Annotated in this window: 424 protein-coding genes, 14 tRNA genes, 1 other RNA gene, 3 riboswitches and 5 other annotated features (2 of these 447 running past the window's edge); of the genes, 63 read left to right on the plus strand and 376 right to left on the minus strand. The window is 27.8% G+C overall.

From position 1 onward, the window contains the following. From AC4FRL_RS04865 to AC4FRL_RS05055, 39 genes are all read right to left on the minus strand, one after another. Positions 1–1,387: the 5' portion of an NCS2 family permease gene (locus AC4FRL_RS04865; RefSeq protein ID WP_491139087.1), read on the minus strand. Its footprint begins 11 nt before the window's first position; only the first 1,387 of its 1,398 coding nucleotides appear in the window; the start codon lies at positions 1,385–1,387; its stop codon lies beyond the left edge, outside the window. A gap of 237 nt (positions 1,388–1,624) precedes the next feature. Further along, positions 1,625–2,608: an asparaginase gene (locus AC4FRL_RS04870; RefSeq protein WP_491139088.1), complete on the minus strand. Its 984-nt coding sequence runs from the start codon at positions 2,606–2,608 to the stop codon at positions 1,625–1,627. A gap of 227 nt (positions 2,609–2,835) precedes the next feature. Beyond that, complete coding sequence (gene spoIVA, locus AC4FRL_RS04875) at positions 2,836–4,311, minus strand: stage IV sporulation protein A (RefSeq protein ID WP_491139089.1); 1,476 nt, start codon at positions 4,309–4,311, stop codon at positions 2,836–2,838. A 246-nt stretch (positions 4,312–4,557) separates the two neighbouring features. Further along, positions 4,558–5,553 carry an NAD(P)H-dependent glycerol-3-phosphate dehydrogenase gene (locus AC4FRL_RS04880; RefSeq protein WP_491139090.1) on the minus strand — a complete coding sequence of 332 codons (996 nt, stop codon included), beginning with the start codon at positions 5,551–5,553 and terminating at the stop codon, positions 4,558–4,560. Positions 5,554–5,557: 4 nt separating this feature from the next. After that, positions 5,558–6,874, minus strand: coding sequence for a ribosome biogenesis GTPase Der (gene der, locus AC4FRL_RS04885; protein ID WP_491139091.1), 1,317 nt, complete (start codon positions 6,872–6,874; stop codon positions 5,558–5,560). Positions 6,875–6,876: 2 nt separating this feature from the next. Further along, positions 6,877–8,214 (minus strand): DUF512 domain-containing protein, encoded by a 1,338-nt coding sequence (locus tag AC4FRL_RS04890; protein ID WP_491139092.1) that lies wholly within the window; start codon positions 8,212–8,214, stop codon positions 6,877–6,879. 225 nt (positions 8,215–8,439) lie between these two features. Beyond that, complete coding sequence (locus AC4FRL_RS04895; protein WP_491139093.1) at positions 8,440–10,155, minus strand: HAMP domain-containing sensor histidine kinase; 1,716 nt, start codon at positions 10,153–10,155, stop codon at positions 8,440–8,442. Positions 10,156–10,168: 13 nt separating this feature from the next. Then, on the minus strand, positions 10,169–10,873 hold the full coding sequence (pgeF, locus tag AC4FRL_RS04900) for a peptidoglycan editing factor PgeF (protein ID WP_491139094.1): 705 nt from the start codon (positions 10,871–10,873) through the stop codon (positions 10,169–10,171). A gap of 137 nt (positions 10,874–11,010) precedes the next feature. Next, on the minus strand, positions 11,011–11,460 hold the full coding sequence (nrdR, locus tag AC4FRL_RS04905) for a transcriptional regulator NrdR (RefSeq protein ID WP_491139524.1): 450 nt from the start codon (positions 11,458–11,460) through the stop codon (positions 11,011–11,013). A 61-nt stretch (positions 11,461–11,521) separates the two neighbouring features. After that, the gene (locus tag AC4FRL_RS04910) at positions 11,522–11,794 is read right to left on the minus strand and encodes a YlmC/YmxH family sporulation protein (protein WP_491139095.1); all 273 of its coding nucleotides are present in this window, start codon (positions 11,792–11,794) and stop codon (positions 11,522–11,524) included. A 119-nt stretch (positions 11,795–11,913) separates the two neighbouring features. Then, the gene (sigG, locus tag AC4FRL_RS04915) at positions 11,914–12,687 is read right to left on the minus strand and encodes an RNA polymerase sporulation sigma factor SigG (RefSeq protein ID WP_491139096.1); all 774 of its coding nucleotides are present in this window, start codon (positions 12,685–12,687) and stop codon (positions 11,914–11,916) included. Between the two features lie 74 nt (positions 12,688–12,761). After that, the gene (sigE, locus tag AC4FRL_RS04920; RefSeq protein WP_491139097.1) at positions 12,762–13,469 is read right to left on the minus strand and encodes an RNA polymerase sporulation sigma factor SigE; all 708 of its coding nucleotides are present in this window, start codon (positions 13,467–13,469) and stop codon (positions 12,762–12,764) included. 15 nt (positions 13,470–13,484) lie between these two features. Beyond that, complete coding sequence (gene spoIIGA / locus AC4FRL_RS04925; protein ID WP_491139098.1) at positions 13,485–14,291, minus strand: sigma-E processing peptidase SpoIIGA; 807 nt, start codon at positions 14,289–14,291, stop codon at positions 13,485–13,487. Positions 14,292–14,620: 329 nt separating this feature from the next. Further along, positions 14,621–15,769, minus strand: coding sequence for a cell division protein FtsZ (ftsZ, locus tag AC4FRL_RS04930; protein WP_491139099.1), 1,149 nt, complete (start codon positions 15,767–15,769; stop codon positions 14,621–14,623). 13 nt (positions 15,770–15,782) lie between these two features. Beyond that, on the minus strand, positions 15,783–17,021 hold the full coding sequence (locus AC4FRL_RS04935) for a cell division FtsA domain-containing protein (protein ID WP_491139100.1): 1,239 nt from the start codon (positions 17,019–17,021) through the stop codon (positions 15,783–15,785). A 77-nt stretch (positions 17,022–17,098) separates the two neighbouring features. Continuing rightward, a complete protein-coding gene (locus tag AC4FRL_RS04940) occupies positions 17,099–18,151 on the minus strand; it encodes a type IV pilus twitching motility protein PilT (protein WP_491139101.1) in 1,053 nt (350 codons plus the stop codon). A 177-nt stretch (positions 18,152–18,328) separates the two neighbouring features. Further along, on the minus strand, positions 18,329–19,030 hold the full coding sequence (gene sigK / locus AC4FRL_RS04945) for an RNA polymerase sporulation sigma factor SigK (protein ID WP_491139102.1): 702 nt from the start codon (positions 19,028–19,030) through the stop codon (positions 18,329–18,331). 66 nt (positions 19,031–19,096) lie between these two features. Beyond that, a complete protein-coding gene (locus AC4FRL_RS04950; RefSeq protein WP_491139103.1) occupies positions 19,097–20,764 on the minus strand; it encodes a penicillin-binding transpeptidase domain-containing protein in 1,668 nt (555 codons plus the stop codon). 71 nt (positions 20,765–20,835) lie between these two features. Beyond that, the gene (gene udk / locus AC4FRL_RS04955; protein WP_491139104.1) at positions 20,836–21,462 is read right to left on the minus strand and encodes a uridine kinase; all 627 of its coding nucleotides are present in this window, start codon (positions 21,460–21,462) and stop codon (positions 20,836–20,838) included. Then, a complete protein-coding gene (locus tag AC4FRL_RS04960; protein WP_491139105.1) occupies positions 21,462–22,691 on the minus strand; it encodes a peptidase U32 family protein in 1,230 nt (409 codons plus the stop codon). Before AC4FRL_RS04960 ends, udk begins: the two co-directional genes overlap by 1 nt. 6 nt (positions 22,692–22,697) lie before the next feature. Beyond that, a complete protein-coding gene (locus AC4FRL_RS04965) occupies positions 22,698–23,342 on the minus strand; it encodes an O-methyltransferase (protein ID WP_491139106.1) in 645 nt (214 codons plus the stop codon). Positions 23,343–23,357: 15 nt separating this feature from the next. After that, positions 23,358–24,386 (minus strand): endolytic transglycosylase MltG, encoded by a 1,029-nt coding sequence (gene mltG / locus AC4FRL_RS04970; RefSeq protein WP_491139107.1) that lies wholly within the window; start codon positions 24,384–24,386, stop codon positions 23,358–23,360. A gap of 125 nt (positions 24,387–24,511) precedes the next feature. Beyond that, positions 24,512–26,344, minus strand: coding sequence for a translational GTPase TypA (gene typA, locus AC4FRL_RS04975; protein WP_491139108.1), 1,833 nt, complete (start codon positions 26,342–26,344; stop codon positions 24,512–24,514). 154 nt (positions 26,345–26,498) lie between these two features. Further along, positions 26,499–28,166, minus strand: a complete 1,668-nt coding sequence (locus AC4FRL_RS04980) for a ribonuclease J (RefSeq protein WP_491139109.1) — start codon at positions 28,164–28,166, stop codon at positions 26,499–26,501. Between the two features lie 70 nt (positions 28,167–28,236). Beyond that, positions 28,237–28,689 (minus strand): Fur family transcriptional regulator, encoded by a 453-nt coding sequence (locus tag AC4FRL_RS04985; protein WP_491139110.1) that lies wholly within the window; start codon positions 28,687–28,689, stop codon positions 28,237–28,239. Positions 28,690–28,709: 20 nt separating this feature from the next. Continuing rightward, positions 28,710–28,964: a DUF1292 domain-containing protein gene (locus AC4FRL_RS04990; RefSeq protein WP_491139111.1), complete on the minus strand. Its 255-nt coding sequence runs from the start codon at positions 28,962–28,964 to the stop codon at positions 28,710–28,712. A 14-nt stretch (positions 28,965–28,978) separates the two neighbouring features. Next, positions 28,979–29,392, minus strand: a complete 414-nt coding sequence (gene ruvX / locus AC4FRL_RS04995) for a Holliday junction resolvase RuvX (protein ID WP_315632528.1) — start codon at positions 29,390–29,392, stop codon at positions 28,979–28,981. A gap of 47 nt (positions 29,393–29,439) precedes the next feature. Next, on the minus strand, positions 29,440–29,697 hold the full coding sequence (locus tag AC4FRL_RS05000; protein WP_003451703.1) for an IreB family regulatory phosphoprotein: 258 nt from the start codon (positions 29,695–29,697) through the stop codon (positions 29,440–29,442). A 144-nt stretch (positions 29,698–29,841) separates the two neighbouring features. After that, on the minus strand, positions 29,842–32,481 hold the full coding sequence (gene alaS, locus AC4FRL_RS05005) for an alanine--tRNA ligase (protein WP_491139112.1): 2,640 nt from the start codon (positions 32,479–32,481) through the stop codon (positions 29,842–29,844). Between the two features lie 141 nt (positions 32,482–32,622). After that, positions 32,623–32,793 (minus strand) — a binding site (T-box leader). 126 nt (positions 32,794–32,919) lie between these two features. Further along, on the minus strand, positions 32,920–33,957 hold the full coding sequence (locus AC4FRL_RS05010) for an AI-2E family transporter (RefSeq protein ID WP_491139113.1): 1,038 nt from the start codon (positions 33,955–33,957) through the stop codon (positions 32,920–32,922). After that, the gene (locus tag AC4FRL_RS05015) at positions 33,950–34,447 is read right to left on the minus strand and encodes a PRC-barrel domain-containing protein (protein ID WP_491139114.1); all 498 of its coding nucleotides are present in this window, start codon (positions 34,445–34,447) and stop codon (positions 33,950–33,952) included. The genes AC4FRL_RS05010 and AC4FRL_RS05015 overlap by 8 nt, the downstream gene beginning before the upstream one ends. Positions 34,448–34,578: 131 nt before the next feature. Further along, positions 34,579–35,658, minus strand: coding sequence for a tRNA 2-thiouridine(34) synthase MnmA (gene mnmA / locus AC4FRL_RS05020; protein WP_491139115.1), 1,080 nt, complete (start codon positions 35,656–35,658; stop codon positions 34,579–34,581). Positions 35,659–35,676: 18 nt separating this feature from the next. After that, positions 35,677–36,111, minus strand: coding sequence for a Fe-S cluster assembly scaffold protein NifU (nifU, locus tag AC4FRL_RS05025; RefSeq protein ID WP_491139116.1), 435 nt, complete (start codon positions 36,109–36,111; stop codon positions 35,677–35,679). A gap of 2 nt (positions 36,112–36,113) precedes the next feature. Then, a complete protein-coding gene (nifS, locus tag AC4FRL_RS05030; RefSeq protein ID WP_491139117.1) occupies positions 36,114–37,310 on the minus strand; it encodes a cysteine desulfurase NifS in 1,197 nt (398 codons plus the stop codon). After that, positions 37,303–37,764 carry an RrF2 family transcriptional regulator gene (locus AC4FRL_RS05035; RefSeq protein WP_491139118.1) on the minus strand — a complete coding sequence of 154 codons (462 nt, stop codon included), beginning with the start codon at positions 37,762–37,764 and terminating at the stop codon, positions 37,303–37,305. Before AC4FRL_RS05035 ends, nifS begins: the two co-directional genes overlap by 8 nt. A gap of 127 nt (positions 37,765–37,891) precedes the next feature. After that, on the minus strand, positions 37,892–39,139 hold the full coding sequence (locus tag AC4FRL_RS05040; RefSeq protein ID WP_491139119.1) for a replication-associated recombination protein A: 1,248 nt from the start codon (positions 39,137–39,139) through the stop codon (positions 37,892–37,894). 287 nt (positions 39,140–39,426) lie between these two features. Continuing rightward, entirely contained in the window at positions 39,427–40,704 is a 1,278-nt protein-coding gene (locus AC4FRL_RS05045; protein ID WP_491139120.1) for an FAD-dependent oxidoreductase, read from the minus strand. A 34-nt stretch (positions 40,705–40,738) separates the two neighbouring features. Further along, a complete protein-coding gene (locus AC4FRL_RS05050) occupies positions 40,739–41,719 on the minus strand; it encodes a sulfide/dihydroorotate dehydrogenase-like FAD/NAD-binding protein (protein ID WP_491139121.1) in 981 nt (326 codons plus the stop codon). Between the two features lie 134 nt (positions 41,720–41,853). Continuing rightward, complete coding sequence (locus AC4FRL_RS05055; RefSeq protein WP_491139122.1) at positions 41,854–42,726, minus strand: D-alanyl-D-alanine carboxypeptidase family protein; 873 nt, start codon at positions 42,724–42,726, stop codon at positions 41,854–41,856. 142 nt (positions 42,727–42,868) lie between these two features. On the opposite strand from AC4FRL_RS05055, the gene AC4FRL_RS05060 reads away from it, so the two are divergent. Both AC4FRL_RS05060 and ytfJ read left to right on the plus strand, forming a co-directional pair. Further along, positions 42,869–43,441 carry a DUF2953 domain-containing protein gene (locus AC4FRL_RS05060; protein WP_491139123.1) on the plus strand — a complete coding sequence of 191 codons (573 nt, stop codon included), beginning with the start codon at positions 42,869–42,871 and terminating at the stop codon, positions 43,439–43,441. 28 nt (positions 43,442–43,469) lie between these two features. Beyond that, positions 43,470–43,886, plus strand: a complete 417-nt coding sequence (ytfJ, locus tag AC4FRL_RS05065) for a GerW family sporulation protein (protein ID WP_491139525.1) — start codon at positions 43,470–43,472, stop codon at positions 43,884–43,886. Between the two features lie 214 nt (positions 43,887–44,100). Here ytfJ and scpB read toward each other — a convergent pair whose 3' ends face one another. The 39 genes from scpB to dapF all read right to left on the minus strand — a co-directional run bounded on the left by scpB (position 44,101) and on the right by dapF (position 76,233). After that, on the minus strand, positions 44,101–44,670 hold the full coding sequence (gene scpB, locus AC4FRL_RS05070; protein WP_491139124.1) for an SMC-Scp complex subunit ScpB: 570 nt from the start codon (positions 44,668–44,670) through the stop codon (positions 44,101–44,103). Next, a complete protein-coding gene (locus tag AC4FRL_RS05075; protein WP_491139125.1) occupies positions 44,663–45,412 on the minus strand; it encodes a segregation/condensation protein A in 750 nt (249 codons plus the stop codon). Before AC4FRL_RS05075 ends, scpB begins: the two co-directional genes overlap by 8 nt. A gap of 119 nt (positions 45,413–45,531) precedes the next feature. After that, positions 45,532–46,710 carry a D-alanyl-D-alanine carboxypeptidase family protein gene (locus AC4FRL_RS05080; protein WP_491139126.1) on the minus strand — a complete coding sequence of 393 codons (1,179 nt, stop codon included), beginning with the start codon at positions 46,708–46,710 and terminating at the stop codon, positions 45,532–45,534. A 110-nt stretch (positions 46,711–46,820) separates the two neighbouring features. Then, a complete protein-coding gene (locus AC4FRL_RS05085; protein WP_491139127.1) occupies positions 46,821–48,122 on the minus strand; it encodes a pyrimidine-nucleoside phosphorylase in 1,302 nt (433 codons plus the stop codon). Between the two features lie 233 nt (positions 48,123–48,355). Next, entirely contained in the window at positions 48,356–49,228 is an 873-nt protein-coding gene (locus AC4FRL_RS05090; protein WP_491139128.1) for a site-specific tyrosine recombinase, read from the minus strand. Positions 49,229–49,277: 49 nt separating this feature from the next. Further along, positions 49,278–49,898: a stage II sporulation protein M gene (gene spoIIM, locus AC4FRL_RS05095; RefSeq protein WP_491139129.1), complete on the minus strand. Its 621-nt coding sequence runs from the start codon at positions 49,896–49,898 to the stop codon at positions 49,278–49,280. A gap of 212 nt (positions 49,899–50,110) precedes the next feature. Continuing rightward, the gene (spo0A, locus tag AC4FRL_RS05100) at positions 50,111–50,941 is read right to left on the minus strand and encodes a sporulation transcription factor Spo0A (protein WP_491139130.1); all 831 of its coding nucleotides are present in this window, start codon (positions 50,939–50,941) and stop codon (positions 50,111–50,113) included. Between the two features lie 173 nt (positions 50,942–51,114). Next, positions 51,115–52,278, minus strand: coding sequence for a SpoIVB peptidase (gene spoIVB / locus AC4FRL_RS05105; protein WP_491139131.1), 1,164 nt, complete (start codon positions 52,276–52,278; stop codon positions 51,115–51,117). Positions 52,279–52,453: 175 nt separating this feature from the next. Continuing rightward, positions 52,454–54,151 carry a DNA repair protein RecN gene (gene recN / locus AC4FRL_RS05110; RefSeq protein WP_491139132.1) on the minus strand — a complete coding sequence of 566 codons (1,698 nt, stop codon included), beginning with the start codon at positions 54,149–54,151 and terminating at the stop codon, positions 52,454–52,456. A gap of 19 nt (positions 54,152–54,170) precedes the next feature. Continuing rightward, positions 54,171–54,623 (minus strand): arginine repressor, encoded by a 453-nt coding sequence (locus AC4FRL_RS05115; protein WP_491139133.1) that lies wholly within the window; start codon positions 54,621–54,623, stop codon positions 54,171–54,173. Positions 54,624–54,645: 22 nt separating this feature from the next. Beyond that, entirely contained in the window at positions 54,646–55,476 is an 831-nt protein-coding gene (locus tag AC4FRL_RS05120) for an NAD(+)/NADH kinase (protein ID WP_491139134.1), read from the minus strand. A 79-nt stretch (positions 55,477–55,555) separates the two neighbouring features. Then, positions 55,556–56,371 (minus strand): TlyA family RNA methyltransferase, encoded by an 816-nt coding sequence (locus AC4FRL_RS05125; protein WP_491139135.1) that lies wholly within the window; start codon positions 56,369–56,371, stop codon positions 55,556–55,558. Positions 56,372–56,382: 11 nt separating this feature from the next. Continuing rightward, on the minus strand, positions 56,383–58,242 hold the full coding sequence (dxs, locus tag AC4FRL_RS05130) for a 1-deoxy-D-xylulose-5-phosphate synthase (protein ID WP_491139136.1): 1,860 nt from the start codon (positions 58,240–58,242) through the stop codon (positions 56,383–56,385). A 17-nt stretch (positions 58,243–58,259) separates the two neighbouring features. After that, positions 58,260–59,132, minus strand: a complete 873-nt coding sequence (locus AC4FRL_RS05135) for a polyprenyl synthetase family protein (RefSeq protein WP_491139137.1) — start codon at positions 59,130–59,132, stop codon at positions 58,260–58,262. Beyond that, positions 59,122–59,349: an exodeoxyribonuclease VII small subunit gene (locus AC4FRL_RS05140; protein WP_491139138.1), complete on the minus strand. Its 228-nt coding sequence runs from the start codon at positions 59,347–59,349 to the stop codon at positions 59,122–59,124. Before AC4FRL_RS05140 ends, AC4FRL_RS05135 begins: the two co-directional genes overlap by 11 nt. Positions 59,350–59,365: 16 nt before the next feature. Further along, positions 59,366–60,568, minus strand: coding sequence for an exodeoxyribonuclease VII large subunit (gene xseA, locus AC4FRL_RS05145; protein ID WP_491139139.1), 1,203 nt, complete (start codon positions 60,566–60,568; stop codon positions 59,366–59,368). Between the two features lies 1 nt (position 60,569). Next, the gene (locus tag AC4FRL_RS05150) at positions 60,570–61,403 is read right to left on the minus strand and encodes a tetrahydrofolate dehydrogenase/cyclohydrolase catalytic domain-containing protein (RefSeq protein WP_491139140.1); all 834 of its coding nucleotides are present in this window, start codon (positions 61,401–61,403) and stop codon (positions 60,570–60,572) included. A 39-nt stretch (positions 61,404–61,442) separates the two neighbouring features. Further along, a complete protein-coding gene (gene nusB / locus AC4FRL_RS05155) occupies positions 61,443–61,850 on the minus strand; it encodes a transcription antitermination factor NusB (RefSeq protein WP_491139141.1) in 408 nt (135 codons plus the stop codon). 117 nt (positions 61,851–61,967) lie between these two features. Beyond that, entirely contained in the window at positions 61,968–62,357 is a 390-nt protein-coding gene (locus tag AC4FRL_RS05160) for an Asp23/Gls24 family envelope stress response protein (RefSeq protein WP_491139142.1), read from the minus strand. An 84-nt stretch (positions 62,358–62,441) separates the two neighbouring features. Continuing rightward, positions 62,442–62,939: a SpoIIIAH-like family protein gene (locus AC4FRL_RS05165; RefSeq protein ID WP_491139143.1), complete on the minus strand. Its 498-nt coding sequence runs from the start codon at positions 62,937–62,939 to the stop codon at positions 62,442–62,444. Between the two features lie 24 nt (positions 62,940–62,963). Beyond that, positions 62,964–63,572, minus strand: a complete 609-nt coding sequence (gene spoIIIAG, locus AC4FRL_RS05170; protein WP_491139144.1) for a stage III sporulation protein AG — start codon at positions 63,570–63,572, stop codon at positions 62,964–62,966. A gap of 17 nt (positions 63,573–63,589) precedes the next feature. Then, entirely contained in the window at positions 63,590–64,150 is a 561-nt protein-coding gene (spoIIIAF, locus tag AC4FRL_RS05175) for a stage III sporulation protein AF (protein WP_491139145.1), read from the minus strand. A gap of 6 nt (positions 64,151–64,156) precedes the next feature. After that, a complete protein-coding gene (spoIIIAE, locus tag AC4FRL_RS05180) occupies positions 64,157–65,329 on the minus strand; it encodes a stage III sporulation protein AE (protein WP_491139146.1) in 1,173 nt (390 codons plus the stop codon). 10 nt (positions 65,330–65,339) lie between these two features. Next, positions 65,340–65,726 (minus strand): stage III sporulation protein AD, encoded by a 387-nt coding sequence (gene spoIIIAD / locus AC4FRL_RS05185; RefSeq protein ID WP_491139147.1) that lies wholly within the window; start codon positions 65,724–65,726, stop codon positions 65,340–65,342. An 83-nt stretch (positions 65,727–65,809) separates the two neighbouring features. After that, entirely contained in the window at positions 65,810–66,007 is a 198-nt protein-coding gene (gene spoIIIAC / locus AC4FRL_RS05190) for a stage III sporulation protein AC (RefSeq protein ID WP_491139148.1), read from the minus strand. A 35-nt stretch (positions 66,008–66,042) separates the two neighbouring features. Further along, complete coding sequence (spoIIIAB, locus tag AC4FRL_RS05195; protein WP_491139149.1) at positions 66,043–66,558, minus strand: stage III sporulation protein SpoIIIAB; 516 nt, start codon at positions 66,556–66,558, stop codon at positions 66,043–66,045. 33 nt (positions 66,559–66,591) lie between these two features. After that, complete coding sequence (gene spoIIIAA / locus AC4FRL_RS05200) at positions 66,592–67,476, minus strand: stage III sporulation protein AA (protein ID WP_491139150.1); 885 nt, start codon at positions 67,474–67,476, stop codon at positions 66,592–66,594. Positions 67,477–67,583: 107 nt separating this feature from the next. Then, entirely contained in the window at positions 67,584–67,946 is a 363-nt protein-coding gene (locus AC4FRL_RS05205) for a CD1247 N-terminal domain-containing protein (RefSeq protein WP_491139151.1), read from the minus strand. Positions 67,947–68,059: 113 nt separating this feature from the next. Continuing rightward, complete coding sequence (gene efp, locus AC4FRL_RS05210; protein ID WP_003451649.1) at positions 68,060–68,617, minus strand: elongation factor P; 558 nt, start codon at positions 68,615–68,617, stop codon at positions 68,060–68,062. 170 nt (positions 68,618–68,787) lie between these two features. After that, entirely contained in the window at positions 68,788–69,132 is a 345-nt protein-coding gene (locus tag AC4FRL_RS05215; protein ID WP_491139152.1) for a hypothetical protein, read from the minus strand. Positions 69,133–69,525: 393 nt separating this feature from the next. Beyond that, a complete protein-coding gene (locus tag AC4FRL_RS05220; RefSeq protein ID WP_491139153.1) occupies positions 69,526–70,143 on the minus strand; it encodes a hypothetical protein in 618 nt (205 codons plus the stop codon). 3 nt (positions 70,144–70,146) lie between these two features. Then, positions 70,147–70,530 carry a type IV pilin gene (locus tag AC4FRL_RS05225; RefSeq protein WP_491139154.1) on the minus strand — a complete coding sequence of 128 codons (384 nt, stop codon included), beginning with the start codon at positions 70,528–70,530 and terminating at the stop codon, positions 70,147–70,149. After that, positions 70,517–70,915 carry a hypothetical protein gene (locus AC4FRL_RS05230; protein ID WP_491139155.1) on the minus strand — a complete coding sequence of 133 codons (399 nt, stop codon included), beginning with the start codon at positions 70,913–70,915 and terminating at the stop codon, positions 70,517–70,519. The genes AC4FRL_RS05225 and AC4FRL_RS05230 overlap by 14 nt, the downstream gene beginning before the upstream one ends. 80 nt (positions 70,916–70,995) lie before the next feature. Beyond that, on the minus strand, positions 70,996–71,439 hold the full coding sequence (locus AC4FRL_RS05235) for a type II secretion system protein (protein ID WP_491139156.1): 444 nt from the start codon (positions 71,437–71,439) through the stop codon (positions 70,996–70,998). Positions 71,440–71,445: 6 nt separating this feature from the next. Continuing rightward, positions 71,446–71,874 (minus strand): pilus assembly FimT family protein, encoded by a 429-nt coding sequence (locus tag AC4FRL_RS05240; RefSeq protein ID WP_491139157.1) that lies wholly within the window; start codon positions 71,872–71,874, stop codon positions 71,446–71,448. Then, positions 71,867–72,883, minus strand: a complete 1,017-nt coding sequence (locus AC4FRL_RS05245; RefSeq protein WP_491139158.1) for a type II secretion system F family protein — start codon at positions 72,881–72,883, stop codon at positions 71,867–71,869. Before AC4FRL_RS05245 ends, AC4FRL_RS05240 begins: the two co-directional genes overlap by 8 nt. Beyond that, the gene (locus AC4FRL_RS05250; RefSeq protein ID WP_491139159.1) at positions 72,876–74,258 is read right to left on the minus strand and encodes a GspE/PulE family protein; all 1,383 of its coding nucleotides are present in this window, start codon (positions 74,256–74,258) and stop codon (positions 72,876–72,878) included. The genes AC4FRL_RS05245 and AC4FRL_RS05250 overlap by 8 nt, the downstream gene beginning before the upstream one ends. Before the next feature lie 108 nt (positions 74,259–74,366). Then, on the minus strand, positions 74,367–75,398 hold the full coding sequence (locus AC4FRL_RS05255) for a hypothetical protein (RefSeq protein ID WP_491139160.1): 1,032 nt from the start codon (positions 75,396–75,398) through the stop codon (positions 74,367–74,369). Between the two features lie 16 nt (positions 75,399–75,414). Further along, positions 75,415–76,233, minus strand: coding sequence for a diaminopimelate epimerase (gene dapF, locus AC4FRL_RS05260; RefSeq protein ID WP_491139161.1), 819 nt, complete (start codon positions 76,231–76,233; stop codon positions 75,415–75,417). Positions 76,234–76,325: 92 nt separating this feature from the next. On the opposite strand from dapF, the gene AC4FRL_RS05265 reads away from it, so the two are divergent. Further along, a complete protein-coding gene (locus AC4FRL_RS05265) occupies positions 76,326–78,053 on the plus strand; it encodes an Rqc2 family fibronectin-binding protein (RefSeq protein WP_491139162.1) in 1,728 nt (575 codons plus the stop codon). Between the two features lie 50 nt (positions 78,054–78,103). Here the strand turns inward: AC4FRL_RS05265 and AC4FRL_RS05270 are convergent, their stop codons facing one another. From AC4FRL_RS05270 to rsmH, 18 genes are all read right to left on the minus strand, one after another. Beyond that, positions 78,104–79,231, minus strand: a complete 1,128-nt coding sequence (locus AC4FRL_RS05270) for a THUMP domain-containing class I SAM-dependent RNA methyltransferase (RefSeq protein ID WP_491139163.1) — start codon at positions 79,229–79,231, stop codon at positions 78,104–78,106. A gap of 11 nt (positions 79,232–79,242) precedes the next feature. Beyond that, positions 79,243–79,779 (minus strand): bifunctional pyr operon transcriptional regulator/uracil phosphoribosyltransferase PyrR, encoded by a 537-nt coding sequence (gene pyrR, locus AC4FRL_RS05275; RefSeq protein WP_491139164.1) that lies wholly within the window; start codon positions 79,777–79,779, stop codon positions 79,243–79,245. 3 nt (positions 79,780–79,782) lie between these two features. Further along, on the minus strand, positions 79,783–80,703 hold the full coding sequence (locus AC4FRL_RS05280) for an RluA family pseudouridine synthase (protein WP_491139165.1): 921 nt from the start codon (positions 80,701–80,703) through the stop codon (positions 79,783–79,785). 144 nt (positions 80,704–80,847) lie between these two features. After that, on the minus strand, positions 80,848–81,468 hold the full coding sequence (locus AC4FRL_RS05285; RefSeq protein ID WP_491139166.1) for a DivIVA domain-containing protein: 621 nt from the start codon (positions 81,466–81,468) through the stop codon (positions 80,848–80,850). Between the two features lie 12 nt (positions 81,469–81,480). Then, positions 81,481–82,242: a YlmH family RNA-binding protein gene (locus tag AC4FRL_RS05290; protein ID WP_491139167.1), complete on the minus strand. Its 762-nt coding sequence runs from the start codon at positions 82,240–82,242 to the stop codon at positions 81,481–81,483. Between the two features lies 1 nt (position 82,243). Beyond that, positions 82,244–82,690: a cell division protein SepF gene (locus tag AC4FRL_RS05295; protein WP_491139168.1), complete on the minus strand. Its 447-nt coding sequence runs from the start codon at positions 82,688–82,690 to the stop codon at positions 82,244–82,246. 18 nt (positions 82,691–82,708) lie between these two features. After that, a complete protein-coding gene (locus AC4FRL_RS05300) occupies positions 82,709–83,368 on the minus strand; it encodes a YggS family pyridoxal phosphate-dependent enzyme (protein WP_491139169.1) in 660 nt (219 codons plus the stop codon). Between the two features lie 96 nt (positions 83,369–83,464). Further along, positions 83,465–84,196, minus strand: coding sequence for a DUF881 domain-containing protein (locus tag AC4FRL_RS05305; protein WP_491139170.1), 732 nt, complete (start codon positions 84,194–84,196; stop codon positions 83,465–83,467). Positions 84,197–84,208: 12 nt separating this feature from the next. Continuing rightward, positions 84,209–84,547 (minus strand): small basic family protein, encoded by a 339-nt coding sequence (locus AC4FRL_RS05310; RefSeq protein ID WP_060670842.1) that lies wholly within the window; start codon positions 84,545–84,547, stop codon positions 84,209–84,211. A gap of 12 nt (positions 84,548–84,559) precedes the next feature. Further along, complete coding sequence (locus tag AC4FRL_RS05315; RefSeq protein WP_491139171.1) at positions 84,560–85,276, minus strand: DUF881 domain-containing protein; 717 nt, start codon at positions 85,274–85,276, stop codon at positions 84,560–84,562. Between the two features lie 13 nt (positions 85,277–85,289). Then, positions 85,290–86,036, minus strand: coding sequence for a cell division protein FtsQ/DivIB (locus AC4FRL_RS05320; protein ID WP_491139172.1), 747 nt, complete (start codon positions 86,034–86,036; stop codon positions 85,290–85,292). 156 nt (positions 86,037–86,192) lie between these two features. Next, positions 86,193–87,314 (minus strand): stage V sporulation protein E, encoded by a 1,122-nt coding sequence (gene spoVE, locus AC4FRL_RS05325; RefSeq protein ID WP_491139173.1) that lies wholly within the window; start codon positions 87,312–87,314, stop codon positions 86,193–86,195. Between the two features lie 26 nt (positions 87,315–87,340). Then, the gene (gene mraY / locus AC4FRL_RS05330; RefSeq protein ID WP_491139174.1) at positions 87,341–88,312 is read right to left on the minus strand and encodes a phospho-N-acetylmuramoyl-pentapeptide-transferase; all 972 of its coding nucleotides are present in this window, start codon (positions 88,310–88,312) and stop codon (positions 87,341–87,343) included. 49 nt (positions 88,313–88,361) lie between these two features. Then, positions 88,362–89,723 (minus strand): UDP-N-acetylmuramoyl-tripeptide--D-alanyl-D-alanine ligase, encoded by a 1,362-nt coding sequence (locus AC4FRL_RS05335; protein WP_491139175.1) that lies wholly within the window; start codon positions 89,721–89,723, stop codon positions 88,362–88,364. Positions 89,724–89,734: 11 nt separating this feature from the next. Continuing rightward, positions 89,735–91,189 carry a UDP-N-acetylmuramoyl-L-alanyl-D-glutamate--2,6-diaminopimelate ligase gene (locus AC4FRL_RS05340; protein WP_491139176.1) on the minus strand — a complete coding sequence of 485 codons (1,455 nt, stop codon included), beginning with the start codon at positions 91,187–91,189 and terminating at the stop codon, positions 89,735–89,737. 93 nt (positions 91,190–91,282) lie between these two features. Next, a complete protein-coding gene (locus AC4FRL_RS05345; protein ID WP_491139177.1) occupies positions 91,283–93,499 on the minus strand; it encodes a stage V sporulation protein D in 2,217 nt (738 codons plus the stop codon). A 163-nt stretch (positions 93,500–93,662) separates the two neighbouring features. Then, positions 93,663–94,091 (minus strand): cell division protein FtsL, encoded by a 429-nt coding sequence (ftsL, locus tag AC4FRL_RS05350; protein WP_491139178.1) that lies wholly within the window; start codon positions 94,089–94,091, stop codon positions 93,663–93,665. A 56-nt stretch (positions 94,092–94,147) separates the two neighbouring features. Next, positions 94,148–95,080: a 16S rRNA (cytosine(1402)-N(4))-methyltransferase RsmH gene (rsmH, locus tag AC4FRL_RS05355; protein WP_491139179.1), complete on the minus strand. Its 933-nt coding sequence runs from the start codon at positions 95,078–95,080 to the stop codon at positions 94,148–94,150. A 374-nt stretch (positions 95,081–95,454) separates the two neighbouring features. Here rsmH and AC4FRL_RS05360 point away from each other — a divergent pair. After that, positions 95,455–95,551 (plus strand) — tRNA-Sec (locus AC4FRL_RS05360). Between the two features lie 86 nt (positions 95,552–95,637). On the opposite strand, the gene ychF is transcribed toward AC4FRL_RS05360, so the two are convergent. Next, positions 95,638–96,735 carry a redox-regulated ATPase YchF gene (gene ychF / locus AC4FRL_RS05365; RefSeq protein WP_491139180.1) on the minus strand — a complete coding sequence of 366 codons (1,098 nt, stop codon included), beginning with the start codon at positions 96,733–96,735 and terminating at the stop codon, positions 95,638–95,640. Between the two features lie 158 nt (positions 96,736–96,893). Between ychF and pdaA the strand changes: the two genes are divergently transcribed. Then, a complete protein-coding gene (gene pdaA / locus AC4FRL_RS05370; protein WP_491139181.1) occupies positions 96,894–97,685 on the plus strand; it encodes a delta-lactam-biosynthetic de-N-acetylase in 792 nt (263 codons plus the stop codon). Between the two features lie 80 nt (positions 97,686–97,765). On the opposite strand, the gene AC4FRL_RS05375 is transcribed toward pdaA, so the two are convergent. The 12 genes from AC4FRL_RS05375 to AC4FRL_RS05430 form a co-directional block, all read right to left on the minus strand. Further along, positions 97,766–98,404, minus strand: a complete 639-nt coding sequence (locus tag AC4FRL_RS05375; protein ID WP_491139182.1) for a cyclodeaminase/cyclohydrolase family protein — start codon at positions 98,402–98,404, stop codon at positions 97,766–97,768. Between the two features lie 39 nt (positions 98,405–98,443). Beyond that, positions 98,444–99,730 (minus strand): glycosyltransferase, encoded by a 1,287-nt coding sequence (locus AC4FRL_RS05380; RefSeq protein WP_491139183.1) that lies wholly within the window; start codon positions 99,728–99,730, stop codon positions 98,444–98,446. Then, positions 99,730–100,446, minus strand: coding sequence for a WecB/TagA/CpsF family glycosyltransferase (locus AC4FRL_RS05385; protein WP_491139184.1), 717 nt, complete (start codon positions 100,444–100,446; stop codon positions 99,730–99,732). Before AC4FRL_RS05385 ends, AC4FRL_RS05380 begins: the two co-directional genes overlap by 1 nt. 18 nt (positions 100,447–100,464) lie before the next feature. Then, positions 100,465–101,562, minus strand: coding sequence for a tetratricopeptide repeat protein (locus AC4FRL_RS05390; RefSeq protein WP_491139185.1), 1,098 nt, complete (start codon positions 101,560–101,562; stop codon positions 100,465–100,467). Positions 101,563–101,837: 275 nt separating this feature from the next. Beyond that, positions 101,838–103,565 carry a phospho-sugar mutase gene (locus tag AC4FRL_RS05395; protein WP_491139186.1) on the minus strand — a complete coding sequence of 576 codons (1,728 nt, stop codon included), beginning with the start codon at positions 103,563–103,565 and terminating at the stop codon, positions 101,838–101,840. Between the two features lie 263 nt (positions 103,566–103,828). After that, positions 103,829–105,544, minus strand: coding sequence for an alpha-L-fucosidase (locus tag AC4FRL_RS05400; RefSeq protein ID WP_491139187.1), 1,716 nt, complete (start codon positions 105,542–105,544; stop codon positions 103,829–103,831). Positions 105,545–105,828: 284 nt separating this feature from the next. Beyond that, a complete protein-coding gene (locus tag AC4FRL_RS05405; RefSeq protein ID WP_491139188.1) occupies positions 105,829–106,545 on the minus strand; it encodes a glycerophosphodiester phosphodiesterase in 717 nt (238 codons plus the stop codon). 3 nt (positions 106,546–106,548) lie between these two features. Then, positions 106,549–107,571 carry an alpha-hydroxy-acid oxidizing protein gene (locus AC4FRL_RS05410; protein WP_491139189.1) on the minus strand — a complete coding sequence of 341 codons (1,023 nt, stop codon included), beginning with the start codon at positions 107,569–107,571 and terminating at the stop codon, positions 106,549–106,551. Positions 107,572–107,584: 13 nt separating this feature from the next. Beyond that, positions 107,585–108,028, minus strand: a complete 444-nt coding sequence (locus AC4FRL_RS05415) for a 2-thiouracil desulfurase family protein (RefSeq protein WP_491139190.1) — start codon at positions 108,026–108,028, stop codon at positions 107,585–107,587. A 154-nt stretch (positions 108,029–108,182) separates the two neighbouring features. Continuing rightward, positions 108,183–110,366 carry a stage V sporulation protein D gene (locus AC4FRL_RS05420; protein ID WP_491139191.1) on the minus strand — a complete coding sequence of 728 codons (2,184 nt, stop codon included), beginning with the start codon at positions 110,364–110,366 and terminating at the stop codon, positions 108,183–108,185. Between the two features lie 200 nt (positions 110,367–110,566). Further along, on the minus strand, positions 110,567–112,927 hold the full coding sequence (locus AC4FRL_RS05425; protein WP_491139192.1) for an endonuclease MutS2: 2,361 nt from the start codon (positions 112,925–112,927) through the stop codon (positions 110,567–110,569). Positions 112,928–112,940: 13 nt separating this feature from the next. After that, positions 112,941–115,292 carry a U32 family peptidase gene (locus AC4FRL_RS05430; RefSeq protein WP_491139193.1) on the minus strand — a complete coding sequence of 784 codons (2,352 nt, stop codon included), beginning with the start codon at positions 115,290–115,292 and terminating at the stop codon, positions 112,941–112,943. A 202-nt stretch (positions 115,293–115,494) separates the two neighbouring features. On the opposite strand from AC4FRL_RS05430, the gene AC4FRL_RS05435 reads away from it, so the two are divergent. Then, positions 115,495–116,277, plus strand: coding sequence for a histidinol phosphate phosphatase (locus AC4FRL_RS05435; RefSeq protein ID WP_491139194.1), 783 nt, complete (start codon positions 115,495–115,497; stop codon positions 116,275–116,277). A gap of 63 nt (positions 116,278–116,340) precedes the next feature. Here the strand turns inward: AC4FRL_RS05435 and AC4FRL_RS05440 are convergent, their stop codons facing one another. The 10 genes from AC4FRL_RS05440 to ytxC form a co-directional block, all read right to left on the minus strand. Then, positions 116,341–117,777 (minus strand): cell division protein ZapA, encoded by a 1,437-nt coding sequence (locus tag AC4FRL_RS05440; protein WP_491139195.1) that lies wholly within the window; start codon positions 117,775–117,777, stop codon positions 116,341–116,343. A gap of 80 nt (positions 117,778–117,857) precedes the next feature. Further along, positions 117,858–120,239, minus strand: a complete 2,382-nt coding sequence (gene pheT, locus AC4FRL_RS05445; RefSeq protein WP_491139196.1) for a phenylalanine--tRNA ligase subunit beta — start codon at positions 120,237–120,239, stop codon at positions 117,858–117,860. 23 nt (positions 120,240–120,262) lie between these two features. Beyond that, entirely contained in the window at positions 120,263–121,282 is a 1,020-nt protein-coding gene (pheS, locus tag AC4FRL_RS05450; protein WP_491139197.1) for a phenylalanine--tRNA ligase subunit alpha, read from the minus strand. Between the two features lie 136 nt (positions 121,283–121,418). Next, positions 121,419–121,639, minus strand: a binding site (T-box leader). A gap of 186 nt (positions 121,640–121,825) precedes the next feature. Continuing rightward, the gene (locus AC4FRL_RS05455; protein WP_491139198.1) at positions 121,826–122,599 is read right to left on the minus strand and encodes a TrmH family RNA methyltransferase; all 774 of its coding nucleotides are present in this window, start codon (positions 122,597–122,599) and stop codon (positions 121,826–121,828) included. A gap of 28 nt (positions 122,600–122,627) precedes the next feature. Then, entirely contained in the window at positions 122,628–123,293 is a 666-nt protein-coding gene (locus tag AC4FRL_RS05460; protein ID WP_491139199.1) for a potassium channel family protein, read from the minus strand. 22 nt (positions 123,294–123,315) lie between these two features. After that, positions 123,316–124,656, minus strand: coding sequence for a TrkH family potassium uptake protein (locus AC4FRL_RS05465; protein ID WP_491139200.1), 1,341 nt, complete (start codon positions 124,654–124,656; stop codon positions 123,316–123,318). Positions 124,657–124,867: 211 nt separating this feature from the next. Beyond that, positions 124,868–125,227: a 50S ribosomal protein L20 gene (gene rplT, locus AC4FRL_RS05470; RefSeq protein ID WP_003451332.1), complete on the minus strand. Its 360-nt coding sequence runs from the start codon at positions 125,225–125,227 to the stop codon at positions 124,868–124,870. Between the two features lie 29 nt (positions 125,228–125,256). Continuing rightward, positions 125,257–125,454 (minus strand): 50S ribosomal protein L35, encoded by a 198-nt coding sequence (rpmI, locus tag AC4FRL_RS05475; RefSeq protein ID WP_003451643.1) that lies wholly within the window; start codon positions 125,452–125,454, stop codon positions 125,257–125,259. A gap of 21 nt (positions 125,455–125,475) precedes the next feature. Next, positions 125,476–125,997 carry a translation initiation factor IF-3 gene (infC, locus tag AC4FRL_RS05480; protein WP_491139201.1) on the minus strand — a complete coding sequence of 174 codons (522 nt, stop codon included), beginning with the start codon at positions 125,995–125,997 and terminating at the stop codon, positions 125,476–125,478. Positions 125,998–126,026: 29 nt separating this feature from the next. Further along, positions 126,027–126,145 (minus strand) — a sequence feature (ribosomal protein L20 leader region). Positions 126,146–126,199: 54 nt separating this feature from the next. Further along, positions 126,200–127,066 carry a putative sporulation protein YtxC gene (ytxC, locus tag AC4FRL_RS05485; protein ID WP_491139526.1) on the minus strand — a complete coding sequence of 289 codons (867 nt, stop codon included), beginning with the start codon at positions 127,064–127,066 and terminating at the stop codon, positions 126,200–126,202. A 144-nt stretch (positions 127,067–127,210) separates the two neighbouring features. On the opposite strand from ytxC, the gene AC4FRL_RS05490 reads away from it, so the two are divergent. Together AC4FRL_RS05490 and AC4FRL_RS05495 are read left to right on the plus strand one after the other, a co-directional pair. Further along, positions 127,211–127,906 (plus strand): DUF6873 family GME fold protein, encoded by a 696-nt coding sequence (locus AC4FRL_RS05490; RefSeq protein ID WP_491139202.1) that lies wholly within the window; start codon positions 127,211–127,213, stop codon positions 127,904–127,906. Between the two features lie 231 nt (positions 127,907–128,137). Further along, entirely contained in the window at positions 128,138–129,106 is a 969-nt protein-coding gene (locus AC4FRL_RS05495; protein WP_491139203.1) for an N-acetylglucosamine kinase, read from the plus strand. A gap of 43 nt (positions 129,107–129,149) precedes the next feature. On the opposite strand, the gene AC4FRL_RS05500 is transcribed toward AC4FRL_RS05495, so the two are convergent. Together AC4FRL_RS05500 and AC4FRL_RS05505 are read right to left on the minus strand one after the other, a co-directional pair. Then, the gene (locus tag AC4FRL_RS05500) at positions 129,150–129,704 is read right to left on the minus strand and encodes an NUDIX hydrolase (RefSeq protein WP_491139204.1); all 555 of its coding nucleotides are present in this window, start codon (positions 129,702–129,704) and stop codon (positions 129,150–129,152) included. A 142-nt stretch (positions 129,705–129,846) separates the two neighbouring features. Continuing rightward, the gene (locus AC4FRL_RS05505; RefSeq protein WP_491139205.1) at positions 129,847–130,374 is read right to left on the minus strand and encodes a hypothetical protein; all 528 of its coding nucleotides are present in this window, start codon (positions 130,372–130,374) and stop codon (positions 129,847–129,849) included. Positions 130,375–130,662: 288 nt separating this feature from the next. On the opposite strand from AC4FRL_RS05505, the gene AC4FRL_RS05510 reads away from it, so the two are divergent. Then, positions 130,663–131,040, plus strand: a complete 378-nt coding sequence (locus AC4FRL_RS05510) for a hypothetical protein (RefSeq protein WP_491139206.1) — start codon at positions 130,663–130,665, stop codon at positions 131,038–131,040. 81 nt (positions 131,041–131,121) lie between these two features. On the opposite strand, the gene AC4FRL_RS05515 is transcribed toward AC4FRL_RS05510, so the two are convergent. From AC4FRL_RS05515 to AC4FRL_RS05545, 7 genes are all read right to left on the minus strand, one after another. Beyond that, positions 131,122–131,196: transfer RNA gene (locus AC4FRL_RS05515), tRNA-Cys, on the minus strand. A 7-nt stretch (positions 131,197–131,203) separates the two neighbouring features. Continuing rightward, positions 131,204–131,277 (minus strand) — tRNA-Gly (locus AC4FRL_RS05520). Positions 131,278–131,280: 3 nt separating this feature from the next. Then, a tRNA-Gly gene (locus AC4FRL_RS05525) sits at positions 131,281–131,355 on the minus strand. Positions 131,356–131,360: 5 nt separating this feature from the next. After that, positions 131,361–131,436: transfer RNA gene (locus tag AC4FRL_RS05530), tRNA-Phe, on the minus strand. A gap of 68 nt (positions 131,437–131,504) precedes the next feature. Beyond that, positions 131,505–132,458 carry an Hsp33 family molecular chaperone HslO gene (gene hslO / locus AC4FRL_RS05535; RefSeq protein ID WP_491139207.1) on the minus strand — a complete coding sequence of 318 codons (954 nt, stop codon included), beginning with the start codon at positions 132,456–132,458 and terminating at the stop codon, positions 131,505–131,507. 14 nt (positions 132,459–132,472) lie between these two features. Next, positions 132,473–133,210, minus strand: a complete 738-nt coding sequence (locus tag AC4FRL_RS05540) for a class I SAM-dependent DNA methyltransferase (protein WP_491139208.1) — start codon at positions 133,208–133,210, stop codon at positions 132,473–132,475. Between the two features lie 51 nt (positions 133,211–133,261). Beyond that, positions 133,262–133,534, minus strand: a complete 273-nt coding sequence (locus tag AC4FRL_RS05545; RefSeq protein WP_491139209.1) for an alpha/beta-type small acid-soluble spore protein — start codon at positions 133,532–133,534, stop codon at positions 133,262–133,264. A 204-nt stretch (positions 133,535–133,738) separates the two neighbouring features. Between AC4FRL_RS05545 and AC4FRL_RS05550 the strand changes: the two genes are divergently transcribed. The 3 genes from AC4FRL_RS05550 (at position 133,739) to dapB (ending at position 136,448) form a co-directional block, all read left to right on the plus strand. Beyond that, a complete protein-coding gene (locus tag AC4FRL_RS05550) occupies positions 133,739–134,716 on the plus strand; it encodes an aspartate-semialdehyde dehydrogenase (RefSeq protein ID WP_491139210.1) in 978 nt (325 codons plus the stop codon). 23 nt (positions 134,717–134,739) lie between these two features. Next, positions 134,740–135,615 carry a 4-hydroxy-tetrahydrodipicolinate synthase gene (gene dapA / locus AC4FRL_RS05555; protein WP_491139211.1) on the plus strand — a complete coding sequence of 292 codons (876 nt, stop codon included), beginning with the start codon at positions 134,740–134,742 and terminating at the stop codon, positions 135,613–135,615. A gap of 71 nt (positions 135,616–135,686) precedes the next feature. Continuing rightward, complete coding sequence (gene dapB / locus AC4FRL_RS05560; protein WP_491139212.1) at positions 135,687–136,448, plus strand: 4-hydroxy-tetrahydrodipicolinate reductase; 762 nt, start codon at positions 135,687–135,689, stop codon at positions 136,446–136,448. Between the two features lie 157 nt (positions 136,449–136,605). Here dapB and AC4FRL_RS05565 read toward each other — a convergent pair whose 3' ends face one another. Both AC4FRL_RS05565 and AC4FRL_RS05570 read right to left on the minus strand, forming a co-directional pair. Beyond that, positions 136,606–137,748 carry a pyridoxal phosphate-dependent aminotransferase gene (locus AC4FRL_RS05565; RefSeq protein WP_491139213.1) on the minus strand — a complete coding sequence of 381 codons (1,143 nt, stop codon included), beginning with the start codon at positions 137,746–137,748 and terminating at the stop codon, positions 136,606–136,608. After that, entirely contained in the window at positions 137,748–138,284 is a 537-nt protein-coding gene (locus tag AC4FRL_RS05570; RefSeq protein ID WP_491139214.1) for a cob(I)yrinic acid a,c-diamide adenosyltransferase, read from the minus strand. The genes AC4FRL_RS05565 and AC4FRL_RS05570 overlap by 1 nt, the downstream gene beginning before the upstream one ends. A 195-nt stretch (positions 138,285–138,479) precedes the next feature. Here AC4FRL_RS05570 and dapD point away from each other — a divergent pair, with 195 nt between their 5' ends. Further along, positions 138,480–139,190: a 2,3,4,5-tetrahydropyridine-2,6-dicarboxylate N-acetyltransferase gene (dapD, locus tag AC4FRL_RS05575; RefSeq protein WP_491139215.1), complete on the plus strand. Its 711-nt coding sequence runs from the start codon at positions 138,480–138,482 to the stop codon at positions 139,188–139,190. A 35-nt stretch (positions 139,191–139,225) separates the two neighbouring features. Here dapD and AC4FRL_RS05580 read toward each other — a convergent pair whose 3' ends face one another. Together AC4FRL_RS05580 and AC4FRL_RS05585 are read right to left on the minus strand one after the other, a co-directional pair. Further along, positions 139,226–139,882 (minus strand): single-stranded DNA-binding protein, encoded by a 657-nt coding sequence (locus tag AC4FRL_RS05580; protein ID WP_491139216.1) that lies wholly within the window; start codon positions 139,880–139,882, stop codon positions 139,226–139,228. A 115-nt stretch (positions 139,883–139,997) separates the two neighbouring features. After that, entirely contained in the window at positions 139,998–140,774 is a 777-nt protein-coding gene (locus tag AC4FRL_RS05585) for a polysaccharide deacetylase family protein (protein WP_491139217.1), read from the minus strand. Positions 140,775–140,881: 107 nt separating this feature from the next. On the opposite strand from AC4FRL_RS05585, the gene AC4FRL_RS05590 reads away from it, so the two are divergent. The 3 genes from AC4FRL_RS05590 to AC4FRL_RS05600 all read left to right on the plus strand — a co-directional run bounded on the left by AC4FRL_RS05590 (position 140,882) and on the right by AC4FRL_RS05600 (position 144,177). Continuing rightward, entirely contained in the window at positions 140,882–141,412 is a 531-nt protein-coding gene (locus AC4FRL_RS05590; protein ID WP_491139218.1) for a DUF4364 family protein, read from the plus strand. 64 nt (positions 141,413–141,476) lie between these two features. Continuing rightward, on the plus strand, positions 141,477–142,586 hold the full coding sequence (locus tag AC4FRL_RS05595) for an AI-2E family transporter (RefSeq protein WP_491139219.1): 1,110 nt from the start codon (positions 141,477–141,479) through the stop codon (positions 142,584–142,586). Positions 142,587–142,800: 214 nt separating this feature from the next. Continuing rightward, entirely contained in the window at positions 142,801–144,177 is a 1,377-nt protein-coding gene (locus tag AC4FRL_RS05600; RefSeq protein WP_491139220.1) for an LCP family protein, read from the plus strand. Positions 144,178–144,218: 41 nt separating this feature from the next. On the opposite strand, the gene trhA is transcribed toward AC4FRL_RS05600, so the two are convergent. Then, on the minus strand, positions 144,219–144,860 hold the full coding sequence (gene trhA, locus AC4FRL_RS05605) for a PAQR family membrane homeostasis protein TrhA (protein WP_491139221.1): 642 nt from the start codon (positions 144,858–144,860) through the stop codon (positions 144,219–144,221). A 131-nt stretch (positions 144,861–144,991) separates the two neighbouring features. Here trhA and AC4FRL_RS05610 point away from each other — a divergent pair, with 131 nt between their 5' ends. Next, a complete protein-coding gene (locus AC4FRL_RS05610; RefSeq protein ID WP_491139527.1) occupies positions 144,992–145,468 on the plus strand; it encodes a cupin domain-containing protein in 477 nt (158 codons plus the stop codon). Positions 145,469–145,523: 55 nt separating this feature from the next. On the opposite strand, the gene AC4FRL_RS05615 is transcribed toward AC4FRL_RS05610, so the two are convergent. The 3 genes from AC4FRL_RS05615 to AC4FRL_RS05625 form a co-directional block, all read right to left on the minus strand. Beyond that, a complete protein-coding gene (locus tag AC4FRL_RS05615) occupies positions 145,524–147,095 on the minus strand; it encodes a ClC family H(+)/Cl(-) exchange transporter (RefSeq protein ID WP_491139222.1) in 1,572 nt (523 codons plus the stop codon). Between the two features lie 108 nt (positions 147,096–147,203). Further along, a complete protein-coding gene (locus AC4FRL_RS05620) occupies positions 147,204–148,526 on the minus strand; it encodes a bifunctional folylpolyglutamate synthase/dihydrofolate synthase (protein WP_491139223.1) in 1,323 nt (440 codons plus the stop codon). Between the two features lie 170 nt (positions 148,527–148,696). Next, on the minus strand, positions 148,697–151,339 hold the full coding sequence (locus AC4FRL_RS05625; RefSeq protein WP_491139224.1) for a valine--tRNA ligase: 2,643 nt from the start codon (positions 151,337–151,339) through the stop codon (positions 148,697–148,699). A 124-nt stretch (positions 151,340–151,463) separates the two neighbouring features. Continuing rightward, positions 151,464–151,680: a binding site (T-box leader), on the minus strand. A 195-nt stretch (positions 151,681–151,875) separates the two neighbouring features. On the opposite strand from AC4FRL_RS05625, the gene AC4FRL_RS05630 reads away from it, so the two are divergent. Then, positions 151,876–152,226 carry a tetratricopeptide repeat protein gene (locus AC4FRL_RS05630; RefSeq protein ID WP_491139225.1) on the plus strand — a complete coding sequence of 117 codons (351 nt, stop codon included), beginning with the start codon at positions 151,876–151,878 and terminating at the stop codon, positions 152,224–152,226. A 69-nt stretch (positions 152,227–152,295) separates the two neighbouring features. Here the strand turns inward: AC4FRL_RS05630 and AC4FRL_RS05635 are convergent, their stop codons facing one another. The 3 genes from AC4FRL_RS05635 to AC4FRL_RS05645 are packed head-to-tail and all read right to left on the minus strand — an operon-like array spanning position 152,296 to position 155,356. Next, a complete protein-coding gene (locus tag AC4FRL_RS05635) occupies positions 152,296–153,462 on the minus strand; it encodes a transglutaminase-like domain-containing protein (protein WP_491139226.1) in 1,167 nt (388 codons plus the stop codon). Between the two features lie 5 nt (positions 153,463–153,467). Continuing rightward, positions 153,468–154,106 (minus strand): recombination regulator RecX, encoded by a 639-nt coding sequence (gene recX, locus AC4FRL_RS05640; RefSeq protein WP_491139227.1) that lies wholly within the window; start codon positions 154,104–154,106, stop codon positions 153,468–153,470. Positions 154,107–154,111: 5 nt separating this feature from the next. Beyond that, positions 154,112–155,356 (minus strand): M16 family metallopeptidase, encoded by a 1,245-nt coding sequence (locus tag AC4FRL_RS05645; RefSeq protein WP_491139228.1) that lies wholly within the window; start codon positions 155,354–155,356, stop codon positions 154,112–154,114. 94 nt (positions 155,357–155,450) lie between these two features. Between AC4FRL_RS05645 and AC4FRL_RS05650 the strand changes: the two genes are divergently transcribed. Both AC4FRL_RS05650 and AC4FRL_RS05655 read left to right on the plus strand, forming a co-directional pair. Further along, entirely contained in the window at positions 155,451–156,122 is a 672-nt protein-coding gene (locus tag AC4FRL_RS05650; protein WP_491139229.1) for a response regulator transcription factor, read from the plus strand. Continuing rightward, on the plus strand, positions 156,122–157,645 hold the full coding sequence (locus AC4FRL_RS05655) for a HAMP domain-containing sensor histidine kinase (protein ID WP_491139230.1): 1,524 nt from the start codon (positions 156,122–156,124) through the stop codon (positions 157,643–157,645). Before AC4FRL_RS05650 ends, AC4FRL_RS05655 begins: the two co-directional genes overlap by 1 nt. 57 nt (positions 157,646–157,702) lie before the next feature. Here the strand turns inward: AC4FRL_RS05655 and ymfI are convergent, their stop codons facing one another. The 3 genes from ymfI to glyA all read right to left on the minus strand — a co-directional run bounded on the left by ymfI (position 157,703) and on the right by glyA (position 160,898). Next, positions 157,703–158,449: an elongation factor P 5-aminopentanone reductase gene (gene ymfI, locus AC4FRL_RS05660; protein ID WP_491139231.1), complete on the minus strand. Its 747-nt coding sequence runs from the start codon at positions 158,447–158,449 to the stop codon at positions 157,703–157,705. A 56-nt stretch (positions 158,450–158,505) separates the two neighbouring features. Then, the gene (locus tag AC4FRL_RS05665) at positions 158,506–159,468 is read right to left on the minus strand and encodes a dipeptidase (RefSeq protein ID WP_491139232.1); all 963 of its coding nucleotides are present in this window, start codon (positions 159,466–159,468) and stop codon (positions 158,506–158,508) included. Positions 159,469–159,662: 194 nt separating this feature from the next. Continuing rightward, positions 159,663–160,898 (minus strand): serine hydroxymethyltransferase, encoded by a 1,236-nt coding sequence (glyA, locus tag AC4FRL_RS05670; protein WP_491139233.1) that lies wholly within the window; start codon positions 160,896–160,898, stop codon positions 159,663–159,665. 178 nt (positions 160,899–161,076) lie between these two features. Between glyA and AC4FRL_RS05675 the strand changes: the two genes are divergently transcribed. Both AC4FRL_RS05675 and AC4FRL_RS05680 read left to right on the plus strand, forming a co-directional pair. Beyond that, on the plus strand, positions 161,077–161,847 hold the full coding sequence (locus AC4FRL_RS05675; RefSeq protein ID WP_491139234.1) for a threonine/serine exporter family protein: 771 nt from the start codon (positions 161,077–161,079) through the stop codon (positions 161,845–161,847). Beyond that, a complete protein-coding gene (locus AC4FRL_RS05680) occupies positions 161,848–162,369 on the plus strand; it encodes a threonine/serine exporter family protein (RefSeq protein ID WP_491139235.1) in 522 nt (173 codons plus the stop codon). Between the two features lie 17 nt (positions 162,370–162,386). On the opposite strand, the gene AC4FRL_RS05685 is transcribed toward AC4FRL_RS05680, so the two are convergent. The 28 genes from AC4FRL_RS05685 to hflX form a co-directional block, all read right to left on the minus strand. Then, positions 162,387–162,659 (minus strand): metal-sensitive transcriptional regulator, encoded by a 273-nt coding sequence (locus tag AC4FRL_RS05685; RefSeq protein ID WP_491139236.1) that lies wholly within the window; start codon positions 162,657–162,659, stop codon positions 162,387–162,389. Between the two features lie 266 nt (positions 162,660–162,925). Continuing rightward, on the minus strand, positions 162,926–164,719 hold the full coding sequence (gene aspS, locus AC4FRL_RS05690) for an aspartate--tRNA ligase (RefSeq protein WP_491139237.1): 1,794 nt from the start codon (positions 164,717–164,719) through the stop codon (positions 162,926–162,928). Positions 164,720–164,736: 17 nt separating this feature from the next. Then, positions 164,737–165,987, minus strand: coding sequence for a histidine--tRNA ligase (gene hisS / locus AC4FRL_RS05695; protein WP_491139238.1), 1,251 nt, complete (start codon positions 165,985–165,987; stop codon positions 164,737–164,739). 30 nt (positions 165,988–166,017) lie between these two features. Further along, on the minus strand, positions 166,018–167,460 hold the full coding sequence (locus AC4FRL_RS05700) for a coproporphyrinogen III oxidase (protein WP_491139239.1): 1,443 nt from the start codon (positions 167,458–167,460) through the stop codon (positions 166,018–166,020). Continuing rightward, a complete protein-coding gene (locus tag AC4FRL_RS05705; RefSeq protein ID WP_491139240.1) occupies positions 167,450–168,070 on the minus strand; it encodes an MBL fold metallo-hydrolase in 621 nt (206 codons plus the stop codon). Before AC4FRL_RS05705 ends, AC4FRL_RS05700 begins: the two co-directional genes overlap by 11 nt. A gap of 159 nt (positions 168,071–168,229) precedes the next feature. Beyond that, positions 168,230–168,679: a D-aminoacyl-tRNA deacylase gene (gene dtd / locus AC4FRL_RS05710; protein WP_491139241.1), complete on the minus strand. Its 450-nt coding sequence runs from the start codon at positions 168,677–168,679 to the stop codon at positions 168,230–168,232. Between the two features lie 15 nt (positions 168,680–168,694). Continuing rightward, entirely contained in the window at positions 168,695–170,875 is a 2,181-nt protein-coding gene (locus tag AC4FRL_RS05715) for a RelA/SpoT family protein (RefSeq protein ID WP_491139242.1), read from the minus strand. 143 nt (positions 170,876–171,018) lie between these two features. Continuing rightward, on the minus strand, positions 171,019–171,537 hold the full coding sequence (locus tag AC4FRL_RS05720) for an adenine phosphoribosyltransferase (RefSeq protein ID WP_491139243.1): 519 nt from the start codon (positions 171,535–171,537) through the stop codon (positions 171,019–171,021). 43 nt (positions 171,538–171,580) lie between these two features. Then, complete coding sequence (locus AC4FRL_RS05725; RefSeq protein ID WP_491139244.1) at positions 171,581–172,435, minus strand: DHH family phosphoesterase; 855 nt, start codon at positions 172,433–172,435, stop codon at positions 171,581–171,583. A gap of 199 nt (positions 172,436–172,634) precedes the next feature. Further along, the gene (secF, locus tag AC4FRL_RS05730) at positions 172,635–173,504 is read right to left on the minus strand and encodes a protein translocase subunit SecF (protein ID WP_491139245.1); all 870 of its coding nucleotides are present in this window, start codon (positions 173,502–173,504) and stop codon (positions 172,635–172,637) included. Further along, positions 173,497–174,756 (minus strand): protein translocase subunit SecD, encoded by a 1,260-nt coding sequence (gene secD, locus AC4FRL_RS05735; RefSeq protein WP_491139246.1) that lies wholly within the window; start codon positions 174,754–174,756, stop codon positions 173,497–173,499. The genes secF and secD overlap by 8 nt, the downstream gene beginning before the upstream one ends. A 97-nt stretch (positions 174,757–174,853) precedes the next feature. Next, positions 174,854–176,227 carry a thioether cross-link-forming SCIFF peptide maturase gene (gene scfB / locus AC4FRL_RS05740; protein ID WP_491139247.1) on the minus strand — a complete coding sequence of 458 codons (1,374 nt, stop codon included), beginning with the start codon at positions 176,225–176,227 and terminating at the stop codon, positions 174,854–174,856. Positions 176,228–176,295: 68 nt separating this feature from the next. Then, a complete protein-coding gene (gene scfA / locus AC4FRL_RS05745) occupies positions 176,296–176,436 on the minus strand; it encodes a six-cysteine ranthipeptide SCIFF (protein ID WP_003451489.1) in 141 nt (46 codons plus the stop codon). Positions 176,437–176,632: 196 nt separating this feature from the next. Next, a complete protein-coding gene (gene yajC, locus AC4FRL_RS05750; protein ID WP_491139248.1) occupies positions 176,633–176,902 on the minus strand; it encodes a preprotein translocase subunit YajC in 270 nt (89 codons plus the stop codon). Between the two features lie 35 nt (positions 176,903–176,937). Beyond that, a complete protein-coding gene (tgt, locus tag AC4FRL_RS05755) occupies positions 176,938–178,080 on the minus strand; it encodes a tRNA guanosine(34) transglycosylase Tgt (RefSeq protein WP_491139249.1) in 1,143 nt (380 codons plus the stop codon). Between the two features lie 22 nt (positions 178,081–178,102). Beyond that, complete coding sequence (gene queA, locus AC4FRL_RS05760) at positions 178,103–179,128, minus strand: tRNA preQ1(34) S-adenosylmethionine ribosyltransferase-isomerase QueA (RefSeq protein ID WP_491139250.1); 1,026 nt, start codon at positions 179,126–179,128, stop codon at positions 178,103–178,105. A gap of 20 nt (positions 179,129–179,148) precedes the next feature. Further along, positions 179,149–180,189 carry a Holliday junction branch migration DNA helicase RuvB gene (ruvB, locus tag AC4FRL_RS05765; RefSeq protein WP_491139251.1) on the minus strand — a complete coding sequence of 347 codons (1,041 nt, stop codon included), beginning with the start codon at positions 180,187–180,189 and terminating at the stop codon, positions 179,149–179,151. A gap of 13 nt (positions 180,190–180,202) precedes the next feature. After that, entirely contained in the window at positions 180,203–180,808 is a 606-nt protein-coding gene (gene ruvA / locus AC4FRL_RS05770; RefSeq protein WP_491139252.1) for a Holliday junction branch migration protein RuvA, read from the minus strand. 213 nt (positions 180,809–181,021) lie between these two features. Continuing rightward, positions 181,022–181,612, minus strand: coding sequence for a hypothetical protein (locus tag AC4FRL_RS05775; RefSeq protein WP_491139253.1), 591 nt, complete (start codon positions 181,610–181,612; stop codon positions 181,022–181,024). A 112-nt stretch (positions 181,613–181,724) separates the two neighbouring features. Next, positions 181,725–185,297, minus strand: a complete 3,573-nt coding sequence (locus AC4FRL_RS05780) for a multifunctional 2',3'-cyclic-nucleotide 2'-phosphodiesterase/3'-nucleotidase/5'-nucleotidase (RefSeq protein WP_491139254.1) — start codon at positions 185,295–185,297, stop codon at positions 181,725–181,727. A 187-nt stretch (positions 185,298–185,484) separates the two neighbouring features. Then, entirely contained in the window at positions 185,485–189,057 is a 3,573-nt protein-coding gene (locus tag AC4FRL_RS05785) for a multifunctional 2',3'-cyclic-nucleotide 2'-phosphodiesterase/3'-nucleotidase/5'-nucleotidase (protein WP_491139255.1), read from the minus strand. A gap of 177 nt (positions 189,058–189,234) precedes the next feature. Further along, positions 189,235–190,233 (minus strand): tyrosine-protein phosphatase, encoded by a 999-nt coding sequence (locus tag AC4FRL_RS05790; protein WP_491139256.1) that lies wholly within the window; start codon positions 190,231–190,233, stop codon positions 189,235–189,237. Positions 190,234–190,684: 451 nt separating this feature from the next. After that, positions 190,685–191,119: a globin domain-containing protein gene (locus AC4FRL_RS05795; protein WP_491139257.1), complete on the minus strand. Its 435-nt coding sequence runs from the start codon at positions 191,117–191,119 to the stop codon at positions 190,685–190,687. Between the two features lie 225 nt (positions 191,120–191,344). Next, positions 191,345–192,082: a YebC/PmpR family DNA-binding transcriptional regulator gene (locus AC4FRL_RS05800; RefSeq protein WP_491139258.1), complete on the minus strand. Its 738-nt coding sequence runs from the start codon at positions 192,080–192,082 to the stop codon at positions 191,345–191,347. A gap of 128 nt (positions 192,083–192,210) precedes the next feature. Further along, complete coding sequence (locus AC4FRL_RS05805) at positions 192,211–192,858, minus strand: YigZ family protein (protein WP_491139259.1); 648 nt, start codon at positions 192,856–192,858, stop codon at positions 192,211–192,213. Further along, positions 192,821–194,272, minus strand: a complete 1,452-nt coding sequence (locus tag AC4FRL_RS05810) for an aminotransferase-like domain-containing protein (protein WP_491139260.1) — start codon at positions 194,270–194,272, stop codon at positions 192,821–192,823. The genes AC4FRL_RS05805 and AC4FRL_RS05810 overlap by 38 nt, the downstream gene beginning before the upstream one ends. Before the next feature lie 15 nt (positions 194,273–194,287). Next, positions 194,288–195,190 carry a nucleotidyltransferase domain-containing protein gene (locus AC4FRL_RS05815; protein WP_491139261.1) on the minus strand — a complete coding sequence of 301 codons (903 nt, stop codon included), beginning with the start codon at positions 195,188–195,190 and terminating at the stop codon, positions 194,288–194,290. 225 nt (positions 195,191–195,415) lie between these two features. Beyond that, positions 195,416–197,209, minus strand: a complete 1,794-nt coding sequence (hflX, locus tag AC4FRL_RS05820; RefSeq protein WP_491139262.1) for a GTPase HflX — start codon at positions 197,207–197,209, stop codon at positions 195,416–195,418. Positions 197,210–197,315: 106 nt separating this feature from the next. On the opposite strand from hflX, the gene hpt reads away from it, so the two are divergent. Beyond that, complete coding sequence (hpt, locus tag AC4FRL_RS05825; RefSeq protein WP_491139263.1) at positions 197,316–197,843, plus strand: hypoxanthine phosphoribosyltransferase; 528 nt, start codon at positions 197,316–197,318, stop codon at positions 197,841–197,843. A 30-nt stretch (positions 197,844–197,873) separates the two neighbouring features. On the opposite strand, the gene yunB is transcribed toward hpt, so the two are convergent. Then, positions 197,874–198,539, minus strand: a complete 666-nt coding sequence (gene yunB / locus AC4FRL_RS05830) for a sporulation protein YunB (RefSeq protein WP_491139264.1) — start codon at positions 198,537–198,539, stop codon at positions 197,874–197,876. Positions 198,540–198,675: 136 nt separating this feature from the next. Between yunB and AC4FRL_RS05835 the strand changes: the two genes are divergently transcribed. Both AC4FRL_RS05835 and AC4FRL_RS05840 read left to right on the plus strand, forming a co-directional pair. Further along, a complete protein-coding gene (locus AC4FRL_RS05835) occupies positions 198,676–201,147 on the plus strand; it encodes a transglycosylase domain-containing protein (RefSeq protein ID WP_491139265.1) in 2,472 nt (823 codons plus the stop codon). A gap of 290 nt (positions 201,148–201,437) precedes the next feature. Beyond that, positions 201,438–202,838 carry an alanine/glycine:cation symporter family protein gene (locus AC4FRL_RS05840; protein WP_491139266.1) on the plus strand — a complete coding sequence of 467 codons (1,401 nt, stop codon included), beginning with the start codon at positions 201,438–201,440 and terminating at the stop codon, positions 202,836–202,838. Positions 202,839–202,871: 33 nt separating this feature from the next. Here the strand turns inward: AC4FRL_RS05840 and AC4FRL_RS05845 are convergent, their stop codons facing one another. After that, entirely contained in the window at positions 202,872–203,264 is a 393-nt protein-coding gene (locus AC4FRL_RS05845; RefSeq protein WP_491139267.1) for a hypothetical protein, read from the minus strand. Between the two features lie 52 nt (positions 203,265–203,316). Next, the gene (locus AC4FRL_RS05850) at positions 203,317–204,390 is read right to left on the minus strand and encodes a GNAT family N-acetyltransferase (RefSeq protein WP_491139268.1); all 1,074 of its coding nucleotides are present in this window, start codon (positions 204,388–204,390) and stop codon (positions 203,317–203,319) included. A gap of 328 nt (positions 204,391–204,718) precedes the next feature. Here AC4FRL_RS05850 and AC4FRL_RS05855 point away from each other — a divergent pair, with 328 nt between their 5' ends. From AC4FRL_RS05855 to AC4FRL_RS05875, 5 genes are read left to right on the plus strand one after another with little or no spacing between them, the layout of a single operon-like run. Then, complete coding sequence (locus AC4FRL_RS05855; RefSeq protein ID WP_491139269.1) at positions 204,719–205,258, plus strand: helix-turn-helix domain-containing protein; 540 nt, start codon at positions 204,719–204,721, stop codon at positions 205,256–205,258. 30 nt (positions 205,259–205,288) lie between these two features. Further along, positions 205,289–206,335 carry a spermidine/putrescine ABC transporter ATP-binding protein gene (gene potA, locus AC4FRL_RS05860; RefSeq protein WP_491139270.1) on the plus strand — a complete coding sequence of 349 codons (1,047 nt, stop codon included), beginning with the start codon at positions 205,289–205,291 and terminating at the stop codon, positions 206,333–206,335. After that, a complete protein-coding gene (locus AC4FRL_RS05865; protein ID WP_491139271.1) occupies positions 206,335–207,177 on the plus strand; it encodes an ABC transporter permease in 843 nt (280 codons plus the stop codon). Before potA ends, AC4FRL_RS05865 begins: the two co-directional genes overlap by 1 nt. Continuing rightward, a complete protein-coding gene (locus tag AC4FRL_RS05870) occupies positions 207,174–207,974 on the plus strand; it encodes an ABC transporter permease (protein ID WP_491139272.1) in 801 nt (266 codons plus the stop codon). Before AC4FRL_RS05865 ends, AC4FRL_RS05870 begins: the two co-directional genes overlap by 4 nt. Positions 207,975–207,976: 2 nt before the next feature. Next, the gene (locus tag AC4FRL_RS05875) at positions 207,977–209,056 is read left to right on the plus strand and encodes an ABC transporter substrate-binding protein (RefSeq protein WP_491139273.1); all 1,080 of its coding nucleotides are present in this window, start codon (positions 207,977–207,979) and stop codon (positions 209,054–209,056) included. A 64-nt stretch (positions 209,057–209,120) separates the two neighbouring features. On the opposite strand, the gene ndk is transcribed toward AC4FRL_RS05875, so the two are convergent. Then, positions 209,121–209,537, minus strand: a complete 417-nt coding sequence (gene ndk, locus AC4FRL_RS05880; RefSeq protein ID WP_491139274.1) for a nucleoside-diphosphate kinase — start codon at positions 209,535–209,537, stop codon at positions 209,121–209,123. A 156-nt stretch (positions 209,538–209,693) separates the two neighbouring features. Between ndk and AC4FRL_RS05885 the strand changes: the two genes are divergently transcribed. Then, on the plus strand, positions 209,694–209,963 hold the full coding sequence (locus AC4FRL_RS05885) for an acylphosphatase (protein WP_491139275.1): 270 nt from the start codon (positions 209,694–209,696) through the stop codon (positions 209,961–209,963). 50 nt (positions 209,964–210,013) lie between these two features. On the opposite strand, the gene AC4FRL_RS05890 is transcribed toward AC4FRL_RS05885, so the two are convergent. Next, positions 210,014–210,157 (minus strand): hypothetical protein, encoded by a 144-nt coding sequence (locus AC4FRL_RS05890; RefSeq protein ID WP_491139276.1) that lies wholly within the window; start codon positions 210,155–210,157, stop codon positions 210,014–210,016. A gap of 61 nt (positions 210,158–210,218) precedes the next feature. Next, the gene (locus AC4FRL_RS05895) at positions 210,219–210,785 is read right to left on the minus strand and encodes a hypothetical protein (RefSeq protein WP_491139277.1); all 567 of its coding nucleotides are present in this window, start codon (positions 210,783–210,785) and stop codon (positions 210,219–210,221) included. 182 nt (positions 210,786–210,967) lie between these two features. Between AC4FRL_RS05895 and AC4FRL_RS05900 the strand changes: the two genes are divergently transcribed. Further along, positions 210,968–212,239, plus strand: coding sequence for a D-alanyl-D-alanine carboxypeptidase family protein (locus tag AC4FRL_RS05900; RefSeq protein ID WP_491139278.1), 1,272 nt, complete (start codon positions 210,968–210,970; stop codon positions 212,237–212,239). Between the two features lie 39 nt (positions 212,240–212,278). Here AC4FRL_RS05900 and ppaX read toward each other — a convergent pair whose 3' ends face one another. Beyond that, positions 212,279–212,920, minus strand: a complete 642-nt coding sequence (gene ppaX, locus AC4FRL_RS05905; RefSeq protein WP_491139279.1) for a pyrophosphatase PpaX — start codon at positions 212,918–212,920, stop codon at positions 212,279–212,281. Between the two features lie 123 nt (positions 212,921–213,043). Continuing rightward, positions 213,044–213,298, plus strand: a binding site (T-box leader). 146 nt (positions 213,299–213,444) lie between these two features. On the opposite strand from ppaX, the gene asnA reads away from it, so the two are divergent. The 5 genes from asnA (at position 213,445) to AC4FRL_RS05930 (ending at position 217,114) form a co-directional block, all read left to right on the plus strand. Next, positions 213,445–214,455, plus strand: coding sequence for an aspartate--ammonia ligase (gene asnA, locus AC4FRL_RS05910; protein ID WP_491139280.1), 1,011 nt, complete (start codon positions 213,445–213,447; stop codon positions 214,453–214,455). Positions 214,456–214,551: 96 nt separating this feature from the next. Next, on the plus strand, positions 214,552–215,373 hold the full coding sequence (locus AC4FRL_RS05915; RefSeq protein WP_491139281.1) for a tetratricopeptide repeat protein: 822 nt from the start codon (positions 214,552–214,554) through the stop codon (positions 215,371–215,373). 109 nt (positions 215,374–215,482) lie between these two features. Continuing rightward, on the plus strand, positions 215,483–215,860 hold the full coding sequence (locus tag AC4FRL_RS05920) for a CidA/LrgA family protein (RefSeq protein ID WP_265917766.1): 378 nt from the start codon (positions 215,483–215,485) through the stop codon (positions 215,858–215,860). Next, a complete protein-coding gene (locus AC4FRL_RS05925) occupies positions 215,853–216,563 on the plus strand; it encodes an LrgB family protein (RefSeq protein WP_491139282.1) in 711 nt (236 codons plus the stop codon). Before AC4FRL_RS05920 ends, AC4FRL_RS05925 begins: the two co-directional genes overlap by 8 nt. A 95-nt stretch (positions 216,564–216,658) precedes the next feature. Next, positions 216,659–217,114 carry a hypothetical protein gene (locus AC4FRL_RS05930; protein ID WP_491139283.1) on the plus strand — a complete coding sequence of 152 codons (456 nt, stop codon included), beginning with the start codon at positions 216,659–216,661 and terminating at the stop codon, positions 217,112–217,114. Between the two features lie 106 nt (positions 217,115–217,220). Here the strand turns inward: AC4FRL_RS05930 and AC4FRL_RS05935 are convergent, their stop codons facing one another. From AC4FRL_RS05935 to glsA, 13 genes are all read right to left on the minus strand, one after another. Next, positions 217,221–219,383: a type IA DNA topoisomerase gene (locus AC4FRL_RS05935; protein WP_491139284.1), complete on the minus strand. Its 2,163-nt coding sequence runs from the start codon at positions 219,381–219,383 to the stop codon at positions 217,221–217,223. Positions 219,384–219,608: 225 nt separating this feature from the next. Beyond that, entirely contained in the window at positions 219,609–220,769 is a 1,161-nt protein-coding gene (locus AC4FRL_RS05940) for an amidohydrolase (RefSeq protein WP_491139285.1), read from the minus strand. Positions 220,770–220,898: 129 nt separating this feature from the next. Continuing rightward, positions 220,899–221,396: a TspO/MBR family protein gene (locus AC4FRL_RS05945; protein ID WP_491139286.1), complete on the minus strand. Its 498-nt coding sequence runs from the start codon at positions 221,394–221,396 to the stop codon at positions 220,899–220,901. A 45-nt stretch (positions 221,397–221,441) separates the two neighbouring features. Next, on the minus strand, positions 221,442–223,478 hold the full coding sequence (locus tag AC4FRL_RS05950; protein WP_491139287.1) for a sensor histidine kinase: 2,037 nt from the start codon (positions 223,476–223,478) through the stop codon (positions 221,442–221,444). Further along, on the minus strand, positions 223,468–225,354 hold the full coding sequence (locus AC4FRL_RS05955; protein WP_491139288.1) for a sensor histidine kinase: 1,887 nt from the start codon (positions 225,352–225,354) through the stop codon (positions 223,468–223,470). Before AC4FRL_RS05955 ends, AC4FRL_RS05950 begins: the two co-directional genes overlap by 11 nt. 117 nt (positions 225,355–225,471) lie before the next feature. Then, entirely contained in the window at positions 225,472–226,407 is a 936-nt protein-coding gene (locus AC4FRL_RS05960) for a tetratricopeptide repeat protein (RefSeq protein WP_491139289.1), read from the minus strand. Between the two features lie 105 nt (positions 226,408–226,512). Beyond that, a complete protein-coding gene (locus AC4FRL_RS05965) occupies positions 226,513–227,433 on the minus strand; it encodes an alpha/beta hydrolase (protein WP_491139290.1) in 921 nt (306 codons plus the stop codon). 94 nt (positions 227,434–227,527) lie between these two features. After that, entirely contained in the window at positions 227,528–228,127 is a 600-nt protein-coding gene (locus AC4FRL_RS05970) for a hypothetical protein (RefSeq protein WP_491139291.1), read from the minus strand. 140 nt (positions 228,128–228,267) lie between these two features. Then, a complete protein-coding gene (locus tag AC4FRL_RS05975; RefSeq protein WP_491139292.1) occupies positions 228,268–229,389 on the minus strand; it encodes a glycosyl hydrolase family 8 in 1,122 nt (373 codons plus the stop codon). 50 nt (positions 229,390–229,439) lie between these two features. Next, entirely contained in the window at positions 229,440–229,985 is a 546-nt protein-coding gene (locus tag AC4FRL_RS05980; RefSeq protein WP_491139293.1) for a lytic transglycosylase domain-containing protein, read from the minus strand. Between the two features lie 9 nt (positions 229,986–229,994). Continuing rightward, positions 229,995–230,594 (minus strand): dephospho-CoA kinase, encoded by a 600-nt coding sequence (gene coaE / locus AC4FRL_RS05985; RefSeq protein WP_491139294.1) that lies wholly within the window; start codon positions 230,592–230,594, stop codon positions 229,995–229,997. Positions 230,595–230,607: 13 nt separating this feature from the next. Beyond that, positions 230,608–233,208 (minus strand): DNA polymerase I, encoded by a 2,601-nt coding sequence (gene polA, locus AC4FRL_RS05990; RefSeq protein ID WP_491139295.1) that lies wholly within the window; start codon positions 233,206–233,208, stop codon positions 230,608–230,610. 78 nt (positions 233,209–233,286) lie between these two features. Then, positions 233,287–234,204 carry a glutaminase A gene (gene glsA, locus AC4FRL_RS05995; protein WP_491139296.1) on the minus strand — a complete coding sequence of 306 codons (918 nt, stop codon included), beginning with the start codon at positions 234,202–234,204 and terminating at the stop codon, positions 233,287–233,289. A 202-nt stretch (positions 234,205–234,406) separates the two neighbouring features. On the opposite strand from glsA, the gene AC4FRL_RS06000 reads away from it, so the two are divergent. Both AC4FRL_RS06000 and AC4FRL_RS06005 read left to right on the plus strand, forming a co-directional pair. Then, positions 234,407–234,931 carry a hypothetical protein gene (locus AC4FRL_RS06000; RefSeq protein WP_491139297.1) on the plus strand — a complete coding sequence of 175 codons (525 nt, stop codon included), beginning with the start codon at positions 234,407–234,409 and terminating at the stop codon, positions 234,929–234,931. 80 nt (positions 234,932–235,011) lie between these two features. Then, positions 235,012–236,247: an aminopeptidase gene (locus tag AC4FRL_RS06005; protein WP_491139298.1), complete on the plus strand. Its 1,236-nt coding sequence runs from the start codon at positions 235,012–235,014 to the stop codon at positions 236,245–236,247. A gap of 65 nt (positions 236,248–236,312) precedes the next feature. Here AC4FRL_RS06005 and AC4FRL_RS06010 read toward each other — a convergent pair whose 3' ends face one another. The 13 genes from AC4FRL_RS06010 to AC4FRL_RS06070 all read right to left on the minus strand — a co-directional run bounded on the left by AC4FRL_RS06010 (position 236,313) and on the right by AC4FRL_RS06070 (position 248,905). Then, positions 236,313–237,362 carry a hypothetical protein gene (locus AC4FRL_RS06010; RefSeq protein WP_491139299.1) on the minus strand — a complete coding sequence of 350 codons (1,050 nt, stop codon included), beginning with the start codon at positions 237,360–237,362 and terminating at the stop codon, positions 236,313–236,315. A 15-nt stretch (positions 237,363–237,377) separates the two neighbouring features. Beyond that, entirely contained in the window at positions 237,378–238,394 is a 1,017-nt protein-coding gene (locus tag AC4FRL_RS06015; RefSeq protein ID WP_491139300.1) for a phosphodiester glycosidase family protein, read from the minus strand. Positions 238,395–238,904: 510 nt separating this feature from the next. Beyond that, an RNA gene (gene rnpB, locus AC4FRL_RS06020) (RNase P RNA component class A) lies at positions 238,905–239,251 on the minus strand. Between the two features lie 46 nt (positions 239,252–239,297). Then, positions 239,298–239,555, minus strand: coding sequence for a hypothetical protein (locus AC4FRL_RS06025; protein ID WP_491139301.1), 258 nt, complete (start codon positions 239,553–239,555; stop codon positions 239,298–239,300). Between the two features lie 108 nt (positions 239,556–239,663). After that, complete coding sequence (locus AC4FRL_RS06030; RefSeq protein WP_491139302.1) at positions 239,664–240,353, minus strand: radical SAM protein; 690 nt, start codon at positions 240,351–240,353, stop codon at positions 239,664–239,666. Positions 240,354–240,369: 16 nt separating this feature from the next. Further along, positions 240,370–240,927, minus strand: coding sequence for an ECF transporter S component (locus AC4FRL_RS06035; protein ID WP_491139303.1), 558 nt, complete (start codon positions 240,925–240,927; stop codon positions 240,370–240,372). A 13-nt stretch (positions 240,928–240,940) separates the two neighbouring features. After that, the gene (locus tag AC4FRL_RS06040) at positions 240,941–241,921 is read right to left on the minus strand and encodes a nucleoside hydrolase (protein WP_491139304.1); all 981 of its coding nucleotides are present in this window, start codon (positions 241,919–241,921) and stop codon (positions 240,941–240,943) included. Between the two features lie 131 nt (positions 241,922–242,052). Beyond that, a riboswitch (PreQ1 riboswitch) is annotated at positions 242,053–242,097 on the minus strand. A 133-nt stretch (positions 242,098–242,230) separates the two neighbouring features. Continuing rightward, complete coding sequence (locus tag AC4FRL_RS06045; RefSeq protein WP_491139305.1) at positions 242,231–243,019, minus strand: Nif3-like dinuclear metal center hexameric protein; 789 nt, start codon at positions 243,017–243,019, stop codon at positions 242,231–242,233. Beyond that, entirely contained in the window at positions 243,019–243,708 is a 690-nt protein-coding gene (locus AC4FRL_RS06050; RefSeq protein ID WP_491139306.1) for a tRNA (adenine(22)-N(1))-methyltransferase, read from the minus strand. Before AC4FRL_RS06050 ends, AC4FRL_RS06045 begins: the two co-directional genes overlap by 1 nt. A 13-nt stretch (positions 243,709–243,721) precedes the next feature. Beyond that, positions 243,722–244,609 carry a PH domain-containing protein gene (locus AC4FRL_RS06055; protein ID WP_491139307.1) on the minus strand — a complete coding sequence of 296 codons (888 nt, stop codon included), beginning with the start codon at positions 244,607–244,609 and terminating at the stop codon, positions 243,722–243,724. Between the two features lie 184 nt (positions 244,610–244,793). Next, entirely contained in the window at positions 244,794–245,894 is a 1,101-nt protein-coding gene (gene rpoD, locus AC4FRL_RS06060; RefSeq protein ID WP_003451215.1) for an RNA polymerase sigma factor RpoD, read from the minus strand. Positions 245,895–245,920: 26 nt separating this feature from the next. Further along, on the minus strand, positions 245,921–247,708 hold the full coding sequence (gene dnaG / locus AC4FRL_RS06065) for a DNA primase (RefSeq protein WP_491139308.1): 1,788 nt from the start codon (positions 247,706–247,708) through the stop codon (positions 245,921–245,923). 168 nt (positions 247,709–247,876) lie between these two features. Further along, positions 247,877–248,905 (minus strand): deoxyguanosinetriphosphate triphosphohydrolase, encoded by a 1,029-nt coding sequence (locus AC4FRL_RS06070; RefSeq protein WP_491139309.1) that lies wholly within the window; start codon positions 248,903–248,905, stop codon positions 247,877–247,879. 192 nt (positions 248,906–249,097) lie between these two features. Here AC4FRL_RS06070 and AC4FRL_RS06075 point away from each other — a divergent pair, with 192 nt between their 5' ends. Then, complete coding sequence (locus tag AC4FRL_RS06075) at positions 249,098–250,153, plus strand: CotS family spore coat protein (protein WP_491139310.1); 1,056 nt, start codon at positions 249,098–249,100, stop codon at positions 250,151–250,153. A 37-nt stretch (positions 250,154–250,190) separates the two neighbouring features. Here the strand turns inward: AC4FRL_RS06075 and ppdK are convergent, their stop codons facing one another. The 31 genes from ppdK to gpr all read right to left on the minus strand — a co-directional run bounded on the left by ppdK (position 250,191) and on the right by gpr (position 280,251). Beyond that, entirely contained in the window at positions 250,191–252,821 is a 2,631-nt protein-coding gene (gene ppdK / locus AC4FRL_RS06080; protein ID WP_491139311.1) for a pyruvate, phosphate dikinase, read from the minus strand. 100 nt (positions 252,822–252,921) lie between these two features. Continuing rightward, positions 252,922–253,554, minus strand: coding sequence for a transcriptional regulator CcpN (gene ccpN / locus AC4FRL_RS06085; RefSeq protein ID WP_491139312.1), 633 nt, complete (start codon positions 253,552–253,554; stop codon positions 252,922–252,924). Between the two features lie 183 nt (positions 253,555–253,737). Continuing rightward, positions 253,738–254,364 carry a DUF4342 domain-containing protein gene (locus AC4FRL_RS06090; RefSeq protein WP_491139313.1) on the minus strand — a complete coding sequence of 209 codons (627 nt, stop codon included), beginning with the start codon at positions 254,362–254,364 and terminating at the stop codon, positions 253,738–253,740. Between the two features lie 5 nt (positions 254,365–254,369). Continuing rightward, a complete protein-coding gene (gene recO / locus AC4FRL_RS06095; RefSeq protein WP_491139529.1) occupies positions 254,370–255,101 on the minus strand; it encodes a DNA repair protein RecO in 732 nt (243 codons plus the stop codon). Positions 255,102–255,122: 21 nt separating this feature from the next. After that, entirely contained in the window at positions 255,123–256,013 is an 891-nt protein-coding gene (gene era, locus AC4FRL_RS06100) for a GTPase Era (protein ID WP_491139314.1), read from the minus strand. 8 nt (positions 256,014–256,021) lie between these two features. Then, positions 256,022–256,420: a cytidine deaminase gene (locus AC4FRL_RS06105; RefSeq protein ID WP_491139315.1), complete on the minus strand. Its 399-nt coding sequence runs from the start codon at positions 256,418–256,420 to the stop codon at positions 256,022–256,024. A gap of 43 nt (positions 256,421–256,463) precedes the next feature. Further along, on the minus strand, positions 256,464–257,162 hold the full coding sequence (locus tag AC4FRL_RS06110; protein WP_491139316.1) for a diacylglycerol kinase: 699 nt from the start codon (positions 257,160–257,162) through the stop codon (positions 256,464–256,466). Positions 257,163–257,192: 30 nt separating this feature from the next. After that, positions 257,193–257,699, minus strand: a complete 507-nt coding sequence (gene ybeY / locus AC4FRL_RS06115; protein ID WP_491139317.1) for an rRNA maturation RNase YbeY — start codon at positions 257,697–257,699, stop codon at positions 257,193–257,195. Then, positions 257,700–259,754 carry an HD family phosphohydrolase gene (locus AC4FRL_RS06120; RefSeq protein ID WP_491139318.1) on the minus strand — a complete coding sequence of 685 codons (2,055 nt, stop codon included), beginning with the start codon at positions 259,752–259,754 and terminating at the stop codon, positions 257,700–257,702. A 36-nt stretch (positions 259,755–259,790) separates the two neighbouring features. After that, entirely contained in the window at positions 259,791–260,912 is a 1,122-nt protein-coding gene (yqfD, locus tag AC4FRL_RS06125; RefSeq protein WP_491139319.1) for a sporulation protein YqfD, read from the minus strand. Position 260,913: 1 nt separating this feature from the next. Beyond that, positions 260,914–261,195, minus strand: a complete 282-nt coding sequence (yqfC, locus tag AC4FRL_RS06130; RefSeq protein ID WP_491139320.1) for a sporulation protein YqfC — start codon at positions 261,193–261,195, stop codon at positions 260,914–260,916. A gap of 165 nt (positions 261,196–261,360) precedes the next feature. Then, complete coding sequence (locus tag AC4FRL_RS06135) at positions 261,361–261,810, minus strand: GatB/YqeY domain-containing protein (protein ID WP_491139321.1); 450 nt, start codon at positions 261,808–261,810, stop codon at positions 261,361–261,363. A 49-nt stretch (positions 261,811–261,859) separates the two neighbouring features. Next, positions 261,860–262,036: a 30S ribosomal protein S21 gene (rpsU, locus tag AC4FRL_RS06140; protein ID WP_003451446.1), complete on the minus strand. Its 177-nt coding sequence runs from the start codon at positions 262,034–262,036 to the stop codon at positions 261,860–261,862. A gap of 119 nt (positions 262,037–262,155) precedes the next feature. Next, positions 262,156–262,500 (minus strand): histidine triad nucleotide-binding protein, encoded by a 345-nt coding sequence (locus tag AC4FRL_RS06145; RefSeq protein WP_491139322.1) that lies wholly within the window; start codon positions 262,498–262,500, stop codon positions 262,156–262,158. Between the two features lie 62 nt (positions 262,501–262,562). Beyond that, a complete protein-coding gene (mtaB, locus tag AC4FRL_RS06150; RefSeq protein ID WP_491139323.1) occupies positions 262,563–263,867 on the minus strand; it encodes a tRNA (N(6)-L-threonylcarbamoyladenosine(37)-C(2))-methylthiotransferase MtaB in 1,305 nt (434 codons plus the stop codon). Further along, positions 263,868–264,617 (minus strand): 16S rRNA (uracil(1498)-N(3))-methyltransferase, encoded by a 750-nt coding sequence (locus AC4FRL_RS06155; protein WP_491139324.1) that lies wholly within the window; start codon positions 264,615–264,617, stop codon positions 263,868–263,870. 22 nt (positions 264,618–264,639) lie between these two features. Next, positions 264,640–265,581, minus strand: coding sequence for a 50S ribosomal protein L11 methyltransferase (gene prmA, locus AC4FRL_RS06160; protein WP_491139325.1), 942 nt, complete (start codon positions 265,579–265,581; stop codon positions 264,640–264,642). A 201-nt stretch (positions 265,582–265,782) separates the two neighbouring features. Beyond that, positions 265,783–266,139: a GntR family transcriptional regulator gene (locus AC4FRL_RS06165; RefSeq protein ID WP_491139326.1), complete on the minus strand. Its 357-nt coding sequence runs from the start codon at positions 266,137–266,139 to the stop codon at positions 265,783–265,785. Positions 266,140–266,141: 2 nt separating this feature from the next. Then, entirely contained in the window at positions 266,142–267,308 is a 1,167-nt protein-coding gene (locus AC4FRL_RS06170) for a hypothetical protein (RefSeq protein ID WP_491139327.1), read from the minus strand. Positions 267,309–267,322: 14 nt separating this feature from the next. Further along, on the minus strand, positions 267,323–268,150 hold the full coding sequence (locus tag AC4FRL_RS06175; protein ID WP_491139328.1) for a hypothetical protein: 828 nt from the start codon (positions 268,148–268,150) through the stop codon (positions 267,323–267,325). Further along, the gene (locus AC4FRL_RS06180) at positions 268,125–268,829 is read right to left on the minus strand and encodes an ATP-binding cassette domain-containing protein (protein WP_491139329.1); all 705 of its coding nucleotides are present in this window, start codon (positions 268,827–268,829) and stop codon (positions 268,125–268,127) included. Before AC4FRL_RS06180 ends, AC4FRL_RS06175 begins: the two co-directional genes overlap by 26 nt. A gap of 135 nt (positions 268,830–268,964) precedes the next feature. Further along, positions 268,965–270,119 carry a molecular chaperone DnaJ gene (gene dnaJ / locus AC4FRL_RS06185; protein ID WP_491139330.1) on the minus strand — a complete coding sequence of 385 codons (1,155 nt, stop codon included), beginning with the start codon at positions 270,117–270,119 and terminating at the stop codon, positions 268,965–268,967. A gap of 115 nt (positions 270,120–270,234) precedes the next feature. Then, positions 270,235–272,085 (minus strand): molecular chaperone DnaK, encoded by a 1,851-nt coding sequence (dnaK, locus tag AC4FRL_RS06190; RefSeq protein WP_491139331.1) that lies wholly within the window; start codon positions 272,083–272,085, stop codon positions 270,235–270,237. A 53-nt stretch (positions 272,086–272,138) separates the two neighbouring features. Further along, positions 272,139–272,765: a nucleotide exchange factor GrpE gene (gene grpE, locus AC4FRL_RS06195; RefSeq protein ID WP_491139332.1), complete on the minus strand. Its 627-nt coding sequence runs from the start codon at positions 272,763–272,765 to the stop codon at positions 272,139–272,141. A gap of 29 nt (positions 272,766–272,794) precedes the next feature. Further along, positions 272,795–273,814, minus strand: coding sequence for a heat-inducible transcriptional repressor HrcA (gene hrcA / locus AC4FRL_RS06200; protein WP_491139333.1), 1,020 nt, complete (start codon positions 273,812–273,814; stop codon positions 272,795–272,797). Between the two features lie 195 nt (positions 273,815–274,009). Beyond that, on the minus strand, positions 274,010–275,143 hold the full coding sequence (hemW, locus tag AC4FRL_RS06205) for a radical SAM family heme chaperone HemW (RefSeq protein WP_491139334.1): 1,134 nt from the start codon (positions 275,141–275,143) through the stop codon (positions 274,010–274,012). 130 nt (positions 275,144–275,273) lie between these two features. Further along, a complete protein-coding gene (locus AC4FRL_RS06210) occupies positions 275,274–275,543 on the minus strand; it encodes a hypothetical protein (protein WP_491139335.1) in 270 nt (89 codons plus the stop codon). 197 nt (positions 275,544–275,740) lie between these two features. Then, the gene (lepA, locus tag AC4FRL_RS06215; protein WP_491139336.1) at positions 275,741–277,543 is read right to left on the minus strand and encodes a translation elongation factor 4; all 1,803 of its coding nucleotides are present in this window, start codon (positions 277,541–277,543) and stop codon (positions 275,741–275,743) included. Positions 277,544–277,663: 120 nt separating this feature from the next. Beyond that, complete coding sequence (locus AC4FRL_RS06220) at positions 277,664–278,026, minus strand: sporulation-related protein NgaS (RefSeq protein WP_491139337.1); 363 nt, start codon at positions 278,024–278,026, stop codon at positions 277,664–277,666. 59 nt (positions 278,027–278,085) lie between these two features. After that, a complete protein-coding gene (locus tag AC4FRL_RS06225; protein WP_491139338.1) occupies positions 278,086–279,165 on the minus strand; it encodes a stage II sporulation protein P in 1,080 nt (359 codons plus the stop codon). Positions 279,166–279,273: 108 nt separating this feature from the next. Beyond that, positions 279,274–280,251, minus strand: a complete 978-nt coding sequence (gpr, locus tag AC4FRL_RS06230; protein WP_491139339.1) for a GPR endopeptidase — start codon at positions 280,249–280,251, stop codon at positions 279,274–279,276. Positions 280,252–280,446: 195 nt separating this feature from the next. Here gpr and rpsT point away from each other — a divergent pair, with 195 nt between their 5' ends. After that, positions 280,447–280,710, plus strand: coding sequence for a 30S ribosomal protein S20 (rpsT, locus tag AC4FRL_RS06235; RefSeq protein WP_491139340.1), 264 nt, complete (start codon positions 280,447–280,449; stop codon positions 280,708–280,710). A 95-nt stretch (positions 280,711–280,805) separates the two neighbouring features. On the opposite strand, the gene holA is transcribed toward rpsT, so the two are convergent. The 10 genes from holA to deoC all read right to left on the minus strand — a co-directional run bounded on the left by holA (position 280,806) and on the right by deoC (position 290,481). After that, positions 280,806–281,852, minus strand: a complete 1,047-nt coding sequence (holA, locus tag AC4FRL_RS06240) for a DNA polymerase III subunit delta (protein ID WP_491139341.1) — start codon at positions 281,850–281,852, stop codon at positions 280,806–280,808. A gap of 43 nt (positions 281,853–281,895) precedes the next feature. Continuing rightward, complete coding sequence (locus AC4FRL_RS06245; RefSeq protein ID WP_491139342.1) at positions 281,896–283,551, minus strand: ComEC/Rec2 family competence protein; 1,656 nt, start codon at positions 283,549–283,551, stop codon at positions 281,896–281,898. A 65-nt stretch (positions 283,552–283,616) separates the two neighbouring features. Beyond that, positions 283,617–283,982, minus strand: coding sequence for a stage V sporulation protein AE (gene spoVAE, locus AC4FRL_RS06250; RefSeq protein WP_491139343.1), 366 nt, complete (start codon positions 283,980–283,982; stop codon positions 283,617–283,619). Positions 283,983–284,017: 35 nt separating this feature from the next. Further along, a complete protein-coding gene (gene spoVAD / locus AC4FRL_RS06255; protein ID WP_491139344.1) occupies positions 284,018–285,034 on the minus strand; it encodes a stage V sporulation protein AD in 1,017 nt (338 codons plus the stop codon). Positions 285,035–285,040: 6 nt separating this feature from the next. Next, positions 285,041–285,508 carry a stage V sporulation protein AC gene (gene spoVAC, locus AC4FRL_RS06260; RefSeq protein ID WP_491139530.1) on the minus strand — a complete coding sequence of 156 codons (468 nt, stop codon included), beginning with the start codon at positions 285,506–285,508 and terminating at the stop codon, positions 285,041–285,043. A 135-nt stretch (positions 285,509–285,643) separates the two neighbouring features. Further along, positions 285,644–286,399 (minus strand): RNA polymerase sporulation sigma factor SigF, encoded by a 756-nt coding sequence (sigF, locus tag AC4FRL_RS06265; RefSeq protein ID WP_491139345.1) that lies wholly within the window; start codon positions 286,397–286,399, stop codon positions 285,644–285,646. Between the two features lie 18 nt (positions 286,400–286,417). Beyond that, positions 286,418–286,840, minus strand: coding sequence for an anti-sigma F factor (gene spoIIAB / locus AC4FRL_RS06270; RefSeq protein ID WP_491139346.1), 423 nt, complete (start codon positions 286,838–286,840; stop codon positions 286,418–286,420). A 13-nt stretch (positions 286,841–286,853) separates the two neighbouring features. Beyond that, positions 286,854–287,189, minus strand: coding sequence for an anti-sigma F factor antagonist (spoIIAA, locus tag AC4FRL_RS06275; RefSeq protein ID WP_491139347.1), 336 nt, complete (start codon positions 287,187–287,189; stop codon positions 286,854–286,856). A 154-nt stretch (positions 287,190–287,343) separates the two neighbouring features. Beyond that, complete coding sequence (locus tag AC4FRL_RS06280) at positions 287,344–289,626, minus strand: AAA family ATPase (RefSeq protein WP_491139348.1); 2,283 nt, start codon at positions 289,624–289,626, stop codon at positions 287,344–287,346. A 180-nt stretch (positions 289,627–289,806) separates the two neighbouring features. Further along, a complete protein-coding gene (deoC, locus tag AC4FRL_RS06285) occupies positions 289,807–290,481 on the minus strand; it encodes a deoxyribose-phosphate aldolase (protein ID WP_491139349.1) in 675 nt (224 codons plus the stop codon). Between the two features lie 257 nt (positions 290,482–290,738). Here deoC and AC4FRL_RS06290 point away from each other — a divergent pair, with 257 nt between their 5' ends. Next, positions 290,739–291,146, plus strand: a complete 408-nt coding sequence (locus tag AC4FRL_RS06290; protein WP_491139350.1) for a hypothetical protein — start codon at positions 290,739–290,741, stop codon at positions 291,144–291,146. A gap of 33 nt (positions 291,147–291,179) precedes the next feature. On the opposite strand, the gene AC4FRL_RS06295 is transcribed toward AC4FRL_RS06290, so the two are convergent. Continuing rightward, positions 291,180–293,729, minus strand: coding sequence for a calcium-translocating P-type ATPase, PMCA-type (locus AC4FRL_RS06295; protein ID WP_491139351.1), 2,550 nt, complete (start codon positions 293,727–293,729; stop codon positions 291,180–291,182). 244 nt (positions 293,730–293,973) lie between these two features. Between AC4FRL_RS06295 and AC4FRL_RS06300 the strand changes: the two genes are divergently transcribed. Further along, positions 293,974–295,623 (plus strand): putative manganese-dependent inorganic diphosphatase, encoded by a 1,650-nt coding sequence (locus AC4FRL_RS06300; RefSeq protein ID WP_491139352.1) that lies wholly within the window; start codon positions 293,974–293,976, stop codon positions 295,621–295,623. Between the two features lie 38 nt (positions 295,624–295,661). On the opposite strand, the gene AC4FRL_RS06305 is transcribed toward AC4FRL_RS06300, so the two are convergent. The 7 genes from AC4FRL_RS06305 to murG form a co-directional block, all read right to left on the minus strand. Further along, positions 295,662–296,303 (minus strand): HAD-IB family hydrolase, encoded by a 642-nt coding sequence (locus AC4FRL_RS06305; protein WP_491139353.1) that lies wholly within the window; start codon positions 296,301–296,303, stop codon positions 295,662–295,664. 84 nt (positions 296,304–296,387) lie between these two features. After that, on the minus strand, positions 296,388–296,765 hold the full coding sequence (locus AC4FRL_RS06310; RefSeq protein ID WP_491139354.1) for a DUF1292 domain-containing protein: 378 nt from the start codon (positions 296,763–296,765) through the stop codon (positions 296,388–296,390). Between the two features lie 183 nt (positions 296,766–296,948). After that, positions 296,949–298,343: a glutamate decarboxylase gene (gene gad / locus AC4FRL_RS06315; protein ID WP_491139355.1), complete on the minus strand. Its 1,395-nt coding sequence runs from the start codon at positions 298,341–298,343 to the stop codon at positions 296,949–296,951. Positions 298,344–298,791: 448 nt separating this feature from the next. Continuing rightward, the gene (gene gadC / locus AC4FRL_RS06320) at positions 298,792–300,219 is read right to left on the minus strand and encodes a glutamate/gamma-aminobutyrate antiporter (protein ID WP_491139356.1); all 1,428 of its coding nucleotides are present in this window, start codon (positions 300,217–300,219) and stop codon (positions 298,792–298,794) included. A 474-nt stretch (positions 300,220–300,693) separates the two neighbouring features. Then, complete coding sequence (gene nifJ / locus AC4FRL_RS06325; RefSeq protein WP_491139532.1) at positions 300,694–304,203, minus strand: pyruvate:ferredoxin (flavodoxin) oxidoreductase; 3,510 nt, start codon at positions 304,201–304,203, stop codon at positions 300,694–300,696. A 111-nt stretch (positions 304,204–304,314) separates the two neighbouring features. Continuing rightward, on the minus strand, positions 304,315–304,740 hold the full coding sequence (locus tag AC4FRL_RS06330; protein ID WP_491139357.1) for a flavodoxin: 426 nt from the start codon (positions 304,738–304,740) through the stop codon (positions 304,315–304,317). Between the two features lie 207 nt (positions 304,741–304,947). Beyond that, on the minus strand, positions 304,948–306,024 hold the full coding sequence (murG, locus tag AC4FRL_RS06335; RefSeq protein WP_491139358.1) for an undecaprenyldiphospho-muramoylpentapeptide beta-N-acetylglucosaminyltransferase: 1,077 nt from the start codon (positions 306,022–306,024) through the stop codon (positions 304,948–304,950). 155 nt (positions 306,025–306,179) lie between these two features. Here murG and AC4FRL_RS06340 point away from each other — a divergent pair, with 155 nt between their 5' ends. Continuing rightward, positions 306,180–306,359: an alpha/beta-type small acid-soluble spore protein gene (locus tag AC4FRL_RS06340; protein ID WP_491139359.1), complete on the plus strand. Its 180-nt coding sequence runs from the start codon at positions 306,180–306,182 to the stop codon at positions 306,357–306,359. 154 nt (positions 306,360–306,513) lie between these two features. On the opposite strand, the gene recJ is transcribed toward AC4FRL_RS06340, so the two are convergent. The 7 genes from recJ to AC4FRL_RS06375 all read right to left on the minus strand — a co-directional run bounded on the left by recJ (position 306,514) and on the right by AC4FRL_RS06375 (position 317,899). Further along, on the minus strand, positions 306,514–308,292 hold the full coding sequence (gene recJ, locus AC4FRL_RS06345; protein WP_491139360.1) for a single-stranded-DNA-specific exonuclease RecJ: 1,779 nt from the start codon (positions 308,290–308,292) through the stop codon (positions 306,514–306,516). An 11-nt stretch (positions 308,293–308,303) separates the two neighbouring features. Then, the gene (locus tag AC4FRL_RS06350) at positions 308,304–309,515 is read right to left on the minus strand and encodes a M16 family metallopeptidase (RefSeq protein ID WP_491139361.1); all 1,212 of its coding nucleotides are present in this window, start codon (positions 309,513–309,515) and stop codon (positions 308,304–308,306) included. A gap of 196 nt (positions 309,516–309,711) precedes the next feature. Beyond that, positions 309,712–310,287: a DJ-1 family glyoxalase III gene (locus AC4FRL_RS06355; RefSeq protein WP_491139362.1), complete on the minus strand. Its 576-nt coding sequence runs from the start codon at positions 310,285–310,287 to the stop codon at positions 309,712–309,714. An 11-nt stretch (positions 310,288–310,298) separates the two neighbouring features. Continuing rightward, positions 310,299–313,241, minus strand: coding sequence for a DNA topoisomerase IV subunit A (locus AC4FRL_RS06360; protein WP_491139363.1), 2,943 nt, complete (start codon positions 313,239–313,241; stop codon positions 310,299–310,301). Between the two features lie 13 nt (positions 313,242–313,254). Continuing rightward, entirely contained in the window at positions 313,255–315,201 is a 1,947-nt protein-coding gene (locus tag AC4FRL_RS06365) for a DNA gyrase/topoisomerase IV subunit B (protein ID WP_491139364.1), read from the minus strand. After that, entirely contained in the window at positions 315,191–316,261 is a 1,071-nt protein-coding gene (gene mnmH / locus AC4FRL_RS06370) for a tRNA 2-selenouridine(34) synthase MnmH (protein WP_491139365.1), read from the minus strand. Before mnmH ends, AC4FRL_RS06365 begins: the two co-directional genes overlap by 11 nt. 237 nt (positions 316,262–316,498) lie before the next feature. After that, a complete protein-coding gene (locus AC4FRL_RS06375) occupies positions 316,499–317,899 on the minus strand; it encodes a glycosyltransferase family 2 protein (protein ID WP_491139366.1) in 1,401 nt (466 codons plus the stop codon). A gap of 673 nt (positions 317,900–318,572) precedes the next feature. Here AC4FRL_RS06375 and uvsE point away from each other — a divergent pair. Both uvsE and ytaF read left to right on the plus strand, forming a co-directional pair. Continuing rightward, on the plus strand, positions 318,573–319,808 hold the full coding sequence (gene uvsE / locus AC4FRL_RS06380; protein WP_491139367.1) for a UV DNA damage repair endonuclease UvsE: 1,236 nt from the start codon (positions 318,573–318,575) through the stop codon (positions 319,806–319,808). An 85-nt stretch (positions 319,809–319,893) separates the two neighbouring features. Beyond that, on the plus strand, positions 319,894–320,496 hold the full coding sequence (gene ytaF, locus AC4FRL_RS06385) for a sporulation membrane protein YtaF (protein WP_491139368.1): 603 nt from the start codon (positions 319,894–319,896) through the stop codon (positions 320,494–320,496). A gap of 50 nt (positions 320,497–320,546) precedes the next feature. Here ytaF and fabV read toward each other — a convergent pair whose 3' ends face one another. The 5 genes from fabV to AC4FRL_RS06410 all read right to left on the minus strand — a co-directional run bounded on the left by fabV (position 320,547) and on the right by AC4FRL_RS06410 (position 328,571). Further along, entirely contained in the window at positions 320,547–321,716 is a 1,170-nt protein-coding gene (gene fabV / locus AC4FRL_RS06390; RefSeq protein ID WP_491139369.1) for an enoyl-ACP reductase FabV, read from the minus strand. A gap of 206 nt (positions 321,717–321,922) precedes the next feature. Beyond that, positions 321,923–323,401, minus strand: coding sequence for an APC family permease (locus AC4FRL_RS06395; RefSeq protein WP_491139370.1), 1,479 nt, complete (start codon positions 323,399–323,401; stop codon positions 321,923–321,925). Positions 323,402–323,707: 306 nt separating this feature from the next. Then, complete coding sequence (locus tag AC4FRL_RS06400) at positions 323,708–325,948, minus strand: glycoside hydrolase family 31 protein (RefSeq protein ID WP_491139371.1); 2,241 nt, start codon at positions 325,946–325,948, stop codon at positions 323,708–323,710. A gap of 47 nt (positions 325,949–325,995) precedes the next feature. Further along, positions 325,996–326,880, minus strand: coding sequence for an ROK family protein (locus AC4FRL_RS06405; RefSeq protein WP_491139372.1), 885 nt, complete (start codon positions 326,878–326,880; stop codon positions 325,996–325,998). Positions 326,881–327,122: 242 nt separating this feature from the next. Then, complete coding sequence (locus AC4FRL_RS06410) at positions 327,123–328,571, minus strand: ABC transporter substrate-binding protein (protein WP_491139373.1); 1,449 nt, start codon at positions 328,569–328,571, stop codon at positions 327,123–327,125. A gap of 375 nt (positions 328,572–328,946) precedes the next feature. On the opposite strand from AC4FRL_RS06410, the gene AC4FRL_RS06415 reads away from it, so the two are divergent. Continuing rightward, complete coding sequence (locus tag AC4FRL_RS06415) at positions 328,947–329,441, plus strand: DUF308 domain-containing protein (RefSeq protein ID WP_491139374.1); 495 nt, start codon at positions 328,947–328,949, stop codon at positions 329,439–329,441. Between the two features lie 52 nt (positions 329,442–329,493). On the opposite strand, the gene AC4FRL_RS06420 is transcribed toward AC4FRL_RS06415, so the two are convergent. The 5 genes from AC4FRL_RS06420 to AC4FRL_RS06440 all read right to left on the minus strand — a co-directional run bounded on the left by AC4FRL_RS06420 (position 329,494) and on the right by AC4FRL_RS06440 (position 338,443). Continuing rightward, positions 329,494–332,628 carry an alpha-mannosidase gene (locus AC4FRL_RS06420; RefSeq protein ID WP_491139375.1) on the minus strand — a complete coding sequence of 1,045 codons (3,135 nt, stop codon included), beginning with the start codon at positions 332,626–332,628 and terminating at the stop codon, positions 329,494–329,496. 206 nt (positions 332,629–332,834) lie between these two features. After that, entirely contained in the window at positions 332,835–333,791 is a 957-nt protein-coding gene (locus tag AC4FRL_RS06425; protein ID WP_491139376.1) for a carbohydrate ABC transporter permease, read from the minus strand. A 16-nt stretch (positions 333,792–333,807) separates the two neighbouring features. Then, positions 333,808–334,776, minus strand: a complete 969-nt coding sequence (locus AC4FRL_RS06430) for an ABC transporter permease (RefSeq protein ID WP_491139377.1) — start codon at positions 334,774–334,776, stop codon at positions 333,808–333,810. A gap of 396 nt (positions 334,777–335,172) precedes the next feature. Next, on the minus strand, positions 335,173–336,702 hold the full coding sequence (locus AC4FRL_RS06435) for a response regulator (RefSeq protein WP_491139378.1): 1,530 nt from the start codon (positions 336,700–336,702) through the stop codon (positions 335,173–335,175). 1 nt (position 336,703) lies between these two features. After that, positions 336,704–338,443, minus strand: a complete 1,740-nt coding sequence (locus AC4FRL_RS06440; protein WP_491139379.1) for a cache domain-containing sensor histidine kinase — start codon at positions 338,441–338,443, stop codon at positions 336,704–336,706. A 220-nt stretch (positions 338,444–338,663) separates the two neighbouring features. Here AC4FRL_RS06440 and AC4FRL_RS06445 point away from each other — a divergent pair, with 220 nt between their 5' ends. From AC4FRL_RS06445 to AC4FRL_RS06455, 3 genes are all read left to right on the plus strand, one after another. After that, entirely contained in the window at positions 338,664–339,341 is a 678-nt protein-coding gene (locus tag AC4FRL_RS06445) for a DUF624 domain-containing protein (RefSeq protein WP_491139380.1), read from the plus strand. Positions 339,342–339,607: 266 nt separating this feature from the next. Further along, complete coding sequence (locus tag AC4FRL_RS06450) at positions 339,608–340,945, plus strand: lipid II:glycine glycyltransferase FemX (protein ID WP_491139381.1); 1,338 nt, start codon at positions 339,608–339,610, stop codon at positions 340,943–340,945. A gap of 225 nt (positions 340,946–341,170) precedes the next feature. Beyond that, complete coding sequence (locus AC4FRL_RS06455; protein WP_491139382.1) at positions 341,171–341,476, plus strand: PadR family transcriptional regulator; 306 nt, start codon at positions 341,171–341,173, stop codon at positions 341,474–341,476. A gap of 42 nt (positions 341,477–341,518) precedes the next feature. Here the strand turns inward: AC4FRL_RS06455 and AC4FRL_RS06460 are convergent, their stop codons facing one another. Together AC4FRL_RS06460 and AC4FRL_RS06465 are read right to left on the minus strand one after the other, a co-directional pair. Then, positions 341,519–342,253 (minus strand): amino acid ABC transporter ATP-binding protein, encoded by a 735-nt coding sequence (locus AC4FRL_RS06460; RefSeq protein WP_491139383.1) that lies wholly within the window; start codon positions 342,251–342,253, stop codon positions 341,519–341,521. An 18-nt stretch (positions 342,254–342,271) separates the two neighbouring features. Then, positions 342,272–343,774, minus strand: coding sequence for an ABC transporter permease subunit (locus AC4FRL_RS06465; protein ID WP_491139384.1), 1,503 nt, complete (start codon positions 343,772–343,774; stop codon positions 342,272–342,274). A 167-nt stretch (positions 343,775–343,941) separates the two neighbouring features. On the opposite strand from AC4FRL_RS06465, the gene AC4FRL_RS06470 reads away from it, so the two are divergent. Next, positions 343,942–344,721 (plus strand): EFR1 family ferrodoxin, encoded by a 780-nt coding sequence (locus AC4FRL_RS06470; RefSeq protein WP_491139385.1) that lies wholly within the window; start codon positions 343,942–343,944, stop codon positions 344,719–344,721. Positions 344,722–345,036: 315 nt separating this feature from the next. On the opposite strand, the gene AC4FRL_RS06475 is transcribed toward AC4FRL_RS06470, so the two are convergent. The 3 genes from AC4FRL_RS06475 to AC4FRL_RS06485 all read right to left on the minus strand — a co-directional run bounded on the left by AC4FRL_RS06475 (position 345,037) and on the right by AC4FRL_RS06485 (position 347,567). Further along, complete coding sequence (locus tag AC4FRL_RS06475; RefSeq protein ID WP_491139386.1) at positions 345,037–345,432, minus strand: hypothetical protein; 396 nt, start codon at positions 345,430–345,432, stop codon at positions 345,037–345,039. A gap of 77 nt (positions 345,433–345,509) precedes the next feature. Further along, a complete protein-coding gene (locus AC4FRL_RS06480; protein ID WP_491139387.1) occupies positions 345,510–345,797 on the minus strand; it encodes a DUF503 domain-containing protein in 288 nt (95 codons plus the stop codon). A 12-nt stretch (positions 345,798–345,809) separates the two neighbouring features. Then, positions 345,810–347,567: an SUV3 family DEAD/DEAH box RNA helicase gene (locus AC4FRL_RS06485; RefSeq protein WP_491139388.1), complete on the minus strand. Its 1,758-nt coding sequence runs from the start codon at positions 347,565–347,567 to the stop codon at positions 345,810–345,812. 253 nt (positions 347,568–347,820) lie between these two features. Here AC4FRL_RS06485 and AC4FRL_RS06490 point away from each other — a divergent pair, with 253 nt between their 5' ends. Next, positions 347,821–348,681, plus strand: coding sequence for a 50S ribosomal protein L11 methyltransferase (locus tag AC4FRL_RS06490; protein ID WP_491139389.1), 861 nt, complete (start codon positions 347,821–347,823; stop codon positions 348,679–348,681). Between the two features lie 56 nt (positions 348,682–348,737). Here AC4FRL_RS06490 and AC4FRL_RS06495 read toward each other — a convergent pair whose 3' ends face one another. The 8 genes from AC4FRL_RS06495 to AC4FRL_RS06530 all read right to left on the minus strand — a co-directional run bounded on the left by AC4FRL_RS06495 (position 348,738) and on the right by AC4FRL_RS06530 (position 359,547). Further along, the gene (locus tag AC4FRL_RS06495) at positions 348,738–350,492 is read right to left on the minus strand and encodes a S8 family peptidase (protein WP_491139390.1); all 1,755 of its coding nucleotides are present in this window, start codon (positions 350,490–350,492) and stop codon (positions 348,738–348,740) included. Further along, positions 350,482–352,341, minus strand: a complete 1,860-nt coding sequence (locus AC4FRL_RS06500) for a S8 family peptidase (protein WP_491139534.1) — start codon at positions 352,339–352,341, stop codon at positions 350,482–350,484. Before AC4FRL_RS06500 ends, AC4FRL_RS06495 begins: the two co-directional genes overlap by 11 nt. 140 nt (positions 352,342–352,481) lie before the next feature. Next, positions 352,482–353,837, minus strand: coding sequence for a 23S rRNA (uracil(1939)-C(5))-methyltransferase RlmD (gene rlmD, locus AC4FRL_RS06505; RefSeq protein ID WP_491139391.1), 1,356 nt, complete (start codon positions 353,835–353,837; stop codon positions 352,482–352,484). Positions 353,838–353,864: 27 nt separating this feature from the next. Then, positions 353,865–354,293, minus strand: a complete 429-nt coding sequence (locus AC4FRL_RS06510) for an RDD family protein (RefSeq protein ID WP_491139392.1) — start codon at positions 354,291–354,293, stop codon at positions 353,865–353,867. Between the two features lie 178 nt (positions 354,294–354,471). Continuing rightward, positions 354,472–356,376 (minus strand): selenocysteine-specific translation elongation factor, encoded by a 1,905-nt coding sequence (gene selB, locus AC4FRL_RS06515; protein WP_491139393.1) that lies wholly within the window; start codon positions 356,374–356,376, stop codon positions 354,472–354,474. Next, positions 356,373–357,764, minus strand: coding sequence for an L-seryl-tRNA(Sec) selenium transferase (selA, locus tag AC4FRL_RS06520; RefSeq protein WP_491139394.1), 1,392 nt, complete (start codon positions 357,762–357,764; stop codon positions 356,373–356,375). Before selA ends, selB begins: the two co-directional genes overlap by 4 nt. A gap of 18 nt (positions 357,765–357,782) precedes the next feature. Next, positions 357,783–358,814 carry a selenide, water dikinase SelD gene (gene selD, locus AC4FRL_RS06525; RefSeq protein ID WP_491139395.1) on the minus strand — a complete coding sequence of 344 codons (1,032 nt, stop codon included), beginning with the start codon at positions 358,812–358,814 and terminating at the stop codon, positions 357,783–357,785. A gap of 46 nt (positions 358,815–358,860) precedes the next feature. After that, positions 358,861–359,547: a helix-hairpin-helix domain-containing protein gene (locus AC4FRL_RS06530; protein ID WP_491139396.1), complete on the minus strand. Its 687-nt coding sequence runs from the start codon at positions 359,545–359,547 to the stop codon at positions 358,861–358,863. A gap of 188 nt (positions 359,548–359,735) precedes the next feature. Between AC4FRL_RS06530 and AC4FRL_RS06535 the strand changes: the two genes are divergently transcribed. Beyond that, positions 359,736–361,055, plus strand: a complete 1,320-nt coding sequence (locus tag AC4FRL_RS06535; RefSeq protein WP_491139397.1) for a serine hydrolase — start codon at positions 359,736–359,738, stop codon at positions 361,053–361,055. Positions 361,056–361,082: 27 nt separating this feature from the next. Here the strand turns inward: AC4FRL_RS06535 and AC4FRL_RS06540 are convergent, their stop codons facing one another. The 26 genes from AC4FRL_RS06540 to AC4FRL_RS06665 form a co-directional block, all read right to left on the minus strand. Further along, positions 361,083–361,985, minus strand: a complete 903-nt coding sequence (locus AC4FRL_RS06540; RefSeq protein WP_491139399.1) for an RluA family pseudouridine synthase — start codon at positions 361,983–361,985, stop codon at positions 361,083–361,085. Beyond that, entirely contained in the window at positions 361,982–363,280 is a 1,299-nt protein-coding gene (locus AC4FRL_RS06545; RefSeq protein ID WP_491139400.1) for an LCP family protein, read from the minus strand. Before AC4FRL_RS06545 ends, AC4FRL_RS06540 begins: the two co-directional genes overlap by 4 nt. A 22-nt stretch (positions 363,281–363,302) precedes the next feature. Then, a complete protein-coding gene (yqeK, locus tag AC4FRL_RS06550) occupies positions 363,303–363,869 on the minus strand; it encodes a bis(5'-nucleosyl)-tetraphosphatase (symmetrical) YqeK (protein WP_491139401.1) in 567 nt (188 codons plus the stop codon). 4 nt (positions 363,870–363,873) lie between these two features. Next, positions 363,874–364,479, minus strand: coding sequence for a nicotinate-nucleotide adenylyltransferase (gene nadD, locus AC4FRL_RS06555; RefSeq protein ID WP_491139402.1), 606 nt, complete (start codon positions 364,477–364,479; stop codon positions 363,874–363,876). A gap of 1 nt (position 364,480) precedes the next feature. After that, a complete protein-coding gene (gene yhbY / locus AC4FRL_RS06560; RefSeq protein WP_491139403.1) occupies positions 364,481–364,783 on the minus strand; it encodes a ribosome assembly RNA-binding protein YhbY in 303 nt (100 codons plus the stop codon). A 17-nt stretch (positions 364,784–364,800) separates the two neighbouring features. Then, positions 364,801–366,087, minus strand: coding sequence for a GTPase ObgE (gene obgE / locus AC4FRL_RS06565; protein WP_491139404.1), 1,287 nt, complete (start codon positions 366,085–366,087; stop codon positions 364,801–364,803). Positions 366,088–366,252: 165 nt separating this feature from the next. Continuing rightward, positions 366,253–366,555 (minus strand): 50S ribosomal protein L27, encoded by a 303-nt coding sequence (rpmA, locus tag AC4FRL_RS06570; protein WP_491139405.1) that lies wholly within the window; start codon positions 366,553–366,555, stop codon positions 366,253–366,255. Positions 366,556–366,558: 3 nt separating this feature from the next. Next, on the minus strand, positions 366,559–366,930 hold the full coding sequence (locus tag AC4FRL_RS06575) for a ribosomal-processing cysteine protease Prp (RefSeq protein ID WP_491139406.1): 372 nt from the start codon (positions 366,928–366,930) through the stop codon (positions 366,559–366,561). 8 nt (positions 366,931–366,938) lie between these two features. Next, positions 366,939–367,250, minus strand: coding sequence for a 50S ribosomal protein L21 (gene rplU, locus AC4FRL_RS06580; protein WP_003452389.1), 312 nt, complete (start codon positions 367,248–367,250; stop codon positions 366,939–366,941). Positions 367,251–367,375: 125 nt separating this feature from the next. Next, positions 367,376–368,818, minus strand: coding sequence for an Rne/Rng family ribonuclease (locus AC4FRL_RS06585; protein ID WP_491139407.1), 1,443 nt, complete (start codon positions 368,816–368,818; stop codon positions 367,376–367,378). Positions 368,819–368,834: 16 nt separating this feature from the next. Then, entirely contained in the window at positions 368,835–369,536 is a 702-nt protein-coding gene (locus tag AC4FRL_RS06590; protein ID WP_491139408.1) for a TIGR03936 family radical SAM-associated protein, read from the minus strand. Continuing rightward, the gene (locus tag AC4FRL_RS06595; protein WP_491139409.1) at positions 369,520–371,373 is read right to left on the minus strand and encodes a TIGR03960 family B12-binding radical SAM protein; all 1,854 of its coding nucleotides are present in this window, start codon (positions 371,371–371,373) and stop codon (positions 369,520–369,522) included. The genes AC4FRL_RS06590 and AC4FRL_RS06595 overlap by 17 nt, the downstream gene beginning before the upstream one ends. Before the next feature lie 133 nt (positions 371,374–371,506). After that, positions 371,507–372,361, minus strand: coding sequence for a site-2 protease family protein (locus AC4FRL_RS06600; RefSeq protein ID WP_491139410.1), 855 nt, complete (start codon positions 372,359–372,361; stop codon positions 371,507–371,509). Between the two features lie 18 nt (positions 372,362–372,379). Further along, the gene (locus tag AC4FRL_RS06605) at positions 372,380–373,162 is read right to left on the minus strand and encodes a peptidoglycan DD-metalloendopeptidase family protein (protein ID WP_491139411.1); all 783 of its coding nucleotides are present in this window, start codon (positions 373,160–373,162) and stop codon (positions 372,380–372,382) included. A gap of 140 nt (positions 373,163–373,302) precedes the next feature. After that, on the minus strand, positions 373,303–374,427 hold the full coding sequence (gene rodA, locus AC4FRL_RS06610; protein WP_491139412.1) for a rod shape-determining protein RodA: 1,125 nt from the start codon (positions 374,425–374,427) through the stop codon (positions 373,303–373,305). A 145-nt stretch (positions 374,428–374,572) separates the two neighbouring features. Continuing rightward, the gene (gene minE / locus AC4FRL_RS06615) at positions 374,573–374,845 is read right to left on the minus strand and encodes a cell division topological specificity factor MinE (RefSeq protein ID WP_491139413.1); all 273 of its coding nucleotides are present in this window, start codon (positions 374,843–374,845) and stop codon (positions 374,573–374,575) included. A gap of 10 nt (positions 374,846–374,855) precedes the next feature. After that, entirely contained in the window at positions 374,856–375,653 is a 798-nt protein-coding gene (gene minD / locus AC4FRL_RS06620; protein ID WP_491139414.1) for a septum site-determining protein MinD, read from the minus strand. A 28-nt stretch (positions 375,654–375,681) separates the two neighbouring features. Next, positions 375,682–376,317, minus strand: a complete 636-nt coding sequence (minC, locus tag AC4FRL_RS06625) for a septum site-determining protein MinC (protein WP_491139415.1) — start codon at positions 376,315–376,317, stop codon at positions 375,682–375,684. Positions 376,318–376,564: 247 nt separating this feature from the next. Further along, positions 376,565–379,564 carry a penicillin-binding transpeptidase domain-containing protein gene (locus AC4FRL_RS06630; protein WP_491139416.1) on the minus strand — a complete coding sequence of 1,000 codons (3,000 nt, stop codon included), beginning with the start codon at positions 379,562–379,564 and terminating at the stop codon, positions 376,565–376,567. A gap of 8 nt (positions 379,565–379,572) precedes the next feature. Beyond that, positions 379,573–380,070: a rod shape-determining protein MreD gene (mreD, locus tag AC4FRL_RS06635; RefSeq protein WP_491139417.1), complete on the minus strand. Its 498-nt coding sequence runs from the start codon at positions 380,068–380,070 to the stop codon at positions 379,573–379,575. A gap of 15 nt (positions 380,071–380,085) precedes the next feature. Then, the gene (gene mreC / locus AC4FRL_RS06640; protein ID WP_491139418.1) at positions 380,086–380,937 is read right to left on the minus strand and encodes a rod shape-determining protein MreC; all 852 of its coding nucleotides are present in this window, start codon (positions 380,935–380,937) and stop codon (positions 380,086–380,088) included. Positions 380,938–380,940: 3 nt separating this feature from the next. Further along, positions 380,941–381,969, minus strand: a complete 1,029-nt coding sequence (locus tag AC4FRL_RS06645; RefSeq protein ID WP_491139419.1) for a rod shape-determining protein — start codon at positions 381,967–381,969, stop codon at positions 380,941–380,943. A 19-nt stretch (positions 381,970–381,988) separates the two neighbouring features. Continuing rightward, positions 381,989–382,672: a RadC family protein gene (gene radC, locus AC4FRL_RS06650; protein ID WP_491139420.1), complete on the minus strand. Its 684-nt coding sequence runs from the start codon at positions 382,670–382,672 to the stop codon at positions 381,989–381,991. Between the two features lie 46 nt (positions 382,673–382,718). Beyond that, a complete protein-coding gene (locus AC4FRL_RS06655; RefSeq protein ID WP_491139421.1) occupies positions 382,719–383,297 on the minus strand; it encodes a Maf-like protein in 579 nt (192 codons plus the stop codon). Positions 383,298–383,521: 224 nt separating this feature from the next. Then, positions 383,522–384,319 carry an SPOR domain-containing protein gene (locus tag AC4FRL_RS06660; RefSeq protein ID WP_491139422.1) on the minus strand — a complete coding sequence of 266 codons (798 nt, stop codon included), beginning with the start codon at positions 384,317–384,319 and terminating at the stop codon, positions 383,522–383,524. A gap of 212 nt (positions 384,320–384,531) precedes the next feature. After that, positions 384,532–385,983 carry an aminoacyl-histidine dipeptidase gene (locus AC4FRL_RS06665; protein WP_491139423.1) on the minus strand — a complete coding sequence of 484 codons (1,452 nt, stop codon included), beginning with the start codon at positions 385,981–385,983 and terminating at the stop codon, positions 384,532–384,534. Between the two features lie 122 nt (positions 385,984–386,105). Here AC4FRL_RS06665 and pyk point away from each other — a divergent pair, with 122 nt between their 5' ends. After that, positions 386,106–387,530, plus strand: a complete 1,425-nt coding sequence (gene pyk / locus AC4FRL_RS06670) for a pyruvate kinase (RefSeq protein ID WP_491139424.1) — start codon at positions 386,106–386,108, stop codon at positions 387,528–387,530. 57 nt (positions 387,531–387,587) lie between these two features. On the opposite strand, the gene rpsA is transcribed toward pyk, so the two are convergent. The 12 genes from rpsA to AC4FRL_RS06730 form a co-directional block, all read right to left on the minus strand. After that, the gene (gene rpsA / locus AC4FRL_RS06675; RefSeq protein WP_491139425.1) at positions 387,588–388,724 is read right to left on the minus strand and encodes a 30S ribosomal protein S1; all 1,137 of its coding nucleotides are present in this window, start codon (positions 388,722–388,724) and stop codon (positions 387,588–387,590) included. Positions 388,725–388,872: 148 nt separating this feature from the next. After that, a complete protein-coding gene (locus tag AC4FRL_RS06680) occupies positions 388,873–389,076 on the minus strand; it encodes a heavy-metal-associated domain-containing protein (protein WP_003452305.1) in 204 nt (67 codons plus the stop codon). Between the two features lie 101 nt (positions 389,077–389,177). Next, a complete protein-coding gene (gene yaaA / locus AC4FRL_RS06685; RefSeq protein ID WP_491139426.1) occupies positions 389,178–389,942 on the minus strand; it encodes a peroxide stress protein YaaA in 765 nt (254 codons plus the stop codon). Between the two features lie 168 nt (positions 389,943–390,110). Then, a complete protein-coding gene (locus AC4FRL_RS06690; RefSeq protein ID WP_491139427.1) occupies positions 390,111–390,521 on the minus strand; it encodes a CBS domain-containing protein in 411 nt (136 codons plus the stop codon). An 86-nt stretch (positions 390,522–390,607) separates the two neighbouring features. Continuing rightward, positions 390,608–391,510 (minus strand): 3'-5' exonuclease, encoded by a 903-nt coding sequence (locus AC4FRL_RS06695; RefSeq protein WP_491139428.1) that lies wholly within the window; start codon positions 391,508–391,510, stop codon positions 390,608–390,610. 235 nt (positions 391,511–391,745) lie between these two features. Further along, entirely contained in the window at positions 391,746–393,491 is a 1,746-nt protein-coding gene (locus tag AC4FRL_RS06700) for a DUF262 domain-containing protein (protein ID WP_491139429.1), read from the minus strand. A gap of 183 nt (positions 393,492–393,674) precedes the next feature. Further along, complete coding sequence (locus tag AC4FRL_RS06705) at positions 393,675–395,462, minus strand: MutS family DNA mismatch repair protein (protein WP_491139430.1); 1,788 nt, start codon at positions 395,460–395,462, stop codon at positions 393,675–393,677. A gap of 152 nt (positions 395,463–395,614) precedes the next feature. Continuing rightward, on the minus strand, positions 395,615–396,505 hold the full coding sequence (locus AC4FRL_RS06710; RefSeq protein ID WP_491139431.1) for a metal ABC transporter substrate-binding protein: 891 nt from the start codon (positions 396,503–396,505) through the stop codon (positions 395,615–395,617). A 291-nt stretch (positions 396,506–396,796) separates the two neighbouring features. Then, positions 396,797–396,979 (minus strand): alpha/beta-type small acid-soluble spore protein, encoded by a 183-nt coding sequence (locus AC4FRL_RS06715; RefSeq protein ID WP_003452440.1) that lies wholly within the window; start codon positions 396,977–396,979, stop codon positions 396,797–396,799. A 187-nt stretch (positions 396,980–397,166) separates the two neighbouring features. Continuing rightward, a tRNA-Trp gene (locus AC4FRL_RS06720) sits at positions 397,167–397,242 on the minus strand. Positions 397,243–397,268: 26 nt separating this feature from the next. After that, positions 397,269–397,344 (minus strand) — tRNA-Trp (locus tag AC4FRL_RS06725). Between the two features lie 170 nt (positions 397,345–397,514). Then, positions 397,515–398,135 carry a CBS domain-containing protein gene (locus AC4FRL_RS06730; RefSeq protein WP_491139432.1) on the minus strand — a complete coding sequence of 207 codons (621 nt, stop codon included), beginning with the start codon at positions 398,133–398,135 and terminating at the stop codon, positions 397,515–397,517. A gap of 298 nt (positions 398,136–398,433) precedes the next feature. On the opposite strand from AC4FRL_RS06730, the gene tsaE reads away from it, so the two are divergent. The 3 genes from tsaE to rimI are packed head-to-tail and all read left to right on the plus strand — an operon-like array spanning position 398,434 to position 400,042. Next, entirely contained in the window at positions 398,434–398,898 is a 465-nt protein-coding gene (gene tsaE / locus AC4FRL_RS06735) for a tRNA (adenosine(37)-N6)-threonylcarbamoyltransferase complex ATPase subunit type 1 TsaE (RefSeq protein ID WP_491139434.1), read from the plus strand. Beyond that, positions 398,892–399,596, plus strand: a complete 705-nt coding sequence (gene tsaB, locus AC4FRL_RS06740; protein WP_491139435.1) for a tRNA (adenosine(37)-N6)-threonylcarbamoyltransferase complex dimerization subunit type 1 TsaB — start codon at positions 398,892–398,894, stop codon at positions 399,594–399,596. Before tsaE ends, tsaB begins: the two co-directional genes overlap by 7 nt. After that, positions 399,596–400,042, plus strand: a complete 447-nt coding sequence (gene rimI, locus AC4FRL_RS06745; protein ID WP_491139436.1) for a ribosomal protein S18-alanine N-acetyltransferase — start codon at positions 399,596–399,598, stop codon at positions 400,040–400,042. Before tsaB ends, rimI begins: the two co-directional genes overlap by 1 nt. A 129-nt stretch (positions 400,043–400,171) precedes the next feature. Here rimI and AC4FRL_RS06750 read toward each other — a convergent pair whose 3' ends face one another. Both AC4FRL_RS06750 and tex read right to left on the minus strand, forming a co-directional pair. Further along, on the minus strand, positions 400,172–400,768 hold the full coding sequence (locus tag AC4FRL_RS06750; RefSeq protein ID WP_491139437.1) for an ECF transporter S component: 597 nt from the start codon (positions 400,766–400,768) through the stop codon (positions 400,172–400,174). 126 nt (positions 400,769–400,894) lie between these two features. Beyond that, positions 400,895–401,011, minus strand: a riboswitch (FMN riboswitch). Between the two features lie 104 nt (positions 401,012–401,115). Next, complete coding sequence (gene tex / locus AC4FRL_RS06755; protein ID WP_491139438.1) at positions 401,116–403,272, minus strand: RNA-binding transcriptional accessory protein Tex; 2,157 nt, start codon at positions 403,270–403,272, stop codon at positions 401,116–401,118. A gap of 109 nt (positions 403,273–403,381) precedes the next feature. On the opposite strand from tex, the gene AC4FRL_RS06760 reads away from it, so the two are divergent. Continuing rightward, positions 403,382–404,725, plus strand: coding sequence for a M28 family metallopeptidase (locus AC4FRL_RS06760; RefSeq protein ID WP_491139439.1), 1,344 nt, complete (start codon positions 403,382–403,384; stop codon positions 404,723–404,725). 133 nt (positions 404,726–404,858) lie between these two features. On the opposite strand, the gene prfB is transcribed toward AC4FRL_RS06760, so the two are convergent. The 6 genes from prfB to recD2 form a co-directional block, all read right to left on the minus strand. Then, positions 404,859–405,954, minus strand: a protein-coding gene (gene prfB, locus AC4FRL_RS06765; RefSeq protein WP_491139440.1) for a peptide chain release factor 2 whose coding sequence is annotated in 2 segments (ribosomal slippage) — positions 404,859–405,875 and positions 405,877–405,954 — 1,095 coding nt in all. Because the reading frame shifts where the segments join, the coding sequence is not laid out codon by codon here. Between the two features lie 176 nt (positions 405,955–406,130). Beyond that, on the minus strand, positions 406,131–408,650 hold the full coding sequence (gene secA / locus AC4FRL_RS06770) for a preprotein translocase subunit SecA (RefSeq protein WP_491139441.1): 2,520 nt from the start codon (positions 408,648–408,650) through the stop codon (positions 406,131–406,133). Positions 408,651–408,884: 234 nt separating this feature from the next. Next, the gene (gene hpf / locus AC4FRL_RS06775; RefSeq protein WP_491139442.1) at positions 408,885–409,424 is read right to left on the minus strand and encodes a ribosome hibernation-promoting factor, HPF/YfiA family; all 540 of its coding nucleotides are present in this window, start codon (positions 409,422–409,424) and stop codon (positions 408,885–408,887) included. A 448-nt stretch (positions 409,425–409,872) separates the two neighbouring features. Beyond that, on the minus strand, positions 409,873–410,535 hold the full coding sequence (locus tag AC4FRL_RS06780; RefSeq protein WP_491139443.1) for a ComF family protein: 663 nt from the start codon (positions 410,533–410,535) through the stop codon (positions 409,873–409,875). Then, complete coding sequence (locus AC4FRL_RS06785; protein ID WP_491139444.1) at positions 410,511–411,470, minus strand: hypothetical protein; 960 nt, start codon at positions 411,468–411,470, stop codon at positions 410,511–410,513. The genes AC4FRL_RS06780 and AC4FRL_RS06785 overlap by 25 nt, the downstream gene beginning before the upstream one ends. Before the next feature lie 17 nt (positions 411,471–411,487). Beyond that, a complete protein-coding gene (gene recD2 / locus AC4FRL_RS06790; protein ID WP_491139445.1) occupies positions 411,488–413,722 on the minus strand; it encodes an SF1B family DNA helicase RecD2 in 2,235 nt (744 codons plus the stop codon). Between the two features lie 134 nt (positions 413,723–413,856). On the opposite strand from recD2, the gene nagA reads away from it, so the two are divergent. Next, positions 413,857–414,993: an N-acetylglucosamine-6-phosphate deacetylase gene (nagA, locus tag AC4FRL_RS06795; protein ID WP_491139446.1), complete on the plus strand. Its 1,137-nt coding sequence runs from the start codon at positions 413,857–413,859 to the stop codon at positions 414,991–414,993. A gap of 85 nt (positions 414,994–415,078) precedes the next feature. On the opposite strand, the gene metK is transcribed toward nagA, so the two are convergent. The 9 genes from metK to AC4FRL_RS06840 form a co-directional block, all read right to left on the minus strand. Further along, complete coding sequence (metK, locus tag AC4FRL_RS06800) at positions 415,079–416,254, minus strand: methionine adenosyltransferase (protein ID WP_491139447.1); 1,176 nt, start codon at positions 416,252–416,254, stop codon at positions 415,079–415,081. 231 nt (positions 416,255–416,485) lie between these two features. Then, a riboswitch (SAM riboswitch) is annotated at positions 416,486–416,590 on the minus strand. Positions 416,591–416,662: 72 nt separating this feature from the next. Further along, positions 416,663–416,748: transfer RNA gene (locus tag AC4FRL_RS06805), tRNA-Tyr, on the minus strand. A gap of 5 nt (positions 416,749–416,753) precedes the next feature. After that, positions 416,754–416,829: transfer RNA gene (locus tag AC4FRL_RS06810), tRNA-Thr, on the minus strand. Positions 416,830–416,852: 23 nt separating this feature from the next. Then, a tRNA-Tyr gene (locus AC4FRL_RS06815) sits at positions 416,853–416,938 on the minus strand. A 5-nt stretch (positions 416,939–416,943) separates the two neighbouring features. Next, positions 416,944–417,019, minus strand: a tRNA-Thr gene (locus AC4FRL_RS06820). Positions 417,020–417,041: 22 nt separating this feature from the next. Then, positions 417,042–417,117, minus strand: a tRNA-Val gene (locus tag AC4FRL_RS06825). Between the two features lie 4 nt (positions 417,118–417,121). Then, positions 417,122–417,207, minus strand: a tRNA-Tyr gene (locus AC4FRL_RS06830). Positions 417,208–417,212: 5 nt separating this feature from the next. Continuing rightward, a tRNA-Thr gene (locus AC4FRL_RS06835) sits at positions 417,213–417,288 on the minus strand. 159 nt (positions 417,289–417,447) lie between these two features. Next, on the minus strand, positions 417,448–418,086 hold the full coding sequence (locus AC4FRL_RS06840) for a hypothetical protein (protein ID WP_491139448.1): 639 nt from the start codon (positions 418,084–418,086) through the stop codon (positions 417,448–417,450). 158 nt (positions 418,087–418,244) lie between these two features. Between AC4FRL_RS06840 and yyaC the strand changes: the two genes are divergently transcribed. Then, positions 418,245–418,772 (plus strand): spore protease YyaC, encoded by a 528-nt coding sequence (gene yyaC / locus AC4FRL_RS06845; protein ID WP_491139449.1) that lies wholly within the window; start codon positions 418,245–418,247, stop codon positions 418,770–418,772. A gap of 37 nt (positions 418,773–418,809) precedes the next feature. On the opposite strand, the gene mreB is transcribed toward yyaC, so the two are convergent. The 24 genes from mreB to AC4FRL_RS06965 form a co-directional block, all read right to left on the minus strand. Beyond that, on the minus strand, positions 418,810–419,847 hold the full coding sequence (gene mreB / locus AC4FRL_RS06850; protein ID WP_491139451.1) for a rod shape-determining protein MreB: 1,038 nt from the start codon (positions 419,845–419,847) through the stop codon (positions 418,810–418,812). Positions 419,848–419,937: 90 nt separating this feature from the next. Then, complete coding sequence (gene spoIIID / locus AC4FRL_RS06855) at positions 419,938–420,189, minus strand: sporulation transcriptional regulator SpoIIID (protein ID WP_003452341.1); 252 nt, start codon at positions 420,187–420,189, stop codon at positions 419,938–419,940. Between the two features lie 68 nt (positions 420,190–420,257). Next, on the minus strand, positions 420,258–421,022 hold the full coding sequence (locus tag AC4FRL_RS06860; protein ID WP_491139452.1) for a peptidoglycan DD-metalloendopeptidase family protein: 765 nt from the start codon (positions 421,020–421,022) through the stop codon (positions 420,258–420,260). A 104-nt stretch (positions 421,023–421,126) separates the two neighbouring features. Continuing rightward, positions 421,127–422,146: a stage II sporulation protein D gene (gene spoIID / locus AC4FRL_RS06865; RefSeq protein WP_491139453.1), complete on the minus strand. Its 1,020-nt coding sequence runs from the start codon at positions 422,144–422,146 to the stop codon at positions 421,127–421,129. Between the two features lie 114 nt (positions 422,147–422,260). After that, entirely contained in the window at positions 422,261–423,526 is a 1,266-nt protein-coding gene (murA, locus tag AC4FRL_RS06870) for a UDP-N-acetylglucosamine 1-carboxyvinyltransferase (protein ID WP_491139454.1), read from the minus strand. Positions 423,527–423,548: 22 nt separating this feature from the next. Continuing rightward, positions 423,549–424,184 carry a hypothetical protein gene (locus AC4FRL_RS06875; RefSeq protein WP_491139455.1) on the minus strand — a complete coding sequence of 212 codons (636 nt, stop codon included), beginning with the start codon at positions 424,182–424,184 and terminating at the stop codon, positions 423,549–423,551. 163 nt (positions 424,185–424,347) lie between these two features. Then, entirely contained in the window at positions 424,348–424,749 is a 402-nt protein-coding gene (locus tag AC4FRL_RS06880) for a F0F1 ATP synthase subunit epsilon (protein ID WP_491139456.1), read from the minus strand. 15 nt (positions 424,750–424,764) lie between these two features. Next, positions 424,765–426,162 (minus strand): F0F1 ATP synthase subunit beta, encoded by a 1,398-nt coding sequence (atpD, locus tag AC4FRL_RS06885; protein WP_491139457.1) that lies wholly within the window; start codon positions 426,160–426,162, stop codon positions 424,765–424,767. 13 nt (positions 426,163–426,175) lie between these two features. After that, positions 426,176–427,027 (minus strand): ATP synthase F1 subunit gamma, encoded by an 852-nt coding sequence (atpG, locus tag AC4FRL_RS06890; protein WP_491139458.1) that lies wholly within the window; start codon positions 427,025–427,027, stop codon positions 426,176–426,178. Positions 427,028–427,091: 64 nt separating this feature from the next. Beyond that, complete coding sequence (gene atpA, locus AC4FRL_RS06895) at positions 427,092–428,600, minus strand: F0F1 ATP synthase subunit alpha (protein WP_491139459.1); 1,509 nt, start codon at positions 428,598–428,600, stop codon at positions 427,092–427,094. A gap of 10 nt (positions 428,601–428,610) precedes the next feature. Beyond that, positions 428,611–429,150, minus strand: a complete 540-nt coding sequence (locus AC4FRL_RS06900; protein ID WP_491139460.1) for a F0F1 ATP synthase subunit delta — start codon at positions 429,148–429,150, stop codon at positions 428,611–428,613. Positions 429,151–429,152: 2 nt separating this feature from the next. Beyond that, entirely contained in the window at positions 429,153–429,632 is a 480-nt protein-coding gene (locus AC4FRL_RS06905) for a F0F1 ATP synthase subunit B (RefSeq protein ID WP_491139461.1), read from the minus strand. A gap of 99 nt (positions 429,633–429,731) precedes the next feature. Beyond that, entirely contained in the window at positions 429,732–429,950 is a 219-nt protein-coding gene (atpE, locus tag AC4FRL_RS06910; RefSeq protein ID WP_491139462.1) for an ATP synthase F0 subunit C, read from the minus strand. 59 nt (positions 429,951–430,009) lie between these two features. Beyond that, on the minus strand, positions 430,010–430,684 hold the full coding sequence (locus AC4FRL_RS06915) for a F0F1 ATP synthase subunit A (RefSeq protein ID WP_491139463.1): 675 nt from the start codon (positions 430,682–430,684) through the stop codon (positions 430,010–430,012). A 64-nt stretch (positions 430,685–430,748) separates the two neighbouring features. Then, positions 430,749–431,105, minus strand: coding sequence for an ATP synthase subunit I (locus tag AC4FRL_RS06920; protein WP_491139464.1), 357 nt, complete (start codon positions 431,103–431,105; stop codon positions 430,749–430,751). A 666-nt stretch (positions 431,106–431,771) separates the two neighbouring features. Further along, on the minus strand, positions 431,772–432,950 hold the full coding sequence (locus AC4FRL_RS06925) for an acetyl-CoA C-acetyltransferase (protein ID WP_491139465.1): 1,179 nt from the start codon (positions 432,948–432,950) through the stop codon (positions 431,772–431,774). Positions 432,951–433,216: 266 nt separating this feature from the next. After that, entirely contained in the window at positions 433,217–434,371 is a 1,155-nt protein-coding gene (gene wecB / locus AC4FRL_RS06930) for a non-hydrolyzing UDP-N-acetylglucosamine 2-epimerase (RefSeq protein ID WP_491139466.1), read from the minus strand. A 64-nt stretch (positions 434,372–434,435) separates the two neighbouring features. Next, positions 434,436–435,065 (minus strand): uracil phosphoribosyltransferase, encoded by a 630-nt coding sequence (upp, locus tag AC4FRL_RS06935; protein ID WP_491139467.1) that lies wholly within the window; start codon positions 435,063–435,065, stop codon positions 434,436–434,438. A gap of 26 nt (positions 435,066–435,091) precedes the next feature. Further along, on the minus strand, positions 435,092–435,541 hold the full coding sequence (gene rpiB, locus AC4FRL_RS06940) for a ribose 5-phosphate isomerase B (protein ID WP_491139468.1): 450 nt from the start codon (positions 435,539–435,541) through the stop codon (positions 435,092–435,094). Positions 435,542–435,805: 264 nt separating this feature from the next. Then, a complete protein-coding gene (locus AC4FRL_RS06945) occupies positions 435,806–436,858 on the minus strand; it encodes an L-threonylcarbamoyladenylate synthase (protein ID WP_491139469.1) in 1,053 nt (350 codons plus the stop codon). A 21-nt stretch (positions 436,859–436,879) separates the two neighbouring features. Beyond that, the gene (locus tag AC4FRL_RS06950) at positions 436,880–437,470 is read right to left on the minus strand and encodes a hypothetical protein (protein WP_491139470.1); all 591 of its coding nucleotides are present in this window, start codon (positions 437,468–437,470) and stop codon (positions 436,880–436,882) included. A gap of 77 nt (positions 437,471–437,547) precedes the next feature. Beyond that, positions 437,548–438,630, minus strand: coding sequence for a peptide chain release factor 1 (prfA, locus tag AC4FRL_RS06955; protein ID WP_491139471.1), 1,083 nt, complete (start codon positions 438,628–438,630; stop codon positions 437,548–437,550). A 56-nt stretch (positions 438,631–438,686) separates the two neighbouring features. Next, a complete protein-coding gene (gene prmC / locus AC4FRL_RS06960) occupies positions 438,687–440,450 on the minus strand; it encodes a peptide chain release factor N(5)-glutamine methyltransferase (RefSeq protein WP_491139472.1) in 1,764 nt (587 codons plus the stop codon). 33 nt (positions 440,451–440,483) lie between these two features. Next, entirely contained in the window at positions 440,484–441,083 is a 600-nt protein-coding gene (locus AC4FRL_RS06965; RefSeq protein ID WP_491139473.1) for a thymidine kinase, read from the minus strand. A gap of 155 nt (positions 441,084–441,238) precedes the next feature. On the opposite strand from AC4FRL_RS06965, the gene rpmE reads away from it, so the two are divergent. Further along, entirely contained in the window at positions 441,239–441,445 is a 207-nt protein-coding gene (gene rpmE, locus AC4FRL_RS06970) for a 50S ribosomal protein L31 (RefSeq protein WP_003452406.1), read from the plus strand. 104 nt (positions 441,446–441,549) lie between these two features. Next, positions 441,550–442,674: an MGDG synthase family glycosyltransferase gene (locus tag AC4FRL_RS06975; RefSeq protein WP_491139474.1), complete on the plus strand. Its 1,125-nt coding sequence runs from the start codon at positions 441,550–441,552 to the stop codon at positions 442,672–442,674. Positions 442,675–442,714: 40 nt separating this feature from the next. Here the strand turns inward: AC4FRL_RS06975 and rho are convergent, their stop codons facing one another. The 12 genes from rho to AC4FRL_RS07035 all read right to left on the minus strand — a co-directional run bounded on the left by rho (position 442,715) and on the right by AC4FRL_RS07035 (position 457,370). Further along, positions 442,715–444,178 carry a transcription termination factor Rho gene (gene rho, locus AC4FRL_RS06980; RefSeq protein WP_491139475.1) on the minus strand — a complete coding sequence of 488 codons (1,464 nt, stop codon included), beginning with the start codon at positions 444,176–444,178 and terminating at the stop codon, positions 442,715–442,717. 259 nt (positions 444,179–444,437) lie between these two features. After that, entirely contained in the window at positions 444,438–446,045 is a 1,608-nt protein-coding gene (gene pyrG, locus AC4FRL_RS06985) for a CTP synthase (RefSeq protein ID WP_491139476.1), read from the minus strand. Between the two features lie 305 nt (positions 446,046–446,350). Continuing rightward, on the minus strand, positions 446,351–446,770 hold the full coding sequence (locus AC4FRL_RS06990) for a YwiB family protein (RefSeq protein WP_491139477.1): 420 nt from the start codon (positions 446,768–446,770) through the stop codon (positions 446,351–446,353). A 19-nt stretch (positions 446,771–446,789) separates the two neighbouring features. Beyond that, a complete protein-coding gene (locus AC4FRL_RS06995) occupies positions 446,790–447,770 on the minus strand; it encodes a tRNA 4-thiouridine(8) synthase ThiI (protein WP_491139478.1) in 981 nt (326 codons plus the stop codon). A 47-nt stretch (positions 447,771–447,817) separates the two neighbouring features. Next, positions 447,818–448,447, minus strand: coding sequence for a stage II sporulation protein R (gene spoIIR / locus AC4FRL_RS07000; protein ID WP_491139479.1), 630 nt, complete (start codon positions 448,445–448,447; stop codon positions 447,818–447,820). A gap of 71 nt (positions 448,448–448,518) precedes the next feature. Continuing rightward, entirely contained in the window at positions 448,519–449,391 is an 873-nt protein-coding gene (gene ispE / locus AC4FRL_RS07005) for a 4-(cytidine 5'-diphospho)-2-C-methyl-D-erythritol kinase (RefSeq protein ID WP_491139480.1), read from the minus strand. 126 nt (positions 449,392–449,517) lie between these two features. Continuing rightward, on the minus strand, positions 449,518–452,118 hold the full coding sequence (gene cphA / locus AC4FRL_RS07010; RefSeq protein WP_491139481.1) for a cyanophycin synthetase: 2,601 nt from the start codon (positions 452,116–452,118) through the stop codon (positions 449,518–449,520). Then, positions 452,105–452,932, minus strand: a complete 828-nt coding sequence (locus AC4FRL_RS07015; RefSeq protein ID WP_491139482.1) for a cyanophycinase — start codon at positions 452,930–452,932, stop codon at positions 452,105–452,107. The genes cphA and AC4FRL_RS07015 overlap by 14 nt, the downstream gene beginning before the upstream one ends. A 100-nt stretch (positions 452,933–453,032) precedes the next feature. Beyond that, the gene (locus AC4FRL_RS07020) at positions 453,033–454,592 is read right to left on the minus strand and encodes a DUF3794 and LysM peptidoglycan-binding domain-containing protein (RefSeq protein ID WP_491139483.1); all 1,560 of its coding nucleotides are present in this window, start codon (positions 454,590–454,592) and stop codon (positions 453,033–453,035) included. Between the two features lie 355 nt (positions 454,593–454,947). Next, positions 454,948–455,184 (minus strand): Veg family protein, encoded by a 237-nt coding sequence (locus tag AC4FRL_RS07025; RefSeq protein ID WP_430486356.1) that lies wholly within the window; start codon positions 455,182–455,184, stop codon positions 454,948–454,950. Positions 455,185–455,346: 162 nt separating this feature from the next. After that, positions 455,347–456,228 carry a sporulation peptidase YabG gene (gene yabG, locus AC4FRL_RS07030; RefSeq protein WP_491139484.1) on the minus strand — a complete coding sequence of 294 codons (882 nt, stop codon included), beginning with the start codon at positions 456,226–456,228 and terminating at the stop codon, positions 455,347–455,349. Positions 456,229–456,365: 137 nt separating this feature from the next. Then, entirely contained in the window at positions 456,366–457,370 is a 1,005-nt protein-coding gene (locus tag AC4FRL_RS07035) for a CotS family spore coat protein (protein ID WP_491139485.1), read from the minus strand. Between the two features lie 110 nt (positions 457,371–457,480). Here AC4FRL_RS07035 and AC4FRL_RS07040 point away from each other — a divergent pair, with 110 nt between their 5' ends. Beyond that, positions 457,481–458,599, plus strand: coding sequence for a glycosyltransferase family 4 protein (locus tag AC4FRL_RS07040; protein ID WP_491139486.1), 1,119 nt, complete (start codon positions 457,481–457,483; stop codon positions 458,597–458,599). A gap of 58 nt (positions 458,600–458,657) precedes the next feature. Here AC4FRL_RS07040 and AC4FRL_RS07045 read toward each other — a convergent pair whose 3' ends face one another. The 3 genes in view from AC4FRL_RS07045 to AC4FRL_RS07055 are tightly spaced (at most 10 nt apart) and all read right to left on the minus strand, a layout consistent with a single transcriptional unit that may run on beyond the window. After that, on the minus strand, positions 458,658–459,686 hold the full coding sequence (locus tag AC4FRL_RS07045; protein ID WP_491139487.1) for a CotS family spore coat protein: 1,029 nt from the start codon (positions 459,684–459,686) through the stop codon (positions 458,658–458,660). Between the two features lie 10 nt (positions 459,687–459,696). Next, positions 459,697–460,380, minus strand: coding sequence for a hypothetical protein (locus AC4FRL_RS07050; RefSeq protein WP_491139488.1), 684 nt, complete (start codon positions 460,378–460,380; stop codon positions 459,697–459,699). A 6-nt stretch (positions 460,381–460,386) separates the two neighbouring features. After that, positions 460,387–461,373, minus strand: partial view of a CotS family spore coat protein gene (locus tag AC4FRL_RS07055; protein WP_491139489.1) — the 3' portion only. 24 nt of this gene lie beyond the right edge of the window; 987 of the gene's 1,011 nt are visible here — the last part of the coding sequence; its start codon lies off the right edge, out of view; its stop codon occupies positions 460,387–460,389.

Raw genomic sequence — 461,373 nt, forward strand, 5'->3', positions numbered from 1 at the left:
TTTTTGTAATTAAAGGCATACAAAGCTTTATTATAAATATAATAGCTAATATTATCATAACTAAGGATAATGGTTTTTTATCCTTCTTATCTTTTGCAAAAATATTTTGTAAAAGATTTAAAATAACATAAGCTAAAACTCCAATAGTTAATCCATCTCCTATGCTATATGTTAAAGGCATTAAAGCTATTATTAAGAAAGCTGGAACCGCCTCTGTAATATCACTAAAATCAATTTTTAATACACTAGTTAACATTAAATATCCAACATATATTAAAGCTGGTGCAGTTGCACATGCAGGTACTGCCACAAATATTGGAGAAAAGAACATAGCAATAAAAAATAATGCTCCTATTGTTATTGCAGTTAAACCAGTCCTTCCACCTTCTTCAACGCCAGTAGCACTTTCTACATAAACTGTTACAGTAGATGTTCCTAGTAATGCCCCTGCTGTAGTAGCTACAGCATCTGTCATTAAAGCCTTCCCTGCATTAGGCACTCTTCCTTTTTTATCTAACATATTAGCTCTTGATGCAACTCCTATTAAAGTTCCTACTGTATCAAAAAAATCCACAAATAAGAAAGTAAATACTATAGTTATAAAGTTAAATATATTTTCTGATGAAGATAAGTAAGAAAAGTCTATTTTACCAGCTATAGGTGCTATAGATTCAAATTTAAATATTCCGTCTGGTAAGTATATTCCCATATTAGCTGCTGCCTCTGTATTTATTAAAGCATATCCCCAAGCTAAAAGAGTTGAAACAACTATACCAACTAGCATAGCTCCCTTTACTTTTTTCTTTTCTAAAATTATTATTATACAAAGTCCTACTAAAGCAATTAGCATTTTAGGACCAACTTCTCCCATAGCTACCATTGTATCTGGATTACCAACAACTATTCCTGCTCCATTAAAACCTATAAAAGCAATAAAAAGACCTATTCCTGCTGTAACTGCATATTTTAAATTTATTGGAATTGCATCTACTACAGCTTCTCTAACTTTAAATAAAGATAAAAGTATAAATATTATTCCTTCTACAAAAACTGCTGTAAGAGCTACTTCCCAAGAAATTCCCATTCCTATAACTACTGAAAATGTAAAAAATGCATTTAATCCCATACCAGGAGCTAGTCCAAAAGGTAGCTTAGCATAAATCCCCATTATTAAACATCCAATAACTGCTGAAATACATGTTGCAGTAACTACTGCACCAGCGGGCATTCCTGCTGCACTTAAAATAGATGGATTAACTGCAATTATATAAGCCATAGCTAAAAAACTTGTTGTACCTGCTAAAAATTCTCTCTTATATTCACTTTTATTTTCAGGTAAAACTCTTAAGTTTTCATTTTTACCTAAAGCTTGAATCTTATTTTCCATAAAGACCTCCATTTTATTTAAAATAATAAAAAAAGCTATTTTAAGTTTCATAAACCTAAAATAGCTTTTTCATTTATCGAATAAAACTCTAATAGATTTAATCCGCCTTTACAAACACGAACATTTTTCTAAATAAAAATATTTTTGTCTGTCTACGAATGTTATTTTACACTATTTAAGTTTATTATTCAATAATAATACGAATATTTTTTATATTATTTTATTAAATGTATGCTTTTAATATCTTTCCTTCTCAAAACTATGCTTAATGTATCTATAATCATTATTGAAAGAAAGAAGTGTTAAAAGCTTTATTCTTGCCTTCTGACTTGGCATACTTTCTCCAAAAATAACACCTAATTCTTTAAGATGTTTTCCTCCACCTAAATACCCATAACTATCACTAACTCTTCCTTCAAAACATCTAGATGTTAAAACAACAACTATTCCTTTTTCAATAGCCTCTCTAATAGCATCAACCATAGTAGGAGGAACATTTCCTCTTCCTAAGGCTTCAATTACTATTCCATCATATCCTTTTTCTATACAATGATATATAAAATCTCCATCCATTCCTGCAGCACATTTTATAATAGCTACTTTTTTATCTACATTTTCTAAAGGAACAAAATCCTCTCTTAAAACCTTTCTATCAAATATAACTTTATTATTATCAACTACACCAATAGGACCAAAGTTTGGAGTTCTAAAAGCATTTAAGGCCATTGAATTTGCCTTAGTAACCTCTGATGCACTATTTAATTCTCCATTAAAGCAAACTAAAACCCCTCTATTTTTAGCTTCTTCTGAAGCTGCAGTACATATTGAAGCAGCTAAATTTGCAGGACCATCATATCCTAATTCTGAACCACTTCTCATAGCACCTGTAAAAACAATAGGTTTACTAGTTTTTGTTGTTAAACTTACAAAATAAGAAGTTTCCTCTAAGGTATCTGTTCCATGAGTTACAACAACTCCATCTATGTCATCTCTTTCAACTAAAGCATTTATAAACTTAGATAGTTCAAACATTATTTCAGGAGTTATATGAGGACTCGGTAGAGAAGAAAAACTATGGGATTCTATTGTTGCAAAACTCTCTATACCTGTTACCATAGCCATTATTTCTTCTCCTGTCAAACTAGGAACTGCAGCCTTTATCCTCTCATCTACTTTCATTGATATTGTTCCACCATTAAAAATTACAGCTATTTTCTTCATGAGCACCTCCAAATTTTATTTTAAAAGTATAAAATATAACTTAAATTTTAAATAATTTATTTATCTTAAGTTTCCTATACCTAAAATTTAATATTTCTCTTAATAATTATAATCTTTTTACAAATTTTATAAAACTAATAATTTTTTATTATATATATAATAATATTTTTTAAATAAAAAAACCCATAAAGTCCAAAACCTTATGGGTTATATTTATTTAAACTAATTTAGAAAATAATACAAATTAAATTTCCTTCCCCTTCATTTATAATTCTTTGAAGAGTTTTTTGTATCTTACTTTGAATATCATCTGGCATTTTATATAATTTACTTCTCAAACCTTCTTGAACTAAAGTTTCTAAAGATTTTCCAAACATATTACTTTGCCATAACTTTTCAGGGTCACTTTCAAATTGTTCAAGTAATGTTTTAAACACTTCTTGTGTTTCCTTCTCAGTTCCCATTATAGGGCAAATCTCTGTTTGTATATCAGCTTTTATTAAATGTAAGCTTGGTGCACTTGCTTTAAGCTTAACAACATATTTAGAACCTTGTCTTCCTATATCAGGTTTTTCAAATTTCATTTCTGATAACTGTGGTGCTACTAAACCATATCCAGTTTCTTTTACACTAGTTATAGCCTCTGCTACCTTATCATATTCAGATTTTGCTTTATGCAACTCTTTAATTAAAGCTATTAAATCACTTTCATCCTTTAATTCCTCATTGCACATTTCACTTATTATCTTATAGAATATGCCATTTTTAGGTGTCATCTCAACTCTTACTGTTCCATCACCTAAGTTCATTTCGCTTATGTTAGCATTTCCTAAGAAATCTTCTCCATAAGTACTAAGTAGAGCTTTAACATCTCTAATTTTTTCTATGTTTTTACACATATCTTTAACTATGTCTATAAAATTAGCCTTTAACCAATGAGAAGGTTCTAGTTTTTCAATCCATGAAGGCATGTCTATATTGATTTCCTTAACTGGGAATTCTTTAAGTACTTTTGTAAATAAATCATTTATGTCCTCTTCATTCATATTAGCTACATCCATAATTTGAACTGGAACTCCATATCTGATTTCTAACTCTTTTTTTAAATCTAAAGTTTCCTCAGCCTTTGGCTCTAAGGAATTAAGTACTAATATAAAAGGTTTATCTATAGATTTTAACTCTGCAATAACTCTCTCTTCTGCATCTAGATAGTCTTCTCTGTCTATACCTGTTATAGTACCATCTGTTGTAACTACTAATCCTATTGTTGAATGGTCAGTTATAACTTTTCTAGTTCCTATTTCAGCTGCATCTTCAAAAGGAATTTCATAATCAAACCAAGGAGTGTTTACTTTTTTACTTTCTCCTTCATAAAAATATCCATTAGCACCCTTTACAATATATCCAACACAATCAACCATTCTAACCTTAAATTTAATACCATCTCCTAAAGAAATTTCAACAGCTTCATTAGGTACAAATTTAGGCTCTGTTGTATGAATAGTTTTTCCTGAACCACTTTGTGGCAGTTCATCCTTTGCCCTCTCTTTTTTATAAGCGTTATCAATTTTAGGTATTACCATTAAATCCATAAATCTTTTTATAAAGGTAGATTTACCTGTTCTTACAGGACCCACAACTCCAACATAAATATCTCCTTGTGTCCTCTCTGCTATATCTTTGTATATATTGAAATCTTCCAAGATACACCCTCCTACAAATATTATTAACAATATATATATATTAGAAATCTAGAAAAAGTATACTGTTTATAAAAATATATTTTCTCCTTAAAATTAAGACCAATTTATTTAAAGACTTAATTTATTTTTCTAATATTATGTATTAATATTATTTATTCAAGAACCCCTCTATAAATTCCAAATAATTAAAATATATTTTTATTTTATAAAATAAAAAGAGGTAGAATTTTCTACCTCTTAAAAACTTTAAATTTCTTCTTTTTTCTTATCTCTTTCCATTAATAAGCTTACAGCATCCTTAGCCTTTGCCCCTTTAAATAGAACTTTATATGCTATATCAGTTATAGGCATAGTAACACCTTCTTTTTCTTTTAATTCATAGAAAGCCTTACAAGCTTTTATTCCTTCAACAACCATACCTACTTCTTCAATAGCCTCTTCTGCAGTTTTACCTTGGCCTATAAGTATTCCAGCTCTTCTATTTCTTGAATGCATACTAGTACAAGTAACTATTAAATCTCCCATACCAGTTAGTCCAAAGAAAGTTTCAGCCTTTCCACCCATTTTAACTCCTATTCTAGCTATCTCAGCCATTCCTCTAGTCATTAAAGCAGCCTTAGAATTGTCTCCATATCCTATACCATCACAAACACCAGCTGCTAAAGCTATGATGTTTTTAACGGCACCACCAATTTCAACTCCTACAATATCATCATTTGTGTATATTCTGAAATTTTTATCCATAAATAAATCTTGAACTTTTTCTGCACATTCCATAGATTGTGAACTTGCAACTAAGGTTGTAGGGATTCCCTTTGAAACCTCTTCAGCATGACTTGGCCCAGATAAAACTACTACCTTGTTATTTGGAAGCTCCTCATTTATAACTTGAGATAATCTTAAATTAGTTCCTTCTTCTATCCCCTTAGCTATGTTAATAAGAATAACATCTTCTGATATTTTACCCTTTATATTCTTACAAGCTGTTCTTATAACATGAGAAGGTACTGCAAGAACTACATAATCTGCTCCCTCTAAAGCTTCATCTAAGTCTTTATAAGCCGTGACCTTAGTAGGAATATTTAAATCTTTTATATACTTATCATTTCTTCTGTTTACGTTAATATCATTTATTACATTTTCATCTCTATCCCACAAGGATACCGTAATACCTTTATTTCCTAATAATATTCCTAAGGAAGTACCAAAACTTCCTGCTCCTAAAAAAGCCACTTTACTCATAAAATTACTCCTTCCTAGCTCTATACTCTATTTCTATACCAGTTCCATCAAAATCAAAACTTTCTCTTAATTGATTCTCTAAATATCTACCATAAGAAAAATGTAGTAAATTAGGATCATTTACAAAGAAAACAAATTTAGGTGGTTTTGTAGCTACTTGTGTTGCATAATATATTTTTAATCTTCTTAAAGCTACAACTGGTGGTTCTTTCATTAAAACAGCTCTACTTATAACATCATTTAATAATCCTGTTGAAACTCTCTTTGAGTAGTTATCATAACAATATTTAGCTGTTGATAATATCTTGTGAACTCTTTGTCCTGTTAAGGCTGATATAAATAAATATTTAGCATATGGCATAAACTTAAGTTTTTGTTGTAAATCCTTTTGATAGTTATTTAAAGTTTTATCATCTTTTTCAATAAGGTCCCATTTGTTTACAACTACCATAATAGCTTTATTCATTTCATGAGCATATCCTATTATTTTTTCATCTTGCTCACTTATTCCTTGTTCTGCATCTATTACAAGTATAGCAACATCAGCCTTTTCTATAGCTGCATAAGTTCTAATTACGCTATATCTCTCTATTTCTTCTTTTACTTTACTTTTTCTTCTTAAACCAGCAGTATCAACTAAAATAAATTTTCCTTCTTCTGTTTCTAAATAACTATCTATTGAATCTCTAGTTGTTCCTGGAATATTACTTACTATAACTCTTTCTTCACCTAATAATCTATTTATAAGTGATGATTTACCTACATTTGGCTTACCTATCATAGCTATTCTTATATATTCATCATCCTCTTCATCTTCTGAAGGGTCATTAAAGTACTTAACAACTTCATCTAGCATATCTCCAAGTCCTAAGCCTTGTGAAGCTGAAATTGTTATAGGGTCTCCAATTCCTAAATTATAAAATTCATAACTATTTTCTTCTAAAGCTAATCTATCTATTTTGTTGACTACTAAAACCACAGGCTTTTTACTTTTTCTAAGCATTTGTGCAACCTCTTGGTCTGCTGCAGTAAGCCCTTCCTTACCATCTACAACAAAAATTATTACATCAGCCATTTCTATAGCGATTTGCGCTTGTCTTCTCATTTGCTTAACAATTACATCACTACTTTCAGGTTCTATTCCACCTGTATCTATCATAGTAAATTTTCTGTTTAACCATTCTGATTCTGCATATACTCTATCTCTTGTAACCCCTGGCGTATCTTGTACTATTGAAATTCTTTTTCCTGCTAACTTATTAAAAAGTGTCGACTTACCTACATTAGGTCTTCCAACCATAGCAACTATTGGTTTACTCATTATTATTCCTCCTCACAATGTTCATTAATTAAGTCTATTAGGTCTTCTCCTGTATAACTACAAACTATAACCTTAACTCCCAACCTCTCTTCAATATCCTTTGCTGTCAAATCATCTAACATTATTCTTTTTGTTATGTCTCCTGGCTCGTAACCTTTTCTAAACATGTTATCTGCCATAATTAAATATTCGCTATCTATATTATCCTTAAGTTGTGCAATAACATCTTGCCCTGTTAAAAGTCCTGCAACTGTTATTGTATGCCCAAAGAAATCATTTAAAATAACCTTACATTTAATATCTATATTATTATTTTCTTCTCTTATATCAGAACAAACCTTATCTAGTTCATTAAAACCAGAAGTTCCTGTAATAAGAGTAAATTTACCTTTACCTGTTTTTGTTAATTTATCTTTTATATCTACAGCCATAGTTTCTCTTAAAAGTCTTATCATTCCTACGCCATCTTCTAATTGTTCATATCCGCCATAGAATTCTTCCCCTGGAACATCTTCTCCAGCCATAACGTAAAATTCATCTGATAATCTTATAAAAGGACTTCCTGTTTCTTTTATGTATTTCTCTTGAAGAACTCTAATTCTATCTAGCTCCTCTTTAGCAGTTTCTTTATTAAATATTTCAAGGTCTGCTAAACCCTCTCTAAATTTTGTTATTCCAATTGGAACAGCAGCAACATTTTCAATAGAAGGACGTAATTTGTATAAGTCTTCTACAGTTCTTACTAACTCATCCCCATTATTTATTCCTGGCATAACAACTATTTGAGCATTTACAGTTATTCCTGCCTTAGCTAACTTTTCTAATCTTTCATATACATTCCCTGCAAATCTATTGTTTAGAATTTTTTTTCTAAGCTCTGGATTAGTTGTATGTACTGATACATTAATAGGACTTATTCTATATTTTATAATTCTATCAATATCTTCATCTTTCATATTTGTTAAAGTAACGAAGTTACCTTGTAAAAAAGAAAGTCTTGAATCATCATCTTTAAAATATAAAGTTTTTCTCATTCCCTTTGGTAATTGATCTATGAAGCAAAATATGCATTTATTTGTACAACTTTTGGCTTTATCTAATATGGCTTCTTCAAATTCCACCCCTAAATCTTCACCATATTCTTTCTCTATCTCAAAAGCCCAAACTTCTTTATTAGTCTTTAATAATTCAACTTCAACATATTCATCTGCTAATAAAAATCTATAATCAAGTATATCTTCAACCTTAGTACCGTTTATGCTTAATAGTATATCTCCCTTTTCAAAACCTAACTCCTCACCAATTCCTCCTGGTAAGACTTTAGCAATTCTACTTTTCATACGCTTCACTCCTATTTTAGTACTATCTATGTTATATTACCTTAATTAAATAATGTAGTCAACTTAAATAAGCTCCTACATATTTATAGTATTTATCATAGCTTATTATAAGATTAATTATTAACCTTTTAAAATTGCTTTAAACTAAAATTATTAAATATTAAAAGTAATTTCTAAAATTTTTAGAAATTACTTTTAAATTTCAAATTATCTTTATTTTAAGCTTTATAAATTTATAGGTATCTTTATTATAATCTTAGTTCCAACGCCTAATTTACTTTTTACATTTATTTCTCCATCAAAAAGTTTAACTATATGCTTAACTATAGCAAGGCCTAATCCTGTTCCTCCACTTTCTCTGCTTCTTGCCTTATCAACCCTATAAAATCTTTCAAATATTCTAGGCAAATCTTCTTTGCTTATTCCAATTCCATTATCTTCAACTATTAAAATTAAATCCATATCCTTTTTATATGTTTTAACCTTAACAAGTCCTCCACTTTCTGTATATTTAATTGAATTGCTTATAAGGTTTAAAAGCATCTGTTTAAACTTATCCTTATCCCCCATAAGAAGACAGTTACTTTTAGTGTCTAAAAATATTTCTACTCCTTTTTTCTTTCCTTGGTCATTTAAAAGAGTATATACTTTTTCGACTTCATTATCTACATTAAATTCTTCTAAAACAGTACTTCTTTTTTGTTCTATTTCATAAAGACATAATATATCTTCTAAAAGTCTTGCCAATCTATCAGATTCTTCATCTATTATACTTAAAAATTTATTTCTAGTTTCATCATCATCTACATATCTTAAAGTTTCTGCAAAACCTTTAATGGAAGTTAGAGGAGTTTTAAGTTCATGGGATATATTAGCCACAAATTGACTTCTCATATTTTCTAGCTTTTTAATGTCTGTAATATCTTGTATAACAACTACTGTTCCTATTATTTCTGGCTCATTTATTATACTTGCTTTTCTTATTTTTAATATTTTATAGTCATTATTATAATTTATCTCAATTTCAACTCTATCTTTATCACTAAAAAAAGCTTTTAAAACTTCCTCATCTTTTATATAATCTAATAATTTATTTCCAATGATTTCTCCACTTATACCAAAGATTTTTTTAGCATAAGGATTTATCATTAAAACATTCATTTCTCTATCAAAGGCTATAACTCCACTTCCCATACTTTTTAATATTGCCTCTAATCCATTTTGCTTACTTTTATATCTTTCTATAGTTATTTCTAATTCTTCAGCCATATGATTGAAACTTTTACATAAACTTTGAATTTCATCATCCTTTGAATTTATTTTTACTCTTTTATGAAAATTGCCACTTGCAATAGTTGAAGTTAACTTTTCTAATTCCTTTAAAGGATTTAAAATTATGTTAGTTATTTTTACTGTTAAAAGTAAAGATACAATTAAAGATAAAATAACCCCAATTAATAAATAATTACTATTTACTCCATCTAATATTTTGGCATTTTTAACAGCTATTGAAGTTCTAACAATAGAACCATCTCTTAATCGTAATGCACTATATATCATATTTTGATGAAGGTCATCACTATATCTTACACTACTTCCAGAACCACTTTTCATAGCTTCTTCTATTTCTTTCTTTTTTAAATAATTATCATCTTTAGGACTACCTTTCTTATAAGTATCAAAAATAACCTTTCCCTCTTTACTTATATAAGTGATTCTTATATTTTTCATATCACTATTTGAAGCTATCTGTTGCAATTCACTTTTAATGTTTTTATTATTATTCTCAAGTAAAAGTGCAATAACATTGTTATATTCATTTAAAATATTTTTAGAACCTTCTAAATACTTATGATTAGAAATTACTAAATAAACTGAGGTCATTACAGCTAAAAAGAAAGTTATGATTAAAGTAGTAAAAATAATAATTCTTTTTTTCATCTAAAGAACCACCTTACTTTATAAATAAGAAAGAAAATAATCTTCCTGCTTGTTCATTCTTTTCTCTATAGCTATGCATTTTAAAATTCTTATCGCAATAAGTACATATATCTAAGGAATTTATATTACTCTTTTTTACAAATCCTTCCAATTGAACTTCTATACACTTTTTAAGATTTAATTTTCTATTTAAAGCTACCTCTTCTCCAAATTTTTCTCTAAACTTATCTGCTAATTCAAGACTTACCTCATAACAACATTCCATTACATGGGGTCCTATTAAAAGTTTAATATTATTACATTCATACTCTTCTTTCATATATTCACAAGTTTTTTTAGCTATTTCATTATAAGTTCCCTTCCATCCACTATGAATAGCTGCTATAACATTTTTTTCTTTATCATAGGCTATTAAAGGAAGACAATCTGCTGTAAACACCCCTATAATAGTATTTTTTTCCTTTGTAACAATAGCATCACAATCTACATCACCTTTAAAATCTTTTAAAGTTGCATCTATAAACTTATCACTATGAATTTGATTTACGTAAACAACCTTCTTTACATTAAATATATCCTTTAAATCTTCTAAATTCTTTTTCCCTTCTTTATCTTCTTTTTTATAATTAATATTATTTAAAGCAGTAGAAAATCTAACTTCTATATCTCCATCCTTAAAAAATATAAATTCTTTATTACCAATTAATTCTCTTTTCATATTTTCACCTCAACAAAATTATATCAAAGTTTATTTTACCATATTATCACATTTATAATATTTATTAAATTAAAAGCAAGTTAAATTATTTAAACAAAGGGCTACTTTAAAGAATTTTCTTTAAAGTAGCCCTTAAATTATTTCATTAAACTTTTTATTTCTTCCATAAAGGTATTAATATCTTTAAATTGTCTATATACAGAAGCAAATCTTACATATGAAACTTCGTCTATTTCCTTAAGCCTCTCCATTATCATTTCACCTATGTAATTAGACTTTATTTCTACCATCATTTTATTACTTATGTTTCGCTCAATATCTAATGCAATTTCTTCTATTTGAGCTCTAGAAACTGGCCTTTTTTGACAGGCTTTTATTAACCCACTTATAATTTTTTCTTTATTAAAACTCTCTCTACTTAAATCTTTTTTTATAACAAGAATAGGAATATCTTCTACCTTTTCATAAGTTGTGTATCTTTTAGAACATTTTAAACATTCTCTTCTTCTTCTAATTGCATTGTAATCTTCTGCAGATCTAGAATCCACAACTTTACTTTCTTCATAAGAACAGTAAGGACATCTCATTTTAAAATCCACGCCTTTCTCTAAGTTGTAATAATATTATACCCTCTTTTTATTCTAATTTCTATATATATTTTTGAACATCTAGTATATTTTTCCCTTTTGAATCTATAAGTATAACATCAACTCCAACCTTATAAACATCAGACCATTCTATTTCTATATCCTCTGACTTGCTAAAAAAAGATGTTTTTTCTCCTGGAATTATAATGGATAATATTCTACTATCATCACAATCTATTTTAATATCTGATATTAAACCTAATTTCTTTCCTTCACTTAAATCTATAACTTCCATAGCTCTTAAATTATTCAATGAAAATAAATTTTCTTCCATTAAAAACTCCTCCTAAAAATTAATTCCTATAATTAATTTATATGTTTTAAATTTACTTTTATTAATTAATAAACATAAAATTTCTTTAAAATAAAAAATAGAGCTCAAAACTTTGAGCTCTATACATACTTCCTCATATGCTTTAATGCTATTTTTTCCAACCTTGAAACTTGTGCTTGAGATATTCCAATCTCTTCTGCTACTTCCATTTGAGTTCTTCCATTAAAAAACCTTAAATTTAATATAAGTTTTTCTCTATCATTTAACTTTTTCATGGCTTCTTTTATAGATATATTCTCAAGCCAACTGTCATCTTGATTTTTTGAATCACTTATTTGATCCATTACATATATAGCGTCACCACCATCATGATAAATAGGTTCAAACAATGAAACAGGATCTTGAATTGCATCTAAAGCAAAAACAACATCCTCCCTAGGAATTTTAAGCTCCTTTGCTATTTGAGATACAGTAGGCTCTTTATTATTTTCATTTACTAGCTTATCCCTTACAAGCAAAGCTTTATAAGCTATATCTCTTAATGACCTACTTACTCTTATGGTATTGTTATCTCTTAAATACCTTCTTATTTCCCCTATTATCATAGGAACAGCATAAGTTGAAAATTTAACATTTTGTGATAAATCAAAGTTATCTATAGATTTCATAAGGCCTATACAACCAACTTGAAACAAATCATCTACATTTTCGCCTCTATTATTAAATCTTTGAATTACGCTAAGTACTAGTCTCAGATTCCCCTTAATAAATTTCTCTCTAGCACCTTTATCGCCTTTTTGCATTTGTAGTAATAATTCTTTCATTTCTTTTTCTTTTAAAACTGGTAATTTAGCCGTATTGACTCCACATATTTCTACTTTATTTATCATCATAATTGAAATCAACCCCTTTGAAGTAATTCCCTTCCGCATTTTAATTATTACCTTTAGAGGTTAATTTTATACTATTAAATCATCTTGTTAATTTCTTTCTTTAACCTTTTTATTATTTTTTTCTCTAATCTTGAGATATAAGATTGAGAAATTCCTAGCATATCAGCAACTTCTTTTTGAGTTTTTTCTTTATATCCACATAGTCCAAATCTTAATTCAACAATTTCCTTTTCCCTATTTGAAAGATTTTTCATAGCTGTAAAAAGTAATTCTTTATCAACTTCATCTTCTATTAAATTATAAACAGTATCTTCCTCTGTCCCTAATATATCTGAAAGTAAAAGTTCATTTCCATCCCAATCTATATTTAATGGCTCATAAAAAGAAACCTCTGCTTTAACCTTACTGTTTCTTCTTAAATACATAAGAATTTCATTTTCTATACATCTTGATGCATATGTTGCAAGTTTTATTTTCTTTTCAGGATTAAAGGTATTTACAGCCTTTATAAGTCCAATTGTTCCTACAGAAATTAAATCTTCAACACCTACTCCTGTATTTTCAAACTTTCTAGCAATATAAACAACTAGTCTTAAATTTCTTTCAATTAAAATACTTCTAATTGCTTCATCCTTATCCCCTAGCTTACTAACTAATTCTTCTTCCTCTTCTTTACTAAGAGGAGCTGGAAGTACATCATTTCCACCTACATAATAAATAGGCTCTACCATAATATCTAATTTAGTAAATAACTTATTTAGTAAAAGTCTTATATTTAACATAACCTAATCACACCCCTATATAATTCCTCTAGATAATAAAGCTTCATACTCTCCCTCTTTGCTTAACTTATTATCACAAAAACATAAAACAGCATCTCTTGTAATAACTTTTCCATCAATATCACAAAGCTTTATATCATCAAATTTAACCCCTTGCATATATCCAGAACTTCCATCTATAACTTTATATGGTATTTTAAATTTATCTCTTCCTTTTAGGTTTATTTCTTTAAATATTTCTCTTTCGACTATTATCACAGGTAATAATGTTGCAGGTTCTACAAGACCATTGCCTGTATCTAAAAAGGCCTTAATATTAACAACTTCAGAATTTACATTTATACTTAAATCGTATATAAAATTATTTATAATTGCTCTATTTTTAAAGTAATTCATAACTACACTAAATAATATATAACTTATAATAACTGAAAATATAATTGATTTAGTTGAATAATCTAAAATAAAAAAAGATTTAGAAATCTCATACTTATTTTCCATTAATGCGAACATAAAGCATACTCCACAAAAAGCAAAGGTTATAAGTAAAAAAGTTATATATCTTTTTATTATTGTCTTTAAATTTCTTTTTTCCAAAATTATGGTAACCATAATTAAAGAAAAAAGCATTTTTAAAGGAAGACTTGTAAGTATATTTAAACTTGGTATAAAAACAAATACAGTATAAATAGCTCCTAAAAACGCTGCTAATATTATTTTCCTGTAAACTATTTTATCTTTTAAAGTTTGTAAAGTTAAATATAATAGAAAAAAGTTAATTAAAAAATTTTCTAATATAACAATATCAACATATACAGTCATAACTAAACTCACTCCTACTTATAATTATAAAGCTTATCTCTCTAAAATTTTGTCATTATATATTGCATATGCATATTTTCTCTCGTGCTTTTTTTTAATATTTCTACAATTTTCTACTATATATATTTTTTTTAATATTACAATTATTTTTTTCATGTCTATTGTTGTAATGAAAATGTATTCATTAAATATAAGTTCACTCTTTATCTATTTTATTTAAAAAAAATTTTCTTTTTAAAATTAAATTTATAAAAATTAATCTATATAAATATAAAAAATAAAAGCACTTATAGTAATTTTACTATAAGTGCTTTTTGGATTTAAAAATATTATCTTCTTCCTCTTCTTAAGAACATTGGTATTTCTAAATCATCACTATATCTATCTTCTTCTTTAGGTTGTGAAGATGGAGCAACTTCTTTTTCTATTACTCTCTCTTCTACCCTTTCAGTTACAATTTCTCTTTGAGGCTTACTCTCTGTAGAATTAGAAACTCCTTGAGCTCCCATACCCATTCTTTGACGTTCTTTTTCAAAACCAGTTGCTATAACAGTTATTCTTATTTCATCTTTTAAAGACTCATCAATAACTGTACCAAATATTATGTTAGCATCTGGATCTGCAGCTTCTTGTACTATTTCTGCCGCTTCATTTATCTCTAGTAATCCTAATTCAGAATCTCCAGTTACGTTTAATAAAACTCCAGTAGCTCCAACTATTGAAGTTTCTAATAATGGAGATGATATAGCTTCTCTTGCAGCATCTTGTGCTCTTGTTTCACCTTTACCATATCCAACTCCCATATGAGCTAAACCTTTGTCTAACATAACGGCTCTAACATCTGCAAAGTCTAAGTTTATTAATCCAGGATTAGTTATAAGGTCTGATATACCTTGTACACCTTGTCTTAAAACATCATCAGCTTTCTTAAAAGATTCTAACAAAGTAGTTTTCTTATCTACCATTGATAAAAGTCTTTCATTTGGTATAGTAACTAATGTATCAACCTTTTCTTTTAAATTTGCAATTCCCATCTCTGCATGAGTCATTCTTCTTCTACCCTCAAATGGGAAAGGTTTAGTAACTATACCTACTGTTAATATTCCCATAGACTTAGCTATCTCAGCAACTACTGGTGCTGCTCCTGTACCAGTACCACCGCCCATTCCAGCAGTTATAAATACCATATCAGCTCCTGATATAGCCTCTGTTATTTCATCTCTACTTTCTTCAGCAGCTTTTTTCCCTATTTCTGGATTTGCTCCTGCACCTAGTCCCTTTGTAAGTTTATCCCCGATTTGAATTTTATTTTGAGCATGCGATAATGTTAAGGCTTGTTTATCTGTATTTATAGCAATAAATTCAACATCTCTTAATCCTTCTTGAATCATCCTATTAACAGCGTTTCCGCCTCCGCCTCCACATCCGATTACCTTAATATTAGTAAATGATTGTATATCTACATCAAAATCTAACAAACTAATTCCTCCTTTAAAAAAGCTCCTCTAAGAACGCCATTATTTTGGAAAGCCCTCTCTTCTTTACACTTTTATTTTCACTTTTATTTTCTTTATCAAACGTTACCTTTCTTCCTGAAAGCAACTCTTCATCACATATTAATTTTAACCTATCATATACCTCTTTAACAATACTAATTGCATTAATTATTGAAGAATTGTCAAATAAAAATTGCTTTTTAGTGAAAATTCTTACATCCTTATCAGTTATATACTCTATTCTTTCCTTAATATGTTCATAATAACTAATTCCATCACCAGTTAATATTATCATATCTGTAGTATTTAGAATATCCCCTTCTATCATTTTTTTATTAACTAATTCTACCATCTCACTTAATCTTGCATCTATAATATCATGAATTAAATAGGTATCTAATATGTGCTCCTCAAAGGAAATGTTATTATAATCCTTTCTAATACTATAATATTTTGAAGAATATTTCAATTTTAATCTTTCTGCTTCTTCTTCTGATATAGATAGACAAATAGCTAAATCTTTACTTATATTTCTACCACCTAAAGGTATGTAGTCTATAAATTTTAGTGTATTTCCCTTATATCCATAAATTTGAGTTTCTTCTGCCCCAACATCTATAATAGCAACATTAGAAGCTTCTGTTTTTTCATTTAAAAATATATTTTTAAAACCAAAACCTAAGGATATTGTTCCTAAAACTTCATACCCAGCTTCTAAAACAACTTTTTTTAATGCACTTATTTTTTCCTTTGGTGCAATAATTAAATCTTCATTAATTTCTATTCTCTCTACTTTAAAACCTATAGGATTTTCAATAAATCCGAATTCTTCTGCATAAAAAGAATTTATAGCACTATCTGCTACACACTCTTCCTCTGGAATTTTTAAAGTTCTACCTTCTATATAAGCTTCCTCTATATTTTCTTTAAAAACTAAAGAGTCTTCATTATCTGTATAAGAATATCCTTTGTTTTCAACCATTTTACAATCTTTATTTTTTAAAGACAAGTAAATTCCTTGAATCTTAACTCCTACCTTTTCTTCAAGTTCCTTTAGACATTCTTTTATGGTTTTTATAACCTCTTCTTCTTCTATGATTTTACCTTTAGATACACCATTTAAATCTTTTACTACAAAATCTAATACTTCAAATTCTTCATTTTCATTCTCCCCTGCTAAAACTGCGCAAAGGTTTCTGTTTCCAATATCTAGACCCACTATGTTTTTAGACATTTTTTCTATGTGTACCTCCCTATCTAAAAATTGTGCTAATATATATATTCTATTAGAACTTAAAATTCCCTCTATAATTAATACATCAATAATCGACTTAAAATCTCTTTATCTACAGAAGCATTTAAAGCAGTTTCCTTAGTTATTATACCTTCTTTATACAATCTTGCTAAGTCTATATCCATTGTTTTCATACCATATTTGCTTCCAGTTTGCATAGCTGACTCTATTTGATGAGTTTTTCCTTCTCTTATTAAATTTTTTATAGCTGGAGTTGCTACCATTATCTCTAAAGCAGCTGTTCTATCCCCTTCAACTGTTTCTACTAGTTGTTGAGATATTATAGCTTGCAAAACAGATGATAATTGTATTTTTATCTGTTCTTGCTGATGTGGCGGAAACACATCTACTATTCTATCTATTGTCTTAGAAGCACCTAATGTATGAACAGTAGAAAATACTAAATGTCCAGTTTCTGCTGCTGTTATAGCTGTAGAAATTGTTTCTAAATCTCTCATTTCTCCAATTAAAATAACATCTGGGTCCTCTCTTAAAGCTGCTTTTAAGGCACTTTTATAACTTAAAGTATCTTTTCCAATCTCTCTTTGATTTACAATAGATTTATTATGTTTATGAAGAAACTCTATAGGGTCTTCTATAGTTATTATATGAGATTCTCTAGTTTTATTTATTTCATTTATTAAAGCAGCTAAGGTTGTACTTTTTCCACTTCCTGTAGGACCAGTTACTAAAACAAGACCTCTTTTTAATTTACATATATCTTTTAAAATACTAGGATATCCTAATTTATCTAAAGTTGGCATAGATGAAGAAATAACTCTTATAGCTAAAGCCGTGCTATTTCTTTGCTTATATATGTTAACTCTAAATCTTCCACTACCATGTATTGAATAAGAGGTATCAAATTCTCCTATTTCATAATATTTATTATACTCTTCTTTTAAAATTTCTTTTGCGTAGGTTTCTGTATCCTCAGGAGACAGTATCTTATCTCCTAACCTTATTAATTTACCATTAACTTTTATTATAGGAGAAATACCTACTGTTAAATGCAAATCAGATGCACCTTCTTTAATTGTTAATTTTAAAAGTTCTTCTAAGCTTTGCATAAATCTCCTCCTAAACTAATTCTTAATAAATAATTTGTTCATTTCAAAAGAAATGAACAAATTATTTATAAAAGAACATACCTTTTTATTGTATAATAAATATTATAAACCATATAATATATCAATTCCATAAATTTATAAAACTTATTTATTTTTATACATTTTCTTAAACTTCAATTAATATTTAAATTCCTTATTTAATTTTTTCAAAGCCTTTTTTTCTATTCTTGACACATAAGACCTAGAAATTCCTAAAATACTAGCTATTTCTCTTTGTGTTTTTATTTCTCCATCTAAAAGACCATATCTCATTTCAATTATATTTTTTTCTCTTTCTGTTAAAACTTCACACATTTTTTTATATAAAGCTTTAAGTTGTAATGCATTTTCAACGGATTCTAGAACTGAATCTGAATCACTACTTAAAATATCAATATAAAGAATTTCATTTCCTTCCTTATCAATACCTACAGGGTCTTGGAGAAAAACTTCTGCCTTTGTTTTTTTACTATTTCTAAAAAACATAAGTATTTCATTTTCTATACATTTTGCTGCATAGGTAGCTAATCTTATTCCTTTATTCATATCAAAGGAATCTATAGCTTTTATTAATCCTATACTTCCTATAGATATTAAATCATCTATATCCTTTGCATTTTGATAATTTGATGAAAATTTTTTAACTACATGGGCAACTAATCGTAAATTCCTTTCAACTAATACTCTTTTTGCCTCAAGGTCCCCATCTTTTAATTTTTTTAGATAAAATTTTTCTTCCTCTTCATTTAAAGGCTTTGGAAAAGTTGAGTTTCCTGTTACATAACCAGTTAAAAATATTTTACTACCAATCAATTCTAATAAGTATTGTAACATGAACATTTTGTTCCCCCTACTAATGCTTATTATAATAATATGAAATGATGGTTTAAAATATTGCCAATTTTTTTATTTTTTCGTAAGTTCCAAAACTATATCTCTAAAAATAGGTCCTGCTGTATTTCCTCCTCCTGCTTTCCTATCTTCATAAACATTTTTTATATTAGGAACCATAACTCCTAAGGTATAATATTTTCCTTCCTTTTCAAAATAACCTAAAAACCATCCATGAAGTTCATTTCCTGAAGTTTCAGCAGTACCTGTTTTTGCTCCTACCTCAACGCCTTCAATTTTTGCAATATTAGCAGTTCCCTCAGTAACTGTTGACCTCATAAGATTTTTCAAAGAATTTGCTGTATCTTTAGATATAACTTCTCTTTTTTCCTCTTTAAAAACTTTTTTAATTTCTCCCTTTCTATTTTCAAGGTTTTTTACTATATATGGCTTTACATAATATCCATCATTTACTATAGGAGCTATAATTCCTGCCATTTGTATTAAATTACTCTGCATAGATTGTCCTATAGATAAATTTGTTATGCTTACATTTTCAGGAACATACCCCTTACTTTCCATGCCAGTTCTTTCGTCTAAACCTAAAACAGGAGAAAAAACTCCTTGTTCTTTAGAAAATTCTAAAAGATTTTTTGTTCCAACCTTAGCTCCTAATCTTGAAAAAACATCATTACAAGAAACCTCAAAGGCTTTTTTTATGCTTATGGTACCATGGATTTTTTCTTTTTTACAAACAAGACCATCGCATCTTAATTCATCTAAAATATCTATTCCCTCTTTCTCCATAGCCGCTTCTAAGGTTAAAATCTTAAAAATAGAACCTGCTTCATATCCTTTAATACTTCCAGAACCTAAAACAACATTAGGAGAAGCCTCATTTTTTTGAGCTAAGGATAATATTTCACCACTTATACTATCAATTAACACTACCCCTATATTTTGAAAACTTTTATATTCTTCCTTTTGCAATATATTTCTTATTTTTTCTTGAAAATCATTATCTAAAGTAAGTTTTAAATTTAAATTTTCCTTTGGTATATTATATATCCCTTCATTATAAATACCATCATTATCTCTTTCAAAAATAACTTCAAAATTTTTATTATTTTCTAATTCTTTATTTATAATTCCTTCTAAGGAAGTTTCTTCTTTCTCCACCTCTTTAGTCTTTAATTTTTTCATTTCATCTTCTACTAAGGCAAACCCCTTGTTTGAAGTTATAATATTTTCTATTTTCCATATCTCATCTTTTTTCTTTTCCTTAGTTTCAAAGGTATAAACACCTTTTATTTTATTTAAACTATTTATTTTTTTAAAATTATCTTTAGAAATATCGTAATATAATTTTCCTCCACTTTTAACTACTTCATCAAAAGAAAAATCTTTATCTTCACTTTTCATAATATAATTAAAAGCTATAATATTTTCTAAGTTTTGATTTAAATTATTTAATCTAAAAGCCATAGAATCTATGACAACTTTATATTTTTTTTCATATTCATAGATTTCTTCTCCCTTTCTATCCAAAAGTTCATAATTTAAATCAGATATTTGCTCAATTTGTTTATGATTACCCTTAAAAACACCAGTTTCCCTCGTACTATATTTTTTTTGCACATAGTAAACTCTAGCTTCTAGTAAAACTAAAATACATAAAAAAATTGAAATCAAACCTATTAATCTTTTTTTTATTATTCTTTTTCTTCTTTCATTATTAAACAAAAAAACACCCCCTCTTTGGTAAATTTTAACCAAAGAGGGAATGTTTTATTCAACTTAATAATTTTATTATTCTACTCGTATTTTCCTAAAACCTCTTTTATTTTTGCAACAATAATATCTATAGCTACTTTATTATGTCCACCTTCTGGTATTATTATATCAGCAAACTTCTTTGTAGGTTCTGTAAACTGATTATGCATAGGCTTAACTACATTTAAGTACTGATTTATAACAGACTCCATAGTTCTTCCTCTTTCGTTTATATCTCTGACCATTCTTCTTATGATTCTAACATCAGCATCTGTATCAACATAAATCTTTATATCTAGAAGCTCTCTTATTCTTGGGTCTTCTAAAATTAATATTCCTTCTACAATAACAATTTCCTTAGGCTCAACCTTAGTTGTTTCTTCTACTCTATTATGTATAGAGAAATCATAACTAGGTTTTTGTATAGAATGTCCATTTAAAAGTGATTCTAAATGAGAAACTAAAAGATTATTATCAAAAGCATTTGGATGGTCATAGTTAGTTTTAACTCTATCTTCCATTGATAAATGGCTTTGATCTTTATAGTATGAATCTTGTTCTATCATTGCTATACAATCTTCACCAAATTGTCTATATATCTCCTTAGCTATTGTACTTTTACCTGAGCCAGTGCCTCCTGTTATTCCTATAAAAATTGGTCTTTTCATTAGCTGTTAGCCTCCTTGCACTTAATTAACATATCATTTACCTTTACAGGCTTATCTACTTTAACTTTAAATATCATTTGAGCTCTGTTAGCAACATCTATTTTTTCATCTTTTTCATTTTTCATATCATTCATTTGGATTTCATAATAATCTCCAACAGGAGTTAAAACTTCTACAGTATCTCCTTCGAATAATCTATTTCTTTGTTCTATAGTTGCTATCTTACTTTCTTCATCATAAGCTCTAACAACACCTACAATATCATAATCTCTTATATAAGAGGATGATTCATAAACTTGCTCTCCTGATTTTCCAAAATAGAATCCTGTATGATATCTTCTATGACTAACCTTTAAAAGGTTATCCATTAATTTTTGATCAAATTCATATTCCTCTGGATTTTCCCAATACTTATCTAAAGCTTCTCTATAAGCTTTAACAATTGCAGCTACATAGTATGGGCTTTTCATTCTTCCTTCTATCTTAAAAGAGTATATACCACTTTTTACAAGGTCTGGTATGTATTCTATCATACATAAATCCTTAGAATTCATTATATATGTACCTTTATCATCTTCTATAACTTGGAAGTATTCTCCTGGTCTCTTTTCTTCCATTAAATAGTACTTATATCTACATGCTTGAGAACAAGCCCCTCTATTTGAATCTCTTCCTGTCATATAATTTGATATTAAACATCTTCCTGAATAAGCCATACACATTGAACCATGAACAAAAGCTTCTAAATCACAATCTTCTGGTAGGTTATCATGTATTTTTTTAATCTCTTTAAAACTAAGTTCTCTAGCTAAAACAATTCTTTTAACTCCTAAGCTATGCCAAAACTTAGCTGATTTCCAGTTTACATTGTTTGCTTGAGTACTTAAGTGAATTTCTAAATCTGGCGCAACTTCCTTTGCAGTCATTATTATTGATGGGTCTGAAACAATTATTGCATCTACATTTAATTCGTAAAGTCCTACAATATATTCTTCTAGTCCTTCTAAATCTGAATTATGAGGAAATACATTCATAGTAACATAAACTTTTTTTCCTCTATCGTGAGCATATTTTACTCCTTCTGCAATTTGTTCATTTGTAAAGTTATCAGCAAAAGCTCTTAAATTAAGTTTGCTTCCTCCAATATAAACTGCATCTGCTCCAAAATCAATTGCTGTTTTTAATTTTTCTAAGCTCCCTGCTGGTGCTAATATTTCTGGTTTTCTCATGTTTTGCTACCTCCTCTTAGTTAACGCAATTCCATCTCCCATAGGAATAACAGTTGTTATTAAATTTTCATCCTTTGAAACCATTTCTAAATACTTTCTCATTCTTTTAACAATAGTTATTTTTCTTCTCTTTACTAAGTCATCAGAAGCAACCATTCCTCTAAACAAAACATTATCTGCTATTATAATTCCATCTTCTTTTAAAAGTCTTAAACATTCTGGTAAAAAATGATTATAATGTCCTTTACCAGCATCCATAAATATCATATCAAATTTTTCATCAAGACTTTGTAAAATTTCTAAGCAATCTCCCTGTAAAATATTAATTTTTTCTTCTAAACCAAAATTTTTAATATTTTCTTTAGCATATTTTATCATATTATCATCTCTTTCAATAGTTATAATATGACAATTTCCATTACATGCCTTATTCATAAGAATAGAAGAATATCCTATAGCTGTCCCTAATTCTAATATTTTCTTTGGTTTATTCATAGAAACCATAAACTCAAGGAATTTAGCACCTTCCTTTTGTATTATGGGAACTTTATTTTCTTTTGCAAAATCCTCTAATTTTTTTAATTCATCATTTCTATCTGGAATAAGTTCTCTAAGATACTTTTCCATATATTCAAAGGTTACTCCACTCATTTGATCCTCCAAATTTTAGTATCCAAATTCTTTTTTCTTAGCTAAAAAATCATCATAGCTATTAGTAAAATAGTGCTTATTATTGGATGGATTCAATAAATAATATATGTAATCTGTTTTAGCTGGGTCTATAGCAGCTAAAAGTGAAGGTTTTCCTGGATTACATATAGGCCCTACTGGAAGCCCTTTATTTTTGTATGTATTATAAGGTGAATCCACCTTTAAATCTTTATATAAAACAGTATCTTTATGCTCACCTAAAGCATATAAAACTGTAGCATCTATTTGTAATGGCATACCTTTTTCAAGCCTATTATATATAACAGATGCAATTTCTCTACGTTCACTATCGTCTCTAGCTTCTTTTTCAACCATTGAAGCTACTATTACATACTTTTCATAATCTTCTTTTGGAATAGTAATTTTTAATTGACTTTGTATCTCATTAATTACCTCTTCAAATCTATTAAGCATCATAGCAATTATTTCTTTTGGCGTTGTTCCCTTAGGAATTGCATATGTATCTGGGAATAAAAATCCTTCTAATTCATATTTTCTTTCACTATTAGGCTTTATATAAGATGGTAACGGATACTCTTTTACTACCTTTAAAAACTCATCCTTTGTGCATACATTAGATTCTTCTAATTTTTTAGCTATATCCTCTACAGTATATCCTTCAGGAAAAGTTATTTTTGATTCTGAAACCTTCCCTTCAATTAATACAGTTAAAAGGTCTTTAAAACTTATATCACTATTTACAGTATATGTACCTGGTTTTATGCACTCATTAACACTGTTAAACTTTATATATATCTTAGAAAAGAAAGAACTTCTAAGTATATCCTCATCCTTTAACCTTTGAAATAGTCCATTTAGTGATTCACCCTCATTAACTTTGAAAGTTATTTCAGGTTTATTAGATTTTAAAGGGCTTTCTTGTATAGAATTATATTTTACTACAAAGACAGCTAAATTAATCACAAGTAAAATTAGAAATATAGTTACTAAAACCATAATCTTAGAGTTTTTTAGCCTTTTCACAGTAGTACCCCCTTATATTTTAGATAAATGGCTTTTTTTAGCCATTTATCTAATTATAAAACTTTTTCTTATAAAAACAAAGTTGTTTCACTACCTATTAATTATGTAGATTTTAAAATAATTAATTATTTTTTGCTTCTATTTATAGCTCTCTTTCTTTCAGCACTATCTAAAATTCTTTTTCTCATTCTTACGTTAACTGGAGTAACTTCAACTAATTCATCATTATTTATAAATTCTAAACATTGCTCTAAAGACATTTGTCTTACTGGAGTTAATTTTAATGCATCATCAGCTCCTGATGATCTTGTATTAGTTAATTGTTTCTTTTTACATATGTTAACATCTATATCATCAGCTCTTGAACACTCTCCACAAACCATTCCAGCATAAACTTCTGTTCCTGGTTCTATGAATAAAGTACCTCTCTCTTGAGCATTAAATAGTCCATATGTAACTGCTTCTCCTGATTCAAATACTACAATTGAACCTCTGCTTCTTCCTGGAATTTCTCCTTTGTATTTTTCAAATCCATCAAATACATGGTTCATTATTCCATTACCTTTTGTATCTGTCATAAATTCATTTCTAAATCCAATAAGACCTCTTGCTGGTATTTTAAATTCTAATCTTGAATATCCATTAACGGCTGAAGTCATATTTACCATTTCAGCTTTTCTAGGTCCTAATTTTTCCATAACAGGTCCCATAAATTCCTCAGGAACATCTATAGTTAAGTGTTCTATAGGTTCAACTTTAACGCCATTTTCATCAATTTTTGTTATAACATTTGGCTTAGAAACTTGGAATTCATATCCTTCTCTTCTCATAGTTTCTATAAGTATTGAAAGATGTAATTCTCCTCTACCACTTACTTCAAAACAGTCAGGAGTTATTTCTTTAACTTTTAAACTTACATTTGTTTCTAATTCTTTTAATAATCTATCTCTTAAGTGTCTTGAAGTTACAAAATCTCCTTCTCTACCTGCAAAAGGTGAATCATTAACCATAAAGTTCATGTTTAATGTAGGCTCGTCTATTTTAACAAATGGTAATCCTTCTGGATTTTGTGCATCAGTTATAGTTTCTCCAATATTTACATCAGATATACCACTTATTGCAACTATATCTCCTAATTGTACTTCATCAACTTCTATTCTCTTTAATCCATCATGAGTATAAAGACTTGAAATTTTAAACTTACTTACAGTTCCGTCTTGTCTTACAACAGCAGCTTGTTGATTTTTCTTAGCTACTCCTCTAGTTATTTTTCCTATAGCAATTTTTCCTACATATTCACTTGAATCTAAAGTAGTAACTAACATTTGTAAGCTTTCCTCTAAAGAACCCTTTGGTGATTCAACTTTTTCTATTATAGTATCAAATAGATCTTTCATGTTATCTTTTGGTTCATCTATATCAATAGTAGCAACTCCATCTCTAGCTGAAGCATAAACTATTGGGAAATCTAACTGCTCATCATCTGCACCAAGTTCTAAGAACAGTTCAAAAATCTCATCTATAACTTCTTCTGGTCTAGCATCTGGTTTGTCTATTTTATTTATAACAACTATTGGCTTTAACCCTAACTCAAGAGCCTTTCTTAAAACGAATTTTGTTTGAGGCATAGCTCCTTCGTAAGAATCTACTACAAGTAATACACTCTCTACCATTTTAAGCACACGCTCAACTTCTCCACCAAAATCAGCATGACCTGGTGTATCTATTATATTTATTTTAACTCCGTTATAATGAACTGCTGTGTTTTTTGAAAGAATTGTTATACCTCTTTCTTTTTCTAAATCATTTGAGTCCATTACTCTTTCTTCTACCTTTTCATTTGATCTAAATACATTACTTTGTCTTAATAATGCATCAACTAAAGTTGTTTTACCATGGTCAACGTGAGCGATTATAGCTATATTTCTAATATCATTTCTTGTAAATTCATTACTCATTATTTTATTCCTCCAATTTTATGTGCATAAAAAATTGGATACTATGTAAGTACCCAATTTTCTTTACCTTATTAGATTCTACTGTTAAGAGAAAAAAAAGTCAACACAACATTTTTACTTAAACAGTTACATTCTGTATTATAATCTAATTTTTTTATATTTCCATTATTATTGGTAATATCATTGGTTTTCTCTTAGTTTTTTCATAAAGGAAACTTCTTAGGCCATCTCTTATATTTGATTTCATAGTAGCCCAATCGCAGATACCTTTCTTTTCACAATCTCTTAAAACTTCTTTTACTATTTCTTTAGCATCATCCATTAAATCTTCTGATTCTCTTACATAGACAAAACCTCTTGAGATAATATCTGGTCCTGCTACAACAGAAGCACTTTCTTTAGAAATAGTAACAACTACTGTAAGAATTCCATCTTGAGAAAGATGTTTTCTATCTCTCAATACTATGTTTCCTACATCACCTACTCCAAGACCATCAACAAATATTTGTCCTGATGTAACAGATCCATTCTTTTTAATAGAATCTCTTGTAACTTCAATAACATCTCCGTTTTCAGCAATCATGAAATTTTTCTCTGGAAGACCTAAATCAACAGCTAATTCAGCATGTTGCTTAAGATGTCTATATTCTCCATGTACAGGTATAAAGAATTTAGGTTTAACTAAAGCTTGCATAAGTTTTAATTCTTCTTGACAAGCATGACCTGATACATGAACATCTGCTAATTTACCATAAATTACTTCTGCACCTTTTTTGAAAAGTTGATTAATAACTTTAGAAACTAACTTTTCATTTCCTGGTATTGGTGTTGCAGAAAGTATTACAGTATCTCCTTCAATGATATTTACCTTCTTATGCTCTGAAGATGCCATTCTAGCTAAAGCTGACATTGGCTCTCCTTGACTTCCTGTAGTTATTATAGTAACTTGTTCATTTGGATATCTATTTATAGAATCTATACTTATAAAAGATTCCTTATCTATATTTAAATATCCTAATTCTATAGCTACTTGAACTATATTTTCCATACTTCTTCCGGAAACAGCAATTTTTCTTCCTGTCATTTCAGCAGCTTCAACAATTTGCTGTATTCTATGAATATTAGAAGCAAATGTAGCTATTATTATTCTTCCCTTTGCTCCTATAAAAATTTTCTTTAAATTTTCTCCTACTGACCTTTCTGACATTGTATATCCTGGTCTTTCTACATTAGTAGAATCTGCCATCATTGCAAGAACTCCTTTTCTTCCTAGTTCTGCAAATCTAGCAAAATCCATCACTTCTCCATCAGTTGGAGTATAATCAACTTTAAAATCTCCTGTATGAAGTACAACTCCTAAAGGAGTGTGTACAGCTATAGCAACTGAATCTGCTATACTATGATTTGTTTTTACAAATTCTACAGATGATGATTTTAACTTTATAATATCTCTTGGCTTAACTCTTATAAGTTCTGTAGTACTTAGTAAACCATGTTCTTTTAATTTTGTTTCAACTATTCCTAAAGTAAGTTTTGTTCCATAAACAGGTACATTTAAATTTTTTAACACATAAGGTAGTGCACCTATATGGTCTTCATGACCATGAGTTAAAAATATTCCTCTAACTTTTTCTGCATTTTTTATAAGATATGATACATCTGGAATAACTATATCAATACCAAACATATCTTCGTCTGGGAACTTTAGTCCACAATCGACTACAATTATATCATCTTTAAATTCGATAACAGTTAAATTCTTACCTATCTCATTTAAACCACCTAAAGGTATAATCTTAACCTTTAGCTTTTCACGCTTCATATTTTCCCTCCTCTTTTTTTTAATAGTACGCTTATGTATAAAAGAGGTTTCCTCATTTGAGAAAAATTCTCTATTCATTTTTACAATCCTTGCATATTCCGAAAAACTTTACTGTATGATCTAATATTTCAAAACCGTATTTAGTTTCAATTTCTTCTTCTAGTTCATCTAATAAATCCGCTTCAACCTCAAAAACTTTTCCACATTTATTACAAACTAAATGATGGTGTCTATGTTCTTCATCATCATGAGCTAATTCATATCTACTACACCCATCTTCTAAATCTAACTTATAGATTACACCCATCTCTTCTAGAAGAATTATTGTTCTATATACTGTGGCTAATCCAATTTCTGGACATACTTTTTTAACCTCGTCATAAATTTCCTCAGCAGTTAAGTGTTTGCCCTCATTGTGTATTATTGTATCTACTATGGCTCTTCTCTGAGGTGTTAATTTATAACCTTTCTTTTTTAATTCTTCCTTTAAAGCATCAAAATCTACTGAAGCTGTATTTGCCATATTAAAACCTCACTTTACCGTTATTCTTCTTCTGCGAATAAAGTTGCATAAGCTTCTTCTATCATTTCAATTTCAAAATCATTCTCAACTGGAGCTAAAGTTTCTTCTCCTTCTTCATCTTGAACAACTTGCATAGCTATAACTATATCTTCCTCACCTTCTGGTGATAATAAAAAATACTCTTTATCTTCAATATCTAGTTTAGTTACTACATTAAATGTTGTTTCTATACCTTCTTCATCAACTAAAACTATTGGTTGTAAATCATTATTCATTTAAACTTCTCCTTTTATTTTGATATTCTATCTAAGTATCCTTGTAATATATAAGTAGCCGCTATTTTATCGACTATTTTTTTTCTTTTAGCTCTTGATAAATCTGCCTCTAACATTGCCCTATGTGCTGCAACTGTTGTTAATCTTTCATCCCAAAATTCTATTTTTCCATTAAAAGACTTTTCAATTTGCTCACATAAATTCTTAACCATCTCACCTGATGGTCCTATAGTTCCATTCATATTCTTTGGCATTCCTGCAACTATAGTTTCTACTCCATACTCTTTGCATATTTTCATGACCGCTTCTACATCCTTAGTGTAGCAATCTCTTTTTATAGTTGTTACACCTTGAGCTGTCCATCCTAAAGGATCACTAACTGCAACTCCTATTGTCTTACTTCCGATATCTAAACCTAAAATTCTCATTGAATCTCCTTATATAAACGAAAGAGTACCCTCTCGGGCACTCTTTGTTATTTTATCTCTAGATAAGATTTTATAACTTCTTCAAGTATTTCATCTCTTTCCAGTTTCCTTACTAAAGCTCTTGCCCCGTTGTAATTAGTGATGTAAGTAGGGTCACCTGAAATTAAGTATCCAACTAGCTGATTAACCGGGTTATAGCCTTTTTCCTTTAGTGAGTTGTATACATCAGTTAATATTGATTTAGTTAAATCTTCCTTATTTTTACTAAAATCGAACTGCATTGTGTGGTCAAAATTGTTACTCATAACATGCTGCTTACTAGCAGCTTCACCCCCTTACAGTAAATATATTTTAATTATATATTTACATATATTATTATCTTTTAAATTAGTTTTTATTCACGCTTTAACTTTATAATCATTATAAACTATATTCGCAAAAAAGTACAACTATTTTACAAGTAATTCTACAACTTCTTTTGCTTTTTCTAAGGCTTTATCTATATTTTCTGGATTTTTTCCACCAGCTTGGGCCATATCAGGTCTTCCACCTCCGCCGCCGCCTACAACTGCAGCAACTTCTTTTATTACCTTTCCACAATGAACTCCATTAGCTAATGAATTTTTAGTTGCCATAGCTACTAAATTAACTTTTCCTGCATTATCACTTGCTAAAACAACTATTCCATTATTTAATTTATTTCTAACTTTATCAGCTAAATCTCTTAAAGAATTTCCATCAACATCTTTTAATTTAGCTGTAACTAATTCAATATCATTTATTATAACCTTGTCTTTTAATATATCATCTTCAGCACCTTGAACTAACTTAGCCTTAAGTTCTGCTATTTCTTTATCTTTTTCTTTTAATTCATTAGCTTGTGCTTTTATTCTCTTTGTTATATCTTTTTCGTTACACTTAAGCATTGAAGCTGCTTCTTTAAGCATACTATTTTTAAGTTCCATAAATCTTAAGGCACTTATTCCTGTAACTGCCTCTATTCTTCTTATACCCGCAGCAACTCCTGATTCTGAAACAATTTTAAATAATCCTATTTCTCCAGAATTTGATACATGAGTTCCTCCACATAATTCCTTTGAGAAATCTCCAACAGAAACAACTCTTACTTTTTCAGCATACTTTTCATCAAAAAGACATGTTGCTCCACTATTTTTAGCTTCATCTAAAGACATTTCCTTTGTATCAACTATAGATACAGTCATTATCTTTTCATTTACTAATAACTCAACCTTTTCAAGTTCTTCTTCTGTTAAAGCTGCAAAATGAGTAAAGTCAAATCTTAATCTTTCTTCGTCAACATATGAACCAGATTGATTTACATGATCGCCTAATACTTCTTTTAAAGCTTCATGTAACATATGTGTAGCTGTGTGGTTTTTGCATATATTAGCTCTTCTTGAAGCATCAACTGATAAATTAACCTCTTGACCTTCTTTTAATGTTCCTTCTATAACTTTAATATAATGAACAAATTTTCCACCTACATTTTTCTTACAATCTGTAACTATTGCCATACCTGTTTCTGAAGTTATATTTCCTTTATCGCCAACTTGACCTCCCATCTCAGCATAAAATGGTGTTTTGTCAGTTAATAAGAATCCTTCTTCTCCTTCAGTAAGCTCTGATTTGAATTCTTCATTATTACCTAAAACTATAACTTTTGAATTAAGCTCTAAATTAACATATCCATCAAATTCAGTAACTATTCTAGCATCTACTTTATTTACAGGACTTTCTTCACTTCCCATGTAGCTGCTTTCTCCTCTTGCATTTCTAGCTCTTTCTCTTTGCTCTTTCATTTCTTTATTAAAGTTTTCAATATCTAACTCTAATCCTTTTTCTTCTAATATCTCTTGAGTAAGTTCTAATGGAAAACCATAAGTATCATATAATTTGAAAGCTTTAGCTCCTGATAAAACCTTCTCATTTTTTTCTTCCATTTCTGATATATATCCCATAAGAATATCCATACCTGAATCTATTGTTTCATTAAATCTTTCTTCTTCTAATTTAATTATTTTCTTTATATAATCAGCTTTTTCTTTTAACTCTGGATAAGCCTCACCATAATTATCAACTACAGCATCAACCATTTCATTTAAGAATATACCTTTAACTCCTAAAAGTCTTCCATGTCTAGCAGCTCTTCTTAAAAGTCTTCTTAAAACATATCCTCTACCTTCATTTGATGGTTGAACTCCATCACATATTAAGAATGTAACACTTTTTCCATGGTCAGTTATTATTCTTAAAGATACATCTTTATCCTTATCCTCACCATATTTAGCCTTTGTTAATTCACAAGCTTTATTTAATATATTTTTTACTGTATCTATTTCAAAAATATTATCTACACCTTGCATTATTGTAGCTATTCTTTCTAAGCCCATTCCTGTATCTATATTCTTTTGTGCTAATTCATTGTAGTTTCCTTCCTCATCTTTATCAAATTGAGTGAAAACTAAATTCCAAAACTCAACTACTCTATCAGAATCTGAAGCTTCTAAAAATTCTTCTACAGTTTCAACTTTTCCTTCTCCTCTATCAAAGTGAATCTCTGTACAAGGACCACAAGGACCTACTCCTATTTCCCAGAAGTTATCATCTTTTCCTAATCTAAATATTCTACTTGGATCAACATCTGTTTTGCTAGTCCAAATATCATAAGCTTCATCATCATTTAAATATATAGTTACATATAACTTATCCTTTGGAATACCTAAAGTTTCTGTTATAAACTCCCAAGCCCAAGGAATTATTTCAGCTTTAAAATAATCTCCAAAAGAAAAATTTCCTAGCATTTCAAAAAAAGTACCATGTCTTGATGTTTTACCAACATTCTCTATATCACCAGTTCTTATACACTTTTGACAAGTTGTTATTCTTCTTTTTGGTGGTTCTTCTAAACCTGTAAAATAAGGTTTAAGTGGTGCCATACCTGCATTTATTAATAATAAACTCTTATCATTTTTAGGTACTAACGGAAATGATTGTAATCTTAAATGACCTTTGCTCTCAAAAAAGCTTAAATATTTTTCTCTTAATTCATTTGCTCCCATGAACTTCATAATATCTTCCTCCATATTTATGTATTTATACTATAGACTTTTAAAATTAGTAATATAAAAAACTAATCTTTAGTCTAGATATTTTTATTTTTATAGTTTTACTAAGTAATAAAAAAGAACATAAAAAAACACCCCTAAAATAAAAGGGACGAAATCTCATGCTCCGCGGTACCACCCTAATTATGTAAAACTACATCACTTTCAAAACTATAGCTCAGAGATAGCTTCAACATCTCTTTTAAAAAGTTTTCACCAACCACTTTCTCTCTGAATAAAAGATAAATGTTTACTCATTCTCGTCAACGCTTTTCATTAAGTTATTATAGGCAAATTATAAAAAAAAATTCTTTGCCTGTCAATATTATTACAAAGTGTATATTTTATATACTGAATTTATATAAAATATATTGAAACTTATAAATCTACTTAATTATTTTATCATAAAAACATATAATAGTCCCAATCTTCAAATAAAACCTTTATTATAACAGATATAGGAACTATAAAAACCATACCTAACAATCCTCCTATTTGTTCTCCTATTAAAAGTAAAATTATTATAACTATAGGATGCATATCAATACTTTTAGCAGTAATTTTAGGTGCAATTAAATTCCCTTCAATCTGTTGTATTATAAAAAAACTCAAAATAACTAAAAGTATTTTATTTGGACCATCTATTAATGCTACTAAAATTGCAGGTATTGCTCCTAAAACTGCTCCAAAATAAGGTATTATATTAAGTATAGCATTAAAAACAGCTAATAAAAGAGGAAATTTTACATCTAAAATAAACATTGCTATAAAGGTCATAAATCCAACCACTAAGCTTAAGCTAAGTTGCCCTAAGATATATCTGCCTAATACACTATCTACATCTCTCCCTAAACTTCTTATTATTTCTCTTTTATCTAAGGGGAAAAAGTAAAGCACCTTTTTAGATATAACGTCCCCATAAGCTAAAAAATAATAAGATAATACTGGAATAACTGCAATAGCTAAAATATTTTCTGAAAAATTAATAAGTCCATTTATAACAGTACTTGTAAAGTTAATTAAAAATATATTTAATTTTTCTGTAAATTGCTTTTCTAAAGTTTCAAATATTCCAAGCTCTACAAGTTTCATTTTATTTATTAAATCATTTATAAAATTCTCAGTACTACTTATTAACTTTTCAAAGTTTTCTCCCTCTTTAAAAATGTTAGGAATTAAAACTGCTAAAAAAAAGATAATTAAAAGCAAGACAAAAAGAATTATTAACATAGCTAAAATTTTTTTATTAACCCTTAATTTTTCCGCTAAAAAAACATAAAGAGGCTTTAATACGTAAGAAAATATACTAGAAGCTAAAATTATAAAAATAATATCCTTAAAAGCTTCAATTCTTAATAAAAATATCCATAAAATAAAAAACAAAAAAATTATTATAAAAAATTTTATTAACATTTTTCTTTCTTTTAAAGCTTTAATCAATATTATTTCTCCTTTCCTTTGAAATAAATTCTCTTGGAATCATTCTCATTGAAACTTTTTCTTCATAAAAATATAATATATTCTTTTCTCCTAGAATAGTTTCTTTAATATTCACAATTTTTTTACCTTTTTTAAACTTTTCAAAAAATCCTTCTACAATAATTAGCCCTTTTATAGAAAAATCCTCTCCTATTAATATATCTTCAACCTCTCCTATCACTTTTCCATACTTATCTAAAAGATTAAAATTTTTTATTTCACTAAATTTTAATGCTTTATGTACATAAACACCTTCAGCAATTAAATATCTACTTAATGAAATAACATTTTTTAAATCTATATAATTTCTTTTTGATAAAAGTTTCTTATTTATAATAAATCCAGTTACTTTAGCATTAAAATAATCTATAGATAAATCACATATTACCCCTAATTTATCTCCTTTTGAATTATAAACTTTAAGTCCAAGAAAATCTCGTATTCTATACATTTAAAATTCATCCCCTTATTTATATAAGCTTTTAGAATTATATTTATTATTATCTACTTCTTACCAAAAAATACACACTTTATAAAATTTTAAATAAAAAAAAGCCCTCAATTAAATTGAGAGCTTTTTTATTAAAGTAAACTTTCTATAATACCGCCACCTACAACTAAATCATCCTTGTAAAACACAACAGATTGACCCTTAGTTATGGCTCTTTGCTTATCTTCAAAAGATACTTTAACTTTTCCTTCTCCTAAAGGACTTATAACTGCTTTAGCTGGCTTTGCTGAATATCTAATTTTCGCTTCAACTTCCATAGGTTCTTTAAGTGAATCTATAAATATAAAATTAACATCCTTACAAAGTAAGTCAGTTTTAAATATATCTTCTTCTGGTCCAACTACAACAGTATTTGTTACTGGGTTTATATCCGTAACAAAGACTGGTCTTCCTAAAGCTAATCCTAATCCTTTTCTTTGACCTATAGTATAGTAAACTATACCCTTATGTTCTCCTAATACGTTTCCCTCTTTATCTACAAACTTACCTGGTCTTACTTTATTTGGAGCAGCTTCACATATATATCTTCCATGATTATTATCAGGAATAAAACAAATTTCTTCACTATCTTTTTTGTTATGTACATCTAACCCAATCTCTTTAGCTATTTCTCTAATTTTATCCTTAGTAAATTCTCCACAAGGCATTAGAGTATGCTTTAACTGTTCTTGAGTTAAATTATATAAGGCATAAGTTTGGTCTTTCCTATCATCTTTAGATCTTATAAGTTGAAATCTTCCATCTCTTTCTTCAATCTTAGCATAATGACCCGTTGCAACATAATCTGCCCCTATACCTTTAGCTTTTTGTAAAAGCTCATCAAATTTAAGATATTTATTACATGCAATACATGGATTTGGAGTTCTACCTTGTATGTATTCATCAACAAAATAATCTATTACATTTCTTTTAAAACTATCTCTAAAATTTAAAACGTAAAAAGGAATATCTAACTTTTGAGCAACTCTTCTTGCATCATCTACAGCTGAAAGTGAACAACACCCACCTTCTCTTTCTTCATATTCCTTATCTTCTTGCCATATTTGCATAGTAACGCCAATTACATCATATCCCTGTTTTTTTAAAAGGTAAGCAGCAACGGAGCTATCAACTCCGCCACTCATACCTATAACAACCTTTTTCTTTGTCACAAAATCACCACTTTAATATTATTCTTCACCGTGAACATGTTCATGTATATCATGAGAATGTTCTTTCATATCCCAAGGTTCTAATCCTTGTCTTTGTCTATAATCATTTATAGCTTTGTGTATAGCTTCCTCAGCTAGTACTGAACAGTGCATTTTAACTGGTGGAAGACCATCTAAAGCTTCTGCAACAGCTTTATTTGATAATTCCCATGCTTCTTCTACAGTTTTTCCTTTGATAAGTTCTGTAGCCATACTTGATGAAGCTACTGCTGAACCACAACCATAAGTTTCAAATTTAACATCTTCTATTATGTCATTTTCTATTTTAAGATATATTCTCATTATATCTCCACATTTAGCATTACCAACTTCTCCAATGCCGTTAGCATCTTTTATTTCTCCTACATTTCTTGGATTTTTGAAATGATCCATAACTTTTTCACTATATATCATGATTAATTCTCTCCTTCTAATTCTCTTAAATGATTTTTCCAAAGTGGTGACATACTTCTTAATCTTTCGATTATTGGTGGCACCTTTTCTAATACATATTTAACGTCTTCCTCTGTTGTTCCTTCTCCTAAGCTTAATCTTAAAGAGCCGTGAGCTATTTCATGAGGTAAGCCTATTGCTAATAAAACATGAGATGGGTCTAATGAGCCTGATGTACAAGCACTTCCACTTGAACCACAAATTCCATCAAAATCTAATGAAAGTAAAATACTTTCTCCTTCAATAAATTCAAAACACACATTAACGTTTCCTGGTAATCTCTTGCTACCATCTTTTGGTCCATTTAATCTTGTATATGGTACCTTTAATAATCCTTCTATTAATTCATCTCTTAATTTAGATATTTTGCTTATATGCTCATCTAAATTTTCTCCTGCCATTTCCATAGCTTTTCCTAAACCAACTATTGCAGGAATATTTTCAGTACCAGCTCTTCTAGCTCTTTCTTGACCGCCACCATGTATTAAGTTATCTATTCTTATACCTTTTCTTATATATAAAGCTCCGATTCCTTTTGGTCCATAAACCTTATGTCCAGCTAAAGAAAGTAAATCAATATTCATATCCTTAACGTCTATTTTAACGTTACCTACAGCTTGAACTGCATCTGTATGGAATATTACTTTTCTTTCTCTACATATCTTACCGATTTCTTTAACAGGTTCTATAGTTCCTATTTCATTGTTAGCAAACATTATAGAAACTAAAATAGTTTTATCTGTTATAGCATTTTTTAATTCTTCTAAATCTACAAAGCCTTCTTCATTTACATCTAAATAAGTTACTTCAAAACCTTGCTTTTCAAGCCATTGGCAAGTATGTAAAACAGCATGATGTTCAATTTTTGTAGTTATTATGTGGTTTCCTTTATTCTTATGAGCAAATGCTATTCCTTTTATTGCCCAGTTATCAGCCTCTGAACCACCACCTGTAAAGTATATTTCGTTTGGTTCTGCATTTAAAACTTTAGCAACTTTTTCTCTTGCCTTATCTACAGCCATTCTTGATTCTCTTGAAACTCCGTAAAATGCTGATGGATTTCCAAACTTATTTGTGAAATATGGTAACATCTCCTCTAATACTTCAGGTTTAACATATGTAGTTGCTGAGTAGTCCATATAAACAACTCTATTATTCATCTTCTTCACTCCTACTAACAATTTTTAAAGCTTCATTTTTTTCTTTCATAGCTTTATAATCTTCTACTATATCTTTAAGTGTTACTGAGTTAGTAACCTCGTCTATACTTGTTTTTATTTTTTTCCATAAAAGTCTAGTTGCACAACAATCAATATTATTGCAAGTTACTCCATCTAAACAGTCTGATATTTCTATAGGTCCTTCTAAAACTTCTATAATATCTGAAACTGTTATATCTTGTGGTTCTCTATTTAAAATATATCCTCCCTGAGCACCCCTAATACTTTTTATAAGTTTAGCTTTTCTCAAAGAACTAAATAATTGTTCTAAATAGTATTCAGATATATTTTGTCTTTGCGATATTGACTTTATTGACACAGGTGACCCACCATAATGTATAGCTAAATCAACCATTGCTTTTACGCCATATCTTCCTTTGGTAGATAATTTCATTTAATCACCTCTAAATCTGACTAATTCGATGTACTTTATGTGATTATAATATCAAAACCGAGTAAATTTGTCAACAATAATCTTTACATAAATTAAAGTAATTTTTCATTTTATTTCATAGATTTTTCTAGGATTTTTTTATTTTATCCCAGTATGTTTTTATGCTATTTTCATATTTATTTTCTTTAGCTTTATAATATATTTTATCTTTTATATTATTTGGCATATAATTTTGTTTTACATAGCTATTTTCATAATCATGAGGATATAAATATCCAGAAATACCTAAAGACTTTGCTCCATTATAATGAGCATCTTTTAAATTATCTGGCATATCTAAAATATTTATTTTCTCCAAATCATTTAAAGCCTCTTCAATAGCTAAATAGGCACTATTTGATTTTGGAAGAGTTGATAAATAAATAACAAGTTCTGATAATATTATTCTAGCCTCTGGCATTCCAACTTTTAATGCAAGGTCTATTCCGTTATTTACAATACTTAAAGCATTTGGATGTGCAAGACCAATATCCTCTGCAACTATTACAGCTAATCTTCTTATAACAGAATCCATATGTCCCCCTTTAAGAAGCCTAGCTAAATAATGGATGGCTGCATTTTCATCGCTACCTCTTATACTTTTTTGAAGGGCACTTAATAAATTATAATAATAATCTCCTGAAAAATCAGATTTTAAATTAGACTGCCCTAAGGATTCTATATATTTTTCACTTAAAATAATTTTATCTTTATTTTGAGACTTAATAGCTAATTCTAAAATTGTATATGCCTTTCTAAGGTCTCCACTAGATATTTCTCCAATATATTTCAAAGCATTACTAGAAACTGAAATTTTATATCCTTCTTTTTTTAACTTTTCTAGAGTATTTTCTAGAGATAAAACTATATCTTCATTATCTATTTCATTAAATTTAAATATAGTACATCTACTTAAAATAGCTCTATGAATAGCAAAGTATGGATTTTCTGTTGTACTTGCTATTAAAGTTATTCTTCCATCCTCTATAAACTCTAAAAGTGCCTGTTGTTGTTTTTTATTAAAATGTTGAAGCTCATCTATGTATAATATTACTCCATTGAAATTTAATAAATTATCAATGTCATTAGTTATGTTTTGTATATCTTTTATAGAGGCCGTAGTTGCATTTATTTTATAAAATTTTTTATCTGTATAATTTGAAATTATATTAGCTAAAGTTGTTTTTCCAACTCCTGGTGGACCATAAAAAATACAATTCATTATATTTTTATTTTTTATAAGTTTATTTAAGGGAGCTCCCTCTCCTAAGATATGTTTTTGACCAACAATATCTTCTAATTTTTTAGGACGCATAACTTCTGCTAAAGGTATCAAACTATTCAATTATTAAGATTTTAAAAATCTTAATAATCTTCCTCCCTTCTCTTTAATAAAAAATAATTCTTTATTCTATCTTTTTACTTTTTAAATATATTATACTAAATAAAATTCCATAATAAAAAGGGTCTATAAAAAATTATTAAAATCTTTTAAAATAATCTTTTTAATAAAAGAAATTTTAGCTCATTATATCTTTATACCTCTTAATAAAAACTAGTTTTAATATAAAAATTAAGGCATCTAAAGTTTTAAAAATCATTTCACTTTAGATACCTTAAATTTTAAATAAGTTTTTTACTGAAAATATTCTCTAAATTTAATTGAGATACTCTTTTTTTAATTTCTTCTTTATCTATTGTATAAAGTCCTAATTCTTTCATTCTGTTAAAATAAACAGACCCTGCAAAAGTATATCTGTTTTTCTTTCCTTCTCTTGATTGTGATTCTTCATTAGCAAAAGCAATTATATCTCCTAATACTGTTGCTCTTGGTAAAATTAAATAAGGCATTCCTAGAACATGTCTTACAGAATTATATCCTGCTAATGTACCTGTAACTATAGCTTCTGTATGACCAACAAAAAGCCCTGATTTTTCACCTGCACAGAATAAATTACTAACTCCTTTAACCTTCATATTATCATCTCTTGGAGCTACTGATAGATATCTTATTGAATTTCCCTTTCCTCCTGCATAAGGGTCTACATATTTAGCATTTTCAAGTCCTTTTATCTTCCTAAGCTTTTCTAGAGGATAATAAGTTGTCATAAGTTTAGCATGACCTGTGTCTAGTAAAACTATATTTTCAGCAAACTCCTTTAAAGCATACTGTTGACAAACCTTTGCATTTAATTTTTCATAATTAACATCCTCTTTAGGAATTTTTAAAACTACACAGCCCTTTTCTTCAAGTTCATCTCGTATTTCCTTTGAAAGAGTTTCCTTTGCAAGTTTACAAGAACCACTAAAAGCTCCTAATTCATCTCCAACTCTTTCTCCCTGTATATCAAAAACACCACATCTAGCACTTATACTTATTCTTGGGCCAAAGGATGGACATCTTAAAATACACATTGAGCATCCATTTCCATATCTTAAACAGTTACCCATAGGTCCTGTAGAACCTGTTGTTTCAATAAATACATCCCCTTCATAATATTCTCCATCACTTGTATAAACTCCTAAAATTTTATCCTTATTCTGTTTTATATCAGTTATTCTTGAAATCATTTTACATTGAATACCCAAACTATCTACATATCTTTTAACTTCACCTTCAACTAAATTAACATCATAAAGCCAAGCATGTTCATGACCTGGAAATGGTATATCTTTATGTCTACTAACTTTATCTGTTATATTAATCAAATCTCCTCCACCCATAGCTATTAATTCTTCAGAAGCTGTATACCTTCCGTTATTTCTCATTATGCCTCCTACATTTCCAAGTCCTAAAAGAAGATCTGTCTTTTCAAAAAGAATTACTTCAGCTCCCATTTTTTTAGCTTCTATAGCTGCAGCAACTCCTGACCATCCACCACCTATAACAATAACCTTCATAAAAAAACTCCCTTCTATAAATTAATTTTACTAATTAAATAAATCTTCTATCTTCAAATATTTTTCTTGGGTCACTTTGAACTTTACAAAGTCTTTTAACTTTATGTCCTGCAAATCTAGCTGTACAACTTCCACAAACACCTTCTCCACAACACATTTTTGCATTATTACAACAAGAAACCATTGTAATGTTATCTTTTAATTCATCTAAAAACTCTATAAGCTTATAAGTTAAAATATCTGCTCCTGCACAATGAATTAAATCCCATTTATTTTCCTTAATAAACTTTTTAGCCTCTTCTGATATCTCGCCTTTATCTATTAAATTAACAGGTATATACTCAATATTGTACTCTTTCAAATATTCTTCTATATAAATATTCTTAAAAGGCGTATTATCTAAAAGCAAGGTAATATTATTCCCTTCTTTATGCAATTTCTTTAATACAGGCACAACTGGTGCAATTCCTATTCCTCTGCAAAGGACAAGAACCTCTTTGTTTCTAGTTTTTTCTATATTTTTAAGTCCAAAAACTCCATTAAAATAAGGTCCTCTTATAGTTATTTCGCCCTTAGCATGAGTATTTAAAAGTCTTTTAGTCTTTATTCCTCTAACCTCTATAAGTACTTTTATTATATTTTTATCAACATCTGACTCTAAGATAGATATAGGAACATCAAAAAATGGACTTTTATTAGTTCTAATAAATATAAATTTACCAACTCCAAGAAGGTCCATACAAAGTTTATGAGGTGCCTTAAATTCTATAAAAAGTAATCCTTCTTCAAGCTCTTTAGCCTCTATAACCTCACAATTAAAGGTTTTTCTTCCTTCCTTAGCAGAAAAACCATTACTTGCAAATTCCTCATATATACAAACACCCTTCCAATTTATACAATCACAAAAACACTTTTCATGTAATTGAGAGCAAAGTATACACTCACCTTCCTCTGCTAAATGGCAAGGACAAAATTCAGTTCCTGCATCTATACAATCAATTATTTCATAATCCATAAAGAGCCTCCCCTTTTAATTCTTACTATTAAAATATCCTAAATTACTTAGATTTGTTACAAAAATCCTATCTTTATATAATAAAAATAAAAGGTTTCATGAAAATAAATTATATTTCCATGAAACCTTAAAACTTAAGAATAATTTTCTTTTACATAGTTATAAATTTTTTCTGTAGTCTCCCATCTAGTGGGACAATTTAAAACTACTATTATTATATTTCTTCCATTAAGCTCTACAGAACTTACTAAACATTTTCCTGCTTGCCCTGTATATCCTGTTTTTCCTCCATTAGCTTCCTTAAGTCTCCAAAGCATCTTATTTATATTACTATATCCTCTTGTAAAGTTATATTTTGAAGAAGCAACTTCCTTTGTTCCAGATATTTCTCTAAAAAAAGGATTTTCCATAGCCTTTGACATTAAAAGAGCTAAATCATAAGCAGAAGAAAAATGCATCTGACTATCTAGTCCATGAGGAGATTGAAAATTAGAATCTTTAAGACCTAACATTTTAGCAAAATCATTCATTAATTTCGCAAAATTTTCAACACTTCCTCCAATATGTTCTGCAATAGCTATAGCAGCATCATTTCCAGACTTATACATAAGACCAAAAAGCAACTCTCTCATAGTTACTTTCTCACCTGCTCTAAAACCAACCTTAGACCCTCTAATACTAGCAGCTTCTTTAGATATTATAACCTCCTCTTCTAAGTTTGAATAATTTATAGCAACTAAAGCAGTTAATATTTTAGTTGTACTTGCCATAGGAACATTTTTAAAAGCATCCTTTTCATATAAAATCTTTTTATTTTTAGCATCATAGGCAATTGCAAAATGAGCTTCTGGAGTAATATCTTTACAAAGCTCTCCATTTCCATCTCTTATTTCCTTTTTATCTACTAAATTTTGATTTAAGTTATTATTACTTGCAAAAACAGTAAAATTAGAAAACATAGATATTATTATTAAAAAAAACATTAAAACTGAAATCTTTTTCCTCATAAAATATCTCTCCTTAAAATTAACTTTATATAAAATCCTCTCCTTTTATAATTCCAATTTATAAATTTAATAAACTAGTATATTTTTGGATAATTAAAGATATTATTGTCAATAATGTATAAAGGGCTAGGAGGTTTATAAAATGCTTAAATTTTTACTTTTGTTTTTATTATTAGTAATTTTAATAATCTTATTTATTCCAATTAATTTAAAAATAAAATTAGTTCTCTCTGAAGAAGATTTTAAGATTCACTTTTTTAAATTTGAAATACTCTCTTTAAATAAATTACTAGGCTCTCATAAAGAAAAAAAAGAAATATCAAAGAAGGATAATAACCATACTAAAATCAAAAAAATTTCTAAAAAGAAAAAAAGGCTTTTTAAAGCCCCTTCTAACAAAACTATACTTAAAATTATAAGCTTAGCAAGTAAAAGCAGATTTAAGCCTTCCTTAAAGCTTTTATTAGACCTTAATTTTTCTACAGAGGATGCTGCCTTAACTGCTATTTCTTATGGTGTTATTCACGAAATACTTGCAACTTTAAATATACTTTTAAACAAATTTTTTAAAATTAAAAACTTCTCAGGAAAAATCTCTCCTGAATTCAAAGATAAAAATTACTTATTTTTTCAAGCGCAAGGTATAATAACCATAAAATTTGCTCAAATTATATACATAGGATTTCTTTATTTATTAAACTTCAAGAAATTATAAATTTTATTTTACACTAGGAGGTTTTATTATTATGAATACAACTCACCCTATTGAAAATTTAATGGGTACAACAATGGAAAATTTAAGAAGCATGATAGATGTAAATACAGTAGTAGGAGATGCAATTGAAACTAAAGATGGAAGTTGCATAATTCCTATATCAAAAGTCTCCTTTGGTTTCGCTTCTGGAGGCTCTGACTTGCCAAATTTAGAAAGAGAAAAAGAACATAATAACTTTGCCTTTGGAGGAGGTTCTGGTGCTGGTGTTACAGTAAAACCTGTTGCTTTTTTAGTTCTTAAAGGAGACTCAGTAAGACTTTTACCAGTTAATCAAACTAATACTTATGACAGAATAGTAGATAATATTCCTCAAATAATTGAAATACTTAAAGATATGGGAAATAAAAAATGTAATAAAGAAAAGGAAGACTCTTGCTGTCCGTAGGCTTAATATAGCTAATTAACTAATTTAATAGTTTCTTAAGAACTTATTCTATATTGTTTTTATTATTTTTATAAAAACAATATAGAAACAAATTAATAAAACTCCATAATAAAACAACCAAAACCTAATACTCTTTACCTAATTAAGAAACTTTTTAAAAGTTAAATTGCTATTTTAATAAAAAAGGTAGAAAATAAATATTTATTTTCTACCTTTATAATTCCTCTTTTTCTTCAAAAAGTTCTATTGAGGGAAGTTCTTCTAAATCATTTAATGCAAAATGTCTTAAAAATTCATCAGTAGTTCCATAAAGTATTGGTCTTCCAGGAACTTCTAATCTTCCAGTTTCCTCAATTAAATTCTTTTCAATTAATCTTTGAAGTGCACTTTCACTTTTAACTCCTCTTATTTCATCTATTTCAACTCTAGTAATAGGCTGTTTATAGCATATAATAGCTAAGCTTTCCAAGGATGCTTGTGATAATGATTGTCTAACGTTCTTTTTTAATAACTTCTGCACATACTCACTATTTTTAGTTTTAGTAACCAACTGATATGTTCCATTTAATCCTATTATTTTTATTCCCCTTGAAGAATCTTCATTATATACTTTCATAAGTTCTTTAATTAACTCTTCAGTATAATTAATATCTCTATCTACAATTTTACAAATCTCTCTTAAAGCTAAGGGTTCTCCACTTACAAATAATAATGATTCTATAATAGATTTAATTTCTTCCTTTTTAGATATTTCACTAAACTCTATTTGATTTATATCACTCATTTAATATCACCTGTTCCATCATAATTTCCCCAAAGTTTTCATATTGAGTAACTTTAACTTCATTCCCCTTTATAAGTTCTAACATAGCCATAAAGGTTACAATAACCTCTAATTTACACTGACATGTTGAAACAAAGTCTGAAAATCTAATAATACTTTTTTCCTTTAATTTATCTCTTAAAAACTTTATTTTATCTGTTATCTTATATTTATCTACACTTATTTTTCTTTCCATAACATTTAAGTTTTGTTTTTCACCATACATTCTCATAAGATTATTATAAAGCTTATATAAATCAACCATAGTAATATTTTTTAAATAATCCTCATCACTCAAATTTTCATCAACTTCTACAGTAATAATTTCTGCTTTTTTTGTAAAAACCTCTCCTACTGAAAGTTCTCTTGATTTTAAGTATTCGCTAATCTTTTTAAATTTTTTATATTCTTTAAGCTTTTCTAATAAATCATTTTTAAGGTCCTCTTCACTAGGTTCTTCCTCTGCCTTCACTTTAGGAAGAAGAGATTTAGATTTTATTTCTATTAAAGTAGCTGCCATAACTATAAACTCTGAAGTTATCTCTAAGTCAAGCTCTTTCATTAAAGATATATATTCTAAATACTGTTTTGTAATTTCATGAATCTTTATTTCACTTATATTCATCTCATTTTTCTTAATTAAATGTAAAAGCAAATCAAAAGGTCCATCAAAATTTTTAAGCTTTATAATTGGCATTTCCATGGTCTATTTCTCCTAATATTCAAAACTTCACATAATATCATAACAACTATAATAAAAAAAAACAACCAAAACAAATTTGTTTACTTTGGTTGCTTTTTTCTATATTTATATATTAAACTTTATTTTTCTTCTTTATTTTCCTCACCATTAAAGAAATTCTTAACCTTAAATTTAACACTATCTAAAACTCCACCCTTTTTCATATCTCTATCAGAATAAATAGAAACTTTTCCTAAAAGTTCTCCATTTAAATAGTATTCACATCTTCCTATAGTTTCAAACTCTTTTACTTTATTTTTTCCTTCATCTAAAACTATTTTCTTCTCTATCTTATCACTCATTCCTCTTGGGTAAACTAAGCTTAAATCTTCTTTAGCTTTACCAATCACAAATTTTTCTCCTGTTTTACTCATAGAAATCTTTTCAATTTCTTGGTCCTTTTTAGCTACTTCTTTGCTTTCAAATTTAGAAAATCCATAATTCATAAGCATACTAGCATCTCTATTTCTAACTTTATAAGTAGGTGCTCCCATAATTACAGATAACATTCTAACGCCATCTCTAGTTGCAGTAGCTGAAATACAATACTTTGCCTCATTAGTAAAACCTGTTTTTAAACCATCACACCCTTTAAAAAATCTAACTAATTTATTATGATTTACAAGTTCAATAGGAGTTTTTCTTCCCTCTGATACAGTTTCCATATAAGTTCCTGTATATTTTAATATAGTTGAATGTTTTAAAAGTTCCCTAGACATTATAGAAATATCATAAGCTGTTGATAAATGACCTTCAACAGGAAGTCCTGTGCAGTTTTTAAAAGTTGTATTATTCATACCAAGTTCTTTAGCTCTTTTATTCATCATTTCAACAAAAGCACTTTCACTTCCACCTAAATACTCAGCCATAGCAACTGCAGCATCATTTCCAGAAGCTATTCCTATACCTTTTATTATTTCCTCCACAGTTCTCACTTCACCTACATCTAAAAGCATAGTGCTTCCACCCATTTTTTTAGCTGTTTCACTTACTGTTATTTTGTCTGAAAGCTTTATTTCTCCATTATCTACTTTTTCCATAGCAAGTAACATTGTCATTATTTTAGTTACAGAGGCTGGAGCAAATTTTTCATTAGCATTTTTTTCATAAATTATTTTTCCTGTGCTAGCCTCCATAAGTATAGCTGACCTAGCTTCTACATCTATTGCTTCTTCAGCTTTTACGTTTATAGAAAAAATTAAGTTAAATAATGATATAAGTATTGCAAATATCCCTATTTGTTTTTTATATTTTTTCATAACATCTTCTCCTTTCTAACTTATTTTTTCCTAAAACATATAAATTATAAGCAAAAAGAAAAAGTTATCTTATACAAAAAGTATAAGATAACTTTTTACCTAAATAAAATTTATTTAATTATGTCATAAATTAAAGGCAATTCTTTTACTGAATCTGATATTTCATAATTTTCTAGGATTCCTTCTATAGCTTTTTTACCCTTTTCTTCATCATCAGCATGAATATAAGCTATTATATCACCTTCATTAACTTTATCTCCTCTTTTCTTTTGAAGAACAATACCAACAGCTAAATCTATAACACTTTCTTTAGTTGCTCTTCCTGCTCCAAGTTCCATAGCAACTAATCCAATATTTTCTGCATGTATTTTACCTACAACGCCAGATTTAGTTGCCTTAACTGGAATTACGTATTTAGCATTATGGAAGTTTGCTGTATCATCAATAACTGAAGCATCTCCTCCTTGAGCCTTTACAAACTCTTTTAGCTTTTCAATAGCTTTTCCTGATTTTATAGTTTCCATTAACATTTCTCTTGCTTCATCAGTATTCTTAGCTGCTCCTGCTAAAACTACCATATTGCTTCCAAGAGTTAAGCATAATTCTAAAAGGTCCTTAGGTCCATTACCTTTTAAAGTTTCTATAGCTTCTTTAACCTCTAAGGCATTTCCTACTGCAAATCCTAAAGGTTGATCCATATCAGAAATTATAGCCACAGTATTTCTTCCAACATGTTTTCCTATTTCAACCATTTCAGTTGCAAGTTCTCTAGCAGCCTCTGGTGTTTTCATAAAGGCTCCATCTCCAACTTTAACGTCTAAAACTATTGCATCAGCACCTGCTGCTATTTTTTTACTCATAATACTTGAAGCTATTAAAGATACATTATCAACAGTTCCTGTAACATCTCTTAAAGCATAAAGTTTTTTATCAGCTGGAGCTAAATCTCCAGTTTGTCCACCTACTGCTAATTTTATTTTGTTAACATTATTTATAAACTCTTCCTTAGTCATCTCTACTGAAAAACCATCAAAACTCTCTAACTTATCTATAGTACCTCCAGTATGACCAAGTCCTCTTCCTGACATTTTCGCTACAGGAATTCCTAAAGAAGCAACCATAGGTCCTAATACTAAAGTTGTAGTATCTCCAACTCCCCCTGTTGAATGCTTGTCTACCTTTATTCCTTTTATTTCACTTAAATCTAATATATCTCCTGAATTAACCATAGCCATAGTTAAATCTGATGTCTCTCTTTTATTCATTTTTTGAAAGTATATAGCCATAAGTAAAGCTGCTACTTGATAATCTGGTATTTCTCCTTTTGTGTATTTATCAACAAAGAAATCAATCTCTTCTTTGCTTAATTCTCCACCATTTCTCTTTTTTAAAATTAAATCATACATTCTCATAAGTTTTTTCCTCCATATCATCAAAATGTGATAACCTTTTCATAATTTTATTTTAACAAAGGCACTTATTATTTACAAGTATTTTTCCAATACACTTATTGCAATTTCTTAAAATTTTTTATATTTTATAAATAAATTAGTAAAATATATTCCTTATTTATTTTTATTTATAACAAAAATAAAATTATATAAATTCTAAAAAGAAAAGACTTTAATAGTCTTTTCTTATATAACTATGCTCTTGGATGAGCCTTTTTATATATATTGTTAATTTTTTCATTATTAATAATATCATAATACATATCTATATATGTCATAACTTGATTTCCTAATAATTCTTGAACTACCTTAGCATTAGCTCCATTTTGTAATAAATGCACTGCAAAAGAATGTCTAAAAGTATTTAAATTTATATCTTTACCTATATTAGCAATAACAGCATATTCCTTTACAATTCTCCAAACTCCCTGTCTAGTTATAGGCTCACCACTCATATTTAAAAATAATTTGTCTGACCCCTTAGAATTCTCTTCTCTAACAACTATATATCTTTTTAAGGATTCTTTAGCTTCTTTTCCAATTGGAATAATTCTTTCATAGCCTCTGCTATCTTTACAATTTACATAGTATGAATCTAAATTTACATCTTCAACCTTTAAAGATATAAGTTCTGAAACTTTCATTCCTGTAGCATACATAAGTTCTAATAAGGCCTTATCCCTTATACCTTTTTCTGTTAAAACATTAGTTGAATTCATTATTTTATTTATTTCATCAACAGTTAAAACTAAAGGCTTTTTCTTTTCTACTCTCTCTCTTTTTATAGATAAATCAGGAACTCTTTTTAAATATTCCTCTGCCACTAAAAAGTTATAAAAATTTCTTAAAGATATTACTGTTCTTTGAATTGATGATTGAGACTTGCTACTCTCCTTTAGATATTGTACATAAGATATTAAAGGATAAGAATCCTCATTTACCTTAAGTCCCTTTTCTTCTACAAAATCTAAATACATAGAAACATCTGTAATGTATGCACTTACGGTATTCTTTCTCTTTCCTATTGATTCTAGATATACTTCGTATTTGCTTACTAAATCTTTCATATTAACTCCTAACCAAAATGTTATTACATAATTATTTATATTACAGAAATCATCTACTAATTACTAATCTTATTAAATTAGGTGATATATATGTTTCAATTAATATTCCACATATTATAATAAGACTTAAAACCCCTTGAAAATTTAAATATGTTTTATTTACATCTAGTTTAATTCTATCTCTAGAATAACCACTTTTTAATTTTGTTACAGAATGTCTTATTGCAAAAACACTAATTAACATTATAGTAGGAATAAAAATTAAATTTTGAAATATCAATCCAGATAAAACTAATGCTATACCACTTCCTCCTAAAATGCTAACTATTAAAGAAAATGTAAAACCAATAACATATCCTTTAGCTAAATTTATCATAAGTATTATAGGAGTTCCTATAGATACATATCCTAACAATATTATTATTAAAACCATAGGTATTGTGCTTTTTATACTATTTATTAATATACTTAAATAAGATACTTCATTCTTCCCTAAAAAGTCTAAAAAGTTATTAAAATAATTTGTTATTTCAACCTTATTAAGATCACTCATATAATAAACTGTATAAGACCCTAAAACTATTCCTACTAATAAAAATAATAGTACCCATAAAAAAGTTATTTTATTTTCTCTTAGAGATTCTAAAATTCCATTTAAAAATCTTTTCATAATTAGCTCCCCCTTTACTTGTTTAATAAAGAATATGATTAACATAATAAAAAGATACTTAAAACTTTAAAATTTACAAAAAAAATAAGAACTAAAATTTATTATTTTAATTCTTATTAAAAAAATCCTGTAATGTAAAATATAAAATCATAAAAGTATAAATAAAAAAACACTCTTTTCCTAGAATAAAATCTAGTAAAGAGTGTTTTTTATTAACTTACCTTATTTTTAAGTCTTAATTTATCTGCAACCATAGCTATAAATTCACTATTAGTAGGTTTACCTTTGTCATTATGAATAGTATGTCCAAATATTTTATTTATAGCTTCTATTTGTCCTCTTCCCCAAGCTACCTCTATAGCATGTCTTATAGCTCTTTCAACTCTACTTGCAGTAGTATTATATTTCTTTGCTATTGAAGGATATAATTCTTTTGTTATAGCAGATAATAACTCCATATCATTTACAACCATAGTTATAGCTTCTCTTAAATACATATATCCTTTTATGTGAGCAGGAACACCAATTTCATGAATTATACTAGTTATTTCAACTTCTAAATCCATAGGTTCTTTGTTTTCCTCTGAAGAAGAACTTTCACTTTTTGTTCCTTCTACAACACTTATACTTGGCTTAGCTGTAGAATTTTCCTCTGATATTGTACTATTAAACATCTGTCTTATTCTTTCTGTAAATACATCCATATCAAAAGGTTTTACAACATAATAATCTGCTCCTAAAGTTATAGCTCTTTGAGTTATTTTATCTTGTCCTACCGCTGATAAAACTATCACTCTAGGATTCTTCTCAAGACCTAAGGAATTAATTCTTTCAAGAACTCCTAATCCATCTAAATGTGGCATGATTATATCTAATACAACTAAATCTGGTTGTTTTTCCTCTATAAGTTTTAAAGCCTCTAATCCATCTTTTGCAATTCCTGTAACAACAATATCTCTTTGACTTAATAAATAGTCATTTAAAATATTGCAAAATTCTTTGTTATCATCAGCAATTAATACAGATATTTTTGATTCCTTCATGCTTTTCTCTCCTTAACAAACTTTATATATCCATTTTTTTACAATTATTTTTACTTAACTATATTCGACAAATCTTAAAAATTTCCTTCTAAAAAAAATAAATACTAGAAAATTCATTTAATTTTCTAGTATTTATTATAACACATATTTACATTAATCACACTTATTTTATATTATATAATTTTTGCATCTTTTAACATCCATTCTATATATATTCCATATCCTAAGTCTGGTTTATTCACTAAAACATGTGTTACAGCTCCAACTATTTTATCCTTTTGTATTATAGGACTTCCACTCATTCCTTGAACAATTCCACCTGTTTTCTTTAATAAGGTTTCATCTGTTATTTTAATTACCATACTTTTTGTACTTACACTATCTTGCTTTGTAAGCTTTACTATTTCAATATCATAAAACTTTGGCCCTTCATTATCTATAGTTGTTATTATTTTTGCAGGACCTACTTCTATATCTTCCTTCCAGCCAACTTTATATTTTTTATTTATATTATTTTTTAAATTATAAAAATTTATATTACCAAATATTCCACATTCAGTATTTATATTAACATCACCTAAAGCTTTCTTATCACTAGAAAATATACCTCTTAATTCTCCAGGACTTCCTTTTTCCCCCTTCTTAATGCTTATTATAGAAGAATTTAAAAGTTCTCCATTTTTTATTTGAAATATTTTTTCTGTCTCACTATCTGTTATAGGATGACCTATTGCACCATATTTCCCACTTTCTTCATGATAAAATGTTAAGGTTCCAATTCCTGCTGTGGAATCTCTAACCCACAATCCTATTTTATAATCACCCTTTTTATTTTTAAGCAAATTAATTTTTTTGTTTATTATATTTCCATTTCGCTCTAAAAGAATATCTATACTTTCTAATTCATTTTCATTTATCCTTTTTGATAAATCCTTTGAACTTTTAATTTTTTTTCCATTTATACTTATAAGTCTATCACCAATTTCTATTCCTCCACTTTTCGCAGGACTTTCCATATCACCCTTTTTAGTGTTTATCTCTGAATAACCAACAGCTAAAACACCCTCTGTAGAAACTCTAACACCTACAGGATTTCCACCTAAGGATAGTTCTATATCTTTTTTGTCTTGCTTGCTATTTACAAGGGCTATACCATATCTATTTTTAAATCTTTCATCTTTACTACTCTTTGAATTTAAAGAATAGAAAGTATCACTACTTGCAAAAGTATTATTACTTTTAAAATAATCCCTTACAAATATCACAGAGGATAAAAGCAATATTAAAGCCATCATTATTATTGATATACTCTTTATTCTTTTGTTTATATTTTTCATTAAATATCTCCTCCTTTTCTATTCTTAATTTGCCCCTTTCAAAAAATAATATCCTGTATTAACTTTGTTATTCTAGCCAAATCAATTTAAAATATACTAAAATTCTCATATTAGTTTTAAAATAAAAAAAAATAGAACTGTTTAACAGTTCTATTTTGCATAAAAATTAAATTTATTATGTATTAAAATTTCTAATAGTTTCTTTTTTTCTATTAGCTAAATCTATCATTTCTTTTGCACTTAACAAGGTGTTATTAGTCATTTCAACTCCACCTAACATTTTTCCAACCTCTTTTATCTTTTCCTCATAAGTTATAGGTTCAACCTTTGAAAAAGTTTTATCATCTACAACTTTTTTTCTAACCATATAATGATTATCTGACATACTTGCTATTTGAGGAAGATGAGTTATGCAAAATACTTGATGTTTTATAGAAATTTCATACATCTTCTCTCCAACAGATTGTGCAATTCTTCCACTTATTCCTGTATCAATTTCATCAAATATAACAGTAGGTATTTTATCTTTATCTATAAATACAGCTTTTAAAGCTAGCATTATTCTTGATAACTCTCCTCCTGAAACTATCTTTTCCATAGGCTTTAAAGGCTCTCCTGGATTTGTTGAAATTAAAAATTGCACCTTATCTTTTCCTCTTATATTAAATTCATCCTCTTCAATAAGAACTTCAAACTTACATTTTCCTAAGCCTACATAAGAAAGTTCTTCATGAATTTTATCTTCTAAAACCTTTGAAATTTCAATTCTTTTATCATGTATATCTTTAGATATTTCTTCTAAAGATATTAAAATTTCATTCTTTTCCTTTAAAAGTTCTTCAATTATTTTTTCTGAATTTTTAATATTATTTATTTGAGAAGAAATATCCTCTTTATATTTTAATATTTCGTCTATGCTACTTCCATATTTTTTCTTTAGAGAAGCTATTTTAAACATACGACTATTTATCTCTTCTAATTCATTGCCATCGTATACACTTTCATCACATATATCTCTAAGTTCTATTGATATTTCTTGAAGCTCGTAATACATTTCCATTATTTTAGAATTTATATTTTTAATTTTTTCCAAATGATTTTCAACATTTGAAAGCTCCCTATTTACAACTGATAAAGAATCAATTATTCCATTATTTTCTGAGCCACTTAATAAACTATAAGATACTCCAAGAGAATTTTTTATTTTTTCTGCATTAGATAAAATATTAAACCTTTCAGTTAATTCCTCTTCCTCTGAAGATTTAAGCTTAGCTTCTTCAATTTCTTTAAATTGATATTCTAAATAATCTAAAAGCTTATCATCTTTTCCCTCATTGTTTAATTCATTTATTTTCTTTTCTATCTCTTTAAGTTCTAAAAATTTTTTACTATATCTTTTTAAACTTTCATTTAAATTAAAATCACCAAAATCATCTAAATATATTATATGCTTTTCTTTATTTAATAAATTTTGATTATTATGTTGACCATGTATATCAAGAAGAGTTGAACTTATTTTTTTCAATGCTGATAAAATAACACTTCTACCATTAACTTTTATACTATTTCTTCCATTTATAAAAGTTTCCCTAGAAATTATTAAAGTATCATCATACTCTATTTCTAAATCATCTAAAATTTCTTTAAGCCTCTCATTATCATCTATTGAAAATATAGCCTCTACAAAAGTTTTTTCTTCTCCTGTTCTTATTAAATCCTTATTAAACTTGCTTCCTTGAACATAATTTATAGCATCTATAAGAATAGACTTACCTGCACCTGTTTCTCCCGATAAAATAGTAAATCCTTCTTTAAAATCTAAAGATGCCTTCTCTATCAAAGCAAAATTTTTAATAGTTAATTGTAAAAGCATACTCCTCCTCCTTTTAAATTTAACCTTCTATCATTTCTAAAATTCTAGAAACTAGAGTTTCTGCTTTTTCTAAGCTTCTAACTAAAATAAATATAGTATTATCCCCTGCTATAGTTCCTGCAATATCCCCTAAATGCAAGGTATCTATAGCTTCAGCAGCAGCTGAAGCGGAACCTGATATAGTCTTAACAACTACAACCTTATCAACATTTTCAACTGAAGTTACAGTATTAGCTAAAATATTACTAAGTCTATCTACCATTTCATTTTTTTCTTCTTCTATAATGGTATATCTATAATTTCCTTTATTATCTTGTTTTTTTACAAGTTTTAAATTTTTTATATCTCTAGATACTGTAGCTTGAGTTACATCAAACCCAGCTTTTTTTAGTTCCTCAGCTAACTCCTCTTGTGTTTCTATTGCTCTTGATTTTATAATTTCAATTATCTTAGAATGTCTCTTAGATTTCATCTTCAAATCACCTTCATAACATTTATTCTATCTTAAATAATTTTTTCCTTAGTACTTTAAAATAACTTTTATTATCAAATGAAATTATTCTAAAAAACTCTTTTGCTTTTTTTATTAAAACTTCATTATGTTTTTCTAATTTTAAGGCCTTTTGTCCATCTATTGTAACAAAGACATCTGCTTCATGAATAAGAGGTTTAACTCTTACTTCATTATTGCCATCTATTATCATAGGTCTTGAATTAGGCGTATGAGGACATATAGGAACTATAGATATAATCTGCAAATCAGGCATTATAAGTGGACCTCCTGCTGAAAAAGAATAGGCTGTTGACCCAACTGGAGTAGATATTATAACTCCATCTCCTTTAAATGTAGCATAAAGCTCTCCATTTATAAAAACTTCATACTTAGTCATCCTAGATAAAGTTCCTCTTGCAACAACTATATCATTTAAAGCTCTCTCTTCTTTAAAATCTGCTCCTTCTATTTCACAAAGTAAAAGCATTCTTTCTTCAATTTTATATTTTCCTTCTTTTATTTTAATCAAAGCTTCTTCTAACTCATTTATTTCTGCTGTAACTAAAAATCCTAAATTACCAATGTTAATTCCTAAAATAGGAGCATTTATATACTTAGAAAATTTTCTAGCTACACCTAAGATAGTTCCATCTCCCCCTAGAACTATCAAAATATCTAAATTAATAAGCTCCTTAAAATCTCCTTTATAAAATTGGTCTATAATAATTATCTCTTCTGGCTTTAAATACTCTCTAATCTTTAAAAGAACTAAGTTTAAAATTTTTTTCTCTTTATCCTTCTCTTTGTTTATTATAATTCCTATATTTTTCATACAAAAAAAACACACCTTTACTTTAAAACTTTGAAGTTCTCTCTAAAGTAATTAGAAATTAAATCTTAACTAATTATTTTTATAAATTACTATGAGATTTCTCCACAACCTCGTCTATAACCTTATAATCAAAGTCTTTCTTTTCCTTACCTTTCTTTAGGTAAATTAAATATTCTATATTCCCCTCAGGTCCTTTTATAGGAGAAAAATCTAATCCTAATATCTCTAAGTTATTGTTTAAAGAAAAATCAACTATTTTCTTTATTACTTCCTTATGAGTAGAAGCCTCTCTTACAACACCTTTTTTCCCAACTTTTTCTCTTCCTGCTTCAAATTGAGGTTTTATAAGGGCCATAACCTCTCCATCATCTTTTAAAAGATTAAGAACAGCTGGTAAAACAGTAGTTAAAGATATAAAGGACACATCTATTGATGCAAAATCACAAAGCTCTCCAATTTGCTCTAAAGTTACATATCTTACATTTGTTCTTTCCATACAAACAACCCTAGGGTCCACTCTAAGTTTCCAAGCAAATTGACCATATCCTACATCTATAGCAAATACCTTTGAAGCTCCATTTTGTAGCATACAATCTGTAAATCCTCCTGTAGAAGCTCCAATGTCTAAACACTTTTTATCCTTTAAGTTTATTGAAAAACTTTTAATAGCCTTATCAAGTTTAAATCCGCCTCTACTTACAAAGGGTAACTTTTCTCCTCTAAAAATTATATTTGAACTTACAGGAACTTTTTCACCAGCTTTATCGACTCTTTTTTCTCCTATAAAAACCATACCAGCCATTATATATCTTTTAGCTTTTTCTCTTGACTCTGCTATTCCCTGTTCTACAAGAAGTACATCTAGTCTTTCTTTTTTTTCTTTTTTCTCTGTCATAATTTTCTCCTTTAAAGTAATTCAACTAATGTGTTTTTTATTCCTTCTGGGTCTAATCCATTTATTTTATATAAAATATCTGGCTTTCCGTGCTCTATAAATTTATCCTCAAAGGCTAATATAGTAACCTCTTCTTTATGATTAATTTCATTTAAATACTCTAAGACTCCTTCTCCAAAACCACCTTTTTTAATATTATCCTCAACAGTTATAATTTTAAATTTATTTTTTGATAAAGTCTTTAATATATTTTTATCTATAGGTTTTATAAATGTAGCATTTATAACTAAAATATCTAATCCTTTTTCCTCTTTTAATTTTTCAGCAGCAATCATAGCATGTTGTACCATTTTTCCTGTAGCAATAATAGCTATTTTTTCTCCCTTTCTTACTTCTTCCCACTTACCATAATTTATTTCTTTTAAAGGCTCTAGATTATTATATATATCTCCTCCTCTAGGATATCTTATGGCTAAAGGAGCATTAAAGGTACTTGCCCAATTTAAAATAACTTTCATCTCATCTATACATTTAGGAGCTACAATTGTCATGTTAGGCATTGGAGATAAATATGAAATATCAAATATACCTTGATGTGTTTCTCCATCTTCTCCAACTAAACCGGCTCTATCTAAACAAAGAGTAACAGGTAACTTTTGTATGCAAACATCATGTAAAACTTGGTCATAAGCTCTTTGCAAGAAAGTTGAATAAACTGCAAAAAATGGTTTTAAACCCTCTGCTGACATTCCTGCTGCTAAGGTAACTGCATGTTGTTCAGCTATACCAACATCAAAGAATCTATTAGGAAATTCATTTCTAAATTCTTTTAATCCTGTTCCATCTGGCATAGCAGCAGTTATTGCAACAATTTTATCATTTTCTTTAGCTAAATTTATCATTTCTTCTCCAAAAGTCGATGAATAATTCCTACTTCCAAATTTTGAAACCACTCCTTTTTCAAGGTCAAAAGGAGATACTCCATGATATTTATTAGGATTTTCCTCTGCTAATTCATACCCTTTTCCTTTTTTAGTAATAGTATGTATTATAACAGGACCTTTTATTTTTTTTGCTATACCTAATACTTCATTTAATTCTTTAATATTATGTCCATCTACAGGACCAAAATATTTTATTCCTATATCTTCAAAATACATACTCTGTACTACAATTTTTTTAATTCCGTCTTTTAACTTAGAAAGAGAAGTCTTTACTCTTTTGCCTAAAGAAGTGGTATCTAGGGTAGAACCAATGTCTGATTTTAATTTATTATACCCCTCCCCCATTCTAAGTTTATTTAAATAGGTTGCAAGCCCTCCAACATTTTTACATATAGACATTTGATTATCATTTAATATTATTATTAAATTATCTTTTCTATATCCAATATCATTTAAGGCTTCTAAGGCCATACCACCTGTTAAGGCACCATCACCAATTACAGCTATAACCTTATTATTTTTACCAAGAATTTTTTGAGCTCTTGCCATACCTGCTGCTGCAGATAAAGATGTACTACTATGCCCTGTTGCAAAGAAATCATATTCACTTTCTGTTCTCTTTGGAAAACCACATAGTCCACCATATTGCCTCAAAGTTGAAAATTTATCTTTTCTTCCTGTTAAAACTTTATAGGCATAAGCTTGATGGCCTACATCCCAAATTATTCTATCTTCACTAAAATCAAAATTTTTAAATAAAGCAACAGTAAGGTCTACAACACCTAAATTTGAAGCAAAGTGTCCTCCTGTTTTTGAAATACTATAAATTAAAAATTCTCTCAAATCCTTAGCTAATTTTTCTAAATCCTTCTCATCTAAATCCCTTATCTCTTTAGGATCAGTTATTTTTTGTAGAATTTCACTCATTTAAACCAAATCCTTTATTAAAATTTTCTCTCTAAAAGTTTTATAGTTAATACCTTTAGAGGTTCTACATTACCTTCTATTTTATCTAAGATATCTATACATTCCCTAGTTATATCCACGCATTTTCTTTTGCACTCTTCTAATCCAAAAAGAGTTATATAATTATTTTTATTATTTCCTTGGTCCTTGTGAACATTCTTCCCTAAGTCTTTTGCATTTCCCACTACATCTAATATATCATCTTTTATTTGAAATGCTAAGCCTAACTTGTATCCAAATTCCTTTAAATTTTTAATATCTTCTTCTGAAGCCTTAGCTAAAATAGCCCCAGCCATTATAGAAGCCTTTATTAATTCTCCTGTTTTCTTAAGGTGCATATAATCTAACTCTTCTATTGATATTTCTTCTTTCTTTTCATTTATTATGTCAACTATTTGTCCACCAATCATTCCATCAGAACCAGAAGCATCCATAATAACTTTTGTTGCCTTTAAAGCATCTTTTCCTTCCTGTAAAGAATAATCAATTAAAACCTTCATAGCTTCATTTAAAAGTGCATCTCCTGCTAAAACTGCAATAGCTTCTCCAAAAACTTTATGATTAGTTGGCTGTCCCCTTCTTAAATCATCATCATCCATACAAGGTAAATCATCATGTATTAAAGAATACGTATGTATCATCTCCATCGCCATAGCAGGTTTTAATATTTTTTTATAATCTTCTTTATAAATATAATAAGTTAAAAGCATTAATATAGGTCTTATTCTTTTCCCTCCTACATTTATGCTATAAGCCATAGAATCATATAAAACCTTATTAAACTTTCTATTACAATTAAAATATTCTCTTAAAGACTCATCTATTTCTTCCTTTAAACTACTAATATTCATTATTATATCCTCCAAAGTCTTCTTCTTTACCATCTTCAACAACTTTTATCTTTCCCTCTAAGGTATTTAACTTTTTGTATAATTTATTAGCTATCTTTATTCCTTGTTCATAGGCCTTCATAGACTCTTCTAAAGTTAAATCTCCAAGTTCTAGCTGTTTTACGATTTCATTTAATTCATCAATCATACTTTCATAAGTATTTTCTTTTTTAGCCATCTTTAATTTTTGCTCCTTATTCATTAATATTTTTTATATCTATATAAACGGAACCGTCCTTCATTGTCACTTTTATATTGCTTTGTTTTTTTAATTCTTCAATCTCATATAAAACCTTACCCTTATTATCAGTTATTAATGAATAACCTCTTCCTAGGGTATTTAAAGGATTCAAACTTTGCAATAAGCTATTTAACTTAGCTAACTCATCCTTTGATTTTTCAATTTTAATTTTTCCTAAAATATTAAGCTTTTCTTCTAAAGAAATAATTTCTTTTCTTCTCTTTTCAAGTATATTTTTAGGGTTATTACTAATTAACTGCCTATTTAATATATCTAAATTATTTTTACTTTTTAAAATTTTTCTTTCTATAAGATTATATAAAAACATTTTTTTATTTTCTAAAGCTTTCTTCATATCTTCTAAAGAAGGAGAAACTATCTCTCCTGCAACTGATGGTGTAGCTGCTCTTACATCACTTACAAAATCACAAATAGTAAAATCAATTTCATGTCCAACAGCAGATACCGTAGGAATTTTACTATTAAATACTTCATAGGCTAATTCTTTATTATTAAAAGCCCAAAGTTCTTCAATAGAACCTCCTCCTCTGCCTAAAATTATAACATCTACTAAATTTTTATCATTAAAATATCTAATTCCATCAATTATTGACTCAGCAGCGCCCTCTCCTTGCACCTTTGCAGGATATAATATAATCTCTAAGGATTTATTTCTTCTTTTAATTACATTTATCATATCTCTTATAGCCGCACCAGTTTTTGCTGTAATTATACCTATTTTCTTTGGAAAAGCAGGTAATTCTCTTTTATACGCTTCGTCAAAAATTCCTTCTTCTCTAAGTTCTTTTTTTAATCTATGAAATTCCTCAAAAAGTTCTCCAACTCCAGCTTTTTTTATATTTTCACAATAAAGTTGGTAATTTCCTTCCTTTTGGTAAACACCTAATCTAGCCTTTATTTCTACCTTCATTCCTTCTTCTAGTCTAAAATCTAAATTAACTGCATTATTTTTAAACATAATGCAGTTAATTTTGCTATTTTCATCCTTCAATGAAAAATAAATATGACCACTTGAATGGAATTTTAAATTAGATATTTCACCTTTGACATTAAGATTTTTTAATATAAAGTCATTCTCAACTAACTTCTTAAGATAGTTATTAACTTCAAAAACAGATAATGTCTTTAGCTTCATTCTAATCTAACTCCTTACAAATATTTTTTAAAAGAAGAGTTGTGGTTAAAGAACCAACTCCTCCTGGAACTGGTGTAATAAAAGATGCCTTATTATAAACATCATCAAAATTAACATCTCCTGTTATTTTTCCATTTACTTCACTAGTTCCAACATCAACAACAATAGCTCCTTCTTTAATATAAGAAGAATCTATAAAATTAGCTCTTCCAATAGCTACTACTAATATATCCGCTCTCTTACAAACTTCTTGTAAATTCATTGTTTTTGAATGGCATAAAGTTACTGTAGCATCTTCACTTAAAAACATTTGAAAAAGAGGTTTTCCAACTATATTACTTCTTCCAACAATTACAACCTCTTTTCCTGAGATTTTAATATTATAAGCCTTTAAAAGAGTTATTACACTATTTGGAGTACATGGAATAAATGATTTTTCTCCCTTATAAAATCTACCTACGCTTACTTCAGACAAACAGTCTAAGTCTTTATCAGCACTTATTAAATTTGTTACTTCTTTTTCATTAATATGTTTTGGCAAAGGAAGTAAAAGCATTATTCCATCTACACTTTTATCTTTATTTAGTTCTTCTATTTTAAGCTTCAAAATTTCTTCTGAAACACCTTCATCTAATTTTACCTTTTCAAATTCTATTCCTAAATCTTTTGCTAATTTCTCTTGGAAGTTTTGGTAATATACTGAGCCTCCATCATCCCCAACTAGTATAGACGTTATTTTTAAAGATTTTCCTAAGTTTTTTAATTTATCTGTGTAATCTTTAATCTGCCCCTTTATGTCTATAGCTACTTTTTTTCCGCTTAAAATTTTATTCATTACCTTACCTCCAATTTTAAACTTAAAATAAAATTTAGACTACTTAATATTTTTATATATTTTATCTAAAACTCCATTTATGAATGAAACAGATTTACTATCTGAATATTTTTTACATAGTTCAATAGCTTCATTTATTGATACCTTCTCTGGTATATCTTCTACAAATAACATTTCATATGTAGCGATTCTTAAAATTGATAAATTAACCTTTGAAATTCTATTTAATTTCCATTTTACTAATTCACCTTCTATTAAAGAATCTAATTTTTCCTTATTTAATTCTATTCCTAGTAAAGATGATTTTATGTATGATAAATCTAAATCATCTTTATTAATTTCTTCATTTTCCATAAAGGAATCGAAAGTTTCTAAGGCAGTTTCTGATGTTATTTCCATTTGATAAGCTAATTGTAATAAATATTCTCTTGATTTTACTCTATTCATTATATCCTCCTATGTTTTAAAAATACTCTATTTAGTATTATTGTCTTAATTTATATTATTAATCATAAGTTAATGATTTAACACAAGGAAACACCCTCTGAAAACAGAGGGTGACTACTATTTTTTTAATATTTCATTTTTATCTTCTTCTTTTAAGATAATTATGTTTTGCACATATATGTTCACTAGTGCCACCTTAAGTCCAGTTATAGCTTCTACAGTCCTTCTTACGTTTTCCTGCACTTGAGAAACTACATCAGGTATCTTAACTCCATATTGAACAGTAACACCAATTTCAATAACTGCTTCACCATTCTCTACATTAACCTTAATGCCCTTACCTAAACTTTTCTTAGAAAATTTATGTCCTATTCCAGTGCTATTATTGTGATTTATCTCAAGTATTCCCTCTATCTCAGATGCAGCTATACCAGCAACTACACCGATAACTTCATCAGATATATTTACTATACCTAAGTTAGCTTCATCTCTATTCATTTCATTCATAAAGCTGAACCCTCCTACTAATCTTCACGAATCTTAATTAGTTATAGGTTCATTATAGCAAATAACTAATTACAATACAATTAATTATTTTTTTTCTATATCAACGTCATAAACTTTTGATACATTCATAACTATATCTTGAATTTCAACCATTTTTTCTTGAGTTAATTCTTCATCAGTTTTAACTACAACCTTTGCATTATCACCATCTATAAAGCATATTACATCTTCATAACCCTTACTTTTTATGCTAAGTTCTATTCTTGTTTCATAATCTCTTGCCATAGTTTTTTCAGTTAATTCTTTTTCTGCTTCTTCTTTTTGCTCCTCTGAAGTGTTTTTATCTTCTACAATAGCTTTTAAATTATCAATAGTTTTAGAATCCTTTTGCTCTCTTAAATTTCTTGATTCATAAAAATAATTTGATGTAGTTTCAGCTGCTTTTTCTTCATTTTCTCCAAAGGCTGTAGGAACTTCTCCCATACTTTCTTTAATTTGATTGTTAACTCTTGTTGCTAATACTCCAGTACAAACTATTAAAGCTAAAAGTGTTAAAATAATCCCTGCTTGTTTTTTATTCATAGTAAACCTCCTAAAATTTTAATTTTATTTTTTCATAGCCAATACATTTACCTTATCTACACTTATGTTATATAAGCTTGATATTGCTTTTGTTATTTCATACTTTATCTTGCTATCTTCTGCACCTTCTGCAACAACCATAACTCCTAAAACCTCTGGCTTTTCAGTTTTTAATATAACTGGTTCACTTCCACTTGAGCTATTTGACATAACTATTTTGTCTCCATCTGTTTCTTGAGAATTAACCCTTGTTCCTCCTTCACTATCAGTTTCCTCTGTTGTACTTTTTTGAGAAGAATTATCTACTGCTGGTACTTTTACTTCACTACTTTGAAAATTTATTACAACATCAACTTCTCCAACACCTTCTATTTTGCTTAATATCCTCTCTAAATCCTTTTCTTGTTTTTCTTGATAACCTAAAACTTCAGAGCCTTTTTCAATTTCATTTTCAACTTGCTGCTCACTAGATATATTTTCTAAATTTGTTTTCTCACTCTTAGATATATTGTTTACACCTGTAAAATATGACACAACTAAATAAATCATTATAATTAATAAAAGTAATATGATTAAATTTACAATGCTCTTTTCCTTAAAGAAAGATATAAACTTCTCTTTAAACCCTTTCACCCTTAAGTTCTACCTCCTTACTCATAAAATACATTTATATTTTCATTAGATATTTCAAGTTCCTTCTCAACAAATTTTTCAACCTTAGATAAAAAAGCATCTTTTTTCTCTTCTTTTTTTTCTAAATCATCTCCAATCTTTATTTTTTCTACCTTTTTTATCTTTTTATTATCTAAAACCTTAATATTAGCTTTTTTTATATTAAATTTAACTTCATCAAAACTAACCTCTCCTTCTAAGGAAACCAAAAATTCTTTTTCATAAAACTCATCCTTTAAAGCCTTTTCTAAATTATTCTCAATGCTCAATAAAATAGCTTTGTCATCATAAAAAGATTCTCTTTCTTCTTTAAAAGCCTCCCTTTCAATAGTATTTTTATAGCTAAAATCAAAATCTTTAACCTCATTATTAAAAGTTAAAAGATTAAGTATAGGTGCTAACATAACAGAAAGTATTATTAATGAAAAAGTAAACTTAACATGTTTTTTTATAGAAGAATTAGGTAAAATAATATGTGCAATAGAAACTATTACTACTACAATACAAAGAGTTGAAATCCAATTTTTTAAAAGCTCCACCTTACTCTATCCTCCTACAATAAAATTTCCTGCTGTAGCCATCATAGCTGCCATAATAAAGAACATTATACTTACGCTTATTATGCAAGACATTATCATAAATAAAGCCTCTCCTACAGTTTCTACGCTACTAGATATTTTTGAATCAACTACAGGCTCTATAACTGCTGAAGTTAGTTTAAAGCATATTGCCATAATCCCTATTTTTAATATTGGATAAATAACAATAATAATTAAAACTATTACTCCTAAAGATGTTATTACACTTTTCATAGCTAAAGAGTAGCCAGCTACAGTAGTTATAGCATCTGAAAAAGCCTTACCTACTATAGGAACAAAATTATCTACAGCAAATTTAACAGTTTTAACAGCAACTGCATCTAGGGTATCTGCAGTCATTCCTCTTAAAGTTAATATTCCAACAAATATTGTTAATATAAATCCTTGAGATATCATTATTACATGCTTTATAAACTTACACATTCTATCTATTTTAAATTCACTTGAAAGATTATTAACAAATTGTAAGGTAAAATAAGCTAAAATAAGTGGAAATAAGAAATATGTGTATATTCTAGGTGTTATAGAAACTGCTCCTAAAACTATAGGATCTATAGTAAGAGCTGAAGTTATTCCACCTGATGTTGCAATTAGCATTATAATAACTGGAATTATAACATTCATAAAATCAATAATTGAGAATAAAACTTCCTTTCCTAAATTAAGAGATATGAAAAAGCTTTTAGTAAGAAGCATAATAAGTAGTGCATAACAGGCAAAGAAAGCAATTTGAGTTACTCCTTCCTCAATATTAAAAGATTCCTGTAAATTTTTAAGTAATGCACTTAAAAGAGCAATTACTAATATAGAAGCAATAAACTTTAAAACTATTTTTATCTCCTTAAAAATATAACTAACTATAGATGCTCCTATTTTTTTTAATGTTATAGGGTCTTCTCCACTTTCTAAATAACTTTTTATATAATCCTTAGCAGTCATATCTCCTAAGATATCTTCTTCAGTTTCTAGATTATTTATATAGTCGTAAAACCTTTCTATTCTTGAATCATTATCTATTTTCTCCTTTGAACTCTCTAAACTATCCTTTGCTAAAACATTTAAATTAAAGCAAAATAAAAATATAAGAGATAATAATATTATGTTTGTTAACTTCTTCATAATTTAGCTCCTACATTATGCTTAAAATAGAGTTTAATATATTAGCCATTATTGGTATTGCTAATAATAAAATCATTACTTTTCCAGCAAATTCTATTTTTTTCCCTAATACACTTACCCCTGCATCATTACATATATAACTACAAAAAGTTGAAAGATATGCTATGGCAATAATTTTCATAACTATAGCTATATAAGAAGAGTCCATACCAGAATCTCTTGCAATATTTTGCATAAAAGCTACTATCTCATTTACATAGGGCATTATAAAAATAAAAATCATTATCCCTGCACATAATAAAATAAAAAGTGATAATGTACTTTTATTATCTTTTAACACCATATATAAAAATAAAGTTATAAGCGAAAAAGTTATTACCTGTATAATTACATCCATACTTAAAATCTAAGTAACCTAAAAGTTTTAAATACTTTTAAATTTCTTAAATATCCTCCTCCCCTTAAGTTTATTTTTAAATTTTAAAATAAAAACATTGATTTAACTGATGAAAATAATCTGCTTATAAGTTGGATCATCATAGTAAGAATAATTATTACTCCTACAATATTAGCAAGAGTTGCGTATTCTTTTTTCCCACTTTGCTCTAAGACCTTATCTAATATAACTAAAACTATTCCAACTCCTGCAATTTGAAAAATTAAAGATAAATCAGACATATAAACTTACCCCCTCTAAATTTAAATGTTAAAATTTAATACAAAAATATAGCTATCATGGCACCTAAAGAAACTCCTAAATATCTATAAACCTTAGTATTTTTGTTACATTCTTCCTCTGCAATTTTTAACTCCATATTAAGCTTTTCTTTAGCTAGGTTGAAAATTTTAACCTGACCTGAAATATTAGTTTCTCCTAAAGATTTTGAAAGGTCTAATAAGATTTCAAAGTCCTTAGGCTTAAGGTTCATTTTTTTCTTATGTTCATTTATACTTTCTTTAAAGGCCATATATACATTTTCTACTTGATTATTTTTTAATTTTAAAGAAATTTCATTAAATAATTCTTTTATAGGACTTTTAGATTTAATAGCTATATTTTCTATACTCTCTGGTAAAGGTGTGTAAGTATATGAAATATCATTTTCAAAATCAATTAAAGCTCTCTTTAATTCCTTTAGTTGAATAAGTCTTTGTCTAAATCCCTCTCCATATAAGTATCCAATTAAAGAACTTAAAAAAATAATAATTCCAAGAAAAAATATCTTCATTTTCTCCTCCTATATCCTATAGTTTTCTTATTTTTAAACAACATATATCCCCTCAACAGTACAAACTCCCCTTCTTGAGCTAAGTACTATAACTTTATTTATAACTTTATTCTCTACAATCTCTTTAAAAACAGGTCTTTTATACAATTCTTCAATATTTCTTCCATGTAAGGTAGCTATGATACTAACCCCTGAATTATAAGCCATCATTAGCCCTTCCATGTCTTTATATGTTCCTATTTCATCACAAACAATAACTTCAGGAGAAAGACCTCTAACAGCCATCATCATTCCTTCACTTTTTATGCAATTATCATAAACATCTGTTCTAATTCCTACATTCATTTGTGGAACACCTTTATAACAAGCTGCAATCTCACTTCTTTCATCTATTACAACTGTTCTTTTTCCAGTAAGGGAAATACTGTTTAATCCATTTGAAATATTTCTTGTAATATCCCTTAATAAAGTTGTTTTTCCACACTTAGGTGGAGATATTATTAAAGTGTTATAAACTCTATTGTTATATACTAAGCTTTCCATCAAACTATTAGAACAACCTATTATTTCTCTGCAAACTCTAATATTTAAAGAAGTTATATTTTTTATGGTTTTAATATAATCTTTTTCAATTACACATTGTCCTGCTAAACCAACTCTATGTCCTCCTTGTATTGTTATATATCCTTGTCTAATTTCTTCTTCAAAGGCGTATAAAGAATAATTGCTTATTTTTTGTATTATATTTTTAATATCCTCTCTTGTAATTTCATAACTAAATAGTAATTCTTTATTATCTAAAACTATATTAAGGGGCTTTCCAACCTTAATCCTAACCTCTTGTAACTTTCTTAAATCTCCTGCACCTTTTAAAATACTATTTATTCTCTCTGATAAAACAGAAAATATTTCTTTCAAAGTCCCCCCTCCTTTCTATTTAAATCTATTACTTTACATAAGAAATTATTCTTATTATTTTTTTATTTAAACAAAAAAAACTGCACCTTTTAAAAGGTACAGTTTTTTTAAACTTCAAATTCATTTCCACAATAAGGACATGGTATACTTTCAGCTTTATTTAATATATCTTTTTCTATGTATATTGTCTTATGACATTTATCACAAACCACTTCACAATATTCATCATCATATTCTTCAAGTTCTTCAAGAGTTAACTCTTCAAAAAGTTCATCTTGAACACCACTTAAATCATCATTTAATAAGTCTACATTTTCTTCTAAGGTTTCAACATTTACCTGTAATTCTTCTATTTTATCTACTAAAGATAATAATATGTCATTTAATGAATTTTTAAATGTTTCATCTAGTTCTGTGTTTTTATCCATAGTTTTAAGTAAAGTGCTAATATTAGTTTTAATTTCCTTCACTGAAATCACTTCCTTATATTAAATATGCTAAGCTTTAAAAGCTTAGCATATTTTTATTTTTATTTATATTTTAACAGATAAATTCAACTTAAATATATTTAAAATAAGTTTAATTAAACTCTTTCCATATATTCGCCAGTTCTAGTATCTATTCTTATAGTATTTCCTTCTTCAACGAACATTGGAACCATAACTGTTGCTCCAGTTTCAACAACTGCTGTTTTCATAGCTGTAGTTGCTGTATTACCTTTAACACTTGGCTCACATTCAGTTATTAATAACTCAACAAAGTTTGGAGCTTCTACTGAGAAAGCCTCTCCTTTGTAGAATTTAATTACTGCGTTCATATTTTCTTTTAAGAACTTTATAGCATCTTCAACTTTTTCATGGTTTAAAGGAATTTGCTCGAAAGTTTCTTGATCCATGAAGTAGTATAACTCTCCATCTGAATAAAGATATTGCATCTCTTTTCTTTCTATTATAGCTTCTTGTAATTTATCAGTTGGGTTAAAAGTTCTATCTGTAACACCACCCATTATAACGTTTCTTAACTTAGTTCTAACGAAAGCAGCGCCTTTTCCTGGTTTAACATGTAAGAAGTCTATAACTGTATATACTTGTCCATCCAGCTCAAAAGTAGTTCCTTTTCTTAAATCACTTCCTGATATCATTAAGTATCCCTCCAAAATCTATTAATTCATTTTATATTATAACCCTTTAAGATAAATTAATACCCTCTAGAGCTACCTTGTTACTTATTTACTATTTAAAGTGTAAAACAACAATCATATTTTATCAAAAGCTAATAATAAATGCAATTATTTTCATTAAATTTACAAGACTATATACCTTTTATCTCTAAAAAACACCTTAATTCTTCTGATTTTTCTATTTTATAAGAAGTTATATGCAAATTATTATTATTCAAAAGTTTTACATACTCCTTAAGTTCTTCTAAAGAACCAGTAAATAATATTTCTCCTTCTAAATCAATATTATTTTCTAAATTTAATAAAATAGCTTTATTATTTTTTATATTTTTTAAAATAGTTCTAAGTTCTATATTCTCTACAATTTCCTCACCTTTAAAAGTATAATTTTTTAATGAATTTAAATAAAGACTTTGAATAAATAATATAAATAAAAGAGCTAATATTAAAATAATATCTATCTTTACTTTCTTCAATTTAACTCTCCTTTTATCAAATAACTATTTTTACTTTCTTCTAAATTTATATTTTTTATTTTTCCCTTAATATTGTAAAAATAATTTATTATATAATCCTTATAAGTATTTTCAACCTCTACTTCTAACTGCTTATTTTCCATGTTTAGATTTAAAACCTTAGAATTATCTATTAAACCTTCTATATTCTCTATATTTTTTATAAACTCTTTATCTAAATAGACTCTATCTATTTTATTAAAATTTTCAAATTCACTTTTTACTCTATTTTTTTCAACATTTAAACTTCCATAAAAATATAAATTAATTAAAATTAAAAGTAATATGTAAATCTTTATTCTATTTTTAACTTTCTTATTATAATTTTCAACATAACTTTTAGATAAAAATTTCTTATGCTTTTTTATATATATTTTCTTTCACCCCTTCTTCTTTAAAAATATTTTTAAAAAAATAATCCTTTAGTTCTTTTTTCAAATTTTCATCCTTAACTTTAAAGAAAATATTTTCATGTTTTATTTTTAGATTCTCCTCTAAAAAATTTAATACATTTTCTATTTCATAAAAAATATTACTGTCCTCTACTTTCTTTTCTCCTAAAAGTTTTCCTTTTATATAAACTCTTATATTTAAATTTTCAATTTCTAAAATAACTTTATTAAAAAACAAAGCATAAACTCCTTTTAAAGTAAGTTTTGGAATCTTTATAAGAACTTCTTCCTTTTCTTCTATTATTCTTTTAAAAACTTCATCACTTGATAAAAAATATACTATTATAAATCTTTTTCCTTTATATCTTAAAAGCTCATAATGAACTAAAGCTTCATAATTAAAAAACCTATTTCTTATAAAATTTTCTACCCTATCTTCTATTTTTTCCTTTTTATTTAAAGGAATTATTTCTATAAAAATATTTTCATTTAAAATTATTACCTTAATTTTTTTATCCTTACATTTTTCTATAATTGAAATATCACTAGTATTATTAACTATTAGAGTTTTCCTTATCAAACTTTAAACTCCTTTCTTCCTTTCTAAGAATATCTCTTCCTCTAAATTTTTCACCTTATAATAAGAATTATAAAAAAGCCCACTTATACTATCTTTTCTTACTAAGTTTAAAAGTTCTTTGTCCTTATTATAAAAAATCTTCAAATTATCCTTTTTAAAATCTATATCTTTATAATTATTTAAGGTTAATATCTCCTCTTTTATTAAATACTTTAAAAAATCTTCTTCCTCTTTTTCTTTATTTAATTTTCCATATTCTACTTTAAAATTTCTATGTAAAGTTTCTCTCCTTTCAAAGGAATTATAAAGTAGAGCTAAGGACATATAGCTACACACAAAGAAAATTAAAATTACTTCTATAGATATAAAACCTTTACACTTTTTCATAACAATAAAAACGTTGCTTTTGCTCCTTAACTTTAAGATTTATATAAATTAAATTTTCCTTCTGAAAAACTTTAAAATTTTCAACATTTTCTAAAAGCACTTGACCTGCCCCATTTCTTCTTATATTTTTATAATCAAAATCCACATACAACTTATCCTCTGAAAACATTATTCTATCTTCTACACTTTTTAAAGTTCCACCTTCTTTTTCTAAAAACTTAAATATAATTGAATTATTTAAAATTCTAATCTCTTGTAAATTTTCATTTAAAAATCTATAACTTAAATACATTTCTGCATCTAAAATATAGTTTTTTTCTCTTGAATTTAAAAGCTGATTTTTATACTCTTTAATATAAAAGCTCATATTCTTAGTTAAAATCAAAGTTAAAAGTCCTAAAAAACTTAAATAAATAACTAATTCTATAAGTAAATATCCTCTTTTTCTTTTATAAAAACAATTATCTACCTTATTAAAAATTTGTATATCTTCACCTCTACTTCTTCTTTTATATAAGGTTTAATACTCTTATAACTTATTTTTATATTACTTTCGTAATCATCTAAATGCTTTATATAAATATTAAACCCTAAAGAATTTTCTTCCTTGCTTAAAATTAAATTTTCTAAAAGGAAATCCTTTATGTCTTTTCTTATTAAATTCTCTAACTCAAAGTCTCTTAATACATAAGAATCTTCTTTAAAAGACCTAATATCCTCAAAGGTTAAATTATTTTTTATTTCCATTGATAAAGAAGTCATGGCATCTAATACTTCATAATTTTCTTTTATATAATTATTAGTTTTAAGATACATTTTAAAATTCTTATTTACTCCTAAAAAAAGAAGCCCTATTAAAAATAAAGCTAAGGATAAATCTACTAATAAATATCCCTTTTTCTTATTCATATTAAATCACCTTATATTAATTTTCTTTAATCCTGTAGTTATTCGTATTTCTCTTTTCTTTTTATTTTTATCAGTTAATATAATAGTCCCAGAAGTATTTAACATACCTTCCTCTGTTACATAAATAAGATTTTTCATATTATTACTAACCTTAACCTCCTTAAGCTTTAAACTTTTACTTCTTTTAATATTTTTATATATTAACCTATTTTGTGCTATGTCAAAAATTATTTCTCCACTTAAATTATCAATCTTTGAAAACTGTTTAGCTTTTATCAAAAAATCATGAACACTCTTTATCTCTTCTTGAACTCTTATTTCGTAGCCTTTATTTTTAATAATATTAAAAGAACTAGGTATTAAAAATATAAGTGAAATAACACTTAAATATATTATTAATTCAAAAATAGTAAAACCCTTTTTCTTTCTATACATATTTCATTCCCTCAAAGGTTGGAACTAAAACTAAAAGCATCATAACAGAAACTACAAGACCTAATAAAAGAAACATAGTTGGTTCTATCTTTTTTATAACTTTATTTAAACTATCTTCAAAATCTCTTTCTCTTATTTTTAAAAGATACTGAATACTTTTATTAAATAAGCCACTTTCTTCTCCTGTTACTAAAAATCCCCTTGATAAATTCGATATGACGCTTATATTACCTATGCTATAACTTAAAGTTTCGCCCTTTAACAACTCCTTATTTATTTCTTTTATATATTCTCTAAGTTTTAAATCACTTAAACTATTCTCAAAAATCCCTAAGGCTCTACTAATTGAAATACCACTACTTAAAACCATATTAATTATAAAAAGTATTCTAATTTCGTAATACATTTTATATATATTAATCTTTTCTAAAATAACCTTAAAATTTATTACCTTTAAAATTAAATATAAAGAAATTAAAAAACATAAAAAATAAGAAAATATTATAATTTCCACATTCGGATTTCTTTCTACAAAATCAATATACTTATTTAATAAAATTAATATTTTAGAATTATTTATTTCTCTTAAATCATACATATTCATAAACTGAGGTAAAATATATGTTGCATAAGAAAAAATCATAAGCACTAAAACAATAGAAAGTGTTATAGGATATCTAAGTGCTTTTTTTATCTTATTTTTCATTTCAATTTCAGAAAGTATATTTTTAGCACATTTCTCTAAAACTTCTTCTAAGTTACCACTCTCCTCGCCTATTTTTATCATATCTTTCATAATACTTGGATATAATTTTTCCTCACTAAAAGCTCTCGATAAAGATTCACCATTTAAAACCTTTGCTTCAATTCTGCTTATAGACTCTTTGTAAGATTTATCTTTAGAATTTATTTTTATTAAATTTAAGGCTCTTCCTATTGGCATTCCTGACTTTATATATGTGCTTAGATTTAAACATATATAAAGGGACTCTTCCTTCCCTTTAAACATCTATGCCTTCACACTCCTTTAACAAATAAAACTCCTCTAAAGAAACTTCTCCTTCTTTAACTAAGGAAAAACAAGTTTTTAAAAGTTCTTCTCCCCATTTAATTTCTTCTAAGCTTTTATATTCTTTAGGAAATATTATTTCACAAATAGCTTTTCTCCCCTTATAGCCAGTCCAATTACATTCTTCACATCCTACACCTTTAAAGTAATTATCTAAGGTAACAAAATACTTATTAAAAAAATCAAAAGCTTCATTGTTAAATTTAAATTTTCTCTTACATTTATCACAGTTTTTCCTAATCAATCTTTGAGTAATTATAGCCTTTATACCATCTTTTAAAAGATACCCTTCAACCCCCATATCTAATAACCTATTAAAAACTTCAAAACCATTATTTGCATGTATTGTTGAATATACCTTATGCCCAGTTATAGATGCTCTTATGGCAATCCTTGCTGTTTCTTCATCCCTTATTTCTCCAATTAATATTACATCAGGGTCTTGCCTTAATATATGTTTTAATCCCTTTGCAAAACTTAAACCTATTTTTTCATTAACATTTGTTTGAGTTATTCCTTCTATTGTAAATTCTACTGGGTCTTCTATTGTGCTTATATTTATACCTTCCTTATCTATAGAATTTAATAGTGCATATAAAGTTGTTGACTTTCCACTTCCTGTAGGTCCATTAATAATAACCATTCCATGTTTTAATTTTAAAAGTTTATTTATTTTTTCATTTTGTTCTTTCTTTAAATTTAAATTTTTTATATTAATAAAATTGTTCTTCTTATATAAAATTCTAATTACTATTTTTTCTCCAAAGATACTTGGAATTGAGGAAATTCTTAAATCAAAATTATATTTTTTACTTTTAAAAAATATTTTTCCATCTTGTGCTCTTAACTTATCACTTATATCCATATCAGCCTTTAATTTTATTTTATTTACAAGATTTTCATATACATCTTTCTTTATTCTTTTAAGCAAAATTAAAGTTCCATCTATTCTAAATCTTATATTTGCATATTCTTGAAATGGCTCAATATGAATATCACTAGTATTTTTTTCTATACCTAAATTTATTAAGCTTAAAACCTCTTCATCTATAGTTTTTCCTTCTTCTACTCCCTTTTCTCCATAGCAATCTTCAATAAGCTTTTCTATTTCTTCCTTTTTTCCAATTTCAAAAATTATTTTTTTATCTCTAAATATTAAAGATAAATATTCTCTCTTTTTTGAGGTCTCTTTATTTGTATAAAAGTATATTTTTTCATCAACCTCTTTTAAGGAAATCAAATTCATCTCTAAAGCCGTATTTTTAGAAATTTTATTCATAAGGTTCATATCAATATCTTTTAGTGTATAATTCATATTTATACCTCCCTATGAATAATACTTGACCACTAAATAAATTTTTAAACAAAAAAAGTTCTAAATCATTAAAAAAATTTAATAATCTAGAACTCTAATTTCCTTACCTTATTTCATTATAATAAATTGTCCTTTATCTTTATCTATTAATTTTACACTTTTATCCCTTGGGTTATATTTATATAATCCATTATTATCAGCATTTTCTTGAAACCCAAGAAAATATATATTTCCATCTAAAGATATTAAATAAGGATTGTCTGAAAGATTTTTTGGAAAATCATATACTAATCTATTTATAGATTTAGTTTTTATATCTATAGAATACAAACTTTTTATTCCTTCTCCTTTTACACCTATAAAATATATTTTATCTTCTATTTTACATAAAGAATCAATTTCTAAAACATCTTTTGATATTAATATTTCTTCTTTAGTATCTAAGTTGAAAATATAAGAAGCTTTAGTTCCTTCTATAGAACTTTTAGTATAAAAAATTTCCTTTTCACTTAATGGCTCTATATAATCTATAAAAGATTTATCTATAGTCTTTTCTAATACATAGTTTCCTTCTTTTATATTATATAAATATATTCCACTTTTTCTCTTTTCTAAATCAACTCCGTATAAAATTAATTGTTCTTCATTTAAAAACTTAACATTTTCCCCTGAAATAGCTAAATTTTCATCAAAGGAAAATTCCTTAAAATCTTGTAAATCTAATATTTTATAACCTATATTTTCTCCTGTATTGTACCTATATAATAGTTTACTTTCTTTAGGACTAACCATTAATTCCTCAATGTTTCCCTTTACTTCTATATTCTTTTCTTTAATCCCATTAGTTATTATTAAATTAGTTCCTTTATCTAAAACTTCTCTATAAATAGCTAAATCTAACTCATGACTATAAGCCTCCATTACGCCATTAATATTTAAATCTAATTTTTCTAAAGAATCCTCTTTTAATCCATAATAACTAACTTCATCTCCTGAAACAGTAGATACAATATTTTTTGGAAGATTTAATTTTTTCTTATCACCATTTTCCTCAGTAGCTCCTTCATTAAAACTACAACCTAAAAAAAATGTTGATAAAATAAACAACATTAATAAACTTAAAGCACTAGCTTTTCTCATTTACTTACTTCCCTCTCTAAAATAAATATGTGCCATCACAAATAAATGAAGCATTACCTATCATTTTTACTCCATCTTCTTCAATAATAACTTTTAATTCTCCCCCTGGAACTATTACCCTTACTTCTTTATCTACAAAACCTAATTTATTAGCAGCTACAACTGAAGCACAGTTACCTGTTCCACAAGCTAAAGTAGGACCTGCACCTCTTTCCCAAGTTCTAACCTCAATTTCATTTCTATTATTAACCTTACAAAAATTAACATTAGTTCCCTTAGGAAATAATTTATATTTTTCTATATACTCCCCATTTTCTATAGGATATCTTTCCTCTTCAAATATAATAGTATGAGGCACACCCATAAGCAAAGATGTTATTTTTAAAATTTCATCTCCTATATTTATTTCTTTTTCTATTATTTCTTCCATACAAAGAGCTGGTATATTTTCTGGATTAAAATCACCAAATCCCATATTAACAGTAATATTCTTAACCTTATTATCTTGAACTTCTAAAAATATTCTTTTAATTCCATCTCCAGTTAAAACATCTAATACATTCTTTTTTACTATGCCCTTTTCATAGACATATTTTGCAAAACACCTTATTCCATTTCCGCACATAGCAGCATAAGAACCATCTGAATTTATTATTACCATTTCTACATCACAATTTTCATTTTTTCTAACTATTAAGATTCCATCTGCACCAATTCCAAATCTTCTATGGCACATTTTTTGAGCAATTTCTCCCTCTTTACCTAAATACTCATTATTTAAATCTTCTATTACTATAAAATCATTTCCATTTCCATGCATTTTTGAAAATTTCATATTATCACCTCAAATTTACCTATTATTGATACTTTTTATTATAAGATGTATACTAACTGTAAGTTCAATCAATTTAGAAAGGAAAGAAAATCATGGCTTTAGACGGTATTTATTTATATAACTTAATAAACGAATTAAAAAATTCATTAATAAATTCTAGAATTGACAAAATAAATCAACCTGAAAAGGATGAAATAATTATAAATGTAAGAGGAAAAGAAAATAAAAAACTTTTAATTTCCTCAAGTTCAAAATACCCTAGATTACATTTTACTACAATAAATAAGAATAATCCATTACAACCTCCTGTTTTTTGTATGGTACTTAGAAAATATTTAACAGGTGGAAGAATAATTGATATATATCAAAAATCTACAGATAGAATTGTTTTAATTGATATAGCAAATAAAGATGAAATGGGCTTTGATAGTGTATATACTTTAGTTGTAGAAATAATGGCTAGACATAGTAATATCTCTCTTGTTAGAAAAAGAGATAATAAAATTATGGAATCAATAAAGCATATTACAGCAAATAAAAATAGTTTTAGAGTTTTATACCCTGGAGTAGATTATGTTTTTCCTCCTGCATCTGATAAGCTAAATCCCTTTAATTTTTCAAAAGAAGCTTTAAAAATCCAGTTAAAAGATAATAATAATGAATTAGATGAAAAGATTTTTTCAAAACTTTTAACTGGTGTAGGTAAAAATCTTTCTTTAGAGATGTATACTTTATTTAAATCTAAATTTGAAAATTCCTATGTTTTTGATGATATATTCAATTTTATATCAAACTATTTTAATAATATTTTTAAAGATATAGAAAATATTATATTCTATAAAGATGATAAAATTATAGACTTTTATTTTAAAGATTTAAGTATTTTACAAAAATATAATAAAGAATTCTATGAAAGTAGCAGTACTCTTTTAGATGCTTTTTATGCAAATAAGGATAAACAAGATAGACTTCATGGGAAAAGTGCTGATATTCAAAGATTAGTAAACACCAATATAGAAAGATGCTTAAAAAAAATTAAGGTTCTTGAAAATACTTTAAAAGAATGTGAAAAAAAAGAAGAATATAAAATAAAAGGAGAACTTTTAACTTCTTACATATATAGCATAAAAAAAGGAGATAAATCTGTAAATCTTTTAAACTATTATAGCGATAAAGAGGAGTATTTAAATATATCTCTTGATGAAAATAAGACACCTTCTGAAAATATTCAATTTTACTTTAAAAAATATAATAAGTTAAAAAAGGCTGAAGAATCTGCTTTAGAACAACTTGCCATAAATGAAGATGAACTTAAATATTTAAACTCTGTTTCTTCAAGCATACAGGTTGCAGATAATTATGAAGACATTGATGCTATAAAAAATGAACTTATAGAAACTGGATATATAAGATTTAGGAAAAATAATAATAAAAAGAAAAAAGACAAGGTTTCTAAACCATATCATTATATTTCCTCTGATGGTATAGATATCTATGTTGGTAAAAACAATATTCAAAATGATTACTTAACCTTAAAATTTGCTGATAAAAATGATACTTGGCTTCACACTAAAGATATACCAGGTTCTCATGTAATTATTAAAAGCACAAACATTCCTGATAAAACTTTAGAAGAAGCTGCTAATTTAGCTGTTTTTTATAGCAAAGGAAAGGGAGGAAATAAAATACCTGTAGATTATACCTTAGTTAAAAATGTAAAAAAACCTTCTGGTTCAAAACCTGGAATGGTAATATACTCAACTAACAAAACAGTTTATATAGATTCTCCAAAGGAAATAAACTTAGAGAAAATTAAATAAAAAAAAAGTTACAAATAGAATTTAGTCTATTTGTAACTTTTTTATTTTAATTATTTTTTTAAGTTATTATCTAAATATTGATAATAATAGCATAAAAGTCTACCATTATAAAGTTTTCTATTTTTAGTAGCCTTTCTTCCAAACTCTTTTTGGAAATCTTGACATGCAGTTAAAATATTAAAATCCCATGTACTTAACTTTTCTTTAACTTCACCAAAGTGTTTATTTAATTTTGAAACAACTTCTTTTTCTCCTATTCTTTCACCATATGGAGGATTTGTAATCATATATCCATACTTTTTCTTAGTTGAAAAATCAAAGAAATTTCTTTTTTCTACAGTTATACAATTAGTTAAGCCAGCCTTTCTTATATTATTTTTAGCTGTGCTTAAAACCCAACTATCTATATCATATCCAGTTATATCTAAAGGAATGTTTTTTATAGATTTTTCAGCTCCCTCTCTAACTTGTTCCCATATCTCCTTATCCATTGAAGGCCAAGTTTCTGAAACAAATTTTCTATGTAATCCTGGTGCTATATTTTTAGCTATCATAGCTGCCTCTATAAGAATTGTTCCAGAACCACAACATGGGTCTATAAGAGGTTGTTCTCCTCTCCATTTTGAAAGTAATACCATAGCAGCAGCTAAAGTTTCTTTAAGTGGAGCCTTACCTGAATTTTCTCTATACCCTCTTTTATGTAAGCCTTCTCCTGAGGTATCTATTGTTAATGTAACTACATCCTTTAAAAGCCCAACTTCTATTTTATAAACTGGTCCATCCTCTGTAAACCAGTCCTTTCCATAACTTCTACTCATACTTTTAACTACAGCTTTTTTTACTATTGATTGACAATCTGGTACGCTAAAAAGTTTTGACTTAACTGATTTACCAACAACATGCATCTTACCATCTAATGGTATATATTCACTCCAATCAATCTCTACAGTTTTATTAAATAACTCCTCAAAGCTCTCTGCTTTAAATTCAGCTACCTTTATTAAAACCCTATCTGCTGTTCTAAGCCAAAGATTTGTTATGGCAATATCCATTTCATCCCCTTCAAAATGAACTCTTCCATTTTCAGTTTTTAAATCCTCATATCCTAACTCTTTTAATTCCTTTGCAACAACAGCTTCTAATCCAAATGTTGCAGTAGCTATTAAATTATAATCCATAAAATTACTCCTTAGTTTTCATATATTTCTACTGAATCAATTCCATCAATTTCTTTAATTTGAACCTTTACTATTTCATCCTTTGATGTAGGAATATTTTTACCAACATAGTCAGCTCTTATTGGTAATTCCTTATGTCCTCTGTCTACTAAAACAGCTAATTGTATAAACTCTGGTCTTCCTTGATCCATTATGGCATCAATTGCAGCTCTAGCAGTTCTACAAGTATATAAAACATCATCAACTATAATAACCTTTTTACCTTTTATATTTAAATCTATTTTAGGGTCATTTAAATTTGGAGTATCACTAAGGTCTGTTAAATCATCTCTATATAATGTTATATCTACACTACAAACTGGAATTTTAATTCCTTCAAATTTTTCTATAAATGCAGAAAGTCTTTTAGCTAAGGGATATCCTCTTCTTTTAATTCCAATTAAAACTATATCTTCTACCCCTTTATTTTTTTCTATTATCTCATGTGAAAGTCTTGTAAGGGCTCTTCTTATAGCGTTTTCATCTAATAAACTTGCCTTAAGATGCATAATCTAACACTCTCCTAACTTTTCTATAATATTTTTAAAATAATTTGGTAACTCAGAATCAAATTCAACATACTCTCCTTTAGTAGGATGAATAAAGCCTAAAGTTTTAGCATGTAAAATCTGTCCTTCTTGACTTAATTTCTTTTGTTTCTTTAAGCCATAAACAGTATCTCCAAGTAAAGGATGCCCTATAAATGCCATATGAACTCTTATCTGATGTGTTCTTCCTGTTTCTAAAGTACATTTAACAAGAGAACAAGAATTAAAAACCTTAAGAACTTCATAATGAGTAACTGCTCTTTTTCCCTCTTTAACTACAGCATACTTTAATCTATCCTTATGATGTCTTCCTAAAGGTGCATCAATTGTGCCACCTTCTTTTTTAAATCTCCCCTCAACAATTGCATAGTATTCTCTTTTTATGCTGTGGTCTTTAAATTGTTCTGCTAATTTTTGATGAGCATTATCATTTTTTGCAACAACTAATATTCCAGAAGTATCCTTATCTATTCTGTGTACAATTCCAGGTCTTATAACTCCATTTATACCTGATAAATCCTTACAATGATATAATAATGCATTAACTAAAGTTCCAGTATAGTTTCCTGGTGCTGGATGAACAACCATTCCCTTCTCCTTATTAACTACTATTATATCCTCATCTTCATAAACTATATTTAAAGGAATATTTTCAGCTTCAACCTTTAATTCTTCAGGTTCTGGTATTTCAACCTCAATACAATCTCCTTCTGAAAGCTTATATTTTCCTTTTTGAACTTTTCCATTTACTAAAATTTTTCCTTCATCAAAAAGTCCTTGAATAAAGTTTCTTGAAACTCCATCTATTTTAAGTGATAAAAACTTATCTGCTCTTATCCCCTTATCTTCTTCTGTTACTTTTATTACTTCTTTTTTTAAACTCATAGTTTATTTGCTCCATTCTAAAGTAAATATTTAAAGCTATATCTTAAATATTATATAATAAAATATTAAATTTCAACAATTAAAATAATTAATTAAAAATAAAAATCTCACCTTAAAGTAAAGTGAGATTTTTTTAAATACTATTTATTCTTCAGCGAAAAAGCTTTTTATTTCATTTACATCGTCAAAGCTTGCTTCAACTTCATAAATGTCTTTAAGCTCAGTTTTTTCATCATCTTCAAAGTCAATTTGTATTCCTTGTGGTTCCTCTATTTCAGGTTGTTCCTCTGGCTTAGTTATATTAAAATTCTTAATAAAATCTTTTTCTAAATCATCAAAAGTATCTATTTGGAAGTTCATAAAGCTTCTAAATTTAGCTCTAAACTTTGTAAACTCTTGTTTAACTCTATCATACTCATCATTTATTTGTATAACATCATTATTAGCTTTATCTAATATTCTTTGTGCTGTATCATTAGCACTTTTTATTATTACATCAGCTTCTTTTTGAGCATTACTTTTTGCTTGTTCTGCTGTATTTTGTGCTAATAATAAAGTGTTTTGAATAGTATTTTCAATCTTATTATAGTGCTCTATTTTATCAACAGAACTTGCAAGTTTTTCTTTTAAAGAAGTATTTTCTTTAAAAAGAATTTCGTATTCTTCAACAATTTGGTCTAAGAATTCGTCTACTTCCTCTGGACAATAACCTCTTAAAACTCTTTTAAATTCTTTATTGTTAATATCCATTGGGGTTAACTTCATATAATCACACTCCTATGTATACTTAAATACTGTCAATTTTAATCTACCACTCTTCGTTGTCCCAAAAATATTTTTTATTCTAAATTTTCCAACACCTCTTAAGGTAATTCTTGAGTTTTCTGAAACTTCCTTACTTTTATCTTTTGTTACTCTATAATCTAAAAGGACGCTACCTGAATTTATAGCATCTAAGGCTTTATTTCTAGATAAATTACCTAAGGCTGCAATTATACAATCTAACCTCTTAGAAGTTACTATTATATTTTTCTCCTCATAGCTAGGCTTAGGTATATCTTCTGTATCATAAACTATTTCACATTTACAATTAAGGTTTCTTATTTTAGTTAAATTACTTAATAAAAAATCAATTATACTGTTATGCACAGCGACATAGCAATTATCATCTCTTAAGATTAAATCACCAATCTTACTTCTATTTATTCCTAAAGCCATAATAGAACCTAAATAATCCTTGTGCTCTAATTTTGAAAACTTAGTATTGCAATGAATCCTTAAAAGGCTTATTGGATAATCTGAATATTCATCTTTATTAAAAGCAATTACTCGCCTTTCCCCATCTTCAAAAAAACCAAAACTTTCAATTTTTATAGAAGATAAATTCAATTCTTGAAGAGTGCTCCATACATCTGGAGTATAAAACTCATCAGTAAATACTGAAATATTTTTTGTCCTAGCTAAATTAAATCTTTCAAAGAGCTTTAAAGCTTCAAACTCCTCTAAATTTAATAAATTTATAAAATCTTTTTTATTCATCTTATTTTGAAGCCCAGTTAAACATACCCTTATTACTTAATTCACTTTTAAGTTCGTTTGTAACTTCAACATTTGAAGGAGATACTATAAATACTCCCTTTTCAACCTCTTGAAGTTCTCCACTTAAAGCATAACAAGCTCCACCAACGAAGTCTATTAATCTTTGAGCTGTTCTAAGCTCTAATGAAGTTGTGTTTATAACAACTATCTTTCTATTTTTTAAGGCAGTACATATTTCAGTTGCATCATCATAAACTAATGGCTTAGTTATCATTAATTTTGCAGTATTTGCTGTATGAATATTTACAACCTTACTATTTTTTTTAGAAGATAAAACTGGTGCAACAGATTCCTCTTCTATAATCATTTCCTCTTCAATTACATCATCATCATCTTCAAAATCATCAAATCCTAAAAAACTTTTAACTTTACTAACTACTTTTGACATACACATATCCTCCTAATTTTATTTATATATTCTTTTCCCAAAAATTCCTTGGCCAATTCTAACCATATTGCTTCCTTCTTCAATAGCAATCTCATAATCACCTGACATTCCCATTGATAGAATATCCATATTTATATTTTTAAAGCTTTTTTTCTTTAAGTCAGAAAAAATCTTGTGAGTCCTTTTAAAATATTCTCTACATTCTTCTTCTGTTCCCTTTGGAATTATGGTCATAATACCTAAAACATTAACATTTTTACAAGATTCTACAGCTTCTATAAGGCTATCTAATTCTTCCTCTAATATACCATACTTTTGTTCTTCTCTTCCTATGTTAATTTGAATCAAAGTTTTGGCAACTTTATTATGTTTACCATATACCTTCTCTATTTCTTTTAATAATTTAACACTATCTAAAGACTGTATAAGATGAACCTTATCAACTATATATTTCACCTTATTAGTTTGAAGATGACCTATTAAATGCCACTGTACATCTTTATGAAACTCATCAAATTTTCTTACTATTTCTTGAACTTTGTTTTCACCAAATTTTCTAATGCCAAAATCATAAGCTTCTTCCATTTCTTCAATAGTTCTTGTTTTAGATACAGCAATAAGTTGAACGTTACTTGGAATTTTTTCTGTAAATAATTTTAAATTTTCTTTTATATCCACTTTTACTGTCTCCTTTAATTATATATTACATTATATTCTTCTTTATAGGAATAGAAAATCCTTCTTTTTTGTACAAATTTTTTACAAACTCAACATTTATTTTTTATGTGGTTTCATATACTCAAAATTTATATCACTTATATAAGCTGGAACAACTATATCATCACTTTTGCTTATTTCAACCTTTATTCCTCTATTCATAAGAGTTTTTATATAACTACCATCTCTCATGATTTGATTTTCTATTTTATCTTTATCACCAATTACATTAACATAAAAAGGTGCTGGAATTTTAACACCATTCATTCTTAAAAATTGCCCTCCACAGTATATTTCCGTGTTATATATTATTCTTTGATTATTTATAGAAATTGCCTCTGCTCCAGCTGCCTTTAATTCATTTATAACCTTTATCATATCATCATCATGAATGGTTCTTAAAAGTCTCATAAAATCATCAACAACTTCTCCACTAAAAGCTTCTCCACCATCCTCTAAAACAATTTTTAAACCAGGTCCACTTACTCCATTAGCTCCTGTAAGCATTAAATTTTCACTTACTTCCTCTATCATATCTTTTGAAATTTTATCGTTATCTTCATCATTTTTTGAGTAATTATTTATTTTTTTTTGCAAATCTCTATTACTCTCTTTTAACTTTGATATTTCATTATATAAGTTATTTCTTTTATTATAGGCTTCTTGATACTCTCTAGCATTTAATACCTTTGTAGTCCCTACTCCATCAAAGCTTATATTCATAGATATTAATATTCCAACTATAACTGAAGCTATAAATATAAAAATAGTAAATTCTCTATTTTTCAAAGCACCACCTCTTTATCGTTCCTTGCTTTTTTCTAGTAATATCCTTCTTATAGCTGCAAAGTTATTAAATATTCTACTACCAAAAACTATTACTGCTGCAAAATATAATGGTATTCCTAATTTATCTCCTAGATAAGCAAGTAAAGCCGCTAAGGCTGCATTTCCAAAGAACCCAGATATAAATACATCTGCTTGAAACTCTTTTTTTAAACTAGCCTTTATAGCACCAAAAACAGAATCTAAACAAGCTACTATAGCTATGGATAAATACGGAGAAAATTTATCTGGTATACTTCCTGGAAATATAACTCCTATTATTATCCCAACTAAAAGTCCAATAAATACTATCATTCAATCACCATCCTAATCAACCTTTTTTAAATACTCAGAAGATAGATTTTGAGTAGTTTTAGGTATTATGATTGAATCCTTTTTCTCATACTTATAGTCATAATTCCCTCCTAATACTCCATAGTCCATTTCCCCTGGAAAGTCAATTCCCTTTATTAAATTATCTTGGTTACCTATAACCTTTATAGTTAACTTCTCCTTAGGAGAAATTCTTTCATTATTTCCTATCCATATAAAGTTACTAGCATTTTTTATTCCTGTCTGCGGTGTTATTCTAATATCATTTATAGCTATTGCCTCTGCACCTGAAAAGGCTAATAAATTTAATATGTGAACTATCTCTTTTTCGCTAATATATTCAGGGTCCTTTGATGTAAGTAAAGGAGATTTAGGTGTTATAGATAAAATTATTCCAGGTCCTTCAACATCTTCAGTACCTAAAATCATTCTTGTCTTATCTAACTGCTCTTTTATTTGATTATTTACATCTCCCTTTGAAGTTGCCGCCTCTTCCATTTCCTTTAATCTTTTATTTAAGGAATCATTATTTTTTTGAAGCTCTTCCTTCTCTTTTTTAAGACTATCTATTTCTGCCATTATATCATTTTGATTATAGTTTTCTATTATGCTTTTTTCTTTATTATTTATTACTTTAAATTGATAGGTTAACAAAAAACCTAGCAAAGCACAAACTATACCTATAATAATTTGTGAAGATAACTTCTTCAAAAAGCATACCTCCTTACTTTTCTTCGTATATTACAGGATTACCATTAAAACTTATGTTTATATATCCTTTTTCAAAACTTCCTACAGGGTCATTTATAATATTTACCATTTTATTTAGCTTATCTTCTAAATTATCGGAATTTCCTAAAAGAATTTTAACATCTCCTTTATTAATAATAATATCTGAAAGATTAGTTATATCTACAGAGTTTACCTTTGCTTTACTTTTATTTAAGGCTTCTCCTATTTTCTTTAAAATATCAACTTCTTCTTCGTCTGTACTCATAGGCTCTCCTAAAAATCTATTATCAACCTTAAGTCCTATAACACTTGGTAAATTCAAGCCTTCTTCTGAACTTTTCTTTTCCATAATAACTAAATTTTCATTTAAAACATAAAATTCACTATCATCATTTACAATAAATGTAGCTCTTCTTTCAACAACATCTATATTAATTTGGTCTGGAAGTTTTCTAGATATTTTAACCTCTTTTATATACGGATTGCTTAAGATTTCTTTTTTTAAGGTTGATGTATTTAACAAGAAAATATTTTGATTTAAAATTTTACTTTTTCCAACTATACTCTCCTTAGTTATAACATTATTATTGCTAACATTAACCTTTTTTATATTAAAATAAGGTGTTTTAATTAGAATTAATATTAAAATTACAATAATTATTATACTAATTAGTATAATCTTTCTTCTAGTCTTTTTTTTCTTCTTTTTTTGTATATATTCATTTATATTCGTACTCATATTTCTCCTTATTTTTATTTTACATTTCACTAACAATAATATCATTTTACTAGATTTTTTTCATTAAGTTTTTAAGAAAATATTAATAACAGTAAAAAAATTACTATTATTTTTTTAATACAATTTAATAAAAAATAAAGGCGCAAAAACACGCCTTTACTTATTTTTTTTATTTCTTTGTCTAGATATATTAAGAAGAATACCCATGGCTAACAAGTTAAATACAAGGGCTGTTCCTCCATAACTTATAAATGGTAGAGGAACTCCTGTAACTGGCATAGAACCTGTTACAACTGCAATATTTATTATAGCTTGTAATCCTATAATTGAAGTTATTCCTACAGCTAGTAAAGTTCCATACTCATCTTTAGCTTCCATTGCAATTTTTATTCCTCTATAGACGAAGAATACAAATAATAAAATTATTATTGTACAACCTATTAATCCTAATTCTTCTCCTATTATAGCAAAGATAAAGTCATTATGTGGCTCTGGCATATAAAGAGTTTTTTGTCTTGACTGTCCTATTCCAAGCCCTGTAACTCCTCCTGCCCCTAGAGCATAAAAAGATTGTATAAGTTGATAACCATCACCAGATGCATCTTTCCAGGGATTTAAAAAGTTTAAAAGTCTTCTTCTTCTATAATCTTCAAAAAAGATAAAAAACGACCCTAATGCTAATATAATTGGTGTTATAACCCCAAACATATATCTTTTTCTTGCTCCTGCAACAAAAACCATAATAAATGTAACAAATCCAGTTACAGATGCAATACTAAGGTTTTTTTGTGCAAGTATTAATCCTGCAAAAAGACCACCAATTAAAAAACAAGGAATAATTCCGCGCCAAAAATCTTTAATCTCTTCTCCTCTTTTAGTAATATAAGAAGCTAAAATAATTACTACTGCATATTTTGCAAGCTCTGAAGGTTGAAAAGAAAGAGTACCATTTCCAATCCATCTATTAGCACCATTTCTTGCTGGGAATGCATAAACAAGAACTAACAAAACTGGAGTAACAATAAGAAGAATTCTAGTAAATTTTTTTAGCACATGATAGTCTATTCTAGACATAAACCACATTCCAATTAACCCTAAAATAGCAAATATAGCTTGTTTTTTCAAAAATGACATGCTATCTCCACCTTTAACCATAGCAGAATATGAACTTGCACTATATACCATAATTACCCCAATTGAAAGTAATATGATTATTGTATATAAAAGACCTAAGTCAACTTGACCATATCTAGATTTAGTAGTCTTTTTTTTCTTCATCTAAAACCTCCTATTTTAGGACCTCTCTAAAGTGAAGCAAAAGCAATGAAACAAAATACTACTGTTATTATTGAGAAAACAGTAACTATTTTTGTTTCGCTCCAACCTAATTGTTCAAAATGGTGATGTATTGGAGCCATTCTAAATAATCTTTTGCCAGTAAGTTTAAAGGATGCAACTTGTAATATAACAGATAATGTTTCTATTACATAGATTATTCCTATTAAAACTAATATTAAAGGCATTTTTAAAATTAAAGCAACCATTGCCACAGCTCCTCCTAAAGCAAGAGAACCTGTATCTCCCATAAATACTCTAGCTGGAAATGCATTAAATCTTAAGAAAGCAAGTAAAGCACCAGCTAAAGCAACACAGAATATTGCTAAACTTGTGTGTCCTAAATTATAACTAATAATACCTAAAAACGTAATTACTAAAACTGTAACAGAAGTTGCTAAACCATCTAAGCCATCTGTTAAGTTTACAGCATTTGTAACTCCTGCAAAATAGAACATTGCAGCTGGTATATAAAATAATCCTAAGTTAATTTGTCCATTGAAAAATGGTATATTAATGCTAGGTCCTATATATTTATACGCATACCAAGTTAAAAATCCTGATACTATTAATAAAAGAATCATTTTTTGACCTGATGTTAATCCTTCATTCTTTTTCTTTAGAATTTTTAATAAGTCATCTAAAAATCCTACAAATCCAAAACCTACAAAAGCATATAAAGCTATCATTGATTCATCTGTAGGATTTCTAACCATAATAATCATTGTTATTATAGTTGCAAAGATAAATATTAATCCTCCTATTGTTGGTGTTCCTGCTTTTTTCAAATGACTTTTAGGTCCTTCTTCTCTTATGTTTTGTCCAAATTTAAGTTTATGTAGTAGTGGAATTATAATAGGTCCTAATATTGATGCTATTATAAAACTTATTACTATTGCCATTACTATCTTTGGATCTATCATCGACTTTAAAATTTCCATAAAACTCTGCTACTTAAACTTTTAAGCAGCTTCACCTCCTTAGTGCTATTTAGTTTTCTAATAATGCTTTAGTTATTTCTTCAAACTTTAATCCTCTAGATGCTTTAATTAATATAATATCTCCTTCAACTGTACTTTTAAGTAAATCCTTTATAAGTTCTTCCTTACTATCATAAACAGTACAAAGTTCTCCATACCCATCTTTAATATTTTCTGAGAAATCCCCAAAACAAAGTATCTTATCTATTCCATTTTCCTTTGCATAAAAACCTATTTCTTCATGAGCTTCCTCTGATTTATGACCAAGCTCTCTCATTGTTCCTAAAACTGCAATTCTTCTTTTGCCTTCTATATTTTTCATAACATCTATAGCTGATTTAACTGCTACAGGGTTTGAATTATAACAATCATTTAAAATTGAATAACCATCTTTTTTAATAAGCTCTAATCTCATAGAAGTGGATTCCATATTTTTAAGCCCTTTTTTCATATCAGAAAAAGAAAGGCCTAACTCTCTTCCTGTTGAAATTCCTAACATAAGATTACTTATATTATGTTTTCCTGGTACATCTAAAGAAAATTCTTCTTCTTCTTTTCCATCGTAAACTGTAAATTTAGAGGAGAATTCTCCTAAAACTATATTTTTAGCTCCAATTTCAAAATTTTCTCCAATTCCAGTTTTTATTATCTTATAATTAGCTTTAGGCAAGGCTTCTAAAAAGTCATCATTTCCACAAACAATAAGAGTATTGTCTTTATTAAAGAAAGTTGTTATTTCCATTTTAGCTTTTAATATATTTTCTCTAGTTTTTAGTATTTCTATATGAGAAATTCCTATATTAGTTATTATACCTATATCTGGTTTTGCTATTTCTGCAAGTTCTCTAATTTGTCCTAATCCTCTCATTCCCATTTCCAAAATAGCAACATCATAAGAGCTATCTAGTTCTAATACCATTAAAGGTAATCCTATTTCATTATTAAAATTACCCTTTGTTTTAAAAACTTTATACTTATAACTTAATACAGCTGCAACTAAATCTTTAGTTGAAGTTTTTCCTACTGAACCAGTAATTCCTACAACTTTTAATCCTAATTTTTCTCTATAAAATTTAGCTAAGTCCATTAAGGCTTTTTTAGTATTTTCAACCTTAATTAAGGCAACTTCATCCCTTAAAAGATTTAAATCAAAATTAACTTCATCAACTATTGCAATTTTACATCCCTTTTTAAAGGCTTCTAAAACATAGTTATTTCCATTAAAGTTTTCTCCTTTTAATGCTATAAATAAAGCTCCTTCCTCTATTTTTCTTGTATCTGTTGATACAGCCTTTATTTCCTTTATTAAAGCTTCCTTTAATAAAACTCCCTTAGTAGCTTTTACAATTTCTTGTAAATTTAACTCTAGCATTTTTAACACCTCTACTTGCCTTCTAAAATATCATATACAACTTCTCTTTCATCAAAGTGTATTGTTTTGTCCTTTAGTATTTGATATGTTTCATGTCCCTTTCCAGCTATAACAATAACATCTCCTTCTAAAGCCATATTTATAGCCTTTTTTATAGCTTCTTTTCTATTTACCTCAATTATGAAATTATCAAAATCAAGTGGTTTTACTATGTCATTAATTATGTCCATAGGTTCTTCAGTTCTTGGATTATCGGAAGTTATTATTGCAATGTCTGATAATTCACAACCTATTTTACCCATTTCAGGACGTTTAGCCTTATCTCTATCGCCTCCACAACCAAATACAGAAATCATTCTATTTTTAGTAAAGGCCTTAACTGTACTTAAAATATTCTCTAATCCATCTGGTGTATGTGCATAATCTATTATTATACTATAAGGTAAATTTTTTTCCTTTGCTACTAATTCACATCTTCCTGGTATAAGAACATCCTTTAGACCTAATTTAATTTTTTCAATTGGAATATTTAAATTGTATGCACATATTATACATCCTAAAGAGTTATATATATTATATTCTCCAGGAATATTTATAGAAAATTCTTCTATTCCCTCTAAATTCACCTTAAATTCTGAACCATTTGAGTGACTTTTAATCTCAAAAGCCTTAAAATCTGATTCTTTTTCAATTGAAAAAGTAGAAACTTTAGTATTTACTCCTCTTTTTTCTATATCTTTAACTATATCAAGTCCATAAGGGTCATCTAAATTTATAATGCTATGATTACTTCTTTCAAAAAGCTTAAACTTAGCATTATAGTAGTTTTCAAAAGTTTTATGAAAATCTAAATGATCTCTAGTAAGATTTGTAAAAATTCCTTCCTCAAACCTAATTCCATATACTCTATCTAATTCTAAAGAATGAGATGAAACTTCCATAACACAGTATTTAACTTCGTTATCTACCATATTTTTAAATAACTCATGAAGTTCATAAGATTCTGGTGTTGTTCTTACTGCATCTATTTTCTTATTTCCAATGTAATTTGCTATTGTACCTATTAGTCCTGTTTTAAAGCCCGCTTTTTCTAAAATAGATTTAATTATAAAGGCAGAAGTTGTTTTTCCATTAGTCCCTGTTATACCTATTATTTTAAGCTTATCCTTTGGCTTACCAAAATAATTAGAAGACATTATAGCTAAAGCTTTTCTAGTATCTTTAACCTTTATTATTGTTATGTCTTCTTTAGCATTTACTTCTTCTTGAACTATTAAAGCCTTAGCTCCTTTTTTAATAGCATCTTCTACAAAGGAATGTCCATCTACTTTAAAGCCCTTTATACAAGTAAAAACATCTCCTTCTTCTATTTTTCTATTATCATATCTTATGTTTTCTACATTTATATCTTCTATTCCCTGTAAGACCTCATAGTCTAATCCCTCTAATAAACTTTTAAGAATCATTTTTTTCACTCCTTAAATACTATGCACTAAATAAGCGTTAAATTCACAAAATACTAGCATGTGAATTTTATCACATGCTAGTTTTATTTATAATTACTTTTTATCTAATTTAAAGTTTATAACTGTTCCACTTTTAACTACATCACCTTGTGCTATGCTTTGTTCTGTAATAACTCCCTCTCCTGAAAATTTTCCTTTTAATCCAATTTTCTTTAAAATTTCCTTTGCTTTTTCCATAGAAAGGTTATTAAAATCTGGAACTACAACATCTTTATTATAATTTGAAGTAGTTTTAGTGTAAAGTTTAATTTCATCTCCTTCTTTTATTGTATATCCTGGTTTTGGATCCATTTCTGAAACTACACTACCATCACCATCTACTTGATATTTTATTTTTTCTTTATCTAAAATAGATTTCGCTTTTTCTAAAGTAAATCCTCTAACCTCTGGTACTATTATTTCATTAGCTTTTTCATTTACCTTAGAACTGTCTAATTCCATATAATTAAAAATATCATTAAATAAATCATGAGCTAATGGCGCAGCCACTAAACCACCAAAATACTCACCCTTTGGATTATCTACTGATATTAATACTGAAATTTGTGGGTCATTATATGGAGCATATCCTGCAAAAGAAGAAACATATCCTGCTCCATATCCTCCGCTTGCCTTAACTTTTTCAGCAGTTCCTGTTTTTCCTGCTATCCCATAGCCTTCTATGTACGCTCTCTTAGGAGAGCCATATTTAACAGTTTTCTCTAAAGCTTCTGAAACTCTCATAGCAGTTTGTTGGTCTATTATATTGTCAATTTTTTTTGGTTCAAAGGTTTTATCTACAACCTTAGCACCACTTTCATCCTCATGGCTTATTTCTTTCATTATATGTGGTTGTATCCAAGTTCCTCCATTTGCTATAGTATTCATAGCTGCCATCATTTGAACAGCACTTGCACTATCTGTTTGCCCAAAAGATATAGTAGCTAGTTCAACAGGTCCTATTTTATCATTTGGCATTACTATTCCTGTTGTTTCTCCTGGCAAATCAATTCCTGTTTCTTTTCCAAACCCAAATTTCTCTATATATTCATTTAACTTCTCTTTACCAAGCTTTTGTCCTATATCCATAAATCCTACGTTACAAGAATTTTCAAGTATTTGGTCAAAAGTCTCAGTTCCATGACCATCTGGTTTCCAACATTTTATATAAGTACCTGCAACATTTTTTCCTCCAGGACAATAATAGGTTTCATTTGTTCCTGCTATTCCCTCTTGAACGGCAGCAGCTGCCGTTACCATTTTAAATATAGAACCTGGTTCAAAGCTATTAGAAACAGAATCGTTTCTCCACATATTCTCCATTTTTTGAGTTTTATCTTTTCCTGGATAATTTTCATAACCTTCATAAGGATTATTTGGATTATAATCTGGCTTATTAGCCATAGCTAAAATCTCTCCATTTTTAGGATTCATAACTATTATACTAACACCATCAGCCTTATATTCTTTTATTCCTTGTTCAGCTACTTTTTCTGCAAAGTACTGTATTGTTTCATCTACTGTTAAAGTAACATTTTTACCATCTACTGGCTTTGCAAATTCAGAATCTGAATAAGGTATACCACTATTATTTCTAGCAACTTCTGATATCCTCATTCCTGGAAGTCCTGAAAGTTCAGCATTATACTCTCTCTCTATTCCTCCTTGACCTACACCATCTGCATCAACTCTTCCTAAAACTTGAGCTAAAAAGTTGTTATCTGGATAATATCTTTTTGTATCTTGAGAAACTATTACTCCCCTTATTTTAAGGGCTTTTACCTTGTCTGCTTTATCTTTTTCAACTTTTCTAGCTAAAGTTACTGAGTTTGCTGGTGCACCAGAAGGTAAAGTTGTGTTTATTTTATCATAAACTTCCTCTTTAGGTATGTCTAAAGCATTTCCTATTTCCGCTGCAATTTTATTTAATTTTTCTCTTTTTTGATCATCTGTATCATCACTTTTAAAGGCATCTTCTCTTAAAGTTTTAAGGTCTAAATCAACTCTATAAACATTAGCACTAACTGCCAATTGTGCACCATTTCTATCTAGTATTTCTCCTCTTTTAGCACTTATTTTAACCTCATTTTTCCACTGTTCCTCAGCCTTCGCTCCATATTCCTTGTGTTTAAAGATCATTATATAAGAAAGTCTAAGGGTTAAAACTCCTAGTAAGAACCAAATTATTATCATAATCCAAAAGGTTCTTCCATCAATTAAAGACTTAGTTATTTTATAATCTTTAAATCCTTTGTTTTTCTTTTTTTTCACATTTAGCCCTCCGTAGTAAGTTAACTAAAAGCAATCTTTTATAGTAAGTTACTTTTATGAGATTTAAAATTATTAATTTCTTATTTTAAGTAAAATAAATTTGTAACCATAAAAATTATGGATGTACTTTTAAAACAATAAAAGTACATCCTAATTTATTCCCCTATCTCTTCCCTTGAGCAGACGTATCATCGCCTAATTTAACCATGTTCTCCTTAGTTGGCAATATCATCTTCAACTTATCTTTAGCTATTTCTTCTATTTTATCTAAAGAACTAGCCTTTAATATTTGAACCTTTAAAGCCTCATTTTCTGTTATAACAGAGTTTATTTCTTTATTTAATGAGTCCAAATTTTGTTGAGTTTTATAAACTTTCATATCTCTACTTATAGTTATTCCACCAACAATTAATATTAGAAGTACTATTTGATATATGCTCTTTTTTATTTTCTTATCTTTTTGCTTTTTTCTTTTTTGTTGCTCGATTTTTTTCTTTCTTTTGTCATATGTTTCTTTACTTGGTATAGTTTGCTCTTTTCTCTTTGGCTTAAGTGCTGAACTACCATTATAATCAAACTCTTTTACATCCATCTATAATCCCTCTCCAATTATTTATTCCCCTTACTTTAAAATATACTGAATATAAATTATAATTTTTCTATTACTCTTAACTTAGCACTTCTACTTCTTGGATTAAATTCTAGTTCTTCCTTGCTAGCTTCTATAGGTTTTCTACTTATTAACTTAACCTCTGGTTTTCTGTTACAAACACATACTGGAAATTCACTTGGACATGTACAAGGATTTGCTAGTTCTTTAAAGGTGTTTTTAACAATTCTATCTTCTAAAGAGTGGAATGTTATTATTGCCATTCTTCCTCCCTTATTAAGCTTTTTAATTCCATCTAATATAGTCTTACTTATTATTTCAAGTTCTTTATTAACTTCAATTCTTATAGCTTGAAAAGTTCTCTTAGCAGGATGTGGTCCTTCTCTTCTAGCTTTAGCTGGAATAGCAGCTTTTATTATTTCAACTAGTTCTAAAGTCGTATCTATGCTCTTTTCTTCTCTATTTTTAACTATAAAACTTGCTATTCTTTTAGCAAACTTCTCTTCCCCATATTCTTTAATTATTCTATATAGTTCCTCTTCTGTATAAGTGTTTACTATATCATAAGCTGAAAATTCATTTTCCCTATTCATTCTCATATCTAAAGGAGCATCTTGCATATAACTAAAGCCTCTTTCTCCATTATCTAACTGATAAGAAGAAACTCCTAAGTCCATAAGGATGCCATCTACTCCGTCTATACCTAAATCTGTTAAAACATCATATATAGCATAAAAATTGCTATGGACATAAGTAACATTACTATATTCTTTTAATCTTTCTTTAGCAGCCTTTAAAGCATCCTTATCTTGGTCAAAACCTATTAGCCTTCCCTCTTTTGATAGCCTTTTTACTATTTCGCTTGAATGCCCTGCACCACCTAGTGTACAATCTACATATATACCATCTTTTTTTATATTTAAAGCATCTATGCACTCATCTAGCAAAACTGAAATGTGTTTAAATTCCATATAAATACTCCTTAAATTTTAAATTGTTTATCACTCTAAGTTTTTATCATCTTTTCTTCTAAAAATCATATTATATATTATATAATTTAAGTCTAACAGATTAAATTTATCATGCTTAATTTTATTAATAAATATTTTTTAAACATATTTATTATAAACATTGTGTAAATTATTATGCCTCTTATTAATTTACACTACAATATAATAATATTGCAACTATTTTCCCATTATATATTATATTTTATTATAAATTATTCTATAAAAAATTAAAATTTCCTTTCAATATTTATTATTTGTAACTTTCTTATTATACAATATATTAAGAAAAAAAATTGACATTATAAATAATTTAATGTAAAATTTTAAAATACCATGGGAGTATATAGGGACTGGTGTTCCTACAGGTCTTCAAAACCTAGTTATGGTGCTAATACCATCATTGGTGGGTTCGATTCCCACATATTCCCGCCATAAAGAAAAAGAGCTATCTGAAAAATTTTCAAATAGCTCTTTTTTAGTCTAAAAATGCTGTTTAAATTTGATGATAACTTTTTATATTATACGTTAAATCTGAAGTTTACTATGTCTCCATCTTTCATTACGTACTCTTTACCTTCTAATCTATAAACACCTTTTTCCTTAGCTGCAGCTTCTGAACCACACTCTACTAAATCATCATAAGATACAACTTCCGCTCTTATAAATCCTCTTTCTATATCAGAGTGAATCTTACCTGCTGCTTGTGGTGCTTTAGTTCCTTGTTTAATTGTCCAAGCTCTAACCTCTTGTACTCCTGCAGTTAAATAACTCATTAATCCTAAAAGCTTATAACTTGCTTGTATAAGCTTATCAAGTCCTGATTCTTCTAAACCATATTCAGCTAACATTTCTGCTTTTTCTTCCTCATCTAAACCTGATAATTCTTCTTCAAGCTTAGCGCAAACTACCATAATTCCTGAATTTTCAGCCTCTGCATATGCTCTAACCTGTTTAACATATTCATTGTCTAGATTTCCTTCCATCATATCTTCTTCTGATATGTTGCAAGCATATAAAACCGGCTTTGAAGTTATTAAGAATAAACTTTTTATAAATGCCTCTTCCTCTTCAGTAGTCTCTAAAGTTCTAGCTGGTTTATTTGCCTCTAAATGAGCTTTTAATCTTTCCATTATTTCATACTCAAATTTTGCAGTTTTATCTCCAGATCTTACTAACTTCATAGTTTTTTCCATTCTTCTTTCAAGAACATCTAAATCTGCAAAAATAAGTTCTAAGTTTATAGTTTCTATATCTCTTATTGGGTCTACAGAACCTTCTACATGAACAACATTCTCATCATCAAAACATCTTACAACATGAACAATAGCTGCAACCTCTCTTATATGTGATAAGAATTTATTTCCTAACCCTTCACCTTTACTAGCACCTTTAACTAATCCTGCTATATCGTAAAATTCTATGGCAGTATATACTTTTTTCTTTGTGTTATATATTTTTTCTAAAACATCTAATCTCTTATCTGGTACACTTACAACACCTACGTTTGGTTCTATTGTACAGAAAGGATAGTTTGCTGATTCAGCTCCTGCTTTTGTAATAGCATTGAATAATGTACTTTTACCAACGTTTGGTAATCCAACCATTCCTAATTTCATCTATGTACACGTCCCTTTCTTATATTTAATTTCATACTTAATGATTATACTCTAGCTTAATATATATTTCAACAACTGTATTATGTTTCCTAATTATCCACCTAAAAATACAAATTAATCCTAATATATAAGACATACTAAAATCGAGGTGATATTTTATGATTAAAAAGGGTTTTTCTTTAATATTTTCCCTTATTTTAACTTTATCTATATTTTTTAATGTAGTAAACGCAAAAGAACTTAATCTTCCTTCTACAGAAGAATTTAACTGGTATTACTCTTTTAATAAGGAAGAAGGAATCCCTTATGGTCCTCGTGAAACTCCTTATATAAGCAACTACAAAACAATATACTGTGGTGATACAGCAAAAAAAGAAATTTTTCTTACCTTTGATGAAGGTTATGAAAATGGCAATACTTCAAAAATTCTTGATATTCTTAAAGATAACAAAGTTCCTGCTGCCTTCTTTGTAACAAAACCTTATATAAAAGACTATCCAGAACTTATAAAAAGAATGGAAGAAGAAGGACATCTTGTATGTAATCATACTTCTCATCATCCTTCTATGGCTAAGATATTAGACAGGGATAGTTTTAAAAATGAATTTACTGAAGTAGAAGAAGAATATTTTAAAGTTACTAAAAAAGAAATGCCTAAATTTTTTAGACCTCCTATGGGTAAATATAGTGAACAATCCCTTTCTTATACAGAAGAACTTGGATATACAACTGTATTTTGGAGTTTTGCATACAAAGACTGGTTAGTTGATGAGCAACCTTCTAAGGAATTTGCAAAGAAAAAAATATTAGATAAAGCTCATAATGGTGAAGTAGCTTTACTTCATGCAGTATCAGATACAAACACAGCTATTTTAGATGAAGTATTAAAGGAATTAAAATCTATGGGCTATGAATTTAAGTCCTTAAATGACTTAACTCCTAAAAAGTAATAATAAAAATAGGATGCTATCAAAATATTTTAATATCTTATATTTTGATAGTATCCTTATTTTATAAATTTTCTTTATTTCTAATTATTTTTTAAAAATCCACTTTCACTTAAAATTTCATTTTTTAATCTATTACTTTCATTTCTTATATATGAAATTTCTTCTTTTACTTCTTCAACTAATTTTTTATCCTTTAAGAAATTTAAATTTATTTCCACATTGACTATGGAACTATCTATACAAGCACTAAGCATTATAGCACTTACAACAGAATCTGATATTAAATTCTTATTTCCATATTTAAATGCAAAGCTTACATTTTCAAAAAATCTCAATGCTTTTCTACTTAATTCTAAAGGAACTATCATAGCACCTATAGTACATTCCTCTATTTTTTTACTTCTTAAATTCTGTTCCTCTATAGTTTCCTTAGGTAACTTATAGCATTCCATTAAAGTTGTAAAGGCCTCTTCATCCTTGCTCATAAAATCTAACATCTCATCATAAGTTCTTTTTGCAATTAAAAGATTTTCATCTAGTTTATCTTTATTATCTTTACTTAAAATCTCATAAGATTTTTTTCCTACTGTTAAGCTATAAACCATTGATGTTAATGCAACTCCAACAGCACCAACAATTCCAGCAGCTGCTCCCCCACCTGGTGCTGATAATTCTGAGCCTAAATCATTTATAAAATCCTTAATTTTTTTATCTTTCACTTACTAACCCTCCAAAATATTATTGCTTATTTAAATTACTTATTTTAAATTTAATATATCATTAAGTTTTTTACCTATATTACTCCACTCATATTCTTCATTTTCACTAAACTCTTTATTAGAGTCTAATAAAGCCCCACATTTTTCAAAACTATTTATTATATCTTCATAGTTATTTTTACTTACTATACACTTTTCTTTATTATCTACAACAGACTTTATAGGGTCATTTTCATCACCTAATATAACCATAACAATATTTTTAGTTCCTAAATAATCATATATTTTAGCAGGTATCTGTTTAGAATTTTTATTTCCTAAAACAAGAAGTATATCTCCATGTATCATATATCTTAAAGCTTCTTTATAGTCAATCCTTCCATTTACACTTACATTAGGAAATTCTTTTAATTCTGCTTTTATATTTTCATCATCTATATTTCCAAAGAATAATATATTTAATCTATTAAATAAATTATTATCTCTTTTTTCTAATTCTTTTAATGCTTTTATAAAGGGTTTTAAGTCTCTAATTTTGCTAAATATTTCTCCTGCATATATTAAATTTATTTTATCTCCTTTTAAAAGTTTTGGTTTTTCTTCCTTTTCAATTTCTTTATAAATTTCTTTATTATAACCTCTAGTTACAATAAACATATTTTCTTCTTTTAGATTATACTTTTCTATAAAATCTTTTTTATTTTCCTCTGTTACAAATATATGCCTATCACCATTTAATACTACTGCTTTTTCTTGTTTTCCTTCTATAAATTTTCTTATAAATCCAATATTTTCTCTTGAAGGGTCCTTAAGCCAAGGGTCGCTCCAATATAAAACCCAAGGTATTTCTTTATACTTTTTCTTTATTCTTAAAGCACAAAGATGACTAGATGGTGGCTCATGCATAGAAAATATAACATCAAATTTTTCTTTTTCCATAAGGTCCTTAGCATATTTTGATGCCTTAAAACTCCACATATAATACATGTCTGGGAAAATAATTTTATTTTTTATTTTCCTCATAAGTTTTATTTTTTTACTATTTTTAAAGCTATCGCTATCATTGCTTTCTTTTTGCCCTAAAGTTTTTTTAGGCATTACCTTATTAAAGAATTTTCCACCTTCAACTTTATGTATCTTAACCTTATTATCTAAAAGCTTTAAAACTTCCTCATCATAATATATAGAATTTTTAGGAAAATCAACGGTTAAAAGATGAACTTTGTTATTATTAATATTGCATAAATTGTTTAAATACATAAGAGTTTCAATAGAAGCTGAATTATTTATAATAGGAGAATAACAGGCTACAAATAAAATATTCATTATTTTTTCCCTCTTTCTTTAAGAGATAATAATAAAAACTTTGGTATGCTTCCTAATCTTTTTATTCTCCAAGGTTCCTTATAAACTCTGTAGAACCATTCCATTCCCATATTAATCATAAAATCAGGTGCTCTATTTACATTTCCTGAAATAACATCAAAGCTTCCTCCAACACCCATAAATACCTTGCAACAAAGCTTATTTTTATATTTCTCTATAAATATCTCCTGTCTAGGTGCTCCCATAGCAACAAAAAGTATATCTGCTTTACTTTTGTTAATCTTATCTATTAAATCATTGCAATTATTTAAATCAAAAAATCCATTATTTACTCCTACTATGTTTATTCCTTTGTAGATTTCTTCTATTTTTTCTTTACACTTAATTAAAGTTTCTTCTTTTGCCCCTAATAAAAAAACCCTTAAACTCTTATCTTTAGCTTCCTTTAAAAGCATATTCATAACATCTATTCCAGCTATCTTTTCTTTAATTTCTATTCCATTATATTTAGCTGCAAGAAGAGTTCCTACTCCATCTGGAATGATTAAAGCATCTTCTTTAGTAAAACTTTTTCTTAAAAAATCATTTTTTATACCATTATATAAAACCTCTGGATTTCCAGATATTATGTTAACTTTATTTTTTCTTTGAATTTCTTCTAAAAGTTTTTCTTTATTATCTGAAAATATTTTATATCCTAATAAATCCTTATACATAAATTTACGCTCCTAAGGCTACTTAATATTATTATTTCTCATAAATGTTTCTATTTCTTTTACTATTTCATCCTCTTTGTTTATAGCTTTTGCAATAGCTAAGTGTTGCTTAGCCTCTTCAAATTTTCCTGCATTTAAATAACAAACTATTAAATTAGTACAAACTTCTATATCTCTTGTACTCTCAAAGGCCTTTCTTAAATATTTAATAGCTTCATCATATATCCCTAAAGATGCATAATTTATTCCCATTTCATTAACGGCCTCAACTATGCTATCATCAATAGATAAACATTCATTTAAATAATAAACTGCCTTTTCAAAATTTCCAAGCCTTCTATAAGCTGTTGCAATGTAATATCTTAAAATAGCATTATCTTGAAATTTATCTGCTAAAGGAAGAAGTCTTTTTAAAGCATCCTCAGGTTCTTCTATTAATTCCTCTTTCCCCTCTTCATAGTCAGCGGAATCCTTTATTTCATTATATAGTGCTTCAACTATTTCATTTTTTTCTCCACCTTTAGCTAAGTATTCATTTATATCTACATAGGCCTTATCATATTTCCCCATATCATTATATGCTATTGCTGAATAAAGATATGGTAAAGCTAAGTCACTTCTATTTTCCTTACATTTATCACAAATTTCTAATTGTGTATCATTATAGGATTTATTTCTCTCCCTTAAAGATTCACATATTAAAAGAAGATTTTCATAAACATCAGTTTCCTCTGAAACCTCACTTAATCCTTTTAAAAGCATAAAAGCTTCAACCATATTTCCTTCTTTTACTTTGTCAGCGACTATTTTTTTTACACAAGGAATAGCATCTTCTATTAAGCTAATTAACTTTTTATAATCCTTATTAAATTTAAAATCTTTATCTCCACCTAAAGCAAAAAACATTCCTTCAATTAAATAATTTATTGGAAGAGTCTCTAATTTATATCCACTTTTAACATCCTTAGATAAATGTTTTGGGTCTATTGGGATGTATAACTCCTTAACATTAATGTCCTTTTCATCTTTTCCTAAACTTTTAATAAATCCTTCTCCATCTATTTCTAAGAATAAAAGTTGTGATAATTTTTCCTTTGCAAATGTATTAAAACTCATATATTTTATCTCCTTAACTACTTTACTTATTTATTTTAAATTCTGTCTAAAAACAAGATTTATAAACTTAAAGTTTAATATATATCATAAATTTCGAAGTTTATTTTATCATAAAACAAAATTAAGTTCATCTTAGGATTTAATTCCTTAAATTATTAGCTCTTATTTTAGTTATATATTATAACACTTTAAGTAAGATAAATTAAAGTAAAAAGAAAAGAGCTAGTAATATAACTTATATAAGTTATATTAACATAGCTCCTTTTTAACTTAAACTATTTTAATTTTTCATTAATTAATTCCATTATAGCTTCTTTAAATTTTTCGCTCTTTTCTTCTGCATCTTCTAAACTTAAACCTTTTACTGATAAATAAATCTTCATCTTTGGCTCAGTTCCTGATGGTCTTACAACAAACCAAGAATCGTCTTCTAAAATATATTTTAAAACATTTGATTTTGGAAGCTTGATTTCTTTTTCTTCCTTAGTTAAATTATTTACTTCCTTACTTAACTTATAATCAAAGGATTTAACAACCTTAACATTATTTAATTCTTTTAAAGAATCATTTCTTAAAGCATCTATACATTTAGCTATTTTTTCTTGCCCTTCTTTTCCTGCAAGTTCTATAGATACTAAGCTTTCCTTAAAGTATCCATATTTATTATAAAGTTCAATTAATCCATCATAAAGAGTTTTTCCTTGTTCTTTATAATATAAAGTCATTTCAGCTATTAACATAGAAGCTACAACTGCATCCTTATCTCTTGCAAAAGTTCCAGCTAAATAACCATAACTTTCTTCAAAACCAAATAAATATTCATTTGAACCTGAATTTTCAAATTCTTTTATTTTTTCACCTATATATTTAAATCCTGTTAGTGTATCTATTAATGTTACTCCATATTCCTCAGTCATATTTCTTACTGACTCTGTAGTAACAATAGTTTTTATAATAGCACCATTTTTAGGTAATTTATTCATTTCTTTTAAAGAGCTTAATATATAGTTAGTTAATAACATTCCTGTTTGATTACCACTTAATACTTGATACTCTCCTTTATTGTCTTTTACAACAACACCTATTCTATCACAGTCTGGATCTGTTCCAAATATTATATCTGGCTTAATTTCCTTAGCCATATCTAAAGCTAATTTAAACACCTTTGGATCTTCTGGATTTGGATATGGAGCTGTTGGAAACTCTCCATTTGGCATTTCTTGTTCTTTAACAACATAAACATTCTCATATCCTAATTCTTTTAATATTCTTCTAACTGGAAGATTACCAGACCCATGAATTGGAGTATAAATTATTTTTAAATCTTTAGCATGATTTTTAACTAAATCTTTTCTAATAGTTAGAGTTTTTAATGACTCTATATATTTTTTATCTATTTCTTCTCCTATATAAACTAAAAGACCTTCTTCTAAAGCTTTTTCTTCGCTCATTGTTTTTATATCAGAATAATCCTTAACTTTATTTACATAGTCAATAACAGCTTTAGCAGGCTCATCAGTTAATTGACATCCATCATCTCCATAAACCTTATACCCATTATATTGTTTTGGATTGTGTGAAGCTGTTATAACTATACCTCCATTACAATTTAATTCTCTAACTGCAAATGATAACATTGGAGTTGGTCTTAAAGACTCAAAAAGATTAACCTTTATACCATTTGCACAAAGAGTTAAAGCTGCTGATTTTGCAAACTCCTTAGACATATTTCTTGAATCATAAGCTATTGCAACAGATTTTTTTCCTTCATAATTGTTATTTAAATAATCTGCAAAGCCTTGAGTAGCTTTTCCTACTGTATATATATTCATTCTATTAGTACCAGCACCAATAATTCCTCTTAATCCACCTGTACCAAAATCTAGTTCCTTATAAAATCTATCTTCTATTTCTTTTTCTTCTTTTACTGCTCTTAACTCTTCCTTTATTTCTTCAGAAATAATATCAGAATTTAACCATTCTTCATATCTTTCTCTATACACTATACTATCTCTCCTTTAAATCTCTATAAGGATTTTTATTTTTATTTTACAGATATTATACTACAATAATTTAAATTTTAAAAACAAAAAAAAGAAAAAATGGAATTGTAATCAAAACAATTCCATTTTAATTATTATTTTTATTATTTTTTACAATTATTTTACCTTTTATTATTATTCTTTTATTAAATATTAATTAAATTTATTAAGCTTTAAATTTATTTTTAGATAAATTTTAAAAGAAATAAGTTTTAAATATTTTCTTAATTACTGCTTATTATAATTTTACTCTCATATAAATCTCCTAATTCTCCCCCTATAGAATCACTTAATTTAACATAAAATTCTCTATCCTCTTTAACATCTCCTCTATTTATTAGATTTATATGAAAGCTCTTTTCCTTTTCTCCTTCTTTAAAAGCTAAAGTTCCAGACCAAGTTTGATAATCTATTCCATTTAAAGCTGTTCCTGATATAGTTTCATAATTGACTTCTACTTTTTCTTCTAAATTATTTTCTCTTTTAATTTTTAAAGTTACTATTTTATCTTTATTACTTACTTTATATTCACTTTTTTCAAATTCAATTAGGCTTTTTAAATTATCTTTACTAAAAGGATAATACTCTTTATCTATTTTATAAACTCCTATGCTGTTTATAAGAGGTATTTCTAAAGAAGCTGTTATATTTATTCTTATCTTACTACTTTTAAAATTTTCTAAAACTATAAGCCTTTTATAACCTATAGTACTACCCTCATAAACCTTAAGAAACTCTTTTCCTATTAATACCTCTATATTAAAACTAGAAACTCTTTGTCCTAAAGGTATATATTCCTGCAAAGAAATAAGATTAAATTCAGTAATATCTCCTAAATCTATCTCAATTTTGCAAGTCTTTTCTCCCTTTTTAGGTGCAAAGTAAGTATCATAATTATTGTCTAACATATTTTTAGCAGAATATTCATTGCTATAAAAACTATTTGAAATAATATTTTTATTAAAGGCTAAATTATTTTTAAATATCTTTTTAATTATATTTCCAAATTCCTTTAATCTATTAATATCATTTTCATGTATTTTTCCCTCTTTATTAGGAGGAATATTTAATAATAAAACAGAATTTCTTCCAACTGATTTAAAATAAATATCTATTAGTTTTCTTAAAGATTTAACCTCCTCATCTTCAAAATCATGATAAAACCATCCTGGTCTTATTGACACATCAGACTCTCCAACAACCCATTCCGCTCCATACTCTTCTCCTTTATTTAGATAAGAAGGATTTTCTCTTTCTTTCATTTTCTCAATATTTATAGTTGACCAACAAGTTTCACCTGCATAGCCCTTCTCATTTCCAATCCATCTAATATCAGGACCTTGAGGACTAAAAATCAAAGAATTTTTTTGCAATGTTTTTATTATTGAAAACCATTTCTCAAAATCATAATCTTGCTTAAGGTTTGACCCCTTAGCACCATCCATCCAAACTTCTGCTATAGGTCCATAATTTGTTAATAGTTCTTTTAATTGATTAATATAAAACTCATTATAAAGACTTCCATCACCTTTTCCATAATACTCTGAATTTTGGTCCCATGGAGAAAGATATACTCCAAATTTTATTTTATATTTATTACAAGCTTTAGAAACTTCTCTTACTACATCACCTTGTCCATTTTTCCACGGACTATTAGCTACACTATGTCTTGTATATTTGCTATTCCATAAGCAAAAGCCATCATGATGTTTTGCGGTTAAAATAACTCTCTTAAATCCAGCATTACATAATACTTTTATCCAACTATCTGCATCTAAACTGCTAGGATTGAAAATTTCTGTACTTTCTTTTCCATCTCCCCATTCTTTTCCTGTAAAGGTATTTATACCAAAATGTATAAAGGCTGTAAGTTCCTCTTTTTGATAATTAACTTGTTCTTCTGTTGGAATTGCTCCAAACCCTTTTTTTACATAATCCATACTGTTTATAAGTATTAAACTTTAATTAATTTATTAAATTAATTAAAGCAGCTAAGATTTATTACAAACTAAAAATCCTGCTTTATACTTCCTCCTTAAAATTTATATTTATCCTTTATATGTTTATTCACTTAACATAATAATTATTACCAAAATACTTTAATAAGTAAGTTACATTTTTTTAAACAAGTTTTATATAAATTTTAAAAACAAAAATATAAACCTAACAAGCAACTAAATTTAAAATAAAATCCTTGTTAGGCTTAACAATATATTTTAAAGTTTTATTTTAAATATTCTAAAGCCATTTTAGCCTTATCTGTAAAGATAGAATCTACTCCATATTCTCTTAGTCTATTCATTTCATAGATTTTATTTACTGTATAAACATTTACTTTTAGCCCTTCTTTATGAGCAATATCTACTAATTCTTTATTAACAAGCCTTTTACTAGGATGTATTGCATAAGCTTTTAATCTTTTACTAACCTCTATAATCTCAGGTATTTTTCTATCATAAAGAAGTCCTAATTTAATATTTTCATTTAAATTTCTTACTCTTTCTAAGGATTTATGATTAAAACTTGAAATAATTATTTTCTCTTCTATATCATATTTTTTTATTAAATTTAATACATCTAACTCAATGTCCTTATATTCTATAACGTCAGTTTTAAGCTCTATATTTAAAACTATATCTTTATTCTTTATAAGATTAAACACTTCTTCTAACTTTGGAATTTTACATTCCTCATTATTTTCAAAAGCTTTCTTGCTACATTTAAACTCTCTAAGTTCCTTGAAGGTATAATCTTTAACTTCTCCCTTTCCCTTAAAGGTTCTTTTTATATTTTCATCATGTATTACTACTAACTCTCCATCCTTGCTTTTATGAACATCAAGTTCTATACCATAAATATTTAATTTTAAAGCTTCCTTAAAAGATAACAATGTATTTTCTGGATACTCAAAGCTAAATCCTCTATGTGCAAAAACTTTCATAATCTATCTTTCTCCTTTATAAATAATTCTACTATTTATACTCTCTATTGAATTACATCCTGTTAGTACCATAGCTGATTTTAATTCTCCTTTTAAAGAATCTACATATTCTTCAACACCTTTAGCCCCCTCTAAAAAGGTAGCAGTTATAAATGGTCTTCCTATTAAAACACAATCAGCACCTAAAGCTATCATCTTCAATATGTCAACCCCAGTTCTTACTCCTCCATCAACTAAAATTTTCACCTTTCCTTTAACCTTAGAAGCTATTTCTTCTAAAACCTCGCAAGTAGCTGGTGTTTGATCTAATACTCTTCCACCATGATTAGATACAACTATAGCAGAAACTCCTGCCTCTACTGCAAGTTCAGCTTCATCTGCTGTCATTATTCCTTTAAGAATAAAAGGTAATTTAGTTGAATTTACTATTTCTTTTATTTCTTCTAAATTTTTTGGTTCAACAGGCTTTCCATTCATAGCTAAAGTTATAAGTCCTGCTGCATCTATATCCATTCCTATAGCAAAAGCTCCTGCTTTTTCTGCCATCTTTATCTTCTCTATTACAACTTCATTTTTCCAAGGCTTTATAAAAACAATACCTTCCCCTTTATATTCTTCAATAACTTCTAAATTAGTAGTTAAACATAAATCAACTGCTGTATCTCCAACCATAGGGTATATTCCTGAATCTAAACATCCTTTAACTACTCCTTCTATATATTCTCTTTCGCTAACCTTACCTCCCATATTCAACATTGTTCCTGTTATTGGTGCTGCAAAAACTGGAATCTCCATTCTTTTACCAAAAATTTCAATAGACATATCTGGATTTTTAGCATTATGAATAGTTCTCATATTAAGCTTAATTTTCTCTAAAGAAGAAATATTTCTAATAAAAGCAGCTCCTGTTCCTTTTCCTCCCATACCTGGCACTTCTCCTGCACAGGCTATTCCATTACAAACCTTACAAACTCTGCAACTTCCATTATAAAGTTCTCTAACTTTTTCTCTCATTTCCTTATTCATTTATAAATTCCTCCTAAAAATCCTTTTCTGTTTTAATATTAAATCCATTTTGTATTAAAAGTTCACAGGTTACCCCATTTCCTTCCTTTTTCTCTCCATTAAAGTTTCCTGAATATATAAGTCCTAAACCACAAGAGGGACTTTTTGACTTTAAAATTATATATTCTGCTTCTATACTTTTAGCTATGTTTAAGGTTTCATAAGCACCCTTAATAAATTCCTTAGTAACATCTTCTCCTTCTTTGCTAAGTACTTTAGCTTTTCCACTTAAAACCTCCCTTCCAGTTCCTCCAACAATCTCACTAGGAACCCTTGGTGTTTTTAATCCTCCTAACTGTTCTGGACAAGCAATAACTGCTTTTCCCTCCTTAAGAAGCTTCAATATATTTTCATTCAAATTGTTTTCACCATTATATTTACAATTAATACCACATAAACATCCACTAACTAAAATCAAAACCTTCTCTCCTTTTATAAATTATTAAATAATTTGTAAATTTCTATTTTATTATAAGCCTTAAATCAAAATTTAAAAACCCTTATAAAAAAGAGAGAGAAATAAGCATTTTAAAATTAAATAAATTTCTCTCTCTTTAAATAATATTATATTTTTATTCTTCTAAATTAAATTTAATTGTTTCTCCACTTTTTATAATTTCACCAGAACTTATGCTCTGTTCTCTAATTTTACCTTTACCTTTAAATTCTCCCTTTAAATCTAAGGATTTTAAAATTTCCTTAGCTTCATCCTCACTTAAATTTCTAAAGTCTGGAACAACTATTTCCTTTTCACTTCTATCAAACCTATTTCCAGCTTTTAAAGTTATAACATCTCCCTTAGATATTTTATATCCTGGCATAGGAGAAATAGATGTAACAAAACTTCCCTCTCCTTCTATTACTGCATTAATTCCTAATTCATTTAAAGTTCTTTCAGCACTAGATACTTTATCTCCTCTTAAATTAGGAATTATAGCTTCACCTTCACTATATTCTAAATTTTCTTCATTTAATGAAAGATAGTTAAAAATATTATTAAACAATTCTCCTGCAAAAGGAGCAGCTACTACGCCTCCAAAATGTTCTCCATTTTTAGGATTGTCTATTATTACTATTAGAGATATTTTAGGGTCATCATAAGGAGCAAATCCTGCAAAGGATGCTATATATCCTGCACCATAAGTACCTTTTTCTGAATCAACTTTCTCAGCTGTTCCTGTTTTACCTGCAACCTTTATATCTTTAATTCCTGCATCCTTTGAAGAGCCCCTAGATACAGTAGATTCTAAAGCCTCTTTAATTCTTAATGTGCTTTCCTCCTCTACTATATTCTCATTTATCTTAGGAGCAAAAACTTCATCTATAATTTTTACTCCATTCTCATCTTTATGACTTAAACTTTTCATAAGATGAGGTTGAATTAAATCTCCTCCATTAGCAACTGCATTTAAAGCAGCCATAAATTGGATTCCATTTACAGTATCAGTTTGTCCAAAAGATATTGTAGCTAAATCTACAGGGCCTATATCTTTAGCTTCTTTAACTATCCCAGAAGCCTCGCCTGGTAAATCAATACCTGATTTTTCTCCAAAGCCAAATAATTTAATATATTCATTTAATTTTTCTGCCCCTAATTTTTCTCCAATTTCCATAAAGGCAACGTTACAAGAATTTTCTAAAATTTGATTAAAATTTTGTACTCCATGTCCACCAGACTTCCAACACTTTATATTCTTTCCCGAAACATTTAAACTTCCATCACAATAATAAACTTCATCTCCTCCAGAAATTCCTTCTTCTACAGCTGCTATTGAAGTTATTATTTTAAATATAGAACCTGGTTCAAAGGAATCTGAAACAATTTTATTTCTCCACATATTTTGAAGCTTCTGTGATTCATCTTCCCCTTTAAAAAGTTCACTTCCCTCAAAAGGATTATTAGGATTAAACCCAGCTTTATTTACAAGTCCTAAAATCTCTCCATTATTAGGATTCATAACTGCTATACTTACAGAATCAGCCTTATGTTTATTTAAAGCCTCATTAGCTACATTTTCAACAAAGTATTGTATATTTTCATCTATAGTAAGTGTTAAATCCTTTCCATTTACAGGTGGAGTAAAACTAGACTTTGAATATGGATTATTTAAATAATCTCTTGAAACTTCATTAATCCTAACTCCAGGAATTCCTGTAAGTTCATCATTATAATAAAGTTCTAATCCACTTAGCCCCTCTCCATCTGCATTTGTTGTCCCTAAAGTATGAGATAGAAAATCTCCATTTGGATAATATCTCTTTGTATCTTCTTCTATATTTACTCCATCTATATCTAATTCCTTTACCTTGTCAGCTTTCTCCTTCTCTATTCTCCTTGCTAAGGTTGCTGATGTCGCTAAATTCCCCGAAGGGTAAGTATATTCTATTCTACTTAATACATACTCCTCCTCAAGTTCTAAAGCCCTTGCTAAAACTTTTGCAACTTCAATAGAATCAGTTTCTTCCTTTTCTATATATTTTCTTAAGGTTACCAAATCTAAATCTACTCTAAAAACATTAGCTGTAACAGCTAATTCTCTACTATTTCTATCTAGAATACGCCCTCTTCTAGCATTTATCTTTATTTCATTTGTCCATTGTTCCTCTGCCATAGCTTTATAGCTTTTAGACTTAAATATATTTATATAAAATAACCTCCCTAATAAAAAAACAAAGATAAATAATATAACTAGAAAAAAAGAGATTACTCTGTCTCCTTTCAAAGAAGATTTTTTATTTTTGTTTTTTTTATCCACTTACTAAAGCCCCCTTTTATTCCAAACTTTTCTAATTTTTAAAGTTTAAGTTGATTATATCATAAATAAGTTGTATCTTTTTTTAATAAATTGTATATAAAAAGAGCCCTTTAATTTTATAGGATTTATTTAATCTCCTAATAACAATTAAAGGGCTCTTAAATATAATAATATTTTAAATTAACTTTTTATAATAAAATTTATTTTAATATAACAACAGTAACTCCTGTTCCACCTTCTCCATATTCACCTAATCTATGAGATTTAACATGAGGGTGTTTTTTAAGCATATCATTTATAGCTTTTCTTAAAACTCCAGTTCCTTTTCCGTGAACTAAGGTTACTTCTCCTCTTCCTGCAACATAAGCATCATCTAAATACTTATCTGCTGTATAACAAGCCTCCTCTGAGTCCATCCCTCTTAAATCTATAGAAGAATCTACCTGTCTTAAATTTAATCTTGCTTCTCTTTTTTTAATTTTTCTTTCTTCTTTAGTTTCCTTAGCTACTCTTAAGTCCTTAGCCTTAACATTTATTTTCATAATTCCAGCTTGAACTTGAACTTCACCTTTATTATCTGGCTTTGAAAGAACTATAACTTTTTGATTTATTGAAGGTAATAAGGCCTCCATTCCAATTTCAATCTTTTTAAGTTCTTCTCCTTTTTTCTCTTCTTTTTTCTTTTGAAGTCTAGCTTCTGCATCACTTATTTTATCTCTTAACTTTCCTCTCTCAGCCTCAAGTTTTCTTCTTGCATCACTAGATATACCCATTCTTTCTAAATCTCTCATGTTTTTCAAAATAGCATCTGCTTCTTCCTTAGCAGAATCTAAAATTTGCTTTGCTTCTCTTCTAGCATCTGCATAAACATTATCTCTTACACTCTCAATTCTTTCAAACTTTTCTTTATATCTATTTTTATATTTTTCTGCATCATTTTTTAATATTGCAGCCTCTCTAGCATCATTTTCAGCTTTTATACTCTTTTCTTGAAGTGATTGTATTAAATCTTCAAATTGTAAAGATTCAGTAGAAATAACCTTTTTAGCTTCCTCTATAACATTATCTTTAAGACCTAATCTTCTTGAAATCTCAAAAGCATTTGATTTACCAGGAACTCCTATTAAAAGCCTATAAGTTGGTCTTAAAGTTTCAACATTAAATTCAACAGAAGCATTTTCAACATTTTCAGTTTTTAATGCATAAGCTTTTAACTCACTATAGTGAGTTGTAGACATTATTTTACAACCTCTATGTCTTAAATTTTCTAAAATTGAAATAGCAAGGGCTGCACCTTCTGTTGGGTCTGTTCCTGCACCTAATTCATCAAAAAGAACTAAGCTTTTACTATTTGCCTTATCCATTATTTTAACTATATTAGTCATATGAGAAGAAAAAGTTGACAAGCTTTGTTCTATACTTTGCTCATCTCCTATATCTGCAAATATTTCTTCAAAAAAACTTATACTTGAATTTTCACTAGCAGGTATTAAAAGGCCACTTAATCCCATAAGTTCAATAAGCCCTGTAGTTTTTAAGGTTACTGTTTTACCTCCTGTATTTGGTCCTGTAATAAGTAAAGTTGAAAATTCTCTTCCTAAATAAATATCTGAAGAAACAACCTTATCTCTTGGAATTAATGGATGTCTAGCATCTATTAAATCTATTACTCCCTTTTCATTTACTATCGGAATCGTTCCACCTAAATCACTTCCATATTTAGCTTTTGCAAATATAAAATCTAATTCAACTATTATGTTAAAGTCAACCTTTATTACATCAATGTTTTTATAAACTAAAGAAGATAATTCTGCTAAAATCCTTTCAATTTCAGCTCTTTCCTTTAGCATAAGCTCCTTTATTTCATTATTTAAATTTACTAAAGCTGTAGGCTCTATAAAAAGTGTAGCTCCTGTTGAGCTTTGGTCATGAACAAGTCCTGGAACTTGAGATTTGTATTCAGCTTTTACAGGAATAACATATCTATCTCCTCTAACGGTATATAAAGAATCTTGAAGATATTGTGCATTACTTCTTACTATAGAATTAACTTTATCCCTTATAGAAGAATTTTTTTCCTTTAAACTTCTTCTTATGCTATATAATTTATCACTTGCATTATCTGCTATTTCCTCTTCACTTACTATAGCCTTTGATATAGCACTTTCTACTCCTCTTAAAACTACAAGACCATCTTTCATACCTTCTAGTATTCTATGTTCTTCTTCTTCTTCTTTTCTAGCTAAAAATTCAGAAAGCTTTCTTGTTACAGCTAACATACTTCCTATTCTTAATAATCCTTCTATACTTAAAACTCCACCTTTTTCTGCTCTTGTTATAGCCTCTTTTACATCATAAAGACCTTCAAAGGGTGGATTCCCTTTTCTCATTAAAATATCTAAGGCTTCCTTTGTTTCTTCTAAATGTTCTTTTACATCATAGAAAGAATTATATGGCTTAAGGTCTAAAACCATTTCCTTTGCTGATTTTGTAATAGCATACTTTTTAACTAACTCTTTAATTTTATTAAATTCTAAAACTTTTAAAACTCTATCATTCATACTTTAATCCCCTTTACTCAACGCCTCTTTTAAAGTGACCTTTAGTATAATCTTTTAATTTTAAAGCTTCTTTATTATTTAGAGCTTCAATAACATTTTTTACCTCATCATAATTTTCATCTATAAAGTCTAACCTAAAGGAATTTACTCCTAAAGCTTTTATTTCCTCAATTTCATTAAGTAAATTAACTGGTACTGTATTGTATATATGAGACCTACAAAATACATCAGTTCTTATAACAAAATCTTGATTCATTCTATCTCTTAAGACAAATGTACTATCTACACATTGATTATCACAATTTTTTGATGCACATTTACCTCCAAAGGTACTTCCTATAGGACAGTATTCACTAACCATAACCTCTGGTCTTCCATAAATAAATATTTGAGCTCCCTTTGAGTATTTCTTTAACATTTTATTTAACTCTTTTTTATTTAATTCTAGACTTAAACAACTTCCCATAATATGTTTATTATAAAATCTTATTCCATAAGAATTAAAAATGTTAAGTTTATAATCTCCTATAATATTTGTTTTATCTTTAAATCTATTTATTATTCCTGTATTAGCTGTAACTAATCCTGATATTAAATTAAGATTTTTATCTATAATATTACTTATAATTTCAAATTCTTCTTTAATTATTGTAGGAATTTTTAAATAGAAATTAAGCTCTCTACCTTCTAATTCCTTTAAAATTCCCTTATTAAGTTGCCCTTTATTTTTACCAAAGATATCTAAGGCAATATGATGAATACCACATTCAATTACTGCTTCTAACTGCTCTTTTGTATTTACAGTAATTAAAATATTTGGCATTTCACCCCTTTTCTCTGCTAAATTTATATTCTTTTGTTCTTTTATAACTCTTTTATATTTTTTAATTTCAAAATTTCTTATTTCCTCTAAAACTTCTCTTCTTAAATTATTTATAGAAGAAACTGGTGCAAAACCATCTTCAAAAGTTACATATTCTATTTCTCCTATTTCATAAGGAATATCCCCAGATTTTTTTAAATTCTTTTCAACTTTTTCCTTATCCATAGGTCTATTTACAGCTTTTTGAACCATATCACCAGTTTTTGTGAAATAATTTCCTTTATAACAAACTGTAAGTTCCATAGGTTCATTAACTTTAAATTTCATATAAGCTTTTAAACTTATTTTTCTTTCGTAAGGATTCTCATAAGCAGTTTTTAATTCATTTAAAAGTTTAGTATCAGAAGTTTTATAAAGCTTATCATTGATTTTGTACTTTTTAGGGAATATTTTTACCTTATCTCCCTTTTTAGCCTCTGCAACTTCAGTATTTTTTATAAGTATCTTGCTTACTGTAAACCCATCATCATTAGTTCTTATACCATCCTTTAAGGAAAGGTCATCTAATAAAAGAATCTCTCCATTTTTTAAAACCTCACCAAGTAAAACTCCTGTATTCCTTGGTGTTTTAAAAGCCATCATATCCTTTCCAACATTTTTATACATATATGCAGTTGAAAAACCTTCTCTATTAAATAGCTTCTTAAGTTTTAGTTTATTACCTTCCTGTGATTTTTTAATATGCTTATAGGTATTATCTATAGCTTCTCTATAAGATTCTATAACTCCTGCAACATATTCAGGTCTTTTCATTCTTCCTTCAACCTTTAAAGAACTTGTTCCTGTTTTTATTAAATCCTCTACATTTTCAATAGTACAAATATCTTTAGGACTTAAAAGAAATCCTTTAGTTTCCTTATTGTCCTTTTCTCTAATTAAGGTATAGGGCAATCTACAACTTTGCGCACATCTTCCTCTATTCCCACTTCTTCCTCCTATTAAACTACTCATTAAACATTGTCCTGAATAGCAAACACATAAGGCACCATGAACAAATATTTCAGTTTCTATTCCTAAATCTTTAGAAATATATTTAATTTCTTCTAAAGTAAGTTCTCTTGATAAAACTATTCTAAAAAATCCGTTTTCTCTAAAGAAAAGTGCTCCTTCACCATTATGTATGCTCATTTGAGTTGATGCATGTAGTTCAAAATCAGGATAAACTTCCTTTATTTTTTGGCATAACCCTACATCCTGTATAATTAAAGCATCTACTCCTATTTTGTATAAAACTCCTATGTAATCAATTGCTTCTTGAAACTCATTTTCCTTAATTAAAGTATTTACTGTAACATAAACTTTAACTCCATAAGTATGTGCATAATCTACAGCTTTTTCCATAGTTTCATTATCAAAGTTAGAAGCATATGCCCTTGCTGAAAATTTGCTTCCTCCTAAATATATAGCATCTGCACCTTTATTTATAGCAGCAATTAAACTTTCCATACTTCCTGCTGGTGCTAGTAATTCTATTCTTTCCATAAAATTCATCTCTCCTAAAATTTAACTAAGTTTCTTACTTAGTTAATTTATTCAATACTTTGTATTATACACAATTACACAATACAATTCCACATCTCTCCCTTTCTCTTTTAATTAAAAACTTTTAAAGAAATTTAATTTTGATACTATTTTATAAGTTATGATAAAATTAAATTGAAATAAATTAATATGGAGGTTAAAAATGCTTTACGATTGTCATATACACACAGAATTTTCAGCTGATTCTATGTTAAAAATTAAGGATATTTTAGAAAAAGCTAAAGAAAATAACTTAGGAATAATAACTACAGAGCATTTAGATTATAATTTAAAAACTCATCCTCAATTTTCAAAACTTGATATTTTAGGTTATTTAAATGAATATAAAAAATATAGAGGAAATAATATGCAACAAGGCATAGAACTTGGTCTTGCAATGAATAATATAGAAGAAAATTTTTCTTTTTATGAAAAATATAAAGATAAATTTGATATGATAATAGGTTCTATACATGCTATAAATGGAGTTACTCTTTCTAGATTTTTAAAAGAAGATAAAAGACCTAAAGATATTGTTTATAATGAATATTTTGATAATATGCTTAAGTGCATAGAATTTTATGATATTTTTGATACCTTAGGACATATAGATTATCCTTGTAGGTATAGTTCTTATGAAGATAAAGAAATGACTCTTGAAGATTTTAAAGATAAATTTAAAGCAATTTTTAAAGCTTTAATAAAGAAAAATAAAGTTCTTGAACTTAATACAACTCGTCTAGATAATGAAACTTCCTTTAAAAATCTTGTAGATATATATACTTATTATAGAGAACTTGGTGGAAAATATATAACTCTTGGTTCTGATTCTCATAAAATAGAACATATAGGAAGAAACTTTGAAAAAATCCCTAAATTCTTAGAAAAAACAAAATTAGTTCCCTGCTATTTTAAAAATAGAATTTTAATTGAAAGTAACTTATAAAATTTTAAAATTGCAGTAAAAAATACTGTAAGAAATTTTAATAAATTCCTTACAGTATTTATTTTACTTTTTCTTCTTCTTTAAAAGAACATTATCAGGTTTTTTTGTAGCTGCAAGCTTAACTTGAGCATCTAAGTACTTTTGTTCTAAATCTAAAAGCTTGTACTTAGCTGTCTGCCAATTACGTCTAAGCTCTTTATTATTTTCTAATAAAAGGTCTTTTTCTTTTTTGATTTTCTTAGCTTCCTCTTCTAGGATGTCCATTTCTTTTTTTAAAGTTTCGCTTTCTTCTTTAAGAGATTTTAATTCCTTCTCTCTTTCTTCTGAAATTTTCTTTCCTAAAGTATCCTTCTCTTCTAAAGCTAATTGAAGATTTTCTTCTAAAAGTATAATTTGTTCTCTTAAACTATTATTTTCATCTTTTATCCAGCTTTTTTCCTTATTTAAGATTTCTGAGTCTTCTTTAATCTTATCTTTTTCTTTATTTAAATTTGAAAAGTTTTCTTCTAACTCTTTTAACTTTAATTTTAAATTTCTTTCCTCTAATATAAGCTTTTCTTTTTCTGCCTTATTTATATTATTCTTTTCCTTTAATAAATCCATTTCTCCATTTAAATTCTCTAAATCTTTTTTAATCTTTTCATTTAGTTCATTTAAACTATTATTTTTTTCTTTAAAGGATTTAATATCTCTTTCTAAATTACCTTTTTTGCTCTTTAATATATTAAGCTCTTCTTTTAACTTTTTTTCTCTCTCTTTTAAAGAGTTTAAATCATTATTTAAATTTAAATTAGTACCTTTAAACTCCTTAAGTTCTTCTTTTAAAGTTTTAAGTTCCTTTAAATTCTTCTCATTTTCTAAATTTAAGGACTTATTTTCATTTCTTAATATATCTAGTTCTTTTTTTAAGTTAATTATCTCCTCTTGAGATAAAGCAGCATCTCGTTTAAAAAGTTCATTTTCTTCACTTAAAGTTGAAATCTTATCCTTTTCACTTTTAAATCTTTCTTCAAACTGAGCTTTGCTATTTTTGAAATCTTCCTTTAAAACTAAGTTTTCTTCTTTTAAGGTAGTAAGAATCTTTTCATTTTCCTCTTCTTTTTTCTCAAGTTCTTCTTTTTTTATCTTTAATTCATTAAAAGCCTTCTCTATAGAATCTTTCTCTACAGTTAGTTTGTCCAAAGTTTCCTTTAAGGTAATACTTTCTCCTTGAAGATTTTCAAGCTTTTCAATTTCTTTTTTTGCTTTATCTAGCTCACCTTTTACTTTTTCATAATAATCTATAAGTTGATTATATTCTTCATTTCCTTTAAATAATTCATCGGCTATGTTTAATGCAGATAATGACAAAACTCCTAAAGCACTTAACTTATTATTTTTAGATGCCATTTCCTGTGTTTTTTCTTCTACGTATTCAGCTACTTTTTTTAAATATTCTCCGTCTTCATGGCCTTTTAAATTATATTCAACTCCATTTATTGTTACCGTAACAGTCGCCATACTTTCTTAAACACCTCTTACTTCCATAATAAAAAATATGTTATGTACATTTTATCATATACATAACATATTTAAAACTATTATTGCTCTCTTAATTGAGCACCTAATTTATATTCTAAAGCTCTTAAAATCTTATCATGAACTTTGTTTATATCTTTATCTTTTAAAGTTTTGCTTGGGTCTCTATATGCTATGGCATAAGCAATACTCTTCTTACCTTCAGGTATTTGAGCACCTTTATAAACATCAAATAATTCAACCTTTTCAACCACTTGACCACCAGCTTTTCTTATAGCATCTTCAATTTCTTGAACTAGAACTGAGTCTTCAACAAGTAAAGCTATATCTCTTGTTATTGCTGGATACTTAGGTAATGGTTTATAAGCTTTTTCTGTTTTTGAGAATTTATACATAGCATCTAAATCTAATTCAGCTACATAACACGGAACATCTATTCCATAATTTTCATTAACATCTGGATGTATTTCTCCTAATATTCCTAAAGAAGTTTTACCTAGTACTAATTCAGCTGTTTTTCCTGGATGATAACTTGTGTTTTCACTCATTCTCTTAAAGGATGCGCTCTTAAGTCCTAAAGCATCTAGTAAATTTTCAACTACTCCTTTTAAATCAAAGTAATCACATTCACCATACATACCAATTGTTAATATATTTTTTTCAGTTGGTAATTCATTTTCATCTTTATTTGGAATATAAATTTTACCTATTTCAAATAATCTAACTATTTCATTACTTCTTGAATAGTTTCTAGCTAAAGATTCCATCATTGAAGGAAGTGTTGAAGTTCTCATAACACTATAATCTTCTCCTAATGGATTTTTTATTTTAACAACCTCTCTAAGAGTACTATTCTCTGGTAAGCATATTTTATCAAATACCTTTGGACTTACAAAAGAATAACTTATAGATTGGTTTAATCCTGAAGCTAACATTGTATCTATAACTTTTTCATCTAATAATTGCTTTTTATCCTTAGCTTCTTTTTCTGTACTAGTTGATATTAAAGTAGCTGGAATATTATTATATCCATAAATTCTTGCTACCTCTTCTGCGATATCTTCTCTTATATGAACATCTATTCTAAAAGTAGGAACAACTATTTCTAACTCGTCTCCCTTTATAGTTGTTTTTAAATCTAAGCTATCTAAACATCTTTTCATTTCTTCAGCTTCTAATGAAGTTCCTAAAAATTTATTTATCCACTTAGCGCTTACATTTAATGTTTCTTCTTCCTTTACATTATTGTAAACATCTATAGTTCCTTCCATAACTTCTCCACATCCTAGCTCTTCAACTAAAGCACAAGCTCTATCTAAAGCTAAGGCTGCTAAATTTGGATCTATATCTTTTTCAAATCTTGAAGAACTTTCAGTTCTTAAGCCTAAATTTTTAGAATTAACTCTTATATTAGTTCCATCAAAATTAGCTGATTCAAAAATAATCTCTGTTGTGTCATCTTTAACACCTGAGTTTAATCCACCCATTATTCCTGCTAAAGCAACTATTTCTTCTCCATCTTTTATGCAAAGAACATCTTTGTTTAATTCTCTTTCTATTTCATCTAAAGTTATGAACTTTTCTCCATCTTTAGCTCTTTCAACTACTATGTTAGAAGATTTTAGTTCTCTTCTATCAAAAGCATGCATTGGTTGACCAAGTTCTAACATAACAAAGTTAGTAATGTCTACTATATTATTTATAGGTCTAACACCAGCATCTAATAATCTTTCTTGCATCCAAGTTGGTGATGGAGCTACCCTTACATTCTTAACTCCTCTAGCCATATATCTATTACAAAGCTCATCCTTAACTGTAACTTCTATTTCATCATTTATATTTTTATTACACTTAACTTCAAATTTAGTATTTGGCATTTTATAAGTTTTTCTTGTTGTAGCAGCTGTTTCTCTAGCCATACCTACTATACTTAAACAATCTGGTCTATTTGAAGTTATTTCAAAATCTAAAACTTGTTTATTAAGACCTAAGTATTCTTTTATACAAACACCAATTGGAGCATCCTCTGGTAAAATCATAAGACCAATAACTTCTTTTCCATCAGCAAGACCTAATTCTTCTTCTGAACAGAACATTCCATTTGAAACTTCTCCTCTTAATTTACCTTTTTTTATTTTACTTCCATCAGCTAAAACTGCTCCATGTAAAGCTACAGGAACTTTATCATTTTCTTTCATATTATCTGCAGCTGTTACTATTTGAATTATTTCTGAACCTATATTTACTTGACAAACCTTAAGTTTTTCTGCATCTTTATGTGGTTCTATTTTATCTATTTGACATGTAACAATATTTTCTATTTCTGCACCAGCAGTTAAGACCTCTTCTACCTTTGAACCTGATAAAGTTAAAGCATCGCCTAACTCTTCTGCTGTCATATCTACATCAACGTAATCTTTAAGCCAATTAAATGGTACTTTCATCTTTTTTACCTCCTATTTTAAAACTAGAATTGATTTAAAAATCTCATATCACTTTCATATAGTAATCTTATATCATCTATTCCATATTTAAGCATAACCATTCTATCTACACCGAAACCAAAAGCAAATCCACTATAAACCTCTGGGTCTATTCCACAATTTCTTAAAACTTGAGGGTGAACCATACCACAGCCTAATATTTCTATCCAACCTTCACCCTTACATACTTTACATCCTTTTCCGTTACATACAAAACATGTTGCATCCATTTCTGCTGAAGGCTCAGTAAATGGGAAATGATGTGGTCTAAACTTAGTTTTTACCTTATCTCCAAACATTTTCTTTGCAAATAATTCTAAAGTTCCCTTAAGGTCTGCAAAAGTTATATCTTTATCTATAACAAGACCTTCCATTTGATAAAATATTGGTGAATGAGTAGCATCAACAGCATCTGATCTAAAAACCTTACCTGGTGAAATCATTTTTATTGGTGGTTTTTGATTTTCCATTACTCTAGCTTGAACTGGTGATGTTTGAGTTCTTAAAACCACATTATCATTTATGTAGAATGTATCTTGTTCACTTCTAGCTGGATGATTTTTAGGAATATTTAAAGCCTCAAAATTATAATAATCTTTTTCAACTTCTGGACCATCTTCTATAGCAAATCCCATTGAAACAAATATTTTTTTCATTTCATCTAAAGTTTGCTCTAAAGGATGTTTTTTTCCTATTGTCTGTTTCTTTCCTGGCATTGAAATATCTATTACTTCATTTTTAAGTTTTTCTTGCTTTTCAGCTTCCTTAACTGCCTTTGTTATAGCTTCTAATTCAGCTTCTAAAACCTCTCTTACTTCATTAGCTAACTTACCAACTACTGGTCTTTCCTCTTTAGATAGAGCTCCCATTCCTCTTAATATACTTGTAAGCTCTCCTTTTTTACCAAGATATTTAACTCTTATTGTATCAATAGTATTGCTATCTTTAGCTTCTTTAATTTCAACTAAAGCTAACTCTTTAATTTGATTTAACTTATCTTGCATTTTTATTCTCCTTTCTTTTTTGTAATAAATATATTAAATTTTATCTTAAAGCTCTTAGAACCCTAATATCTATTAATTAATTTATTTATATTATTGACTTAATTAAATTAAAATAAAATAAACCCCGTCCCTAAAAATAAGGGACGGGGTATACTATCCGTGGTACCACCCTAATTAGTGCTAAATATAACACTCACTTAATTTTAAATAACGACAATGCCGCTAACTACTACTCTAATTTCACAGTTAGAACTCCAGAGTGAACTTCAATATAGTTTTCTAAAAGTGCTTTCAGTCTGTGACACTTTTTCCCTGAAAAGAAATTTCTATACCTACTCTCTCTATCAATGTTTTTACATATTTAATTCAAGGTCTATTATACCTATAATACACTTTATAATCAAGGTATTTATTATTTTATATTAAAGATATTTACAAAAGAGAAATTTAAAAATAAAATAAAAAAACTTACAAATACTATTTAAAAATCTAAAGATTATTAAAATAGCATTGCAAGTTTTTTTAAAATACAACTTAAAAATTTTATTTAAATGATTGTCTTATCTTTTCATATATCATTATAGAAGTTGCAACAGCTACATTTAAAGATTCAGCTTCACCAGGCATAGGTATTTTAACCTTTATGTCTGAAATGTCATAAACTTCATTACTTACACCATTTCCTTCATTTCCTACAGCAATTATTACCTTGCCTTTAAGATTTTCTTCAAAAAAATTATTTTTACCTTGAAGTGAACTTACAACAAGTTTATACCCATCTCTTTTTAATCCTTTTATAAAATCTAAGGAATCATCTTGAACAATTGGAATATAAAATATTGAACCCATTGTTGACCTTAAAGTTTTATCATTATAAATATCAACAGTTCCCTTAGTCATTACAATTCCACTTGCTCCAGCTGCATGAGCCGTTCTTATTATAGTTCCCATATTTCCTGGGTCTTGAACCTTATCAACTAGAACTACTAAATCTCCACTTTTTAACTTTTTATTTTGCATATTTATAATAGCTAAAATTCCCTGTGGATTTTCTGTTGAACATAACTGCTTTAAAAGAGTTTCATTCATTTGTATAAGCTTTATATCTTTATTAAGACCTAAAAAAAACTTTTCATTTTTTTCTTTAAAGGCTTCTGTAAAAATTATGGAATCTATAGATACATTACTTTTTATAGCTTCCTCTACAAACCTTAGTCCTTCAATGAGATATTTATTGCTTTTTACTCTATGTTTCTTTTCTTTTAACTTTCTTATTTCTTTAAATAGATTGTTATTTTTACTTTCAATTTCTAACAAAGCAAATAATCCTTTCTTTAAAAAGATATTAACGTCTAAATATCTTTCCTTCTAATTTAGTTAAATCCTCTGCAGAGCCTATAGCAACAACTATGTCATTTTGCTGTATTACATCATCTGCATCTGGTGATATATTAACTTCGTTATTTCTTTTAATAGCCATAACGTTTATTCCATATTTACTTCTTAAGCTTAATTCTTTCATAGATTTTCCGTGCCAATCTCTTGGACTTTCTATTTCAATTATAGAATAATCTGGAGATAACTCTATATAATCTAAAATGCTTGAGGAAACTAAATTATGAGCAACTCTAACTCCCATATCTTTCTCAGGTAATATTACTCTATCTGCACCTATCTTATATAAAACCTTCTCATGTAAATCACTATTACCCTTAGCAATTATATATTTTATTCCCATTTCCTTTACAAGTAAGGTTGCCATTACACTAGCTTGTATATTAGCACCTATTGTAACTACAGCTACCTCAAAATTTCTTAAGCCTATAGTTCTTAAGGCATTCTCATCTGTAGCGTCCATCTGAATAGCATGAGTTACACTATCTGATATTTCTTGAACTAAATCCTCATTTGAATCAATAGCTAATACATCATGGCCTAAGGCATATAAAGTTTTAGCAACAGAGGCTCCAAATCTTCCTAATCCTATAACAACAAATTGTTTACTTGACATAAGTTCTACACTCCTAACTTATTTATCCTATTAATATTTTATCTTCTGGGTACCTATAAGCACATGGTTTCTTTCTGTTAGCTAAAGCTAAAACAACAGTCATAGGACCAACTCTTCCTAAATACATAGTTATTATTATTATTATCTTTCCTATTGCTGAAAGATATGGAGTTAATCCAAGAGTTAAACCAACTGTAGCAAAAGCAGAGGTAACTTCATAAAGAATATATTCCAATGAAAAACCTGGTTCTGTTACTGCTAAGACCATGGTGCCTACTACAACTATACCAAATCCTATAAAAAGTACTGCAAAAGCTTTATAAACTAATTCCTTTGATATTCTCTTTTTAAATACTTCAGTATCTTCTCTTCCCCTTACTATAGATATTAAAGTTAGAATAACTATACCAAAAGTTGCTGTTTTAATTCCCCCTGCTGTTGACCCTGGGGAACCACCTATAAACATTAGCAATATAGTTAAAAACTTTCCAGCTAAAGTCATATCTGCAGTTGATACAGAATTAAATCCTGCAGTTCTAGTTGTAACTGATGCAAAGAAAGCATTAGTTACCTTATCTCCAAAACTCATGTACTTTAAGGTATTTGGATTATTATACTCAAATATAAACATAAGTATAGCTCCACCTATTAAAAGAATAGCTGTTATCATAATTACAACTTTAGAATGTAATGATAACTTTTTATACCCTTTAAAGTTATATAATTCTGACCAAACGGTAAATCCTAAACCACCAATTATTATTAGAGCTGAAATTGTTAGCATTACAGTTTTGTTGTTTGCAAAGCCAACTAAATTATCTCCAAACAAATCAAACCCCGCATTACAAAAAGCAGATATTGAGTGCCAAATACTATAATATATTCCCTTTATCATACCAAACTGTGGTATAAACTGAGTTGCTAATAATAAAGCACCTAACATCTCTACTGAAAAGGTAAAAACTAAGATGTATCTTATCATCTTAACTAAACCTTGTATTCCAAAAGTATTCATGGCTTCTTGTATAAGAAGTCTTTCTCTTAAGGTTATTTTTTTCTTAACCATTAAGGCAAACAAGGTTGTAAAGGACATAAATCCAAGACCACCTATTTGTATTAAGATTATTATTACAGTTTTTCCAAACAAATTCCAATGTTCTGCTGTATTTAAAGTTATTAATCCTGTAACACAAACAGCAGAAGTTGAAGTAAATAAACTATCTAAAAAAGGTGTAAACTCACCACTTTTAGAGGATATTGGAAGACTTAAAATTATAGTACCTAGCAAAATAACCATAGAAAATCCTAAGGCTAAAATTTGAACAGCACTAAACTTTATTTTTTTTGTCAGTTTAATATACATAATTAAACCCCCAACTAAAACTAATATTATATTTTCCTTTAATTTTATTATATCTTATTTTTAATTTATATATGTAAAGTCTATTTATTAAAAACTTATTTTATTGTAATTACAAATAAGTTTAATTTTATTCAGAAAAATCTGAATAAAATTAAACTTATAAAATATAAATAATATATAAAAAAAATGCGAGATAAACTCGCATCTGGTATTAAGCGTTTAAGTGCTTTTTAGCTAATTCAACTAAATCAGCAAATGCTTTTGGATCATTTATAGCTATTTCTGAAAGCATTTTTCTGTTTATATCAACACCAGCTAATTTCATTCCGTTCATAAATCTTGAATATGAAAGACCATTCATTCTTGTAGCTGCATTTATTCTAGCTATCCATAATCTTCTGTAGTCTCTCTTCTTTAATCTTCTTCCAACGTAAGCATTTCTTAATGCTCTTATTACTGATTCGTTAGCTGTTTTAAATAACTTGCTTTTTCCACCATAGTATCCTTTTGCAAGTTTTAAAACTTTTTTATGATTTTTACGAGCATTTACCGCTCTCTTAACTCTTGCCATTTTCTAGACCTCCTACTCCGTGTTTTATCTTATAGATATGGTAATAATTTCTTCATTGCTTTTTCTTGTGCAGTTGAAACATAACCAGTTTTTCTTAAATTTCTTTTTCTCTTAGCACTTTTCTTTGTTAAGATATGGCTAGTGAAAGCGTGAGCTCTCTTTAACTTTCCAGTTCCTGTCTTTTTGAATCTTTTTGCTGCACCTCTATGAGTTTTCATTTTTGGCATTGTAAGTATCCTCCTCTCAAGTTACGCTTTTTTAGGAGCTAAAATCATTATCATGTTTCTACCTTCTAATTTAGCAGGCTTTTCTACTGAACATACTTCCTCTAGTTGAGCTAAGAAATTATCTAATATCTTATTTCCAACATGAGAATGTTCTGCTTCTCTTCCTCTAAATCTTACAGTTATCTTGACTTTATCTCCAGCTTCTAAGAATTTTTTTGCATTCTTAGCTTTTATTTCTAAGTCATGCTTTTCAATAGTTGGGCTAACTCTTATCTCCTTAACACTGATAACCTTTTGCTTCTTTTTTGCTTCTTTTTCTTTTTTGGATTGCTCATAAATAAATTTACCGTAATCCATTATTTTGCAAACTGGTGGTTTAGCATTTGGTGAAATCATAACTAAATCTAGTTCAACCTCATCTGCCATTTTTTGTGCATCTCTTCCAGATACAACACCTAGTTGCTCTCCTGTGTTAGAAATTAATCTAACCTCTTTTTCTCTTATTTCTTGATTGATTGCAAAATTTTTACTAATCTTGTTCACCTCCGATAGAATTTAGCCAACACAAATATATAAATAAAAAAGGACGGTTTTAAGCCGTCCTCTATTACCAAAATCAAATGTAATAAAATTCATGACCCTACTAGTACTTTAACTGTAAGGTGAGAAACGGCTGTTTCTTCTTGACGTATGTTATCTTATCACTATTTCTTTTCATTGTCAACTAAATTTATTCATTTTTATTTTACTTTAAAATATCTCCATAGCTTTTATAAAACTCTACTCTTTCTTCAAAAACACTTTTTATAGTTTTTATAAATTCTCTATTTAGTGAAAACTCTTGATTATATATATTAAGTTTTTTTGGGGCATTTGTTATTAATCCACTTATTATTAAGTCTTCTATATTTATGATTCCCTCTTCTTTTATATCTTTTATATCTTTAAAAAACTCTTTAAAGATATCTAATCCATTTGAATCTTTTAATTCATAAGTTCCATCTTTTTTAACTATTATATTTATTTCTTCTATTTTACAATCTTGTATCTCAACAAAATATTTTAAAAGCTTTATAAATTCATTATATTCTTTCTCTATCATGTATTCTTCAACAATCTTATCTATTATATCCTCTATAACCTTTAATAAAGGTTTCATTCTAAAAGTCATAAAACCCTCTATATTTATATAATCATTTTCCATTAAAAACTCTTTTATATTTTCTATTATAAAATTAACTTTATTTAAACAATAAAAATCCTTATCTGAAGAAATTTTTTGTTCACCTTTTAAAATTTCTTTTATTTTTAAATCAACCTCTAAAATTTCTTCATGCTTTAAAAAGAAATAATTTTCATTCATATAATGAAGTAATTCTCTTTCTCTATAGCTATTTATTATAACATTATAAATAATATTACTTATATATAATATTATGGTATCTCTTTTTTTCTCATCAAAGTTACTATTCCCATAGTATATTTTAACGAAGTGAGTTCCATATGAAATACTTTCTGAGACACCAATTATAATTCCCTTGTTCTTTAGAACACCTTTTATTTTTTGTATGTCTTCTACTATCTTTTTTTCCTCTTTACAACACAATGTCATTAGAAGCACTACTCTCACTCCTTTCTTTACTTTTAGTATGTATTAATTTCCTTCTAATATTCAAAAATATAAATCTATTAATCGACAATTTATTTATTGCTTTAGTAAAATAAAATTATAAATTTAAATTAGGAGTTGATATTTTTGAAAACTTGTTTTGTTGATTATAGAATTTCTAAAGTTGAAGAAGATAATTTAAAAAAATTAAACCTTAATATAATTAAAGTTCCTAAACATCCTAAATTATATGAAGCTATAGAAGGCCATCCTGACATACAAATAAACATACTAAATAAAAATACAATTTTATTATCAAAAGATTCTAAGAAAGAACTTTTTGATTCAATACCTAAAAATATTAAAGTTTTAAAAAGTAATGATTATTTAGAATTTAAATATCCTAAAAATATTTCCTTAAACGGAGTTAATTTAAAGGATACTTTTATACATAATTTAAAATATACAGATAAAATACTTCTTGAAAATGTAAAGGAAAAAAATCTAATAAATATAAAACAAGGATATGCTAAATGTTCAATAGCTATAGTATCTGAAAAAGCCTTAATAACCTCTGATAAAGGAATTTATAAGGTATTAAGCTCTAAGGGATTTGATGTACTTTTAATACCTAGTGGAGATATAATTTTACCTAAATTAGACTATGGTTTCATTGGAGGAACCTGTGGATTAATTTCCAAAAACCAAATGGCTTTCTTTGGAAATTTAAATAATCATTTTTATGGAAAAGATATTGAAAATTTTCTAAAAAAATATGATGTGGAACCAATTTATCTATCATCTAGCAAGTTAATAGATAGAGGAAGTATATTAGTTCTTTAATAATATATTTTACTCTTCTTAGTAATAAAAGTTGATAACTTAGCATATAAATATTCTCTAAAAATTAAACTATCTATAGGCATTTTCATATAAGTGGATAAATTTAATTTTTAATGTATTATTCTTTACTTTAATTTTTAATAATCTATTTTAATTGATTATATAATTATTAGTATAGTAAAATTAAAATAAAGTGGTAATTACAACTATGCTTTAAAAAGGGGGAAATTTATGTTTTATTTAGGTATTGATGCCGGTGGTACAAAAACATCCTTTATGCTTATAAATGATTTAGGAGAAATTTTATCTACTTATACAAGCGGAACTTGTCACATACATCAAGTAGGCTTTGAATCTTTTAAAAAAGGAATAGAAGAAGGGATTTTAAAAGTCTGTAATGATGTTAATATAGGCAAAGATGATATTAGTTATTCTTTCTTAGGATTACCAGCTTATGGTGAAAATGAAGATGAAAAATTAAAAATGAATGAAATAATCTCTGAAATCTTAGGAAAAGATAAATTTTCTTGTGGTAATGATGTAGAAGTTGCCTTAGCAGGCTCTTTAGCCTGTGAACCTGGAATATGTATAATCTTAGGTACAGGTGCTATTGCCTCTGGAATAACAACTGATTTAAAATCTGTAAGAACTAGTGGCTGGGGTTACATCTGTGGTGATGAAGGCTCTGCTTATTGGATTGCAAAAAAAGGTATAGAAATATTTGGAAAACAATCAGACCATAGGCTAGAAAGAACAATCCTTTATGATATTTTTAAAAGGGAATTAAATTTAAAAAAAGATTTTGATTTAATATTCTTAGTAAAGGATGAATATAAACAAGATAGAACTAAGGTAGCAAGTCTTGCAATGTTAGTTTATAAAGCTGCTCTTCATGGCGATAAATTCGCAATAGATATTTATAAACAAGCTGCTAAAGAATGTCTCTTAATGGTAAATGGAATAACAAATCAATTAGAATTTACAGGTGTTTTAAATATTTCTTACTCAGGCAGTGTCTTTAATGCAAAGGAACTTATATTAAATCCTTTAGAAAAATATCTTAAAGATAATTATACAGCCTTTAATTTAATAGAACCTATTTTACCTCCAATTAAAGGAGCTGCTTTAAAGGCTTTAAAACTTCATAAAGGAGATATAAACAAAGAAATTATTAATAATCTATCAAAAAACATTATTTAATATAAATTTAGGAGATTTTAATTAATTAAAATCTCCTAAATAACTACATGAAATTTAAAACTAATGCAGTTTTTATTGATACATTATTATTTTTAACAAATTCCTTTCCTTCTTTTATAGGAACTTTAATAACTTCTATTTCTTCATCTTCTTCTAAATTTTCTGTAGAAATATCTCCATAAACCTTCATCTTAACAACAGCTATAGATTCATCTGACATTCCAACTGAAGTATAACTAGGTTTAATTAAACACTCGCTTTCACTAGCTAAAAGACCTGTTTCTTCAAAAAGTTCTCTTGTAGCTGCCTTTATTGCATCTTCTCCATTATCTATAAGTCCTGCTGGAAACTCATATATGTAATCATTTATAGCTGGTCTAAACTGTTTTACTAAAACAAACTCATCATTTTCAGTTATAGGAATTATCATAACTCCATCTGCCTTATCATGATTTTTTAAAATACAACTTAAATCATTTTTATCTCTTCTACTAGCTATAAAATATTCCTTAGATTTTCCACATTTATTCTCTAAATCTAATTTGTATAAGTTTAAAAATTTGCAATTTGTTAGTTTTTTTACATCTTTTATCTTCATACAAATTCTCCCTTCATCTTATAATCTATATTTAAATTCTTTTATTATTTAATTTTACACATAAAAAAGATAAATATAAAGTTACCCTTCACATTTATCTTAAAATTTATTTATTAAATATTTTATAAAATAATTCACAAATTTAATTTAAATCCTTTTCTTTATTTATGATTATTTTTTCTTCTTTTCTTATATTAAAAGAAACATCACCACTTGGAAAATTTATAATAAAACCTTTTTCATTTTCAGAAATATCTTCTTCCTTAAAAGAATATAAGTATTTCTTTAGTATAGCCTTAATTTTTTTATAAAGCTCTCCACTAAAAAAGTAATCATTTAAAATAAAATCCTCTCTTTTGTCTCTTTTTTCTCCTAGAAAAAAATCAAAGTATAGTATTTCCTCCTTATACTTTATATAAAAATTTCCTAAATCATTTTCTAATATAACTATATCATCGTTATAAATATACAAATTATTTTTTATAAGCTCTTTTAATCTTGTTTTCTCTAATTCTCTTCTACTTTCAAAGGAACTTATTTTTATATTTAAATAAGGAGTAACTTTCCATCCTGTATTTTTAAGAACTTTCTTTTCTTTAACTTCCTTATTGCAAAGTTTGTTTAAGTAAAAAACTATAAATAGTAAAAGAATTAAAACAGCAAAATACATATTTTACCTCCTCTTAACTTATTTATATATTATATCTACTTTCTTAATTATTAATACATATTTTACCTTATTTTTTAATACTTACATAAAATTAATACGTAAAGCTTTTTTATAATTTAAATTTCATTAAATATTAATGTAATTTTCTTGTTATATAAAACATATTATATTGTAAGTTATAAATTTAATATATTATATGCTTTTATCACTATTTTATTGATACTTCATTGCAACATTTGTAAACCTTTACTATTAATTTATAAATATATCTGTAGGGGGAATTTTATTATGGAAAAGGTTGTGAAAATTCAAAAAGAAATTACTAACGACTCAGGTTGTAAGGAAAAATTAGATCTTTTAATAGCTATTGATAATGTGAAATTAATTCAATACACTTGTCCTTCTAATGAATTTTTTTCAGTATCTCATAAAGATTTAATAGTTTATAAAGAAGAAGATACTTTAAAAATCTCAAAAAAACCTATAAATAAAGATGTAATTGCTGTTTTGACTTGGTTTCAATATAAAAATTTAAAAGTAATTAAATTATTTATAAAGAACTCCTCTGTTGCTACAGAAGAACTTTATGAAATAACCTTAAAGAATGTCTTTAAAGAACTGAACTTTCTTAACTTTGGAGAAAAGTTTATAAAATCTTTAATTTAAATTTTATTTTATAACCATAATAAAAATTTTATATCTTTATATAAAAAAACATCTATAAGAAAACTTATAGATGTTTTTTTATGGAGGCGCCACCCGGATTTGAACCGGGGAATAAAGGTTTTGCAGACCTCTGCCTTACCACTTGGCTATAGCGCCATAAATATGGAGCGGGTACCGGGAATCGAACCCGGGTATCCAGCTTGGAAGGCTGGTGTTCTACCATTGAACTACACCCGCATTTGGAGCGGAAGACGAGACTCGAACTCGCAACTTTCACCTTGGCAAGGTGACACTCTACCATTGAGTCACTCCCGCAATAATGGTGGCTCGAGCAGGAATCGAACCAGCGACACGAGGATTTTCAGTCCTCTGCTCTACCGACTGAGCTATCGAGCCTAATGTCTTGATTTCCTCAAGACATTTATTATTATATTAAGTTCTAATTAATTTGTCAACTTATTTTTTTATTTTTTATTTTTTTCTTCTTTTTCCTCTGCTTTTTCCATTTCTTCTGAAACTTCTTTTGCAATAGATTTTTCTTTTTCTTCTAATAACTTACCAATATCCTCTTTTGTAAATTTATATGATTTATTACAGAAATGACACTTTAACTCTTCTTCTTTTCCTTCATCATATAATTCTTTTAAATCTTTATAACCTATACTAAGTAAAGCTTTTTCAACTTTTTCTCTTGAACAGTCGCATTTATACTTTGGAGTTTCCTCTTGTAATATTTTTAAATCCATACCATCAAAAATAAACTCTATTACTTCTTCTATTGTTTTCCCTTCTGATAACATTGTTGTTAAAGAAGGAATCTCATCTAATCTATATGTTAATAAATCTCCTAAAAGTTCATCAGCTCCTGGTAATAATTGAATTATAAACCCACCAGCTTTTTTTATTGAATGGTCTCTATCAACTAAAACTCCTAAAGCAACTGCTGAAGGTATTTGTTCTGAAGCTGTAAAGTAATATGCTAAATCTTCAGCAATTTCTCCACTATATATAGGAACTTGTCCTACATATGGGTCTTTTAATCCTAAATCTTTAATTACTGTTAATCCACCATTTTTACCAATAGCTTCTCCAACATTTAGTTTACCATTTTCTTTATTTAGAGGTAAATCAACATGTGGATTTCCTATATAACCTTTAACACTACAGTCTGGATATGCAGTTACAGTAACACCTTTAGCCATTCCTCCACCATTTATTTGTAAAGTTACAACTTCTTTGTCTGACTTTAGCATTGCCCCCATCATAGTACCTGCTGTTAACATTCTTCCTAAAGCAGCCGCTGCTGTAGGTGTGCAATCATGTATTTTTGAAGCTTCATTAACTAATTCTGTAGTTTCTGCTGCAAAAATTCTTATCATTCCTTCTTTAGCAATAGCTCTTATTAATTTATCACTCATAATTAATCCCTCCGTTATTTTTTTACTATATAAACTATTCTTTCAGTATCTGGTGTAACATCTTCTTCTGTATACCCCTTATGCTTTTCTTCTATTTTAAAGCCTATACCTTTAAGAATATTTTCTATTTCTTTCTCTTTATAAGCTCTTTCTTCATGAACTTCTGTAAATCTTTCATATACCTCTCCATCTTTCACAAAGAAATTTAAATTCATCTCTACTATGTCATCTTCAAAAATATTTTCCCAAGCATAAAATAATTCTTCGCTATCGTATGTATAAACATTATTTCCTAATACTTCTGCAATTTTGTAGTATGAATTAATATCAAATATAAATAAACCATCCTCTTTTAAATGATTATATACCCCTCTTAAATAATTTTCTACACTTTCATCATCTAAAATATAATTAGTTGAATCTAAAACACAGGTTATTAAATCAAACTTTCTATTTAGTTCTAAATCACACATATCTTGACAAACTATCTTACCTCTAACCCTATGCTCTCTAAGTTTTTTATCAGCCTCTATAAGCATTTCTTGAGAAAGGTCTACAAAATAATTTTCTTTGAAGGATTTTCCTAAATAAACACCAACATTTCCTGTTCCACAAGCTAAGTCTAAGTACATTTCTTTATTAATATTATATTTATCACATTTTGCTAAGGCATACTTTGCTATATTTTCATAATTTACATCTTCATATATTAGCTCATCATAAACCTTTGCCATCATTTTATAACTCTTCATAATAAATTAAATCCCCCATATATTATTCTACCTAAAAATTATATACTTTTTTTATTTTTCGTCAATGTGAGGTTTTTTTCTTCCTAATATTTCATCATTACTTGGTAATTTAAGTTGCTTTTTCTTTTTTGTCATAAGACCTCCAATTCTTCCAGTCTCCTCAGCAGTCAATCCTCCCCAACCAAATTTATCAACTTTATCACTTAAACCTAACTCTCCTGCAATTTCATATTTCATCTTTTCTCTTAATTTCTCTGCTGGTGTTAACTCCTTATTAGATTTAAGCTTTCCTTTTATTATTTTTTTAAGTGGTGTTTTACTCATATTATTTTCTCCTGTCTTAAATTTATTTTTAAATTTATTATTACCCCTATAAGCTTAAATATTCATTATTTCTTTAAATATGAAAGTTAACTTAATTAAATCCTTCAAATTAATCATAAAATATACTTGATAAAGTGTTTATCATTGAACTATATTTAATATATAGAAATAGAATATATTAAGATTATATTTAGGAGGGATATTGTGTATAATGTAGCAATAGTTGGGGCCACTGGAAATGTCGGAAGAAAATTCCTTGAAATACTTGAAGAAAGAAATTTCCCCGTTAAAGAATTATATTTATTTGCATCTAAAAGATCAGAGGGAAAAGTTTTAAAATTTAAGGGGCAAGATTTCATAGTTGAAGAACTATGTGAAGATAATATAAAAAATAAAAAAATAGATTTTGCACTTTTCTCAGCTGGTGGAAATGTAAGTTTAGAATTTGCTCCTATTTTTTCAAAACATGGAGCTATTGTAATAGATAATAGTAGTGCTTGGAGAATGAATAAGGAAGTACCTTTAGTAGTTCCTGAAGTTAATCCTGAAGATGTAAAATGGCATAAAGGAATAATAGCTAATCCAAATTGTTCTACAATTCAAGCTATGGTAGCTTTAAAACCACTATATGATAAGTATGGTATAAAAAGAATAGTTTATTCAACTTACCAAGCAGTATCAGGGGCTGGAATACAAGGTATTTTAGACCTTGAAGAAGGAACTACAAAAAAATTCCCATATCCTATATTAGGAAATGTAATTCCTCATATAGATGTATTTTTAGATAATGGCTATTCAAAAGAAGAAATTAAAATGATTGAAGAAACAAAAAAAATACTTCATGACGATACCTTAAGAATAACTGCAACTACTGTTAGAGTTCCAGTTTTAAATGGCCATAGTGAAAGTATAAATGTTGAGCTTAAATCAGAATTTGAAATTAAAGATGTATTTAACTTATTTGAAAATTCAAAGGGAATTGTAGTTTATGATGACTTAAAAAACACAAAATATCCAACTCCTCTTGAACTTAGTGGTGAAGATGAAGTCTTTATTGGAAGAATAAGAAGAGATTTTAGCTTAGACAATGGCCTTAACCTATGGGTTGTGGCTGATAATATAAGAAAAGGGGCAGCTCTTAATGCAATTCAAATTGCTGAAATACTTATAGATAAAAAATAATTTATTTTAAGGAGGTAATACCTATGTTTAAAGGTTCTTGTGTTGCTTTAATAACACCTTTTACTGAAGATGGAGTTAATTATGAAGAATTAGAAAGATTATTAGAATGGCATATAAAAAATCATACAGATGCTATCTTAGTTTGCGGAACTACTGGTGAAGGTTCTACTATGACCTTAGAAGAGAAAAAGGAAGTTATAAAATTCTCTGCTAAAGTTATAAATAAAAGAGTTCCTTTAATAGCTGGAACTGGAACAAACAATACTAAAGCATCAATAGAATTAAGTAAATATGCAGAAGAAGTTGGAGCAGATATGGTTTTAATAATAACTCCATACTATAATAAAACTTCTCAAAAAGGATTATATGCTCATTTTAAAGCTATAAATGATTCAATAAATATACCTATTATGCTTTATAATGTTCCTTCAAGAACAGGAATGAATATAACTCCTTTAATGCTTGATACTCTTGCAAATCTTGAAAATATTACTGCTATAAAAGAAGCTAGTGGAGACCTTTCACAAGTTGCTAAAATGGCAGAACTATGTGGTGATAGAATTGCTATATATTCAGGTAATGATGATCAAATAGTTCCTATACTATCTTTAGGTGGTGCTGGTGTAGTTTCAGTTTTAGCAAATGTTTTACCAGAAGAAACTCATAATATATGTGAAAAATACTTCTTAGGTGAGGTTATAGAATCTCGTAATCTTCAACTTAAATATCTTTCACTAGTAAATGCTTTATTTATAGAAACAAATCCAATACCAGTTAAAACTGCTATGAACTTAATGGATTTTAACTGTGGACCATTAAGATTACCATTATGTGATATGGATGATTCTAATTTAAAAATATTAGAAGAAAGCTTAAAAGATAATGGTTTAATAAAATAATTTATTATATAATAAGCATAATCTTTTTAAGATTATGCTTATTTAAAAATAATACTTTGGAGGTATAATTTATGGTTAAAGTTATATTAAATGGTTGTTCTGGAAAAATGGGTAGTGTAATCTCAAGTTTAGCAGAAACAAAATTCCCAAACATAGAAATAGTTGCAGGTATAGATAATAATAAGGCTCAAAGGTCTTATCCAATATTCTCAAGCTTACAAGATTGTAATGTAGATTATGATGTATTATTAGATTTCTCAAGAGCTAGTGCTTTAAAAAATCTAATAGAATTTTCTAAAAAAACTAAAAAACCTCTTATATTATGTTCTACAGGTTATACTCCTGAGGATTTAGAATATATAGAAGAATCCTCAAAGGAAATTCCTATATTTAGATCTGCTAATATGAGCATAGGAATTAATTTAATAAATAATTTATTAAAAAAAGTTGCACCAATTCTTTATGAAAACTTCGACATAGAACTTGTTGAAAGACATCATAATCAAAAGGTTGATGCACCTAGTGGAACTGCTCTTTTATTAGCCCATAGCATTCAAGATTCTCTTGATGAAAAAACAAACCTAATCTATGGAAGAGAAGGAATTGCAAAAAGAGAAAAAAATGAAATATGCGTAAACACAGTTAGAGGTGGCGGAATAATAGGAGACCATGAAGTTATTTTTGCAGGTGATGGTGAAGTTATAGAAATAAATCACAAAGCTATTTCAAGAGATGTTTTTGCTATAGGAGCTTTAAAAGCTTGTGAATACATGGCTGATAAAACTGAACCTGGAAAATACTCTATGGATGATGTTTTAGAGTTAAAATTCTAATAAAAACTCTTAAAAATATCTTTTATATTTAAAGCTTGATATAAAAGACTTAAGCTATTCATAAAAATTTAAATACTTAAAAGAAAAACTTATAAATATTATTAAGAAAAATTTTTTCTTAAATTATATTTATAAGTTTTTTATTTACTTTAAAAATTTATTTTTTTAACTTTTTTATAAAACTTTCTAATTTATTTAAAGCTTTTTCAAGTTCTTCCTTACTATAGCAGTAAGAAATTCTAATATATCCTTCTCCACCCTTTCCAAAGGCATCTCCTGGCACACAGGCTACACCTTCTTCTTTAAGTAATCTATGACAAAATTCCTCTGATTTTAGCCCAAATTTACTTATATTAGGATAAATATAAAAGGCACCTCTTGGCTTTTCAACTTCTAATCCCATATTTACTAATCTTTCATAAGTAAAATTCATTCTTTCCTTAAAGGACTCTTTCATCTTATAAACATCTTCCATAGAAGATTTTAATCCTTCTAAAGCTCCCCATTGAGAGATTGATGTTGCACAGGATGAATTATACTGATGGACCTTTATAATTTCATTATACATATCCTTGCAACAAGCAATATACCCTATTCTAAGTCCTGTCATTGAAAACATCTTAGAAAATCCACTTACATATACTATTTTTTCTTTTATTTCATCACACTGTGCTATAGAATAATATTTTTCTTCAAAACATAAGGAAGAATAAATTTCATCAGTTAAAACTAAAACATCATTTTCTTTTATTATCTTTATTAATTCTTCCTTACTTTCTTTAGTAAGTAAAGCTCCCGTTGGATTACATGGATAAGATAAAACTAAAAGTTTACCTCCTTTTTTTATTCCTTCCTTTAAGCTTTCTATGTTAACTGAAAAATCCTTGTTTAAATCATAATTTAAAACTTCACAACCTAATATTTTACTTATGCTTTCATAAGCTGGATAGGCAATAGATGGAATTAAAACCTTATCTTTTGGATTTAGAATAGCTGTCATAGCAGCATATAATCCTTCACTTCCACCTACAGTTATAATTATTTCTTCCTTATTAAAATTAATATTAAAGCTATTTTTCAAAAAACTACTTATTTCTTCCCTTAATTCTACTATTCCAGCATTAGCAGTATAAGTTGTTTTATCTTCATATATAGCTTTAACCATTGCCTCTTTAACCTTTTTTGGCACCTTAAAATCTGGCTGTCCTAAAGTTAAAGATATGGCATTAGGATATTTTATAACCTCATTATAAAATTTTCTAATACCTGATATTTCTACCCCCATTACATTTTTATTCATTAAAATTCTATCCCCTCTCTAGCAGGAACACCTTTTTTATAATAATGTTTTATTTCCCTCATTTCAGTTATTAAATCAGCTCTATCCATTATTTTTTCAGGCACATTTCTACCTGTAAGTATTAATTCCATATCCTTAGGTTTATTTTCTATAAGTTCTAAAATCTCCTCTTCTCCTATGAATCCTCCTGATATAGCCGCCATAACCTCATCTAAAATTAATATATCGCATTCTCTATTTTTAACTAATTTTTTCACAAAATCAAAGCCTACTCTAACTTCTTCTTTTAGCTTAGCTAACTCTTCTTCATTTAGCTCCCAAGTAAATCCTTTAAGTTCTTCAAATCTTAAGATTTGTAAATTATCAAATCTTTTAGCTGATTCTAATTCTCCCGTTTTCCAAGATTTAAGGAATTGAACCACTCTAACTTCCATACCATCTCCAGCAGCTCTAAAAGCTAAACCCATAGCTGCTGTAGTTTTTCCTTTTCCATTTCCAGTATATACTTGAACATATCCTTCTTTAAGTTTTGCCATAAAACAATCACTCCTTTTTTATATTTTATAATATATTTTGTTTTTTTAAACACTATATTTATTAAATAATATAAATTTTACGATTTTCTCTTTTATTGATAATCATTTTTGTTTATAATAATTTATATTGTATGTTATATTTTAATAAATATATAAACAAAATGCATTAAAAAAATAGAAAGGATGTAATTTAATATGAGTTATAACTTTACAGATCCATATGAAATCGCAAGATTCATAAAGGAAGTAAAAAAATCAACTCCTGTTAAAGTTTATCTAAAAGGTAACTTAGAAGGTGTAGAATTAGGTTCAATAGAATGTTATGGAAATAATGATTTCTATGTATTATTTGGAGAAAGTGATGAGGTTTCTGCTTTCTTAGTAGAAAATAAAGATAAAATAGTAAGCTTTAGACTTGAAAATGATAGAAGAAACTCAGCTATTCCAATGTTAGATCTTTTAAACATAAATGCTAGAATAGAACCTGGTGCTATCATAAGAGACAGAGTGTCTATAGGAGACAATGCTGTTATAATGATGGGAGCAGTAATAAACATAGGTGCTGAAATAGGCGAAGGTACAATGGTAGATATGAACGCTGTAATCGGTGCTAGAGGAAAACTTGGAAAAAGAGTTCACTTAGGTGCTGGTGCTGTTGTAGCTGGTGTTTTAGAACCACCTAGCAAAACTCCATGTATAATAGAAGATGACGTTTTAATAGGAGCTAATGCTGTTATACTTGAAGGTGTTAAAATTGGTAAAGGTTCTGTTGTAGCAGCAGGTTCTGTTGTAGTTGAAGATGTGCCAGCTGGTGTAGTAGTAGCTGGAACTCCTGCTAAAATAATCAAATCTGTAGATGAAAAGACTAAAGATAAAACAGAAATTTTAGATGATTTAAGAAAATAATAAAAAAGCCATGAATAAATTCATGGCTTTTTATATTAAGATATTTCTTCACCTGATTCTTTTTCCTCAGCTTCAGAAGAAACCTTTTCCATTTTAGAAATGGATACTTCGTATGCTATCTTTTTAATAACTTCTGTTTCAGATATCTTCTTTTGATATTCTCTACTTTGAAGTCTTCCCCAAATTCTTATATTGTCTCCAACTTTTAAACTCTTACAAAATCTTGAATTTCTTCCCCAAGCAATTGTTGGTATATAGTCTGACTTATTGTAAGATCTGTTTACAGCTAATAATAAATCAGCAATTTCTCTTCCAAAAGGAGTTGTTCTATAAACTGGTTCCTTACAAATAAATCCGTCTAAGAAGATTTCATTAGGATTCTTACTTCTTTCTTCACAGTATTCTATATTTCTTGCAAATACAGTTAAGATAAGCTTATTGTTTCCATCTATAAATTTATTATAACTTCTTAATTGCCCTTCAACGATGATTTCAGTTCCAATTTTTAAGTCCATAGTAGTTATTAGTCTCTCTGAGACAGTGATATTTAATAAGTCTTTTGAATCACTTAATCTCATAACTTCTAAATTAAAAGTATAGAAACCTTCTCCATACATTTCGTGACTGAACTCTAATTCTGAAGCCACTGCTCCTTCTAAATAAATTTTGTTGTTTAACATTAAATTATCCATTTTAACCTAAACCCCTCTCCCCATTAGTGTTTAATCATATAAGTTTAATATGTTTTTTGTATTTATCTGTATATCTAATAACTATTTCCATTATAATACATTTTGTTCAACGATTTCAACCTTTAATTTGTTTCCTTTTATTTAACAATTGTTTTCCATTGTCATCTATTTCGTAACTATTTCTATATATTATGTCGCTTATTTTAACAAAGTTAAAGCCTTTTTCTTTTAATTTAGGAATTATTCTTCTTAAATTTTCTACAGTATATCTTCCATTATTATGATATAAAATTATAGAACCTTCCTTTGTATTATTAAGAACTCTTTTATATTCCTCTTCCTTATTTTTTCCCATCCAATCTATACTATCTACATCCCATTGAATAACTTTATAATTTAAACCTTCTATAAAATTTAAAGCTTCCTCATTATAGGAACCACTAGGAAACCTAAATAAATCTGTTTTTACATTAATTTCACTTTCTATTATTCTTTCTGTTTTTTTAATTTCTTCTTCCATTCTTTCTTTACTTATTTTTTTAAAATCAGGATGCACATAACTATGGTTTCCTATTTCATGTCCTCTTTTATAGATTTCTATTAATTTTTCTTTATTTCCTTCAGGATACACAACCCATTTTCCCATTATAAAAAATGTAGCTTTTATATCATGTTCATCTAGTAAATCTAAAATTTCATACAAATAATCTTCTTCAGCCCAATTTACATCAAAGGTAATTGAAATTTTTTTATCCTCTCTATGAACACAATGGATTGGCTTTTTTCCCTTTGCAAGGATTGTTGTATTAATAAAAAATGTAAAAATAATAAATATTAATGTAAAGCTTAGTAAGGATTTTTTATTTATAAAAAAATTATTGTTATTTATCAAAGTATTCACTCCTTAATATTTAATATTAATCAAATAACTTTATTATCATAAAACATATATGGTATAATAGGATTATTATTTCAAAACAGTTATGGAGGAAAACATAAATGTATGATAGCACATTAGAATTAGCCGAGAATAAATTACTTCTCTTATATATAATAAAGTCTATAAAATATCCTATATCTAACACTCAACTTACAGATATAGTATTAGAAAATAGCTTTATAAATTATTTTATGTTACAGCAGTACGTATCTGAGTTAATTTCTTCTGATTTTTTAGAATATAAAACCCAAGATGACAATAAAGAAATTATAGTTTTAACAGATAAAGGTGATAAAGTTTTATCCTTTTTTAAAGATAGAATATCCCCAAACAAGTTAAAACTTATAGATGAATATGTACGTAAACATGAAGAAAAAATAAAAAAAGAACTAAGTATATCTGCAGATTATACTGTAGGAGAAGATAGTTCCTTTATAGTAAAGCTTAAAGCAATAGAAAATAACACTATTTTAATTGATTTAAGTGTAAGCGTTCCTTCAAAAACTGAGGCAAAAGCTATTTGTAACAAGTGGGAAAACAATTCTTCCGATATATATAACAAAATAATTCATGCTCTTATAGAAGACTAATAATCCTATTTATATTATTAGCAAAAATCTTTATAAAATTTATACACTTAGGGGGAAGACATAATTGTTTAAAAAACGTAATTTTCACTTTAACTGGCTACCTTTAATATTAATATCCACACTTGGTATAATGTTGATTTTTAATGTTAAAAGTATTTTCAGCGACGGAATTAGACCATTTTTATCAGTTTTAACGCCCTTTTTTTGGGCCTTTGGAATAGCTTATTTGATAAATCCTCTCATGATGCTTATTGAGAGAAAATTTAAACTAAAGAGAGCTTTTTCATTAATGATAAGTTACATTTTAGTTATAATATGTGTTTACATATTAATTGCAATTATTGTTCCTACAATATTTGATAGTTTATCAGAACTATTTAGTAATTTAAGTCAATATGCATCTTCTGCTGAAAAATGGATAGATAGCACTTTAGATAGTCTAAATATTCCTTTAGATTTAAATCACATAAATACTTCTGCTACAGAATTTATTTCAAAAACTTCAACTTTACTATCTAATGTAGTAGGCAGTCTTTTAACTCAAACTATTAAAATAACTTCATCTGTTGTTAAATTTGTATTTGGATTTATTATTTCAATATACATGTTAATGGATAAAGAAAAACTTATTAAGGGTTGTAAAAAGATTATTATTGCAGTTATGCCATCTACTAAATCTTCTGAACTTTTCATAAGTTTTATGGGAGAAGCTCACAATATTTTTAGTAGATTTATAATAGGTAAGATTATAGATTCTCTTATAATTGGTGTTCTTTGTTACATAGGCTTACTGTTAATGGGTACTCCATACTCAGTGCTTATTTCATTTATTGTAGGATTAACAAATATGATTCCATACTTCGGACCTTTCATAGGTATGGTTCCTGCTTTTATATTAACACTTATTGTAGAACCATCTATGGCAATTTGGGTTCTTTTATTCATCTTTGTACTTCAACAATTCGATGGCTGGTACTTAGGACCAAAGATTTTAGGAGACAAGGTAGGTGTTTCTCCACTTTTCATAATATTGGCAGTTACTGTAGGTGGTGGAATCTTTGGAGTTTTAGGAATGTTCTTAAGTGTTCCTATAATTGCTCTAATAAAAATATATACAGAGAAATTTATTGAATATAGGCTAGAAAGTAAAAAACAAAAAAATAATGAGTCTTAAAAAAAGGAGAATTTTATATTCTCCTTTTTTTAATATTATTATTTAATTTAAAAATATAATAATATTAATTAATTTAATTTTTATTCCTGTTATTTATTTAACTAATTGTTAATAATCATTTAAATATAATGTATAAAGGTAAATATTATGATATCATTAAGTAATTAAGTTTCTATTACTTATTAAAACGTTTAAATTTAAAAAAGGAGTACCTATGGATGAAAAAAAATCTTCTAAACTGAGTAAAAAGAAAAAAATTACTATATTTTCTGTACTTTTAATTTTTATAGTTTTATTTTCTATAATAGGATTTTTTATCTACAGATTTTATGCTCATTCCTATGAAGGAAATACTGAAGAAACTAAAGTTAATGTTGTAGATGAAAATATAAATTTTAAAGAAGTTCAGGGAGTAACAAATATACTTTTATTAAGTAGTGATGCAAGACCTGGTGAAGATACCTCTAGGTCAGATTCTATTATGATATTAACTATAGATAATGTTAATAAAAAACTAAAGGTAACTTCTCTAATGAGAGATATGTTAGTTGAAATAGATGGGTATGGAGAAGAAAAATTAAATCATGCCTTTGCATATGGCGGACCAACTAAAACTATAGAAACTATTCAAAACAATTTTGGTGTAAAACTAGACAATTATGTAATTGTAGATTTTAATGCCTTTGTTAAAGTTGTAGATGCTATAGGCGGAATTGAAACTACTATAAAAGACTATGAACTTGATGAACTTAACAAATATATATTAGACGGTGGTGGCTCAGAAGAAGACTTACTTCCTGCTCCTGGTACTTATAATCTAAATGGTTATCAAGCCTTATCCTATGCTAGAATTAGAAAAGTAGGAAATGGTGAATATGAAAGAACTGAAAGGCAAAGAGCACTTCTTCAATTAGCTTTAGAAAAGGTAAAGGATATGTCTCCTGTAAAATTAGTATCCTTACTTAATGAACTATTTCCTTATATAAAAACAAATATATCCTTAGGAAATGCTATAAATTATGGATTTACTGCCTTAAAAGTAGGAAAAGATTGCAATTTTGAGATAAATCAATTTAGAATTCCTTTAGATAGTATTTCAAAGGGAGGAATTATTGATGATAAAGGCTGGGTTTTTGTTATTGATAAGGTAGAAACAGCTAAGGCTTTACAAGAATTCATATTTAATGATAATGCAAATTATGAGCCAGACACTAGTAATTTTCAAAATATAACTGAGGAATATTTTAATGATTATAATATAAAAGATGACACAAATCATCCTGACTATGAATACTCTCCAAATAGTAATAATAGTAATAACTCAAAGGAATATTCACCTGAAAGTTATGATAACAATCAAACTTACGATAATAATGAAAATTTCAATACTGTTGAAGAGAATTATAATAACTTTGACAGTAATCCTGAAAAAACTCCTTCTAATAATGAGGAAAATAAAAATAATGAAACTAATGATAGCGAATCTTTAGACAAGCCTTCCCAATCAGGAAGTGAAAATTCTCAAGAAAATTCTTCAAATTCTAACTCATCAGAGGAGGCTGGAGAAATTTCTACAAATAATAATCAATAATAAAAAAACTATAGAATCTATTTTTAGATTCTATAGTTTTTTTATAAGTAAAATAATATTGAAATAAAGTGGCTTACACTTCCACCTAAAACAAAAATATGCCAAACTGCATGATTATAAGGCATTTTATCTGAAACAAAAAATATACATCCTAAGGTATAAAAAAGTCCTCCTATAAGAAGCCAAATAACTGCAGTATGAGGAACACTTTGCCAAACATCTTTTACGACAAAAAGAACAGCCCACCCCATAAATATATATAATAGTGTTGATAATTTTTCAAATTTATTTATAAAGAAAAATTTAAAAACTATACCTAAGATTGCTATAACCCATATAGCTAAAAGTATAAACATAGCTTTTTTATTATTTCTTAAACAAACTAACACATATGGAGTATATGTTCCTGCAATTAAAAGATATATAGAGGAATGGTCTATTATTCTTAAAAATCTTTTAAGCTTTTTATTTGGAACACTATGATAAAGTGTCGAGCCTAAATAAAGTAAAAAAAGAGTTATCCCAAAAATAGTAAAGCTAATCATCTTATAGATATCACCACTTAAAAAAGAGAAAATCATAAGCATAATAGCTCCTAATATAGCAAGGACTACTCCTATTCCATGAGTTATTGCATTTGCAATTTCTTCTCTTTTAGTATAGAAATTTAATTCTTCATTCATAAGAAAATCTCCCCCTTTTCTTCTTAAATTATTATATACATATTTTAAATTTATATTTGTAATTATATCATTTATGATTTATTATTAAACATGTTTAACAATAAATTTAACTGAAAGAAGGTTTTAACTTGATTGAATATTCTGCTGATTATTTTATAAATTCATTAAATATGCTTCCTCATCCTGAAGGTGGATATTTTAAAGAATCCTATGTTTCTAAAGATTTATTAATAAATGAAGGTCGCTCTCTTTATACAAGCATTTATTTTCTATTAAAAACTGGTGAAGTTTCAAATTTTCACAGATTAAAATCTGACGAAATGTGGTATTTTCATTGTGGAGAAGCCCTTACTATATATATGATAAGTCCTAAGGGAGAGTTAATAGAAAGAAAATTAGGATTAAATATTGAAAAGGGAGAATTTCCTCAAATTTTAGTTCCTAAAAATTATATTTTTGGTTCAGCTATGAATAAGGATGGTTTTTCTTTAGTGGGTTGCATGGTGTCACCAGGTTTTTCCTTTGAAGATTTTGAACTATTTGAAAGAGAATATTTAATAAATAAATATCCAAAACATGAAAAAATAATAAAAAAATTAACTAGATAAATACTATAAAAAAGTTCACATAATAAATTTATTATGTGAACTTTTCCTCTTTAAGTTAATTAATCTGGTAATATGTTTTTTTAGATATTTCATCATAATACTGAGGAGTATTCTTTTTACTAAAGATAACTTCTAAAACATCTCCAGCTTCTATTCTAAATTCTCCATTTGGTATTATTTCCTCTGCCCCTCTAAAAATTGTTATTATTAAACTACCCTTTGGCCATTTAATATCTTTTATTAATTTTCCATCTAACTCTGAACCAATTTTAACCTCAAAATCAAATACTTCTTTTTTCTTACTTCCACTACTAAATTTAATGTTCATTCTCTTTAATAAGTTTTCTAATAAACTTTCATAAATTGGTTTATTTCTAAGCATATCAGAAACTAAATAAGATACTGTAACAGTTATAGCAACTGGTAATAAATGTTTAAATGTTCCTGTCATTTCAGTTATAAGCATTAAACCAGTTATAGGTGCCTTAACTATAGATGCAAATTGAGCTGCCATAGCTAGTACTATAAAGTTTAAAACTAAAGATTGATCTAGTCCTAAATATTTGCTTAAACTTAATCCAAAAATACTTCCAACTAAAGCTCCTATAGCTAATAAAGGAAAAAATATACCTCCAGGTACTCCTGATGAATAACTAAAAAATGTAAAAATAAATTTTAAAACTAATATTATAATTAAAAATTTTATAGTAAAACTATTTCCTATAACACTTTCAATTAAGGAATCTCCTCCATCTATAACTTGAGGAATTGTTAAAGCTAAAACTCCAACCATGATGAAAGGAATTATAGTTTTAACTTGAACAGGAATTTTCTTTAAGGTTTTAAGATAAAACTCCTGTGTTTTTAATAAACCTTTATTAAAAATCCATCCAGTAGCTCCTAAAATAATTCCTAAAAGAATAAGTGTCCAATAATATTTTATTGGTAAGTTTTGTATTTCAGGTATTTTTATACAAAACTCATTTCCTAAAATGAAATTCTCCACAAAAACTCCTGTAAGAGAAGCTGAAAGTGCAGCCAACATAACAGGTAATGAAAAACTTCTATGTACTTCTTCTAAAGCAAATATTGCCCCTGATAAGGGAGCATTAAATATAACAGCAAGTCCTGAACTCGCTCCCCCTGTTATCAATAATCTTTTTTCAAAGTCACTTCTTTTAAAAATCTTTGCAAAACCCTCTCCTATAGAAGCTCCAATCTGAACAGAGGGACCTTCTTTACCTAAGGAAAGGCCAGAGGCCATACATATTATTCCTCCAATAAATTTATCTCTTAATACTCTTATCCAATTTACAGTTATTTTCCCATTTAATTCTCCTTCAACTTGTGGTATACCACTTCCACCAATCATAGGATTTCTCTTTACTATAATTCCAACTACAAAACCTAATATAATAAGTAATAAAAATAATGGAATTATTAGTTTAGGATTTTCCTTTGTGTAAGAATAAAGCTTATTAAAATGCTCCATACCAAAACCAATTATAGCTTTATAAACCATAATTATAAGCCCTACAATTACTCCTACAATTATACCTTGTACTATTATCTTAAACTCTAAATTGTTTATTAACCCGCGTACTTCTTTATCTTTATCCTTTTCCATATAATCACATCCACAACATTTATTAATAAATTATATACCTTTTGTTAATAAAAGTTCAAACTTTAAACACCTCATTTAACCAGTTAAGTTTAATTTATCTACTTAACTCTAATACTTTATACTTCTTAATGATGTATACTCTTTATTTCTTATAGTTTTTCTCATATCTCCAACCATGTATAAAGAACCACAAATCAATAATAAATCCTCTTTATCTGTAAGGGAATAAGCTTTATCATAAGCTTCTTTATAATCCTTAAATTTAAAAACTTCCTTTACATATTTTTTAGCTTTATTATATAAATCATCTATATCTTCTGCTCTTTCACTATGAGGTTCAACTATAATAACTTTATCTACCTCCTTGCATATTTCTTTAACCATCTCATCTACCTGCTTATCTCCTAATATACCTAAAATTAAATTTATATTTTTAAAATTAAAATATTCTTCTATGCTATTTCTTAAATTTTTTATACCATCTATATTATGTGCACCGTCTATTACAACTAGAGGCTTTTCTTTTAACACTTCCATTCTTCCAATCCATTTTACCTTTTTAAATCCTTCCTCTAAAGCATAATTGCTTATTTTAACTCCACAATCTCTTAATTTTATTAAAGTTTTTAGAGCTACTAAAAAATTATTTACTTGATGTTTTCCTAAAAGTGATAAATCAAATTTTAATATTTCATTATTTATTGATACCTCTATGCTTTGAATATGTTTTTTCTTATTTATTACTACTTTTTTTACTTCTTTAGGATTTACAACCTCTAAAGAACATCCTAATTTTTCGCAGGTCTTTTCTATTACAATTAAAGCTTCTTTAACTTGAGGATAGGATATTACAGGAACACCTCTTTTTATAATCCCACATTTTTCCTTAGCAATTTCCTCAATAGTATCTCCTAAAATATTCATATGGTCTAAACTTATAGAGGTAAGTACAACAACCTTAGGATTTATAACATTAGTTGCATCTAATCTTCCACCTAAACCAACTTCTAATACTGCATAATCAACTTTATTTTTTGAAAAATAATAAAACATTAATGCAGTTATTATTTCAAATTGAGTTGGACTATCATACCCTAAATTAACAACTTTATCTATGGCTTCTTTTACCTCTTCCATAAGCTCTGATAATTCATTCTTTTTTATGTTCTCTCCATTAATTTGTATTCTTTCCTCAAATTCTTCTAAATAAGGAGAAGTATACATTCCTACCTTAAAACCAGCCTCTTTTAGAACGGATGCTATCATAGCAGTAGTTGACCCTTTTCCATTAGTTCCTCCTACATGTATAAATTTAATATTTTTGTGTGGATTTCCTAAAAACTCTAAAACCTTCTCAATTCTCTCTAAACCTAAATTCATTCCAAATTTTGATGCAGTAACAATATACTCCATAGCCTCTTCATAATTCATAATTATCTTATTCCTCCTTAAAAAGATATAAGAAAAGTGTATCTTAAGAAACTTAAATAACACTTTTATAAATATTAATAAGAATAACCTAAACTTTTATTTAAATAATCCTTTTAATATTTTTATAAGCTTATTTAGGCACTTTAGATACACTAAACTTTATTGTTATATTATTGTAGAGCCTCTATTCTTTCTAAAACAGCCTCTAACATTTCTTTATATTTAACACCCTTTGCTCTTTCTTCATTAACTACTTCCTCTGGCGCTTTACTTACAAATCTCTCATTAGAAAGCTTTTTCTCAACTCTTAGAATTTCTCCTTCAAGTTTAGTCTTTTCTTTGTTTAATCTTTCTAATTCTTTCTCTCTATCAACTAAATCAAGTAATGGTAAGAATAGTTCTCCACCTTTAACAACTACTGATACTAAGTTGTCATCTAAGTTATCCTTATTATCTAAGAAAGTAACCTCTGATGCTGATGCAAGCTTTTCTAAGTAAGCTCCACCATTTATAAAGGCATCTTTAGCTTCTTCTGATGCATAAGCCATAACTTTAGCTTTTCTTGAAGGTGGTACATTCATTTCAGCTCTTAAATTTCTTAAAGATTTTATAGCTTCCATTATAAATGTCATATCCTTCTCAGCTTTTTCATTATTTAAAGCTTCATCATATGTTGGCCAAGCAGCTATTGTAATTGACTCTGTTTCTGTACTTAAGTGAGTATATATTTCCTCAGTTATAAATGGCATTACTGGGTGTAATAATTTTAATCCTGTATTTAAAACAGTATAAAGAACATTAAATACTACTCCCTTAGCCTTTTCATCATCACCATATAATACTGGTTTTACTAATTCTATATAATAATCACAAAACTCTGTCCATAAGAAATCATGTACTTTTTGAAGAGCTATTCCTAACTCATATTTTTCCATGTTTTCTGTAACTTCCTTAATTAGTGAGTTCATTCTTGATAATATCCATTTATCTGCTAAGCTATACTCTTTGCAGTCTTTGTATTTATCCATAAGCTCTCTATCTAAGTTCATCATAACAAATCTTGAAGCATTCCAAATCTTATTGGCAAAGTTTCTTGCAGCTTCAACTCTTTCAGGAATATATCTTATATCATTTCCTGGAGCATTTCCTGTTACTAACATAAATCTTAATGCATCTGCACCATATTCATCTATAACTTCTAAAGGGTCTACACCATTACCTAAAGATTTACTCATTTTTCTTCCTTGAGCATCTCTTATTATTCCATGTATTAATACTGTATCAAATGGTGTTTCTCCCATATTATGAATTCCTGAGAATATCATTCTAGCAACCCAGAAGAATATTATATCATATCCTGTAACTAATGTTGATGTTGGATAGAAAAACTCTAAATCTTCAGTTCTATCTGGCCATCCTAAAGTTGAGAAAGGCCATAGTGCTGAACTAAACCAAGTATCTAAAACATCTTTATCTTGTTCTATATTCTCTGAACCACAATTACAACATTTAGTTGGGTCTTCTAATTCAACCATTATTTCTCCACAATCTTTACAGTAGAATACTGGTATTCTATGTCCCCACCATAATTGTCTTGAAATACACCAATCTTGGATATTTTCCATCCAGTTGAAGTAAGTCTTTTCAAATCTTTCTGGAACAAACTTAGTTCCTTTATTTCTAACAACTGCTATAGCAGGGTCTGCTAATGATTGCATTTTTACATACCATTGTTTTGATATAATTGGCTCAACAACAGTACCACATCTATCATGAGTACCAACATTATGAGTATGAGGTTTTACCTTAACTAATAATCCTAATTCCTCTAAATCTGAAACCATTTGTTTTCTAGCTTCATATCTATCTAAGCCTTTGTATTTTCCACCTAAATGATTTATTATACCGCTATCATCCATAACCCTTATTTGTGGTAAGTTATGTCTTTTACCAACTTCAAAGTCATTAGGGTCGTGTGCAGGTGTTATTTTAACTGCTCCTGTTCCAAATTCTACATCTACATAATCATCTGCAATTACAGGTATTTCTCTATCAGTTAAAGGTAACTTTAACATTTTACCTACTAAATGTGCATATCTTTCATCCTGTGGATTAACAGCTACAGCACTATCTCCAAGTAAAGTTTCTGGTCTAGTTGTAGCTATTTCTAAAAACTCTTCAGAACCAACTACTGGATATTTAATATGCCAGAAATTGCCTTCTTTTTCTTCATACTCTATTTCAGCATCTGATAAAGCTGTTTGACACTTAGGACACCAGTTAGTTATTCTATTTCCTTGGTATATTAAACCTTCTTTATATAACTTAACAAATACATGTCTTACTGCCTTACTTAATCTATCATCCATTGTGAATGCTTCTCTTGTAAAGTCAGCTGAACATCCCATTTTTTTAAGTTGCTCTCTTATTCTTTCTCTATACTCATCTGTCCATTCCCAAACTTTTTCTAAGAAAGCTTCTCTTCCCATTTCTTTCTTATAAAGACCTTCTTTTAAAAGTTCATTCTCAACTTTAACTTCTGTTGCTATACTAGCATGGTCTTCTCCTGGTAACCATAAAGTACAATATCCTTGCATTCTCTTAAATCTTATAAGCATATCTTGAAGTGTATTATCAAGTGCATGACCTAAGTGTAATTTACCAGTTATATTTGGTGGTGGCATTATTATAGTATAAGGTTTTTTACTCTTATCTACTATAGGAGTAAAATACTTTTTCTCTTGCCAAGTGCTATAAAGTCTTTCTTCAAACTCTTTAGGATTATACGTTGTAGAAATATTTTTATTATCCATTAGACTAACCTCCTTAAAATTTAAACACATTTTATGTATTTATATAAAACATTTCAAAAACTATCTTGAAACATCTTTTAACAAATTAATAATATTTTTAGGCAATAAAAAAAGTCCCCATCCTTAAAAGGACGAAAACTCGCGGTACCACCTTTTTTCCCTCATTAAAAGGGCTCTCTAAAATTAACGACTGAATTTATGCCGTCTTTGATTACTTTAATCTTTTCATCAAAGAAACTCAAAAGCTACCTTCAAGATATCAAACTTAGAAATCTTACAGCCTAGGGATTTCCTCTCTTAAAGTTCTTCCTATCTTTACTCCTCTTTATCTCTGTTTATAAGCTTATTTAAATTATAGATATATCTTATACCATTATTTTAACTTATGTCAAGTAAAGAAGCTTAAATATAAGCTAAACTTTAAAAGATTTAATATTTAAATAAACATAGTTATTTAATTTATAATTATTATTTATTATGAATATTATGGCTAAATAGGTTAATAATTAAATATATATACTTAATTGGAGGTAAAAATGAACAACTTTTCAAAGGGAAATGAATTATATAACACTAAAAACTATTCAGATGCCATAAATTATTACAAAAAAGCTCTAGATAATGATGAATGTAAGTGTCATAGTTATTATAATTCTGGAGTTTGCTATATAAAGTTAAAACAATATGAAAAAGCTATAGATATGCTAAATAAAGCTTTAGAACTTAATAAGGACTCTAAATATTTCTTTAACTTAGCTTACTGCTATTCAATGATTAATAATAACTCAAAAGCCTTAAGATATTTTAATTTGGCTTGGGCCTTAGATAATAAAGATTCTGATTGTGAAAGAGCTATAAATTTAATTTTAAACAAAATATCTAAATAAAAATTTTTTACATAAAATAAAACTCACAAATACTTTTTTAATTAATAATTTGTGAGTTTTATTTTTATATTACCACTCTCCTACGATTTTCCCATCTCTATGAGTGCTTTCATTTCTTCTGCTATCAAAATAATTTCCTACATCTCCAAAGGTAGGGTCTACTGTTATCCATTTATTTTCATTCTCTAAATAAACTTCATTCCAGGCATGTGGTCCCCACTCTTTTCCATTAAAAGCTTCTCCTGTTAATAATCTAACCTTAAGCCCTACATCTCTAGCCATTGCAACATAAAGACATGCATAATCAAAGCAGATTCCCTTTTTGCTTTCAAAGGCCTCAATTGCTCCTGATTTATATTTAGATGTATCTTTTCCTATATTTGCTGCCTTTTCATCATCATAGGTAATACTTTCACTTACATATCTATATATTCTTTTAGCTTTTTCTCTATCTGTTTTTGCTCCCTTAGTAATCTCTAAAGCCTTTTCTTTAATAGCTTCATTAGACTTTATTCCTTCATCTAAAGTTACTCCATTATAAATATAAACAATATTTTTGTTTTGTTCTTTAACATACTCTTCTTTTTCTTCTTTTTCTCTAGCCTGTTCCTTTTCATCTACCTTATTCTCATAATCCTTATAAAAAGTTTCATAATCTTTATTTAAAGCTTTGTAATACTTATTGTTACTTATTATTTTATAAGCCTTTGAAGATAAGGTATAATTTTCTACTTTATTTCCTAAATATCCTCTACTTCCTAATATAACTAATACTAAAGAAACTACTAACATGTAAAAAATAGCCTTTGGTATGCTTAATATAAGTGAAGCAAACTTACCAAATCTTTCACCCTTTTTAGCTTCCATTCTTTTTATTATTTTAAGAATTGGATTTATAATAATGAAACTAAATATCTTAAATATAATTTTTACAACAAAATAAAGAAAAATAGTAAGTATTAAAACTATTAATATTATTATAACCTGTGGTGAAAGATTGAATTTTGAAACTAAACTATTAAATTCAACTAATAAAATAGAAACAGCTCTCTCAATTAAATCTATTCTCTTTACCGCAATAAAACTTAAATATAGCGCAAGAAAGAAAGATATATATCTTCCTAACTCCTCTATGCTATTTTTCATTCTAATTATATTAAACTTTCTTTTGTATGCAACTACTAAAGGTAGTATAAAAGAAAAAACTATAATTATATCTACTAAGTTAAATTTCATTTCACCTACTCCATATATTCATTATTTACAAGCTTTCTAACTATACTATTACAACAATCATAATCGTATCCCTTAGATAAAAGAAATCTAAATAATTTTTGAGATAATTTATATTTATCACTTTCTTTTTTCTTTAGTATATTATATTTTTTTTCTGCTAAATTAAAGGCAGTATCTCTCTCGCACTCAGAATCTATTTTAGATAATTTATCTAAAATTATCTCATCATTAATTCCTTTTCTTATAAGCGCATATTTTATCTTATTTTTCCCTTGACTTCTAAGTCTATCTTTTATATACATTTCTGCATATTTCTCATCATTTAAAAGATTATATTCTTTTAAAAAATCTATTACTCTTTTAATAGTATTTTCTTCGAATCCTTTTTCAAAAAGTTTTTCACTTATTTCCTTTTCAGTTTTATAAGTTTTTTCAACAGTTCTTAAGGCTGAATTTTTACACTTTATAAATTCATCTTCCTCTACAATTTCTTCTACCTTTTTAATATCTATTAAAGAATCCTTTTTTAATCCTTGCTTATATATAAGCTCTGCATCACAAGCAAAAGCAAAATTATCATCTACATAAACATTTACTCTATTTAAATTTTTCTTTTGAACTTCTATACTAGTTATTTTTCCCATTTCATCTACTCCATTGGTTTTAATATATGTATAGTAGGCTTATTTAAATACTTATTGCAAACTCTATATATATCTTCTCCAGTTAAGACTTCTAATTTTTCCATGCTATTTATAAACTCTGTTATATCTTTTCCTGCTAAGCTTTGAACTAGTACATAACTACAAAGGCTACTACAATCTTCTAAGGTAGATACAACCCCTGTTTTGTGAGTTTTTTTCATCATAGAAAGCATTTCTTCATCAAAGTTTATATTCTTATTTTTTATATCTAATATAGCTTTATTTATTATGTCAATTACTTCACCTATTGATTCTTCTCTAACTGATGTGAAAATATTCATAGTATTTACATTTTCATCTAAATCCATTTGACTATACACATCATAAGCTAACCCTCTTTCTTCTCTAAGCTCTCTAAATAATATAGAGTTAGAACTTTCAGCTAACTTATAACTTAAAATTTTTAAAGGAAGTTTATCTTCTTCATCTACCTCTTTAAAAGCATAAAGATAAGTTACAGTTCCTTGTTCTATTTGAGATTTATAAGTTGTTTTTATTAACTCCTTATTTTCCTCTCTTATTATTTTAGCCTTTTTATGTGCTTTTCCTTCCCACTTTCCAAATAAATCTGTTATTATTTTTTGCATTTGTTCATGACTAAAGGCACTTACAGTTACAATTACACAATTATCAGGAGTATAATATTTTTTATAAAAATCATAAACCTGTTTTCTTTTAAAGCCCTTAACATGTTCTTCCGTACCTGCAATAGAATTTTTAAGAGATGACTTAGTAAAAGCATATTCATGTGTTCTACTTAAACTTAAATCTTCAATGTCATCTTTATCACTTTTTATTTCTGATAAAACAACACCTTTTTCTTTTTTCATTTCCTTTTCATCAAAAGAGGAATTTAAAATCATATCACTTAATAACTCAATTCCCTTTTCAAATTCTTCATCTAAACATGTAATACTATAAACTGTTGATATATAATCTGTATAGGCATTATAATCTCCACCTAAAAATTCTAATTCTTTATTTAATTTTTCGTTACTTCTTTTTTTAGTTCCCTTAAAAAGCATATGTTCTACAAAATGACTCATTCCTAGTTCTTTTTCTTCTTCGTATAAAGAACCTATATTAATTCCAACGTTTATAGAAGCCAATCTTGTATCTTTTTTTATCGTTATAACTTTTAACCCATTAGGTAAAATTATGGTATTTTCATCAAATGTCCATCTTTTCATTAAAAACTCCCCTAAAATTATTTATATAAACCTTAATTTTCATTGTATAATATTAAGTAAGTTAAAACAATATTTTTTAAAGGTTGGTGGTTATATGAATAAAACAGTACTTATTGTAGAAGACGAAATAAGAATAAGATTTCTCGTAAGAGATTATTTTAAAAAAGAAGGCTTTAATGTATTAGAGGCCTCAGATGGTGAAGAGGCACTTAGGATATTTTCTGAAAATATAGTTGATTTAGTCATATTAGATATAATGATGCCAAAATTAGATGGTCTTGCTGTTTGTAGAAATATAAGGGAAGTATCTAATACACCAATAATACTTTTAACCGCTAAGAGCCAAGAGGAGGATAAACTTTTAGGATATGAACTTGGAGCTGATGACTATATGACAAAACCTTTCAGTCCTAAAGTTTTATTAGCTAAGGCAAAGGCTCTTTTAAAAAGAACTGGAAACTTAAATGATAAGAATATATTAGATTTTAATGGATTAACAATAAATAAACTTTCCCATGAAGTTAAATTAAATGGTGAAGAACTTCTTCTTTCTCCTAAAGAATATGACCTTCTTATATATTTATCTTCTAATGAAGGTATAGCCTTATCAAGAGATAAAATATTAGATAATGTTTGGGGATATGACTACTTTGGAGACATAAGAACAGTAGATACAAATATTAAAAGACTTAGAGAAAAATTACTAGATAAGGCTAATTATATAGCTACAGTACGAGGTAGCGGATATAAATTCGAGGTGAAATAGTGAAAAAAAGTATTTCTAAAAGACTATTTATAATAACCTTCGGTATAATAATATTTTTAACCTTGTTTACTATGATATTTCAGATTACTTTTTTCCAAGAATTTTATTATAAAAGAAAAAGTAGTGATTTAAGTAGTGCTGTTTTAAAATTTAGAGCTCTATATTCTTATGACATAAAAAATACAGATTCTCTATATAGAGCTTTAAGTCTTTTTGAACTGGAAAACAACGCTAAAATAGGAATTTACTCTATAGATAGCACCCCAAAATATGTCCCTGACCCAAATAATAAAAATTCGGAAGCAGTAGATTTATTAAACGATATTTTTAACGAACTTTATAGTGATCCAGATTTTGCAAAGACCTTATTAAATTCAAATTCTGGGGTAACAACAGAATTTAATAGTAGAAAATATTCTACTAAATATATTGTTTATATGGTTCCTTTTTCTCTTAATTCTAAAAATGACTCAATAATTATAGCCATAACCTCTTTTCAAGCTATTGAAGAAGCTAGTGCTTTAATAAAAGATTTTTACAAATACATAATTCTTATAGTAATAGTTATTGGTCTTATTTTGTCTTATGTATTTTCAAATTTAATTTCAAAGCCTCTAGTAAAATTAAATAACTCAGCTAAGAAAATGAGTGCTATGGACTTTTCTGAAAAATGTGATATAGATAGAGAAGATGAAATAGGTAACCTAGCTAAAACTTTAAACTTCCTCTCAAAAAATCTTTCTAATGCTTTAGATGATTTAAAAATTAAAAATAAAAAATTAGAAGAAGATATAGAAAAAGAGAGAGAATTAGAAAAGCTTAGAAAAGATTTTATAGCTGGTGCTTCTCATGAACTTAAAACTCCAATTGGTATAATATCTGGTTATGCAGAGGGCATAAAAGATGGAATAGTAGACCATAAAGATCAAGAAATTTATCTAGATATAATAATAGATGAAGCAGAAAAAATGAATAAATTAGTTATGGATATGCTAGAACTTTCAAAGTTAGAATCTGGGAAAATAGACCTTCATATAATTGATTTTTCCTTAAATGACCTTACTGAAGAAGTCCTAGTAAAAAACTCTGTAGATATAAACAAAAATAATTTAACCATAGTAAAAAATTACTCTCCTAGTGAAGACCTTTATGTAAAAGGAGATGATTTTAAAATTGAACAAGTAATAACTAACTTTGTAACTAATGCTATTAAATATTCTGAACCTAATAGTAAAATTATAATAGATATAAAACCTCTTGATGATGATAAGGTATATTTCTCTATTGAAAACACAGGAGCTCATATTCCCGATTCAGATATAAATAAAATTTGGAACCAATTTTATAGAGGAGATAGTTCAAGAAATAGGGGTACTAGAAGTACTGGTCTTGGCTTATCTATAGTTAAAAATCTACTTCAAGCTCATGAAAGTGAATTTGGAGTTATGAACACAGAAAATGGTGTTAAATTTTTCTTCACCTTAGAAAAATCTAAGGAAATTGATAATTTAGAAGAAATATAACCTTTTTAAATTATAAAAAAAGAAGAGTTTTTCTCTTCTTTTTTTATAATTATATTTTTAAAGCATTCCACCATCTACAGTTAAAATTTGTCCTGTTAAATAAGATGAATCTTCAGAAGCTAAAAATTTTGCAATCTTTCCAATTTCAAAGACCTCTCCAAATCTACCCATAGGTATTTCTTCCTCTAATTCTTCCTTTTCTTCTTTAGTAAGCCATGAATTCATCTCTGTGTTTATAACCCCTGGTGCTATGCAATTAACTCTTATTCCCCAAGGAGCAACTTCCTTTGATAAGGCCTTAGTAAACAAATTAATTCCTCCCTTAGTAATTGAATATAAAACTTCACAGGAAGCTCCAACATTTCCCCATATAGAAGATATGTTTATAATTGAAGAATTACCTCCTGCTCTTAATAAATCCATAGCATCTCTTGTAAGCTTCATAGCGCCTATTAAATTTATATTCATAATACTATCAATATCTTCATCAGTAGAATCCATAAATAATCCAATCTTTGATATACCTGCATTATTTACTAATATATCTAGTTTTCCAAATTTATCTTTAATAAAATTTATTATATTCTCTCTATGAAGTCTATTTCCTATATCTCCTCCTAAAACCTCTCCTGTTCCTCCTAAAGATTTAATAATCTCTAAGGTTTCCTTTGCTCCTTTTAAATCACTATTATAACCTATTAAAACAAAGGCTCCAGCTTTTCCAAATTCTATAGCTATGCCTTTTCCTATTCCCTTCGAAGCTCCTGTTATATAGGCTATTTTTCCAAGTAAACTCTTATCCATTAATATTTCATCCTTTTCTTTATAAGTTTAATTTTTTATAAATTAGTATCAATATTTTAAATTAAAACATCTCCTATTATCCTCTTTGCATTTTTATAGTATATTTTCTCTATTTCATTCTCCTTAAATCCTTCACTATGCAAAGCCTCTAATAATAAATTCATTTTACTAGAATCTGTTATTTCAACTTCATTTTCTATGCCATCAAAATCAGAACCTAAAGAGATAACATCTACTCCTCCAATATTTTTTATATGTTTTATATGTCTAATCATATTTTTTATAGTAGCTATCTCAAATTCTTCTTCCCATTCCTCTTTTAAAAATGCATTGCAAAAATTAATTCCTAAAACTCCTCCCTTATTAGCTAGAGCTTTAATCATATCATCAGTTAAATTTCTACTATGCCTTGTCTTTTCTCTACTATTTGAATGAGAAGCTATAATAGGTTTTTTAGAATAATTTATTACATCATAAAAACCTTTATCTGAAAGATGAGAAACATCTATTAACATTCCTAAATTATTCATTTCATAAACAACCTCTATACCTTTTTTAGTAAGACCCTTATCTTTATATTGAAATTCATAATTAGGGTATCCTAAGTCATTTATATGATTCCAAGTTAATGTTATTAAAGACACACCTTCTTTCTTAAATTCTTTTAATTTTTCAATATCTCCCTTAATTGCATCTCCCTCTTCAATAGTTATAAAAGCTCCTATCTTCTTTTCCTTTTCAGCAATATTTAAATCATTTATATTTCTACATAGCATAATATCCTTTGAATTTTTATCTATTTCTTCTTTTAAATTCTTCAACATTTCCTTGCAATAAGAATAGGTGTTAACATTCCAATCTTTATTTATGAACAAAGCAAAAAATTGTGCTAAGGCACCTCCCTTTTTTAATTTTTTTATATCAACTTTTAAATTATTTTCAAAAAGTTTTTTATTGTCTTTAAGCATTCTAGATGCAGTATCACAATGAAAATCTATAAATTTCATAAGCTTTCTCAAAGGAAAAACTCCCCTTGAACTCTCACCTCTTTCAATTATTAATATTATTATTTTAACAATATAAGCTCTATTAAAAAATACCTTATTTTAAATTCTTCCCTTTAATGTTATTTTAAAAAAATTAAAGTCATGCTACAAAATTTAATTGTAACATGACCTTAAATATTAATATTTAAAGATTTTAAAATTATTCTTTACTTATAAAGAGGATATTTATTACATAAATTCTTTACTCTCTCTTTTAATGGTTCTAAATCTAAATCCTTGCATTTAATAGCATCATTTATTATTGAAGCTATTTCTTTCATTTCTTCTTCTTTAAAGCCTCTAGTTGTTACGGCAGGAGTTCCTATTCTAACTCCACTAGTTACAAAAGGACTTCTTGTTTCATTTGGAACAGTATTTTTATTTAAAGTTATTCCTATACTGTCTAAAAGTATTTCAGCATCTTTTCCTGTTATATCCTTGTTACTTAAATCAACTAATATTAAATGATTGTCAGTTCCCTTTGAAACTAACTTAAATCCATAGGATTCTAAGGTTTCTGCTAAAACTTTTGCATTCTTAACAACTTGTTTCATATATTCTTTAAAACTTGGTTCTAAAGCCTCCTTAAAACAAACAGCTTTAGCAGCTATTATATGCATTAAAGGACCTCCTTGTATTCCTGGGAATATATTCTTATCTAATACCTTTGCATATTTTTCCTTACAAAGTATTAATCCTCCTCTTGGTCCTCTTAAAGTTTTGTGAGTTGTTGATGTAACAAAGTCAGCATAAGGAACAGGTGATGGATGTAATCCTGCAGCTACAAGACCTGCAATATGTGCTATATCAACCATTAAATATGCTCCTACCTCATCTGCAATCTCTCTTAAAGTTTTAAAATCTATAATTCTTGAGTATGCACTAGCCCCTGCAACTATTAACTTTGGTTTATTTTTAAGAGCTAACTCTCTTACAGTTTCATAATTTATTGTTTCTGTTTCTTTATCAACACCATAGGAAATAAAGTTAAATAATCTTCCAGAAAAATTAACTGGTGAGCCATGAGTTAAGTGTCCTCCATGACTTAAATCCATGCCTAAAACAGTGTCACCTGGCTCTAAAATTGAAAAATAAACAGCCATATTAGCTTGTGAACCTGAATGTGGTTGCACATTAGCATGTTCAGCCCCAAATAATTTTTTTACTCTTTCTCTAGCTAAATCTTCAACCTCATCTACTACATGACATCCTCCATAATATCTTTTTGAAGGATATCCCTCTGCATATTTATTTGTTAAATATGAACCCATAGCTTCCATAACAGCTTTACTAACAAAGTTTTCTGAAGCTATAAGTTCTATACTATTTTCTTGTCTTTCTTTTTCTTTTTCAATAAGCTTTTCAATCTGCTCATCTTCTCTTTTTAGGTTATCAAAATTCATTAATATTTCACCCCAAACTTAAAATTTATATTACTTATTATAAATTTATTAATTCTTTTTATCAACTATAATAATTTTTTATATTTTAATTGAATTTAATTATTTTCAGTAACTTATTTTAAGTTTTACTATGTTATAATTACTATATTGGTTATAAATTTACATAGGAGATAATAATATGGATTTTAACAAAGTTTTACATATTGCAACTTTTGCTGGAAGAATAATTCTTGAAAGTGGCGGTGAGACTTATAGAGTTGAAGAAACTATCTGTAGAATTTGTGCTGCTTATGGCGTTAGATACGCTGAAAGTTTTGTTACTCCAACGGGAATTATAGTTTCTATATATGATGAAAATAATTACACTACAACATTAGTAAAAAGAGTAACTAACAGAACAGTAGACCTTCAAAAAATACATTTAGTTAATGAACTTTCAAGAAAATTATATACTGAAAAATATTCCCTTGATGAAGTTTTAGAAAAATTAATAGATATAAATGAAAATTGTCCTAAATACGATTTTAAGACAACCCTAATATTTTCAGCTATTGGAGCTGCTGGTTTTACAACTATATTAGGAGGTACTATAGAGGATTGTTTAGTTTCTTTTTTTGTAGGTATGTTTGTAAAGCTTGCCACCTTTAAAGCTGGTGAACTAGGTATAAATACTTTTTTTATAAATACTCTAGGTGGTGCTATAGCTGCTCTTTTATCTTTAATAGCCTATAACCTTGGTATAGGTAGCAATTTAGATACTATGATAATAGGTAGTATAATGCTTTTAGTTCCTGGTTTATCAATTACAAATGCTATAAGAGATACCATAGCTGGTGATTTAATTTCAGGACTTATAAGAGCTGCTGAAGCTTTTTTAGTTGCTATTTCAATAGCTGTAGGTACTGGTATGGTTATGAGTATTTGGATTTACTTTGGAGGTGGAATTTAAATGGTTTTAATAAAAGAAGTTTTAGCTACCTTTATAGCTACTATAGCCTTTGGAGTTTTATTTAATATACATGGTAAAAATTTATTTTTTGCTGGAATAGGTGGTGCTTTAGGCTGGTTAGTTTATAAGGTAGGATTATATTGTGGATTAAATGTTGTATTATCAATGTTTTTTTCTGCTATTGCCTTTAGTGCATATTCAGAAATATATGCAAGAATTTTAAAAACTCCTGTTACTACTTTAGTAGTATGTGCTTTAATTCCCTTAGTTCCTGGTGGTGGAATGTATAATACAATGTATGAAGCTATAAAAGGAGATGCTATGTCTACTTGGAATCAAGCTATAATGACTATTTCTTCCTCTGGTGCTTTAGCTTTAGGAGTTTTATTTGTATCTACTATAACTAGATTAATTACAAATAGAAAAAAACAATACACACATGCTTCTTTAAATCCTAAAAACATTTTACTTTTTAAAAAGCTAAAAAACAAAAAAGATATAAATTTTGATGAAAAAAAATAGACCACAAAGGTGGTCTATTATTTTATAAAACTATTTAATGTTTTCATAAGTTGCTCTAATCCTGCTAATTCATCTTTATCTTCTTCTCCTATGCCCATACAGTTTCTTGCATAGTTTTCTATAAGAAGCACACCAACCTTATTTATAGCAGCTCTTATAGCTGAAATTTGTGTTAAAACATCTCTACAACAGACATCCTTCTCTACCATTCCTTGAATGCCTTTTACTTGACCCTCTATCTTTCTTAATCTTACAAGTATATCTTTTCTTAAAGCTTCATTATCATTCAAAACTTACACCTCATACCATTTATTGTAGTCTAATATATAATATTTTCTATTTATATTATTATTTCATATTAATAATTTAATATACCTTAAATTATTCTTAAAAGTCAATAAAAAATAGCAATCTAATAATTAAGATTACTTTTAATAATTTTTTAAATATAAAAAACTATTAATTTAAGTATAAATTTATTAAAATTAGCGTGAGTAAAAAGAACTCACGCTAATTGAAAATTTATTTTAACATCTCAATTTAGATTGCTTAAAAATTATTGTGCATTATCTTCTTTCTTTATTGTTTCAATTCCTAATTCTTTTAATTGTTCTTCATCTACTATATTAGGTGCTTCAGTAAGATAACAGAATGCATTTTGGTTTTTAGGGAATGTTATAACATCTTTTATATTTTCAGTTCCTGCTAAGAACATTATCATTCTATCTAAACCGAAAGCTAATCCACCATGTGGTGGTGGTCCAAACTTAAATGCCTCTAATAAGAATCCAAATCTTTCCCAAGCTGATTCTTGAGTAAAGCCTAAAACTTCAAACATTTTTTCTTGAAGTTTTGTATCATGTATTCTTATAGAACCTCCACCTAATTCTTCTCCATTTAATACTAAATCATAAGCCTTAGCTCTAACTCTTCCTGGGTCAGTATCTAAGTATTGTATATCCTCATCCATTGGCATTGTAAATGGATGGTGAGCTGCAAAGTATCTTCCTTCTTCTTCATCATACTCAAGAAGGTCAAATTCTGTTATCCATGTAAAGTTAAATTCATTTTTATCCTTAACTAAATCAAATTTTCTTGAAAGCTCTAATCTTAATTCTCCTAAAGCTTTTAAAACAACTGAATTCTTATCAGCAACTATAAGGATTAAATCTCCTGTTTTAGCTCCCATTGTTTCAATTATTTTATTTAATTCTTCTTCACTAAAGAATTTAGCTATTGGTGATTTAACTCCTTCTTCTTTTAATTGAATCCATGCTAAGCCTTTAGCCTTAAAAGTTTTAACAAACTCTCCTAGTCTATCAATATCTTTTCTTCCCATAGAAGCTCCACCTTCTAGGCATAAACCTCTAACAGAACCTCCATTAGCTACAGCATCTGTAAATACTTTAAATCCACAATCCTTAACAACATCGCTTAAGTTTGTAATTTCCATTCCAAATCTTAAATCTGGTTTGTCTGAACCGTATTTTCCCATAGCTTCTTTAAATGTCATTCTCTTTATAGGTGTTTTCACATCAACTCCTATAACTTCTTTAAATACATGTTTTATTAAACCTTCATTTAAAGCCATAACATCATCTTGTTCAACAAAAGACATTTCTAAATCAACTTGAGTAAACTCTGGTTGTCTATTAGCTCTTAAGTCCTCATCTCTAAAACATTTAACTATTTGGAAATATCTATCAAAACCTGATACCATTAATAATTGTTTAAATAATTGTGGTGATTGAGGTAGTGCATAAAACATTCCTGGATAATTTCTAGATGGAACAAGATAATCTCTAGCTCCTTCTGGTGTTGATTTTGTAAGTATTGGTGTTTCCATTTCTAAGAAACCATTTTGGTCTAAATAATCTCTTATTGCCTTAGTTGTTTTATGTCTTATTTTAAAGATATTTTGCATATCTGGTCTTCTTAAATCTAAGTATCTATACTTTAATCTAATACTCTCAGCAGCATCTAAATCTTCTTTTATATATATTGGAGGAGTATCTGATTCAGATAAAATCTTTAATTCCTCAGCCTTTAACTCCACCATACCAGTTGGCATATTTGGATTTACTGACTCTCTCTTAACTATTTCACCTGTTACAGCAATACAATATTCAGGTCTTATTGATTTTGCTTTCTCTAGGATTTCTTCTCCTAAATCATCATTAAATACAACCTGTAAAATTCCTTCTCTATCTCTTAAGTCTATAAATTGAAGACCTCCAAGATTTCTATTTCTTTGAACCCAACCCATTACGGTTACTTTTTGTCCAATATGGCTTTCTCTAGCGTCGCCACACATAATGTTACGCTTTAATCCATTTAAAGCTTCACCCATTTTAATTCTCCTCCTGTCTAATATTTAACTATATTTACTATTTCATTTATATCTAAGCCGACTTCGAATTGTTCTCCATCGCTCATTCTCTTAATTTTAATTTTATTTTCCTCTATTTCAGAGTCTCCTATAACAAAAGTGTATTTAGCCCCTATTTTATTTGCATATTTCATTTGAGCCTTAACACTTTTTCCTAAATGGTCTATTTCAGCTTTTATTCCAGCTTTTCTAAGATTAAATGCTAATTTCATTGCTTCAAGTTTAGCCTTATCTCCCATTGAACCAATATAAACTTCACATCTAACAGGTTCTGGTATTTCTATTCCCTCTTCATCTAATATTAAAAGAAGTCTTTCTAAACCTAAACCAAATCCCATAGCTGGAGTTTTAGGACCATCTATTTCTTCTACTAAGTAGTCATATCTTCCTCCACCACAAACTGTTAATCCATTTTTTATAACTTCAAAAACAGTTTTGCTATAGTAATCTAATCCTCTTACTATTTGTGGGTCTATGTTATATTCTATTCCCATAACATCTAAGTAAGCTTTTAACTTACTAAAGTGTTCACTACACTCATCACAGATGTAATCTAATATTGAAGGAGCTTCTTTAACAATTTCCTTACATCTTTTTTCTTTGCAATCTATTATTCTCATAGGATTTTTTTCAAATCTTGTTTTACAAGTTTCACAAAGATTATCGTAGTTTTCTTTTAAATACTGCTTTAAAGCCTCATTAAATTTTGCTCTACATTTTGGACATCCTAAACTATTTATGTTTAAGCTTAATCCTTTTATTTCAAAATCCTCTGTTAAAACTCTCATTACTAAAGATAATATTTCTGCATCAATAGAAGCTTCTTGAGAACCAAATACTTCTATTCCATATTGATGAAATTCTCTTAATCTTCCTTTTTGCATTTTCTCATATCTAAAACATGGAGTAAAATAGAACATTTTTGTTGGTTGAGCATCTGCATATAAACTATTTTCAATAAATGCTCTAACAGCTGGTGCTGTTCCCTCTGGCTTAAGAGTTATGCTTCTTCCACCTTTATCTTCAAAAGTATACATTTCCTTTTGAACAACATCAGTTGTTTCTCCAACACCTCTTTTAAAAAGTTCAGTTGCTTCAAACATAGGAGTTCTAATCTCTCTAATTCCATATTCAGCTGATATTTTTCTTAATTTTTCTTCTATATAATGCCATTTATAAGCGTCATTAGGTAACATATCTTTTGTACCCTTTTGAGCTTGTATCGCCATAAAAACTCCTCCTACATATTATTAAATTTTTTATTTATATAAGGTATCAAGTAATTTAATTTTACCTTCAACCATTTCATCTATTCTTTTTATATATTCTTTTACATCTTTAACATTTGCAAATCTTTCTATACGGTTTTTACCCTCTTTTAAAAATACAACCTTAGAAACTGCATCTGCTCCTAATGCAATTATTGTTTGCTTATCTTCAATCATTTGTATATTATATATACACTCTTTATGCTCCTTTGAATATCCTACATTTTCCATATTACCAACCATATTTTTTTGTCTATACATATAATACGGATGCATATTTAACTCTCTTCCTAAGTTTTTACTCATTTCATACATCTTATTAAGATTTTTTTGCTCTGCTATAGTTATAGTATTATGTAAAACTAAATTTTCATGAAGCTTTGATGCTCTTTTAATTGACATTCCATGAATAGTTAAACTATCTGGCTCAAGATTTTTTATCATTAGACAAGTTTTTTTAACCTCTTTTATATCTTCATTTGGAAGTCCTATTATAATATCCATATTTATGTTATCAAAGTCTAAGCTTCTTGCCAAATTAAATTTATCCACTACATCCTCTGTTAAATGACCTCTACCTATAGATTTTAAGGTTTTATCGTTCATACTTTGAGGATTTATAGAAATTCTAGATACCTCATATCTTTTCATAGTTTTTAATTTTTCTTCAGTTATTGAATCAGGTCTACCACATTCAACAGTAAACTCTTTTATTCCTTTATTCTTAACAAAACTCTCATAAATATGTTTCATTAAAACTTCAAATTGTTCATTATCTACTGAAGTTGGAGTACCCCCTCCAAAATAAACTGTTTCTATGTTTAAACCTTTATCTAAAACGTAATTACTTATAGCTGAAATTTCGCTACTTAAAGCTTCTAAATATGGATTAACTTCTTTTTTACAACCTGCTATAGGATTTGCAGCAAAGGAACAATAAAGACATCTTGTAGGACAAAATGGCATACCAACATATATACTTATGTTTTTTTCATCCTTATTTACAAAACTTTCTTCTCTTTCAGCAACCTCTATGCAAAGTTTAGCTTTTTCTTCCTTAGCTAGATAATTTTCCTCAAAATATTTTATTATTTCTTCTTCAGATTTACCTTCTCTTATCAAAGATAAAGCTATTTTACTTGGTCTTATACCAACTAAGGTCCCCCATGGATATTCATCCTTAAGAGCTTCTGATAAAAACTTAAATATTCCTTTTTTAAGTTCTGTCTTAAAACCATATCCTTCTTTAAATTTATATGAAAAGCTATTATTTTTATCTGATATATTCAGCTTATCCTTTTCTATAAGGACATCATAATCTCTTTCCTCATCTTTCTTTACAAATTTTAATTCCTTAAAGGTATAGAATATATTAAACATTTGATAAACATCATATCTATACTTTAAGTCATTAAGATATATTTTAATATACATAAAAATCTCCTGCTAAAAATGGATTTCTTTCTTTTTCATGTTTAATTGTAGTACTTGGTCCATGACCTGGATAAACTACTATATCATCACCTAAAGGAAGTAATTTTTCTTTTATACTCTTAAGAAGACTACTTAGATTTCCTCCAACAAAATCACTTCTTCCAATAGATTCTCTAAATAAAGTATCTCCTGTAAATAAACAATTGTCTATTAAAAAGCATAATCCTCCTGGAGTATGTCCTGGTGTTTCTATACACTTAACCTTATAATTTTTTGAAAAATCTAAAACTTCACCATCTTTTATATATCTATAAGTTTTAGGAATAGTTCCAAAAACATCAACCTTCTTTTCTATCATATCAGCATCATTTTTACTTATATAAAAAGGTATATCATATTTTTCTGAAAGAGCCTTAACAGCACCTACATGATCAAAATGTCCATGAGTTAATAAAATCATCTTTGGTTTTGCTTCTAAATTTTCTATTGCATTTTCTATTTTTAAAGCTTCTTCGCCTGGGTCTACAACTATACAATCCTTTGTTTCTTCATCCATAATAATATAGGAATTAGCTTGATACATTCCTACTGGTATTGTTTTTATTAACACATAAATCCCTCCTAAAAATAAAGTTTAATTTATATTTTTAACCAAATTATAGGAGTTTAACTTATTAAGCTAAACTCCTATAAAAAACTTCAATGTTTAACTTTATTTATAAAGCCTATATTTATTATAATGCTTTATTTGAAAAATAGTAATATTTCTTTAGAAATTCTTTTTACTATCTAAAATTAAAGTTACTGGTCCATCATTTTCTATATCAACTACCATATGAGCTCCAAATACTCCAGTTTCAACCTTTACGCCTTCTTCTTTACACATAGCTACAAAGTTATCAAAAAGAGTTTTTGCTTCCTCTCCTCCTAAGGCATTCATAAAATTTGGTCTTCTTCCCTTTCTACAGTCTCCATAAAGAGTAAACTGTGATATTAAAAGAAGCTCTCCCTTAACATCCTTTAAAGATAAATTCAACTTATCATTTTCGTCTTCAAAAACTCTTAAATTTAAAATTTTATCTTTCATATATTTTAAATCTTCTAAAGTATCATCTTTCCCAATTCCAACTAGCACATTAAAGCCTTTATTTATACTTCCAACTATTTCTTCATCAACCTTAACGGAAGATTTATTAACTCTTTGAACAACAACTCTCACCTTTTAATCCCCCTTTTATTTATTTACTCTATAAACATCTATTATTCCTTGAAGTCTTCTTATTTTTTTCATTAAATCTTTTAATTGCTCTATGCTATCAATCTTAACTTGAATATTTATATGAGCTATAGAATTTTTTCCTGACTTAGCATTTAAAGAAATTAAACTTAAGTTTGAATCTGTTATAACTAACATAACATCAGATAGTAAGCACATTCTATCTTCTGCCTTAACCTCAAGTTCAGCAACATATGCAGCACCTTTTTCACTACCCCAGGTAACATCTACAATCTTTTCTTTTTGCTTTTCAACTATTGCTTTAAAGTTAGAACAATCCTTTCTATGAACAGAGACACCTCTTCCTTTAGTTATGTAACCTGCTATTTCATCTCCAGGAACAGGATTACAACACCTTGCAAACCTAACCATTATATTATTTAGTCCCTTTACAGTTACTCCATAAATTTGTTTTTTCTTTCTTTGTCTTTCTGTCTTAGCTATTTGGTCTTCAATATTTTTATTTAATTCTTCCTCTGTAACTTCTTTTACTACATTTTCTTTAAGTTTTGATATTACAGTAGAGGATAATAACTCCCCTTCACCTACAGCAACGTATATCTCTTCAATATTATTTAAATGATACCTTTTTAATAACTTTTCATATAAAGTGCCTTTACAAAGGTCTGAAAAAACTAAGGATTGTTTTTTACATTCCTTATCTAAAATTTCTTTACCTCTTTCTAAATTTTCCTCTCTTCTAGCCTTTCTAAGCCATTGCTTAATTTTACTTCTAGCTTGATTACTGTTTGCAATGTTAAGCCAATCTATATTAGGTCCTCTAGAAGAAGATGATGTTAAAATTTCAACTATTTCTCCAGTTTTAAGTTTATAATCTAAAGTTACTATCTTCCCATTAACCTTAGCACCTACACATTTATTACCTATATCAGTATGAATCTTATATGCAAAGTCTATAGGTGTTGCACCTGCTGGTAAATTTATAACAACTCCCTTAGGAGTAAAAACAAATATCTCATCTGAAAATAAATCAAGCTTAAATCCTTCCATAAACTCAGTCGCATCTACAGCTTCCTTTTGCCACTCAAGTATATCTCTAAGCCAAGTTAATTTATTTTCAAAGGTCATATCCTTTGAATCAGTACTATTTACACCATTTTTATATTTCCAATGAGCTGCTATACCGTATTCAGCTGTTCTATGCATTTCAAAGGTTCTTATTTGAATTTCAAAGGTTTTTCCTTCACTTCCTATTACTGTTGTATGTAAAGATTGATACATATTAGGCTTTGGCATTGCTATGTAATCTTTAAATCTACCTGGTATTGGCTTATAAATAGTGTGTACTATTCCTAAGGCAGCATAACAATCCTTTACAGTATTTACTAAAATTCTTATGGCAGTTAAATCAAATATTTGTTCTATACTTTTATTTTTGTTTACCATTTTTCTATAAATACTATAAAAGTGTTTTGGTCGTCCTTCTATATCACTATCTATATTAGCTTTATTTAAATTTTCTTTTAGTTCTTCAATTATACGAGAAATAAACTTTTCTCTCTCCACCCTTTTTTCTGCAATCATATTAACTAAATCGTAATACTCCTCAGGATGAATATATCTTAGACACAAATCTTCTAATTCCCATTTTATTTTAGATATACCTAGTCTATGAGCTAGAGGTGCAAATATATCTAAAGTTTCTTGAGCCTTTTTCTTTTGTTTCTCTGGCTTCATATACTTAAGGGTTCTCATATTATGAAGTCTATCTGCTAATTTTATAATTATTACCCTTATGTCTTTAGCCATTGCTAAAAGCATTTTTCTTACATTATCAGCCTGCTGTTCTTCTTTGCTTTTATACTTTATTTTACCAAGCTTAGTAACACCATCAACTAAATTAGCTATCTCAACATTAAAAATCTTACTTATATCTTCATAAGTATAATCCGTATCCTCTATAACATCATGAAGAAGCCCAGCAACTATAGTGTTTGTATCCATTCCCATATCAGCTAAAATCATAGCCACACTAACAGGATGTATAATATAAGGCTCTCCTGATTCTCTCTTTTGTTCTTTGTGTGCTTCAAAAGCTAAATCATATGCTTTTTTAACTAAATCTATATCAACATTATTACCATTAGCTTTTATTTTAGAAATTAGTTCTTCTAACATACTGGATTATTCTCCCCTACTTAAAATTTCTTTTAATATATTATATTATTATATAACAAAAAAATAAAATAAACCAATAAAATTAATGGCTGGTCAATAAACCAGCCATTTTAAACTCTTATAAAATTTTAAGAGAAAATAAATTAAACTTCATAATCAACTAAAGATTTAACTTCATATCCTTTTAATTTATCTCTTCCTTTTAATTCTGTTAATTCAATAGTAAATGCTAATCCAGCTACTTCTCCTCCAGCTTGCTCTACTAATTTAGCAACAGCAGCTATTGTTCCACCAGTTGCTAAAAGGTCATCAACTATAGCAACTCTCATTCCTGGCTTTATAGCATCTTTGTGTATTTCTAATGCATCTTTTCCATACTCTAAATCATACTCTACTCTTACAGTTTCTGCTGGAAGTTTACCAGGTTTTCTAACTGGAATAAATCCAACACCTAAAGCATATGCTACAGGAACACCAAATATAAATCCTCTAGCTTCTGGTCCTACAACAACATCAATGTTTTTATCCTTAAAAAACTCTGCCATTTCATTAACTGACTCTCTTAAACCTTCTCCATCTGCAATTAAAGTAGTTATGTCTTTAAAACTTATTCCTTTTTTAGGGAAATCTTCTATAACTCTTATTTTATCCTTTAAACTCATTACTTTGCCTCCAAAATCAATAAATATATATAAATTTTAATTACTATCTTATCTTTTCATTATAAATATATTTAGTTATTTGCTCCGCTCTGTCCTTATCATTAGTAGTTAATAGCTCCACAATTATCTTAGCATTATCCTTTTTGCTAATTGCCCCTTCTCTTGGAGTTATTTCATTTACTATTTTATTAATACTCTCTATGTTTATATCACTAATATTAAAAAAACTCTTAATAGCATTTAATCCTATACTATTAGTATATCTTAAATATTGAATTCCTTCTTTTAATATTATGCCATTTTCTCCTTTGTTTCTAACATTTTTAGAAACACTTCCTATAAGTATTAAATCTAAATACTTATTGATTCTCTTCATGTTATAGTATATAGCAATAGCTTGCATTAATTTAAAAGTTACTCCCGAATTAGTCAAATCCTTATATCTATATGAACATTTTTCTTCACTTGGATTTATATAAATTGAGTCATATATACATTTTGTCCTTTTATTTTCCATAATTATCAAATCTATGCAAAGGTTTTTTGCTAGATTTTCAACTTCCTTATCTTTAAGTCCACAGCCTACTGTAATTAAAAGTTGTGCACCTAAAAAAGCAATATCTTCTTTTAAGGTATCTTTATCTATATCGTACTTTTTTTCTTCATGCTCCTTACTTACACAATATTCAACATCAGCATTTAAATATTTTAATATAAGCATTAGGGAAGATATTGCACATATGGAATCTAAATCACATCCACCATATATGACTATCTTTTCTCTATTGTTAATTGCAGACGCTAGTCTCTCTATTGCTTTATTCATATTTTTAATGTTAAAGGGACTATACCCAGATATGTAATTAGTGCAATATATGTTTTTCCAAGCCTTCTGCATAATTTAACTCCTCCATAAAATTAAGAAAACAAGTATATTATAATTTAAAATTACCTTTTTGACAAATACTTTTCAAATAAATACGTATACATTGATTATTTTTATTAGATTTTATCTTTTTTTTGACAAATACATGTATTTTTAAAGTATAAATAAAAAAATGCTAAAAATCCAAAGAATTTTTAGCATTTTTATACTATTATCTATTTTTTGCTTTTTTCTTTTTTTGTCTATTAGTTATCATGCACCAAATTGGGCTTGCTATGAATATTGATGAACATGCCCCTGATGCTATACCTATAATTAATGGGAAAGCAAAATCTCTAACTGTAGGAACAAATATATAAACACAAACTATAGTTATTAAAGTTGTAAGTGTTGTATTTATAGACCTTGACATAGTTTGAGTTATACTTATATCAGCTATTTCCTCAACAGACTTACCTCTAAGTTTTTTAGTATTTTCTCTTATTCTATCAAAAATAACTATGGTATCATTTATTGAATATCCTACTATTGTAAGTATTGCTGCTATAAATGGAGTATTTATTGAAATTCCAAAGATAGCATATACACTTATAGTTATTAAAACGTCATGTATTAAAGCAATTATTGCTGCAACACCAAAGGAAAATTTAAATCTTATAATTACATATATAAGCATACCAATTACTGCAATAGTTAAAGCTATTATTGCACTTCTTGTTAAATCTTTTCCTACAGATGCACCAATTTCATTTTGAGATACTAAAGCATCATCTTTTAAATTATACTTTTCTTTAAGTGCATTAAATATCTCATTTACTTCCTCTGTATTTAAATTACTAGCCTTTATTTGAAGTTCAGATTCATTTACTTGATTTGTTACTGCATCTTTTGAATATTCATGAACTATTTTATCAACATCGGTCTTATTAAAATTCTCTCCCATGTTTATTACAACTTGAGTTCCGCCTTTAAAGTCTATACCAAAATTCATACCCTTAGTAAACATAAATCCTAAACCTACAACAATTATAAGAATAGATATAGTAAACCATATTTTTTTCTTTTCTACTATTTTAAGCATTATGTCTACCTCCTTTTATACGTCCAAACATTGAAGGCTTGTTTAATATACCCATGTTAAATGCTAAATTCATAAAGAATCTTGTCATTACTATAGCTGTAAACATACTTACTGCAATACCTATTAGTAAAGTTAATGCAAATCCTTTAACAGGACCTGAACCAAAGAAGTATAAAACTAAACCAGCTATTAAAGTTGTAACGTTAGAGTCCATTATTGATCTTAAAGCATTACTAAATCCTGTTTTCATAGCTGATTTTATGCTTCTACCATTTCTAATTTCCTCTTTAATTCTTTCAAATATAAGTACATTGGCATCTACAGCCATACCTACTGTTAATAAGAATGCTGCTATACCTGGTAGTGTAAGAGTTACGCCAACTAAAGTGAATATATAAAGAACTAATAAAACATAAACACTTAATGACATACAAGAAATAAATCCTGGAACTCTATAGTATAGTATCATAAAGATAAATATTATACCTATTCCTATAGCTCCTGCTTTCATTGCATTTGGAAGAGCATTTGCTCCTAATTGAGCTCCTACAGTTTCTACTGAAACTGCTTTAACAGGCACTGGTAAAGCTCCTGCATTTATAATTCCTGATATTCTTTCTGCTTCTTCAATTGAGCTATTTCCTTGTATAATTGCTTCACCATTAGAAATTATGTCACTTACTACTGGATCTGTTAATGTTTCATTATCCATTTTTATAGCAATCTTTTGACCTTTATACTTTTCTGTTGCTTCTGCAAATTTTTCTTTACCTTCTTTATTAAGCTCTAATTTTATAACAGGTTTTCCAGTTTGTGAATCTATGTAGACACTTGATTTTGCTACATCTTTTCCTGTTAAGATAACATTATCTTCTGGACCTACAAAGGTTAACTCTCCTGTTTGTTGAAGAGAATTTACTATAGATTGTGAATCATATTGCCCTGGAATATCAATTCTTATTCTATTTTTTCCCTCTGTTGTTACTGTTGTTTCTGAAACTCCTACTTTATTAACTCTTAGAGATAAAAGTTCCTTTGTTGTGTTTAATTGTTCTGGAGTTACATCATTACTTTGGATTTCCATAAGAACAGAAACTCCACCTTGTAAATCTAACCCTTTAGTTATAACCTCATTAAACGTTTTAAAGTGATAGTCCCCTAAAGTAAATCCTTTAAACCCTGCTAGAGCTAAAAAACTTATTATTGCTATGGAGATAATAAATAATATGAAGCTACCTAATTTTGATTTCATGGTTATCCCCCTCTGTAAAATTTTCTCTGATAAACTAAATTATATTAATATGTTGCCATATAGTCAATATATGGCAACCAATATTAATATTATATTTTTATTCAGCTTCCATAGTTTTTGTCTTTAAAGCTATAGCACACTCTATTCTTTTCTTTTGCATTTCACATCCTATTTCATAAGGAACATGAATGTCTCCATTAAAGTTAAAGTTGTTAGCTTGACATCCACCACTACAGTAAAATCTTGCCCAACACTCTTTACATTTTGGCTTATTATATATGTGAGCTTCTTTAAATTCTTTTGATAAATCCTTCTTTATTTCTCCATCATATATATTTCCTAATAAAAAGTCAGTATTTCCAACAAACTGATGACATGGATATATTTCTCCATCTGGAGTTACAGCAATGTATTCATGCCCTGCCCCACAGCCTGCTATTCTCTTATAAACACAAGGACCACCATTTAAGTCAATGTTAAAATGATAGAATTTAAATATGTTATCTCCCTCTTCTAATCTTCTAACCATTTCATCATATAATTTATCATATTCCCCATAGATAGTTTCTAAATCTTCTCTTCTTATTGATAGTTCGTGTTCATCTGGAAGAACAACAGGTTCTATTGAAATTTCAGTAAACCCTTCATTAGCAAGAGCCATTACATCTTGGAAGAAGTCTGTATTATTTCTTGTAAATGTTCCTCTTGCATAGTATTGCTTACTTGGATCTCTCTTTTCAACCATTTTCTTTATATTTGGAAGAATTCTATCATAGCTTCCTGAGCCATCAACTCTTATTCTAACAGCATCATTTACTTCTTTTCTTCCATCTATTGAAAGAATTATATTTCCTATATTTTTATCTATATAATCAATTCTTTCATCATTTAAAAGAGTAGCGTTAGTAGTCATAGTAAATCTTACGTTTTTACCTACTTCTTCTCCTCTTTTCTTACCATAATCTATAATTTCCTTTATAGTATCAAATACCATTAATGGTTCTCCACCAAATAAATCAACTTCTATGTTCTTTATTCCACCTGAGTTTGCTAAAACAAAGTCTATAGCCTTTTTACCAACTTCAGCACTCATAGGCTTTCTACATCCCTTATATTCTCCCTCATCTGCAAAACAATATTTGCATCTTAAATTACAATCATGTACAACATTTAAACATAAAGCCTTTATATGAGAAGGTGCTTTATCACTTTCTTTTGCTACTTCTTCATATAAATCCTTTGAATATAATGCTTCCTCTTCTACTAATTGAAGTAAATCTTCGTATGCTTCTTCAATTTCTTCAACTGGATATTTATCCTTTAATTTTTCAATTAAAACTTCCTTACTACTTAATTTATTATCATCATCTAACATATTGTAAATAAGGTCATCTACAATATGAACACTTCCTGAGTTTACGTCTACTACGTAATACTCGCCACCTTGCATAAATTTATGAATTAATGACACAATATTTCCTCCTAACTAGAAATATGGCAGCAACTTTAAAAGTTACTGCCACTTAAGAATTTTTATAATTAATTTTCACAAGCTAAGTTTGCTACTGTTGCTGATGTTTTACAAGCTGATTGGCATGAGTTTGCACACTCTCTGCAATCTGCTGGTTTACATAAACTTTTCTTTAAGCTTGACTTGTTTACTGTTTTTATACGCTTCATTTACTCTTCCTCCAATCAAAACTATCTTTAATATTATAACATGTTAAGGTTTAATTTTAAAGTTCTTTTTAAAAAGCTAATTTGATTTATCATCCTTATTTTTTCATATTATACTATAAAATTCAATACTTTAAATAAAAAATAGCCATTTTAATGGTTAAAAAACCATTAAAACAGCTATCCATATTAAAATAAACTAGTCAATTTTTGAGCTTATACCTTGTTTTGAAAACTCAATCTTTGTTCTGTCTTGAGTACTTTCTATTACAACGCTATCTTCGTTTATTTTTACTATTTTACCTATGATTCCACCTCTAGTTATGATTTTGTCATTAACCTTTAGTTCATTTAGCATAGCATCATACTTTTTCTTTCTTTTCTTCTCTGGTAAAATAAGCAAGAAATAAAATACACCAAACATTAAGATAAATGGTAGTATCATTGTTGCTAGTTGTTGAAAATTCACATTAGCCACTCCCTTCTTTTATTTTAAATTTATTATTAAGCTCTTCCATTCCATTCTTCTAACTTTTTAGCTTTGAACTCAGCAAAGTATCCGCCATCTATAGCCTCTCTTATCTCCTCCATAAGCTTGTTGTAGAAATATAGATTGTGAAGAACGCATAATCTCATAGCTAACATTTCCTTAGCCTTAAATAAATGTCTTATATATGCTCTTGTATAATTTTTACATGCAGGGCATTGACATCCTTCGTCTATTGGTCTTGAATCTAATTCAAATTTAGCATTCATTAAGTTTATTTTACCTTCTTTAGTGAAAACATGACCATGTCTTCCATTTCTAGCTGGTAAAACACAATCAAAGAAGTCTACTCCTCTTTCTACAGCCTCTAATATATTTGATGGAAGTCCAACTCCCATTAAGTATATAGGCTTATCTTCTGGTAAATGTGGCACTACAGCATCTATAACTTTATACATTTCCTCATGCGTTTCTCCAACTGCTAAACCACCAATAGCATATCCATCTAAGTCCATTTCTCTTATAGTTTTAGCATGTTCTATTCTTATATCTTCATAAACTCCACCTTGATTTATACCAAAAAGCATTTGTTCCTTATTTACAGTATCCTCAAGGGAATTTAATCTATCCATTTCTTTTTTACATCTTTCAAGCCATCTTGTTGTTCTTGCAACTGACTTTTCAACATATTCTCTACTTGATGGGTTAGGTATACACTCATCAAAAGCCATGGCTATAGTTGAACCTAAATTGCTTTGTATTTGCATACTTTCTTCAGGTCCCATAAATATTTTTTTACCATCTATATGAGAGTTAAAATAAACTCCTTCTTCTTTTATCTTACGCATACCTGCTAAGGAGAAAACTTGGAATCCACCTGAATCAGTTAAAATAGGTCTATCCCAGTTCATAAATTTATGAAGTCCTCCCATTTGCTTTACAACCTTATCTCCTGGTCTTAAATGTAAATGATATGTATTAGAAAGCTCTACTTGACACCCTATTTCCTTTAAGTCCATTGAAGAAACAGCACCCTTTATAGCTGCTAATGTTCCTACATTCATAAAAACCGGTGTTTGAATTGTGCCATGAGGAGTTACAAACTCACCTCTTCTAGCTTTTCCGTCTTTTTTTAAAAGAGTATATCTTTTTTTAGTCATGAAAAAAGTCCTTCCTTTGCTTTTATTTTATAAACATTGAATCTCCAAATGAGAAGAATCTATACTTTTCTTTTACTGCGGTGTTATAAGCATTCATTATGTTATCTTGTCCTGCTAAAGCTGAAACAAGCATTATTAATGTTGATTCTGGCAAATGGAAATTTGTAATTAAATTATCTACAATTTTAAACTTATATCCAGGATATATAAATATATCTGTCCATCCACTTTGTTCTCTAACTCTTCCATTTTCATCACCAATAGTTTCTAAGGTTCTTGAAGAAGTTGTTCCTACTGCAATAACTCTTTTCCCTTCTTCCTTAGTCTTATTTATTATATCTGCATTTTCTTTATCTAAACTATAATACTCTGAGTGCATAACATGATTATTTACATCATCAACCTTAACAGGTCTAAAAGTACCTAATCCTACATGTAAAGTTAAATATGCTATATTAACACCTTTATCTTTAATCTCTTTTAATAATTCTTCAGTAAAATGTAAGCCTGCTGTTGGTGCAGCTGCTGAGCCCTTTTCCTTAGAGTAAACTGTTTGATATCTTTCCTTATCTTCTAACTTTTCGTGTATATAAGGTGGAAGAGGCATTTGACCTAATTCATCTAGAACCTGTTCAAATATTCCATCATATTTAAACTCTATTATTCTATTTCCTTCCTCACCAATTTCTCTAACTATAGCTTTAAGCTTTCCATTTCCGAAAGTAAAAACTGTTCCTACTTTAGCTTTTCTGCCTGGCTTAGCTAAACACTCCCATTTATCTCCTTCTATTCTCTTTAAAAGAAGAAATTCTATTTTTCCACCGGTTCCTTCTTTTTCTCCTATAAGTCTAGCAGGTAAAACCCTAGTATTATTTAAAACTAACGTATCACCTTCATTTAAATATTCTAATATGTCATGAAACTTTCTATGTTCAATCTCTCCAGTTTCCTTATCTAAAACCATTAATCTTGAAGAATCTCTCTTTTCAAGAGGACACTGTGCTATAAGTTCCTCTGGGAGATCAAAATAAAAATCACTTACTTTCATCTAATTACACCTTCTCTATTTTATTTTTCAAATAATGTATATTGATTAGAATCTTTAATAGACTCCTTTAATTTACTTCTTCCTAAATGTTTATAAGCCTTTTCAGTTGCAACCCTTCCTCTTGGCGTTCTAACTATAAATCCCCTTTGTAAAAGGTATGGTTCATAAACATCCTCTATAGTATCTAATTCCTCTCCTACAAAGTAAGCTAAAGTTTCAATTCCCACAGGACCACCACCAAAATTGTCTATTAAGGCTTCTAAAATTTTATTATCAATTCTATCAAAACCTTCACAATCAACCTCTAAGAGTTCTAAGGATTTTTTTGCAGCTTCTTTTGTAATCTCATTATCATATAAAATTTCTGCAAAGTCTCTTACTCTCTTTAAAAGTCTATTTGCTATTCTAGGAGTTCCTCTTGACCTCTTAGCAATTTCAAAGGCACCTTCTTTAGTTATATTGCATCCTAAAATTTCAGAACTTCTAATTATTATTTCCTCTAATTGACTAGTTGTGTAATATTCCATAGAACATAATACACCAAATCTATCTCTTAAAGGTGAACTTAACATACCTATTCTAGTAGTAGCTCCAATCAATGTAAATTTAGGCAAATCCAATCTTATTGATTTACTTGCAGCCCCCTTGCCTATTATTATGTCTAAAACATAGTCTTCCATGGCAGGGTAAAGTATTTCTTCAACACTTCTATTTAATCTGTGTATCTCATCAATAAATAAAACATCATTAGTATTTAAAGTTGTTAATATTGCTGCTAAATCTCCAGCCCTTTCAATTGCAGGTCCTGAAGTTACTTTAAGGTTTCCACCCATCTCATTTGCTATTATATTAGCTAATGTAGTTTTTCCAAGCCCAGGTGGCCCATATAAAATTACATGGTCTAAAGCTTCTTCTCTTTTTTTAGCAGCCTTTATAAATATGTTTAGTCTCTCTTTAACCTTGTCTTGACCTATATATTCACTTAATTTTTCTGGTCTTAAACTGTATTCATTAGTTGAATCTATTTCGATTTCATTAGAGGTAACTAATCTTTCGCTCATTTAATTACACCTCCTATCGCATTAAAAGTTTTAAAGACTCCTTTATCATGTTTTCTATTGATAAAGTCTTATCAACTTTTTCTAAAGCTTTATTTGCTTCTTTTTCTGTATATCCTAAAGCCATTAAGGCTCCTAAAGTTTCATCTATATTAAGGCTATAATCAAAATTATTATCAATTCCTTGTAGTAATTCTCCATCCTCTGAAGTAATTTCTTCTAATTTTAATTTATCTTTAAGCTCTAAAATAATCCTTTGAGCTGTTTTTTTACCAATTCCAGGAGCTCTTGTTATATGCTTTTCATCTCCCATAATTATTGCATATTTTAAATTATTTACAGTGCTTATAGACAAAAGAGATAAAGCTGCCTTTGCTCCTACTCCGTTTATTGATAATAAAAGTTTGAACATTTCCAATTCTTCTCTCTCTTTAAAGCCATATAATCCTATAAAATCTTCTCTAACTATTTGTTCTAAATATAAAGTTTCTTCCTCATCTACCTTTGGCATATTTGCCATAGTATTTCCAGAGGTGAAAATTCTATATCCTATATTATTTGACTCTAGTACAACATAATCCTTACTTATACCTTTAAATCTGCCTCTTATATATTCGTACATATTCTTGCTCCCATGTGTATAATAAGTTCTTTAAATCTATATAATACTTTAACATGAAGAAGGAATATTATCAATGAATTAAACAAAATTTACTATTCATTAAAAACACCCTAAACACTCTATTTTACTACACAATGCTTTTTTTAAAATACAAAAAGCTACATCTTAAATAAGATATAGCCTTTAAGTTGAATTTTAAAAATAACCTTTATTTTAACTTATGTAATTTGTTATGTTTTCCTCGCATTCTTCTCTTGTATCATACATTTTTTCAAAACTACTTATTTTTTCTCTATCAACCTCTGGTAAATCCTCTATACTTTTTGTACTAACATCTTCTGGTTTTTCAATAAAGGCTCTTCCGTCTTCTCCTGTTTTAAAAATAGCTATATACCCATCCTTTTCTCCTATGTAATATTTATTAGGCTCTAAAATTCCCATATCAGTTAAAAATACTATTTCCTCCTCAGTAGAAGCAACCAACTCATATCCTTCTTCTTCCATAGACGAAATAAATTCTTCTACACTATATCCTTCAAAATTTTCATTTTTAGCCATTTCTGAAAAGGTAGTTCTATAATCTACTACAACATGGTCATCTAAAGTTCTTCTTGTAAAAACTACATTTAAATTTTCTACTAAGGATTTTTCTTCTTCTTTTATTACCTTAGCATTTGTTTTTTGTATTTTTCTACTATTATAAGAATAAGATAACATATAACTACCTGCAAATATAAAAATTCCTAAAATAATAAAAATTATACCTTTAAGATTCTTATTATTTTTTAGCTTATTAAAATTCATACCATCACCTCATTGGTGATTATTAACAGTTTTATTTTTTTTATACAACTTTTTTTATTTTACTAATAAAAAAGAGAGTGATATTATCTATCACTCTCTAATTGTTTATTTTTTATGCTGATTTATTTTTATTGTTCTTAAATATCATAAATCCACCTAAAGCTAGAACAGCTCCTATAGCACCTACTGCCCCTGCTCCTATAGGCATACCTGTATTTGGTAAGCTTCCATTATTTTCAGAGTCTTGATTTTCACCATTTTCTGAATCTTGGTTTCCACCATTACCTGACTCTGGATTTTCTGGTGTTTCTGGCTTTTCTTCATCAACTGTTGTATCTTCACCTTTTTCTAATAAAGTTGATAAATCTGTTATTGGCTCAATTCCATTTTCTCTCCAATAATTTGTCATTTCATCTCTTATAACTAAATTTGTATCTACTACATTTTTAGCAGCTGAGAAATCATAAGAATCTCCTCCTGTAGCCATAAAGTCATTAGTAACTACTGTATAGTACTTATCATTTTCTAACTTAGTTCCATCAGCTAATCTAACTGAAGTTATTCTATTTCCACTTTCAGCTTCAGGATTATACCAGAACTTAACTCCTGCATGTTGTCCCCAGCCAAAGTTTTCTGGTTCTATTCCATGCTCTAATACCTTTATTATGTCTGAACCTTTCATTTCCATAGTAACTAAAGTATTATCAAAAGGAAGAATTGTATACATATCTCCAACTGTTATAGTTCCAGCCATTAAAGGTGCTCTTACACCACCACCATTAGTTATAGCTATATCAACATCAACTATTCTTCTCATAGTTTCTGCTACTGTAGCACCCATTGGACTTACTCCAGCATCTCTGTCGTGAGGTAAATCAACTGCTAAATCAGTAACTTTTTCATTCATTATAGGTCCTAACTCTTCTTCAAAGTTAGCTAAAATTTCTTCCATATTTTTATCAACAGGAAGAGTATCTTTTCTCTTTGAAATATCGTCTAACTTAGTTGAAACTTCTAATTCTCCATTTTCGTCAAATTTTAAATTAACATAACCTAAGTTTCTACCATTTTTATAAGCTTGTATAACAGGAACCCCATTTACTTCTCCTTCTACACTTTGATGACTATGAGCTGAGATTATTGCATCTACACCTTCTACTTTTGCAATATCTACTACTTCTCCTGTTATTTCTCCTGTTTCTTTGTTTTGTTCACTTCCTAAGTGACTTAAAACAACAACAGCATCTACATCTTCTTCATTTTCTAAATAATCTACCCAAGTTTCTGTTGCAGCTACAGGGTCTTTAAATTCTAAATGAGCAACATTATCAGGTTTAGTTTTGTACTCAGTTTCAGGTGTAGCAAGTCCTATAAATCCAACTTTCTTACCTTCTCTCTCAACAATACCATATGGCTTAGCCCACTCTACAGGTTCTCCTGTTTCCTTTTCATATATATTAGATGCTAAGAAATCAAACTCTCCTGCTTTTGCCCAATCTGGAATATACTCATATCCCCAATCAAATTCATGATTACCTACTGCTGCAAATTCAAGTCCCATTTCTCTTAGCATAGCAGTAACTGGTTCTCCTTTTAAAAGGTTTGACATAGCACTTCCTTGATATATATCTCCACCTGTAACAACTATAGTATTTGGATTTTCTTCTTTTACTCTTTTTACTTCTCCAACTAATTTAGCTGCCCCTACATCACTTTTAGATTCAGCTAAAGAACCGTGAAAATCATTGAAAGTAACTATTGGAATTTCAACATCACTTTCTTGTCCATCTCCAACGACAGCTAATACATCATCCCAAGTTACAGCTTTAGCATTTGCTGTTCTTCCATCTTCTGATGTTGGTAATTTTATTTTTCCTTCATTTATAAGCTTAACAGCTAATGCTCTTTGTTCTTCATCCCAATCGTTTCCTGTTATTTTCCAGTTATTATCAACATTTTTAGAAATTTTTCCACCTTTTACATTTTGAATATAATCAACTATTAAATCTCTCATATCTGATATTTCATCATTATTTGTATCATATATTTTTTCATGTTGACCTGGTTCCATAATTCCAGCTGCTAAGCCTGAATTATATCTATAATCATTTACTGATAAATAAACTACGTCTGAATCTTCAACTACTTTTCCGTCTTTTTCAAATCTTAAATTTTCTATTCTTTCACCTGGCTCTTTTGATATGTTTATTTCATAACTTACACCATCAAACATATCATATTTATACATTCTAACATCTTCATTAAAGGATACTGTTAAGTCGCCCTCTTTATAAGTGTTATAGTACATAGAGTTTTCTTCCATGTATCTTTTTAATTGTTTTCCTGTAGTTTTTATAGTATATAATTTATTGTCATATTTATATATATTTGATATATCAGCTTTGCTTATATCTCCTTCATATAAATTTGAAGAAGCACTAAATAAAGCTGCTGCTGATACCATGTATGCATCCTCTGGATTTATATCTTTTGATTCTAAGTGCTTTCTACTATTATATAATTGCACTTCATTTATAAAGTCTGTTATACCTTGGTCTTCAACTAAAGATTGAGGTATTCCTTTTACTTCATTTTTATCTGCTAAATTTCCACCAACTAATTGACCAACTGGTGCTGTTGCATCTGCAATTGCTCTATTGTGAAAATCTGAAAGTAAGGAATTTATTTTTTCATCTTCAGCTACTCCCTTTGTACTTATAAGGTCTGCCTCTTGTCCTACAACTTCTACATTATCTCCATCTTTTCTAACTGTTAATTCTATTTTAGAAACCATTTGTCCATTACTTGTAGGTTGACTTATAACTGCATTATTTATCTTCTCTTCTGGAATATTTGTATGACTATGTCCTGCTACTATAGCAGATACCTCTGGATTCATTTCAGCTATAGCTCTTGCACTATCTCCATTTCCATATTCACTTTCTAAACCTACATGAGATACTACTGCATATACATCAGCACCACCCTCTGGTCTATTTTCAATCTCATCTATTACAAGATTAACTTCTTCAGCAGGATTTTTAGCTTCATATCCCTTTAAGTTTTCTGAATCCCACTTCATTATATGAGGACTTACAACACCTATTAAAGCTACTTCAACTCCATCAAACTCTCTAGTTGTATATCCATCATAAACTCTTTCTCCATCTTTATATAAGTTTGCACATAATACATCTAAATTTTCATTAGCTTGGCTAACCACATTATTAAGGTTGTCCATTCCATAGTTGAATTCATGATTTCCTAAAGAAAAAACATCATATCCTATTGCATTCATTCCCATAATCATAGGGTTTGGACCATTTCTAAATAAGTGATTGAAGTTACCTTGTATAGTGTCTCCATTATCAACTACTATAGTATTAGGATTTGCTTCTTTAGCTTCTTTAACTAATGTAGATATTTGATTTAATCCTCCATCAGATTTTTCATTACGAGCATATTCATAATTCATGAATTTACCATGAAGGTCTGATGTTCCTAAAATCTGAATAGTTACATCTCCCTCTTCTTTTTTTGTACCTTCACCTTTTTTCTCTTCTAAGTTTTCCGGTGCTAAATTTTCAGATGCCATTACAGTAGTCATAGGTGTAGCAATTCCAAAAACCATTGAAGTTGCAACAGCTAGGGCTGTAATTTTTTTATCCCTTACTTTTTTAAGCATATTTTTCCCCCTTTTGGTTTCCTATTATTACAAAAGTAAATTTTATACATATGTATTTTATATCATTTCACGAATATTTTTCAACATTTTATTGTTAAATATCCGTTAAGTTTAGTTAACTTTTTAACATAACTAAAAAGCTATTAAAATAAAAAAGTAGCAGACTTCTCTGCTACTTTTTTATTTATTAAGCTACATCTTTATTATTTTTCTTTTTAATAATTATACTACCAGTAAGAGTTGATATAAATCCAATAACTGCTAAAGCTTCTATACCTATAGGATTTCCTGTATTAGGTAAAGATATTACAGTATCTCCCTTAGAATCTTTATCTTTAATGATAGTGTTATCTTTATTTTCTTCTTGACCTACACCTTGTGAATCTTTTTTAGTTTCCTCTATTACAGGCGCAGAATTTTCATTATTATTTCCTTCTTCAATAAGAGTTGATAAATCACTTATTGGATTTATTCCATTTTCTTTCCAATAATTACTTATTTCATCTCTTAATACTTTATTAGTATCTTTAAAATTTCTAGCTTTAGAGAAATCATATCCATCTCCATTAGCTGCCATAAAATCATTAGTAGCTACTTTATAGTATTTATCAGGGTCTAATTTACTTCCATCTAATAATACTATAGAAGTTATTCTTTTTCCTTCTTCAGCATCTTTATTGTACCAGAATTTCACCCCAGCATGCTGACCCCATCCAAAGTTTTTAGGTGCTATTCCATGCTCTAAAACTTTAATTATTTCGCTACCTTTAAGTTCCATAGTTACTATAGTATTATCAAAAGGAAGTATAGTGTACATATCTCCTACAGTTACTATTCCTTTTTTAAGAGGTGCTCTTACTCCACCACCATTATTTATTGCTATATCTGCATTTGTTATTTTTCTCATAGTTTCTGTAACAGTAGCTCCCATTTTACTAAGACCTAAATCTCTATCATGTGGAAGGTCTTCACTTAAATCAGCTACTTTAACATCCAATATTGGTGATAATTCATTTTCATATTTTTCTAAAGTTTTTTCCATATCCTTATCTACTGGTAATTCACTTATTCTTTTTGAAATATCCATACGGTCTATTTCTACATTTAATTTTCCTTCTTTATCAAATTTTAAATCTACAAGACCAATAGAACGACCATTTTTATAAGCTTGTACTATTGGAACTCCGTTAACAATTCCTTTAACAGGCATATGACTATGTGCAGATACTATTGCATCTAGCCCTTTAACCTTTGTAAGATTTGTAACTTCTCCTGTTATTTCCTTTGTATCCTTATCTTGTTGACTTCCTATATGAGTTAAAGCAACTACAGCATCAACTTTTTCTACATCTCTTAAATATTTAACCCACTTTTCTGCTTCTTTGTTAGTGTCTCTAAATTCTAAAGATTCTACATTATCTGGATTTGTTTTGTAAGCTGTTTCAGGAGTTGCAAGACCTATAAATCCTATTTTCTTTCCTTCTTTTTCAATAATTCCATAAGGCTTAGCCCATTTTACAGGTTCTCCTGTAGATTTTTCATAAATATTTGAGGCTAAGAAATCAAATCCTCCAGCTTTTGCCCAACTTGGAATTAAATCATATCCCCAATCAAATTCATGATTTCCTATTGCAGAAAAATCAACACCTAGGGCTTTGTTCATATCACTAATTGGATTACCCTTTAAAAGATTAGATAAAGCACTACCTTGATACATATCTCCACCACTTACAACTATAGTGTTTGGATTTTTTTCTTTTAATCTTTTTACTTCTCCAACAAATTTAGCTGCACCAGGGTTTCCACCACTTTCTTTTAAAGAACCGTGAAAATCATTAAAAGTTAAAATAGGAATTTCAACCTCTTTATTTTCCTTTGGCATTTCTTCATTAAACTTTGAAATATCTTCTACAGTTATAGATTTAATATTTGGAGTTCTTCCATTTGAAGAAGTTGGTAAATTTATTTTACCTTCATTTATAAGCTTAACAGCTAATGCTCTTTGATTTTCATCCCAATTATTACCTGTTATTTTCCAATTGTTATCTACATTTCTAGTTATCTCTCCGTGCTTAACATTTATTATATAATCACTTATTAAATCTCTTATAGCTGATATATCATCATTTACTGTATCGTATACTTTTTCATATTGACCTTCATCCATTATTCCTGCAGCTAAGCCTGAATTATATCTATAATCATTTACTGCTAAATAAATAATATCATTATCCTCAACATTTTTACCATCTTTAGAGAATTTTAAATTTTCTATTCTTTCTCCTGGTTCTTTAGATATATTTATTTCATAATTAACCCCTTCAAACATGTCATATTTATACATTCTGACATTTTCATCAAAGGATATAGTTAAATCTCCCTCTTTATACTTGTTAAAGAATTTAGAGTTTTCTTCCATATATTTTTTTAATTGTTTTCCTGTAGTCTTTACAATATATAACTTATTGTCAAATTTATATATGTTAGAAACATCAGCTTTACTTATTGCCCCTTCTTTAAGGTTAGCTTTAGGACTAAATAATGCAGCTGAAGAAACCATATAGGCATTATTTGTATCTATTCCTTTTTTCTCTAAAAACTTTTTAGTGTTATATAATTCTACTTCATTTATAAAATCAGTAACCCCTTGATCTTCAACTATTGATTGAGGAATTCCTTTAACTTCATCAGCTTTTGCTAAATCCCCACCCTTTAGTTCTCCAATCTTTGCAGTTGCATCATTTATAGCTTCCTCATGGAAAGGTTTAAGTACTTTATTTAGTTCTTCATCTTCCTTAATATCCTTAAGGTCTATAAGCTGTGCTTTTTTATCAACAACTTTTAATTTTCCATTTTCTTTTTCTAAAGTTAAATCAAATTTAGAAACATATTTAGCTCTACATGCAGGCTCACTTATTATAGCATTTCCTCTTAACTCTGATTTAACAGCATCATGACTATGTCCCGCAACTACTACACTTACTTCTGGATTTTCTTCAGCAATTTTAGCTGCACTATCTCCGTCTCCATACTCTCCATTTAAACTTGCATGAGAAGTTACAATATATAAATCAGCTCCACCATTTTCTTTTATTTCACCTATTATTTTTTTAACTTCTTCTGTTGGGTCCTTTGCTTCATACCCCTTTAAATTTTGAGAGTCCCATTTCATTATATGAGGAGTTACTACTCCTATTATAGCTACCTTTAAACCACCAACTTCTTTTAAAGTATAAGGATTAAAGACTCTCTTTCCACTTTTGTAAAGGTTACCACATAAAACATGAAGATTAGGATTAGCTTGACTTATAATATTGTTTAACTTATCCATTCCAAAATTAAATTCATGATTTCCTAAAGAATATACATCATAACCTATTTTATTCATAGCAAGTATCATAGGATTTTCTTTATCCATAAATAAATGATTATAATTTCCTTGAATAGTATCTCCATTATCTAAAACTAAAGTATTTGGATTTTTTTCTCTAGCTTCCTTAACTACAGTAGCTACTTGATTTAATCCACCTGAATACTCTCTTCCCTGTGCATAATCATAATTCATAAACTTTCCATGCAAATCAGAGGTTGCAAGTATTTGAATATCCACAGTTTTTTTATCTGAACTTTCTGCTAAAGCTAAATTGCTTTTTTCAGAAATTTCAGCAGCCTTAACTGGTATTGGTAATATAATACTAAATACCATAGCAATTACAACCATTAAAGCTGTAATCTTCTTATTACTAAGCTTCTTTAACATAAATTATCCCCCTTGAAGTTTTATTTGTTATAAAAGTAAATTTTATACATACTAATTGTAACATATATTAATACTTTTTCAATAATTTGTTACATATTTTAATATAAAGTACATATAACAAAAAATAAGACTTAGAATATAAAAATAAACTATTTATATTCTAAGTCTTATTTTTCTCTAATAAAGATACTTATTTCTTATTAATTCTATTTTCTCTTTGCTTAATCCATATTCTTTTAAAAAGTAGGTTTCATAAGTTCCATAAGTACTTTTTATTCTATTTAAACTAAGCTCTATAAACTTCTTTTTAACTCCTAAAACCCCTTCAATTAATTCTTTTATGGTTTCATTTGAGATATGTTTTTCATAAAACTGAAGTATTTTATGATTTTCTCCTTCTAGGTATTTATTACTTAGCATATAATCTTCAATTACTGTTTTTTCTGAAACACCTAAAAGTAATAAGATTAAGGCAGAGCCTAAACCTGTCCTATCTTTACCTGATGTACAATGTTGTAAAATAGCTAAATTATCAGGATTTTCTACTGTTTTTATAAGTTCTTTAAAAGCTAAATTATCTAAAGGCATTTCAGTATAACCATCCATAAGTATTTTTTCTGGTAATTCTTGTTTACTATCCTTTAATAATATTCCTTTTAAATATGATTCCATATTTAAATTTTGATTATCTAAATTCTTCATTGCAGATATATGTATGTTATTTACTCCTTCAACCTCTCTATCAGGACTTACCTTTACTTCTTCTATAGACCTATAATCAAAGATATTTTTTATTCCTAAGGTTTTAAAATATTCTAAATCCTCTCCTCTTAATTTATTTAAAGCTTCGGAACGATAAAATAATCCCCATTTTATAAACCTTCCATCTCTTGTTTCATATCCACCTAAATCTCTAAAATTACAGAACTTTTTAAGAGGAACTAATCTTTCTGCTAACATAAGATTTTCTTTTTCACCTTTTATAAAATAGAAAGTTCTATTTCTTACCTCTGGGTCTTTAAACTCAAACTCATTTTCACTTTCTATATTTCTAATAAAATTTAATTCTCCATCTAATTTATTAGAATAATATAATTTACCATTAATTTCTTTATTTAAGGTTATTTTTAAAACTTCCTTAGAGACTCTTATTAAATTTCCATTTAACCTCTTCATAAAGTATCATCTCCTATACAAGTAAAATTCTTTTTTTAATTATACTACTTCTCTTTATAATTTGTTAATTATTATTTTAATAGTTAATCTCCTTCGTTAAATTTCACAAAACTTCTTAATTTTTAAATTTTTTTATAAGAATTAATGTTTTTCCATAATATGTATGGTAATATATTATTAAAGGATGTAAACCTTATCTGTTTTATATTTTACTATTTGTTTTTAACTTTAAATTATATAAAACTTTATATAGGTTTAAATATATTTTATTTATGCTTAAGGAGGTACCATGGAATTATTACTTATATTACTATTTTTAATAATGCTTATGACAGCATTCTCAACCTCACTAAGAGACACTATAAAATAGATTAAAATTAAATCTATTTTATAAGTTTATTGTAAATAAAAAAAGACGAGCTTATTTTTATAAGCTCGTCTTATATTTTATTTATCTTTTAGAATAAATTTCTTTTTCATTGTTTATAAATACTTCAGCTATTACTTCATAAGTTTTAGCCCATGCCTCTATAATTTCCTCTGTTGCATCATCTCCTAAAACCTCTTTTATAGCACCTAATAAGTGCTTTCCTACTATTGGATAATGCTCTGGCTTAACCTCTGCATTACAATGTATAAGCCCTATTCTATCTATAACAGGTTTAATAGCCTGTAAGTTGTCTACATTTTGAGCTGCAGCTAATATTGTCATTGCTAAAGCTTTTGGTTGCTCTCCTGATTGTTGCTTGTCCATGTTAAATAAAACCTTAACCTCTGGATTTTGCTCAAACATATTTTTATAGAAAGTTTTAGTAATCTCTAATCCATGAGATTTTAAAACTGGTACTGTACTTTTAATTATATCTATTGTTTTTTGATCTAACATTTTTTCCTCCATGATATTTAATATTAATTGATAACAATTATTAATTACATTATATATTATAATTTATTTTTTACAATAGTATAATTGTTAACTATGCTTTACTATTATGTTAACTATCAAAAAACTATTATTTTAATATGCTTAAATACTATTCTTAAATAAAAAAGCACATATTAAGTAGCAAAATTAATTGCCTCTTAATATGTGCTATATTAATTTATATTTTTATTCATCCCATCCTTCAGGGAATTCTGCATTGTGATAAACCTCTTGAACATCGTCGTCATCTTCAAGTAAATCAAGCATTTTTTGGAACTTCTTAGCATCTTCTTCACTTATTGCACTTTCAGTATCTGGTATCATTTTAACTGATGCTTCTAAGAATTCTAATCCATTTTCCTCTAAAGCTTCTCTTACTGTACCAAAATCTTCAGGTGAAGTTGTAACTATAAATACTTCTTCTTCTGATGAAAAATCTTCTGCTCCAGCATCTAAAGCCATCATCATTATCTCATCTTCATCTAAATCAGCTTTTTCTATTACTATTTCACCCTTCTTTTGGAACATGAAACCAACACATCCTGATGTTCCCATGTTTCCACCACCTTTAGTGAAAGCACTTCTTACATTACCTGCTGATCTATTTTTATTATCTGTTAATACTTCAACCATTACAGCAACTCCTGATGGTCCATATCCTTCATAAACTATTGATTCATAGTTTACTGAATCTCCCTCACCAGCAGCTTTCTTTATAGCTCTTTGAATGTTATCATTTGGCATATTTGCAGCTTTAGCCTTTGCTACAGCATCTTTTAATCTTGAGTTACCATCTAAGTTTGCTCCGCCTTCTTTAACTGCAACGGCAATCTCTTTTCCTATCTTAGTGAATATTTTTCCTCTTTTGGCATCCATTTTACCTTTTTTAGCCTGTATATTATGCCATTTTGAATGTCCTGACATATTTATTCCTCCTAACATATATGTAAACTCTGTTTTAAAATTCTTTAAATATCTAAAAATAACACTTAAACATTATATCATAGAGATTTTTTCTATTCAACTTGGCCCATTTGTCTATATATTTATTCTTAAATCTCCTTATAAAGTCTATTTCCTTCCTTAAAATACACACCTTCTAAGTCCTTGTTTATTTTTACTTTTCCATTTGTAGCTTCAATAAATGCTTCTTCCATTTCATTAACCTTTGTTGTTTCAGCTAATATATATATTTTAACACTATTTGTAAACTCCGTATCTTCTATATGCCAATTATTTTGCCCACATATATATTGTATTTTCCCATAAAGGTCATAATCTATCTCTAAAGAAAGCCTTAATCCATGTACCTTTTCCACAAGCCCTGAAGCATTTATAGCTACTATAGCCCCCTTAGTATAAGCTCTTGTTAAACCACCTGTTCCTAATAAAATTCCTCCAAAGTATCTAGTTACAACAACTACACAATCAGTTATACCTTGCTTTTTTATAACTTCTAATATAGGTATTCCTGCTGTTCCCTGTGGTTCTCCATTATCACTATACCTTTGTATTCCCATATTTTCACCTATTACATAAGCATAACAATTATGTCTTGCATCTTTATGCTTATTATTTATTTCTGCTATAAACTCCTTTGCTTCTTCCTCTGTTGTAACTCTCTTAACATACCCTATAAAAACTGATTTTTTCTCTTCAAATCTATCTTCCGCTTCTTTTTTTACTGTTATATAGCTCATTTATATTGCACCTACCTTTTAATACTTCCTCTATGTTTTTTATACCTCTCTTTATTTTCTCATAATCTATTTGTGAAAATCCAATTCTAAAACTGTTATCTCCATCATTAGGATTTTTAAAAAATATACTTCCAGGAGTTATTATAGTTTGTCTATCTTTAAGTTCATAAAATAATTCCTTAGATGTTATTTTCACATCCTTATTTATTTTTAAAAATAGATTTAACCCTCCCTTTGGCTCACTATAAGATACCATATTTCCTAAGTTATTATTTATAAGTTCCCTTATAAAATTATATCTTTTTGAATATTCTTTATTTAATATTTTTATATGCTCTCTCCAATATCCCTTTGCTATATAATCTTGTAATGCTCTTTGCATAAGACTTGAAGTTGCTATATCACTATTAAATTTTAAAGCTTGAAACTCCTCCTTAAACTTATCTGGAGCTATTAAATATCCCATTCTTATACCAGGAAGAAAAATTTTTGAAAAACTTTTTATATATATTACTCTTTCTGAATCTAAACTTCTGTAAGGAATGTAATCTAAATCTTTTGAATAAACAAGCTCTGAAAGATAATCATCTTCTAATATATAAAAGTCATACTTATAGGCTAAATCTATTATTCTTTTTTTCTTTTCTAAGGAACAACTTATTCCTGTTGGATTTTGAAAATAACTCATTGTATAAAAACACTTTATATTATTTTTTTTTAATAAACTCTCAAATTTATCTATATCTGGTCCATCTTCTTCCATCTTAACTTCTAAAATATTAGCTCTTCTAAGTTTAAAAACTAAAAGTGCTCCTCCATAGGTTGGTTTCTCTACTAAAATATTATCATTTATGTTAACTAAAGACTTACCTACAATATCAATTCCCTGTTGTGCTCCTGAAATTATAAGTATATTATCTAAATTATTTTTTCCCTTCCAAAACTCCTCATTTATACTTCTTCTTAATTCTAGATATCCTAAGGGGTCGCTATACATAAGTGCTTCTACTCCATCTCTAACTAAGACATTATCTAAAACATTCTTTAATCTCTCTACCTTAAAAAAGTTTGCACTTGTAGTTTCTCCAGTAAAATCTATCCAACTTTTTAAATCACCTGAAGCAATTTTTCTAAATAACTCATTATAATCTTGTTTAAAACTTCTACCTAAATCCTTATTCTTAGCATAAGTTCCACTTCCTTGTACTTGATATGCATATCCTTCTTGAACAAGTTTCTTATAGGCATTTATTATAGTTACCTTATTAACATTTAAAAAACTTGAAAGTTCTCTTATAGGAGGTAATTTTTCTCCTTCTAAAATTTTATCATTTTCAATTAAGCTTTTTATCTTTTCATATATTAATAAATACTTACTAAACCCCTCTTTAAACTCTAATTTAAATTTATTCATCTAATACCTCTTAAATTAAAAGTTATCTTTAATTAAATATACCTTCTCTGTTACAAGCTTTGCACCGCAAGGAGAATATCTTTCTCTCCCCTCTTTTTTTACTATATTTTTTTTATAAAGATAACCTAATAATTCTTCAAAATCTATTTTAAATCCTTGAAACTCCTCTGACCTTTTTATTTCTTCCGAACTTAAGTAGTCTTTTTGAGTTTTCATAAAATCAACTAAGGCTTTTATTATTCCTCTAATATTTCTATCTAGAAAACTATCAATATAAAAATTCACATATTCTAAAGCTTCTTTATCTGCAGCTTTAAAAATACCATTAACCATTTTTTCAAAATTTTCATCTAACTTCATAAGCATTCCTGTAGAACTTTTAGTTATTAGGTATCCATTAAAATTTAAATACAATCTACTAAAACTATCAACAGAATACATAAGTGCTTCAAAAGCTGCATAAAAATTTTCATTATGAATGCATTTTTTATATAGATTCATATCTTGTATAAGATCACTTAAATAAACAAGATTCCACTTTTCACTATGAGCCTCTGTATAATATTTTATTGATGTAAATTTATCTGATATTTCTTGGTCTTTACAAAAAATTAATTTTGAAGATATAAACTTTCTATGTATTGTGCTACCTGTAATTTCTTCTTGGCAAAAGTTAACTAGAAACTTTTTAGAAACTATCTTTAAATGTGAAGATACTCCTAATTCTTCTCCATAAACATCTCTTATACCTTTAAAATTTCCATCTACAATAACAAATAAATCTATATCAGAGCCTTCCCATATGTCTCCATTTATTATACTTCCAAAGGCAGTTACTGCTATAACATCATCATTTTTTTCAAGGTCTCTTATAACAGATTTAAAAGAATTTTGATACTTTAATATTATTTCACTCAAATTTTTTCCTCCTTAAAAACTCTCCTTTTAAAAAGTCTTAAATATAAACAATTATCCTTTAAATAAAAATATAAATATATCTTCTTAAAAATAGGCTTTACCTATTAAAAATTTGTATCATTATTATTATACTTATATATATTATAATTTATGATTTTAAAAATGTAATAAATAAAAGCTAAATTCTAAAAGAATTTAGCTTTTATTACAAAAAATCAAATATTTTTATACTTCATATTCTCTACATTTATTTTCTACTTCTTCATCTACCTCTGCTTTTATATATGTTCCTTCTTCTTTATACTCTTCTTCACTTACATTAGCATTTCTATGAAGATAAGCTACAACCTGTTGTGCTGAATAAGGAATTATATATTCTTTACTCTTTAAAGTATAAGGTAATTCTTCACTTATTGCTTCTAATAATTTATCTAAGTTTATTTTTTCCTTTGCAGAAACTCTTACTACCTTACTATATATTTTAGAATACTTATCTTCTAATTCTTTTAATTCTTCTTCAGAAGCCTTATCAATTTTATTAAGAACTAATATTTTAGCTGATTCTAGAGCCTTAAGTTCTCCTAAAACTTTTTCTACAGCTATAATTTCTTCTTTAGCATTATTTGATGAAGCATCTACAACATGACATAGAAGGTCTGAATAAATAACTTCTTCTAAGGTTGACTTAAAGGCTTCCACTAATTCATGAGGAAGTTTACTTACAAATCCAACAGTATCAGTTAAGGTAATATCTCTATTATCTGGAAGTTTTATAGCTCTTGTTGTGGTATCTAAGGTTGCAAAAAGCATATCAGCTTCAAAAACCTTATCCTTAACTTGAGTTGCTACAGTAGATGCAGACTCTAAGCATAAAGTATTTCTTAAAGTAGATTTTCCAGCATTAGTATAACCAACTAAAGAAACTTGAGATGTTTTATCCTTACTTCTTCTCTCTCTTTGAGTTTCCCTTATTTTCTTTATTTTTTTAAGCTCAGCTTGAAGGTCATATATTCTCTCTCTTATATGCCTTCTATCTATTTCAAGCTTTTTCTCCCCAGGACCTCTTGTTCCTATTCCTCCACCTGTTCTAGACATAACAGTTCCAAGTCCCATAAGTCTAGAAGCTCTATACTTTAATTGAGCAAGTTCAACTTGAATTTTAGCTTCTCTCGTTTTTGCTCTTCTTGAGAATATTTCTAAAATAAGAGTTGTTCTATCAATTACCTTAATTCCTAAATTAGCTTCAAGATTTTTAACCTGTGCCCCTGATAGTTCATCATCAAAAATTACTAAGTTAGCTCTAGTTAACTGTCTTATATTGGCAATTTCTAAAACCTTTCCTCTTCCTATATAGAAAGATGCATCTATTTTACTCCTATTTTGGAATACTTTTTCTAATGTAGGAATATCACAAGCTTTTGCAAGTTCTTCTAACTCATCTAAACTTTCCTTTGTATCACAACCTACTAAAATAGCTCTCTCACTATCATCTTCCTCAACCTTACTTGTTTTAATAATTTCTTCAATATGATTTATTTTATCTAAAATATTAATTTGTAAGCAATTTTCTATGCTTAAATTAGGAACTTCTTCACTTATAAGAAGTTCATTTTCTACATAACAAAAGCCTAAGGAAGCATCTATTGCTTTTCCTTCATAAACTGCAATAGCCATTATTGTATCTAATTTTAACTTCATTAAAGCTGATATATCTAAGGCTGACAACCTAGAAACTCCACTTGGATGAGTATGTATTATTCTAACTCCTGATAGTCTTTTCTCATGTATATCTATTAAAGGAATTTCTACACTAGAAGAATCCCCTATAGCCACACTTATTACCTTTCCTTTTCTATTTATTCCAACACTTATCTCTCTTTCTATCTGTGAAGATAATCTAGAAATAACTCTTATTATATCTTCTGTACAAATGCTATACTTTGGTACAGTTATTTTATAAAGTTCTTCTAATTCTTTTATAACTGAATTCCTTATTCCATCAGTATTTCCGTGTATCATATATTACCACCTCGTGATATTTATTGTGTTTCTTGACAATTTTCATTTAATTTTATACTATAAATACAATATTGTAAATAATATGGCATAGTTAGGGGAGAAAATAATGGAAGATAAGAATAGAAATATACTACTTTCTGAAGATGAAATTAAAAAACAAATAGCTATCGTAGGTAAAAAAATAACTGAGGATTATAAAGATAAAAATCTTTATGTTCTATCTTTATTAAGAGGAAGTTTCATATTTGCAGCAGATTTAGTTAGAGCAATAGATACTAAAGCTCAAATAGGCTTTATGACTACTTCAAGTTACGGTCATGGTGAAGAAAGTACTGGTGTAGTTAAAGTTGTAAATGATATTCCTGACAATATTGAAGGATTAGATGTTTTAATCGTTGATGATATTATAGATTCTGGTATAACAATGGATTTTGTTATAGACCATGTAAAAAAATTAGGTGCTAAATCTGTTAAAACTTGCACTCTTTTAGATAAACCTTCTAGAAGAAAAGTAGATTTAAAGCCAGATTATTGCTGTTTTGAAATAGAAGACTTATTTGTTGTAGGTTATGGTTTAAATTATGGGGACCATTATAGAAATGTACCTTATATATTTAACTGGGAAAATAATTAAAAGGAAGGGATTATCCCTTCCTTTTAATATTTAATCTAATTCCTTAAGAACATTTCCACCCCAAATACTATTTGGTACCTCTCCAACTATTACGGTATCTGAAATTGGAATTTGATTTACTACCTCAACCTCCTTTGATTGAAGTGGTAATATTATTTTTAAATTGGTTTTTACATTAACTATTATCTTATGTCTTGTTTGATTTATTCCTGCACTTTCAAAAACAGAATCATAAGTTACTAAAACTTTGCCTATAGGTTCCATCTTAACGGTAATACTAGGTCCCCAATAAGACATTATATTATTTTTAGTTATATAACCAATTGGCATCTTTACTCCTATAGAACCTACCTCTTTTATATCTCTTTGAGACTTTATTGCAACTTCTGTAGCTAATTCATTTAACTTTACAGTATCTGCATTAATCATTTTTATTTTCCCTTCTGAATCCTTTTCAACCTTTATAATATCATTATAATTAAATTTTTCAGTATAAACTTCAGCTATATTGCTATTTATAATATCTAAAGTTTTAGCTTGCATTTCAGAATCAGAAACAAGTAATACTGTAGGTGCAATTATTTTATCAAAAACATATATGAAAATTAAAAAACAGGTAATAATTATTACTAGAAAAATTATTAAATATTTTTTAAAATCTATAACTTTACGTTTATTTTTATTTACATAATACAAATATCACACCTCTTACAATTTAGTTTACTCTTAATATTATTATGCTATAATATAATATAATATTTCTTAAAATGTATAATAATATAATTATGTAGTTTTTTAGAAATAGAAAGTTTTATTATGATAGGAGGAAAAAATGACTGAAGAAAAAAGAGAGTTTAATAATAGAAGGCAGAATAAAAAATCTAAAAAAACAAGTAAAGTAAAAAAGTTTTTTAAATGGTTTTTTATAATAATTCTGCTTCTAGGGATAACTGCCGCAACTTTAGCTGGAGTTTATGTTTTATCAATTATACGTTCTTCTCCAGAACTTGATATTGAGGCAATTCAATCTCTAAATCAGCCATCCATTCTTTACGATGACCAGGGAAACTTCATGGATAACGTAATAACTAGAGAACAGCGTTATGTTGTAAAATCAGAAGAAATACCTGCTAATTTAAAAAATGCTTTCGTAGCTATTGAAGATGAAAGATTTTATGAACATAAAGGGATAGACCCTAAGAGAGTTTTTGGGGTAATAGCCTCTAATATTAAAGGCAAACTTTCAGGAAGTAATACAGTTCAAGGTGCATCTACCATAACTCAACAGCTTATAAAAAATGCTGTACTTACTAATGAAGTTAGCTATGAAAGAAAAATTAAAGAAATGTACTTAGCTTTAGAGTTAGAGAAACACCTTTCAAAAGATGAAATCTTAACGACTTATTTAAATACAATTCCAATGGGAGGATACCAATATGGCGTAAGTGCAGCTGCTCAAAGGTTCTTTAGCAAGCCTGTTTCAGACTTAAATTTAATAGAATGTGCTTATTTAGGTGGACTTACTCAAGCTCCTACTTCTTATGATGGTCTTTCAGAAGCAAATAAAAAAGATCCAAGTAGATATTTAAATAGAACTAAAGCTGTTTTATTTAAAATGGAGGAACTTGGATATATATCAAATCAAGAGTATGTTGATGCTATAAATGAAATTGATACAAATGGCATAAAATTTACTCCAAACAATAAATTAAGCAAAACTAACTTCGAGTGGTTTACAAGACCTGCTATAACTCAAGTTAAACAAGACTTAATGAATAAATACAAATACACTCAAGAAGAAGTTGACAAACTTATAGCTAATGGTGGATTAAAAATATATACCTCAATGGATAGAAATCTACAAAATAATGTTCAAAACATTTTAGATGACCCAAATAATTATAGGGCTATAACTAGCAATCCAAATGAGAAAAATGAAGATGGTGTTTACAAATTACAATCTTCAGCAACTATTGTAGATTACAAAACTGGCCATGTTAAAGCCTTAGTAGGAGGAAGAGGAGAACAACCTGCTATGTCTCATAACAGAGCTTACTATGATTTAAAATCCATAGGTTCTGCTACAAAACCTTTAACTGTTTATGGTCCTGCTCTTGACTTAGGCATAGGCGGTGGTGCAGGCTCTGTAGTAAATGATTCATATTTAAGTGAAAAAGAATTAGCATCTACTGGCTATAAAGAACAACCTAAAAATGAATATAATAGCTATATGGGACCTTTAACTTATAGAGAAGCTATAAAAATCTCTAGTAACTTAGCAGCAATAAAGGTTGCTAATGAAGTTGGAGTTTCAAATTCAATAGCTTATGGAGAAAAACTAGGTCTTGTTTATGGTCCTCACTCTAGAGGTATTTCCACAACAGCTTTAGGTCAATTTCAAAATGACCCTAATAATCCTGATGGTGGAAACACATATACTTTAGCTTCTGCCTTTGGAGTATTTGGAAATCAAGGAGTAAAGACTACAGCAAAACTATATACAAAGGTTTTAGATTCTCATGGTAATGTACTTTTAGATACCTCAGTTCCTGAAACAGTTACGGTCTTTACACCACAAACTTCTTATATAGTGTATGATATGCTTAAGGAACAAGTTGAAAATGGTTCTGCAAGACCTGCTAGATTTGGAAACATTCCTGTAGCTGGTAAAACAGGAACTACAACAGGTGATAAAGATTATTTATTTGCAGGTTTAACTCCTTATTACTCTGCTGCTGTTTGGGTTGGTTATGATCAACCAACAGAAATGAGAACTAGTAGTGGTATAGTTACAACACCTATCTTCGGTAAAATAATGGGGGTTGCTCATGAAGGATTACAGTATAAAGAAGTTGAAAAACCTTCAGGTATAACACAAATTGCAGTTTGTAAAGATTCTGGCTTAAAGCCTACTTCTTATTGCACCGAAGATTATAGAGGAAGTCAAGTTTACTATGACTGGTTTATAGATAAATTTATCCCTACTGAATATTGTAACTACAACCATAAAACAGCTTATTATTCACCGGAACCTAATTCAACAATAAATCAATCTCCTACAGAGGATAAAAAAGATAATACAAATAACTCTCATAGGGATAATGAATCAGATAAAGATGATGATAAAGAAATTGAAAATTCAAATGATAGTCATAGAGATGAAGAAAATGAAAATAATGGAGGAAACTCCTTATTTCCTTCACAAAATAAACCAGGAAATAATAAGCCTAATAACAATAAACCAGAAATAAATCATGGAAACAATCAAAACCAAAATAATCAAAATCATAACCCTATGCAATAGAAAGACATGATTATTGCATTTTAGTATGATTTTAAACAAAGCCACTATGAATTTTTTATTTCATAGTGGCTTTATTGTTAAAATTTTTTTCTCTATATCCTTTGTATATACTAATACTAAAGAATCTTTCTATTTACTTTTTATTAACATTTATTCTCTATACCTCTCCTTCAAAAATCGCACATATGAATAAATCAACATTAGTTCTTGCATTTTTTTATTATTCATATTAAAATTAATTATAAAGATTACGCAAAAATTAAAACATATCACAACAGGAGGAGGAATATATGGAAATACTTAATAATTTTGTAGTTAGTTTTAATGATTTTCTTTGGGGCTATATATTAATTATTTTATTAATTGGTGCTGGACTATTCTTTTCTTTTAAAACTAGATTTGTTCAATTTAGATACATAAAAGAAATGTTTCGTTTATTAGGTGATGGTATAGGAAAATCAAATAAAGAAAAAGGCGGAGTTTCGTCATTCCAAGCCTTTTGTATAAGTACAGCTTCTAGAGTTGGTACTGGTAATATAGCTGGTGTTGCCATAGCCGTAGCTGTTGGTGGTCCTGGGGCTGTTTTTTGGATGTGGCTTATAGCTTTAATAGGCTCTGCATCTAGTTTCGTAGAAAGTACTTTAGCTCAAATATATAAAGTTAGGGATAAAGATTCCTTTAGAGGTGGACCTGCCTACTACATGGAAAAAGGTCTTGGCAAGAGATGGTTAGGTATAATATTTTCAATTCTTATTACAATCTGTTTTGGATTCGTATTTAATGCCGTTCAAGCTAACACAGTAAGTGTTGCCTTCAATAGTGCTTTCGGACTTTCAAGAGGTGCTATAGGTATAATACTAGCAGTTGTAACTGCATTAGTTATCTTCGGTGGAATTCATAGAGTTGCTAAGGTTTCAGAAATAATAGTTCCTATTTTGGCAGTTCTTTATATTCTTGTTGCTCTTATAGTATTAGTTTTAAATATTAGTGAAATACCTTCAGTTTTTAAACTTATATTTGAATCAGCCTTTGGAATAAAGCAATTAACTGCTGGTGGTCTTGGTGCTGCTGTTATGCAAGGTATTAAGAGAGGTTTATTCTCAAATGAAGCTGGTATGGGTAGTGCTCCTAACGCAGCAGCAACTGCTGATGTTAGCCATCCTGTAAAACAAGGATTAATACAAACTTTAGGTGTATTTACAGATACTTTATTAATCTGTTCATGTACAGCATTTATAATACTTCTATCAGGTCAATATGCAGATAGCTCATTAACTGGTATAGAATTAACACAACAAGCTCTTGTTTCACAAATAGGAAGTTTTGGTGCTGGATTTATAGCAATTTGTATATTATTATTTGCCTTTAGTTCTATAGTTGGTAACTTCTATTACGGACAAACTAATATAGAATTTATACACACAAATAAAACCTTATTAAATGTCTATAGGATACTTGTTATCGGAATGGTTCTATTTGGTGCTATGGCAAAAGTTGATTTAGTTTGGAATCTGGCCGATGTCTTTATGGGATTGATGGCTATACTCAATATAATAACCATATTGTTATTAGGAAAATATGCATTCTTAGCTCTTAAGGACTACACAAGTCAAAAGAAAGCTGGAATAAAGGACCCTGTATTTAAAGCCTCTTCAATCCCTGGATTAGAAAATGTAGAAGAATGGCAATAACAAAAAAGCTTTGAGATTTTTCTCAAAGCTTTTTTATATTAATCTTTCAAATACAATATTTTTCTCTACAGTTATATCTTCTAAATTTATAGTAATTTTAAAAATTGGTGGGCACCCTTCTTCTCTCCATTTTTTCATATAAGTTGGTGTAGCTTTGTAATTATAATAATAAATTTCTTCATATTCATCTGAAAATTCTAAAACTTCAAGCTTACTATCCTTATTTATACTTATCAAACTCTTATCTAAATTATTTATTATAGGCCAAAAGTATTTCATTGGTATATTATATTTAAACTCATTTTTGACTACTTTACTTTCAAATAAAGCTCTTTTTAATATTCTATTTTCCTTAAGAGCCTCATCAATGTTAGCTCTAAATATAACTTTTCCTCTTTTGTCTTCATCTAATTTTATGTTTATCATTTAATAAACAACTCCTCTTCTTTAAGAATATAAAAAAAGAGTAACTCTTAATTTATAAATCAAGCCTATCTAATAAAGATTCTCCAAATAATTTTTTTATTATGTATTTTATTCCCTCTATTTCAAAGGATTTTTTCTTTATGATTATAAATCTTCCATTATCAATTATGTTTTCATCAGAATAAGTTAAATACTTAACTTCATCCTTTAAAAGTCCTAACCATTCTTTAGAGTAATACGCTTTTAACCCTATTAAAAGGTTGCTTTTTATAAATGGAATTATAGCCTTTCCTATAATACATACAATTTCACAACCATTTATATTATTTAAAAGCTTTTCAAAATCAGGATTTTCATAAAAGTTATTGCTATTACTTCCTGGAACAATTATGACATCTAATTTAGTATCTTTTATAGACTTTAAATCTTTAAATTTTATATCATATGATTTATCTTTTATAAGGTTATCCTCTTCTCCAATTAATTCTACAGAAATTATTTCCTCTCCTAAAGATTTATTTATGCTATTAAATATTTCTAAAAAGCATATAACTGTACTAACTGTCATATTTTCATAAATAAATATACCAAATTTTTTCTTATTTATAACCTTAATTTGCTTTTTAAAATCCTCTTTAAATAATCTATAAGAATATCCTTCCTTGTTCTTATACATTATTTTAAATCCTATCTTTTCAAGTTTGTTTCTATTTTCTTCTAAGTAAACAGTATCTAGCATATATAAACCACCAAACTCATAAAAAAAGCACTCTAAAATAAGTTGAACAGCCTCACTGCCATATCCTAACCCTCTTTTAGAAGCCTCTATTCTAACATTTAACCTAGCTGTTTTAGTTACAGAGTCATATCCATGAAAACTAGCTTCTCCTACAGGATTATTATTATAGTCATAAACTAAGCAATAAAGATTTCTACCATCTGTAGGACTTACCATCTTTTTATAAAAGCTATCCCATTTGTACCTTGGAAATGATATGGTTTTCCCTACATCTTTCATGCTATCCACATCTCCCCATAATTTCTCTGTATATTCAAGCTCATTTAAGTTTGGTGTTTTTATATAAACTTTTCTTCCCTCTCTCCTATAACAAAGTCTTTTTTCCATAAATTTACCACACCAATCATTTATTAATTCAAGAGTATTTTATCATAAATTACCACAAATTGTGAAATTTTTTAATCATTATTTAATAATTCACCTCTTATTGTTTAGTTATACTAAATTAAATAATAATCTTTTGTAAACTCCATAACATTTTTTTCCTTATAACCTTGCTAAATCACTATATTTAAGAGAAATACTAGGTATTAATATTTTTTCATTTTTTTGTTGATTTTTATCTTAAATATATATATAATTATTTATGTTTGTTTAGTAATTTTAAACTTAAAGTTTAGTAAAACTTATATTAATTGAAATTGAGGTGTATATCTTGGAAATAGGAGATAAAATCAGACGTCTAAGGGTTGCCAAACAATTAACTCAAGAAGAATTAGCAAATAGGTGTGAATTATCAAAGGGGTTTATTTCTCAACTAGAAAATGACTTAACCTCTCCATCTATAGCTACTTTAATAGATATTTTAGACATATTAGGAACTAACTTAACAGAATTTTTTAGTGAAGACACTAATGAAAAAATAGCTTTTTCTAAAGATGATATGTTTGAAACTGAAAACGAAGAATTAAAATATAATCTTATGTGGCTAGTTCCAAATGCTCAAAAAAATGATATGGAACCTATAATGATAACTTTAGAACCAGGTGGACAATATATTGAAGAAGAACCTCATGAAGGTGAAGAATTTGGATATGTATTATCTGGCTCTATATATTTACACTTAGGAGATAAAAAAGTAAAGGTGCGTAAAGGAGAAAGCTTTTATTTTAAACCTAAAGCAAACCACTATATTTCTAATGCAGGAAAAATTTCTGCAAAGGTTTTATGGGTAAGTACTCCACCATCATTTTAAATAAATTTTAAGAAAGCAGAGGTGTTAAATTTGAAAGATAATATTATTGAATTAAAAGGAATAACAAAATCTTATGGAAAAGATACAATTTTAGATAATCTTTCTTTAAATATAAAAAAGAATGAATTTCTAACTCTTTTAGGACCTAGTGGATGTGGTAAAACTACAACTTTAAAAATTATAGCTGGATTTGAAAGTGCAGATAGCGGTCAGGTTGTCTTTGAAAATAATATTATTAATGATATACCTCCTTATGAAAGACAATTAAATACTGTTTTCCAAAAGTATGCTTTATTTCCTCATATGAATGTTTATGAAAATATAGCCTTTGGATTAAAAATCAAAAAAATGTCTAAGGATGTCATAGATAAAAAAGTTAAAGAAATGCTTAAATTAGTAGCTCTTGAAGGTTATGAAAAAAGAGATATTGATGCTTTAAGTGGTGGTCAACAACAAAGAGTTGCAATTGCTAGAGCCTTAGTAAATGAACCAAAGGTACTTTTATTAGATGAACCTTTAGGTGCTTTAGATATGAAACTTAGAAAAGAAATGCAACTAGAACTAAAGAGAATACAACAAAAATTAGGTATCACTTTTATTTTTGTAACTCATGACCAAGAAGAAGCCTTAACTATGTCAGATACAATAGTTGTTATGAATAAAGGAGAAATTCAACAAATGGGCTCTCCTGAAGACATTTATAATGAACCAAAAAATTCTTTTGTTGCTAAATTTATAGGTGAAAGTAATATTGTTGATGGAATAATGTTAGAAGATTTTAAAGTTCAATTTGCAGGAAAAACCTTTAACTGCGTAGATAAAGGCTTTGATAAAAATGAAAAAGTTGAAATTGTAATAAGACCTGAGGACTTTGAAATGGTTAAATATGAAGAAGGAATGCTAAAAGGAACTGTTACTTCTGTTATATTTAAGGGAGTTCACTATGAAATAGATGTAAAAGATGAAGAAAACACTTGGATATTACACAATACAAAACATGCAGAAATAGGTTCAAAAATAGGATTATCCTTAGACCCTGAAAGCATACATATAATGAAAAAAGAGAGTGAACATTAATGAAAAACAGAAAAAATAATTTATCTTTTGCAGCTTATCCATATGTTTTATGGAGTGCTATATTCATAGTTATTCCTTTACTTTTAATAGTTTTCTTTAGCTTTACAAATAAAGTAGATGGTCATTTTGTATTTTCTTTTGATAACTTTAAAAGATTATTTGAGCCTATATATTTTACAGTTTTTGTACGTTCTCTATGGCTTGCTATTTTATCAACTGTTGCTTGCTTAATTTTAGGGTACCCTATAGCATATATAATTTCTAAACTGCCTATAAAGAGAAGAAATATTTTAATACTTCTATTTATATTACCAATGTGGATGAACTTTCTACTTAGAACTTATGCATGGATGGCCATATTAGGTAAAGATGGAATTATAAATACTCTTTTAGGATATTTAGGTATTGGTCCTATAAAGATGCTTTATACTGATGGTGCTATTTTACTTGGAATGATTTATAACTTTTTACCATTTATGGTTATACCAATATATACTGTACTTATAAAAATCGATAAAGACTTAGTTAATGCATCTTATGATTTAGGAGCAAACAAGGCACAAACTTTTAGAAAAATTATATTACCTCTTAGTATTCCTGGAATAATTTCTGGAATAACTATGGTATTTATGCCTGCTGTATCAAACTTTGTAATCCCTAGCCTTTTAGGTGGTGGAAAATACATGCTAGTAGGTAATCTTATAGAACAACAGTTTACTACTATAGGTAACTGGAACTTTGGTTCTGCTTTATCAATATTTATGATGATATTAATTTTAATTTCAATGGCATTCATGTCAAGATATGAAAAGACTGGAAAAGAAGGAGGTAAACAGCTATGATGAAAAAATTAGGTGCTTTTATATCTAAATTTTATTTATTATTAATTTTTATATTTTTATATGCACCAATAGTAACACTTATGATTTTCTCTTTTAACAAGACAAAATCTATGGCTGTTTGGGGTGGCTTTACCCTTGATTGGTATGGTTCTTTACTAGAAAATGATAGGATAATATCAGCCCTTTACTATACTATTTTAATAGCTGTAATAGCTTCTGTTGTATCAACAATTATAGGAACTATAAGTGCTATTGGAATTAATAGTATGAGAAGAGGACCTAGAACATTATTATTAAATATAAACTACTTACCAGTTTTAAACCCTGATATAGTTACTGGTATATCTTTAATGAGCTTATTTGCTTTAGGTGGTGTACTTTTTAATTTAAAACCAGGTTTTTGGACTATGCTTTTAGCTCATATAACTTTTGATATTCCATATGTTATATTATCAGTTTTACCTAAGTTAAGACAGTTACCTCCAAACTTAGTAGATGCTGCTCTAGATTTAGGTGCAAAACCTTCTTATGCTTTAAGAAAAGTTGTTATTCCTCAAATAATGCCAGGTATAGCAGCAGGATTTTTAATAGCATTTACAATGTCTATAGATGATTTTGTTATAAGTTTCTTTACTACAGGTCCTGGAGTTTCTAACCTGTCTATTGAAATTTACTCAATGGCAAGAAGAGGTATTTCACCAGAAATAAATGCACTTTCAACTTTAATGTTTATAGTTGTATTAGCTCTTCTTCTTATTGCAAATAGAAAGCAATCCTTAGTAAAGGAGGAAAATTAACTATGAAACTAAAAAAATTTTTAACTTTACCTTGTTTAGTTATCCTTTTATCTTCAGTATTTCTTGGATGCGGTAAAAAAAATGAAGAAGAAGTACAGGATAAAAACAGTAATGTTTTATATGTATATAACTGGGGTGATTACATAGACCCAGAACTTCTTACAAAATTTAAAGAGGAAACAGGAATAGAAGTTAAATATGATGTTTTTGATACTAATGAAATTATGTACCAAAAATTAAGTAGTGGTAATGTATCTTATGATATAATAATTCCTTCTGACTACATGATAGAAAAAATGAAAAATGAAGATATGTTAGCTAAAATAGACTATAATAATATTCCTAATTATAAATATATAGGAGAACAATTTAAAAATTTAGCTTATGACGAAACTAATGAATACTCTGTACCTTATATGTGGGGAACAGTTGGTATAATTTATAACACAAAAAAAGTTACTGACCCTGTAGATAGCTGGGATATTCTTTGGAACACAAAATATAAAGATCAAGTTATTATGCCAGATAGTGTTAGAGATGCTATGGCCGTTGCTGAAAAAAAATTAGGTTATTCTCTAAATACAGAAAATTTAAATCAAATCGAAGAAGCTAAGGAAGAACTTATGACACAGAAAAAAGATGGTTTAATATTAGCTTATATGGTTGACCAAGTTAAAGATGCTATGGTAGGAGAAGAAGCCTCTCTTGCTGTAGCCTGGTCTGGAGATGCAGTTACAATGATAGAAAGAAATCCAGATTTAGCTTATGCAATTCCTAAAGAAGGTTCAAATAAATGGTTTGATGCAATTGCAATCCCTAAAAATGCTAAGCATAAAGAAAATGCAGAGAAATTTATAAACTTTTTATGCGACCCTGAAAATGCTAAACAAAATGTAGAATATATTGGTTACTCTACTCCAAACACAGCTGCCTATGAACTTTTACCTGAAGATATAAGAGATGATAAAGTTGCATATCCTTCAGAGGAATCTTTAAAAAATTGTGAGGTATTTATAGACCTTCCTCCTGATATTCTTAGAAAATATGATGAGGCATGGCTAGAAATAAAATGTGTTTATTAAAAAAAATAAAACCTATATTTTAAAATATAGGTTTTATTTTTTATTTAAATTTATAAAATTTTTTCTAAGAAAATATATCTGGAAACCAAAGTTTAATTTCCTTTTTAGCACTTTCTAAAGAATCTGAGGAATGAACAGAATTTTCAGTTTTAGTTAAAGCAAATCTTCTTCTTATAGTTCCAAAAGCAGCCTTTTCTGGATTTGTATCCCCATTTATTTTCCTTATTTTATCTATTGCATCCTCTCCTTCAAGAATTAAAGCTACAAGAAAACTTCTTGTTATATATTTTATTAGAGAATCAAAAAAATCCTCATCTCTATGTTCTTCATAATGTTTTTTTGCAAAATCTTTATTTATTTTTTTCATTTCTATGGCTCTAATTTTTAAGCCTTCTCCTTCATAAACTTCTAGTATTTTCCCTATTAAATTTCTCTCTACTGCATCAGGTTTTATTAAAACAAGGCTTTTTTCTAAACCCATTAAAACTCCTCCTAAAATATTTATTTTATATATATTATACATTTTTATTCCTATTTATGTAAACATTAACATAAATTGTTTTTATTTTATATATTATTTATAAATTAGAGAATATCTTTAATATGTAATATAATTAAATTAGGAGGTGTCTTTACTATGATTAGAAAAGAATTTTTTATAAAAGGCAAGGTTCAAGGGGTGGGCTTTAGATTTTTTTGTAAATATCAAGCCTCTCTATTATCCCTAACTGGATATGCTAAAAATTTAGAAAATGGAGATGTTCATGTAGAAGTTCAAGGAGAATATTCTTCCATAGAAACCTTTAAAACTAAGCTTTTACAAGGAAATGGCTTTTCAAAAATTACATACATTGAAGAAAATGACTTAAAATTATGTCCTAGAGAAAAAAGATTTGCTATATATTAAAAATAAAAAAGGTCCCATTAAAGTATTAATAGGGACCCTTATTCTATTTTTTACAAATCACAACTATCCTGCTCATAGCCATACTTCAAGGTTTTATTAGTAAACTCATCCCTACTCTTATAAGAAATGAAAGTTCCATTATCTGCTTCAATGTTACCTTTATTTTTTTGTTTTTTTACTTTTTTATTTTTCATATATATATCACCTTCCTTAAATTTATTATTTCAAGGCAATATTTTTTATATACAAAAAATATTATAAGTTATACCACATTTCCTCTACACTATCAAAATCATCTAAAACTTTATTTATTAAAGCTATAGCTTCTTCATTACTCCAAGTTTCATACTTCTTCTTTTTAACAACATTTATTATATTATCTTCTCTACTTTCCTTAATTAAAGAAGACTTTTCGCAAGATTCTTTATATTCCTTAATATCCTCTTTAATAGTATTAATTATATATATTGTTTTAACTCTATTATTTTCTTCGTCCCTAAAATCAATTAATATAGTATCTTGTTTAATAAGTTCATTTAAAAACTCAAGATGCCAGTTAAATCCATAGTTTAACCATAAATCATATGTATTTTCTATCTTTTCATCAAATCTTAGCATAATTAGAAGTAACTCTAATTTATTATTACTTATAATACTACTTTTTAATCCAACTAATACATTGTCTTCAATATCTTTTAAAACCTCAAAATAATCCTTAACAAATATTATAGGGACTGCTTTATTTTCTAATTCAACTACTAAAGGAATTAAAGTTCCTACTTCACTATTTTTCAAAATATCATTTACAGTTAAAGCTGCCATATTATCACATCCTAAATATTATTTAATTGCTATAAATATCCTTTATATTATATAAGATATTTCCTATAAATACCACAAATTTAAAGCTTTACATAGCTTTATTTATTATTTATTGTTATTATGCCCTATAGATGTTATAATAGAAAAAGTTTAATTAGACTTTTTATTAGGAGAGATGAAAATTGATTAAAATTAAGAAAAAGCTTTTAAGTTCAATGTTGATTGCTCTATCAGTATCACTTTTTACTCCAGCAAAAACAAATGTTATGGCTTCTGAAGTTACTGCACCTAACATAGCTGGTAAGTATGCTGTAACTTTAGATTATGATACCGGCGAAATAATTTATGCAAAGGAAATTGATGAAAGAGCCTACCCAGCTAGTACTACAAAAGTTATGACTAGTCTTTTATTTGCTGAAAATGCTTCAAAAAATGACTCTTTTCCATATACTGCTGATGCAAAGGCACAGCAACCTTATACTTTAAATGATAGCTACGGTCCAATTCCTGTAGGAGAAGGAATGAATGCTAACGACTTAATGAAAGCCTTACTTATGTTTTCCGCAAATGATGCAGCTTCAGTAATTGCTGATGGAATTGCTGGAAGTCCTGAAAAATTTAGTAATATGATGAATGAAGAAGTTAAAAAACTTGGATTAAAAAACACTCATTTTGTTACTCCAAATGGACTACATAATGATAATCATTACTCAACAGCCTATGATTTAGCTGTTATTTTACAAAATGCTTTTAAAAATCCTTGGGTTAGTGAAACTATGGGACTTAAAGAAAGTGATATAACTATAAACGGAAAAAAAGTACTTTTAGAAAATAGAAATAAAGAACTTGGAATAAACGGAAATATTGGTGGAAAAACTGGATTTACAACTCCCGCTGGAAGATGTTTAGTATCAGTTTATGAAAGAGATGGAAGAAAAATAGTTGGTACTGTTTTAAATTCTCAATATGATGCTAAAGACGAAATTGTATTTAACGATATGAATAAAATAATAGATTATAGTTATGCTGTAAATAGAGTTCCTTATATAAAAGCTGGAACAACATTAGCTACACTTCCTGTAGAATATAAGCTTTTTAGATGGTTCGGCCCAACTAAAACTATAGAAGTGCCTTTTGTTGCAACAGAAGATATAAACTATTATGATAACTATGTAAACAAAGAAGAAACAACAGAAGAAATCAAATTAAATGGCTTAAATGCTTGGCAATTAGCCTCTAAACCTGAAGCTGCTTCTGTTACAGTTTCTCAAAGAGCTTATGTAAAAGACTATCCTGTGAAAGCAGACATAGGAACTTTCACTCTTATAAAAGCTAATTTCTTAAGTTACTTAGGAATCTTTGTTTTAGCTATTATTGTAGTATTAGTAATACTTCTTATAATAAAAACTATAAATACAAGAAAACGTAGAAGACGTAGAAGAAATATCTTCTAAATAAAAAAAGATTTAGTCTATGACTAAATCTTTTTTATTTTACTTTATGTCTTTAATGACTTCTAAAATCTCTGAAGGTTTATCTATGTAAAAATCTGCCTTACTCTCTTTTAATTTTTCTATTGGTAAAGCTGTATAGTTAACTCCACAGGTTTTTGTCTTAGCATTTTTACCTGCTAAAATATCATAGGGAGAATCTCCAACCATAAGTGCCTCATTAGGAGATACTCCTAAAATCTCACAAGCTTTTAATACAGGCTCACCATAAGGTTTATGTTTTTTAGTGCATTCTGGTGTTATAAACACATCAAAATAATCAAATATTCCCATTAACTTAGCACCACGCTCTGCCATATCTTTCTTTTTAGAAGTTACAACTCCAATCTTAATCCCCTTATTTTTTAAGGCTTTTAACATTTCCTTAACTCCCAAAAATTCTTTACACTCTTTATCATGTAATTCCAAATTTATTTTTCTATAAGTATTAATCATCTCCTCTATTTTTTCAGAATCATAATTTTTAAAAATCTCTTGAAGCGGCTTACCAAAATTTAAACTTATTTCTTCATCACTTAATTCTAAATTTAAAATAGATTTAAATGTATGTTTAAATGATTTTAAAATTAAATCATTGCTATTTATCAAAGTACCATCTAGGTCAAATAATACTGCTTTTATCATGGTTTTCTCCTTTTATAAAGTATATATTTTTTAATAATTATATCATAATTTTAATTTTTTTTTAAAAAACCCCTTCACAAATTAAGAATTTTAGTATATATTAATTATTAAATAAATAAATTGTACAAAGCATTGATGGGAAAAAGTAATCCTAGGAAAGAGTTTCAGCGATTGAGGAATGGTGTAAGCCTCATACTATACCTTTGATGAAGAACATCCTTGAGCTTCTAACCGAACTTCAATTTTGAACAGTAGACTTAGACGGGTTTCTTTCCGTTAAAAGAAGGACAGTGTTATAAAGCACTGTTTAATAAAGTGAGTGCATTTGTACTAACATAGGTGGTACCGCGGAGATGATATTTAGCCTTCGTCCTATTAACATATAGGATGAGGGCTTTTTTATTTTATCAATTATACTAAAAAATTATTTATTTTATATATAAAATACTTTGGCCAAAAAATCATAAAAAAATCTATGTAACAAAAGATATAGGTAAATTTAAATTTAAGGAGTTGTTTAACAAATGGAAAAATTATTCATACCAGAAGGATATAAGCCTTTATTATCTCTTAGAGAAACAGAAGTTGCAATTAAAGAATTAAAGGACTTTTTTGAAGATACATTAGCAAAAAATTTAAACTTAACAAGAGTTTCTGCTCCCCTATTTGTAAATAAAAAATCTGGATTAAATGATGATTTAAATGGTGTTGAAAGACCAGTAAGCTTTGATATGAAAGCTATGAAAGATGAAGATATACAAATTGTCCATTCTTTAGCTAAATGGAAAAGATTAGCTCTTCATAGATATGAATTTAATCCTGGAGAAGGTTTATATACTGATATGAATGCTATAAGAAGAGATGAAGACTTAGATAACATTCACTCAATTTATGTAGACCAATGGGACTGGGAAAAAATAATACATAAAGAGGATAGAAATTTACAAACTCTAAAAGAAACTGTTAAAGCAATATATAAAACCTTTATAGATACTGAAGACTTTGTATGCTCAAAATATCCTCATATAGAAAAAATACTTCCAAAAGAAATAAAATTTATAACTTCTCAAGAATTAGAAAATTTATATCCAAACCTTACTGGTAAGGAAAGAGAAACAGCAATATGTAAAGAATTTGGTGCTGTATTTATTATAGGAATTGGTGGAAAATTAAAATCTGGAAAAAAACATGATGATAGAAGTCCAGATTATGATGATTGGTCATTAAATGGAGATTTATTATTTTACTACCCTCTATTTGATGAAGCTATAGAACTTTCCTCAATGGGAATAAGAGTTAGTGAAGAAAGTCTATTAAAACAATTAGAAATAGCTAACTGTGAGGAAAGAAAAAATTTGCCTTTCCATCAAATGCTTCTTGAAGGAAAATTACCATACACTATAGGTGGTGGAATTGGTCAATCTAGAATTTGTATGTTCTTTTTAAGAAAAGCTCATATAGGAGAAGTTCAAGCTTCTATGTGGGATGAAGAAATGATAAATACTTGTGAAAAAAATAATATATATCTTTTATAATAAATATAAAAACTTTAATTTTAACAATCTATTATCCTCCTTGTAAATATAGTATAATTTTCTTAATAAAATAATACTAAAAGGGGGATAATTATTATGAAAAGCTCTATTATATTAAATAATTTATTTAATATCCTTGCAATAATTCTTGTAGTTTTTCTAATGCTTAAAATTAGTATGCTTTTGGGGAGCCTACTTCTTATATCATTTTTAATTTTTAAACTATCTATAAACAAGCATTTAATCTACATGTTTAAAGGAGCTAAAAAACTTAAAGCTAACAAAACAAAAGAAGCTTTATCATTTTATAGAAAGGCTGCTCTATGTAATAGCTCTAATGTAAACTCAATAAAAACATATATCTTCTTAGAATTAAAGTATGGCTCTTATAAAAAAGCTTTAGAAAGCTTAAATATAATTCTATCTAAAAGAAAATTTTTACCTAAAGATGCTAATAAAATTGACTTACTTCAAGCTATAATATACTGGAAATTAAAAGATACTAAAACTTCCCTTAAAATATTGAAAGATTTAAAAGAAAATAATTTTAAAGATTTAGATTTTTATGAAGTTTATAGTTATGTATTAATAAAAGCAGAAGATTTTGAAAAGGCAATTTCTATAAGTAATGAAGGGTTAAAAATTGATGATTTAAGCCAAATAATAAGAGCTAATCTTGGAGAAATATTTTATAAAATAGGTGATTTAAAAAAAGCTTACTTTTACTTTAATGAACTAATCGAAGAATGTGTAAATTTTTCTGAGCCTTATTACTTTATGGGAATTATTTCAAAGGAAAAAGAAGATTTCTATAAGGCTAAAGAATTTTTTAATAAGGCACTTAAGTATGATGAGTCTATTTTAAGTAACCTATCAAAAAATGATATAGAAAACGCTTTAATAAGTATAAATCCTTAATTATTGTAATATTTGATTATAGCTTTAATTTTAAATTCATTCTATAATGTATAAGGAACTTTAAAATGTTCCTTATATTTTTTGAATAAACAAAGGAAGTGATTATCTAGTGAAGCTTTTAAGAGAAATGCTTATAGTTGTATTTATATACTTCTTAGGCGAGTTTATTTCTAAAAGTTTTATACATAGTGTACCTGGAAATATTATAGGAATGTTAATATTACTAGTTTTACTATGTACTAAAGTTGTTAAAGTAGAGTCTATTGACTGCGTAGCTCAATTTTTCTTAGATCATTTAGCCTTCTTCTTCGTTCCTGCAGGAGTTGGACTTATGACATCTGTTGGATTATTAGAAGGAAATGTTCTTAAATTATTATTTATTTGTATAGCTTCAACTTTTGTTGTAATAGGAGTTACAGGTTTAGTTGTTCAAACTTTAATAAGAAGAAAAGAAAAAAAACTACTAGGAGATGAAGTTAATGAATAATCTTATTAATAATCCTTTATTCGGAATTTTATTAACTCTTTTTGCTTTTGAAATTGGTATGACCATATACAAAAAGACCAAAATTCCCCTACTTAATCCTTTATTAATATCTATTGCAATTATAATCGCAGTTTTAGTTACTTGTCATATAAGTTTTGAAACATATAACATAGGTGGAAGTTTTATAAATGCTTTTTTAGGACCTGCAACTGTAATATTAGCAGTACCTTTATATAAGCAGTTACAGCTTTTAAAAAATCATTTTGTTCCAATAATGACAGGAATAATAGTTGGAAGTTTTGCCTCTATGTGTTGTGTTATAATAATGGGATACTTCTTAGGAGTTAAGCATGAGCTTATAGCTTCTTTAGTTCCTAAATCAGTTACTACTCCAATCGGTGTTGAAGTAGCTAGTGGACTTGGTGGAATACCTTCAATAACAGTTATAGCTGTAATAATAACTGGTATAACTGGAGCAATTATAGCTCCTATGGTTTGCAAAGTATTAAGAATAGACCACGAAGTTGCTATGGGAGTTTCTATGGGTACAGCTGCCCATGCTGTTGGAACTACTAAAGCTTTAGAAATAGGTGAAACTCATGGTGCTATGAGTTCATTATCTATAGGAGTTGCTGGATTAATAACAGTTTTCCTTGCACCACCTATATACATGCTTTCAGCCTTTATATTAAAATTTGTTTAAACAGTGAATAAAATTCACTGTTTTTTTATTTTACCCTATATTTTCTTTAATTATAGATATACTAAGTTTATAATCTATTTTTAAGGAGAAAAAATATGAAACTACAAAAAAAAATTTTAATGATTTTAAGTTTAATAACCCTTTTAAACTTTAGTTCTTTATCAATAAACGCAAAGCCCCTTAATATTTCTAAGAATTTAAATAAAACAGAACTAATTTATGAAGTTACTTCTTTTTCAACAGAAAAGGATAAATTAAACCTTATAATAAATAAATTATTTAAACAAAATAATACTTTATTTATAGATGCCTATCTCTTAAATACAACAGAAAATATAACTTTTGAAAAATTAGAAAACTTCAATATATCTTTATATGATACTAATAACAAAGAAATTTTATCAAAAAATTTTAAAACAGTACTTATTCCAGAAGGTCTCTCCTCAAATAAAGGAAGAAGAATTTTACTACCTGTAGAAAATCAATTTTTTAATTTAAAAAATAAAGATTTCTCAAAATTAACTTATAAATTTACCTTTGACTATTATTAAAAGTATAAATAAAAAAGTTTTATGAAAAATAAAATATTTTAGGGATATGCCCTTTTAAAAAAAGTGCATATCCTTATTTAATACTTTATAGTTTCATAAAACCTTACTAAATAAACTCCATTCTCCAAGTAAAATATCCTTTATCCTTATCTTTTTCATATATAAAATAGGCTGCAAAGGTATTTCCTTTTTTACTTTTTAAATTTCTAAAACCAACTTTTCCATTAGCTAATAAAATCTTTACCATTTGTGCTGTAACTTGCTTCCCAAACGATGCTATGTACTTATCATTTTTCCATATTGTATATTTACAACCATTTTTCCAGTTAACACAACCAAAACCTTTTTCTCCTTCTATAACTGGATTTCCACAGTTTGGACATTTTCCTAAAATCTCTACACCCTCTGGAGCTTCAATCTTAAAATTTTTAACCATAGAATCATCATTTTTTATAGCATTAACACCTTCTATAGTAAAGTTTTTTATAAGTTTTAAAAAATCTTCTTTTTTAACTTTTCCTCTTTCAATATCAGAAAGTGTTTTTTCTAACCTTCCTGTATATTCTAAATCTAAAAGTTCCTTGACAGGAAATATTTCAACTATAGTTCTACCAAGCTCTGTACAAGTTAAACTTTTTCCCTTTGTAGTAACATATCCTACATCCTTAAGCTTTTTTATTGTTTCAGCTCTAGTAGCAGGTGTTCCTATACTAAATCCACTTAATATTGAAGCCATCATTTCTTCATTATCTTCTTCAGAATCCTCTTTAAAACTCTTTCCACAGGTCTCCATTACTCTAAGTAGTGTTTTTTCTGTATGCTTTTTAGGTGGCTTTTTTGTAACCTTATTAATTTTACTATCTACTAAATCTACAACTTCCTTTTCCTCTACCCTTGGAAGAATTGTATCTTTACTATCTATTTTTTCAACAACTCTCCAACCTTCTACAAGTTGAACCTTTCCCTTTGAAATGAAAACTCCCTTAACAGAACTTTCTTTTACTTTAGTAGTTATTTTAGTTTCTTCAAATTCAGCTATAGGCATGAATTGCATAATAAATCTATTTTTAACTGCATTATATACTATATTTTCATCTTGTGTTAAGTTATTAGGCTTAATATACGTAGGAACTATAGCACTATGACTTTCTACTTTTGAATTGTCAAAAATTCTTTTATTTTTTACAAACTTTATTTCTTTCTCATAGGGTAATCCAATTTTTAGTTTCTCTAAAACATTTCTAGTTCTATCAACTAAACTCTCCTCTAGGGCAATACTCCCTGTTCTAGGATAAGTTATAAATTTCTTTTCATATAAAGACTGTGCTACCTTTAAAACCTTATCTGAAGTCCATCCCTTATATTTACTTGTTATATATCCTTGAAGATTAGAAAGATTAAATAAAAATGGTGGATATTCTTTTTTTCTTTCTGTTTGTTTTTCAATAATCTCAGCATTTTTTTCCTTTATCTTTTCCTTAATTTCTTCTAAAAACTTTTTATCCTCAAATTTTTCTGAGTTATTTTCATAATAAGTTCCCTCAAACTCCTCATTTTTTAAAGTTTTAAAGATTGTATTTAACTTATAATATGAACTTGCCTTAAAATTTTCTATTTCCTTATCTCTATCATAAATTATTTTTAAAGTAGGAAGTAATACTCTACCTATATTTAAAATCTTTCCTTCATTTAATCTGTATTTTATAGTAGTTACAGAAGTTAAATTTATACCTATTATCCAATCGGCCCATTGCCTTCCTATACCAGCATCTTGAAGAGATTGCATCTGTTCATTAGGCTTTAAATTTTCCATTCCTTTTTTCACTTCATCAGAAGTCCATTCATTTAATAAAAGTCTATATACTGGTTTTTTTTCATTAAAATAAAGAAATATTTCATCTGCAATTACTTGTCCTTCTCTATCAAAGTCAGTAGCAGAAATTATACCATCTACATCTTCTCTATCTATAAGATTTTTTATGATTTTTATTTGCTTTTCTGCACCCTTGTCAGTTATATTTCTATTTAACGAATCTTGCTTTATTTTATATCTAAAAACCTCTGGTATAAAAGGGAACTTCTCCATTCTCCACCCTTTCATATTCTCATCATAATCCTTTGCATCAAAAAGTTGTAGTAAATGACCAAAAGCCCATGTTATAAGATATTTTTCGCCTTCAAAGTATCCATCTTTTCTTTTCTTTATATTAAAAGCATCTGCAATATTTCTAGCAACAGATGGCTTTTCAGCAATTATTACCTTTTTCAAAGTACCACTCCTAATTTATAATTCCTTTTATTTTCTTTATATTTTTACATTATATCCTATATCTTTGACATATTTTAAAATTTATTTCACTTTTTAAAATAATAAGGGCTGTGTCAAAACATAAGCTTACTTATATGCTATGTTATATTGATACAGCTCCATTAAATTCTTTTAAAAATATTAAAATCAAATTCAAACATTATTTATTATAATATAAAAATATATTTATTCATAGTCTTTATAAACTACCTCTCCATTTATAATTGTATAAATGGTTTTTGTAGCTATTTCAAAGGGATTTCCATTTAAAATTACTAAATCTCCATCTTTTCCTTCCTTTAAACTTCCAACAGAATCATCTATACCTAAAATTTCTGCAGGATTTATTGTTATTGAATTTAGAGCATCTTTAAAAGATAGCCCTTCTTTCATAGCCATAGCTGCACAAAGTGGAAGATTATCTATTGTTACAACAGGATGGTCTGTAGTTATTGCTACCTTAACCCCCTTATCTACCAAAACCTTAGGAGTCTTAAAACTTTTATTTAAAGTTTCCACCTTTCCATTAAAACTTAAAGTTGGTCCAACTATAGCAGGAGCCTTTGATTTTTTAATATAATCACTTACTAAGTGCCCCTCTGTACAATGGTCTAAAGTTAGTTTAAGGTCAAATTCTTTAGCTATTCTTATAGCAGTTAAAATATCATCTGCTCTATGTACATGTGCTTTCATAGGAATTTCTCTATTTATTAGAGGTAACATAGATTCATATTTTAAGCTTTTAGTAAAATCCTTATCTTCTATTTCAGCTTCAATCTTTTTATTTTTATAATTTATAGTTTCTATTAAAGTTTCTCTAATCATAGCTGCAATAGCCATTCTTGTATTTGGCATTTTATTTTTTCCTGCATATACTCTTTTAGGATTTTCTCCAAAGGCAACCTTAATGGCTAAAGGTTCCTTTACTATCATATCATCTATACATATTCCCTCTGTCTTAACAGCTACAAATTGGCCACCAATTACATTAGCACTTCCTGGTCCTATGGCTACTGTTGTAACTCCTGCCTTTCTTGCTACTGAAAAGGCACCATCAAAGGGATTTATTCCATCTATAGCTCTTAACTGTGGTGTTATTGGATTACTAACCTCATTTATTGAATTTCCAGCGCCATTATTTCCTTCTTCATGAATTCCTAAATGACTATGTGCCTCTATAAATCCTGGAAAAACCATAAGCCCTTTAGCATCTATTATTTCTTCTTCTTCAAACTCCCCTAAATCTTCTCCAATCTTTTCTATTTTTCCTTCTTTAATTAAAATATCACCTTTTTCATAGACTATTCCATCTTCACAGGTAAATATCTTACCATTTTTAATTAACATTTTCTTATCCCCTTTTTTATTTATATATTTTAAATATACAAATTATATTTAATAAATTTCTATATTTAATTATATCACTAATAAAAAAATCCTTCTTATTTTAATATTAAAATAAGAAGGATTCTTCTCTTACATTTCATTTAACATCCAAACAAAGAAATTTAAAACCCCTGCAAAAGAAACCCATAATATGTATGGGACCATAAGAAGTGCTGATATTTTATCAAACTTTAAAAATTTAATTGTGCATATTATTATTAATATAAGTAGAATAACTAATTCTATAAAGGCTAATCCATATAATTTAAAATAAAAGAATATAATGCTCCAAGCAAAATTTAACACAAGTTGTATAGCATAAATATAAAGTGCACCTTTTGTGTTTTCTCCTCTTTTACCTATTAAAAATATTCTATAAGCTGCTATAGCCATTAATACATATAAAATAGTCCAGACTATTGGAAAAACTATACCAGGTGGACTAAACCAAGGTTTATTTAAGTTTTGATAAATAAAGATACTATCCTTTATAATCATACCTATAATATATCCACCACCTAAAGTAATTAACAAGCTTATTATTAAATCTCCTAAATTAAACTCCTTATTTACCTTAAATATATTCATATAAATCACCTCCAAGGTAATTATATGTTTCCTCAAATAGATATATTATATGTATATATCTGAAAATTCAATCTCTGCTTTTTCTTTTAAATTATAATAATTTCTACTGAAAACTTGTCCTATTCTATCTGTTTCCTTAAAAACATCTACATCATAAAAATAAAGCTTAAATCTATTTTTATTTCCCTTACTTATTTCAACCTTTAAATCTCCCCCTTGCATTTTCATAAAAGCTTTACTTATATAAAGGCCAAGTCCACTTCCTTCTTGTGTTCTATTTAAAGCCTTATTACTTTTTGTAAATTTATCAAAAATATACTTTTGTTCATCATAACTTATGGAAACCCCATCATTTTCTATCATTATTACTAAGTCTTTCCCGTCAAAATATATTTTCACATATATATTTCCACCAAAGTTACCATACTTTACAGAATTAGATAATAAATTTAATATTATTCTTTCTAAAAACTCCATATCAAGAGCTATAAATAATTCTTCAAAATCTGGGTCAAAAACAAAATTTATATTTTTTTTACTTATATACTCTGATGCAGCCTCTAATATATCTTCCACCACTTCAACTACATTTAAAACCATAAAATTACTTTCAAAATGTCCTTCTGAAATTTTATTTGCATCAATAAAATTATTTATAGTTCTAATTAATCTTAAGCAATTTTGTTTTATAACTAAATTATTTCTTTCTATAGAATTTAAATTTTTCCTTTCTATATTTATGTTATTTAGTTGAAGGGCTGAATTTATAACATTTATAGGTGTTCTTATTTCATGAGATATATTTGTAAAAAACTCTCCCTTTATATTCTCCTCTTCTAATTTGTTTTTTAAATACTTATTTAATCTAGAAGCATTATTTTTCTTAGTTATATCATTTATAATTATTATCTTGTAATTATCTCCAAAGGGAATCTTATAAAATTCACCATTAGAATACCCACCCTTTACATTTTTAAAGATTATTTCTTTATAATAATCTAAGTTTACTCTTTCCTTTAAGTAAACTTGTTTTTCTAATATTTTTTCATATAAAACCTCCATATTTTCAAAAAGTATGGATTCTTTATTTTTAACTTCTAAAAATTCTAAAGCTTCATTATTTAAATAAAATAATTTTTCATCCTTAGATATAAAAATATAATCTCCTATATTAGATATTATATTATTAAAAAGTAATTCTTCTCTATTTAAAAGCTTTTCTAAGGCTCTAAGTTCCTCAATTTTCTTTTGTAAATACTTTTTATTTTTTTTAAACTCATTTCTTTTTAATATCATAATTCTATTTATTTTATTAAAACTTTTATTTAAAGAAAATCTTATTATTCCCTCTGCTAAAATATAATAAGCTGATAAATCAAGAATCTGAGATAAAAATCCACCTGGCATATTAGACCTTGTTAAATTATGAAGGTTATTTAAAAAAATAATATTTCCAACAGATAAAATTATTATATATATTATTAAATAATAAAAAAATTTATCAGAATTATTTTCTCCATCAGAAATAATTAAAAGAAATAATACAACAAAAAGTATAATAAGAAATATATATATATAACTATTTAAGCAAATATATCTAATAAACCCTTTCATAAGCTCTACATTACTTATAATTGTAAGGTAAAATAAATTAAAAACTATATTTATTACTAATAATATTTTGTTTACCTTTAAAAAGGTATAATTTCTTTTTTTTCCTAAAATAGTAGTAAAAATAACAAGGTATTGAAAGACCAAAACCACAAGTTTATAAGCTATTATTTTATCTACAACATAAAGTTCTAAAAATACAAAGGATGAAAACATCTCTGGTATTATAAGCCAAAATATACCTAAGTTAATATAAGATATTAAACTCTTTTCCTTATCAACATTACTACTTACCCCTATTAATAAAGCTGCTCCTAACATTATTACTGAAGACAAGTCTAAAAATTTATAAAACATAAGATACTTCTTATCTTTTATATAAATTAATACAGACACTATTATTAAAAAATATATAATCCTTAGTATATAATATTGCAATTTAGGATTTTCATATTTTACTTTATATTCCACAACTTTTCTCCCTATTAAACTCTAATCTTATATTAGTTCCTGCATCTTTTATAGAACTTATGCTTATTGAACCATTTTGTAATTCAACTAAATTTTTAACAATATAAAGTCCTATCCCTGTACTTTTGTTTTTTTCACCAACTTCATTTCCCTTACTGTATCTTAAGAAGGCTCTTTCTAAAAAATCTTTGTCCATTCCTTCTCCTGTATCTGTAAAACTAATAATAACCCTCTTTTTTTTCGCCTTAATTTCTACTCCAATTCCTCCTTCTTTTGTGTGCTTAATAGAGTTAGAAATTAAATTTAATATTATTCTTTGTATAAATTCTTGATCACACTTTATATATACTTCTTCTTCATTAGTATCAAAAATATAAGTTAAATTTTTCTCTTTTATATAATCTGATAAACTACCTATAGAATCCTCAATTAAAGTTACTATATTATATATTTTAAGGTTTGGTTTTAAATAATTGTAATCTATCTTTGATGAATCTATTAGGTTATTAGCAAGTCTTAATAAAGTCATGCAATTTTCCTTGTTTACCTGATTATAATAATCAACCTTGTTTATATATTCTTCACTATAAAATTTCTCTTGAACTTGCACAGAAGAATAAATAACATTTATAGGTGTTTTTAGGTCATGAGAAATACTAGATAAAAAATCATTTTTTATTTGTTCTGATAAAGTCTTTTGACTTAAATTATATTTTATTTTTTCAGAGTACTTAAATTCCGTAATATTTTTCATAGATATTATTAAGTAGTTATTTGATTTTAATAATATATCTAGTTCCCAAAAAATTTCTGCTCCTAAAATTTCTAAATAAGCTTCCCCTTTATTTTTACTTAAAAGTTCTTCCTTATTTTCAACATTTATAATTTTAAATAAATTCTTATTTACTATATCCTTTTTACTTTTTAAGTTTAACTCATACAAAAAACGCTCATTTACATTTAAAATCCTATGATTATAATCATTCAAAATAACTATAGCCATAGGAGCATTATTTAAAAAATCTTTGAAATAAAGCTCATTTTCCTTTAACTTCTTTTTAAATTCCTTAAACTCTCTATTACTCTCCTCAATTTTTCTACTTAATCCCTTTAATTTCTTATTTTTATCTATTATATCCTCATGTAAAGTTTCATAAGGCTTTATAATTAACATCTCAGAAATCCATAAATAAATTATTAAGTATATTCCTATTTTCAATAAATCTCCTAACAAAACAAAGGATTTTAAACCCATATTATAAGCTAAAAAATCTAATATAACTAAAGATAAATTTATTATTACAAAGGCCTTCAAATAATTAAAAAACTTATTTTCAAAAATTTTAAAGCTTTTCAAGGAATATAAAACAACTAAAAGAAGGCTTGCAGAAAATATCCAAAAAATATTTATCTTAAAAAAGAATACGCTAGTTAAGGAAATTAAAGATAATATAAACACTATTACCTTAGTTTTTAAATCTATATTCTTTACATAAGAGACCATAATAAAACAATAAATACTTTCTAAAATTGTACAAAATGCTACAGACCTTAAACTTAAAGCTTCTAAGATATCCTTTTCCTCTAAAAAAGATATTAAATAAACTAAAGTATCAAATTTAAATATAGCAACTAAAAGAAGATAAATACTTATTAACTTAAAAATCTTCTTATTAGAAAACTTAAATACTGTAGTTGCAATAAAAGTTATGGTAAATATTAATATGGTTTCAATAGTTGTAGATAAGTAAATAGCTGTACTTGGCTTAAAAAAATATATTGTATATAAACTAATTGTAATAAACACTAAAATATTTAGTGAATTTTGCATTTTACTAAACTTTAAATACATATAATCCTTTTCTATGCACTCCACAAACTATTCCCCCTTAGCACACCTATATAACTATACATTATCATAAAAATAAGAAAAATTTATATAACTTTTTGTAAATTTTTGTATATAAAGAAAGAAAAAAACATAGATATTGTTTTAAACAATATCTATGCTTTCTAAAAATTCTTTAAACCTTTTGCTATTTATAACTTCAACTAATTCTTTATCTTTATATATGTATTTTTTAAATTCTGGATAAAACTCTAAAGCTTTAATTAAATCATCTATAGCATTATTTAAGTTATCTTCTAAAAGTGCTCTAAAACAACTTCTGTTATAATACAAAAAATGATTTTCAGGATTAAATTTTATTCCTAAAGATAATACTTCTATTCCTTTTTTTAAATTATTTTCTTCTTTATATATTACAGCTAAATTTAAATAAGAAAAGGCATATCCTAAATTCTTTTTAATTGCTTTTTCATAATATTTTTTTGCTTTATCAAATAAATTTAATTTTTTATATATAACTCCCATATTAAAAAGTGCTAAATAATGTTCTTTATCAATCTCAAGGGCTTTAGAAAACATTCTATAAGCTTCTTTTAACATGTTTTTTTCTTCATATATTGACCCTAAATTTGTATAGGCCCAAAAATCATCCTTACAAATTTCTATAGTCTTTTTATAATAGGTTATAGCTCCTTCTTTATCTCCAATATTATCTAAAGCATTAGCTAAAAAAAAGAAAGCTCTATCATAAAAAGGATTTATATCAATAGCTTTTTTATAAAGTTCAATTGCCTTTAAATAATCTCCTTTTTCATCATAAATAACTGCTAAACCATAATAAGCCCTAACCTCAAAACTATTTATCTTTAAAGCTTCCTTATATTTTTCTATAGCATTTAGACTATCTCCAAGTTCATCTAACATTAAAGCTATGCTTATAGTTAAATCAATATCCTTTTCATTTTCTAAAAGCTCCTCTGCTCTTAAATAATAGTTTAAAGCCTTTATTAAATTACCTTCATCATGGGCTTTATCTCCACTACGTATATAATTATCTATAATTCTATAGTCATTTTTCATAATTTCTCCTATTTTATTATAAAATTTATTAACTTAAAGAAAGGAAAAAGGAGGTATCAAATTTTGACACTCTCCTAAAACACTTTAATTAATTATATACATCTTTTAAATATTTTTCAACATCCAAGAAATAGTATCATCCATAACTTCTTCCTTGTTTTTTTCATTTAACATTTCATGTCTTCCGTCTTTGTATATTTTATATTGAACATTTTCAACACCATACTCTTCTAATTTTTTCTTTAAGTTTGGTATTCCCTTTCCAAAATGTCCTACAGGGTCTTTATCTCCTCCAAAAATATAAATAGGCATGTCCTTTCTTATCCTCTTTAAATTTTCTGGTTTATGTATGCTCTTTATTCCCTTTAATAAATCATGATAAAATGAAGCAGAACAAATAAACCCACATCTTTCATCTTCTATATATTTATCAACTTCTTTTTCTACACTACAAATCCAATCGTATTCTGTTCTATTTGGTTTAAAATGCTTATTAAAATCACCAAAAATAAGTTTGTCCATAAGCTTACTTTTATGCTTTCTTCCCTTTAGTAAAATCTCCATTTCAGCTACAGCTTCTCCTAAAGGCACTAGTTTATCTGGCTCACCATTTGTTCCACATAAAACTAAAACATCAATTAGTTCATTATATTCTTCAACTAACTTTTGACTTACAAAAGAACCCATACTATGTCCAAAAAGTATTATTTTATGTCCTAAATATTTTCTTTTTGATTCTTCTATTAAGGTTACAGCATCATCAATCATCCATTGAAAGCCATCCCCTTCTCCTTGATATCCTAAAGATTCTATATCCTTTGCCGTAAATCCATGTCCTCTATGGTCATGAGCAAAAACTAAAAATCCTGCATTAACAAGCTTTTCTGCAAATTCATCATAACGCAGGGAATGTTCTGCCATACCATGAAGTATGTGAACTACTGCTTTAAAATCTTTTCCATTACTCCATTTATATCCTTGTAATTCTAATCCTTCTTTATCTTTAAATTTAAAAGTCTCTCTCAAATTAATCAACTCCTTTTAAACTAAATAGTATAAAATCTTTCTTACTTAATAAGATACTACTTAATTTAAAATCTTTAAAGAAAATTTTTATATTTTATTCTTCAAAAAAATTTTTATCCTTAGCATAAGATAAAAATTCTTTTAACCAAAGGTTACTTCTTTCTTTATCTACAGAGTCTAAATACTCAAAAAAATAGCTTAACTGTCCTCTTTTAAATAAGCCCTTAAAAAGATGTCTTGGAAAATCCACCTTTTTTTTATAATTATTTTTAGGGTCAATTATTTTTATTTTATTGTTCTTTTGAATATATATATCCTTACATCTTATATCTATTCTCTTAAAATTTAATTTTTCAAACTCTAAAATCATTAAATATAACTCTTTACAAAGTTCTTCATTTAAAGAGTTTTCCTTTAAATACTTGTCTAACCTAATTCCTAATACACATTCTCTTACAATATATCCTCTCTTACATTCATAAACCTTTGGAAAAAATCTTGAACTTCCTACTCTTTTTAAAATGCTGCTTTCATCTTCCCAAACACTTATTCTTCGAAAAATTTTTATAGCCTTATTATTTTTAAGAAGAAAAACAATACCATTATGACCTTCTCCTAAAATTTTAGCTTCTTTTAAAGCTTTTTCTAAATCTTTATCTATTTCCTTTAAGCTATAATCAAAATTCTTACTCATTGTACCCCTTTTCACCTATAAAAAGTATTAATACTATATTATACAAAGTATAAATTAAAAAATGACTAAATTTAAACTTTATAAATTAAAGAAAAAAGTAAGATTAGTCTATCTAATCTTACTTTTAAGTATTATTAATTTTAATTTTCACCTTTATATTTTTGAAAAGCTAATAAGGCATTTAAATTATCAAAGGAATATACAGTTTTCGAATTTTCATCACCAAATCCACCATAGAAAATACTTTTTTCATTTTTTATCTGATAATACTTTAATTTTTCTATAGCCTTATTAAATAATTCTTCATCACCAATTTTATTAGCTATTAAAGCAACATAAGAATATATAGAAGGAGATTCAACTTTTGAGGTAGCTTCCCCTGTTTTATCATTATAAGTAGCTACTAAGAAGCCATCCTCTTTAAACCTATTTCTTATCCAATTAATAGATTCTTCCTCATTTTCTCCTGCTTCTATTCTATTTAAAATAACTATTGTAGATAATAAAAGGTCAATATTTTCTTCTTCATCATATTTTTGTGTTTCTTGAAGAAATACCTTTTTATATAATGGAAGCTCTTTAGAAATTTTTCCTTTTTCTATTAAAGTATTAGACTTATCATAAATAACTTTCCATTTATCATCTGCTTGACTTAAAAGCTTCATAGTTGGTAAATCTAAATAACAAAGAGTTGTTGTATTACCCTTTCCAGAAACATCTATGTAATCTACTAAAGTATCATTTTCAATTGCATGTTTTAATAATGAGTTAGCAATATTTATAGCATAAAATTTATAGTAAAACTTATCCCACCTATTATATGCTAAAAGTAAAGCCTTTATTATTCTAAGTTCATCTATAGTAGCTGAAGAATCTGAATTTTCATCACCTTCTTTTCTCCAACTAATAAGACCATTTTTAAGCCTCATATTTTTTACTATTTCAAATTGTTCATCAAAAAGCTCCTTGTTATTAGCATTTACTGCATATAACATCATAAGCCCCTCTGATTCTGATAAAACTGAATGCCCCTTAGTTATATCCCCTTCTGAGGTATTATTTATGTAATTTGTATAAATTCCATATCCTTTTTTACTTAAATCTTTTTCAATAAAATTTAAAAGTATCTTTTCTTCCTTAGGATTAAAATTATCTTCCCAATTTACTTCCATATTAATGGGCTTTATATATTCCATATTAAAAAGCAAAAAGCCTATTAGAATAACTAAAATTCCCCCTAAGATAATAAGCAATTTTTTCAAAAAATCTCCCCCTATAATTTATCCCTAGTTAATTAAAACACATAGGCCACTTATTTATAAAGTGACCTATATATATTATAATATACATTTACTTTTTTTACATACTTATCCGTTTCCTTAAAAGGTATATAGGTAAGCTTTTTTCCATCATCAGAATGTTCATTGCTATTTAACCATTCCTGAACTCTTCCTCTTCCAGCATTATAAGCTGCAATTACTAAATCCCAATCATTAAATTCCTTATGAAGATTATTTAAATACCAACAGCCAAACTTAATATTAATCTCTGGCTCTAATAATAAGTCAGTATTAAAATTTACTATTCCCTGTTTTTCAGCTATCCACTTTCCTGTAGAGGTTGTAATTTGCATAAGGCCCCTTGCATCCTTGTTAGACTTAGCATCAACTTCAAAGTTGCTTTCAGCTTTTATAACTGCCATAACGAAATAAGGATCTAAATCATATTCCTTGCTATACTTTTCCACATAATTCATATATTTTAAGGGAAATATAACGTTTTTTAATACATACCTACTACCTAAAAACAGTAAACATATGGCTAAAACAACTATAACTAGCCTTATTATTTTCTTCATGTTTCGCTCCTACTGATATAAATTAAAAAATTCTAACAAATCGTCTACCTGTTCCTTAGTCTTAATTAAATTAGAACTATTGTCAATTATTATGTTAGCATAATTCTTTTTTCTTTCAAGACTTAATTGAGAATTTATTCTATTTATAGCTTCCCCTTTACTAAGCTTATCTCTAAATTCCATTCTCTGTATTTGACTGCTTTTATCAACCCAAACAAGAATCATGATATCCATATCCTTATGCATATCATTTTCTATTAATGTAGCTCCATCTATAACTATAAGCTTTGTATTTATTTTTTCATACTCTTTAATTTTATCTTCTATTTCTTTTTTTATATAAGGCATTATTATTTCCTCATACTTTACTCTCTCTTTAGGAAATCTAAATATATGATTTCCAAACTCTCTTCTTCTAAAGTCCCCCCTCCAATCAAAAAAATGACCTCCAAAGGTTGCTCTAACTCTTAAAAGTATATCGGGATATTTCTCTAAAACTTCTCTTGCAATAACATCTGCATCTATGACTTCAATGCCAGATTCCTTTATCATGGAAGAAATAGTGCTCTTTCCAGAGCATATTCCTCCTGTAAGGCCTACCTTAATCATAAAAAATCCCCCTTTACTTTAAATTGTACCAATTATCTCCAACATTCACATCTACTTCTAAAGGCACACTTAATTTTATTGTATTTTCCATTTCTTCTTTAAGAATATTTTTTACAATTTCTAACTCTCCTTCAGAAACATTTATTATAAGTTCATCATGAACCTGTAATATTAACTTACTTTTTAAATTTAAGTCTTCTAACTTATTATATACATTTACCATAGCAAGTTTTATTATATCTGCAGCAGTACCTTGAATTGGTGCATTCATTGCAAGCCTTTCTCCTAGAGATTTTACTATTTTATTTGAAGCATTAATCTCTGGTATATATCTTCTTCTATTTAACATAGTTAAAACATATCCCTTTGTTTTAGCTTCATCAATAACCTTAGCTATATATTCCTTTATTTTTGGATATCTTTCAAAATATATATCCATATATTCTTTAGCTTCTTTTCTTGAAATATTTAAATCTTGAGAAAGACTAAAATCTCCTATACCATAAACTATACCAAAGTTTACTGCCTTAGCCCTACTTCTCATTAAAGGAGTTACCTCATCAACTGGAACCTTAAAAACCTCTGAAGCTGTTTTGGTGTGTATATCTGAATGATGATTAAAAGCATTTATCATATTTTCATCCTTAGCCATGTGAGCTAAAACTCTAAGTTCTATTTGTGAATAGTCTGCTGATATTAACAAATCGCCCTTATTTTTAGGTATAAAAACCTTTCTTATTTCTCTTCCCATTTCATACTTTATAGGTATATTTTGAAGATTAGGTTCTGTTGATGAAAGCCTTCCCGTTGTAGTTACAGTTTGATTAAAGGTTGAATGTATAGAACCATCTGTATCTATAACAGACTTTAATCCTTCAACATAAGTTGAATATATTTTTGAAAGTTGTCTAAAATATGTTATTTTCTCTATTATAGGGTGTTTATCCTTAAGTTTTTCTAAGACTTCTGCATTAGTTGAATATCCTGTTTTTGTTTTCTTTATAACAGGTAAATCTAATTTTTCAAATAATATTTTTCCTAACTGCTTTGGAGAATTTATGTTAAATTCTTCTTCTGAAAGGTCAAATATTTCTTTTTGAGTTTCTTCTAACTCTTTCTTAAACTTTACAGATAAATTATCTAATATCTCTTTATTTACCTTAAATCCTATTGATTCCATAGAAGATAGCACTTTTTCTAAAGGAAGTTCCATACTATACATAAGCTTTTCCATTTTTTCTTCTTCTATTTTTTTCTTTAATATTAAGGTTAAATCCTTCATAAAAGATATTCCAACTAAGTCTTCTTCTCCCTCTTTTACCTTTGGGAATTTTGAAAGATAATCATTTATTAAGGATAATAGAGTATATTCTCCCTTTGATGAATCTATTAAATAAGCAGCTATTTCACAATCAAAGGATAGTGCTTTAAAGTCTATTTCTAATTTCTTTAAAGCTGTTATAGCATTTTTTACGCTATATCCATTTTTTAATATAGTTTCATCCTCAAAAAACTTCTTAAATAAATTAATATTTTCCTCTTCATTAATTAATTCTTTAAAGTTAATTAGATAGTTTTCTCCATTATAATTAATAAATATTTCCTTAATCTCTATAGTAGAATACTTTTCTTTATTTAAATATGAAAAGGTAATATATACCTCATTTTTTATACTTTTAAGTAACTTTTCTAATTCTTCATTGTTTTCTACTTTTTTTACTTCAATATTTATTTCAGGCTCTTTTTCTTCTCCCTCTGATAATCTATCTAATACAGATTTCATTTGAAGCTTTGTAAATAAAGCCTTTAATTTATCCTTATTATAATCCTCTCTTGATTTTATCTCATCTAAATCAAATTCTATAGGTACCTCTGTCATTATAGTTGCTAACTTTTTAGAAAATATAGCTTGATTACTATATTCAGTTAAGTTTTCTTTTAATTTTTTACCACTTATATTATCTATATTTTCTAAAACCTTCTCTACAGAACCATACTCTTTTATTAATTTAAAGGCTGTTTTCTCTCCAACTCCAGGAACTCCTGGTATATTATCTGATTTATCTCCCATAAGCCCTTTAACATCTATAAATTGAGTAGGAGTTACACCATACTCCTCAACCATTCTGTCATAATTATATACTTCTATTTCAGAAACACCTTTTTTAGTTATGCAAACATTTATATTTTTAGATGCTAATTGAAGTGCATCCTTATCTCCAGTCATAATATAGACTTCTATTCCTTCACTTTCAGCAAATTTAGCTAAACTTCCAATAATATCATCAGCTTCAAAGCCATCTAGTTCATAAGTTGTTATTGAAAATAGCTTTAACATTTCCTTGACAATTGGAAATTGTTCAGCTAACTCAGGAGGCATTTTCTTTCTTCCAGCCTTATAGTCCTCATACTCTAAATGTCTAAAGGTCGGTGCTTTTTTATCAAAAGTACAAACTATGTAATCAGGTTTTATATCTTCTCTCATTTTAAAAAGCATATTTGTAAAACCGTATATAGCATTTGTATGAATTCCTTCACTATTACTAAGCAAAGGCACAGCATAAAAGGCTCTATTTAAAAGACTGTTTCCGTCTAATATTAATAATCTTTTCATTCTAATCCTCCAATATTTTATTCTATTACTATCTCTTTTAATGATTTTTCCCATTAGTTCTAATAATATTAACACATTTTAGAAAATACTTAAATCTAATTCCTCTGATAAATCTTTCATAACATGTGTACCTGCTATACTATTACCCTTATCATCTAAGGAAGGTCCAAAAATCCCTATTCCCATTCTTCTTGGTACTGCAGCCATTATGCCTCCACCAACACCACTTTTTGCTGGAATTCCTATATGCACAGCAAACTTACCAGAATCATCGTACATTCCACAAGTAACCATTATTGTTTTTATAATTCTACATATCTCTCTAGATATTACTCTCTCGCCATTCCAAGGAAGTACTCCATCATTTGCAAGCATTGCTCCAAACCTAGCTAAATCTTTAGCATTAACCTCTAAGGAACATTGTTTAAAATATAAATCTAATATATCATCTATATTTCCTTCTATAACGCCATTACTTTTCATAAAATATGCTAAGGCTCTATTTCTATCTCCTGTTTCCTTTTCAGATAAATAAACCTCTTTATTTAATTGAATATCCTCATTGCCAGTTACTTTTCTAGTAAATTCTAAAATTCTTTCAAATTTTTCTTCTTCGCTATCTCCTTCAATTAATGAGGTAGTTAAGATTGCTCCTGAGTTTACCATAGGATTAAAGGGTTTTTTAGATGGCTTTCTCTCTAAGCTTACTATACTATTAAAACTATCTCCTGTTGGTTCAACGCCTACTCTTGAAAAAACTCTATCTTTACCATTATCTAATATGGCAAGCATTAAAGTTATTACTTTAGATATACTTTGAATAGTAAACTTTTTATCATAATCTCCTGCTCCAACTTCTTTTCCATCAAGAGTAACTATATATATACCTAAATCTTCCTTATTTGCTTTTTCTAATTCTGGTATGTAAGATGCCAGTTTTCCATGTTCAACATATTGTTTATTGTTCTCTATTAAACTCTCAAGAAAATTTTTCACTTTTTACTCGCTCCTTAGTTTAATTTTTATTAAATTTATTAATACTTAACATATAAACATTATAACATTTTCAAAGAATTATTATAAATATTTAAATTCCTTTTAATATCATCATTCTTTTTAATATATAAAACTTATAAGATTTGGACAAATATTTATAAAAATATCCATAAAATATATTAAAAGACTTTGGAGATTTTTTATGAATTTAAATGATTTAAAAAAACTAAATACTTTAATTTCATATTTAAACACTCTATCTCTTAAGGATTTTAATAAAAATTTTAATTTTTTAGGAGAAGGTATTTCAAGAAAGGTATTTTCTTTAAATAAAAACTTAGTTATAAAGGTTGCTAAAAACCATGATGGCTTACATCAAAACTTTGTTGAATCTTATGTATTTAAAAACTCCCCTTATAAATTTAAAAGATACTTATGTCCTGTTTTATTTTATAATAAAAATTTTATAATCATGCCAAAAGCTGAAGTTATTCCAAATCTATATAAAAGTCCTTTTGTTGATATAAAAAATTTTAGAGAGGAAAGCTCCTTTTTAGAAGATATATATACTCTTTCAGAAATTTTTTTCTTATACAAAGAAGACTTATATGTTCAAAGCTCTTGGGGACTTATAAATGATATTTATTATTTAATAGATTATGGATGCACTTCTTTTAATGGAGATACTTATTATGATGAAATTATGAAAAAGGAAGGTTTGTTATAAAATAATATTTTAATCAATTGTTTTATAAATGTAAGTGCATTATAATAATGGTAAGAATTTGTAAAGAAAGGATGGATATTATGAATAAATTTGAAAATATGTTAGAAAATTATGCCAAGTTAGCTACAAACATTGGAGTAAATGTTCAAAAAGGGCAAACTCTTGTTATATCATCTCCTGTAGAATGTGTTGATTTCACAAGAATGCTTGTTAAAGCTGCTTATGAAAAAGGTGCAAAAGAGGTTGTTGTTCAATGGAGTGATGAAATCTGCGGAAAACTTAAATATGAATACTCTCCTTTAGAAGTTTTTGAAAACTTTCCAGAATGGATGAAAGAATCAAGACTTAGCTATGCTAAAGAAGGTGCTTGTTTCTTAACAATTTCTGCCTCTGACCCTGAACTGTTAAAAGACATAGACCCTAATAAAATATTAGCTTTTAGAAAATCTTCAAGTAAAGCCTTAGAAGAATTTAGAGAAATGCTAATGAGCAATAAAAACTCTTGGTCAATAGTTTCTATACCAACTAAAGCTTGGGCTAAAAAAGTTTTTCCAGAGCTATCTGAAGAAGAATCTGTAGGAAAACTATGGAACGAAATTTTCAAAATTGTTAGAGTAGATACTAAAGACCCTATTGAAGCTTGGAATAAACATACAGAAAACTTAAAATATCATATGAATTATTTAAATGAAAAAAATTTAAAATCATTACATTATGAAAATTCTCTTGGAACAGATTTAACAATAGAATTACCTAAAGGTCATATTTGGGCTGGTGGTTCTGAATACACTCAATCTGGAATTGAATTTATAGCTAATATTCCTACTGAAGAAGTCTTTTCTATGCCTTATAAATATGGAGTAAATGGAAAGGTTGTAAGTTCAAAACCTTTAAATTATGGTGGAAATTTAATTGATAATTTTTCTCTTACTTTTAAAGAGGGTAAAGTAATTGATTTTTCAGCAGAAAAAGGATATGATACACTAAAAAACCTTTTAGATACAGATGAAGGTGCTAAATATTTAGGAGAAGTAGCTCTTGTTCCTTATAATTCTCCTATATCAAATTCAGGAATAATATTCTATAACACTTTATATGATGAAAATGCCTCCTGTCATTTAGCTCTTGGAAAAGCCTATTCTTCCTGTATAAAAGATGGAGAAAAAATGAGTAGTGAAGAACTTGAAAAAGCTGGTGCTAACAACTCTTTAACTCATGTAGATTTTATGATAGGAACAAAGGATTTAAAAATAACAGGCTTAACTGAAGATAATATTGAAGTTCCTATATTTAAGGAAGGTAACTGGGCTTTTTAATTCTTTTCTTATATTAAAATATAAATAGGAGATAACTTAAAATAAGTTATCTCCTATTTTTTTATTTATACAGTTTTAGCAGAATCAAAATATACTCTATGAAGTTTATTTCCATCTATTATAGTTGCAAAACCATTAGAATACATTTGTAAGAACTCGCCTTCATATTTAAATTCTTTTCCATTCTTAATGTCTTTAACAACTTTTTCTTCCTTATCTAAAACATAGATTTCTCCATCTTTTCCTATATATATATCATCCATATCTATGTTCTTATCTAAAGGCATCTTATTCCAAGAATCAATAGGATTTTCTACATCTCCATAAACAATCTTGAAAACTTTTCTGTCCTTTATTTCTCCAAAGTATATATTACCTTCTTCATCAATACCTAAAAGTCTAACCTTAAAGGAAGGATTAATTCCTAGCTTCTTATTAGGTTGAGTTAAGTATATTCCTGTTCCTCTTTCACTATCATAAACTAATCTATCAGCTCTTGGCATAATTTCTATATCACCTAATAAATTAGTTGTTAAATCAACATCTGTTACATCATCATTATTATCTATTCTCTTAACTATAGATTCTTTTGTTTCTTCATTAGTGAATTTAATATAAATAACACCTGTTTTAGTTGAAACTGTTATCTCTGTTACCTTATAAGAAGAACTTATGTTGCCAACTTCAACTTTCTTAGTTTTATTTGTGTCAACATCAACAGAGTATAGCATTACTGTATTCTTTTTATTGTTATAAGGAATATCTGTAGTTACAAGTAATCTATTTCTATCCTTAAGCCATGTGTAATAAGATGCTTTTTCTCCATCAAGTTCTACATTAGTTTCACTATCATCTAAAGTATTAAGTATCTTAAGTTCCCCACTATCATTTAAATAAGCTAAATATTCTCCATCATAGGATACTTTTTCATCTCTCATATATAAAGGTAATTTAACATCTTTATTTTCTTTTTTATATTGACTAGCTATGTCTATTGCTTTTACATTAACATTAGAATTTAGCCTAAAGTAAAATTTATCAAAGACAAACAAAACTAAGCACTGTAAAACTATAGACAGTAATCCCCATTTTAAAAATCGCTTTAGGTTCTTCATAAAACTCTCCTCTTTTTACTTTACTATTACAGCTGAAGGTATAGATCTCTCTCCTACGTTAGATGCTGGATTGTTTATAACTTTTCCATTTAAATACATTGTAGTTGATTTACCTCCATCTAAGTTTATTGCAGTAACTACATTACAAGTATTTAATAATATCTCTTGTAACTCCTTTAAGGTTGCTCCTCCACTTGTTAAACTTCTACCATCGACAACTAACATTACTATAGCTCCATCAGCTCTTTGTCCTATAGCAGTTCTTGGGGCAACTCCCCATCCACCATCACCTTTCATAGGTGTAAGTTCTCCATCTTTAACAAGTACAGGTCCAAAGCTTACAGCTTCCTTAACATCTAAAGCTTTAAGGTCATCGTAAGAATACATTCCTGCAATCATTTTACCTTCTTTAGTTATTCCAACTAATTCTATTTTTTCATTATCAGCAACATCTTTATATATTAATTTACCCTCTGATATAATTATTCCAGCTGGTAAACCTCCATTTCCTGTCCATTGAGCTGTACTAGATTTATCTGTAAAAGCTCCTCCATTTATAGCAGCTACAGCATTATATTCTTTTGCAATCTCAGAAGTGGTTTGTCCTTCTTTGCCTAAGTACTTAGAAACTCCTATCTCTACCCTAGTTGGGTCTTTTATAACTATGTAATATCCATTATATTTAAAATTCTCAAAAGAATATAATTCTATACTATTATCATGTTTAGTTGGTAATTTTACATTTGTATTTGTAGTTTTATGATTTACATTTTCGTTTGTATCTGTTTCATCAATATTTGAATTTAATATTTTATTAATTTTTTCATCTGATAAAAATGTAGTGGCCATCCATTGATGACTTAAACTAGTCATAGCGGCTCCTACGTAAGTCCTCTTAGCATTTTGGAACGGTCCATATAAAAGTATAAAAGGTGCTGTAATAGCTGTAAATATGATTTCAAAGGCAATAAATAAAGCTAATGTCTTCCATTTCCTTTTACTTCTCCTCTTTTTTTTACTATCTCTCCCCATTTTTCCTCCTCGATGTAAAATAATTTAGTTTAATAAAAAATCCATACCAACAAATTCATAAGTTAAATTCAAATTTTAAAATATCATTTATCTATTATACATTATTTTTAATACAATATTATGACAAAGTTATATTTTATTTATAAAATTTATATATTTTTTTAATTATATGAGCTATTTTTAAATTCTTTTCATATTAAAGAGGTTTATAGATTAAATTTTCTTTCATCATATCCTAAAAAAAGAACTAAAAATATAACCTTTACAATCTCAAAGATTTTTTTCATTAGTTTAATCTCCTTTAATATTACATTTATCTTTTGTATTTTCTTCTTATAAATTAATAAATTTCTAAATTAACAATTCATTTCAATTTATATTCTTACTTTATTATGTATATCCAATAAAATTAAATTAATACTGTAATATTAAAGGCAATAAGGAAATAATACACAGGTATAATTTTTTATAAAATAAAAAACACTTAGGTCTTTTAACCTAGTGTTTTAAAGTACGAGATAAGTCTATAAGCCGAGTTCTGTATTTGACAATCATCTATCTAGGCCTATTGTTGCCAATAGGCTCAAGCGACACACCCGAGGACGGAGCGGGCAACCCCTGTAATGTCCTCCTATTTGGTCTTGCTCCAGATGGGGTTTACATAGCAATATAGTCACCTATAAACTGGTGAGCTCTTACCTCACCTTTCCACCCTTACCTAAAAACTCTAGGCGGTTTATTTCTGTTGCACTATCCTTAGAGTCACCTCCACTGGACGTTATCCAGCATCCTGCCCTATGGAGCTCGGACTTTCCTCTCCTAGTTCTAAGACTAGCAGCGATTGTCTGGCTTACTCGCAAGATTAATATTAACACATATAATAGATTTTTTCAAATTATTTTTTCACCACTTACTACAAATTACAAATATAGCTAAAATTCCTATAAATAAAATAGCTAATGGAATACCTATTTGACTTATAATAAGAAAAGTTAATATACTTCCTATAGTTCCCCATTTAAAGGCTTTTCTAAAATAACAATTATTAAAAGAATATCTTTTATATATATTTTTTCTAAAATTTCTTCTTAATCTATTAAAATCTCTTTTTAAATCCTTAAAGCAGTCTTTATGAAAATTATCTCTAAAGTTTGACCACATAAATAATGTCTCCTAAAATCTTTATATAACATTATATGAAAAAAACCTTGTTTCTTCCATAAAACAAGGTTTTTAATAAAAATTTATAAATTTATTTTAAGCTGTTCTTTAATCCCCTACACCAAAATCTGTATTTTCAAATAAAACCTCTATAGTTTCATTATCCTTTAAAAAAGAATATTCTTTTTCAAACCATTTGATAAGTTCTTCATCTCTTTTAAAAGAGGTTGTATTTTCAGTCCAGATATTAACAGTTCCATATTCAAAATTCTTTAAAAGTATATCCATATCTTTTTTTATCATATCTTTAGTCTGACCTTTTATTCCAACCATAAGACATATTGATTTAAAATACTTTTTAACCTCATCTACACTATTAAATCTAGCATTCTTATTTAAAACCGTATTCCTAAAATAATCATCAAAGGTTTCAATGCCAGTTTTAAATATTATAGGAACACCAAAGTATTCTTCAATCTCCTTTAATCTATTTCTATAACACCAATGAGCTTCAAAAAAAAGTTTTTTAATATTTTTACTCTCTATAATTTTCTTTATTTCCTCTAAGGTTTCCTTTGGAATTTCAAATACACTTCCTGAATTTATTACTTCTAAAACTCCATAAACTCCCTTTACATTGCTAAGTACCTCTTTATTTAAGTTAACTATCTCATAAGTATTTTTTGAATTATCTTCTATATAATCACAAAAAGCACATTTTCCCCATAGGCAAGGAAAAGATTTTAAAAGAACTATCTCTCTTTTATTTTTATTATCTATAATATTATATCTATCCAAGTTTTTTCATCTCCAATTAAGCATTTTGTAATTTTATCAAAATATTTTTAGGTAATCTTTTTACAACCTGTAACATTAATAAAACTGCAACTAATTTATCGCAATAATCTGTTAAAAACTGTGTTATAAAAGCACTTAAAACAGGATTTACACCTAAATTATTTAAAATTATTATTAAATAACTAGACCCTGAAGAAGTTAATCCCCCAAAAATATATGCAGTTAAAATTGCTCCTATAAGGCTTACAAATAGGGTCATTATAAAAACACTAACAAATACTTTCTTTCCCTTCATAAAACCTTTTTTATAGAAATATCCTGCAAAAAAACCAGTAAATATTTGAACTGGTGCAAAATATAAAGAATATATGTCAAAGGTTATCCCACTAACTAAGCTTCCTAAAACTCCTGTAACCATACCATAAACAGGACCTAAAACAAAGCCAACCATTATTGTCCCTATAGAATCTAAATATATAGGAAGCCTTAAATTTAAAGCTATAAAAGCTCCAATCATATTTAAAGCTATTCCAATACCCATAATTGTTAATTTTAAGCTCTTTGAATTTCTCATAAATAAATACCTCCTAAATACCGTATTTAGGATTATTTATTATATTTTCAATATCTTCTTTATGATTTTTAAATATCTTATTTAAAAAACTAATCATAAACTCTTTGCTATTAACTTTATCTAAAACAAATACATTTTTTCTTTTTTTATAAAAATTTGCTACATCAACAACACTTTGCCCAATTGATATATCTTCACAGGCTATATCTACATAAGCTTTAAAACCACTACAAATATTTTTATTTAAAAAATATTCCACAGCTAAAGGGTCATTTATAACACAACCAAGAGTTCTTTCTTGTTCCCAATGAAAATCAACATAAAACCTAGTAATATCATATATAAAATTACCAATTTCATCCTTAAATTGATGTATCATTTCTCTTAAATTTGGTGTTAGGACTATTTCTCTTGTAACATCTAGAGAAACCATAGTAAATTCCCCTTCAAACTCTTTTAAAAACTCCCTAGCTCCATGAGGATCTACCCAATAATTAAATTCAGCTACAGGAGAGCAATTTCCATGACTTTTATAAGCTCCTCCCATAGATACTATTTCACTAACTTTATGAAAGGTTTTTTTATCTTTTTTTATTGCTCTAAATAAATTTGTTAAAGGTCCAAGTGCAATAATACTAACCTCTTCCTCCTGCTTTAAAGTATTTAGTATAAAATCAACTGCATTTTCTCTAATATAAGAAAGAGGTACTTCTTCTAAAAAAGTTTCTCCTAAGCCATCTTCACCATGAGTATCTTGTGCAGTTATAAGTTTTCTTTTAAAGGGTTTACTTTCTCCTAAATAAACTGGAATATCTAATCTTCCTAAAAGTTTAAGAACCTTTAAGGCATTTTTAGCTCCTTGAAAGCTTTCAACATTTCCTGATACTGTAGTTATCCCTAAAACCTCAATATCCTTTGACTTTAATGCAAGAATAATGGCTAAAGCATCATCTATTCCTGGGTCGCAATCAATAATTACCTTTCTTTTATTCATTTTTTGTTTCCTCCCTTTGATTTAAATTAACCAAAAGGAACTGCAATTATTTTTAAATAAAAACCTATTAAAAATAATAAAAACTATATTACAGGCATACTAAAGAGTATAACTATCCTATAATACAGTTACAGCCCTTAGTTTTTTATAGAGGGATGGTTACGAACCTCTACCAATACAAGCTTGGATTTTATAAAATTTTAGGTATGGTAAAAATGCATACCATACCTATTATATAATAAAAGAATATAAATTCAAATATTACTAAAATATAATACTTAATATTTATCTTATTAATACTATTAAATTTTATATAAATTCAAAAGGGTCTTTAGATTTTTTTGAAATAACAAATTCTACATCTTCCCCTAACTTTTCTTTAACTTTCTCACTAACCTTAATTAATACAGGCCATTCTGACTTAAAATGTCCTATATCTAAAATATTTAATCCCATTTCTTTATAATCTGAAACAAAATGATATGTTGTATCTCCAGTTATTATTAATTCTGCTCCAAGCTTTCTTGCCTCTTCAAAGAAATCTTGTCCACTCCCATTTATAATAGCAATTCTTTTTACAGAATTATTTAAATCTCCTGCATATCTTAAATTTTCAACCCCTAAAGATTTTTTTATAACATTTATTATGTCTAAAATAGTAATTTCCTTATCTAACTCTACAAATCTACCAATACCACATTCAGGATTAAATTGATTTTTGTCCATTACTATTCCTTTATTAAAACCTAAAATTTCAACTAAGGTATCATTTAATCCTCCATTAACTGAATCCCAATTTGTATGAGCTGAATAAAGATTTATATCATTTTTTATTAGGCTTATAATTTTTCTTCCTAAAAGGGTATCTGTTGTTATTGAATTTGGCTTTCTAAATAAAAGAGGGTGATGAGTTAATATAAGATTTGCCTTAAGCTCAATAGCCTCCTTAATAACCTCCTCTGTACAATCTAAAGCTAGTAAAATTTTAGTTATGTTTTTTTCTCTATCCCCAACCATAAGGCCTACATTATCAAAGCCTTCTTTTAAATTAATTGGGGCAATATCCTCTATTATTCTTATAATATCATTTAATTTCATTATATCATCCCCTTAAGTTTTCTTATTTTTTCTTTTAAATAGTCTTTTCTTTTATTAGCAGATTCTGTATCCTCTTTTATAAAGCTTAATATACTTTCATATTTTTTTATTTTTTCTTCAATAAATTCTTTAAATAAAGGATGCTTACTATCTTTTAATAAAGGACTTATTTCATAATCTATTTCATCCTCAAAAATTAGTTTTTCTGAATTTTCATCATACTTAACCTTAAATAATTCATAAAATCTACCTTCATCCTTAATTAAATCTTCTTCTAAAATTTTATAATTATTTTTATATAAAAACTCTCTTAAAACTTCTGGGTTTTGTGCTGGTTGTAATATTATAAAATCATATTTTTTTACTTTATCTAAATCTTCTAATAAAATGTCCCTAGTTAAATTTCCACCCATTCCTGCTAATATAACTCCATCTACTTCTCCTACCTTTAAAGGATTAAGACCTGGGCCTAAGAGACATTTTACCTTGTCTGAAACTCCTTCAAAGTTAACATTAACCTTTGCCTTCTCTATAGGTCCTTTGTTTATATCTGAAGCTATAGCTCTTTTACATAGGCCTTCTTTAACTAAATATATAGGTATATACCCATGGTCTGTACCTATATCTGCTACGCTTTCACATTTATCTACATGTTCTGCAATTTTTTTTAATCTTTTACTTAACTCCATAATATCCCACTTTCTACAAATAATTTACTAGTGTTTGTATTTGTGAAACTAAAAACACCAATGCTATTACTAAAGGTAAATAAATATATCTTTGAGCTAATTTTTTATCATATTTAGCACAAAAATGACTTGCATAATAAATACATATTAGCAAAATCATATTCATTATTCCATAGATAATTTGTCTTACTACAAAGTCCTTTGCACTTCCTATAGTACAAGAGGTTAAATAAGCACTAAAATCAATTGGCATCTTATCAGGCATTTTTCCTAATAAATATAATATAGCTGGTATTAATATAATTCCTAATATTAATATTGATGTTATTATAAAGGGAATATAAAATCTTTTATCTTTTATAATATCTCGTACATTATTTATTTTTATCTTAAAACTTTCTTCCTTTATCCCCTTTAATAATATTAATTTTTTAAAGCTTTCAAATTCCTCTGGAGATATACCATAACTTATATCCTCAGTATGTAAATATATAACCTTTTTACTAGATGTAACAAACATTCTAGCTATGCCAACATTATGAACTACACATCTTCCAAAACAATATTTATGCTTTCCAAATCCTGATAACTTAAATCCATCTATAACTTTATACTGTTCCAAAAAACCATTGATATCTTTAAAGTTTATCCTAAACTTTTTTAAACCTTTAAAGCAATTTATTTCAATAAAGTTTTCGTAAACCTCATAAACTAAGGATAAATCAAGCAAAATGTAATAAATGCATACAATACTATAAATAACTCCTGCTAATATTATAAACTTTTCCTCTAAATAGCCCTTAATTATTTTATCTAATATAACTAATAGCATATTTCCTACAAAAAGATACACTAGAAGTTCAAAAACTCCATGCCCTCTTTTAGCCTTAAATTTTGTCATTTACTACTTCACCTCATTTAAATTATATCATAAAATAAAGCTTTATTCAGAAATTAGCCTTTAGACCTTATTATTTCCCTTAAACTCTATATAAATAACAATTTTTAAGATTAATTCAAAAATTTTATAAAAATATAGAAAAAAAGATTAGCACCTTTATCTAAAGGTGCTAATCTTTTATATGTTAATCTAAATAATCTTTTAATTTTTTACTTCTACTTGGATGTCTTAATTTTCTTAAAGCTTTAGCTTCAATTTGTCTAATTCTCTCTCTAGTAACATTAAACTCTTTTCCAACTTCTTCAAGAGTTCTAGCTCTTCCATCATCTAATCCAAACCTTAGTCTTAATACCTTTTCTTCTCTAGGAGTTAAAGTATCTAAAACATTTATTAGTTGTTCTTTTAACATAGTAAATGCTGCTGCTTCAGCTGGTGCTGGTGCATCATCATCTGGTATAAAATCACCTAAATGTGAATCTTCTTCTTCTCCAATTGGAGTTTCTAAAGAAACTGGCTCTTGAGCTATTTTTAAAATTTCTCTTACCTTATCAACTGGCATATCCATTTGTTTTGATAATTCCTCTGGAAGTGGGTCTCTTCCTAATTCTTGAACTAACTGTCTTTGAATTCTTATAAGCTTATTTATAGTTTCTACCATGTGAACTGGTATTCTTATAGTTCTTGCTTGGTCTGCAATTGCTCTAGTTATTGCCTGTCTTATCCACCATGTAGCATAAGTTGAGAACTTATACCCTTTTCTATAGTCAAACTTTTCAACAGCCTTTATAAGACCTAAGTTACCTTCTTGTATAAGGTCTAAGAATAACATACCTCTACCAACATATCTTTTTGCTATACTTACAACAAGTCTTAAGTTAGCTTCAGCTAATTTTTTCTTAGCATAATTGCTTCCCTCTTCTATTTTCTTTGCAAGCTCTATTTCATCTTCTGATGATAATAGCGGAACTTTACCTATTTCTTTTAGGTACATTCTTACAGGGTCATCTATGGCAATTCCCTCAGGAACAGAAAGGTCTAATTCCTCTTCTTCTTCCTCTTCTTGTTCAATTTCACTAATTACCTCAATTCCCATAGATTCTAGAACTTCATAGATTTTTTCTATTTGTTCTGGATTTAATTCTATTTCATCAAGTTCATCCATAATCTCCTTGTAAGTCAATGAACCACTCTTTTTACCTTTATCTATAAGTCTTTTTACTAAGACCATTTTGTCAACTTTTTCTTTACCTTCACCTTTTTTTGCTTTTGTTGTTTTAGCTTTCATTTTATTACCTCCTTCCGCCATTAAAACTACTTACTCCTTTCTAGTTCTTTTAGTTTATCACTTATTTCTTTAGCTCTTTTAACTAATTCAAGTGATTCTTTAAACCTATTGTTTTGTTCACATTTTTTAATTTCTTTAAGTACAGTAGTCTGTTCTTGTTCTAATTTATACTTTCTAATTAAGTTAATATAATCTTTAACAAGAACTTCTATATTAGAAGAATGATCTAGAATAAGTAAGTCTTTTACTTCTAACCATTCCTTTAAAACTTTTGGATCTTCACACTTAGCTTCTATATGCCTTCCTAAATCATTAAATCCTTCCTCTTCTATGGATTCATTTATTATCTTTTGTAAGGATTTAATAGTAGGAGATATTAAATCATCCTCTTCTAAGTATTTTTTTACTAATGAATGGTTTTCCTCCATGCAAAGAAGCTTTAAAATGCTTCTTTCTCCTTTAACATAAGGAGGCTCTACATATAATTTTGTTCCATAATCTTCCTTATTATTCACTTTTTCATAGTTTTTATTATAGTTTAATGATTTTTTATTTAATAAATCATAAAATGCTTGTTCTTTTATGGATGTTTCTTCTGAAATTTTCTTTATGTAGACATCTTTTTCGATAGGATTTAAATCTGATAATATATTAACAACCCTTTCTGCATATTTTATAAGACCATTATTATCTGAAAAATCTATTCCAATTCTTGCCCTACTTAGCTTATAATCTATAAGTTTCTTAGCAGATTGAATTAATTTTACAAAGGCTTCTTTTCCATTAGCTCTTATAAACTCATCAGGGTCCTTTCCTTTTGGTACAGTTAGTACTCTAACATCTAATCCTGCATTTTGCAATATCTCAAGACCTCTTATAGTAGCCATTTGTCCTGCAATATCTGCATCATAAGATATTATTACTCTGTCTACATATCTTTTTAATAATCTTGCTTGATTGTCAGTTAATGCTGTTCCTAAAGAAGCAACTACATTAGTTATTCCATATTGATGAAGTGAAATACAATCCATATAACCTTCAACAATTATTAAAGTTCTATCCTTTAAACCATGCTTTATTGCAAAATTTAAAGCATATAAATTTGTTCCTTTATGGAAGATTAGGGTTTCAGGAGAGTTTAAGTACTTTGGCTTTGAATCATCTAAAACTCTACCTCCAAATCCAATTACACTTCCCTTATAATCAAAAACAGGAAAAATTACTCTATTTCTAAACCTATCATAAAAAGTTCCTTTTTGACTTTTTATTCCTAAACCCGCTGCTTCAATAGCTTCCTTACTAAATCCCTCTTTTCTAAGATGGTTTATGGTGTTTTGCCATCCTTCCTTAGCGTAACCAAGACCAAAGCTTTTTAATATATTTTCTTTTATACCTCTTTTAAAAAAATATTCCTTTGCTTCTTTATGATTTTGAAGATTAGAAAAGTAATATCTTGCTGCACATTTATTTATGTTATATAAAATCTGCTTTTTTCTTTGAGCTTCACTCTGCTTCCCATCTTCTACAGGTATTATAATGTTCGCTCTTTCTGCTAAATCTTTAACAGCATCTACAAAGTTTAAATTTTTAGTTTTCATAACAAAACTAATTACATTTCCAGCCTCTCCACAGCCAAAACATTTAAATATTTGTTTATCTGGAGACACACTAAAAGACGGACTTTTCTCGCTATGAAAAGGGCAAAGACCTGAAAAATTTCTACCAGCTCTTTTTAGTCTTACCACCTCAGAAACAACATCCACAATATCATTTTGTTCTTTAACTTTTTCTATAATTTCTTCTGAAATTCGCAAGAAATCTACTCACCTTCTTAATATTTTTTGACAATTAATTATTATTCGACATCAATTGATAAAATCCTTCTCAAATTTTAAATATAACTTTTTTTTTATAAATTTTCAAGTGTAAATGTATAATAATTATATTTTAGCAACATTTTGACCTAATTATTCCAAAAATCCTTAGTACATAACAAACTTAGGAATATATATTTTATTAAATTCATTTGTGCAGTAATCATCTGTCATACCCGCAATATAATCTGTAACTCCTCTATGTATTCCTTCTTCCTTGCATATTTCTTTATATAATGTAGGCATTTCATTCCAATTTTTATAATAATATTCTATAACTTTTTCTAGTACAAATTCTGCTTTTTTCCTCTCATTTTCTAAGTATTTCCCTAAATATATATTATCAAACAAAAACTTTCTAAGCTTTACAAAGGCATCTCCTATCTCTTTGCTTAAAGATACCTTTAACTCACCCTTCTCTATATTTGAAAGAGTATTAAAAATACAATCTTTTACTAAGGTATTTATTCTTTCACTTCCTCTTTCTCCTAAAAGATTTATTATATCTTTAGGTAAATCCTCTTCTCTTAAAATTCCTGCTCTAATTGAATCATCTATATCATGATTCACATAAGCTATTTTATCAGCAAATCTAACTACTTGTCCTTCAAATGTTCCTGATACCTTACTAACATTTGAAAATCCACTATGATTTAATATTCCATCTAAAACCTCTTTTGTAAGGTTAAGACCTAAACCACCTTTTTCAATTCTTCTTGCTACTCTAACACTTTGTTCATTATGCTTAAATCCTGTAGGAAGAAATTCATTTAAAACATCTTCTCCTATATGAGCAAAGGCTGCATGACCTAAATCATGTCCTAAGGCAATTGCCTCTATTAAATATTCATTTAAAGATAAAGCAACTCCTATAGTTCTAGCCACTTGAGATACCTCTAAAGTATGAACAAGTCTTGTTCTATAATGGTCTCCATAAGTCCTTATAAAAACTTGAGTTTTTCTCTTTAATCTTCTAAAAGACTTACTGTGAATTATCCTATCTCTATCTACCATAAAACAAGTTCTTATTTCATCTTCTTTCTCAAAACGCTCTCTCCCTAAGGATTCACTTGAGAATTTTGCGACTTTGTTTAACTTAATTCTTTCAAAACTTTCAATATTCTCTCTTATTTTCATAGCATCACCTTATTATATATATTCTATGTGCCTATTTAAAATCCTTTTATATTTTAAGGCTATTTATCCTTGTAAAATTTTATGTTAAAAGCCTCTTTTATAACAAAATAAAAGTATTTCATATTTTAAAGTATAATCTAAAGTTAATTATAATATTCTTATAATAAGTATTTTTTTATTAGGAGGTTAATAATGTCTAAGCATTCTAAGGATTTTGATATTTTTAATACTGTAGAATCATTAGTATTACCTATGTATAATCTAGAAAATTATGCTATAGAAAGGATAAAATTTAAAAATACAGATAAAAATAGAGCAGTTTATAAATTAATAAATAATGAAAATACTTTCTGTTTAAAAAAAGTCTATTATGATGAAGAAAGACTATTATTTATATATTCTGTTATGGAATGGTTTTCTAGAAATGAAATAAATCTACCTAAATTATTACCTTCTAAGGATTATGGAAGATTTGTAAAAGCTAATGATATGCTCTTTATGCTATCACCTTGGGTTAGTGGAGAAAAATGTGATTTTGATAATGTAAATCATGTATTATTATCTATAGATAATTTAGCTAAAATGCACAACTGTTCTAGAAATTTTAAAGCAATTGAAGGAAGTTTAATTAAAACTGGATTTGATAGTCTCTACATATCCACTCTAAAACATTTTAATAAAATTCTACTATCATTTAACTTAGCTAATAAACTAAAACATAAGGATAAATTTTCTTCTTTATTTTTAGATATTTTTGATGAAAATATTTTTCTTGCAAAAACTTCTCTAGAAATTTCTAATTCCATTATAAATGAAAATTTAAGTAAATCCCTTTGTCATGGTGATTATGTAAACAAAAATATTTTAATAGATGATAATAAAATTTATGTAATAGATTTTGATAAAGCACTTTTAACCTATTCTATGTATGATTTATGTTATTTTATGAGGAGATTATTAAAAAGGTCTAAAATAAACTGGGACATAGAACTTACAAGAAAAATATTAAAAACATATAACTCAATCTCTCCTATTAATGAAGATGATTTTAGATATATATTTGCTTACTTATCTTTCCCACAAAAGTATTGGAGATTATCAAAAGATTATTATAGCAACATAAAAAAATGTAACAAAAAAATTTTTTTAGATTCTTTAAAAGAAGTAGCCCAAAGCACCTCTTATCAAATTAATTTTGTTAAAGAATTTAAAGATTTAGTTAAAAAGGAATTTAAAATTAAAATTTAAAAAAAGGAGTATTCTTTAAAGAATACTCCTTTTAATATTATCTTTTATTTTTTACTTGTGCTTGTGCAGCTGCAAGTCTTGCTAAAGGAACTCTATAAGGTGAACAACTTACATAGTCTAATCCTAAGTTATGGCAGAATTCAACAGAGGAAGGGTCTCCTCCATGTTCTCCACATATACCTAACTTAATATCAGCTCTTGTTTTCTTACCTTTTTCACAAGCAATCTTCATAAGCTCTCCAACACCCTCTTGGTCTAACTTAGCAAATGGGTCTTGCTCATATATTCCTTTTTCATAATAATCTTTTAAGAATTTACCTGCATCATCTCTTGAGAATCCAAATGTCATTTGAGTTAAATCATTTGTTCCAAAAGAGAAGAACTCAGCTTCTTCTGCTATTTTATCAGCTGTTAAAGCAGCTCTTGGAATTTCAATCATTGTTCCTACTTTATATTCTAAAGTAACACCTTTTTCTTCCATTACTGTTTTAGCTGTTTCAACAACTACCTTCTTAACATACTTTAATTCTTTTATATCTCCTATTAAAGGAATCATTATTTCAGGAACTATATTAAAGCCTTTATTTTTCTTAACTTCAATAGCAGCTTCTATAACAGCTCTTGTTTGCATTTCTGCTATTTCAGGGTAAGAAACTGCTAAACGACATCCTCTATGTCCCATCATTGGATTAAATTCATGTAATTCAGCAACTACATTCTTAATTTCCTCTGGACTTACTCCTATTTCTTTAGCTAAAGCCTTTATATCTTCTTCTTCACTTGGTAAGAATTCATGTAGAGGTGGGTCTAAAAATCTTATAGTTGCAGGTCTTTCTTCAAGCGCCTCATAAATTCCTATAAAATCTTCTCTTTGCATTGGTAAAAGCTTATCTAAAGCAATTCTTCTGCTATCTTCATTTTTAGCTAATATCATTTCTCTAACAGCTAAAATTCTATCTTCTGCAAAGAACATATGCTCTGTTCTACATAATCCAATACCCTCAGCACCAAACTCAACAGCTTGCTTAGTATCTCTTGGTGTATCTGAGTTTGTTCTAACCTTTAACTTTCTTATCTCATCAGCCCAAGCCATGAATGTAGCAAAATGACCTGTAATTTCTGGAGATACTGTTTTAACTTTTTCAGCATAAATGTGTCCTGTTGAACCATCTATTGATATATAATCATCAAAAGTTAAAATTTGCCCGTCAACTTCTAAGGTTCTCTTTTCTTCATTTATTTTTAATTCTCCACAACCTGCTACACAACAAGTACCCATACCTCTTGCTACAACTGCTGCATGAGAAGTCATTCCACCTCTAACAGTTAAAATTCCCTCTGCTGCAATCATACCTTCAATATCTTCAGGAGAAGTTTCTAATCTTACTAACACAACCTTTTCACCATTTGCTTTTCTTTCCTTAGCTTCTTCTGCTGTAAAGGCTATTTTACCACAAGCTGCACCTGGTGATGCTGGTAATCCTTTTGCAACAATTTTAGCTTCTTTTAATCCTTCTGATGCAAAAGCTGGGTGAAGTAATGTATCTAATTGTTTAGGCTCAACCTTTAATATAGCCTCTTCCTTAGTTAACATTCCCTCTTCAACTAAATCAACAGCTATTTTTAATGCTGCTTGTGCTGTTCTTTTACCATTTCTTGTTTGAAGGAAGTATAACTTTCCATCCTCTATTGTAAACTCCATATCTTGCATATCTCTATAATGCTTTTCTAAAGTGTTTACTATATCAGTAAATTGTTTGTATATAGTTGGATTTTGAGCTTCTAAGTGGCTTATTGGCTCTGGAGTTCTTATACCTGCAACAACATCCTCACCTTGAGCATTCATTAAATACTCTCCATATAACTCATTATCTCCATTAGCTGGATTTCTTGAAAAAGCAACTCCAGTTCCTGAAGTTTCTCCTTTATTTCCAAACACCATTTCTTGAACATTAACAGCAGTACCCCATTCTCCTGGAATATCATTTAATCTTCTATAAACTATAGCTCTTGGATTATTCCATGATCTAAATACAGCTGTAACAGCTTCTATAAGTTGTTCCTTTGGATTGCTTGGGAAATCTTCTCCTTTTTCTTTTTTATAAAGAGCTTTAAACTTAACTACTAAATCTTTTAAATCTTCTGCAGTTAAATCTGTATCTATTTTATAACCTTTCTCTTCCTTAACCTCATCTAATAAATCTTCAAATAATCTCTTTTCAACACCCATTACAACATCAGCAAACATTTGAATAAATCTTCTATATGAGTCATAAGCAAATCTTGGATTATTTGTTAATTTAGCCATAGCCTCTACTGACTCATCATTTAAACCAAGGTTTAATATTGTATCCATCATACCTGGCATTGAAACCCTTGCACCAGATCTTACTGATACTAGTAATGGATTTTCAAGAGAACCAAACTTTTTACCTGTTATTTTTTCTAGTTCAGCCATTTTATTTTCAATTTCTTCTATTATTCCTTCAGAAATCTTTTTACCATCTTCATAATATTTATTACATGCTTCAGTTGTTACTGTAAATCCTTGTGGAACTGGTATTCCTAACATAGTCATTTCAGATAAGTTAGCACCTTTTCCACCTAATAAATTTTTCATACTAGCATTACCTTCATTAAAAAGATAAACATACTGCTTTTTTTTCATCTCAATACTCCTCCGTTCAATACTATAGTTGAAATTTATATACTAACAGAGTATTAACCCCGATAGCTACCCATTTAATCTTTCTTTTTTTAACTATAATTTAATTTTCTCCAAGCTTAACAAAGAGCTTTGTTATGTTAGTCTTAGAGATTTTTCCTATGATTTCTAACCTCTCTTTTCCCTCATTATCTTCAATTCTTTTTACAACTGGTACGGAGTCTATTTCATGTTCTATTATTTTTTTTGCTACGTCAAAAGCACAATCTTCTTCTACAGCACATACTATATTAGGCATTCTTGTCATTATAACACCAACAGGAACTTTATAGATGTCTGTTCCCCCTATAGCAACCTTTAAAAAGTCTTTTCTTGAAACAGCTCCCGTTAGAACTCCTCCATTCTCTACAAACATAGTCCCAACATCATTTAAAAAAAGATGTACTATAGCATCATGAAGCATAGTTTCTTCACAAACTGTAACCGGTTTAGACATTATGTCTTTAACCTTTATATTTTTTATTTTTTCATAGATAAAACTATTAGAAGGCTTATCAGAATATACATACCCAACCTTAGGCCTTGCATCTAATACCCCTATCATAGTAAGTATAGCAAGGTCTGGTCTTAAGGCTGCTCTTGTAACCCCTAACTTTCCTGCTAAAGCCTCTGAAGTTATTGGTTGACCTTCTTTCACAAGTTTAACTATTTCTTCCTGCCTTGGTGTTAATTTCAATTTGAATGCTCCTTCCTTAAATAAACTAGGAACAAAAAGGAATTTTTATATATTAATTGTAACACAACCTAAATCTTTTTAGTATAGCAAATTTTCTGAAAAATCATTCAAATCTGATAATTATCATTTAAAATCACGCGTTTTTTCCTCTTTATTCCATATTCCTATATTTTACATCTACTCTTATTCAACTTCATCAAATTTTACTGTATATGTAAAACTTGTTTCATTATCTAATTTATTGTGTCTGTGAAATTTATTTATTTTATTTTCACAAACCTTCCCTTTTTCTCTCTTTTCTTTCATACCATTTGCTACACTAAATGCCTTATCTTTTAAATTAGATGCCTTGTCTTTAATATCATAAGCTGCATCTTTAACTAATTTATTTATAACCTCAACGCTTCCATCTGATTTAGTTATTTCAATTGTAATTTTAGTTGCAATTGCAGCAACAAAACCTAAGGCTAAGACACTTGGAAATGCAATAGCAATTGCTCCTGCTGCAATCCCTGCATTAACAGGAATATCAGCTAAAACCTTATCTCCTTTAAGTATTCTTATTCTAGACACATTTCCCTTATTTATTAATTCTTTTATAAATTTTTTTATTTCTTCAAAACTCTCTGCTTTTTCTTCATTGAAAGCTTCTTCATTAATTTTACTTTCTTCTTCTCTTTTTTTCTCAATATATATTAATGCATTAACTACATCTCCATCACAAGCTTCTAAAGCTTCTTTAGCCTCTGCATATGTTGCATAAGTTCTATCTATTACTTGGTCTACTTTTTCTAATGTTATTTCACTCATTTAAATCACTCCTTTATAAATTTTAACATTTCTAAACTTTTAGGTTTTCTTGAATAAACTGAAGATATTATAAAGCTAGTTACTTTATAAACCTCATCCATAATCTCCCTTGATAAAGTTAATCTATAAACCTTATCTAAAGGAGTATTATTTAAAAATCTTAAGGCATTATAAGTTGCTTTATTTATGTAAAGCCCATGTTCTTTTTTACAATTATTACATACTCCTCCAAAATACCTTAAACTAATATAGTTTGAAACGCTTAATTTACTTTTACAAAACACACAATTATCAAATCTTAATCCATACCCAGTGTATTTTAATAATTTAAGCTCAAAAGCTCTTATTAACAATTCATAACTTATAGCCTCCGTATTTAATAAGTAAAGACAAGTTACAAATTCCTTATATAAATTAAAATTTTCTTCTTCATCCTGTAGTGATATATCAATAAGCTCACATAAGTAAGATGCATAAGTAAGCTTTTCTAGGTCAGTTAAAGATGTCTGAAAGGAAGTTCTTATTTTCCCTTCAGATAACCTATATAAACCCTTTCCCTTGAATAATAAATAATCACCATAGCACAAAGGGTGCGTTAATGAAAAGAGTTTATTTTTACTTTTCTTTGCACCCTTAGCTATAGCTGTTATCTTACCCATTTTCTCGGTAAAAATCCAAAGCAATTTATCATTCTCTTTATAATCTTGAGCCTTAATGATAACTCCACCACTTTCTATAAGTGCCAGAAGCTATCCCTCCTACTTTAATTTTTTATAACCTAATTCTTTTAATAAAGAGGTATTATCTCTCCACTCTTTTCTAACTTTTACCCATATTTTTATATTTACTTTTGCTCTTAAAAATCTTTCTAACTCATATCTAGCTGTAGAACCTATTTTTTTAAGCGTTTGACCATTTTTCCCAATTATTATTCCTTTATGAGATGCCTTTTCACATATTAAGTCTACTTCTATATTATATTTTCCACTATCATCTTGCTTCATTTGTATAACATCTACAGCAATTCCATGTGGAACTTCTTGGCTTAAATTTTTAAGTGCCTTTTCTCTAACTATCTCAGCTACAACAAATCTCTCTTGAACATCTGTTATCATATCATCTGGATAATACTTAGGCCCTTCTGGTAAGTATTTAATCATAAGGTCTAAAAGCTTATCTGTATTTTTTCCCTTCATAGCTGATATTGGAATCATTTCCGCAAAATCATATTCTTTTGAAAATAATTCTAAAGTTTTAGCAACTTTCTCTGGAGTACTCTCATCAACTTTATTTAATACAAATATAACAGGAGCTTTTTGATTTTTAAGTTGCTCTATTATAAATTTATCTCCTCTTCCTACTTCATCACAAGGATTGCTTAAAAATAAAACTAAGTCTACATCCTTTATTGAATCAGTAGCACTATTTACCATATACTCTCCTAATTTATGCTTAGGTTTATGTATCCCTGGAGTATCTACAAAAATCATTTGATAATTTTCTCCAGTTAATATAGTTTGAATATTATTTCTTGTTGTTTGAGGTTTATTAGAAACAATTGAAAGTTTCTCTCCCATTAATAAGTTTGTTAATGTTGACTTACCTACATTTGGTCTACCTACAATTGTTATAAATCCTGATTTAAACATATTTCCTCCTACTTTTCTAAATCTTCCTTTGTGAAAGATCCAGGTAAAATTTCTCCTAATGTTGTCTCTATATAATCATCTTCATTTTTTACTATGAATATTTTTATATCTTTATTTTCTGCAAACTCCACCATTACCTGTCTACATATTCCACATGGATATGTATGTGAATTTAAATCTCCTACTAAAGCTATAGCTTTTAAAACTCTAGCCCCCTCTGAAACTCCTTTAAATATAGCGGTTCTTTCTGCACAATTTGTTGCTCCAAAGGATGCATTTTCAACATTACATCCTGTATATATATTTCCATCCTCAAATAAAGCTGCTGCTCCCACCTTAAAGTTTGAATATGGACAATATGCTAAGTTTCTTGCCTCTAAAGCTTTTTTTATAAGTTCCTTTTTCATAATAATTCATCCTCCATCCTAAAATTTAAAAACCCAAAATTTATCAACTAAATATTTTAAAAATTAAAATTGTTATAAGCGTTCCTAATATGGCTCCTGCAATAACTTCCCAGGTGCTATGCACCTCTGAATCAACTCTACTTTGTGCAGTAATTATTGCCATTAAATAACTTAATATGATTATGATATGAGAGTTACTTATAAGAGATATAGCAGTAGCTATTGAAAAAGCTAAAGCACTATGTCCTGAAGGCATTCCACCCTTTAAAGGCGTTCCTCCTCCAAAATAAGCCTTTGCGGCAATTACCACTATGCAAACTATAGCAAGAACAATAAATATTATATAAGGTTCTGTTTCTTTTACTCTATCCATAATTCTAAAAGTAACATTTGTAAGGTCATCCCAAAATATAATATACCCTACTAAAACAGCATTTATAGCAGTTATAAGAACTGCTCCAGCTGCTGTATTTTTTGCAACTTTAGCTAAAGGATGATAATAATTTGTAGTTAAATCTATAGCACTCTCTATGGCAGTATTAAGTAATTCAGCTGCGATTACCATAGTAATTGTTATTGCTAATAGTATAAACTCTACTTTGCTTATATCATATACAAAGCAAGCAGATAATATAACTAGAGCTACTATAAAATGTATCCTCATATTTCTTTGAGTTCTTAAGGCATATATTATACCATCAATTGCATAATTAAAGCTATCTATAAGTTTTCTTACCTTCATATTCCTCTCCTATTACCCTTTTCTCATATCTTAGCTTTCCCTTGTTATATTTAATTTTCCAAGTAACTCCTCTTCTCTTTTTCTCATTCTACTCTTTTCTTCCTCTTCCATGTGGTCATATCCTAAAAGATGTAAAACCGAGTGAGTTACTAAATAACAAGCTTCTCTTTCGAAAGAGTGATTAAATTCTATACTTTGTTCCTTTGTTCTTTCTAAAGATAGAACTATATCACCTAAAATTAGTTCATCTCCATCAAAATAAGATTTATCAAATTCTTTTTCTAAATAAACATCTTTATAAACCTTATCCTTTGGATAATCTATCATAGGGAAAGATAAAACATCTGTTGCTTTATCTATTCCCCTAGTTTCTTTATTAATTTCTTTAATTTCTTCATTATCTACAAAAACTAAAGAAACCTCACACTTTTCCTTTACTTCTTCTTCTTTAAGCACAAAAGAAATAACTTCTTCTAATTTACTCTTTAATTCTTCTGTAACTTCAAATTTACTTTGTCTATTATCTATAAAAATCATTTACTTTTTCTCCTTTTTATTATCATCAGGGTACTCTATTCTTTCATGATATATTCCATTTAAGGCTTTTAAAAAGCATTTTTTTATTTTACTTATATCTCTTAGTGTAAGATCACAATTATCTAATTGTCCTGAGGATAATTTATCATCAATAATCTTATTGACCATATTTTCAATTTTTTCTTCTGTTGGTTCATTAATAGACCTTACTGCAGCTTCTGTTGAATCTGCTAACATAACAATTCCTTGCTCCTTACTCATAGGTTTTGGTCCTGGATATTTAAAATCCTCCTCCTTAACCTCCTCTGGATTTTCAGAATTATTTTTTACAGTTAAATAAAAATACTTAACTAAGGTTTCTCCGTGATGAGTAACTATAAAATCATGTATAGTTTTTGGTAAATTATATTCTTTTGCAAGTTCTGAACCTTCTTTAACATGAGCTATTATTATTTTGCTACTTATCTCTGGTTTTAATTTATCATGAGGGTTCTTCTTCCCAAATTGATTTTCTCTAAAGAAATAAGGCTTTTTAGTCTTTCCTATGTCATGATAATATGCACCTATTCTAGCTAAAAGTGGATTTCCTCCAACCTTTTCAGTAGCAAGCTCTGCTAAATTAGCAACTAATATGCTATGATGATAAGTTCCTGGTGCTTCCATTAACAATTTCTTTAATAATGGATTATTAGGATTAGATAATTCTAATAATTTAGCATTAGTAACTATATCAAAAGTAGATTCAAAAAATGGTAAAACTCCAATAGTAAGTATACCAGATAAAATAGCCCCTCCAGCTGCAAAAGTACTATCTGCAAGAATTTCCATAAAGTTATTTGTAGTTAAAGTACCTACACTAAAGGTTAAAATAGCACTTAAAACAGCTACTGTTATTGAAGAATATAATATATCATTTCTCTGTTGCATTTTTCTAAGTAATGTTCCACCTAAAACAACATTTAAAACTGCAAGAATTATTATATTAGGATTAAATCCTACAGCTCCTCCTATTAATATTACATTTAACATACTAAAAACTAGCGATATTTTGTAATTTAAAAGAAGAGTTAAAAGCATAGGCATACATGCTAAAGGTATTATGTAGTTTGACATCATACCAAATAATCTAGCAAGTATTACAGGAAAAACATTTAATATACTTATCATTACAATCTTAGAAAAATCTTTATTTATATCCTTATAATATTTGTGTATATATCCATACTGTAAATACATAACTATTATTACTAAAATCCCTAAAGTTATATAAAGATAAAATGAAGAAGCTGAATCACTTAAAAGTCCTAAGGTTCCTAAAAGTTCTAACTGATGTTCTGTAACTGGTTCTCCTTCACTTACAACTATTTGATTTTTCTTTATCATAACTGGTGGAATTTGTTTTAAAGTCTCTTTTACTAACTCATCAGTCTTTTCTTTATCATAGAAAAAGTTAGGCTCTATAACACTTACAAAATTTAAGGCAATTGTTTTTTCAAGGTCATCTAAATTACTAGAGGATATAAAATCTGTATATTGCTTTCTAGCATCTTTTAAATCCTGCTCACTACCTTCTTCAATTGGTGTTTCATAAGCCCTATTTAGCCCTTCTATACATGTATTTTCTATCTTTTTAATATCTTGTTCATTCATTGAAGCAAGCTTTGCTGCTTGTATTTCTGTTATTTTAAAAGGCATCCTTGGTATAAGTTTTGCCTTTTCTTCCTCTGGTTTATCTTGAGATAAAACTTTTTCAACTGATGAAAAATAATCTTTAATCTTTTCTTCACTTTGCTTTTGTACATCTGTCCTCAAGGAATATTGCTTATCAACCTTTTCCTCAGCTTCCTTTTTTCTAGCTTCGGTTGCAGACTCATCAATTATTTCCCTATGCGCCTTAATATCTGCCTTTGGTATATCCCCTACTTTTAAATCATATTTTCTAGTTATAATACCAGTCATTAAGGTGCAATATAAAACAATAAAGGTTATGATGTATAGAATTATTTTTCTATAATCTTTAAACAAGCCTAATATCCTTTTCTTAAAATTCCCCATAATTACTCATCTTCTCCTCCTTAGGATTAACTTTTCTTAGTAACCTAAAGCTATATTTTGCTCAACTACAAAAAGAACCTTTAATTTTATTTTACCATTACCTAAATCTTCTGTTGTTATTATGTTATCAACAACCTTAGCTTCCTTACTTATTTCTTTGCTTATTGATTTTTTCATAAGTTCTACTGACTTATTTATTAATTCATCCTTATTTTTTCCTATATCCTTTTCTTTTTTTTCATAGTATAAATTTTTCTTAATAAACTTTCCTGTACTTTCTATTTTATCATACTTATTAAATTCTTTAGTAGCCTTTTTTAGATAAATTTTCTTCCCTAATATTTCTAAGTAAATTTCACTATCTACTAAACCTGTCCTTTCATAAACTTTTCCTGAAACTTGCATTTCAATACTCTTTTCATAAAAGGTGTTAGCTTTAACTACTCCTTCTGCCTTGACTTCATATTCTTCTCCTTCTATACCTTGTCTTGGCTCTATTAAAACATCTCCTTTTTTAACTATATCTCCCTCCTTTACTAAAGCAGTACCTGAAGTTGTGTATATTTTTTTTATTTCTCCATCCTTTGAAGCTATTATATTTTTAAACTCTTTATTTTCATCTTCTCTTATTTTAGGACTTATCTTCTCCTCTAGTTTTATTTTTAAAGTTCCTCCTTCAATCCTTGCATTAACCCACATTATGTCTCCATGAGAGTTTTCTAATTTCTTCTCAAGTGCATAAACATCTAAAGAACTTTTTTTAATTCCTGGTTTCAAGTTTAAATCTTTTAACATATATCTTATTTCTGAAGGAGCTATATTCTTTTTTGTTTCAATATCAATTCTCCATATAAATGAAGAATAGAAATATAATCCTAGTAAAAAAACTGTAGCCCCTAAAGATTTTTTAGCTTTTGATAAAAAAAACACTATACCTCTTGAAGATACTATTTTAATTTTTCCATTTAATCTTTTAACATAGCTTTTAACCTTTCCATAATCAGAGTATTCTATAGTTAAGCAAACAGTTACTATATCTATCTTTCTTACATTTTCAACTCTTATACCCTTTTTCCATAAAAGGTTTAAAAGTTTATTTACATCAAAGGTTTTAATTTCAACTCTAATATAACCTCTTTTTAAAAAATCTAAGTTCATATTATTCCTCCTCAAAGGTTAAGTTTTTAAGCTGTCCTGTTAAAGCTATAGTTTCAGTTCCTATAAAACTAATTCCAAGATTCAATCCCTTAATTATTATATTTCCTAAGTTAGTGTTTATCTTTATTTCATCTTCCTTAAAAACTTCTATTCCCTTATGATTTTCAATTATTATTTCACTTTTTCCATATACAATAATCTTTGGCTCCCCATTTAATATTTCCTTAGGTAAATCTAATTCCTCTGCAATCTTATTTGTAACTTTCCTTAATTTATTTCCCAAACTTACCCCTCCTAATTAAAATATTTTCATACTAAATCTATGAAAATTTATATTTTTTTATTCTTATATAAAAATTCAATAAACATAAAAAGGCATATGTATAGGAATTTTGCCTATACACATGCCTTTTTATAAAAAAATAAAAGAGAGTTCTACTGAACTCTCTTACTTATTTAAATATTCTTTAACTAATTGACTTACAAGTTTACCATCAGCTCTACCAACTGTTTGCGGTCTAACCTTTGACATAACTTTTCCCATGTCCTTCATGCTATTTGCGCCCACTTCTTCAGCTGCTTGCTTTATGATATCTTTTATTTCTTCTTCACTTAACTGCTGAGGAAGGTAATTTAACAAGATTTCAATCTCATTGTTGTTCTGATCTACTAAATCCTGTCTATTTCCCTTTTCGAATTCAAGCGCAGCTTCTCTTCTTTGCTTGATTTCTCTTGCTAATATTTCTATAACCTGTTCATCCTCAAGCTTAACACCGTCAGTCTTTTCGACTAAAAGTATTGCTGACTTTGCAGTGCTTAAAACTCCAGCTTTGAACTTATCCTTAGCTTTTAAAGCCTGCTTCCAGTCCTCTTGAAGTCTTTCTTTAATAGTTGGCATTTGCGTACCTTCTTTCAAAAGAAATTATTCTATAAATTTAAACCAAAAACTATTTGAATTTTCTCTTTCTTGCAGCTTCTGATTTTTTCTTTCTCTTTACGCTTGGCTTTTCGTAGTGTTCTCTTTTTCTTACTTCTGAAAGAACTCCAGCTCTAGCGCATTGTCTCTTAAATCTTCTTAATGCTTGTTCTAATGATTCGTTTTCTTTTACTCTGATTTCTGACATTCTTTATCCCTCCCTCCGCTAGCGTAAATTATTAATGTAATTCACAGCCATGGGCTAAATAACACACGCTATATTATACAACATAGTTTTCTTCAATGTCAAGAAGTTAAATCTAAAATTTAGCCTGGTGGCCAACTTAAATTTCTTCCTCCAAGAACATGAAAATGAATATGACCTACAGTTTGACCCCCTTGTACTCCACAATTGGAAACAACTCTGTATCCATCTTCTGAAATTCCTAACTCTCTTACTATTTTACTAATTGTTTCAAAAATATGTGCAAATACTTCTTTATTTTTTTCATTAACATCATTCAAACTAGCTATGTGTTCTTTAGGAATAACTAAAAAATGTACTGGTGCTTCTGGATTTATATCATAAAAAGCTAATACCTTATCATCTTCATAAATCTTATTACAAGGAATTTCTCCAGCTATTATTTTACAAAAAATACAATCTGACATAATATCACCTCCTAGCCCTTTATAATATATTATAACTCATTTTAATTACAAAAACTTTCTTTTTATAATTCTATTTCACCCTTTGCAACTTCACCTTCAAAGGACTCTATTTTAACATTTAGTATTTTACCTGAAACATTACAGTCTGCCTTAGCATTTACCTTTATATAATTTCTTGTATATCCAGTATAAATTCCACTTCCTAAAGATACTTCCTCTTCAAATAAAACATCTTCAATTTTATTTATATATTTTTCAGCAAAAGCTTTTTCATTAATTTTATTTAACTCAATTAACTTTTTACTTCTTTCATCTTTTTTCTTACCATCAACTTGATTTTCCATATGTTCAGCCTTAGTACCTTTTCTTGGACTATACTTAAATATGTGAGTTTTTGAAAGAGCTATTCTCTTTAAGAAAGTATAAGTTTCTTCAAATTCCTCATCAGTTTCTCCAGGGAACCCAACAATCACATCTGTTGTTATGGAAACATCTTTTATTTTATCTCTTAGAAGATTTACTATATCCTCATATTCTTTTGCAGTATATCTTCTATTCATTCTCTTTAAAGTAGCATCACATCCACTTTGAAGTGATAAGTGGAAATGAGGACATAATTTTTTAAGAGCTAATATTCTCTTTACAACATCCTCTGTAAAGAAAGTAGGGTCTATTGAACCTATTCTAACTCTTTCTATTCCATCAATCTTTTCTATTTCTTCTAATAAATCTACAAGTGTTACTTTTTCATCTAAATCAACACCATAAGATGCAGTATGAATACCAGATAATATTATTTCCTTAAAACCATGAGATGCTAAACTTCTTATTTCATCTAAAACTTTCTTAGGGTCCTTTGAACAAACTGACCCTCTAGTATATGGAATTAGACAATAAGCACAGAATCTATTACATCCATCTTGTATTTTTAAGAAAGCTCTAGTTTTATTATTATATTCTTCAATTTTTAAATCTTCAAAAACTTTATTTTTTAAAACAGCTCCAACTTTAACTTGTTGTTTACCTTCATCTCTAGCTTTATTTACATAATAAACTATTTCACCTTTATTTCTTGAACCTAAAACAACATCTACGCCTTCTATTCCTGAAACTTCTTTAGGTGCTATTTGAGCATAACATCCAACAACAGCTATAATTGATTCTGGATTTTGTCTTCTCGCTCTTCCTATTATCTGTCTTGACTTTTTATCTCCCATATTAGTTACGCTACAAGTATTAATAACATAAACATCTGCTATTTCATTAAAATCAACAACTTCATAGCCTTCTCTAACAAATTTTTCAGTCATCGCTTCTGATTCATATGTATTAACTCTACAACCTAGTGTAGCAAATGCAACTTTCATTTAAATATTTCCTCCTAAATCACCAAGCTCATACTGAATAAGAGAAACACAGGTAAATCCTGCTGTTTCTGTTCTTAAAATTCTTGGTCCTAAAGTTACAATATGAGCTCCTTTTTCTTTTAGGGCTTCTATTTCAAAATCTTCAAATCCGCCTTCTGGTCCAATCATTATTCCAACATTTTTTATATTTTTATCACCTATAGAGTTAACCATAGCTCTTATTCCGTATCCTGTAGCATTTTCATAAGGAATAACCATAAGGTCTAATTCATCTATCTTTTCTAAAACCTCTTTAAAATCCATAGGTTCTAAAACCTTTGGTATTACAGTTCTTTTGCTTTGCTTACATGCTTCTAAAGCGATTTTATTTAATCTATCTAATTTTTTAAATTCACCTTTTAACTTAACATCTACTCTATCTGTTATAGTCGGAATTATTTCTAAAACACCAAGTTCTACAGATTTTTGAACTATTAAGTCCATCTTTGCAGCCTTTGGCATCCCTTGAAATAAAGTAATATTTAAATTACTTTCATTATTTATATTAAGCTTTTCTAAGATTTTTATAGAAACCTCTTGCTTATTAACCTCTTCTACCTCACCTAAAAACTCTTCACTTTCAAGATTATTTATAATAACCTTTTCCCCTGGCTTTACCCTTAAAACCTTATAAATATGTTTTACATCTTCTCCTATTATTTTTGCATGAGTATCTGAAAACATATTACTTGGTGTAAAAAACTTATGCATAATTTTATACTCCCTTACTAAATTATTTTAACTTAGCAACAATACAGTTCCATTCTCCATCTTTATTAACTTCAATAACTTCAAAACCTTCTTTTTCTAATTTATCAATGACCATTTGTCTTCTTTCATGTATTATACCTGAAGTTATAAAAATACCATCTTTATTTAATGCTTTTTTAACATCTTCTACTAATATACAGATTATTTCAGCTATAATATTTGCAACAACTATATCAGCTTTTCCTTCTACAACATCTAAAAGATTTCCGTATAATACTTCTATGTTATCAACATTATTAAAAGATATATTTTCTTTAGCTGAGTCTACAGCAACTGGGTCTAAATCAACTCCTATAACCTGTTTTGCACCAAGCTTAGAAGCCACTAAAGCAAGTATTCCTGAACCTGTTCCAATATCAAATACAGTAGTATCTTCTTTAACATATTTATCTAAAGCTTGAACACACATTCTTGTAGTTTCATGGTCTCCAGTACCAAAAGCCATACCTGGGTCTAACTCTATTACCATTTCTTCTTCCCTTGGTTCATACTCTTCCCATATTGGTTTTATAACTATCTTATCTCCAATTTTTATTGGCTTATAATACTTTTTCCAATTGTTAGCCCAGTCTTCTTCAAACATTTTTTCTGCTTCAACTGTTCCTTCGCCAACATCTAATCCTGATGCTTTTAATTCCTTAACTTTTTCCTTAACATAAGCTATTACTTCATCAATATTATCTTCTTCTGAGAAATATCCCTTAACAACAGCAACCTTCCCCTTATGTTCTAATATATTTATATCTGCAAAGTCCCAAGTTAAAGGTCCTTGTTCTCTTCCTAATATATCATTTGGATCCTCTATAGCGACCCCTTTACAATCTAATCCGTAAAATATTCCTGATATAGGTTCTAAGGCCTCACTTTTAGTTATAACTTTAACTTCAATCCAAGTTCCTTCCATTTATGTATCAATCCTTTCTTATGCTACTTTGACTAATAATTTATTTTACACTTTAGTGTATTATCTGTCTAGGTTATAATCCTTATTATATTTATATACTTTGTTAATCTTTTCAAAAATAAATATTTATGTCTATTATCCCATATAAAAAAATTAAAGGCTATAGTCTATTATTGACATAACCTTTAAACTTAATCTTATTTAATATCTATCTTTAATAATTTCTAAAACTTCTTCCTTAGTTAAATTTATAGCCTTCATATTTTTAATAAATGTATCTAAGGAATCATCTAAAAGTTCTTTTCTAATATTTTTTAATATTTCTTCATTAGTTGTTATTGTACTTTGTTTATTTCTTACAGTATCTATAAGCCCCATATTTTCCATATCTCTATAAGCTCTTTGTACTGTATTTGGATTAACCTTTAACATTTCAGCAAGCTCCCTCCTAGAAGGTATCTGCTCTCCTGGTCTTAAACTTTTTCTGACTATTGATTCCTTCACATGTCTTATTATTTGTAGATAAATCGGCTCCCTATCATTTACTTCAAAAAACATTTTTAATTACCACCTATTATTTCAATACTACCTAAATATCCTGTTACTATTTCTCCTATATAAATCGGATTCTTACTAGGTATATCTATAACAGCTATATATCTAGAATTTTTCTGCTCCTTCTCATTATAATCTATAAAATTTATTATAAGCTTATCTTTATCAATTATAAAAGTTCCAATAGAACTAATATTTACTCCTAACCTTTCTAACCTTTCATTTTCTACAATATCCTTATATAAAACAAAATCTTTTTTTTCAGTATCAAATACTATAGCTGATGTTTTATTATTACAAGTTTTAGTTAAATATATTTTACCATAAGCTTTAAAAACATCTCCTATAATATCTCCTTCACCTTCAAAGTTATTAAAGTCTTTTAAAGTCTTTTCATCTACATTATAAACATTAAATTCTCTAGTATCTGAATTTACTTCAACAATAGTACCATCTATATAGTTAACTTCATTAATATCTGTAACAATTCTATTTACTCTATAATAAGCTTTATTTAAATCATGTTTTTCTAAAGAGGCAAACTCATTCTCTACTAAAATAACATTAAAGTCTTCTTTATTTATATTTAATTTATCTCCTAAATTTAAATTTCCTACTAAGTTTAACTCCTTTTCATTTAAAGGAATTTCTCCAAATATAAGACCATTACTACCATTAAATATTATATTTATTTTTCCCTCTTTATAAGAAACCTTATCTATATTACTTGTTTTTATAAACTCCTCTGTTTTAACTTCAAAGAACTCATAAATATTTTCTTTTTTATCCTTAAGTCTAACCTCTAATTTAGGTACAACAGAATCATATTTCACATTAACATTAACCATAACTTCATCATTTTCAAAAAATGTATTATTTGTTGGATATATTCCTCTAAAGAATTTTTTATCTTTTAAAACATCTATTCCATTATAATACCTTTCATTTATGGTATTTAAATTTTTAGTTGATTTAGAGTTAATAACCATATCTTCTTCATATATATCCTTATCTTTAAATAAGACTATCTCAAAATTTCCAAGATTACTTTTATCTCCATAAACAGTTTTAAAATCTATAGAAGAAGAATTAATATAAATATATATTGAAACAACACTTAAAAAAGTGATAAAAAATACAATTGATAAAATTAAAGGAATTCTTTTTTTCATAACTTTCACCTCTCCTATACATGAACCTTTCTTTCAAGTAAATATTTAGAACCAAAAAATCCTATTAAATTATATAAAATAGCTATTATTGTAAACCAAAGAAAAGTTTCAAATCTAAATAAACTTAAATATTGTGGTAAGAAAAGAGAAATTATTAAAAATGAAATTCCAATTATAATACCTAATATACCTCCCTTTATTCCAAAACTTCTTTCTAATAATATAAAAAGAAAAGTTAAAAGTATCATTGCTATGAAAAATAATAATTGAGTTATTATATTAGTAAAACTATTTGGTATAAGTCCATAAAAGATATTTATAGTTTTATTTATTATATCTAAAAATCCTTCCTTAACTATTGCATCATGGGGCACCATAAAATTAAATATAATATAATCTATAACTACTCCTAATAATTGAAAAAATACTAAAGCTAAATAATAAAATGAGGCTGATAAAAACTTATATGAAAGTATATACTTTTTAGGTATAGGCAAAGTTAAAAGAGTATATGCACTTTTATTTTCTCCTTTAAACTCTCCAATCCACAAATACATACAATATAAACAAAAAGAAAGTAATATTAATAAAATTAAAAGCTTACTACTTGCTTGATTAAAAAAATCTCCAAAACTGCCAAAGGGAGAAAATATTTGTATAGCACCTATTCCCTCTGTTTTTTCTAAATATATATTTAAATTTTTATTTAAATTATATATAAAATACAAAATACTAAGTGCCATAATTCCTAAAGAAGAGCCTAAAGTTATTTTTAAATCTCTTAATATTTCTAAATTTAAAAGATAAAATGATTTTTTAAGATTCCCTTTCTTCACTTTCATATACCTCCCTTATTTTTTCTACCATAGAAATTCCCTCTCTTTCTTTTTCCTCTTCAACATAAAACTCACTCTTAACTATTCCATCACTTAAATAAATAACTTTATCAATTATATTTTCAACTTCTTTTAATTCATGAGTTGTAAGTAAAATACATATGTTATCATCTATATATCCTATTAAAGATGCAATAAACTTCTCCCTAGTAAAAATATCTATTCCTGAAAAAGGCTCATCTAAAAGTAAGTACTCTGGATTTCTAGCAAAGCCTAAAATAAGTTTTACCCTTGCAATATTTCCCTTAGAAAGAGTATTTATTTTTAATTCATCCTTTAACTTAAAATCATTTAACATAGAATACGCTTTTTCTTTATCCCATCTTTCATAAATATTTTCCATATACTCAAAGGCATCCTTTATGGTCATATTTCCATAAGTATTTATTACATCTGGAACAAAAGCTAATTTTTCATAAGTTTTATAATTTACCTCCTCTCCATCTAATAAAACTTTCCCAGAATCTTTTTTAACAATATCCATTATTATTTTTAATAAAGTTGACTTTCCTTCTCCATTTAAACCTACTAGAGCTGTTATCTCTCCTTTTCTAGATTTAAAAGAAACATCTTTCAAAACTATTTTTCTTTTAAATTTTTTCTTAACGCATTTTACTTCTAACAAAAAATCACCCCTTAACTATAGTGTATTATTATATTAATACACTAATACTATCTGTAGTGTATCATAATAACTTATTTTTGTAAATAAAATAAAAAAATACTCTAGTTATATATTAACTAGAGTATTTAAAATTTATTATTTTTTCTTTTTAAATTTTGAGAAAAATCCTTCATCTTTCTCTTCTGTGCTATCTATATTTTCCCCAGAAGCTCTCATAAATTCTTTTAAAGCTTCCTCTTGTTCTTTATTTAAGTGTTTTGGAACTTCAACTATCATATGAACATATTGATTTCCTCTTCCACCACCATTAACAAAAGGAACTCCTTTTCCTTTTAATCTAAACTTAGTTCCAGGTTGAGTACCTGCAGGTACTTTATATTTAACATTGCCATCTACTGTAGGCACAGTAATTTCAGCTCCTAAAGCTGCTTTAGCCATACTTATTCTATAGTCATAGTAAATATCAGAACCTTCTCTTCTAAATATCTTAGAAGGTGCTACATTTACTCTTATATATAAATCTCCAGCAGGGCCGTTATTAGCTCCTTGTTCCCCTTGTCCTCTTAATGGTATTATGTTTCCAGTATCTACACCAGCTGGTATCTTAACTGTTATCTTTCTATGCTTCCTAACAGTTCCTTTACCCTTACAATCTGGACATGGTTCTTCAATTATTTTTCCTGTTCCACCACATTGGTCACAAGTTGTTGTAGATACAAAACTTCCTAATGGAGTTTGTCTTTGTACTCTTATTTGTCCTGAACCATTACATTTTGGACAAGTCTTAGGAGAAGTACCAGGCTTAGCTCCTGTTCCATGACAAGTTTCACAGTTTTCTGTTCTAGTAATTGATATTTCTTTTTCACAACCAAAAACAGCTTCTTCAAAAGTTATATTTAAACTATATTCTAAATCAGCACCTCTTTGTGGAGCATTTTTTCTTCTTGAAGAACCTCCACCAAAGCCACCGCCAAAGAAAGATTCAAAAATATCTCCAAAGCCACCCATTTCAGAGAAATCAAAGCCACCAGCGTCAAAACCGCCACCGCCAAAGCCACCACTTCCATCAAAAGCAGCATGACCGAATTGATCATATTTAGCCTTCTTTTCTGGGTCCTTTAAAACATCATAAGCTTCATTTACTTCTTTAAAATTTTCCTCTGCTTCTTTATCTCCAGGATTTCTATCTGGATGATATTTCATAGCCATTTTTCTAAAAGCTCTTTTTATCTCATCATCTGAAGCACCTTTTTTAAGTCCAAGCACTTCATAATAATCTTTTTTAGCCACTATCTTTCACCACCTATAAGTTTACTTATAAAAAGGGAAGACTATCTTGAGCCTTCCCTCTATTGATTACTTTATTATTATATCAAAGCTTTAAGTCTTGTGATAGTTTTAATTATTATTTATCATCTTGAACTTCAAAGTCAGCATCTACAACATTGTCATCATTGTTTCCGTTTGATGCATTAGCTCCACCCATGTTGTTTGGGTCAAAGCCTTGACCTTGTGCTCCACCATTTTGTTGATATAATTTTTCTGATACTTTATAGAATGCTTGAGTTAATTCTTCCATAGCTTTCTTTATAGCTTCTATATCTTCGCCATCTTTAACTTTCTTAACAGCTTCTATTTTAGCTTCTATTTCTGATTTTTCTTCAGCTGAAACTTTATCTCCAAGCTCATTTAAAGTTTTTTCTGTTTGATAAACAGTTTGTTCAGCATTGTTTTTAACTTCTATAGCTTCTTTTCTCTTCTTATCTTCTTCAGCAAATTGTTCAGCTTCTTTTACAGCCTTATCAATTTCAGCATCACTTAAGTTAGTTGAAGCTGTGATTGTTATGTTAGCTTCTTTTCCAGTAGCTTTATCTGTTGCAGAAACTTTAACTATACCATTTGCATCTATATCGAAAGTAACTTCGATTTGAGGGATTCCTCTTGGAGCTGGAGCAATTCCTGATAGAGTAAATCTACCTAAAGTTTTGTTATCAGCAGCCATTTGTCTTTCACCTTGTACTACATGAATTTCAACTGAAGTTTGGTTATCTGCTGCAGTTGAGAATATTTGACTCTTTCTTGCAGGGATAGTTGTATTTCTTTCGATTAATGGAGTTGCAACTCCTCCTAAAGTTTCAATTCCTAATGTTAATGGAGTAACATCTAGTAATAATACGTCTTTAACATCACCAGTTAAAACACCAGCTTGTATTGCAGCACCCATTGCTACACATTCATCTGGGTTAACTCCTTTTGAAGGCTCTTTTCCAGTGAAGTTTTTAACAGCTTCTTGAACTGCAGGTATTCTTGTTGATCCACCAACTAAGATTACTTTATCTATGTCATTTAATGAAACGTTACCTGATTTTAAAGCTTCTTTCATTATGTTTATTGTTCTTTCAACTAAGTCATGAGTTAATTCATTGAATTTAGCTCTTGTTAATGTCATATCTATGTGTTTTGGACCAGTTGCATCAGCAGTTATAAATGGTAAGTTTATTAATGTTTGAGTTGATGATGATAACTCAATTTTAGCTTTTTCTGCTGCTTCTTTTAATCTTTGAAGAGCCATTTTATCTTGTCTTAAATCTATTCCATTTTGAGCTTTAAACTCATCTGCTATATAATCTATAATTCTTTGGTCAAAGTCGTCTCCACCTAATCTAGCATCACCATTTGTTGATACAACTTCGAATACTCCATCACCTAAATCTAAGATAGATACGTCGAAAGTACCACCACCTAGGTCATATACTAAGATTTTGTGTGCATTATCCATTTTATCTAATCCATAAGCTAATGATGCAGCTGTTGGTTCGTTTATTATTCTCTTAACATCTAAACCAGCTATTCTACCAGCATCTTTAGTTGCTTGTCTTTCAGCATCATTGAAGTAAGCTGGAACTGTGATAACAGCTTCTGTTACTTTTTCTCCTAAATATGCTTCAGCATCAGCTTTTAATTTTTGAAGTATCATTGCTGATATTTCTTGTGGTGTATAATCTTTTCCATCTATATTAACTTTGTAGTCAGTTCCCATGTGTCTTTTTATTGACATTATTGTTCTATCTGGGTTTGTAATTGCTTGTCTTTTAGCAACTTGACCTACTAATCTCTCTCCATTTGCTTGGAATGAAACTACTGATGGAGTTGTTCTTGCACCTTCTGAGTTAGTGATAACTACTGGTTCTCCACCTTCCATAACAGCTACACATGAATTTGTTGTTCCTAAATCTATACCTATTATTTTACTCATTGAAAATTCCTCCTCTATAAATATCTATATATAATTTGTCAAATTCTAATTAATTATTTAGTTACAGTTACCATAGAATGTCTTATGACTTTATCCCCTCTTTTATATCCCTTTTGGAATACTTGGGCTACTTCATTTGGTTTTGCTCCTTCTTTTTCTACAACCATCATAGCTTGATGTAATTCTGGGTCAAAACCATTTTCTGTAGATATTTCTTCAACTTGAAGTTTATCTAAAGCATCTTCAAATTGTCTTACTGTCATTTCAACACCTTTTTTAAGGTCCTCAACAGTTCCATCTACATCTAAGGCTCTTTCTAAGTTATCTAAAACTGGAAGCATTTTTACTAAAACATCTTCACAAGCATCAGTATATATTCTTTCTTTTTCTTTATCTGTTCTTTTTCTGTAGTTTTCATACTCTGCAGATATTCTTAATAATCTATCTTTTAAGGCCTCTAATTCATTTTCTAGTTTCTTTGTTTTATTTTTAAACATATTATTTTCTTCCTTTAAAGCCTTTAATTCTTCAAAATCTATAACTTTTTCATCAGCCTTAATATCTTCTGAAACTTCTTCTACCTCTTCATCAATATTAGGATTTTCAGCCTTTGTTTCTTTGTCTAATTCCTCTTTGATATTATCCTTTAACTCTTCGTTAAAATCTTTATCATCCACCATAAAGCAGTTACACCTCTTCTCTTTATTTACTACTTATTTTTTAAGGTTTCATTTAATTCTTTCATAACCTCAGTCATGATTGCTAAAACCTTAGAATAATTTATTCTTCTAGGCCCTATTAAAGCTATTGTACCTAAAGATCTATCTCCTACATGATAACCAGCTGATATAATGGAACATTCCTTAGCCTCTGGGACAAAAATTTCATCTCCTATTTTTACAGTCATATCTTCACTATCACTTATAAGTTCTGAAATACTTTTCTTATCATGTAAAAATTCTAAAATTTCCTTAGCTTTATGAATATTATTATATTCTGGATAATTTAATATATTAATTGCTCCCTCTAAGAATACCTCAGATGTTTCATCACCCTTTAAGCTTTCATAAAGAGCTGGTAACACAGCATTTACTATATCTTCATATCCACTTAAAGCTTTATTTAAGTTACTTATAACCTCTAAGTTTATTTGCTCAATAGTAAGGTTTTTAAGCCTTTCAGTTATTATCTTACTAATTTTAATAAGTTCTTCAGATATAGGTACGCTCCTTACTTTTATAACTGTATTTCTTATAACACCACTATCTGTTACTAATACACATAAAATACTTAAATCATCAACCTTCAAAAGTTGTATAGACTTAACAAAACTTTTATGCACAGAAGGTGCTTTTACTATACAAGTCATTTTAGTAAGTTCTGATAGAAGAGCACTAGTTTGCTTGATTATTTTATCAACTTCATACAATGTACCATCTATTATTGAACTTCTAATAAGACCTTCTTCTTCAGAAGACAATCTTTCAAATTCAATCATTCTATCTACATATAATCTATATCCTCTGCTTGATGGAATTCTTCCTGCCGAAGTATGAGGCTGTTCTAAAAATCCCATATCCTCTAAGTCAGCCATTTCATTTCTTATTGTGGCTGAACTTACTCCAAGATTATATTTTTTAGCGATAGTTCTTGAACCAACGGGTTCTCCTGTTGATATATAGTCTTGAATTATAGCTCTTAATATTTGAAGCTTTCTATCATCTATCACTAATCTCACCTCTTTATTAGCACTCACTATTAACGAGTGCTAACTAGTACACTATTAATATATTACCTTACAAGTTTTTTGTCAATCCCATTTTTTATCATTTTAAACCAAATTTTTGATTTTTATAATGTTTATTCTACTCTTTCTTCTATTTTCTTTTATTTTCTTTAAGTTACATATAAATTCACTTTATGTTTATAAAAGAAATTCAGCCATTATAATATTAGATACTTCAATACCCTTTTCACTTAAATAAAGCCTTCCATTCTCCCTTATTAAAAGCCCTCTATTTATATACTTATTTATTATTTCACCATATACTAAATTTATATTCATTTTAAATCGTTCTTCAAATTCTTTTTCTTCAATTCCTTTAATCTTTCTAAGGCCCATAAACATAAATTCTTCCATATTATCCTTTAAAGAATTGTTTATTATTTCTTCAATAGCTTCTCCCTTTTCATTTATTGAATTTATATAATTTTCTATATTACTTATATTCTTAATTCTTTTTCCATTAATATAAGAAGCTGAAGATGAACCTAATCCTATCCAATTTTTCATGTCCCAATAAGCTAAATTATGTCTACACTCCATTCCCTTTTTAGAGTAATTAGAAATCTCGTATTGATTAAACCCCTTGCTTTTTAAATAACTTTTACAAAAATCATACATCTCTCTTTCTTCTTCTTCACTAGGTAAATTTAATTTATCCCTTTCATATAAGGTATAAAAAGCTGTTCCTTCTTCAATTATTAAGCTATAAGCTGAAATATGTGTAGGATTTAAAGATACTACTTCCTTTAAAGTTTCCTTAAAATCTTCCACACTTTGATTAGGTAATCCAAACATTAAATCTACATTTATATTTTCAAAGCCAGCCTCTCTAGCTTTTAAAAAGTTTTCCTTAAAACTATCATAATTATGTATTCTACCAATCTTTCTTAATAAATTATCTTGCTTAGCTTGAAGTCCCATACTTATTCTATTTACTCCATATTTTTTCATAACTTTAAGCTTCTCATAAGTCAAATTGCCAGGATTACATTCTATGGTATATTCAACATCATAAACTATATTTAATTCTTTAATACTTTTTAAAACCTCTTCTAATTCATCACAATTTAAAACACTAGGAGTTCCACCTCCTATAAATATAGTTTCAATCTCAAAATTTTTATTTTTCTCTTTAAAAATTTTTATTTCCTTTTTTAATGCTTCTATATAATCTTTTCTTAAATAATCCTTTCCAGAAAAGGATGGAAAATCACAATAAAAACACTTTTGAGCACAAAAAGGTATATGTATATATAAAGAAATTTGTTCCATATCTTATTTCCTCCAAAATTCATTTAGACTAAAAAGTCTTTCTTATATATTATAATAAAAAAAGTCATGAGTGAATAAACTCACAACTTTTACTTTGTTTCTTAAAATTTAAATACTTAAAATAGTTATTTTAAATTTCTCTTAAATTTATATTTATAGCATTATGAATTAATGTATCTCTTTGAACCTCTATAATTGAAGTATTTATTTCTTCTCCTTCTAAATAAACATTTATATTGCTATGTTCTCCATACTTAGCTAAAAATTTATCTAAGTCTGAAATTTTAAGACTTATACAAATATTCTCTCCATTTTTTCTATTTATAACACCAGTTGCTCTTCCATTATTTCTAAATTTCCTATTCTTTATTTTAGGATCTCTTTTTTCAGCCTTTATCATAAAAACTCAACTCCTCTACATAAGTTTTATTAATTTACTATAAATATATGGAGTATCTTTCCTTTTAATGACTAAATAAAATATATTTTAAATATAAATTTTTTCCTAAAATTTCTTATATACTATGATTTTTAAATAAACTTACAATAAAAAAAGCAAGAGTAAATAAATTTCATTTACTCTTGCTTAATAGATAATTAATCAACCTTTAATACTGACATAAATGCCTCTTGAGGAACTTCAACTGTTCCTAATTGTCTCATTCTCTTCTTACCTTCTTTTTGTTTTTCAAGAAGTTTTTTCTTTCTTGAGATATCTCCACCATAACACTTAGCTAATACGTCTTTTCTCATAGCCTTAACAGTTTCTCTTGCTATAATCTTTGAACCTACTGCTGCTTGAATTGGTACTTCAAACATGTGTCTTGGAATTATCTCCTTAAGCTTTTCTGCAATAGCTCTACCTCTATGATAAGCCTTAACTTCTGGAACTATCATAGATAAAGCATCTACATTATCTCCATTTAATAGAATATCTAACTTAACAAGCTTTGATTGTTCATAACCCTTTAATTCATAATCTAATGAAGCATATCCTCTTGTCTTTGATTTAAGAGTATCAAAGAAGTCATAAACTATTTCATTTAGTGGAATTTCATAGTGTATAACAACTCTTGTTTCTTCAAGATATTGCATATCTATAAATTTACCTCTTCTATCTTGGCATAATTCCATTACCGCACCAGTGTAATCTGTTGGAGTTATTATGGAAGCTTTAACAACTGGTTCTTCCATATATGCAATTTCTGTCATTGGTGGAAGATTTGTTGGATTTGTTAAATCAAAAGTCTCTCCATTTGTTTTAGTTACTTTATATATAACTGATGGTGCTGTTGTAATTATGTCTAAGTTAAATTCCCTTTCAACTCTTTCTTGGATTATTTCCATATGTAATAATCCTAAGAATCCACATCTAAATCCAAAGCCTAAAGCTACTGATGTTTCAGGTTCAAAAGATAAGGCAGCATCATTTATTTGAAGTTTTTCTAAAGCTTCTTTTAGCTCCTCATATTTTGCTCCATCAACTGGGTATATACCTGAATAAACCATTGGAATTGCTGGTTTATATCCTGGTAAAGCTTCTGCTGTTGGTCTAGCTGCTTCAGTTATTGTATCACCAACTCTAGCATCTCTAACATTTTTTATTGAAGCTGTTATATATCCAACTTCTCCTGCACTTAATCCTTCTTTTAGGGGCATTAAGGCAGGTGTAAACACTCCTGTTTCAACAACCTCATAAACCTTATCTGTTGACATTAATTTAATTTTTGTTCCTGGTTTAACTTTACCATCTTTAACTCTTATATGACATACAACACCTTTATAACTATCATAATATGAGTCAAATATTAAAGCTTTAAGAGGTGCATTTTCATCTCCTTCTGGTGCAGGAATTTTTTCAACGATTTCTTCTAAAACATCTTCTATATTTAATCCTGTTTTAGCTGATACTAAAGGTGCATCTTCCGCCTCTATTCCTATTACATCCTCTATTTCCTGCTTTATTTCATCTGGTCTAGCACTTGCTAAATCAACCTTATTTATAACAGGTACTATTTCTAAATCATTATCTAAAGCTAGATAACAATTTGCTAAAGTTTGAGCTTGTATTCCTTGTGTAGCATCTACTACTAAAATAGCACCTTCACAAGCTGCTAAACTTCTTGAAACTTCATATGTAAAGTCTACATGACCTGGAGTATCTATAAGATTTAATATATATTCTTCGCCGTTCTCTCTCTTATAGATAAGTCTTGCTGCTTGAGACTTTATTGTTATTCCTCTTTCTTTTTCAAGCTCCATAGTATCTAGTACTTGCTGTTCCATTTCTCTTTGAGTTAATGTTCCAGTTTTCTCTAAAAGCCTATCCGCTAATGTTGATTTACCATGATCTATATGAGCTACGATTGAAAAGTTTCTTATATACTTTTTTTTATCCATATCTAAACCTGCTCTCTAAACTATTTAAAAAGTTTTTGAACAGTTTTCACCCCCACATTGTAGAATAAGTCAAGTTACATTATATCACAAAGCTAAGGGAAACTGTCAATATTCTTTAAATTACATTGTTACATACCTTCCTATAAACTCATTTACATTTAAAATTAAGGTATTTATTAAATTAAAGGTACCAATTAAAATATTACCAAACAAACTTTTATTTAAATTTAAAGTATGTTCTTTAAAAACCAAATAAAACTCATCTTTGTTTTCATATATTTTTACTGGACTATTATCTTCACTAAATATTGTTAAATCCATTCCTGTTTCTTCTTTTATTTTTTCATAATCTACCTTTTCACTTAACTCATAATCTTTATTATTAAAAGCCTCTGTGTTTTCAATATTAATTCCTATAACTCCCCATAATATTATTGATGTGAAGAGGATAAAAAGAGTAGAATAAATGATAAATTTCTTCAAAACAAAACACCCCCATAGAACTACTATCTATAAGGATGTTCAAAATTCTTTTATTTTATTCACTTTTTCCTATTTAATTCCTCTGCTATTAATCTAGCTATATATTTTGCTGTAGCCTGTGCTTCCTTAGAGGTATTAACCTCTGCACCAACTTCAATAAGCATAGAATTCTTACTAAAGTCTTGATTAAAGGCATTTCTTCCCCTATCATACTTATAGGTTTCCTGCATTCTTAAAATATTTGGGAAAAGTTCATTAGCTTTATTAATAAATCTATAAGCTAAAGCTTCAGCTTCATTAAAATATTGATTATTTTTAGTTGTAACAAACATAATTTTTGCTAAGTTTTCTCCATTTATATTAGCAGTTAAATTCTTTTTATTACGTTCTCCAACAGAATCTCTATGAATATCTATTATTAACTTAAAATCAGGATATTCACTAGTATATTTTTTCACAGTTTCTCTTGATTTATTATAAGACTGTTCATAAGAAACTGAATGGTTTGTTTTATCATGTATAACTGATATTCCATAATTCTCCTGTAATTCTTTTGCAACTAAAGTTCCTACTCCAACTACATTATTTTCTTCATTATTTGAAGTTCTTTCTTCACTATATCCTTCTGAATTATGAGTATGATATATAAGTACTTCTGGCTTAGATTGGTCTAACTCCTTCTTTAAAGTTGGGTCATAAACTTCATTATTTTTACTTGCCTCTAATTGATTTTTATTAATTTCTTCATTAGAAACTATATCTATACTTTCTTTATTTAAATCAAATGAATCTACTTTCTCACCTAATGAATAATCAAGCTTATCAATTGAAGCAATTTTTTCTACTGCATCAAAATATGGAACTTCTTTCATAACAATTTCCATAGGCTCTATTGGTTTTATATTTAAAGTTTCTAAAGCTAAACTCTGTAATGTAATATTGCTTTCTAAATAAGCATTTTCATCATAATATGTTCCCTTTGCAACAGGCATTCCTGCATTTAAAAGTTGTATATATGATAAATTTTCTCTCATATCTTTACTTGCTGCAATTTTCATAAATCTAAACATAAATAATATAAGTAAAGATAAGAGAATAATCATCCCTATAGGTATCTCTCTCTTATTAATACCTCTCACATTATCCCCTCCCTCATATTTTCATTTATATGAGGGTATATTAATTATTATGTTACTCTATTTATATTTTTCTCATATTAATTTTTAAATTGCTTTTTACAAAAAGCTTTAATTTAAGAATTTATTTATGTCCTCTAAAATCATATTAGGTTGTAATGAAATATTTATACCATTTGCTATAATCTTTGAAACAGATTCTATTATGTCATCTATTTCCTTTGGTGTAACCATTAAATCACCTACATAAGGATTTAAAAGAGTTTTTATAAGAACTCCCTTTTCATTTTTATCTATTTTATTTAGTAAATCATAAAACTCTTTTCCATTTTCAGCTTGATTTATCATTTCATCTAAAACCAAATCCATAGCATCATTTGCAATAGTAGCTGCATCTACAACAGTAGGAACTCCTATAGCAATTACAGGTATTCCTAAATTTTCTTCATTTATTTTCATCCTATGATTTCCAACTCCAGCTCCTGGTGATATTCCAGTATTGCTTATTTGAATTGTTCTAGCAACTCTTTCAAGTTTTCTTGAAGCTAAAGCATCTATACAAATTACCAAATCTGGCTTTATTCTCTCTACTAAAGATTTTATAATTTCTCCTGTTTCAATTCCAGTTATCCCCAAGACCCCTGGTGCTATAGCACAAACTGGTCTTACAGAATCATCTATAATATCTGGCATAACTTTTCTTAAATGCCTAGTTACCATCAATTTACCTACAACCTTAGGCCCAATAGCATCTGGTGTAACATTCCAGTTTCCTAACCCTACTACTAAGGCTGTTCTTTCTTCTGAAAGTTTAATAAGTTCTTCTAAAGATGAGGCAACTACATGAGATACTTGGTCCATAATACCTCCATCATAATGAGTATATTCAGGAATATCTATAGTAACATATCTACCTATAGGTTTTCCCATTGCCTTAGCACCTTCTTCATTTAATATATCAACATTTGTTATTTTTATATCATCTTCTACTGTTTTTTCTTCAAAAACAACACCTTCAATATCTCTGTTATATCTATGCTTATAAATCTCCCTGCTTTCAATGGCTAAATCCGTTCTTACATTGTACATTTTTCCACCTCTTTTTAATTTAAATTTATATATTATATATAATATCCGTAAAAATGATAATTATGTCGATAAAGAAGAAAAAAGACTTGAACTTATATATTTATGATGTTATAATTACCTTTGTTAATAATGAACTCGTACGCAGATTCCCCAAAACTGCAGATACGCTATAAAAGTTGAAGGGGGTGAACTAGAATGGCAAATATTAAATCAGCAAAGAAAAGAATAAAAGTTACTGAAAAGAAAACTTTAAGAAATAAGATGATTAAGTCAGCTCTTAAAACTGCTATAAAGAAGTTTGAAGTAGCTGTTGAAGCTAAGAACAAAGCAGAAGCTGCAACTTTATACGTTGAAGCTGCTAGAGCTTTAGATATGTCTGCTTCTAAAGGAGTAGTTCATAAAAACATGGCTGCTAGAAAGAAATCAAGATTAGCTGCTAAGTTAAACGCTATGGCTTAATTATATGGGTGTTAGAATTTCTAACACCATTTTCTTTTATTAGAAGTATTTCTAAAAGAAAAAAATCCAGATTAGATTTTCTAATCTGGATTTTTTTATATTACAGTACTCACAATCATAAGTTCAAGTTCAGTTTTTTTATTTAAATTAGAATTGCTTTTAAGCTTTTTCTCAGTATATAAACAAAGTTTAATACATTTATTAAGTTGAGCAGTAGAGAATTTCTTGCTTTGATTTACAAACTTCTCTATAACAAAATCAGGTAAATTAGTCTTACTATTTTCTAAAAAGTCCTTTTTTATCTCATGTAAGTTATATTTTTCAGAAAGTCTAACCTTTACTCTATGTAATTTTTGAAATTGTTCTCTTATTTGACTTAATATAAATATAGGGTCTTGCCCTCTTCCTACAAGTTCATCCATTAAATCTATTGCTTGTTTTGCTCTTTTTATTGATATTAATTCAACTAAATCAAAAATATCATCTTCATATCTAGGAGGAAGTAACAATTCTATATCTTTTCTAGTTATTTTTCTATCCCCTACATAATTTACAATTTTATCAACTTCTCTTTCTATGACATCAAAATTATTTTCTACAGAATCACAAAAATATTTTAATTCTATTTTTCCTATATCCTTATTATACTTTTGAAAAATCTTACTTACTTTCTGCTGAAGCTTTACTCCCTTTAATTTTTCCACAGAAACTATGCAACAACTTTTTTCAAGTTTTTTTAGTTTACTTAATCTACTTACCCTATCTCTTTTATCTTTTAAGGTTGTATAAGCTATTAAAACACAATGCTTTGGTGTATTTTCAAAATACTCTACACATTGTTTATATAGTTTTTCAGTTTCCTTATCCTGTTTGTCTCTAAATATATTAGTTCTACTTAAAACAACTACTTTTCTTTCGCTAATAAAAGGCAAAGTTTCACAAGCATTCATAAATTCATCAAAAGTAAAATTATTTCCATCTAACTTAATTAAATTTAACTCTTTAAAGTTTTCATCTAAGACACTATTAATTATATTATCAATTCCCTCTTTAATTAAAAGTTCATCTAATCCTACTAGTATATAACTATTTTCTATCTTTCCCTTTTTTAAATTTTCATATAAACCTTCTAAATCTATCATTAAAATATCAACCTTTCAAATCCCAGATACTTATTTACATAAGTTAAAGTATATACGCACTTTTCCTTTGAATCAAATCAATTATATCATAATCCCTATTCTCTGGCATTAAAGTTACACTTTTAAAACCCTCCTCTATAGCTAAAGAATATTTAGTAGAAATTTTAAAAGACAAATCTTCCTTAATATAAAAAACATCATTTATATAATTATCTTTCATTATTAATTTTTTAAAATAATCACTATTATTATTTACTAAAGCAACTTTCTTAAATCCTGACTCTATTATAATAGCTTTATTCCATTTATTTTCTATGTATTTAATTTTAGAACCTAAGACATATAAATTTAAAATTAAAATAGGACATACTAAATAAACTCCTAACTTAAACTTCTTAAACCCTTTAAAACTCATATAAATACATAAAAACATTGTCATGTATGCAAAAGCAAAAATAGGAGAAGCATAAGGGGTAACCCAAGAAAATTTATTTAAAAATATCAAAATCCCCCTAAATACTAAAAATATAACGTTTATTAAAAAAACTATAAAACCTATGAAATTTCCACCAATTAAAATTGAAAACAACAATATTTGTAGTAAAATTACTATTATTGGTGTTATAAAAAATGTAGATATCAAAAAGTTTATTGAAAATTTTCCAAAACATATAATCAAAATAGGATATATAAAAGCTTGTGCAGATAATGATAAACTTAAATATTCGTTTAATCTTTTAGGTAAAATATAAAATGCTTTTAATAAAACATTATAAAATAATATTATTCCTAAAGTTCCTAAAAAAGACAATAAAAAGCCCAAAGAAAATAAATTATATGGTTTATATATTAATAAAATAACAGCACTTAAGGATATAGCACTTAAGGAGTCATAATTTTTAAAAAATCTTTTTGAAGCTTTTAAAATAGTTATCATAATTAAGGCTCTAATTGATGAACTAGAAGCTCCAACTAACAAAACGTATATTGAGCAGATAATTAAAGATAAACTCAAAGAAAACTTTTTATATATTAAAGAAAATAAAAGAGAAATATGAAAACCTGATATACAAATTAAATGAATTACTCCCATATCACTTAAATAATCTCTTTGTTGGTAACTTAAATTTTCTTTATCTCCCCATAATATAGAATTTAAAAGTGCACTTTCAGAAGGAGAAAATTCTTTATTTAAATTTTCATAATAATTTTTAGGTATATTTTTTATTTTATATACTAAGTCTTTTTCTTTTTTGATTACATCTTTTAAAAAAACCTTTCCTACAATTCCTTTCTCTAAATCTTTCTCTTTCTTAAACTTTAAAATCCCATAAATTTTCTCTCCATAATTTAACTCATGTCCACTTTCATTTTTTATTGAAACTATTCTGCCATCTATTTTCCCTAAAATTTTCTCCTCCTTAACTTCAGTTATTCTTATTTTTTCAATTTCATTATTTTCAAAACTTGGATTGTAATAAATATTACAACTTAAAATTGAAATTAAAAAAAATATAATAGCTATATAAAAATTATCTAAATCTAATAAGATATAAGAAAAAACAATTAAAGGTACAAGCAAAATAGCTGTACCTATAAAATTTAAAGTACTAAAATAATAAGTTATTACACCTATTATTGTAAATATACAAATTAATCCTAAGGGTCTATTTATTAAAATCTTTTCAAATTTTCTCATGAAAAAATCTCCTTAAAAATTCTTCTTTTTTAATTATTGACCCCCTAAGAAAAATTTAATCTTATCTATTTAGTTTTAGGATTAAATAGTAAAGCCATTATATAACCAAAAAATATTGCTGCTGTTATACCACCAGAAGCTCCTTTTAATCCTCCTGTAAATGCGCCTATAAGCCCTTCTTTTGCAACTTCCTTCAAAGTAGATTTAGCTAAAGCATAACCAAAACCTGGCAATGGAACTGTTGCTCCTGCCCCACCTATACTAACTAACTTTTCATATATTCCTAAAGCACCAAGTATTGTTCCTATAGACACAAAAGCTACTAATATTTTAGCTGGAGTAAGTTTTGTTTTATCAATTAAAATTTGTCCTATTACACATATTATTCCTCCTACTAAAAAAGCATTTATATATTCTTGCAAAATCATCATCTCCCTAATTATTTAAGTAATAAAAATTTATATATCTAAATATTTTCTATAGCTACAGCATGAGCTATTCCTGGGATACTTTCTCCTTGCAAAGAAGATGTAGAACTTAAAAGTGCACCAGTAGATACTAATAAAACTCTTTTAAAATTTTTTTCTTTTAAAGCCTTATAAAGATAGCCACAAGCTACTACAGCAGAGCATCCACATCCACTACCTCCTGCAAAGGTTCCTTGTTTTTCACAATCAAAAATTTCTTCACCACAATCTATATAAACCTTGCTAATATCATAGTTATATTCCTTTAATAATTCCTCTGCTAACTTTTTCCCTACAGAACCTAAATCTCCTGTAGCTATAACATCATAATCCTCTGGTTTTCTTCCTGTATCAATAAAATGTTTATATATAGTATCTACAGCTGCTGGTGCCATAGCCGCTCCCATATTATCAGCATCTTTAATTCCATAATCCTTAACAATTCCTGTAGTTATGTATGTTATATATGGATAATCTCCCTCTCTTCCTAAAAGCATTGCACCAGACCCTGTTACTGTCCATTGTGAATACTCCTTTCTTTGGGAACCATATTCTAGAGGAAATCTAAACTGCCTTTCAGCAGAACTAAAATGAGAAGAGGTTGAAGCTATTGTATAATTTGCAAAGCCTCCATCTATGGTCATAGCTGCTAAGCTTAAGGATTCAGCCATTGTTGAACATGCTCCATAAACACCAAAGAAAGGAATTTTAAATTCTCTTGCAACAAAATTTGTAGATGTTAATTGGTTTAATAAATCTCCACTAAAAAGATAATCTATATCATTATCCTTAAGATTTTTGCTTTTCAAAACTTCCTCTATAGCATTTATCATTAAGCTACTTTCTGCCTTCTCAAAACTTTCGCAGCCATTACAATCATCTTCTAGTATCTTATCAAAATAATTTTTTAAAGGTCCCTGCCCTTCTCTAGGACCTACTATACTATAAGTTGATAATATTCTAGGCTTACTCTTTAAAAATACAGTTTGAGAACCTACCTTCTTTACATTACTCATATTTATTTACCTCACTACTCCAAAATGCAATAAAAAATAATAAATAATTCCAACTATAACAGATGTTCCAGTTCCATAGACTAAAACAGGTCCTGCAATAGTAAACATCTTTGCTCCAACACCCATAACAAACCCTTCTTTTTTAAATTCTATAGCTGGTGATACTATTGCATTTGCAAACCCAGTTATAGGTACAATAGTTCCAGCTCCAGCCTTAGCAGCTATTTTATCATATAGACCAAGTCCTGTTAAAAGAGCTCCTAAAAAAATCATAGTCATAGGAGTTAAGGTGCTTACCTGTTCTTCACTAAAGCCATAATATAAAAAACTATTTCTAATAAATTGTCCAACAACACAAATTATTCCACCTACTATAAAAGCCATAATACAATTTCTTAAAAGCTTAGGTTTTGGTCTTATTTCTTCTTCAAGCTTCTTAAATTTACTTTGTATTTTCTTGTCATTTTTATAAATAGCCATATTAATCATCCTTTTCTACTTGAATATATCTATATTATTTGTTCTTATGCTTAATCTATACAAAAAAATAAGTCTTATTTCATATGATTAAACACACAAAATAAGACTTCTTAAAAATTTCATTTATAATCAATCCTCTTCTAATTTTTCCTTCATAATTTTAAGTACCTTTTTCTCTATTCTAGAAACCTGTACTTGACTTATTCCAAGCATCTTAGCAACCTGAATTTGAGTTTTATCTTTAAAATATCTAAGCATTATAATTTGCTTTCCTTTTGAATCTAAAGAACTTATGGCTTCTTTTAAAGCTATTTTATTTACCATGTCCTCATCTTCACCTTTTTCACTAAGCTTATCAATCAACAAAACAGGAGTCCCCTCATCATGGTGAATAGTATCATATAAATATTGCATACTATTTGCAGATTCTAAAGCAACTATGACTTCTTCCTTGTCAACCCCTGAATATTCTGCTAATTCTTCTAAGGTAGGGTCTCTATTTAATTTTTTTATTAATTCCTCCTTGTTGTAATGTAGTTTTTTTGCTAAGGTTTTAGTGCTTCTACTAACCTTTATAATTCCATCATCTCTTAAAAATCTTTTTATTTCTCCTATAATCATAGGTACTGCATAAGTTGAAAATTTAACATTAAAATCATCATTAAAATTATTTATGGCCTTAACCAAACCCATTGAACCAATTTGAAATATATCTTCATAATCATATCCTCTATTTATAAATCTTTTGCATATAGAAGAAACTAAAGGAGTGTTAACCTCTATTAATTTATTCATTGCTTCCTTATTTCCTTCTTTAGCCATAATTATAAGAGTTGTATTTTTATCATAATTAAAGTTATCTTTCTCAATACTACTTATATCCATAGACTTATTATCACCTGCCTATGTATTTAATTTTTTCTTCATTATTATTTTAGTACCCTTACCCTTTTCACTATAAACTTCTAAAGAATCCATAAATGTTTCCATAACAGTAAATCCCATGCCTGACCTTTCTAACTCTGGCTTAGATGTATATAAGGGTTCTCTTGCTTCTTCTAAATTCTCTATTCCTATTCCATTATCTTCAATAGATATTATTATTTCCTCTTCACAAATAATAGACTCTATAATAACTACCTTACTTTCATCTCCCTCATACCCATGAATGATAGCATTAGTTACAGCCTCTGAAACAGCAGTTTTTATATCAGTTAGCTCCTCAATAGTTGGATCTAATTGAGCTATAAAAGCAGATACACTAACTCTTGCAAAGCCTTCATTTTCAGATTTAGCCAAAAACTCTAATCTCATTTTATTATCCATATTTAACCCTCCATTAACTCGCCTTTAGAGCTTCATCCAAATTTTCGTAATACTTTATTATCTTAAATATTCCAGATAATTCAAAAACTCTCTTTATACTTTTACTTACTGATATTATGTTAACTTCTCCTGAATGCATAGTTATCTTTTTATATCTTCCAATAATAACACCAATACCTGAACTATCCATAAAAGTTACTCCTGAAAAATCTAGTATAAGTTTTTTTATATTCTCTCTACTTATCCTATCATCAATTTTAACTCTAACTTCCTCTGCACTATGATGGTCTAATTCTCCAATTAGACTAACAACCAAAACATTACCAATCTTTTCAAAATCTAACCACATAACCTACTCTCCTTAGAGTTACACCTCCTATATAGCTTCTTTTCCATATTTTAACATATTTTAATTATTTATGTCAAATAATACTAAATTAAATTAAGCCTAAGAATTAAATTTCTTAGGCCTAAATTATTGATTTCATTCATGAAGGTATTAGTTATTTTTTTAAAACTTTAAACTTTTTAAATTCCTCTCGTACTGAATCTTCTATATTTTTAAAATCCCTATCTCCTTCTAATAAAAGAGTATATAAAGCATCTTCTATATCTTTCATCAGATATATTTTAAACTCTCCTTTTTCTATAGCTTCTTCTACTTCTCCCTTTAAAATAATTTCATCTTTATTACTTTCAGGTATTAAAACCCCTTTTCCTTTATAAGTATCTATTCTCTTACAAACATTAAAAAATCCCTCTATCTTTTCATTTACTCCACCTATTGGTTGCACTTGACCAAATTGATTTAAGGAACCAGTAACTGCTATGCTTTGGTCTACAGGTATTTTGCTTAAAGAAGAAATCATAGCAACAACTTCTGCAACAGAGGCACTATCCCCTTCAATTTGCCCATATAACTGCTCAAAGCTAAGTTGAAAATCAACTGGCAATCCTTGATAAGAATTAATAAAACTGCTTAAAAATCCTCTTAAAATACTTAAAGATTTATTATGAATTTTTCCACTTAAATCACTTTCTCTTTGTGCATCCATAATTCTTCCAACGCCTCTGCAACAAGTACAAGTTATTCTAATTGGTTTACCAAAGCTCATATAACCAAAATCTATAACTGATAAACCATTTACGCTTCCAACTATTCTATCTTTAACATTTAAAAGTATTTTATTTTCTTCATACATATCTAAATATTCTTTTTCAAACTCATTTTCTTCATTTAAAACAAGCTCTATGATATCTTTATCTATTAAATCCTTAAAAGTATTTTTAGCTTTTTCATTTGCTAGAAATAATATCTTTTCTATTTCATCAACATCCCAAAGTATTTTTTTCCTTTTTCCTGCTTTTCTTGCTAGTTGCTTTCCTATAGCATTTATACCCGAATTATCTATTTTCAACAAATCATTTTTATCTATTACTTTTTCAATTAAATTAACTAAGGACTGATTATTTTTATTTATATCTATTAAATTGGAAAACTCAGCTCTTATTTTAAATATTTTCTTAAAATCCTCATCGTTATTATATAAAATATCAAAGCTCTCAAAATCACCTATTAAAATAACAGTAACCTTAATAGGAATAGGCTCTGGGTTTAATCCATTTAAAGATAATACTTCTAAATATCCTCTATTAAAATCATAATTTATCTTTCCATGAAGTAAAGCTCTTCTTAAATAGTAATAACTATTTCCATTATTAATTAAAGAGCCTAGTCTAAGAATAATACATCCTTCATTTGCCTCAAGTAAAGAACCTGATTTTATTAATCTTACATCTGTTGAATAAACTCCATTATGATTTTCATATTCTATACTTCCTAAAAGATTATTTAAACTTGGGTCCTCTTCAAAAATGACCTTAGGTGCTTCTTGTCCTTTGCTATTTTTTATTATATTACATAAGTATCTTGAAACAATTTCATTTATTCTTTCTTCATCATCCTCAAAATTTATTGTGTAATTTTCTATTAAATTCTCCTTTAAATTATCACAAACATTTAAAAGATAATTTAAAGCATCCTTTTCATTTTTAAAAATGTCTTTTACCTTTTCTTTAATTGAAATAGATTCCTTTTCTAAATAATTTAATAAAATCTTTTTAAGCTTTTCTATTGAATCTAATTCTATAGTTTTTAATTCTTCTAATACATCCTCTGCCTCTAACTTTAATTTATCAGCTTTTCCTGAAATATTTCCTTTTTTTATTTCTTCTAAATCATCAAATTCTTCCTCTGTCATAGCTTCTCCTTCAACTAAAGGAATAAAGGCAAAACCTGAGGAAGTTGCCTTTAAATCAAAACCTTCTTCCTTTGCACGTTTTATTAAATCTCCAATGTATTCATTTCTCTTTTTTTGTATTTCACTTAAAATATCTTCCTTTTCCTTATTTATTGATGAATTATAAAAGGCATATATATTGTCATAGTAAAAATTTTTTACTTCTTCTAAACATTCTTCTAATTTCTCTCCCATGCCAGTTGATAAAAATATAATCTTAGGATTTCTAATATCTTCTAGAGTAACATAACAAATATCCTTTGGACTTTTTCTTTGTTTCATTTTTTCTTCTATATGAAGAACTATATCCTCTAATTTTTTTTTAGAAAATTCATCAATTAAATAAACATTGAATCCCTCTTTATTTATACTTAAGGCTTCATCAATTTTCTTAAATACTCCTTCATATTCTTTTCCATAAGGCCCTTTTTTAAGAGTAAAATCTTCATTATAAATTACTTCTTTTGGAGCTAACTCTCTTTTCATAAAAATCCACTCATAAAACTAATATAGTTTTAATAGAGCAACCTCCTCTTTATAAGTACTTTATTATATTAATATTCTCTAACTTTTAAATTAGCCATAAATTTTAATTTTTTATCTAGTTTTTTCTTCGACAAAAAAGCCTATAGAAAAATTCTATAGGCTTTTTTAAGTAAATATTTATTAATATGTTGAATTAGATTCTTTTCCTTCACATATAGCTATAGAAGCTGATGCTCCTATTCTATTTGCACCATTTTTTATTACAGCTTCAGCATCTTCTAAAGTTCTTACTCCACCTGATGCTTTAACACCCATTTCTTCTCCTACTGTTTCTCTCATAAGCTTAATATCCTCAGGAGTAGCACCACCTGTTGAAAATCCTGTAGAAGTTTTAACAAAATCAGCTCCTGCTTTCTTAGCTAACTCACAAGCTTTAACTTTTTCTTCATCAGTTAAAAGACAAGTTTCTATTATAACCTTTGTAAGCGCTTTCTTTCCTGCCGCATCTACAACAGCTTTTATATCCTTTTCTACATAGTCATAATCTTTATCTTTTAATCTTCCAATGTTTATAACCATGTCAACTTCTTCTGCACCTTTTTCTATAGCGTCTTTAGTTTCAAAAGCCTTAACTTCCATAGTGTTTGCTCCTAAAGGGAAACCTATTACTGTACAAACTTTTACATCGCTTCCTTTTAAAAGGTTAGCAGCTAATTCTACATTAGTAGGATTTATACAAACTGAAGCAAAATTATATTCTAAAGCTTCCTTGCAAAGCTTTTCTATTGACTCTTTAGTTGCTTCTGGTTTTAAAATAGTATGGTCTATCATTTTTGCTAATTGTTTTTTATCCATAATACTTCCTCCTAAGATAACATTTTCATTTCATATTTTATTATAGAATATAACTTTTAATAAGTCCATAATTTAAATCTTTACATTTTGTTCTTTAAATAGCATTTATGTATGTCTAATTCTTATTCTATGGCTTTTGCAAGCATATCAAAGTATTTTAATATATTAAATATTATGTTATAATACTATCTATCATATAATATGTATTTATAGTAATAATAAATGTAAATTCGTAAACTTAAAGGAGTTATATAATTATGGGTTTCAAAGAAAAACTATCTAAATATTACACTGATTCTTATCTTGAAAAATACGGCGATAGAATGGCTCAATTTCAAGGAAGCGTAATTTCTGAAAAAATCGAAGAAAAAACTATTCTTTGGATATTCCACAAATTAGTTGTTACTTTAATAGTTAAACCTGAAAGAAGCAGACAAATAATAAAATGCGTCTATAGAAAGAATCGTTGGTTTAAAAAACCTACTTTTATAAGTGTAAAAAAAGGGAATAATGTTATAGTACAAGGACTTAAATCAAACAAAGAAAATGAAAAGGAATATATAATTTTAAATAACGTTCTTAACCTAACTACTAAGCAAGACTTAGTTCCAGTTGATCATTCTCAACTTAAAAAGGCAAGACAACAACAATTTAAGCAAAGATAAAAAGCTGTATTTTAAATACAGCTTTTTTTATTTTTATCTTTTAACCTTTATAAATAAATATAAGCTATTTACAAAGAATATTATAGTTGAGAAGAATAGAACTATTAACCAATGATTAAGTCCTAAAACTGTAGTGTGGAATATCGCACTAAAGAATGGAATGTATATTATAGCAAGTAACATAATTATAGAAATAGCAACTGCCCCTACTAAATACATATTAGTAAATAATTTTATTTCAAAAATAGAATGTCTCTCTGACCTACATTCAAAAACATGTAATAATTGAGACATAACTAATGTTGCTAAAGCCATAGTTCTGCAAGTATCTAAATCCATTCCATAAAGTCCACCAATAATAAAACTTAATAAGGTACATATTCCAATTAAACATCCTCTTACTAATATTTTTTCAGTAAGTCCTCTTGCAAATATTCCTTCTTTTTTACTTCTAGGCTGTTGATTCATTATATCCTTATCAGCAGGGTCTACTCCTAAAGCTATAGCAGGAAGACCATCTGTAGCTAAATTTACAAATAAAATTTGTATAGGTAGCATAGGCGTTGGAAGATAAAATATTGTTGCTAAAAACATAGTTAAAACCTCTCCTAAATTACAAGATAATAAATATCTTATAAATTTTCTTATGTTATCATATATTATTCTTCCTTCCTCTACAGCAGATACTATAGTCTCAAAATTATCATCCATTAAAATCATAGAAGAGGCTTCCTTTGTAACATCAGTTCCTGAAATCCCCATAGCTACCCCAATATCTGCTTCTTTTATAGCAGGAGCGTCATTTACTCCATCTCCTGTCATAGCAACTATATTTCCATTTTGCTTAAAAGCCTTAACTATTCTAAGTTTATGATTAGGAGTAACTCTTGCAAATATTCTAAGTTTACTTACCTTTCTTTTTAATTCCTTATCATCTAATTTATCTAATTCTTCCCCTGTTATTATTTGGTCCTGTGATTTTGCAATATTTAAGTCTTTGCCTATGGCAAAAGCTGTATTTTTATGGTCTCCTGTTATCATTATAGGTGTTATTCCTGCTAATCTACATTTTATAACAGAATCCTTAACTTCAGGTCTTGGTGGGTCTATTATTCCTGCAATTCCTAAAAATATAAGTTCATTTTCAACACTTTCATCCTTTACTATATTATCTATTTTATATGCTCCTCCAATACACCTTAAAGCTCTATTACTCATATTTTCAACTATATTTAATATCTGTTGTTTCTTTTGAGAAGTTAATAGTTTTACTCTTCCTTCTTCATGTATATATCTACACCTATTTATAAGCTTTTCCGGTGCACCTTTTACATAACAAATCTCTCTTCCACTCTCTTTAACTATAACAGACATCATTTTTCTACTAGAATCAAAAGGTATGTCAAAGGTTCTTTTTATATTGCCTACTGTATTTTTCAAATAATCAACATCTTTAAAATATGCCTTTATTAAAGCTGTTTCTGTAGGGTCTCCATTTAAAACCTCTTCTATTTTTTTCTTTGAAAAATCATAGTTACAATCATTACAATAAACAAAGGCTTTCATTAAATTTAATGATTTAGGAAAAGGGTCTATATCTATCCTTGAATGCTTTCCGTCAACAAAAATTTCTTTTACAGTCATTTTATTTTGAGTTAAAGTTCCTGTCTTATCACTACATATAACAGATGTACAACCTAAAGTTTCAACAGCTGGCAACTTCTTAACTAAAGCATTTCTCTTTAACATTCTAGAAACTCCAAGTGCTAAAGAAACTGTTACTATGGCAGCTAATCCCTCCGGTATAGCAGCTACAGCTAAACTAACTCCTAATAAAAACATTTCTGTTAAATCATTTCCTCTTATAATGCCTAAAACTGTAACTAATGCACATATAGCTAAACATAAAACTAAAAGAATTTTGCCAAGACCATCTAATCTTTCTTTAAGAGGAGATTTTTCTTCTTCTATATCCTGTAACATATCTGCTATAGAACCCATCTTTGTACTCATTCCTATAGCTGTTACTCTAAATTTTCCTTTTCCCTTTAAAACTTTAGTTCCCATATAAATTAAAGAAGATTCCTTTGAACTTGTAGTCTTATTAACTCCAACAGATTCTCCTGTTAATAGAGATTCATCAATCATTAAATTAGTGCATTCAAAAATTTCTCCGTCTGCAGGAACTCTATCTCCTGCTTCTAATATTACAACATCACCAATGGTTAATTCATTAGCATTAATCACCTTAATATTTCCATCTCTTAAAACCTTACATGTAGGTGCTGCTAAGGATTTTAGTGCATCTAGGGATTTTTCAGTTTTAAATTCTTGCACAAAACCTAAAATTCCATTTATAACAACAATTACAAATATAGTAATAGCATCTGCTACATCTCCCATAAGGCCTGAAATAATAGTAGCTCCAATTAATACCCATATTATAAAATCGTTAAATTGTTGTAATAATATCTTTATAGCAGATACTTTTTTCTTTTCTGTTATTTCATTTAATCCAAACTTCTCTAGTCGTTCTTTAGCTTCTTTAGTTGTAAGCCCTCTAAAGAGATCCTTTTCTACCATAACTTTTTGCTCCTCCTTCTCTCCCTAGCAATCTATTGTAATATATGTTTAAAAAGCTTTATTTTAGAACTAGAAATTTTCTTATGTAACACAAGAAAAGAAGAGCACAAAGCAAATTTTCTTTAATAGAAAATTATATTAAACTATGATAAAATGAGTGTTGATAAACTTTACTTTTAATAGTTTAGGAATTAAAATATATTCATGAATTAAAAAATTTAAAACAATGAAGGAGGCAACCTAAATGAAGGATGTAATATACATTACAGGACATAAAAATCCTGATTCAGATTCAATATGTGCAGCTTTAGCATATGCTGAATTTAAAAATAAAACTCAAGATACACCAGCTATTCCTGTTAGATTAGGAAAAGTTAGCCAAGAAACTCAATACATACTTGATTATTTTGGTGTTGAAGCACCTCAATTTTTAGAGACTGTTAAGTTAAAGGTTGAAGATTTAGAAATGGATAAAATAGCTCCTTTAGCTCCTGAAGTTTCTTTAAAAATGGCTTGGAACATAATGAGAGATAAAAACTTAAAATCAATTCCTGTTGCAGATGGAAATAATCATTTATTAGGAATGTTATCTACATCTAACATAACTGCAACTTACATGGATGTTTGGGATAGCAATATTTTAGCAAAGAGCAAAACTTCTTTAGATAATATATTAGATACTTTATCAGCTAAAGCTGAAAATATAGCTGAAGGAATAAAAGTATTTCCAGGAAAAGTTGTAGTTGCTGCTATGCAAGCAGATTCTTTAAAAGAATTTATAAAAGAAGGAGACATAGCTATAGCTGGAGATAGAGCTGAAATACAAGCTGAATTAATAGAGCTTAATGTTTCTTTACTAATAGTTACAGGTGGACATACACCTACTAAAGAAATTATAGATTTAGCTAAAGAAAATAACATAACTGTTATTACAACTCCTCATGATTCTTTCACAGCATCAAGATTAATAGTTCAAAGTTTACCAGTAGATTATGTTATGACTAAAGATAATATAGTATCTATATCAACTGATGAACTAGTTGAAGATGCAAAGGTAACAATGAGCGAAACTAGATATAGTAATTATCCTGTAATAGATGAAAACAATAAAGTTGTTGGTTCAATTGCAAGATTCCACTTAATATCTACTCATAAGAAAAAAGTTATTCAAGTAGACCACAATGAAAGAGGTCAATCAGTAAATGGTTTAGAAGATGCGGAAGTTTTAGAAATCATAGACCATCATAGAGTTGCTGATATACAAACTGGTAACCCTATATACTTTAGAAATGAACCTTTAGGAAGTACTTCAACAATTGTTGCTAAAAGATTCTTTGAAAATGGAATAAGACCTTCAAGAGAAGCTGCTGGTCTTTTATGTGGTGCTATAATTTCAGATACATTATTATTTAAATCACCAACTTGCACTCCACAAGACATTAAGATTTGCAGAAAATTAGCAGAAATAGCTAATATAGTTCCTGAAACTTTTGCAAAAGAAATGTTTAAAGCTGGAACTTCTTTAAAAGGAAAATCTATTGAAGAAATATTTAATGCAGACTTTAAACCTTTCACAATTGAAGGTGTTAAAATAGGTGTTGCTCAAGTTAACACTATGGATATAGAAGGATTTATGCCTTTAAAAGATAAAATGTTAGAATATATGAATCAAAAAGCTGATTCTATGGACCTAGAAATGATTATGTTATTACTTACTGATATCATAAATGAAGGTTCTCAAATATTAGTTGCAGGAAGAAGTCCTGAAATAGCTGAAGAAGCCTTTAAGGTTACTTTAGAAGATTCAACTTGCTTCTTACCTGGAGTTTTATCTAGAAAGAAACAAGTTGTACCACCACTAACTCAAATAATCACAACAAGAGTTGGTAAGTAATTTAATAAAAAAGCAATCTCTATTTGAGATTGCTTTTTTTAAGTCCAATTTAACACTTCAAATTCTGGATTACTTTTTTTATAGTTTATTAAATATCCTTTTCCTGCTAAATCTAAAAGGGGCTTGTCAGATAAAGAATCAGAAAACATATAAGAATTTTTATAATCCACCTTTATATTGTTTTCCTTTAAATAAGCTTTAAGTCTTTTAACCTTTTCCTCTCCTTTGCAGTTTTCTCCTATCATTTTTCTTTTGAATTTTCCATTTTCAAAAGCAAATCTAGTTCCTATAATTAAATCTACTTCTTTTATATTATAAAGTTCATTTAAATAAAATTCTGGTGATGCAGATATTAAATAAACCTTATAACCTTCTCCTTTTAACTTTTTTATCATGGAAATTGCATCATTATAAAGTATTTTGCTTAAAACTTCATCATAATATTTTCTCACAAAAACCTTTAAATCTTCTTCGCTCATTCCATCTAAAAATTTTAAGAAAGATTCTTTTACTTTTTTCTCATCATAAAACTTCAACCCATACATAAGTCCTGAAAAAGCAGCTCTTGGTAAGTATATTAAATTCTTCTTATGCTCCTTTATGGAAAACTTAAATAACTGAAGCAAAGTTTCTTTGCTTGTTATGGTAAAGTCAACATCAAATATAGCTAATTTCTCCACCTTATCCACCACATTTCTAAACAAATTTATAAAAAATATTATAAACTAAAAAAAAGATGATGTAAAACACATCATCTTTTTTTATTATTCAGCCATGTTTTCTTCGTAGAATTTAACAACCTCATCAAACTCTTCTTCTGAAGGAAGAATTAATTCTCCTTCTTCACCTTGAGATTTGAATAGGTACACTGATTCATCAGGATGTTGTACTAAAACGTACTCTTCATCTTTATATTCAAAGGCATCAATAACATCACAAGTTATTGTATTTCCTTCTTCATCTTCTAAATCTACAACGAAATGCTCTACATGTTCGTCTCCACATCCACATCCTTCATGATGTCCATGATGATCGTGTCCATGACCGTGTCCACTGCATCCGCATCCTTCATGCTTTTCTTCTTTTTCGCTTCCGCAACCGCAGCTGCCTCCACAACATTTGTTTAATTCTTTATCTGACATAATCTTTCCTCCCTTGTGGAAAATTTACTTTATATTAATTGTAACCTTAAATACAAAATAATAAAAGTCTTTTATTTTTAATTCTTTATTATATTCTTAACACAATATAATAATATAATCAATATATATTAAATATTTAAAACAAAAAAATTCCTAAGGAAAACCTTAGGAATTTTTTTATTTTTAATGAGTAAATCCTTGAACGCCTTTTTTAGTTTCTTTATTTAAAACTCTTGCATTATTTAAATCTTTTATAGCAGCGTTGAAATCTCTTATATATAGTTCTGCTAAGTTGTGGCTTAAATCAGCACGACATACTATTCTTTGAATTATTGTATCTTGTAAGTTAGCAGGTAATGGATAAGCAGGAACTTGCCATCCTTTCATTAATAATCTATCTGCTAAGTCATATAAAGTCCATTCAACATTAGCATCATCTTTTAATTTATAGCAAACTATTGGTAAATTCTCACCATTGTTATAAATTTTAAATAATCCTGTTTTTTCAATTTCAGAAGCTAAATACATAGCAACATCTTTTGTTCTTTGATGTATTTCTCTAAATCCTTCAAAACCATATCTTAAGAAGTTGTAGTATTGACCTATTATTTGGCTTGCAGATCTTGAGAAGTTTATTGCCATAGTTGGAATTTTTCCACCTAAATAACTTACATCAAATACTAATTCTTGAGGTAAATATTCTTTATCTCTCCATAATACCCAACCAATACCTGGGTAAACTAATCCATATTTATGACCTGAAGCACTTATTGATACAACATTTTTAAGTTTGAAATCCCATTCTAGTTTAGGTTCTATAAATGGTGCAAATAAACCACCAGAAGCTGCATCTATATGCATAGGTACTGATAATTTAGCTGTTTTATTATATTCTTCTAATTTCTTATCTAAGGCTTTAATATCATCATATTTTCCTGTATAAGTTATACCTAGTATTCCTACAACCCCTATAGTATAATCATCAATATAATCTAAAACCTTATCTACATTCATGCTCATATGTTCTTCATCCATTGGAACTAATCTCATTTCTATATCCCAATAAACACAGAATTTTTCCCAACATACTTGATACCCTGAAGAAATTACTAAGTTTGGTTTTTTAGATGTAACATCCATACCTAAAGCCTTAGCTCTATTTCTCCATCTAAATTTCATAGCCATACCACCTAGCATACATGCTTCTGAAGAACCTACTGTTGAAGTTCCCATAAAGCTTTCATCTTCTGGTGCATGCCATAAATCAGCTAAAATGTTTACACAACGATTCTCTAAATCTGTAGTTTGTGGATATTCTGATTTATCTATAGCATTTTTTTCTAAAGTTTCTGACATTAAGGCTACTGCTTCATCTTCCATGTAAGTTTGACAGAAAGTACACAAGTTTTGACGAGCATTTCCTTCATCTAATAAGTCGTCCTTAATTAATCTATATGCAACTTGTGGTGGGATAGGATTTTTAGCTAATTCATATTTAGGGATAGATTCATTACTTTCCATAGTACCAAATATTGGTGTGTCAAATTTGCTTCCTAATTGATTTTTTCCAAAAAGCATTTTAATACCTCCTAATTTAGCCAAAAACCACTCTTAAGTTCTTTTATAAAAAAATTTAAGAGTAATTTTTAGTTATATAAATTTTTATTTATATTGCCTAAATGACTCTCTCATCAAGCTATATATATAATACACCTTTTAAAGATAATAATTAAATTCTCAATTCAGTTACATTTTATTAATACTTTATTGTTTTTTTATAAATATGTATCTTTCTTCATATTTCTCCTTTTTTCTTCAAATTACTCCATTTTTCTCTTTAAAGCATTAAAGAGTAAATTTTATTAGAGATTTATTAAATCCTAGTGGTTTCTTTTAGCTATTTAATTAAAATAACTGTTATTATTTCATAATCTAAATAAATTAATCCATAACTAGAAATATATTCTTTAAAAGTTTTAAAAGATAAAATTAAGGTAACCAATAAAAATATTGGTTACCTTAATTTTTATCCTACTTGTTTATCCCATTTTTTATGTAAAGCATATATTACAAATGGAATTAATACAGTTATTACAAAACTTACAGATAATATTGTTAGATATTCTGATATACTTTTTCCTGTTAATTGAGAAGGTGGTACAAATGATATTACTAAAGCAAATACTGATACTAAGAAACCAACTATTGCAACTATCATTTTAAATGTTTTTCCACCAGGAACATGATAAGCACGTTTTAAATCTTCATGTTTTAATATTAAAATAATATATCCTATAAAGAATAATAAATATCCAACTAAGTATATAACTACTGTTAATGAAATTGCAGTAAGGAATGAAACATTGTTTCCTCCACCACCGAAAGTTAAAACAGCTGCCCATATAGTAACTACTACTCCTTGTACTAAAACTAATGGTACAGGCACTTCATGTTTATTAACTTCTGTTAATTTTTTTGGTAATAACCCTTTTTTTGCAGCAGCATACATACCTTCAGAAGGACCTACAACCCAAGAACTTACTTCTGCCATAACTCCTAAAGCAAGTAATAGTGCTACAATTCTTGTTATCCAATCAAAACCTTCTCCAAAATTTACAACTACTAATTGATGGAATGCTTGTACAACACCTGCACTTAAGTTTAATTGTTGTTCTGGAATAACAGCTGCAACAGTTAATCCACCTACAGTATTAAGAATTATAGCTAATGCTACAAGAATAAACATAGCTAAAGGATAGTTTTTATTAGCATTTTCTAACTTATTAACATGAGATGCAGATGCTTCAACTCCCATATATGCTAATATAAATGAAACAAAGACAACTAAAGTATTTACTTTAGTGAAATCAGGCATAAGATCATGTGCACTTAAAGCAACATGAATTGGATTACCTTTTACTATGTAAATTATACCTAGTGCAAATAATATTATAGCAGGAACAACAACACCAAAAACAAATCCTGCTTTTGCTATTTTTGCTGTATTTTTAGTTCCTCCAAATTGAGAAAAAGTTAATACCCAAAATATAACTAATACACCTATAAATTTTATTAAGGGATTACTATTTAATGCTGGCCAATTAAAGACATATGATAAAGCTCCTAATATAAAATAAATCATTGTAACAAATCCAACTGTTATTTGGAACCATTGAAAGAATATTGCTGCAAAGCCCCATCTTTCCCCTAAGGTATTTCCAACCCAAGAAAAGATACCTCCTTCTTCCCAGCCATCTACTGTTGCCATCTCTGCTGCACATAGAGCAACTGGTAAAAACCATAAAAGTCCACCTACTATTAAGAAAAATACTAAATGAAATCCTGATGTTGCAAAGGTAGGATACTCATAGACTGTCATTACCATAGATGCTGTCATAGCAAAGAATCCAAATAAAGTTAATGTTTTTCCACTTGCACCTGACTTACTTGGCATAACAAACGCCTCCTTTAAATTTTTAATTTTAAATTTAGAAGTTTAACTCTTTAATCAACAACTATTATCTAAGACAAAAATTTAAACTTTAATAAATTCTTCTCTTGAATAATAGCTACTAACTATATTAAATAATAACCTTTGTTAACAATTTATTCAAAACTTCCTTTCTTCAATTTTTATCTGTTATATGTTAAAACTTAGTAAAATCCCATTTTTACTCTTTATTACTTCAATTTTCTTTATTTTTCTTTTATTTTAAATTAATATAATTTTATTAACATTTTTATTAATATTTTATCAATAAAAATTTAAAATAAATATTAAAATACTACAAATTTATATAAATATTTTTCTTTTAAAATTATGAACAAAAACAAAAAAATAAGAGTTAAGTCTTTTAAAAAGTCTTAACTCTTATCTATTATACTTCAATCTATATATTTAAACCTAATTAGTTGCTATATTTACTTACTAGTTAGAAGCAAGTTTTTTGTAGCCTTCTAATCTTTCTTTAGCATCTCTTTCAGTCTTTTCGAATAATGCTTCAGCATGTTCTGGGAATGCTTTTGCTAATGCAGCATATCTAACTTCTCCCATTATGAACTCTCTAAAGTCTCCTGTTGGTTCTTTAGAATCTAATGTGAATGGGTTCTTTCCAGTTTCTTTTAACATTGGGTTAAATCTGTACATAGCCCAGTATCCACATTCAACAGCTCTCTTTTCTTCTAATTGAGCGTTACCCATACCAGCTTTTAAGCCGTGGCTGATACATGGTGAGTAAGCTATTATTAATGATGGTCCTTTATATGCTTCTGCTTCAGCTATTGCTTTAAGAGTTTGGTTCTTGTCAGCTCCCATAGCGATTTGAGCAACATATACATATCCGTAGCTCATAGCCATCATTCCTAAATCTTTCTTCTTAGTTCTCTTACCTGCAGCAGCGAACTTAGCTATAGCAGCAGTTGGAGTTGATTTAGATGATTGACCACCTGTATTTGAGTAGATTTCTGTATCCATAACAAGTATGTTTACATCTTCTCCGCTAGCTAAAACGTGGTCAACTCCACCGTAACCGATGTCGTAAGCCCATCCGTCTCCACCGAAGATCCATTGTGATCTCTTAACTAAGTAATCTTGATCTTTTAAGATTTCTAAAGCGAACTCGTTAGTTTCACCTTGTAATGTAGCTATAACAGCATCAGCTCTATCTCTAGTTCCTTCACCGTTATCAACTTCAGCTATCCAAGCTTCTAAAGCTTCTTTAGCTTCTGGTTTAACACCAGCTTCGATTGCTTTTCCAGCAAGGTCAACTAATCTATCTCTTATAGCTTTAACTCCTAAGAACATACCTAATCCAAACTCAGCGTTATCTTCAAATAATGAGTTAGCCCAAGCTGGTCCATGACCTTTGTGGTTAGTTGTGTATGGAGTTGAAGGAGCAGATCCACCCCAGATTGATGAACATCCAGTAGCGTTAGCTATCATCATTCTATCTCCAAATAATTGAGTTATAAGTTTTGCATATGGAGTTTCTCCACATCCAGCACAAGCTCCTGAGAACTCGAATAATGGTTGCTCAAATTGGCTACCTTTAACTGTATTTTTGTTCATTGGGTTTTTCTTAGGTGCAACATCATTTACACAGTAATCCCAAGCTTCTATTTGATCTTCTTGAGTATGTTGTGGTTTCATAACTAAAGCTTTTTCCTTAGCAGGACAAACTTGAGCACAGTTTCCACATCCAGTACAATCTAAAGTACTTACAGCCATAGTAAATTGCATTGGCTCTTCTGTTTTTAATGCTTTAGCAGCAACTAACTTAGTTGAAGCTGGAGCATTTTTAGCTTCTTCCTCTGTTAATAAGAATGGTCTTATTGTAGCATGAGGACAAACGTAAGCACATTGGTTACATTGGATACAGTTATCAGCTATCCATTCTGGTATGTTTATACCAATTGCTCTCTTTTCGTATGCAGCAGTACCTGGTTCGAAAGTACCATCTTCCATTCCATTAAATGCTGATACAGGAAGTTTATCTCCTTCTAATCTGTTCATTGGCTCAACTATGTTCTTAACGAATTGTGGAACTTCTTTTTCTTCAACAACTTCGTCTTTAGCATTTGCCCACTCAGCTGGAACTTTAATTTCAACTATAGCATCAATTCCTTTATCTATAGCAGCGTGGTTCATGTTAACAACTTTTTCACCTTTTTTACCATATGAAGTTACAACAGCATCTTTTAAGTATTTAACTGCATCTTCTACTGGTATTATGTTAGCTAATTTGAAGAATGCAGATTGCATTATCATGTTGATTCTTCCACCTAAACCAACTTCTTGAGCTATCTTAACAGCATTTAAAGTGTAGAACTTAATGTTGTTTTCAGCTAAGAATCTCTTATAGCTTGCTGGTAAGTGCTTAGCAACTTCTTCTGGACTCCAGATAGTGTTTAATAAGAATGTTCCGTTTTTCTTTAATCCATCTAAAACGAAGTACTTATTAACATATGATTGGTTGTGACAAGCAACGAAATCAGCTTTGTTTATTAAGTAACATGATTTTATTGGTTTTTTACCAAATCTTAAGTGAGAAATTGTAACCCCACCTGATTTTTTAGAGTCATATGCAAAGTATCCTTGAGCATACATGTCAGTATGGTCTCCGATGATTTTGATAGCACTCTTGTTAGCACCAACTGTTCCGTCTGATCCTAATCCCCAGAACTTACAAGCTTTAGTTCCTTCTGGAGCAGTATCGATATCTCCAGCAGCTTCTAATGAAGTGTTAGTTACATCGTCAACTATTGATAAAGTGAATCCATCTTTTGGTTCATCTTTCTTTAAGTTTTCGTAAACAGCAACTATGTCAGCTGGTACAGTATCTTTTGAACCTAATCCAAATCTACCACCAACTATTACAGGAGCATTTTCTAATCCGTAGAATGCATTTTTAACTTCTAAGTATAAAGGTTCTCCTGCTGAACCTGGTTCTTTAGTTCTATCTAAAACAGCAACCTTTTTAACAGTTTTAGGCATTGCTTTTAATAATCTTTCATTTGAGAATGGTCTGAATAATCTTACTTTAACTAAACCAACCTTTTCTCCTTTAGCGTTTAAGTAATCTATAGTTTCTTCTACTAAGTCTGTAACAGATCCCATACCTACTATAACTCTTTCAGCATCTTCTGCTCCATAGTAATCGAAACAGTTATACTCTCTACCAGTTAACTTAGTGATTTCTTTCATGTAGCTCTCAACTATTTCTGGAACTGCATCGTAGAATTTGTTTACTGCTTCTCTTTCTTGGAAGTAGATGTCTGGGTTTTGAGCTGTACCTCTAGTTACAGGTCTGTTAGGGTTTAGAGCTCTTCTTCTAAACTCATCTACAGCTTCCATATCTACTAATTCTTTTAATTCATCATATTCTAAAAGTTCAACTTTTTGTATTTCATGTGATGTTCTAAATCCATCAAAGAAGTTTACAAATGGTACTCTAGCTTTAAGAGCTGCTAAATGAGCAACAGCTGATAAGTCCATAACTTCTTGAACTGATCCTTCTGCTAACATAGCGAATCCAGTTTGTCTTGCAGCCATAACGTCTTGGTGATCACCGAAGATGCTTAATGCTGAAGTAGCTAGTGATCTAGCTGATACATGGAATACTGATGGTAATAATTCACCAGCTATTTTATACATGTTTGGTATCATTAATAATAAACCTTGTGAAGCTGTGTAAGTAGTTGTTAAAGCTCCAGCTTGTAATGAACCGTGAACTGCACCTGCAGCACCTGCTTCTGATTGCATTTCCATTACTTTTACAGGTTGACCAAATATGTTCTTTAATCCTCTTGCACTATTTTCATCAACCCACTCTGCCATTGGTGATGATGGAGTGATAGGGAATATTGCTGCAACATCAGTGAACGCATATGATATATAAGCGGCAGCTGTGTTACCATCCATAGTTTTCATTTTTCTCATTGCCATTGAGATGACCTCTCTTTCATTAATTTTGTAGATATATAAATTTAAATCTTAAAAATTATAATATATTTAAAGTAATTAATTAAAACTACTTTTTAGCTTAGTAAATTATTTTATTAATTTTTTTGCTAATTCCTTAGCTTCTTGAATTTCCTCATTATTTGGTGATTCATTTACAGCTAAGCTACCAACAACGTCGAATCCATAATCCTTCATTCTTTCAACCCATTCAACCATAAATTCTCCATTATCCCAACCATATGACCCAAATAAAATCATTTTTTTGTTGTTATTTGGAGTTAACTTGAATTGTTTTACAAATGGTTCCATATCGTATTGTTCTATTCTGTTATTATCCATTGAAGGGCTACCTAAGGCTACTGCATCTGCTTCTAAAACATCCTCTGCCTTCGCACTTGAAACATGCTTTATTAAAACATCTACCCCTAAGTCTGTTAATTCTTCTGCAATAGTATTTGCTAATACTTCAACATTTCCACCATTGCTCCAATATATTACTGATACTTTACTCATAAAAACACCTCTTATACTTGATAATATATTTTATCTTAAAGGCCCAATATTAATTGATATAAAACTAATTTTTCTCGACATTAATAATTATACTCTTTGAGAGAAATTTTTCAAGTTGCATATTTAGATATTTTAAAACATATTTTTAATGTTTATTAACAATTCTTATAAAAGTTCTTCCATATGCTTAGAATTGTCCATAAAAATTTACATATGTGCAGATTTTTTTATTATATCTATGATATTGTCAACTCCATTACCTATTTTGCTCATTTTCATAGAATTTAGGTATTTTTCCTTGTTTTTCTCTATATCCTTTATTGATTTTAAAAGTACTTCAGGACTTAAATCCTCCTCTTTAATAACCATTGAATAGCCACTCTTTTCAAAGGATTTAGCATTTAAAACCTGGTCTCCTCTTGAGGCATTTGCAGATAAAGGTATTAAAATATTTAATTTCCTTAAAGCTAATAATTCAAATATTGTATTAGCTCCAGCCCTAGATATAACTAAATCTGCTAAAGCCATTAAATCAGGTAACTCATCAGATATATATTCATATTGTCTATATCCCTCTAAATTATTTAAAGATTCATCTAAGTTTCCTTTTCCACATAAATGAATAACATTATAATTTTTTAATATTTCTTTTAAACTTTTTCTAAGGCTTTCATTTATAACTTTAGAGCCTAAGCTTCCTCCAATAACCATTAAAACCTTTTTATTGTTATCTTTAAAAGCACAAAATCTTCTTCCTTTTTCTTTATCACCTTTTAAAAGGTCTTCTCTTATAGGTGTACCTGTTAATTTACCTTTATTATCCTTTATATATTTTAAACTCTCTGGAAAGGTAACACAAAGTGTATCACAAAAAGGAGATGCAATTTTATTTGCTAAGCCTGGTGTTAAGTCAGATTCATGGGAAACTACAGGAATTTTTTTCATAGAAGCTGCTATTACAACTGGTACAGTAACAAAGCCTCCCTTTGAAAAAATAACATCTGGTTTCTCCTTTGAAAGAATTCTTTTTGCATCCATTACCCCCTTTAAAACCTTAAGAGGGTCTGTAAAATTTTTAACATCAAAATATCTTCTAAGTTTACCAGAGGATATTGAATAGTAAGGTATATTTTCCTTAGTTATTATCTCTTTTTCTATACCATTTTTACTGCCTATATATTTTATATCAAAGCCTAACTCTTTTAGTTTAGGCACTAAGGCTAAGTTTGGAGTAACATGTCCTGCTGAACCTCCACCTGTCATAATTATTTTATATTTTTTCAAAAAATCAACTCCCTTATAAAATGTGATTTTATTTTAATTAACAATGGTATTATAAATATTTTTTTGTAATAACCCCTTCAATTCCCTATCATATTTTACTCTATTTTGCACAATATATAAATGCAAACTCAATCAATACAAAGGAGGAATTAAAAATGGCACAACATTTAGTACCAGAAGCAAAAAATGGATTATCTAAATTCAAAAACGAGGTAGCAGCTGAAATGGGAGTACCATTTTCAAACTACAATGGAGATTTAAGTTCTAAACAATGCGGTAGTGTTGGTGGAGAAATGGTTAAAAGAATGGTTGAAAAATACGAAAAAGGAATTTAACTTATATTTAATTTAATTTTAATAATTAAATAAACTTTAACAATTAAATAAAGCTTAACTTTTAAATAAAATTAACAATTAAAATATAAAAATATTTGCAAAAATATTTATTTTAAAATTACTGGAGCAATATAAAAATATTGCTCCTTTAATTTTATATTCTAAAATATTTTACATTAGCTTGAATTGATTTATTTCCATTAAATTCATTTATATTAGGATAATAAATTAAATCAATATTAAAATTACAACTTCCCCCATCTAGTATTCTTATTAATTCTTCTTCTCCATATTTATTAGCAAAATCCTCTTTAAATTCTTCAACTTTATTTCCAAAAGCTATTGCATCTATAGTATTATAAGTATTTTTTAATTTACACCTAAATTTAATTACATTTTGCTCTTTTCCCATTATCCAAACCCTACTTACCTTAACATCCTTTTCTCCAAAAAGTGGACTAGGATTTCCTTTTCCAAAAGGCTCTAACTTTTCTAAATCATCTATTAACCCATAATTTAAATCTTCTAAAGAAAGTTTAGCATCTATTCTGACTTTTGGTATTAGGTCCTCCTTAGTTAAACTACAATTTTCTAATAACATATTTCTTAATAATGGTATTTTTTCTTCTTCTACAGATAATCCTGCTGCCATAGGGTGTCCCCCAAACTTGCTTATAAGCTCTTTACATTTTGATAACTCTTCAAAAATATTATATTCTTCTTTAGACCTTGCAGAACCCTTAGGCATATCTTTTCCTTTAGTCATTATTATTGTAGGAACATTATATTTTTCTTTTATTCTTCCTGCAACAATTCCAGCAATACTTTCATGTATATAGGAGTTGTAAACTAAAATTACCTTATCATTTTCCATTTTATTATCCTCTATTTGTTTTATTACCATATCAACACTATCTTTTGTTAATTCCTGTCTTCTTTGATTTAACTCAAAAAGCTCTTTTGCTAAAGCATCTGCTCTATCATAATCTTCTGCTAAAAGTAATTCTACAGATAAATCTGCTGTTTCAAGTCTTCCTGTTGCATTTATACAAGGACCTATAACAAAACCTAAATGATACTGAGATATTTCTTTTCCTTCAAGACCTGTGTATTTTTTTAAAGCAATTAAGCCCTTGTTTTGAGTATTATTAAGCATTTCCAAACCTTTTTTTACTATTACTCTATTTTCACCTAATAAATCAACTACATCACATACAGTAGCAATAGCACAAATTTCTAATAACTCTAAGCTTTCCTCATTAGGTATTCCTAATTCTTTATATAAAGCACACATAAATTTAAAGGCAATTCCTGCACCACATAAAGATTTAAAAGGGTACTTACAATCCTCTTGCTTAGGATTTATAACTGCATAAGCTTTTGGAATTTTTTTATTTATTTCTCCTTTTTCATCTTTAACTAAAGGAATATCATGGTGGTCTGTTAAAATAACATCCATCCCTAAATTTTCAGCTAACTCTATTTCAGAAAAGGCAGAAATTCCATTATCACAAGTTAAAATAACCTCCGTTCCCTCTTCCTTTAAAATATTAACTCTTTTAGAGTTCATTCCATAGCCTTCTTCTTCTCTATTTGGTATATGATAGTTAAAATTAGCACCACACCTTTTTAATCCCTTGTAAAGAATTGAGGTACTTGATACTCCATCACAGTCATAATCACCATAAATAGTTATTTTTTCTCCTTTTTCTATAGCTTCTTTTATTCTTTTAACTCCTTTTTCCATATCCTTCATAAGGTATGGATTGTTTAAACTTTCAATTTCTCCACATAAAAACTCCTTAGCCTTTTTTTCATCTTTTATATCTCTATTCACTAAAAGAGTAGCTGTTAATAAATCTATATTTAATTTTTCTTTTAAATTTTCTATATCTTCTCTTTTTCTCTGTCTAAGTAGCCACTTTTCTCTCATGCACTCACCTCTTAATTAATTATTTGCACAACGGATTTTTCTAAAACTTTCTTAAGTATTTTCTTCATATCTTTTAATGTTAAATCTTCTACTAAGTTTAACTCATTAAAAATATATTCTCCCTTATTAAACATGGTTTCATATATAGCCATTCTATTAGCAAGTACTATACTTTTTTCTAGGTCTAAGGAATTTTTAAGTTTAAATCTTTTTATTAATTTCTTTAAGCCTTCATCCCTTAAATATTCTTCTATATTTATAGCCTTTAATATACACTTTTCAATAAGTGCTAAAGCCTCTTCTTCCTTTTCTTTAGAAGTTCCTAAATAAACCTTAAATAATCTTATTCCTTTTTCATATTTAACTTCACTATAAACCTCATAAGCTAATCCATTCTTTGTTCTAATTTCGTCATAAAGTACTGAACTTACTCCTTCACCAAACCAAAGATTAAAAATTTTAAGTGTGGATACCTCCTCCATAGTTAAATCACTTATATCAAATAAGCAACATATTTTAACTCCATTATTTCCTTGAACTTTCTTAGAAAATACTCCATAATTAACATTTCTTTTTAAAGGCTCCTTAAATACTTTTCCTCTTTTTACTTTCATAAAGCTTTTTTCTACAATTCCCTTTACTTCCTCTAAGGAAAAGGAGGAAACAACTGAAACAACAATATTTTCACTTAAATAATTTCTATTGTAAAAATTCTTTAATCCTTCAAAGCTTATTTTCTCTATATCCTCCTTTTCTCCTATTATTAATTTTCCTAATCTCTCATTAAAAAATCCATTATTTAAGGCTATGTCCTCTACTTGTTGTTCTAAATCCTCTTTCCATTCATCACTCTCTTGTTTTATCACATTTATTTCTTCTAAAAATCCCTCTTTACTAAAATTAGAATTTAAAACAATCTCTGAATATAAAGAAAAGCCTTCAAAAAAATCTTCCTTAGCAGTAGTTCCATAATAAATAACATAAGGAAAATTAGTCATAGCATTATTAAAACCAAATAATTCATCTAATTCTTCATTTATTTCATCTTCTCTTATTTTTTCATTCCCTTTAAAAAGCATATGTTCTAAAGCATGAGCCATTCCTATTTCATCTTTTTTTTCTGCATTAGCACCACTTTCTAAACTTATGCAAAAGGATGTATGTTCTATATCTTTAAATTTATATAATAATCTAACTCCATTATCTAAAACTATCTTTTTCATATTTCCCTCCAAAGATATACTATTAAATCATATTATATTTTAACACAGGTAATAAACTTATAAAAAAATAAAAGAGCCATATCAAAGCCTAAATAAAATTTATTAATTTTAAATTTACTCTTTAAACCTTAATTTATAGTAAATCATTAAATAAATTTTTTAAGCTATTTGATATAACTCTTTTTAATATAAAACTTTATTTTTCTTCTGTTTCTAAGAAAAAGTCAATAAGCATTCCCTTTCTTATATCCTTTGCTTCTTTTTCATATCCTAAGCTTTTTAATATTTCTAATCCAAATACTAAAGCCGTTGCAGGACCTCTACTTGTTATTATATTTCCATCTACAACTACTGTTTTATTTTCTATATAATTAACATTTCCAAGTTCTTCTTTAAAGCCAGGATAACTTGTAACATTCTTACCTTCAATAATATTAGCCTTAGCTAAAGCTATTGGTGCTGCACATATTGCTGCAACTATTTTATTATCTTCATTATATTTTTTTATTAAAGCTTGAACTTTTTCATTATCTCTAAGATTTGTTGCCCCTGGCATTCCACCTGGAAGTACAATTGCATCATAACTTTCTAAATCAGAATCTAATATTGTCTTATCACAAAGAACTGTTGTTCCATGGGCACTATTAACATTTTTATTTTCTGTTATGCTACATGCATGACATAAAACCTTAGCTCTATTACAAACATCTACAACTGATAAAGCCTCTATAGTTTCAAAACCTTCTGCTAAAAATACTAAAACTTTTTTCATGACCATACCTCCTACTTAATAATTACTTCCCTTATATAATCCTCTAAGCCTAGAATCATTAAACTACTTCCTCTACCTGCTCTATTCTGTAGCTTAATATTTTCAATGCTTACCTCAGCTTTTTCTTTTTGCTTAGACTCTAAAATAAGTTTTTCATAATTACTAGTTAATTCTTTTTTATAGTCATTATACGCCTCTAAAACTTTATCATCAATACCTACCTCTAAGGATGGAATAGCTCTACCAAATATAACTTTATTATTATCTTTTAAACTTATTCCTGTTACTCCCGAAGCTACTTTTCCCATAGGATTTAAGGAATTAGCTAAGAATTTAATTCCCATAGCATTTTTAGTTACTAAAATTATTGTGGCATTATCAAGATTTATATCTATATTTATAACTTCATCCTTTGGATTTTTAAATTTATAAGCTATTTGATTATTAAAATCTCCTAAAAATTCTCTTAGACTTGTCTTTTTAACTAATCCTTCCATTGTGAAGAAATATACAAATAAATCTTCCCCTATTCTTCCAAATTCATTTATAGGGAAAACTCTTACTATATTTTCATCCTTTTCAAAGCCATCTACTAAGTCTGAAATATTGCTCTCTTCTGTATTTTGAAGTAAATATGCTGGAAACTTAAATACCTTTCCCTTATTAGAAAAAGCTATTACATTTTTAAAAGAATTTACTTTTACTTTTTCATAAGAACTATTATTAAAATTATTAAAGGTTTTAATATTTCCTTTTTTATTTATTCCTATAATAAACTCTTTATATTCATAATTATCTACAAATCTTATGCTTTTAATTTTATTTCCATTTTTTAAAGGAACTAATTGTGCCCCTAATAAATTTCTTTCTGAAAAATCTAATTTTGGTTCAGAAACAACAAAACTTAAACCATTAGTTGTTTCTATTTCTACAAATCTTTCTTCCTCTTGAGAATCTATTAAAGATACACTTCTTAATGAATCATCATTTTTAAGTTTTATAGCCATAAGCTTTGAATATGCTGTAACAAATTTATCTAAAGTAGTCTTTTTTATTAAGCCATTAGAAGTTATAAACTTAAAGCATTTATTTGGCAAGAAATTATCAATTGATTCAATAGCAATTATTTTTTCATCCTCTAAATTTAATCCTCTTATTAAATCCTCAAGTCTTTCCCCTTTATCTTTCCATTTTTTATCTACTATAGAATTACATTTTATTTGATAAACAGTTCCTTTATCAGTAAATATAGCTAAAGTATCCTTAGTATTAGATTTAAGAAGGAATTTTAAGTAATCTCCCTCTCTATACTCTATTTCATTTTCATCAACATTTGAACGATTATAAGTTTTAAGAGGAAGTTTCTTTATGAAACCTTCCTTTGATAAGGTAATCATTACATCTTCTGCAACAATTAGCTCTTCTAAATCTATTTTAGCTTCACTTTCATCTTCTATTAAGGCAGTTCTTCTCTCATCTCCATAAACCTTAGAAACCTCTTTTAACTCCTCTTTTATAACTTCTAAAAGAACAGATTCCTTTTCTAATATTTTTTTAAGTTTTTTTATCTTTCTTGATAATTCCTTATGTTCTTTTTCAAAAACCTTTATCTCTAATCCCGTTAATCTATAAAGCATTAATTCTAAGATTGCCTCTGCTTGAATATCTGTAAAGTAAAATTCTGAAACTAAATTTTCATGAGCATCTTTTTTAGAATTTGAAGCCCTAATTGCAGCTATAACCTCATCCATTATACCTATAGCTTTTATAAATCCTTCAACTATATGAAATCTTTTTTCAGCTACTTCTAACTCTCTCTTTGTCCTTCTTGTGACAATATCCTTCTGATGATTTACATAGTGAGATATTATAGTTTTTAATCCCATAGTTTCTGGCTTTCCCTCTGCTAAGGCCACCATGTTAAAGCTTATATTTCCTTGAAGGTCAGTTTTCTTATAAAGATATTTAAGAACTTTATGAGCCATGTCAAAATTTATAGCCTTTTTAAACTCTATTACAGCTCTTATTCCTGTTCTATCTGATTCATCTCTAATATCAACTATTCCATCTAATGCTTTAGCATGTCTTTTATCACCAGTCATATCTGATATTGTTTGAAGTATTTTAGCTTTATTCCTTCTATAAGGGAACTCAGTTATAACTATTCCAAGTCTTCCATTTTCTAAGGTTTCAATGTTAGCTTTAGCTCTTAAAGTAACCTTTCCTTCTCCTGTTTCATAAGCTGATAGCAAAGTTTTTTCACCTATTAAAACGCCACCAGTTGGAAGGTCTGGACCCTTTATATATCTCATTAATTCCTTAGTTGTAATTTCATTATTATCTATATAAGCTAATGTCCCCTCTATTACTTCTTTTAAATTATGTGGAGGTATATTAGTTGAAAGCCCAACTGCTATACCAAAAGTTCCATTTACTAAAAGATTTGGATATCTAGCTGGTAAAACCTTAGGTTCCATTTCAGAATCTGAATAGTTTGGAACCATATCAACTACATTTTTCTCTATATCTCTAAGCATCTCCATAGATATACTTGAAAGCCTAGCCTCTGTATATCTCATAGCTGCTGCACCATCTCCATCTATACTTCCCCAGTTTCCATGTCCATCAATAAGTGGAGCTCTTGTACTAAAATTCTGTGCTAAAATCACCATAGCATCATAAACTGAACTATCTCCATGAGGATGATACTTACCTAAAATATCCCCAACTATTCTAGCTGATTTGTAATAGGGTTTATCAGGAAAAGCCTTTAACATATATGCACCATATAAAATTCTTCTATGTACTGGCTTTAATCCATCTCTTACATCTGGAAGGGCTCTATCCTTAGCCACTTCAACTGCATAAGGTAGATAGTTATCAGGCATAACCTCTTCAAGAGGCATTCTTATAATATTATTATCTTTTGGTATTTCAATATTTTTTTTAGCCATTTAATCTCCTCCTTTAGAACTCTGCGTACTTATACATATATTTCTTTCTAGGTTGAACAACATCTCCCATTAATAAAGAAACCATTTTTTCAGCCTTTGCAGCATCTTCTATAGTAACTTGTACTAAAGTTCTAGTTTCTGGATTTAAAGTTGTTTCCCATAATTGGTCTGGATTCATTTCTCCAAGTCCTTTAAATCTTTGAATAGTTGCCCCTTTTCCAACCTTTTTCTTAACTTCTTCTAATTCATCATCACTATAAGCATAAACAATTTTATCTTTTCCTTTTCCTGATTTAGCAACTTTATAAAGAGGAGGTTGTGCTAAATAAAGATGACCATTAGCTATAAGTGGTCTCATATATCTATAAATATATGTCATCCAAAGAGTTCTTATATGATAACCATCCACATCTGCATCACTCATTATTATTATTTTATCGTATTTTAAATCTTCTTCATTATAGTTATCTAAAATTCCTGTGCCTATAGCAGTATTAAATATTTTTAATTCTTCAGAAGCTATAACATTTTCCAACTTTTGTTTTTCTGTATTCATTATTTTACCCTTTGAAGGCATTATAGTTTGAAATCTTCTATCCCTAGCTTGTTTAGCTGAACCACCTGCTGAATCACCCTCAACAACAATAAACTCATTAGCTTCTTTATTTTTCAAGGTACAAACAGCAACCTTTCCTGCTAATGGTGCTGTTCCTTTTCCTATTTTCTTTCTTTCTGCATCATTAATCTTTTTAATCTTTTCTCTTCTTGCTGCTGCATCTATTGCATTGTTTATAATCATAGTTGCAACCTCTTTATTATCCTCTATCCAATGTCCAAACTTAGTGTAAGCTAAATCATTCATCATTGTATATGCTTCATTGTTTCCAAGTTTAGTTTTTGTTTGTCCCTCAAAAACTGGATTTGTAATTTTTATCCTAACAATAGCTGTCATTCCTTCTCTTAAATCATCACCTTCAAATTCCTTATCCTTTTCTTTTATAAGATTAAGCTTTTTAGCCCATTCTTTGAAAGCACGAGTCATTCCTGTTTTAAATCCTGTTTCATGAGTTCCAGCCTCTGTTGTAGGAATATTATTTACGTAACTTACTATATTTTCAGTTGTGGAATCCGTAAATTGAAGACAAATCTCTCCATACATCTGTATATTATTTACTTCTCTTTCTCCTTCAAATAAAACAGGTGTTTGATGAAGTGGTGTCTTACTTTCATTTAAATAATCAATAAAATCTAAAAGACCTCTTTCAGAATAATATTCCTTACTTACTGTTTCTTCTTTTCTATTATCAATAAGTTCTAATCTTATGCCTTTATTTTGAAAAGCTAACTCTTGTAATCTTTCATCTATAACATCAAATTTAAAATCTGATGTAGAAAATACTTCTCTATCTGGCAAAAATGTAACCTTTGTTCCAGTTTCCTTAGACTCACCAATAACTTCTAAATTAGTTACTGGAGTTCCTGGCATATCTTTTTTAAGCTCTTTATCATAGGTATATTCAAATCTTTGTCTATAGATTTTCCCATTTTGCTTTACCTCAACTTCTAACCATCTTGATAAAGCATTAACAACTGCAGCTCCAACTCCATGAAGTCCACCTGAAGTTTTATAGTTTTGATTGTTAAACTTTCCACCAGTATGAAGTTCAGTAAAGACCATTTCAACACCAGTCTTTTTCTTTATTGGATGCATTCCCGTTGGAATACCTCTTCCATTATCTATTACTGTAACACTTTTATCCTTATTTAATATAACCTTTGCCTTATTTCCGTAACCATTAGATATTTCATCTATAGAGTTATCTAATATTTCCCATATACAATGATGAAGTCCCTTACTTCCTGTAGAGCCTATGTACATACCTGGTCTTACTCTTACTGGCTCTAATTTTTCTAAAGAGGTTAAAGAAGTTACATCATAATTATTATTTTTATTGCTCATGCAAATCCTCTCCTAGTTCTTTTGAAATTTCTGAATATATATCCTCTAACTTATATAATTCCTCATCTATATTATTTATTTCTAATTCATTTCTAAATGTTTTTTTCTTTGCACTTGTACCATATCTAGGGTCATAATATTTTTCCATTAGCTCTATAGCTACTGTTTTATATTCTCCCTTATCTACTAACTCTTTATACTTTTCAACTCTTTCTTGACTTATATATTTTTTAAGAACTCCTAAAGCTTCATCTAACTGTTCATTTACATTCTCAAAAGATGTGTATTCCTTAACTAATCTTTCTGCTCTAATATCTAAATCAGCATTTATTTTAATTTTTTCTCCTTCATACATCTTTTCAAATAAATAATCAGGTATTAAAATTCTACCAATTCTCTTACTTTCTCCTTCAATAAATATAAGATTAGATTTTCTATGTCTTAGCTTATCATAAACTAAGGCATCAAATCTTTTTTGAGTGTTGCAATCTCCAAGTCCAACCCCTCCAAGAATTGATCCTCTATGATTTGCACATCCTTCTAAATCTAAAACATCATATCCCTTTTCTTCTAATTTATATAGCATTTCTGTTTTTCCAACACCAGTATTTCCGTATAAAACTATAAAATCAATAGCTTTAGAGAACTCTTCTATTTTATCTATTATAAAGCTTCTATAAGATTTATATCCGCCTTCTAATTTGTAACAATTTATTCCTAGACTATTTAGTAATGAATGGAGACTTCCACTTCTCATTCCACCTCTTGCACAAAAGATAACAAGTTTTTTACCATGTTTATTTTTATAAAGTTCTTGCACTTTTTTAAATATCTCTGGCAATCTTTTAGATATAAATTCAACACCTTGTTCCTTTGCAGCTTCTGCACTTTCTCTAACATATAAAGTTCCAACTACATCTCTTTCCTCATTTAAAAGAACTGGAATATTTACAGAACCTATCATAGGTTCTTCAAAGGCTTCATTTTCACTTCTAACATCTATAAAGATATACTCATCCTCATGTCCATATATCTCCTCATAACTTATTAATCCAAACATTTATATATCATCCTTTCAATTTACTAAAATAGTATAATTCTTTAAAAATACATTGTCAAACATTTGTTCCCATTAAATCTTAACTCTATAGTGCTTCACGATTATTAATTATATCAAAAGATTTTAAAAGACAAAAATATATATTTTTAAATAAAATTCTTCTAATAATATTGTCAAAATTCTTATGTAATAATCATAAAAAAATATAAGACATCCATTTTGGATGTCTTATAATAATTAAACTTCGTATATTCCGATTTGTCTAACATGTTTAGTATGTGACCATTCTTTTTTGTCTTTATCTATTATACCTTGTATTGTTATTGGTATCCAAGTTAATATGTATAATGGATAAATTAAGTATCTGTAGAACATTTGGAAATTTCTCTTTCCTAAGAATAATAAAGTTCCTATTAAGAAAATTCCTATATAAGCCACATTAAATAATGTTAGTAAAAAGATATTATCTAATATACCTAATTGATTTACTAAGTATGGTTGTATAAATACGTTACATGCATATAATGCTAATACAGCAAATAACTTTCCACTCATCTTCTTATCAAATAATAAAGCAAATGGTGTTAATAAGAATTGGAATACACAGAATAACTGCCATGCCGTTGCATTAAATAAATAACTTATTACAAATATTCCAAGTCCATCTACAGCTCTTACCTGTATGAAAGTTAAAACAGCTGCTAATCCCATAGCTAAAGTAACAAAAGGTTGCATTACATATAAAGTACAGTCAAAAGCAACTAAGCTTCTGTCTTTTATAGATTTCTTTAAAAGTTTCATTCCGTATCTAGTAGCAACGTCTGCAAAACCTTGCATCCATCTCTTTCTTTGATTCCAAGAAGCTTTTAAAGTTAATGGTTTCTCATCATATATTTTAGCATCGTGTGCCCAACCAACTTTTTCACCATTTAATATAAGTTTACAACTAAATTCTAAGTCTTCTGTTAAACAAGTTGCACCCCAACCTAACTTTTTAAGAGTAGCTGTATCTATTACAAATCCTGTTCCACCGATTTGTGCAGATAGTCCTATATTACTCTTTGCTAATTGAAGCATTCTATTAGCTGATGTAAAAGCTATAGCGTAAGATTCTGTTATCCATGAATCTTGAGGATTTTTAGAATCAATATATCCTTGAACAACTTTAAATCCTTCACACATCTTATTGTTCATTTCTTTTAAGAAGTTTTTATCGACTAAATTATCAGCATCAAAAACTGCTATGCCATCGTAATGAGTGTTCATTTTAAATATTTTATCAAACATCCACTCTAAGGCAAAGCCCTTACCTCTTTTATCTTTGTTAAATCTCTCAAATACATTTGCTCCTGCTTCCCTTGCGATTTTAGCAGTATTATCAGTACAGTTATCTGCAATAACAAATATATCATATAATTCTTTTGGATAATCTAAATGTTTTAAACTTTCAACTAAATTTTCTATAACTACTTCTTCATTATGGGCTGCTACAAGCATTGCAAATTTCTTTTGCGGTTCAAAAACTTTTTTGTCTTTTTTTCTGTAGAATCCAAATAGCGCTATGATTAAATAGTATAGCATTAGAGCAAATACGCCTATTTGAAAAACAGCTGTTACCCAAAATATATACTTTTCCATAAATTCCACTCCTATAACTTAAATTAACCTATGACATTATAACAGTTGTTCATATATTTTGTAAAATATATTTTATTTTTATTTTTTAATAATTTATCAAAAAACATTAAAAATGGAATAAAATCTATAAGATTTGAGAATAAAATTTAAATTTTCATGTCAATTGATTCATAAAACAACTTACCCCTTATTTCATGAATCAATTGCATCAAAACTTAATTTTTAATCTTTTACTTAAAAGACCTTAAACCTATGTGTTTTACTAATATTTAAACAACCTTATTATCAAAGGTTCTTCTTAAATTTTCCTAAGAAATTTTAAACTTCTCCTTTTAAATATAACTAATCTTTTCTATTAACCATATAATGTGCTCTAAACCTTTTTTTAAAAAGGCATTTTATGTACCCTTATGTTCCCATAAATATTACTGTCTTTTAGATTTAAATTTATTTATATATTTAATCTAAAAAAACCAAACTACAAATATTAAAACTTCTTAAATCTAAATATATCTCATTCTCTAATATAATTTTGCCACACAACTTACAAAGGAATTATTACAAAATTATTAATTTATAAATTAAGAGATTTATTCACTTATTTTTACATTTTATTAACTTTTTTCTTTTAATTTAAAATAAACTGTTTTGTTTTAAGAAAGGATTGATTTATATGAAAATAGGTTATGCTTGTATTCCTATTACTACTAATGCAAAAACAAATAGAAAGCTACTTTTAAAGGATTTTTCTAAAGATAAATTTTTATCCTTAACGGAAAAAAATTTAGATGATTTAGAAAAAATATTAAAATGGAATGTAAAAAATAATATTTATCTTTTTAGGATAAGCTCTGATATTATTCCCTTAGGTTCCCATTTTATAAACGAGATTGATTGGAGAAAAATTTTTAAAGATAAATTAGAGCATATAGGAAATTTAATAAAGAAAGAAGGAATAAGAGTTTCAATGCATCCAGGACAATACACAGTTTTAAATAGTCCTAAAGAAGATGTAGTAAAAAAGTCTATTAGAGATTTTGAATATCACTGTGAATTTTTAGATTCTCTAAACCTAGACTATAAAAACAAATTAATTATTCACATAGGAGGAACCTATAATAATAAGTCCTTAGCAAAGGAAAATTTTATAAAAACCTTTAAAATGCTTTCAGATTCCTCAAAAAAAAGACTAGTTATAGAAAATGATGAAAGAAATTTTTCTTTAGAAGATGTTTTAGAAATTTCCTCTAAAATAAATGTTCCTGTAATATTTGATAATTTACATAATCTTTGTTATGGAAATAACTTTAAAAGCCTTAAAGATATATATGAATTAGTTTCTAAAACATGGAATATTAATATAGATGGTCCAATGAAAGTACATTATAGCCAACAAGACATGTTTAAAAAAATAGGTTCTCATTCTAAAACTATAAGAATAAGCACATTTTTAAATTATTATGAAGAAGTTAAAAGCTTCTCTCCTGATATAATGCTAGAAGTTAAGGATAAAGATATTTCTGCTATTAAGTGCATAAATTCAATTAAAGAAAGAAAAAATCTTTTAAGCTATGAAGATATAAAAAATGAAAAGAATAATTACGAAATTTTATGGAGAGAATATGATAAAAACTTTTTAGAAAATTATAATAAATTTTCTAAAAGTATTATAGAATTTTATAACTTTATAGATGACTTAATTCTCTCTGAAAGAGAAGCTCTACTTAAAAACTCCATTCCTATAGCTAAAGAATATATAAAGGAATATATAAATTCTAGGGAACTTAATTATTTAAATAAACTAATTTTAAAGAAAGATTTTGAAAAATCAAGAAATTACATAAAAAAACTAATAAAAAAATTAGAATTTCCCGAAAAAAAATTATCTTACTATTTATCTCAACTCTAGATTTATTTATACTCTCTAAAATTGTCACAATCTAAATATTGTTAAAATATATTGAAAGTAACAGTAAAATTTTGGAGGCATAAAAGTGTTTTTAAGCATAATTCTTTTTGTAATTGCATCAAGTTTAGATATTCTTGTAGTTTCTCTAGCTTATGGGCTAAAGAACATAAAAATAAATTTTTCTAGCACCCTTGTAATAGCATCAATATCTGCTTTTGGCACATTAATTTCTATGGTTATTGGAAAGTTTTTAATAGATGTAATTCCTATTAAGTTAGGAGATATATTAGGTGGCTTAGTACTTATGCTTTTAGGCGTTTATTCAATATATTCTTATTTTAAAGAAAAAAAAGATATATGTAATAACTCTGAAAAAAGTAATTCTCCAATTTTCCTTTTAGATAATCCAGAAATAGCAGATAAAGATAACTCTGGTAATATTGATTTTAAAGAATCTTTAAGTTTATCTTTAGCACTTTCCCTAAATAATTTTGGTTTAGGCATAGGTGCTAGTATTTCTGGAATTGATATAACATTAACAACTTTAATAACTTTTGTTATTTCCTTAATATTTGTTTCTTTAGGTTTTTTCTTTTCAAAAAAAATAAAAGGAAAAAATCTTTCAAAAAATAGCGATTTAGTTGCTGGATTAATAATAATAATACTATCTCTATTTATTATATTTTAATATTTAAAGTAAAAATAAAAATGCTAGGTTAAATCCTAGCATTTTTATTTTTAAATTCTTGTTATGTCAACTTCTTCTGAGTAATCTACTCCATCTACTCCAAAGCCAAAAAGTTTAAAGAATTCATTTTTAAATCCTTCTGCATCACTTAATTCAAAAACATTTTCACTATTTATTTGTGGCCAAATTTCTTCAATAGCTTTTTGAACTTCTTCATCCATTTCTAAATTATCTATTCTGATTCTATTTTCAGAATCTAAAACTAAATCTTCTCCATAAACCTCTTTAAACATTCTGTATATTTGTTCAATACAGCCCTCATGAGTTCCTTTTTCTTTCATTACTTTGTAAAGAATTGAAATATATAAAGATACTACTGGTATAGCGGAACTAGCTTGTGTTACTAAAGCTTTATTTACAGAAATTATACCTTCCCCTTTTAATGGGCTTAAAATTTCACTAATCTCCTTAGCTTTCTTCTCTAAATCTGTTTTAGCAACTCCTATAGTTCCTTCTCTATATATAGGATATGTTACTTCTGGTCCAATATAAGAATAAGCTATAGTTTTTATACCTTCTTCTAAAACATTAGCTTCTTTTAAAGCCTTAATCCATAAAAGCCAGTCTTCTCCACCCATTACTTTTATTGTACCTTCTATTTCTTCTTCAGTAGCTTCATTTATTGTTATTTCATGGATTTCTCCTGTATGGAAATCTAAAGTTTTACTTGTAAAAGGTTCTCCTATAGTTTTTAATGAAGAAGTATAAACCTCGCCTGAAACAGGGTCTTTTCTCTTTGGCGCTGCTAGGGAATATATAACTAAATCAACTTTTCCAATTTCTTTTTTTATTATGTCAATAACTTCTTCTTTAATTTCCTTAGAAAAAGCATCTCCATTTACTGAAATAAATTTCTTTCCTTCATCTTTTGCAAAGCCTTTTAAGGCTTCTACATTATACCATCCAGCTGAAGCTGTTCTTTTCCCCTTAGCTTCTCTTTCAAAAGAAACTCCTAAAACCTCTGCATCACAAGCTTCTAAAGAAACTATAGTACTTGCAAGACCATATCCTGTTGAACATCCTAATACAAGAACTTTTTTAGCACCTTTTATCTTACCCTTTTCCTTTACATACTCAATTTCATTCTCAACATTTTTTTTACATCCTGTAGGATGTGCAGTTGTACATATAAAACCTCTAAACTTTGGTTCTACTATCATTTTAATATCGCTCCCTTCCTAATAATTACCTTTTAAATTTTAATATTAAAAATTACTATTTTATGTACTTATTATGAATTTCCTTTGATTATCAAAGTATATTGTACTTATCATATTACCATATTTAATATAATTTGTCATTATAATAAAATTATATATCAAAAAAAGACACTCTTCTATTTAAATAGAAGAATGTCTTTTCTTTTTTAATTTGTAGGATTTGCATCCCCTAAGGAATTTTCATTGTTTTTTCCATTTGTTCTTTTAGCTATTTTAGGTAATATTAATCCTAAACCAATTAGGACTATAGGAGTACCTATATTCATTCCTACCCTAAATATCCATTCTCCAGAAAATGCTTTAACATCTGTTGGGAACATACCTAAAATACAAGCAAAGGCTGTAAAGGCAAAACACCACATTCCTATTATTATTGCTAACTTATCATTTTTAACAAATTTATACTCTGAATTAAACTTTCCTTTTACTGCTCTTCTTAACATTATATAAGCTAAAAATACCCATAAATATCTCATTGGCATAACTACAGCATTTAATTTTAATAACCAAGTAAATAATTCATTAAAGTTTCCAATTCCTAAAGCAGGAACTATTATTAAAATTCCAACTAATATAGAAGTCATTATATATCCATTTATAGGTGCTCCATTTTTATTAGTTTTAGTTAAAGCAACTGGAACATATCTTGAATCACTATCTGATAATAAAACTTTTAATGGTGCATCTATAGAAAATACTAAAGCTGAAACTTGAGCTGCAAAATTAGCTAATGCATATAAAATTAATAAAGAATTTCCTAATCCATAATAATTTCCAAGCTTTTGGAATGCATAATAAGCACCGTTTAACATTAAATCATCAGGAACATTATTTGCATCAAACATCATACCCATTGCTACAGAACCTAAAAGTGCTGTAACTGCAACCATTATAGCTAAAGCTATCATTCCCTTTGAAAAACCTCTTTTAGAGTCTTTCATATTATTAACATATGGAGATATCTTTTCTGCTCCTCCTACTGAAAATACTAACATAGCTATGGTAGTAAAATAGGTAAAATCAAATTTTGGTATATAGGTTTTTATAGATGTCATGTTTGGACTAGCTATTGAAACCCCTCTAATAGCTGGTGCTGCAAGCATAAGTATTATATAAAGTATTGACATAACAAACATTGCAGTTCCTGCTATAGTTCCTATTTTTCCTAAAGAATTTACTCCTCTTGAAGCAATCCAAACAAAAAATAAAAATACTAACAAACAAATTACTTGAATAATTTTAGGGTCTATTTCTTTTATTGTATTTCCATCTTGGAATACAGCCCACCCTAAAGAAACAAGAACAGCTTGTGGTTTTTGAGCTAAGTAAGGTACATGAACTACCCAATAAGTCCAACCAGCTAAGTAAGCTAAAGTAGGTCCCATAGTTTTTCCAATCCAAGAACTTACTCCTCCACTACTATCTCTAAATGTTGAGCCTAATTCCCCAACCATAAGAGCATAAGGTACAAAATATAGTGCTATTATTAATATCCAAGAAGTTACTACTGTTAACCCCTGTGTAGCAAAGTTATTTACTACATTACCAAAGCCCCAAACAGATACAAAGGCCATTAAACCTAGGTTGTACCACATAAGTTTTTTTTCATTATTGCTATTACCCATGTTTTTCCTCCTAATCATCAATGGGAATTAAATTTTCTATATTATTTAAAAAAAAGCTTATTTTTTAAAGATTTAATAGAAAATTAATTATAAATTATTTTAACGTTAAATATTACACACTAATTTTAACACCCTATTAAAATTAAAGCAATATAAGTGAATTTCATTCATAATAGCTATTTTCCAAAAGCATCCTAATTTTTCTTTAAATAACTTTAAATTACTTTATTTTTTGTATATTATTAAAATTTTATAAAAAAATAAAGGTTTAAGTCTTGTCTTAAACTTAAACCTTTCAAAGTAAATTTATTTTATTATTTTAATGTTAAAATCCTCTATTCCATATCCCTTATTAATAATATTAAATTTCTCTTTTCCTTCTATAACTTCTATATAGATGTAATCAAATTTTCCCTTTAAATATTCCATAGAAATACCATCATCATTATAAACAAACCCCTTAGCATTTTCACCAAATACTTTTAGAAGAATATCTAATGGTCTTTCCTTAACATTTTTAAATTTTTTCTCATATGTTGGTATTATTGTACCTTCTTTAACAAAAACTAAAATTTCATCTAGCTCACAAGGAAGCTTGTACCATTTCCCACCTTGTAATTTTTCATTAGTAAAGTAGTTAAACCATACTCCCTTTGGCAAATACAAAGTCTTACTTCTTTCCCCTTCATATAATACTGGTGCAACAAGCATATTTTCCCCTAACATAAACTGCTCTCTCATATTTAAAAGATTAATATCCTCTTCATATTCCATTATCATAGGCCTAAAAATAGGAAGCCCTTCCTTGTGTGATATATAATATAAACTATATATATATGGAAGTAATTCATATCTTAACTCTATAGATTTTTTAGCTATTTTTTCAGCTCTCTTTCCAAAGGCCCAAGGCTCTTGCCTTCTAGTATACATATTCGAATGATTTCTAAATATAGGAATAAAAGGCCCTAGTTCCATCCATCTTATAAACAATTCTTCTCCTGAATCTAAGCCAAAACCAGAAACATCATTCCCAACAAAGGAAAATCCACTAAGACCTAAGTTAGCATTCATTGATATAGACATTCTCATTTGACTCCAAAGACTCATATTATCTCCCGTCCATACTGATGAATATCTTTGTCCACCAGCATAAGTAGCCCTAGTCATTGAAAATCCTCTTTCATTAGGATGCAATTCCTCTTGAGCTTCCTTAGAACATCTACTCATTTCAAAGCCATACCTATTATGAAATTCTTTATGTTCTATAATTCCATTATCACTATTATGAAGACAACTTTCTAACATTGTTTTATGGTCATTATTAAAAACACAGGGTTCATTCATATCATTCCAAATACCATCAATTTTATTTTCACTTATAAACTTTTTAAGTTCTCTTTTCCACCATTCTCTACACTCTTTATTTGAAAAATCAGGGAAAGCACTATCTCCTGGCCAAACTGCTCCTATAAATAATTCTCCATCTAATTTTTTAGTAAAGTGATTTCCTTCTTTTCCTCTTTTAAATACCTCATATTCCTCATCAACCTTAACTCCTGGGTCAATAATAGTAATTGTTCTTATTCCTTTATTCTTTAAATCACTAATAAGAGAAGGTGCATTGTCAAAATTAGGTTCTTTAAAAGTCATAACTCTAAAACCATCCATATAATCTATATCTAAATAGACTACATCTAAAGGTATTTCCTTTTCTTCAAAATTTCTTACTAACTCTCTAACTTCTTCTTGGCTAAAATAACTAAATCTGCATTGTTGATATCCTAAACTCCAAAGAGGAGGCATTTCCATTCTACCTGTTAAATAAGTGTAGTTTTTTACCACCTCTTTAATATTTTCACCTAAAATAAAATAATATTGGATTTGTCCTCCTATAGCTCCAAAGAAAATTCTATCCTCTCTCTCTTTTCCCATGTCAAAATAACTTCTAAAACTATTATCAAAAAACATTCCATAAGTTGCATTTTCTTTTAAAGCTACATAAAATGGTATTGTCTTATAAAAGGTTACAGAGTTATCCTCTGTTTCAGGGTCATCAGTATTAAAATTTTCTGTATAACATCCCTTTTTATTTAAGTCTCCTCCCTTTTCCCCTAAACCATAATAAGCCATACAATCATTTATTTTAGATATATATATATTTCCTTCTTCATCCTTAAAACTAGGTTGAAAATCTTCATTTATTATATTGCCCTGTAAATCTCTAAAACTTATTTCTGTATTATGTTTATTTACAAAAGTTAAAATTTTATCTCCCTTTATAATTAAAAAATTGTCCTTATCTTCTAATTCAAAACTTCCCTTTTCTAAATTATTTAATACAGCATTAGTAGAAATACTTTCTTCATATTTATCTCCTATAAAAACCTTAACTATATTGTTTTTAAATATACTTAAAGTTATTTTTAAATTTGAAAAATAAACATTTATATTGTTATCATCAATTTCATAGTTTTTAAAAACTCTTAATCCACCCTTGTAAGATTTAAATTTCATATTTAAATTTTCTCTATAGTTTAACTGTGTCATAATATATCCCCTTTTGTTTATATTTTTCTTTAAATAATAAGTTCATATTAAAAAAGATAATTATATAAAGCTCCTATTAAATTTGAATCATTTTCAAATTTACACTTTTCAACACTTATATCTAAAGTTGCTATATCACTTTTTAATAAAGAAAGTTTTTCATTTATTTTCTTCTCAAAGCCTTCTCTAGAACTTATTGCTCCTCCTATAACTATTTTATCTGGGTCAATTATATACTGAATATTATATATACCTCTTGCAAGGTCCATATACCATAAGTCTATCTCATTAATAACTTCTTTATCTCCCTTTTCGGCCATTTCAAAAACTTTTTTACCATCAAGCTCTTTTTTTTCTATTCCTTTTATTTTGCTTACTCTTTTAACTAATGCATTTGTAGAGGCAACTTCACTCCAAATTCTATCTGTTTTATTTAAACTATCTTTAGTAAACATATAGCCAAATTCTCCTCCATGAAGATTTTTTCCTCTTAATATACTTCCATTTATAACTATGCATCCTCCTATACCTGTTCCTATTACAATACAAGCATAATTTTTAACATCTTTAGCTGCCCCAAGCCATCCTTCTGCTAAACCTGCACAGTTTGCATCATTTTCAATAGTTACTTTTAAGTTACATCTTTTTTCTAATAATTCTCTAATATTTGGTCCATGAATACAAGGAATTGCACTTCCTCCTCCTATAAAACCACTTTTAACATCTACAGCTCCTGGTGAACTACATGCTAATCCTGAAATTTCATTATTTTCCTTGTATAAGTCAACAATATTTCCTATAGATTCAATAAACTTATCTATATTATCTCCCTCTGTTTTTATACTTCCCTTTTCTAAAATTTCTCCTTTTTCATTCATTAAAGCATGCTTTATACTTGTTCCTCCAATATCTACAACTGCATATTTTTTCATAAAAAATTCCCCCAATTTTATTATTTTTATAAATATATAAAAGCTTTAAAAATTAAGTGCTATATCAAAATATAATAATAAAACTTACAAACAATATATAGAATATCTAGAGTGTAATTTTATGATTTATTTAGGTATTACTATTAATCATAAATTTTAGCTAATCTAGCAATTCTTAAAATATGTTTGTAAGTTTTATAAAAATTATTTTAATACATGCCCTTAAATTTAATTAAATTTTATTAGTTTCCGTTAGAAGATTTCCACTCATCTATTTGACTTTGCATTTCTGAAATTACTTCGTCTATTCCAACTTCTTTTAACTTGTTATTCATTTTTTCTAGGTATTCAGCTTCATTAACTGATCCACTATAGATAGTTGATTTAAATTCTTCAAGAACGTTGTTTATAGCAGCAATTTGGTTACTTACTTTTTCAGTATTAAATTTAAATCCTAAAGCTGGTGATTCAATAGAATCATCATTGAAAGCTTCAAACTCTTTCCACTTATCAACTGGCTCATTATCTAAAGTATAAGTTATGAATAAGTTACCTAAAGTATAGTATCCTACTGAATAGTCTTTTGCTCTATCAGTTAATTTTATTTGAGTATCACCAGTTTTTTCATAATGTACTCCTTCTATACCGTAGTTTATTAAGTTTCTTAAATATACATCAGTATTTAATAGATTTAAAAACTCCATAGCTTTTTCTGGATTTTCTGAAGTCTTAGAAATAGCTATCATTGAACCTGTAGTAGATCCATTAGTTATGTGAGTTTCCATAATTGGTGAAGAAACAACTTCATAACCTAAATCTTTTGACCATAATACATCAGCGTAAGGTTGTCCATCAGCTTTTGTTACAAGTCTCTTAACTGATTTATCATCTTTAGCTGTAGCTGAGTCTTTATTTATATATCCTGCATCATAATATTTTTGTAATGTTTCTAATTCGCTCTTCATTTTATCTGTTTCAAACATATTTTTAATAGTTAAGCTTTCATCACCATACTCAACACCTACTGGGTCAACTAATTGATCAAAGTAAGCTGGTGCTGAGAATCCCTTTGTTATATATAAAGGAACAACATCTGGCTCATTTTCTTTAATTACTTTTAACCAAGGTTCTAAATCTTCTAAAGAATGAATGTCTTTATAAGGTATGTTATATTTATCAACATATTCCTTTGTGAACACCCACATAGGAGCAACTCCTATTTCTTTTTGGTTAGGAACTGCATATGTTTTTCCATCTATTTTAGCTCCTTCCCAGAATCTTTCATCTATTGCAGCTTTCATATCCTTACCCTTAGTCTCTAAAAGCTCATCTATTTCTAGGAAAGCTCCTTTTCTAGCATTTTCTAAGTATGGGTTTGCCCATGAACAAGTAAATGCTAAGTCATATGGCTCTCCTGAATTTATTATAACTCCCATTTTTTGAGTATAATCACCATAATCAATAAATTTCATATCAATAGTAGCATTGATTTTGTCTTTTAAATATTCATTAGCTTTTTCTTGAACCATCTCTAAATCTTTAGGTGCTTGTCCAATCGTGTACCATGTAAGATTTACAGTATCTCCTTCTCCAGCATTTGCTGTTTTATTTGATCCACATCCTGTTAAAGCAACAGATGCAGTTACCATAGCACAAGCGGTTAAAGCTATTAGTTTTTTAAATTTTAACATAATGTTTTCCTCCCTATTAAACCTTCGTTTTTCAATCCCTTAATATCGTTTACACCTCTATTATATAGAGCATTTAAACATTTTCATAGTGGAGATTTTTTATATTTATTTGACTTTCTCTATTTATAAATTTTTAACCTAAGAATCCTTTTTGTTATTTTCTCATTTTTTGATAAAATTTTTCATAATTCTTCTAATAAATACCTTTTCATTCGATATATTATTACTTTTTTTATCAATTCAATTTAAAAGTATTAAATTTATATAGCAATAAAAAAATATATGTTAAATTTAAAACATGAATAATTTTTTATGAGATGTTATTATCTATTTATAGTAATATTTCTAAATTTTTTTGCATAAGGAGTGATTTAAATGGGAAAAGGTAGTAAATTATTTTGCATATTAGGCGGAGTCCTATTAGCAATCGTAGGTGTTTTATTCTTTATTAAACCAATGGAATCATTACTATATTTTACAATAGTAGCTGGAATATTAATAATTGGTTCAGGTATTCTTTCAATTATTAGAGCATTCAGATCATCAAGAAAGGGACTATATATATTAAATGGAATAATTTCAATTTTATTTGGATTAATATTATGCTTTGTACCTTTACAAAGTGTTGATATATTAGTTGTTTTCTATGGTTCATGGGCTTTAGTAAACGGAGTATTCTTACTTGTAGGTGAATTCACTTATAAAACATTTGGATTTAATGCTACAACATTATATTCTGTATTATCAATAATATTAGGTTTATTAATATTATTCGAGCCAATGTCATTCTTAGTTGCTACACCATTTATAATAGGTGTTTACTTCATAGTAATTGCAATCTTTGAAGTTTATTTAGGATTTAAACTATAGAATTTAGTACATAAAAAGGATTCACCAAAATCTCTTGGTGAATCCTTTCTTTTTATACTAATTTAACTTTAAAAGTTTTTATCTCAAAAGGTTTAATAATAAAATCTAATTTATTATTTGAAAAATCAACCCTTTCTAAGTCTCTTTCTATTAAATTACACTCAAAAGCTTCTTTTATCTCTCTTGAAAACTCTAATGTTGCCTTGGTTCTACTATTAAAAAATTCATACATTCTAATTATTAAATGTTCTGTATCTTCAGCCTTTTTAATAACCTCAATCATTACATTTTCTTTATTTACCTTTACTAAACTTAAAGTATCGTCTAAAAGTCCCTTATTTTTTTCACAAAGCTTTGTATATAAAGGTTGATTTAATTCATAGGCCTTTTTAACTGTATTTCCCTCTTTCCATGTTCCTAAATGAGGATAAATTGAATAAGTAAAGAAATGTTCCTCTTGGTCTGTTTCTGTCCATGGATGTGTTCCTGATTTTAATAAAGTAAGTCTCATATCTCCATCTTGTATATCATGTCCATACTTACAATTATTTAATAAAGAAACTCCAAAGTCTCCTTCTGAAAGGTCAGCCCACTTTTGTCCACACACTTCAAATCTAGCCTCGTCCCAAGAGGTATTGCTATGTGTTGGTCTTTTTACATTACCATATTGAATTTCATAAGTAGCTTCTGTAGCATTTAAATCTATAGGGAAAGAGGTCTTTAATAAAATTTCATGCTCTTTCCAATCAATATAAGAATTAAAATCTATTCTATCTAAATCCTTATAAATATAAATCTTTTGAATTATAGTAGATTCTAAAAACTTTCTTTCGATTCTTAAAGTACTTCTTAATGGCCCCTTTTCAATAACTTCAATACTTCTAACATCGTCAACATTCCACATTTTTTCTTTATAATATATATCTATATCCCAGTTACTATATTCCATAGGCTTATCTTCAAAAGCTTGAAGTCTATTTCCTAAAGCTCCCTCTTTTAATACTTCTCTTTCTGCTCTCTTATCAAATAATGAAACTATATTTCCTTCTTTATTAAATTTAATCCTTAAGAAGTCATTTTCAGCCTCTCTTTCACTTAATGAAACATCATAATCTGAAATCTTTTTAGCTTCTATTAACTTAAAACTTTTATATCCATTTGCAGGTATCCCCTTAGCAAAGAATATTGCTTTTTTTCCATCATCTATCTTTTGACAAATAATTTCTTCTTCTCCATCTAATAAAGCAGGATTTTCTATGTCATATGGCAAATCAAAGGTAGCTATATCATCTCTCTCAAAACCTAAAGAGTTAAATACAACTATGCTTCTTTCTTTTAAATCAATTTCTGATGTTATATTATCTAAAGCTGAATTTAAAAATTCATTTCCCTTTTCAATTAACTCTTTGTATTCTTCCTTAGTTACATCATAAACCTCTTTTATAGATGAACCTGGTAAAATATCATGGAATTGATTTAAAAGTATTGTTTCCCAAGCCTTATTTAAATTTTCTAAAGGATATTTTTTTCCTAATAACATAGCCATTGAATTAAACTTCTCTGCTGATGTATATAGATTTTCGCATATTCTATTATCTCTTTTATTTCTTCCCATGGAAGTATAAGTTCCTCTATGATATTCAAGATATAATTCTCCAACCCATTTTGGAAGTTTATTATTATCTTTTACTCTATCTTCTAACTTCTTAAAATAATCCTTTGCCTTTCCTATTTTAACCTTAGGTGCTCCTGGTATACCTTTTGAAAGTCTTTTTGCATTTTCAAGCATTTCATAAGTAGCACCACCACCACCATCTCCAAAACCAAAAGCAACTAAAACATCATTATTTATATCTTTTTGTTGGTATCTATTCCATGCTCCCATTATAGAACCTGGATGAATATTTCCAGAGTATGTTGTCATAGTTTCCTTAAATGGATCTTGGTCTGGATAAGTTGTAGTTATAAAGTGAGTTAATATTTCTGTTCCATCTATCCCTTTCCACATAAATGTATCATAAGGCATTTTATTAAATTGATTCCATGAAATTTTAGTTGTCATAAAATAATTAACATCAGATTTTTTTAATATTTGAGGAAGTGCAGCGGAATATCCAAAAACATCTGGAAGCCAAAGTATTTCATTATCAACATTAAATTCTTCTTTAAAAAATTTCTTTCCATGAAGTATTTGTCTTATTAAAGATTCACCAGATGTTACATTGCAATCAGCTTCAAGCCACATAGCTCCTTCAGGCTCCCAAACTCCATCTTTAACCTTTTCTTTTACCTTTTCATAAACCTTTGGATGATCTTCTTTTAAAAATTTATAAAGTTGAGGTTGAGAAGACATAAATATATATTCTGGATACTCCTCCATAAGCTTTAATACAGTTGAAAAACTTCTTGCAACCTTCTCCCTTGTTTGAGCTACAGTCCAAAGCCAAGCTACATCTATATGTGTATGACCAACACAAGTAGCAACCATATCTTCATGACCACACATCTTATCATAAAAATTTTCTTCTATATATTTATTAGCAACCTTTAAACTTTCCTTATACTCCTTAGTAAAAGGTCTTCTTAAGTCTATTAAATTTATTGTGTCATTTAACACATTTAACATATCAATTCTTCTTTTGTCTTCTTCATGTAATTTAGTTGAAACTATATGAGGAACACTTAAATTAAAGTATAGTCTTCTTGCTTCCTCATCTATGGTTACTAACTTTCCATATAAAGTTGATTTTTTCCCTTCTATTCTTCCTATATGTGCATGTAAATCTATATCATAAACTTCACCTGCAACTGCATTATGAGTTAATATTGTTTCTTGATGATTTACATCTAGACCTTGTATATGTTCTCCATTTACATAAAGAATAAATTGAGGATTTGTTGTATTATCCCAATCTCCTAAAAAAGTATGAAAACTTAAAGCAATTGTTTGTCCTTCAAACTCTTTTGGTACCTTAATAGAAGTTTTAAACCATCCATGACTTTCCTCTCCCCATAAATCTCCTGTTTTAAAATCTATCCATCCCTCTTTTGGTGCCTTTTTTATTTCATCTATATTATCATATTTTCCTGCTATAAATTTATAATTATCTATGTTTAAAGTATTAGAATAAACATATCTTCCTATTTCTTCATAAGTCTTTCTTATTCTTTCTGATATAAATCTCATACTAATTTTCTCCTCATTTTAATTATTTTATATCTCTATATTTTAAAAAAGACTGTATCAAAACTTAAAATAATAAAACTTATAAATAATATGGAGAGAATATCTTGGAATTATTGCTATAAATTCTTAGCTAAGTCCTGTAATCCTCGAAATATATTTATAAGTTTTATTTAAGTGCCTTGACACAGTCATATTATTTTATTTAATTACTCTTTAACTGCTCCAATTGTTAATCCATTTACAAAGTATCTTTGGAAGAATGGGTAAGCAAATATTATTGGTAAAGTTGAAACAACAACTATAGCCATTTTAGCAGTATCCTTTGGCATATTCTTAGTAGCTTCTATTGCATTTGCACCAAGTGATGTTGCATTATTTGCTAAGAATTCCATTGAGTTTTCAAGTCTTATTAACAAATATTGTAATGGTATTAAGTTTGGCTCATCTATATATAACATAGCATTGAACCAATCATTCCAATAACCTAAAGTTAAGAATAATCCTATTGTTGCAATACCTGGTAAAGATATTGGTAAAACGATTCTTAAGAATAATCTCCATTCTGAAGCACCATCTATTTTAGCTGACTCTATAATAGCATCTGGTACTGATGTCTTAAAGAATGTTCTTAAAATAATTATGTGGAATGAACTTACACACATTGGAAGTATAAGTGCCCATATAGTATTTTTTAATCCTAAAAATCTTGTAACAACTAAGTATGAAGCAACCATACCACCTGAGAATAACATTGGTATAAATATTACCTTAGTGAAAAATTTTCTATAAGCAAAGCTTTTTCTTGATAAAGCATATCCATACATTGACATTATAGCTAGTCCTATTAATGTACCTAAAACTGTAACTATAATTGTAACTCCGTAAGAAGTTAAAATCTGACTTCCTGATGAGAATATATATTTATAAGCTTCAAAGCTCCACTCCTCTGGTATAAACTTATATCCATTAACTTGAAGAGATTGTTCATTTGTTAAAGATATAGCTATAACAAATACAAAGGGCATTATTGCTAAGAAAGCTAAAACTGCAAATAATATATTTAATAATACGTTACTCTTTTTTGATACAGCATTAAACTTATTTATTTCTTCTTTTGGCTCTGATTTTTTCTGAAGCCTTTTTTGTTTAATAGTTTCTAACACAAATTACACCACCTTTTTAGAAGAATGCATTTTCTTCGTCTACTTTTCTTACTATAGCATTAGAAGCTACTATAAGTATTAATCCTACAAATGATTGATATAAACTTGCTGCAGAACTCATACCAATATCTCCTAAATTCATAAGACCTCTATATACATAAGTATCTATTACATTTGTTACTGGATATAATGCACCGGAATCCTTAGGTAATTGATAGAATAAACCTAAATCTCCTCTGAACATACCCCCGATTGAAGTTATAAACATTATAATCATTACAGGTTTTAAAAGTGGAACTGTTATATATCTTATTTGTTGGAACTTACTAGCTCCATCTATCATAGCAGCTTCATAAAAACTCTTATCTATACCGCATATTGATGCTAAATAAACAACTGTTCCATATCCAACTGCTTTCCATTGGCTCATAAAGATTATTATAAATGGCCAATATTTAGGCTCCGTATACCAAGAAATTCCCTTAGCACCCATAGATTCTAAAATTCCGTTAACATATCCTTTTTCTGGGCTTAAGAATGCATATAAACAATAACTTACAACAACCCATGATAAGAAATAAGGTAAGAACATACTACTTTGATAGAACTTAGCTAACTTCTTATTTAATAACTCATTTAATAAAATTGCTAATGTTACTGGAAGTACTATTCCTAAAATTATAAATACCACATTGTATAAAACAGTATTTTTAGTTATTAGCCAAGCGTCACTACTTTGGAATAAGAATTTAAAGTTATCAAAACCTACCCATTTACTATTAAGTAAACTTTCAAAGAATCCACCATGAATTCTCCATCTTTTGAAGGCTACTATTACCCCAAACATTGGTAAGTAAGCAAATACTAAAAACCAGATAGCCCCTGGTATAGTAAGTAGTAATAATTCTTTATTGTTTCTAAAACGTTTCATTCTATCTTTCATTGTAAGCTTCTCTTTTGGAAGCTTTTTAGCTTTACTCTTCACACTTTTTCCCCCTTTTGTTGTAAACGTTTCTTGTTATTTTAATCTTATCACCTAAAATCTATTGGGAAAAGTTGAAAATATTTAGTTTTACTGTATAAATTTTAACTACAAAGGTGGAAAAATTTTAATAACAATAGAAAATCCATAAAATATATAATTTATATACTTCTTTATAAAGTTCCCCTAAATTAAAGCCTTTTAATACTCTACTTTAGTTTAAAATAGTAAAGCTATTTCTTTTTCATATCCTTAGATTTAAGAAATTATTATATTAGTATTTTTCATTAAATTTAAAATAAATTTCTTATTTTTTATTTGCATAAAAAAACTACACCTAAATTTTAAATTTAAATAAATTAATAAATTTAAGTGCAGCTTAATTTTCTATTTTATTTTCTAATAATTTTTTATATTTCTTAAAGTAGATGGACAAACTCCATAGTATTTTTTAAACTTCCTATAAAAATAACTTGTATCTAAATATCCTACCTTTTTAGCTATATCATTTATTTTCATATTTGTGTTTAATATAAGTTCTTTAGCCTTCATATTTTTTGTTTTATTTAAATATTCTGAAAAAGAACAACCAACTTCTTTAGTAAATATTTGTCCTAAGTAAGAAGTATTTATGTGATATTTTTGAGCTAAGGTTTTAAGACTAACCTCCTCATAATAATTTTCATTTACGTAGCTTATTATTTGCTGAATTACAGGACTATATTTTATAGTTGTAGGGTGCATAAGCTCTATAACTTCTCTAATTTCACTACATAATAAAGTTTTAATATTTTCCCTTGTATCCTCTCCACAAAGGGCAACAATTTCCTCGCCTAAGCTATTTCCAGTATATTGTTTTAAAACCTTAAATTCTTCTACAATACCATCTAGTAAAAATAGAATCTTTACAGATAAATCATATATATTTCTTGGATTTAAATTCTTGTCTTCTACAGTTTCCTCTATAATCTTTTCTGCACCCTCTATATCCTTTGCTATTATTCTTTTATTTATTTTATCTAAAACTTCAGTAAAGTTTACATTATTTTCGTGAATATATTTTACATCATCTTTTATTATGCATTTATTATATCCTAGTGTAAGCACATATTTTTTCAAATCATTTGCTTCTTTATAACTTTTATTAATATCCTTAAGTTCTAAAGCTAAATCACCAACACTAAGAAATACTTCTATTCCATATTCATTTATTATTTCTTCTTTAATTTTTTCATAATAATTTTTTATTTCTTTTTTATCTAAAACCTTTTTCCATGAATTTATAAGTATTATTTCTTCATCTAAAGTGTATATTATCTCAAAGTCTTTTTTAAAATTTCTTTTTATAATGTCAACTATATTGTTTAAAATTTCTCCATTATCATATATACTTTTAGTATTTATTATACATAAAGAATAAAGTTCTTCCTCTAAACTTATATCTAAATTATCTTTATTTTCAAAGATTTCATCTTTAGATAATTTACCCTTTATTATTTTAATTAAAAGATTATGCTTTTCTAAGGTTGAATTACCTTCTTTATTCTCTCTTTCCTCATTTAACTTTTCTACGGTTCTTTTTAAAGTTTTTTCTAATTCTTCCTCATCAATAGGCTTTAATATATAGTTTTCAACACCTAGTTCTATAGCCTTTTTAGCATAGGAAAAATCATCATAACCACTTAATATTATAAACTTAACCTTAGAATTTATTTTTTTTAATTCCTTTAAAAGCTCTAATCCTGTAACCTGTGGCATATTAATATCTGTAACTACTATATCCACAGGATTTTCTTTAAACTTTTCTATGGCCTCTTGTCCATTACTTGCCTTGTTTGTAATTTTTAAACCTAAGTCTTCCCACTCAATTATGTTTTCAAGTCCTTGTAAAATTAAATTTTCATCATCAGCTAGCATAACACTATACATATTATTCTTCCACCTCTCTACATGGAAACTTTAAAATCATGTTAGTTCCCTTATTTTCCTCACTAGTAACAGTTAACCCGTAAGGTTCCCCATATTTAATTTTTATCCTTTCATGCACATTTAGCATTCCTATAGATTTTCCTGAGTGGTTGCACTCTATTATTCGTTTATTTATCTCAACTAATTTATCCTTAGGAATTCCCCTACCATTATCTATAATTTCTACAATTATATCATCTAAATGTTTATAGATATATATTTTTAATTCATTATCTTCTCTCTCTAACCTTATACCATGTACAAAATAATTTTCAATTAATGGTTGAAGAGTAAATTTAATTATTCCCTTATCATATAAATCTTCTTCACATTCTATTGAATATTTAAATTTATCATTATATCTGAATTTAAATAACTCTAAATATTTATTGCAATATTCTATCTCTTGTTTTATAGAAACTATAAGATTTCCCTTAACTTGACTTCTAAATAAAAAAGCTAAGCTATATAACATCTTCCCAACTTCTTTATCTCCATTACATATAGCCTTCATTCTTATAGATTCTAAAGTATTATAAAGAAAATGAGGATTAATTTGATTTTGAAGGGCTACAATTTCTGCCTCCCTTTGTCTAATCTCTGCTAAGTAACTTCTTTTTATATAATCATTTAACTTTTCACACATTTTATTAAAATTATCTGCAATAAAAGTTATTTCATCTTTTTCATTACTTACTGGTATATGTGTTTTTAAATCTCCATTTTCGACCTTCTCCATAGCTAAAACAATAGAATCCATTCTACTGCTTAAATTTTTAAACTTTATATATAAAACAATTTCTGCAATTATAAATAAAAACAAACTAACTAATATAGCAGAAATTTTAAAAACTAAAGGTACCTTAGTTGCTTTATTTGCCTTCATTCTAACTACAGTTATTAAGCCATTATTGTCAGGAAGCATATCAACATAATAATTTTCTTCTAAAGAAACCTCATGACTTCCTACTTGTAATTCGTCAAAATAAGGATACTTTTCATAATCATAAATATTTTCAGAATCATATAAAATCATTCCATCTTTATTTAATATTAAAACCTCTGATGAAGTATCTTTATATCTTTTTATTACATCGCTAATTCCACCTATATCATAGGTTGTCATAAGCATTCCCTCTGGTTTTAAAGAAGCTGAATCTCTAATTTCATTACTTATAGTAAATTCATTTTTATTATGTATAGTTTTTTCAAGATTTTCTTTACTTAAAAACTCATTAGAATTAAATGGATAACTCTTTATCTCTCCCTTTCTATTAAATATAGAAATTTCATTTCTTGAATAACTTACAAAAGATATATTCTTTAAAAAATTATTTAATTGAAAAGAGTTCTTAACAAAGCTCTCTATCCCATTATAATAAAGCTTATCACTTGATGTATAATAATCTAACTTCCCTCTTATATATTCTACTAAATCTACATTTAAATATTTTATAACATCATTTAATCTAAACTCATCTTCATATAGCATATTCATAATTCTTCTTGAAGTATTGCTATTATACTCTAAAGATTCATTTACATCTTGAAGTATCTTATCATTTATATAAAGATTATTTCTTTTTATCTCTTCAGAAGTTTTACTTAAAAAATATATTAATAAAATACTTACAACAGAGAATATAACTATTGTATATGTTATAAATAATCTTTTATAAATATTTGATTTACTAAACTTCATTTAATTTTCCCCATCCCCTTAAATTACCTTAGTTAATTTTTATTAAATCACATTCTTTATAATCTGCAAAGCTTATAAAATAATGATAATTTATGGTTTTTATGTATTTTTTATGGTTTCTTTTCGAATTAACGAATATTTAAATTGTTTTTATTTATCACTTATCATAAACTATAATTACATTATTTAAACCATTACATTATTTTATGGAGTGATAAAAATGAGTGAATTTTTTAATCTTGAAAAAATACTTAGTTTTTTTAATTATATCTTTTGGTTTTTTATGCTTAATATATTTTTCTGCATATTAAATATACCAGTAATTTTGTTTTTCCTTTTTGTAGGTCTTAGTAATATAACTACATATCTTCCTTTATTTTTAGTTTCCTTAATTCCATTTGGGGCAAGCTTTACTGCCTTACTTTATTGCATGAGAAAACTAGTAAAATATAAGGATTTAGATTTAGTTAGAGATTTTATTAAGGGTTTAAAATACAACTGGAAACAAGCTACCTTAATGTGGTGTGGAGAACTTGTTTTAATATTCCTTTTAAGCTTTAATTTAAGAATTTTCTCTACAGTTTACTATAGTTTTCCTTTAGCTTGTTTATTTATAGTTTTAATGGTTTTAACCCTATTAACTACAACTTACATTTTTGTATTAATATCAAGATTTTCAATGAGTTCAATGGAAATTTTAAGAGCTAGCGTAATTTTAACTTTTACTAAACCTATGCTTTCTATTGGTAATATAGTTATATTTTTATTTTCCCTTATGCTATTTGAAATAAGTCCTGGAACTACAGTACTTTTCATGGCTAGCATAGTTTCATATTTAATTATGTTTTTAAATAGAAATCTTTTAGAAAGTTTAGAAAGCCAAAGCGCTACTGCTTAAAAATAAATAGTTTATAAACTAATTTTAAATAAAACTTGTAAAGTTATTCAAAGAAATTTTTATGAAATTTTTAATAACTTTACAAGTTTTTTAGTTATATAAGTATTAAATTATTTAATTTTTACAAAGCTTACATAAAGCACTAATATTCCTGTATAATAGCAATGTTATACTTGAACAGAAAATTATTTCATATTACAATATACTTATTATGTCTTAATGTATATATATGTTTAGAACTGATGAAGTTTAAGGAGGAAACTAAATTGTATAAATTTGTAGAGATAAATTCATCAGAAATTGATAAATTTAATGAAACTAATAAAAAAGGCCACATATTTCAAACTTCTTATTGGGCTGAATTAAAAAAGGACTGGAAAAAGAAGTTTATAGCAGGATATGATAATGAAAATAACTTAGTTATAACTGCCACAATACTTTTAAGAAAAGCACCATACATAAATAAATATATGGGATATATTCCAAGAAGTTTTACATGTGACTACAACAACAAAAAATTATTAATAGAATTTACTGAATATCTAAGAGATTTTGCTAAAAAAAATAATATAAGCTTCATAACAATAGACCCAGATATTCATTTAAAAGAAAATGAAGAAGCTCTTGCAGAGGGAACTGAAATAAAGAACTTCTTAAAAAGTTTAGGATACAAAAATACAGATAGCAAAAACTTTGAAGCTATACAACCAAACTTTGTCTTTAGATTACCTCTTCCTACTGAAGGAAATAAAATGGATATTAAAAAAGCAGTATTTAAAAAATTCTCTAGCAAAACTAGATATAATATAAAGGTTGCTGAAGAAAGAGGACTATCTGTTGAAGTTTATGATAAGGAAACTTTAAATGATGCTGTCTTAGATAGATTTCATGAAATCATGGTTACAACAGGAAAAAGAGATAATTTCCTAGTTAGACACAAGGAATATTTTAAGGATATGATAGATTATCTTTATCCACATTGTAGACTATACATGGTTAAGTATAGCTATGAAAATGACTTTAACAGACTTTCTGAAAAACTTTCAAAACAAGAAGAAGCAAAAACTAAGGCAATAAAAAAAATAGAAGAACTTAAAGTAAAACTTGAGGCTGAAAGTGATGAAGATAAAAAATCAAGAATCGAAAAGAAAATAACAGACCAAGATAAGAGACTTAAAGAAGCAGAAAGACAAATAGAAGGCTTTAAAAAGAAAATATCTGATATTGAACCTTTTAAAGGACAAGAAATTTATTTATCTGGTTCAATTTATTTATATTATGGAAATAAAGCATGGTATCTTTATGGTGCTTCAGAAAATATCCTAAGAGATACAATGCCAAACTTTGCAATGCAATGGTCTATGATTTGCGATTCTATTGATTTAGGTTGCGACCTTTATGACTTTAGAGGAGTATCAGGAGATTTAAATCCTGAAAACCCATTATACGGACTTTATAAATTCAAAAAAGGATTTAATGGAAACTTTGTAGAATTTATTGGAGAGTTTGATATTGTTATAGATAACGGAATATATAATCTTTATAAAAAGGCATTTCCACAATTTAAAAAGATAAGAAATGCACTAATGAATAAAAAACAATAAAAAGAGTGCTAATTAGCACTCTTTTTTCTCTGTCTTAAAGCCCTCTTAAAAATTATAATTTATTAAATTAATTATATTAAGCTATATTTTTATATAAATTTTAAAAATTAATCATTAATATTAATATTTTAATTTAGAATAATTAAATAGTATAATATAATTAAGATATAAATTTATCAATCTATTTTCGATATCGTATATATTTATTTATAGGAGATGACCATAATGCAGGATAAAGTTTTAAGAAAATTATTTTTAGGTTTTATACACATTCATATTTTACATCATGCAAAAGTCGAACCTTTTTTCGGCTCAAAAATGATTGAGGAACTTAGAGAACATGGTTACTCTATGAGCCCTGGCACTTTATATCCTATTTTGCATAATATGGAAAGAGATGGCTTATTATTAAGAAAAGATAGATTAATAGAGGGTAAAATTAGAAAATATTATAGTCTTACAGAAGAAGGCGATGAAATACTAGAAGAAGCAACTAATAAAGCCTTTGAATTATTTAAAAAGATAAAATAAAAAATAATGGAGTTAGCTTATATTAAACTAACTCCATTATTTTTAATTTATAAACCTTTCTAAAAACTGTTTTGTTCTTTCATTCTTAGGTTTCTTGAAAATCTCATTAGGTGTTCCTTCTTCTATAACTACTCCACCCTCCATAAAAACAACTCTATCTGCTACATCTCTAGCAAAACTCATTTCATGAGTTACAATTATCATTGTTTTATGCTCTTTTGCTAAATCCTTTATTACAGATAATACTTCTCCAACTAACTCTGGGTCTAATGCTGAAGTTGGCTCGTCAAATAAAGTAACATTAGGATTTATAGCCATAGCTCTAGCTATACTAACTCTTTGTTTTTGTCCACCTGATAAAGTTTTAGGATAACTGTCTTTTTTACTGTCCATCCCTACCTTTTTTAAACTTTCAATTGCAATTTCTTCTGCAATTTTTTTATTCATCTTTTTAACTACAATCAATGCTTCAGTAACATTTTGCAAAACTGTTTTATTATTAAATAAATTATAATGTTGAAAAACCATTGCTGATTGCTTCCTTAAAAGATTAATTTCCTTTTTACTTGCCTTTTCTGCATTTATTTTAACTTCACCAAGAGTAATCTCACCTTTTTCTGGGACTTCTAAATAATTTAAGCATCTTAAAAAAGTTGACTTTCCCGAACCTGAGGGACCAATTATTACAACAACTTCCCCCTTATTAACCTCTAAGTTAACATCCTTTAAAACTTCTAAATTTTTATAACTTTTTTTAAGATTTTTAACCTTTATCATAATAAATTAATCCCCCTTTTAATAAACAGAAAGTTTTCTTTCAAGAAGCTTTTGTAGATAATTGAAAAATCCTATAATTACCCAGTACATTAAAGCAACTACTATATAACTTTCAAAGAATTTATAACTTGCAGAGGCTTCCATCTGTGCTTTAGCTAATAATTCAACAACACCTAAAGTAAATGCTAGAGAGGAACCTTTTACAGTATCTACAAATATATTACCTAAAGGTGGTATTGCTATTTTAAAAGCCTGTGGAAAAACTACTCTTCTTAAAGCTTGCCCCTTCGTCATACCTAAAGATAAACAAGCTTCCATCTGTCCCTTCTCTATGGCATCTATTGAAGAACGTAAAACTTCTGCTACATAAGCTGAAGCATTTAATCCTAATCCTATTAAAGCAGCTGTAAACGCACTCATATTCTGAAGTGGTGGTATTATTTGAGGTATACCAAAATAAAGTAAAAATAATTGAACTAAGAGAGGTGTCCCTCTAAAGAATGAGATATAAACTTCAGCTAATTGCTTTATTACAGGAATCTTGTAAAGTCTTATAATAGCTAAAACTACACCTACTATTAGACCTAATAACATTCCAAATACTGATAAAGCAATAGTTACCTTAACAGCCTTAAATAGCATAGGTATTAATTTTAAAGAGTACATAAAGTCAAAGGATAAAGTGTTACTTTCATTTCCTTCTAAAATACTTCCTCCACTTTCATTATTAGGAACAGTTACATTAATTCCTAACCATTTATCAGAAATATTTTTTAAAGTTCCATCTTTTCTAAATTCCTCTAAGGTTTTATTTACCTTATCTCTTAGGATTTCTCCTTTTTCATCTTTAACAAAAGGATATGCATTTTCTATTTTATCTATTGGCTCTCCTGCTAGCTTAAGATTTAAGTCTTTTTCTTTTATTGCAGCTATAGCAGAAACTCTATCTATAACAACTGCATCAATTCTTCCAAGTAAAAGTTCATTAAAAGCTGCATCTGTATTTTGATATGTAATTATTTTTATCTCATTATTTTTATCCTTATCTTTAACTATCTTTTCATAATTACTACCTAAATCAACGCCAACTTTTTTTCCAATTAAATCATTAAAGGATTTAATTGAATCATTTCCATTTTTAACTATAATCTGAGCTCCACTATAAACGTATGGAACTGAAAAATAATATTTTTCTTCTCTTTCTTTACTTACAGTTATTTGATTTGCTATGGTATCAACCTTACCACTTTCAAGCATTCCAAATAATCCACTAAAAGATGCTGTTTTAAATTCTATTTTATAACCTAACTTTTTACCTATTTCATTCCAAAGGTCAATTTCAAAGCCCTTTAATTCTCCCCCTTCTAAGAATGTAAAAGGATAATAAGTTCCTGAAGTAGCTACAGTTAAAGTTTCTTTTTCTCTACTTCCTTCCTTGCTATTATTTTTAGACACACATCCTATAAATGCCATCATTAAAACAATAATAGCCAAAAATAACGCCACTAATTTCTTTTTCATTAGATTAAACCTCTTTCCCCTTTAATATATTTTAAATTATATGAATCCCTATCAAAATTGTCAACATTAAATAATTTTTATATAATTATATTTGTCCTTTGTATAGAAATTATGTATTTTTAATATTAAAATGTATGTAATAAATTTTTAAGTAAGGAGCTTTATTTATGGAAAAAGCTTTAATATTTTATTTTTCTACCTCTGGCAATTCTCTTTATGTTGCCAAAGAAATAAGTAATCATATAAAAAATTGTGAAATCTTATCTATAGTTGATGAATATTATAAAGGAAACTTTGAATATGAGAATAACTTGATAGGATTTGTATATCCAATATATGCCTCAGGAATTCCTCCTATGGTAGAGGAGTTTATTTCTAAGATAAAATTAAATAAAAAAGCTTATATATTTGCTGCTGAATGTACTGGTGGTGGAAAAGGTATAAGCTTTTTTATAATCAATAAAATTCTTTCTAAAAAAAATCTAAGATTAAAAAATGGGGAAAAATTTTTATTAAATTCAAACTATATAAGATTTGGTAAAAATCCTAAAAATTATGAAGAGGCTAAGCTTGTTATAGATGCAAATAAACTTAAAATAAAAACTTTTTCCCTCTCTATAATTAATAAAGAGGAAATACTTTTAAAAGAAAAACTTATTTTCTTTAATATGATTTTATACAAATTATGGAAAGATAAATTTAAAAATAAAGATAAAAAATTTAATACTAATGAATTTTGTACTGCTTGTGGTATTTGCTGTAGAATTTGTCCTAATAATAATATAGAAATCATAGATGAGAAACCTATTTGGAAGGGTAATTGTTGTGATTGCATGGGTTGTATAAATAATTGTCCACATCAATGTATAAATATAGGTAAAAAAACTAAAAAGAAAAATAGATATAAAAATCCCTATATTTTAACTTCAGAATTGTTAAAAAAATAAAAAGGGATAAGCTTTAAAAACTTATCCCTTCCTTAAATAAAAACACCTAATAATTTAAAAATAAATTTAAATTACCTAATATTTTTATTTAAGATAAACTTTTTAAATGAAATACACTTAAAAAGCTTTATAAAGCCTAAGATAAAATTAAGCTTTATATTTTTATTTTAGTTACGCCACTTACACAAAACTTATAAGTTTTGTCTTGCCATACACTAAAATTTAAAGTAACTTTCGGCAGAAATAATAATTAATCTCCTCCATGTTACATTATTATATTATCCCTTTTTTAAATTTATATTCATATTTTTAATATTAACTATATATATGTCCATCTATATTAGCTAAAATGTTGTCTATCTGATAATCATTTACATTTAACTGTATATTTTTATTTAAAAGCTTTGATATTAATTCTTTTTTCTCCTCTTCAAAGATAGAAGATTCTTGAATACTTTCTATAAGTTCATCTAATTTATATAATATACAAACTCCTTCATAAGCACCCATAGCAGTACAAATATTTTCTGTAGATTTCCACTCCGTCATGTCATACTCAGAATAATCAACTTTCTCACAATAAGTGCTTATTTGTTCTTGGTAGTATCTATTAATATATCTCTGCGCTCTATCTGTTTCTTCAAAGCCTACTACATTTCCATCTGGCATAACTAAAATATAATTATTTTCTGTAACTTCATATGAACTCATAATAAATTCCTCCTAAAGTTTCTTTATTTTAGTCTTTCCTATCTTAAATAGCTTATACTTTTTATCTTTAAATTTATTTAAAATAAATAGCTTTCATTTTCTATATTTATAATTTCAGCCTCTGTATTATTTTCTATAAAACTAATTAATTTTTCAAAAGTTGAATCTACTTGCTTTTTATCTCCACAAACTGCTGATATTCCAATTACTATAGTCTTGTGGATATCTTGGCTTTCAACTTCACCTATGGAAATATTGAATTTATTTTTTAATCTTTGAATTAAACTCCTAAGAACCATCCTTTTCTCCTTTAAAGAATGTACCCAAGAAGCTCTTAAAGTTATTTTTAAATTTAAAACCATCATAAAATCACCTTATTAAATTCTCATAAGAATATTATTTATTTCTTCACTTACTGAAAGTCTTTCTTCCTCAATCCAATTTAAGTCAAAGTTTAAATTAAATCTTTTGCTAAAGGAGTAATACATATTTACCCTTTGATAATATGTTTCTAAATCATATAAAGTTCCTGAATAACATTTAGGTTTAAATAATTCCTCTTGATTGTTTATAAATAACTGGTCAACAAAATTTAAAAACTGATTCATTAAATCATCCTTAGATATATCAAATGGAATTTTTAAAAGTTCCCATTGAATTTCCTCAAGAAGTTTATAAGGTTTTAATCTTTCTAATATTATTAAATATTCACTTATATCCATTTTTCTGTAATAGGGAACCTCACATTTTTTTGTGCTCCATAGAGCTAATTTCTCATTTAAGGGAAGATTATCAATTTCTAAAATTGCATCTGAAGGTCCTAAAACAGCTTTCTTTATACTAACATCTTCTTCTTCTAATCTTTCTTCAATAAATGCCTTGTTATCTCTATAAGTTGCTACATAACCAATGTTATATATACCTTTTCTTCCTGCTCTACCTGCAATTTGCTTAACCTCTTGTGAAGTCAACTCTCTCATTTGTTCTCCATCAAACTTGCTTATTGATAAGAAAATAATTCTTTTTATAGGAAGATTAACCCCCATTCCTATAGCATCTGTAGTTATTAAAATTTTATTGTTTCCATTTATAAATTCCTCATACTGTTTCTTTCTAACCTCTGGTGGTAAGTCTCCATATATTATTGAACACTTAATTCCCATCTGTGAATATTGCTCAGCCATTTGAAGAACTTTTTTCTTTGAAAATAATACTAAAGCATCTCCTTCTTGAACATTTTTAGGATGAAAACTTTCATCTTCTACAATAAGAGGAATATCCCTATGATATTCTATAATTTCATATTCTTCCTTACAATCTTCTATTATTTCTTTTAATATTTCCTTAGCATTTAAAGCACCACATATATGTATTTCGTTACAGTATAATCCTAATAAAGCTCTAGTCCATGCATATCCCCTTTGTGAATCATCTATCATCTGAATTTCATCTATAACTGCAACATCATATCTTTCATGTATATTAGCTTTTTCTATTGTGCAAGATACATGTGTTGCCTCTTCAAATAATATTTCCTCTTCGCCAGTTAAAAGATTACACCTAACCCCTTGATTATTTAATTTTTCAAAATTTTCTAAAGCTAATATTCTAAGTGGAGATAGATAAACCCCCTTATTACACTTTTTAAGTCTTTCCATAGCTGTATAAGTTTTTCCTGTGTTTGTTTCCCCTAAATGTAAATAAAACTTTCTTTTAAGCCTTCTCGTATTAGGATATTCTTCTTTCGGATTTTTAGGAAATTTCTCATCAAACTCTTTTTCTATAAGCTTTGGAATATGATGTTTTACAAGAAGTGTCATTATTCCAGAGTTTATAAACACATTATAATTATTTCTTAATACCTCATAAAAATCAAAGTTAGTATTATTTTTTTTATTGTAATCTTCTAATATTCTTTTCCCAACATTCTCTAACAATTCTTCATACCTATCATAAATATCCTGATAACCCTTTAAGCCCTCATTTTCCATTTCTTTTAGTTGTAAAATTTTTTTTCTTAAAGTTGATTCATGCTCAAAAAGTGCATAAACCTTTGAATGCTTTACTATATTTTCAATTTGATTTATTTGTCCTACTAATTTTTTATACTCTCTCTGAGCTGTATTTTTTTTCATTAAAATTCCTCCGAGTTAAAAATTCTAGTTATTTAACACCTAATATATATTTTAATTGTAATCTTTTTCTATAAATATCTCAAACTTTAGAAAATTATATATCTATAGATTTTATTCTTTTCAATTTATATTTTAATATTTATTGTCTTTATAAAATTATATTTTATATTGCTATATTAAAACTCATCCTCTTTTCTATATGCTATAATCTTTTTATAAATTATTTAAAATTTAACATAAGGAGATAAAATAAATGTTTATAATTACTTATAAAGTACCAAAAGAACTTGTTGATGAAAAAATAGAATTACTTCAAATAAATGATATATTCAATGTATATTATGAATCCCCTCTAGACATAACAACAGATATGTTTGGATATGGCTATAAAGAAAAGGAAAATGTTATAGTTTCTTTAAAAGTAGCTTTTGATGGAGAATTAATAGATTTTGAAAAATTTAAAGAAGAAGTTTCTTCATTAATTAATGAAACTCCTTCTTTAGTAGAGGAAGTTAAAAATGAATTTGAAGAATTTTATATAGACCCAATACATTTAAATGATGACTGGGTTTTATGTGCTCCTAAAGATAATTTTGAAGAAAAAAAGGAAATTTTCTTTAATCCTCAAGGTGCCTTTGGAACTGGTCTCCATGAAACTACTCAAGATATATTAAAATTTATAGTTAATGAAGACTTCAAAGGAAAATCTCTTCTTGATTTAGGCACAGGCTCTGGAATACTTTCAATAGCAGCTGGTGTTAAAGGTGCTTCTAAAATAGTAGCCGTAGATATAAGAGATGTAAAAGAAGAAGTTTATTTAAACGCTTCCTTAAACAACTTAGATAATATAGATGTAGTAGTTTGTAATGTTCTTTCTGAAGAATATATTTTAGATGAAAAATTTGATTGGATTTTTATAAATATAGGAGGAGAAGAAACCTCTATGTTTATGGATTTTATTGATGAACACATAAAAAAATCTGGTAAACTTTTAGTTTCAGGCTTAGTTGAATGGAGTTTTGATTGGGTTAAGGATAAAGTTGAAAGAAAAGGATTTAAACTAAATAAAAAATTTCAAACAAATGAATGGTGTACAGCAATATTTTCAAAATAAAATAAATACTCTAATTTTATATAAAATTAGAGTATTTTTAAACTTAAATTTAAAAATTAATTTGTCAAATTAAACATATTAAAAATATCTATCATACCATATCCCCACTCAGCGTTAGGATAAGTATCCCCTTTTCTTTTTCTTGTTCCTCTAGCAATAAAAGCCTTCAAAGTTTGAGAAAACATATATGGGTAATTCCCTTGAACTATTCCCCATTGGAAAAGTAATATGCAAATTCCTGCTACTATAGCCGCTGCAACACTTGTTCCATTTGCTAAAGTTGTTTTATTATTTGGTGCAACTGTTAAAGCATTAACTCCCCCTGCTGCGACATCTATTATATCTATATAATTATCTTGAAATCCTCTTCCTGAGTAATTTAGCTGAGTATTATTAAATTGATTATATGCAGCTACTGTTATTACAGAAGCACTTGTCCCAGGAACTGTTACTGTTCCATAAGGGTCAGAAGGTATCATTCTCGTTGTAGCCTTACTTATTCCTCTTGGTGGAAGCCAAATATCATATCTTCCTTCAACCTCTTTTAGTCCTCTAAACTTTAAGCTCCAAGTTCCTTGTTGCACATTATCTAATATAACAAGTATTAAAGAATCTTCATATATTTCTTCTGGAACATAATAACTTACCAAAACTGTCGTACGCTCAATGGTAAAATCATATCTATCACCTTTCCCAAAGAAAGGTTGTATTATTCCTGTTGTCCCTCCTGTTGGAGAAATTATTTCTATGGAAGCTATACTAGGTATTTGTACCCAAATTTCTAAAATTATCTTTTTTTGATTTTCATCAATATTAAATTCATGGGTGGTAGCCTGTCCATTATCCTTTATTATTCCAGAACCATGTAAAAGAGCAGTTCCTTCATTACCTGCCCCAGTTACTAAAGCAATTCCTCTACTTATTAATATTGAATCTAAAAATTCTTCTAACATACTAGTTCCCTTATGACTGCCTCTATTAGTTCCAAGAGGTAAATATATAATCATGCTACTAGAACCTTTTAAAAAATAAGAATATAGATACTGTATTCCAGTAAATATTTCAGTTATATTGTAAAGGGGAATTTCTATTTCATACTCCTTTTTATAGTAAAGAGACTGTGCAAGTTTAACAACTAAAAACTTACAATCAGGTGCAACACCCTTTAATCTTGGATTTTTACCTGAGGAACCAATTATTCCTGCCATAGCTGTTCCATGACCTATTTCATCCTTTGATGGTACTATAGAATATGGATCTCCTCCCTCTCTACTTAATTTTATAGCTTTATTTATATCCTCCTCTGAAAAAAACTTTCCATAAGGTAAATTATCCTCATGGGAATTTTCATTTAATACTGTTTGGTCCCATATACCTAAAATTCTAGTATTACCTTCTGAATCCATAAATTCTTCATTTAAATAATCTATTCCAGTATCTAAAATCCCTACAATTACCCCTTTACCTGTTAAATTAAAATAAGATTGTATTTGAACATATTCAACATTAGCAGCTTCTAGTGGACTTGTTTCTTGAAGAACATACCCTTCTGGATTTTTTATATAAGTAATACTGTCTATTTCAACATCCTTTCCATCTTCTTTTTTATATTTAATCATTGATACATCATTTTCATATTCTTGTAAATTTTTATCAATTGTTATAATAGCATATCTATTGTTTATTAATGTAGCATATATTCCCTCTTTTCCTGAAAACTCCTTTATAATATTACCTTGATATTGTACTAAATAATTTAAATAATTTTCATTGTTAAAAACATTCTTTGGAGCTGTAGACTTAAATTCCACTTAAATCACCTCCTAAAGTTAATTCCTTAGGAATTCTAACTAATAAATTTCCACAGTAATATTCCTTACAATCCTCATAATTATTTTCACTATCATAAGTATTATCCTTTAAACTTCTATAAGGTGCTAAAGGTACTGCTACTATATTTTTAAATATTTCATACAAATCTAAATATCCATATCCTGTAGATTCATTTGGATATACTTGTCCTGGTATCCTAGTAGCTCCATATATTAAATAACTTCTAACTTTGCTAGAATTCATTGTTCTATCATTTCCATTTATTATGCCCCATTGAAATAATAATGCACAAACTCCTGTAATTATAGCTGTAGCTGGTGAACTACCTGACATCTTTCCAACTCTTCCTCCTGGAAATAAAGTAAGCACATCTTTACCAGCTGTTGTTATATCAGGATTTATCCATCCATTAATATTAAAACCTTTTCCTGATTCTGCAAGTAAGGATTGAGTATTACTATTATAATAAGCAACACTTATTACATATCTTGCAGTTGATGGAACAGTAAGTGTATTTAAAGGATTAGGTTTAAGAAATTTTGTGTTTTCTGGTAATAAAGAACTTGGTGCTAACCATACATCATATCTCCCATTTGTTATATAATCTCCTCTTAATACAAAGGTCCATATTCCAGGTTTTATATCTTTAAATTCTATATAAATTAATTCATTTCCAGTAAAGGTATCTGGCACATAATATTTAATATTTACACTAGTATCTGTTAATATAAACTTAAAAGCTCTCTCTAAAGAAATTTTAGCATCTATAAATGAAGATTCTTCTCCACTTGGAGATATAATATTTAATGAAACTATATTAGGTCTTTGTACCCAAAAAGCTAAACTAAAATTTTTTATTTCTCTAGGTACTGATAACTCAACTTTATCCATGCCATTTTCTAGCTCTATAACTCCAGATGCATGACCTTGTGAGCTTCCTTCATTTCCAACTCCAGCAACTACTGCTATTCCTCTTATTGAACCTATAGTTGTTAAATATCTAGAAAAAAGACCTCTACCATCATGACTTGCTTCTGTACATCCTATGGCAAGACAAATAACTAGTGGCCTTTTCATTTTAAATGCATAATTTTTAAGATATTCTATACCTGCTATAATCTCTGCTTCATTATAAACTGGAACATCTTCTATTCCATTTTCTCTAAAGGTCTTTTCATAATTAAGAGAAGTAAGTAATTTAACTATTGCAAAATCACAATTTGGTGCAATCCCTTTAATAGTTCTATTATATCCTCTTGCCCCTATTATACTTGCTAATTTTGTTCCATGACCTATTTCATCCTTGCTATCTACTATTTCGTAAGGGTCTAATCCTTCTTCTTTTTTTCTAATTGCTTCATTTATATCATCATTATTAAAAATAGAACCTACATAAACGGAATCATCTGGTTTTTTAGTGCTTTTTTGGTCCCAAATAGTCAATATTCTAGAAGTATCATCCTCTCTCATAAACTCCTTGTTAAGATAGTCTATACCAGTATCAACTATTCCAACTATGACCTCACTACCATCTAAACCAAGATAAGGATTATTTACTATAGTTCCTATATTATCTGTTTCTTGTGGAGATATATCTTGTAAAACATAAGGCACCCTTGTTTGTATATATAATATAGAAGGTACATCTTTTCTAAGTTGCTTTAAATATTGAGGCGGCGTTGATACAACTCCTATGGTATCTGTAATAGCATCACCACAGGCATATGGTATTTTTTCTAATTCCTCTTTTAAATTACCTCTATATTCTACTAAGTAATCTGGAGAATCTTCACTTAAAAAATTTGGACATTGTGGCAAAGTTTCTATAACTTTTCACCTCTTTTAAATTAGTTCTTATTTTAATTTACTCTATAAATTAAATAATGTTACAAATAATAATATTTATAAAAGTATAAATTATTTAATAAAAAAAAGTGATAGCATATAAGCACTATCACTTTTAAACTTTATATTTTATTTAATTTAACTACTGTTTCAACATGAGGAGTATTTGGGAACATATCCATAAGAACAGTTTTTTCAACTTTATATCCTTTAGCTTCTAACACCTTTAAATCAACTACTAATGTTTTTGGATTGCAAGAAACATATATTATTTGTGGTGCATCAAACTTTATAAGATAATCTAAAGCCTTTGGATGAACTCCACTTCTTGGCGGGTCTAAAATTATTATGTCTGGTTTATCCTTAATAGTTTTTATGACCTCTCCTACATCTCCTGCTATAAAATTACAATTGCTTAAATTATTTAATTTAGCATTTTCATTAGCTGCCATAGCGGCTTCCTCTATTAATTCAATTCCAATAACTTTAGAAGCTTTACTAGCTGCTATTTGTCCTATTGTTCCTGTTCCACAATAAAGGTCAAATACTACCTTATTATCAGCATTTCCCATAAAATCTCTTACTATGCTATATAATTTCTCAGCACCTAAAGAGTTTGTTTGGAAAAATGAAAATGGAGATATTTTAAAATTTAATCCTAAAAGATTTTCTGTTATAAAATCATCACCATATAGAATATTTACCTTCTCTGGTATAACAGCTTCAGATAAGGCATCACTTTCTGTATGTATTATTGATTTTAAATTTCCTTTTAGATTTAGTCCTTTTATGATATTAGTAAACTCTGTTAAATCAAAATCAATTTGAGTTGTAGTAACTAAGTTAACAAGTACTTCCTTTGTTTTAACACTTTTTCTTACTACTAAATATCTTAAATATCCTGTTCTAGGCATTATTTTATAAAAAGGTAATTCTTTTTCTCTGAAATATTTAACTGTTGTATCTAAGATATTTCTAAAATCTTCATCAACTAATACACATTTATCAACATTAACTATTCCAAAGGATTTTCCCTTCATATGCATCCCCAAGGTAAGTTCTCCACCTTTTTCTTCATCTCCAAAGGTATATTCCATTTTGTTTCTATATTCCCATCTTTCAGGGCTACTTTCTATTCCTAAAAATTCACCAGTTGAAACTTCAGCCTCTTTAAATAAGTCTTTAACCTGTTGAACCTTAAGTTCTAACTGTTTATCATAAGGAATTGTTTGAGATGAACATCCACCACATATTCCAAAATGTGGACACTTTTGTTCTTCTTCATAACTTGCTTTTTCTCTCACTTCAGAAACTCTAATTTCTGCATATTCTTTTCTCTTTTTAGTTACCCTACCAAAAACTTTTTGTCCTGGATAGGTATTTTTAGCATAAACTTTTAATCCATCTACAAAGCCGAATCCTTTAGCAGGGAACTCTATTCCCTCTACTAATAATTCTATTTCATTACCTTTTCTCATTAGTTGTCTCCCTTACTAATAAATTATTTATTTTCTTAAAATTCTTTCACCTAATGTTACTTTAAATTTTTTGCCTTCCATTATAGCTCTATAAAGAATGTTCATAATAACAAAAATTATAAAATAAAAAGGAACTCTTCCTTCTGCTGAAATTTTATAACCAAAAGGTCTCATTACTAAGTCCACTATAAAAAGTGCTACTAAAGATAGTAATAATATTACTGCCTGGTCTATAATTCCTGCTAATATTCTCTTAAAAAAAGAAGGTCCATTATTTTCTTTTTTGTCCTCTTTTGGTTTATCTATAATATTTTCGTCAACAGGCATTGTATTAGTATCTAAAGCTATCTCCTCTAATAAAGCCGCTTCCTTTTCATAGGAATCCATGTTTTCTTTGTCCTTTTTATTATCTTTTAGAGCATTTTCTTCCTGCTCTTTGACCTTGTTATCGTCCATAATATCCTCCTAAAAGCCTTAAAATATTATTTTCTGAAATACATTAATTAAATATACTATATTTATTCTATTATGTAAATCAAATCTATTTAATTATAATGTATTATTATGGCAAAAATATTACATTTTAATTATTAATATAGGAAATAATATCCTTTTTAATAATTATAATTAAAAATTACTTTAAAACTCTCTTATCTTCTATTCTTTTTGTTATACCTATCTTGTCTAAATACTCTAAGATACTTACTAAATATTTTCTTGAAAATCCTAAAATCTCCTTTGCATCCCCTAAGGTTATAAAGCCTTCTTTTTTTATAAAATCAACTATTCTCTCTTTAAACTCATAAAAAAACTCATTGTAAATTATAATATCTTCTTCAAGCTTTATGAGAACTTCTTCTTCAATTAATAAATTTAAAATTTTAAAATATTCTTTTTCTAAAGATTTATTTTCTATAATTTCTTTAAACTTAGGAAAAGGATTTTTCTTATTGCTATAAGCTTCTAATAATTTCTTCTTAATTAAACTTTGATTTTTTGTTAGCTCTATATTAAAGTCTTTTAATGAGATAAAATTTTTATTTTCCTTTATAATGTCTCTATCTTCCATTATAAATAGAAATCCATAAAAATTCTTTTGATTAATTTTATTAAAAAAAGCCTTACTCCTAAGTTCTTCCTTGCTAATACCTAGTTTTAGTGAGTTATCCTTATGAAAAATCTTTAAAACCTCATAAATTTCCTTTGATTTTTTAACAAAAAACTTGTTATGAATATAACTTTTATGATTTTCTATTTCTATTTTAATTATTCTTTTTTCTTTACATAAATCTTCTAAAACTTCTTCTAATAAAACTTCATCCTTTTCTAACTCCTTAGATATATCCTTTAAACTTGGAAAACTTTCACTTAAAGATAAAACTATATTTTCAGTTATATCCTCTATATCTCCACATTCCATAAGTCTTAATTCATCTAAGTAACCTTCTTTAAACCTTTTAGTTTTAGTAGCTAGGGGGTTTATTATTTTTCCTCCTCCTAAATTCTTCATAGGAGAAAAATTTCTTATAACTATATTATCTCCCTTTTTAGAACATATTTCACTTTCTAATCTTAATTGTATGTAAGCCTCTTCTCCAGGTTTAATTTCTTCCTTATCTAAAATTATAATTCTTGCAAAAACCTCTAAAGTGCCATGATAAACTCTAACTCTCTGTCTGTTCACTAAATTTTTTTCATTAGAATTTAAATATTTAAACTTACAATCTACTATATAAGAAGGTTTTATTATAACATTACTTAAAACATCTCCTCTTTTTACTTCCTCTTTACTAACTCCTGTCAAGTTTAAAGCACATCTTTGTCCTGCTTTTCCTAAATCAACATCTTTATCGTGAATTTGAATATTTCTAACCTTAACTTCTGTTCCTTTTGGATTTATTTTAATTAAATCTCCAACTTTAACTCTTCCATTTAATATTGAACCTGTAACAACAGTTCCAAAACCATTAACTGAAAAACTTCTGTCTACTGACAATCTAAAATTACCTTCTGTGTCCTTTTCCTCAACCTCTTCTATAGAAAGGTCAATCTCTTTTATCAAGTCTAAAATACCTTCTTTTGTTTTAGAAGAAACTTCTATTAATTTAGAATCTTTAAAGGATGTATCCTTTAAGTAATCCTTAATTTCTTCCTTAACCATATTAGCCCATTCTTCATCAACTAAATCTCTTTTTGTTAAAACAATTAAAGACTTCTTAACCCCTAAAAGTTCTAAAATTTCTAAATGCTCTTTAGTCTGTGGCATTATTCCCTCATCTAAGGCTATAATTAGAAGAACTACATCTAAAGATGTAGCTCCTGCTAACATATTTTTTATAAATTTTTCATGCCCTGGAACATCTACTATACTAGCTCTTTTTCCAGAAGGCAAATCAAAAAAGGTAAAGCCTAAATCAATAGATATTCCTCTCTTTTTTTCTTCATATAATCTATCAGTATCTCTTCCTGTTAAGGCTTTTATAAGAGTTGTTTTTCCATGGTCTATATGCCCTGCTGTTCCTATAATTACATTCTTCATTTATTTTCACCTATCTCTTTTAAAGCATTAAATATTACCTCATAATCTTTTTCTAATATAGTTCTAAGGTCTATACAAACTGCTTCCTTATGAATTCTAGTTATTATAGGGATTTTATATCCTCTTAATCTTTTTTCTAAATTAGAATCACTTAAATTTTTAGAATTTATTTTAATTAAATAAGTATTTAAAAGGCTCTCTGGCATTGAACCTCCCCCAACTTTTGATTTACCCTTTTCTATTGATAAATCATAAAACTTATCTAAATCAATTAGCATACTATATAGCTTCTTTGATTTCATATATATTTCCTCTAAAGGTAACGTCATCATGCTAAGGGTAGGTATTTTATTAATTGCCTCTTTTTCATTTAAGTAATGTTTTAAAGTAGCTTCTAAGGCTGCTAAAGTAAATTTATCTACTCTTAAAGCTCTTGTTAATTGATTTTTCTTTATTTTGTCTATGAATTTCTTTTTTCCTAGTATAATTCCAGCTTGTGCAGAACCTAACATTTTATCTCCTGAAAAAGTTATTACATCAACTCCTGCTTTTAAACTTTCTATTACAGTAGGTTCTTTCTCTAGACCATATTTACTCAAATCAATTAAAACCCCACTACCTATATCCTCTATAAGTGGTATATTTTTTTCTTTTGATAACTTACTTAATTCCTTGTTATCAACACTTTTAGTAAAGCCTATCATTTTAAAATTTGAGTTATGAACTTTTAAAAATGCTCCTGTATCCTCTGTTATAGCTTCTTCATAATCATACAAATGAGTTCTATTAGTTGTACCAACTTCTACAAGCTTAGCTCTTGAAAATTTCATAACTTCAGGCACTCTAAAAGAACCTCCTATTTCAACAAGCTCTCCTCTAGATACAATAACCTCTTTATCTTCACATAAAGAATTTAAAACTAACATAATAGCAGCAGCATTATTATTTACAACTAAAGCAGCTTCAGCTCCTGTAATTTCTTTTAAAATATCTTCTATAAGAGAATATCTAGAACCTCTTTTACCATTTTTTATGTCATATTCTAAATTACTATAACTAGATGCAACTAAAACCATAGCTTCAATAGATTCTTCACTTAGTAAAGACCTACCTAAGTTAGTATGGATTATAATTCCTGTTCCATTTATCACTCTTTTTAAAGCACTTTCTTCACCTTTTAATAATCTTTGGTAACATTTTTCTATAAGCTCCTTCTTGCTTAAAGCAAAAAAAACTTCTTCATTTAAAATAGCTTTCCTATTTTCTTCAATAATTTCTCTTAAGATTTTTAAAACTCTATCTCTTCCTTTTTCTTCTAAAAAATCTTCTTTAAAACTATTTAAAACATCATCAACTTTAGGTAATGCTCTAAGAAGTTCTTTTTTCATGTTATCCTCCTAAAACTCTTATTCTACTATTATATATGCATCCTTAAAATCTTCAACACGCCCTATAACAGCACTTTCAACTTCTAATTTTTCTAATCTATTTAGTATTTCTATGTAGTCTTTTTCTTTACAACTAATTAATAATCCTCCAGAAGTTTGAGGATCAAATAATATATCTTCCATAAAAGACTCTACATCTTTTAAGATGTATTTTCCATTTAAATATGCTTTATTTTCATAGCAACCAGCTGGTATAAGCCCCATAGTTGCATACTCTTTAGCCTCCTCAATAATAGGAATAGCCTCTTTAAAAATTCTAAAGGTTTTTTTAGAAGGCTCTGCCATTTCATATGCATGACCTATTAGTGAGAACCCTGTTATATCAGTACAGGAGGTTATATTATAATCTAATATTATCTCTCCAGCATATTTATTTAAATAAGACATAACAGAAACTGCCTTTTCATAAGCTTTTTTAGAGGCCATCTCTGCTTTAATCGCTGTATTTATAATTCCTAAGCCTAATGGCTTAGTTAATATTAAAATATCTCCAGTTTCAGCACCATAATTTTTTAAAATTTTATCTGGATGTACTATACCAGTAACTGATAGCCCATATTTAGGTTCATCATCTTGAACAGTATGACCTCCAACAATTACTGCTCCTGCCTCTAAAACCTTATCTGCTCCACCCTTTAATATTTCACCTAATATATTCATATCTAAACAATTAGGAAAACAAACTATATTTAAAGCAACTATAGGTTTTCCTCCCATTGCATAGACATCACTTAGGGAGTTTGCCGCTGCTATTTGTCCAAAAGTATATGGGTCATCTACTATTGGTGTGAAAAAATCTAATGTTTGAATTGTTGCCATTTCATCATTTAATTTATAAACAGCAGCATCATCTGATGTATCTATTCCAACTATTAAGTTTTCATCATACATCTTTGGTAATTTACTTAAAATATCTGAAAGAGCCCCCGGCCCTATTTTGGCTGCTCAGCCAGAAGTCTTTGATAGTTCTGTTAATCTTCTATCTACCATAAACGCCACCTCTTCTCTAAATAATAATAATATTCATTATATCATATTACTTTATAGAAATTTTATCTTTTATTTTATCTAAAGTTTTTTCGCCTATTCCACTTATTTCTTTAATTTCATCAATGCTTTTAAAGCTTCCATTTTCATCTCTATAATCGATTATGGCTTGAGCTTTACTCTCTCCTATTCCATTTAAATTCATAAGCTCATCTTTAGAAGCTTTATTTATATTTATTACTTCATCTCCTTTATTTCCTTCCTTTAAAAAATTTGTATTATTATTTTTTAAATTGGAATTTAAATTATCCTCTTCTTCTAAATCATTTATATTTTTAATAACTATACACTCTCCATCATTTAAGTATAAAGCCCTATTTATATTACTTAAATCTGCTTTTTCATTAGGTCCACCAGCTTTTTCTATAAGGTCATAAATTCTACTACCTTTATCCATTTCATAAACGTTAGGCTTTTTTACTTCTCCCTTTATTTCAACTATTATCTTTTCATCTTCTAAAGCTTCTTCATTTATTTCTAAATTTTCATTATTCCTATTATTCTCCAAATTTTCTTCTAAGATTTCCTCATTATTATTTTCATTATCTAAAAATAAAACTTCTCTATCTTCCTCACTTAATTTTTCATTAAAGGTTTTTGAATATCCTATAAACAAAAATACAATTGATACAATTGCAATAAATAAACTTCCTATAATTTTTTCTTTTCTTTTCATAATGCCTCCCTTATTCAATTTAACTTTTTTTAAAAATTTAAACTTCTTCATTAAAATTAATCATATTTATTTAACATTATTGACAATTTTTCAATTTTTACCTACCAAATTAATACAAATTTATAGAAAATATACTTAATTATTGTTATAATAATTATTGCAATTAAAATTAAAATTTTGGAGGCTCTATGAATATAAAGTTTAATACCTTAAAAATAAATCTTAAATTTATACTATCTCTAGCTTTTATATTTACTTTAATTTTAAGTACTACTGTATTTTCAGAAAGTAACGTACCTGAAATTAAAGGAGAAGGAATGGTTCTTTTAGATGGAACTACTGGTGAGGTTTTAGCTGAAAAAAATGCTAATAAAAAACTAGCTCCTGCCTCTACTACAAAAACAATGACAGCACTTTTAACAGTTGAAAATACAGATTTGCAAGATATTGTTATAGTTGGAAAAAATCCTCCTTTAGTTGAAGGAACAAGAGTTGGACTTCAAGAAGGAGATCAGTATAAAGTAGAAGAGCTTTTAAACGCTATGTTAATACAATCTGCAAATGATGCTGCTCTTGCCTTAGCAGAACACATTTCTGGTTCTGAGGAAGAATTTGCAAAACTTATGAATAAAAGAGCCGTTGAATTAGGTGCTAAAAATACTAATTTTGTTAACGCTAGTGGTCTTTTTGAAGATAATCACCTAACCACTCCATACGATTTAGCTTTAATAATGAATGAAGCTTCAAAAAATTCTATAATCTCTGAAATAACAAAGAAAGTTTCTTATGAAATGCCAAAAAGCAAAGTAAGTGGAGAAGCTTTATGGGCTAACAACAATAATCAATTAATTCACTCTACAAGTCCTCATTATAAAAAAGAAATATTTTGCAATAAAACTGGATATACAACAAAATCAAGACATACTTTTACTTGTGCTGCAGAAAAAAATAATAGAAAATTAATTCTCACTTTGTTAGGCTATGACACTAAAGAGCAGTACTATGAAGATACAAAAAAACTTTTAGATTATGGTTTTGATAATTTTTCATTAATTAAGTTATATTCTAAAGATGATGTAGTTAAGGAATATTACATAGATGATAAAAATACCTTATCCCTAGTTGTGCCTGAAGACATATATAAGACCTTTAAAAATTCTGAAATTGAGAATTTATCTAAGGAAGATATAATAAAAAATTTTAATATAGATTTTTCTGTTACTTCAAATAAGCCAATTTCTAGAGGTACTGATATTTTAAAAAATACAGATTCCTTTACTGGTACACTTGTAATTGGAAATAACAACTATAAAACTTTAAATCTTGTAAACAGTAAAGATATAACCTATTCAAATTTCGAAAAGCTTATGTTTAAAGTAAACTCTTTTAAAAAAATATATATGTTTTTAGGAATTTTAGGCTTAGTTATTTTAATATTATTTGTAATTAGAATTGTATCAACTATAAAAAGACTTAAAAGAAGAAAAAATAGTAATTTATATTCTTAAAATAAAATAAACAGTTTTAAGAAAATCTTAAAACTGTTTATTTTTTATCCTATTTATTAATTTTTTCATATCCTCAGGAAGTTCTGCTCTTAAACTTAAAAATTTCTTTGTTTTTGGACTATAAAAATCTAATCCATAAGCATGTAATGCCTGTCTTGATATAAATTCTTCATCTTCAGTACCATATAATGAATCACCAAAGATAGGATGTCCTAAGCTACTTAAATGCACTCTTATTTGATGTGTTCTTCCTGTTTCTAATAAACATTCAACTAAATCAGCACCTTCATAGCTCTCTATTACTTTATAATGAGTTATGCTTTCCTGCCCTCTCTCATCTATAATTCTCTTTATGGTATCTTCTTGTGGCCTATAAATTGGCTTGTTTATAGTTCCTTCTTTTTCTTCTAAATTTCCATGAACTATAGCTAAGTATCTTTTTTGAAATTTATCAGTTTTCATTTCATTAGATAGCACCATATGAGCATACTGATTTTTTCCTATTATTATAAGTCCTGAAGTATTCATATCTAATCTACTAACTAATCTTACTATACAATCTTGATTGCTTTCTTTAAAATAATATAATATACCATTAGCCAATGTTCCATTAGGATGACTTCTTGTAGGATGAACAACCATAAAAGGCTTTTTATTTAAAACTAATATATCACTATCTTCATAAACTATTTCTATATCTATTTTTTCAGGCTCAATATTTTGACTTTCCTTTTTTGAAAGTTCAATTTTAACCTCTTCACCCTCTTTAACTACATAATTCATCTTTACATGAACATTATCCACCTTAATTCTTTTATCTATAGCTGCACTTCTTATTAATCTTGAGGATAAACCTAATTCTTCTTTTAAAAATTCTCTTATTTTCCTCTTATCATACTCTTTAGTTATTTTACTTTCTAAAATACTCATTGCATCTCTCCGAAATTTTTAAAATCTTTTCCTAATAATATTACTATATCATAATTTCCATTACTATCGTACTTAGAAGAAATTCCATTTTTTATCTTATCTATTTTCAAATCACTTTCCATAAAGGCTCTAGAACTTTCATCTCTTATTAAAATTTCTGATTTCTCCATAGAATCTCCATTTCCAATATCAACTTTTTCATATCCGTTTTCATTTAATTGTTTTTGAACATTTTTAGCTAAGCCATTTATTTTAGTGCAATTTAAAACCTTTATTTTAAGTTCTCCTCTTGCAGCACTAGGAATAACATTTTTTCTTCCACTTAAATTACTACTATTTAAATGACTTTTTAGTTCATTAGTAGCCTTTTCGTTAGGAATGTAATAAGAAACATTTCCTATATATTTACCTTCACCTGGCAAAGTTATCATATTTATATTACTTTTATCAACTTCTATTCCCTTAAGACCATAAGCTACAATAACATCTAAAGGAATATTAGTATCTATGTTTTTATTTAAAACATCAACTATATTATCTATTTTAGTAATGGTTGAGAAGGATAAAGCCTTATCTATTAAAGCATTTAAAAACTTTTGTTGATTTTTTATTCTATCAACATCGCCATTTACAAGTCCAGTTCCATCATTATTTTTTCTCCACCTAAAAAATTCCTCTGCTTTTTTTCCATCTAAACGAACAGTTTCCCCTTTATTAAAATGTATATGAAGGTCTTGTGCTGGGTCATCATAGTTCATATCTTGGTCTATATACATATCAACACCACCAATAGCATCTACTAAGCCTCTAAATCCTTCATAATCAACTTTAACAACATAGTCAATCTTAACGCCTAGCATATTTCCTACTAGTTTTTTTACAAGAGCCTCTCCCCCAATAGGATAAGCTGCATTTATTTTTTGAGACTTACCTCCTATTTTAACTCTTGTATCTCTAGGTATTGAAATTAATTTAACTTCTTTTTTTACAGGGTCAAAATTAGCTAATATAATAGTATCTGTTCTTTTTGCTTCTTTATTGTTTAAGTTTTGTGTATCCCCAATATCCATGCCTAATAAAAGAACGTTAATAGGCTGCTCAACCTTTATAACATCTTGTTTAACATCTTTAACTATACTAAAAACTTCTCCTAGAAAACTTCCATACTTAATGTAAAAATACCCAAAAACACTTATAAAAAAAATAAAAATAAAAATTATACTACATAAAATTATTTTCTTTATTAAGCCTTTTCTTGCTCTTATATCACCGTAATTATTATCACTTTTTCCCATATAACTCTCTCCAAATATTCAATCATTTTTTAAGTATTAAATAATTTCTAGCCTCTATAGTTAGAGGATGTATTAAATTGCCTTGTTTCATTACAAAAGAAATAGTATTTTCTAATCCCATTAAAAGACCTTTATCTAAATTATTTCTTGTTGTTTTTCTAAGTTCTTCAACACCTTTAAAATCTCTACTTGGCTCTATATAATCTGATATATAAATTATTTTTTCTAGTGTACTCATATTTTTTCTACCTAAAGTATGATACTTAATCGCATTTAAAACATCTTGATTTTCAATCTCAAATTTTTCCTTTGCTATAATAGAACCTACAAATCCATGTAAAACTTGAGGTGAATTTAAAGTTATTTCATCTAACTCATATCCATGCTCTTTTAAAATACTTATTTGCTTTTCTATGGGAATATATTTTGCTACATCATGAACTAAAGCTGCTAACTCTGCATTAAAAACATTCTCTTTATTTAGTTTAGCAAGTTCCTTAGCAGTTTCAACAACACCTAAAGTGTGAATATATCTACTTCCTTTAATTTCTTCTTTAACATAATCATTTATTTTATCTAATGACCACATACTCTTATCTCCTATATAAGTTATATTTATTTATTATTTCATCTACACCTGGTGGCAAAAAGAATTTTACCTCTAAAGAATTTATAACTCTTTCCCTTATTATAGTTGAACTTATTTCTATGTGTAATAAATCTAAATATACTATATTAGTAAAATATTCTCTATCAAAGGCTTCTTTCCTTTTTAATAAATTAATTTTATCAAATCCAGGTCTATTAAAAACAACTAAATTACTTAATCTAAAAATCTCTTTTATATTTTTCCATGAATTTAAGTTTATAAGACAATCTGCTCCTGTTATGAAATAGAGCTCTACCTCTTTAAAACTTTCATGTAAATATCTTAAAGTTTCATAAGTAAAGCTCAATCCTTTTTTCTCTATTTCATAATTATTTATGGAAAAAAAGCTATATGGCTCTATAGCTTTTTTAACCATTTCATATCTAATTGCTTCATCAGTTACATCTTTCCACTTCTTATGAGGTGGATTGCCAGCTGGCATAAATATAACCTCATCTAAATTTAATACTTTATAGGCTTCATAAGCTATATAAATATGGCCTATGTGTATTGGGTCAAAAGTTCCACCAAATACTCCTATTTTCCTCATATTACTTACCTTTTTTAGGTAATTCTATCTTAGGATTATTTTTTGATGCTCTATATAAAACTATTTTATTTCCTATAGATTGAACTCCTTCGCATCCTAGTCTTTCACAGATAAAATTTGAAGCTTCTCTTGTCTCTAATCCACTATTTTCAAGAACATTTATCTTTAAAATCTCTCTTGCTTCTAAAGCATCATCAATTTGCTTTAAAAAGTTATCTTCTATTCCATTTTTACCAATTTGAAATATAGGAGTTAATTTAGCACCTAACCCTCTTAAATATGCTCTTTGCTTTGTTGTTATCATTCTCTATCCTCCATTAATTATAGTAAGTATTCAAACTCAAAATCGTTTAGTCTTACCATATCTCCATCTTCTATTCCCATTTCTCTTAATTCATTGAATATTCCTTTATTATTAAGAACTTTGTGGAAATATCTTAATGAATCTGGATCATTTACATTAACAGCTAGTAATAATCTGTCTACAAATGAACCTTCTATTACATAAACCTTTAATCCATCTTCTTCTATTGGATTAATAGTATATGTAAATTTCTTATCCTCTGGAATAAATCTTTCATCCTCTGGTATTTCTAAGTCAGTAACAGGAATATCCTTAAGCATTTTAGCTGCCTCTTTTATTACTTCTTCTACTCCTTGTGAAGTAGCTGCTGACATTTTAAATACCTTATCAAAGCCCATTTTATTTACTTCTGTTTTAAAGTTTTCGAAAACTTCTTCATCAAATAACATATCACATTTATTTGCTACTACTATTTGAGGTCTATCCCAAAGTTTAACACTATAGTTTTTTAATTCCTCATTTATTCTTTTAAAGTCTTCTACTGCATCTCTTCCTTCAATTCCTGAAATATCAACAACATGAATTAAAAGTCTTGTTCTTTCTATATGTCTTAAGAAATCTAATCCAAGTCCAACGCCCTCTGAAGCACCTTCTATAATACCTGGTATATCAGCCATAACAAAAGGTTCTATTCCTTTTACAGCAACAACACCTAAATTAGGTTTTAAAGTTGTGAAATGATAATTAGCTATCTTTGGTTTAGCCTTAGTTACTACTGAAAGGAAAGTGGATTTTCCAACATTAGGGAAGCCTAAAAGACCTACATCTGCTAATAATTTTAATTCTAGAGTAACCCATCTTTCTTCTCCTGGCATTCCTGGTTCAGCAAAAGTTGGTGCCTGTCTTGTTGGAGTACAGAACTTACAATTTCCTTTACCACCTTTTCCCCCTCTACATATTGTATATGTATCATCTTTATGAGAAAGGTCTGCCATTACCTTGTTAGTTTCACTATCTCTTATTATAGTTCCCATAGGAACCTTTATTATTAAATTTTCTCCATCTTTTCCATAGCATTTAGAACCTTGCCCATCTTGCCCTCTTCCAGCTACGAATTTTCTCTTATATTTAAAATCTAAAAGAGTTGTCATTCCTGGGTCTACTACAAAGGTAACATCTCCACCTTTTCCGCCGTCTCCACCATCTGGTCCTCCAAGAGGAACGTATTTTTCTCTTCTAAAGGAAACAGAACCATGACCTCCATCTCCAGATTTAACAAATATCTTGGCCGTATCTATAAACATGTTTTCTCACCTTACTTTCTCTATAAAATGTTCCTTTTTAGTATATTATAACCTTACTTTATTATAAAAACACAACTTTTTAATGTTATGTTATTAATTTAACATTTTTTCTTATTAATTAAAAAGCACCCTTTAATTAGGGTGCTTTTATAAAACTAAATATTATTATTCAGCTATAAGTTTTTCTACGTTTACTGGGTAAACAGAAGCTTTTTTCTTGTCTCTTCCAAGTCTTTCGTATCTAACAACACCATCGATCTTAGCGAATAAAGTATCGTCTCCACCTTTACCTACGTTAGCACCTGGATGAATCTTTGTTCCTCTTTGTCTTACTAAGATGTTTCCAGCAAGAACGAATTGTCCATCTGCACATTTAACACCAAGTCTTTTAGCTTCAGAATCTCTACCGTTCTTTGAGCTACCAACCCCTTTTTTATGTGCAAATAATTGAAGGTTCATTTTTAACATAGTCTACACCTCCTCTTTTATTATCTCTATATATTTACAACGCGTTTTCTTTCCTAAACTGCTATCCAGTCCTAGGACTAGACTCGCTAAGCTCATTTCAAAAGTTTTTAATAAAACTTGAGCCTCAACTATCTCCTCTTGAGTAAACCCATTTAGATCTAGTTTTAAATATCCATCACTCATTTCATAGTTTACATTAAGTTTTAAAACTTCATCTAAACCAATGATTGCACTTTGAGATAATACTGATACGGAATTACATATCATATCGTACGCCTCTCCAGCTAGAATAGCATCTCTGCATTCCATTGCGTGTCCTTTAATAGTGAAGGAAATTATGTTATCTTTTTTTGATTGAATTTTAACTCTAATCATATCAGAAATTAAGCTTCGATCTTTTCGATAACGATCTTAGTGTAAGGTTGTCTGTGACCATTTTTTCTTCTGTAGTCTTTCTTTCTCTTGTATTTGAATACAACAACTTTCTTAGCTTTTCCTTGAGCTAATACTTTTGCTACAACCTTAGCACCCTCAACTACTGGTGCACCAACTTTGATTTCTCCGTCTTTAGCGACTGCAAGAACTTCTGTTAATTCAACTGTTGAGTCAACTTCAGCGTTAAGTTTTTCAACGAATAAAACGTCTCCTTCTTGAACTCTGTATTGTTTTCCTCCTGTAGTTAATACTGCGTACATTAAAACACCTCCTCATAACGGTCTCGCCACTTAAGGTAAACTAATTAAAGTTATTTTCAAAACCTATTCGTGAGCGGTTTACAAAAGCCATTCTATCATAGCAAACACCTTTTGTAAAGTTAATTTTAATATTTTTCGATATTCTTAATCAAATACTCTTCAACAATTTCTATTTGCTTTTTAAATATTAATGGTTCAACTTTATAAAATTCTTTAAAGTCTTCAAAATTCAAATAAATATTTAAATCTAAAGCTCCAATTTCTTTTAAAAACTCAAAAATATTTCCTTTAATATATTTTTCATATATAGAATTTATAGTTATATGAAAATCTTTTATATTTCCATCTATATTTTTCTTTAAAATTTCATTTTTTAAAAGAAGATTTATATATGATAATTTAAGTCTTTTACCATGACCTTTGCATACATCACAGTTTTCCTCTATATATTCATATATACTTTTTCCTTTTCTATATCTAGTTATTTGAACTAAACCAAGTTCAGTAAAAGGAAAAACTTTTGCTCTTTGATTATCACTTTCAAATTCTGATTTTAAAATATCTAATATTTTTTTCTTATTTTCCTTTAAATACATATCTATAAAATCAACTAATATTATTCCACCTAAATTTCTAATCTTTATTTGTCTAGCAATTTCAATTGCAGCATTTTTGTTAGTTTCATAGGCTGTTTTTTCTTTGTTTTTATGATTTGTATTTTTTCCAGAGTTAACATCTATAACATACATAGCTTCTGTTTTTTCTATGACTATATCTCCACCACAGTTTAAATTAACTCTATTATTTCTAAGGCTTAAAATTTCTTTTTCAATACCATAATAATCAAAAAGACTTCTAGGTTCCTCATAAAGAGTTACTTTTAAATATTCTGAATTAGAAATACTATCTTTTATTCTTTTATAATCCTCTAAGGAGTCAACAATTATTGAAGAAGTAAATTCATCAATATCCTCTCTGATTATTTTATTTATAAGGTCTCCCTTTCCTAATAATCTTTTTGGATTTAAGGAAAATTTCCCTTCTCTAATAACATCTCTATAGGTTTTATATAGTTCTTCTATTTCTTCTTGAATCTCAGAGATACTAGCACTTTGTGCCTTTGTTCTAATAGTAATTCCTACTTCTTTTGGTTTTATTAATGAATTTTCAAGGTCCTCTTTAAATTCTAAGTCCTCTATTTTTTTTGAGAATGAAATATCTTTTCTTGAAGTTTCTAAAACACAGTATCTTCCTGCTAAAGATATTTTAGGTGTAACCTTTGCACCTTTATTTCCTAGTTGTTCCTTTAAAACTTCAACAGTTATTCCATCTCCTTGCTTTAAATCATAATCTTCTTCTCCAAGTATCATATAAGCCTGTTTACCATATCCAATATCAATAAAAGCACTTTTTATTCCCTTTACAACTCTCTTTACTATACCTTTATATATTTCTCCTTGAACAGGTTCCAAGCTTTCTTCTTCTATATAACACTCACTTAAAAGATTATTTTTCTTTATAGCAACCCTTAATAAATTTTCTCTTCTTTCTACATATATTTCTCTCATGAATTCACTTCCTAATTTAGATGTAATTACATAAAGGAACTAAAGTATCTCCTTTGTATGCATACATCTCAACTCTTTTTATTTCTACGAAAGCTTCCTCATTAACATTTGATGTATTTTCTTTTATAACCTTTGCTAAAAGTTCTGCTGAAAGATTCTCTCTACTTCCACAGCTAATAGTTGTATCAACTACTAAACAATTTCCCTCAGTAAAGCACTTAAAGTCCTTTATGAAAGGTTTTATATCTGCTTCTTTTTCACCTTTTTTAGTTCTTTTAATTGTTACTATCTCTTTTTTATTCATTAAAGCTTTAACTTCTTCTTCAGCCTTAGAAACATCATTATATTTTATTTTTATTATATATCTTGCAGCATCTAAAAGAGCCATAGCTGCTGGTAATCTCTTAACATTATGTATAACTGGACTTTTTGAAACTTCTAAAAATCTAATACCATTTGCTGAGAATTCATTTAATTTTTCTTTAACTAACTCTTCATCCATATCCTCAGTTAAATTTAAGTCTAAATAATCCCCTTCAGAATACACTCCAACAGATAAAGGTTGTGCTATTGCTAAAGCCATATGAGGATTAAATCCTTTTGAATATTCAACTGGAAGTTCAGCTCTTCTTACTATTCTTTGTATTGTTCTCATTAAATCTAAATGTGAAACAAATTTTATCTCTGAATCTTTAGTAAATTTAATTAAGTATCGCACCTTCAAAACACTCCCCATCTTTAAAGTTTACATTTACTCCACAACCTGTACATCCTTTTCTACAGTTTTGAGTAAGTTCTCCTGTTTTAGCCTTTTCATTTTCTCTTTCAAGATATTTTCTTGTTACTCCAATATCTATAAAGTCCCATGGTAATACTTCATCATAACTTCTTTCTCTGTAAACATAGAAATCTCCATCTACATTACATTCTTTTAAAGCTTCTTGCCATATTTCAAAGTTAAAGTATTCTGACCATCCATCAAACTTTGCACCTTTTTCATAAGCTTTTATAAGAACATCACAAAGTTTTCTATCACCTCTAGCTAAAACACCTTCCATATATGATGTCTTTTGTTCATGGTAATTATAAACTATACTTCTTGATTTTATAGCACCTTTTACTGCATTAATCTTTTCAGTTACAACATCCATTTTTTCCATTGGAGCCCATTGGAATGGAGTAAATGGCTTTGGTACAAGAATAGATGTACTTACAGTTATTCTAAGACCTTTATTTCTTATATGCTTTGGTACAGCAAAGTATTGGTCTGCTATTTTTTCAGCTAATAATCCTATTTCAGCTGTATCATCAATTGTTTCATAAGGAACACCAATTATAAAGTATAATTTTATAGTACTCCATCCTGATTCAAAGGCATTTTTAGCTGCTTCTAATATTCTTTCTTCTGTTAAACCTTTATTTATAACATCTCTCATTCTTTGAGAACCAGCCTCTGGTGCAAAAGTTAATCCAGTTTTTCTAACCTTTTGTATTTCTTTTAATAAATCTACTGAAAAAGCATCTACTCTTATTGAAGGTAAGGCAACACTTACATTTTTATGTCCATGTTCTTCTACAAGGTCTTTTACTAATCCTTGAATATCTGAATAATCACAAGTACTTAAAGAAACTAGTGAAACTTCATCATATCCTGTAGCTTTAAGCATTTTTCTAGCTTGATTTAATAAAGTCTTTCTGCTTTTTTCCCTAACTGGCCTATATATCATTCCTGCTTGACAGAATCTACATCCATTAGTACATCCTCTAAATAATTCTAAAACAACTCTGTCATGAACTATTTCACTATAAGGTACTATTAAGCTATCTGGAAAATCAACTTGGTCAAAGTTATTTATAATTCTCTTTTTAACCTTTTTAGGAACATCATCATATTTAGGAGTAAATTCTTTTATTGTACCATCTTCATTATATGTAACGTCATATAGTGATGGAACATAAACACTTGGAATATGACTTGCTTCTCTTAAATAAGCTTCCTTATTAAAGTTGTCCTTATGCTTTTTATAAAGGTCTAAAAGGTCATTTAAACCTTCTTCCCCTTCTCCTAATTGGAATATATCAACTATGTCATATAAAGGTTCTGGATTATAGGCACAAGGTCCCCCTGCAATTACTATTGGGTCCTTTTCTGTTCTTTCTGAAGCTCTTAATGGAACCCCTCCCATGTTTAACATATTTAATATGTTTGTATAACTCATCTCGTATTGAAGAGTAAATGCTAAAAAGTTAAATTCATTTATAGGGTCCTTAGTTTCTAAGGCATATAAAGGAAGATTATTTTCTCTCATAAGTTTTTCCATATCAGGCCATGGTGCATAAACTCTCTCACAATATGTATCTTCTCTTTGATTTAAAACATGGTATAAAATTCTTGAACCTAAATGAGACATTCCAACTTCATAAACATCTGGAAAACAAAATCCAAATCTTATATCAACTTCCTTTGGATTTTTTATAACTTCATTAAGTTCACCACCTATATATCTAGATGGTTTTTCAACTCTATATAAAATATCATCACTTATATTTACCATTTAGTTTCCTCCTGCAATTTAATTTTATAAAATCTAATTCTAAAATCTATAATAAAAGAGAAGTATATCGATTTATACTTCTCTCATATTAACATTTTTATTTTATCACAAAGAATAATTATAACCAATATATTTATTCTTTTCTATACTTAATGTAATATTCTTTTAAATTTATATTTCCAACTGTTTTTAAAATATTTACTATTTCATTTTCTTTTAAAATATAAAGAAGGTTCATTTCATCATCTAAAACATAAAATATATTAAATCTATTTTTATCAATAATTCTAAGAAGATTAACCATATCTTGATCACAATATACAGAAGTAATTCTACTATCTATGTATTTCTTATTAATTAATCGTTCTCTCTTTTTACTTACATCTCCCATAATTATATACATTACCTTTCTTCTCTCATTATAACTTAAATAGATTATTATTATTCCTGCTAATATACTTGTTATATTAAATCTCTTAAGAACTAAAATTCCATAAATAAACAACAAAACAAATGCTATTCCAAATGAATAGCTTATTTTAATTAATATATTATTTACATCCTTAAAAATCATATTCTTTTCCAATAAAGCACCTAATATTTTACCTCCATCTAAAGGATATGTAGGAAGCATATTAAAAATAAATAAAACTAAATTCACTTCATAAGTTGAATAAATATATTGATTTTTAAAAATAAATTTATAAATTAAAAAGGTAAGGAAAGCAATCATTCCATTTAATATAGGCCCTGCAAAACATATTATTAATTTTTCTTTAGAGCTTAAGTCCTCAAAATCTTTAATTTCTAATCTAGCTCCTAAAACATGAACTTTGAACTTTTCCGACTCTATATTTAATTTTAATAAAACAAAGTAATGAGCTAATTCATGTATTATAATCCAAAAAAAAGCTAAGGCTAAATCAAATATAAAACCTAAAACAAAAAAAATAATAAGTTCTAGTATTATTCTTTTATCAATTTTCAAAGCTTACACTCCTAAAAATTAATCTTTTTTAACTTTTACAAAATTATCTTTAAATAATACTTGAATCTCTATGCCCTTTGCTTTTTCACCTTCAGAAGAAACTCCTATTTTTTCTCCTTCCTTAACCTTATGACCTATATCTTTTGAAACACTTTCTAAATTATTATATAAAATATATAAATCATCATAATATTTAACCTTTAAAGAATATATATTATTTATTTTATTTACATCTATAATTTCTCCATCTAAAGGACTTTTAACCTCTCCTCTTTCCCCTTCTATAAAAAATGTATCTTTTAAACCTTCTTTCTCTTTAATAACTCCCTTAAAAATCTCTACACTACTTTCCTTTAAAAAATCTATAGATTCTTTTTCAACCACTTCGAAATCATTAAAAGCAGAAATTTCTTCCTCATTGCTTTCTATATTTTTTTCTTCTAAAGTTTCTAAGGCAAAGCTTTCATCTATATTTTTACTAAAAGTAGCTAGTATATTACTTTTATTTATATTTAAATTTTTATAATATCCATTTTCCTCTATTATTTCATTTAGCTTAGTATTTAAACTTAATAAGAATTTATTTTCTCCCTCACCTATAAAAAAAAGCCCTAAAAAAATCATTACACTAATGGTTGATGAAAAAACAATCTCCTTAATTAAAATTTTACCTAAACTATTTTTATTCCGTTTTTTATAAAAGTTCTTTTCATTAAAATCAACTTCATATTTAGGAGAAGTTTTTCTTTTTTTGTTTATTTTTTTATAATACTTCTCATAAGCTCCATTATAGTTTCCCATAAAGCTTCTCCTTTCTATAAATATTTAATTACAATCTATATATATTTTTTTCTATCTACTTATAGAACTTTTATTAAAATTGGAATTATATTAATTAAAAAAATAAAACCTTAAGTATTAAAAATACTTAAGGTTTTATTTTAAAATTTTAATTTCTTTCTTCTCATAGAAATATTTAAAACTAAGGCTATACTAGCTACCGTTGTAAGAAGGGAACTACCTCCGTAACTTACTAAAGGTAAAGTTATACCTGTTATAGGCATTATACCTATAGTCATTCCAATATTTTGTAATATAGCAAATATAAAATAGGAGGCAAATCCTACACATATAATCGACCCAAATATGTCCTTCGAGGTCTTTGCCGTTATTATTATCCTATATATCATTATTCCATATAATAATAAAAGTATTATACCTCCTAAAGTACCCCAATGTTCTCCTATTACAGCGAAGATAAAGTCTGTTTGTTTTTCAGGTACAAATTCAGAAGAATACCCACCAACTTCTCCATTTAAATCCAATCCTGTACCAAAGAAACCTCCAGAACCAATACCTATTTTAGATTGAGTAAGCTGTAAATTTATTCCTAGCTCATCTCCATCAGGATTTAAAAATCCAACTAATCTATCTTTTTGATAATCCTTTATAAGCCCTGAATTCCAAACTAAAGCTATGGCAACCACAATAGATAAAAGTCCTGCACCTATTACTTTAAAATCTAATCCTGCCGCAAAAAATATACCAAGAGCTATAAAAAATGAAACCATAGTCATTCCCATATCAGGTTGTACAACAATAAATATCATAGGTATTATTGCATACATTGCAACCTTAATAAAATTCCTAAAGTCATTTATTTTAAGGTCAATCTGACTCATCTTTTTGGCGAGCATAAGTATCATGGCCGTCTTTGCAAGCTCAGAGGGCTGAATACTTACAGGTCCTAGAACAATCCATCCTCTAGCACCATTTATTACACTCCCTGCAAATCTAGTTATTAAAAGAAGCGCTATAGACCCCCAATAAAATATCTCTACGTAATTGTATATTATGTTATAATCCCAAAGTAATATTATGTACAATGCCACCATTGATATTATAAACCACATTAACTGTTTCTTAGCAAAGAAAAATCCCACCTGAGATTTTGTTCCTAAATATATGTTCAATATTCCAAACAGTATTATTAATATCATAGATACTAAAAGCTTATAATCAATTTCTCTTCTTAGTTTACTATCTAGTTTTAGTCTACTAAGCATTATAGTACCTCCATAAATTTTATTTCTTTAAACAACTATCTATATAATACTTTATTTTTTCCTATTTTCAATTACAAAATTCTGAACTTTTTAAAATACCAATAAAAAGCTATCTCAAAAAAATTTGAAATAGCTTATTTTTTCTTTATCTAGCTTTTCCTTTTATATTTTTTATCGGTATATTAGCTACTAAAGATGGTGCTTCTCCCTCTATTGCATTTGATTTTGTAACTGTTATATCTACATCTTCGTTTTCAATTTCAACATATTTAGAAAGCACATCTAATATTTCAAGTCTTATTTTATCTAAAACTTCATCTGATAGTTCTCCTCTATCATGAATTAAAATAACCTTTAATCTATCTTTAGCAACTTGCTTTGGTGTAGGTTTACTAGAAAAAACATTTAAAAAACTCACTTTTTCTCACCTACCCTCTTTTAAATAATTTTAATATAGAACTAAATATTCCTTGATGTTCTGTGTTTAAGTCCATTAAAGGAACATCTTCTCCTGCTATTCTTCTTCCTATATTTCTAAAAGCTTGTCCTGCACTTGCTTTTTCATCTAAGACTATAGGCTCACCCTTATTAGTAGAAACAGTTATACTTCTATCATCAGGTACAACTCCTAATAGTTTTACTGAAAGAGTTTCTATTATATCTGAAATATCTAACATATCTCCATTTTTAGTCATTTCATAGTTTAATCTATTTACTATAACTTCATGATTTTCTAATCCCTTAGCATCAAGCTTTCCAATAACTCTATCTGCATCTCTAACAGAAGTTATTTCTGGATTAACTACAACAATAGCTCTATCTGCTCCAACTATAGCATTTTCAAAACCTTGTTCTATACCAGCTGGGCAATCTAAAATTACATAATCAAATTCTTCTTTTAATTCATTTACTAATCTTAACATTTGCTCAGGACTTATATCATTTTTATCCTTAGTTTGAGCTGTTGGTAGTAAATATAAATTATTAAATCTCTTATCTCTTATTAAAGCTTGTTTAGTTCTACATCTATTTTCTATTACATCAATTATTGTGTAAACAATTCTATTTTCTAATCCCATTAACACATCTAAATTTCTTAGACCTGTATCTCCATCAACAACAACAACCTTTTTCCCTTGTGCTGCTAAAGCTGTTCCGATGTTAGCTGTAGTAGTTGTTTTTCCAACTCCACCTTTTCCTGATGTTATTACTATCGATACTCCCATTACTTTCCCTCCATTAAATTATGTAATATTAATAAGAATATTTATCCGGTAAATACGGCTCTACAATTATATTATTTCCATTTAATCTAGCCACCTCTGGATATCCTGTTTTTTCAAAATCATCCGGTGATATTGTTATTTTACCTGATATAGAAATTAACTCAGGCTCTAAAGAGTAGGCTGCTATTATAGCATTTTCATTTCCATTGTCTCCTGCAAAAACCTTTCCCTTTAAGTCTCCTAATACAACAACATTTCCATGTGCCCTAACTTCTCCTCCATTATTAACATCACCAATTATTATTAAATTACCTGCGTAATTTAAACATTGACCACTTCTTACAGTTTTTCTTACAAACTTTGTTCTTCCCTCATAAACTCCTGAAAAAACACTACTTTGCTTTTCTAATCGCTCTTCAAATATACAATCTTTTATAAGTATCTCATCAAAAAGTACATCTTTTAATTTTGATATTTGTCTTTCGTTTATATATTTTAAATCAGTAGTTACAGTTAAAGTAGCCCCTTTATAAAATTTTTTTCCTCTACTTAACTTTTCTACTAAAGAATCAAGCATTTCATCAAAATTCCCAAATTTGTCCATGTTTATTATGGCATTTATCCCTAGCTTATTTCCTTTTATAAAAATTCTATCATCACGCATAGTAAATTACTATCCTCCAAGTATCCAACCCCTTTTATTCTTAAGGTAAATTATACATTAAATCAATTCTCACTTTATATTATATAAATTATTTGTAATTTATAAAAGAACTTTATGAAATAAAGTAGTAAATTTTTGAAAAAATAAATCTCATTTTAAAAGATTAATTATAAAAATTGAAATCTTTTAACTAAAATTATAATAACAATCTAAAAACCCACAGAAAATACTTCTGTAGGTTTTTTTATTACTGAGCTTTATTTTCTTCTACTTTAGCTTCATCTTTTGTTTTATCTTTTGCATCATTATTTTCTTTAGCTTTATTATCTAAATTGTTATTATTTATATTTGAATCCTGCACAGCCTGTAATGGTGGATTTAATGAATAATCATAAGTATTTCCATCAATATCTACTGGTCTATAATCTGGATAGTCTTTCTTTAATTCATCTCTAAAGTAAGTTTCATAAACAGCCTTAGCAATATATGAACCATAGTATCCATGACCACCATCATAAAGTACAGTAGCTACTGCTACTTTAGGATTATCTAAAGGAGCAAAGGAAATATATACACCATAGTCATTTCTTCCATAATCTGACTGGTCATTTCTAAAGGTAGCTGTACCTGTTTTACCACCAGTTACAATAGGAAATCTTGACATTATAGAACTTGCAGAACCTCCATCTTCTCTGTTAACTCTTCTCATACCTTCCTTAACAGCATCTAATGTAGCTTTTGACATATCTACTTTATTTAAAACCTCTGGTTTAAATTCCTCAACTAAGTTTCCTTGTGCATCTGTTATCTTGTCAACTAAATGAACCTTATATCTAGTTCCTCCATTAGCTAAAGTTGCTACATAACTTGCAAGTTGAACAGGAGTAAAGTTACTTGTACTTTGTCCTATAGCTGAGTCTGTAAGGTTTCTTGGTGAAACTATTTGATATGCAATATCTCCAACTACCCAAGCAACTATCTTTTGAGTTGTTAAATTTATTGCTTTATCTGCTTTTTCTTCCTCATCCTTAGCTTTTATTCCATTAAAGTTTTTAACACTTTCTCTATAAGCAGGGTCTACATTATATAAAGTTTTAAGGTCTTTCTTTAAAGCTTCACTTAAAGCTTTTTCATCTATTGTATTTCCATCACCAAGTTTATTTAATGAATTTTCAACATCCTTCTTTATAGCTTCTTTAGCTACTGATAACTCCTTAGAATCTCTGTCGCTAACTCCTATGCTTATAGGTGGAAACTCTGGTGAAGGTGAATTAACAAAAGTACCTTTTTCAAGGGAATCTACTAATGTAAATCTCATAAGAGCTATTGTTTGATTTTTAAAAGATTCAAAATTATAAACTTGACCGAAGTTTTCTGATATTTCAATACCTGTAGAAGCTTTTTGATCTGAATTTGGATTAACTCCTAATCCAAATTGCCAAGCATATTTTGCAATAGAATCTAAAGCTTCTGTACTACTCTTTTTATATCTTCCATCTCCGTAAGGGTCTCCTCCATTTTTATAATACATTTTTACTGCAGCATCAAAATAATATGAATTTGATGAGTGTTGAAGTGCAGTATATAAATCTGGAGTACCTCTATAGTTAGTATCTCTTGGCCAGTTTGCTGGATTTTTACCAAAAATCTCTGGATATGATTGACCAAAGTTTTGACCATTTGCATATACTGTAGAACTTGGAGTTATAACACCATATTCTAATGCAGCTACGCTTGTTAGAGGTTTAAAAGTTGAACCTGGTGGAACCATACCTAAAGTAGCATAATTATAAAACCTCTTTGGATAAAGGTCATATAAATCTTCTCTTAACCCTGTTTTTTCATTTTTAGGGAAAAGGTCATCTACTGTCTTATTTAAAGCATTCTTAGCTATAAAATCTTTTGCAAAGGCTTCATAATCTGGTTGGAAATATTCCTTTGCAACCTTAGGGTCTAGCTCTCCTTTTGAAAACTCATTAGGATTAAATCCTGGATAACTAACTAAAGCTAATACTTTTCCTGTATTTACTTCTATAGCAACAGCAGCTCCTCTTGTTGCATTTCTTGTATTTACAGAATCATAATTTCTATTTTGTAGATGCTCTAAAACACTCTTCATAGAAGTTTCAGCTGAATATTGAATATCCTTGTCTACAGTTAAATGAACATTATTTCCAGGATAAGATTCTAAGTCATAAAGTTCTTCTTTCTTTCTTCCTGAAGAATTTACCTTAACTGTAGTACCACCTTTAACTCCCTTTAATTCATTTTCAAAAGCCGCTTCTATTCCAGCTTTTCCTATAAGGTCTGTAGAAGCATCATATCCTCTTGCTTCATATTTAGATTTTTGGTCTCCATTTATAGAAGCTACATATCCTATGAAGGAAGAACCTAACTCATTATATGGATAATATCTCATAGGCTCAATACTTACATCAATTCCTGGTAAGTCATTAAGTCTTTGATAGAATATAAAGGCTGTTTCTTTATTTATATCCTTAGCTATAGTAACAGGCTTATATCCTGAGAAACTTTGCATTTTTATTGCATTTTTAACAAGCATATATCCTCTTATTTCTTGTAAAGAATATTTCTTTAATAATATGTTTGCAATCTCCTTAGAATCCATCTTTTTAAATTGATCCTTTTCTTCCTTAGTTGGATTTAAAACATCATATAATTGATACTCTTTTACTAAGAAATCAAAAGCTTCCTTTGGAGTAACCTTTAAAAGCTCGCTATCTATTTGGTCTTCCTCTTCTGCAGTTAAATCTCCCTCTTTATTCTTAAAGAGAATATTTTTAACCTTATCTCCCATACCAATATCTTTTAAGAATCTTAATTTTTCAGCATCTCCTGAAACATCAAAATAAAGTTCTCCCTTATCATTTATTCTAAGTTTAAAGTTATCTAATATACTTTGATTATTCTCTTTTAAAAGAGAATAAACTTTATCTATTGTAGTATAAAAGTTTTTATTTGATTCTTCTGTTTCAGTAAATGTTAAGGTGTATGTTTGTCTATTCGTAGCTAAAATATCCCCATTTGAATCATAAATTTTTCCTCTTGGAGCCTGTTCTGATAGAAATCTCATAGACCTAGTATCTGCTCTTTGCTTATATTCATCATAATTAAACACTTGAAGGTAAACAAGCCTTACAACTATGGCAACAAATACTATTATCATTATTCCTATGAGAATTTTATATCTATCTATAGGCGTTTTTCCATTTATCGAACTTCTCATTTAACCACCTATTTTTCACTTATTTTCCATTCTCTTTTCATAATATCTTTATTGCATAACTTATAAACCCAGTTATACATAAAGAAGCCTATAAACACATTATATAAAACCATAATCCAGAAATTTAATAAATTAACCTTTATATCTATTAAATTTAATATAAATGCTACTATAAAAAACTTTACAGCAGTTAAAGCACCTACAGATAAAACTGGTATTGTTTTTTTGTGCTTAAAGACACTTTCTCCAATGTAAGCTGATATTAAACACACTAGCATATTTACTAGCATATTTACCCCAAAGACATTTACAAAATAAATATCTTGAAGAAATCCTGATAATACACCTATAAATACCGCTTCCCAATATCCACTCATAAGAGAATATAGTATAGCAAAGGTGAATAACAAACTAGGATAAACACCTTTTATAGAGAAGAAGGGCACAAGAGTATTATCTAAAATAAATAATAAAAGACATATTAATATAAGTATTAATCTTTTCAAATTAATCCCTCTTTTCTAATACTTAACTACACCATCTCTTTCTGATGGAGGTACAACTACAAATAACTCCTGTAAATTGTTAAAATCAACATAAGTTTTTAATATAGCAGTCTTCATAACTTTAACATCATCTGATTGAACTGATGTAACTTCACCTATTCTTATTCCCTTTGGATAATATCCACCAAGTCCAGAAGTTACTACAGTTTCTCCTTCTTTTATGGTAGAATTCATAGGTAAATTAGTAATTTCAGCTTGCATTTCATTTCCATTTCTGTATCCTTTAACGATTCCATCTCCAGAATTACTATCTCCTTCAATAGTAGCTGCAACTGCTACGTTTTCATTTAATAAGGTCTGTATTTTAGCCCAATTTGAATGAACCTCTGTTACAACTCCAACTAATCCCTCTGGAGCAATTACTATGTAATCTTTTTTAATACCTTCATTTGACCCTTTATCAATAGTATAGCCTTCTACAAAACTATTACCACTTTTTCCTATTATATTAGTTCCAATATATTTATATTGGTTGTTTTCTTTAGAAAAATCTACTATTCCTTTTAAAACCTCATTTTGACGCTTTAACTCATTATATTCAACTAATTGATTTTCTAACTCTAAATTTTTCTTTTTTAATTGATCATTTTCACTTTTAACATCTGAAAAATTATAAAAGAAATCAAAAACATCATGAACTTTATCACTTATAGTGTATACAACCTTTTGTACTGGATTTAATACAGTACCAACTCCACCCGAAACTGGATTTTTAGAATCACTCTTAACAGTAAATATAATTATTCCTAAAAAGGCAACTGACAGTACTATAACAGTTACTGCCAGTTTATTCTTGAAGAATTTCATATTCTATCCTCTTTGCTGTTTAACTATTAAATCAAACTTATCTAAGGCTTTTCCTGTACCTAAGGCAACACAGTCAAGAGGTGATTCTGCTATATGAACAGGCATTCCTGTTTCTTTATATATAAGTTGATCTAATCCTTTTAGGAATGCTCCTCCACCTGCAAGCATTATTCCTTTATCCATAATATCTGCTGCTAATTCTGGTGGTGTTTTTTCTAGAGTAGTTTTTATTGATTCTATTATTGATGAAACTGGCTCTTTTAAAGCGTTTCTTATTTGTCCTGCATCAACAACAACAACCTTAGGAAGTCCTGTTATTAAATCTCTTCCTTTTATGTCCATTGTTTGTTCTTCTTCATTCTCGTCAACTTTATAAGCTGATCCAATTTCCATTTTTATTTGTTCTGCTGTTCTTTCACCAATCATTAAGTTAAATTCTCTTTTAATGTAGTTTATAATTGATTGGTCTAACTCATCCCCTGCAACTCTTAAGGACTTACTAGTAACTATTCCACCTAAAGAAATAATAGCAACTTCAGTAGTACCACCACCAATGTCAACTATCATGCTTCCTGTAGGCTCATCAACAGGAAGTCCAGCTCCGATTGCAGCTGCCATTGGCTCTTCCATTAATATTACATCTCTTGCACCTGCTTGTTTAGTAGCTTCTTCTATAGCTCTTCTTTCAACTTCAGTTACTCCAGATGGGAAGCATACTATTATTCTTGGACTTGTAAATGCACTCTTATTTGTTATTTTCTCTATGAATCTTTTAAGCATTGTTTGAGTAACATCAAAATCAGCTATAACTCCATCTTTTAATGGTCTTATAGCTACTATGTTTCCTGGTGTTCTACCTATCATTTGCTTGGCCTCTGTACCAACAGCTAAGGATTTTTTTGTTAAGTTGTTTATGGCAACAACTGAAGGTTCTCTTAATACAATTCCCTTCCCTTTAACGAACACTAGGGTATTTGCAGTTCCTAAATCGATACCCATGTCTTTTGTCATTCCAAAATTAAATAAACCCATTTTTAATCCCCTTTCCTAATCACAATATGTCTTTTTCTTTAAGACTTATGAATCTGTTATCTCCTATTATTAAATGATCTAAAAGCTCAATACCCATCATTTTTCCACATTCTTTTAGTCTTGTTGTTATGTTTATATCATCTCTACTAGGTGTTGGGTCTCCCGAAGGATGATTATGACATATAATTATAGATGCTGCACTATCTTTAACAGCCTCTTTAAATATCTCTCTTGGATGAACTAAAGAAGAATTTAATCCACCTTTAAAGATTTCCTTTTTAGAAATCACTTTATTTTTACTATCTAGAGTTATTAAAACTAAGACCTCCTGTTTTAGCATTCTAAGTTCATCTAAAACAATATCCGCTACATCTGAAGGTTTTATAATTTTAAAATCTCTAATTTGAGATAGTTTAAATCTTTTATAAAGCTCACAAATAGCCAATATTTGAGTTGCTTTAGCTTCTTTAACACCCTTTACTTTCATAAGTTCCTTTGCAGAAACTGTAAAAAGCCCATTTAATCCACCAACACTATGTATTATTCTATAAGACAATTCAACTGCATTTAAATCCTTATTTCCAGTTCTAAGAATTATAGCTAAAAGTTCTTCATTAGATAAAAATTGCGCTCCATATGTAAGCAATTTTTCTCTTGGTCTTTCATTAGATGGAATTTCATTTATTTTTATAGTTTTAGACATGTTATAACTCCTTATTTAGAAATTAAAATGCCCATTGAAAGTAATTTTAAAGTATTGTTATGTCATGCTTTTTTAAGACTTTGTATAATTTGTTCAAGGGCAATCCCATTACATTGTAATAACATCCATTTATACACTCTACAAAAGCACCGCCTAATCCCTGAATTCCATATGCACCTGCTTTATCCATAGGTTCACCAGAATTTATATAGTTATCTATTTCTTTAGGGCTTAATTTAGAAAACTTTACTTCTGTACAGCCAAAATCTGTTACAACCTCATTTTTATAAGTATCTATCACGCAAAAACCTGAATATACCTTATGAGTATTACCACTTAATGAAGATAACATACTAAACGCATCATCATAATTTTTAGGTTTTTCTAAAACCTCTCCATCTTTATAAACAACTGTATCTGCTGCAATAACTATAGAAGGTTCATCAATTCTTCTTAAAACCTCCATAGCCTTTTCTTTAGATAAATCTTTAACATACTTTTCAATATCACCATTAAATTCTATTGTATTCTCATCAAAATGTGATTCAATTACAGAAAATTTATTAACTATTTTTTCAAGAATTTCAATTCTTCTTGGAGATTTAGATGCTAAAATAACCTTCATTTTTCCCACCTTACCTTATATATAAAAAACTTTTAAACAATCTTATTTTTTCTTAAATAAGGTCTTGTATTCTTTATCTTATATAGTTTATCATTTATTATTTTTATAAACAAGTATAAATCTCTATCTACAATAAATTATAAAGAAAAAATGAAAGAGTTTTTACTCTTTCATTTTAATTATAATTTAAAAATATGTTACTATAAATTAAAAATAAATTACAATTATTTTTTTACTTTAAATTTATTTAAAGTATTAAATACTATTTGATAGCTTTCTTCTATATTTTCTTTAGTTATTTCTTCAGGAAGATTATTTATTGCTTCTTTTAATTCTTTAAATATATTAAAATACTCAGAATCTTTATATTCTTTTAATTCATTTACCCACTTTTTAAAATCTTCTGTTTTTACGCCTTTTACATTTTCTTCTTTTAATTTATTTATTATGTTTACATATCCATTTATAATCTCTATAATTTCATTACTACAAGTATCTTTTTTAGGTATCATAAATCTAGCCTTTGTATTGCTTATTTCTTTTTTGTTTAATTCTTCTGATAATTTTTTAGCTTCTTCTTCACTTCCAATATGAACTATTACTCTATAATTTTCATCTTCTTTTAAAGAAACAGCAATATAATCCTCTTTTAATGTTTCTTTAATTTTATCAGCATTTTCCTTACTTGAATAAAAACCACATTGAAGCATTACATATTCTTGTCCCTCTGTATTTTCTTTAGCTTTAACCTCTTCTTTTATTTCAGAAGAAGTTTTATTTTCATCTAAAATCTGCTCATCATTTTTTTCTAAATCATTTTTTGTTTCTTCTATAGTAGCCTCTTCTTCAGTTGAAACTTGTTTTCCCTCTGGCCATATGAATTTAGACATTATGGTTGAAATAAATAATGCTATAACAATAACGCCAATGAAGAGAAAGATAAAATTTTTTCCATCATTGTTGTTTTTTTTATGACCTCCTCCTCTTTTTTTATTCTTCACATCAATTCTAGTGTACTTCACCCTTTCCCCCAACCTTTCATTAAGATAAATATTTTACAAAATATGTAAACATCTCACTATTATTTATTTTACATAAAATGTAAATTTCCTTTTTTAAAACTTTGCTTTCCTAAGATTTTACATTTTAATAATAAATAAATTTATATAAAAAAATAAAAACTACAAAACTTAAATAAGTTTTGTAGTTTATTTATCTTAATTAACTAGGCTAATTATTTTATGCTTTTTAATATTTGAAGTAAGAAATCCCAAACATTTTTTACTGAAGATATGCTAACATGTTCATTTGGTGTATGAACATCATACATATTAGGTCCAAAAGAAATCATATCTAACCCTTTTATTTTTTGTCCTAATAATCCACACTCTAATCCAGCATGTATAGCAACTATCTCCGGCTCTTTTCCAGTCATATCTTTATATACATTAATACAAAGTTCTCTTAATTCTGAATTAGGATTATATTGCCATGCTGGGTAAGGTGCTTTTATTTCAAATTTAGCCCCTAAAATATTAGCAATATCAGCTATTTCATCTAAAAGTTTAGTTTTTAAAGATTCAACAGAACTTCTTGTTGAACTTGCAAAAATTATATTATTTTCTTCTGTACTTACAACTCCTAAATTTGTTGAACTTTGAACTAATCCTTTCATTTCCATGCTGTAAGTATCAACTCCATCTGGAATTAAGTTAATTATCTTTATAGCTTTAAATGTAGTATCTTTAGAAAATACTTTATGATTTTCCTCTTTCTTAACTAAGGATACACTAACTCCAGCATCATTTGCATGGTATTCATTTTTTAATATAGCATCCCACTCTTTTACTAATTCTTCTAATTTATTAACCTCATCTTTCTTAATAGCTAATAAAGAATCACATTCTCTAGGGATAGCGTTAACCTTTGAACCACCATCTATTGATATTAATCTTATATCACATTTAGAATTTATATCATTTAATATTCTTCCCATTAACTTATTGGAATTTCCTCTTTGTTTGTCTATTTCCATTCCAGAGTGACCACCTTTTAGTCCTCTTATCATAATTTCATAAACTTCAAAGTTATCCTTCATTTCCTCAAAAGTTATAGGTAAAGTAACATCACTTCTAGCTCCACCAGCACAACTTACTAAAAGTTTCCCTTCCTCTTCTGAATCTATATTTAAAAGATATTTTCCTTTTAATAATGAACCATCTAAAGCTATTGCTCCACCCATTCCAACTTCTTCATCAGTTGTAACTAAAAATTCAATAGCTGGATGTTCTATATTGTTTGAAGCTAAAACAGCCATTCCATAAGCAACAGCTATTCCATTATCTGCACCTAAAGTAGTACCTGTAGCATAGATATAATCTCCATCTACTCTAAGTTTAATTGGATCTTTTTCAAAATCATGTACAGTATCTTTATTCTTTTCACATACCATATCCATATGGCCTTGTATTATTACTCCTGGTGCATTTTCATATCCTGGAGTTGCTGGTTTTCTTATTATTATATTTAAAGATTCGTCTTGTATTGTTTCTAATCCTAAGCTTTTTCCGAAGTTAACTAAAAAATCACTTATTCCTTTTTCATTACCTGAACCTCTTGGTATTTGTGAGATTTGTTCAAAATAATTAAAAACGATTTGTGGCTCTAAGCCTTTTAATACATCCATTTTTTAACCATCCTTTCAAATTATTATGGTAAAATATAATTAATTTAATAATATATTCTATTATATCAAACTTTTAAAGCAATCGCTAAACTATTTTAGTTTTAAAAAATGAGGTGGTTTTTATGCAAAAAACAAAAATGATATTCACAATTGGACCTGCAAGCGATTCTGAAGAAATTTTAAGAAAATTTATAAGAATTGGAATGAATGCAGCTAGATTAAACTTTTCACATGGAGATCATGAAAGTCATAAACAAAAGATTGAACTTATAAAAAAACTTAGAAAAGAAGAAAAATCTGCCACAGCTATCTTATTAGATATAAAAGGACCTAAAATAAGAACTCATAATTTTAAAAATGGAGAAGCTTTATTAGAAAATGGACAAAAATTTATTTTTTCCTGTGGTGATGAAATTTTAGGAGATAACACTAAATGCTCTATTTCATACAAGGAATTATATGAAGACATACTACCTGGTGGTTCTATACTTGTTGATGATGGACTTTTAGAATTTCAGGTAAAAGAAGTTCTTGGAACTGATATAATATGTGAAGTTATTGAAGGTGGAATTATAAAAAATCACAAAGGAGTAAATGTGCCTAATGTAAAAATCAAACTTCCTGCTGTAACTAAAAAAGATAAGGAAGATTTAATTTTTGGTTGCAAAATGGGAGTTGACTTTGTTGCAGCCTCCTTTATAAGAAAACCTGAAGATGTATTAGAAGTTAGAAAAATTCTAGATTCTAATGGTGGAGAAGATATAAAAATAATATCAAAAATAGAAAGTCAAGAAGGCGTAGATAACATAAAAGAAATTATTGAAGTTACTGATGGAGTAATGGTAGCTAGAGGAGATATGGGTGTAGAAATACCTATAGAAAATGTTCCTATAATTCAAAAAAATATAATAAAAAAATGTAATCAAGCTGGAAAAATAGTTATAACAGCTACTCAAATGCTAGATTCTATGATTAGAAATCCAAGACCTACAAGGGCTGAAGCTTCTGATGTTTGCAACGCTATCTTTGATGGAACAGATGCAATTATGTTAAGTGGAGAAAGTGCCTCTGGTAACTTCCCTTTAGAAGCTGCAATGACTATGTCTAGAATAGCTAAAAAAGCAGAAGCTAATTTAGATTATAATTATCTTCTAAGAAGATTGAAGGACCCAAATCCAAATCCTGATGCCTTTGCAGATGCTATAAGCTATTCTGCTTCAAAAACAGCAAGTAAGTTTCCAACTAAAGCTATTGTTGCTGCAACACAAACTGGTTCAACAGCTAAAATATTATCTAAATATAAACCAAGTTGCCCTATAATAGCTATAACTCCTTATGAAAAAGTTAGGAGAAGTCTTGCTTTAAACTTTGGAATAATTTCTAAAAAATGTGCTTATTTTAATAGTACTGATGAAATTATAGATGAAGCTAGAAAAGTTGCTAAGGAATTAAATATAGCTGAAACTGGAGATAATATAATGGTAGCTGCTGGTTTCCCAACTTCAATAACTGGCGGAACAAATATGCTAAAAATTGAAAAAATATAATTTAAGATAAAAATAAAACTTACAAACATACTTAGTATGCTTGTAAGTTTTTTTAAATTATAAATTTAAACCCTTAAACAAATCAGCTAAAGAATACCCTTCCTCTTCATCATTATATTTTTTATATTCATCTGAACTTTCCACAGCATCCTTTATACTTAAACTCATTTTTTTATTTTCATCATCTATGTTTAAGATTTTAACTTTAACTTCTTGTCCTAACTTTAATATATCTGATGGCTTAGCTATATTCTCATCTGTAATTTCTGAAATATGAACTAACCCTTCTATTCCAGGTAAAACTTCAACAAAAGCACCAACCTTTATAAAATTAGTTACCTTTCCTGAAATTACATCTCCAACCTTTAACTCATCTAAAGTTTCCCAAGGATTTTTAATAACATCCTTTAATGAAAGGGCTATTCTTTCTTTATCCATATCAACTTCTGATACAAATACCTCTACCTCATCACCAACTGATACAATTTCTTCTGGCTTATTAACTCTTGACCAGGACATATCACTTAAATGAACTAATCCTTCTACTCCACCAATATCAACGAAAGCACCAAACTTAGCTAGTTTAGTAACCTTTCCTTTTCTTTTTTCTCCCTCTTTAATAGAAGCCCAAAGTTCTTTCTTTTCTTTTTGTCTAATTTCTTCTTCTATTATTCTTCTTGAAACAACAACTTTTTTATTATGTTTATTAAACTCTATAACCTTAACTTCTAAAGTTTTTCCAACTAATTCTTCTAAATTTTCTATTTTTCTTCCTGCACATTGAGAAGCTGGCATAAATACTCTAACACCTTTAAAATCTCCTACTATTCCACCTTTAACAACTTCCTTTAGTGTTACTCTTATAGGAGTTTCCTTTTCAAAAGCCTCTTTTAAATCGTCCCAAACCTTTATTTCATCTGCTCTTTTTTTAGATAAAAGAACATTTCCTTCTCCATCATCACCACTTAAAATCATTACATATATGTAATCATCTACACTTATTGAATTTATATCAAAGTTTTTATCATTTGAAATTTCATTTTTTGGAATAATACCATCTGCAAAATGTCCAATATTTACTATTATCTCATCATTTTTTACACTTATAACTTTTCCTTTAACTATTTCTCCTTTATGAAAATGCTTTAATTCAAAGCTATCCATTAATTCTGACATTGTAATATCTTCACTCATTTTTACATCTCCTTCATTTAAGGCTTACTTTATAAAATATTTTACATAACTCTATGTTATAAAACAAGTCTATGTAAAATTTATTAGATATTTATATAAAATAAAAAAATTACCTAATAACTAAATTGCTACTAGGTAATTAAAAAATTTAATCTTCAATTGAAACTAATTCATAACCAACTTCTTCTAAAGCATCCCTTAAAGTATCTTCATCAACTTCAGTATCAACAACAGCTCTACCAACCTCTACTTCTAATACATCTACTCCATCAACATCTAATAAAGCTGCCTCAACATGTCTAACACAATTTGAACATGACATTCCATCAATCTCTAAAATAAGTTTGCTCATAAAAAAATCTCTCCTTAAAATTTTAATTTCTTTATATTAATTTTATATAATAATCTATAAATATTATTACTATATCATGATTTAATATTTATGATTTTTAGCTAATCTCTAGTAAATACCCATGTATCACCTTCAGAAAGCCCCTCATTAAACTCATATCCATCTAAATCAAAATTTTTTAAATCTTCGGATTTAGTAATCCTATTTTTAGTTATGTATCTTACCATTTCTCCTCTTGCTTTTTTAGCATATACAGTAATTATCTTGTAATCAAAGCCTTTTCTATCTTTAAATACTGGAGTTATAACTCTAACATTTTTTTCAATACCTTTTACAGATTTATAATATTCATTTGATGCTAAATTTATAATTACCTTTTCATTATGTCCTTCTAAATCTTTTAATATTGAATTTTTTATTTTATCTCCCCAAAAGTCATAAAGATTTTTAAAACCATTAATTGATATTTTGGTTCCCATTTCTAATCTATAAGCCTTTGTTCCATCTAACGGTCTTAAAGAACCATAAAGCCCAGATAATATTCTTAAAGAAGAATTACAAAACTCTAAATCTTCTTTTGTAAAATCATCTGCATCTAATCCCTTATATGCCTCCCCCTTAAAAGATAATAAAAAGGGTTTTTCATCACCATAATAAATTGTATTCCAATCCTGAATTTTCATGAATGTTTTAACGCCTAAATCATCACTTATTTTCATTAAAGGACATAAGTCTTGAATTTCTAGCTTTTTTAAATCATTCATAATAACTTTAGCTTCATCTATAAAAATAGGTTTGCTTGTCTTTATATCTAAACTAGCTTTTGTTAAATCTAAAGTTTTTGCAGGTGATAATAAAGCTATCACAAAATTCCCCCACTTTCTAAATTCACATTCTAAATTTATTAAAGATATTATATAATAAATTTATTTTATTTAAAACTACTAAAAAGATTTAATTATTTAAATATAATTAATAATAATACTTTAAGAAAATTCAATCAATACTAAAGAAAAAAAATTAAGGCTTTTGCCTTAATTTTTGTTATATAGACTATTGTAACAGTGATTTATTATATCACTTCTTTTTATTATTCCTATAAATATTCCATTATCATCAACAACAGGTACAAAGTTTTGAGATATTGCTAATGATATTAAACTTTCCATATTCTCATTAATACAAACACTTTTATGTCTAACCTTCCTTGGAATATCTTTTACACTAACTAAATTAGTGTTTTTAAAATTTAGCTCTGGATTTCTTTTTAAAGTCCAAAGCAAGTCCCCTTCTGTTAAAGTACCTACATACTTTCCTGTTTTATCTATAAGTGGAATAGCTGTATACCCGTGATGCTCCATTCTCTCCATAACTTGTCTCATTGTTGCATCTGTATATTCATATGCTACTTCACTTTTTGGTGTTAAAAAAAAAGCAATATTCATAATATATCAGTTCCCCTAATTTTTTTATAATAATAGTTATACATATATTCTATCATATATATTTTTTGTAAAGTGACAATCTATTGTCATTTAGCTAACTTTTTAAATTTATATTCAAGGTCTATATATTCTGTATCATTTATTAGGGAATTTGTTGATTCATAAACTAAATTTCCAGATAAAGTTTTCTTTAACACAACTTCTTGTCTTACATTTCTATTACATTTTGGACATTTGCCAATTGATACAAACCTCCAACTAAATAATTTAAATGGATGCTCCATTTCCATTTTAATATTGCATTTTGGACATTTAAATTCAAAATCCTCACAATCTAAATTATAATTTTTTAAATCTTTTACCCTTATAGAAGGCATATTGTAAACATCATCTACAATATACTCCTTTACTTTTTTACCATTATATAATCTTTTAAAAACTTCTGCTGTATAGACTGCATCATTTAATGCATCATGAAGTTTATTTTTATCCATTTTTATTTTTAATTCTTCTAAGGCATGCTTTAAACTTAGCGACTTTTTATGTGCTAATATTTTTGTGCAATATTTTTGTATATCTATATATTTTTTTATCCATTCTATATTTTTATAAGAATGATATTTAGCATTATTAACTATATGAACAATATCATCAGTAGCCCAAGAACATAAAATATCCTCTTCTCCAATAAAATCCTTAAGTTTATCCATAGCTTCTTCAAAGTTAACCCCATCTTTTAAATCTTCTTCTGTTATTCCTGTTATGTCTATTATCTTTGGGTTTAAAACCTTAAATACTGAAGGCTTTATATAAGTTTTAAACTCATCAACCTTTTGCATAAATTTATTTAATTTTATAGCCCCAATCTCTATTATTTCATTATAGGAATCTAACTCTTTTAATTCCTTTTGTTCATTATAAATATTAGGATAAAATTTTGTAATATTTTGCATATTATTAAATTCTAGGTCTATTATTACATACCCCATTTTCTACTTCCTCTCACTATCTATATCCATATATAATTATGCCATGAATTTTATTTTTTTTCATTAAATTTGAGTTATTATTTCCTTTTATATACTAAAATATAAAAATATATTATATTTATAAATAATATATTTTTTAAAAAGCAAATTTTAACTTCTTTCTAAAGAAAAAGAGATGTATTAAAATAACAAAAGTTACTTTAATACACCCTTCTTACTCTATAAACTAATTATATTAAAACTTAGTCCAAAGTTCTAAAGCTCTACTTACTAAATCTTCATGTCTCTCTTTTAAAGAATCCATATTCCAATCAGGTAACTCTAAAATCTCCTTAGTTATAGCAAAATCACTTTTCTTACTTAAATACTGCTCAACTTTTTCAGCAAAAGGCTTATTATTAGCCCTAGTATTTTTAGCACCTGTTATTATAACTAAGTTTCCTAATTTATTAGCCCAATTTCTTCTTTGGTCAGCTGAGAAGTTATCTTTCCAATAAGCTTCCTTTGCATTTCTAGGAAGAACATGCTCTATCATTATTTTATCACTATAATCTATAATTTCATTAGGTCTTTTTTCCATATCAAGTCTTACAAAAACATATTTAGGTATCATCATTCTACCTTTGCTATAAAAATCTATATCATTTAAAGCATTTTCAAAATATGCACTTGTTCTTTCTAAATCATATAAAAATACTGGAGCTTCTTTTATTTCTTCTAAGGAATTCTTCTCTTCTATAGTTTGTAAAATTTCATAAACTCTACTTAATCTATCTGCAAAAGAGTTTCCATTTACCCAATCAATAACAAGTCTTTTTTCTAAAACTTTAACAAATTCTAGAACTAACTTATCATCTTTAAATTTTTCAGCAAATCTAATAACAGCTGCCATCCAATCATCATAAGGTAAAAATTCTCTCATTATATTTATTAAATTCTTATAATAAAATTTTTCTTCCTCTGACACACCTTCAAGAGCTCCATCTATTATATATTTATCATATAAAGCTTTTACTGAAGTTAAATGTTCTACAAACTTAACCCCTAAATATTCTGGTTCATCTCTAAATATTTTTTTACTAAAATCTTCATAAACACTTTCTTCAACTTTATTCTTAAGCTTCATTGTTCTCATGAAACCAATTAATCTATCTAAGTTTTCTTTTCCTAAATCTTGCTCATGACTTTCCCAAATATCTGTGTATTCTTTTCTTATTTCAGGATTCATAACTCTTAAATTTTCACTTTTTAAAAGGTCTGAATCTGTTAAAGGTAAGCCTCTTGCATTTATTACATTAAATAATCTAAAAGCTGAAGTGAAAGATTCTGTTGTTATTACAACTAAAACAACTTTTTGAAGTAAATAAACTATAAACTCATTTAATTTTTCTTCTAAAAGCTCTCCATTTTCATTAAAGAAACTCTCTCTAAAGATTTTTATTGCATTAACCATATTTTGTTTAGCTTCTGAAAGTTCTTCTACCTTTAAAGCTTCAACTAACTCTGTTCCACCTTCAGTTAATATGTACTTTTTAAAGAACTCTTCCTCTTTACCTCTAGCCTTAACTCTTATGCTTTCTTTAATTCCCATAAGAACATTTTCTTTTTGATATATTAAATCTGATAAAACTTTTTTGTATTCCTCATTATCTATTAAATCTCTTATTGTAGCAATTAAAATTATTATAGATGTAAGTCTTTGTTGTCCATCTATTACATCATAAACTCCAAAGCCATCATCTTTATATTCCTTTGAACATAAAACAATACTTCCTAAGAAATATGGTTCATATTGGTCAAAAACCTTATTCCCTCTTGCTTTATTTATCTCTACTGATTCCCAAATATCTTCAACTAATTGCTTTAAATTTTCTTTAGTCCAAGAATACGCTCTTTGGTAATCTGGAATTTCAAATAAGAATTTATTACTTAATAAATCCTTTATGTAATATTCTTTTGCTTTTACCTTTTCTGTAAACAAAATATACATGCCTCCTAAATTTTTGCTATTTATTCTAAATCCTCTTTTATTAAATAACTCTACTCATGAAAAAAAGCCATTTAAGGCTTTTTTAATAAATACATCATTTTTTTATTATATCAAAATTAATGTAATTTGTCTAAAATTAAGTTTTATTATGACTTTTAACTTTGTTCATTAAATTTATTTAATATCTATACCTGCCATCTTCATAAGATATCTAGCATTTCTTGTTTTAGATACACCTTTTCTTAAAATATAATCAAATTTTAGCTTATTATTCTCATAATATTCTCTAAAGTTATAATTTTTAATTTTATAATTTTCTTTTTCCATATCACAAAGTTCAAAATCGTGAGTTGAAACTAATCCTAAAGTATTTCCTTCTAAAAGTTGATTTATTAATATTTCAGCTCCTTCATGTCTATCTAGGGAATTTGTTCCTTTAAATATTTCGTCTAAAAGGAATAGAATTTTTTCTCCTCTTTTTACACCTTCAACCATTATTTTAATTCTAAGTATCTCAGCATAGAAAGAGGATATACTCTCCTCAAGGTTATCCCCTGTTCTCATACATGTATAAATGTTTAATATAGGAGTTTCAAAACTTTCACCCTTTACAGGAAGTCCTAAATAGGCTAGTATGCAATTAAAGCCAATAGTTCTTAAAAATGTACTTTTTCCTGACATATTAGAACCTGTAATTAATAAAACTCTACTTTCTTTATTTATCTCAAAGTTATTTCCAACGCCCTTATCTCCTAACATAGGATGACTAAGCTTTTCCCCTTTTAATTCATATCCTTCATTTATTTTTGGTATAGTCCAATTATTATTGTTATGATAAAAACCTGCTAAAGATACTAAGGATTCAAAATCTCCTAAAGAGTTCATCCATGACTCAAAGAACTCTCCATTTCTAAGTTTCCATTTATCAAGCTTTGAAATAATTTGATAATCCCAAAGTAAATAAGCATTTAAAAGTATATAAAAAATATTTCCTCTATCATAAAGCCAACTTGTTATTTTCTCTAAATAAAAAAGTTCTTTACTTGCACTTTTTCCATTTTTATTTAAATTGTTTTTTATATTTTTTAAAATGACAGAATTAAAGTCTTCCTTCTCTATTAATTCTAAAGCTTCTACATAAGATTTTATCCTATATTTTAAATCATCAAAAATACTTAACCCCTTAGAAACTTCTTTTCCTCCAAACTTTAAAAAAGCATAACTTAGTATTAATGAAAGAAGTAAAATCTGCCAAGATAAAATATTAAATATAACTAAAATAGTAATAAGTATATTTACAATAGGCATTACTATTCTTACAAAATTTTTAAAAGAATTAATTCCAAGTTCTTTCTCCTTTAACCATTCACCTAGATACTTTTCTTTTTTTCCTTTATTGTCTTTTAAAGTAGCTATAATCTCTTCTCTAAAACTACTTTTTTCTGAAAGTTCTTTTAAAGCTTTTTGTCTTTCCAAAATTTCATTCTTACTTGGAATATGCTCTAATTTTAATAATGAGCTTAAGGCTTTTCTTCCATAAACTGTTCCTGTTTCATTAATCCATTGAAATAAAGAGTTTTTACCAAAAATATCTAAATCATTTGTGAAAGAATGTTTTTTATCTAAATATTCTTCCCCTAAATCTTTAAATTCTCTCCATTTTCCTTCTAATCTTAATAACTCTCTCTTTTTAATCTCTAAGAAAGCTTCTCTTTTATTTTTTTTAATTAATATACTTTCATGGACTTTAGCTAAGTATAAGAAAAGTAGAGAATTCAATAAAAACATTATAATTCCAAAACTTATGGAACCTAGACTATAAGCATAGAAAATAAAAAATATAAGACTTAGAGCTACTATCAATCTTAATAGACTTATTAAATTGTATTGACTTTTTAAAGATTTTAAAATCTTTAAATCTTCTTCTATCTTACTTTCATAATTATTTTTTATATTATCCATTTTTATCCTCTCAAAACACTTTTTTAATATTATACCATAGTTATCATATATTCATACAAATGTATTTTAATCCTATTTTGAAAATTTAATAAAAGAAAAAACCTATAAAAATTTTATAGGTTTTTCTTTTATTAAAATATTATATTTAAATATTAATTTTGAGTAGACAATGCTTTATATATCTTAGAAAGATTTTCTTTCATAGCTTCAATATAACTTAAGTCATCTTCTTTACTTTCTATAGTATATATTTTTTCAATTTTTCCACCAATCTCTTTAGCTAAAGTCTGTGATATCTTTTCACTAGATAACTCTGGCATAAAAACTGTTTTTATATTATTTTTTTTGCAAAATTCTATTATATCTTGCATTTTTTGAGGTGTTATTTCACCCTCTCCAAATAAATTTTCAACACTTATTTGCTTTAAAGAAAATTCTCTACATAAATATCCAAAAGCTGCATGACCTGTAACAAAATCTTTATTTTTTAATTCATCAAACTTTCCTTTATACTCATCTTTTAGAGAATCTAATTCTTTAGAAAATTTGTTGAAGTTTTCTTCATAATAATCTTTATTTTTAGAATCTACTTTAATAAGTGCATCTTTTATATTTCTAGCCTCAACTTTAGCTCCTTCTAAACTTAACCAAAGGTGAGGATCTACTTTTTCTCCTTCTTTTAAAATATCAGCACCCTTAGATGCATCAACTACTTGAAGTTCTTTATTTTCAATAGTATTAAGTACTTGGTCAATCCAATGTTCCATTCCTAAGCCATTATAAACAAAGATATTAGATTTATTTAATTCAATTAAATCTTGTGTTTTTGGTTCAAAGTCATGAGGTTCAGTTCCTTGGGGAACCATAGTCTTAACATAAACCTTATCACCACCTACTTTTTCTGCAAATTCTCTTAAAGGTTCAATACTAACAGTAATAGCTATTTTACCTTCAGCATTTTCTTCTAAAGCTTTATTTTTTTGACATCCTACAAAAAAAGTAGTTATAAAAATTCCTAAAAATATATAGGCTAATTTTTTCATATTTCCTCCGATATTTTGCAAATGATTTGCATTTTTATATTATAAACTTTATATTACTTTTATATTATTGTCAATATTTACTTATAAATTCTTTAAAAACAAAAAAATTGTATAGAGAAATATAATTTCTCTATACAACCTTTTTTGGTAGAAGTTTAGATATTATGCTTTGGCGGTATATCCTCCATAACATTTCTCCTATTCTAAATTTTTAGAATCACTTTACTAGAACACGTATTATGTTCAAATTTTAATGAGTCTTTTTTTAATTCAGTATGTGCGAAAGGTTTATTATTTTATTTGACTTTCGTAAGCTTCTACCATTCTTTTTACCATTTCGCCGCCTACGGAACCACATTGTCTTGAACTTAAGTCTCCATTATAATCTGAGAATGGAACACCTAATTCTCTAGCTACCTCATTTTTGAATTTACTTAATCCATTTTTTGCTTCTGGAACTAATGATTTTGACATTTCTAATTCCTCCTTTGGCTTTGGTAATATGTAAGCTTGAATTTTAATTATCTCTTGCTTACACTATTATATTAACCAAAAGTAAGATTATAAACCTATGAAATAGAAGGAATTAAGTCTATATTTTTCCATAATATTTTTTTTTATTTTAAGACAAAAAAAATCAGCGAATTACTTCGCTGATTTTTGGCAGGGGCAGTAGGACTTGAACCCACAACCAATGGTTTTGGAGACCACTACTCTACCAATTGAGCCATACCCCTATAATATTATATTTAATGTGTTAAACTGGCAGGGGCAGTAGGACTCGAACCCACAACCAATGGTTTTGGAGACCACTACTCTACCAATTGAGCCATACCCCTGAACACAGATTTTATTATATATTAAAAAATAACTTAACGCAAGAGTTTTTTTATTTATTTTTTTATTTTTAATCAAAATACATATAATTTAAAATAAAATAAGGAATATATAAATAAAAAATTTTTTTATTTATATATTCCTTTTATATTTATATGTTTATAATGGCTTATTACGATAATTTAAAACCAGCTTCTTTTAAATTTCTTTTAATAGTTTTTATATCTACATCTTTTACTCTAACTATAACCTCTTTAACTTCAGTTAAACTTTTTGTATCTACAATAACTACACTTAATATATCTCCACCTTCTTCAGATATTGATTTTGTTATTTTTGATAATTGTCCTGGAACATCATAAGACCTAATAACTATTCTTTCTCCTTTATTAAGTCCAAAGGCATTATTAAACTCTCTAAAAACTGCTTTATGAGTTAATATTCCCTTAAAATTATCAAATTCATCAACTACAGCTACAAAAGAAATTCTCATTCTTTCTAACATAGAAACTGCTTTTTCAATATGTTCAGAACTATTTATTATAGGGACATCTGTTTTTAATATTTCTCCTACAGTAATATTGTTTAAAATATCATCCTTGCTCAAATTATGATTAAAATAATATTTATATATGGAACTTTTAGCTACTGCACCTTTAAATTTTTCTCCGTCTACTACAGGAATTGATAAAAATTTATTATCATTCATTATTTTTAATGCTTCTTTAAGCTTTGTATTAGAATTAACTAGATATAGGTTATCTTTTTTTGTCATAATAGCTTTTACTAACATAAAAATCCCCCCATTCATAAATTAAACATATCTTATACATTTATTATACTCTTGTTTTATTACATATTTATCTAAATATATTAAATTTATGAAAGTATCAAATTAACTTTCCTTTAAACTTCCCTAATTAATATTATAATAATTTTATATAGAAATCTTTTTCTATATACTATTAAGAAATATTATCTTAAGATTTAAGCATAGGAATTTAAAATAATTATTAATTTAACACTCTCTTTTCTTTTTCTTAAAATTTGGATAGAATTATTAAAGAGTGTTAATTTGAAAGGAGTTCTTTATGGAATTTATAGTAGATAGTGTAGATAAAACTATGAACATTGGAAGACAACTAGGCTCCCTTGTAAATAAAGGAGATATTCTTTGTTTAACTGGAGATTTAGGAACTGGTAAAACTCACATAAGTAAAGGAATTGCAGAAGGATTAGAAATTAATGAGCATATAACTAGTCCAACTTTTAATATAGTTAATGAATATCATAGTGGTAGATTAACTCTTTATCATTTTGATGTCTACAGAGTTAACGACCCTGATGAAATTGAAGCAATTGGTTTTGATGAATATATTTTTGGTGATGGAGTTAGTTTAATTGAATGGGCTAACTATATAGAAGAACTTATTCCTGAAGAATATATACATATAAAAATAGAAAAATTACCTGAAATGGGCGAAAACTTTAGAAAAATAACTATTAATGGTTATGGTGATAGATATAACTACATAAAGGAGATAAAAAGATGTTAGTATTAGCTATTGATTCCTCCTCTAGCACAGCTACTTGCGCAATTGTTAGTGAAAAAGGTGTTTTAGGAGAAATAAATTTAAATGATAAAAAACAACATTCTGTTTTATTAATGGATTTAATAGATGATTTACTTAAGTATAACAACTTAAAAATAAAAGATTTAGATGGATTTGCTATTAGTGAAGGTCCTGGTTCTTTTACTGGCCTTAGAATTGGAATGGCAACTATTAAAGGATTAAGCTTTGGAAGTCAGAAGCCTTCTGTATGTATTTCTTCTCTTGATGCCTTAGCTTATAATATTTCAGAATTTAATGGAATAATATGTCCTATTATAGATGCACTTAGAGGAAATGTTTATTCATCCTTATATAAAAAAGAAGGCGATACACTTAAATCTATTAGCGAAAAGGAATGTATTTCTTTAACTGATTTAATAGAAAAAATAAAAGAAAAAAATGAAGATGTAATCTTTGTAGGAGATGGTATAGAAAAACATAAAAATACCTTAATCGAAAAACTTCCTAATTGTAACTTTGCACCTAAACATTCTTCCTACCCAAAAGCAGCCTCTGTTGGAGAATTAGGGTTAAAACTATTAAGGGAAGGAATATCTCATGATTTAAATACGTATGCTCCTATATATTTAAGAAAATCTCAAGCTGAAAGAGAATATGAAGAAAGAATGAGATTAAAATAATGAAAGATTATAAAATAACGCTTATGAATTCTTCTCACATTAAAGGTGTATTTGAAGTAAGTAAGTTAAGTCTTAAAGAAGCTTGGAGTATAGAATCTATAAAAAATGAGCTTTCAAATAATCTTGCAAAATATATAGTAGCTTTACATAATGATAAAGTTATTGGTTTTGTTGGAATGTGGATTTTATTTGATGAAGGAGATATAACAAATGTTGCAGTTCATCCTGATTACAGAAAAAAGGGAATTGGAAATCTTTTAATAGAAAGTTTAATTTCTTTGTGTAGAGAACTTAACATAAAATCTCTTACCTTAGAAGTTAGAGAATCTAATACTCCTGCAAAAAATCTCTATAAAAAACATGGTTTTAAAGAAGAAGGATTAAGAAAAAATTTTTATAGTAATCCAAAAGAAAATGCCATAATAATGTGGAAGTACAATATTTAAAATATTATAAAGTTTATAATTTCGTAAAAAACTTTATAAAAAAACTTACAAATATATTAAAAGAAGTTTTAAATAAAAATTATATTTTATCTTCTAGAAATATATTTGTAAGTTTTAAAATTATTTATATTAACCTAAATTTTCTTTCATTTCTTTTGGCCTATCTAACATAGGCTCAACCTTAAATATCGATACAGAAACCTTTTTATATAAAATATATGTTATTCCACAAACTAAAATAGCTTTTATACCATTAAAAGGAATTAATCCTACTATTACATACTGCATTAATTCAGCCTTTGACATAGCCATACCGTAAGCTGGAAGTAATAAATAAACATTTGCTAGTACTCCTACTATTTCTATGCATATTACTCCAAGTATCATTCCTAAAATAGCAGTTTTTTTAGTTTTATTTTTCTTATATAACATAGCTGCAGGCCATACTAAAGCTACACCAACTAAAAAGTTTGCAAACTCACCAACAAAAGCTGTTCCAGTTCCTTTTACTATTAAAATTAATAAGTTTTTCATAAGCTCTATAGTTATTCCTGCTACTGGTCCAAAGGCAAAAGCACCCATAAGAGCTGGTACATCACTTAAATCAATTTTAAGCCAAGGAAATATAGGTATTACTGGGAAATCAATATACATAAGTATTACTGCAATTGCAGATAAAAGTGATAGTTTAATAAATTTGTTTGTGTTTAAGGTTTTTGGTTTCATTTTGTTCCCTCCCAAAAGTTAACTCCTCTTAGGCACTTAAGTTTTTAATGACTTTTTTTAAATTAAAAAGCCCTGATATACGTAATTATATCAGGGCATATAAATTCAGAATTTAAATCATTAAATACTCATCTTCTTTCATCCAGACTATACTGTCGGCCTCGGAATTTCACCGAATCATGCTAAAATTAGCTCGCGGGCTTTACCGCCGGTGGGGACTTTCACCCCGCCCTGAAGATTTTTAATTTATTTGTTATAATTTTAACACTTATTCCTTTTAATTTCAATATAATAAAAACTTTTTAACTGCTAAAATTACCTATTTAATATTTATTTCTTTATTAAGCTTACTTTTTCATTGATAATGAAATTCTCTTTCTTTCGCTATCAACATTTAGTATTCTAACTTCAACAATATCTCCTACTTTAACTATATCACAGGGATGTTTAAAATATTTATCTGACATCTCACTTTTATGAACTAGTCCATCTTGATGAACTCCAATATCTATAAAGGCACCAAAATCAGATACATTTCTAACAGTTCCCATTAAAGTCATGCCTGGTTTTAAATCTTTCATTTCAATTACTCCAGACTTAAGTATAGGCTTTGGTAAATCTTCTCTTATATCCCTTCCAGGCTTTTTAATTTCCTCTATAATATCTCTAAGGGTAGGCTCTCCAACCTCTAAATCTCTTGCTAAATCAGAAAAGCCCTTTAATTTTACTCTTTCATCTATATTTAATAAATTACCTTCTTTTAAATCATTTTCTGTATATCCTAAAACTTTAATCAATTTTTTAGCAACATCATAGGATTCAGGATGAACTGAAGTATTATCTAAAGCTTCATCACTTTCCATAACTCTTAAAAATCCTGCACATTGTTCATAAGCTTTTTGTCCTAATCTTTTAACTTTTAAAAGTTCTTTTCTATTTTTAAATTTTCCATTTTCCTCTCTATATTCAACAATATTTTTAGCAATGGAAGAATTTATTCCTGAAATATAACTTAATAAAGCCGGTGTTGCTATATTTAAATCTACTCCAACATTATTAACACAATCCTCCACTACTCCCTTTAAAGATTCATCAAGTTTTTTCTTATTTACATCATGTTGATATTGACCAACACCTAAAGATTTAGTATCTATTTTAACAAGTTCTGCTAATGGGTCTTGAAGCCTTCTTCCTATAGAAATTGCTCCTCTTACTGTTACATCTAAATTAGGATATTCTTTATTTGCAATCTCAGAAGCTGAATAAACTGATGCACCTGCCTCTGAAACTATAACATAAAATACCTCTCTTCCTGTTTCCTCCTTTATTTCCTTAATCATTCTTGCAATTACTTCCTCTGATTCTCTTGATGCTGTTCCATTTCCTAAAGAAATAACTTCAACTTTATATTTATTTATTAAATCTTTAAGAGTTTTTATAGTTGTTGAAACTTCACTTTTAGGACTTGTAGGATAAACTGTAACATTTTCAAGAAACTTTCCTGTTTCATCTAAAATAGCAACTTTACACCCTGTTACAAAGCCTGGATCAAAACCCATAACAACTTTTCCCTTTATAGGAGATTGCATTAAAAGTGCTTTCAAATTAGCTTTAAAAATTTTTATAGCACCTTCTTCTCCCTTATTTGTTAACTCTCCCCTTACTTCTCTTTCTATTGAAGGATATATTAACCTTTTAAGAGAGTCCTTTATACTATCTTTTAAATACTTATCAGTTATTTTATTTCCCTTTAAAATCTTTTTATCTAAATAATCTATAATACTATCCTCATTACAAATTACCTTTACTGAAAGAACTTTTTCCTTTTCTCCTCTATTTATAGCTAATATTCTATGAGGAGGAATATATTTAACAGGTTCACTATAATCATAATACATTTCATAAGGTGTTTTTTCTTCACAATTTCCCTTAGTTTTAACTATTCCATGTTTATTAACAAAATTTCTAATCCACTTTCTGTACTCAGCATTATCAGATATTATTTCACTAATAATATCCATAGCCCCCTGTAAAACTTCTTCTTCATTTTTCACATTTTTTTCTTCATTTATATATTTTTTAGCTTCTTTTAATATATCTCCATTAAAATCACCTTTTAAAATAACTTCAGCTAAAGGCTTTAATCCTTTTTCAATAGCTATAGTAGCTCTTGTTCTTTTTTTAGCTTTAAAAGGTCTATATATGTCCTCAACTTCAGTTAAAGTAATAGCATTTTCTATTTTCTTCTTTAAATCTGAAGTTAATTTTTCCTGCTCATCTATTAGTCTTAATACATCTTTTTTTCTATCTTCTAAATTCTTTAAATAAATTAATCTCTCATTTAAATTTCTTAAAACTTCGTCTGTTAATCCACCAGTTCTCTCTTTTCTATATCTAGCTATGAAAGGTACTGTGTTTCCCTCTTCTAACATATCTATGACATTTTTAACCTGTCTTAATGAAATATTGAGTTCCTTTGATAAAATATTGCTTATATTCTCCATAAATCCTCCTGTGTTTTACTTACGAATTTTAAATATTATTGTTTTTTTGAATAAACATAATTTACATCTCATACTCTTAATTATAACCTAATTATTTCTGGAGGATAATATGAAAAAATTATATATATCTATAATAAATATACTTTTATGCACATTTATTTTACTTATACAATTCTCTATAACTTTTAAAAATAAGGTTGAACCTTTTGAAATAAATAATGTTTTAAAAAATATAGAATATTTAACCTCTGACAAATTAGAAGGAAGACTTTGTGGAAATAAAGGAAATTATTTAGCTGAAGATTTTATTAAAAACTCTTATATTAATTCAAAGATTGAAAAATTTAATTCAAGTTACCTACATGACTTTTCTGTAAAAACTCCAGTATTAATTGATGGAAAACCTTATTTAAATATATATGATAAAAACAATAATATAATAAAAGCTTATACTTATGGGCTTGATTTTAAAGAAGCCTTTATTAATTTTAGAGAAAATAATATTTCTTTTAATAATAAAAATCCTTTTAAAGTTTATCCTAACATAATTAAAGGAACATCTATTTCTAATAAAAGTATAGTTTTTTTGTCATCTAATATAGAAGCCTTTAACTTTAGAAGTTCATTTAATTTTAATACTCCTTGCGATTTATATGTATTAGTAAGACCTGAAATTATAAAAGAATTAGAAGAATATTTAAATAAAGGATATAAAATAGACTGTTTTATTCCCTATGAAGTTCAAGAAAAAGTTGTTAATAATGTAGCTGGAATAATAAAAGGAAAAAATCCTTTTTTAAATCCATTAGTATTAACAGCTCACTTTGACCATATGGGAGAAGGAATTTCTGGTGAAATTTACAGAGGTGCTTTAGATAATGCTTCTGGAACTTCATTTTTACTTGAATTAAGTTCATTTTTAGCCTCCTTACCTAAACCTTCAAGAGATATAATAATAGTTTCCTTAAATGCAGAAGAATTTGGACTTTTAGGCTCTAAAAATTTTGCAAGAGAAAATAAAGAATTATTAAAAAATGCTAAAGTAATAAATTTTGATATGATTGGAAGCGATAAGAATATTCCTCTTACATTTATGACGGGAGAAGATTCTTGCTTTCATAGTTATTTATTAGATAATCTTTGTGAAATATGTAATAAAAAGAAAATACCAAATATTATAGAAAATAAAGATTCCTCAGACCATGCAAGTTTTATTGATGAAGGATTTGATGCTATAACAATAAATGATGGAGATTTATCAAAAATACATACTCCTGAAGATAAAGTAGAATATATTAGTAATTCAGCTATAAGTAGAAGTTTTTCAGTTGTATGGAATGAAATATTTAATTTAGCCTATGAATCCTCTGGATTATTTTTATTAGATAATAAAATACTTATTCTTTTAATATTATGTGCTATGTCTTGTATAGTACTAAAGTTAAAATTTTAAACAAAAAAATTTATAAATATAATTTATATAAATAAAATCCTAAGCTAGTATATATTTATTTATAATAGCTTAGGATTTAAAATTTATTATTAAGTTCTAATTAATTCTATTTATAAATTTTATATTATATGTTTTATGAATTTAAATAGGCAATTATAAAATTATCTATATCTCCATCCATTACAGCACTTACATTAGAGGTTTCCACATTTGTTCTATGGTCTTTAACCATTGAATATGGATGAAAAACATAACTTCTTATTTGACTTCCCCATCCCATATCTTTTAATTCACCTGTTAAATCCTCTATTTTTTCCTTATGAGCTCTTTCTTTTAGTTCTATAAGTTTAGATTTTAACATTGACATAGCAGTATCTCTATTAGAAAATTGACTTCTTTCATTTTGACATTGAACAACTATTCCTGTTGGAATATGAGTAATTCTAACTGCTGATTCAGTTTTATTTACATGTTGTCCTCCTGCTCCACCTGCTCTATAAGTATCTATTCTTAAATCAACTGGATTTATTTCTATATCCTGCTCTGAAGTTAATTCTGGTAAAACTTCTACAGAAGCAAAGGAAGTTTGTCTTTTACCATTAGCATTAAAAGGAGAAATTCTAACCAACCTATGAATTCCCTTTTCTGCCTTTAAATATCCATAGGCAAATTCACCTTTAACTTTTAAAGTAACACTCTTTACTCCCGCTTCATCTCCAGGTAAATAATCAATAGTTTCTAAGGAGTAACCCTTCTTTTCACACCATCTTGTATACATTCTAAGAAGCATCTCTGTCCAATCGTTAGCATCACTTCCACCAACTCCTGTATGAAGAGTTAATATAGCATCATTTCTATCATATTCACCAGAAAGAATTGTTTCCACTTTTAAAGCCTCTACTTCTTTATTTAAGGCCTTAACTTCACTTATAATCTCTTTAGCTGTTTCTTCGTCATTTTCTTCCATAAGTTCTTTTAAAACTTCTATATCCTCTACTCTTTCATTTAAACTGTTAAATTTATCAATTTTATCTTTTATCCTCTTTGCCTCTTGGGTTACTTCTTGAGCTCTTTTAGTATCATCCCAAAATCCAGTTTCCTGCATTTTAAGCTCTAACTCTGCACTTTTTTTCTCTAAAGATGCTAAGTCAAAGTGAAGCCCCCATTTCTTTTAAATTATTTTTTATATCATTTAACTTAGATAATTGATTTTCAAGTTCCATAACCATAAAAACTTCACCCCTAACGCTAATTATTTTCACATTATAAAGTATATCATTTTATAAGTATTTAAAACAATATAATCTAATTTAAAGAAGTTTTTAAATTCAAACTTTATAAACTAAACACTATAAAATTTTTAAATAAAAAAGTCTTTGTATTTAAAATACAAAGACTTTTTTTATTAAACTACTTCTCTTCCACAACATGATTTATATTTTTTACCACTTCCACAAGGACATAAATCATTTCTTCCTACTTTTGCTTCTTTTTTAACAGGTTTTTTCTTAACATCTTTAGAATCACCATGACTTACTCCAGTTTCCTTAGCAACTCTTTCTCTTTGTGGCTTATTCTCTTCTACTTTTACATGGAATAAATATTTTACTGTATCTATTTTGATGTTATTTATCATTTCATCAAACATAGCACTACCTTCCATTTGATAAGCTTGAGTTGGGTCTTGTTGTTTATAAGCTCTTAATCCAATACCTTGTTTTAAATGGTCCATATCATCTATGTGATCCATCCACTTAGTATCAACAACTTTTAAGATGATAACTCTTTCAATTTCTCTCATTTGTTCTGAGCCAATAGATTCTTCTTTTTCTTTATAAAGTTTTCTAGCACCCTCTATAAATTTTCTAGTTATTTCTTCATTTGAACAGGATTTTAATTCTTCTACTGTGAACATTCCATGAGGAAACATTATATCTTCTAAGTACTTAATTAAATCTCCAAGTTCTTTTTCAAACTCATCATCCTCAACATTTCCTAAATGAGTTTCAACTGCATTAGTTATTACATCCTCAATCATTGATTGAACACTATCTTCTAAGTTTTCACCTTCTAAAACTTGAGATCTTTGCTTATAAATAACTTCCCTTTGTTTATTCATAACATCATCATAACCTAATAATGTTTTTCTTATATCAAAGTTATTACCTTCTACCTTCTTTTGAGCATTTTCTATAGATTTAGTAACCATTTTACTTTCTATAGCTTCAGTATCTTCTAAGCCTAATTTATCAACAACAGATTGAAGTTTTTCTGAACCAAATACTCTCATTAAGTCATCTTCTAGTGAGATATAGAATCTTGAATCTCCTTTATCTCCTTGACGACCTGAACGTCCTCTTAACTGATTGTCTATTCTTCTTGATTCATGTCTTTCAGTACCAATTATCTTTAAACCACCAACATCTAAAGCACCTTCACCAAGCTTAATATCAGTACCTCTACCTGCCATATTAGTTGCAATTGTTATGTTACCTAATTCTCCTGCATGAGATATGATTTCAGCTTCTTGCTCATGATATCTAGCATTTAAAACTTTATGCGGAACACCTTTTTTCTTTAATAAAGATGAAAGATATTCTGATTTTTCAATACTTGTTGTACCAACTAAAACTGGTTGACCTGTTTTATGAGTTTCTATTATCTCATCTACTATAGCATCATACTTTCCTTTAGCAGTTTTAAATACTAAGTCTGAATGGTCTTGCCTTTGTATTGGTCTATGTGTTGGTATAACAACAACATCTAATCCATAGATTTCTCTAAACTCGTTTTCTTCAGTAATAGCAGTACCTGTCATTCCTGCTAATTTATTATACATTCTAAAATAATTTTGGAAAGTTATAGTTGCTAAAGTTTTAGATTCTCTTTGAACTTTAACACCTTCTTTAGCTTCAATAGCTTGATGAAGACCATCTGAATATCTTCTACCTTCCATAAGTCTTCCTGTAAATTCATCAACTATAGCTATTTCATCATCTTTAACCATGTAATCTTTATCTCTCTTCATTACATAGTTAGCTTTTAAAGCTTGAGTAATATGGTGTTGTAACTCCATATTGTTAGCATCTGCATAGTTTTCTACTCCAAAAGCTTTTTCTGCTTCTGCAACCCCTTTATCAGTAAGCATTGCTGCATGAGCCTTTTCATCTATTGTATAGTCTTCTCCTTCTCTTAATTTCTTTACAAAGAAATCAGCGATTTTATAGAAGTCTGTTGACTTACTTCCAGCTCCTGAAATTATAAGAGGGGTTCTTGCCTCATCTATAAGAATTGAGTCAACCTCGTCTACTATACAGTAATTTAATGGTCTTTGAACTCTTTCTTCTTTATAAATAACCATGTTATCTCTTAAATAATCAAATCCAAACTCATTATTTGTTCCATAAGTTATATCTGCATTATAAGCTTCTCTTCTTTGATCATTTGTTAAACCATGTACTATAACGCCAGTTGTTAAACCTAAAAATCCATATAATTGACTCATTTGCTCCTTATCTCTTGTTGCAAGATAATCGTTAACTGTTATTACATGAACACCTTTTCCTTCTATAGCATTTAAATAAACTGGTAAAGTAGCAACTAATGTTTTACCTTCCCCTGTTTTCATTTCAGCTATTCTACCTTGATGTAATACAGTACCACCAATTAACTGCTCTCTATAATGCCTCATTCCTAAAACTCTCTTTGAAGCCTCTCTACAAACTGCAAAAGCTTCAGGAAGCATATCATCTAAGCTTTCACCTTTTGAGAATCTTTCTTTAAATTCAAAGGTTTTTTGCTTTAACTCATCATCTGATAATTTTTCAAATTCAGGCTCTAATGAATCTATTTTGTCTACAATAGGTGTTATTCTTTTAACTTCTCTATCGCTATAACTTCCAAATATTTTATCAAACAATCCCATTATAATATCCCTCAATTCTAATTTCTTATATGCTTAATATTCTAATTAATTATATAATTATAACACATATACAATTTATTCTTAATTTTTATAAAAATATTTAAAATAATTCTCATTAGATTATACCATTTATAATAACCTATTTTCAATAAATGTAATAATTTAGATAAAGCTTTTATAAAAAAAATTAAAGATGCAGGTAAAAAATACCTGCATCTTTTTTATATTCATAAACTATTCTTCATCTAAACCTGGTTCAATTAAACCATAATTTCCATCTTTTCTTTTATAAACCACATTTAATTGATTTGTATCTGGGTCTTGGAATACAAAGAAGTCATGTCCTATAAGTTCCATTTGAAGCACAGCTTCTTCAGCCCCCATTGGCTTAACATCAAATCTTTTAGTCTTAACTATTTTTGCTTCCTTTTCTCCTTTATTTTCTTCAATTGGCTCTATATGAGCAAATCTTAAAGAATCATATCTATTTTTCTTTGATAATCTAGTTTTTTGTTTTCTTATTTGTCTTTCTATTTTTTCTTCAACTAAGTCTATAGATTTATACATATCATCTGTAGACTCTTCTCCTCTTAATAATATTCCATTAAAAGGAATCATAACTTCTATTATTTGTTTATTCTTTTCTACGCTTAAAGTGGCTTTTGCTTCAACTCCTGGTTCAAAATACTTGCTCAATTTGGATAGCTTTTTTTCTACACAATCCTTTAAAGCATTTGTTAACTCTATATTTTTAGCATATACTGTTACTTTCATATAGTCAGCCCCTTTCAAAAAACAAGTAACCTTAATAATGTAAAGGTTTAAATATTATATTATAATTTTACTATCTTAATGTATTTTATACAACCTTTAATTACTTTTAATAATCTTATTTCTCATTATGTCAGTTTAGTATGTCTAGTTAAATCTTCCCTTTACTTAATTTATTTATAAGATGTTAAACTTGACAAAACATAAAAAGGAACCATAAATATATGGTTCCTTTTTATAGCTAGTTGACCTGGTCTTTGACCCCACACTCGCCTACTGGAGATTTCGCTACCCGGAATTAACCTCTCACTACTAACCCTCTCAGTTTTTATTAACTGGTAGGTCTTACTTCTAAGCCGCACCATGCTCATTAAAACTTTGTTTAACTTACGTGGATCGTTTCGCCTGCGACTGGCATCGACTTTCAACCACAAACCTAGCTACATTAATATTATATATTACTTTTAGCAATAGTCAATAAAAAAATTTTAATATTCCTTATTTTTTTAAGTTCTAAAACACAGGCCTTCAAGGTAGAACCTGTTGTAATAACGTCATCTATTAGTAAAATATTTTTTCCTTCTAATTCTTTAGCTTTTCTATTTAATTTAAAAGCACCTATAATATTTTTTTCTCTTTCAGCTTTAGATAAAGTTTTTTGTTCTTTAACCCTATTTTTCTTATTTAATATATTTATTACCTTTAAATTTAATCTTTCACCTAATTTTCTAGATAGATATTCACATTGATTAAACCCTCTTTTTTTAAGTGAGTTCTTAGAAGAAGGAACAAAAGTTATATAATCTAAATTAAGCTTTTCCTTTTTAACTCTTTCCTCTAATAAAAGAACTAATATTTCACCAGCATTAAAATCTCCCTTATACTTTAATCTTAATATTAAATCTTTTACTGAATATGAATAATAAGAACAAACCAAAAGATTACATTCCTCAATATTAAAAATTTCATCTATCCTTTGTATTTTATTAAAACAATTATTGCAAATAATATCTTCTCTATAATTATTGCAAATATAACATTTTTCTTCTCTTGGATAAATTACTTCTAAAAGACATTTAAATAAATGATTTATACTTTTTTTGATTCTCTCCATAAGGTTTTATTAAAACTTCTAGCTATCCTCCTAGCCAATTCTATATTTTCCTCTTCGCAATTAGTAAGAATTAAAACCTCTTTATTGTTATTGTTTTCTTTACATAAAGCACCACAAGCAAATATTATTTTCTTATAATCTATACAGTCATGTGCAAAAGAATATATAAGTACATCACAGTCTGATAAAAAATCAAAATATTTAGAAAGGGAATCTGTCATAAATATTATCCCTTCCTTTCTTAACTTGCTTTCCTTTAATGCATAAAAAAAGGTATTTCTCTTATCTTCTTTTATTATTTTAACCTTATTTTTCAAATTTAAATCATAAGTATAATAATCATATATTTTATCTAAATTTAATTTATTAGGAAAATCTATAACTAATAATCTTTTTTCTTTTATAAACCATTCTATATAATCGTATAAATTATAAGGCATAGATGATTCTAAGTTATATCTAGTTGTTATAACTCTAGGTTCTAAAAAATGTTCTTTTCTATTATTAAAAACTTCTATGTGCTTTATATTATTAAATATCTTAAAAACTGAACATATTATTATTTTTTTACAAAACCTTTTTAAATACATCAAGTCCTCAGTACATTGAAGAGAAGTCTTACTTGAATAAGAGCTTATGTCATCATAAATTACTAAATCAAAATTTTCTTTCAAGTTAAAAATATCTCTAAAATTTACAAAATAAAAATTTGATGCTTTTATCTTTTCACTATTAAAAGATTTTTTATTTTTTCCTACATATAAAACTTTATCACTATTTTTTAAACAATAATAAATAAAATCCTTAAGAAAATTTATATCTTCATAGGGCTCACATATAAAATTTATAAATATTTCTTCTTTTTTAAAGTACCACTTTTTTAATAAACTATTATATTTATTCTCCTCTTTTAAGTTATTTTCATATAACCCCAAGTGAAATTCCTCCTATTTTATTCTTTTTCAAAAACCTCATTAGATATAACTTCTCTTATCCTCCAATTAAGAGAAGAATATCTCTCCATACTCCTATTATTATCAACCATATATTTTAAAGCCTTTGGAACTCCAACTACAACCACTAATTCTTTTGCTCTAGTTATCCCTGTATATAATAAATTCCTATTCATAAGTAAGGGTGCTCCCATATATGCTGGAATTATAACGACCTTAAATTCACTTCCTTGACTTTTATGTATTGTAATTGCATAAGCTAAATCTAATTCATCTAAATACATAAAATCATAAACAACTTCTCTCTCATCATCAAAAATTATAGATAATTTCTTTCCCTCTAGGTCTATGCTTTTTATAAATCCCATATCTCCATTAAATACGCCAACACCTTCATGCTCACCTTTTCCTGCTATTCTAGTCCATTTTAAAGAGTAGTTATTTTTAATTTGCATAACCTTATCGCCCTCTCTAAATATAACACTTCTAAATTCTTTTTCTTTTTTATAAGGTGCCTTTGGATTTAATACACTTTGAAGTTTCTCATTTAAATTTGTAACTCCTAATATTCCCTTCTTCATAGGAACTAAAACCTGTATACTTTTTAATTTATCCCACTTTGGATTAAACTTAGGTAATCTAGTATTTATTAAATCTACAATAGTGTTTAATATACCATCTTGAAAGTCATTTCTTATAAAGAAAAAATCTGTTCCCTTTTCATTTAATTTAGGCATTTCTCCCTGATTTATTTTATGGGCATTTATTACAATCATACTCTCTTTTCCCTGCCTAAATATTTCTTTTAAACGTACAACCTTTGTAAAGCCACTTTCTATAAAATCTTTTAATACATTTCCTGCACCTACTGATGGGAGCTGGTCTACATCTCCAACTATAATAAGTCTAGTTCCAACTTTAATTGCCTTAAGAAGTGCATTCATTAAAGTTATATCAATCATTGATGCCTCATCTATTATAACAACATCTGCCTCTAAGGAATTATCTTCTGTATTAGTTATAAAAACACTTTCTTCCTTTTCAAAAACCCCCATATCAAGCATTCTATGTATTGTTGTTGCCTCTTTACCTGTTGATTCACTCATTCTTTTAGCAGCTCTTCCTGTAGGAGCTCCCAAAAGAACCTTCATTCCACAGGTTTCAAAAATTTCAATTATACATTTTATTATTGTTGTTTTTCCTGTACCAGGACCACCTGTTATTATTTCTATACCATTTTGAAAAGCACTTATTATAGCATCTTTTTGTGATTTAGCAAAAGTTATATTATTTTTCTTTTCAAATTGAAGTATTAAGTGATTTACATCTACATTTACATCTTGAAAATTACTTATAGCTAAGGTTAAAATTCTGTTAGTTATTCCAAGCTCACAATAATAATTAGGTATTGTAAAAACACCTTCTTTATCATTAATTTTTTCTAGTTTTATTTTTCTATCTAAAGCAGCATTTTTAATATTTTCTTCTATTACATCATAACTTACGGTAAGTACATTACTAGCCTCTTTAATAAGTTTATCCTTTGGCATAAATGTATGACCATTAGCACAAAAATCATTTATTACATATCTTATTCCACTTTGAATTCTAAAGGGAGAATCAATTTCTATTCCTAAACTTCTAGCAATTTTATCTGAAGTTTTAAACCCTATTCCTGAAATTTCATCACAGAGTATGTATGGATTATTTTTTACTGTTTCTACTGAGTTTGCTCCATACTTTTTATATATTTTCAAACATTGATTTACACTTAATCCATGAGTTTGCAAAAATATAGTTATATTTTTTAATTCTCTTTGTTCTTTATATGAATCAATTATAGTTTCTAATTTTTTCTTTCCTATACCTTCTATTTCTTTTAATCTTTCTATATTATTATCTAAAATATCAAGAGTATCTTCTCCAAATTTATTTACAATTTTTTTTGCTGTAACAGGCCCAATACCTTGTATTATTCCAGAAGCTAAATATTTTTCTATTCCTTCTTTTGAAGTTGGTAATATTTCTTCACACTCTTCCACCTTAAATTGTTTTCCAAAATTAGAATGATTAACCCAACTTCCTTTTAACTTTAAAGTTTGACCTTCCTTTACATGAGGCAAAACTCCAACAACTGTATGATTAATATTATTTTCTCTAAATTTTATTACTGTATAACCAGTATCTGCACTATTAAATACTATACTCTCAACTATTCCATTTAGTACTTCCATATTACCTCCTAAAAGGTTTTTTCTTTAATATTTACTACTAATTATATCACAATTATTTAATTTAAATCATAAGCCTTATTATGTTGACTTACTTAAATTAAAATTTTAAGATTATTATGAGGAAGGTGATTCGTATGTTAATAAAAAACTGTAATATAGTATATTTAGATAAGATTGAAAAAGGAAATATACTTATAGAAAATGGAAAAATTAAAGATATAAATCCTAAAAATGAATGTGATTGTGAAGTTATAGATGGACAAGGATTGTATCTATCTCCTGGATTTATAGATGTTCATATACATGGTGCTGGTGGGCATGATACCATGGATGGAACTTATGAAGCCATAAATGAAATCTCAAAAGTTATAGTTAAGCATGGTACAACTTCATTTTTACCAACAACTATGACTGTAGCTGCTGAAGATGTATGTAAATCAATGAAAGCAATTCATAAAGCAAAAACTGAAGGAACTGAAGGTGCTAATGTTTTAGGTGCTCACTTAGAAGGTCCATTTATAAGTCCTGGAGCCATAGGTGCTCAAAATCCTGAATTTTTAATACCTCCAACTGAAGAAAACTTTTATAAATTAGTTGGAGAACATGAAGAGGATGTTGTATCAATAACTCTTGCTCCTGAAGTAGATGGTGCTAAAGACCTTACTAAATTTTTAAGCAAAAAAGGTATAGTAGTTTCTATGGGACACACAAAGGCAACTTATGAAGAAGCTATGGAAGGAATAAAATGTGGTTGTTCTCATGCTACGCACCTTTTTAATGCAATGACTCCATTTACTCATAGAGAACCTGGAGTTGTAGGTGCAGTTTTTGATAGTGAAATAACTACTGAAACAATATCTGATGGTATTCATATAGCATATCCAAGTTTAAGAGTTGCATATAAACAAAAGGGAACAGATAAAGTTCTATTAATAACTGATGCTATGATGGCTTGTTGTATGCCTGATGGAATGTATACATTAGGTGGTCAAGATGTTGAAGTTAAAAATGGTGCTGCAAGATTATTAAGTGGTTCTTTAGCAGGTTCAATTTTAACATTAGATGTTGCAGTTAAAAATGTATTTTTAAATACTAATTATCCACTTAATGAGGTTATAAAAATGGCTACTTATAATGGTGCAAGACATTGTAAAGTAGACGATAGAAAAGGTTTAATTAAGGAAGGTTATGATGCTGACTTAATTCTTTTTGATGAAAATATAGATATAAAATACGTAATAGTTAATGGAAAAATAGTTCATAAAGCTTAAAAAATTTATTATATTACAAAATTAATTTTATGAACTTATAAATAATATATAAAAAAGCTTAGGAAAAATCCTAAGCTTTTTTATATTAAAGATATTTTTTTATTTCTTCAACTTTATTTAAGTTTTCCCATGGAAGGTCTAAATCTGTTCTTCCAAAGTGTCCATAAGCAGCTGTTTGTTTGTATATAGGTCTTCTTAAGTCTAAGTCTCTTATTATAGCACCTGGTCTTAAGTCAAATACCTTATTTATTATATCAACTATTTTTTCGTCAGAAATTTTTCCTGTTCCGAAAGTATCTACTATTATTGATACTGGTTTAGCAACACCTATAGCATAAGCAACTTGAACTTCTAATTTATCTGCAACACCTGCAGCAACTAAGTTTTTAGCTACCCATCTAGCAGCATATGCAGCTGATCTATCAACCTTAGTTGGATCTTTTCCTGAGAAAGCACCACCACCGTGTCTTCCATATCCACCATAAGTGTCAACAATTATTTTTCTTCCTGTTAATCCAGCATCTCCTTGAGGTCCGCCTATAACGAATCTTCCAGTTGGATTTATATAGTATTTAGTATTTTCATCTAATAATTCTGCTGGTATAACAGCTTTTATAACATGCTCCATTAAATCAGCTTGTATTTGCTCTTGAGAAACCTCAGGACCATGTTGTGTTGAAATTACTATTGCATCTATTCTAACTGGTTTGTCATCTTCATACTCAACAGTAACTTGAGTTTTTCCATCTGGTCTTAAGTAAGGTAAAGTTCCGTTCTTTCTTACCTCTGTTAATCTTCTTGATAATCTATGAGCCATAGCTATTGGTGCTGGCATAAATTCTTCAGTTTCATTAGTAGCAAAACCAAACATCATTCCTTGGTCTCCTGCACCTACTGCATCTATATCAATTTTTTCTCCTGCTCTTGATTCTAAAGCTTCATCAACACCCATAGCGATATCTGATGATTGCTCATCTATTGTAGTCATAACTGAACAAGTTTCACAGTCAAATCCATATTTAGCTCTATCATATCCTATATTTTTTATAGTTTCTCTAGCTATTTTAGGAATATCAACATAACAGTTTGTTGTTATTTCTCCCATTACAACTACTAATCCTGTAGTAACAGCTGTTTCACAAGCAACTCTTGCATTTGGATCTTTTTCAAATATAGCATCTAAAACTGCATCTGAAATTTGGTCACAAATTTTATCTGGATGTCCTTCAGTAACTGATTCTGATGTAAATAATCTTCTCATGATTTAGGCTATCTTACACTTATATTAAGATAGCTAATTCACCCCTTTCATTTTTTATTTATCCAACCCTATATATTCAACAAGTAATATTTATTATCTTCCCACGACTTAAAATAATATATTTTTTGTTTATTAAAATCATCTTAATGCGCGCCTTTAAAATGATTTTAATAAAAAAATCTCTTCTTAAAGACTTAAGAAGAGATTTTAGTTATACACTAAATTTATCTTCTCTCATCTTGTAAAGAATTTCTTTACCGGAATTGGCACCTTAGTGAATTTCACTGGTTGCCGGGTTTCATAGGGCCTGTTTCCCTCCACCTCTCTGGATAAGAGTATATAAATACTAAATATTCTATTTTAAATATATTATTTTAACAAAGAGACACTAAATTAAGTGTCTCTTGCTGGTGGTGGAAGAAGGATTCGAACCTTCGAAGTCGTCCGACAACAGATTTACAGTCTGCCCCCTTTGGCCACTCGGGAATTCCACCACATTTGGAGCTGATGATCGGACTTGAACCGATAACCTGCTGATTACAAGTCAGCTGCTCTGCCAATTGAGCCACACCAGCATATTTATATTTTATTTTTTAATTGGTGGTGGAAGAAGGATTCGAACCTTCGAAGTCGTCCGACAACAGATTTACAGTCTGCCCCCTTTGGCCACTCGGGAATTCCACCACTTATGGAGCTGATGATCGGACTTGAACCGATAACCTGCTGATTACAAGTCAGCTGCTCTGCCAATTGAGCCACACCAGCGTATTTATTATTTTATTTTTAATGGTGGTCGCAACAGGGATCGAACCTGTGACCCCCTGCTTGTAAGGCAGGTGCTCTCCCAGCTGAGCTATGCGACCTTATTGGTGGTGGAAGAAGGATTCGAACCTTCGAAGTCGTCCGACAACAGATTTACAGTCTGCCCCCTTTGGCCACTCGGGAATTCCACCACTTATGGAGCTGATGATCGGACTTGAACCGATAACCTGCTGATTACAAGTCAGCTGCTCTGCCAATTGAGCCACACCAGCGTATTTTTAACTTCTATCTCTTGGCTCATCGCCAATCGACAAGACTTAGTATATATTGTTATGCTTTTTATTTCAAACTCAATTTTAAGCCATTTAAAGATATTATGTTAATTTATTTTTAAATTACTCTTTTTTTCTCCAATTTACTTCTTTTTTAACTTATATTTTTTCTTCTATTAGCGATATATTTATAAAAGGATTTAATAATTCTTTTACATACTCAAAATCTTTATAGGATAGCTTCTCTTGAAGTATTTTAAATATATCAATAGCTGCCTCTAACTCATCTGTTCTTTTTATGTGCTTTAATAAAGTTTTATAGTCATCTATAGATAACTCCTTAGATAATTTTAATAATTTAAATTTATCCTTCTTACTTATCTTACTTGGAATAGAGTACTTATCAACTTTAAAAAGCTTTATATTTTCCTTTTTATTTTCTTTTAAGGAATTATTTTTTTCCTTTGAACTACTATTTTTAAATTCATTAACTTTATTTGAATCTTTATTTATTTCTAATTCTTTTTTATCATTTTCTTCTACTTTATTATTTTCATCTTTTTTAATAAAATTATCTTTTTCTATATTACTTTTTTCTTTACTTGGCAAAATTACTTTTTCTTCGTTTAAAGGTGCTTTTTCTACTTTTTCTTTATTGAAATTATTATTTTCATTAAGTACTAAACTTTCTTTTTTCAATTTTATTTTTTCTTTATTTACCTTCGGAATATTTATAATAACTCCTAAAGTTATAATAGTTAAAGTTATTACTAAAATACTTAAAACTTTTCTACTCATAAATTTCTTCACCTCCTCTTTAATAATTTCCACATAAAATATTTTTATACTTGATTTAATATTTCTATTTTTTCCTTCATATAATTAACTGATAGAAACTTAAAATATTAAGAAAGGAGTATGTCAAACTAGTTTTAAGCCTTTGACATAGTGATACCTTGGAAAAAGTGAAAATTTACTATAAAAATAACTTATCATATTATAAAATTTCTAATTTCCTTAAAAATCATATAGATGAAAAAACAATTATAGTATGTATAGGAACAGATAAATGTATTGGTGATTGTCTTGGCCCTATGGTTGGTACATTATTAAAAGAAAAATCTTTTCCTTTAAAGGTTTTTGGAACTTTAAAATCTCCAATTCACGCCTTAAATTTAGATACTGAAATAGATAAAATTTCAAAAGCATATCCTAATCATAAAATACTAGCAATTGATGCTTGCTTAGGTGATGCAAATTCTATTGGAGAAATTCATGTTAGAACTAAGCCAATATATCCTGGAAAAGGTGTTGGAAAAACTTTAAGAAGTGTTGGAAATATTTCTATAATAGCTATAGTAGATTCTTCTGAGAATATAGAATCATTTACTTCTAGACCTATTAGATTAAATTTTATATTAGATATGTCTAAAGTTATAGCAGATTCTTTAGTTACAGCCTATAACTTAAATAAAAAAAATTAACTACATATCTCTTAATCTAAGAGATATGTAGTTAATTTTATTCGTCTATCAATTTAACTTCTAAATTATCCATACTTATATTTAATTTTTCAAATGTCTTTAATACCTTACCAGTACCCTCTGCAACGCATTTTATAGCATCATCTGCTACTTTAACCTTAATGCCTGTCCTTTCCTCAATAAATCTATCAAGTCCATTTAATAAAGCTCCTCCACCAGTCATAAGAATTCCTTCTTCTATTATGTCTGCTGCTAATTCTGGTGGTGTTTTTTCAAGAACAGAATGAACTGCCTCTCCAATTGTGCTAACTTCATCTTTTAAAGCCATTCTAAGCTCATCACTATCAACATTTATAGTTCCTGGTAGTCCTGTAATAAGGTTTCTTCCTTTAACTTCCATAGTTTCTTTTCTATTTCCTTCTACTGCTGTAGCAACGTTTATTTTTAATTCTTCTGCTGTTCTTTCACCAATCATAAGCTTATATTTATTTCTTACAAACTTTATTATAGCTTCATCAAATTTATCACCAGCTACTTTTACAGACTCTCTTATAACAATTCCTCCAAGAGAAATTATTGCTATATCTGCTGTACCTCCACCTATATCAACAACCATATGTCCACTTGCTTTAGATATATCTAAACCTGCTCCTATAGCAGCTGCTAATGGTTCTTCTATAAGGTAAACATCTTTAGCTCCTGAATTTTTTGCTGCATCTATAACAGCTCTCTTCTCTATTTCTGTTGCTTGACAAGGAATACAAATCATAACTTTAGGTGCTGATATTCTTCTATTTCCAACACCTTTTTTTATGAAATATTTAAGCATAGCTTCAGTCATTTCATAATCTGATATAACCCCATTCCTCATAGGTCTAAGTGCAACTATATTTCCAGGTGTTCTTCCAATCATTTGTCTTGCAGCTTCTCCAACAGCTAAAACCTTATTTTTGTTTTTATCTATAGCAACTACTGAGGGCTCTTTTAAGACTATACCTTTATCCTTCATATAGACAAGAACAGTTGCTGTTCCAAGGTCTATACCCATGTCTGTACTGTTTTTCCAAAACCACATATTTACAACTCCCTAATATATAATAATAATTATTATTTTCTATAACATTATACATAAATACTAACTTTTATTATATAAGGAATATTTTCATCATTCAACAACTTTATATTTTAATTTAGTTGCTTTTCCACCTCTTATATGTCTTTCTGCCTTATTTAAATCTAATATACTTTTAGCTTCCTCTGCTATATCTGGATTTATCTTTGGTAATCTTTCAGTCATATCTTTATGTATAGTACTTTTACTAACTCCAAAAACCTTAGCTGTTTTTCTTATTGTAGCTCTTGAATAAATAATGTATTGAGCTACCTCTAACACTCTTTCCTCAATATAATCTTTCAAGAACCATTCCTCCTTAATCTTTTTTATTAAATCAGCTGCTAAAATTAAAGCAGCTGATTATGTATTTTTTATTCCTTTACAGGAACATCTTTTAAATATTTTTGAGGGTCTACTGGTTCTTTAGAATTTTCCATATGGAACATTAAGTAATTTTCTGAAACTCTATCACTTGGATTATTTTGAATTGTTTTTCCAATCTTACCTATAACATCACCTTTTTTAACCACATCCCCTTCTTTAACTTTTATTTCAGGGTCTAAGTTTCCATAGAAACCAACTATGCCATTTTGATGTTCAATCTTTACAAAACAACCTTCTTTTGAATTACCTTTTCCAGCTTCTAAAACTTTTCCATCACCAATTGATAAAACCTCTGCTCCTTCTTTACCTTCTATATCAATACCTTTGTAAACAGAAGCACTTTGTCCTGATTCATTTAATCTTGGTTCTAAATTATAAAGCCTTGTAATTATCCCATTATTAATAGGTGATATAAAATTTTTATTTTGATTTGATGTTTCTACAACTTCCTCTTGTTTTTTTGCTTCTTCTTCTACATTTTCTTGAACTTTGTTTTCATTAGTAGCTACCTCTTCCTTTGCAACTTCTTTATTTTCTTCAACTAACTCAGCATCTTCAAAATTGTTTCCTGTTGTAGCACTATCCTCTGTATTTTCTATAGTATTCTCTGCTATATTTTCTTCTAAAGTATCATTTGCACTTTTATTTGCAACAACTACGCCTACAGTTGCTATTAAACATAGACAGGCAAATAAAACTACATAAAATCCATCCTTTTTGATAAATCTCTTTAATTTGTCTTTTTTATTCATTTTCAACACCTCCGTTTCTAATTCTGTCCATATATCCTAAATTAATACATAAATTAAAAAATCTTTTTAATAAAAAAAGAGTAGACAAATTGTCTACTCTAAAATTAAATAAACACCTCCTTAGAAGATTGTACTTTACTATTTGTAAAATAATGATTTAATATTTCCTTATAACTTTTTCCTTCTTTCCCCATAATATTTGCACCCCATTGACTCATTCCTACACCATGTCCATATCCTAAAACATTTATCTTTATTTTTCCTTCTAAAAACTCTAAAGTAAAATTAGCCGAATTCAAATTAAATATTTTTCTAAATTCTTTACCTTTAATTGTTTTATTACCTATTTTTATTTCATTTACTGTTCCACCAGTATTTCTGCTTATTATTTTTATTTCTTCATTATTGATATTATTTATTTTTACACTCTTAATATATTTCTTTACTGTATCTTTAAACTCCTTAAAAGATACTAAAACTTCGCTTTTATATTTTGGAGATACTTCCTCACCTGGACTTTTAACAGACTTTAAATAAGGTATATCTTCAGAAAAAACAGCTATAGAATCTTCTGTATTTCCTGAACTTGTTGAAAAATATTGAGGATATTTAGCAATTTTACCCTCATAAGATAAAACCTCTCCCTCTGTACTAGATACTGCACTTTTTATTTTATTTAAATATTCTTCTCCCTTCTTTCCCCAAAGCTTCTTCTTTTCCTCTATATTAGTATAAACTTGACAATGAGTTGTATCACAAATATCGCCCTCTTTTATATTTGAACATTTAGAAACTAATTTATTTATCACAAAAGTTCTTGCTAAAATAGCTTGTGCTTTTATCGCTTCTTCATTAAAAGATGCAGGCATTTCACTAGATACTACAGATAAAACATACTCTTCTAAATTAACTTTTTTAACTTTCTTTTCTTTAGATATGTAGACTTCAACTTCTTCTAAGTTAACCTTATCTATTAGTTTTTCTCCCTTTACTTCCTCTATATTATCTCTTTTTTCAATAGTTTTTGAGGTTGAAAATATTCCAAAGAAAATAGGTATTAAAAATACAATTATTAATATTATTACAATAAAAATTAACGGCTCTAAATCTCTTTTTCTTAACATAATTCCTCCTAAGACTTATTAATACAGTCTATGTATATGCTAAGCTTTATAAAAGTCGAACTTATAAAATAATTTATTTACAATAAAAAAAGTCAACAGCAAAATGCTGTTGACTTATATTCTATTTATATCAGCTCCTAAAGCTTTAAATTTGCTTTCTATTTCAACATATCCTCTATCTATATGATGTATATCTGTAACTATTGTTTCTCCTGAAGCTACAAGTCCTGCTAAAATAAGTGCAGCACCTGCTCTTAAATCAGTTGCTTTAACTTCACAACCAGTAAGATTTGTAACACCTTCAATTAAAGCAGATTTTCCTTCTACTTGTATATTAGCTCCCATACGTCTTAATTCATCTACATTCATAAATCTGTTTTCAAAAACATTTTCAGTAATAATGCTACTTCCCCTAGCTAAGCTTAACAAACTCATCATTTGTGATTGCATGTCAGTAGGGTATCCTGGATATGGTTGAGTTTTTATATTTATAGGTTTTATATCACAATTTCCCTTTACTATAATACTGTTTTTATCATCTTTAACATCATAAAACTCTACTCCAGCTTCAGTTAATTTAGATATTATTCCTGAACAATGGTCTTTATTAACACCATTTATTTTTATTTCTGAACCTGTTATGGCTGCTGCAACCATAAAAGTTCCTGCTTCTATTCTATCGTATATAGGAGTATATTTTGTTGATTTTAAAGACTCTACTCCTTCTATTATTATTTGTCCTGGTTTTTCTATATAAATTTTAGCTCCCATAGAATTTAAGAAATTAATTAAATCATTTATTTCAGGCTCTTGAGCTGCATTTTCTATAACTGTAGTTCCCTTTGCCATTGTAGCTGCCATCATTATATTTTCTGTTGCGCCAACGGAAGGAAAATCTAAATATATTTTGTTTCCTACTAACCTTTTAGCCTTTATACAAACAAAACCATTTCCACAGTTACTATCCTCAGCTCCTAAAGCTCTTAATCCCTTTAGATGAAGTTCTATAGGCCTTGAACCTATATTACAACCTCCTGGCCTTGATAATTTAAATTCTCCATATTTAGCTATCATAGGACCCATAATTAAAAAAGAAGCCCTCATTTTTTTTACCAAGTCCTCATTTGGAATTAATGGCTCCCTATTTAAAGGGGGTATAAATAAACTATTTGATTTTTTATCTATTTTTAACTCATAACCTAGCTGTTCCATTAAGTTACAAATTGTATATACATCCTTAAGCATAGGCAATTCATTTATCAGTACATCTTCAGTAGCTAATATGCTTCCTGCTATTATAGGTAAGACTGAGTTTTTAGCTGTATTTATATTTACTTCTCCACTTAATTTTTTTCCACCTTTTACTACTATTTTATCCATATTATCCTCCATTAAAATTATTTTAATATGTTTTGAATATAATAGGAGTTCCTATAATAATGCTCCTATCTTTCTCATATGTCATAATGGAGTAATTAAACTGGTAATCACTCTTAAGATTTATCATTCCTGTTCTTCCATTTTTTAAATCAAAGCTTTCTACTTCCTTAATTATATTTTTTCCTATAGTTTCTATAATACTTTCCTCTATTTTATCTATACTATTATTTTCTCTAATATCGCCTTTAATATAAGTATAATATTTTATATTTTTCATGTTTTTATTATGAAAAACTTGAAAATCTTTCTTTATACTATTTATGTTTATTTTATTTTTAGAAGTTAAAATTATTTCTCCTCTTGAATAATCACTTTCACATACTAAGTTTATTTCAATTAAAACTTCTTCCATAACACCTTTTAAATAAACATTTTCTTTATTTTTTTCTATTTGAAATTTTTCAAAATCTACTTTATCTAAAATATGATTCATTTCTTTATATATATTTTCTTCAATATTATACTCTATCTTCATTCCATACTCTTCTATATTAAATTTACTTTCTAATTTAGAATAAATCATGCTATCTATATTAAAAGTGCTTGTACTAAAAATCATTGAAAAACAAATTAATGCTGATAGTAAGAAATTATTCATAAAAATCACCCCTTCAACTAAATTATTGTCAAAGTTATCATTTTTATACATTATTTTAATTACTATATTATCAATATATTATAATCATCTTAAAAGGTTCTATAAATTAAGTAAAATATATAAATAAAAAAAGCATACAGTAAAACTGTATGCTTTATATAAATTACATTTCTTTTAATTTTAATCTAGACATAGCTCTTGCTAAAGCTAATTTAGCTCTCTTCTCATCTATGTCATCAGTCTTATTCTTTAATCTTTCAACAGCTCTTTCCTTAGCACTCATAGCTCTAGCTTCGTCGATTTCTTCTGGCCATTCTGCTGAATTTACACAAAAAGTAACTTCATTATTTTGAACCTTCATTAATCCTGTAGAAGTAAATAAATATTTACTTTCTCCATTTTCATCGTCTATTCTAGTGATTGTAGGAATAGTTGCTGTTAAATAAGGTTGATGCCCTGCTAATATTTCAAATTCACCAATAGCATTTTTACATAAGACCTTTGTAACTTCACCTGAAACAAGTACTCTTTCTGGTGTTGTAACAATTAATTTAAATTTATTCATTTTTATTCACCCCTTTTATTGGGCCATTGCACTAGCTTTTTCTAGTACTTCTTCTATTGTTCCAGCAAATAAGAAAGCTGATTCAGGAACATTATCATGTCTACCATCTAATATTTCTTTAAATCCTCTTATAGTATCTTTTATTGGAACATATCTTCCTTGCATTCCAGTAAATTGTTCTGCTACTGTAAATGGTTGTGATAAGAATTTTTGTATTCTTCTTGCTCTAGCAACTATTAATTTATCTTCATCTGCAAGTTCATCAACACCAAGGATAGCTATGATATCTTGAAGTTCTTTATATCTTTCAAGTATATGTTTAACCTTTGAAGCAACTTCATAGTGTTCTTCTCCAACAACTCTTGGGTCTAATATTCTTGATGAAGAATCTAGTGGGTCAACTGCTGGATATATACCTATTTCAGCTATACTTCTTGATAAAACTGTTTTTGCATCAAGATGGTTGAATGTTGTAGCTGGAGCTGGGTCAGTTAAGTCGTCGGCTGGTACGTATACCGCTTGAACAGATGTAATTGATCCATGAGTAGTTGATGTAATTCTCTCTTGAAGAGCACCCATCTCTGTAGCAAGAGTTGGTTGGTAACCAACAGCTGATGGTATTCTTCCTAATAAAGCTGAAACCTCAGATCCTGCTTGTGAGAATCTGAATATGTTATCTATAAATAATAACACGTCTTGCCCTTGATCTCTGAAGTACTCCGCCATTGTAAGTCCTGTTAAAGCAACTCTCATTCTTGCTCCAGGTGGTTCGTTCATTTGTCCAAATACTAATGCTGTATTTTTTATAACTCCTGAATCTTTCATTTCATAATAAAGGTCATTACCTTCTCTTGATCTTTCTCCAACTCCTGTAAATACAGAAAGTCCACCGTGCTCTTTAGCTATGTTGTTTATAAGCTCTTGTATAAGAACTGTTTTACCAACACCGGCACCTCCAAATAGACCAATCTTACCACCTCTTTGATAAGGTGCTAAAAGATCTATTACCTTTATTCCAGTTTCAAACATTTGAGGAACAACTGATTGTTCTTCAAATGATGGAGCTGGTCTATGAATTGGATATTTTTCTTCATGATTAACTTCAGCTCCACTATCTAGTGGTTTACCTAATACGTTAAATATTCTTCCTAATACGCATTCACCAACTGGTACTGATATAGGTGCCCCTGTATCAACAGCGTCAACACCTCTTCTTAGTCCTTCAGTAGCTTCCATAGCTATAGTTCTAACTATATCGTCTCCTACGTGTTGCTCTACCTCACAAACTAAGATTTTTCCATCATCCATTTTTATGTGTATTGCATTAAATATATTAGGAAGTTCATCATTTGCAAATTTTATATCTACAACTGGTCCAATAACTTGAACTACTTTACCTATATTATTAGACATTTTGAGTACCTCCTTATTTTTGTGCTTCTGCTCCACCAACGATTTCTGATATCTCTTGAGTGATTATGCTTTGTCTTATTCTGTTATACTTAGCATCTAATGAGTTTAATAAATCATCGGCATTTTTACTTGCTCCGTCCATTGCTTGCATTCTAGCACTTTGTTCACTAGCTTTTGAATTAAACATAGCATTCATGAATTTACCTTTTAAGTATGATGAAACTAATGAATCTATTAATTCATCTTCATCTGGTTCAACTGAGAATGAAACATTTCCTTTTTCTGCAACTAAATCTAAAGGTAAAAGTTTTTCCTCAACAACCTCTTGCTTAACAGGTGAGAAGAATTTAGTATAAACTAAATTTACCTCTCCAAAATTTCCATCTAAAAATTCTTTAACAGCTCTATTTACTATAGTTGATGCATCACCAATATTTGGTGTATCTCCTAAATCAACATATTCTGCTAAAGTAGAAATCTTGTTTTTCTTAACATAATGGATACCTCTTTTTCCAACTACTATAGCTTCTATATTTTGAATATTATTTTCATAATGATCTCTTACAAAAGCTGCAGTATTACCATTAAATCCACCACATAATCCTGAGTCTGATGCTAATAAAATTATTAACTTTTTAGGATTATCATTGGGTTTAAGTAAAGGATTATCATTGCTATTTAATGATCCGATTAATTCTCTAGCAATTTCATCTAGACTACTAAAATATTGATTGTTTTCATTTAGCTTTTGTCTAGCTTTTGTTAACTTAGAAGTGGCAACAAGTCCCATAGCTTTTGTTATTTTTCTTGTGTTTGTGATACTTTTTATTCTTCTTTTAATTTCTAAAAGTCCTGCACCTGCCATTTAAGATCCACCTCCATTCTTAAAAATGTGGGCATAGCTTTAATTAAAAAGCTATGCTCTTTTATTACATTAAGAATATTTTTTTAAATTCTACTATAGCACTTTCTAAAGCAGATTTTAATTCATCATCTAAAACCTTCTTATCTAATATTGCTTTACCAATTTCTCTGTGATGAGTATCCATATATTCTAAGAATTCTTTTTCGAATCTCTTAATATCTGAAACTTTTATATCTAATAAGAAATTGTTAACAGCAGAATATATTATCATAATTTGCTTTTCAACTGCCATTGGCTTATATTGATCTTGTTTTAAGATTTCTATAAGTCTCTTACCTTTTTCAAGTCTTGATTGAGTATCTTTATCAAGGTCTGAACCAAATTGAGCAAATGATGCTAATTCTCTATATTGAGCAAGTTCTAGTCTTAAAGTACCTGAAACTTGTTTCATTGCTTTTATTTGAGCATTTCCTCCAACCCTTGAAACTGATATACCAGGGTTAACAGCTGGTCTTTGTCCTGCGTTGAATAACTCAGTTTCTAAGAATATTTGTCCATCTGTTATTGATATAACGTTTGTTGGAATATATGCTGTTACGTCTCCTGCTAATGTTTCTATTATTGGAAGTGCTGTTAATGATCCACCACCGTTTTCTTTTGATAACTTAGCAGCTCTTTCAAGTAATCTTGAATGTATGTAGAATACGTCCCCTGGATAAGCTTCTCTTCCTGGTGGTCTTCTAATTAATAGTGACATTGTTCTATAAGCAACTGCATGTTTACTTAAGTCATCATATATGATTAATACATTTTTACCCTTATTCATGAAGTATTCACCCATTGTGCATCCTGAATATGGTGCGATGTATTGTAATGGAGCTGACTCTGATGCTGATGCTGTTACAACTATTGAGTAATCCATAGCTCCTTCTTCAGTTAAAGTGTTAACTATGTTAGCTACTGTAGATTGTTTTTGTCCAATAGCAACATATATACATATAACATCTTTACCTTTTTGGTTAATTATAGTATCTATAGCTATAGCAGTTTTACCTGTTTGTCTATCACCTATAATTAATTCCCTTTGTCCTCTACCTATTGGTATCATTGAGTCAATTGCTTTAATACCTGTTTGTAAAGGCTCATTAACAGAACTTCTTTCTAGAATACCAGGTGCTGGTATTTCTATAGCTCTGTATCCATTATTTTTTATAGGACCTTTTCCGTCTATAGGTTGACCTAATGAATTTACAACTCTACCTATTAAGTCCTCACCTACTGGTACTTCAACTATTTTTCCAGTTCTTTTAACGATGTCGCCCTCTTTTATTCCTTCTTCAGAACCTAAAAGAACACAACCAACGTTATCCTGCTCTAAGTTAAGAGCCATACCGAATACTTGATTAGGGAATTCAAGAAGCTCACCTTCCATACAATCCTCTAATCCGTAAACTCTGGCAACTCCGTCACCTATCTGTATGATAGTACCAGAATCAACAGTTTCTAACTCTTTTTCATAGTTTTTTATTTCATTCTTGATTATAGAAGTTATTTCTTCTGGTTTAATATGCATAGACTCACCTCTATTCTCTCTTAAGCATTATCTGTTTCATATCATCAAGTCTAGATTTAACAGTACCATCTATAACATCATCGCCAACTCTGACATAAAGTCCTCCAATGATACTCTTATCTATCTCTTGTCTTAATAATATTTTCTTTGAGTATTTATTTTCTAACTTTTCTACAAGTCTTTTAACTTCATCATCTGTTAGCTTAATAACACTTTTAACTTCTGCAAGTAAGGTGTTATTTTTCTCTAAATGGATTTTTTCCATTTCTTTTAATTTTTCTCTTAGATAAAGTATTCTATCTTTTTCTATAAGAACCATTAAGAATGAAAGTAAATCCTCATCTATTTTTCCTTCAAATATGTTTCTAAAAGTCTTTTTCTTTCTTACAGTACTTATTTGAGGATGTTTTATTATTTCATAAAACTCTTTATTTCCATAAATGATATCACAGATTTCTCTTAAATCATTCATGTACTCTTCAACTTTATTTTTTTCTTCGGCAACTTCATATAGAGCTAAGGCATATCTACGATCTAAATATTCATACATAATTAGATACCTACCTTTTCAATAAAATCATTTATTAATTCTCTATGTTTAGATTCGTCAATAGATTCTCCAAGTGCTTTCTCAGAAAGCATTACAGAAATATCAACTACTTGTTGCTTTAATTCGTATTTTGCTTTTTCTTCTTCTCTTTGAATTTCAATATTAGCTCTATTTATTATAGCCTCAGCTTCTCTATGAGCATCATCAACTATTTCTTTATAAATTCTATCAGCTTCTTTTTTCTGTTCTTCTCTAAGCTTTCTGCCCTCTTCTTTTGCAGATTTAAGAATTCTTTCATTGTCTAATCTTAATCTTCTTGCTTTTTCTGCATCTTCATCGGCTTTTAAGATAGTTTCATCTATAGCCTCTTGTCTTTCATCGATGGCTTTTTTGATTTTGTTCCAGAAAAAATGTTTTAATATAAGAATTAATATTATAAAGTTAATGATTGTAGCTAATATTCTCATAAAATCTATTTCCATATATCAATCACAGCCTCCCTTCGGAGTCAATTATATTAACTCTATTATCTTTATTTATTAATTACTACAAGTTCTTAATAAAAAGTACGTAATTTGATATTAAGCAACGAATAATAAGATTATTGATACAACTAATCCATAGATAGCTGTTGCTTCTGAAAGACCAGCTCCCATGATGAATAAACTTTGAATCTTATCTGATGCTTCTGGTTGTCTTGCAGTTGCTTGTAACGCTCCTGCAGTCGCAATACCTATACCTATACCTGCTCCTATACCTGCTAATACAGCTATACCTGCTGCTAATAACTTCATATCCATTAAAAATTCCTCCTTTTTCAAATCAAATAAGGTTTTTTGATTTGTCTTCTTAACTTTTCTTAGTGATCTGCTATTATTTTAATATTTACCATAGTTAACATAGTAAATACTATCATTTGTATTGTTCCATCAAAAACATCGAAGAAACCATGTGCTAGTATTGGTACCCCTAATTGTGCAAACCAAGTTATATGACCTAAACCTGAATACATTAAGTCAATTAATAGAGTAGCCGCTAGCATATTACCGAATAAACGTAGTGCAAGAGATACTGGGAAAATAATTCTCTCCATTAGGTTTAAAGGTAACATTAGTGGATAAGGCTTTAAATATCCTTTTAGATATCCTCCAATATGACATCTACGTATAGCATTAACATGAACAACAACAAAGGAAGTAATTGCTAATGCCACTGCAACACTTAAATCTTGAGTAGGAGGTGCAAGCCCTATTAAACCATAAAAGTTTAATATTAGTAGGAATATTGCTAAAGTTCCTATATAAGGCACAAAACCAATATAACTTTCCCCCATGTTGCTTTTTACTAAGTTGTAAATTGTTTGATAGATTGTTTCTAAAACAACTTGTAACTTACCAGGTTTCTTTTTAAGATTTCTAGTTGATAAGATAGCAAAAATTATAATAACAAGCATAGCTGCCCATTGAAAAATAATTGTACTACTTATACTTATACTACCAATCTTAACTGTAAACATTGGTGAAAAGATATCCACGGAATCACTCCCTTTCTATCTTAGTATTAATTTATATATGTATATAAATATTTATTTACTTTTATCATAAGGCCTTATTTCTTTTAGTATAAATAAATATTGATATCTGATGTAAAATAAATCCTACTAAGTAAAATGCTAATTCCTTAACATTTCTCATAAAAAATAATGTAAATAAAAGAATCAAAAGCATTCTCAAAATGAAGCTTATTTGTATTTTAAAAGCTCCTCTTCTTTCACTTATGACTTTATTAATTACAATTGCATTTACTGTAAAGTTAATTGTTGCAATTAAACTTCCAACTAAAAAAGCCACCCCAAATCTAAAATTAAAAAAACTAATTAACAGGGTTGCTACTATTGTCAATAAAACATTAGTTTTATTAATGGATAAAACTAAACCTTTAATTTTAGCGTTCACATATAACCTCCATCATTCTGCAATGTACTTTACTAATTATATTCCCGAATGTAATATTAATAAAATTTAAATTTAGCTTGTATTTATTAATATTCCTATATTTTAAAGTGTTTTTAACTATTTCCTTCATTTTTACTCTCAAAAACTCTCATTTTCTCTTTTACAAATTATTTATGAAGTCTTTTGAATTTATACTTTCATTTTTCCGAATTTTTAAATTAATACTAAGTACCCCAAGTTAAAATCCGATTACTATTTTCGATTTTGAAATCCTTTTTTAAAAGTTTTTATTGTGAAATTCCATATTTTATTGTGCATTTTGTGAAAAAACTCTTAAACCACTATTAAGAATATAGCATACAACTTAAAAGGTTTTGAATAACCTCTTTTATATTTATTCACATTTTTTTATATTTTTTTTTTAATTTAAACAAATTTCTCACCTTTAATCCTATTTTTTTCTATTACTATTAATATTATTCATGATTTTTATAGAAACTAAAGTAAATTGTATAAATTTAAATATGAAATTTTTCTACTATTAAGGTGCAATTTATATAGTATATTTTTAACTTTTATCATAAAATATTCAATAAAAATTTAAAAAGGTATCATCCTATATAGAATGATACCTTTAAAATATATATTATAATAATGGTAAACTTATTATCTTTCTACAATTAGAGCAGTTCCCATTCCTCCACCTATACAAAGAGTTGCTAAACCTTTTTTAGCATCTCTCTTTATCATTTCATGAAGTAATGTAACTAAAATTCTAGCTCCTGAAGCACCAACTGGATGTCCTAAAGCTATAGCTCCACCATTTACATTTACCTTACTCATATCAAATTCTAAGTCTTTAGCAACTGCTAAACTTTGAGCTGCAAAAGCTTCATTTGCTTCTATTAAATCAAGGTCATTAACTGTTAATCCTGTTCCTTCTAAAGCTTTTTTAGTTGCATGGAATGGACCATAACCCATTATTGAAGGTTCTAATCCCTTTGAACCATAAGAAACTATTTTACAAATAGGTGTTATTCCTAATTCTTTTGCTTTTTCAGCACTCATTACAACTAAAGCAGCAGCACCATCATTTATACCTGAAGCATTACCTGCTGTAACTGTACCATCTTTTTTAAATGCTGGTCTTAGTTTTCCTAACTTTTCAGCTGTTGTTCCAAATCTAGGGAACTCATCTGTATCAAATACTATAGGTTCTCCCTTTCTTTGTGGAATTACAACTGGAACGATTTCATCTTTAAATTTACCAGCTTTTATAGCTTCTTCTGCTTTTCTTTGAGAATTTGCAGCAAATTCATCTTGCATTTCTCTAGTTATTCCCCATTGTTCTGCTATGTTTTCAGCTGTTATACCCATATGATATCCATTAAAAGCATCTGTTAAAGCATCATTAACCATAGCATCAACCATTTTTCCATCGCCCATTCTTTGACCAAATCTTGCTGTTCTTAAGATATAAGGTCCTTGTGACATATTTTCCATACCACCAGCTACTATAATATCAGCATCACCTGCTTTTATCATTTGAGCAGCTAATGCTACACATCTTAATCCTGAACCACAAACCTTATTAATTGTCATTGAAGGAATATCTACTGGTAAACCAGCTTTTACAGCAGCTTGTCTTGCTGGATTTTGACCTAAGCCTGCTTGAATTACATTTCCCATTAAAACCTCATCTACACATTCTGGTTTTATATTTGCTCTATTTAAAGCTTCCTTAATAACTAAAGCTCCTAAATCTACAGCAGGTACATCCTTTAATGAACCACCAAAAGAACCTAGTGCTGTTCTTACTGCACTTGCAATAACTACCTCTCTCATATCAAATACCTCCCATTTTAGTTAAAAATTATCAAAATTTTATTTTTTTTCTAACTGATTTAATTATACCTTTAAAATTATTACCTTTCAATATTTTTTGTTAAATTTTAAACAATCTTTTTCTCTATTTTTTATCTTTTTGAAAAAAAAGACAGATAATTAAGCTTTATTATAGAAGTATACCTTTAAAATTTCTATAATATTCTAATTATCTGTCTATATTTTACATTTATTGAAAATATATTTATTTATTTTTTTAACAAAGTTTATTTACTAACGAACTCTTCAACTACTTCATCACTTTTTCCAAAATAATTTAAAATAGCTTTAACTATTCTTTCAGAAGCTTTACCATCTCCATATGGATTTATAGCTTTACTCATTTTTATATAAGCTTCTTTATCATTTATAAGAGTATTAGCCTCTTCAACTATTTTGTCTACATCAGTACCAACTAATTTAACAGTTCCAGATTGAACAGCTTCTGGTCTTTCTGTAACATCTCTTAAAACTAATACTGGTTTTCCTAAATGCGGTGCTTCTTCTTGTAGTCCACCTGAATCAGTCATAACCATAAAGCATTTATTCATTAAGTTATGAGTTTCTTTTGTATCAAGTGGCGGTAAAAGATGAACTCTTTCTTTTCCATCAAGATTTTTATAAACTACATCTTTTACAACTGGATTTAAATGAACAAGATAAACTAATTCAACATCTTTGTTCTCTTCAACTATTTTATTTAAAGCTGTACAGATATTTTCTATACCTTCTCCCCAGTTTTCTCTTCTATGAGCAGTTATCATTATAACCTTTTTATTTTTAAAATCTATTTTGTTTAATTCGTCATTTTCAAAAACGTAGTTATCTTCTACAGTATGTTCCATAGCATCTATTACAGTATTACCTGTAATTTTTATGTCATTTTCATTTATTCCTTCTCTTAAAAGGTTAGCCTTTGAACCTTTAGTTGGAGCAAAATGTAAATCTGCTAAAGCTCCTGTTAATTTTCTATTCATTTCCTCTGGGAATGGGAAATACTTATCAAAAGTTCTAAGTCCTGCTTCAACATGACCTACTCTTATTTGTTGATAAAATGCTGCTAAAGCACCTGCGAAAGTAGTAGTAGTATCGCCATGAACAAGTATCATATCTGGCTTTTCTTCTATAAATACTTTTTCTAATCCTTCTAAAACTCTGTTTGTTATTCCTGTAAGAGTTTGACGATTTTTCATTATGTCTAGGTCAAAATCAGGTTTTATATCAAATAACTCTAAAACTTGATCTAGCATTTGTCTATGCTGAGCAGTTACGCAAACCTTTGACTCTATTTCTGATCTTTTTTCTAACTCTTTTACTAGTGGAGCCATTTTTATAGCTTCCGGTCTTGTTCCAAAGATAGTTAAAACTTTTATCTTTTCCATGAATCATTTACCTCCAAAAATAATTAATAGCTACTTAAAATTTAAGTAGCTATTTAAATTATAACTATTTTGTTCCAAATAGTCTATCTCCTGCATCACCTAATCCAGGAACAATATATCCATGATCATTTAATTTCTCATCAATACAAGCTACATATATATCTACATCTGGATGAGCTTTTTTAACAAATTCTATGCCTTCTGGTGAAGAAATTAAGCACATAAGTCTTATTTGCTTAGCCCCTCTTTTCTTTAAAAGAGTTATAGCATCTGCTGCTGAACCTCCTGTAGCTAACATTGGATCTACAACTATTACATCTCTTTCTGCTATATCTTGTGGTAACTTACAGAAGTATTCTACAGGTTGAAGTGTTTCCTCATCTCTATATAAACCTATATGTCCTACTTTTGCAGCTGGTATAAGTTGTAGCATACCATCTACCATACCTAAACCTGCTCTTAATATTGGAACTATAGCAACTTTTTTTCCTGATAAAACCTTACATTTAGTTTTACAAACTGGAGTTTCTATATCAATTTCTTCCATAGGAAGATTTCTTGTTACCTCATAAGCCATAAGCATAGAAACTTCACTTACTAACTCTCTAAAATCCTTAGACCCTGTATTTTTATCTCTTATAAAAGCTAACTTATGCAGTATAAGTGGATGTGTTATTTCTGTTACATTACTCATTTTATCTTCCTCCTAAAATCTCTATATTATTTTGAATATTTTTCTTCAATAGCTGTTATTTTATCTATTCTTTTTTGATGTCTTCCACCTTCAAATTCTGAATTTAAAAAAGTGTCAACTATATCTAAAGCTAATCCTGGTCCTACAACTCTCTCACCCATAGCTAAAATATTTGCATTATTATGTTGTCTTGTTGCATGAGCACTAAATGTGTCAGAACATAAAGAAGCTCTTATTCCTGGAACTTTATTTGCAGCTATAGATATACCTATACCAGTTCCACAAATTAATATACCAAAATCAAACTCTTTATTAGCTACAGCTTCTGCAACCTGTATAGATATATCAGGATAATCACAAGATTCTGTGCTGTATGTACCAAAATCCTTTACTTCAATACCTTTTTCTTGTAAATGCTTTATCACTGTGTTTTTTAAATTAAATCCACCATGATCACAACCTATTGCTATTTTCATTTCGTTAACCTCCATTATACCTATTTAAATTAATATATTATTTTAAAAAAAGTGCTTTTTCAATGACTAATAACACTACTTAATTTTAAAAATCAAATAGTAAAGCCAAATAAAAAAGCACTCTTTTTATTAAATAGAAGAAAACTAGATATAAAATTTAAAACTTTTAAAAAATCAAATATAGAATTTTGTAAAAAATCAAATTCAAAAAAATTCCTTTTTGAAAAAAGTTTCATTTTAATCTAGCTCCTTCCACATATATTCTTAAACAATTATTATATCAAATCCACAGGATTTTTTTAATCTATTCATTATGGCTACCCCTAAATCTTTTTCTTCAAAAGATTCAGTTATTATAATATCAACTCCTAAGTCATCAAAACTTCTTAACATTTCAAACAAGTTTTTAGTTACAGAAGTTAAATCACTTCTAGTGCCTAAGGACTTTACAATCCCTTCACTATACATAGAAATTGTTTCATCTGTTGCCATAATTCCAACTTTTAAATCTTCATCTATGTAATTATGCACTATTTCTTTAATTTTTTCAACCATTTTATTTACTGGTCCTTGAACCATTCTAACTTTTGCCTTAGGAGCATAGTGTTTATACTTCATTCCTGGAGCTTTTGGCTTTAAATCCTTATCTAAAGAACCTAATATAGCCTTATCTATATATGCTCCCTTGTCTATTTCCTTTAGCATTTCTAAAGTTATTCCTCCAGGTCTTAAAACACATAGATGTTCTCCTGTTGCATCTACTATAGTTGATTCCACACCTATTTCACTTTTTTTATTTCCAATTATAAAATCAACTCTTCCATTTAAATCTTCTTCACATCTTTCTATATCTGTAGGACTTGGTCTACCTGATATATTTGCTGATGGTGCTGCTATTGGAACACCTGAAAGTTCTATTAATTTTAATGCTATATCATCCTTTGGCATTCTAACCCCTACAGTATCCAATCCTGCTGAGGTAACATTTGAAACTATATCTTTCTTTTTTAAAATTATTGTCAAAGGTCCTGGCCAAAATTTATCCATTAATTCCTTTGCAAAACTTGGTATTTCAGCAACATATTTTTCTATGTCATTTTTATGAGCTATGTGTATTATTAAGGGATTATCCTGTGGTCTTCCCTTTGCAATAAAAATCTTTTTAACCGCCTCTCCATCTAAGGCATTTGCACCTAATCCATAAACTGTTTCTGTTGGAAAAGCTCCAATACCGCCATCCTTTATAATTTTAGCAGCTTCCTCTAAATATACTATGTCTTTATTTATATCTTTTATGAAATGTACCTTTGTATTCATAAAATAGTATCACCTTCATCTTTATAAATTCTTTTGACCTCTTGCAATTTTTATATTTTCAATACTCTCATTTGTATAAGTTGCTGTAACACAATTTTTATAAATATCATCTAAAAGCTTAAATTTTTTTAAAGCTCCTCTTTTTATAATTATATAATACCATTGTTTTTCTTTATTTAATTTAACCATTTTGTTATAATCCTTACTTAACCCAGGATGAACTTTGCAAAAATATTCTCCAACTGGTTTACCAAACTTTCCTTTTCTCCCTTTGTTAGTAAAAACAATTATAATTTTCATATCTTCAAGTTCATTTTCAGTATGGACTAACCCTACCCTATCACAATAAATATATTTATATTTAGATAGTATATTAGGTTTTATTTTTAAAATTCCATTCTCTAAACTATATTCCAATCTAATATTATTAAAATTTTTAATCATAACTATGACTATAAAAATTTCTAAAAGAATTAAATATATTATAAGAAAATCCTTATAAACCTCAAAAAAGCAAACCAAAAGAGGCAATAATATTAGAAGTACTACCATAAGAAACATGAATCTATTATATGATTTTTTTTGTTTTTTTATAGCTTTATCTATATCCATAATTATATTCCTCTTTAAATTACCATTTTAAAACTATGTATTTTTAAAGCCTTACATTATTAATGTAAGGCTTTTTATTAAAATTCAGTATTACCCATAGCTTTCATCTTTTGAGCTTGATCTTCAGTAATTAGAGCATTTATTATTTCGTCTATATCACCTTCTAAGAAACTGTCTAGCTTATATAAAGTCATATTTATTCTATGGTCTGTAACTCTTCCTTGTGGATAGTTGTAAGTTCTTATTCTCTCACTTCTATCCCCAGTACCAACCTGACTTTTTCTATCTTCAGCAATTCCTGCTAATCTCTCAGCTTCAGCTTGCTCAAATAATCTAGCTCTTAACACTTTCATAGCTTTTTCTTTATTTTTAAGCTGTGATTTTTCATCTTGACATGAAACAACAAGTCCTGAAGGTAAGTGAGTTATTCTTACAGCTGAGTCAGTTGTGTTAACACATTGTCCTCCATTACCTGATGCTCTAAAGACATCTATTTTAATATCTTTATCATTTATTTCTATTTCTACATCATCAACTTCAGGTAAAACAGCTACTGTAGCAGTTGATGTGTGGATTCTACCTGAACTTTCTGTATCAGGAACCCTTTGAACTCTATGTGCACCACTTTCGTATTTAAGCTTTGAGTAAGCACCAGCACCCTTTATCATAAATACAACTTCTTTGAAACCTCCAATATCAGTTTCATTAGCACTCATAAGTTCTACCTTCCATCTATTCTTTTCAGCATATTTAGTGTACATTCTGAAAAGATTAGCTGCAAATAGTGCTGCTTCATCTCCACCAGCACCACCTCTAATTTCAACAAATACGTTTTTATCATCATTAGGATCTTTTGGTAATAAAAGAATTTGTATTTCGTCCTCTAATTCTTTTTTTCTTTCTGTTAAGTCCTTGATTTCAGAGTTTATCATCTCTCTCATCTCTTGATCACTTTCTTCAGAAAGCATCTCTTTATTAGCTTCTAATTCCTCAGTAGCTTCCTTATACTCTTTGTACTTATTAACTATAACTTCTAAATCAGCATGTTCCTTACAAAGCTTTCGCCACTCTTTTTGGTTAGCCATTATTGAAGGGTCACTAATTTTAACTGAAAGTTCATCATATTTATTTTCAATAAAATTTAATCTATCAAGTATCATCTATTATCACTCCGTATACAGATTTTCATATTTTACAATTATATCACACTATTAGACTACAATTCAAGGTTTACTCTCCCTATAACACACCTATCTAAACCTGCTAAATCTTTTATTACCTTAACATTTAAGTAACCTTTTTCTATCATAAGATTTTTAACATCTTCTCCTTGGTCATGTCCTATTTCAAAGGCTAATATACCATTTTGATTTAATACTTCTAAAGATTCATCAATAATTCTTCTATAGAATATTAATCCATCTTCTCCTCCATCTAAAGCTAAATGAGGTTCATAGTTTTTTACATCTTCCATTAAAGTACCTATAACCTTACTTTTTATATAAGGAGGATTTGAAACTAGAACATCATATTTATTTCCTCTTTTTATAGCTTCACTTAAAAGATCACTTTTAATAAAACTACATCTTTTTGATAATTCTAGTTCTATTATATTTTTTCTTGTAACTCTTTGTGGAATATCATCAATATCTATTAAATCAACCTTAATATTTTTTCTATAACTTGCTAAAGATAAACCTATTGCTCCACTTCCACAGCATAAATCACAAAGAATAATATCTGAATCTTCTTCTATATTTTTTAAAACTTCCTCTACAATTATTTCAGTATCTCCTCTTGGTATTAAAACACCTTTTTCAACATGAAAATCTAATCCCATAAATTCACAAGTTCCTAAAATATATTGTATTGGCATTTTAGCCTTTCTTCTTTCTAATAAATTAAAGAAATGTATTTCCTCTGACTTTTTAACTTCTTCATTTTTATTAGTCATAATCCAAATTTTATCTTTTTTTAAAGCTTCACCTAATAATAATTGAGTATCTAATATATATGTGTCTATATTAGCATTTTTTAAAGTTTCATTTCCTAAAGCTAATAACTCATAAACTTTTTTCCTTGGTTCTTTCAATCCTTCAGCCCTCCTTAAAGAAGCTATAGCAACTTCTATTTGTGAATCATCTGGTTCTCTTGTTGTTAACTTTTGAAGTTGTAAACCTGGCAAAGCAATTATCCTTGCAATTTTCCCTTGAGAATTGCCAAGCCATTTTATTAATTCATAAGTTATTCCAGCTACAACTGGTAACATAATAACCCTTATAACAGTTCTTTGCAATACAGAATCCCATTTTGTAAAGGAAAATATAAATATACTTACTATAGCTACTAAAAATAAAAAGTTAGTTCCACATCTTGGATGAAATCTTGGATACTTTTTAACATTTTCAACAGTAAGTTCTTCTTCATTTTCATAACAAAATATAGTTTTATGCTCAGCTCCATGATATTGAAAAACCCTTTGTATATCTGAAACTTTTCCCATTAAATACATATATCCTAGAAGAATGCTTATACTTATAACTCCCTCAATAGCACTTAAAGTCCAATCTGGAAGGTTAAACTTTTTAAGTAAAAATGTAATTCCAGTTGGGATAGCTATAAACAAAATAATTGCACATAAAAATGAAAACATCATAGTTAGCGTAATAATTACATTGTTAGCTTTTTCACCTAACTTGCTATTTAACCACTTTTCAAATTTAGAAGGTTCGTCATCCTCAAAAAAACTTGCTGAATAGTTTAAAGATTTTAATCCAACAACTAAAGATTCAACAAGAGTTACAAATCCTCTTATAAAAGGTAATCCTAAAATTTTATTTTTCTTTGTGTATGGTATTGTTTCTTCAAAAGAAACCTCTATGTTTCCCTTAGGAGTTCTAACAGCTGTAGCTGTTCCCTTGGCTCCTCTCATCATAACGCCTTCTAATACTGCTTGACCGCCTACTTGGCATTTTCTCATATTTTTTAACCCTATCCTTTCATATACTATTTATTATTTATGAGAATTATCTCCATACTTATACTTAAAATAACATTCCCCACATAAAGATTGATATTCAACATTATCAACTAAATCTATAGCAACCTGTTCTCCTTCAAAGGTAAATTTACCATTTATCATTCTTCCATTTAAAACAGCCTTTTTACCGCATTTACATATAGTTTTCATTTCTTCTATGCTATGGGCTAATAGTAGAAGTCTTTCACTTCCTTCAAAACCGTTCATTTGAAAATCTGTTCTTAAGCCATAACATATTACAGGAATATTCTTTCCAACTGCAATTTCAAAAAGCTCATCTATATGATGAGCTTTTAAAAATTGAACCTCATCAACTATTATACAATCTATTTTTCTACCCTTATTTAATCTATCTTCAATTATATCTATAATATTTTCTTCATTTTCTATTAAAATATCTACAACTCTTTCAACACCAAGTCTTGAAACAACCTTATCTCCACCCTTTTTATCTGTAGAAGGCTTTATTATTATAACTTCCATGCCTCTTTCTTCATAATTGTGAGCTACTTGCATAAGATGTGTAGATTTTCCTGAATTCATAGCTCCGTATCTAAAATATAATTTGCTCATTTTAAATTTAAACTCCTTATCCTTTTATAATATTATAAATATGATTATAACTTAAATAAGAAAGCTTTTAAACTATTGACGATTAAATATACCCATGATATACTTGTTAATAGTTGTTTAGCAACATTTTTTTATTTTTGAAAGAGGTGAATTACATGAGACAAGGCATACATCCAGAATACCATCACGATACAGTGGTTAAGTGTGCATGTGGAAACACTTTCACAACTGGTTCAGTTAAACCAGAACTTAAAGTTGAAATATGCTCTAAGTGCCACCCATTCTTCACAGGAAAACAAAAAATCGTTGATGTTGGCGGAAGAGTTGATAAATTCAACAAGAGATTTAATCTTAATAAATAATTTCTTTATGGGAAAGACTCGTATCTTTCCCATTTTTATTTATAAGGAATATTTTCCAAATAAACTTTGTTTTAAATAGATTTTAGTAAAAGTGAGTGGATATAATGAAAAAAGTTCTTATTTTAAGTACATCTACTGGTTATGGTCATAATCAAGCAGCCAACTCTTTAATGGAACTTATAAAGAATGATAATACTGAAATTCTTATACACGACTTTCTTAAGGAGAACCGTTTCTTTGATAGATCAATAGTAAATGGATATGATTTATGTGCAAGTTCCCTAGGAACACTTTATGGTGTAATTTATAAACTTAGTAATGTAAGATTTATAAATAGTTTAGTTAGTTTTCTTTTTTTACCTGTATCGAAAAAACTAGAACAGTTTATAAGTAATTTTGATCCAGATTTAATAATCACAACACACCCTTTATCTATAAGTATTCTTTCTCATTTGAAAAAGAAGAAAAAGATAAATGTTCCTGTTATTTCAGTTGTTACTGATTTTATGTGTCATTATACTTATGTTTCTAAATTAATTGATCATTACATAGTTGCTTGTGATTTTACAAAAGAAAACTTAGCATCAAAAGGAATTTTAAAAAGTAATATTTCACCCTTTGGCATTCCAGCAAAAGAGGCTTTTTATAAAACAGATTATCATAATTATGTAGAAGAAATTATCCAATCACCATTAAATATTCTTTTAATGGGAGGCGGTATGGGTTTAGATAATATATCTAAAGTATTAAAAACCCTAATAAAAAATGAAAATCCTTTAAATTTAACTATAGTCTGTGGAAATAACACTGAGCTAAAAACAGAGTTATGTAAACAATATGGACATATAAAGGGTAATAAAGAGTTAAATATTTTAGGATACACTACGGAAATACCAAAAATTATGAAAAACTCAGATTTAATTATTACAAAACCTGGTGGACTAACTACTACTGAATCACTTTTAAGTCATCTGCCTATGATAATACCATTTATAATCCCTGGGCAAGAAAGTGAAAATAGAGAATTTTTATCAAGTAGTAATTGTGCCATTCCAATTAAACATTTAGATGAATTAAATGATATAATAAATGAATTAAACTTAGAGTCTAACATATTAGTAAATATGAAAAAAAGCATTGTAGAAGTTTTAAGTTCATATTCACCTGAAGGAACAATCAAACTTTGTCATGAAATGCTTGAAAATTCATATAATAAAAGAAGATATTAAAGTACCTAAACTTTAATATCTTCTTTTGTTATACTTTTTACTATCCTTCAAAATCAATTTTTAAAACAACTTGTAAAAAATCCTTGTTATTTTTAGTTTTAGATAGTAAATTTATAATCTTTTCAGCAACATCTTCTATATTATTTTCCTTTTGCATAACTCTTCTAATTTTATATGAAGCTTCTCTTTCCTCTTCATTAAATAAAAGGTCCTCTTTTCTAGTACCTGATTTATAAATATCAATAGCTGGGAAAATTCTTCTTTCTTGAAGTTTTCTATCTAGATGAACTTCCATATTTCCAGTACCTTTAAATTCTTCAAAAATCATATCATCCATTCTGCTTCCTGTATCTACTAAAGATGTAGCTAAAATAGTTAAGCTTCCACCTTCCTCTAAATTTCTAGCAGCTCCAAAGAATTTTTTAGGCATTATAAGAGCTCCTGGGTCTAAGCCTCCAGATAATGTTCTTCCAGAAGGAGTAACAGTTAAGTTATATGCTCTTGATAATCTTGTTAAAGAATCCATTAAGATAACAACATCTCTTCCCTGCTCAACCATTCTCTTTGCTCTTTCTAAAACTATACTTGAAACCTTTGCATGATTTTGTGGTTCCTCATCAAAGGTTGAATAAATAACTTCACCATCTATACTTCTTTTCATGTCAGTTACTTCTTCAGGTCTTTCATCTATTAAAAGCACAATAAGTTTAACTTCAGGATTATTTTTAGATATATTTTGAGCTATCCTTTTTAAAAGAGTTGTTTTACCAGCTTTAGGAGGTGCAACTATCATTCCTCTCTGCCCTTTTCCTATAGGACAAATTATATCCATAAGTCTTGAACTTAAATCTCTACTATTATCTGTTTCAAGTCTTAATCTTTCCTTAGGATATATTGGTGTTAAATCTTCAAACTTTTTTCTTCCTATAGCTTTTTCAGGACTTTCCCCATTTACCTTTTCAACGTAAAGTAGAGCTTTAAATTTTTCCCCTTCCTTTGGGATTCTAACCTTACCTTGAACTTCATCACCTGTTCTTAAACCAAACCTTCTTATTTGAGAAGGAGAAACATATATATCATCTTCACTAGTTAAGTAATTTCTACATCTTAAAAATCCAAAATTATTATTATCTAATATTTCAAGTATTCCCTTAGCTGAGTCTGATGAACTAATCATGTCTTTTAATTGTTCTTTCTTACCCTCTTCATTTGAACTATTATGATAATTACCATTTCCATTAAGGTTATTACAATTTTTAATTACTTTCTCATTTAAACTATTTTCTTTATATCCACTATTTTCTTTTTGAGATATTTTTTCTCTTAAAATAACGCCATCTTTATGTATTACTTTACTAATATTATTATTTTCTTTTTTAGATACTTCTTTTAATTCTTCGATTAATTCGCTTTTTCTTTTTCTACTTATGTTTTTTATTCCTAATTCCTTCGCCTTTTCCATTAGCTGAACTAAAGTCATATTTTCATATTGTTCTATATGCAAATTAAGCACCTCCTGCTTCTTTTAAATAGTGGAATAAATAAAGAAAAGTAATTTTTAGATTGCTTTAAGACTTTTATATATAGAAAACTTCGAATATCCTATTAAAAATGTATAAAATTTCTTATGTTAAATATTTATATTATTATCATATCATATAAAATCTAATCTATATATAGTATATTTTAATAACATTTTGTGTTGATTCTTAATAAAAAAAGGATATCCAACCTATTAAGGTTAGATATCCTTTTATAAACTATTATTTATTATTTAAAGCAGCACCAACAAAACCTACAAATAATGGATGTGGTCTATTTGGTCTTGATTTTAATTCAGGATGATATTGAACTGCAACAAACCAAGGGTGGTCCTTAACTTCTACACATTCAACTAATCTACCATCTGGTGAAGTACCAGCTATAGTTAATCCATTTTCTACTAATTGACTTCTATATTCATTATTAAATTCATATCTATGTCTATGTCTTTCATATATTAAATCTGATGCATAAACATCTTTACAGAAAGTATTGTCTTCTAATCTACATGGATATAATCCTAATCTCATTGTTCCACCTAAATCTTCAACATCCTTTTGTTCTGGCATTAAATCAATTACTGGATATGGTGTTTCAGGGTCTAATTCTGATGAGTGAGCTCCCTCTAAACCTAATACATTTCTAGCATACTCTATAACAGCACATTGCATTCCTAAGCATATTCCTAAGAAAGGTTTTTTATGTTCTCTAGCCCATCTTATAGCTTCTATTTTTCCTTCTACTCCTCTATCTCCGAATCCCCCTGGAACTAAAACTCCGTCTACTCCACTTAGTAATTCATCAACATTTTCCTTAGTTACATTCTCAGCATTTATCCACTCGATTTCAACATTAGTATCATTGCTTAATCCACCATGATTTAAAGCTTCAACTACTGATATATAAGCATCATGTAACTCAACATATTTACCAACTAAAGCAATTTTGGTTGTATGAGTTAAGTGAGTTATTCTATGAACCATATCTATCCACTCTGCATTATCTATATCTCTGCATCCTAAACCTAATTTTTCACAAACTAATCTATCTAAGCCTTCTTTATGTAACATTAAAGGAACAGCATATAAATGTTCAGCATCTAAGTTTTGAATAACTTCATTTGCATCTATATTACAGAATAAACCTATTTTCTTTTTAATATCTTCTGATAATTCTTTCTCTGATCTACAAACTATTATGTCAGGTTGAATTCCTATACTTCTTAATTCCTTAACAGAATGTTGAGTTGGTTTTGTTTTTAACTCACCAGCTTTTCCTAAGTAAGGTACTAATGTAACATGTATAAAACAAACATTTTCTTTGCCTACATCATATTTTATTTGTCTTATAGCTTCTAAGAAAGGTAATGATTCGATATCACCTATTGTTCCACCGATCTCAGTGATTACTACATCTACATCTCTTTCTTTTCCTACTCTATGTACTCTTTCTTTAATAGCGTTAGTTATGTGAGGTATAACTTGAACTGTTCCTCCTAAGTATTCCCCTTTTCTTTCCTTTGATATTACTGACCAATAAACTCTACCTGAAGTAACATTTGAGTTTTGAGTTAAGTTTTCATCTATAAATCTTTCATAGTGTCCTAAATCTAAATCAGTTTCTGCACCATCATCAGTTACAAAAACCTCTCCATGTTGATATGGACTCATTGTACCTGGGTCTATATTTAAATAAGGGTCAAATTTTTGAATACTTACACTTAATCCTCTATTTTTTAATAATCTTCCTAAAGAAGCAGCTGTTATTCCTTTTCCTAAAGAAGAAACAACTCCACCTGTTACAAATACATACTTAGTATTTTTGCTCATATTTTTTCCTCCTAAATTTTTTCTTGACATATCTCTTTATTTCATTTATAATGATAATTACCTCATTTAGAATGGGTTTTTATTGCTTGATTTAATAACATAGTAGATATTCTATCAAAAGTTCAGACATAAGTCTAGTACTTTTTTTGTGTTTTTTAATTTTTTTATTTCTAGAACGTTTACTAGTTATATTTTACTCATATTTTTTAAAATTAATTATAAATATTAAAATTGTTAAGTTGAAAATTTTCAACTTTTTTTATTTTTATCATAATAAAAAAGGGCTATTTTATAGCCCTTTTATTTTATTCATCTACCTTTATTTTCATACTTAAATTAGTTTTTATAGGTTCTTGTCCACCAGCTACTAAATGATATTTTATAGATATATTTCCACCTTTTTCATCTACATCTAAATCTAATTCCTTAGTAGTTGTTTTAAGTTCTAACATTCCATAAGGAGTATTATATAGTGCTACTTGAGTATTGTCTTTTTTAAATTCCATTTTAGTACTAGTTGTACCCTCTCTATGTAACTCAACTTTATCTCCCTTTATTTTCAAAGTAGTCTTAGTTCCTTCCATACCTGAAATTTCAGTCTCATCATAAGTAGCTATAAACTCATCTCCTACAATAGAAAACTCTCCTACAGTTACAACTTCTATTTTTTCTCTATCACCTATATCTTGTGTACTACATATTGATATTATAGCTTTTTTACTCATAATAATATCCTCTCTACTACTATTGATTTATCATATATTTCTTTAAATCTTCATCTTTAAATGGAGTTATAGTTATAGTTTTCACTTCTCCATCTTTATCATAATTTATTTCAACTAAGTCCTTATCTTTTTCCTTACAATATCTTCCGCAAATTCTAGCTGCTATTTCAAGGTCCTCATTATTAAATTCTCCTCTTAAAATAACAGGTGCTCCTGTTGAATTTTTTGAAGTTACTAAAATATCTCCATCTTTCTTTAACTTAATTATATCTTTCCACTCGTCAGCATTTCTAGCTACTATAACTTTATTTTTTGGTGATATTCTCATATGTCTTCCATATTTTAAAACTTCAATTTCATCCTGTTCTACTTCATCTTGATTATCAAGTAAATCACTTAATCTTATAGCATATCCTGGTTCTGTTAATTTACATCCTCCTGCTGGTGATGGATAATCGACTATATTCCACTTTTCAGCAAGTTCCATTTGAGCTTTTCTACTTCTACCTGATATTTTTAATAATTTTTCTCTATCTACTAATCCATTTAACTCCATCTCTGTAGGTTCTAAATTTAAAGCACATAATGGTCTTAATATTTTTTCACTAAATCCTGATTCTTTTTTTACTGTATTTAATGCTTGTCTATTTTGAGACATTGGTCTTTGATTTAAAACCTCACCAGTTATTATAAAATCAGCATCAAATTTCTTTAAAAGTCCCCCTGAATATCTCATCATCATTGCATGGCAATCTATACAAGGATTCATGTTTTTCCCTCTTCCATGCTTAGGGTCTTTTACCATTTCAAAATGTTCTTTAGAAAAATCTATTACTTCTAAAGGCATATCTATTTGTTTACACATTCTTTTAGCATTTTCTTCATTAAAAAAATATGATTTAAAACAAATTCCTATTACTTCTATTCCTTGATCTTTTATAAGCTTTGCAGCTAATATACTATCTAATCCACCTGAAACCATGGCTAATGCTCTAGTCATATATTTCTCTCCTCCTAAAATAACTTTATTATCCTATGTTAATTCTTTTAATTAAATAAATCAAATATCTTCAATCCAAATTTAACATTATTTTCTTTTTTATTAACTTTATCAAACTCTTCATCAGTTAATACATCCTTCATTTTCTCCTCTGTTTTATCATAGGAAATCTGTCCCTTAGTTACATCTATAAAACAAAGTGGAGGAAACATAACACACCACCAATTTTCACCTTCGCCTTCACCTATTAATATTCTATAGGCTTCATACTCTCCTTGTGGTAATATAATATTTCCATATTGCTTAACTGGAAAGTTCTCTCTAGATAATGTAGTTTCTACATTATAATTAAATCCTTGAGATTTTATGTAATCTTCTGCTATTTTTATAATATTTTCATCTTCTCTTTTCAATATTTCTCTAGACTCTTCTAAGCTTTTTGATTCTTCTAATATAGGTGAAATATATTTTAAAACTTCATCCTTAACTTTAAGCTTTAACTCTTGGTCAATATCACTATTGCTATTAGCTAAAACATGAAATCTTATTAACTTCTCACTTATATCTTCAACTAAACTTTCTTCTGTTGCTCCTAAAGCTTGTCTACCATCTAAAGAAACTCCTATTAAAAATAAACCTACAATACCTAATAATAAAACTGATAATATTTTTTTCATAACAATACACCCCCTGATACCTTAATTATTACCAAGGAGTCTTTATTATATACATACTAAAAAATTATTTATTAAAATTTATTGCCTATATTATTTATAGTTCTTGTAATATAAACATCTGAATATTTATACTTATTTTTTAAGAACTCAAAAGCTCTCTGTGCTGTTAACATGTCCTCAAAGAAAGAAAATACTGTAGGTCCGCTACCACTCATCATAGCCCCTAAAGCACCATTTTTTCTCATATCGTCCTTTATATTTTTTAATATGCTATGTTTTTTTAAGGTTACATTTTCTAATACATTTTTCATATTTTTAGCTACATAGTCTAAATCATCCTTTTCCATAGCATTAATTAAACTCTCTATGTCTACATGCTTTCTTATTTTATTTATATCTAAGCTTGTATAAACTTCTTTAGTTGAAACTCCAAAATTAGGCTTTAATATAACTAAAATTTTATTTTCAAAAGCTTTTAAAGGAGTTATAACTTCTCCAATACCTTCACATAAAGCAGTTCCTCCCTTAATACAATAAGGTACATCTGCACCTATCTTTAATCCAATTCTCTCTAATTCTTCTAAAGGAGCCTTAACATTAAAAATTTCATTCATTATTACTAAAACTGCTGCTGCATTTGTGCTTCCTCCTGCCATCCCTGCTGCAACTGGTATATTCTTTTTAATATTAATTTTTACTCCCTGCTTTATTTTAAATTCTTCCTTAAATAAAACTGCTGCTTTATAAGCTAAATTTCTTTCATCTGTAGGAACATAATGTTTATTACAAGTTATGCTTATTTTCTCATCCATACTTTTTTCTATATCTATAATGTCATATAAATCAACTGTTTGCATTATCATTCTTAATAAATGATAATCATCTTCTCTTTTTCCAACAGCATCTAAGGCTATATTTATTTTTGCATAAGCCTTCATTTTCATATAATCACCCTTCTTACATTAATAAAGCTAAATATAATTATATTATTTTATTTTAAAAACATAAAGAGTTAATTAAAATAAAGAGAAATCTCCTAAAAATCAAAGAAAATCTCTCTTTAAAATATCCTAATATCTTTTAATTTTTTTTACTATATCATATAAAGGTTCATAGTCCTCAAAGAACACTATTATACACTCACCAACTTTAGCAGTTTTTAAAGCTTTATTTAAAGCTTCTTCTTCTGAAAGTATAATTTCTACACTTAAATTATCTCTTTTAGAACTATTTACTCCCTCCTTCATTATATTTGCTACTTCTCCAACCTTTTTACCTCTTAAATCCTTGTCTTCTTTTATTATTATATGGTCAAAGAATTCACCACTTATCTTTCCTATCTCTCTCATAGTTTTTATATCTCTATCTCCAGGAACTCCTATAATTCCTGTAACCTTGCTAAAGTTTAAATTTTTAAGTGCCTTTATAACTTTTTCATATCCATCAATATTATGTCCATAGTCTAATATTACCTTTATTCCATTTACATCAAAAATATTAAACCTTCCTCTATTATCCTCTTCAGAAGATTTAAAGATTTTTAACCCTTTAGAAATTATGCAATAATCTGCCCCTATTCCAACTAAAGCTGCACAAGCTGCCATTGCATTTTCTATATTATGAACTAATACTCCATTTAAAGTAAATTCCATTTCATAAACTGAAGCTATTTTATATTCTCTACCTCTATTATTAACATAAATACTCTTATCTTTTTCTCTATAAAATACTACAGGCTCTCCATTATTAATATTTGATTTTATATACTTATTATTTTCATTCATAGAAAATAATATTTTTTTATTTTTTATTCTATTTAATATTTTAATACTCCACTCATCATCAGCATTTAAAACAGAATATCCTGTATCTTTTACTGCTTCTCCAACTAAAGATTTAACAAAAGCTAAATCTTCCATACTTTCAACTCCATCTATTCCTAAGTGGTCTTCTCTTATATTAGTTATAACTCCAACATCAGCTAAATCATAAGCTAACCCTTTTCTAACTAATCCACCTCTAGCACTTTCTAAAACAGCAGCTTCAACTTCTGGATTTAAAAGTATTGTTCTTGCACTATAATATCCTGTGTCATCTCCTTTATGTATATATTTATCTCCAATCTTAACACCTGATGTTGTAGTGCATCCTACCTTTAAGCCTATTAAACTTAAAATGTGTGATATTAACCTAACAGTTGTTGTCTTTCCATTAGTTCCTGTTACAGCTATAACAGGAATATTATTATAACCATCTTTAAACATATTATCTAGTATGCATTTACCAACATCTCTTTTCTCTCCTAAAGTAGGAAAATGATGCATTCTTATACCTGGTGCAGCATTTACTTCTAATATTATTCCTCCATTATTTTCTATAGGTTCTTCTATTGATTTAGTACAAATATCTATTCCACAAATATCTAATCCTATAATCTTAGCTGCCCTTTCACAAAGTTCAATATTTTCTCTACATATAACATTAGTTTTATCTTCTGCACTACCTCCTGTAGATAAATTAGCATTTGACCTAAGAACAATTTTTTCTCCATAAGATAAAATTGAATTTAAAGCATATCCTAAGTTAGCTAATCTATCTATAAGTTCTTCATCTATTTTAACTTTAGTTAAAGGCTTTTCATGGTCATCTCCCCTTAATGGATTTGCATTCATAGCCTCTATTAAGTCTTTAATACTTCTAAAACCATCTCCTATTATATATGGAGGTTTTCTTAATGAAACTGCTACTACTTTATAATCTACAAGAAGAACTCTATAGTCATTTCCCTCTTTATATTCTTCTATAATTACTTCTTTACAATCTTTACTTAACTCTGAATAAGCTTTTAAAAGTTCTTTTTCATTTTTTATATTAAGATAAACGCCCTTACCCTTGCTACCCCATTGTGGTTTTAAAACTACAGGATAGCCAATTCTATTTATTGAATCTAAAAGATTTATTATATTAAATACTTTTTCTCCTCTAGCAACAGGTATATTTTGTGTTTCTAAAAGTTCTTTTGTAAGAAGTTTATCACAAGCTGTATCAATCGCAATCCCCTTTGTATAATTCCCAATTGTAGCACTAAATCTTTTTCCTGCCTTTCCATAGGCTATTTGATATAAACTTCCATCTCCTATAGAAAGAATAGGTAACTTCTCTCTATTTGCAGCTTCACAAATAGCTCTTGTAGAAGGACCTAAAACTTCTTCACTCATAACCTGCTTTATTTTGTTTACTCTATCATAAAAATCAATTGATTTATTTTTTATTAAGGAATTTATTAAATCTACAGCTAATTCTGCTATTAATAAAGCAGTTTTTTTAAGCTCATATTGAAATATTATATAGTATAAATCTTCCTTTATTTCTCTAGCTTTACCATACTTTATATCCATACCTAATTTATTATGTATTCCTATTATTATGTGTTCACAAACATGAGCTAGGTATGTTCCATCTTCTAATCTTTTAACAAATCCTCCTTCTACATCTATACCACATCTATGGCTATAAAGTTCTGGAAGGTATTTTAATAAATTTTCATTAAACCCCGTAATATCTTTAGTTGGTTTTTCGCAGTATCCTTCTAAATCAACATCTAATCTAATACACTTTTTATGTGAATATATGTTTCTTCCTTCAAAGATACGTTGATTATTTATCTTCATTTTTATTTCTTTCCTCCTCAAAAGGCACCCTTGTTGATAAATTCATTTTCTTTCCTGCTGTTAGCACATGTAATTTTATATTAAATATACTAAAAACCTCATCTTGCCTTTTTTCTGAAACATTTGTATATTTAATTTCTCTTCCATCTACAAAGTAAACTGAACCACTTCCAATTACAGTTAGTTCATCATCATTTATTACTATGGCTGTATCTTCATCTATTCCAATACCTAATACCTCTGGATTTTGGCATACTCCAGACAATAATCTTCCAATTCTTCCTCTCTGTGCAAAGTGTTGGTCTATAAGTGTGTTTTTTATAAGACCTAATCCCGCTGACATATTTAATGTACTCTTTTTAGGTGATTCTTCTTCTTCTCCACCAACAATCATTACATCACTCATAACAGAAGCACCAGCAGAGGTTCCAACAAAATAACAGCCTTCACTACATCTTTCTTTTAAAACATCATAAAGAGGAGTTCCTCCTATTAAACTAGTTATTCTAAGTTGATCTCCTCCTGTAAAAAATATAACAGAAGCTTCCTTTACCAAAGAAATATTTCTTTCTTCAAAAGCTTCTTTTCTTTCTATAATACGAAGTTCATTAATCTTTCTTATTCCTAAACTTGAAAAGATATTTTTATATTGTTCTATTACTATATTAGGAGATTCTGTGGCTATAGTTGCAATTAATAATTTCCCTTCTGTTTTCTTTAGTTTATCTGCAACGAAGTTTAATATTACCTTCTTTCCTACTTTATCCTCAGCTCCACCTATTATGATAAGATTTTTTTTATTCTTAGAACTCAATTTTTTCACCTCAAATCATGCATTTCTTATTTTTGCCATAAAATTTATATTTATTCATAAAAAAGAGTTTTGCGACATATTATCGCAAAACTCTTTTTTATTATAAGATAGCTCTACCTGGAATAATTATTTTATCTCCTTCATATATAACTTCTGAATCATCTATATCATTTAATGAAATCAAGGTATCTACAGTTGTTTTATATTTCTTAGCTAAATTCCATAAGGTATCTCCCTTTTGAATTGTATATATAGTAACAGAAGATGCCTTTTCAACTTTATCTTCATACTGCTCTATATCCTTTACGTACTCCTTATTAAAGATGTCAGAACATTTGCCATAAAAATAAATTATAGCCTTTATAGATAAATTACTTCCTTCAATACTACATTGTAAATCTTCTAAATTTGCCTTAGTATCAAATATCATGCCTGATTGAGAATTTTTCATATCTAAAGCAACTTCAAAGGGAATATTCCCCTTAGATTTACCAAAAGAATTTTCTTCATCAATTGTTTTATATAAAGCTTCAACATTTAAATTTCCTTTTATAACTACTTTCTCCTCTATAAAGTAGCTTTCCATATCTATTATCTTTCCTGCACAGTTAAGTATTTGTATAACCTCACTGTTGTTCTCTAAAGGAATAACCCCTTTTACAATCGATTCACTAGAGTTTTCAGTAACACACATATTTATATTATAAAAATCTTTTACAGGAACTATATTCTCTGTTGGTGAATATAAATCATCAACTGTTTCTAAAAGTTCTACTTTAGATATTGAAATATTTGCATCAACAACTAAGTTAACATCTAAAACTCTACTTTCTCCTAAATCATTTTGTGATATTTTAACTTCTTGCTCCTTAACTTCAAAATATCCATTACAATTCATTTCAGAATTAATACCTAAAACTTCTTCCTCACTAGATAAATATAAATCATCTTCTAAAGATATAATTTCTTTAGAATCGTAAGCTCTATATAAAATATTTACTTTAGCTAAACAGGAAGCTTGTATCTTATCTTCTCCTATTTTTATCTCCTGTCTATGAATCATATAAGAACATTTAATAACCTTACCTATTTGAGGTTTGTCCATTCCAACATTTATTGGTAAGTTTCCTTTCATTGAACAAGTAACATTAGTAATATTTTTTTCTATGCTATCTGGCTTTCTTTTTATTTGAAGATTACCTAAGCCATCTAACTCTTTTACAACATCTATCTTTTCTTCTTTATAAATTTTATATTTAGCCTTTAATAATCCCTCTACTCTTATCTTTCTTTCATTGATTATGTTCGCATCCATATGTTCTAAATCACATGTTATATCACACATCATGCTATGTTCAACTCCAGTTATATCTGTAAAACTAGAATTTTTTTCTTTATATACTACACTATTAACTCCTAAACCTTCTTCTTCTCTAGCTAAATAAATAACATTATACTCAATTTCATATTCTAATAATAATCTATCACTTTGAACTTCCCTATTTAAAATAAAAACTTTTGTATCAACTGAAAGAATTTCATGAACATCTGGTTGAGTATCTGGTATTAAGTATTCTTCTCTAAAAGGTATTTCTAAATAACTTTCACTTAAAACCCTTTCAAAGCCAATGCTTTCCTTTATAATATCTAAATTTACCAAATTTATCCCTCCTAAATAATCTAATACTATAATATATATGTATGATTCTTAAATTATGATAATTCTTATTATTGATACATTATTTATATTTTTATATAAAAAAATTTATAAACGTTTACATAGCTTTTTAAAATAAAATTAAAAAAAATAATCTTTTTTTCGACATTTTTTTATAAAAAGTGTTGACATAGTAAAAAATCTGTCGTATTATAAAGATGGTTATTGACCATATAACCTCTCATAAATTCTCAATACCCTTTTATACCATAGTTGAAAGATGGAAACCCACCATCTTTCTTTTTTTTTGAAATAAAATAAAACAAAAAAAGTTAGCTAAATAGCTAACTTTTTTTATTTAACCAACAAAATCTAGTTGAACTGTTTTTGTAAGTACATCTGAATAACTGTATGTCACTTTCCTTTGGGTGTCTTTTTGTAATCTAACTACAAAAATACTTGGGTGAACACTTTCTAGTATTCCTTCATTTTCCAAAATCTTTTTTCTTCCTCCATTAGCTCTAAGCTTAACTTTTTCACCAACATGATCTTCTATATTCTTTCTAATGGAGTTCAATGTAAGTCTGGTACTCATTTTAACACCCTCTTTCTATTATACATTATACACTAAAGGGGATGTTTTTTCAATAAATAAATTATTTTACTATATAAAGCCCTCTCTTGTCAATAAAAATATACTATATTTAAACTAAAACATCCAATTATATTATTAACTTAAATAATTTAATTTATTCTCTTAATTTAAATATAGAGATTTTGGATAACCCTCTCTGTATTTACCTCTAGTTTCTAATCCTCCAACACCTTTTATCCCTGTTATAGTATTTTCTATTGCCTCTTTTATAGCTACTATTTCATTTATACTTGTATATGCTATTTTTTCACATACTAATACTGGGTCTAAACAATGTATAAGCACTCTACTTGGTGAACTTGCAAAATTAGCACCTGCTTCTAACAAACTCTCATAGCAGGACTGACATGCCCCTGCAAAAATAACTAAATCATCATAATTTGATTTATAACTTCTTAAAATTTTTACAGCTTCTATAAAATATCTTGAATTTCTATAGTTACTTAAATCTAACATTCCCTTTGAATCTTTAAGAACTCCATCATGTCCTGTTAATACGACTATATCAGGATTATACTCTTTAACTAAAGCTAATATTTTTAAGGGTTGTTCTCTTTCTGAAATAGCAACTCCTATAGCATTTAAATTTAACTTTTTATATGCTTTCAAACAAGTTTCCATATAGGATGAATCTCCATCTATATGAAGTATTTTCCCAGGCCTTCCAAAGACTAATTTTGAATCATTTTTAGCTCTCTCTAAAGTTTCTTCAATACTTCCTCTCATAAACCCATTGTTATTTTGTCTACTCTCTACTATTTTTTTAATAACTTCATTTACCTTAAAATCAAAATCTCTATCTCTATGCCCTAAAAAATCTTCATCAACTTTTTCTAAATCTTCTTTTTTTGAATCTGCTATTATTCTTATATGAATACCTTTTAAGACATAGGTTATTCCTTCTTCAGTTTCTTTTATATCTATAATTTTAAAAGTTACATCTTTACTATAAGACTTTCTTACAACTAAATCTCCAACCTTCATATTATTTATCTCCTTATTATTTATCTGTTGTAATATAATATGATTAATTTTTTCATAAGTTCTAAGAATAAAAACAAAATTACACATTTCTTTTAGAAAATAAAAAGGGTGTCTAAAATTAGACACCTAAAAGATAATTATCCTCTTTGATTATATTCTTTTTTATATTCCTCAATAAATTTCATATAATTTTCTTTTTCACTAATTATGTTGTTTATTTTATTTAAAAATACATTTTGTCCCCACATAACTTCATTGTAATAATATCTATTTGCAAGTCTCCAATATCTTTGAGGAAATAATAAGTATGCATATAAAACTTCATATTCTTCTTCCTTTAAAGGAGACACCTCGTTATAAGAATCTATTATTGCCTTAGCATATTTAATATTCCACTTATTTTTCTTTAATACCTTTTTCATAAAATTAGCTATATCGTAAGCTCTAATTTCTCTCTTGCAATAATCAAAATCTATAACATAAACTTCATTATCTTCTCCAATGATTATATTATGATGATTATAATCATGATGACAAAACATTTTTTCTTTTTCAGCTTCTTCACATAAAGATAAATATTTTGAATCATTTAAAATTTTATTTGCTTTTATTGCTAAATCCTTGTAAAAATCAATATTTTTTAAATAAATAATATCAAAATCACTTTTCAAATTTTTCTTTCTAGCCATTCCTCTCATCTTTTCTAAGGCTTTTCCTCTTTTCTCCATAAGATGAGACCATCTACCTAAATCACTTTTATGTTTTGCATTCTCTGGAGTTTCATATCCCTTACTAGCCTCATGTAAATTTGCTAATTTTTTTGTGGCTATCTTCACCTCATCTATATTAGTAAAATCACACTCTCTTCCATTTATCCAAGTTGAAAGAGTATATATATCCTCATTTACTAAGGCATAAGGCTCTCCTTCTATGTTTAAAAAATATCTATCTATATTCTCAAAACCATTTTTAGCTAAATGCTCTTTAGCACCATAAATAAAAGCTAAGCTTTGTTCTCCATAAGGAACTTTCTTTAAACATCTCTCGCCCTTGTTACTCTTTAAATAATATATGCCTTTATTAGGCTTTAATTTTTCTATCTTAATATCAAATTGCCTTTCTATTTCAAACTCTCTCATCATATCCATTCACCTCCTAACATATTTATATGTTATCTGCTCTTAATTTATTAACATTTTATTCCAACAACAAATATAATAAAATATATATCCCTAAAGGAAGGAGTAAAAAAATGAAAATATGTATTGATGGTAGAGCAGCTAAAATGTATAGAGGTACTGGAATAGGAAATTACACATATCAATTAATAAATAATCTAAATCAAATTGACTTTTTAAATGAATACAATATATTAACTCCTAAATCCTCTTCTCTAGATTTAGTAAATAAAAATAATTTTAATTATTTATCCTCTACAATAAATGATAAAAAAAATTTTTGGGAATTTATAAAAGAAGAAAATCCTAAAGAAAACATTATAGGAGATATATATCATGTTCCTCAAAATGGCATAGGCCTTTCTAAAATAAAAAACATAAAAACAGTAATTACTCTTCATGATATTATTCCTATGAAGATGCCTTCTACTGTAAGTCCTACTTTTTTAAATATATTTACAGAAAATATAAGTAATATTTTAAAAAATACTAATGCAATAATTACTGTTTCTAATTTTTCTAAAGAAGACATAAGTAAGACCTTTTCCTATGATAGAAATAAAATTTTTGTTACTCCCCTTGCAGCAGAAGATATATATAAACCTTTAGATAAAAAAGCCTCCTCTATATATCTAAAAAAACACTATGGAATAGAAAATGACTTTTTACTATATGTTGGTGGATTTAGTCCTAGAAAAAATATTTTAGGTCTTATAGAAGCTTTTAACTTAGTTAAAAATTCTTATAAAAAAGAGTTGAATTTAGTGATTGTAGGAACCTTTGGAGCTTCTTATGAAATTTATAGGGAAAGAGTTTCTAAACTTAATTTATCTTCCTCTGTTATTTTCACAGGATTTATTCCTATTGAAGATATGCCTATATTTTATAGTAGTAGTAAGGCCTTGGTTTACCCTTCATTTTATGAAGGTTTTGGACTTCCTCCCATTGAATGCATGGCTTGTGGAACCCCTGTAATTGCTTCAAATTTAACTTCTATCCCTGAAGTTTGCGAAGATTTTGCTCTTTTAATTAATCCTTATGATATAGTAGAAATTAAAAATTCTATACTTAAATTATTAAATGACGAAAATCTTTATTCTCTTATGATAAGAAGAGGACTATATCATTCAAGTAAATTTAATTGGAAAAAAACAGCTTATGAAACTTTAGATGTTTACAAAAAACTTTTTTAATTTTTTAAATTTAAATAAAAATAAGACTTATAAAAATTTATAAGTCTTATTTTTATTTTTATCTCTCTATATGTTTTAATAGAATTTCCTTTTCTCTCGTATATTCATTTTTTTTATCTAACTTATTTAAAAAAGACTCATATTTCCAATCCTTTAACTTATAATAATACTGCATAGAAATATTATAAAAATCCTTAGGAAATCTTAAATATATACTTATAAATTCTTTTTCCTCTGTTGACAATTTATTTTCTTTATTATAATTATCTATTATATTATCGTACATATCTATGCTAAACCCAAATCGCTTTATAGTTTTTATTATAAAATCACATAAATCTATTACCCTTAAATTTATGTTACAATAATCAAAATCTATAAAACTTACTTTGTCATCTTTAAATAAAATATTATGATAAGCAAGGTCATTATGACATATAGCTATTTTACTTCTATCTTTACATAAATCATAATAACTACTCTTTTTTAATAAAGCAATGCATCTTTCTATATCATATAAATGAAAATCAACTTCTTTTATAAAGCTATTATCAAATTCATTTTTATATTTATATAAGCTTACTACATTTTTTATTTTTTCTAAATCTAATTTGCTTTTTATAAAATAATCCTCAAGTTTAAAAAGCTCACTATTTTTCTCATATTCACTTTTTGAAATAGCTTTTTCAAAGCCTAAGGATGCCTTATGAAGTTTAGCTACTGAAGTAGTTATTTTTTTTAGTTCTATTGGATTTGCCATATTAAATTCTGTGCCATAAATATAATCTAATAAAATATAATTATTTTCTTTCCATCTTAATACATATCTATTTTTCCCTAATTTATTTATGGTTAATATATTTTCATAATTTTTCTTAAGATAATTTATACAATTAACTATAAAATTTAATCTATTTTCATCATAATTTATTATTTTTAATATCTTCTTACCTTGCTCTGTATCTAAAAAAAATACATTTCTATTAGGTTTTAAATCAATAATATCAAGTCCTAAGGCTTCAAATAATTTTAAATCTAAATCATATCTACATAAATATTTTTCATCTCTATATTTAATATTACCCAAAACTCTCCTCCTAATAAAAAATCAAATCTTTCTCTAAGATTTCCTCTAGCTTTTCTCTACATACACTTAAATTTTTTATATAGCAGTTTTGTAAATATTTCATTGAATAAAAAGGATATTTAACTAAGGAATCTATATAAACATAGCTATTATAATCTAATCTTTCCATTGAAATAACCTCTTTTATTAAGTCCTCTAATACCTTTTTTTCATCCCTTTTAATTCTTTTAAATAAAACATAATAGTCATCTTCTATCATACTAAATCTTATATTTTTAACATCCTTAATAAAAAAAGTATTTTCATACTCTTTATTAATATAAAGTTTCCCAATACAAACTTCCCCTCTTCTCATAGCTCTTTTAATGAGAGAATTAAAATTCACATCATAAATATACTGCAAACTTTTCCTAGAAGCTTCTAAAATTTCTAAAGTTAATAAATCTTTTTTTTCTAATCTTTCTACCCTTCTATACCAAAGTTTTAAAATTTCAATATCCTTCCAAATTTCATTTCTTATTTTAAAATTTTCTTTATTTTCTTCTCCTAAAAATCTTTCATGGATTTCACATATTGCTTTTATATAATCTATTGAATAATCAATTTTTAATTCCTTCTTGTCATAGCTAAAAGATTTTTTAGAAAATAACTTTATATTATTGTTTTTTAAAAATTCTTCTAAACTTTTACTCAAAGTAAATCACCTCAAATTAAAATTTTTTAATTGTAAAGTGAAATCCTGTCTAAATTCTCTATCATTTTTATATTTATATAGCTTCTTTAGAAAATGTTCTTCCTCCCAAGGTTGTTGCTCCCAATAATACTGTATTCCTAACTGCCAATAAGCTTGAGGAAATTCAATAAAAGCAGCCATAATAGGCAATTCTTTCTTTTTAACTTCTTTGTTATAAGAATAATTTTCTACTATATAATTAAACAAATTAATATCCCATTTTCCTTCTTTCATAGTTCTTATACATAAACTACTTAAATCATGTAAATGAGAATCTAATATGCAATAATCAAAATCAATTATGTTTATTTCTTTATTATCTAGCAAAAGAACATTATGGTCTGCATAGTCATGGTGGCAAAAACCTAATCTTTTAACTTCTTCCTTCATATATTGAAAATATCCACTATTCTTTATACTAAATAATGTACTTTCAACTCTCTTTAATTCCTCTTCTAATATTGAAAGATATAATTTATCAAAATCAGACTTATAAGCCTTTTGATAAATTCTTTTCTCAAAATCTAAAATTTCTTTTCCTCTTGTTTCAAAAGTTTTATACCACATTCCCCAATAAACTCTTGGTTTAAGGTTTTTATTTATAACAAAGCCTTCACTACTATTATGTAGTTCACTAAGCTTTCTAGAGGCTAGAGCTAAATCTTCCTTATTTTTATAATCACATTGTCTACTTTTTACCCATGGAGTTAAATAAGCTAATTTATTTTCTAAAGTTATATAATCACTTCCAAAATTAGTATCTAGTATTTTAGGAATTGAGTTAAATCCCTTATTAATAAGGTGTTTTTGAGCAGAAACTATAAAATAAAAATGAGGATATTGATATTTTATTACTTTTAAACAATACTCCTCCTGCTCTTTTGATATTATCTTATAGGTATTTTTAATCTTAATTATTTCTTTTGCCTCAATACCATAGTTAAGTAAGATTTT

This window comes from Clostridium sp. TJA032 (assembly GCF_058310275.1).

What these genes read in the sequence shown, in the direction of transcription:
- AC4FRL_RS05850 (WP_491139268.1), bottom strand. Translation starts at nt 204,390, where the DNA reads ATGGAAAAAAGACTTTGTTATAGGAGAGAGGGAAGAAAAGTTTATATA.
- udk (WP_491139104.1), bottom strand. Translation starts at nt 21,462, where the DNA reads ATGAAAAGACCAATTTTTATAGGAATAACAGGAGGCACTGGCTCAGGT.
- rpsU (WP_003451446.1), bottom strand. Translation starts at nt 262,036, where the DNA reads ATGTCAGAAATCAGAGTAAAAGAAAACGAATCATTAGAACAAGCATTA.
- atpD (WP_491139457.1), bottom strand. Translation starts at nt 426,162, where the DNA reads ATGTCTAATAATATAGGTAAAGTAGTTCAAGTTATTGGACCAGTTGTA.
- AC4FRL_RS05645 (WP_491139228.1), bottom strand. Translation starts at nt 155,356, where the DNA reads ATGAAAAGATGGACATTTGATGAAAATACCATAATTTTACCTAATGGG.
- AC4FRL_RS05425 (WP_491139192.1), bottom strand. Translation starts at nt 112,927, where the DNA reads ATGAATGATAGAGTTTTAAAAGTTTTAGAATTTAATAAAATTAAAGAG.
- ymfI (WP_491139231.1), bottom strand. Translation starts at nt 158,449, where the DNA reads ATGGATAAGAGTTTACTTGGAAAAATAGCCTATATAACAGGAGCTTCG.
- spoIVB (WP_491139131.1), bottom strand. Translation starts at nt 52,278, where the DNA reads ATGAAAAATATAAACAAAAGAATAAAGAGTATATCAATAATAATGATG.
- nifS (WP_491139117.1), bottom strand. Translation starts at nt 37,310, where the DNA reads ATGAATAATAGAGTTGTTTATATGGACTACTCAGCAACTACATATGTT.
- AC4FRL_RS05225 (WP_491139154.1), bottom strand. Translation starts at nt 70,530, where the DNA reads ATGAAAAAGTGTAAAGGTTTTATATCTATAGAAGTAATTTTAATTTTC.
- AC4FRL_RS06420 (WP_491139375.1), bottom strand. Translation starts at nt 332,628, where the DNA reads ATGAGATTTATATCAGAAAGAATAAGAAAGACTTATGAAGAAATAGGA.
- AC4FRL_RS06445 (WP_491139380.1), top strand. Translation starts at nt 338,664, where the DNA reads ATGAGTGAATTTTTTAATCTTGAAAAAATACTTAGTTTTTTTAATTAT.
- AC4FRL_RS06210 (WP_491139335.1), bottom strand. Translation starts at nt 275,543, where the DNA reads ATGATAAAGGCTGAAAAAAGAGATCCTAAAATAAAGAATAGGAAATTT.
- der (WP_491139091.1), bottom strand. Translation starts at nt 6,874, where the DNA reads ATGAGTAAACCAATAGTTGCTATGGTTGGAAGACCTAATGTAGGTAAG.
- dapF (WP_491139161.1), bottom strand. Translation starts at nt 76,233, where the DNA reads ATGAAATTTTCAAAAATGCATGGAAATGGAAATGATTTTATAGTAATA.
- AC4FRL_RS04985 (WP_491139110.1), bottom strand. Translation starts at nt 28,689, where the DNA reads ATGGCAAATACAGCTTCAGTAGATTTTGATGCTTTAAAGGAAGAATTA.
- AC4FRL_RS06875 (WP_491139455.1), bottom strand. Translation starts at nt 424,184, where the DNA reads ATGAATAATTTCTTACTATCAGCATTAATTTGTTTTTCAATGATTTTT.
- AC4FRL_RS05680 (WP_491139235.1), top strand. Translation starts at nt 161,848, where the DNA reads ATGGTTTTAATAAAAGAAGTTTTAGCTACCTTTATAGCTACTATAGCC.
- AC4FRL_RS05720 (WP_491139243.1), bottom strand. Translation starts at nt 171,537, where the DNA reads ATGAGTTTAAAGGATAAAATAAGAGTTATAGAAGATTTCCCTAAAAAA.
- AC4FRL_RS06415 (WP_491139374.1), top strand. Translation starts at nt 328,947, where the DNA reads ATGGGAAAAGGTAGTAAATTATTTTGCATATTAGGCGGAGTCCTATTA.
- AC4FRL_RS05280 (WP_491139165.1), bottom strand. Translation starts at nt 80,703, where the DNA reads ATGAGTTTAAAAAAAGAAGTAATAAAAGTAACAGAAGAAGATAAGGGG.
- AC4FRL_RS06595 (WP_491139409.1), bottom strand. Translation starts at nt 371,373, where the DNA reads ATGGTAAATATAAGTGATGATATTTTATATAGAGTTGAAAAACCATCT.
- AC4FRL_RS05635 (WP_491139226.1), bottom strand. Translation starts at nt 153,462, where the DNA reads ATGAAATTTAACTTAGTAGATATAATTATAGTTTTTTCTTTTATACTA.
- AC4FRL_RS04880 (WP_491139090.1), bottom strand. Translation starts at nt 5,553, where the DNA reads ATGAGTAAAGTGGCTTTTTTAGGAGCAGGAAGTTTTGGTACTTCCTTA.
- AC4FRL_RS05335 (WP_491139175.1), bottom strand. Translation starts at nt 89,723, where the DNA reads ATGCTAGAGTTAAATTTACAAGAAATTGTAAAAGCTACTAAGGGAGTT.
- AC4FRL_RS05310 (WP_060670842.1), bottom strand. Translation starts at nt 84,547, where the DNA reads ATGATAGTATTTATTGGACTTTTAGTTGGGATAATAATAGGAGTTATA.
- minC (WP_491139415.1), bottom strand. Translation starts at nt 376,317, where the DNA reads ATGCGTGATGATAGAATTTTTATAAAAGGAAATAAGCTAGGGATAAAT.
- AC4FRL_RS05115 (WP_491139133.1), bottom strand. Translation starts at nt 54,623, where the DNA reads ATGAAATCTAAGAGACATTCTAAGATAATTGAAATTATAAAATCAAGA.
- AC4FRL_RS06070 (WP_491139309.1), bottom strand. Translation starts at nt 248,905, where the DNA reads ATGAAAATAAGAGAGAATATTGAAAGTTTTGAAAGAATTAAGTTAAAC.
- AC4FRL_RS05435 (WP_491139194.1), top strand. Translation starts at nt 115,495, where the DNA reads ATGCTTTACGATTGTCATATACACACAGAATTTTCAGCTGATTCTATG.
- AC4FRL_RS05945 (WP_491139286.1), bottom strand. Translation starts at nt 221,396, where the DNA reads ATGAATATATTTAAGGTAAATAAGGAGTTTAATTTAGGAGATTTAATA.
- AC4FRL_RS05800 (WP_491139258.1), bottom strand. Translation starts at nt 192,082, where the DNA reads ATGTCAGGACATTCAAAATGGCATAATATACAGGCTAAAAAAGGTAAA.
- ytxC (WP_491139526.1), bottom strand. Translation starts at nt 127,066, where the DNA reads ATGACATTGTGTTGTAAAGAGGAAAAAAAGATAGTAGAAGACATACAA.
- AC4FRL_RS05090 (WP_491139128.1), bottom strand. Translation starts at nt 49,228, where the DNA reads ATGAAAGATTTAGTAAGCAAATACGAAGTATATCTAGAATCAATAGGA.
- tgt (WP_491139249.1), bottom strand. Translation starts at nt 178,080, where the DNA reads ATGACTAAAAAAAGATATACTCTTTTAAAAAAAGACGGAAAAGCTAGA.
- prmA (WP_491139325.1), bottom strand. Translation starts at nt 265,581, where the DNA reads ATGGAAGGAACTTGGATTGAAGTTAAAGTTATAACTAAAAGTGAGGCC.
- AC4FRL_RS05285 (WP_491139166.1), bottom strand. Translation starts at nt 81,468, where the DNA reads ATGAAGTTAACCCCAATGGATATTAACAATAAAGAATTTAAAAGAGTT.
- asnA (WP_491139280.1), top strand. Translation starts at nt 213,445, where the DNA reads ATGGAAAAATTATTCATACCAGAAGGATATAAGCCTTTATTATCTCTT.
- AC4FRL_RS06975 (WP_491139474.1), top strand. Translation starts at nt 441,550, where the DNA reads ATGAAAAAAGTTCTTATTTTAAGTACATCTACTGGTTATGGTCATAAT.
- rpsT (WP_491139340.1), top strand. Translation starts at nt 280,447, where the DNA reads ATGGCAAATATTAAATCAGCAAAGAAAAGAATAAAAGTTACTGAAAAG.
- AC4FRL_RS04910 (WP_491139095.1), bottom strand. Translation starts at nt 11,794, where the DNA reads ATGGAAGAAAATTTATTTTCATTGAATAATTTAAGAGCTATGGAAGTT.
- AC4FRL_RS05410 (WP_491139189.1), bottom strand. Translation starts at nt 107,571, where the DNA reads ATGAATAAGGAAATGAGAGAAAAAGTTAGAGAACTTTATAATGGAAGT.
- xseA (WP_491139139.1), bottom strand. Translation starts at nt 60,568, where the DNA reads ATGAAGCTAAAGACATTATCTGTTTTTGAAGTTAATAACTATCTTAAG.
- ppdK (WP_491139311.1), bottom strand. Translation starts at nt 252,821, where the DNA reads ATGAAAAAAAAGCAGTATGTTTATCTTTTTAATGAAGGTAATGCTAGT.
- AC4FRL_RS05085 (WP_491139127.1), bottom strand. Translation starts at nt 48,122, where the DNA reads ATGAGAATGTATGATTTAATTTTAAAAAAGAGAAATGGTGGAGAATTA.
- AC4FRL_RS06005 (WP_491139298.1), top strand. Translation starts at nt 235,012, where the DNA reads ATGAATAAATTTGAAAATATGTTAGAAAATTATGCCAAGTTAGCTACA.
- atpG (WP_491139458.1), bottom strand. Translation starts at nt 427,027, where the DNA reads ATGGCAGGTGCAGGACTTTTAGAAATTAAAAGAAGAATAAAAAGTATC.
- AC4FRL_RS06665 (WP_491139423.1), bottom strand. Translation starts at nt 385,983, where the DNA reads ATGGATGTATTAAAAGGCTTAGAGCCACAAATCGTTTTTAATTATTTT.
- AC4FRL_RS06410 (WP_491139373.1), bottom strand. Translation starts at nt 328,571, where the DNA reads ATGTTAAAATTTAAAAAACTAATAGCTTTAACCGCTTGTGCTATGGTA.
- AC4FRL_RS05320 (WP_491139172.1), bottom strand. Translation starts at nt 86,036, where the DNA reads ATGAGTACGAATATAAATGAATATATACAAAAAAAGAAGAAAAAAAAG.
- AC4FRL_RS05150 (WP_491139140.1), bottom strand. Translation starts at nt 61,403, where the DNA reads ATGAATAAAATTTTAAGCGGAAAAAAAGTAGCTATAGACATAAAGGGG.
- AC4FRL_RS05885 (WP_491139275.1), top strand. Translation starts at nt 209,694, where the DNA reads ATGATTAGAAAAGAATTTTTTATAAAAGGCAAGGTTCAAGGGGTGGGC.
- rlmD (WP_491139391.1), bottom strand. Translation starts at nt 353,837, where the DNA reads ATGAGAAAAGGTAATGAAATAGAATTATTAGTAGAGGGAATAGAGTTC.
- upp (WP_491139467.1), bottom strand. Translation starts at nt 435,065, where the DNA reads ATGAGTAATGTAACAGAAATAACACATCCACTTATACTGCATAAGTTA.
- spoIIAB (WP_491139346.1), bottom strand. Translation starts at nt 286,840, where the DNA reads ATGGATAATAAAATGAGATTAGAGTTTTTGGCTAAATCTGAAAATGAA.
- spoIIIAD (WP_491139147.1), bottom strand. Translation starts at nt 65,726, where the DNA reads ATGGATGTAATTATACAGGTAATAACTTTTTCGCTTATAACTTTATTT.
- AC4FRL_RS06245 (WP_491139342.1), bottom strand. Translation starts at nt 283,551, where the DNA reads ATGAGAAAATTTGAAAAGATTTTAATAAATAGACCCTTAGGATTAATT.
- AC4FRL_RS05500 (WP_491139204.1), bottom strand. Translation starts at nt 129,704, where the DNA reads ATGAAGATAAAAGATGTAAAAAAACTAACAAATTGCAAATTTTTAAAC.
- yhbY (WP_491139403.1), bottom strand. Translation starts at nt 364,783, where the DNA reads ATGATAACAACAAAGCAAAGAGCATATTTAAGAGGGTTAGGTGCTAAA.
- AC4FRL_RS06680 (WP_003452305.1), bottom strand. Translation starts at nt 389,076, where the DNA reads ATGAGCAAACTTATTTTAGAGATTGATGGAATGTCATGTTCAAATTGT.
- trhA (WP_491139221.1), bottom strand. Translation starts at nt 144,860, where the DNA reads ATGAATGAAGAATTAAATTTCTATACTAAAAGAGAAGAAATTGCAAAT.
- yabG (WP_491139484.1), bottom strand. Translation starts at nt 456,228, where the DNA reads ATGAAGGTTGGAGATTTAGTTGTAAGAAAGTCTTATAGTAAAGATGTA.
- nagA (WP_491139446.1), top strand. Translation starts at nt 413,857, where the DNA reads ATGTTAATAAAAAACTGTAATATAGTATATTTAGATAAGATTGAAAAA.
- grpE (WP_491139332.1), bottom strand. Translation starts at nt 272,765, where the DNA reads ATGGTGGATGATAAAGATTTTAACGAAGAGTTAAAGGATAATATCAAA.
- AC4FRL_RS06135 (WP_491139321.1), bottom strand. Translation starts at nt 261,810, where the DNA reads ATGCCAACTATTAAAGAAAGACTTCAAGAGGACTGGAAGCAGGCTTTA.
- AC4FRL_RS05620 (WP_491139223.1), bottom strand. Translation starts at nt 148,526, where the DNA reads ATGAATTATGAAGAGGCTATGGAGTATATTGTTACTGCATCAAAATTT.
- AC4FRL_RS06375 (WP_491139366.1), bottom strand. Translation starts at nt 317,899, where the DNA reads ATGGAAAAGTATATATTTTGGGTAACAGCTGTTTTTCAAATAGGCGTA.
- AC4FRL_RS04870 (WP_491139088.1), bottom strand. Translation starts at nt 2,608, where the DNA reads ATGAAGAAAATAGCTGTAATTTTTAATGGTGGAACAATATCAATGAAA.
- rpsA (WP_491139425.1), bottom strand. Translation starts at nt 388,724, where the DNA reads ATGAGTGAAGATATTACAATGTCAGAATTAATGGATAGCTTTGAATTA.
- era (WP_491139314.1), bottom strand. Translation starts at nt 256,013, where the DNA reads ATGTTTAAATCAGGATTTATAACAATTGTAGGTAGACCAAATGTAGGT.
- AC4FRL_RS05495 (WP_491139203.1), top strand. Translation starts at nt 128,138, where the DNA reads ATGTTTTATTTAGGTATTGATGCCGGTGGTACAAAAACATCCTTTATG.
- AC4FRL_RS06905 (WP_491139461.1), bottom strand. Translation starts at nt 429,632, where the DNA reads ATGGAAATAGATTTTATGAGAATATTAGCTACAATCATTAACTTTATA.
- efp (WP_003451649.1), bottom strand. Translation starts at nt 68,617, where the DNA reads ATGATATCAGGAAGTGATTTAAGAAAAGGAACTACTTTTGAGCTGGAT.
- AC4FRL_RS05125 (WP_491139135.1), bottom strand. Translation starts at nt 56,371, where the DNA reads ATGACAGAGAAAAAAGAAAAAAAAGAAAGACTAGATGTACTTCTTGTA.
- gadC (WP_491139356.1), bottom strand. Translation starts at nt 300,219, where the DNA reads ATGCCAAGTAAGTCAGGTGCAAGTGGAAAAACATTAACTTTATTTGGA.
- AC4FRL_RS05430 (WP_491139193.1), bottom strand. Translation starts at nt 115,292, where the DNA reads ATGGAAAGAATAGAATTACTAGCACCAGCAGGAAGTATGGAAAGTTTA.
- AC4FRL_RS06465 (WP_491139384.1), bottom strand. Translation starts at nt 343,774, where the DNA reads ATGAAAAAGAAATTAGTGGCGTTATTTTTGGCTATTATTGTTTTAATG.
- aspS (WP_491139237.1), bottom strand. Translation starts at nt 164,719, where the DNA reads ATGGGTGAAGCTTTAAATGGATTAAAGCGTAACATTATGTGTGGCGAC.
- uvsE (WP_491139367.1), top strand. Translation starts at nt 318,573, where the DNA reads ATGAAAATAGGTTATGCTTGTATTCCTATTACTACTAATGCAAAAACA.
- AC4FRL_RS06290 (WP_491139350.1), top strand. Translation starts at nt 290,739, where the DNA reads ATGGGTTTCAAAGAAAAACTATCTAAATATTACACTGATTCTTATCTT.
- AC4FRL_RS06280 (WP_491139348.1), bottom strand. Translation starts at nt 289,626, where the DNA reads ATGAAAAGAGAGTTAGCTCCAAAAGAAGTAATTTATAATGAAGATTTT.
- AC4FRL_RS06540 (WP_491139399.1), bottom strand. Translation starts at nt 361,985, where the DNA reads ATGAGTATTTTAGAAAGTAAAATAACTAAAGAGTATGATAAGAGGAAA.
- AC4FRL_RS05510 (WP_491139206.1), top strand. Translation starts at nt 130,663, where the DNA reads ATGGAAAAGGTTGTGAAAATTCAAAAAGAAATTACTAACGACTCAGGT.
- AC4FRL_RS06055 (WP_491139307.1), bottom strand. Translation starts at nt 244,609, where the DNA reads ATGACAAAATTTAAGGCTAAAAGAGGGCATGGAGTTTTTGAACTTCTA.
- cphA (WP_491139481.1), bottom strand. Translation starts at nt 452,118, where the DNA reads ATGAAGATAAATAATCAACGTATCTTTGAAGGAAGAAACATATATTCA.
- AC4FRL_RS06175 (WP_491139328.1), bottom strand. Translation starts at nt 268,150, where the DNA reads ATGAAAGTGAAGAAAGGGAATCTTAAAAAATCATTTTATCTTTTAAAT.
- AC4FRL_RS05775 (WP_491139253.1), bottom strand. Translation starts at nt 181,612, where the DNA reads ATGAATTTTAATAAGCTAAAAAATAATAAGAATCTTAAAGGTATAATT.
- AC4FRL_RS06400 (WP_491139371.1), bottom strand. Translation starts at nt 325,948, where the DNA reads ATGACACAGTTAAACTATAGAGAAAATTTAAATATGAAATTTAAATCT.
- AC4FRL_RS05615 (WP_491139222.1), bottom strand. Translation starts at nt 147,095, where the DNA reads ATGGAAAAGGATAAAGATAAAGAAGTACGCGGGTTAATAAACAATTTA.
- AC4FRL_RS06760 (WP_491139439.1), top strand. Translation starts at nt 403,382, where the DNA reads ATGAAAAAATTATATATATCTATAATAAATATACTTTTATGCACATTT.
- scpB (WP_491139124.1), bottom strand. Translation starts at nt 44,670, where the DNA reads ATGAGTGATATAAATCAAATAGAGTTTAGTGAAATATCTAAAAAGGAA.
- AC4FRL_RS05590 (WP_491139218.1), top strand. Translation starts at nt 140,882, where the DNA reads ATGTATGATAGCACATTAGAATTAGCCGAGAATAAATTACTTCTCTTA.
- tex (WP_491139438.1), bottom strand. Translation starts at nt 403,272, where the DNA reads ATGGAGAATATAAGCAATATTTTATCAAAGGAACTCAATATTTCATTA.
- AC4FRL_RS05000 (WP_003451703.1), bottom strand. Translation starts at nt 29,697, where the DNA reads ATGAGTAACAATTTTGACCACACAATGCAGTTCGATTTTAGTAAAAAT.
- tsaB (WP_491139435.1), top strand. Translation starts at nt 398,892, where the DNA reads ATGTTAGTATTAGCTATTGATTCCTCCTCTAGCACAGCTACTTGCGCA.
- ychF (WP_491139180.1), bottom strand. Translation starts at nt 96,735, where the DNA reads ATGAAATTAGGAATGGTTGGATTACCAAACGTTGGTAAAAGTACATTA.
- obgE (WP_491139404.1), bottom strand. Translation starts at nt 366,087, where the DNA reads ATGTTTATAGATACGGCCAAGATATTTGTTAAATCTGGAGATGGAGGT.
- AC4FRL_RS05270 (WP_491139163.1), bottom strand. Translation starts at nt 79,231, where the DNA reads ATGGATTATAATTTAATAGCTACTGCAACATTTGGATTAGAAGCTGTT.
- rplU (WP_003452389.1), bottom strand. Translation starts at nt 367,250, where the DNA reads ATGTACGCAGTATTAACTACAGGAGGAAAACAATACAGAGTTCAAGAA.
- AC4FRL_RS06440 (WP_491139379.1), bottom strand. Translation starts at nt 338,443, where the DNA reads ATGAAGTTTAGTAAATCAAATATTTATAAAAGATTATTTATAACATAT.
- pdaA (WP_491139181.1), top strand. Translation starts at nt 96,894, where the DNA reads ATGATTAAAAAGGGTTTTTCTTTAATATTTTCCCTTATTTTAACTTTA.
- AC4FRL_RS06510 (WP_491139392.1), bottom strand. Translation starts at nt 354,293, where the DNA reads ATGGACGATAACAAGGTCAAAGAGCAGGAAGAAAATGCTCTAAAAGAT.
- AC4FRL_RS06010 (WP_491139299.1), bottom strand. Translation starts at nt 237,362, where the DNA reads ATGAAGAACCTAAAGCGATTTTTAAAATGGGGATTACTGTCTATAGTT.
- AC4FRL_RS05545 (WP_491139209.1), bottom strand. Translation starts at nt 133,534, where the DNA reads ATGAGTAAAACACCACTTAAAAAAATAATAAAAGGAAAGCTTAAATCT.
- wecB (WP_491139466.1), bottom strand. Translation starts at nt 434,371, where the DNA reads ATGGAAAAGATAAAAGTTTTAACTATCTTTGGAACAAGACCGGAAGCT.
- prmC (WP_491139472.1), bottom strand. Translation starts at nt 440,450, where the DNA reads ATGAGAAAATGCCAAGTAGGCGGTCAAGCAGTATTAGAAGGCGTTATG.
- AC4FRL_RS06840 (WP_491139448.1), bottom strand. Translation starts at nt 418,086, where the DNA reads ATGAGTAGAAAAGTTTTAAGTATTTTAGTAATAACTTTAACTATTATA.
- prfA (WP_491139471.1), bottom strand. Translation starts at nt 438,630, where the DNA reads ATGATACTTGATAGATTAAATTTTATTGAAAATAAATATGATGAACTT.
- AC4FRL_RS06715 (WP_003452440.1), bottom strand. Translation starts at nt 396,979, where the DNA reads ATGTCAAAATCATTAGTTCCAGAAGCAAAAAATGGATTAAGTAAATTC.
- AC4FRL_RS07035 (WP_491139485.1), bottom strand. Translation starts at nt 457,370, where the DNA reads ATGATGAGAGAGTTTGAAATAGAAAGGCAATTTGATATTAAGATAGAA.
- AC4FRL_RS05160 (WP_491139142.1), bottom strand. Translation starts at nt 62,357, where the DNA reads ATGAATGAAATGAATAGAGATGAAGCTAACTTAGGTATAGTAAATATA.
- AC4FRL_RS06105 (WP_491139315.1), bottom strand. Translation starts at nt 256,420, where the DNA reads ATGAAAAAGGAACTTATAAAAAAAGCTTTAGAGGCAAGAAACTTAGCA.
- spo0A (WP_491139130.1), bottom strand. Translation starts at nt 50,941, where the DNA reads ATGAAGGAATCAAAAATATCTGTATTAATTGCTGATGATAACAAAGAA.
- selA (WP_491139394.1), bottom strand. Translation starts at nt 357,764, where the DNA reads ATGAAAAAAGAACTTCTTAGAGCATTACCTAAAGTTGATGATGTTTTA.
- lepA (WP_491139336.1), bottom strand. Translation starts at nt 277,543, where the DNA reads ATGGATAAAAAAAAGTATATAAGAAACTTTTCAATCGTAGCTCATATA.
- AC4FRL_RS06655 (WP_491139421.1), bottom strand. Translation starts at nt 383,297, where the DNA reads ATGAAGGTTATTTTAGCATCTAAATCTCCAAGAAGAATTGAAATTCTT.
- atpA (WP_491139459.1), bottom strand. Translation starts at nt 428,600, where the DNA reads ATGCATATTAAACCAGAAGAAATAACTTCTATAATCAAGAATGAAATA.
- hpt (WP_491139263.1), top strand. Translation starts at nt 197,316, where the DNA reads ATGGAAGATAAGAATAGAAATATACTACTTTCTGAAGATGAAATTAAA.
- AC4FRL_RS05700 (WP_491139239.1), bottom strand. Translation starts at nt 167,460, where the DNA reads ATGTATATTAAAATATATCTTAATGACTTAAAGTATAGATATGATGTT.
- AC4FRL_RS05895 (WP_491139277.1), bottom strand. Translation starts at nt 210,785, where the DNA reads ATGGCAGCTTTAACTGTAAATGATATTTTGAAAAATAGTGAAGTAGGA.
- AC4FRL_RS05255 (WP_491139160.1), bottom strand. Translation starts at nt 75,398, where the DNA reads ATGAGAAAAGCTAGTGCTTTAAGTTTATTAATGTTGTTTATTTTATCA.
- AC4FRL_RS05045 (WP_491139120.1), bottom strand. Translation starts at nt 40,704, where the DNA reads ATGAAGGTTATTGTTATAGGTGGTGGATGGTCAGGAGTTGCTGCAGCT.
- AC4FRL_RS06945 (WP_491139469.1), bottom strand. Translation starts at nt 436,858, where the DNA reads ATGAATACAAAGGTACATTTCATAAAAGATATAAATAAAGACATAGTA.
- recX (WP_491139227.1), bottom strand. Translation starts at nt 154,106, where the DNA reads ATGGGAAAAATAACTAGTATAGAAGTTCAAAAGAAAAATTTAAATAGA.
- nifJ (WP_491139532.1), bottom strand. Translation starts at nt 304,203, where the DNA reads ATGAGAAAAATGAAAACTATGGATGGTAACACAGCTGCCGCTTATATA.
- mnmH (WP_491139365.1), bottom strand. Translation starts at nt 316,261, where the DNA reads ATGTTTGGATTAATAAGTTATGAGGAGATATATGGACATGAGGATGAG.
- AC4FRL_RS06455 (WP_491139382.1), top strand. Translation starts at nt 341,171, where the DNA reads ATGCAGGATAAAGTTTTAAGAAAATTATTTTTAGGTTTTATACACATT.
- AC4FRL_RS05810 (WP_491139260.1), bottom strand. Translation starts at nt 194,272, where the DNA reads ATGAATAAATTTAAATTAGAGTTTAAAGAGGGGTTTAGTAAGTATTTA.
- hemW (WP_491139334.1), bottom strand. Translation starts at nt 275,143, where the DNA reads ATGGAACAAATTTCTTTATATATACATATACCTTTTTGTGCTCAAAAG.
- ruvB (WP_491139251.1), bottom strand. Translation starts at nt 180,189, where the DNA reads ATGAGCGAAAGATTAGTTACCTCTAATGAAATCGAAATAGATTCAACT.
- pheT (WP_491139196.1), bottom strand. Translation starts at nt 120,239, where the DNA reads ATGAAAGTACCATTTAATTGGCTTAAAGATTACGTTGATGTAGATATG.
- AC4FRL_RS06900 (WP_491139460.1), bottom strand. Translation starts at nt 429,150, where the DNA reads ATGTATGAATATTTAGATCGTAGATATGCCTTAGCTCTATATGAAGTT.
- typA (WP_491139108.1), bottom strand. Translation starts at nt 26,344, where the DNA reads ATGAGTAATGAATTTACAAGAAATGATATTAGAAATATAGCTATAATC.
- AC4FRL_RS04890 (WP_491139092.1), bottom strand. Translation starts at nt 8,214, where the DNA reads ATGAAAAGTAGAATTGCTAAAGTCTTACCAGGAGGAATTGGTGAGGAG.
- minD (WP_491139414.1), bottom strand. Translation starts at nt 375,653, where the DNA reads ATGGGAGTATCGATAGTAATAACATCAGGAAAAGGTGGAGTTGGAAAA.
- AC4FRL_RS04990 (WP_491139111.1), bottom strand. Translation starts at nt 28,964, where the DNA reads ATGAATAATGATTTACAACCAATAGTTTTAGTTGATGAAGAAGGTATA.
- rpmE (WP_003452406.1), top strand. Translation starts at nt 441,239, where the DNA reads ATGAGACAAGGCATACATCCAGAATACCATCACGATACAGTGGTTAAG.
- AC4FRL_RS06780 (WP_491139443.1), bottom strand. Translation starts at nt 410,535, where the DNA reads ATGGAGAGAATCAAAAAAAGTATAAATCATTTATTTAAATGTCTTTTA.
- AC4FRL_RS05165 (WP_491139143.1), bottom strand. Translation starts at nt 62,939, where the DNA reads ATGAATAAAAAACAAGCAGGGATTATTTTAACACTTTTAGCTTTAATA.
- nrdR (WP_491139524.1), bottom strand. Translation starts at nt 11,460, where the DNA reads ATGAGATGTCCTTACTGTTCTTATGAAGAAAGTAAAGTTGTGGATTCT.
- AC4FRL_RS06295 (WP_491139351.1), bottom strand. Translation starts at nt 293,729, where the DNA reads ATGGTAGAAAAGGATCTCTTTAGAGGGCTTACAACTAAAGAAGCTAAA.
- pyrG (WP_491139476.1), bottom strand. Translation starts at nt 446,045, where the DNA reads ATGAGCAAAAATACTAAGTATGTATTTGTAACAGGTGGAGTTGTTTCT.
- rpoD (WP_003451215.1), bottom strand. Translation starts at nt 245,894, where the DNA reads ATGAAAGCTAAAACAACAAAAGCAAAAAAAGGTGAAGGTAAAGAAAAA.
- AC4FRL_RS06460 (WP_491139383.1), bottom strand. Translation starts at nt 342,253, where the DNA reads ATGATAAAGGTTAAAAATCTTAAAAAAAGTTATAAAAATTTAGAAGTT.
- AC4FRL_RS05930 (WP_491139283.1), top strand. Translation starts at nt 216,659, where the DNA reads ATGAAACTACAAAAAAAAATTTTAATGATTTTAAGTTTAATAACCCTT.
- AC4FRL_RS06405 (WP_491139372.1), bottom strand. Translation starts at nt 326,880, where the DNA reads ATGAAAAAATATGCAGTTGTAGATATTGGAGGAACAAGTATAAAGCAT.
- queA (WP_491139250.1), bottom strand. Translation starts at nt 179,128, where the DNA reads ATGAAAGTAAGTGATTTTTATTTTGATCTCCCAGAGGAACTTATAGCA.
- AC4FRL_RS05600 (WP_491139220.1), top strand. Translation starts at nt 142,801, where the DNA reads ATGGATGAAAAAAAATCTTCTAAACTGAGTAAAAAGAAAAAAATTACT.
- tsaE (WP_491139434.1), top strand. Translation starts at nt 398,434, where the DNA reads ATGGAATTTATAGTAGATAGTGTAGATAAAACTATGAACATTGGAAGA.
- AC4FRL_RS05060 (WP_491139123.1), top strand. Translation starts at nt 42,869, where the DNA reads ATGCTTAAATTTTTACTTTTGTTTTTATTATTAGTAATTTTAATAATC.
- AC4FRL_RS05840 (WP_491139266.1), top strand. Translation starts at nt 201,438, where the DNA reads ATGGAAATACTTAATAATTTTGTAGTTAGTTTTAATGATTTTCTTTGG.
- AC4FRL_RS05650 (WP_491139229.1), top strand. Translation starts at nt 155,451, where the DNA reads ATGAATAAAACAGTACTTATTGTAGAAGACGAAATAAGAATAAGATTT.
- gpr (WP_491139339.1), bottom strand. Translation starts at nt 280,251, where the DNA reads ATGTACAATGTAAGAACGGATTTAGCCATTGAAAGCAGGGAGATTTAT.
- AC4FRL_RS06730 (WP_491139432.1), bottom strand. Translation starts at nt 398,135, where the DNA reads ATGTTAGTAAAAGCTATTATGACAAAAAAAGATAACCTATATCTAGTT.
- coaE (WP_491139294.1), bottom strand. Translation starts at nt 230,594, where the DNA reads ATGATTAAGGTAGGCCTTACAGGAGGAATATGCTCTGGAAAGAGCACT.
- AC4FRL_RS04965 (WP_491139106.1), bottom strand. Translation starts at nt 23,342, where the DNA reads ATGAGTGGAGTAACCTTTGAATATATGGAAAAGTATCTTAGAGAACTT.
- ruvX (WP_315632528.1), bottom strand. Translation starts at nt 29,392, where the DNA reads ATGAGAATTTTAGGTTTAGATATCGGAAGTAAGACAATAGGAGTTGCA.
- recD2 (WP_491139445.1), bottom strand. Translation starts at nt 413,722, where the DNA reads ATGGAAGTACTAAATGGAATAGTTGAGAGTATAGTATTTAATAGTGCA.
- AC4FRL_RS06145 (WP_491139322.1), bottom strand. Translation starts at nt 262,500, where the DNA reads ATGTCAGATTGTATTTTTTGTAAAATAATAGCTGGAGAAATTCCTTGT.
- rpiB (WP_491139468.1), bottom strand. Translation starts at nt 435,541, where the DNA reads ATGAAAATAGCAATAGGTTGTGATCATGGTGGATTTAATTTAAAAAAC.
- AC4FRL_RS05875 (WP_491139273.1), top strand. Translation starts at nt 207,977, where the DNA reads ATGAAACTAAAAAAATTTTTAACTTTACCTTGTTTAGTTATCCTTTTA.
- mreC (WP_491139418.1), bottom strand. Translation starts at nt 380,937, where the DNA reads ATGAAATTCTTCAAGAATAAACTGGCAGTAACTGTTATAGTACTGTCA.
- spoIIGA (WP_491139098.1), bottom strand. Translation starts at nt 14,291, where the DNA reads ATGACTGTATATGTTGATATTGTTATATTAGAAAATTTTTTAATTAAC.
- atpE (WP_491139462.1), bottom strand. Translation starts at nt 429,950, where the DNA reads ATGGATATGAAGTTATTAGCAGCAGGTATAGCTGTATTAGCAGGTATA.
- AC4FRL_RS06950 (WP_491139470.1), bottom strand. Translation starts at nt 437,470, where the DNA reads ATGGATATAGATAAAGCTATAAAAAAACAAAAAAAATCATATAATAGA.
- AC4FRL_RS04935 (WP_491139100.1), bottom strand. Translation starts at nt 17,021, where the DNA reads ATGTCTAAAAACATAGTGGGTCTAGATATTGGAAACAGAAACCTTTGC.
- AC4FRL_RS06360 (WP_491139363.1), bottom strand. Translation starts at nt 313,241, where the DNA reads ATGGCTAAAAAAAATATTGAAATACCAAAAGATAATAATATTATAAGA.
- pheS (WP_491139197.1), bottom strand. Translation starts at nt 121,282, where the DNA reads ATGCAAGATAAGTTAAATCAAATTAAAGAGTTAGCTTTAGTTGAAATT.
- AC4FRL_RS06605 (WP_491139411.1), bottom strand. Translation starts at nt 373,162, where the DNA reads ATGGGAAACTATAATGGAGCTTATGAGAAGTATTATAAAAAAATAAAC.
- AC4FRL_RS05340 (WP_491139176.1), bottom strand. Translation starts at nt 91,189, where the DNA reads ATGATTCTTAAAAGTTTATTAGAGGGATTAGACTATGAGGTCTTACAG.
- AC4FRL_RS05970 (WP_491139291.1), bottom strand. Translation starts at nt 228,127, where the DNA reads ATGAGTAAGAATTTTGATTATAGCTTAAAGGAAATAGATAAAGATTTA.
- rimI (WP_491139436.1), top strand. Translation starts at nt 399,596, where the DNA reads ATGAAAGATTATAAAATAACGCTTATGAATTCTTCTCACATTAAAGGT.
- AC4FRL_RS05440 (WP_491139195.1), bottom strand. Translation starts at nt 117,777, where the DNA reads ATGGCGACTGTTACGGTAACAATAAATGGAGTTGAATATAATTTAAAA.
- AC4FRL_RS04940 (WP_491139101.1), bottom strand. Translation starts at nt 18,151, where the DNA reads ATGCAAAGCTTAGAAGAACTTTTAAAATTAACAATTAAAGAAGGTGCA.
- AC4FRL_RS05715 (WP_491139242.1), bottom strand. Translation starts at nt 170,875, where the DNA reads ATGTTAGAAGAACTAATTTCTAAAATAAAAGCTAATGGTAATAATGTT.
- AC4FRL_RS05790 (WP_491139256.1), bottom strand. Translation starts at nt 190,233, where the DNA reads ATGAAGAGGTTAAATGGAAATTTAATAAGAGTCTCTAAGGAAGTTTTA.
- dxs (WP_491139136.1), bottom strand. Translation starts at nt 58,242, where the DNA reads ATGAGTGAAATTCTACAAAAAATAACTGATCCTAAAGAGATAAGGGAT.
- recN (WP_491139132.1), bottom strand. Translation starts at nt 54,151, where the DNA reads ATGCTTTTACAATTAACTATTAAAAATTTTGCTTTGATAGAGAAGGCA.
- scfA (WP_003451489.1), bottom strand. Translation starts at nt 176,436, where the DNA reads ATGAAGCGTATAAAAACAGTAAACAAGTCAAGCTTAAAGAAAAGTTTA.
- AC4FRL_RS06050 (WP_491139306.1), bottom strand. Translation starts at nt 243,708, where the DNA reads ATGGAGTTAAGTAAAAGATTAAAAAAAATTGCAGAACATGTAGATAAA.
- AC4FRL_RS06035 (WP_491139303.1), bottom strand. Translation starts at nt 240,927, where the DNA reads ATGAGAAATTCAAAGAGCTTAAAATTAACAATTATGGGTATTGGAATA.
- AC4FRL_RS06300 (WP_491139352.1), top strand. Translation starts at nt 293,974, where the DNA reads ATGAAGGATGTAATATACATTACAGGACATAAAAATCCTGATTCAGAT.
- AC4FRL_RS06475 (WP_491139386.1), bottom strand. Translation starts at nt 345,432, where the DNA reads ATGAGTTCATATGAAGTTACAGAAAATAATTATATTTTAGTTATGCCA.
- AC4FRL_RS05055 (WP_491139122.1), bottom strand. Translation starts at nt 42,726, where the DNA reads ATGAGGAAAAAGATTTCAGTTTTAATGTTTTTTTTAATAATAATATCT.
- AC4FRL_RS06310 (WP_491139354.1), bottom strand. Translation starts at nt 296,765, where the DNA reads ATGTCAGATAAAGAATTAAACAAATGTTGTGGAGGCAGCTGCGGTTGC.
- rpmI (WP_003451643.1), bottom strand. Translation starts at nt 125,454, where the DNA reads ATGCCAAAAATGAAAACTCATAGAGGTGCAGCAAAAAGATTCAAAAAG.
- deoC (WP_491139349.1), bottom strand. Translation starts at nt 290,481, where the DNA reads ATGGATAAAAAACAATTAGCAAAAATGATAGACCATACTATTTTAAAA.
- sigG (WP_491139096.1), bottom strand. Translation starts at nt 12,687, where the DNA reads ATGATGATAAATAAAGTAGAAATATGTGGAGTCAATACGGCTAAATTA.
- spoIIIAE (WP_491139146.1), bottom strand. Translation starts at nt 65,329, where the DNA reads ATGAAGAAGTTAACAAACATAATATTATTATCTCTTATATTTTTATTT.
- AC4FRL_RS05625 (WP_491139224.1), bottom strand. Translation starts at nt 151,339, where the DNA reads ATGGATAATAAAAATATTTCTACAACGTATAATCCTAAAGAGTTTGAA.
- glyA (WP_491139233.1), bottom strand. Translation starts at nt 160,898, where the DNA reads ATGAATTTTGATAACCTAAAAAGAGAAGATGAGCAGATTGAAAAGCTT.
- AC4FRL_RS06490 (WP_491139389.1), top strand. Translation starts at nt 347,821, where the DNA reads ATGTTTATAATTACTTATAAAGTACCAAAAGAACTTGTTGATGAAAAA.
- AC4FRL_RS05675 (WP_491139234.1), top strand. Translation starts at nt 161,077, where the DNA reads ATGGATTTTAACAAAGTTTTACATATTGCAACTTTTGCTGGAAGAATA.
- AC4FRL_RS06545 (WP_491139400.1), bottom strand. Translation starts at nt 363,280, where the DNA reads ATGGGAAAAAGTGATAATAATTACGGTGATATAAGAGCAAGAAAAGGC.
- AC4FRL_RS06965 (WP_491139473.1), bottom strand. Translation starts at nt 441,083, where the DNA reads ATGAGCAAATTATATTTTAGATACGGAGCTATGAATTCAGGAAAATCT.
- AC4FRL_RS05400 (WP_491139187.1), bottom strand. Translation starts at nt 105,544, where the DNA reads ATGGATTATGTAAAAAAAGGGTTTGGAGCAATTCCAACAGAAGAACAA.
- AC4FRL_RS06170 (WP_491139327.1), bottom strand. Translation starts at nt 267,308, where the DNA reads ATGAAAAAAAGAATTCCTTTAATTTTATCAATTGTATTTTTTATCACT.
- dapD (WP_491139215.1), top strand. Translation starts at nt 138,480, where the DNA reads ATGAGTTATAACTTTACAGATCCATATGAAATCGCAAGATTCATAAAG.
- rsmH (WP_491139179.1), bottom strand. Translation starts at nt 95,080, where the DNA reads ATGGAATTTAAACACATTTCAGTTTTGCTAGATGAGTGCATAGATGCT.
- rodA (WP_491139412.1), bottom strand. Translation starts at nt 374,427, where the DNA reads ATGCTTAGTAGACTAAAACTAGATAGTAAACTAAGAAGAGAAATTGAT.
- dapA (WP_491139211.1), top strand. Translation starts at nt 134,740, where the DNA reads ATGTTTAAAGGTTCTTGTGTTGCTTTAATAACACCTTTTACTGAAGAT.
- AC4FRL_RS05050 (WP_491139121.1), bottom strand. Translation starts at nt 41,719, where the DNA reads ATGGATTATGAAATAATTGATTGTATAGATGCAGGAACTGAATTTTGT.
- AC4FRL_RS05940 (WP_491139285.1), bottom strand. Translation starts at nt 220,769, where the DNA reads ATGTTAATTAAAAATGGTAAGATATTTACCTGTGAAGATGGAATAGTC.
- secF (WP_491139245.1), bottom strand. Translation starts at nt 173,504, where the DNA reads ATGCTTAAAATAGTAGAAAAGAAAAAAATATGGTTTACTATATCTATT.
- AC4FRL_RS05245 (WP_491139158.1), bottom strand. Translation starts at nt 72,883, where the DNA reads ATGTTTAAAGGGAAGGAAGAGTCCCTTTATATATGTTTAAATCTAAGC.
- alaS (WP_491139112.1), bottom strand. Translation starts at nt 32,481, where the DNA reads ATGAAGTTCATGGGAGCAAATGAATTAAGAGAAAAATATTTAAGCTTT.
- secD (WP_491139246.1), bottom strand. Translation starts at nt 174,756, where the DNA reads ATGAAATCAAAATTAGGTAGCTTCATATTATTTATTATCTCCATAGCA.
- AC4FRL_RS06485 (WP_491139388.1), bottom strand. Translation starts at nt 347,567, where the DNA reads ATGAAAAAAAATACAGCTCAGAGAGAGTATAAAAAATTAGTAGGACAA.
- AC4FRL_RS06695 (WP_491139428.1), bottom strand. Translation starts at nt 391,510, where the DNA reads ATGGGGTATGTAATAATAGACCTAGAATTTAATAATATGCAAAATATT.
- ybeY (WP_491139317.1), bottom strand. Translation starts at nt 257,699, where the DNA reads ATGATTTTTATAGATAATAGACAAAGTAAATTTGAAGTTACAGAAGAA.
- AC4FRL_RS06645 (WP_491139419.1), bottom strand. Translation starts at nt 381,969, where the DNA reads ATGGGTTTATTTAATTTTGGAATGACAAAAGACATGGGTATCGATTTA.
- AC4FRL_RS05135 (WP_491139137.1), bottom strand. Translation starts at nt 59,132, where the DNA reads ATGAATATTAGTAGTTTAAAGGAAGAAATAGATGAGTCTTTAAGAGAA.
- AC4FRL_RS07025 (WP_430486356.1), bottom strand. Translation starts at nt 455,184, where the DNA reads ATGAGTACCAGACTTACATTGAACTCCATTAGAAAGAATATAGAAGAT.
- AC4FRL_RS05725 (WP_491139244.1), bottom strand. Translation starts at nt 172,435, where the DNA reads ATGCAGAAGGCTTGGAAAAACATATATTGCACTAATTACATATCTGGG.
- AC4FRL_RS05865 (WP_491139271.1), top strand. Translation starts at nt 206,335, where the DNA reads ATGAAAAACAGAAAAAATAATTTATCTTTTGCAGCTTATCCATATGTT.
- recJ (WP_491139360.1), bottom strand. Translation starts at nt 308,292, where the DNA reads ATGAGAGAAAAGTGGCTACTTAGACAGAGAAAAAGAGAAGATATAGAA.
- AC4FRL_RS05570 (WP_491139214.1), bottom strand. Translation starts at nt 138,284, where the DNA reads ATGGCAAAACTTAAAGAAGGATATGTTCAAGTATATACTGGAAATGGA.
- metK (WP_491139447.1), bottom strand. Translation starts at nt 416,254, where the DNA reads ATGAGAAGATTATTTACATCAGAATCAGTTACTGAAGGACATCCAGAT.
- AC4FRL_RS05835 (WP_491139265.1), top strand. Translation starts at nt 198,676, where the DNA reads ATGACTGAAGAAAAAAGAGAGTTTAATAATAGAAGGCAGAATAAAAAA.
- AC4FRL_RS05580 (WP_491139216.1), bottom strand. Translation starts at nt 139,882, where the DNA reads ATGGATAATTTAATGTTAAACAACAAAATTTATTTAGAAGGAGCAGTG.
- polA (WP_491139295.1), bottom strand. Translation starts at nt 233,208, where the DNA reads ATGAAAAGATTATTAATATTAGACGGAAACAGTCTTTTAAATAGAGCC.
- dapB (WP_491139212.1), top strand. Translation starts at nt 135,687, where the DNA reads ATGGTTAAAGTTATATTAAATGGTTGTTCTGGAAAAATGGGTAGTGTA.
- AC4FRL_RS05465 (WP_491139200.1), bottom strand. Translation starts at nt 124,656, where the DNA reads ATGTATATTAAACTGACAAAAAAAATAAAGTTTAGTGCTGTTCAAATT.
- AC4FRL_RS07040 (WP_491139486.1), top strand. Translation starts at nt 457,481, where the DNA reads ATGAAAATATGTATTGATGGTAGAGCAGCTAAAATGTATAGAGGTACT.
- AC4FRL_RS05915 (WP_491139281.1), top strand. Translation starts at nt 214,552, where the DNA reads ATGAAAAGCTCTATTATATTAAATAATTTATTTAATATCCTTGCAATA.
- spoIIIAC (WP_491139148.1), bottom strand. Translation starts at nt 66,007, where the DNA reads ATGTCTGATTTATCTTTAATTTTTCAAATTGCAGGAGTTGGAATAGTT.
- murA (WP_491139454.1), bottom strand. Translation starts at nt 423,526, where the DNA reads ATGGATAAAATAGTAGTAAAAGGTGGAAAAAAATTAAGTGGAGAAGTA.
- hflX (WP_491139262.1), bottom strand. Translation starts at nt 197,209, where the DNA reads ATGATACACGGAAATACTGATGGAATAAGGAATTCAGTTATAAAAGAA.
- AC4FRL_RS06000 (WP_491139297.1), top strand. Translation starts at nt 234,407, where the DNA reads ATGAATTTAAATGATTTAAAAAAACTAAATACTTTAATTTCATATTTA.
- AC4FRL_RS05235 (WP_491139156.1), bottom strand. Translation starts at nt 71,439, where the DNA reads ATGAATAAGAAAAAGGGATATTTATTAGTAGATTTATCCTTAGCTTTA.
- pyk (WP_491139424.1), top strand. Translation starts at nt 386,106, where the DNA reads ATGCAAAAAACAAAAATGATATTCACAATTGGACCTGCAAGCGATTCT.
- AC4FRL_RS06110 (WP_491139316.1), bottom strand. Translation starts at nt 257,162, where the DNA reads ATGAAGGTAAGAAAACTTATAGATAGCTTTAATTATGCAATTGATGGT.
- AC4FRL_RS06045 (WP_491139305.1), bottom strand. Translation starts at nt 243,019, where the DNA reads ATGAAATTAAATGATATTATAAGAATAATAGAGGATATTGCCCCAATT.
- gad (WP_491139355.1), bottom strand. Translation starts at nt 298,343, where the DNA reads ATGCTTTTTGGAAAAAATCAATTAGGAAGCAAATTTGACACACCAATA.
- fabV (WP_491139369.1), bottom strand. Translation starts at nt 321,716, where the DNA reads ATGATAGTAGAACCAAAGTTTAGAGGTTTTATATGTACAACTGCACAT.
- spoVAE (WP_491139343.1), bottom strand. Translation starts at nt 283,982, where the DNA reads ATGATGATTTTGCAAGAATATATAAATGCTTTTTTAGTAGGAGGAATA.
- spoIIR (WP_491139479.1), bottom strand. Translation starts at nt 448,447, where the DNA reads ATGAAAAAAATATTATCAGTTTTATTATTAGGTATTGTAGGTTTATTT.
- AC4FRL_RS05960 (WP_491139289.1), bottom strand. Translation starts at nt 226,407, where the DNA reads ATGAAAAATGACTATAGAATTATAGATAATTATATACGTAGTGGAGAT.
- mraY (WP_491139174.1), bottom strand. Translation starts at nt 88,312, where the DNA reads ATGGAAATTTTAAAGTCGATGATAGATCCAAAGATAGTAATGGCAATA.
- AC4FRL_RS05460 (WP_491139199.1), bottom strand. Translation starts at nt 123,293, where the DNA reads ATGTCAAGTAAACAATTTGTTGTTATAGGATTAGGAAGATTTGGAGCC.
- AC4FRL_RS06880 (WP_491139456.1), bottom strand. Translation starts at nt 424,749, where the DNA reads ATGAATAAATTTAAATTAATTGTTACAACACCAGAAAGAGTACTTGTT.
- AC4FRL_RS05380 (WP_491139183.1), bottom strand. Translation starts at nt 99,730, where the DNA reads ATGAATATTTTATTTGTAGCCTGTTATTCTCCTATTATAAATAATTCA.
- AC4FRL_RS06630 (WP_491139416.1), bottom strand. Translation starts at nt 379,564, where the DNA reads ATGAGAAGTTCGATAAATGGAAAAACGCCTATAGATAGATATAAAATT.
- AC4FRL_RS06330 (WP_491139357.1), bottom strand. Translation starts at nt 304,740, where the DNA reads ATGAGTAAAGTATCAGTAATATATTGGAGCAATGGTGGAAATGTTGAA.
- AC4FRL_RS06075 (WP_491139310.1), top strand. Translation starts at nt 249,098, where the DNA reads ATGTCTAAGCATTCTAAGGATTTTGATATTTTTAATACTGTAGAATCA.
- dnaK (WP_491139331.1), bottom strand. Translation starts at nt 272,085, where the DNA reads ATGAGTAAAATAATAGGTATAGATTTAGGAACAACAAATTCATGTGTA.
- AC4FRL_RS04960 (WP_491139105.1), bottom strand. Translation starts at nt 22,691, where the DNA reads ATGAGAAAACCAGAAATATTAGCACCAGCAGGGAGCTTAGAAAAATTA.
- AC4FRL_RS06995 (WP_491139478.1), bottom strand. Translation starts at nt 447,770, where the DNA reads ATGACTAGAGCATTAGCCATGGTTTCAGGTGGATTAGATAGTATATTA.
- AC4FRL_RS05925 (WP_491139282.1), top strand. Translation starts at nt 215,853, where the DNA reads ATGAATAATCTTATTAATAATCCTTTATTCGGAATTTTATTAACTCTT.
- AC4FRL_RS06710 (WP_491139431.1), bottom strand. Translation starts at nt 396,505, where the DNA reads ATGAAAAAATTAGCCTATATATTTTTAGGAATTTTTATAACTACTTTT.
- AC4FRL_RS05140 (WP_491139138.1), bottom strand. Translation starts at nt 59,349, where the DNA reads ATGGCTAAAAAAGAAAATACTTATGAAAGTATGATTGATGAATTAAAT.
- AC4FRL_RS06155 (WP_491139324.1), bottom strand. Translation starts at nt 264,617, where the DNA reads ATGCATAAGTTTTTTACACCAAGTAATATGTTTTCAGATACTCATGCA.
- nadD (WP_491139402.1), bottom strand. Translation starts at nt 364,479, where the DNA reads ATGAGGAAAATAGGAGTATTTGGTGGAACTTTTGACCCAATACACATA.
- AC4FRL_RS06395 (WP_491139370.1), bottom strand. Translation starts at nt 323,401, where the DNA reads ATGGGTAATAGCAATAATGAAAAAAAACTTATGTGGTACAACCTAGGT.
- AC4FRL_RS05630 (WP_491139225.1), top strand. Translation starts at nt 151,876, where the DNA reads ATGAACAACTTTTCAAAGGGAAATGAATTATATAACACTAAAAACTAT.
- AC4FRL_RS06585 (WP_491139407.1), bottom strand. Translation starts at nt 368,818, where the DNA reads ATGAGAGAAATATATGTAGAAAGAAGAGAAAATTTATTAAGGGTTGCT.
- hslO (WP_491139207.1), bottom strand. Translation starts at nt 132,458, where the DNA reads ATGAGTGATAAATTAATAAGAGCTATTGCTAAAGAAGGAATGATAAGA.
- hisS (WP_491139238.1), bottom strand. Translation starts at nt 165,987, where the DNA reads ATGGCGATACAAGCTCAAAAGGGTACAAAAGATATGTTACCTAATGAC.
- AC4FRL_RS05290 (WP_491139167.1), bottom strand. Translation starts at nt 82,242, where the DNA reads ATGAATAAAAAAGATTTTATAAATTTATTAAATTTAGAGGAGTTTGAA.
- AC4FRL_RS05080 (WP_491139126.1), bottom strand. Translation starts at nt 46,710, where the DNA reads ATGAAAAAATATAAAAAACAAATAGGGATATTTGCAATACTTATATCA.
- yqeK (WP_491139401.1), bottom strand. Translation starts at nt 363,869, where the DNA reads ATGTGGTCATTAGATAAAATAAATGATTATGTTAAAGAAGAAATTAAA.
- AC4FRL_RS06575 (WP_491139406.1), bottom strand. Translation starts at nt 366,930, where the DNA reads ATGATTAGAGTTAAAATTCAATCAAAAAAAGATAACATAATTTCCTTC.
- spoVAD (WP_491139344.1), bottom strand. Translation starts at nt 285,034, where the DNA reads ATGAGTAATGTAAAGAAGGTAGGTTCTCAAACTGTATTTTTAAAGAGT.
- AC4FRL_RS06015 (WP_491139300.1), bottom strand. Translation starts at nt 238,394, where the DNA reads ATGGGGAGAGATAGTAAAAAAAAGAGGAGAAGTAAAAGGAAATGGAAG.
- holA (WP_491139341.1), bottom strand. Translation starts at nt 281,852, where the DNA reads ATGATAGATTTAGAAGGTTTATATGAAAATTTAAAAAAGGGAAAGATA.
- AC4FRL_RS06690 (WP_491139427.1), bottom strand. Translation starts at nt 390,521, where the DNA reads ATGAATATTGCTTTTTTTTTAACACCAAAAAGTGAAGTAGCATATGAA.
- AC4FRL_RS05795 (WP_491139257.1), bottom strand. Translation starts at nt 191,119, where the DNA reads ATGTTAGATCAAAAAACAATAGATATAATTAAAAGTACAGTACCAGTT.
- AC4FRL_RS06860 (WP_491139452.1), bottom strand. Translation starts at nt 421,022, where the DNA reads ATGAATAAAAAAGACAAATTAAAGAGATTTATCAAAAAGGATGGATTT.
- ppaX (WP_491139279.1), bottom strand. Translation starts at nt 212,920, where the DNA reads ATGATAAAAGCAGTATTATTTGACCTAGATGGTACTTTGATAAATAGC.
- AC4FRL_RS05845 (WP_491139267.1), bottom strand. Translation starts at nt 203,264, where the DNA reads ATGATAAACATAAAATTAGATGAAGACAAAAGAGGAAAAGTTATATTT.
- AC4FRL_RS06535 (WP_491139397.1), top strand. Translation starts at nt 359,736, where the DNA reads ATGAATATAAAGTTTAATACCTTAAAAATAAATCTTAAATTTATACTA.
- AC4FRL_RS05505 (WP_491139205.1), bottom strand. Translation starts at nt 130,374, where the DNA reads ATGTATTTTGCTGTTTTAATTCTTTTACTATTTATAGTTTTTTACTTA.
- sigE (WP_491139097.1), bottom strand. Translation starts at nt 13,469, where the DNA reads ATGTTAAATATAAGACTTTTACTAAATAAGTTATTTACTAAATTAGAT.
- AC4FRL_RS05385 (WP_491139184.1), bottom strand. Translation starts at nt 100,446, where the DNA reads ATGTATAAGGATTTATTAGGATATAAAATATTTTCAGATAATAAAGAA.
- AC4FRL_RS05120 (WP_491139134.1), bottom strand. Translation starts at nt 55,476, where the DNA reads ATGAAAAATATAGGAATTATAATAAACAAAGAGAAGGATAAAGAGAAA.
- AC4FRL_RS06925 (WP_491139465.1), bottom strand. Translation starts at nt 432,950, where the DNA reads ATGAGAGAGGTAGTTATTGCAAGTGCAGTAAGAACAGCACTAGGTTCT.
- ispE (WP_491139480.1), bottom strand. Translation starts at nt 449,391, where the DNA reads ATGAAAATGAAGGCTTATGCAAAAATAAATATAGCCTTAGATGCTGTT.
- AC4FRL_RS05015 (WP_491139114.1), bottom strand. Translation starts at nt 34,447, where the DNA reads ATGTATAGAATACGAGATTTTCTTGGACTTAAAGTTTATAATTCAAAA.
- AC4FRL_RS04895 (WP_491139093.1), bottom strand. Translation starts at nt 10,155, where the DNA reads ATGAAAAAAAGAATTATTATTTTTACTACTTTAATCATAACTTTCTTT.
- AC4FRL_RS06530 (WP_491139396.1), bottom strand. Translation starts at nt 359,547, where the DNA reads ATGAAAAGAAAAGAAAAAATTATAGGAAGTTTATTTATTGCAATTGTA.
- AC4FRL_RS06990 (WP_491139477.1), bottom strand. Translation starts at nt 446,770, where the DNA reads ATGAGTAAAAAAGCTATAATATCAATATGTAGTACACAAGATATAGGT.
- pgeF (WP_491139094.1), bottom strand. Translation starts at nt 10,873, where the DNA reads ATGAAAAGAGAATTAATTGGTAATAAAGAATTTATATTTTTTAAGGAT.
- mreB (WP_491139451.1), bottom strand. Translation starts at nt 419,847, where the DNA reads ATGTGGTTTTGGAAAAACAGTACAGACATGGGTATAGACCTTGGAACA.
- spoIIAA (WP_491139347.1), bottom strand. Translation starts at nt 287,189, where the DNA reads ATGTGGTTAGATTTTGAAAAGATTGGTAATGTTTTGGTTGTTAGTCTA.
- AC4FRL_RS06705 (WP_491139430.1), bottom strand. Translation starts at nt 395,462, where the DNA reads ATGGATAATATAAAAAATAATTATGAAAGTAAGATAGAAGAAGATTTA.
- spoVE (WP_491139173.1), bottom strand. Translation starts at nt 87,314, where the DNA reads ATGAAGAAAAAAAAGACTACTAAATCTAGATATGGTCAAGTTGACTTA.
- AC4FRL_RS06365 (WP_491139364.1), bottom strand. Translation starts at nt 315,201, where the DNA reads ATGAGCAATAAAAATAATAATTATGATGTAACTTCTTTAACCTCTTTA.
- AC4FRL_RS05785 (WP_491139255.1), bottom strand. Translation starts at nt 189,057, where the DNA reads ATGTTAAAGAAGCTTAGTAATAAGAAGATTACAGCTTTAATGGTTGTA.
- AC4FRL_RS05980 (WP_491139293.1), bottom strand. Translation starts at nt 229,985, where the DNA reads ATGAAGAAAATAATAAGGCTAGTTATAGTTGTTTTAGCCATATGTTTA.
- yqfD (WP_491139319.1), bottom strand. Translation starts at nt 260,912, where the DNA reads ATGAACTTAGATTTTTTAAAAAGAGGTTATATTAGAGTTGAAATTAAA.
- AC4FRL_RS06480 (WP_491139387.1), bottom strand. Translation starts at nt 345,797, where the DNA reads ATGATGGTTTTAAATTTAAAAATAACTTTAAGAGCTTCTTGGGTACAT.
- AC4FRL_RS06355 (WP_491139362.1), bottom strand. Translation starts at nt 310,287, where the DNA reads ATGAAAAAAGTTTTAGTATTTTTAGCAGAAGGTTTTGAAACTATAGAG.
- secA (WP_491139441.1), bottom strand. Translation starts at nt 408,650, where the DNA reads ATGGGATTGTTTGATAAAATATTTGGAAGTTATAGCGATAGAGAAGTT.
- rplT (WP_003451332.1), bottom strand. Translation starts at nt 125,227, where the DNA reads ATGGCAAGAGTTAAGAGAGCGGTAAATGCTCGTAAAAATCATAAAAAA.
- AC4FRL_RS05540 (WP_491139208.1), bottom strand. Translation starts at nt 133,210, where the DNA reads ATGAAGAGTTATAAAATGATGGCAAAGGTTTATGATGAGCTAATATAT.
- AC4FRL_RS06340 (WP_491139359.1), top strand. Translation starts at nt 306,180, where the DNA reads ATGGCACAACATTTAGTACCAGAAGCAAAAAATGGATTATCTAAATTC.
- AC4FRL_RS06470 (WP_491139385.1), top strand. Translation starts at nt 343,942, where the DNA reads ATGGAAAAAGCTTTAATATTTTATTTTTCTACCTCTGGCAATTCTCTT.
- ruvA (WP_491139252.1), bottom strand. Translation starts at nt 180,808, where the DNA reads ATGTACGAATATATAAGAGGCAGATTTAAAGGTATAAGTAAGGATTAT.
- AC4FRL_RS05075 (WP_491139125.1), bottom strand. Translation starts at nt 45,412, where the DNA reads ATGGAAATGCCAATTATAAAGCTTAAAAATTTTGATGGACCTTTTGAT.
- hpf (WP_491139442.1), bottom strand. Translation starts at nt 409,424, where the DNA reads ATGAAAGTAACAGTATATGCTAAAAATATAGAGTTAACAAATGCTTTA.
- AC4FRL_RS05780 (WP_491139254.1), bottom strand. Translation starts at nt 185,297, where the DNA reads ATGCTTAAAAAAGTAAGGGATAAAAAAATTACAGCCCTAGCTGTTGCA.
- mtaB (WP_491139323.1), bottom strand. Translation starts at nt 263,867, where the DNA reads ATGAAAGTTGCATTTGCTACACTAGGTTGTAGAGTTAATACATATGAA.
- AC4FRL_RS05870 (WP_491139272.1), top strand. Translation starts at nt 207,174, where the DNA reads ATGATGAAAAAATTAGGTGCTTTTATATCTAAATTTTATTTATTATTA.
- radC (WP_491139420.1), bottom strand. Translation starts at nt 382,672, where the DNA reads ATGTCTAAAACTATAAAAATAAATGAAATTCCATCTAATGAAAGACCA.
- AC4FRL_RS05295 (WP_491139168.1), bottom strand. Translation starts at nt 82,690, where the DNA reads ATGTCAAAAGTAGTTAGTAAAGTTAAAAGTTTTTTAGGATTTGATGAT.
- ftsL (WP_491139178.1), bottom strand. Translation starts at nt 94,091, where the DNA reads ATGGATGTAAAAGAGTTTGATTATAATGGTAGTTCAGCACTTAAGCCA.
- sigK (WP_491139102.1), bottom strand. Translation starts at nt 19,030, where the DNA reads ATGTTCATGTTACAATACTTATTAGAATTGATTGGTAGTAAAATATTT.
- AC4FRL_RS05805 (WP_491139259.1), bottom strand. Translation starts at nt 192,858, where the DNA reads ATGAGCTATATAACAGTAAAAAAAGAAGCGGAAGATAGATTTGAAGAG.
- AC4FRL_RS06435 (WP_491139378.1), bottom strand. Translation starts at nt 336,702, where the DNA reads ATGTATAGTGTTATGCTAGCTGATGATGAAAATTTAATTTTACAAGGA.
- AC4FRL_RS06120 (WP_491139318.1), bottom strand. Translation starts at nt 259,754, where the DNA reads ATGGGGAATTTTAAGAAAAGGATATTAGGCTTGTTTAAAGATTATAGA.
- AC4FRL_RS05405 (WP_491139188.1), bottom strand. Translation starts at nt 106,545, where the DNA reads ATGAAAGTTTTTGCACATAGAGGATTTAGCTTTGAGTATCCAGAAAAT.
- AC4FRL_RS06025 (WP_491139301.1), bottom strand. Translation starts at nt 239,555, where the DNA reads ATGTGGTCAAACTTTAGAGATAATTTTCATAAAGACTGCTTTAAGGAT.
- AC4FRL_RS05035 (WP_491139118.1), bottom strand. Translation starts at nt 37,764, where the DNA reads ATGAAATTATCTACCAAAGGAAGATATGGCGTAAAAGCAATGGTTGAT.
- AC4FRL_RS05265 (WP_491139162.1), top strand. Translation starts at nt 76,326, where the DNA reads ATGGCTTTAGACGGTATTTATTTATATAACTTAATAAACGAATTAAAA.
- rpmA (WP_491139405.1), bottom strand. Translation starts at nt 366,555, where the DNA reads ATGTTAAAAATGAACCTTCAATTATTTGCACATAAAAAAGGGGTTGGT.
- AC4FRL_RS06090 (WP_491139313.1), bottom strand. Translation starts at nt 254,364, where the DNA reads ATGAGTGAAATAACATTAGAAAAAGTAGACCAAGTAATAGATAGAACT.
- spoIID (WP_491139453.1), bottom strand. Translation starts at nt 422,146, where the DNA reads ATGTTAAGAAAAAGAGATTTAGAGCCGTTAATTTTTATTGTAATAATA.
- AC4FRL_RS05390 (WP_491139185.1), bottom strand. Translation starts at nt 101,562, where the DNA reads ATGAGTTTTAATACATTTGCAAAGGAAAAATTATCACAACTTTTATTC.
- ndk (WP_491139274.1), bottom strand. Translation starts at nt 209,537, where the DNA reads ATGGGTTTAGAAAAAAGCCTTGTTTTAATAAAACCTGATGCAGTAGAG.
- AC4FRL_RS06750 (WP_491139437.1), bottom strand. Translation starts at nt 400,768, where the DNA reads ATGAAACCAAAAACCTTAAACACAAACAAATTTATTAAACTATCACTT.
- AC4FRL_RS05250 (WP_491139159.1), bottom strand. Translation starts at nt 74,258, where the DNA reads ATGAATTATACACTAAAAGATATTGATATGAACCTTATGAATAAAATT.
- AC4FRL_RS06350 (WP_491139361.1), bottom strand. Translation starts at nt 309,515, where the DNA reads ATGAAAAAGATAGTTTTAGATAATGGAGTTAGATTATTATATAAATTT.
- AC4FRL_RS06040 (WP_491139304.1), bottom strand. Translation starts at nt 241,921, where the DNA reads ATGAATAAAAGAAAGGTAATTATTGATTGCGACCCAGGAATAGATGAT.
- selB (WP_491139393.1), bottom strand. Translation starts at nt 356,376, where the DNA reads ATGAAGAATGTAATTATAGGAACAGCAGGGCATATAGACCATGGAAAA.
- AC4FRL_RS06165 (WP_491139326.1), bottom strand. Translation starts at nt 266,139, where the DNA reads ATGTTTTTTGAAGTAAATGATAGGGAGCCGATTTATCTACAAATAATA.
- pyrR (WP_491139164.1), bottom strand. Translation starts at nt 79,779, where the DNA reads ATGCATCTTAAGGCAAGTTTATTAGATGAAAACGCTATAAGAAGAGCC.
- spoIIIAB (WP_491139149.1), bottom strand. Translation starts at nt 66,558, where the DNA reads ATGAAGATATTTTTTCTTGGAATTATTATTTTTTTAAGTTCTTTAATT.
- spoIIM (WP_491139129.1), bottom strand. Translation starts at nt 49,898, where the DNA reads ATGAAAAGATTTTTAAATGGAATTTTAGAATCTCTAAGAGAAAATAAA.
- AC4FRL_RS05890 (WP_491139276.1), bottom strand. Translation starts at nt 210,157, where the DNA reads ATGAAAAATAAAAAAGTAAAAAAACAAAAAAATAAAGGTAACATTGAA.
- AC4FRL_RS05240 (WP_491139157.1), bottom strand. Translation starts at nt 71,874, where the DNA reads ATGTATAGAAAGAAAAAGGGTTTTACTATTTTTGAATTAATAATATAT.
- sigF (WP_491139345.1), bottom strand. Translation starts at nt 286,399, where the DNA reads ATGGATATAAGTAGTATTGAGAAAGATAACTTTAATTATGATAAAAAT.
- nifU (WP_491139116.1), bottom strand. Translation starts at nt 36,111, where the DNA reads ATGATATATAGTGAAAAAGTTATGGATCATTTCAAAAATCCAAGAAAT.
- AC4FRL_RS04980 (WP_491139109.1), bottom strand. Translation starts at nt 28,166, where the DNA reads ATGAAGCGTGAAAAGCTAAAGGTTAAGATTATACCTTTAGGTGGTTTA.
- nusB (WP_491139141.1), bottom strand. Translation starts at nt 61,850, where the DNA reads ATGAATAGAGTAAAATCAAGAGAATATTTATTACAATTAGCTTATCAA.
- AC4FRL_RS05565 (WP_491139213.1), bottom strand. Translation starts at nt 137,748, where the DNA reads ATGAATAAAAATGTAATGGGGGTAGAAATATCAGGTATTAGAAAATTT.